The 461373-nt window shown below is 45.8% G+C and carries 436 protein-coding genes, 12 tRNA genes, 1 rRNA gene, 1 other RNA gene, 2 pseudogenes and 1 riboswitch (1 of these 453 only partly in view); of the genes and pseudogenes, 250 read left to right on the plus strand and 202 right to left on the minus strand.

Going from position 1 to position 461373, the window contains the following annotated elements; translation table 11 throughout:
- The 3 genes from NFR62_RS00005 to NFR62_RS00015 form a co-directional block, all read left to right on the plus strand.
- A 23S ribosomal RNA gene (locus NFR62_RS00005) occupies window positions 1-176 on the plus strand; the annotation flags it as partial.
- Between the two features lie 132 nt (window positions 177-308).
- Window positions 309-384: transfer RNA gene (locus tag NFR62_RS00010), tRNA-Asn, on the plus strand.
- A 66-nt stretch (window positions 385-450) separates the two neighbouring features.
- Window positions 451-1011: a GrpB family protein gene (locus tag NFR62_RS00015; RefSeq protein ID WP_251611945.1), complete on the plus strand. Its 561-nt coding sequence runs from the start codon at window positions 451-453 to the stop codon at window positions 1009-1011.
- A 69-nt stretch (window positions 1012-1080) separates the two neighbouring features.
- Here NFR62_RS00015 and NFR62_RS00020 read toward each other — a convergent pair whose 3' ends face one another.
- The 6 genes from NFR62_RS00020 to NFR62_RS00045 form a co-directional block, all read right to left on the minus strand.
- Window positions 1081-1638 (minus strand): hypothetical protein, encoded by a 558-nt coding sequence (locus NFR62_RS00020; protein WP_251611947.1) that lies wholly within the window; start codon window positions 1636-1638, stop codon window positions 1081-1083.
- A gap of 67 nt (window positions 1639-1705) precedes the next feature.
- Window positions 1706-2311, minus strand: a complete 606-nt coding sequence (locus NFR62_RS00025; RefSeq protein ID WP_251611950.1) for a sugar O-acetyltransferase — start codon at window positions 2309-2311, stop codon at window positions 1706-1708.
- Between the two features lie 360 nt (window positions 2312-2671).
- Entirely contained in the window at window positions 2672-3067 is a 396-nt protein-coding gene (locus NFR62_RS00030) for a hypothetical protein (protein WP_251611953.1), read from the minus strand.
- Window positions 3068-3147: 80 nt separating this feature from the next.
- Window positions 3148-3342, minus strand: a complete 195-nt coding sequence (locus NFR62_RS00035; protein WP_251611956.1) for a hypothetical protein — start codon at window positions 3340-3342, stop codon at window positions 3148-3150.
- Between the two features lie 280 nt (window positions 3343-3622).
- Complete coding sequence (locus NFR62_RS00040; RefSeq protein ID WP_251611959.1) at window positions 3623-5236, minus strand: recombinase family protein; 1614 nt, start codon at window positions 5234-5236, stop codon at window positions 3623-3625.
- Window position 5237: 1 nt separating this feature from the next.
- Window positions 5238-5630: a helix-turn-helix domain-containing protein gene (locus NFR62_RS00045; protein ID WP_251611962.1), complete on the minus strand. Its 393-nt coding sequence runs from the start codon at window positions 5628-5630 to the stop codon at window positions 5238-5240.
- 248 nt (window positions 5631-5878) lie between these two features.
- Between NFR62_RS00045 and NFR62_RS00050 the strand changes: the two genes are divergently transcribed.
- The 43 genes from NFR62_RS00050 (at window position 5879) to NFR62_RS00255 (ending at window position 35882) form a co-directional block, all read left to right on the plus strand.
- The gene (locus NFR62_RS00050) at window positions 5879-6109 is read left to right on the plus strand and encodes a hypothetical protein (RefSeq protein WP_251611965.1); all 231 of its coding nucleotides are present in this window, start codon (window positions 5879-5881) and stop codon (window positions 6107-6109) included.
- A 10-nt stretch (window positions 6110-6119) separates the two neighbouring features.
- On the plus strand, window positions 6120-6485 hold the full coding sequence (locus NFR62_RS00055) for a hypothetical protein (RefSeq protein WP_251611968.1): 366 nt from the start codon (window positions 6120-6122) through the stop codon (window positions 6483-6485).
- A 244-nt stretch (window positions 6486-6729) separates the two neighbouring features.
- Window positions 6730-6945, plus strand: a complete 216-nt coding sequence (locus NFR62_RS00060; RefSeq protein ID WP_251611970.1) for a helix-turn-helix domain-containing protein — start codon at window positions 6730-6732, stop codon at window positions 6943-6945.
- Window positions 6946-6968: 23 nt separating this feature from the next.
- The gene (locus NFR62_RS00065) at window positions 6969-7202 is read left to right on the plus strand and encodes a hypothetical protein (RefSeq protein ID WP_251611972.1); all 234 of its coding nucleotides are present in this window, start codon (window positions 6969-6971) and stop codon (window positions 7200-7202) included.
- On the plus strand, window positions 7199-7567 hold the full coding sequence (locus tag NFR62_RS00070) for a hypothetical protein (protein ID WP_251611973.1): 369 nt from the start codon (window positions 7199-7201) through the stop codon (window positions 7565-7567). The genes NFR62_RS00065 and NFR62_RS00070 overlap by 4 nt, the downstream gene beginning before the upstream one ends.
- 2 nt (window positions 7568-7569) lie before the next feature.
- The gene (locus tag NFR62_RS00075; RefSeq protein ID WP_251611974.1) at window positions 7570-8034 is read left to right on the plus strand and encodes a helix-turn-helix domain-containing protein; all 465 of its coding nucleotides are present in this window, start codon (window positions 7570-7572) and stop codon (window positions 8032-8034) included.
- Window positions 8035-8111: 77 nt separating this feature from the next.
- A complete protein-coding gene (locus NFR62_RS00080) occupies window positions 8112-8423 on the plus strand; it encodes a hypothetical protein (RefSeq protein ID WP_251611975.1) in 312 nt (103 codons plus the stop codon).
- The gene (locus NFR62_RS00085; protein ID WP_251611976.1) at window positions 8410-9237 is read left to right on the plus strand and encodes an ERF family protein; all 828 of its coding nucleotides are present in this window, start codon (window positions 8410-8412) and stop codon (window positions 9235-9237) included. Before NFR62_RS00080 ends, NFR62_RS00085 begins: the two co-directional genes overlap by 14 nt.
- Window positions 9237-10118, plus strand: a complete 882-nt coding sequence (locus NFR62_RS00090; RefSeq protein ID WP_251611978.1) for a hypothetical protein — start codon at window positions 9237-9239, stop codon at window positions 10116-10118. The genes NFR62_RS00085 and NFR62_RS00090 overlap by 1 nt, the downstream gene beginning before the upstream one ends.
- A gap of 1 nt (window position 10119) precedes the next feature.
- Window positions 10120-10692 carry a hypothetical protein gene (locus NFR62_RS00095; protein WP_251611980.1) on the plus strand — a complete coding sequence of 191 codons (573 nt, stop codon included), beginning with the start codon at window positions 10120-10122 and terminating at the stop codon, window positions 10690-10692.
- Window positions 10689-10988, plus strand: coding sequence for an HNH endonuclease (locus NFR62_RS10200; RefSeq protein ID WP_420851348.1), 300 nt, complete (start codon window positions 10689-10691; stop codon window positions 10986-10988). Before NFR62_RS00095 ends, NFR62_RS10200 begins: the two co-directional genes overlap by 4 nt.
- Window positions 10989-11002: 14 nt before the next feature.
- On the plus strand, window positions 11003-11425 hold the full coding sequence (locus tag NFR62_RS00100) for a single-stranded DNA-binding protein (RefSeq protein ID WP_251611982.1): 423 nt from the start codon (window positions 11003-11005) through the stop codon (window positions 11423-11425).
- A gap of 11 nt (window positions 11426-11436) precedes the next feature.
- Complete coding sequence (locus tag NFR62_RS00105) at window positions 11437-12156, plus strand: helix-turn-helix domain-containing protein (protein WP_251611984.1); 720 nt, start codon at window positions 11437-11439, stop codon at window positions 12154-12156.
- 3 nt (window positions 12157-12159) lie between these two features.
- Complete coding sequence (locus tag NFR62_RS00110; protein ID WP_251611985.1) at window positions 12160-13020, plus strand: ATP-binding protein; 861 nt, start codon at window positions 12160-12162, stop codon at window positions 13018-13020.
- Between the two features lie 17 nt (window positions 13021-13037).
- Window positions 13038-13934: a hypothetical protein gene (locus NFR62_RS00115; protein ID WP_251611986.1), complete on the plus strand. Its 897-nt coding sequence runs from the start codon at window positions 13038-13040 to the stop codon at window positions 13932-13934.
- 3 nt (window positions 13935-13937) lie between these two features.
- Window positions 13938-15038, plus strand: coding sequence for a phosphoadenosine phosphosulfate reductase domain-containing protein (locus tag NFR62_RS00120; RefSeq protein WP_251611987.1), 1101 nt, complete (start codon window positions 13938-13940; stop codon window positions 15036-15038).
- The gene (locus NFR62_RS00125; protein ID WP_251611988.1) at window positions 15031-15336 is read left to right on the plus strand and encodes a DUF3850 domain-containing protein; all 306 of its coding nucleotides are present in this window, start codon (window positions 15031-15033) and stop codon (window positions 15334-15336) included. Before NFR62_RS00120 ends, NFR62_RS00125 begins: the two co-directional genes overlap by 8 nt.
- Window positions 15329-15823, plus strand: coding sequence for an HNH endonuclease (locus NFR62_RS00130; RefSeq protein WP_251611989.1), 495 nt, complete (start codon window positions 15329-15331; stop codon window positions 15821-15823). The genes NFR62_RS00125 and NFR62_RS00130 overlap by 8 nt, the downstream gene beginning before the upstream one ends.
- A complete protein-coding gene (locus NFR62_RS00135) occupies window positions 15824-16243 on the plus strand; it encodes a hypothetical protein (RefSeq protein WP_251611990.1) in 420 nt (139 codons plus the stop codon).
- A 255-nt stretch (window positions 16244-16498) separates the two neighbouring features.
- Window positions 16499-16675: a hypothetical protein gene (locus NFR62_RS00140; protein WP_251611992.1), complete on the plus strand. Its 177-nt coding sequence runs from the start codon at window positions 16499-16501 to the stop codon at window positions 16673-16675.
- A gap of 219 nt (window positions 16676-16894) precedes the next feature.
- Window positions 16895-17314: a helix-turn-helix domain-containing protein gene (locus tag NFR62_RS00145; RefSeq protein ID WP_251611994.1), complete on the plus strand. Its 420-nt coding sequence runs from the start codon at window positions 16895-16897 to the stop codon at window positions 17312-17314.
- Window positions 17298-18602, plus strand: a complete 1305-nt coding sequence (locus NFR62_RS00150) for a PBSX family phage terminase large subunit (protein ID WP_251611996.1) — start codon at window positions 17298-17300, stop codon at window positions 18600-18602. Before NFR62_RS00145 ends, NFR62_RS00150 begins: the two co-directional genes overlap by 17 nt.
- A 12-nt stretch (window positions 18603-18614) precedes the next feature.
- Entirely contained in the window at window positions 18615-20219 is a 1605-nt protein-coding gene (locus NFR62_RS00155; protein WP_251611998.1) for a phage portal protein, read from the plus strand.
- Window positions 20219-22240, plus strand: coding sequence for a phage minor capsid protein (locus NFR62_RS00160; RefSeq protein WP_251612000.1), 2022 nt, complete (start codon window positions 20219-20221; stop codon window positions 22238-22240). The genes NFR62_RS00155 and NFR62_RS00160 overlap by 1 nt, the downstream gene beginning before the upstream one ends.
- A 12-nt stretch (window positions 22241-22252) precedes the next feature.
- Window positions 22253-22423, plus strand: coding sequence for a hypothetical protein (locus NFR62_RS00165; protein ID WP_251612002.1), 171 nt, complete (start codon window positions 22253-22255; stop codon window positions 22421-22423).
- Window positions 22424-22605: 182 nt separating this feature from the next.
- Window positions 22606-23094, plus strand: a complete 489-nt coding sequence (locus NFR62_RS00170) for a hypothetical protein (protein ID WP_251612004.1) — start codon at window positions 22606-22608, stop codon at window positions 23092-23094.
- A 21-nt stretch (window positions 23095-23115) separates the two neighbouring features.
- A complete protein-coding gene (locus NFR62_RS00175; protein WP_251612006.1) occupies window positions 23116-24234 on the plus strand; it encodes a hypothetical protein in 1119 nt (372 codons plus the stop codon).
- A gap of 77 nt (window positions 24235-24311) precedes the next feature.
- Window positions 24312-24626: a head-tail connector protein gene (locus NFR62_RS00180; protein ID WP_251612008.1), complete on the plus strand. Its 315-nt coding sequence runs from the start codon at window positions 24312-24314 to the stop codon at window positions 24624-24626.
- Window positions 24620-24985, plus strand: a complete 366-nt coding sequence (locus NFR62_RS00185; protein ID WP_251612010.1) for a putative minor capsid protein — start codon at window positions 24620-24622, stop codon at window positions 24983-24985. The genes NFR62_RS00180 and NFR62_RS00185 overlap by 7 nt, the downstream gene beginning before the upstream one ends.
- Window positions 24986-24994: 9 nt before the next feature.
- Window positions 24995-25339, plus strand: a complete 345-nt coding sequence (locus tag NFR62_RS00190) for a minor capsid protein (protein ID WP_251612012.1) — start codon at window positions 24995-24997, stop codon at window positions 25337-25339.
- A 3-nt stretch (window positions 25340-25342) separates the two neighbouring features.
- On the plus strand, window positions 25343-25741 hold the full coding sequence (locus NFR62_RS00195) for a minor capsid protein (protein ID WP_251612014.1): 399 nt from the start codon (window positions 25343-25345) through the stop codon (window positions 25739-25741).
- Between the two features lie 4 nt (window positions 25742-25745).
- Window positions 25746-26207 (plus strand): phage tail tube protein, encoded by a 462-nt coding sequence (locus tag NFR62_RS00200; RefSeq protein ID WP_251612016.1) that lies wholly within the window; start codon window positions 25746-25748, stop codon window positions 26205-26207.
- Window positions 26208-26276: 69 nt separating this feature from the next.
- A complete protein-coding gene (locus NFR62_RS00205; RefSeq protein ID WP_251612018.1) occupies window positions 26277-26678 on the plus strand; it encodes a hypothetical protein in 402 nt (133 codons plus the stop codon).
- Window positions 26675-27313, plus strand: a complete 639-nt coding sequence (locus NFR62_RS00210; protein WP_251612020.1) for a Gp15 family bacteriophage protein — start codon at window positions 26675-26677, stop codon at window positions 27311-27313. Before NFR62_RS00205 ends, NFR62_RS00210 begins: the two co-directional genes overlap by 4 nt.
- Window positions 27295-29865: a phage tail tape measure protein gene (locus tag NFR62_RS00215; protein WP_251612022.1), complete on the plus strand. Its 2571-nt coding sequence runs from the start codon at window positions 27295-27297 to the stop codon at window positions 29863-29865. The genes NFR62_RS00210 and NFR62_RS00215 overlap by 19 nt, the downstream gene beginning before the upstream one ends.
- A 20-nt stretch (window positions 29866-29885) precedes the next feature.
- Window positions 29886-31844 carry a hypothetical protein gene (locus NFR62_RS00220; protein ID WP_251612024.1) on the plus strand — a complete coding sequence of 653 codons (1959 nt, stop codon included), beginning with the start codon at window positions 29886-29888 and terminating at the stop codon, window positions 31842-31844.
- Window position 31845: 1 nt separating this feature from the next.
- Window positions 31846-32331 (plus strand): phage tail-collar fiber domain-containing protein, encoded by a 486-nt coding sequence (locus tag NFR62_RS00225; RefSeq protein ID WP_251612026.1) that lies wholly within the window; start codon window positions 31846-31848, stop codon window positions 32329-32331.
- Window positions 32332-32341: 10 nt separating this feature from the next.
- A complete protein-coding gene (locus NFR62_RS00230; protein WP_251612028.1) occupies window positions 32342-33634 on the plus strand; it encodes a hypothetical protein in 1293 nt (430 codons plus the stop codon).
- 279 nt (window positions 33635-33913) lie between these two features.
- Window positions 33914-35011, plus strand: a complete 1098-nt coding sequence (locus tag NFR62_RS00235) for an RNA-directed DNA polymerase (RefSeq protein WP_251612030.1) — start codon at window positions 33914-33916, stop codon at window positions 35009-35011.
- Complete coding sequence (locus NFR62_RS00240) at window positions 34986-35153, plus strand: hypothetical protein (protein WP_251612032.1); 168 nt, start codon at window positions 34986-34988, stop codon at window positions 35151-35153. The genes NFR62_RS00235 and NFR62_RS00240 overlap by 26 nt, the downstream gene beginning before the upstream one ends.
- Window position 35154: 1 nt before the next feature.
- Window positions 35155-35262 (plus strand): CD1375 family protein, encoded by a 108-nt coding sequence (locus NFR62_RS00245; protein ID WP_251612033.1) that lies wholly within the window; start codon window positions 35155-35157, stop codon window positions 35260-35262.
- Window positions 35262-35570: a hypothetical protein gene (locus NFR62_RS00250; RefSeq protein ID WP_251612034.1), complete on the plus strand. Its 309-nt coding sequence runs from the start codon at window positions 35262-35264 to the stop codon at window positions 35568-35570. The genes NFR62_RS00245 and NFR62_RS00250 overlap by 1 nt, the downstream gene beginning before the upstream one ends.
- 3 nt (window positions 35571-35573) lie before the next feature.
- Window positions 35574-35882: a phage holin family protein gene (locus tag NFR62_RS00255; RefSeq protein WP_251612035.1), complete on the plus strand. Its 309-nt coding sequence runs from the start codon at window positions 35574-35576 to the stop codon at window positions 35880-35882.
- A 102-nt stretch (window positions 35883-35984) separates the two neighbouring features.
- Here NFR62_RS00255 and NFR62_RS00260 read toward each other — a convergent pair.
- The 5 genes from NFR62_RS00260 to NFR62_RS00280 form a co-directional block, all read right to left on the minus strand.
- A tRNA-Ala gene (locus tag NFR62_RS00260) sits at window positions 35985-36060 on the minus strand.
- Between the two features lie 140 nt (window positions 36061-36200).
- Entirely contained in the window at window positions 36201-37976 is a 1776-nt protein-coding gene (locus tag NFR62_RS00265; RefSeq protein WP_251612036.1) for an ABC transporter permease, read from the minus strand.
- The gene (locus NFR62_RS00270; protein ID WP_420851349.1) at window positions 37970-38674 is read right to left on the minus strand and encodes an ABC transporter ATP-binding protein; all 705 of its coding nucleotides are present in this window, start codon (window positions 38672-38674) and stop codon (window positions 37970-37972) included. Before NFR62_RS00270 ends, NFR62_RS00265 begins: the two co-directional genes overlap by 7 nt.
- 158 nt (window positions 38675-38832) lie before the next feature.
- The gene (locus NFR62_RS00275; protein WP_251612038.1) at window positions 38833-39315 is read right to left on the minus strand and encodes a DNA-deoxyinosine glycosylase; all 483 of its coding nucleotides are present in this window, start codon (window positions 39313-39315) and stop codon (window positions 38833-38835) included.
- 288 nt (window positions 39316-39603) lie between these two features.
- Window positions 39604-40584 (minus strand): IS30 family transposase, encoded by a 981-nt coding sequence (locus tag NFR62_RS00280; protein WP_251612040.1) that lies wholly within the window; start codon window positions 40582-40584, stop codon window positions 39604-39606.
- Window positions 40585-41293: 709 nt separating this feature from the next.
- Here NFR62_RS00280 and NFR62_RS00285 point away from each other — a divergent pair.
- The 3 genes from NFR62_RS00285 to NFR62_RS00295 all read left to right on the plus strand — a co-directional run bounded on the left by NFR62_RS00285 (window position 41294) and on the right by NFR62_RS00295 (window position 42814).
- Window positions 41294-41578, plus strand: coding sequence for a hypothetical protein (locus tag NFR62_RS00285; protein ID WP_251612042.1), 285 nt, complete (start codon window positions 41294-41296; stop codon window positions 41576-41578).
- Window positions 41579-41594: 16 nt separating this feature from the next.
- Entirely contained in the window at window positions 41595-41804 is a 210-nt protein-coding gene (locus NFR62_RS00290) for a hypothetical protein (protein WP_251612044.1), read from the plus strand.
- A gap of 245 nt (window positions 41805-42049) precedes the next feature.
- Window positions 42050-42814, plus strand: coding sequence for a hypothetical protein (locus NFR62_RS00295; RefSeq protein ID WP_251612046.1), 765 nt, complete (start codon window positions 42050-42052; stop codon window positions 42812-42814).
- A gap of 52 nt (window positions 42815-42866) precedes the next feature.
- Here NFR62_RS00295 and NFR62_RS00300 read toward each other — a convergent pair whose 3' ends face one another.
- The 16 genes from NFR62_RS00300 to NFR62_RS00375 form a co-directional block, all read right to left on the minus strand.
- The gene (locus NFR62_RS00300; RefSeq protein ID WP_251612048.1) at window positions 42867-43058 is read right to left on the minus strand and encodes a hypothetical protein; all 192 of its coding nucleotides are present in this window, start codon (window positions 43056-43058) and stop codon (window positions 42867-42869) included.
- A gap of 63 nt (window positions 43059-43121) precedes the next feature.
- Window positions 43122-44315: a hypothetical protein gene (locus NFR62_RS00305; RefSeq protein WP_251612050.1), complete on the minus strand. Its 1194-nt coding sequence runs from the start codon at window positions 44313-44315 to the stop codon at window positions 43122-43124.
- On the minus strand, window positions 44312-45271 hold the full coding sequence (locus NFR62_RS00310) for a hypothetical protein (protein WP_251612052.1): 960 nt from the start codon (window positions 45269-45271) through the stop codon (window positions 44312-44314). The genes NFR62_RS00305 and NFR62_RS00310 overlap by 4 nt, the downstream gene beginning before the upstream one ends.
- Before the next feature lie 260 nt (window positions 45272-45531).
- A complete protein-coding gene (locus NFR62_RS00315) occupies window positions 45532-46161 on the minus strand; it encodes a DNA cytosine methyltransferase (RefSeq protein ID WP_251612054.1) in 630 nt (209 codons plus the stop codon).
- 210 nt (window positions 46162-46371) lie between these two features.
- Window positions 46372-46668: a hypothetical protein gene (locus NFR62_RS00320; RefSeq protein WP_251612055.1), complete on the minus strand. Its 297-nt coding sequence runs from the start codon at window positions 46666-46668 to the stop codon at window positions 46372-46374.
- A gap of 138 nt (window positions 46669-46806) precedes the next feature.
- The gene (locus tag NFR62_RS00325; protein ID WP_251612056.1) at window positions 46807-47214 is read right to left on the minus strand and encodes a hypothetical protein; all 408 of its coding nucleotides are present in this window, start codon (window positions 47212-47214) and stop codon (window positions 46807-46809) included.
- Window positions 47215-47222: 8 nt separating this feature from the next.
- A complete protein-coding gene (locus NFR62_RS00330; protein ID WP_251612057.1) occupies window positions 47223-47363 on the minus strand; it encodes a hypothetical protein in 141 nt (46 codons plus the stop codon).
- Complete coding sequence (locus NFR62_RS00335) at window positions 47363-49384, minus strand: hypothetical protein (RefSeq protein ID WP_251612058.1); 2022 nt, start codon at window positions 49382-49384, stop codon at window positions 47363-47365. The genes NFR62_RS00330 and NFR62_RS00335 overlap by 1 nt, the downstream gene beginning before the upstream one ends.
- 13 nt (window positions 49385-49397) lie before the next feature.
- Window positions 49398-49949, minus strand: a complete 552-nt coding sequence (locus tag NFR62_RS00340; RefSeq protein ID WP_251612059.1) for a hypothetical protein — start codon at window positions 49947-49949, stop codon at window positions 49398-49400.
- 2 nt (window positions 49950-49951) lie between these two features.
- Complete coding sequence (locus NFR62_RS00345) at window positions 49952-51667, minus strand: InlB B-repeat-containing protein (RefSeq protein WP_251612060.1); 1716 nt, start codon at window positions 51665-51667, stop codon at window positions 49952-49954.
- A 94-nt stretch (window positions 51668-51761) separates the two neighbouring features.
- Window positions 51762-51998: a hypothetical protein gene (locus tag NFR62_RS00350; RefSeq protein WP_251612061.1), complete on the minus strand. Its 237-nt coding sequence runs from the start codon at window positions 51996-51998 to the stop codon at window positions 51762-51764.
- Window positions 51999-52028: 30 nt separating this feature from the next.
- Window positions 52029-53162, minus strand: a complete 1134-nt coding sequence (locus NFR62_RS00355) for a Rep family protein (RefSeq protein WP_251612063.1) — start codon at window positions 53160-53162, stop codon at window positions 52029-52031.
- 241 nt (window positions 53163-53403) lie between these two features.
- A complete protein-coding gene (locus tag NFR62_RS00360) occupies window positions 53404-53601 on the minus strand; it encodes a hypothetical protein (RefSeq protein WP_251612065.1) in 198 nt (65 codons plus the stop codon).
- A 9-nt stretch (window positions 53602-53610) separates the two neighbouring features.
- Window positions 53611-53895: a hypothetical protein gene (locus NFR62_RS00365; RefSeq protein ID WP_251612067.1), complete on the minus strand. Its 285-nt coding sequence runs from the start codon at window positions 53893-53895 to the stop codon at window positions 53611-53613.
- Window positions 53896-53979: 84 nt separating this feature from the next.
- Window positions 53980-54246, minus strand: a complete 267-nt coding sequence (locus NFR62_RS00370) for a hypothetical protein (RefSeq protein WP_251612068.1) — start codon at window positions 54244-54246, stop codon at window positions 53980-53982.
- A 106-nt stretch (window positions 54247-54352) separates the two neighbouring features.
- Window positions 54353-54421 (minus strand) — tRNA-OTHER (locus tag NFR62_RS00375).
- Window positions 54422-54546: 125 nt separating this feature from the next.
- Between NFR62_RS00375 and NFR62_RS00380 the strand changes: the two genes are divergently transcribed.
- From NFR62_RS00380 to NFR62_RS00395, 4 genes are all read left to right on the plus strand, one after another.
- Window positions 54547-54621 (plus strand) — tRNA-Gly (locus NFR62_RS00380).
- Window positions 54622-54629: 8 nt separating this feature from the next.
- Window positions 54630-54705, plus strand: a tRNA-Lys gene (locus NFR62_RS00385).
- Window positions 54706-54844: 139 nt separating this feature from the next.
- Window positions 54845-55354: an adenylate kinase gene (locus tag NFR62_RS00390; protein ID WP_251612070.1), complete on the plus strand. Its 510-nt coding sequence runs from the start codon at window positions 54845-54847 to the stop codon at window positions 55352-55354.
- A complete protein-coding gene (locus NFR62_RS00395) occupies window positions 55351-55803 on the plus strand; it encodes a GNAT family N-acetyltransferase (RefSeq protein ID WP_251612072.1) in 453 nt (150 codons plus the stop codon). The genes NFR62_RS00390 and NFR62_RS00395 overlap by 4 nt, the downstream gene beginning before the upstream one ends.
- A 221-nt stretch (window positions 55804-56024) precedes the next feature.
- Here NFR62_RS00395 and NFR62_RS00400 read toward each other — a convergent pair whose 3' ends face one another.
- A complete protein-coding gene (locus NFR62_RS00400; protein ID WP_251612075.1) occupies window positions 56025-56426 on the minus strand; it encodes a C-GCAxxG-C-C family protein in 402 nt (133 codons plus the stop codon).
- 161 nt (window positions 56427-56587) lie between these two features.
- Window positions 56588-57310: a PRC-barrel domain-containing protein gene (locus NFR62_RS00405; protein ID WP_251612077.1), complete on the minus strand. Its 723-nt coding sequence runs from the start codon at window positions 57308-57310 to the stop codon at window positions 56588-56590.
- Between the two features lie 286 nt (window positions 57311-57596).
- Here NFR62_RS00405 and NFR62_RS00410 point away from each other — a divergent pair, with 286 nt between their 5' ends.
- The 8 genes from NFR62_RS00410 (at window position 57597) to pnuC (ending at window position 65662) form a co-directional block, all read left to right on the plus strand.
- A complete protein-coding gene (locus NFR62_RS00410; RefSeq protein ID WP_251612078.1) occupies window positions 57597-58127 on the plus strand; it encodes a helix-turn-helix domain-containing protein in 531 nt (176 codons plus the stop codon).
- 34 nt (window positions 58128-58161) lie between these two features.
- A complete protein-coding gene (locus tag NFR62_RS00415; RefSeq protein ID WP_251612080.1) occupies window positions 58162-59766 on the plus strand; it encodes an ABC transporter ATP-binding protein in 1605 nt (534 codons plus the stop codon).
- Complete coding sequence (locus NFR62_RS00420) at window positions 59759-60568, plus strand: ABC transporter permease (protein WP_251612082.1); 810 nt, start codon at window positions 59759-59761, stop codon at window positions 60566-60568. The genes NFR62_RS00415 and NFR62_RS00420 overlap by 8 nt, the downstream gene beginning before the upstream one ends.
- Window positions 60565-61392, plus strand: coding sequence for an ABC transporter permease (locus tag NFR62_RS00425; RefSeq protein ID WP_251612090.1), 828 nt, complete (start codon window positions 60565-60567; stop codon window positions 61390-61392). The genes NFR62_RS00420 and NFR62_RS00425 overlap by 4 nt, the downstream gene beginning before the upstream one ends.
- Window positions 61393-61466: 74 nt before the next feature.
- On the plus strand, window positions 61467-62675 hold the full coding sequence (locus NFR62_RS00430; RefSeq protein WP_251612092.1) for an extracellular solute-binding protein: 1209 nt from the start codon (window positions 61467-61469) through the stop codon (window positions 62673-62675).
- Between the two features lie 34 nt (window positions 62676-62709).
- Window positions 62710-64563, plus strand: a complete 1854-nt coding sequence (mnmG, locus tag NFR62_RS00435; protein WP_251612094.1) for a tRNA uridine-5-carboxymethylaminomethyl(34) synthesis enzyme MnmG — start codon at window positions 62710-62712, stop codon at window positions 64561-64563.
- Between the two features lie 68 nt (window positions 64564-64631).
- Window positions 64632-64757 (plus strand): hypothetical protein, encoded by a 126-nt coding sequence (locus tag NFR62_RS10120; protein WP_275556866.1) that lies wholly within the window; start codon window positions 64632-64634, stop codon window positions 64755-64757.
- Window positions 64758-64912: 155 nt separating this feature from the next.
- Window positions 64913-65662: a nicotinamide riboside transporter PnuC gene (pnuC, locus tag NFR62_RS00440; RefSeq protein ID WP_251612096.1), complete on the plus strand. Its 750-nt coding sequence runs from the start codon at window positions 64913-64915 to the stop codon at window positions 65660-65662.
- 66 nt (window positions 65663-65728) lie between these two features.
- Here pnuC and NFR62_RS00445 read toward each other — a convergent pair whose 3' ends face one another.
- A complete protein-coding gene (locus NFR62_RS00445; RefSeq protein ID WP_251612098.1) occupies window positions 65729-66742 on the minus strand; it encodes a sodium:calcium antiporter in 1014 nt (337 codons plus the stop codon).
- Between the two features lie 242 nt (window positions 66743-66984).
- Between NFR62_RS00445 and NFR62_RS00450 the strand changes: the two genes are divergently transcribed.
- The 12 genes from NFR62_RS00450 to NFR62_RS00505 all read left to right on the plus strand — a co-directional run bounded on the left by NFR62_RS00450 (window position 66985) and on the right by NFR62_RS00505 (window position 78461).
- Complete coding sequence (locus tag NFR62_RS00450; protein WP_251612101.1) at window positions 66985-67842, plus strand: DegV family protein; 858 nt, start codon at window positions 66985-66987, stop codon at window positions 67840-67842.
- 33 nt (window positions 67843-67875) lie between these two features.
- The gene (locus NFR62_RS00455) at window positions 67876-69105 is read left to right on the plus strand and encodes an FAD:protein FMN transferase (RefSeq protein WP_251612102.1); all 1230 of its coding nucleotides are present in this window, start codon (window positions 67876-67878) and stop codon (window positions 69103-69105) included.
- Window positions 69098-69487, plus strand: coding sequence for a NusG domain II-containing protein (locus NFR62_RS00460; protein WP_251612104.1), 390 nt, complete (start codon window positions 69098-69100; stop codon window positions 69485-69487). The genes NFR62_RS00455 and NFR62_RS00460 overlap by 8 nt, the downstream gene beginning before the upstream one ends.
- Window positions 69488-69583: 96 nt before the next feature.
- Window positions 69584-70057 carry a Gx transporter family protein gene (locus NFR62_RS00465; RefSeq protein ID WP_251612106.1) on the plus strand — a complete coding sequence of 158 codons (474 nt, stop codon included), beginning with the start codon at window positions 69584-69586 and terminating at the stop codon, window positions 70055-70057.
- Window positions 70058-70089: 32 nt separating this feature from the next.
- On the plus strand, window positions 70090-71289 hold the full coding sequence (locus tag NFR62_RS00470; protein WP_251612108.1) for an aminotransferase-like domain-containing protein: 1200 nt from the start codon (window positions 70090-70092) through the stop codon (window positions 71287-71289).
- Between the two features lie 19 nt (window positions 71290-71308).
- The gene (tyrS, locus tag NFR62_RS00475; protein WP_251612110.1) at window positions 71309-72526 is read left to right on the plus strand and encodes a tyrosine--tRNA ligase; all 1218 of its coding nucleotides are present in this window, start codon (window positions 71309-71311) and stop codon (window positions 72524-72526) included.
- A complete protein-coding gene (locus NFR62_RS00480; RefSeq protein WP_251612112.1) occupies window positions 72523-73140 on the plus strand; it encodes an IMPACT family protein in 618 nt (205 codons plus the stop codon). Before tyrS ends, NFR62_RS00480 begins: the two co-directional genes overlap by 4 nt.
- A 27-nt stretch (window positions 73141-73167) precedes the next feature.
- Complete coding sequence (locus NFR62_RS00485) at window positions 73168-74229, plus strand: branched-chain amino acid aminotransferase (protein WP_251612115.1); 1062 nt, start codon at window positions 73168-73170, stop codon at window positions 74227-74229.
- A 13-nt stretch (window positions 74230-74242) separates the two neighbouring features.
- Entirely contained in the window at window positions 74243-74953 is a 711-nt protein-coding gene (locus tag NFR62_RS00490; RefSeq protein ID WP_251612117.1) for a ComF family protein, read from the plus strand.
- Window positions 74954-74984: 31 nt separating this feature from the next.
- Window positions 74985-76247, plus strand: a complete 1263-nt coding sequence (locus NFR62_RS00495; RefSeq protein ID WP_251612119.1) for an O-acetylhomoserine aminocarboxypropyltransferase/cysteine synthase family protein — start codon at window positions 74985-74987, stop codon at window positions 76245-76247.
- Window positions 76247-77305 (plus strand): PucR family transcriptional regulator, encoded by a 1059-nt coding sequence (locus NFR62_RS00500; RefSeq protein ID WP_251612121.1) that lies wholly within the window; start codon window positions 76247-76249, stop codon window positions 77303-77305. The genes NFR62_RS00495 and NFR62_RS00500 overlap by 1 nt, the downstream gene beginning before the upstream one ends.
- A complete protein-coding gene (locus tag NFR62_RS00505) occupies window positions 77295-78461 on the plus strand; it encodes an NAD(P)-dependent malic enzyme (protein WP_251612123.1) in 1167 nt (388 codons plus the stop codon). Before NFR62_RS00500 ends, NFR62_RS00505 begins: the two co-directional genes overlap by 11 nt.
- Before the next feature lie 97 nt (window positions 78462-78558).
- Here NFR62_RS00505 and NFR62_RS00510 read toward each other — a convergent pair whose 3' ends face one another.
- Entirely contained in the window at window positions 78559-78795 is a 237-nt protein-coding gene (locus NFR62_RS00510) for a hypothetical protein (RefSeq protein WP_251612125.1), read from the minus strand.
- Window positions 78796-78869: 74 nt separating this feature from the next.
- On the opposite strand from NFR62_RS00510, the gene NFR62_RS00515 reads away from it, so the two are divergent.
- Both NFR62_RS00515 and NFR62_RS00520 read left to right on the plus strand, forming a co-directional pair.
- The gene (locus tag NFR62_RS00515) at window positions 78870-79127 is read left to right on the plus strand and encodes a hypothetical protein (protein ID WP_251612127.1); all 258 of its coding nucleotides are present in this window, start codon (window positions 78870-78872) and stop codon (window positions 79125-79127) included.
- A 160-nt stretch (window positions 79128-79287) separates the two neighbouring features.
- Complete coding sequence (locus NFR62_RS00520; protein WP_251612129.1) at window positions 79288-80172, plus strand: S8 family serine peptidase; 885 nt, start codon at window positions 79288-79290, stop codon at window positions 80170-80172.
- Window positions 80173-80288: 116 nt separating this feature from the next.
- On the opposite strand, the gene NFR62_RS00525 is transcribed toward NFR62_RS00520, so the two are convergent.
- Window positions 80289-81437, minus strand: a complete 1149-nt coding sequence (locus NFR62_RS00525) for an aminotransferase class V-fold PLP-dependent enzyme (protein WP_251612131.1) — start codon at window positions 81435-81437, stop codon at window positions 80289-80291.
- A 110-nt stretch (window positions 81438-81547) separates the two neighbouring features.
- Between NFR62_RS00525 and NFR62_RS00530 the strand changes: the two genes are divergently transcribed.
- Complete coding sequence (locus tag NFR62_RS00530) at window positions 81548-81790, plus strand: putative Se/S carrier protein (protein WP_251612132.1); 243 nt, start codon at window positions 81548-81550, stop codon at window positions 81788-81790.
- A gap of 67 nt (window positions 81791-81857) precedes the next feature.
- Here NFR62_RS00530 and NFR62_RS00535 read toward each other — a convergent pair whose 3' ends face one another.
- From NFR62_RS00535 to NFR62_RS00555, 5 genes are all read right to left on the minus strand, one after another.
- Window positions 81858-82709, minus strand: coding sequence for an acyltransferase domain-containing protein (locus NFR62_RS00535; RefSeq protein WP_251612134.1), 852 nt, complete (start codon window positions 82707-82709; stop codon window positions 81858-81860).
- Between the two features lie 76 nt (window positions 82710-82785).
- Window positions 82786-83274: a GNAT family N-acetyltransferase gene (locus NFR62_RS00540; RefSeq protein ID WP_251612136.1), complete on the minus strand. Its 489-nt coding sequence runs from the start codon at window positions 83272-83274 to the stop codon at window positions 82786-82788.
- A gap of 75 nt (window positions 83275-83349) precedes the next feature.
- Window positions 83350-84285 carry a recombinase family protein gene (locus NFR62_RS00545; protein ID WP_251612138.1) on the minus strand — a complete coding sequence of 312 codons (936 nt, stop codon included), beginning with the start codon at window positions 84283-84285 and terminating at the stop codon, window positions 83350-83352.
- Window positions 84278-84868 (minus strand): recombinase family protein, encoded by a 591-nt coding sequence (locus tag NFR62_RS00550; protein WP_251612140.1) that lies wholly within the window; start codon window positions 84866-84868, stop codon window positions 84278-84280. The genes NFR62_RS00545 and NFR62_RS00550 overlap by 8 nt, the downstream gene beginning before the upstream one ends.
- Entirely contained in the window at window positions 84865-85233 is a 369-nt protein-coding gene (locus NFR62_RS00555) for a helix-turn-helix domain-containing protein (protein WP_251612142.1), read from the minus strand. Before NFR62_RS00555 ends, NFR62_RS00550 begins: the two co-directional genes overlap by 4 nt.
- Window positions 85234-85371: 138 nt before the next feature.
- Here NFR62_RS00555 and NFR62_RS00560 point away from each other — a divergent pair, with 138 nt between their 5' ends.
- Genes NFR62_RS00560 through NFR62_RS00585 form a run of 6 tightly spaced genes read left to right on the plus strand, consistent with a single transcriptional unit; the run spans window position 85372 to window position 88416 of the window.
- Window positions 85372-85824 (plus strand): AraC family transcriptional regulator, encoded by a 453-nt coding sequence (locus NFR62_RS00560; RefSeq protein WP_251612144.1) that lies wholly within the window; start codon window positions 85372-85374, stop codon window positions 85822-85824.
- Between the two features lie 6 nt (window positions 85825-85830).
- Complete coding sequence (locus NFR62_RS00565) at window positions 85831-86490, plus strand: nucleotidyltransferase domain-containing protein (RefSeq protein WP_251612146.1); 660 nt, start codon at window positions 85831-85833, stop codon at window positions 86488-86490.
- Window positions 86487-86951, plus strand: a complete 465-nt coding sequence (locus tag NFR62_RS00570) for a GNAT family N-acetyltransferase (protein ID WP_251612148.1) — start codon at window positions 86487-86489, stop codon at window positions 86949-86951. Before NFR62_RS00565 ends, NFR62_RS00570 begins: the two co-directional genes overlap by 4 nt.
- Before the next feature lie 41 nt (window positions 86952-86992).
- Entirely contained in the window at window positions 86993-87193 is a 201-nt protein-coding gene (dmpI, locus tag NFR62_RS00575; RefSeq protein ID WP_251612150.1) for a 4-oxalocrotonate tautomerase DmpI, read from the plus strand.
- Window positions 87190-87951, plus strand: coding sequence for an MBL fold metallo-hydrolase (locus tag NFR62_RS00580; RefSeq protein ID WP_251612152.1), 762 nt, complete (start codon window positions 87190-87192; stop codon window positions 87949-87951). Before dmpI ends, NFR62_RS00580 begins: the two co-directional genes overlap by 4 nt.
- Before the next feature lie 21 nt (window positions 87952-87972).
- Window positions 87973-88416 carry a YbhB/YbcL family Raf kinase inhibitor-like protein gene (locus NFR62_RS00585; protein ID WP_251612154.1) on the plus strand — a complete coding sequence of 148 codons (444 nt, stop codon included), beginning with the start codon at window positions 87973-87975 and terminating at the stop codon, window positions 88414-88416.
- Window positions 88417-88471: 55 nt separating this feature from the next.
- Here NFR62_RS00585 and NFR62_RS00590 read toward each other — a convergent pair whose 3' ends face one another.
- Window positions 88472-88870, minus strand: a complete 399-nt coding sequence (locus tag NFR62_RS00590) for a winged helix-turn-helix transcriptional regulator (protein ID WP_251612155.1) — start codon at window positions 88868-88870, stop codon at window positions 88472-88474.
- A gap of 151 nt (window positions 88871-89021) precedes the next feature.
- Between NFR62_RS00590 and NFR62_RS00595 the strand changes: the two genes are divergently transcribed.
- From NFR62_RS00595 to NFR62_RS00605, 3 genes are all read left to right on the plus strand, one after another.
- Window positions 89022-89906 (plus strand): radical SAM protein, encoded by an 885-nt coding sequence (locus tag NFR62_RS00595; RefSeq protein ID WP_251612157.1) that lies wholly within the window; start codon window positions 89022-89024, stop codon window positions 89904-89906.
- A 688-nt stretch (window positions 89907-90594) separates the two neighbouring features.
- The gene (mobV, locus tag NFR62_RS00600) at window positions 90595-91506 is read left to right on the plus strand and encodes a MobV family relaxase (protein ID WP_275556874.1); all 912 of its coding nucleotides are present in this window, start codon (window positions 90595-90597) and stop codon (window positions 91504-91506) included.
- Window positions 91507-91538: 32 nt separating this feature from the next.
- Complete coding sequence (locus NFR62_RS00605) at window positions 91539-91724, plus strand: hypothetical protein (RefSeq protein ID WP_251612159.1); 186 nt, start codon at window positions 91539-91541, stop codon at window positions 91722-91724.
- A gap of 245 nt (window positions 91725-91969) precedes the next feature.
- Here the strand turns inward: NFR62_RS00605 and NFR62_RS00610 are convergent.
- A tRNA-Leu gene (locus NFR62_RS00610) sits at window positions 91970-92052 on the minus strand.
- Window positions 92053-92225: 173 nt separating this feature from the next.
- Between NFR62_RS00610 and NFR62_RS00615 the strand changes: the two genes are divergently transcribed.
- Both NFR62_RS00615 and galE read left to right on the plus strand, forming a co-directional pair.
- On the plus strand, window positions 92226-93350 hold the full coding sequence (locus tag NFR62_RS00615; protein WP_251612161.1) for a galactokinase: 1125 nt from the start codon (window positions 92226-92228) through the stop codon (window positions 93348-93350).
- A gap of 20 nt (window positions 93351-93370) precedes the next feature.
- On the plus strand, window positions 93371-94384 hold the full coding sequence (gene galE / locus NFR62_RS00620; RefSeq protein WP_251612163.1) for a UDP-glucose 4-epimerase GalE: 1014 nt from the start codon (window positions 93371-93373) through the stop codon (window positions 94382-94384).
- 29 nt (window positions 94385-94413) lie between these two features.
- Here galE and NFR62_RS10205 read toward each other — a convergent pair whose 3' ends face one another.
- From NFR62_RS10205 to NFR62_RS00635, 4 genes and pseudogenes are all read right to left on the minus strand, one after another.
- Window positions 94414-95145: an MATE family efflux transporter gene (locus NFR62_RS10205; RefSeq protein WP_420851351.1), complete on the minus strand. Its 732-nt coding sequence runs from the start codon at window positions 95143-95145 to the stop codon at window positions 94414-94416.
- A 228-nt stretch (window positions 95146-95373) separates the two neighbouring features.
- Window positions 95374-95914: pseudogene (locus tag NFR62_RS10210) on the minus strand (MATE family efflux transporter); the annotation flags it as partial.
- A gap of 58 nt (window positions 95915-95972) precedes the next feature.
- Window positions 95973-96290: an L-rhamnose mutarotase gene (locus NFR62_RS00630; RefSeq protein WP_251612167.1), complete on the minus strand. Its 318-nt coding sequence runs from the start codon at window positions 96288-96290 to the stop codon at window positions 95973-95975.
- Between the two features lie 41 nt (window positions 96291-96331).
- A complete protein-coding gene (locus tag NFR62_RS00635; protein WP_251612168.1) occupies window positions 96332-98023 on the minus strand; it encodes a M3 family oligoendopeptidase in 1692 nt (563 codons plus the stop codon).
- A 124-nt stretch (window positions 98024-98147) separates the two neighbouring features.
- Between NFR62_RS00635 and NFR62_RS00640 the strand changes: the two genes are divergently transcribed.
- The gene (locus NFR62_RS00640; RefSeq protein WP_251612169.1) at window positions 98148-98969 is read left to right on the plus strand and encodes a polysaccharide deacetylase family protein; all 822 of its coding nucleotides are present in this window, start codon (window positions 98148-98150) and stop codon (window positions 98967-98969) included.
- Between the two features lie 69 nt (window positions 98970-99038).
- Here NFR62_RS00640 and NFR62_RS00645 read toward each other — a convergent pair whose 3' ends face one another.
- Window positions 99039-99590 (minus strand): inorganic diphosphatase, encoded by a 552-nt coding sequence (locus tag NFR62_RS00645; RefSeq protein WP_251612170.1) that lies wholly within the window; start codon window positions 99588-99590, stop codon window positions 99039-99041.
- 66 nt (window positions 99591-99656) lie between these two features.
- Between NFR62_RS00645 and NFR62_RS10125 the strand changes: the two genes are divergently transcribed.
- Window positions 99657-99788 carry a hypothetical protein gene (locus NFR62_RS10125; protein WP_275556868.1) on the plus strand — a complete coding sequence of 44 codons (132 nt, stop codon included), beginning with the start codon at window positions 99657-99659 and terminating at the stop codon, window positions 99786-99788.
- Between the two features lie 8 nt (window positions 99789-99796).
- Here NFR62_RS10125 and cls read toward each other — a convergent pair whose 3' ends face one another.
- Window positions 99797-101329, minus strand: a complete 1533-nt coding sequence (gene cls / locus NFR62_RS00650; RefSeq protein WP_251612171.1) for a cardiolipin synthase — start codon at window positions 101327-101329, stop codon at window positions 99797-99799.
- 147 nt (window positions 101330-101476) lie between these two features.
- Here cls and NFR62_RS00655 point away from each other — a divergent pair, with 147 nt between their 5' ends.
- Window positions 101477-101809: a hypothetical protein gene (locus NFR62_RS00655; RefSeq protein WP_251612172.1), complete on the plus strand. Its 333-nt coding sequence runs from the start codon at window positions 101477-101479 to the stop codon at window positions 101807-101809.
- Window position 101810: 1 nt separating this feature from the next.
- On the opposite strand, the gene NFR62_RS00660 is transcribed toward NFR62_RS00655, so the two are convergent.
- On the minus strand, window positions 101811-102590 hold the full coding sequence (locus NFR62_RS00660; protein ID WP_251612173.1) for a hypothetical protein: 780 nt from the start codon (window positions 102588-102590) through the stop codon (window positions 101811-101813).
- Between the two features lie 55 nt (window positions 102591-102645).
- On the opposite strand from NFR62_RS00660, the gene NFR62_RS00665 reads away from it, so the two are divergent.
- The 16 genes from NFR62_RS00665 to NFR62_RS00740 all read left to right on the plus strand — a co-directional run bounded on the left by NFR62_RS00665 (window position 102646) and on the right by NFR62_RS00740 (window position 118272).
- Entirely contained in the window at window positions 102646-103650 is a 1005-nt protein-coding gene (locus NFR62_RS00665; RefSeq protein WP_251612175.1) for an L-threonylcarbamoyladenylate synthase, read from the plus strand.
- A 29-nt stretch (window positions 103651-103679) separates the two neighbouring features.
- On the plus strand, window positions 103680-104165 hold the full coding sequence (locus tag NFR62_RS00670; RefSeq protein ID WP_251612176.1) for an arsenate reductase/protein-tyrosine-phosphatase family protein: 486 nt from the start codon (window positions 103680-103682) through the stop codon (window positions 104163-104165).
- Between the two features lie 115 nt (window positions 104166-104280).
- Window positions 104281-104721, plus strand: coding sequence for a ribose 5-phosphate isomerase B (rpiB, locus tag NFR62_RS00675; protein WP_275556869.1), 441 nt, complete (start codon window positions 104281-104283; stop codon window positions 104719-104721).
- A 33-nt stretch (window positions 104722-104754) separates the two neighbouring features.
- Window positions 104755-105075: a hypothetical protein gene (locus NFR62_RS00680; protein ID WP_251612178.1), complete on the plus strand. Its 321-nt coding sequence runs from the start codon at window positions 104755-104757 to the stop codon at window positions 105073-105075.
- Window positions 105076-105082: 7 nt separating this feature from the next.
- A complete protein-coding gene (locus NFR62_RS00685; RefSeq protein ID WP_251612179.1) occupies window positions 105083-107059 on the plus strand; it encodes a V-type ATP synthase subunit I in 1977 nt (658 codons plus the stop codon).
- A gap of 77 nt (window positions 107060-107136) precedes the next feature.
- On the plus strand, window positions 107137-107616 hold the full coding sequence (locus NFR62_RS00690; protein WP_251612180.1) for a V-type ATP synthase subunit K: 480 nt from the start codon (window positions 107137-107139) through the stop codon (window positions 107614-107616).
- A gap of 17 nt (window positions 107617-107633) precedes the next feature.
- On the plus strand, window positions 107634-108239 hold the full coding sequence (locus tag NFR62_RS00695) for a V-type ATP synthase subunit E (RefSeq protein ID WP_251612181.1): 606 nt from the start codon (window positions 107634-107636) through the stop codon (window positions 108237-108239).
- A gap of 30 nt (window positions 108240-108269) precedes the next feature.
- The gene (locus NFR62_RS00700) at window positions 108270-109232 is read left to right on the plus strand and encodes a V0D/AC39 family V-type ATPase subunit (protein ID WP_251612182.1); all 963 of its coding nucleotides are present in this window, start codon (window positions 108270-108272) and stop codon (window positions 109230-109232) included.
- A gap of 16 nt (window positions 109233-109248) precedes the next feature.
- Window positions 109249-109575 (plus strand): V-type ATP synthase subunit F, encoded by a 327-nt coding sequence (locus NFR62_RS00705; RefSeq protein ID WP_251612183.1) that lies wholly within the window; start codon window positions 109249-109251, stop codon window positions 109573-109575.
- A 52-nt stretch (window positions 109576-109627) separates the two neighbouring features.
- On the plus strand, window positions 109628-111391 hold the full coding sequence (locus NFR62_RS00710) for a V-type ATP synthase subunit A (RefSeq protein ID WP_251612184.1): 1764 nt from the start codon (window positions 109628-109630) through the stop codon (window positions 111389-111391).
- A gap of 61 nt (window positions 111392-111452) precedes the next feature.
- A complete protein-coding gene (locus NFR62_RS00715) occupies window positions 111453-112832 on the plus strand; it encodes a V-type ATP synthase subunit B (RefSeq protein WP_251612185.1) in 1380 nt (459 codons plus the stop codon).
- Window positions 112833-113462, plus strand: a complete 630-nt coding sequence (locus NFR62_RS00720) for a V-type ATP synthase subunit D (RefSeq protein ID WP_251612186.1) — start codon at window positions 112833-112835, stop codon at window positions 113460-113462.
- A gap of 99 nt (window positions 113463-113561) precedes the next feature.
- Complete coding sequence (locus tag NFR62_RS00725; RefSeq protein ID WP_251612187.1) at window positions 113562-114245, plus strand: hypothetical protein; 684 nt, start codon at window positions 113562-113564, stop codon at window positions 114243-114245.
- 263 nt (window positions 114246-114508) lie between these two features.
- Window positions 114509-115696, plus strand: a complete 1188-nt coding sequence (locus NFR62_RS00730) for a hypothetical protein (RefSeq protein ID WP_251612188.1) — start codon at window positions 114509-114511, stop codon at window positions 115694-115696.
- A gap of 38 nt (window positions 115697-115734) precedes the next feature.
- A complete protein-coding gene (gene guaB / locus NFR62_RS00735) occupies window positions 115735-117189 on the plus strand; it encodes an IMP dehydrogenase (protein ID WP_251612189.1) in 1455 nt (484 codons plus the stop codon).
- A 120-nt stretch (window positions 117190-117309) separates the two neighbouring features.
- Window positions 117310-118272, plus strand: coding sequence for an NAD(P)H-dependent glycerol-3-phosphate dehydrogenase (locus NFR62_RS00740; protein WP_251612190.1), 963 nt, complete (start codon window positions 117310-117312; stop codon window positions 118270-118272).
- 77 nt (window positions 118273-118349) lie between these two features.
- Here the strand turns inward: NFR62_RS00740 and NFR62_RS00745 are convergent, their stop codons facing one another.
- Window positions 118350-119870 carry a DnaJ domain-containing protein gene (locus NFR62_RS00745; protein ID WP_251612191.1) on the minus strand — a complete coding sequence of 507 codons (1521 nt, stop codon included), beginning with the start codon at window positions 119868-119870 and terminating at the stop codon, window positions 118350-118352.
- A 232-nt stretch (window positions 119871-120102) separates the two neighbouring features.
- On the opposite strand from NFR62_RS00745, the gene NFR62_RS00750 reads away from it, so the two are divergent.
- From NFR62_RS00750 to cysK, 5 genes are all read left to right on the plus strand, one after another.
- The gene (locus tag NFR62_RS00750) at window positions 120103-123099 is read left to right on the plus strand and encodes a hybrid sensor histidine kinase/response regulator (protein WP_251612192.1); all 2997 of its coding nucleotides are present in this window, start codon (window positions 120103-120105) and stop codon (window positions 123097-123099) included.
- Entirely contained in the window at window positions 123092-125140 is a 2049-nt protein-coding gene (locus NFR62_RS00755) for a bifunctional diguanylate cyclase/phosphohydrolase (RefSeq protein ID WP_251612194.1), read from the plus strand. The genes NFR62_RS00750 and NFR62_RS00755 overlap by 8 nt, the downstream gene beginning before the upstream one ends.
- A gap of 47 nt (window positions 125141-125187) precedes the next feature.
- Window positions 125188-125541, plus strand: coding sequence for an Hpt domain-containing protein (locus NFR62_RS00760; protein WP_251612196.1), 354 nt, complete (start codon window positions 125188-125190; stop codon window positions 125539-125541).
- Between the two features lie 108 nt (window positions 125542-125649).
- Complete coding sequence (locus tag NFR62_RS00765) at window positions 125650-125880, plus strand: hypothetical protein (RefSeq protein ID WP_251612198.1); 231 nt, start codon at window positions 125650-125652, stop codon at window positions 125878-125880.
- 9 nt (window positions 125881-125889) lie between these two features.
- Window positions 125890-126819: a cysteine synthase A gene (gene cysK, locus NFR62_RS00770; protein WP_251612200.1), complete on the plus strand. Its 930-nt coding sequence runs from the start codon at window positions 125890-125892 to the stop codon at window positions 126817-126819.
- 61 nt (window positions 126820-126880) lie between these two features.
- On the opposite strand, the gene NFR62_RS00775 is transcribed toward cysK, so the two are convergent.
- The gene (locus tag NFR62_RS00775) at window positions 126881-127717 is read right to left on the minus strand and encodes an AraC family transcriptional regulator (RefSeq protein WP_251612202.1); all 837 of its coding nucleotides are present in this window, start codon (window positions 127715-127717) and stop codon (window positions 126881-126883) included.
- Window positions 127718-127901: 184 nt separating this feature from the next.
- On the opposite strand from NFR62_RS00775, the gene NFR62_RS00780 reads away from it, so the two are divergent.
- From NFR62_RS00780 to NFR62_RS00815, 8 genes are read left to right on the plus strand one after another with little or no spacing between them, the layout of a single operon-like run.
- A complete protein-coding gene (locus tag NFR62_RS00780; RefSeq protein WP_251612204.1) occupies window positions 127902-129239 on the plus strand; it encodes a beta-galactosidase in 1338 nt (445 codons plus the stop codon).
- Window positions 129240-129286: 47 nt separating this feature from the next.
- On the plus strand, window positions 129287-130963 hold the full coding sequence (locus NFR62_RS00785) for an ABC transporter substrate-binding protein (RefSeq protein WP_251612205.1): 1677 nt from the start codon (window positions 129287-129289) through the stop codon (window positions 130961-130963).
- 21 nt (window positions 130964-130984) lie between these two features.
- The gene (locus NFR62_RS00790; protein WP_251612207.1) at window positions 130985-131917 is read left to right on the plus strand and encodes a carbohydrate ABC transporter permease; all 933 of its coding nucleotides are present in this window, start codon (window positions 130985-130987) and stop codon (window positions 131915-131917) included.
- Between the two features lie 4 nt (window positions 131918-131921).
- Complete coding sequence (locus tag NFR62_RS00795; RefSeq protein WP_251612209.1) at window positions 131922-132809, plus strand: carbohydrate ABC transporter permease; 888 nt, start codon at window positions 131922-131924, stop codon at window positions 132807-132809.
- Between the two features lie 53 nt (window positions 132810-132862).
- Entirely contained in the window at window positions 132863-134476 is a 1614-nt protein-coding gene (locus NFR62_RS00800; RefSeq protein ID WP_251612211.1) for an Ig-like domain-containing protein, read from the plus strand.
- Window positions 134477-134485: 9 nt separating this feature from the next.
- Window positions 134486-136486 carry an alpha-L-rhamnosidase-related protein gene (locus NFR62_RS00805; protein WP_251612213.1) on the plus strand — a complete coding sequence of 667 codons (2001 nt, stop codon included), beginning with the start codon at window positions 134486-134488 and terminating at the stop codon, window positions 136484-136486.
- Window positions 136404-138455: an OsmC family protein gene (locus NFR62_RS00810; protein WP_251612215.1), complete on the plus strand. Its 2052-nt coding sequence runs from the start codon at window positions 136404-136406 to the stop codon at window positions 138453-138455. The genes NFR62_RS00805 and NFR62_RS00810 overlap by 83 nt, the downstream gene beginning before the upstream one ends.
- Window positions 138452-140158: a hypothetical protein gene (locus NFR62_RS00815; protein WP_251612217.1), complete on the plus strand. Its 1707-nt coding sequence runs from the start codon at window positions 138452-138454 to the stop codon at window positions 140156-140158. The genes NFR62_RS00810 and NFR62_RS00815 overlap by 4 nt, the downstream gene beginning before the upstream one ends.
- Before the next feature lie 110 nt (window positions 140159-140268).
- On the opposite strand, the gene NFR62_RS00820 is transcribed toward NFR62_RS00815, so the two are convergent.
- The gene (locus NFR62_RS00820) at window positions 140269-141213 is read right to left on the minus strand and encodes a helix-turn-helix domain-containing protein (protein ID WP_251612225.1); all 945 of its coding nucleotides are present in this window, start codon (window positions 141211-141213) and stop codon (window positions 140269-140271) included.
- A 201-nt stretch (window positions 141214-141414) separates the two neighbouring features.
- Between NFR62_RS00820 and NFR62_RS00825 the strand changes: the two genes are divergently transcribed.
- From NFR62_RS00825 to NFR62_RS00860, 8 genes are all read left to right on the plus strand, one after another.
- Window positions 141415-142995, plus strand: coding sequence for an ABC transporter substrate-binding protein (locus NFR62_RS00825; RefSeq protein WP_251612227.1), 1581 nt, complete (start codon window positions 141415-141417; stop codon window positions 142993-142995).
- A 3-nt stretch (window positions 142996-142998) separates the two neighbouring features.
- A complete protein-coding gene (locus NFR62_RS00830) occupies window positions 142999-143916 on the plus strand; it encodes a carbohydrate ABC transporter permease (protein ID WP_251612229.1) in 918 nt (305 codons plus the stop codon).
- A 44-nt stretch (window positions 143917-143960) separates the two neighbouring features.
- A complete protein-coding gene (locus NFR62_RS00835) occupies window positions 143961-144821 on the plus strand; it encodes a carbohydrate ABC transporter permease (RefSeq protein WP_251612231.1) in 861 nt (286 codons plus the stop codon).
- 46 nt (window positions 144822-144867) lie between these two features.
- Window positions 144868-147192, plus strand: a complete 2325-nt coding sequence (locus NFR62_RS00840) for a hypothetical protein (protein WP_251612233.1) — start codon at window positions 144868-144870, stop codon at window positions 147190-147192.
- Window positions 147193-147270: 78 nt separating this feature from the next.
- Entirely contained in the window at window positions 147271-148185 is a 915-nt protein-coding gene (locus NFR62_RS00845; protein ID WP_251612235.1) for a hypothetical protein, read from the plus strand.
- Window positions 148186-148256: 71 nt separating this feature from the next.
- On the plus strand, window positions 148257-150338 hold the full coding sequence (locus tag NFR62_RS00850) for a glycoside hydrolase family 36 protein (RefSeq protein ID WP_251613486.1): 2082 nt from the start codon (window positions 148257-148259) through the stop codon (window positions 150336-150338).
- A 176-nt stretch (window positions 150339-150514) separates the two neighbouring features.
- A complete protein-coding gene (locus tag NFR62_RS00855) occupies window positions 150515-150934 on the plus strand; it encodes a hypothetical protein (protein ID WP_251612237.1) in 420 nt (139 codons plus the stop codon).
- A gap of 81 nt (window positions 150935-151015) precedes the next feature.
- Window positions 151016-151828, plus strand: coding sequence for an InlB B-repeat-containing protein (locus tag NFR62_RS00860; protein ID WP_251612239.1), 813 nt, complete (start codon window positions 151016-151018; stop codon window positions 151826-151828).
- Between the two features lie 58 nt (window positions 151829-151886).
- Here the strand turns inward: NFR62_RS00860 and NFR62_RS00865 are convergent, their stop codons facing one another.
- From NFR62_RS00865 to NFR62_RS00880, 4 genes are read right to left on the minus strand one after another with little or no spacing between them, the layout of a single operon-like run.
- Entirely contained in the window at window positions 151887-152843 is a 957-nt protein-coding gene (locus NFR62_RS00865) for a sugar phosphate isomerase/epimerase family protein (protein WP_251612241.1), read from the minus strand.
- A gap of 11 nt (window positions 152844-152854) precedes the next feature.
- Complete coding sequence (locus NFR62_RS00870) at window positions 152855-153943, minus strand: Gfo/Idh/MocA family protein (RefSeq protein ID WP_251612243.1); 1089 nt, start codon at window positions 153941-153943, stop codon at window positions 152855-152857.
- A 60-nt stretch (window positions 153944-154003) separates the two neighbouring features.
- Window positions 154004-155071, minus strand: coding sequence for a Gfo/Idh/MocA family protein (locus NFR62_RS00875; RefSeq protein ID WP_251612245.1), 1068 nt, complete (start codon window positions 155069-155071; stop codon window positions 154004-154006).
- Window positions 155068-155793 (minus strand): sugar phosphate isomerase/epimerase family protein, encoded by a 726-nt coding sequence (locus NFR62_RS00880; protein ID WP_251612247.1) that lies wholly within the window; start codon window positions 155791-155793, stop codon window positions 155068-155070. Before NFR62_RS00880 ends, NFR62_RS00875 begins: the two co-directional genes overlap by 4 nt.
- 148 nt (window positions 155794-155941) lie before the next feature.
- Here NFR62_RS00880 and NFR62_RS00885 point away from each other — a divergent pair, with 148 nt between their 5' ends.
- From NFR62_RS00885 to ymfI, 15 genes are all read left to right on the plus strand, one after another.
- Entirely contained in the window at window positions 155942-156748 is an 807-nt protein-coding gene (locus NFR62_RS00885) for an AraC family transcriptional regulator (protein WP_251612249.1), read from the plus strand.
- A gap of 25 nt (window positions 156749-156773) precedes the next feature.
- A complete protein-coding gene (gene nth / locus NFR62_RS00890) occupies window positions 156774-157430 on the plus strand; it encodes an endonuclease III (protein WP_251612251.1) in 657 nt (218 codons plus the stop codon).
- Window positions 157431-157461: 31 nt separating this feature from the next.
- Complete coding sequence (locus NFR62_RS00895; protein ID WP_251612253.1) at window positions 157462-158289, plus strand: sulfide/dihydroorotate dehydrogenase-like FAD/NAD-binding protein; 828 nt, start codon at window positions 157462-157464, stop codon at window positions 158287-158289.
- Window position 158290: 1 nt separating this feature from the next.
- On the plus strand, window positions 158291-159670 hold the full coding sequence (gene gltA, locus NFR62_RS00900) for an NADPH-dependent glutamate synthase (RefSeq protein ID WP_251612255.1): 1380 nt from the start codon (window positions 158291-158293) through the stop codon (window positions 159668-159670).
- Between the two features lie 63 nt (window positions 159671-159733).
- Window positions 159734-160993: a GTPase ObgE gene (obgE, locus tag NFR62_RS00905; RefSeq protein ID WP_251612257.1), complete on the plus strand. Its 1260-nt coding sequence runs from the start codon at window positions 159734-159736 to the stop codon at window positions 160991-160993.
- A 29-nt stretch (window positions 160994-161022) separates the two neighbouring features.
- The gene (gene nadD / locus NFR62_RS00910) at window positions 161023-162630 is read left to right on the plus strand and encodes a nicotinate (nicotinamide) nucleotide adenylyltransferase (RefSeq protein WP_251612259.1); all 1608 of its coding nucleotides are present in this window, start codon (window positions 161023-161025) and stop codon (window positions 162628-162630) included.
- Window positions 162631-162685: 55 nt separating this feature from the next.
- A riboswitch (FMN riboswitch) is annotated at window positions 162686-162805 on the plus strand.
- Window positions 162806-162858: 53 nt separating this feature from the next.
- On the plus strand, window positions 162859-163641 hold the full coding sequence (locus tag NFR62_RS00915; RefSeq protein ID WP_251612261.1) for an ECF transporter S component: 783 nt from the start codon (window positions 162859-162861) through the stop codon (window positions 163639-163641).
- Window positions 163642-163760: 119 nt separating this feature from the next.
- Window positions 163761-165401, plus strand: a complete 1641-nt coding sequence (locus NFR62_RS00920; RefSeq protein WP_251612263.1) for a hypothetical protein — start codon at window positions 163761-163763, stop codon at window positions 165399-165401.
- A 142-nt stretch (window positions 165402-165543) separates the two neighbouring features.
- A complete protein-coding gene (gene tsaE, locus NFR62_RS00925; RefSeq protein ID WP_251612264.1) occupies window positions 165544-165963 on the plus strand; it encodes a tRNA (adenosine(37)-N6)-threonylcarbamoyltransferase complex ATPase subunit type 1 TsaE in 420 nt (139 codons plus the stop codon).
- Window positions 165950-166252 (plus strand): YhbY family RNA-binding protein, encoded by a 303-nt coding sequence (locus tag NFR62_RS00930; RefSeq protein ID WP_251612266.1) that lies wholly within the window; start codon window positions 165950-165952, stop codon window positions 166250-166252. The genes tsaE and NFR62_RS00930 overlap by 14 nt, the downstream gene beginning before the upstream one ends.
- Window positions 166249-166890, plus strand: a complete 642-nt coding sequence (gene tsaB / locus NFR62_RS00935; protein WP_251612268.1) for a tRNA (adenosine(37)-N6)-threonylcarbamoyltransferase complex dimerization subunit type 1 TsaB — start codon at window positions 166249-166251, stop codon at window positions 166888-166890. The genes NFR62_RS00930 and tsaB overlap by 4 nt, the downstream gene beginning before the upstream one ends.
- Window positions 166883-167314 (plus strand): ribosomal protein S18-alanine N-acetyltransferase, encoded by a 432-nt coding sequence (rimI, locus tag NFR62_RS00940; RefSeq protein WP_251612270.1) that lies wholly within the window; start codon window positions 166883-166885, stop codon window positions 167312-167314. Before tsaB ends, rimI begins: the two co-directional genes overlap by 8 nt.
- Before the next feature lie 30 nt (window positions 167315-167344).
- Window positions 167345-168055, plus strand: coding sequence for an alpha/beta fold hydrolase (locus NFR62_RS00945; protein ID WP_251612300.1), 711 nt, complete (start codon window positions 167345-167347; stop codon window positions 168053-168055).
- Between the two features lie 18 nt (window positions 168056-168073).
- Complete coding sequence (locus NFR62_RS00950) at window positions 168074-169681, plus strand: Mur ligase family protein (protein ID WP_251612303.1); 1608 nt, start codon at window positions 168074-168076, stop codon at window positions 169679-169681.
- Window positions 169682-169704: 23 nt separating this feature from the next.
- Window positions 169705-170457 carry an elongation factor P 5-aminopentanone reductase gene (ymfI, locus tag NFR62_RS00955; protein ID WP_251612305.1) on the plus strand — a complete coding sequence of 251 codons (753 nt, stop codon included), beginning with the start codon at window positions 169705-169707 and terminating at the stop codon, window positions 170455-170457.
- An 84-nt stretch (window positions 170458-170541) separates the two neighbouring features.
- Here ymfI and NFR62_RS00960 read toward each other — a convergent pair whose 3' ends face one another.
- Window positions 170542-174108: a hypothetical protein gene (locus NFR62_RS00960; protein WP_251612307.1), complete on the minus strand. Its 3567-nt coding sequence runs from the start codon at window positions 174106-174108 to the stop codon at window positions 170542-170544.
- Between the two features lie 335 nt (window positions 174109-174443).
- Here NFR62_RS00960 and NFR62_RS00965 point away from each other — a divergent pair, with 335 nt between their 5' ends.
- From NFR62_RS00965 to NFR62_RS01025, 13 genes are all read left to right on the plus strand, one after another.
- Entirely contained in the window at window positions 174444-174812 is a 369-nt protein-coding gene (locus NFR62_RS00965; RefSeq protein WP_251612309.1) for a TSUP family transporter, read from the plus strand.
- Window positions 174813-174843: 31 nt separating this feature from the next.
- Window positions 174844-175272 (plus strand): sulfite exporter TauE/SafE family protein, encoded by a 429-nt coding sequence (locus tag NFR62_RS00970; RefSeq protein ID WP_251612311.1) that lies wholly within the window; start codon window positions 174844-174846, stop codon window positions 175270-175272.
- A gap of 115 nt (window positions 175273-175387) precedes the next feature.
- Complete coding sequence (gene rsxC, locus NFR62_RS00975; RefSeq protein WP_251612313.1) at window positions 175388-176686, plus strand: electron transport complex subunit RsxC; 1299 nt, start codon at window positions 175388-175390, stop codon at window positions 176684-176686.
- A complete protein-coding gene (locus tag NFR62_RS00980; protein WP_251612315.1) occupies window positions 176683-177837 on the plus strand; it encodes an RnfABCDGE type electron transport complex subunit D in 1155 nt (384 codons plus the stop codon). Before rsxC ends, NFR62_RS00980 begins: the two co-directional genes overlap by 4 nt.
- Window positions 177834-179030 (plus strand): hypothetical protein, encoded by a 1197-nt coding sequence (locus NFR62_RS00985; protein ID WP_251612316.1) that lies wholly within the window; start codon window positions 177834-177836, stop codon window positions 179028-179030. The genes NFR62_RS00980 and NFR62_RS00985 overlap by 4 nt, the downstream gene beginning before the upstream one ends.
- 6 nt (window positions 179031-179036) lie before the next feature.
- On the plus strand, window positions 179037-179642 hold the full coding sequence (rsxE, locus tag NFR62_RS00990; protein ID WP_251612318.1) for an electron transport complex subunit RsxE: 606 nt from the start codon (window positions 179037-179039) through the stop codon (window positions 179640-179642).
- A complete protein-coding gene (locus tag NFR62_RS00995; protein ID WP_251612321.1) occupies window positions 179639-180220 on the plus strand; it encodes an electron transport complex protein RnfA in 582 nt (193 codons plus the stop codon). The genes rsxE and NFR62_RS00995 overlap by 4 nt, the downstream gene beginning before the upstream one ends.
- Window positions 180221-180280: 60 nt before the next feature.
- On the plus strand, window positions 180281-181120 hold the full coding sequence (locus NFR62_RS01000; RefSeq protein ID WP_251612322.1) for an RnfABCDGE type electron transport complex subunit B: 840 nt from the start codon (window positions 180281-180283) through the stop codon (window positions 181118-181120).
- Between the two features lie 40 nt (window positions 181121-181160).
- Window positions 181161-181994, plus strand: a complete 834-nt coding sequence (locus tag NFR62_RS01005; RefSeq protein WP_251612324.1) for a hypothetical protein — start codon at window positions 181161-181163, stop codon at window positions 181992-181994.
- A 133-nt stretch (window positions 181995-182127) separates the two neighbouring features.
- On the plus strand, window positions 182128-183228 hold the full coding sequence (locus NFR62_RS01010) for a leucine-rich repeat protein (protein WP_251612327.1): 1101 nt from the start codon (window positions 182128-182130) through the stop codon (window positions 183226-183228).
- Window positions 183229-183263: 35 nt separating this feature from the next.
- Window positions 183264-184601: an MATE family efflux transporter gene (locus NFR62_RS01015; RefSeq protein ID WP_251612329.1), complete on the plus strand. Its 1338-nt coding sequence runs from the start codon at window positions 183264-183266 to the stop codon at window positions 184599-184601.
- 207 nt (window positions 184602-184808) lie between these two features.
- Window positions 184809-185576, plus strand: a complete 768-nt coding sequence (locus NFR62_RS01020; RefSeq protein ID WP_251612331.1) for a polysaccharide deacetylase family protein — start codon at window positions 184809-184811, stop codon at window positions 185574-185576.
- 7 nt (window positions 185577-185583) lie between these two features.
- Window positions 185584-186222, plus strand: a complete 639-nt coding sequence (locus tag NFR62_RS01025) for a single-stranded DNA-binding protein (RefSeq protein ID WP_251612333.1) — start codon at window positions 185584-185586, stop codon at window positions 186220-186222.
- Window positions 186223-186286: 64 nt separating this feature from the next.
- On the opposite strand, the gene NFR62_RS01030 is transcribed toward NFR62_RS01025, so the two are convergent.
- A complete protein-coding gene (locus tag NFR62_RS01030) occupies window positions 186287-188932 on the minus strand; it encodes an NHL repeat-containing protein (protein ID WP_251612335.1) in 2646 nt (881 codons plus the stop codon).
- 312 nt (window positions 188933-189244) lie between these two features.
- Here NFR62_RS01030 and NFR62_RS01035 point away from each other — a divergent pair, with 312 nt between their 5' ends.
- From NFR62_RS01035 to NFR62_RS01045, 3 genes are read left to right on the plus strand one after another with little or no spacing between them, the layout of a single operon-like run.
- Window positions 189245-190759, plus strand: coding sequence for a Ppx/GppA phosphatase family protein (locus NFR62_RS01035; protein WP_251612337.1), 1515 nt, complete (start codon window positions 189245-189247; stop codon window positions 190757-190759).
- Entirely contained in the window at window positions 190746-191321 is a 576-nt protein-coding gene (locus NFR62_RS01040; RefSeq protein WP_251612339.1) for a Maf family protein, read from the plus strand. The genes NFR62_RS01035 and NFR62_RS01040 overlap by 14 nt, the downstream gene beginning before the upstream one ends.
- On the plus strand, window positions 191312-192325 hold the full coding sequence (locus NFR62_RS01045; protein ID WP_251612341.1) for a rod shape-determining protein: 1014 nt from the start codon (window positions 191312-191314) through the stop codon (window positions 192323-192325). Before NFR62_RS01040 ends, NFR62_RS01045 begins: the two co-directional genes overlap by 10 nt.
- 20 nt (window positions 192326-192345) lie before the next feature.
- On the opposite strand, the gene NFR62_RS01050 is transcribed toward NFR62_RS01045, so the two are convergent.
- Window positions 192346-192660 (minus strand): DUF6809 family protein, encoded by a 315-nt coding sequence (locus NFR62_RS01050; RefSeq protein ID WP_251612343.1) that lies wholly within the window; start codon window positions 192658-192660, stop codon window positions 192346-192348.
- 181 nt (window positions 192661-192841) lie between these two features.
- On the opposite strand from NFR62_RS01050, the gene NFR62_RS01055 reads away from it, so the two are divergent.
- The 11 genes from NFR62_RS01055 to NFR62_RS01105 all read left to right on the plus strand — a co-directional run bounded on the left by NFR62_RS01055 (window position 192842) and on the right by NFR62_RS01105 (window position 204826).
- Window positions 192842-193123, plus strand: coding sequence for a helix-turn-helix domain-containing protein (locus NFR62_RS01055; protein ID WP_251612345.1), 282 nt, complete (start codon window positions 192842-192844; stop codon window positions 193121-193123).
- Window positions 193124-193208: 85 nt separating this feature from the next.
- A complete protein-coding gene (glmM, locus tag NFR62_RS01060; RefSeq protein ID WP_251612347.1) occupies window positions 193209-194600 on the plus strand; it encodes a phosphoglucosamine mutase in 1392 nt (463 codons plus the stop codon).
- 183 nt (window positions 194601-194783) lie between these two features.
- Window positions 194784-195575 (plus strand): septum site-determining protein MinD, encoded by a 792-nt coding sequence (gene minD / locus NFR62_RS01065; protein WP_251612349.1) that lies wholly within the window; start codon window positions 194784-194786, stop codon window positions 195573-195575.
- Window positions 195576-195614: 39 nt separating this feature from the next.
- Complete coding sequence (locus NFR62_RS01070) at window positions 195615-195842, plus strand: cell division topological specificity factor MinE (protein WP_251612351.1); 228 nt, start codon at window positions 195615-195617, stop codon at window positions 195840-195842.
- A 75-nt stretch (window positions 195843-195917) separates the two neighbouring features.
- On the plus strand, window positions 195918-196184 hold the full coding sequence (locus NFR62_RS01075; RefSeq protein ID WP_251612353.1) for a hypothetical protein: 267 nt from the start codon (window positions 195918-195920) through the stop codon (window positions 196182-196184).
- On the plus strand, window positions 196177-197028 hold the full coding sequence (locus NFR62_RS01080; RefSeq protein WP_251612355.1) for a site-2 protease family protein: 852 nt from the start codon (window positions 196177-196179) through the stop codon (window positions 197026-197028). The genes NFR62_RS01075 and NFR62_RS01080 overlap by 8 nt, the downstream gene beginning before the upstream one ends.
- Window positions 197029-197182: 154 nt before the next feature.
- Window positions 197183-198682 (plus strand): DUF4132 domain-containing protein, encoded by a 1500-nt coding sequence (locus NFR62_RS01085; protein ID WP_251612358.1) that lies wholly within the window; start codon window positions 197183-197185, stop codon window positions 198680-198682.
- Entirely contained in the window at window positions 198679-200460 is a 1782-nt protein-coding gene (locus tag NFR62_RS01090; RefSeq protein ID WP_251612359.1) for a TIGR03960 family B12-binding radical SAM protein, read from the plus strand. The genes NFR62_RS01085 and NFR62_RS01090 overlap by 4 nt, the downstream gene beginning before the upstream one ends.
- Window positions 200454-201107, plus strand: a complete 654-nt coding sequence (locus tag NFR62_RS01095) for a TIGR03936 family radical SAM-associated protein (RefSeq protein ID WP_251612361.1) — start codon at window positions 200454-200456, stop codon at window positions 201105-201107. The genes NFR62_RS01090 and NFR62_RS01095 overlap by 7 nt, the downstream gene beginning before the upstream one ends.
- The gene (locus NFR62_RS01100; protein ID WP_251612363.1) at window positions 201104-202597 is read left to right on the plus strand and encodes an Rne/Rng family ribonuclease; all 1494 of its coding nucleotides are present in this window, start codon (window positions 201104-201106) and stop codon (window positions 202595-202597) included. The genes NFR62_RS01095 and NFR62_RS01100 overlap by 4 nt, the downstream gene beginning before the upstream one ends.
- A gap of 12 nt (window positions 202598-202609) precedes the next feature.
- Window positions 202610-204826 carry an MGH1-like glycoside hydrolase domain-containing protein gene (locus tag NFR62_RS01105; protein WP_251612365.1) on the plus strand — a complete coding sequence of 739 codons (2217 nt, stop codon included), beginning with the start codon at window positions 202610-202612 and terminating at the stop codon, window positions 204824-204826.
- Window positions 204827-205126: 300 nt separating this feature from the next.
- On the opposite strand, the gene groL is transcribed toward NFR62_RS01105, so the two are convergent.
- Window positions 205127-206749: a chaperonin GroEL gene (gene groL, locus NFR62_RS01110; protein ID WP_251612367.1), complete on the minus strand. Its 1623-nt coding sequence runs from the start codon at window positions 206747-206749 to the stop codon at window positions 205127-205129.
- An 18-nt stretch (window positions 206750-206767) separates the two neighbouring features.
- Entirely contained in the window at window positions 206768-207052 is a 285-nt protein-coding gene (locus tag NFR62_RS01115) for a co-chaperone GroES (protein WP_251612369.1), read from the minus strand.
- A gap of 352 nt (window positions 207053-207404) precedes the next feature.
- Between NFR62_RS01115 and NFR62_RS01120 the strand changes: the two genes are divergently transcribed.
- The 15 genes from NFR62_RS01120 (at window position 207405) to NFR62_RS01190 (ending at window position 224385) form a co-directional block, all read left to right on the plus strand.
- Window positions 207405-207863 (plus strand): deoxycytidylate deaminase, encoded by a 459-nt coding sequence (locus NFR62_RS01120; protein ID WP_251612372.1) that lies wholly within the window; start codon window positions 207405-207407, stop codon window positions 207861-207863.
- Between the two features lie 222 nt (window positions 207864-208085).
- Window positions 208086-208568, plus strand: a complete 483-nt coding sequence (locus tag NFR62_RS01125; RefSeq protein WP_251612374.1) for a CtsR family transcriptional regulator — start codon at window positions 208086-208088, stop codon at window positions 208566-208568.
- Window positions 208569-208604: 36 nt separating this feature from the next.
- Entirely contained in the window at window positions 208605-209087 is a 483-nt protein-coding gene (locus NFR62_RS01130) for a UvrB/UvrC motif-containing protein (protein ID WP_251612376.1), read from the plus strand.
- A gap of 4 nt (window positions 209088-209091) precedes the next feature.
- Window positions 209092-210129, plus strand: coding sequence for a protein arginine kinase (locus NFR62_RS01135; protein WP_251612378.1), 1038 nt, complete (start codon window positions 209092-209094; stop codon window positions 210127-210129).
- A 124-nt stretch (window positions 210130-210253) separates the two neighbouring features.
- Window positions 210254-212665: an ATP-dependent Clp protease ATP-binding subunit gene (locus NFR62_RS01140; RefSeq protein WP_251612380.1), complete on the plus strand. Its 2412-nt coding sequence runs from the start codon at window positions 210254-210256 to the stop codon at window positions 212663-212665.
- 188 nt (window positions 212666-212853) lie between these two features.
- Window positions 212854-213384 (plus strand): ribosome hibernation-promoting factor, HPF/YfiA family, encoded by a 531-nt coding sequence (gene hpf, locus NFR62_RS01145; RefSeq protein WP_251612383.1) that lies wholly within the window; start codon window positions 212854-212856, stop codon window positions 213382-213384.
- Between the two features lie 246 nt (window positions 213385-213630).
- Complete coding sequence (locus tag NFR62_RS01150; protein WP_251612385.1) at window positions 213631-214446, plus strand: substrate-binding domain-containing protein; 816 nt, start codon at window positions 213631-213633, stop codon at window positions 214444-214446.
- 1 nt (window position 214447) lies between these two features.
- Window positions 214448-216229, plus strand: coding sequence for a phosphate ABC transporter permease PstA (gene pstA / locus NFR62_RS01155; RefSeq protein ID WP_251612387.1), 1782 nt, complete (start codon window positions 214448-214450; stop codon window positions 216227-216229).
- Window positions 216226-217017, plus strand: a complete 792-nt coding sequence (gene pstB, locus NFR62_RS01160) for a phosphate ABC transporter ATP-binding protein PstB (RefSeq protein ID WP_251612390.1) — start codon at window positions 216226-216228, stop codon at window positions 217015-217017. The genes pstA and pstB overlap by 4 nt, the downstream gene beginning before the upstream one ends.
- A gap of 83 nt (window positions 217018-217100) precedes the next feature.
- Window positions 217101-217742: a response regulator transcription factor gene (locus NFR62_RS01165; protein ID WP_251612392.1), complete on the plus strand. Its 642-nt coding sequence runs from the start codon at window positions 217101-217103 to the stop codon at window positions 217740-217742.
- Complete coding sequence (locus NFR62_RS01170) at window positions 217739-219088, plus strand: sensor histidine kinase (protein ID WP_251612394.1); 1350 nt, start codon at window positions 217739-217741, stop codon at window positions 219086-219088. Before NFR62_RS01165 ends, NFR62_RS01170 begins: the two co-directional genes overlap by 4 nt.
- 833 nt (window positions 219089-219921) lie before the next feature.
- Window positions 219922-220455: a DUF4368 domain-containing protein gene (locus NFR62_RS01175; RefSeq protein WP_251612396.1), complete on the plus strand. Its 534-nt coding sequence runs from the start codon at window positions 219922-219924 to the stop codon at window positions 220453-220455.
- Window positions 220456-220660: 205 nt separating this feature from the next.
- Window positions 220661-222052: a glucose-6-phosphate isomerase gene (locus NFR62_RS01180; RefSeq protein WP_251612398.1), complete on the plus strand. Its 1392-nt coding sequence runs from the start codon at window positions 220661-220663 to the stop codon at window positions 222050-222052.
- 149 nt (window positions 222053-222201) lie between these two features.
- Complete coding sequence (locus tag NFR62_RS01185; RefSeq protein ID WP_251612400.1) at window positions 222202-222999, plus strand: sugar phosphate isomerase/epimerase family protein; 798 nt, start codon at window positions 222202-222204, stop codon at window positions 222997-222999.
- A gap of 78 nt (window positions 223000-223077) precedes the next feature.
- Entirely contained in the window at window positions 223078-224385 is a 1308-nt protein-coding gene (locus NFR62_RS01190) for a phosphoglycerate kinase (protein ID WP_275556875.1), read from the plus strand.
- Between the two features lie 240 nt (window positions 224386-224625).
- Here the strand turns inward: NFR62_RS01190 and NFR62_RS01195 are convergent.
- Window positions 224626-224700, minus strand: a tRNA-Glu gene (locus NFR62_RS01195).
- Between the two features lie 219 nt (window positions 224701-224919).
- On the opposite strand from NFR62_RS01195, the gene NFR62_RS01200 reads away from it, so the two are divergent.
- The gene (locus NFR62_RS01200) at window positions 224920-227817 is read left to right on the plus strand and encodes a transglutaminase domain-containing protein (protein ID WP_251612403.1); all 2898 of its coding nucleotides are present in this window, start codon (window positions 224920-224922) and stop codon (window positions 227815-227817) included.
- Window positions 227818-227916: 99 nt separating this feature from the next.
- Here the strand turns inward: NFR62_RS01200 and NFR62_RS01205 are convergent, their stop codons facing one another.
- Window positions 227917-228147 carry an HPr family phosphocarrier protein gene (locus NFR62_RS01205; protein WP_251612405.1) on the minus strand — a complete coding sequence of 77 codons (231 nt, stop codon included), beginning with the start codon at window positions 228145-228147 and terminating at the stop codon, window positions 227917-227919.
- Window positions 228148-228327: 180 nt separating this feature from the next.
- Here NFR62_RS01205 and NFR62_RS01210 point away from each other — a divergent pair, with 180 nt between their 5' ends.
- The 13 genes from NFR62_RS01210 (at window position 228328) to NFR62_RS01270 (ending at window position 263152) form a co-directional block, all read left to right on the plus strand.
- On the plus strand, window positions 228328-229341 hold the full coding sequence (locus NFR62_RS01210; RefSeq protein ID WP_251612408.1) for a hypothetical protein: 1014 nt from the start codon (window positions 228328-228330) through the stop codon (window positions 229339-229341).
- Between the two features lie 607 nt (window positions 229342-229948).
- Window positions 229949-241477, plus strand: a complete 11529-nt coding sequence (locus NFR62_RS01215; protein ID WP_251612410.1) for a glycine-rich protein — start codon at window positions 229949-229951, stop codon at window positions 241475-241477.
- Window positions 241478-241691: 214 nt separating this feature from the next.
- Window positions 241692-245936 (plus strand): M60 family metallopeptidase, encoded by a 4245-nt coding sequence (locus NFR62_RS01220; protein ID WP_251612417.1) that lies wholly within the window; start codon window positions 241692-241694, stop codon window positions 245934-245936.
- A gap of 105 nt (window positions 245937-246041) precedes the next feature.
- Window positions 246042-247031 carry a nucleotidyltransferase family protein gene (locus NFR62_RS01225; RefSeq protein WP_251612419.1) on the plus strand — a complete coding sequence of 330 codons (990 nt, stop codon included), beginning with the start codon at window positions 246042-246044 and terminating at the stop codon, window positions 247029-247031.
- Between the two features lie 95 nt (window positions 247032-247126).
- Window positions 247127-248803, plus strand: a complete 1677-nt coding sequence (locus tag NFR62_RS01230) for a ribonuclease J (RefSeq protein ID WP_275556870.1) — start codon at window positions 247127-247129, stop codon at window positions 248801-248803.
- A gap of 8 nt (window positions 248804-248811) precedes the next feature.
- Window positions 248812-249474, plus strand: coding sequence for an O-methyltransferase (locus tag NFR62_RS01235; protein WP_251612423.1), 663 nt, complete (start codon window positions 248812-248814; stop codon window positions 249472-249474).
- A 20-nt stretch (window positions 249475-249494) separates the two neighbouring features.
- Window positions 249495-250700, plus strand: a complete 1206-nt coding sequence (locus NFR62_RS01240) for a peptidase U32 family protein (RefSeq protein ID WP_251612425.1) — start codon at window positions 249495-249497, stop codon at window positions 250698-250700.
- 158 nt (window positions 250701-250858) lie between these two features.
- Window positions 250859-251551: an RNA polymerase sporulation sigma factor SigK gene (gene sigK, locus NFR62_RS01245; RefSeq protein ID WP_251612427.1), complete on the plus strand. Its 693-nt coding sequence runs from the start codon at window positions 250859-250861 to the stop codon at window positions 251549-251551.
- 87 nt (window positions 251552-251638) lie between these two features.
- An RNA gene (rnpB, locus tag NFR62_RS01250) (RNase P RNA component class A) lies at window positions 251639-251971 on the plus strand.
- 65 nt (window positions 251972-252036) lie between these two features.
- Complete coding sequence (locus NFR62_RS01255) at window positions 252037-259317, plus strand: GH36-type glycosyl hydrolase domain-containing protein (RefSeq protein WP_251612434.1); 7281 nt, start codon at window positions 252037-252039, stop codon at window positions 259315-259317.
- A 95-nt stretch (window positions 259318-259412) separates the two neighbouring features.
- Window positions 259413-260747, plus strand: coding sequence for a replication-associated recombination protein A (locus NFR62_RS01260; RefSeq protein ID WP_251612437.1), 1335 nt, complete (start codon window positions 259413-259415; stop codon window positions 260745-260747).
- Window positions 260734-261465 (plus strand): ABC transporter ATP-binding protein, encoded by a 732-nt coding sequence (locus tag NFR62_RS01265; RefSeq protein WP_251612439.1) that lies wholly within the window; start codon window positions 260734-260736, stop codon window positions 261463-261465. The genes NFR62_RS01260 and NFR62_RS01265 overlap by 14 nt, the downstream gene beginning before the upstream one ends.
- Window positions 261458-263152, plus strand: coding sequence for a putative ABC transporter permease subunit (locus NFR62_RS01270; protein ID WP_251612441.1), 1695 nt, complete (start codon window positions 261458-261460; stop codon window positions 263150-263152). The genes NFR62_RS01265 and NFR62_RS01270 overlap by 8 nt, the downstream gene beginning before the upstream one ends.
- Window positions 263153-263214: 62 nt before the next feature.
- On the opposite strand, the gene NFR62_RS01275 is transcribed toward NFR62_RS01270, so the two are convergent.
- The gene (locus NFR62_RS01275) at window positions 263215-263748 is read right to left on the minus strand and encodes a GtrA family protein (protein ID WP_251612442.1); all 534 of its coding nucleotides are present in this window, start codon (window positions 263746-263748) and stop codon (window positions 263215-263217) included.
- On the minus strand, window positions 263745-264470 hold the full coding sequence (locus NFR62_RS01280) for a glycerophosphodiester phosphodiesterase family protein (RefSeq protein ID WP_251612444.1): 726 nt from the start codon (window positions 264468-264470) through the stop codon (window positions 263745-263747). The genes NFR62_RS01275 and NFR62_RS01280 overlap by 4 nt, the downstream gene beginning before the upstream one ends.
- 161 nt (window positions 264471-264631) lie before the next feature.
- Here NFR62_RS01280 and lepA point away from each other — a divergent pair, with 161 nt between their 5' ends.
- From lepA to NFR62_RS01410, 26 genes are all read left to right on the plus strand, one after another.
- Window positions 264632-266434: a translation elongation factor 4 gene (gene lepA, locus NFR62_RS01285; protein ID WP_251612453.1), complete on the plus strand. Its 1803-nt coding sequence runs from the start codon at window positions 264632-264634 to the stop codon at window positions 266432-266434.
- A 25-nt stretch (window positions 266435-266459) separates the two neighbouring features.
- Entirely contained in the window at window positions 266460-267560 is a 1101-nt protein-coding gene (gene hemW / locus NFR62_RS01290) for a radical SAM family heme chaperone HemW (RefSeq protein ID WP_251612455.1), read from the plus strand.
- A 172-nt stretch (window positions 267561-267732) separates the two neighbouring features.
- Window positions 267733-268821, plus strand: coding sequence for a heat-inducible transcriptional repressor HrcA (hrcA, locus tag NFR62_RS01295; protein WP_251612457.1), 1089 nt, complete (start codon window positions 267733-267735; stop codon window positions 268819-268821).
- Window positions 268822-268857: 36 nt separating this feature from the next.
- Window positions 268858-269412: a nucleotide exchange factor GrpE gene (locus tag NFR62_RS01300; RefSeq protein WP_251612459.1), complete on the plus strand. Its 555-nt coding sequence runs from the start codon at window positions 268858-268860 to the stop codon at window positions 269410-269412.
- A 49-nt stretch (window positions 269413-269461) separates the two neighbouring features.
- Window positions 269462-271276 carry a molecular chaperone DnaK gene (dnaK, locus tag NFR62_RS01305; protein WP_251612462.1) on the plus strand — a complete coding sequence of 605 codons (1815 nt, stop codon included), beginning with the start codon at window positions 269462-269464 and terminating at the stop codon, window positions 271274-271276.
- A 48-nt stretch (window positions 271277-271324) separates the two neighbouring features.
- Window positions 271325-272407 carry a molecular chaperone DnaJ gene (dnaJ, locus tag NFR62_RS01310; protein WP_251612463.1) on the plus strand — a complete coding sequence of 361 codons (1083 nt, stop codon included), beginning with the start codon at window positions 271325-271327 and terminating at the stop codon, window positions 272405-272407.
- Window positions 272408-272500: 93 nt separating this feature from the next.
- Window positions 272501-273430 carry a 50S ribosomal protein L11 methyltransferase gene (gene prmA, locus NFR62_RS01315; protein ID WP_251612468.1) on the plus strand — a complete coding sequence of 310 codons (930 nt, stop codon included), beginning with the start codon at window positions 272501-272503 and terminating at the stop codon, window positions 273428-273430.
- Complete coding sequence (locus NFR62_RS01320; RefSeq protein ID WP_251612470.1) at window positions 273427-274149, plus strand: RsmE family RNA methyltransferase; 723 nt, start codon at window positions 273427-273429, stop codon at window positions 274147-274149. The genes prmA and NFR62_RS01320 overlap by 4 nt, the downstream gene beginning before the upstream one ends.
- Window positions 274140-275405 (plus strand): tRNA (N(6)-L-threonylcarbamoyladenosine(37)-C(2))-methylthiotransferase MtaB, encoded by a 1266-nt coding sequence (gene mtaB, locus NFR62_RS01325; protein ID WP_251612472.1) that lies wholly within the window; start codon window positions 274140-274142, stop codon window positions 275403-275405. The genes NFR62_RS01320 and mtaB overlap by 10 nt, the downstream gene beginning before the upstream one ends.
- Complete coding sequence (locus NFR62_RS01330; RefSeq protein ID WP_251612474.1) at window positions 275402-275743, plus strand: histidine triad nucleotide-binding protein; 342 nt, start codon at window positions 275402-275404, stop codon at window positions 275741-275743. Before mtaB ends, NFR62_RS01330 begins: the two co-directional genes overlap by 4 nt.
- A gap of 99 nt (window positions 275744-275842) precedes the next feature.
- Window positions 275843-276019, plus strand: coding sequence for a 30S ribosomal protein S21 (gene rpsU, locus NFR62_RS01335; RefSeq protein WP_251612483.1), 177 nt, complete (start codon window positions 275843-275845; stop codon window positions 276017-276019).
- A gap of 219 nt (window positions 276020-276238) precedes the next feature.
- Entirely contained in the window at window positions 276239-276664 is a 426-nt protein-coding gene (locus NFR62_RS01340) for a hypothetical protein (protein WP_251612484.1), read from the plus strand.
- A gap of 31 nt (window positions 276665-276695) precedes the next feature.
- Window positions 276696-278891: an ATP-dependent helicase gene (locus NFR62_RS01345; protein ID WP_251612486.1), complete on the plus strand. Its 2196-nt coding sequence runs from the start codon at window positions 276696-276698 to the stop codon at window positions 278889-278891.
- A gap of 43 nt (window positions 278892-278934) precedes the next feature.
- The gene (ligA, locus tag NFR62_RS01350) at window positions 278935-280860 is read left to right on the plus strand and encodes an NAD-dependent DNA ligase LigA (protein ID WP_251612488.1); all 1926 of its coding nucleotides are present in this window, start codon (window positions 278935-278937) and stop codon (window positions 280858-280860) included.
- A gap of 102 nt (window positions 280861-280962) precedes the next feature.
- Window positions 280963-281838, plus strand: a complete 876-nt coding sequence (locus tag NFR62_RS01355) for a YicC/YloC family endoribonuclease (protein WP_251612490.1) — start codon at window positions 280963-280965, stop codon at window positions 281836-281838.
- Window positions 281839-281845: 7 nt separating this feature from the next.
- Entirely contained in the window at window positions 281846-282451 is a 606-nt protein-coding gene (gene gmk, locus NFR62_RS01360) for a guanylate kinase (RefSeq protein WP_251612493.1), read from the plus strand.
- A 20-nt stretch (window positions 282452-282471) separates the two neighbouring features.
- A complete protein-coding gene (rpoZ, locus tag NFR62_RS01365) occupies window positions 282472-282672 on the plus strand; it encodes a DNA-directed RNA polymerase subunit omega (RefSeq protein ID WP_251612506.1) in 201 nt (66 codons plus the stop codon).
- A complete protein-coding gene (gene coaBC / locus NFR62_RS01370) occupies window positions 282673-283854 on the plus strand; it encodes a bifunctional phosphopantothenoylcysteine decarboxylase/phosphopantothenate--cysteine ligase CoaBC (RefSeq protein ID WP_251612521.1) in 1182 nt (393 codons plus the stop codon).
- Between the two features lies 1 nt (window position 283855).
- Window positions 283856-286051, plus strand: a complete 2196-nt coding sequence (gene priA / locus NFR62_RS01375; RefSeq protein WP_251612523.1) for a replication restart helicase PriA — start codon at window positions 283856-283858, stop codon at window positions 286049-286051.
- A 43-nt stretch (window positions 286052-286094) separates the two neighbouring features.
- On the plus strand, window positions 286095-286547 hold the full coding sequence (gene def / locus NFR62_RS01380) for a peptide deformylase (RefSeq protein WP_251612525.1): 453 nt from the start codon (window positions 286095-286097) through the stop codon (window positions 286545-286547).
- Complete coding sequence (gene fmt, locus NFR62_RS01385; protein ID WP_251612527.1) at window positions 286547-287467, plus strand: methionyl-tRNA formyltransferase; 921 nt, start codon at window positions 286547-286549, stop codon at window positions 287465-287467. Before def ends, fmt begins: the two co-directional genes overlap by 1 nt.
- A complete protein-coding gene (locus tag NFR62_RS01390) occupies window positions 287460-288746 on the plus strand; it encodes a transcription antitermination factor NusB (protein ID WP_251612530.1) in 1287 nt (428 codons plus the stop codon). The genes fmt and NFR62_RS01390 overlap by 8 nt, the downstream gene beginning before the upstream one ends.
- Before the next feature lie 14 nt (window positions 288747-288760).
- Complete coding sequence (gene rlmN, locus NFR62_RS01395) at window positions 288761-289807, plus strand: dual-specificity RNA methyltransferase RlmN (RefSeq protein WP_251612533.1); 1047 nt, start codon at window positions 288761-288763, stop codon at window positions 289805-289807.
- On the plus strand, window positions 289785-290669 hold the full coding sequence (rsgA, locus tag NFR62_RS01400) for a ribosome small subunit-dependent GTPase A (RefSeq protein WP_251612536.1): 885 nt from the start codon (window positions 289785-289787) through the stop codon (window positions 290667-290669). The genes rlmN and rsgA overlap by 23 nt, the downstream gene beginning before the upstream one ends.
- The gene (gene rpe / locus NFR62_RS01405) at window positions 290659-291315 is read left to right on the plus strand and encodes a ribulose-phosphate 3-epimerase (protein WP_251612539.1); all 657 of its coding nucleotides are present in this window, start codon (window positions 290659-290661) and stop codon (window positions 291313-291315) included. The genes rsgA and rpe overlap by 11 nt, the downstream gene beginning before the upstream one ends.
- The gene (locus tag NFR62_RS01410; protein WP_251612542.1) at window positions 291312-291962 is read left to right on the plus strand and encodes a thiamine diphosphokinase; all 651 of its coding nucleotides are present in this window, start codon (window positions 291312-291314) and stop codon (window positions 291960-291962) included. The genes rpe and NFR62_RS01410 overlap by 4 nt, the downstream gene beginning before the upstream one ends.
- Before the next feature lie 176 nt (window positions 291963-292138).
- Here NFR62_RS01410 and rpmB read toward each other — a convergent pair whose 3' ends face one another.
- Complete coding sequence (gene rpmB, locus NFR62_RS01415) at window positions 292139-292327, minus strand: 50S ribosomal protein L28 (RefSeq protein WP_251612546.1); 189 nt, start codon at window positions 292325-292327, stop codon at window positions 292139-292141.
- Between the two features lie 203 nt (window positions 292328-292530).
- Between rpmB and NFR62_RS01420 the strand changes: the two genes are divergently transcribed.
- The 10 genes from NFR62_RS01420 to NFR62_RS01465 all read left to right on the plus strand — a co-directional run bounded on the left by NFR62_RS01420 (window position 292531) and on the right by NFR62_RS01465 (window position 302418).
- On the plus strand, window positions 292531-292881 hold the full coding sequence (locus NFR62_RS01420) for an Asp23/Gls24 family envelope stress response protein (protein WP_251612549.1): 351 nt from the start codon (window positions 292531-292533) through the stop codon (window positions 292879-292881).
- 77 nt (window positions 292882-292958) lie between these two features.
- Window positions 292959-294599 carry a DAK2 domain-containing protein gene (locus NFR62_RS01425; RefSeq protein WP_251612552.1) on the plus strand — a complete coding sequence of 547 codons (1641 nt, stop codon included), beginning with the start codon at window positions 292959-292961 and terminating at the stop codon, window positions 294597-294599.
- A 96-nt stretch (window positions 294600-294695) separates the two neighbouring features.
- Complete coding sequence (locus tag NFR62_RS01430; RefSeq protein ID WP_251612556.1) at window positions 294696-296690, plus strand: ATP-dependent DNA helicase RecG; 1995 nt, start codon at window positions 294696-294698, stop codon at window positions 296688-296690.
- 134 nt (window positions 296691-296824) lie between these two features.
- On the plus strand, window positions 296825-298027 hold the full coding sequence (locus tag NFR62_RS01435; protein WP_251612559.1) for an ATP phosphoribosyltransferase regulatory subunit: 1203 nt from the start codon (window positions 296825-296827) through the stop codon (window positions 298025-298027).
- Window positions 298024-298665: an ATP phosphoribosyltransferase gene (gene hisG, locus NFR62_RS01440; RefSeq protein ID WP_251612562.1), complete on the plus strand. Its 642-nt coding sequence runs from the start codon at window positions 298024-298026 to the stop codon at window positions 298663-298665. Before NFR62_RS01435 ends, hisG begins: the two co-directional genes overlap by 4 nt.
- Window positions 298662-299942 carry a histidinol dehydrogenase gene (gene hisD / locus NFR62_RS01445; protein ID WP_251612576.1) on the plus strand — a complete coding sequence of 427 codons (1281 nt, stop codon included), beginning with the start codon at window positions 298662-298664 and terminating at the stop codon, window positions 299940-299942. Before hisG ends, hisD begins: the two co-directional genes overlap by 4 nt.
- Window positions 299939-300520 carry an imidazoleglycerol-phosphate dehydratase HisB gene (gene hisB / locus NFR62_RS01450; RefSeq protein WP_251612579.1) on the plus strand — a complete coding sequence of 194 codons (582 nt, stop codon included), beginning with the start codon at window positions 299939-299941 and terminating at the stop codon, window positions 300518-300520. Before hisD ends, hisB begins: the two co-directional genes overlap by 4 nt.
- Window positions 300517-301236 (plus strand): 1-(5-phosphoribosyl)-5-[(5-phosphoribosylamino)methylideneamino]imidazole-4-carboxamide isomerase, encoded by a 720-nt coding sequence (gene hisA / locus NFR62_RS01455; protein WP_251612581.1) that lies wholly within the window; start codon window positions 300517-300519, stop codon window positions 301234-301236. The genes hisB and hisA overlap by 4 nt, the downstream gene beginning before the upstream one ends.
- 1 nt (window position 301237) lies before the next feature.
- The gene (hisIE, locus tag NFR62_RS01460) at window positions 301238-301864 is read left to right on the plus strand and encodes a bifunctional phosphoribosyl-AMP cyclohydrolase/phosphoribosyl-ATP diphosphatase HisIE (protein ID WP_251612584.1); all 627 of its coding nucleotides are present in this window, start codon (window positions 301238-301240) and stop codon (window positions 301862-301864) included.
- A 185-nt stretch (window positions 301865-302049) separates the two neighbouring features.
- A complete protein-coding gene (locus tag NFR62_RS01465; RefSeq protein ID WP_251612586.1) occupies window positions 302050-302418 on the plus strand; it encodes a sporulation initiation factor Spo0A C-terminal domain-containing protein in 369 nt (122 codons plus the stop codon).
- 24 nt (window positions 302419-302442) lie between these two features.
- On the opposite strand, the gene NFR62_RS01470 is transcribed toward NFR62_RS01465, so the two are convergent.
- Window positions 302443-302670 (minus strand): helix-turn-helix domain-containing protein, encoded by a 228-nt coding sequence (locus tag NFR62_RS01470; protein WP_251612589.1) that lies wholly within the window; start codon window positions 302668-302670, stop codon window positions 302443-302445.
- A gap of 142 nt (window positions 302671-302812) precedes the next feature.
- On the opposite strand from NFR62_RS01470, the gene NFR62_RS01475 reads away from it, so the two are divergent.
- Complete coding sequence (locus NFR62_RS01475; RefSeq protein WP_251612592.1) at window positions 302813-303091, plus strand: hypothetical protein; 279 nt, start codon at window positions 302813-302815, stop codon at window positions 303089-303091.
- 37 nt (window positions 303092-303128) lie between these two features.
- Here the strand turns inward: NFR62_RS01475 and rnhA are convergent, their stop codons facing one another.
- Both rnhA and proC read right to left on the minus strand, forming a co-directional pair.
- Window positions 303129-303569, minus strand: a complete 441-nt coding sequence (gene rnhA / locus NFR62_RS01480; RefSeq protein WP_251612594.1) for a ribonuclease HI — start codon at window positions 303567-303569, stop codon at window positions 303129-303131.
- Complete coding sequence (proC, locus tag NFR62_RS01485; RefSeq protein ID WP_251612597.1) at window positions 303566-304384, minus strand: pyrroline-5-carboxylate reductase; 819 nt, start codon at window positions 304382-304384, stop codon at window positions 303566-303568. The genes rnhA and proC overlap by 4 nt, the downstream gene beginning before the upstream one ends.
- Window positions 304385-304442: 58 nt before the next feature.
- Between proC and NFR62_RS01490 the strand changes: the two genes are divergently transcribed.
- Window positions 304443-304517 (plus strand) — tRNA-Trp (locus NFR62_RS01490).
- Between the two features lie 262 nt (window positions 304518-304779).
- Here the strand turns inward: NFR62_RS01490 and NFR62_RS01495 are convergent.
- From NFR62_RS01495 to NFR62_RS01510, 4 genes are all read right to left on the minus strand, one after another.
- Entirely contained in the window at window positions 304780-305904 is a 1125-nt protein-coding gene (locus tag NFR62_RS01495; RefSeq protein ID WP_251612600.1) for a site-specific integrase, read from the minus strand.
- 277 nt (window positions 305905-306181) lie between these two features.
- Entirely contained in the window at window positions 306182-307000 is an 819-nt protein-coding gene (locus NFR62_RS01500; RefSeq protein WP_251612603.1) for a KilA-N domain-containing protein, read from the minus strand.
- 51 nt (window positions 307001-307051) lie between these two features.
- Complete coding sequence (locus NFR62_RS01505; RefSeq protein WP_251612606.1) at window positions 307052-307702, minus strand: hypothetical protein; 651 nt, start codon at window positions 307700-307702, stop codon at window positions 307052-307054.
- Between the two features lie 8 nt (window positions 307703-307710).
- Complete coding sequence (locus NFR62_RS01510; RefSeq protein WP_251612609.1) at window positions 307711-308073, minus strand: helix-turn-helix domain-containing protein; 363 nt, start codon at window positions 308071-308073, stop codon at window positions 307711-307713.
- A gap of 166 nt (window positions 308074-308239) precedes the next feature.
- Between NFR62_RS01510 and NFR62_RS01515 the strand changes: the two genes are divergently transcribed.
- From NFR62_RS01515 to NFR62_RS01525, 3 genes are all read left to right on the plus strand, one after another.
- Window positions 308240-308425 carry a helix-turn-helix domain-containing protein gene (locus tag NFR62_RS01515; protein WP_251612612.1) on the plus strand — a complete coding sequence of 62 codons (186 nt, stop codon included), beginning with the start codon at window positions 308240-308242 and terminating at the stop codon, window positions 308423-308425.
- A gap of 81 nt (window positions 308426-308506) precedes the next feature.
- On the plus strand, window positions 308507-309292 hold the full coding sequence (locus tag NFR62_RS01520) for a hypothetical protein (protein ID WP_251612615.1): 786 nt from the start codon (window positions 308507-308509) through the stop codon (window positions 309290-309292).
- A 39-nt stretch (window positions 309293-309331) separates the two neighbouring features.
- A complete protein-coding gene (locus tag NFR62_RS01525) occupies window positions 309332-310255 on the plus strand; it encodes a TVP38/TMEM64 family protein (protein ID WP_251612618.1) in 924 nt (307 codons plus the stop codon).
- A 30-nt stretch (window positions 310256-310285) separates the two neighbouring features.
- On the opposite strand, the gene NFR62_RS01530 is transcribed toward NFR62_RS01525, so the two are convergent.
- Window positions 310286-312088, minus strand: coding sequence for a helix-turn-helix transcriptional regulator (locus NFR62_RS01530; RefSeq protein ID WP_251612621.1), 1803 nt, complete (start codon window positions 312086-312088; stop codon window positions 310286-310288).
- Window positions 312089-312278: 190 nt separating this feature from the next.
- Between NFR62_RS01530 and NFR62_RS01535 the strand changes: the two genes are divergently transcribed.
- The 5 genes from NFR62_RS01535 (at window position 312279) to NFR62_RS01555 (ending at window position 316755) form a co-directional block, all read left to right on the plus strand.
- Window positions 312279-313028: an acyl-[acyl-carrier-protein] thioesterase gene (locus tag NFR62_RS01535; RefSeq protein ID WP_251612624.1), complete on the plus strand. Its 750-nt coding sequence runs from the start codon at window positions 312279-312281 to the stop codon at window positions 313026-313028.
- Complete coding sequence (locus NFR62_RS01540) at window positions 313028-313708, plus strand: M48 family metallopeptidase (protein WP_251612627.1); 681 nt, start codon at window positions 313028-313030, stop codon at window positions 313706-313708. The genes NFR62_RS01535 and NFR62_RS01540 overlap by 1 nt, the downstream gene beginning before the upstream one ends.
- 65 nt (window positions 313709-313773) lie before the next feature.
- Window positions 313774-314886: a hypothetical protein gene (locus NFR62_RS01545; protein ID WP_251612630.1), complete on the plus strand. Its 1113-nt coding sequence runs from the start codon at window positions 313774-313776 to the stop codon at window positions 314884-314886.
- 106 nt (window positions 314887-314992) lie between these two features.
- Window positions 314993-315433 (plus strand): hypothetical protein, encoded by a 441-nt coding sequence (locus NFR62_RS01550; RefSeq protein ID WP_251612633.1) that lies wholly within the window; start codon window positions 314993-314995, stop codon window positions 315431-315433.
- A 239-nt stretch (window positions 315434-315672) separates the two neighbouring features.
- Entirely contained in the window at window positions 315673-316755 is a 1083-nt protein-coding gene (locus NFR62_RS01555; protein WP_251612637.1) for a tyrosine-type recombinase/integrase, read from the plus strand.
- A 36-nt stretch (window positions 316756-316791) separates the two neighbouring features.
- On the opposite strand, the gene NFR62_RS01560 is transcribed toward NFR62_RS01555, so the two are convergent.
- From NFR62_RS01560 to miaB, 5 genes are read right to left on the minus strand one after another with little or no spacing between them, the layout of a single operon-like run.
- Complete coding sequence (locus tag NFR62_RS01560; RefSeq protein WP_251612640.1) at window positions 316792-318024, minus strand: methionine gamma-lyase family protein; 1233 nt, start codon at window positions 318022-318024, stop codon at window positions 316792-316794.
- 11 nt (window positions 318025-318035) lie between these two features.
- A complete protein-coding gene (gene miaA, locus NFR62_RS01565) occupies window positions 318036-318941 on the minus strand; it encodes a tRNA (adenosine(37)-N6)-dimethylallyltransferase MiaA (RefSeq protein ID WP_251612643.1) in 906 nt (301 codons plus the stop codon).
- Window positions 318938-320797, minus strand: a complete 1860-nt coding sequence (gene mutL, locus NFR62_RS01570) for a DNA mismatch repair endonuclease MutL (RefSeq protein ID WP_251612646.1) — start codon at window positions 320795-320797, stop codon at window positions 318938-318940. Before mutL ends, miaA begins: the two co-directional genes overlap by 4 nt.
- Complete coding sequence (mutS, locus tag NFR62_RS01575; protein WP_251612650.1) at window positions 320790-323480, minus strand: DNA mismatch repair protein MutS; 2691 nt, start codon at window positions 323478-323480, stop codon at window positions 320790-320792. Before mutS ends, mutL begins: the two co-directional genes overlap by 8 nt.
- Window positions 323473-324783: a tRNA (N6-isopentenyl adenosine(37)-C2)-methylthiotransferase MiaB gene (gene miaB / locus NFR62_RS01580; protein WP_251612662.1), complete on the minus strand. Its 1311-nt coding sequence runs from the start codon at window positions 324781-324783 to the stop codon at window positions 323473-323475. Before miaB ends, mutS begins: the two co-directional genes overlap by 8 nt.
- Before the next feature lie 62 nt (window positions 324784-324845).
- On the opposite strand from miaB, the gene NFR62_RS01585 reads away from it, so the two are divergent.
- On the plus strand, window positions 324846-326885 hold the full coding sequence (locus tag NFR62_RS01585; protein WP_251612665.1) for a transglycosylase domain-containing protein: 2040 nt from the start codon (window positions 324846-324848) through the stop codon (window positions 326883-326885).
- Here NFR62_RS01585 and thiI read toward each other — a convergent pair.
- The 36 genes from thiI to NFR62_RS01765 all read right to left on the minus strand — a co-directional run bounded on the left by thiI (window position 326841) and on the right by NFR62_RS01765 (window position 371086).
- Entirely contained in the window at window positions 326841-328001 is a 1161-nt protein-coding gene (thiI, locus tag NFR62_RS01590; protein WP_251612670.1) for a tRNA uracil 4-sulfurtransferase ThiI, read from the minus strand. The two genes, NFR62_RS01585 and thiI, sit on opposite strands and share 45 nt — an antisense overlap.
- Window positions 328002-328032: 31 nt before the next feature.
- Entirely contained in the window at window positions 328033-329145 is a 1113-nt protein-coding gene (locus tag NFR62_RS01595) for a cysteine desulfurase family protein (protein ID WP_251612672.1), read from the minus strand.
- Window positions 329142-329753 carry a hypothetical protein gene (locus tag NFR62_RS01600; RefSeq protein WP_251612675.1) on the minus strand — a complete coding sequence of 204 codons (612 nt, stop codon included), beginning with the start codon at window positions 329751-329753 and terminating at the stop codon, window positions 329142-329144. Before NFR62_RS01600 ends, NFR62_RS01595 begins: the two co-directional genes overlap by 4 nt.
- A 28-nt stretch (window positions 329754-329781) precedes the next feature.
- Window positions 329782-330852 (minus strand): HAMP domain-containing sensor histidine kinase, encoded by a 1071-nt coding sequence (locus NFR62_RS01605; protein ID WP_251612678.1) that lies wholly within the window; start codon window positions 330850-330852, stop codon window positions 329782-329784.
- Window positions 330853-330855: 3 nt separating this feature from the next.
- Window positions 330856-331551, minus strand: coding sequence for a response regulator transcription factor (locus NFR62_RS01610; protein WP_251612681.1), 696 nt, complete (start codon window positions 331549-331551; stop codon window positions 330856-330858).
- A gap of 76 nt (window positions 331552-331627) precedes the next feature.
- Window positions 331628-333994 carry an endonuclease MutS2 gene (locus NFR62_RS01615; protein WP_251612685.1) on the minus strand — a complete coding sequence of 789 codons (2367 nt, stop codon included), beginning with the start codon at window positions 333992-333994 and terminating at the stop codon, window positions 331628-331630.
- Window positions 333995-333998: 4 nt separating this feature from the next.
- Window positions 333999-336173, minus strand: coding sequence for a U32 family peptidase (locus NFR62_RS01620; RefSeq protein ID WP_251612698.1), 2175 nt, complete (start codon window positions 336171-336173; stop codon window positions 333999-334001).
- 7 nt (window positions 336174-336180) lie between these two features.
- Window positions 336181-338562: a phenylalanine--tRNA ligase subunit beta gene (gene pheT / locus NFR62_RS01625; RefSeq protein ID WP_251612701.1), complete on the minus strand. Its 2382-nt coding sequence runs from the start codon at window positions 338560-338562 to the stop codon at window positions 336181-336183.
- 16 nt (window positions 338563-338578) lie between these two features.
- The gene (gene pheS / locus NFR62_RS01630) at window positions 338579-339601 is read right to left on the minus strand and encodes a phenylalanine--tRNA ligase subunit alpha (protein ID WP_251612703.1); all 1023 of its coding nucleotides are present in this window, start codon (window positions 339599-339601) and stop codon (window positions 338579-338581) included.
- Window positions 339602-339930: 329 nt separating this feature from the next.
- The gene (gene yunB, locus NFR62_RS01635) at window positions 339931-340602 is read right to left on the minus strand and encodes a sporulation protein YunB (protein WP_251612706.1); all 672 of its coding nucleotides are present in this window, start codon (window positions 340600-340602) and stop codon (window positions 339931-339933) included.
- A gap of 66 nt (window positions 340603-340668) precedes the next feature.
- Entirely contained in the window at window positions 340669-341043 is a 375-nt protein-coding gene (locus NFR62_RS01640) for a SpoVA/SpoVAEb family sporulation membrane protein (RefSeq protein WP_251612709.1), read from the minus strand.
- A 2-nt stretch (window positions 341044-341045) separates the two neighbouring features.
- Window positions 341046-342122, minus strand: a complete 1077-nt coding sequence (gene spoVAD / locus NFR62_RS01645; RefSeq protein ID WP_251612712.1) for a stage V sporulation protein AD — start codon at window positions 342120-342122, stop codon at window positions 341046-341048.
- Entirely contained in the window at window positions 342122-342595 is a 474-nt protein-coding gene (locus NFR62_RS01650) for a SpoVA/SpoVAEb family sporulation membrane protein (RefSeq protein WP_251612715.1), read from the minus strand. The genes spoVAD and NFR62_RS01650 overlap by 1 nt, the downstream gene beginning before the upstream one ends.
- A gap of 117 nt (window positions 342596-342712) precedes the next feature.
- Window positions 342713-343423: a DUF421 domain-containing protein gene (locus NFR62_RS01655; protein ID WP_251612717.1), complete on the minus strand. Its 711-nt coding sequence runs from the start codon at window positions 343421-343423 to the stop codon at window positions 342713-342715.
- A 177-nt stretch (window positions 343424-343600) separates the two neighbouring features.
- Window positions 343601-345214 (minus strand): ribonuclease Y, encoded by a 1614-nt coding sequence (gene rny / locus NFR62_RS01660; RefSeq protein WP_275556871.1) that lies wholly within the window; start codon window positions 345212-345214, stop codon window positions 343601-343603.
- 198 nt (window positions 345215-345412) lie between these two features.
- Window positions 345413-346462: a recombinase RecA gene (gene recA / locus NFR62_RS01665; protein WP_251613491.1), complete on the minus strand. Its 1050-nt coding sequence runs from the start codon at window positions 346460-346462 to the stop codon at window positions 345413-345415.
- Window positions 346463-346521: 59 nt separating this feature from the next.
- A complete protein-coding gene (locus NFR62_RS01670) occupies window positions 346522-347616 on the minus strand; it encodes a CinA family protein (protein WP_251612720.1) in 1095 nt (364 codons plus the stop codon).
- 1 nt (window position 347617) lies between these two features.
- A complete protein-coding gene (pgsA, locus tag NFR62_RS01675) occupies window positions 347618-348205 on the minus strand; it encodes a CDP-diacylglycerol--glycerol-3-phosphate 3-phosphatidyltransferase (RefSeq protein ID WP_251612722.1) in 588 nt (195 codons plus the stop codon).
- Window positions 348202-349500, minus strand: coding sequence for a 30S ribosomal protein S12 methylthiotransferase RimO (rimO, locus tag NFR62_RS01680; protein ID WP_251612725.1), 1299 nt, complete (start codon window positions 349498-349500; stop codon window positions 348202-348204). Before rimO ends, pgsA begins: the two co-directional genes overlap by 4 nt.
- Entirely contained in the window at window positions 349497-352922 is a 3426-nt protein-coding gene (locus NFR62_RS01685) for a DNA translocase FtsK (RefSeq protein WP_251612729.1), read from the minus strand. Before NFR62_RS01685 ends, rimO begins: the two co-directional genes overlap by 4 nt.
- A 164-nt stretch (window positions 352923-353086) precedes the next feature.
- Complete coding sequence (locus NFR62_RS01690) at window positions 353087-353452, minus strand: dUTPase (protein WP_251612732.1); 366 nt, start codon at window positions 353450-353452, stop codon at window positions 353087-353089.
- 1 nt (window position 353453) lies between these two features.
- Window positions 353454-354716 (minus strand): M16 family metallopeptidase, encoded by a 1263-nt coding sequence (locus NFR62_RS01695; RefSeq protein WP_251612734.1) that lies wholly within the window; start codon window positions 354714-354716, stop codon window positions 353454-353456.
- Window positions 354717-354756: 40 nt separating this feature from the next.
- Window positions 354757-355473, minus strand: a complete 717-nt coding sequence (locus tag NFR62_RS01700; RefSeq protein WP_251612752.1) for a polysaccharide deacetylase family protein — start codon at window positions 355471-355473, stop codon at window positions 354757-354759.
- A gap of 136 nt (window positions 355474-355609) precedes the next feature.
- A complete protein-coding gene (locus NFR62_RS01705) occupies window positions 355610-357697 on the minus strand; it encodes a polyribonucleotide nucleotidyltransferase (protein WP_251612755.1) in 2088 nt (695 codons plus the stop codon).
- Window positions 357698-357804: 107 nt separating this feature from the next.
- Window positions 357805-358068: a 30S ribosomal protein S15 gene (gene rpsO / locus NFR62_RS01710; RefSeq protein ID WP_251612770.1), complete on the minus strand. Its 264-nt coding sequence runs from the start codon at window positions 358066-358068 to the stop codon at window positions 357805-357807.
- A 101-nt stretch (window positions 358069-358169) separates the two neighbouring features.
- The gene (gene hemZ, locus NFR62_RS01715; RefSeq protein WP_251612773.1) at window positions 358170-359612 is read right to left on the minus strand and encodes a coproporphyrinogen dehydrogenase HemZ; all 1443 of its coding nucleotides are present in this window, start codon (window positions 359610-359612) and stop codon (window positions 358170-358172) included.
- Window positions 359600-360211: an MBL fold metallo-hydrolase gene (locus NFR62_RS01720; protein ID WP_251612776.1), complete on the minus strand. Its 612-nt coding sequence runs from the start codon at window positions 360209-360211 to the stop codon at window positions 359600-359602. The genes hemZ and NFR62_RS01720 overlap by 13 nt, the downstream gene beginning before the upstream one ends.
- Window positions 360211-362358: a RelA/SpoT family protein gene (locus NFR62_RS01725; RefSeq protein WP_251612778.1), complete on the minus strand. Its 2148-nt coding sequence runs from the start codon at window positions 362356-362358 to the stop codon at window positions 360211-360213. The genes NFR62_RS01720 and NFR62_RS01725 overlap by 1 nt, the downstream gene beginning before the upstream one ends.
- Before the next feature lie 26 nt (window positions 362359-362384).
- Window positions 362385-364760 (minus strand): single-stranded-DNA-specific exonuclease RecJ, encoded by a 2376-nt coding sequence (gene recJ / locus NFR62_RS01730; protein ID WP_251612781.1) that lies wholly within the window; start codon window positions 364758-364760, stop codon window positions 362385-362387.
- A 72-nt stretch (window positions 364761-364832) separates the two neighbouring features.
- Window positions 364833-366149, minus strand: coding sequence for a protein translocase subunit SecF (gene secF / locus NFR62_RS01735; protein ID WP_251612784.1), 1317 nt, complete (start codon window positions 366147-366149; stop codon window positions 364833-364835).
- Window positions 366136-367500 carry a protein translocase subunit SecD gene (gene secD / locus NFR62_RS01740; protein WP_251612786.1) on the minus strand — a complete coding sequence of 455 codons (1365 nt, stop codon included), beginning with the start codon at window positions 367498-367500 and terminating at the stop codon, window positions 366136-366138. The genes secF and secD overlap by 14 nt, the downstream gene beginning before the upstream one ends.
- Before the next feature lie 93 nt (window positions 367501-367593).
- Window positions 367594-368934, minus strand: coding sequence for a thioether cross-link-forming SCIFF peptide maturase (scfB, locus tag NFR62_RS01745; RefSeq protein WP_251612789.1), 1341 nt, complete (start codon window positions 368932-368934; stop codon window positions 367594-367596).
- A 37-nt stretch (window positions 368935-368971) separates the two neighbouring features.
- Window positions 368972-369139 carry a six-cysteine ranthipeptide SCIFF gene (scfA, locus tag NFR62_RS01750; protein WP_251612802.1) on the minus strand — a complete coding sequence of 56 codons (168 nt, stop codon included), beginning with the start codon at window positions 369137-369139 and terminating at the stop codon, window positions 368972-368974.
- 104 nt (window positions 369140-369243) lie between these two features.
- Window positions 369244-369633 carry a TIGR04086 family membrane protein gene (locus NFR62_RS01755; RefSeq protein ID WP_251612804.1) on the minus strand — a complete coding sequence of 130 codons (390 nt, stop codon included), beginning with the start codon at window positions 369631-369633 and terminating at the stop codon, window positions 369244-369246.
- Window positions 369634-369710: 77 nt separating this feature from the next.
- Window positions 369711-370250 carry a preprotein translocase subunit YajC gene (locus NFR62_RS01760; RefSeq protein WP_251612807.1) on the minus strand — a complete coding sequence of 180 codons (540 nt, stop codon included), beginning with the start codon at window positions 370248-370250 and terminating at the stop codon, window positions 369711-369713.
- 83 nt (window positions 370251-370333) lie between these two features.
- Window positions 370334-371086, minus strand: a complete 753-nt coding sequence (locus tag NFR62_RS01765) for a hypothetical protein (protein WP_251612811.1) — start codon at window positions 371084-371086, stop codon at window positions 370334-370336.
- A 162-nt stretch (window positions 371087-371248) separates the two neighbouring features.
- Here NFR62_RS01765 and NFR62_RS01770 point away from each other — a divergent pair.
- The 4 genes from NFR62_RS01770 (at window position 371249) to NFR62_RS01785 (ending at window position 371656) form a co-directional block, all read left to right on the plus strand.
- Window positions 371249-371324, plus strand: a tRNA-Val gene (locus NFR62_RS01770).
- Between the two features lies 1 nt (window position 371325).
- Window positions 371326-371400: transfer RNA gene (locus tag NFR62_RS01775), tRNA-Gly, on the plus strand.
- A gap of 47 nt (window positions 371401-371447) precedes the next feature.
- A tRNA-Cys gene (locus NFR62_RS01780) sits at window positions 371448-371521 on the plus strand.
- Window positions 371522-371569: 48 nt separating this feature from the next.
- Window positions 371570-371656: transfer RNA gene (locus NFR62_RS01785), tRNA-Leu, on the plus strand.
- A 163-nt stretch (window positions 371657-371819) separates the two neighbouring features.
- On the opposite strand, the gene NFR62_RS01790 is transcribed toward NFR62_RS01785, so the two are convergent.
- The 9 genes from NFR62_RS01790 to NFR62_RS01830 form a co-directional block, all read right to left on the minus strand.
- On the minus strand, window positions 371820-376463 hold the full coding sequence (locus NFR62_RS01790) for an InlB B-repeat-containing protein (RefSeq protein WP_251612814.1): 4644 nt from the start codon (window positions 376461-376463) through the stop codon (window positions 371820-371822).
- 33 nt (window positions 376464-376496) lie between these two features.
- Window positions 376497-381521, minus strand: a complete 5025-nt coding sequence (locus NFR62_RS01795; RefSeq protein WP_251612816.1) for an InlB B-repeat-containing protein — start codon at window positions 381519-381521, stop codon at window positions 376497-376499.
- 157 nt (window positions 381522-381678) lie between these two features.
- The gene (locus NFR62_RS01800; RefSeq protein WP_251612819.1) at window positions 381679-382269 is read right to left on the minus strand and encodes a TetR/AcrR family transcriptional regulator; all 591 of its coding nucleotides are present in this window, start codon (window positions 382267-382269) and stop codon (window positions 381679-381681) included.
- 69 nt (window positions 382270-382338) lie between these two features.
- On the minus strand, window positions 382339-383868 hold the full coding sequence (locus NFR62_RS01805) for an ABC transporter permease subunit (RefSeq protein WP_251612822.1): 1530 nt from the start codon (window positions 383866-383868) through the stop codon (window positions 382339-382341).
- A complete protein-coding gene (locus NFR62_RS01810) occupies window positions 383858-384778 on the minus strand; it encodes an ABC transporter ATP-binding protein (RefSeq protein ID WP_251612825.1) in 921 nt (306 codons plus the stop codon). Before NFR62_RS01810 ends, NFR62_RS01805 begins: the two co-directional genes overlap by 11 nt.
- Complete coding sequence (locus tag NFR62_RS01815) at window positions 384775-385704, minus strand: ABC transporter ATP-binding protein (protein WP_251612828.1); 930 nt, start codon at window positions 385702-385704, stop codon at window positions 384775-384777. The genes NFR62_RS01810 and NFR62_RS01815 overlap by 4 nt, the downstream gene beginning before the upstream one ends.
- A gap of 241 nt (window positions 385705-385945) precedes the next feature.
- Window positions 385946-386362, minus strand: coding sequence for a P-II family nitrogen regulator (locus NFR62_RS01820; protein ID WP_251612831.1), 417 nt, complete (start codon window positions 386360-386362; stop codon window positions 385946-385948).
- A gap of 1 nt (window position 386363) precedes the next feature.
- Window positions 386364-386864, minus strand: a complete 501-nt coding sequence (locus NFR62_RS01825) for a hypothetical protein (protein ID WP_251612834.1) — start codon at window positions 386862-386864, stop codon at window positions 386364-386366.
- Between the two features lie 11 nt (window positions 386865-386875).
- Window positions 386876-388405: a DUF1538 domain-containing protein gene (locus NFR62_RS01830; protein ID WP_251612837.1), complete on the minus strand. Its 1530-nt coding sequence runs from the start codon at window positions 388403-388405 to the stop codon at window positions 386876-386878.
- 259 nt (window positions 388406-388664) lie between these two features.
- On the opposite strand from NFR62_RS01830, the gene NFR62_RS01835 reads away from it, so the two are divergent.
- Window positions 388665-389459, plus strand: a complete 795-nt coding sequence (locus NFR62_RS01835; protein WP_251612840.1) for a ZIP family metal transporter — start codon at window positions 388665-388667, stop codon at window positions 389457-389459.
- A gap of 3 nt (window positions 389460-389462) precedes the next feature.
- On the opposite strand, the gene purB is transcribed toward NFR62_RS01835, so the two are convergent.
- The 81 genes and pseudogenes from purB to NFR62_RS02235 form a co-directional block, all read right to left on the minus strand.
- Window positions 389463-390896, minus strand: a complete 1434-nt coding sequence (gene purB / locus NFR62_RS01840; RefSeq protein WP_251612843.1) for an adenylosuccinate lyase — start codon at window positions 390894-390896, stop codon at window positions 389463-389465.
- 5 nt (window positions 390897-390901) lie between these two features.
- On the minus strand, window positions 390902-391687 hold the full coding sequence (locus NFR62_RS01845; RefSeq protein WP_251612846.1) for a dipeptidase: 786 nt from the start codon (window positions 391685-391687) through the stop codon (window positions 390902-390904).
- A 137-nt stretch (window positions 391688-391824) separates the two neighbouring features.
- On the minus strand, window positions 391825-393891 hold the full coding sequence (locus NFR62_RS01850; RefSeq protein WP_251612849.1) for a bifunctional 4-hydroxy-3-methylbut-2-enyl diphosphate reductase/30S ribosomal protein S1: 2067 nt from the start codon (window positions 393889-393891) through the stop codon (window positions 391825-391827).
- Window positions 393888-394643 carry a lysophospholipid acyltransferase family protein gene (locus NFR62_RS01855; protein WP_251612851.1) on the minus strand — a complete coding sequence of 252 codons (756 nt, stop codon included), beginning with the start codon at window positions 394641-394643 and terminating at the stop codon, window positions 393888-393890. Before NFR62_RS01855 ends, NFR62_RS01850 begins: the two co-directional genes overlap by 4 nt.
- Window positions 394640-395302: a (d)CMP kinase gene (gene cmk / locus NFR62_RS01860; protein WP_338049878.1), complete on the minus strand. Its 663-nt coding sequence runs from the start codon at window positions 395300-395302 to the stop codon at window positions 394640-394642. Before cmk ends, NFR62_RS01855 begins: the two co-directional genes overlap by 4 nt.
- A gap of 19 nt (window positions 395303-395321) precedes the next feature.
- Window positions 395322-395684: a chorismate mutase gene (aroH, locus tag NFR62_RS01865; protein WP_251612854.1), complete on the minus strand. Its 363-nt coding sequence runs from the start codon at window positions 395682-395684 to the stop codon at window positions 395322-395324.
- A 29-nt stretch (window positions 395685-395713) separates the two neighbouring features.
- Window positions 395714-396955, minus strand: a complete 1242-nt coding sequence (locus NFR62_RS01870; protein WP_251612857.1) for a BaiN/RdsA family NAD(P)/FAD-dependent oxidoreductase — start codon at window positions 396953-396955, stop codon at window positions 395714-395716.
- A gap of 35 nt (window positions 396956-396990) precedes the next feature.
- A complete protein-coding gene (gene surE, locus NFR62_RS01875) occupies window positions 396991-397722 on the minus strand; it encodes a 5'/3'-nucleotidase SurE (protein WP_251612872.1) in 732 nt (243 codons plus the stop codon).
- A complete protein-coding gene (locus NFR62_RS01880) occupies window positions 397719-399116 on the minus strand; it encodes an oxaloacetate decarboxylase subunit alpha (RefSeq protein ID WP_251612875.1) in 1398 nt (465 codons plus the stop codon). The genes surE and NFR62_RS01880 overlap by 4 nt, the downstream gene beginning before the upstream one ends.
- A 52-nt stretch (window positions 399117-399168) precedes the next feature.
- On the minus strand, window positions 399169-400362 hold the full coding sequence (locus tag NFR62_RS01885; RefSeq protein ID WP_251612878.1) for a sodium ion-translocating decarboxylase subunit beta: 1194 nt from the start codon (window positions 400360-400362) through the stop codon (window positions 399169-399171).
- Between the two features lie 15 nt (window positions 400363-400377).
- Entirely contained in the window at window positions 400378-400722 is a 345-nt protein-coding gene (locus NFR62_RS01890) for a biotin/lipoyl-containing protein (RefSeq protein ID WP_251612881.1), read from the minus strand.
- A gap of 36 nt (window positions 400723-400758) precedes the next feature.
- On the minus strand, window positions 400759-401091 hold the full coding sequence (locus NFR62_RS01895) for an OadG family protein (protein ID WP_251612884.1): 333 nt from the start codon (window positions 401089-401091) through the stop codon (window positions 400759-400761).
- A 5-nt stretch (window positions 401092-401096) separates the two neighbouring features.
- Window positions 401097-402467 carry a carboxyl transferase domain-containing protein gene (locus NFR62_RS01900; RefSeq protein ID WP_251612887.1) on the minus strand — a complete coding sequence of 457 codons (1371 nt, stop codon included), beginning with the start codon at window positions 402465-402467 and terminating at the stop codon, window positions 401097-401099.
- A 124-nt stretch (window positions 402468-402591) separates the two neighbouring features.
- A complete protein-coding gene (locus NFR62_RS01905; protein ID WP_251612890.1) occupies window positions 402592-403302 on the minus strand; it encodes a pseudouridine synthase in 711 nt (236 codons plus the stop codon).
- Window positions 403303-403328: 26 nt separating this feature from the next.
- The gene (locus tag NFR62_RS01910; protein ID WP_251612893.1) at window positions 403329-404480 is read right to left on the minus strand and encodes a D-alanyl-D-alanine carboxypeptidase family protein; all 1152 of its coding nucleotides are present in this window, start codon (window positions 404478-404480) and stop codon (window positions 403329-403331) included.
- The gene (gene ytfJ, locus NFR62_RS01915; RefSeq protein ID WP_251612896.1) at window positions 404468-404860 is read right to left on the minus strand and encodes a GerW family sporulation protein; all 393 of its coding nucleotides are present in this window, start codon (window positions 404858-404860) and stop codon (window positions 404468-404470) included. Before ytfJ ends, NFR62_RS01910 begins: the two co-directional genes overlap by 13 nt.
- A complete protein-coding gene (locus NFR62_RS01920) occupies window positions 404857-405441 on the minus strand; it encodes a hypothetical protein (protein WP_251612899.1) in 585 nt (194 codons plus the stop codon). Before NFR62_RS01920 ends, ytfJ begins: the two co-directional genes overlap by 4 nt.
- A 49-nt stretch (window positions 405442-405490) precedes the next feature.
- Window positions 405491-406138: an SMC-Scp complex subunit ScpB gene (gene scpB / locus NFR62_RS01925; RefSeq protein WP_251612902.1), complete on the minus strand. Its 648-nt coding sequence runs from the start codon at window positions 406136-406138 to the stop codon at window positions 405491-405493.
- Window positions 406139-406218: 80 nt separating this feature from the next.
- Window positions 406219-407043, minus strand: a complete 825-nt coding sequence (locus tag NFR62_RS01930) for a segregation and condensation protein A (RefSeq protein WP_251612905.1) — start codon at window positions 407041-407043, stop codon at window positions 406219-406221.
- 8 nt (window positions 407044-407051) lie between these two features.
- A complete protein-coding gene (locus NFR62_RS01935) occupies window positions 407052-407756 on the minus strand; it encodes a site-2 protease family protein (protein WP_251612908.1) in 705 nt (234 codons plus the stop codon).
- Window positions 407757-409076 carry a diaminopimelate decarboxylase gene (lysA, locus tag NFR62_RS01940; protein ID WP_251612911.1) on the minus strand — a complete coding sequence of 440 codons (1320 nt, stop codon included), beginning with the start codon at window positions 409074-409076 and terminating at the stop codon, window positions 407757-407759.
- A 175-nt stretch (window positions 409077-409251) separates the two neighbouring features.
- Window positions 409252-410412 carry a D-alanyl-D-alanine carboxypeptidase family protein gene (locus NFR62_RS01945; protein WP_251612914.1) on the minus strand — a complete coding sequence of 387 codons (1161 nt, stop codon included), beginning with the start codon at window positions 410410-410412 and terminating at the stop codon, window positions 409252-409254.
- 39 nt (window positions 410413-410451) lie between these two features.
- On the minus strand, window positions 410452-411066 hold the full coding sequence (locus tag NFR62_RS01950) for a hypothetical protein (protein ID WP_251612917.1): 615 nt from the start codon (window positions 411064-411066) through the stop codon (window positions 410452-410454).
- A gap of 80 nt (window positions 411067-411146) precedes the next feature.
- Window positions 411147-412160 carry a SpoIVB peptidase S55 domain-containing protein gene (locus tag NFR62_RS01955; RefSeq protein ID WP_251612920.1) on the minus strand — a complete coding sequence of 338 codons (1014 nt, stop codon included), beginning with the start codon at window positions 412158-412160 and terminating at the stop codon, window positions 411147-411149.
- 93 nt (window positions 412161-412253) lie between these two features.
- Entirely contained in the window at window positions 412254-413954 is a 1701-nt protein-coding gene (recN, locus tag NFR62_RS01960; protein WP_251612923.1) for a DNA repair protein RecN, read from the minus strand.
- 5 nt (window positions 413955-413959) lie between these two features.
- Window positions 413960-414415: an arginine repressor gene (argR, locus tag NFR62_RS01965; protein WP_251612927.1), complete on the minus strand. Its 456-nt coding sequence runs from the start codon at window positions 414413-414415 to the stop codon at window positions 413960-413962.
- Between the two features lie 6 nt (window positions 414416-414421).
- Window positions 414422-415273, minus strand: coding sequence for an NAD(+)/NADH kinase (locus tag NFR62_RS01970; protein ID WP_251612930.1), 852 nt, complete (start codon window positions 415271-415273; stop codon window positions 414422-414424).
- A gap of 70 nt (window positions 415274-415343) precedes the next feature.
- The gene (dxs, locus tag NFR62_RS01975; protein ID WP_275556873.1) at window positions 415344-417155 is read right to left on the minus strand and encodes a 1-deoxy-D-xylulose-5-phosphate synthase; all 1812 of its coding nucleotides are present in this window, start codon (window positions 417153-417155) and stop codon (window positions 415344-415346) included.
- Window positions 417156-417158: 3 nt separating this feature from the next.
- Entirely contained in the window at window positions 417159-417998 is an 840-nt protein-coding gene (locus NFR62_RS01980; RefSeq protein ID WP_251612937.1) for a polyprenyl synthetase family protein, read from the minus strand.
- Between the two features lie 2 nt (window positions 417999-418000).
- Entirely contained in the window at window positions 418001-418210 is a 210-nt protein-coding gene (xseB, locus tag NFR62_RS01985; protein ID WP_251612940.1) for an exodeoxyribonuclease VII small subunit, read from the minus strand.
- A complete protein-coding gene (gene xseA, locus NFR62_RS01990; protein ID WP_251612943.1) occupies window positions 418200-419456 on the minus strand; it encodes an exodeoxyribonuclease VII large subunit in 1257 nt (418 codons plus the stop codon). The genes xseB and xseA overlap by 11 nt, the downstream gene beginning before the upstream one ends.
- Window positions 419449-420294: a bifunctional methylenetetrahydrofolate dehydrogenase/methenyltetrahydrofolate cyclohydrolase FolD gene (gene folD / locus NFR62_RS01995; protein ID WP_251612946.1), complete on the minus strand. Its 846-nt coding sequence runs from the start codon at window positions 420292-420294 to the stop codon at window positions 419449-419451. Before folD ends, xseA begins: the two co-directional genes overlap by 8 nt.
- The gene (gene nusB / locus NFR62_RS02000; protein ID WP_251612960.1) at window positions 420275-420709 is read right to left on the minus strand and encodes a transcription antitermination factor NusB; all 435 of its coding nucleotides are present in this window, start codon (window positions 420707-420709) and stop codon (window positions 420275-420277) included. Before nusB ends, folD begins: the two co-directional genes overlap by 20 nt.
- 71 nt (window positions 420710-420780) lie before the next feature.
- On the minus strand, window positions 420781-421116 hold the full coding sequence (locus tag NFR62_RS02005; RefSeq protein ID WP_251612962.1) for an Asp23/Gls24 family envelope stress response protein: 336 nt from the start codon (window positions 421114-421116) through the stop codon (window positions 420781-420783).
- A gap of 78 nt (window positions 421117-421194) precedes the next feature.
- Window positions 421195-421671, minus strand: a complete 477-nt coding sequence (locus tag NFR62_RS02010; RefSeq protein WP_251612965.1) for a SpoIIIAH-like family protein — start codon at window positions 421669-421671, stop codon at window positions 421195-421197.
- A gap of 35 nt (window positions 421672-421706) precedes the next feature.
- A complete protein-coding gene (locus NFR62_RS02015) occupies window positions 421707-422216 on the minus strand; it encodes a hypothetical protein (RefSeq protein ID WP_251612968.1) in 510 nt (169 codons plus the stop codon).
- Window positions 422206-422697, minus strand: coding sequence for a stage III sporulation protein AF (locus NFR62_RS02020; protein ID WP_251612970.1), 492 nt, complete (start codon window positions 422695-422697; stop codon window positions 422206-422208). The genes NFR62_RS02015 and NFR62_RS02020 overlap by 11 nt, the downstream gene beginning before the upstream one ends.
- Window positions 422694-423887, minus strand: coding sequence for a stage III sporulation protein AE (locus NFR62_RS02025; protein ID WP_251612973.1), 1194 nt, complete (start codon window positions 423885-423887; stop codon window positions 422694-422696). The genes NFR62_RS02020 and NFR62_RS02025 overlap by 4 nt, the downstream gene beginning before the upstream one ends.
- The gene (spoIIIAD, locus tag NFR62_RS02030; protein ID WP_251612988.1) at window positions 423884-424270 is read right to left on the minus strand and encodes a stage III sporulation protein AD; all 387 of its coding nucleotides are present in this window, start codon (window positions 424268-424270) and stop codon (window positions 423884-423886) included. The genes NFR62_RS02025 and spoIIIAD overlap by 4 nt, the downstream gene beginning before the upstream one ends.
- Complete coding sequence (gene spoIIIAC, locus NFR62_RS02035; protein ID WP_251613006.1) at window positions 424261-424470, minus strand: stage III sporulation protein AC; 210 nt, start codon at window positions 424468-424470, stop codon at window positions 424261-424263. Before spoIIIAC ends, spoIIIAD begins: the two co-directional genes overlap by 10 nt.
- A 13-nt stretch (window positions 424471-424483) precedes the next feature.
- Window positions 424484-424963, minus strand: a complete 480-nt coding sequence (locus tag NFR62_RS02040) for a stage III sporulation protein AB (protein WP_251613009.1) — start codon at window positions 424961-424963, stop codon at window positions 424484-424486.
- Window positions 424960-425883 (minus strand): ATPase, T2SS/T4P/T4SS family, encoded by a 924-nt coding sequence (locus NFR62_RS02045; protein ID WP_251613012.1) that lies wholly within the window; start codon window positions 425881-425883, stop codon window positions 424960-424962. The genes NFR62_RS02040 and NFR62_RS02045 overlap by 4 nt, the downstream gene beginning before the upstream one ends.
- Before the next feature lie 141 nt (window positions 425884-426024).
- A complete protein-coding gene (efp, locus tag NFR62_RS02050; RefSeq protein ID WP_251613015.1) occupies window positions 426025-426585 on the minus strand; it encodes an elongation factor P in 561 nt (186 codons plus the stop codon).
- A 9-nt stretch (window positions 426586-426594) separates the two neighbouring features.
- Window positions 426595-427296: a M24 family metallopeptidase gene (locus NFR62_RS02055; RefSeq protein WP_338049882.1), complete on the minus strand. Its 702-nt coding sequence runs from the start codon at window positions 427294-427296 to the stop codon at window positions 426595-426597.
- Window positions 427285-427632 (minus strand): annotated as a pseudogene (locus NFR62_RS10165) (aminopeptidase P family N-terminal domain-containing protein); the annotation flags it as partial. The gene NFR62_RS02055 and the pseudogene NFR62_RS10165, both read right to left, overlap by 12 nt.
- A gap of 78 nt (window positions 427633-427710) precedes the next feature.
- Window positions 427711-428565, minus strand: a complete 855-nt coding sequence (locus tag NFR62_RS02060; RefSeq protein WP_251613021.1) for a TIM barrel protein — start codon at window positions 428563-428565, stop codon at window positions 427711-427713.
- Between the two features lie 7 nt (window positions 428566-428572).
- Window positions 428573-429463, minus strand: coding sequence for a bifunctional riboflavin kinase/FAD synthetase (locus tag NFR62_RS02065; protein WP_251613024.1), 891 nt, complete (start codon window positions 429461-429463; stop codon window positions 428573-428575).
- 2 nt (window positions 429464-429465) lie between these two features.
- A complete protein-coding gene (gene truB, locus NFR62_RS02070; RefSeq protein ID WP_251613495.1) occupies window positions 429466-430311 on the minus strand; it encodes a tRNA pseudouridine(55) synthase TruB in 846 nt (281 codons plus the stop codon).
- Window positions 430312-430316: 5 nt separating this feature from the next.
- Entirely contained in the window at window positions 430317-431258 is a 942-nt protein-coding gene (locus NFR62_RS02075) for a DHH family phosphoesterase (RefSeq protein ID WP_251613027.1), read from the minus strand.
- Window positions 431245-431598, minus strand: a complete 354-nt coding sequence (gene rbfA / locus NFR62_RS02080) for a 30S ribosome-binding factor RbfA (RefSeq protein ID WP_251613029.1) — start codon at window positions 431596-431598, stop codon at window positions 431245-431247. The genes NFR62_RS02075 and rbfA overlap by 14 nt, the downstream gene beginning before the upstream one ends.
- 7 nt (window positions 431599-431605) lie before the next feature.
- On the minus strand, window positions 431606-434128 hold the full coding sequence (gene infB / locus NFR62_RS02085) for a translation initiation factor IF-2 (protein ID WP_251613032.1): 2523 nt from the start codon (window positions 434126-434128) through the stop codon (window positions 431606-431608).
- Window positions 434129-434452: a L7Ae/L30e/S12e/Gadd45 family ribosomal protein gene (locus NFR62_RS02090; RefSeq protein WP_251613035.1), complete on the minus strand. Its 324-nt coding sequence runs from the start codon at window positions 434450-434452 to the stop codon at window positions 434129-434131.
- Window positions 434433-434714: an RNase P modulator RnpM gene (gene rnpM, locus NFR62_RS02095; protein WP_251613037.1), complete on the minus strand. Its 282-nt coding sequence runs from the start codon at window positions 434712-434714 to the stop codon at window positions 434433-434435. Before rnpM ends, NFR62_RS02090 begins: the two co-directional genes overlap by 20 nt.
- On the minus strand, window positions 434707-435858 hold the full coding sequence (gene nusA / locus NFR62_RS02100; RefSeq protein ID WP_251613040.1) for a transcription termination factor NusA: 1152 nt from the start codon (window positions 435856-435858) through the stop codon (window positions 434707-434709). The genes rnpM and nusA overlap by 8 nt, the downstream gene beginning before the upstream one ends.
- A 19-nt stretch (window positions 435859-435877) precedes the next feature.
- On the minus strand, window positions 435878-436342 hold the full coding sequence (locus NFR62_RS02105; protein ID WP_251613042.1) for a ribosome maturation factor RimP: 465 nt from the start codon (window positions 436340-436342) through the stop codon (window positions 435878-435880).
- A 107-nt stretch (window positions 436343-436449) separates the two neighbouring features.
- Entirely contained in the window at window positions 436450-438015 is a 1566-nt protein-coding gene (locus NFR62_RS02110; RefSeq protein ID WP_251613045.1) for an exonuclease domain-containing protein, read from the minus strand.
- Window positions 438016-438022: 7 nt separating this feature from the next.
- Window positions 438023-439075 (minus strand): flavodoxin-dependent (E)-4-hydroxy-3-methylbut-2-enyl-diphosphate synthase, encoded by a 1053-nt coding sequence (gene ispG, locus NFR62_RS02115; RefSeq protein WP_251613048.1) that lies wholly within the window; start codon window positions 439073-439075, stop codon window positions 438023-438025.
- 27 nt (window positions 439076-439102) lie between these two features.
- Window positions 439103-440149: a M50 family metallopeptidase gene (locus NFR62_RS02120; RefSeq protein WP_251613051.1), complete on the minus strand. Its 1047-nt coding sequence runs from the start codon at window positions 440147-440149 to the stop codon at window positions 439103-439105.
- Between the two features lie 16 nt (window positions 440150-440165).
- A complete protein-coding gene (gene dxr, locus NFR62_RS02125; RefSeq protein ID WP_251613054.1) occupies window positions 440166-441287 on the minus strand; it encodes a 1-deoxy-D-xylulose-5-phosphate reductoisomerase in 1122 nt (373 codons plus the stop codon).
- A gap of 1 nt (window position 441288) precedes the next feature.
- The gene (locus NFR62_RS02130; RefSeq protein WP_251613056.1) at window positions 441289-442152 is read right to left on the minus strand and encodes a phosphatidate cytidylyltransferase; all 864 of its coding nucleotides are present in this window, start codon (window positions 442150-442152) and stop codon (window positions 441289-441291) included.
- Window positions 442149-442853: a polyprenyl diphosphate synthase gene (gene uppS / locus NFR62_RS02135; RefSeq protein WP_251613059.1), complete on the minus strand. Its 705-nt coding sequence runs from the start codon at window positions 442851-442853 to the stop codon at window positions 442149-442151. The genes NFR62_RS02130 and uppS overlap by 4 nt, the downstream gene beginning before the upstream one ends.
- Window positions 442843-443418, minus strand: coding sequence for a ribosome recycling factor (frr, locus tag NFR62_RS02140; RefSeq protein WP_251613061.1), 576 nt, complete (start codon window positions 443416-443418; stop codon window positions 442843-442845). The genes uppS and frr overlap by 11 nt, the downstream gene beginning before the upstream one ends.
- Before the next feature lie 173 nt (window positions 443419-443591).
- On the minus strand, window positions 443592-444287 hold the full coding sequence (gene pyrH, locus NFR62_RS02145) for a UMP kinase (protein ID WP_251613064.1): 696 nt from the start codon (window positions 444285-444287) through the stop codon (window positions 443592-443594).
- A 122-nt stretch (window positions 444288-444409) separates the two neighbouring features.
- Window positions 444410-445333 carry a translation elongation factor Ts gene (gene tsf / locus NFR62_RS02150; RefSeq protein ID WP_251613067.1) on the minus strand — a complete coding sequence of 308 codons (924 nt, stop codon included), beginning with the start codon at window positions 445331-445333 and terminating at the stop codon, window positions 444410-444412.
- A 13-nt stretch (window positions 445334-445346) separates the two neighbouring features.
- The gene (gene rpsB / locus NFR62_RS02155) at window positions 445347-446156 is read right to left on the minus strand and encodes a 30S ribosomal protein S2 (RefSeq protein WP_251613070.1); all 810 of its coding nucleotides are present in this window, start codon (window positions 446154-446156) and stop codon (window positions 445347-445349) included.
- Between the two features lie 184 nt (window positions 446157-446340).
- Window positions 446341-446748, minus strand: a complete 408-nt coding sequence (locus NFR62_RS02160) for a DUF1292 domain-containing protein (protein WP_251613072.1) — start codon at window positions 446746-446748, stop codon at window positions 446341-446343.
- Window positions 446749-446767: 19 nt separating this feature from the next.
- Complete coding sequence (gene ruvX / locus NFR62_RS02165) at window positions 446768-447187, minus strand: Holliday junction resolvase RuvX (protein ID WP_251613075.1); 420 nt, start codon at window positions 447185-447187, stop codon at window positions 446768-446770.
- Between the two features lie 3 nt (window positions 447188-447190).
- Complete coding sequence (locus tag NFR62_RS02170) at window positions 447191-447919, minus strand: putative ABC transporter permease (protein WP_251613078.1); 729 nt, start codon at window positions 447917-447919, stop codon at window positions 447191-447193.
- A gap of 158 nt (window positions 447920-448077) precedes the next feature.
- Complete coding sequence (locus NFR62_RS02175; RefSeq protein WP_251613080.1) at window positions 448078-448260, minus strand: hypothetical protein; 183 nt, start codon at window positions 448258-448260, stop codon at window positions 448078-448080.
- Window positions 448261-448332: 72 nt separating this feature from the next.
- Entirely contained in the window at window positions 448333-448707 is a 375-nt protein-coding gene (locus NFR62_RS02180) for an iron-sulfur cluster assembly scaffold protein (RefSeq protein ID WP_251613083.1), read from the minus strand.
- A complete protein-coding gene (nifS, locus tag NFR62_RS02185) occupies window positions 448700-449902 on the minus strand; it encodes a cysteine desulfurase NifS (protein WP_251613086.1) in 1203 nt (400 codons plus the stop codon). The genes NFR62_RS02180 and nifS overlap by 8 nt, the downstream gene beginning before the upstream one ends.
- A gap of 26 nt (window positions 449903-449928) precedes the next feature.
- Complete coding sequence (gene glyA, locus NFR62_RS02190; protein WP_251613089.1) at window positions 449929-451185, minus strand: serine hydroxymethyltransferase; 1257 nt, start codon at window positions 451183-451185, stop codon at window positions 449929-449931.
- Window positions 451182-451622 (minus strand): SoxR reducing system RseC family protein, encoded by a 441-nt coding sequence (locus NFR62_RS02195; RefSeq protein ID WP_251613092.1) that lies wholly within the window; start codon window positions 451620-451622, stop codon window positions 451182-451184. The genes glyA and NFR62_RS02195 overlap by 4 nt, the downstream gene beginning before the upstream one ends.
- A complete protein-coding gene (locus tag NFR62_RS02200; protein WP_251613096.1) occupies window positions 451610-452302 on the minus strand; it encodes a tRNA threonylcarbamoyladenosine dehydratase in 693 nt (230 codons plus the stop codon). Before NFR62_RS02200 ends, NFR62_RS02195 begins: the two co-directional genes overlap by 13 nt.
- Window positions 452299-453552 carry a histidine--tRNA ligase gene (hisS, locus tag NFR62_RS02205; RefSeq protein ID WP_251613099.1) on the minus strand — a complete coding sequence of 418 codons (1254 nt, stop codon included), beginning with the start codon at window positions 453550-453552 and terminating at the stop codon, window positions 452299-452301. Before hisS ends, NFR62_RS02200 begins: the two co-directional genes overlap by 4 nt.
- A gap of 13 nt (window positions 453553-453565) precedes the next feature.
- Entirely contained in the window at window positions 453566-454876 is a 1311-nt protein-coding gene (hslU, locus tag NFR62_RS02210; RefSeq protein WP_476748509.1) for an ATP-dependent protease ATPase subunit HslU, read from the minus strand.
- 2 nt (window positions 454877-454878) lie between these two features.
- Window positions 454879-455412 carry an ATP-dependent protease subunit HslV gene (gene hslV / locus NFR62_RS02215; RefSeq protein WP_251613102.1) on the minus strand — a complete coding sequence of 178 codons (534 nt, stop codon included), beginning with the start codon at window positions 455410-455412 and terminating at the stop codon, window positions 454879-454881.
- Window positions 455413-455475: 63 nt separating this feature from the next.
- Window positions 455476-456798 (minus strand): methylenetetrahydrofolate--tRNA-(uracil(54)-C(5))-methyltransferase (FADH(2)-oxidizing) TrmFO, encoded by a 1323-nt coding sequence (gene trmFO / locus NFR62_RS02220; protein WP_251613105.1) that lies wholly within the window; start codon window positions 456796-456798, stop codon window positions 455476-455478.
- Between the two features lie 3 nt (window positions 456799-456801).
- On the minus strand, window positions 456802-459051 hold the full coding sequence (gene topA / locus NFR62_RS02225; protein WP_251613499.1) for a type I DNA topoisomerase: 2250 nt from the start codon (window positions 459049-459051) through the stop codon (window positions 456802-456804).
- A gap of 26 nt (window positions 459052-459077) precedes the next feature.
- The gene (gene dprA, locus NFR62_RS02230) at window positions 459078-460157 is read right to left on the minus strand and encodes a DNA-processing protein DprA (protein ID WP_251613107.1); all 1080 of its coding nucleotides are present in this window, start codon (window positions 460155-460157) and stop codon (window positions 459078-459080) included.
- On the minus strand, window positions 460158-461373 hold the 3' portion of the coding sequence (locus NFR62_RS02235; protein WP_251613110.1) for a YifB family Mg chelatase-like AAA ATPase. It continues 317 nt past the right edge of the window; 1216 of the gene's 1533 nt are visible here — the last part of the coding sequence; its start codon lies beyond the right edge, outside the window — the gene reads right to left on this strand; its stop codon occupies window positions 460158-460160.

A 461373-nucleotide genomic window follows, 5' to 3' on the forward strand; every position in this document is an offset into this window, starting at 1 on the left:
CGGAGCGGATAAACGCTGAAAGCATCTAAGCGTGAAACCCACCTCAAGATAAGATATCCCGTGCCGTAGCAATACGGTGCTAAGACCCCTTAAAGACTATAAGGTTGATAGGCCAAAGGTGTAAGCACAGCAATGTGTTCAGCTGATTGGTACTAATAGGTCGAGGGCTTAATCGCAGAAAAGATTGACTGAAAGAATAAGACCTCAATAACTGAATGTAAAATATACGCTATATACTTTAAAATGGCTCATGGTGTTGTTTCTTTCTTCTTCGTTTGCAGTTGTGAGTGTGTAAAATAACTATCTTTGCCCTGGTAGCTCAGCGGTAGTAGCATTCGGCTGTTAACCGAAGTGTCGAAGGTTCAAATCCTTTCCGGGGCGCCATTAAATCGGTTTAAAAGTTCAGATTCTTTTAAACCGATTTTGCATTTCAAAGCAAGGTGTTTTAATATGAATAAAAGATTGAGCGAAATGACGCTTGAAGAATTGTGGCAACTGTTTCCCATAGTTCTTACCGAGCATAACGAATGTTGGCAACTGTGGTATGAAAAAGAAGCTTCGGAACTTGCGAAAATTTTGCCGAAAGAGACTGAAATTTACCACATAGGGAGCACCGCAATAGCGGGGATTTGGGCGAAACCTATAATAGATATTTTGGTTGAAGCCCCCGATTCTTGCGATTTGCATAATATTGCGAAAGAAATAAGCGAATACGGTTACATAATTATGTATGTAAGCGACAAACGGATTTCATTGAATAAAGGGTACACTGAAAAAGGTTTTGCCGAAAAGGTCTTTCACGTTCATTTGCAACACAAAAGTGAAAAAGACGAGGTATTATTCAAAGATTATCTGAACGTGCACCCGAGTGTGGCAAAAGATTACGAAAGTTTGAAGTTGAAATTATGGAAACAATTCGAACATAACCGTGACGCGTACACTGAGGCAAAGAGCGATTTTGTTTTAAAGTATACCGCGCTTGCAAAAGCAGAAGAACACCGAAGCGAATAATCTTTGGGGTTATTTTTTCTATTTTATAAGCTTATTTAAGTTTGAAAGTTTTTAAAAATTAACGCTGAATCAAATTGACTCTTTTCCGAATAACAGACTTATCACAGCGCATATAAGCAATATAATTACAAATATTATAGCAAATTCGCTTGCCCATTTGTCGTTAAGCGTAGTCTTTTTTTTGCGTTTGGTGTTTTGAGCGTTTTTGCAACTTATTAAAATATGGTTTACGCCGAATAGTATCGCAAAAGCGATAAGGGGAATATAAGCCAAAACTATGCCGCTGAACAGAAAAACGCATGTAGGCAAAATCGATAACGACAGCGCTTTTAACAGGTCATTTCTTTTCCAACATACTGCCCAAAATATTAAGTATGCAAGGCATAAACCGCCGTTCACCGACAAGTAAACCGCAAGCGCGTAATCAAACCAAAAGCCAAAATAAGTGTACGGAATATTAAAAATCATTAAAACAAAACAGGCGTATCTGCCTATTTGCTCTAAAACAGTTACCGTTTTATTATTATAAGCGTTTGCGGCATCGTTCTTGTGTTTAACAAAGTAGACGATATTGGGAAGCATAATAACCGCCATAATCGCAAGTCCGTAGTAATTAAACCATTTCATAATTTAAAGATATTACTCCTTAAAGTTGTTGGGCTGTGCACTCTGTTAAACGGGGAATAGGGATAAGCTAATTTTTAAAAAGTTTGTCTTTTTCGGTGATTTGCCTTATTACTTTGCAAGGATTGCCTACGGCAAGGGAGTTATCCGGAATATCTTTTGTAACAACTGCTCCTGCGCCTATAACGCAACCGTTGCCGATTTTAACGCCGCCGATTATGGTTACGTTGCTTGCAATCCAACAGTTGTCGCCTATTGTTACGGGTTTGGCATATTCAACCGTATAAGGCGTTCCGTCGTCTTTAAATCGGTAATTTCTTTCTTGCGCGGTTAAAGGGTGAATCGCCGTCACAATAGAGCAATTCGGACCTATCATTACATTGTCACCGATAGTAACGGCGGCACAGTCTAAAACCGTTAAATTGAAGTTTGCGTAAAAATTTTTACCGAAATATGTGTTGTCACCGTAGTCGAAGTGGAGCGGACCTTGCAAAAACGCCGTTTCGTCTATATGCGGCAACAAGCGTTTGAGAATAGCGGTTCTTTTTTCTTTTTCGTCTTCACGGGTAGCGTTATATTGCTCGTTTAAAATATGCGCTTCTTTGCGGCGCTCATATAGTTCGGCGTCGGACGTGTCGTATAATGCGCCCGATAGCATTTTTTCTCTCTCTGTCAAGGCAAAAGCACTCCTTATGCTAATTTAGTAATATAATAGCATAAGCGGTTGATTTTTGCAAGCGTATAAAAACTGTTCATATATCGTCTTGTTTTAGAAGTGATAACTTAAAACGAAAATTTGTATTTGATTTTGTGTTGCTTTTCGAATGAATTAAATAGCTGATTTTCTTAATGTAAAATATTGTAATAAAAGGTAAGCCGATACAATCTCCGAAAAAGCACGACGGCAACAAAAAACAAAGCCTTGTTCTGCAAGCACGCGGTTAGTGAAAATATAAAAAGAGTTTGAACATTGCAAGTTCAAACTCTTCCAAAAGTGGTGGGTAGTAATAACCTAAAACGAATAATTAAAGATATATTAGTGATGATATGTTGGTTTGGTTGTTACAACAAAACTACCTTTTTCAGACAGTATTTGTTCAAGAGTAAGAAAATCTATATAGCCATTCGCATTTGTATAATTTGAGTAATCTATCGGTTTGATAATGCGCCATATACCCAAATTGTGCTTTACCCGATACGGCTTAAAAAATAGTATATTCGCACATTTGTAATATATGTTTTTTTCTTTATCATCTTCAAATATAATCCCCAGCTTTTCACCATTCATATCATACGCCAAATATCCATTTTTGCGCCATGTATTTGTTATACCTTCGCCACTTATCAAATTATTTTTATCGAAATCATAATTCATTTTCTCATTTACAATTTTTAATGTTAGCTCCGAGTCATAAATTCTTTGATTTTTCATACGTTTTATTCCTTTATAATAAAGTTTTTTATTAATACACCACAATGGACTCAATACTTGCTTTATTTCTGTCTACACATTTATTCTTTTTGATGTAATAAGTTCTTTTTCTTTTCTTTCGCTATAATATCTTCTAAATATGGATAATCTTTTGATAATTTATGAAGTATTCCCTCGTTTTTTTGCCAAGCATCGTAAGACACTTTGCAAAAAATTATTGCTGGAATAAGCAGTATTATAGCTATTAAACCAATGATTGAAAGAAATAGTTCCATAAATTTTCTCCCTACAAATTTATCACATATATTATACCATAAAACATATAGCCTTTGTCAATAGCAAATCAAATTTATTTTATTCAAATTCACTTTGGCGCTGAGGTGGGTGCTTGAATAAACAAGCGGCTCTCTACGCTCGCCGTTAATCACTCGCCGCAATCAAAAAACCAAATAAAAGGCAAACCGATATAATCTCCGAAAAAGCAAGACGGCAACAAAAAACAAAGCCTTATTCAGTAACTGCGCGGTTAGTTAAAATATAAAAAGAGTTTGAACATTACAAGTTCAAACTCTTCCGAAAGTGGTGGAGCGTGGCTTGTGAAATACGAACACTGCCCCCGCCCGTTGAGGCGGGGGTATTTTCGTTTTTCTCGAAATTTTCCGCCAGCTCGACGTCCTCGGACGCTTGAGGGTATCCGACAACCTCGCCACCGTCTATATTAAAGTATATAATAAATTTATCGTCATACAAGTAAAAGCTATTTATCAGAGCGTCCACAACGCGCTTTTGGAATTCCTTATCGGCGGGATTTCCGCGCTCAAAGGTTTTGAGCCACGCTATAAATTGAGCCTTTGACACCGGGATTTTTGACGCAGCGACGAGCCCGTCCCGGTCGTTGAGCAGCTCGTTTTTTTGTGCCTCCAAATCCTCCACGCGCTGGTTGAGCTTTGCGCGTACCATTTTGCTGTCGGCGTCAATAAAGGCGTTGACGGCTTTTTCTATTTCCTCCTCGAGTGCTGCGACGCGGCGCTCGATAGCTTTTACATTTTCCTCGTTGAATTCGTTTTGATAAAGCGCCATTACGCGGTCGGCTATAAAATCCATACGTTTAGGCTCAAGCACATACTCAAGGGTGAGCTCGACGACGAGCTGCTCGAGAAAGTCTTTTCTTTCGCTGCGCTTGTCGCAAGTATGGTACTTGTACTTTTTGCCACAAGCGTAATAGTAGTAGGTGGCTGCGCGTCCCGTGCCGCTCACTCCGACCATACGAGCCCCACAATGCCCACAATAGGCTTTGCCTTGCAAGATATAATCCTCTTTAGCTTTGAGGGCTGCGGGGGCTAATTTACGCCTTGCAAGTCGTTTCTGCACGGTTTCAAAGGTGGCTTTGTTTATGAGTGGGGGATATATGTTTGTATATAGTACGCCGTCGTGCTCAACCTCGCCTATATACTTGCGGCTGGTGAGGTTATTTTGAAAGCTGTTTAACGTGAGCGGCTTGTTTTTGGTATTCTTGTAGCCGCGGCGGGTAAGCTCCGCCATAATATCCTTTTTGGAGGCGCCACTTGCGTAAGCCTCGAAAACATACCGGACGAGCGGCGCCGTTTCCTCGTCGATTACTACGATTTTGCGCGGCTTGCGGTCGCCGGCACTGCGCGGGTCGTCAACGACTTTATACCCAAGCAGAGGACGCCCGCCGGTAAAATTGCCCTTTGCGTAACTTTCACGCAGCCCGCGGGTAACTTTTTGCGAGAGCTCCTCGCTGTAGTATTCCGCCATACCGATATAAAAGTTTTCGAGGAGGATACCGTCAAGATTTTTCGAGCCGTCCACGTTGCGAGCGGTGCGCTGCGTGGCGGAAATTACCGTCTTGCCGTTTTTCTGCAAGTGGTATTTGTTTATCGCTATTTCGATACTATTACGACCAAAGCGGTCGATAGCATACACGAGCACAATATCCCACTTTGCGGCGGCGCTATCCTTGAGCAGCTGCTGGAACGCCGGGCGCAAGTCATTTCGCCCAGTGAGGTGCTCGTCCTCGTATGTACGGACTATTTGCAAATCGTTTGCAGCTGCAAACTTGCGGCACTCGGTAAGCTGCCCCTCGATAGACTGGTACGTCTGCGTGCTGCCGGGGCTGTACCGTGCATATACAACGGCTTGCCTCATATTACGCCTTGCCCTCCTTAAGCTCATAAGCATAAGAGAGCAGGGCATTTTTTTGCCGTGTGCTCAATTCGCCGAATATCTGCAAGAGCTCCGTTTCAAACTCCGAGAGCTCGAGCGCAGCGGTGCCGTTTATCGTAACGACGTTGTGGTGGTTTTCGTCGCCGAAAATTCCTTGCGCGACAATGGGGTGCTGCGGCTCGCGTCCAGTTACGAGGTAATCGACGGATACGTCAAAGTATTCGGCGATTTTTTCAAGTAAATCCGAGGCGGGGCTCGTTTGTTTTTGTTTCCACGCGGATATAGTAGCAGGGCGCACGCCTATGTAGTCAGCTAAAGCCCCTTGTTTTTTGCCTTGTACGTCTAAAAGTGAGAAAATACGCTCCGAAATAGTCATAAAATTACGCTCCTTTTGAAATATTTTCAAATAAACCGCAAAAAACCCTTGACAAATCAAATAAAGCGTAATAAAATATAGGCAAGGTTATAGGAAACCGTAACGCCTATAACCCCCTTGCGAAATTGACAAGCAAGAGTTTTGCGGTTTGTTTGTAGTAGCGTACACATTATAGCAAAAATTCTTTCGCTTGTCAATAAGCAAGGCTATAAAACCGTAAAGTTTCGGAAATAGGAGGACATACCAAAATGAACAAGCAACGCAGAAAGCAACTTTACGAGCTGGCGGAAAAAATCCGCTCGCTTAAGGACGAGGTGGAAACGCTCCGCGACGAGGAGCAGGACTATTACGACAATATGCCCGAAAGTTTCCAAAGCGGCGAGAAAGGCGACAAAGCGCAAGAGGCAATCGACGCGCTGGACGAGGCGCTCGACAGCCTCGACAGTGCAGCGGACAGCCTCGACACAGCGACGGAGTAAGGAGGGTATTATGGAAATCACGATAAAAAAGACGTTTACCATTACCGACGAACAGCTCGACGATATTATGTGTACAGCGCTTGAGGGCGGTATAACCTACTGGTGCGCCGAGGCAAAAGCGGTCGGCGATTATCTCGGCGAATATGCACACGAGCAAATCTCACGCGGCGGGCAGCTCATACTTTCCGACAGCGAGGAGGACAAGACCTACGAGCTCAACAAAGAAAAGCTGCTCAAGGGGCTGGAGCTTTACTTGACTAACGGAGGCGACGCGGAAATCGTGCACGGCGATACAATCGACACGTGCGAGGTGGACGCAATCGCAGCGGACGAAATCGTGCAGTATGCGCTTTTTGGCGGCGTTATTTACGGGTGAGGTGGTGGCGTGATTATAACAAGAGAGTGGGCTATGCCCAACAGTGAAACCTTTTCAATTAAACCCATAAAGGCGCTAATTGAAAGGTACATATCGGGCAAATCGGTTATTATAGACCCATTTGCAAATTCCAATAAATACGGGACTATAACGAACGACTTAAACCCAAACACAAGCGCGCAGTTCATATTGACGCCCTCGAGTTTCTCAAAATGCAGCAAGACAAAAAGGAGGTGAAAGGCTAATGTTACACGAAAGGCTCAAAGAGGCAAGAACAAAAGCGGGCTTGTCGCAGGAAAAAGTAGCCAAAGAGTGCGGAATTACGCAGCCGGCATATTTCGATATTGAACACGGCGACCGTGCGCCCTCGCTGGCAGTAGCAAAGCGACTTGCAAATCTTTTCGGCGTATCACTTGACTGGCTGGTCGGTACGGACGCCGGAGGCAAAGGGAAAGCATAGGAGGCAGTGAGGAGGACATACCGGTGGAAACTTACGTACAAATCGGCGTCGCGGTGCTGCGCGACACCACAACCGGGGAGCCGCTCAAGCCTACCATACCACTATTTGCACAAAGCAAGACGGAGCCCCAAGCGTCGGGCTTGACCCGGTGCGAGGAAAAAATTTTATCCGACGTCGCCGGCGTATTCGTGGATATTTTCCGCAGATACAGCGACGAAATCAAAAAAATCAAATCTATGGAGGACATACCAAAATGAACGAAAAGAAACTCTACAAGGTAACTATTACCGACGAAACCGGCAAGGTAGTGCACGAGGTTGAGAGCGATTGCATAATCGCGGCAATTTCCGACCCGTCCAAGGGCACAAAAGAGTGCTCGGCAATCCACGGGGTATATATGACGGACTGCCCCGGTATTACGATACAACACGCTTTCCAAGCGGTGGAAACCGTAAAAAGGGAGGCAATCGCTAAAAATCCGACGCTCGGCATAATGCTGGCAATGGACAGCCTCGACCGTATCGCTAAAAAGCACGGCGTTAAACTCGGCGCAGACGAAAGCGGCAGCGAGGGCTCGGGGGGGGTATTTGACTTTTTTAACGAAATACTGAAACGGAGGTAATTATGCGACTGAAAGAGTTACGCGGCGACCTTAAGCAAAAGGAGGTCGTGCAGCACATCAAAAAAACCGATAAGCGGGTGGATAGCGGACTTTATTCCAAGTATGAAAACGGCGTTGCGCTGCCTACTCCGGAGCAACTGAAAGCTATTTGCGAGCTGCTGGGCGTCGAGCCGCTGGACATTTACAGCGAGGCGGAAATCAACCTCAAGAGCACCAAGGCGACCGTACATAAAGCTACCGCCAAGGAAAGCGAGGAGCCGGAAACGTACAACCTTTGCGTGAGGCTTGAGCGCGGCGCTGCAAGGTGGTTTCGCAAAGACATACTCGCCGCGTGTGGGTATCGTAACCTTACCCACTGGGTAAACGTCGGACTGCTGCGGCTCAAAAAAGAGTACGAAAAAGTTACGGCAAAGGCAAAGAAAAAAGCCGCCCGAATTGAGCGACAAAACGGACGGCACGATAATTGAGGACATACCAAAATCAACAACTAACGCTATAAGACTATAGCACAAAAATTTCAAAATGTCAAGGAGGACATACCAAAATGAAAACAATCTACAAGTGCGAAATTTGCGGCAAGGAGTTTTCCGACTGGGAGGAGTGCAGCAAGCACGAAAAAACTTGCAAGGAAATTCACGCAACCGGCTTGCGCCTCGCGGAGCAGCTCAACGACACCGTGAAAGCAGCGGACGAGCGCGGCGGCTGCGAGGTTGGTATCTGCGTCGGAGCGGACGACACGATTTACCGCTTTATCGGAGCCGAATACAGCGCAAAAGAGCGCCTCGTCGTGCTCGACGTTGACACGGACGACAACCTCGGCAGAAAGAGAGGAGGGGCAAGCAATGGCAACAACTAACGGAATTTACGCCGCTATCAACGGCATTATGGAGGAAATCGGGGCAATCGGCAAGACCTCGAAAAACCAGCAGCAAGGCTTTATGTATCGCGGCATTGACGCGGTTATGAACGCCTTACAGCCGGCGCTCGTAAAGCATAAGGTTTTCGTGGTGCCGGAAATCCTCGAACAAAAGCGCGAGGAGCGCGTTACCGGCAAAGGCGGCAACCTTATTTACTCGGTACTCAAAATCAAATACACCTTTTACGCGGAGGACGGCTCGAGCGTTTCCGCTACCGTCATAGGCGAGGGTATGGACAGCGGCGACAAGGCAAGCAATAAAGCTATGAGTGTAGCGTTTAAGTACGCTTGTTTTCAAGTCTTATGTATCCCGACGGAGGAAATGAAAGACCCGGACGCGGAAACACCGCCCGAGAGCTTGCCGAAACCTACGCAGGCGCAGCTTGAGGAACTGCAAAAGCTCAATATCGACCTTAACAACGTGGCAACCTATTTCAAGGTAAGAGTGGAGTTTTTGAGCGCGCAGCAAGTACAGTCCGCTATTGATATGAAACGCAAGAGGCTGGCAGCGCAGGAGGCGAACGCCGCAGAGAACAGCGAGGAGCCGCCCGCAGCAGCACCGCAGAAAACTGGCAAGCCCAAAACCAAGTACCAGCAGATTAAAGAGCTGGGCGCGGAGCGTGGCTTTGATATGGAGGACGTTACGGCGCTGGCGCTGGATATGTTCGGCACCGATAAAATCAACAGCCTTTCGGACAAGGATTTCAAGGCGCTGCTTGATAGAATAAACACCAATATGGAGGGCGCGGACTAATGGAAAGGGCGATATTTAACAAGGAAAATCACACGTACACACTGGACGGCAAAATCCTTATAAGCGTTACCCAACTTATGCGCAAGCACGGGCTCGCCCCGGATTACTCGGGAATAAACGAAACAGTGCTCCAGCGTAAAGCGGAGCGCGGGACGCTTATACACGAGGAAATCGAGCGCTATATCAAACACGGCGAGCTCGGCTTTACATCAGAGCAGGACGACTTTATCGGCTTTGCCAAAGAGCTGGGACTTAAGAATATGCGCTCCGAGCAAATCGTAAATAACGACCTTGTGGCGGGCACTATCGACCTTATGGCGGAGCGCGTCGCCGGTAAAGCCACCATAAAAGTGCTTGCCGATTATAAGACCGGTACAACGGTGGACAAGGAGGCAGTACGCTGGCAGCTTTCGCTTTATGAGCGTTTGAGCGGTGAGAAATTCGACGAGTTTTACGTTTTCCACCTTTGCGAGAAAAGCAAGTACATACCGCTGGAGCATATCCCCGCCGAGGAGGTCGAAAAGCTGCTTGAGTGTGAACGCAAGGGCGAGATTTACAAGCCCCGCACGCTTATGGTGCCGAGCGAGTTACTGGCAGCTGCAGAGCAAGCGGAGCGCGCCGTTAAGGTCGCAGAGGCAGCAAAGAAAGAGGCGGAGGCGAACGCAAACGAGATAAGGGCGCAGCTTATTGCAGCAATGGAGGCGCAAGGTATAAAGAGCTTTGAAACCGCCGACAAGTCAATGCTTATCACATACGTGGCGCCCTCGGTACGCCAAGGATTAGACAGCGAACTCCTCAAAAAGGAGCACCCGGAGCTTGCCCAAAAGTACGTAAAGACCTCAACCGTCAAGGCGTCGGTGCGTATCACCGTGCGAGGTTGATATGCTGGGCTCGTTTATAGGAAAGTACAAAGATTGCCTCACGGACGAGCGCGGCGCCGTCGTTGTTTCTTTTACCGTTGAGGGCTCGGAAAGGTACGCCGCAAGGCAATGCGCGGCTGCGGCGCAGACGGCGCTTGCAAGTGGCAAAGAGCGGCTCAAAATCGAGGTGAATATCGACAAGCCCAAGCGGTCGCTTAACGCAAATAATTACTTTTGGCAGTTATGCGACAAAATCGCGCAAAAGGTCGGCAGTAGTAAGCTGGACGTTTACCGCGGTTATGTGCTCGAGCAAGGCGTCTTTGAGGCTATGGAAATTAACGCGGCGGCGGTGCAACTCTTTACCGAGGTATGGGGTGCCCGTGGCGACGGCTGGCTCGTCGAACTGCTGGACGGCGCGGAACGCGAGGGTTTCGTATTGCTCCACGCCTACAAAGGCAGCAGCACCTACGACAAGGAGCAAATGGCGCGGCTTATTGATAGCGTCGTAACGGACGCAAAAGAGCTCGAAATTGAAACGCGAACGCCGGAGGAAATCGAACTAATGAAACAGCGCTGGGAGGGCTCCCGTTTATGAAATCCAAACGAACGAAAGCCCTTGCAATTACCCCGAAAGTCAAAAAGGCGGTTTACGACAGGGACGGCGGGAGGTGTGTTTTGTGCGGTAGCCCTTACGGGCTGCCCGAGGCGCACTATATCCCGCGCTCGCAGGGCGGGCTCGGCATAGAGGAAAATATCGTAACACTATGCCGAAATTGCCACCGTGAACTCGACCAAACTACACGCCGGGCAGAACTGCTCAAGCGCGTAAAGGCTCACCTTGATATATGGTACCCGGGCTTTTCGGACAACGACCGAATTTATAAAAAATAGGAGGATACACCAAAATGAACAAAGTTATTTTGATAGGCAACCTTGTGCGTGATGTGGAGCTTTCCACTACACCCAGCGGCGTATCGGTGGCAAAGTTTACCCTCGCGGTAAATCGCAACTTTCAGAATTCTGCGGGCGAACGCGAGGCAGACTATCCCAACATTATAGCGTGGCGCGACCTTGCAGACCGTTGCGCGCAATACCTTTCCAAAGGGAAAAAGGCGGCGGTGGTAGGTATGCTGCAAACACGCTCGTATGAGGTGGAGGGGCAAAAGCGATACGTTACCGAGGTGGTGGCAAGCGAGGTCGAATTCTTGACCCCGAAAGGTGAAAGCCAGCAAGAGGCGCCGAGAGGTAACGCAGCACCGCAAGGGCAGAGAAATAGGCGACGCGACGAGCTCGTGCCGATTGACGACGACAGCGACTTGCTTTTCTAACGGAGGCGTAAATGGAAATCAAAAAATCATACTACGCCGTAATACCCGCGACGGTGCGCTACGACAAGCGGATACCAGCAGCCGCCAAGCTCTTATACGGGGAAATAACGGCGCTATGTAATCAGAGCGGGCTATGCTGGGCAGAAAATACATACTTTGCCAACCTCTACGAGGTGAACACCCGGACGATACAAGGCTGGATAAACGCCTTGCTCAATGCGGGATATATACACCGAAATATCCAATACGCCGAGGACGGCAAGACGGTTATACGCCGCTGCTTGAGTATCGCGTCGTCTGAAATCACCACCCCGTGCAAAAATTTTCACGAGGGCAGCGCTGAAAGCAGCGCTACGGTAGCGCTGAAAAATTCACCTATAATATTACAAGATAATACTACAACGAATATTACAAGAAATAATCCCCCTACCCCCGGAAAAAAGAAAGCACTTTTTGAGGGTATGACGGCAGAAACCGACTTGCCGGAAAGAGTAAAAGCCGCCGTATATAAGTGGCTGGAATATAAAAAGTACAACTATCAAGAAATGGGTTTCAAGGCTTTACTCACTATAGTGCAAAGAAAGGTCGAGGAGTACGGGGCGGACGCGGTTATCGAACTGGTGGACGAGTGTATCTCAAACACGTGGAAAGGGCTTATATGGGAAAAACTCCAAAAGCGCCAACCGCAGCAACAACCTAAAAAGCCGCGAAACTACGACGAGGAGGACTGACCTATGGAGCACGTAAATGACGTCTTAAGCAAGTTAGTGCCGCCGCCAAGAGAGGCAGACGCCGACGAGTACGTGGGTGAGGACGGCTTGATTTATTGCAAGTTATGTAAAACCCCGCGGCAATTTATATTTGAGAATTTTACGGGCGGCAAGCCGGCAATCCTCCCCAAGTTATGCAAATGCAAAGAGGAGGCAGCCGCAAAGCAAAGACAAGAGGAGGAGCGCCGGGAGCGCCGGGAGCGCATAGAGAACGCCCGCAGTAGGGCAATTTCGGTACCCTCTTATCGCAGTTATCGCTTTTCGGTGGACGACGGCAAGACGCCCAAGACAACGGAAATATGCAAAAACTACGTGCGAAATTTTGCGGAGTTTGCAAAAACCGGGCAAGGGCTTTTATTGTACGGCGACGTCGGGACGGGCAAAACCTTTTACGCTCTTTGCATAGCAAACGCGCTTATCGACCGCGAATACAAAGTGCTGCATACAAGCCTTGCCGACGTGGTAAAAATGGCGCAAGATTTTGACAATGCAGAAAGCCACTTTATGCGGTTGATGTGGCAGCAATGTATCATAATAGACGACCTCGGCACCGAGAGAGCGACCTCGTTTGCCGAGGAGCAAGTCTATAAGTTTATAGACGGCTGTAACACGCACGGCGTGGCGCTAATTGTAACAACCAACTACACACCCAAAGAGCTGGAGGCAGCGGCGGCGGATACATCAGACTTGACCCACGCCCGAATATACAGCCGATTGCTCGAAAAGTGTTTCCCGGTAAGGGTAAACGACATTAAACGCCGAGAGGCTAACACTGCCAAGAACAAGGCGACGGTTGCAGAACTGCTCGGCATAAATAAAAAATAATCGGAGGACATACCAAAATGCCAAAAATAGCATATAAGCAAATCAATTTCAGAGATAAGAGCCTCGAACTTATCGACAAGGTAAACGAGATAGTGGGAGAATACGACGCTCAAAACTATGAGCTCACGCTCCGACAGCTTTATTACCAGCTTGTTGCGCGTGATATTATACCAAACAATCAACGCAGTTACGACAATATCGGCGCGCTTGTAAATAACGGGAGGCTTGCCGGTTTAATAGACTGGTACAGCATAAGCGACCGCACGCGCAACTTAAGACAGCGCGCACACTGGGACAGCCCCAGCGAGATTATTTCGGCAGCAGCACATCAGTTTCAAATTGATAAGTGGGAGGGGCAAGAGAACTACGTCGAGGTATGGGTTGAAAAAGACGCCCTCGTCGAAATCGTCGGCAAGGCTGCCGAGCGCTGGGACACCCCTTACTTTTCTTGCCGTGGGTATGTATCGCAAAGCGAAATGTGGGCAGCAGCGCGTCGCATTAAAAGAAACCTCGAGCAGCGAGGCTTTGAAAAGGCATATATAATTCATTTAGGCGACCACGACCCCAGCGGTATAGATATGTCAAGGGATATTATAGAGCGCCTCACAATGTTTTCAGAGGAACTCCGCGACCGAATAGAGCTTGACCGTATAGCCTTGAATATGCCGCAAATCCGCAAATACAATCCACCGCCCAATCCGGCAAAGATTACCGACAGCAGATACGGCGCGTATGTATCCCAGCACGGCGGTAAGAGCTGGGAGCTGGACGCGCTCGACCCTCGCGTCCTCGACGACCTTATCGACAAGTCTATACAAGAGCACCTCGACAAAGGGCTCTATCTCGAGCGCGAGCGTTCAGAAAAATCGGAGCGCGACAGGCTGCTGGAATTTGCGCGCAACTGGGAGGACTAAAGAGTGGAAAAAGACGACTTAAAATACTTGCAAGCGTTCAAGTTTCCCAATAAGGTAATGCGCTCGCAAACAAAGATACTCGAGTACATACTCAAACTTAAGGGTAAGGTGTACGTTGCATTTTCCGGCGGTGTTGATAGCACGGTGCTGCTGGATATGGTGTGCAGGGTGTGGGCGTCGCTGGAGGAATACCGCGAGCAGCCGCTTACGGTTATATTTGCCGATACCGGCAACGAGTTTATGGCGATACGCCGCTTTGTGGTTGAATTCTGCGCGATATGCGAAAAGCGCCACGGTATCAAAATTGACCTCATAAAGGCGCGCAATAAGGAAATAAATTTTTACAAGATACCCTCAACCGTCGGCTATCCGGTGGTGAGCAAAAAGGTTTCTCGTATGGTGCGGGATATTCGGACGTGGTGCCGCGAAATTATGGCAGCGCACCATATTGAGGGCGCGCTTACGCGGGAGGTATTCGAGCGTATTATTGTCGAGTATGAGCCCGAAATGACGCACACTATACGCTTATACTTTACCGGAATTACAAGCAAAGGGAAAACGTGCAAAAGCCGCAAGCTGCCGCGTAAATGGTATAAACTTTGTTATGCACCTTTTGAGGTGAGCGAAAAGTGCTGCGACCTTATCAAAAAAGACCCTTGCAAAGCGGAGGCAAAAAAGCGCAAACTTTACGGGCTGGTGGCTACTATGGCAAGCGACAGCAAGCAGAGAGAAAGCGCCTACCTCGCCACCGGTTGCAATTCGTTTAATGGGAGCCGCACAAAAAGCCAACCTATGGGCTTTTGGTTTACGGACGACGTTACGGAGTACCTCCGCACTTACTCGCTTGAGTATTGCAAAGAGGTTTACGGGGATATTTGCCCGCCGGGGAGCAGTAACCGCTTTACGAAAGAGCAGCATACCGGTTGCAAACTTTGTCTTTTTGGCTGCCACCTCGAGGCGACGCCTAACAGGATACAGCGACTTGCGGAAACGGAGCCCAAGATGTACGACTTTGCTATCAGAAAGGAGGACGGACTAAACTACGGCGAGGTTATGGACTACCTCGGAGTACCTTACAAAACGGAGGGAGGCAGCAATGAGTAAAATACACGACCTTAAGATATTGAAAGAATATTTTGACGCAAAGCTCGCCGGCGTAAAGCCTTTTGAAATCCGTTACAATGACCGGGATTTCCAAGTGGGGGATTACTTGCGGCTCCGCGAAATCGTACCCATACCGAACACGTCGCCAGTAATGTACGATTACACCGGGCGGGTACTTATTACGGAGGTGCTCTATATTCTCAACGGCGTGGGGTTGCAAGACGGTTACGTCGCGCTGGGTGAACGTCCCGAGGATTACCTCGAAAACGATTTCCCGGAGGGAGGCGGCAATGGATAGACCGATACAAGGCTTTGCTGGCTGCACCGTAAACGAGCGCGGGGAGGTGAAAGTAAACGGCAAGCTGCAAAAGCCCTCCGCAAACGGGCGCGGCTACCTCAAAGTGTTTTTACCGACGGAGGGAGGGAAACGCACCTCCCGACCCGTTCACCGGCTCGTGGCGTGCGCTTTTCTTGATAATCCCGAGGGGCTCCCGGTCGTCAACCATATAGACGGCGACAAGCACAACAACGACGTGCAAAATCTTGAGTGGGTTACATATCAAGAGAATAGCCGCAAAGCGCTGGAGCTCAACGCAAGAGAACGCAAGCCAGTGGCGCGCCTAACCAAAAGCGGAAAGGTGGGAGCGGTATTTGTATCAATCGCAGCCGCAGCAAAATATTACGGCTGTAACTACCGGAGCCTATTTGAGGCAGTAAAAACCGGAACACCCTACAAAGGGCACTTATGGCGGCACTGCCGTATCGACATAATACTGGAGGAATAAATGGACATTAAACAGTGGCTTTCAAGAGCTTACCGCATAGACCAGCAGATACAAAGCAAAAACGAGCAAATCGAGATGTGGGAAAGCCTCGCGCAAAAAGTAACAAGCGACCCCTCGGCGCAGCCGGGCGGCGGCGGAGGTATGCACTCCAGCAGGGTGGAAACTTATTGCATAAAGATAGCGGACGCTCAAATGGAAATCGAACGCCAGCGCGACGAGCTTATCAACGTGCGCCGCGAGATTGAGGAGGCAATCAGCAGGGTGCAAAGCGTAACGCTGCGGCTTTTACTGGAGCAACGCTATTTGCTTTGTAAAGGCTGGGAGGATATAGCGGACTTTATGGGGTACTGCGTCGAGTACGTAAAGAGGGATATACACAAGCAAGCCCTCCGCGCAGCTCGTGAAATTATAGCCCCCTAAATATTCACTTTTACCCTTTTTTATCTTGCCAAAATGCAATATAATGTACAATGTGCTCAAGCACAAATCCCGCGAGGCGACCGAAAGGCGCGGGAAAACTGTTTGATTTCGCCGTCGGTATGTTCATTTTGGTAAAAACCTCCTTAAAAGATAATACGCGACTTGCAAGGCGGGACGGTTTAACAGTTTTACCTCCGCCGAGCAAATCCACGCTAAAGCTCTACCACCCGGTAGGGCTTTTATTATGGGGGTTATATGGACACACGCAAAAATAAACAAAGGCGGCAGCAGCAAAATGAGTATTACACCCTTAAAGAGATAGAGCGGCTTGTTGAGCAACTCAATTACGAAACGGTGAAAATTGAAATTGTTATGCCACACGATAAGGTGCTTATGCTGGAAAAGACAAAGCACCGACCTATCGGCTTTTAACGTAAGCGGTAAGCCCGGCAGCCGGGCGGCGGGTAATAACTCGCATTACAAGGGGCAGCACCTTGACCGCTTGCCACGAGGAGCAACGGCGCGGGTAGCGCTGGAGGGAAAGCAAACAACAACACAGTAATAGAGGCGGCTTTTGAGGGTTTCGTCGTTGTTAATCAATCTATACCACGGCAGGAGGTACACAATAGAACAGTAAGGAGGTACAGCATAGTGGGACATAGTAAACTCACCGACAAAGAGAAAAAGCAAATACTGGCTCACTATGTGGAAACGCAAAACTATTCAGAAACGGCGCGCTTAACGGGAGTATCAAGGGCAACCGTGCAGCGCGTCGTTAAAAATATGCCCAATGTGAGCGAAAAAGTGCACCAAAAAAACGAGCAAAACACCAAGGACGTGCTGGGCTATATGCAGACGCAAAAGGAAACCGTTTGCAAGCTCATTACGACGTACCTTTCTGCTATGCTTGACCCCGAGAAAATCAAAAAGGCAAATGTGGTACAGCTCGCCACTGCGCTGGGCATATTGATTGATAAGTTTACGACGCAGGACGAAAAGCCCGCGGATACCTCACTTATGGAGGCGCTGCTCAATGCGGTAAAGGGAGGCGGCAATGGCGATACAGTTTAGTGAAAAGCAGCTCGCTCTCATACGGCGCCCTTTTATCGACGGCAGCCTCGAGGTAAACGAGGGAACGCCAAGGAGCGGCAAGACCACTGCCGGAGCGTTCAGAGCGGCGCGCTACTACATAGAAACGCAAGACCGCGACCACCTCGTGCTTGGATATAATCACGAACAGGCTTTCAAGCTGTTTATAGACTGCGACGGTATGGGGCTGCTGCATATCTTTGCCGGCAACTGCCGGATACGACACGACCCCGATTACGGGGATTTCCTCGGAGTTACTACGCCGGACGGACGAGGTGGCAGCACTGAAAAACGCATATTTTACAAGGGCGGCGGCAAAGCCGACAGTTACAAGTCTTTCCAAGGCTTAAGTTTTGGCTCCGTCGTCTTTTTGGAAATAGACCTCTTGCACTCAAACACGTGGCAAGAGGCTTTCCGTCGTACAATGGCAGCGCGCAAGAGGTGGCACCTTGCAGACCTCAACCCGCCGAGCCCGCAGCACCCCGTTATTAAAGACGTATTCGAGGCGCAGCGGACTATATGGCAACACTGGACAATGGACGACAACCCGATACTTACACCGGAGCGCAAGCAAGCACTTTACGAGCAGCTCAAGAAAAGCCCGTACTTATACGAGCGCGACTGGCTGGGGCACCGTTGTATCCCGCAGGGTGTTATATACTCTATGTTTTCCCAGCACGAGAACGTCAAAGCAAAGCTCGAGGGCGATATTGTGGAAATGTTTTTCTCGGGCGACGGTGGACTATCAGACGCGACGAGCGTATGCTGCAACATAGTTACACGGGACAACAAAGCCGGCAAGCCTATTTACCGCCTATACCGCGCAGCAAATTACTACTACAGCGGCAGCGACACGGGCACCGTTAAGGCAATGAGCGTACAAGCGCGAGAAATCGCCCTCACGTTCGTGCCGTGGTGCCGTAACAAATTCGGACGACGGGAAACGTGCTTGCTCATAGACCCCGCTTGCAAGGCGCTACGCGAGGAGTTAAAGCTCTACGGGCTGGACGCAAGGAACGCCGACAACAACGGGCACGAAATCGCCGGGAATTCCAAGGGTATAAAGGTCGGTATTGAGAGGGTGCAGTCCTCTATCGAGGAGCGGCGCCTTTTGTGGCTCGAAACCGAGGAGTACGGGCATTATGATTGTTTCCGAGAGCTGGGGCTTTATGTGCGCGACCAGCACGGCAACCCGGTTGACGCTTACAACCACGCAATGGACGATATGCGTTACGGGCACAATTATTTTTATAAGCATTACATCAAATAGGAGGCTCGGCAAATGGGCTTATTTGAAAAAATCAAAGGAGCGTTCGGTAAAATGGGCGAAAAATTCGCAGCACCGCAGACGGTGAAAGACATTTTCGACATAAACGGCGTGCCCAGCTTTCGACAGTTTTACGAAAGCGGGATATTGATATGGAAACGTATATACCGCGGTTACTATTCGCAGTGGCACGACGTCAAGGCTCCGACCATAAACGACAGCGGCGCAAAGCGTCGGCGCGATACACTCAACGCCGGCAAAGCCGTTTGTAGTGAACTGGCGGGGCTTATATGGGCAGAGAGGTGCAGCGTCGGGGTATCTCGCAAGGATTTCAAGGCGGACGATAAACACCCCGATAAGCTGGCGGCGTTCGTTGAGCAAGTGCTTAACGAAAACAATTTCAACACAAAAATGCGCGAGCATATCGAGCAAGTTATGGCGCTGGGCGGCGGTACCTTGAAAACGTGGTGCGACGTCAAAAGGGACGAGAACGGCGCCGACATCAAAGGCTCCGAAAAAATCAAGGTCGGCTATGGTATGGCAAACCAATTCGTACCACTTGCGTGGAATAATGCCGAGGTTACGGAGGGCGTTTTTATTTCCCGCGAGGCAAAAGCCGGCTATTATTACACAAGGCTGGAGTTTCACCACTGGGACGGCAGCGAGTACGTTATCAGCAACGAGCTTTACCGTCATAAAATCGGCAACTCGGAAAGTCAAGACATATTCGGGGAGCGCGTACCGCTTAACGAGCTTTACGTAAACCTTTCCGGCGAGGCAAAAGTAAGCGGCTTGCAGAGGTCGCTTTTTTCGTACTATCGCACGAATATAGCAAACAACCTCGACGATAACAGCCCGCTGGGGGTGAGTATTTACGCAAATGCACTCTCAACGCTTAAAGCGCTGGACGTTTGTTTTGATAGTTTTGTGCGCGAGTTTACGCTCGGTAAAAAGCGTATAATCGTGCCCTCGTCCGCTATCAGATACGTAAACAACCCGGACACCGGGCAACGGTGCCGCTATTTCGACGCCGACGACGAGGTTTACGAGGCAATGGACACGGACGACCTCGAGAGCTTGCAAATCAAGGATAACACGGTGGAGCTGCGCGTCGAGGAGCACGAGGCGGCAATCAACGCTTTTCTCGGTATCCTTTCCTTTCAGCTGGGACTTTCGCCCGGCACGCTCACCTTTGACAAGGTGGAGGGGCTCAAGACTGCTACCGAGGTTATCTCGGAAAAATCCAAAACCTACAAGACGGTAAAGCAACATCAAAGCAGCGTCGAGGAGGCAGTCAAAAAGCTGGTGCGCAACATCATAGACGTGGCAATCCTATACGGCATAGAGTACGAGGGCGAAACGGTCGAGAGCCTCGCGCGCGGCGGGTATGATATAGCAATCTTTTTCGACGACGCTATAATCCAAGACCGACAAACAAACATCAACGAGGGAGTGCTGCTTGTGAGCAATTCGCTTATGAGCAAAAAAAAGTTTATGACCGACAAACTCGGATATACTCCGGAGGAGGCGGACGCAGAGCTGGGGCAGATAGCTGCGGAAAGCAATATCACCGGCGCCACGATAGACTTTTCAACGCTATTCCCGAAAGGGGGTAGTTAATGGCAGGGCTGCCCCGTGAATTTCTCGACCAACTGGCGCAGCCGCTTATCGACGTATATACCAGTATAGAGGACGAGCTAATCCAAAACATTGCAAAGCGTTTCAATACCGGCAAGGGCTTGACGACGCAAGAGTGGCAATTCAAAAAGCTGGCAGAGCTCGGAGCGCTCACACAAGACAATATCAAGACCATTGCCAAGTACGTGGGGCAAGTGCCCGAGCTGGTACAAACCGCGCTCGAGAGCGCAGCTTTTCAAGCCCTCAAGGAACTGGAGCCGCAATTCGCGGAGGCGGTGCGGCTGGGATACCTTAATGCGACCGATACGCCACTAATGAGTGAAAGCGTAAAGCAAGCAATATCGAGCTACGCAAAGCAAGCCGTGGACGATTTCAACCTCGTAAACACGACAATGCTTAACAGCTCGCTGGACGCTTACCGTAAAGGGATTGCAAACACTGTCGGCGCCGCCACATACGACGGCGCACAAAAGACTATGAACGTGGCAGCTGGCGAGGTTATTACCGGCGTGAAAAGCCGGCAAGCGGCACTCGCGGACGCTATCAAGAAAATGGCAAACGAGGGCATAACAGCCTTTTACGATAGAGCCGGGCGAAAATGGACGCCCGAGGCTTACGTAAATATGGATATACGCACAACAGCGACAAACACCGCACACGCGACGACTTTTGCCAAGTGCGACGATTACGGGCTTGACCTCATAGAGATAAGCTCGCACGCTGGAGCTCGTCCAAAATGCGCAAACGACCAAGGCAAGCTATTTTCACGGTCGAACAAGAGCGGCACCGTCCGCGACGGCAACGGGCAAAGTATCACATATTACCCGTGGAGCTCCAGCAGCAACGGAGCGCCCGACGGTATCCTCGGTATCAACTGCGGACATTTCGCAAGCCCATTTTTCCCCGGATTGTCATACAAACGCGGCGAGGAAACGCAAGACTTTGAACAAAACGCCAAGGAGTACGCGCAAAGTCAGCAGCAGCGCTCGCTTGAGCGCGACGTAAAAGACGCCAAGCGTGAGGTTATGGCGCAAAAGGCGGCGGGAAATCAAGAGGCTTACGAGGAGGCAGCGGCAGCGCTCAAAGCAAAACAAGACAAATACAAAGGCTTTTGCTCGGATACGGGCAGAACACCTCGAAATGACCGCTTGCAAGTTAATGGATACGACCGCAGAACTGCGGCAGACGTCGCCAAGACAAACCGCGAGGCGGCGGAACGACTAAAGCGCGAGGCGGCGGGTAACTTGACAAAAGAGCCTCAAAAGCCTATAATTAAAACCGACAAAGTAAAAGACGCCTACGGTGTAGAGCGTGCAAGAGTAGTCGGCGAGCAAGTGGCAAATGCGCCTCCAATTTTCGGCGAGGTGTGGAATAAGTACGCGGATAACATAGGTTTTGATAGTACAACGCACCGCGGCACTGCACACTACAGCCCGGCGTCGGGCAAAGTTAGCCTCAACCTCGAACGGGACGCGCTGGGTAGTACATACAAACCGGCGTATGAAACAACTTTCCACGAACTGGGGCACTTATTCGACCATAGCGCTGGCGCGTCCGGTTACGGCTCCCGCTTTATTGCAGCGTCGGGCAAGTATTCCGGCGGCATATTCAGCAGTACCTTAAAAGCAGAGGCAGAGGCTTACACTAAAGCCGTGCAAGACCGCTTGCGTGCGGAGGCAGTGGCAAAAGGGCTTAAAGCGTCAAGCGTGCTTATAGGCGACGCGAGGCGTGCCGTCCGCTCCGAGATATGGGAACTTGCGAAAACGCACGGCGCAAGCGCCACCGGCGATATTTCCGACATTTTCGAGGGCGCTACTCGTGGAAAGATTACCGGAACAGCAGGGCACGGCGCAAGCTACTGGAGCAGCCACGACGTAAGCGTGGAGGCTTTCGCGGAAATGTTCAGCGCGTCGATATGCAATCCGGTGTCGCTTGAACAAATACAACACTTTTTCCCGCAGTCGTACAATATCTTTTTGCAGATACTCAAGTCTATGCTATAGGAGGATAAAGCAGTGGCAGACGAATATATCAACCTTTTAATGCAATATCAAGATAAATTCGGGGAGCCCTATTTGCTTAATCCCGAGTATCAGACCGACGAGGAGGTTATCGCCGGCATAAAGCAGTGCCTTGAAACCGGAAAACCCCGGCAAAAGGATAGCGGCAGCGACACGATAATATAAGCGAAAGCTCACCAATTCGGTGGGCTTTTTTCATACCGTTATATCAGCACCACGCGCAGCACCGCGGCGGTGCTTTTATATTGCCCTCGATATGGCGTAAAACTACCGAAAAATACGCGAGGCGCCAAGCGATACGAACGCAAATTCGCCCACTCTAAAGGCGTAAAAGAAAGGAGTAGATTATGGACAGAAAGACAATCAGGGCAATTCTCGCAGACGAAACGCTCGACGAGAGCGCAAAGGTGAGCAGACTTTTGCAAATGCACCACGACGAGGTGGCAGACATCAAAAGCGGGCTCAAGACGGACGAGGACGTAAAGGCTGCCGTTGCGGAGGCGTTAAAGAACGCACCCAAAGCGGTAAAGGTAGAGGAAACCGAGGAATACAAAAAGCTGCTGCAAGAGCTTGACGACTACAAGTATAGAACGGAGCTCACGGCGCAACTCAAGGGCGCCAAGGTAAAAGATAAATTCCTCGCCGACGTTATCGCCAAAATCAAACGCGACGAAAAGCTGGACGAACAGCTCCCGAAACTCCGCGAGGAATTCGGCGAGTATTTCGACGAGGGCGCGCCTCAACCGCAACCGCCGGCTCCCAAGCCCGTATTTAGCGGCGACCCGCAGCCCACACCCCCGGGTGCACAACCCAAACCTATACCGAAATTATTTTAATTAAAAAGGAGTAACAAAATTATGGCAAGAATTGAAACTCTCGCTATTTTAGCGAGCAACACGGGCAACGACTACCTCGCAGAAAAGTACGGCGTGGTTATCGACAACATCAGCAACGGCACGATTTCGTCCCAGCTCAAAAACAAGGATTTGAGCGGCGACCCCTCCACGGGCTCCGTTGAGGCAAAGCGTTTTTGCAACAGCAAGGCAAACCCCTACGGCACCGCAAGAGCGGGCGGCAAGGGCGACAAGCTCAAAGCTAAACCCGTAACCGTTGCAATCGACACCAACGAGGAAATTATAGAGGAGGTCGAGGAAAAAGACGTATCTTTGTACGGCGTCGAGGGGCTCGTTTCCCGCCGCGTGAGCAATCACGAAATGGTTATGAAAAAGAGCCTCGAAAAATCTTTCTTTGCGTGCGCTGCTGCGCACTGCGAGGTATTCACTACCAAAGAAACCGCTATCGAAAAAATCGTCGAGGCGGCGGTGCAGCAGGTCGAGAATACCAAAAACGAGTACGTGGACGGCGTGCCCCGCGAGTACATCTCGGTTACGCTCAATACCACGGCTTACGGCGAACTCGCCGAATATTTCGACAAGGTGCAAAACCCCGGCGATTACAACACGGCGACCGGCAAGGTGCGCGTTTTCCATAACGTAAAATGCTACAGCAGCACCGACTTGCCCGCCGGCGTAAAGTTTATCGTTATGGTGGACGGCGCCGTCGCGCAGCCCGTAAAAGCGAACGTATGCAACGCTGCAAAAATTCCTTTCTCGGACGCTTACGGTTTCGGCGTTTTCTACTATCACGGCGAAAAGTCGGTTATGCCCGACCTTACGCTCACTTACACCGACGGCGTGCTCAATGCAACGCTTAAGGCGGGCACGGACGCAACCCATACCGCTGCGGTGGTTGATACGCTCAAGGGCGCAAAATACTTCTACAAGGCGGGCGCTACCGTAACCGCTCCCGCGGTCGGCGAGGAATTCAAGGCAACCGGCTTTACCGCGTGGGACGGCGAGGAGGAGCTTGTTTGCGCGAGCGGCAACAAAATTGTGATTGTCGAGGTCGTGCAGGGGCTTAAAACCGAAACCGTCGCAAGAGTTACCGCCAAACTCGACGCAGTGGTCGGCGCTTAATGGCGTACATTGATTACAAGTATTACTCGGAGCAGTACGTGGGGGAGCCTCTCGACGAGGAGGCTTTCCCGCGCTATTTGCGGCGTGCGGAGGAGGTTATCGACAGTATAACTCGGTACACCGTAAAACAGAAAGGGCTTGCGTCTTTTGACGATTTCGTACAGGAACAAGTCAAGACCGCGACGGCTGCGCAAATCGAGTATTACGTTATCAATGGGCTTGAGGTCGCCACCGACGGAAAGCTGCCCGAAAGTTTTACGGTCGGCAAGGTGTCGGTTACAACCGGCGGCGGCAGTGCTGGAAATGGCGGACGCAGCAATGCGGTGGCGCCGAAAGTACGAGCGGCTCTCGAGCAGACCGGGCTACTTAATAGAGGGGTGGGCGTATGTTAAGACCTATCCCGCTGCGAATTCTTAAGACCGCTGCGGTGCTTACCGTGCCGCAACAGGTGGAAAGGTGGGGCGAGGTTACACCAAGCACGACAAACCTTTCTAAAACCCACTTGCAAGCCTCTAATGCGGTAAAAAGAACAAAGGACAGCCGCGAGGTCGTGCTGCGAGCAATCCTTTTTTATGACACAAAAAACAGCTTACCGCGTGGCGTCGATTTCAACGCTTTGAAAACGCAAGCGGACGAGGCGGGCGGGTGTATGACCCTCGAAATAGAGGGGCTTGCGTACACCGTTGAAACGGTGGAGCCTATCCCGGACGACTGCGGCGGTATTCACCATTACGAGCTCGGGCTTGTATAGGAGGCGGTTATGGCGGGCGTAAAAATTGACTTTGACGCAAAAGCAATTCGCGCAAGAGTGCAAAAGGGTATCGACAAATCAGTGGCTCCACTAATGGAGCAAGTGCTCAAAGATAGCAATTACTATTGCCGACAAGACCAAGGCACGCTAATAGCGAGCAGTCAAACAGCGAGCCGCCCAGCCGACGGCGTTTTAATATGGAATACCCCATACGCTCGGCGCGTTTATTACGTGGGCGTCCCCAGTAAAGACGTAAACAAAAACGCGGAGCTTATGTGGTTTCACAAAGCGCAAAGCGTACACGGCAACGAGTGGGCAGCGCTCGCACAAAAGACTATCAAAAAGGAGGTGTAAACGGTGGGCTGGATACTGGACGCAATTATCGACGAAATCGAAAAAAACCTCAAACTCTACAGCAGCGTAAAAGTGGGCTCGCTCCCGCAGCGCAGCGGTATAGCTATGTATATCGGGGCGGGCTCGCCGCAATCCAAGTATATGGATAAAGCGACGCTCAATACGCTATACGCAACAGTAAACGCAAAACACAAAGACCAAAGGCAAGCCGCCGCAGCACTTGAAAAAATACACTCACACCTTAATCGCTTAAGTGTTTATCCGAGTGGGGTGCACGACGGGAAAAGCTGGCAGATTACCGATATTTCCACGTCGTCCGCGCCTAACTTTATAGGACAAGAGGGCGACGGGCAACACCTTTACGGCTCGATTTTGCAAATCAAATTTTATTATGGAGGCTAATACAGTGAACAAATTTTTGACTATGTACGGCGTGAGTGCGGAAATCGACACCGCGGAAAACGGCGCAACAACGGAAAACTGGGCAGTGCTCGGCGAGGGTATCGAAAACCTCGCGGAGGCTCTCAACGAGGTAGTATATTCCGGTTTCTACCTCCACAACGGAGGCTATGGCAATTCGGAGGTTACGGGTATGCAGCCCGTCGTAACTATGAGCGGTAAGCGCATAGTGGGCGACGCGGCGCAGGATTACCTTTTCAATCCCGACCGCAAATACGGGCTCGGCGAAAAGCGCAAATCCAAGCTCAAACTCACCACGGCGAGCGCGGAGGGCGACGTGGTTATCACGTGCCCCGTTACCATTGCAAACATACAGGAGTTTTCCGGCAATACGCAAGACGGCTCGGCAATTTCGTTTGAGCTCCGTTTTAACGGCAAGCCGGAAATCACCACGGGCAGCAAAGAATAATCACAAATCAGAGCGTAAGAGGGGCGCGTCCCCTCTTATTGCTCAAATTTAATACGGAGGTTTTTTATTATGTTTGAACTTAAACGCAGCGAGAAAATCGTTGAACAAATCAAGCTCGGCGACGAGATTATCGAGGTAAACCTTGACGCCGGGGCAATACAAGCACGTTTTACGAAAGGGTATAACGAACTGCTCCGTGCGCAGAACGCACTAAACGGCGCTACAAGCGACACACTCGACGCGGTGAGCGATAAGCTGGAGCAATACGGCAACGCCGTTGTAGGCGTCTTGCAAGTCATTTTCGGCGAGGAAAATACGCAAAAAATCCTTGCTTTTTACGAAAATAATTACAGCGAGATGTTTACGCAGATTTACCCCTTTATCGCCGAGGTGATAATCCCCAAGATTTCCGAGGCAAGCAAGCGCAAAGCCGAGGAACTCAAGGCGCTTTATAAGGGACGCAAGAAATGAAAATAACCTTACACTTTCCGCTCCCTTATGCGGTGGTGTACGGTGGTAAAACTTACAAATTAAAGCCTTATTTTGACAATGTGCTCAAAGTCTTTGCTTTGCAAAAAGAGCAAGACCTATCAGAGCGCGACCGGCTCGAGGTGAGCCTCGACCTACTTGTAAAAAGTAAGCACTCCAAGCTATCGGAAAGAGATAAAACCGGACTGCTCAATGCTATTTACGACGTCCTTATGGACGAGGAAAAGAGAGAGCCCGACGGTACAGCCCCCATATTTGACTTTGTGCAAGACGCTGGATATATCTATGCGTCTTTTTTGTCGGATTACGGGCTTGACCTTTACGAGCAGCAAGGGCGTTTACACTGGTGGGCGTTTATTCAGCTATTCCGGGGATTGTCGGAGGGGGCAAAAATCGTCCAAGTTATGCAAATACGAGCAAAGCCTATTCCGGCGCCGACAAAGTACAACGCAGAGGAACGCAAGCAGCTTGCCCGGCTCAAAGCGCAGTATGCGCTTAAGACGACGCAAGAGGAACGCGAGCGCAATTTTGCGGCTGGACTTAAACGGCTGGCTGGGCTTATGCGCGGAATAGCAGAAAACGAGGAGGTGAGCAGACAGTGGCAGACGGAAAGGTAACAGTTATATACGACGGCGACACCTCGGGGATTGACAAAGCAAACTCGGAGGCGCAAAGCAAGGTAAGCTCTTGCGGCAGTAAGCTGGGCAGTATTGCCAAAGGCGCAGCGGTAGCAATAGGCGCCGCTTTCGTGGCTGCCGGCGCTGCGGCTTTCAAATTCGGCACCGACTTTGAAAGTGCGGTCGCCAAGGCGTCAACGCTTTTCGGCGACGTTGAGGTGGACGTGGAGGGCTTGCAAAGTAAATTGCTCGACCTTTCAGACGCCAGCGGCATAGCAGCAGCCGACCTCGGCAATACGCTTTACAATGCGCTTTCTGCCGGTATTCCCGTTACGGAGGATATGGGCAGCGCGCTTGCATTTCTTGAGGCAAATACGCGGCTTGCAAAGGCTGGTTTTACCGACGTGGACACCGCCGTAACTACTACGGCAAAAATACTCAACGCCTACAAAATGGACGTGAGCGAAACCGAGAAAATCCACAAGATACTTATGCAGACCCAAAACAAGGGTATTGTTACGGTGGGCGAGCTCGGCAGTGTTTTAGCTCAAGTTACCCCTACGGCTGCGGCTTTCGGGGTATCGTTCGACCAAGTGGGCGCTGCAATCGCAAATATGACGGCGCAAGGCACGCCAGCCGCACAAGCAACGACGCAGCTCAACTCGCTTTTTGCAGAACTGGGCAAGAACGGAACAACGGCGGCAAACAGCCTTGCGGCTGCAACCGAGGGCACCGAGTACGCGGGCAAGTCATTTCAGCAGCTTGCGGCGGAGGGCGTACCTCTCAACAAAATACTCGATTTAATCGGCAACTATGCGGAGCAAAGCGGGCTCTCAATGCTCGATATGTTCAGCTCAATAGAGGCGGGCAAGGCAGCACTGGCGAACGCTGGGCAAAATTCCCAAGCCTTTGCAGACGCGCTCGCAGCTATGGGCACCGAGGCGGACGTTGTGGGCGACGCTTTCGACAAGGTAAGCGATACAACGGCAGAGAAATTCGCAAAGATACTCAACGAGCTTAAAAATGCGGCTATAGAGCTGTTTATCGAGCTGGCGCCAATAGTGCAGCAGCTCCTCCCGGTGCTTAAAGATGTGCTCGGTAAGCTCGTGCCGGTGCTTTCCAATATAGTGCAAAAATTCTTGCCTATACTCGTAAATTTGATTGATAAACTGCTGCCGCCTATCCTCAAGCTGGTTGATAAACTGCTGCCGGTGCTTTCAAATCTTTTCGAGGGCGCGGCGGAGGCTATAGGGGAAATAATCGACCAAGTTTTACCGGTGCTTATAGACCTATTCGACGAGCTGGAGCCTATTTTTGACGAGTTTTGCGGCGAGCTTTTGCCCGTCATAGTGGACTTGTGGAAACAGCTTGCGCCGCCGATATTGCAGCTTGCAAAAAGTATCTTTCCGCTTTTGGTGGAAATCTTGCGCACGCTGCTGCCGATTGTATCAAAGTTAATTCAAGACGTCCTCCCCGTGCTGGTGAAATTGTTTGAAAAAATAATCCCAGTAGTGGGCGAGATTGTGCAAAAAATATTCCCGGTGCTGGTTGAGCTGCTGGAGGCGCTTTTGCCGCTTTTCTTTCAGCTAATCGACGCGGTGCTGCCTTTTGTGGTGCAGTTGTTTGACGCGCTTATCCCCGTGCTGCTTGAGATTGTGGACGCACTCCTCCCGGTGCTTGTGGCACTTATCGACGCGCTGCTGCCTATCCTTACAACGCTTATAGAATTGCTCAAGCCGATACTCGACTTATTTATCGCACTGCTTGAGCCGATACTTGAGCTTTTGATGTCAGCGCTCACGCCGCTGCTGGAATTGTTTACCGCAATTTTACAGCCGATACTTGACCTTATAATGCTGGCGCTCACGCCGCTGCTGGAACTTATCCAGCCGATTATCGACATTATTATGGCGCTTATGGATACGGCACTGCGTCCGCTTATGGACGTATTTAGTAATGTGTTCGGCGTCATTGTGGACACGGTAATGGTGGCTATCGGCTCCGTTACAGATATACTCGGCGGCATAATGGACTTTGTAAAAAACGTCTTTGCCGGAAACTGGAGCGGTGCGTGGGAAAGTATAAAAAACGTCTTTTCAAATATATGGGAGGGTATAAAGAACGTCGGAAAATCGGCGCTCAACGGGCTTATTTCGATATTTGAAACTGGCTTAAACGGCATAATCGGGTTTATCAACGGCATAACGCAAGGCGTATCAAAAATATGGGACTGGACGGGCATACCGAGCATACCGAAAATACCCGAGGTTAAAATCCCCCGCTTAAAGGTCGGCGCGGATTTCATACCGCAAGACTTTTTCCCGGCTTACCTTGATTACGGCGAGCGAGTGCTTACCGCAGAGGAAAATATCAAATTTAATCAGCTGGGAGGGCTCGAGGGTATGGAGCGAGCGCTCGGTGGCGCTGCGATAGCGAGAGCAGACAACAGCGGCGATATGCACGTGGTGGTACAGGGCGACGTCGAAATGGACGGTTTCAAGGTCGGCACCGTCGTTATGCGCAACATTGACGACGTTAAAAAATTTACCTAAAAGGAGGTGATAGCGTGATAATGGCTTATATCGGCGGCATAGCTTACAAGCTCGCCGCAGATTATACTATTTCAGAACAAGCCGCAAACAAAATCGCCTCCAATATCTCGGTGATACTTGACGCTGGGCAACCTATACCGCAAAGCGGCGAAATAATCGAGATACGCGACGACGACGTGGGCGAGGTGTACTTTTTAGGCGTATGCGGGATACCCAAAAGCCCGAAATACTCCAGCCCTTACGACGTCAAAACTTATTCTATTACGTGCAGCAACGCAAACGGCATACTTGCCCGGCGCGTGGTAAACGTCGCTTATCAGGGCTATACGGTTTCGCAAATCGTCAAAGGGCTTTTTGACGAGTATATCTCAAAAGAGGGCTTTACACTGGGAGCTATCAGCGACGTACCTATCAAGATAAACATATACACGGCGGCGGATTACGGTTTACAGTATTGCCTCGACGAGCTGGCGGAGTATGTGAGCGGCGCGTGGTATTGCACCAATGACCGCAAATTTTACTTTATAGCCGAGGAGGATTTCGAGCCTTTCCCGCACACGATTGACAAGGATTTTTTGCCGATTACTGCGCTGGAAATAAAAGTAAAGGATACAGACTTGCGAACGTCGCAAACGATTTCGGGCGGGCGTTCGGAAACAGCAGAGCAGCAAGAGGAATTCACCTATAACGGCGAGGATAACAACTTTACGTTGTCCTTTTCGTTGTCGAAAAAGCCAGCTATAAGCATAAACGGCACCGACATATCGCCCGACCGTATCGGCGTAAAAGGCTTAAACGATACGGAAAACAGCTATATGTTTTTATTTGCGTTTGATAGCGCGGTGCTCTCGTACAATACGCTATACGCTGGTACGAGCCCGCCGCCGCTGGCGGTCGGTGATGTACTGCAAGTGCGGTATGTGGGCTTTTATCCTATTCGTGCGGTGGTGCAAAATGCCGGAGCTATTGCCGACATAGCCGCAAGGACTGGCACAAGCGGAATAATCGACAATGTAAAAATTGATAAAACCGTCCGCGACCTTGACGACGCGGTGCGGCTCGGCAATGCGCTACTGGAAAACTACGGGGCGATGCGCACGGAAATAAGCGGCTGGTTTAGCGTTTTAGAGGCTCAAAAAATGGGGCTCAATTTTAACGACTTTGCACTGCTGCGGCGCTGGCGATTTAATTTGCCGGAGTATGGCGCGGTCGGGGATTTCGTCTTGACGGAGCGAACGCTTACGCCGTTTATAAAGGGCGGCGGAGTGGAAAATCTTAAAATCACGCTCAAGCTGGTTGATAGAGCATATTTGCGCAGTTATGGGCAGATATTTGACGAGTTAAGCAAAGCGACCTCGCAGCTTTCCATACGTGAGGACGACGTGGTTATCGACGTTAAGGTAACGACCGAGGAGCGAGTGCTCGCAGAGGAAACCGAAACAAACGGCGACAAACTCGACACCGAGCCCGGCGAAACGGCAGACTTGACGGAGCAGCAGCGCGTCGGTGATTTCACGGACTTTATGCCTTTATGGTGCACTACGGACGCCAGCGGCGTGCTTATGTGCCCGGCGGGAATAAGTCTTGAAATGATAAGCGAGCAGCATTTTACCGAAACGCAACGCTTGACCGGCGAAATCGCCGAGATAAGCGAGGAGCTGGGGACGTTTGAGGGCGCCGTCGATACGGAGCCCGTGGAAACAGTTATAACGAGAGAGGAAAGCGAAATAACCGAGGGCGCGATTGACACCGAGCCGGAGGAAATCGCAGAACTGCTCGAGAGTACGACCAAAACCGAGGGCAAAAATGACGCTGCGCCGGAGGAAAAGGCGGAGCTCAAAGAAAGTCAGACCGTGGAGGAAAATACGGGCTTTATGGTGCTATTTTGTACCAGTGAGGCGCAATTCCAAGCCGACGGGCAAATCGCAAGCCCGGCGGGATTATCACTATATGCGTGGAATACGCAAACAGGAGGCTAATATGCAAGTAAAAGAGCAAGCGGGTTTCCGCGGCGAGTATCAAATCGAGATTATCGACACCGTTACGGGCGCGCGCGAAATTCACAAACTTAAAAACACCCTCACGAACATAAACAAGGATATACACCTTGCTATGCTGCTGGGGGTAACGACGGGGTACAGCTTTGACGACCTCAATATCAAATATTTTGCTTTCGGCGACAGCGACACGCCAGCGGCAGCTACACAAACAAAGCTCGTGAACGAGCGTTTCCGTAAGCAAATCACAACGAAAGAACGCCCGACCGGGCAAAACTACGTCGAGAGTATTGTTTCGCTGGGCTCGCCGGACGCAAATTTCACGATTAAAGAAATAGGCGTCTTTGCCGGCAGCACCGCAACAGGAACAAAAGACAGCGGCAAAATGATTTCCCGCATAGTGGTGAATATCGAAAAATTCGAGAATAAAATTATAAACATCATACGCCGCGATTTTATCACTATATAAGGAGGTGCCTATGTTTCAGACCAAAACGTGGCGAGCTCGCCAAGGTATCGGGCTCAATAAATTTTCCATAGGGGGTGCGGCTCCCGTTACACTGGTGAATATGCCCGACCAAGTTATCGTACCGGGCGACGCTTTCAGCGAGGAAAATATGAACGACCTTGAGCGCCGCATAGCAATGGCGTGCGCAGAAACTTACGGCGTCAAGATAGACAAATCAAACAGCAATCCGGAAAGCGCGGTCGAATATACGGACGGCGCGGCGGGGTTGACGCCCTCGAGTGGTAACGGCGGGAGCTTTATACCCGGCAGCTGGAGCGACAAATACCCGTTTAATAAAATACGCCCTTGCCTCGTAAAAAACGGGGCAGTGGTGGGGTATCTTAATCCGGATAATTACGCGCAATTCGAGGACGGCACCGCCGCAGACATCACAAGCGGCGCGGCTGGCGACGTTATGGTGGAAATCCCGATATTTTACTACAAGATTTCACACAACGACACGCACACCTTTGTGCAGATTTCCTCGGCGCCGCTGGACGGATTTACGGATAAGGCTTTCCGTTATAACGGTGAGCTTACCGACGCCTTTTATGTGGGTGCTTATTCCGGATATGTGGACAGCAGCAACAAGCTGCGCTCGTTGAGCGGCAAGACCCCGACGGGCAGCAAGACGATAGGCGCGTTTCGCACCGCAGCGCACGCTAATGGCGACGGTTACGAGCAGCTCAATTTTTATAAGCTCACGGCGCTGCAAATCCTTTACTTAATACGGTATAAGAGCCTTAACAGTCAAGCGGCGCTCGGACAAGGATATACCGGTGGCAGCGCAGCCGCACAAACCGGCGCGACTAATGACAAAGGTATGAATTACGGCGACACCTCGACAACCGGGCGCGTAAAGTGTAACGGTATCGAGGACTTTTTCGGCAACATCTTTCAGTGGGTGGACGGCTACAAAGCGACCTCCACCACAATGGTAAAGACGGCGGACGGGAATTTCAACGACAATGCCACCGGATACGAGGAGCACCCTTGCACGGTACCCAATAATGGCGGATACTTAAAGGATATAGTGGGGGACAACGAGCTGGCTTTTACGCCTAAAACCTTTAGCGGCAGCTCCAGCACCTACTATGCCGATTATGGCGCTCTGAGTTCGGGCTCTCTGCCCGCTTTCGGCGGTGGCTGGGCTGTTGGCGCCTATGCCGGGGCTTTCTCTCTGTATTGCAGCTGTTCGGCGTCGGCTTCCCTTCCGAGTATCGGGGCGCGCTTGCTTTTGTGTAAGGCTACCAAAGCAGCATAAAACTACTATCTCAATATAATATGGGCAATAAAATGGCAATCTGAATTCGGACTATCTGCCCGCTTTCGGCGGTAGCTGGGCTATTGGCGCCAATGCCGGGGCTTTCTCTCTGAATTGCAGCTGTTCGGCGTCGAATTCCAATCCGAATATCGGGACGCACTTACTAATGTGAAAAGAAATTTATATTTTCATTGCCCTGCCGCTCGGCAAAACATCAAAATCTCAACTCCGTGCTGGTAGGCTGCGGTCGAACGCTCGGAAAAGGAACACAAAAGCCTTATGAAACGATACGGCAATTTATTTGAAAAAATAATCGACATCAATAATCTTGTAAGAGCTCACAACAATGCTCGGAAAAGAAAAACGAAAAACCCGGAGGTGCAGAAAGTGGACAACGACGTGCTGGGCTACTGTATGCAAATCCGCGAAATGCTGGTGCGCGGGACGTTTACAACCTCAAAGTACCATATTTTCAATATCGTTGACCGAGGCAAAGAGCGCGAAATCTGCGACTTGCCATACTTTCCCGACCGTATAGTACACTGGGCAATAATGCAAGTGCTGGAGCCGATTTTCTGCTCGCACTTTATCGCGCAGACATACGCAGCGATACCGGGCAAAGGGACGCATAAAGCCCTCCAACAACTCCACGAGTATATGGACGACAAAGAGGGGACAGCGTACTGCCTCAAGCTCGACGTAAAAAAGTTTTTTCCGCACGTAAACGGGGAAATACTCAAGGCGCTGCTGCGTAAAAAAATCAAATGCGAGCGCACGCTTTGGCTACTGGACGACATAGTGGACAGCTACGACAACGGGCTGCCGATAGGGAATTATACCTCCCAGTATTTCGGTAACTACTATCTATCGTATTTCGACCACTGGATTAAAGAGGTTAAAGGCGTAAAATATTACTTGCGTTATATGGACGATATTATAATCTTGCACAGCTCAAAGGAATACCTCCACGAGCTTAAGCGGGAAATCGACGAGTATTTCGCAAATCTCAAGCTAACCGTAAAGGGTAACTGGCAAATTTTCCCCACGCTCGTGCGCGGCGTCGATTTCGTCGGTTATCGGAGTTTCGAGGGCTATACGTTATTGAGAAAGCCGACAAAAAAGCGGCTTAAGGCAGCCACAAAGCGCTTGCTTTTCAAGGTGCAGAGCGGTAAACCTCTCACCACATCAGACCGCAGCGTCATAGGGTCGTATCACGGTATCCTCAAATGGTGCGACAGCTGGCGCTTATCAAACAAAACAATAAACAAAGTACAAGGAGGAGCTTATGCTGGTACGAGGAACACAGGAACAAAAGCCGCTTGCGCTGGAGTTCGGCAAGGACACGGTTTACGTGCGCAACAATATTCGACGGATTGAGAAAACCGCCGAGGACGATTTCGAGGGCTGGGAGTACGAGGAAACTACCTATACCTATCCGGAATACGTAAAAAAGCAGCAAGAGGACGGCGACAACGTAAAGCTGGCGCTCGCCGAGCTTGCGGAAATTGTAGGAGGCTAATATGGTAAAAATTTACGTTGATTTAATCAATCGCGGGCTCAAGACACTTGAGGACGTGCCGGCGCGCTGGCGCGAGGCTGTAAAGGCAGCACTGGAGGCGAGGGACTAATGGACGGCTTGACTGTACTTGCAATCGTATTGCCGATTGTAACCGCGGGGCTCACGATAGCCTCGTTTTTTATTGCTCGCAGCGCCGAGGCAAAGAAAAAAGGACACGACGACGGCGAGCTCAAAACCGACATATCATACGTAAAGCGTCGGGTGGACGATATACTGCTCGAGCAGCGAGAAATCAACAAAATGCTGGACGCCCACGGGGAACGTATTACCCGGCTGGAGGAAAGCACAAAGCAAGCCCACAAGCGTATTGACGGGCTGGAAAATAGAATAAGCCGCAAACCCGCGGCAAAGGAGTAAGTTATGGAAAACCTTATCGAAATTACGAGCGTGCCCGTTATCGTGGCAATCGTTTATGCAGCACTGGCTTTATATAAGCACTTTGTAAAAGCCGAAAAGTGGGTGCGCCTTATCCCGTTGTGGGCTGCGCTGCTGGGCGTCGTGCTCGGTATTGTAGCGTTTTATGCGGTGCCGGCGATTATCCCGGCGGATAACGTGCTGGTGGCTATCCTTGTGGGCGGCGCCTCGGGGCTCGCTGCGACGGGTACCAATCAGATATACAAGCAGCTCACGAAAGACAAGGACGACCCCGGAAATGACAAAACCGAGTAAAGAAAAATGCAAGAGGCTTACCTCTTGCAAATTATCCCAAATACGCCCCGCCGGAACACGTAAAAGGCTTTTTTTACGCCCGTGTTCGTATTTGTAAGTGTTTGGTGGAGCTAAGGGGATTCGAACCCCTGACCTTTTGAATGCCATTCAAACGCGCTACCAACTGCGCCATAACCCCATAAAAAGCGACTGTGCTTATGTTTTGAGCACGTTTAATATTGTAGCATGGCAGGGGAGCGTTTGTCAAACGATTTCGGGGCGTTGGTTGGGTTCAAACTGAGTTAAATTCGAAAGAGACTGAACTGCAAATAAAATTGTTTATTCCAAAGTTTTGAGCGAGGAATTCATATCCGTTTTTATTATCTTTCTGCGAAGCATAAGAGTGGAGATAAAAGCGAAAAACATTGTAACGGCAGGAGCGAGAAGCCAAGTCCACCAGTTTATTTCGGCAATCGAGCCGAAGTTTATTAAATTGAATACGAATTGCATAAATCCGTAACCGAACGGAATGCCGAGAATCGCACCTATAAAACTCATTATATAAATTTCCCGAAAAATGTATCCCGTAATTTCTCGGTCGCGGTAGCCGAGAACCATAAGCGTGGCAATTTCCCGATTGCGTTCGCTTATGTTTATATTTGTTAAATTATATATAACCAACGCGCACAGCAATGCCGAAAATATTATCAGAATTACCGCAATCGCCAAAATAGACGTAGCGTTTGCCATTGTCGCGGCGCAGTCCAAAAGTCCGAGCCCGGCAAAAACCAACACAGTTGAGCCTATAACCGATATAACAGTCATAAAAAATCTGCTTTTAAAAAGAAGCACATTGCGAAGAGTGGATTTGTATTTAAAGCTCAACTTATTCCAAATAAATCCGATTTTTTCAATAATAACTTTTTTGCCCGGCGTCGGAGCTTTGTGTTTTAAGAGTTCTACGGGTTTATTGCGCACAATTTTTAGTCCCGTAAAAAAAGTGAGCAACAACATGGAAATCGTTATAATAGTAAGTGTGATAACATAGTAAACAAGCGCGCTTATGCCGGGAAATGGCGGCATGGCGTATTGCATGTTGAACGCGGCATAAATAATATACGTTACTCCTAACCCGATAGGTAAGGCTATAAGTCCGCCTAATAGGGTGCCTGTAAGCACAAATAGGGAATAGCGGTTTGTAATCGCAAAATCCGTGTATCCGAGAGTTTTCATACATGCGATTTGTCCGCGTTCTTCGTCGAACAGTCTCGACATGTTGGAATATACTACAAGCATTGTAACCAACAAAAAGAATACTACAAAAACTATGCCTATGAGCTGTACTTTTTCGGCATAGGAAATCAACGAATAAAAGCCTGTGTTTTCAAACAGCGAAAGCACGGAAACGTTTTCGGTATGCAATTCCGTTTCGAGTTCCGACTTTACTCTTGCGGTCAGGTTTTTATATGATTTGCTTAAAGCCCGAAATTCGGTTCTGTCGGTTAAAGCGACGTAAACGTCGTTTACCGGTTGAATAGCGGAAGGGAGGGAATATACTACATAAGAAAGATTGCGGCTTTCAAATACAAAACTCGGCTCCTCTATTTTATTTATGTACAACGGACTGAGCACTGAGCCGCAAACTGTGTAAGACACTCCGTTTAAAGTTACCGTTTCGCCTATTTCGTAGCTTTTTAATTTATCTGTGGCGCGTTCTACGGCGATTTCGCTTTCCGATTGTGGGAAGCGTCCGCTTAAAAGCTTAGGTTTGTTTATATCCGCCTCGTTAAGGTTTAGAGAGCAAACGCGCGTTATTTCGCCGTCGGTGTCTAACTCGTAGCCGAAGCTGAACAATAATTTGTCTGTTGAAAACTTTTGAGAAATTTTTTCGAGTTCTTCGGCGGAAAAAGCGCCGCGTTTGCTTTTTATTATAAAATCCGAAACATTTTGTTCTTTGTAATAATCGGTTATGGCTAATTTAATTCTGTTTTCCACTTCGCCTATGCCCGACACTACGCCTATGCTCACCGTAACTATGGCGATAATCGTTATTAGCCGCACTAAATGCTTTTTAAACAGCCTAAACGTTGTTTTGCCGAACGCTTTCATCACCATTCAATCTCCTCAATGGGTTTGGGAGAGGCGTTTATTTCTATCCCCGCTATTTGTCCGTTTTTTATATGTATTACTTTATCCGCCATATCGCGGAGCGCTTGATTGTGCGTTACTACCGTTACGAGTTTGCCGCTGTTTTTGCAGACGTCGTGCAACAGGCGGAGAATAAGTTTTCCCGTTGCGTAATCGAGCGCGCCCGTAGGCTCGTCGCAAAGCAATATTTTCGGATTTTTGGCGATTGCCCGCGCAATGCTGACGCGCTGTTGTTCGCCGCCGCTGAGCTGGGCGGGGAAGTTCTTGAATTTTTCTCCGAGCCCTACGTCTTCAAGCGTTTTTGCGGGCGACAAAGCGTTTTTGCAGATTTCGGTTGATAGCTCTACGTTTTCAAGCGCCGTGAGGTTTGGCATAAGATTGTAGAATTGAAATACGAAACCTATTTCTGTTCGACGGTAGTCGGCAAGTTGCTTTTTGGTTAGCGCCGACACTTTGTTGCCGTCGAGCAATATTTCGCCGCTTGTCACGGTGTCCATTCCGCCGAGCAGGTTTAAAAGAGTGGTTTTGCCCGCGCCGCTCGGACCGAGTATAACCACAAATTCACCATTTTCAAGCTCGAAAGAAATGTCGTTTAAAGCGACGAATACGCCCGCGTCGGTCTTGTATTCCTTGCATACGCTTTTTAATGTTAAAAAACTCATAATCGGCAAAGGCTCCTTTTTGTTGTTTTCGGAGGTTGCTAAAATTCGATTACTTACTATTGTATGCGTATATTATAATAAATGACTTATATAAATGCAAGCGTTTTAGTGAATACATTTTCGCTTTTGCGAATTTTCACAAATAAACTTAAAAACGACACTTATTTTTTATGGGAATTAGCTCGCAGGGCTTCTATCCAAACGTTTTTGTTTAGTCTTGCGTTTGCCGGGCTTGTGGAGGGGAGAGGAAGGCAAATTTTTTCAACGTTTGGATAGTATTTTAAAAGCAAAGACTTTGCGGTGGCGCCGTTTGTAATTACGTTGCGTATCGACGGATAGCTTTTCAACAAAGCGGGGACGTCGGCTATCACAGGATTTTTAATGTCTTTATCCATAGAGCCTTTTATGTCGCATGAAATCACCATGTCCCACAGCGCTATTCCGTTTGCCGACAAAAGCCGTTTTTTATCTTCTACGGTTTTCGGAATTTCTGCAAAAAAGCTTTCGGCTAATATGCGCCAAAATTTGTTTTGACGGTTGCCGTAGTAAAAACCTTCTTCGCGCGATTTAATACTCGGAAAGCTGCCGAGTATGAGCAGTTTGCTGTCGTCGTTTACAAACGGTTCAAAACCTATATGTTTCATAACTATATTATAACGTATTTATTGCCGCTGTGTCAATACCGAAATTTTTCCGAAATGATTGAATTGTCAAGGGGTTTGAGCAAAAAAGTTGAAAAAACGTTGTAGAGAACGTACAACCATTATAGAATAAGACAGCAACATACTCAAACGTTTTTTCATTCCCTTGCAAGGGAATGAAAAAAAACGCGCCGACACAGAGTGACGACATACGGCAAAATAACCACCTTACGGCGGCTTATTCTTTTCCCTTATTACGCCAGGAAGATAACCCTGGACTTTAACTACGTTCTATAACGCTGCAAGTTGTTCGGCAAACATTTCGGCAGGTGTCGCATATCCGAATATAGCACGTGGATAATTATTAACCCAATTTTCTACACATCGTATTTTCTTATTTGCGTGTTGTGAAAAGTCTGTACCTTTCGGAAACCACCGCCGTATATCACGATTTATTCTTTCGTTACTACCGCGCTCACACGATGTATAAGGATGACAATAATACACATCTGTACGTTTGCCACCGAATACGGATTTTTCCATGCCAATATGATCCGAAAACTCCGTACCGTTGTCTACCGTTATACTCTTAAATATTTTATTAAACTTTGTTTTTCCGTATCTACGTTCGAGTAAGTCAAGACAACGCACCACGCTTTCGGTTTTCTTATTCGGCATGCGAAAAATCATCTCATACCTTGTGAGCCGTTCCGTCAGCACCAACAAAACATTTTTTGTTTGCTGTTTTCCAACAACACAATCCATTTCAAAATGTCCGAACGTATTACGCTCTGCTATACTTGCAGGGCGTTTTTCTATACTTGTGCCGCGTGGCGGCCTCTTTGCTATTGCTTTGCGGTAATGCTTTTTACGTTGCCCTATGGGTAAATCTTGCATAGATATATTTGCGAATATGCCTAATTCTATATATCGGTATAGCGTAGTTTTACTTATATCGGTACGAAACATCTTTTTGCGCTTAATCTCTCCGAGAACAGCGCAAGGCGATATTTTATCGTATATAACACGTTTTTCTACATAGTCAACAAACTCATAATCATTGCCTATTTTCAGTGGAATACCTTTGCTTGTCATATTGATTCGGTATTTATCCTGCGCTAAGTTTGGGCTGTACCGCGTTTCGTAGCGTACTACATCTTCGCCGTAATCGTTACGGTATTTGCATTTATGGCGATATTCGCCGCGATGCACTTCCCGATATACGGTAGAAAGGCATACACCAAGTTTTACGGCAATATCTTTCTTCCGCAATTTTGCTCGCAAACAATCTTCGAGCATAAGGCGTTGTATGTATGTAAGATTTTTTCTTCCGAATGTTCCCATTTCTTTTGTACCGTCCTTTCCGTAATAGAGTATATTAAACATAACTGCGCAACCGCGTCAAGGGGCGCAAAAATTTTTCGGCATAATGCAGTAGCTTATACGAAAAATTTTATGCTTCTGCCCTTGACACAGCCGCGCATGTTATGTTGTTTGTGGGTTAAGAAGTGAATGGCAAACCATTCACTTCTCCTATTATGGGAGAAGTAGCGGTTAGGGAAGTGCGTATCCGTAGCTTTGGCGAAAAGAGCCGAAGAAAAGAAAAGGGGCGCGGGGTTCCGCTAAACCGCTTGGAACTCCCGCGCCCGTCTTTTCTGTTCTTCTTCGATTATAACTTGTCACCGTTCGGTAGTACAATGTTTATTTCGAGCTTACAGCCGAGTGCCTCGACAAGCCGCTGATACTCCGACAGCTTAAAGTCATTACGTGACATTTTGTTTGAGAGATTCTTTTGAGTTTGGGCGGTTAATTCCGCAAGCCGCGTTTGCGACATACTTTGCTTAATCATAGCAAATCTTAATTTTTCGGTTAAGTTAATCATTTTTACTGCACCTCACAAAATAGATTATACCACGAAATAATGGTAATGTCAACAAAATTACAAAGGGCGGCACCCATAACAGCCAAAGGAGTAAGACACATGACAGAAGTAAAAAGAATAGGTTATACGTGGGACGAGTTTCAAAAAAGTGCAACTCGGGCAGAAATTATCCAAGCAAAACGTGCATTTGCCAACGCGGGAATAGCGGAAGAAGAATACGATAAATGCACAATCGTTGCGGCAGAAGGATATTACAACATTGTAAAAAGCAATGTTACATGGGATACTCTTATTAATGGGATATATTGCTATCCATTTGATGCAGAACATATTTATCCGTTGCAAAGAATCGGCGTAATAATTCAGTATTGCAGAGGCTATTAAGAATAGAGGTAAAAACATGGTTGTTTATAAATGTGACCTTTGCGGTAAAGAAGTTGACCCCGCAAAACTAACGACAAAAGAATTGTACTATATGATTATAAGCAATTACCCTCAAATGAAACAATTCGATTTATGTCGTCAATGTGAATATGACTATCAAATGGCAATGGCAAAGGCAAGCGCAGAATATATTGCATTAAAGCAAAAAGAAAAAAAGGACAGGTAACTGTCCTTTTTTAACGTTGCTTATACATACCAGAACGTAACAACGTTTCGTAACGCAGCTTTGTAACCAGGGATTATAACAGCGCCTATTCACGCTGCAACTACCCGCCGGATGATACCGCCGGAGTGTAACCCAAGACAAAACACCTGGAATACCCCACCTAAGCCATTTGCGGTTAAATCATTTTACATATTATGTAATTTTGTGTTATACTGTATTCAAACCAAAACAAAGGGGTAATCACTATGGGAAAAAACTGTGTAATATGCGGTAAGCCGACAGGCACATATGTATTCTGCCGAGAACATCAAGCTGAAAAAGATAAAGGACTTATAATCAAATGCGAAGGATGCGGAACATGGCATTATATGGATAAACCATGTACAACATGCGGGGGGGGGTACGTTTTAACCCAAAATAACTACAAAAAAGACGATAAAAAAGAATTATCGTTTACAGCGGAATCTACGCCGAAAAAGAACGGCGAAAAAGAAACCGCAAATATAAAATGTATTATTTGCGGCGAAGATTCTGACGGACAACATTTTTGCAAATCATGCTATTATAAATACAAAGACAAAGTAGTATATCTGCAAATTAAAAAATGTAAAGAATTTGAAAAACTCGATGCAGAATATGAGAGCGATTTCGTTTGTGATGACGGACATTTAGTAAAAAGTCCTTACGAAAAGATTATTGATAATTGGCTTTATAAAGAGGGTATACAGCATGCGTACGAGATCAAAATCGATATAGATAAAGACAAAGATTTAACACCGGATTTTTATATTCCCGAATATAACGGGACAAAAAACATTTACATAGAATTTTGGGGGTATGATGAAACAAACATTAAATATCAACAAAGGAAAGAATATAAACTTAAAGTTTATCCTGAATTAGTAAAAAGAGACGGCATTACTGTAATATACCTCAATAAAAAAGAAGTGGAAAATGATACCTATAAGAAAAAGATTAAGTATGCCGAGCAAGGCAAAATCAACGAATAAAATATCAAAGAAAAAGAACGGAGCCACCGTTCTTTTTTAAACTTACAAAATATTATTTGTATTTCTTGTCTACCGAACGTGAACCCTCAGTCATACTTATTCGTTCTACATTAGTCAGCCCTTGAAAGTGGTTGCGTGCAACATCTAATTGTTTGAGTCTTCGCCCATACCCAATCCAATATGCACGCTTTTCTGCCGCAGAATAGCTTACTCTTGAAACTTTTTTGTTGTTTTTCTTTGCCATACTCTTATACACTCCTTTAAAATTTGTATTTTATATCAACGGGGGCGAGTCGTTAATAACTATTTAATCTTGACTTTCATTTTCTTCCATTTGTAATAAATCCCTTACAAAATAACTGTTTTGCGCTTTAAGCTCTTCCCAAGTGGCTTTTGCCGTTTCGTATTCGCGTAAGTCGTTTAAACCAACGGGGGAACGCAAAGCACGTTCTTCCCAGAACGCCGACATACAGTCGGTTGCAAAACGTTTGCTATAAATTTTCTTCCACGTTAAAAAGTATTTGTTTTCGGTGTACTTGCCGTCAAGCGTTCCACTTTCGACCTGCACTTTTAAAACATTATATCCGAACAAATTATGTAGCCCTTTGTAATAATGCTCAAACTTTGCGGCAATAGTTTTTAACAGATACATGCTAAGTGTGTTGTCGCCGCGTAAAAAACGATATTGCGTATAGAACGCTCGAAAACGGCTGAATATTACGGCATACAGCAATTCACCGAGAGAGAAGAACGGCATAGCGAATCCGCTATCGCTCTTTTCGCTTATGGATATAATATCAAACATGTCGCGTGCATCGGCCCCGAAACTTTCGGGGCGTTGCTCATCGGATATTATTTTTAAAAAGCAGAAGTTATCTACCGTTGCCGCTTGCCGCCGCATTTTAAGACCGTCATTAAATCCGTCATTCTTTTGGTTAGTTGCATCGTCCGCGACCTTTATTCCGTTTTCGCGGGCGTATTTATCATTGCGTCGTTCTTTGCCTATTTCCGACACTACCACAACGCCGAACTCCAACGCATGGCGTTGACGGTTGTTTTCTACAACTGTTTTTCCGAGCCGCAAAAAGTCAAAATCCAATATATGAGCATGACGCGAATATGCGTCTATAAGCCTGCTATTGCGGTGAAAAAAATCCGTGTTCCAAAGTGGAAAATTTCCCAAGTCTTGAAGTATACAATCCGAGCGAATAGAGTAATTTGCAACAAGCAAAGAAGACTCTATTATGTATATAAAATACAGTTGCGCATACGTTTCTAAAACTTCCCACAAATCGACAACCTTTAATTTATCGTCATAATTTAGCCCGTAACGCTCATAATCATAGCCGAAACAGTTTGATTGCTTGGGAGATTTACGCCACCGTGCGGCTTTCTTACGCACCCACAGCTTGACTGTTGCAAGATTGTAGACTGTATGAAATACTATTGCACGGCGCAGTTCGTTTTCAAGATTTATCCACGTAAAATACGGGAATTTCAAATCGTTTTCAAGGAGCTTTTCAAACGCTTTATCCTAAAAATTACTTCGGTGGATAATGAAATATCCGTGCCACCTGTTGTCTTGCCTTTGCCCATTGTGCCTATAAGCATAAGCACAAGAGCGCGGGCATTTACAAAGCCGCGATTGCGGAACTCCATATGTTCTAAACGAGAATATGCTATACCCTTGCGGAATCTGTCAAACAATACAAGTCCGAGAATTGCCCAAACCCAAAGCGGTATAAAATCTATTACCACCCATAAGTCAAGAAACAGCTTGTACACTTGACGATAAATACTGCTTACATTGAACGACACCGTAAAGTAAAGATAAAAAGCCAAGAACTCCAACACGATTGTAAACACATTAAAGTAAAACAGCCACATTATAAACCATGCTATGTAGTAAGGCTTATGCTCTTTAACAAACCGTATAAAACCTATAAGCCAAGTTTTAACAGGGCGGTATGTATGAGCGGCAAACCACTTAAAGGCTCGTAGCGGTTTAGTGTCGCGGTTATAGTCGTTGTTCTCTTTTTTAAGCGAACGCTTAAATAAAAGTAAAAGTATAATAATAAGCGGCAGGGCAATTATGATAAACTTGCAAAGCGTACCGATACCATTTGCGATTGCGGACAGGTATGCAAAAAAGTTATCCGAGCTTGACCAAAGCCGCCAATACGCAGACCATTTACTTTTGAATCCGCTATAAGTGTCGGGCAGAGTGGGAGAGGGCGTGGCGGGCGATTGCGGCATATTGTTTACTGTGGGCGTCACGGAACAGGGCAAATCGAACATTTCACAAAAATAATATGCAACCGACTTTCCGAAATCCCGCCCGCCCTCCATTATTCTAATGAAAGCGTTCGAGAAAACAAACACACCGCAAGCAACGAAACCGAGAGTAACGGCTATGCAAATAATATGACGGTAATTAAATCGTTTCTTTTCGCTCATACTCTGCACCCCGTAAATACAAAATACCCGACTGCCGCTATTGCAAGCAGTCCGAGTATTACCATAACTATATGTTTAAAAATTTTTCTCATTTGACTATGCGTCCTTTATATATATTTAACCTCGAAACGTAACGACGTTTCGTAACGCAACTTTGTAACCAGGGATTATAACAGCGCCTATACACGCTGCAACTACCCGCCAGATAATACCGCCGGAGTGTAACCCAGGACGGGGAACATGCAAATACACTTCGATTTTTAACCCCAACTTAAAGCCATTGCTTGCGCCACTTCCACGAATGTTTTACTACGATTCTTTTGCCGATACTTACCTTTGGAGTTTTTAAAGAGAGGAAACGTTTCAAAAGTATATTGAGGTTCAATGACATTCGTCGGACACAAGAACGGCAATCCTTTAAGCCACAAATACGTTTTCTTACTTACGGGAACACCAAAATAAAAAGGTTGAATATCTTGACTCCACGGTGGCAAACCAAACACTTTCATGGGCACAGGGTTTTCGATACAAATCTTCGAACAATCTGCATTATAAATATCCCAAAAGAATTGCGCCGCTTTTTGACCCAACAAAAAGCGTTCTTCATTGATTTCTCCGCCGCGATACAAATTGCTACTGCCCGCTTTAGAAAGGTATGTACACGGAGGGAAAGCGATTATCATATCCCACTTGTCAATGTTGTGCAGTTGCGCGTCGCAAGTACGAAACGAACAGTTACCGTTAAGTAATGGAGAAACATCAGCCCAAATGTGCCATTCGGGGTGTTTGCCAGAACAGAACTCAATATCACAAGAAAATGCCTCATGACCTTTTTCACGAAAAGCTATGGTTACTCTTTGACTTTCTTCACATGCTACTAAAATTTTCATTTTCGACTATACCGTCCTTTTTCTTTTTGAATACGTTTACATCTTGCTATGGGTATTTTTTTGCCTGTATCGTACATGCTTTCATAGCAAGTTCGATACAGGCAATCCGTTTCCTTACACATGCCGCATTCAAGCGGGCAAAATGTCTTTTGATTCTTTAACACTTGACTATATCGTCCTATGTAATTACTTGGCTATTCACCTAAATGATCATTTGAATCCTCGCGCTTTTAATTGTACGTCCATATTAAGAGCTTTCCATGCTTTGTCATGGTAATACTTATCCGAACGTACTGTTTTGCCTTGCGCTATATCTTGCGCTTTCAGCGCATCGGCATAGTCACACTTTGCTTTGCCGAGATCGTAGGGGATAACCCCAATAGGCTTACCTTTAATGCCAAGCGTTTTCACGACCGGTGGCATTTGTGACTTTTTTGCCGCTTGCTTTTTTCCGGCGGCGCACCCCATACGGAATGCGCGTTTTTCTTTCTGTGTTTTGAATTTCATAATTTACCGCCTTATTTTCTATTGACTTTTTTAATATTATAGGATATACTATTATCAAGGTAGCGAACTCAACCACGCCTGTGGTTGTTTAGTCGGCGCGGGAAACCGTGCTCCGACCCGCATGTGCGGTGACAGTTGTCACCGCTTTTTCTTTGTGCCTTTAAATTCTTTTCGTTTACGACCTGTATGTTTAAGTGTTTTATTCAAATCATGACTTCCAAGCGTAAATCGTTCTTTACCCTCTGGGAAAACTCTTTTATCTGAAACTTGCAAAGGTTGTTTTGACATGCGGTTTTGACTGAAAACTTCATAATCCACACCTGTGCGTTTTGGTAAACCATACCGTGCAGAATTGATTTCAACTAATGCCTTATCTGCATTCTTTCCGTTTTCGTCAAACTTTTTGATTGATTTCAACTTTGCAACAGACACTCCGCGCTTGCTTTCACGAACCACAACATAATTACGTTCGTCTTTTGTTTCCTTATCTATGTACTTTGTTTTGCCGCGATATACTTTGCCGACATTATCCTTTTTATTTTTCATATTTACCTCTACAAACCTATGCTTTTACCGAATTTATAACCGACCCATGCAATGAATGCGGCAAAAGCTAAACCCACTACAAATAGCGCAATGTCTAATATAATGCGCGTAGCCTTTGCCGCCTTGTCTATCTTGTTTTTGTTTGCCATTATGTACCGTCCTTTTTGTTCTTATTACGGCTTTTCTTTACGCCCTTAGCAATTCCGCTTACGGCGCGAATCGGAAGTTTTACAACCCATACAATGCCCGAAACAATATAGGGAAGAAAAGGAGTTGCAACAACCAACAGTAATACAACGATTATAAGTGTAAACACGAGCGACAGCGTTTTGCCGCACCCGCCGTCTTTATCCGACGTTGTGTATACGGGCGGCGTTGCGGAATGAATAATATCGATAGGCGACATTGCAACGGGAATTACCGTGTTTACTTCGCCGTTACTAAAAGTTACGTCTATAATATCGAAGTTGAGGTCAACGGATTGTTTGAAAAAATAGTTGTTACTATCGCGGTCTTTAAGAGCTTCCAAATATTTTGACAAACTGCACCTATCCGCTTCCGCCGAAAAAAATTCGCTAATTCTATATCGAAATAAGAACACAGTGCTGTCTCGTTCGTCGCGTTTTCCATTACTATCTTTTGTGCCTTTTCCGTTTTCTGTCGCTTTTGTGTATACGGCTTTCAGTCCCGTTTCCTCGCGCAAATAATCGTCCTCTTGAATGTATAAATTGTGACATATTTCCGCTGTGGTCAAATCCAAAAAATCTTCTTTTGTCAATTCTTTTATTGCCATTACATTACTGAACGTATCGGTTGTAACATATGTGCCTTTTCCTCCGAACAGCTTATCCCAAAAACTTTTTTTCAACGTTTGAGAAGTAAGCTTATCGCTCCAATCTTTTTTATAATCCCAATTTACTTCGGTGTAGCTTTTGTCAACGCTCGAAAAAAGGGCTTCGCTATACTTGTTTAATAAAAGTTTTCCGCCGTTTTTTGATGTATAATCTTTCATCCAATCCATCAAGGTTTCGGAAGACACGGTGAAGTGGTCTGCCGAATCCGCACCGTCTCCCGCCCAAAAGGCATAGTGTACAGAGGGAATAGATTCTTCGGGAATCAGCGTCCATTTGTCTTCGCAAAATTTTTCATTGTACATATAATCGCCAAAATGAACCGTCGTTCCGTCAAAATCTTGCGAGCGGTGGTTTACAATGAAACAAAAATCCATTCCGGATAAATCGGTTTTGCCTACATAATTCATAACTGTATCATACGAAGATTTATCGCCTATCACAAGCCCCCAATTCGTAACGGTATTAAGCCATAAGGCGTGAACAGCAGTCATTTCGCCGAATAAATTCAAATATTTATTCGGAACTGAAAAATACACCGAATGCAACGTATCTTGCGTGTAATCGCTTGATTCATTTGTGCCGCTCGGACGGAAGAAAGTAGGGTGTACGTCTAATGGAAGCGTATCGCACTCTTCGCTTTTGATTGTCAGTGTGCTGTCCGCGTCGGAGTTCGGACCGTAGCCTGCCGCGTAACCGCCGTAAAAATAATCGGTTGCCACATAATAAGATTCAATAATTCCGTCTTGCTTTTGCAATTCTATTTCGCCTACGGTATAAACGCGCTCGGTGGAATTGAGCGTTTCGAGAACTCTTTGCCTCTCTTCGCCGGGCAACATGACTTTATACTTGTAAAACAGTCCCTCATAGTTCGGTTCGGTGCATACGCTCAAAAACAGCAACGAATATTTTTTTAATTCTACGCTTTTGTCCGAACCGAAGCGCATGGATATTTTATTTTGGGCGCTATCCGCTATGTATTTGATTCCTTTCGGGTTATACACATACGCATACAGCGCATAATTGCCTTGCAAATCGGAATAAAACGAATAACAATATTCTACAAGCGAAAACAGTTGCGTCGGCTTTTTGCTGTCAAAGTTAAAATCGGCAAAAAAATTATTTTCTTCAATAGAATAATCTTTGCCGTCTATAACGCTGTTTTTGAGGTCGTCAATCACGTTCGTTTCGTCGAAGTTTATATCTGTATTCGCGGCGTAAGATATAACCGCACGACGGGGAATAGACGAAAAGGCGGTAAAAAATATTATTACCGCCGCGCAGATTGCGTACAATATCGTTCGTTTCGTTTTAATCATAATAAGAACCGCCTTAGTGAAAGCCTATTGTCACCGTCGCTTTTTCCTGTTCGCAATACACAATAAGCGATAAACATTCTTTCGCATACAAATCCACTTCGGGAACGCCCGCAATTTCCGCGTCGGGATATACTTTTTCGAGCACGGACATAAGCGTGAGCGTTTCGGGCAGATACAACGTAAAATACCCCTCGCCGAGTTGAATATCAAATCCGTTTGTTATATCCGTGCCTTTGAAAAAGTCTTTCGTTTTTCCGTCGAGCGTAAAGCCCGTAAAGTCGTATTCCGAAAGAGCTTCCGAATTTGCTTGCACGCGCACCGTAAAATTTGTCGCTTGTTCTTGTTTGTCGGTTATGCCGAGCACGTTTTTGCAATAGAATAGGGAAGTCGCGTTCTTTTCAAGCTCCACATTTTCAAGTTTGTGGGATATTTTTTCGTCGCCGTACTGCACATAAAAATTCTTTTGTCCGTTGTTTATGTAAGCGAAGACAAACGCCACTACGCCGAGCACGACGACGAGAAGAACTGCGTATACGACTATTGAAATAATCGTTTTCGTTTTCATAATTACACCCTATAACGTTTTTTCTTGCGAGAGCAAAGAGCCGACACAAGGCATATAACCGCTATTAAACCGCCCGCCGAAAGCACAATAGTCAGCCAATTATTTTTAACGGTGTTTTTCACTTTATCCGCACCCGTCATAACTTCCGCTTGAACGTCGTAGTCTTCGGTTACGGTTATATCCGAAAGATTTATAACGGGAGTGCCGCTATTTGCGCGTACCGACATAATTTGCAAGTTTTCGGCGGTTGCCGCTTCGGCAATTTGTGTGAACTGAGAGCCGTATTCAACCGTTTTTTCCGCATATTTTTCGCCGTTGACGTAAAACGTTACTTTAAAGGTTTTTATTTTCCACTTTGCCGTAAGTGTAGTGTCTTCTTTTATAGGTTGATTTGTATACTCCGTCCCGTCGGGAAGATACCAACCGAGAAAGTCGTAGCCTATGCGATTGGAAGTGGGAAGAGTTGCAGCAGTATTCCAATTTACCGTAATGGCTTCTTGGTTTGAGCCGCCCGCAGAATTGAGGGTCACCTTATAAGTTTTAATCGCCCAATGAGCATGTAAATTAGTGTCTTCATATATGGGCGCTCTGTCGTACGCTGTACAATTTTCGCCGTGTTCGTCTTCCGTGCCGTAATACCAACCCACGAAATTATAGCCTTCTTTTACGGGGTCGTCGGGGAGAGGTATTTCGGCGCGAACATAATCGCAGAATATACGGAACCCCGCAGACTCCACCATTTGACAACGTTGTTCAAGCGACTGTATAATAAACGAAGTAGCAAAAGAAAAAATAGCTTCGTTTTCTGACGCTCGAAACGCACTATCCTGAAAATAACTTTCATAACCAAAGGCAAAGCGACTGTCTAATTGAAAATTTGTATATTGCTGTGCAACATATTCGCCTGTATCGGCTACAAGATTAGACCATTTATAACCCCATGTTTGAATTCCAGCAAGACTTCCTTGTGCGACAGTTTGCGTGCCCGAAAATGTCAATGTGCCCAAGTAATATAGCTTTTCAAAATCGTCATAAGCCCATTCGGCGAACTCTTCGCCCAAATCGCTATAATCGTCGGCGTCGGGGTCAATTTCTGAAAGGCGACTGTCATACACCGGCAATAAACAACTATAAATTTCCGGAGCTGCAGGGGTAACCGTATATAAAATTTCAATATTTGCCGATGGCGGACCCAGTAGGGAGCGCGAGCCATAATTTTCTGTGGCATTCATGCTATGCAGAACGTCGATATTTTTACCAGAAGAAGTGTCCGTTGTTGTAATAGAAACGGTACTCCACCCTTGAAACGGCGATTTTTTTGGAACAAATATAGTGTAATTCATACCGTTAATCAAAATCACATATACATCCTTATTTGTTGTTTGACCAGTTTTATCATTTTTTAAAGTGATTTTATTTTTGTATTGTGAAGTTACGTCGGTGCCGAATGAGGCTATTTCTGACGGCAAAGTTTCCGCTTCCGACATTTTTGCTTCGCGTGTAAATGTTTTTACGTTACTATCCGTTTCGGGCGCGGTTTGCTCCGCTTGCGGCTTGTCCGCTTTTTTAAACCACTCCGACGGTTTTAGCTTATCGCTTTTAGTAAAAACCTGCAAACATACGCCCGCCATAAGCACGGCAAAAAGCACGAACATAATCGCCGTTACAGTCCATTTGATTTTGTCACTTCTTTTATGACGGTACAATTCGTTTTTCATATTCTTTACTCCCAATATAATATTTTTTTCACGCAGCTTATTCACGCTGCAACTACCCGCCGGATAATACCGCCGGAATGTAACCCAGGACAAACTAATTCGATTTTTCTTTTACTATATTCTCGATTAAATCAAGCGAAATTCGAGCTTGTGCTTTCATCATGCGCGCCGTAAGCTCGTAATCTATTATTTCTTTGCCGTTCTCTACCTTTTTTTTGTATTCATAGTTCAAAATACTTTCCAAAGCATTTTGAACTGTTTCATATAAGGCTTTATACATTTTTTCTTCAAAGTTATTTGCCTTTTCGGCTTTTACAGGTTTACCAAACATTTTAAAACTCTCCGTTATTTTGTTTTGCCGTTAAAACGGCAAATTGTCGTTTGTTTCCACCAAATCGCTTAACACGATTTGTTTAGGCGTTTCCTTGCGTTTGCATATTTTGTCAAACGCCGCCTTAAAGTCGAATTTTTCACGTTGCGCACCTTTTAATCCATAAACTTCATTTTCGTACACTTCGCCGTCGCCTTTTGGCTTTCCGTATTTATCGACGCCCTCGTTATATACAACAACTTCTTTTTCGGTAACAACCACATAGCAAGATATTCTGCGATAAAGTTGGTCGAGAGTATCGAACTCTATATGCCGTTCGCGGGCAACTCCGTTTCGCACAACCGTACCGCTTTTATACCAATATACAAGCGGAACGGGGGAAGTAATCGCAATCATTTCGCCGTTGAACACTTTATTTGCGAAACGGCTACGCACCGAACTTAACGTATCGTTATCGAGTATTTTTAATAAGTCGTCTAAGTCAAAAACATCGTCGCGCAAATCGTCGAGTATGATTGCTTTTTGACCCATATAATCCTGAAATGGGTCGTTGCTACTTGACGAAACGCAAAAATCGTAATTTTGACCCGAAAGCAACTTTTTCGCGTAATACGTTTTACCAGTGCCGCCCTTACCGCAAATGAATACTACTTGCAGTTTTCTGTCTGTTTTAAGCGTAAGGCATTGACAATGCAATTCCCACAGCTTTTTAAGTTTAGTATACATTTGCGCCTTTTCACTAAGCGGCAAACTGTTTACATATTTGAGTTGTTGAGCGTAACTGTACTTTTCAAAGTCTCCGAGAATTTTTGCGCTTTCGATTTCCATTTTAAAATCGAAATTCGCAATAACTTCATCGGGGGAGTATTGGTGCTTGTTTTGTTGACTGTCGTTGCCGTGTGTAAGATATAGTAGAATATCCGCTTTACGACCTTTGACTTTTTCGATAAAGTTTTCCTCTATCTCAAACCATTTAGCGACCATAGCGGTGTCACAACTGCTTGTACCAAAATTTAAATATATATGGTAGTGCGGGCGTGTATCGTCTTTATCGTGATTTATGTATGCCCATTCCTTAATTGTTTTGTACTTCATGCAGGTTGCTTGAATATCTACATGTAACTTATCCACATCGGTAACGATTTCCATTTGCCTTAAAACCATTACCTTAACCCCTTTGTTTTTTTAGAATTTATTTTTTATACGTTTATCACCTCTTTTTATACGTTTTTTTATACATTTTATACGTTTTGGCGCACCGCTTGGACAAGCCCTAAGCGGTGCGCTGTATATATGTATTTTTGATTGTTTTTGCCACTTGTTACAGCAATTTTATTAACTTTTAGCACTTATTCACATTTTGCGCCTACGCTTTTTTATACGTTTTGTCATTTTTTTAACACACCTATGCGTTAGAAGAAGACATATAGCGTAATTCGGCATCAGCAATAAGATTTTTTACTTCTTCGTAACTTTCTTTTACCGTTATACCGTCCAAACTTTCTGTGAATATAAAAGTGCCGTTTTTGTCTGTGCCAACCATGAGAATATCGCTCATGCGGATAAGTAGGGGATTACCTTTGCTTGTCACTTCTATGAACATAATTCACCCCTAAAACGAATTGCCCACACTTGTTTCGTCAACGGCGGATTCGTCTTTTGCTTTTTTCTTATTACCGCTATTCTCACGTTCGGGGAGTGTTTCGGCAAATGCCGACAATAGGGTTTTACGCACACGATAATTCTTATCTGCGCCTGTTTCCTTATCCTCGAAGAACTTGACTTCAACGGGAATCAACTGGTCGCCGCACCCAACGAAAAAATTCGTAGCGGTTTTTTCTTCACCGTTTTTGTCTTTGTAGGTTGCCAACTTCTTATACAATTTTACTTCTGCCATTTTTCGGCTCTCCTTTGCCTCTCGGCTTAAAAAATTTATTTACAAACGGCTATACGCCATATTGTACAGATATAAAGAACGCTGCTATATTTCAATTTGCATATTACCCTTATGCAATATGTCAATGGTATAATCATCTAATTTAAGGCAATCGCATTGCAGTTTATAATTTTCATCTTTGTACACTATTTGAACTTCCCAAAAGGATTCGCCTGTAAATCCTTTTGCTTTTTCTACAAACCCCATACGAATACCGTATTGAATAATTCTTTCTTCGTGATTGATAGGCTTATTGATATTTAGCCTATGACCGATTTTTAATTTGCCATAATCAAATTTTTTATCTAACATAAATCTTTCCTTTGTCTATACGACTTTAAAAATTTTATATCTGAGGTTATAACACCTAAAAATGCCAAAGGGGGAGTGACTACAAAGCCGCCACTCACGGACTTTGCGAGAACGATAGGATTTTAACCTACATCTGCGCCAGAGCCGCGCTTGCCTCACAATTAGCTACGTTCCCATAAAAAAATACTTGTAACCTTTTGCTACAAGTATAAAACTGCACGATTTTTCCGAAATGATTGAAAAACAATATAAAAAGATTTGACAATTTTCGTATGTTGGTATATACTTTATAGGCGTTGTGCGGAAGTGGCTCAGTGGTAGAGCGTTGCCTTGCCAAGGCAAATGTCGCGAGTTCGAATCTCGTCTTCCGCTCCACAAATTCAGTGCCATTAGCTCAGTTGGTAGAGCACCTGACTCTTAATCAGGGTGTCCAGAGTTCGAGCCTCTGATGGCGCACCATTCATAACCTAATTCGAATACTTACTGAAAGTATCGGGTTAGGTTATTTTCTTTTATATGCAAATTTAAGCGCAAGCGCCATTTTGAGTTTGCCTATAATACAGTTGAAAATAAAGCGAATTTGTGATACAATATTTTTATGGTAATTTTAATTTCGGGAACAACGCATACGGGCAAAACAGCTTTATCGCAACGGCTTATGGAAAAATATAAAATTCCGTATTTTTCTATTGACCATTTAAAAATGGGGTTAATCAGAAGCGGTAAAACTTCGCTTACGGTAAATGACGATAAAGGACTAACGCCGTATCTGTGGTCGATAGTAAAGGAAATGATAAAGACTGCAATAGAGAACAAACAAAATATTATAATAGAAGGTTGCTATATTCCATTTGATTGGCAAAAAGATTTTGACGAAAGTTACTTGCAGGAAATCAATTTTTTTTGTCTTATTATGACTACCGAATATATCGAAAATAACTTTTCGGAAATTTTAAAATTCGAAAGTATTATTGAAAAGCGTATTACAACCGACATAAACAAGGCTGATTTGATAGCAGACAATAAAACAAATTTAAAACTTTGTAAAGAATATGATTTGGAATATATCTTAATTGATAAAAATTACAAAATAGAAATTGAGTTATGATTATACGACAATATAAAAATAAAGATTGCGATATAGTGTCAAAATTATTTTATGAAACAGTCCATTCCGTCAACGCAAAAGATTATACGGTGGAACAACTTTCAGTTTGGGCAAATAATGCCGACAGCTTAAAAATACGGCACAACGATTTATTAAATCAAAATACTTTAATTGCTGAAATGAACGGCGTAATTATAGGTTTTGGTAGTATCGATAAATCGGGTTGTTTAGACTTGCTTTTTGTACACAAAGATTATCAAAAACAAGGCGTTGCCACAGCTTTATGTAATGAATTAGAGAAAGATTTATCAATAATAAAGACTTATTCTTCAATTACTGCAAAGCCGTTTTTTGAAAGGCGTGGGTATGTCGTAGTTAAAGCACAAGAAGTAGAGCGTTTAGGCGTTAAACTGAACAACTATGAAATGCAAAAGAAAAACGCAACCTAATATTCGAATTAGGTTGCGTATGGTGCACCATAACAGGGATACACGAACACCCCGAGAGAAAACCGAGTTTTCGGTTTCTTTTTCTTTTGCGCCGTTTTCGTCCTCGCCGCCGCTCTCGTCGGGATAATCGGGGCAAACCAAGTTCAACCGTAGTTTGTTTTTTTGCCCGTCTTTCAGAATATGTTATTTAAATATTTAGCGCACAAGCTATTGCGATTTTATTATTCGCAGTCGGATTCGAGTTGGCGTTCGAGAAATTCTGCGGCGTCTCTTACGCAGTCGTTGCATTCTCTCAGAACTTTGCCTGTACCTACGCCTTTAAGCTCTTTGCAAGTTACGGTTCCGTTGCGTTCTTTAAAAGCGGTTATAATCGCGCGCATGTCGCGCGCCGTTTTGAGCTTGTCTTTGTTCGCCATTCCGAGAACTATTCCCGCTCCTATAATCGCGCCGCACGTTCCTTCGAGCGTTCCCATTCCAACGCCGAAAGCTTGCGCTATGTCTTTCATTGTGTTTTCGTCTACGCACGCGTGTTCGCAATATGTGCAAGCTATGGCTTGCGCGCAGTTATATTGTCCGCTCTTTTTCTTTGCTGCGGCTTCTTCGATTTTATTTATATTATCCATAATTACCTCGCGTAGTTATTGCTTTTATTTTAACACCTTTACGGCGCGCAGTCAATATTATTGCGCAGTTATGTTTTAAAAAACCCCGCGATGTGCGCGGGGCGGGGAATAACGTTTTATATTTAGGTTATTGCAATTTAAAATATGCGGGCGGTTGCAATTTAATATGCTCGCAGCGCGAGTTGCACCAACTTGTTTTCGCGCCGTGCAAGTTCTATGATTTTTTCGTTCACTACGGTGCCTGCGGGAATTATAACCCGTCCGCCGCTTAAAACGGGGGAATGAACGGGCTTGCCCATTAAAAAGCTGTAATCTTTAACGGGTACTCCGGGAGTGCGTGTTACGGTAATAGATTGAGGAGCTTTGGGGGTTTGTACACTCGTGTGTATTTGCACGGGCGTTTTTTCGGCAGTGCGCGAGGGGCGGGGCACTCGCGCTTTCGCAAGCTTTATCGGCGAACCTGTGTCGTTGAAAATACAAAGATTTTCGCTGAGAGAGAGCAACTCTTTCGGCGAGAAAGTCGCTTTGTCGCATATAATCTGCTGCACGTTTCGTCCCTCGATTGTAACGTCTCGAACGTGTCCGAGCGCTTTTCCGCTTTGGTTAAAGCTTCGGCGGTTTATGGGGCAAGGCGTTGTTGCAGACACAAGGTTCGAAGCGGATATATGCGCGGTCGTTTTTATTACGGCGGCGTCGCCGTCGCATTGCATATAGCGAAGTTCTACATACGCTCTTTCGGGATAATCGTCGTCGTCGTTCGTGATTTCGGCGGTTTTTGCATATTGTAACTTACCGTCGAACCAAACGTTTGAAACGTATCCTACGGATTTTGCGTCGGATATTGAAATAAGAGGTTTGCCGAGAAAATCACTTATTTTAATCATTATAATACTTGACCTCTGTTTTATGTATTGCATTTTTGTTGTTGTGGTAATGTTCGGCTTTTGCGCGCTTTTATACGATAGTATATTCGTAAAAGTCGCCGAGTAGAACATTGCGGAAGCTATTGCCGCGCATTTATGCCGTTTTATTAAAAAACATATATAAAACGGTTGACATATTTCGCGCGAAAGTATATAATATTCGAGGTTTAGTAAAAATAAACTTAAAGTTTAGTAAAAGTAAACATATTAAACATGGGGTTTACAATTACTAAACCGAAGGAGACGGATGGAAATCGGTGTTAAAATCCGCGAATTGCGGTTGAAAAACCAGCTCACTCAGGAGGAGCTTGCCGACAGGTGCGACCTTACAAAAGGGTATATATCGCAGCTTGAAAACGACGCGAACAGTCCGAGCATAACCACGCTTAAAGATATTCTCGACTGTTTGGGTTGCAGCCTTACCGACTTTTTCGCCGACGAAACCGAAGCGGTTGTTTTCACCGAAGAGGATACGTTCGAAAAAGAAACTGACGGGTGCTTTATCCGTTGGCTTGTTCCTTCGAGTTTAAAAAACTCTATGGAGCCCATTCTCATGACTTTAAAACCGGGAAAGTCGAGCGGACGGGATTTGCCGCACGACGGCGAGGAATACGGGTTTGTGCTCAGCGGTGAAATTAAACTGACGCTCGGCAAGAGCGTTCATACGGTGGGCGAGGGAGCTTCTTTTTATTTTAGAAGCGGCAAAGCTCACAGCATAGAAAACTGCGGCAAAAGCGTCGCGCGCGTCATATGGATAAGTTGTCCGCCAAACTTTTAGCGGGTGAAAGAAACACGTCGGAGGAATAATTAAGTTGGCTGAAAAAGTTATGCTTGCGGCAGAAAAACCGTTGCGTTCGGCAAGTAACCGTAGCGAAGAAGCGTCGGCGAAAGGCGCGCTTAAATTCGATAAAATTATAGAAATACGCAACGTGACGAAGGTATTCGACGACGTCACCGTTGTGGATAATATGAATCTTTCCGTTAAACGCGGCGACTTTGTTACGTTGCTCGGACCGAGCGGTTGCGGAAAGACTACTCTTTTGCGCATGATTGCGGGATTTGCCACGCCTACGAGCGGCAATATATTTCTCGACGGCAAAGATATAACCGAATTACCGCCGCATAAGCGCCCCATAAACACCGTGTTTCAAAAGTACGCTCTTTTTCCGCATTTGAACGTGTTTAAGAATATAGCTTTCGGGCTTAAGCTAAAGCGTATTCCCGACGTGAAGCGCGACAAAAAAGGCGAGCCCGTGTTAAATCCCAAAACGGGAGCGCACATAGACGTTATGCGCAAATTCACCAAAAATGAAATTGCCGAAAAGGTGAACCGCGTTCTAAAACTCGTGGGGCTCGAGGGCTACGGTCACCGCGACACAACGTCGCTTTCAGGCGGTCAGCAACAGCGCGTTGCCATTGCCCGCGCGCTTGTGCTCGAACCCAAAGTTTTGCTTTTAGACGAACCGCTCGGCGCTCTCGACCTTAAAATGCGCAAAGAAATGCAGTTCGAACTTAAAAAGATGCACGACGAACTCGGCATAACTTTTATATACGTTACGCACGACCAAGAAGAGGCGCTCACTATGTCGGATAAAGTGGTGGTTATTTCCGACGGCGTTATTCAGCAAATGGGCACTCCCAAAAAGATTTACGACGAACCCGCCAACGCTTTTGTGGCTAACTTTATAGGCGAAAGCAATATACTTTCGGGAGAGATGCAAGAGGATTATAAGGTTCGTTTTTGCGGCGCCGATTTTAAATGCGAAGATAAAGGTTTCGGTCGAAACGAACGCGTGGACCTTGTTGTGCGCCCCGAAGATATTTTCGTATATCCCGACGGGAGCGGCAAAGGGCAGCTTAAAGGCGTGGTTACGAGCGTGGTGTTTAAGGGTACTTATTACGAAATGAACGTAGCCACAAACGAATACGAATTTACTGTTCAAAGTACCGAGAGCTTTTCGCCCGACAGCAAAGTGGAACTCGGAATAAAGCCGGACGGCATACACATAATGAAAAAGATGCGCACCGTGAACGAAATTATAACTACGGTAGACGGCGAAAACACCGTAGACTTTCACGGCGGCAGCTTCGAGTTCGAAAACTCCGAGCAGTTTGAAAAAGGCGCTCGCGTTAAGCTTAGTGTTGCGTTCGATAAAATAGAGCTTACCGACGACGAGCGCGACGGCGTTATAGGCGGCAACATAGGGCAAAGTTTGTATAAAGGCGCTTATTATCAAGTGCAGGTGTATACCGACGACGACGACGATATATACGTTGACACTCCCGACGAATGGGATATAGACGACCGCGTGGGTATTTTAATAAAGCCGCAGGATTTAATTGTGGAGAAATACGACGAACCCGAAGACGAAGAAGCTAATAAAGACGCGAGAACGGAGGAAGCGGCGAATGAGTAAGGTTCGTGTGGGTAAAGGAATTTTCGCTCTCCCGTATGCGGCGATTTGCGTTATATTCGTTGTGTTCCCGCTAATACTGCTTTTGATTTATGCGTTTCGCGGCGACGACGGCGGATTCACGTTCGCTAATTTTGCCGACGTGTTTACTAATCCCACAAATTATATGTCGCTTTTAAAAACTTTGGGCACGTCTTTGCTTGCAACCGCGCTCTGCCTTTTAATAGCGTATCCGCTCGCGTACATTCTCGCTTCGTCGCCTTTTAACAAATACGCCATTTTGGCTCTGTTGTTCGTGGTGCCCATGTGGATGAATTTTATGCTGAGAATATTCGCGTTGCAGTCTTTGCTCGGAATGCTCGGCATAGAAAAAGGGTACGGCTCGGCAATCATAGGGCTTGTTTACGACTTTTTGCCTTTTATGCTTTTGCCGATATATACGGCTCTTGTAAATCTTGACCACAGCTATGCCGAAGCTGCGGGGGATTTGGGAGCGAACGGAGTTAAAACGTTTTTAAAAACGACTTTGCCGCTTTCGGTGCCCGGCATTATGAGCGGCGTTATGATGGTGTTTATGCCTTGCTTTTCGGCGTATGCCATAACCGAAACTATGGGCGATTCGAACACGTCGGTTATAGGCGGCAAAATAGATATGTTAATAGCGTCGAATCAGTGGGGAGTAGGTTCCGCGCTCGCTTTCGTGTTGTTGGTGCTCGTTATTATTGTTATGGTTGTGGGCAATATCGCGGCGCGTTCGCGCAGCAAAACCGAAAACAGCGCCCTCACTCGCGGAGGCACGCTATGAACGTTAAGAAAAAAGTTTTCACCGTTTTGGGTTGGATTATTCTTATAGTTGCGCTTGCCGTAATTTATTTGCCGATTGCGCTCGTTATTTTGTATTCGTTTATAAACAGTAAGAACGTTGGTGAATCGGGACCTTTTAGCTTGGAACTGTATAAGCAACTGTTCGAAAACGAAAAGCTTTTGACGGCGGCGGGAAACACGCTTTTAATAGGAGTTATTTCGGCTTTTGCTGCAACAATACTCGGCACCGTAAGCGCGGTCGGTATTTTCTATTTAAAGCGCGGTAAGCAAGCGGCTAACATAGTGTCGCAACTCACCGTGTATAACGCCGAAATCGTTACCGCCGTAGGATTTTTCCTGTTGTCTATTCTGTTGCGCAACGTTGTGCAAAAAGGAATTGCGTGGCTTATAGTGTGCCATACGGTTATAACGGTGCCTTACGTTATTTTAACTGTAAGCCCCCGATTAAGCCAGCTCAATCCGAACTTGTTCGAGGCGGGCACCGATTTGGGAGCAAGTTCCGCGCGAACAATGTTCACAGTGATATTTCCCCAACTTATAAAAGGAATGGTGTCGGGTTTTGCGCTCGCGTTTACTTTGAGCCTCGACGATTTCGTTGTTACGAATATGAACAGAGGTGACGGAGTTGAAACGATTTCGACTTTCGTATACAACAGTATTAGAAGAGGCGTGCCGCCTGCTGTGCGCGCGTTGAGCACTATTATTTTCGTTGCCGTGCTCGTGGTGCTAATAGCCGTGAATATTGCGGGCAAAGCGAAAACGCGCAGGGGAAATATGCCTGCGCCCGCAAAACATAAGCGGTAAGAAAAACAATCGCGGGCTAAACTTTGTTTTGCGTGCGCGTTATATAAAAGGTTAAGTAAAGGAGAATAAACGTAATGAAAAAATTGTTGACTTTTGTTTTGGCGGCGGCTATTGCCGTTAGCGGGTTAAGCTTTATGACGGGTTGCACAAAACGCAGCGAGCAGCTCAAACTGTTCAGTCAGGGCGAGTATATGGACGAAGATTTATTCGAGGAATTCGAAAAGTGGTACAAAGCCGAAACGGGCGAGACGGTTAAAGTTTCTATGACCGATTTCAATTCCAACGAAGATATGTATACCAAAATTTCTATGGACCACGCCGACTACGACTTGATTTGTCCGTCCGATTATATGATTGAAAAGATGATTAAAGACGGTTTATGCGTGCCTGTGGAGCTCGATATATCCGCAGACGGATTGTTTAAGTCGGAATACGTTGAAATTACCGAAACGTTCGACCCCGAGCTTAAATATTCTGTGCCTTATATGTTCGGCACTTTCGGAATAATGTATAACGCTAAAAGCTTTGAAGAACCTCTCACGAGTTGGGCTGATTTGTTCGAATACAACCGCGATAAAACTTTATATCTTAAACGCTCGGTGCGCGACACCTATCATGCGGCAAGCCTTTACGTTAAGCGCGAAAGTTTGCGCGGCCTTACTGGCGCGGCTCAAAAAGAAGCGGTTCAAAACGTGTTTAACGACACTTCGTCAGAAAACGTATCTGCCGTTCAGCAGGCGCTTAAAGCTTGGAAAGGCAACGGAAAGCATTGGGATAACGAAGACGGTAAGTTCGCTATGGCGAGCAACAAAGGCGACGCGGGGCTGTTTTGGTCGTGCGACGCGGGTTACGTTATGAGCGACTATGAAAACGACGACGGCAACGTTATGCCCGGCAATAAGGATTTATGGTTCACCATTCCCGAAGAGGGAGGCAACGTATATCTCGACAGCTTCGTTATTTCGAAGTATGCGAAGAATACGAAAGCGGCAAACTACTTCTTGCGCTTTTTATGCACTAAGGAAGCGGCAATCGCAAACAGCTTGTATTGCGGAGCTATAAGCCCGGTAGCTGCGGCTTACGACGAATTGAAAAAGGAATACGAAAGCATGAATCCCCAAGACGAGGACAACGTGTTCAGCGGTACGAGCGAGGAGTGGAAAAAAATGTATATCGATATGCTTTTCCCGAATAAAGACGTGCTCAACCGTTGCGGGCAGATGCGAGATTACGGCGCCAACGAAGGAAGCGTTGTTCGCGCGATTGTGGATATAATGATGTAGGGCGTATTATTTTTAACTCAATTTAAAGGAATTTATGAATAAGGAAACTACAACGGCAGACTACCGCGCCGACGCGGTGGTGGTGGGAGCGGGTCACGCGGGAATAGAAGCGGGGCTCGCCCTTGCCCGTTTGGGCGCGAGCGTAACGGTTTTAAGCATAACTCTCGATAACATAGGTTATCTTGCTTGCAATCCAAGCATAGGCGGTTCGGCTAAGGGACATCTTGTGCGCGAAATCGACGCGCTCGGCGGCGAAATGGGGCTTGCCGCCGACGCATGTTGCGTGCAGATGCGCATGCTAAACAAAAGCAAAGGTCCCGCCGTTCACTCGCTGAGAGCTCAGGTAGATAAATACGCGTATCACCGCTACATGAAAAGCGTGCTCGAAAACACTCCGAATCTTACGTTACGGCAGGGCGAAGTTAAGCGCGTTTTGCTTAGCGGCGGCAAGGTGTGCGGAATAGAAACGGTGCTCGGGCAAAAAATAAAAGCGAAGTGCGTTGTGCTTGCTTGCGGCGTATATCTTAAAAGCGACATAATTATAGGAAAAGTAATCGAGCACAAAGGTCCCGTTTGTTTTTGCCGAGCGAACAGCCTTTCTCGTTCGCTCGAGCGCGATTGCGGCATAAAGTTGCGCCGTTTTAAAACGGGAACTCCCGCGCGCATAAATGCCGACACCGTAGATTTTTCGGCGCTCGAAGTTCAGCCGGGCGAGGATACTCCGTATTCGTTTTCGTTATCGTCGGGTAAAGTGAATAAAAAAGGGCGTGTTTGCTATTTGGGATACACGAATCCGCGCACCCACGAAATTATTCGTGAGAATTTGCATTTAAGCCCCAAATACGGCGGGTTGATTCACGGCACGGGCGCAAGATACTGCCCGAGCATAGAGGATAAAATAGTTAGGTTTGCCGACCGCGAAAGACATCAATTTTTTCTCGAGCCTGAGGGCGACGGAACTAAGGAAATGTACGTTCAGGGCATAAGCACGTCGTTGCCCGTGTCGGTTCAACTTCCCGTTTACCGTTCCATTCGCGGTTTTGAAAAAGTGGAAATAATGCGCGACGCTTATGCGATAGAGTACGACTGTATAGACCCGTCGGAGCTTTATCCTACGCTTGCGCACAAGCGCATAGAGGGGTTGTTCTTTGCAGGGCAAATAAACGGAACGAGCGGTTACGAAGAGGCGGCGGCGCAAGGACTTGTTGCGGGAATAAACGCGGCGCGTTATGCGAGCGGACAGAGCGGAATAGTGTTTTCGCGCAAACAGTCTTATATAGGGGTTATGTGCGACGACCTTGTTACCAAAGGAACCGAAGAGCCTTACAGAATGTTGTCGGCAAGAAGCGAACACCGTCTGATTTTAAGGCAAGACAATGCCGAGCTGCGTCTTGGCGATATAGGCGTCGAGACGGGGCTTTTGTTCGGCAAGAGAAAAGCGGCATATTTAAAACTGAAAAAGCAGGTTCGTGAAGCGGAGGAAGCTCTGCGGGAAATATCAATACCGGCAGAGCCTTTCGGCGGCGCAAATTCGGCAAAATTGAAACTTGCCGACGCAGTTAAGCGCGGAGCCGAATGGGAAACCGTGTTCGAGTTGTTAAAAGAAAAAAAACTGTCGAAAACGGCGGTTTTCGAAGCCGTTACCGCAGTGCGCTACGAAGGATATATAGAACGCGAGGCGAGGGCTGTGCGGGAACATATGAGACTTGAAAACATGCCTCTTCCCACCGACATAGACTATTTGACTGTGGGCGGATTGCGGACGGAAGCTTGCGAGAGACTTAACGCGATAAAACCTCTTTCGGTGGGGCAGGCTTCGCGCATAAGCGGAGTTACCAGCGCGGATGTGTCGGTGCTCATAATAAAGTTTTCTCAAAAAAAGAATTAAAGCGGTTGCGGAAGTATAGGGTTTGAATAGCTCGGGCTAAATTGCGGTATGCTAAGCTTATGGTTTGCATGAAATGTCATAAACAAATAGCACCCGAAGAGGCGTTGCATTGCCCTTCTTGCGGAAAAGATTATTGCCCCGAGTGCGCGGGTTCGATTTGCGACTGCGCTGAGGAACTGAGGTATTACAGCTAAAAGCTTGACTTTTGCATAAAGGCTTGCTATAATTTAACCGAACGGAAAAAGAAAGGCGACCACTACCGAGCGGTTGCCGATGCTGCGGCATTTTGCCTACGTCGTCAGGTCTTAGCAGACGTAGGGAAGATGCCGTTTTTTGTGAGGAAAAAGGTTTGTGTAAAAAAGTTACAAAGTTTTTAAAGAGTTTTACGGTTGCCGAGTGGTTGATTTGGGCAATAAGTTCGGTTGCCGTCGCCGTTTGCTTTATAGTGTTTAAAAATAATCAATGGCATTATCTTGTGGGTTCGTTGCTCGGAATTGCCGCTCTTGTTCTCGTGTCTAAGGGAAATCCGTTCGGACAAATTCTTATTATTGTGTTCAGCGTGTTTTACGGAGTTATATCTTATTCGTTTAAGTATTACGGCGAAATGATTACATATCTCGGCATGAGTTTGCCTATTGCGGTAGTCGCGCTTGTTTCGTGGCTCAAAAATCCGTATAAAGGAAATAAAAGCGAAGTTAAAGTAAACGTTCTGTCTAAAAAAGAATGGTGTTTGTTCGCGTTTTTGAGCGCGGGCGTTACGGTTGCTTTCTATTTTATTCTTAAAGCGCTTAAAACGCCCAATCTTGCGGTTAGCGCTTTATCGGTGCTTACGTCGTTTTCGGCGGCATATTTAACGGCTCGCAGAAGCAGGTTCTATGCGCTCGGCTACGGTTTAAACGACATTGTGCTTATAACTCTTTGGTCGCTTGCCGCCGCGCGCGATATTGTGTATTTGCCTATTGTGGTTTGTTTTGTGTCTTTCGCGGCTCTTGATGCTTACGGTTTTATAAGTTGGAGCAAAATGAGCAAAAGGCAAAATTCCGCCGCCGAAAAAGATGAGATTGAGGTTTTGCGAATAGACGCTTTGCCGAAAGAGTAGAGAAATATAAAAAATCCGAGTAAATTTACTCGGATTTTTTCAGCGTGTTGAGGCGTGTAAAGTTTTTTAAGCTATACCCGTAAGCGTGGTAGACAAAATCAAAAACAACAGATATGCCGAAGTCATAACTGTTCCGCCTGATATCGCGGCGGTTTTTCCGAGCAGTTTTTTTTCGGGCGCGGAAGTTTTAACGAGAACCACTGCGAGCGCCGCTATTGTGGCGGCGGCGCCAAGCACGAGCAACAGCATTGCCTGAAAGCCTTCGGCTCCGTTTAAAAAGTGCGGGTAAACGTCGGTATTGCCTTTTCGGAAGCTCAGCAAGTCGGCTATAAAAAGTATTAAAAAGTTGAATATGTTGCTGCCGAGAATGTTTCCAGTTGCCGCGTTGAAATTGCCGCGTTTGCACAGCGACACCGTAGACACAAGCTCGGGGAGAGAGGTGGTGAGCCCGAGCAATAAAGCGCCGGCGAACGTTTTGCCGAGTTCGAGCTTTTCGGCGATTGAGTCGGAAACATAAGTTATAACTATGCTAACCGCAACGAGCAACACGGCTGCGGCGATAAATCTTAAAAGAAGTTGTTTTTTGGATAGCGGCGATTCGGTTTTCTCTTCGGGTTCTTCGGTTTTCGGAGTGATAAAAAGCGACACGACGTAAATAACGAATATGAACGGCGACACAATGTTCACAAAACCGAGCTTCGGCGTATTTTTTACGAAAATCGCAACGGATATTAGCCCGTAAACGCACAAGCATGCGAGTATGGTAAAAACATAGTGCTTGCTTATTTTCGAGTTTGAAAAACCTCTGAACATTATAACGAGACAAATTCCGAGCGCCGCAAGATTAAACACGTTGCTGCCGAGAATGTTTCCAGTTACGAGATTGTTTTGCTTTAAAAACAACACAGCCGAAAGGCTTGTGAAAAGCTCGGGCAAACTCGTTACGGCGGCAAGCAAAACTCCGCCTATAAACGCACCCGACACGTTTGTCGTTTTGTCGAGCAGGTCAACGTATTTAGACAGCTTTATGGATAAGAACACCACCGCTGTCGCCAATAAAATAAAAGCGACGTATACCATACTTAAATTATAACCCTTTTTATTGCGGGAAGCAAACTTTTTCGCGTTAAAATTCGAAAACGCAGTTAAAATTTGTAACAAGTAGGTTTTTGCTCATTCTTTTGGGGTAAAAAACTTGATTATTGCGGCGGATTATACTATACTATATTCAAGGGCAATAGTTGTCCGCAAACTTTTTGCGTAGAGTTTTGAAAAAAACAAATGTGCGCAAGCGAATAAATATTTGATTTCAGGAGAGAATTATGAGCAAATTCTTTTGCGACACAAACGGAGAAATATGGTTTTCGCGGTTTGACGAGTTGAACGTTGAATGTATAAAAATGCCGTATACGGTAAACGGCGAAGAAAGATTTTATGATTTGGGACGCAATACCGACAACCGCGCTTTTTTTGACGAAATGCGAAAGGGTGCTAACGTTAAAACTCAGGCTCTTAACGAAAACGATTATTTGGAATATTTCGAGCCTGTGCTCGCCGGCGGCGACGACGTTTTGTATGTGCATTTTTCCCGAGCAATGTCGGGCACGTTCGATTCTATGGAAAAAGCTATAATAACTTTGTCGGAAAAATATCCCGAACGCAAAATAACCGCCGTAGACACAAAGCATATCAGTATGGGCGCGGGAATGGTTATGTATTATGCCGCGAAAAAGCATAACGACGGCGCTTCCGACGAAGAAGTGATACGATTCGTAGAGGCTTTCCGAGAAAAAGTTAAAGTGTATTTCACGGTAGACGACCTTGTTTATTTGAAGCGCGGAGGCAGGTTGAGCGCGTTCAAAGCCATGATGGGCACGATTTTCAGTATAAAGCCCATAATTTCCATGTCGGAGGACGGTCGGCTTGTGAATATTCTCAACGCGAAAGGGCGCAAAAAGGCGTTGCGTACCGTAGTGGATTATTTGGACGGCGACAAAGTGGATTTAAACTATCCGATAGCTATTATGAACGCCGACACCGACGCCGACACGGCTATTACGGTTGACATGATAAAAGAAAAATATCCCGACGCGGAAATTTGGCAACAGCTTGTCGGACCGGTCGTGGGGTGCCATTGCGGACCCGACACAATAGGAATGATATTTGTTTCGGCGCAATGATAAAATTGCCGCCGCTTTCGAAAAGGACTTAATTTGTTAAAAAAAATCAAAATTGCTATTTTTCTTATTTGCGTCGCGGCGCTCGGAGGTTGTTCGCAAGGGTACTACGACGATTTGCCCGCGTTCAAATATTACACGCAGTGTAACAAAGAAGTTTTCGGCACGGGTATAACTTTTAGAGCCGCCGTCAGAGGTGGCGACGAGAGCGGGGCGCTAAAAGAAATGCTCGCGCTTATGGAAGATATAAATTCCGAAATGAGCTTAACGCTGTCGGGTAGCGCCATAAGTAGGTTTAACGCGCTCGGTTCGGACGGCACCGACGAGTATTTGAACGAGAAAGTGGAGATTTCGGAAAGCGCATACGCTTTAATAGAAAAATCCGTTCAATATTGCAAAGATACCGAAGGCGCGTTTAATATAGCGGTGTATCCGCTTGCGGAATTGTGGAACGTGCACACTGAGGGTCTGAACAAATATTCCATGTGTTTGCCGAGCGAGGCGCCTTCTCCGCCGCAAGCCGACGAAGTGAAAAAGGTTGCGTCTCACTGCGAGCCGAGCAATTTGCATCTTGAATCAAGTAACGGAAAATATTATATTTCGAAGTCGGAGCCAAATCTTAAAATTGATTTAGGCGCCGTAGCGAAAGGATTTGCCGCCGACGAATGTATAAAAATAGCGAAATCGCACGGCGTGGAATCGGCGCTAATCAATATAAGCGGCAACATTTGCGTTCTCGGCGAATGGTACCATCCCGAAAAAAGAAAGTACGTTCGGTGGGCTGTGGGAGTAACCTCTCCGCGTCCTCGCGGCGGGTTGGGCGGCGACATGTGCGCGCTTTCCGTTCCCGCCGATAAAACGCTTGTAACGAGCGGCGACTATGTACGCTATTACGAAACTATTGTAAACGGCGAATTGATGTGCGTGCCGCACATAGTTAATTCCAATACGGGGTTGCCGCTCGGAATAGAGTTCGACGGCGACGGCTACAAGGCGCTTACGGGGCATATAGTGTCGGCAACGCTTGTGTGCGAGGATTCGTCTAAGGCGGACGCTTACGCCACTGCGGTGTGCCTTATGGAGCCGAATCGCGCGGTCGAATTTTTGAAAGCGCGCGGCATAAACGGCGTACTTGTTACGCAAGACGGAAGAATGCTTTTGGTGGGGATTACCGAAAGCGACGAATCGGGCGAGGAATATTTTATTCAAAAGGATAATTATTCCGCATACAAAAAATATTCTGTCGAGGAATTTTCCGTTGGATGAAAAGAAGATTGACGCCATACGCTCCAAAAAGTTTCCTATGGGGGTGCTCGACGTTGTTGTTCTCGCCGCCGCAATAGCTTTAACCGTATTTTTGGTTTGCACGGTTTTCGGCGAAAAGGGGAGCGGAGTGGAAATAGTCGGCGCCGATATGCGCATAGTGCTGCCGCTCGGAGAAAACGCTACGCGTCGAATATCCGATTGCCTAACTGTGGAGATTCGCGACGGTTGCGTGCGGGTGTCGGAATCGGATTGCAAGAATAAAACTTGCGTAAAAACGGGCAAAGTGAGCAGAGTCGGCGAAAGTATTGTGTGCGCTCAAAACGGAATCGTTATAACCGTTATAGGCGGCGGCGATTTGGCGGGTTCGGTAGGAAAAGGCTGAAACTCGTTAGGCGGCTGTTTGCAAGACTACTCAAATTTTTAAAGGAGGTTCGAAAGACGTACCGTGCGAACGAAAAGAATAACGCGAATAGCTTTAATGACCGCAGTAGCTTTGCTTTTGAACCTTGTGGAGTCAATGCTTCCTCCAATGCTTCCGTATGCGCCGGGCGCAAAAATAGGGCTCGGCAATCTTGTTACTCTTTTAGCGTTCGTTTTGCTCGGCTATGCCGACGCATATCTTATTTTGGCTCTCAGATGTTTGCTTGCAAGCGTTTTCGGAGGCAACGTTTCGGCTCTTATATACAGCGTTCCCGCAGGATTTATAAGCCTTACGGTGCAAATACTTTTATATCATTTTCTTTTCAGATTTGTTAGCATAATGAGCATAAGTTTTGCGGGCGCAACCGTGCACAACGCCGTGCAGGTGGCTGTGGCGAGCGCGGTGGTTAAAACCAATCTTATGGCTATGCTTCCTTTTATGCTCGCGGCGAGTATCGTGGCGGGGCTTACGGTTGGCATAACGGCGTTTTTGATTATAAAGTATCTTCCCAAAAAGGTTTACGCGCTGTAATTGCGATTAAAAAAGTACGAGGAGACGAACGAATGGAATTTTGTTTTGCCGACAGAACGGCGAATATGAACGGCACGGCTACGCGAGAGATATTCAAGTTATTGTCGCGTCCCGAAATTATATCGTTCGCAGGCGGATTGCCGGCAACCGAAGCTTTGCCCGTTAAAGAACTGAAAGAAATTTGCGGCGAGCTGCTTTCGGCTTCCGACGCATATAAGTTGTTGCAATACGGCACAACGGAAGGTTATCCGCCGCTTGCCGACGCCGTTATTCAAACCGTTAAAGAGTTCGGAGTTTGCGCCGAGCGTGAAAACGTTCTTGTGATAAGCGGCGGGCAGCAGGGCATAGACCTTATGTGCAAAAGCTTTCTAAATGCGGGCGACACGGTTTTGGTTGAAAATCCGACTTACCTTGCGGCTCTTCAAATTTTCAATTCTTACGAGGCTAAGGCTGTGGGAATTCGCGCCGACGCCTACGGGATAGACGTTGCCGACTTAGAGGCGAAAATTAAACTACATAAGCCGAAATTCGTTTATCTTGTGCCCACGTTTTCAAATCCTACGGGCAAAACGTATTCGGAGAAAAACCGCAAAGAAATAGCTTTCGTCACCGCAAAATACGGAATCCCCGTGCTCGAAGACGACCCGTATGCAAGGCTTCGCTTTTCGGGTGAAAAAGTAAACGCGCTGTATTCTTTCGCTCAAAGCGACAACGTTGTTTATTTGGCGTCGTTCAGCAAAATTCTTTCGCCGGGATTGCGCGTCGGGGGTGCGGTGGGCAACCCCGATATAATACGGAAAATGGCTATTTGCAAGCAGGGAACGGATTTGCACACAAGCTTGCTTGCTCAGGCTATAGCTGCGGAGTATTGCCGACGAGGGCTTTTAAAGCGTTCGGTAGAAGATAGTTTGCCGCTGTACGCGTCGCGTAAAAAAGCGATGATGCGCGGCATAGAAAAATATATGCCGAGCGAATTCGTTCACACAAACCCCGAAGGCGGATTGTTTGTGTGGGGAGAGTTCGACGGGTGCGATATAAACACTGCCGAGCTTTTGCATAGGGCGGTGGAGCGCAACGTTGCATATATTCAAGGAAGTGTTTTTTATGCTGACGGAAGCGGAAAAAACACTATAAGGCTGAATTTTTCAAACGCTTCCGAAGAAAAAATAGACGAAGGGATGAAAGCGCTCGGCGAATTTTTTAAAGAAGAAATATCGCGGGCAAAAAACTAAACTTTAAGGAGAAAACAAAATGAAAACCAAAAATGTGCTCGACACTCTGTACGAGCGCGGATTTATAGGGCAAACGGTGTTCGAGGACGATATGCGCAAACTGCTCGGTAGCGAAAGCGTTCCTTTTTACGTCGGGTTCGACCCTACGGCGGACAGCTTGCATATAGGGCATTATATTCCCGTTATGGCTATGGCGCACATGCAACGCGCGGGGCACAAGCCCATAGCGCTAATCGGCGGCGGCACCGCTATGATAGGCGACCCGTCGGGAAGAACCGATATGCGCAGTATGATGACAAAAGAGACAATAGCGCATAACGTGGAGTGTTTTAAAAAGCAGCTTTCGCGGTTCGTGAATTTTTCGGGCGACAACGCGGTTACTGTTGTGAACAACGCCGACTGGTTGTTAAAGTTGAATTATATAGACTTTTTGCGCGAAGTAGGGCAGTATTTTTCGGTGAATAAAATGCTTACGAGCGATTGTTTTAAGACGCGCATGGAAAAGGGTTTGAGCTTTTTGGAGTTTAACTACATGCCTATGCAAGCGTACGATTTTTTGGTGCTTTACCGCAAATACGGTTGCAGACTCGAAATAGGCGGAAATGACCAATGGAGCAATATTCTTGCGGGTGCCGACCTTATTCGCCGTTTTGAGCAAACCGACGCTTACGCCATGACGTTTAAACTTTTGCTTACGAGCGACGGCAAAAAAATGGGCAAGACCGCTAAGGGAGCTTTATGGCTTGACGCCGCAAAAACAACGCCTTACGAATTTTATCAATATTTCAGAAATGTGGAAGACGTGAAAGTTGCGGAATGTTTGAAGTTACTTACGTTTATGGAGCTTGACGAAATAGAGGAGCTGACAAAGCACTGCGACGAGCGCATAAACGAAGCGAAAAAGCGTCTCGCTTATGAGGTTACTAAACTTATTCACGGCGAAGAAGCGGCGCAACAGGCTCAAAAACAGGCTTGCGCGGCGTTCGGCGGCTCGGCAGACGAGATGCCCAACGTTACCGTTTCTGCGCCTATAAACGCGTTTGTTGCCGATATAATGGCGCTTGCGGGGGTGGCTTCGTCAAAGTCGGAGGCGCGTAGGCTTATAGACGGCGGCGGCGTAAAGATAGGCGAGGTGAAAGTGGAATCGGGTTCCGACACCCTCGACAAATACGTTTCGGGTAACGAATTCGTATTGCATAAAGGAAAGAAAGTCCACCTGCGCATAGTGCTGAAATGAGCGCTTTTCTAACGGTGGAGAACGCAGAATTCGAATACGAAATAAGTCGTTCAAAGTTTATCGCATTTTGCCGCAGAGTTAGGTCCGACGAAGAGGCTACAAACGCTATTGCGGAAATTCGCAAGAAATACCGCGACGCAACTCATGTATGCCACGCATATATCGCGCACGAGTGCGCCCGCAACAGCGACGACGGCGAACCGTCGGGAACGGCGGGTATGCCTATTATGGACGCGTTGCGCGGCGCGGGAGTAAACGAGGCGCTCGTTGCGGTAGTGCGTTATTTCGGAGGAATAAAACTCGGAACCGGCGGACTTGTGAGGGCGTATTCTTACGCCGCGAACGGGGCTCTTTCGGCGGCGGGCAGGTTAGAGGCGGCGGATTGCAAAATATATAAGGTTTCTTACGATTACAACGTTTATAAAAAAATAGAAAAAAGAGAGCTTCAATCGCTTTATAAAATCGTGAAACAGGAGTATAATAGAGCTGTCGATTTAACTTACGCCGTTTTGAACGGAGACGAGTTTTTAAAAGAAATTACTTCGCTCACTCAGGGAAAGTTTGTTGCCGAAGAACTCGGCGAGCGGCGAGTGGAACGAAAAATCGTAACTTAAAACAAAGAACTAAGTTCGGAGGGAATTATGGAACTTAAAATAATAGAACCCAAAACGAAAAAAGCGAAGCCTACGGGAAATCTCGGTTTCGGCAAAATTTTTACCGACCGTATGTTCGTTATGGAATATGCGAACGGAGCTTGGGGTAATGCTCGTATTCAGCCTTACGAGCCGTTCGTGCTCGAGCCGAGTTCTTCAGTGTTTCATTACGGACAAGCCGTGTTCGAGGGCATGAAAGCGTATAAAAACGAAAAAGGGGAAGTTCGTCTTTTTCGTCCGCGCGACAATTTTAACAGAATGAACGATTCCAACGATAGAATTTGCATTCCCCGCATAGATGTGGAATTTGCGTTGGAGGCGCTCAAAAAACTTGTTTTGTTGGAAAAGGACTGGATTCCCACCGAACCGGGCACAGCGCTTTATATCCGTCCGAGCATTATAGCGGTAGACCGCGCTTTGGGAGTTCATGCCGCGCACAACTACATATTCTTTATAATACTCAGTCCCGTAGGAGCGTATTACGCGCACGGGCTCGAACCTGTGGGGCTGTACGTTGAGCGCGAATACGTTCGCGCGTCTAAGGGCGGCACGGGGCATCATAAGGTGGTGGGCAATTACGCCGCGAGCTTAAAGGCGGGCGAAAAAGCCAATGCGCTCGGCTACGACCAAGTTATGTGGCTTGACGCCAAAGAGCATAAATACGTTGAAGAAGTCGGTTCTATGAATATCTTTTTCGTACTAAACGGGAAAGCGGTTACTCCCGAACTCGGCGGAAGCATATTGCCGGGCGTCACTCGCCGCAGCGTTATCGAATTGTTTAAGAGCAAAGGCATAACTGTGGAAGAGCGGCTTGTTTCAATAAACGAGGTTGTAGACGGCGTTATAAGCGGCAAATGCACCGAAATTTTCGGAAGCGGCACTGCGGCGGTGATTTCGCCGGTTGGGAAAATTTGCTACAACGACACCGATTACGTTGTGGGCGGCGGAAAAATGGGCGAACTTTCCATGCTTGCCTATAACGAACTTACAGGTATTCAAACGGGAAAAATTCCCGACCCGTTCGGTTGGGTAATGAAAATTTCGGACTGACGCGGCGGAAATTATGATAAAACCCGTTCGAATCTTCCGCGAATTTTTGTATCCGAGCGGAATAAAGTGCATAGTGTGCGACGCGGAACTTAGCAAAGACACGCGATACGGCGTGTGTCCGAATTGTAAGTTGCCGTATAACGAAAACTATTGCACCGTTTGCGGCAGAGCGGTGCCCGTTCAAAACATTGTGTGCGACACATGCAAAAACGTTGTGTCGCCGTTTGAGAGCGCGCGTTCGAGTTTTATATACGGCGACGCTTCGGCGACTCTCGTTCACAAGCTCAAATACAGAAATGCGAGATACCTTGCGTCGGTTATGTCCGAATTTATGGCGGACACATACTTTTCAACCGAGTGGAGTATTGACGAGGTCACTTGCGTACCTATTCACCGCAACCGTTTCAGGCAGCGCGGATACAATCAATCCGAGCTTTTGGCGCGCGAAGTTGCGGCGAGAATAAAAAAGAATTTTGCGATTACGCTCGAAAAAACTGTAAAAACCAAAAACATGGTAAAACTTAACAGAAACGAGCGAATGGAATTGATACGCGGAAGCTTTGCGGCTAAAAGCGGCGCCGAAATTCGCGGCAAAAAGTTGCTGTTGGTAGACGACGTACTGACAACGGGAGCTACGGCGGGCGAGTGCGCTCGAGTGCTTTGCGCAAACGGCGCGGAAAGCGTGTGCGTGCTTACGTTTGCGTCGGTTGCGGCAAAGTATTAAACGTTTTAACATAGACAACAAGGAGAAGCTAATGGAACTTGAAACGAAATGCGTGCAAAGCGGTTATACTCCGAAAAGCGGAGAACCCCGAGTGTTGCCTGTGGCTATGTCCACAACTTTTAAATACGATTCCACAAACGACGTGGGCGATTTGTTCGATTTGAAAAAGAACGGATTTTTTTACACAAGGCTATCAAACCCCACAGTTGCGGCGGTGGAAGATAAAATTAACGCTATGGACGGCGGCGTGGGCGCAATGATGACGAGTTCGGGGCAGGCGGCGTCTTTAATTGCGGTTACAAACCTTGCAAACGCCGGCGACCATATTGTGGCGGCTAACGAAATTTACGGCGGCACAACTAATTTGTTCGCGGTTACGTTGAAAAAATTCGGTATAGAAACAACGTTCGTAAACATAAACAATCTTTCCGAAGTGGAAGCGGCGATACGCTCTAACACAAAAGCCGTGTTTGCCGAAACTATTGCCAATCCTGCGGTTACGGTAACGGATATAGAGGGGGTGGCGAAAGTTGCTCACGCGCATAAAATTCCGCTCATAATAGACAACACGTTTGCAACTCCCGTTATATGCCGCCCGTTTTTGTTCGGTGCGGATATAGTTGTTTATTCAACGTCGAAATATCTCGACGGGCACGCCGTTGCTCTCGGCGGAATGATTGTTGACGGCGGAAAATTCGACTATGCTGCGAGCGGAAAATTTCCCGGTCTTACCGAGCCCGACGAAAGTTATCACGGTTTGAGTTATACTCAAACTTTCGGCAATGCCGCGTTTATAACGAAAGCGCGGGTTCAACTCATGCGCGATTTGGGAATGAGCCCTAGCCCTATGAATGCGTTTTTGCTCAATTTGGGCACCGAAACTTTGCATTTGCGAATGAAAGCTCATTGCGAAAACGCAGTTGCCGTAGCAAAATTGCTTAAAGCGCATAAGGCTGTTAAATCGGTTAAATATCCTGCGCTTCAATCGGACGGAAGTTACGCTCTTTGTAACAAGTATTGCGGCGGAATGGGTAGCGGCGTTATAACGTTCGACGTTGGCACGCGCGAAAACGCCGTGCGCTTTATGGATAGTCTTTCGCTTGCGGCAATAGTCGTGCATGTTGCCGACGCGCGCACTTCGGTGCTTCATCCCGCGTCGAGCACTCACCGTCAGCTTACCGACGCTCAACTTGCGGCTGCGGGAATAACTCCCGGAACTATCAGGCTTTCGGTGGGAATAGAGGCGGCAAGCGATATTATGCGAGACATACAAAGCGGTTTGGACGTGCTATAATGGACGGACTTATAAAACTTTTGAAATCCGTTAAAAAGGCTACCGGAATAGATTCGGTTGCTTATTCGCAAGACGGCACTGTGCTATTTCGTTCCGCCGATATGCCTTCAACCGATTTTTCGTTTTCGCGTAACGAAAAGGAAATTACGCAAGACGGTCGCGTTACGGTGTTGCCGCTTAAATGCGGCGCAACTGTGGTGTTGTCGGGAGCTGACGAGGTTTACAAAAACTATGCGGTTTTGATAAGAGCCGCGTCGGAAGGGAGTTTGGCGGAGCCGAAAAAAGAGCTTGCGCTTTCCGAAAAGTTGAAATTGTACCTCACTGGCGAGCTCGACGCCGAGCAGACCCGCGCTCTCACGGAAAAATATTCGGGAACGTTCGACAGTTACGTTCTGACTCTTGTAACCGATTCGGTGCAAAAGCTCGGAGAGTTGAAAAACTTTTTGGAGACGATGCGCGAACGGGGCGACTTGATTATTCCGTTCGACGAAAAATCGGTTGCGTATATAAAAAAATGCGGCGAAGACGACGAATATCAATCGGCTAACGATTTCGCGTTCACGCTTTACGACAATATTAAAGAGGAATTGCGAGTAAATTTTGTTATTAACGTAGGCGGCACGGTTCACTCGTTTTCCGACCTTGCGGGTTATTTTAAACGTTGCGCTCTCGCTTACGAATTCGGGCAAATGCTGACGCCCAACGAAAAAGTTTATTCTTACAAAGAATTTATAATGATAAAAATGTTGAGCGACATTCCGCTCGAATCGCTTTCCAAATATCTCGACACTCTTTTAGACCGCGACAGTTCCGAAATTTTGGACGACCCCGAGCTTATGAACACAGCCGAAGAGTTTCTTAAAAACTCGCTCAACATATCCGAAACGAGCAGAAGCATGTATATGCATCGCAATACGCTCATTTACCGACTCGATAAGATTGAAAAGGCGACGGGGCTCAATTTGCGTCATTTTAACGACGCCGTAGCGTTCCGTCTGCTTACCGTCTTAAATAAACTTGTGAAAAACAAATCAAATGGAGAAAAGTATGGACTATAAAGAGAAAGCTTTGTTATTGCACGAACAATGGGCGGGCAAGTTGGAAATTGCCACGCGCGCGCCGCTCGACACCGCCGACGACCTCGCTTTGGCTTACACGCCGGGAGTAGCCGAGCCGTGTAAGAAAATTGCCGAAGACCCTTCGCTCAGCTACAAGTATACCCGAAGAGGGAATATGGTGGCTGTTATAAGCGACGGCAGCGCGGTGCTCGGGCTCGGAAACATAGGCGCGCTCGGCGCTATGCCCGTAATGGAAGGCAAGTGCGCGCTGTTTAAAAAGTTCGGCGGCGTAGACGCATTTCCGATAGTGCTCGACACGCAAACCGAAGAGGGGATTATAAACGCCGTTTCGGCGCTCGCTCCGTCTTTCGGGGGAATAAACCTCGAAGATATTTCGGCGCCGCGTTGCTTTAATATAGAGCGTGTTTTAAAAGAAAAGCTCGATATTCCCGTTTTCCACGACGACCAACACGGAACCGCAATCGTTGTGCTTGCGGCGTTCATAAACGCTTTAAGGCTCACGGGAAAAAAGGCGGAAGATTGCACGGTTACAATTTCGGGTCCCGGCGCCGCAGGGAACGCAATAGCGAAGCTGCTCGTTAATTCGGGGGTGGGCAACGTTATTATGTGCGACAGAAAAGGCGCGCTTTATCGCGGGCGCGACAATATGGACTGGGCTAAAACCGAACTTGCCGAAATTACCAACAAAACTGGCGTTAAAGGCGGACTGCGCGAAGCCGTTCGCGGCGCCGACATGTTTGTGGGCGTTTCGGGTCCCGGTCTTGTGGACGCCGACATGATTAAAAGCATGAACTCGCGTGCGGTTGTGCTTGCGCTCGCTAATCCCGTGCCCGAAATTCTTCCCGCCGAAGCTCTTGCGGCAGGGGCGTTTATAGCGGGGTCGGGCAGAAGCGATTTTCCCAACCAGGTGAACAACGTTTTGGCTTTTCCGGGCGTGTTCAGAGGAGCGCTCGATTGCAGGGCGCGCACAATAAGCGAGGGAATGAAAATTGCCGCCGCTTACGCGCTTGCCGACTATGTTAAAGACGAATTGCGCCCCGACTACGTTATTCCGTCGGCGCTCAGTCCTGTTGCCCAATTTGTGGCGAAAGCCGTTAAAGAACAGGCGATAAAAGAAAAACTCAACCGCTGTTAATTTTTAAACGCGGTTTGTAAGTTCAGGTAAATTTATATTAAACGGCGACGTTTAGCGTCGCCTTTTTTTATATGCGTTCGGCTGAAACTGCAAAAATTCAAAGAAAATATCTGCTCAGTTTTCCCAAAATCTCGAACGAGCAAACCGCCGCAACCGCTTTTAACCCCGACGGCTTTTGAGAATTATTTCGGTTCGCCATAGCCATATTCATTACGGTTGTTATGTCGGGTTTTTCGCCTTGTGCGAATTTAAGCAACGTGTTCATTTTGTCGTTGCCTGCGCCGACGGAACCGTTTTTGTTCATTAAAAGCGGTAAAATCGAACTTATATCCATGAAAAATCCTCCCGCAAGCGTTCACTAAAGTGAGTATACCCGCATATTTATAATAGTAGCGAAGGAGTGGAAATATGAAACAATTACGCGGTTACGACGGTAAAAACGGCAACGAGCAAGCGAATATGCTTTACGGAGAAGCTATGCGCAAGTACGGCAATTTGAGCGAAGACGCGCTTGTGAGCAGACTTGTGGATATGGTTCACGAGCAAAAACGCAACGGCTCTTTCGACGAAGTTCAGCTTCTCAGTTTTGTAAACACAATAACCCCTCACCTAAGCGCCGAGCAACGCAGAAGATTGGAGGGCGTTCTCGGAATGTTAGAGGAATAGAGCCACGCTTGCCGTTTTATCGGCGCAGAGCGTTTCGGGCGCGCGTGACGGCGCGAGAAAGCTTGGCGGAAAAATAGTTGCGGAGTATCCGTTTATAACGTCGGTTGGCGTCGATTTGCCTAACTGTGCGTGTAACAGTACGTCCGAATATTGCATAACTGTGGCAGGGCGAACCTCTATAGCCGACGCAAGCGGCGGCTTTTTTTCGCAACCGCCGAATTTGTCGCGTTTGCATCGCGAGGGAATAACTGGCAAAGGCGTGGGAATTGCCGTGATAGACACGGGAATTTTTCCGCATATAGATTTTTGCGTTCCGCGAATGCGTATTGCCGCGTTTGCGGATTTTGTGAACGGAAAAACGGCGCCTTACGACGATAACGGGCACGGCACGGCTGTGGCGGGGATAGCGTGCGGCAGCGGAATGTTTTCTTCGGCTGTGGGAGCCGCGCCTATGGCGAATATAGTGGCGTTAAAAGCTGTGGACGCAAGCGGCAGCGGCAATGTTTTGGGCATTCTTTCGGCTATGCAATGGCTGTATTCAAACTATAAGGCTCTCGGCGTAAGGGTGGTGAATATTTCGCTTGGGAGCGAACCGCTCGGCGCGCGCGACCCGCTTGTGCTCGGAACGCGCGCATTGACGGCTGCGGGGCTTGTTGTGGTGGCGAGCGCGGGCAATTCGGGACCGGGCGGCGGAACTTTAAAATCGCCGGGAGTGGCAGAGCAAGCTATAACCGTCGGCGGGGCGGAAAAAGGGGAAAGAGGCTGGTATGCTGCCGAATTTTCTTCGCGCGGTTCCAAAATGCAGAATAAGCCCGACCTTATAGCGCCGGCTGTGGAAATAACTACGTCTTCGGCAAAGGGCGGTTTTATGCTAATGAGCGGAACGAGTGCGGCGGCCCCTCTTGTGTCGGGATTTTGCGCTTTGCTCATTCAGCGTTATCCTAAACATACTCCCGCAAGAATTAAAGAATACGTTTTGTCGTTAGTAAAAGAACTCGACTGCCCGCACGAAGTTTGCGGTAACGGTATTTTTTATCCGTTTTAATAAGATTTTTAAGGTGTTTATGATATTATGCCACGCATAATACTTGTTAAAATCGACCTTATTTTGCAATAAAGTCGATTTTTTGCAGTTGCATTTTCTGTTTTGAACGTGTTTGTTTATATGTTGCCTTTATATTCGGTTTCGGCGATTTCTTTTACCGCTTTTAAGAAAAATTCAGCTTCGCCGAAAGTGTTGTCGCCCGAAATAGACGCTCGTATTATTCCCGTTTCAACTGTGCCGAGATGTCGGTGCATGAGCGGGGCGCAGTGAAGTCCGCCGCGAACCGCTATATCGTATTGAGAACTTAGTATGTTGCTTGCGTCCATAGAACCTATGCCGCGAATATTAAAACTTATCATACCGTTAAAAACGTTTTGAGGAGTATATATTTTAACGCCGCGAATTGTTTGCAGAGTTTCGAGTATGTATGCGCTCAGTTCGTGAATCTTTTCGCGGGATTGCGCTCGCGTTTTTTCGTTGTGCGTAATTGCGGCGTTTAAAGCGGCTATTGCGGGAGTGGGAAGCGTTCCCGATTCGAGCGATTCGGGCAATTCCGACGGTTGCAACACGTTTTCCGACTGTGTTCCCGTTCCGCCGTAAATAATCGGTTTAGGAGCGTCGGCTCCGAGCGCAAGTATTCCGATGCCTTGTATTGCGTGCAAGCCTTTGTGAGGAGCCACCGCGAGGTAGTCTATATTTTGCTCGGATATATTTATTTCGCCGTAGCCTACGCTTTGAGCGCCGTCAACCAAAAACTTTATTCCGCGTTTTCGACACAGCTTGCCTATTTCGTCGATTGAATTTGTTGCGCCCGTCACGTTGCTGACATGGTTCACAGCCACCATATAGGTGCGCGGTGTGAGAGCGCGCTCTATTGCGTTTGCCGTTATAACTCCGTGTTCGTTCGGTTCCGCCAAACTCACGGTAATTTTTCCCGCGCGTTGCAGTTCGAATAATGGGCGAAGCACGCTGTTGTGTTCGGTTACCGTAGTAACAACGTTGCCGCCGTCTTGCACTGTGCCGAGAATCGCGGTGTTTAAAGCTTGCGTGCAATTAAGAGAAAAAACTATGCGCTCAGGTTCGGATAAACCGAGCAGTTTTGCCGCCTTTTTCCGCGTGGAATATACGAGCATTCCCGCTTTAAGCGACAAACTGTGCCCGCTTCTACCCGGATTCGCGCTCATAAATTTCATTGCGCTTACCGCCGCGTTTATTACGCTTTCGGGCTTAACGCCGCTTGTGGCAGAATTGTCGAAATAAATCATGTGTCACCGTCCGCACTTTTTGTTCGTAGAACAATATAATGTTAGTATAGTATACTTAGCGGATGGCTGCTTTATAACTTAAATATCGGTACAAAAGGAGATTTTTCGACATGGTGTTGTTTGCTTTTCGCAGTCGTACTCAATCGATGAAACTTTACGACTTGTTGCGTACGAGCGGGGTGGAGTGCGAAATTATAAATACGCCCCGCGAGGTGTCTGCGTCTTGCGGACTGAGCGTTCGTGTTCCCGACGACGAAGCCGAGCGCGCTTTGGGCGTATATAATTATTATCACCCCGACACGCTTTTGGGCGTATATTACGGCGATGAGCGCGGTTACAGAAGATACAATTAAAAGCGCCGTTATGTAGCGGGCTACTTTGAAACAAAATTAAACGGCGACGCGTTTGTTACGTCGCCGTTTAGTTATTTTCGCGGTTGGGTATTGTTCCGACGCCAAAACCGAGTTTATTACCGTCGAGCAAATATTTTTTCGTCGATTTTTGAAGAGAAGTATATTCCGCAAGTTTTTGAATTTCGTTTATTCTTGTTGCAGCGTTCTTGCCGCAAATATTTAATATGCATGATTTGTCGGCTCCGAAAATTCTTTCTAACGCTTGCGACTCGTCGTTAACCGAGTAATGAATATTAAATAAACTCATGAATTTTACTATATTAGACTGCTTATCCATAAAAGCAATGTTATTTTCGTATAGCAGCCAACTTTCGCAAAAATAATAATCGTATTTGTAATCGGGGAAATATCTTTTAAAAAAAGTGCTTGCCGATTTAATGGATTGCACACAGTCTTTTTGCGTTAATTTTTCTCCCTGAGGAATGTGTATGAAAACGAGCTTTTCTCCGTCCGAAAAAGGTAAACGCAAATTATCTGATTGAGGATTGTCGTATGTGAAAAATTGATATTGCAGCCGACCTATTTTAAATAATTTGAACGCGATATGGTTTTTTATCCACTCTATATTATTGAGCCCGACATTATTGCAATTTTCGCACCAAATCCGTATATCGTCTATAGTCGCCGCAAAAATTTCTTCGCTTATGCCTTTATTTTCGTAATTTAACAGCGTTTCTTCGGCGCCTTTCAAAGCGGCGGCTAATTTAATAAGCTTGCTGTGTTTTGCGCTTATCGTTTTGTCTTTTGCCAACATTTTACCCAAGCGCGTTGCCGTGTTCAGGCTTTTTGAATCCAAGCTTTCAAGCTTGTTTAAAAGACGTTCGTCAAGCGTCAGATATTTTAATACTTCGAAACGCATAATTCAATATACCATTTTTATAGCTTTTTGTCAATTCTGCGAACGCGCGGCAATTTGCAACTCACAAAATTGAAGCTTATTTTACAATTATCTCGTAATGTATTCTTTGCCCTGCGTATTCGGGGCAAATCGGTTCTTCGCTTTTTTTCACAAACCTGAATCCGACACTTTCATAAGTGCGTTGTGCGGCAACCAACTTCTCGTTAGTACAAACAATAATTTTTTTTGCACCTTGAGCAATAATGCGATTTACAGCCTCTCGCATTTGTCGTCCGCCGTAGCCGTTGCTTTTATGTGCAGTTGCAATACAATTATGTCCTACCTCTGCCACTTCGGGTAATTTTCTGGGGTCCCACGAAACAAATCCGATAGGCTTATCGGCTAAAACCGTAATAAACCCGTATTTTTCGGCAATTTGCGGGTTGTCGTAAAAAAAGTCGTCAAACTCTTGCCATTGCTTTTGCCAATAACGTGCAAATTTCGGTTCGTATGAATATCCGTCTTTCAACAATGCCGCAAGCGTTCCGCGAGGGAACTCTGTTATTTTTTCAAATTTCAAGCTCATAGTCGCATCCATAAATTACTGTTTATCGTACTATGATTATACCACAAAGAAATACCGAAATCAATGTTCGTACTTTCATATATAAAAATAAATCCGAACCAATCGCCTTATGCACATTCGGTTCGGATTAAATTGTTTTGGTGCACCGTTTGAAAACAAGGTTGAACTTTCGAGTTCTTCAAGCGATACAATTTCTTCTTTACCGTTCGCGTTATATACGATTTTCATATAATCGTCGTAAAGGTAAATCGAGTTTATGAAGGTATCAATAATCTTTCGTTTTCCGTCTTGCGTGGATATATCTATCTTACGGAAGTTATATAGTGCCATTTTGAAATGGCCTTGCGTGAATATCGGTGTTTTTAACTGTTCCTTTGCAATCGCGTCCGTTATTTCTTTTTGCTCTGTTTCAAGGTCGGACAGCCGCTTTAACAGTATTTCCGTTGCGTAACCTTTCTGAACGGCGTTTACTATATTCTCAATCTCTTTTTCTTTTTGCTTTAACTGTTCTTGTAACTTGGGGAGTAGCGTGCTTTCCGTGCATTGCAATTCAAACAGCTTTTCCGAAAGCCTTTCAATCACACCGTCGTCTTTTAGAAATTCCATTGTTTTATGGACAATAAAATCTTCTAACTTGATCTTGCCGACAGCCTTTTTCTCGCATTTATGCTTTTTCTGTCGAACGCAAGCATAGTACCGATAGACAACGCCTTTTGTTCCGCTCGTTCCCGCTTGCGCTACCATCATAGCGCCGCAACGCCCACAAAAAAGTTTTGTCGTTAATATATAATCGTCGTCCGCTGTGTGCCTTGCCGGTGCTTTGGAGTTCTTGGCAAGTTCCAACTGTACGGAATTGAAAAGTTCTTCGCTCACAATAGACGGTACACTGTCTTTGATAACCACGCCCATATGACGGTATTCGCCTATGTAAACTCTGTTTGAGAGCATATACCGAATAGCGTTATATCGTAACTCTTTCCCGTTAGGGCGAGTGACTTTCCGCTCAGACATTATGCTGTAAATCTCTTTTACCGTATTTCCCATCGTTACACAACTTGAATATCTCGGCAACGATAGGCGCGGCTTTCGGGTCTATATCTAACTTGCGTTCCGCATTTATTATATATCCAAACGGAACATTGCCGCCGTTCCATAAACCTTTTAAGGCGTTCTCTTTCATACCGCGAGTTACTTTCTCGGCAAGTTCGGCGGAATAGAATTCTGCCATTCCTTCCAAGACCGATTCAAGGAGTATGCCTTCCGAGCCTTCGGCAATCGTTTCTTTTGCCGATACAACCTTTACGCCGTTTTTGCGGAGTAGTGCTTTATAGTGTGCGCTGTCGTAACGGTTACGGGAAAAACGGTCTAACTTCCAAACGATGATACAATCAAAAGCGTGTTTATAGCTATCCTTTATCATACGCTGAAATTCGGGACGGTTATCCGTCTTTGCGGACAACGCTCTGTCTATGTAATTGCCCATAACTTGAATATCGTTATAGGTTGCGTATTCCATACACTCGCGGAGCTGACCTTCGATACTCGCTTCCGTTTGGTTATCGCTTGAATATCTTGCGTAAATGACTGCTCTCATTTGTTTTGTTCCCCCATAAGGCGTAAAAGTGTTTCCTTTAATTGTGCGTTTGCAGGAGAGTTCGGGTCAAAGCACATTTCGATTAGCTCTTGCATTTGAGTTTGGTTTTTCCATACTTTGGGTTGAAAATCGTATAGCTTGCCTTGCGGGTTGTCCGTCCTGCCGAATATATAGTCAAGCGATACGTCAAAAAAGTCGGCGTACTGCATTAACACGCCGTAGGGCGGAAACGCTTGTCCTTTTTCATAACGGAATATGGCGGGTTGTTCCACTCCTTCAAAATTAGCGGCGAGTTTGGCTTGAGAAAGTCTAACGCTTTCTCGTAAGCCTTTTAATCTTTGCGCTACTATCGTCGGTTTCTTCATATAACCACCTAAATCTTTATTTTGAATTATAATACTACATATAAAGATTATTGTCAATACGATTTAGAAATAAAATTTCACTTGAAAAAAATTCTTTGTTGTGCTATAATTTTAATGATTAAACTTCGGAGGAATACAATGGCTTACTCATTTAAGAGCGTAACGATACGCACGGACAATTCCGAGAGTGGAATGGTAAAAATCAACGAACTTTGGGCGGATATTATGACGGGCAAAATTACGCTTGACTTTATAGAAAACGGCACACCCGTAAAAGGACTGTCGCCTATATCGTCATACAGCGATTACGAAAGCGACGAGAAAGGCAAATACAACTTGTCCGTTATGTCCGTAACAGTAGATTTCTTTACAAAAATGGAAGAATTGGTCGCGCAAGGCAAGTATATCAAAATCGACGAGAGCGGCGAAACGATTGCCGACTGCGCTAACAAAGCGTGGTCGAAAGTTTGGCAACTTACCGCAAGCGGCGAACTTAAACGTGCTTTTACAATCGACTATGAAAGCACCGTACCCGCCGAATATACCAAAGACGGTAAAGCGCATTGCTATTTATACATAGCGGTGAAGTAAAAAATTATGATTGACATTAAAACTTGGATTGCGGAATTTACAAACAAAGTCGAGCAAACTTTTTCCGAACGCGTATGGTTTATAGGTTTGCAAGGCAGTTACGGCAGAGGCGAAGCAACTCAAACAAGCGATATAGACGTGGTTGTAATTCTCGACGAACTGCGTATAGACGATTTGAAAGCCTATCGGGATATGCTCGATACTTTGCAGAACAGAGAACTTGTTTGCGGTTTCATTTCGGGCAAGGACGAACTTTTGAATTGGGAAACGAGCGACCTTTTTCAATTCTATTACGATACCACACCCATTAAAGGTACGCTCGATTGCTTGCTTGAAAAGATAGATAAAAAGGCAGTAAAGCGGGCTATAAAAATCGATGCGTGCAATATTTATCACGCCTGCGTGCATAACTTCGTTCACGAAAAAAACTACGATATTCTGCGCTCGCTTTATAAATCTGCTGTATTTGTTTTACTAGCGATATGGTTTTACGAAACGGGTAAATATATCAAATCAAAGGCTGAATTGCAAAATGCAATCAATCCGCCGTCTGCCGTACTAACAAATGCACAAGAGTTAAAGAACGGTGCAAGCGTAAAGTTTGAGGAAATGTCGGAGTTGCTACTGAATTGGGCGACGGCGCTAATAAGGGGATATAACGAATGACCATAGAGCTTATAAAGGAAAACGAAATACAAGAAACTTGCGATATGGTAGCCCGCGCGTGTAAAAATTCGGTTTTTGCCGAGTTTTATCCGCAACAGCCGCAATATTTTTCTATTCCGTATGACGAAATAAAGCAAAAAGCCGAATACGGACATTTCTATGTTGTGAAAGAATGCGGCAAAATTATCGGATGCGGGTGTATCGGCGCTTATTGGGACAGTTTGACGGAAAGTTGGATAAACACTATTTTTGTTGAGCCGTCCCATCAACATAAAGGAATCGGCAAGAAAATCATAGAACATTTGGAAAGCGACGAATATGCGAAGAGAGCAAACCGCATTGAAATTCATTCGGCAATATCGGCGATACCGTTCTATCGCAAATTAGGCTACGAACATAAACACGGAGATTTGTCTTATAAGGACGGAATGTTCGACCTTGAAAAGTTTTTTAATAAATAGATTTTAACGGTTGTTCGCCACAAAATAAAAAGGAGTAAATAATGCCTTATATCAAAATCGAAAGCGGAAAACTGACCGACGAACAAAAAACGTTGCTTATAAAGCGCGTAACCGAAGTCTCTGCGGAAATTATGAATATTCCGAAAGAATTTTTTACAACAACCATTACGGAATTGCCCGATAAAAACTTCGGTATCGGCGGCAAAACCATCGATATTATCAAAGACGAGTACAAAAAATGAAAGATTGGTTTACAATAGATAAAATCGACGAAACGACTTATATTATAAGCGAATATCGCCACCCAGAAGAAACACACTGCTATCTTTTAATCGGCAGCGAGCGTTGTCTTTTGATTGATACGGGACTTGGGATATGTAATATTTACGAGCAAGTCCGTAAGCTGACGAACAAACCCGTTACCGCCGTTGCAACGCATATTCATTGGGATCATATAGGCGGTCATAAATATTTCCCCGATTTTTACGCCCATAAAGCTGAGTTGGATTGGCTGAAAGGCAAATTTCCGTTGACGACACAAACCATCCGCGATATGGTAATAGACCGTTGCGATTTGCCCGAAGGCTTTGACGTAAGCAAGTACGAGATGTTTCAGGGAACACCAACGAAGGTGTTAAACGGCGGCGAAATAATTGATTTGGGCAATAGAAAAATCGAAGTCTTACATACCGCAGGGCATTCGCCGGGACACCTTTGCTTTTGGGAGCGAGAGCGCGGCTACATATTTACGGGCGACTTGATTTATAAAGATACGTTGTTTGCTTATTATCCGTCCACCGACCCCGAAGCGTATTTACAGTCGCTTGAAAAAATAGCAGCGTTACCGTCAAAAAGACTTTTCCCCGCTCATCACTCACTTGATATACAGCCCGAAATTGCAATAAGAATGAGAGATGCGTTTCGAGAATTGAAAGCGCAAGACAAACTGCATCACGGCGCAGGGACATTCGATTACGGCGATTGGGCGGTGTGGTTATAAAAATTATAACGGAGTTGAAATATGGAACAGTTGATATTCAGTTTACCCGATTTTGCAAACGGTGATACGTTTCCTATCGACCACACAGGCAGAGGGAAAGATTTGTCGCCCGAAATTGTAATTGAAAATCTTTCCGATAACGCCAAAACACTTGCGGTTACTTTGGAAGATATAAGCCACCCGATAAAAAACTTTACGCATTGGATTATTTGGAATATTCCGGCAACAAGCAAAATCGAACAGGCAATCCCGAAAGGAAAATACATTTCGAATATAGGCGCAACACAAGGTATAGCATACGGTATGCACAGATACGCCGGTCCGAAACCGCCGCACGGTAAAACGCATAAATATCGCATAACGGTTTATGCGTTAGATTGTTCGATAGACTTATCTGCGATTAAACGGAAAAAAGCACTTTCTCAAAAAAGCCGAAAATCATATTTTGCAAAAAGGTTCTCTTGAATATAAGTTTGAGTAAACCAAAAGCCGAAAGATCTGTTGACCTTTCGGCTTTTTATTATTCTTGGTTTAACAATTCTTTTATTTGTTCTTCCGTGTACGGACTGACATAATCGGGCAAGCATAAATGCGTTTGGCTCCAAATCATCATTTGCGTAAGTACAGGCACAAAACTTTTACCGAGTTCCGTCAAAGTATATTCTACTTTCGGCGGAATTTCTTTATAAATTTCGCGGTGTATAAAACCGTCGTCCTCTAATTCGCGTAACTGTTTTGTTAACGTCGATTGAGTTATACCTTCCATTCGGCGCAACAATTCCCCGAAGCGTTGTACTTTATAAAACGCAATGTACCAAAGAATTAAGAATTTCCATTTACCGCTTAAAACGGCTTGCAACGTATTCATAGGAACACACCGCGCCATAACTTCTCTTTTCCTAAATTTGTTGTCTGTCATAATAACTCCTTTTTATCATTATAGCGCATTGAAAAAAGCAAGTCAAATATAATAGTATCCTTTTTGATAGTACTACTAAATAAAGACAGTACTTGTATTTCTATACTATTATGATTTATAATATAGAAAAACAAAAGGACGGTATTTATTTATGCACTACACGGGAACGGTTTGGCGCCCGCCATACGAGGCTTGGTCGACTTTATTACAAGTAACTGCGGGCTGTACGCACCATAAATGTAAATTCTGCACGTTATACGAGGACATTCCTTTCAAATTCAAGATGTCTCCCATGGACGAGATAGAGGACGATTTGAAAGAATTGAATCATTTTACGCCCGATGTAACGAGAATGTTTTTAGTCGGTGCAAACCCGTTTGTATTATCGACGGAAAAACTGCGGCAAATAGCATATTTATCTAAACAATATCTCAACCGATTAAAAACTATCGGCTGTTTTGCGCGTATAACCGATATAGCGCCGAAAAGCGTTGACGAATTAAAACAGTTGCGTATTTGCGGTTATAACGGTATTACAATCGGCGTTGAAACGGGCGATGACGAAGCGCTGTCTTTTATGAATAAGGGCTATTCTTCTGCCGACATTTTAGAACAATGCCGCAAACTTGACGAGGTCGGGCTGGAATATAACTTTTTCTATCTTACGGGTATTTACGGTAAAGGTAAAAGCAAAAAAGGCGTTGAAAATACGTTAAAAGTATTTAATCGATTAAACCCGAAAATCGTCGGCGCGTCTATGCTTACGATTTATACCGCGTCGGAATTGTACGGCGAAATTCAAAACGGAAATTGGACGGAAGAAAGCGAAACGGAAAAATACGAGGAGTTGAAAATGCTTGTAAACGGTTTAGATATTAAAACGCATTTTGCAGCTCTCGGTGCGTCTAATGCCGTACAATTACACGGTAACTTACCAACCGAAAAAAACGAATTAATTGCCATAATTGACGAGATTTTGAGCCGTTTTGGGGAAAGCGAATTGAAACGGTATAGGAAAAATTTGAAACACCTTTAATATGCCTTTCGACAAAAGTTTTCATAAAAAGTGTTTCACTGTCCGTTTATGGGAAGTGAACATATTACAACGGTATGTATTCTATGATATAATACATACTGTACCGCGATAGAGTGATAAGCGGTATTGTACCCTTTTCGGATAGAAGTTCTGTGGTGGACGTTAAAGAGTTAGTCCATAGAAAGCAGAAGGTTTTGGGCGTTATGACCGCCCGCGCCTTAGCTTACGGATAGAGCGTAGGTTTTATAGTGTTACGCAAAATTCGTATGCCGTGATAGGCTTTTATAAGTGTACAATTTTTTCGGTTAAGGAGTGTCTTTTGAGCTAAAACATTACTAACAATTCCATAAAATGGCTAACCACCATAGAGCAATTTAATGTTGCTAAATACGGTTAGAGGTCGGTGATACGTAAAGCGTTCAGCGGCTTTTTTATGTTCTTTTTTCGGTATCTATCCCGCTTTTTCTTGCGTGGACGAAGATATAAAAACTAACAATTCGGAGGTAAATCTATGACAATAAGACCGCCTTAATACGGCAATCAAACGGTAAGCATAGTTCTATCGTTCTGTGGACAAAAGCTCCGCAGGACGAACGAAACTTATGAAGCGAAGCGAAATAAGTGTAGTGAGCTACACTTTAAATACGGATTTAAAATTTTATTATCGGAGGACGAAACTATTTATATCATTTACAACTTAAAGAAACTGAAAAAGAACGCCGTTACAGACGTCGAAGAAGAAAACGAACGCGACGAATATTATCAAGCGACCAACCCGCAAATAGACAGTTCGCGGACAAAGGACAACTACCACATTGTTATTCCGTCGGGCAGGTATATGGACGTTATTCAAGAACGCATAAACGGACTGCATTTGAAACGCAAGGTGCGCTCGGATGCTGTTTATCTTGTGTCGTTTGTTCTTGGTGCAAGTCCCGAATTTTTTAAGGTGTCCACGAAGGAAAAACAGTATGCTTTCTTTCGGGATTGCGTCAAGTTTTTTCAAAGCAAGTACGGCGAAGAAAACGTGCTGTCGGCTATCGTGCATATGGACGAAACTAACCCTCATATGCACTTAAACCTTATCCCTATTACCAACGGTAAGTTATGTGCAAAAGACTTGTTCGACGGAAAGCTCGCCGCACTCCAAACGGAGTTTTGGAAAGAAGTCGGAGAAAAATACGGACTTGACAGAGGCAAGCCGAACAGTCAAGCCGAACACTTGGATACGGCGGAATATAAGGCGAAAAAGATTGTAGAAGCTGCCGAGCAAAAACGCGCCGAAGCGGAAGAATATTCGGAAGCGTTACAGCAAGCCGAACAAGGAGAAATTGCCCACAGCAAAAGCGGAATGCGAAAACAAATCGTAGCCGTAACCGCAGATAACGCCGACCTTAAAAAGCGGTTAGACAAGGTAATGCAGGAAACGCTTGACATTGACAAAGAGAACAAAGAACTCAAAGCGTACAAAGTCAGAGCGGCAAAAGCTCTTGAACTGCTTGCAAAGTTAGAGCGTGAAAACCCGTCGGCTTACAATGCGCTGTTTGAAAGCCAACAAAAACCGCCCACACCTTCATCAAAGAATTGGTGGTCGAAGTAAAATTTATAGGAGGAAAACGTATCGAGTAAACTATGCCGACAAAGAAACAACAACCCAAGACCGATTTTGATATTCCCGAATATCAGCTTGAATCTCTTGCGAGAGTATTGTTGCCGATTTTGCAGGAATATCTATCGTCCGAGCAAGGACAAAAAGACTACGCCGAATGGCAACAATCACAACTGAATAAACAATCGAATAATAAAGAGTCCCGATAAATAGTATAGGGATAGCCGTTGAAAGATACGGAATAAGGAAAACCGCCGAAGTTGAGCGGTATATAAATGAAAGATATAACCCTAATCAAGTTAGGTAGCCGTACATAAAGGTATAAACGGCAAACGCCGATAGAGCCACAAACTCTATCGGCGTTTTTCTATGCTTGGAAGTTTTCAAATTCTTCCATAAAACAAAATAGCCCGAACGTTCTTTTTACGGTAAAGAAGTTCAAGCTATTAAGACTTGGTGCGGTCGACAGGACTTGAACCTGCATGGTCGCCCACAAGATCCTTAGTCTTGCGTGTCTGCCAATTCCACCACGACCGCTTAGCTTGACTATTATACTAAAAATGGGGAAAGTTTGTCAAACGTTTTAAAGTAAGTTTAAGAATATATTTGTAAAATTAGATTTGTGTTGACAAAATATTTAAATTAAGTTATTATATTTACGGTTACGAATTGCGTGAGTGCGGTAGCTAAAACGGTATGTGAGGTTTTGTATGACTGACCTAAATAACTACGAATGGAAAGTGACTGCGGCAGGACGGGTAAATCTTATAGGCGAGCATATCGACTATTGCGGCGGTAAAGTTTTTCCTGCGGCTCTCGGCATGCGCAACACGGTTTACGTTAGGGCGAACGGCACTGACAAAATAAATTTGAGTTGGACAACGCTTTCGGATAAGGTGACGCTCGAGCTTGATAAACTTGAAACTTATCGCTCGCTTAAATACGGCAACTATCAGGCGGGTAGCGCGCTAATGTGGCAAAAGGCGGGGCATAAACTTGTGGGGTGCGATATGGTTCAAGATTGCACTGTGCCTTTCGGAAGCGGGCTTAGTTCAAGCGCTGCAATAGAGGTTTCTACGATTGCGGCTCTCGCCGCTGTGGCGGGCGAAAAAGCGGAGCCTGTGGAGGTTGCAAAAACGGCTCAACGCGCTGAACGCGAATATGCGGGCGTTAATTGCGGCATAATGGACCAATACGCGTCGGCGTGCGGAAAGGCGGGGCACGCAATGCTCCTTGACTGCAACACTCTGAGTTGCGAATATGTGCCTGTTAAAACGGGCGATTGTTCGCTTGTGATTATAAATTGCAACAAGCCGCACAGCCTTATGGAAAGCAAGTACAACGAGAGAAGAGACGAAACAGATAAGGCTCTCGCCATATTGAGAGAGCCTGCTAAAATTAGTTGCCTTGCCGAACTCGATTTGCGCGCTTTCGAAAAATATTGCGGCTTGTTGCCCGAGAAAATTCGTTTGCGCGTGAAGCACGTCGTTGAAGAATGCGAACGCGTTCGTCTTGCCGCCGTAGCGATGAAAACGGGCGACATGCCCGCGCTCGGCGCTCTTTTAAACGCTTCGCACGCGTCGTTGCGCGACTTATACGAAGTTACAGGGAAAGAACTCGACGCTCTCGCGGAAGCCGCGCAAAGCCATTCCGCATGTTTCGGCTCGCGCATGACTGGCGGCGGTTTTGGCGGTTGTACCGTTTCGATTGTGCAAACTCGCGCTTTAAGCGAGTTTACAAAGCATGTCGGCGAACGCTATAAAAAAGCTACCGGATACGAACCGTCGTTTTATCAAACGGAAATATCCGACGGAATAACGGTAGAGAAAATATAAGACGGGAGGAGCTGAATATTATGAAAATTTTGGTGACAGGCGGCGCAGGTTACATAGGTTCGCACACATGCGTGGAGTTGCTTGCGGCGGGGCACGAACCCGTTGTTATTGATAATTTTGTAAATTCATCGGAAGAGAGCGTTAAGCGCGCCGAAAAAATTTCGGGTAAAAAAATACCGCTTTATTGCGGCGACGTGCGCGACGGCGAATTGCTCGAACGTATTTTTAACGAAAATAAAATAGAATGGGTTATTCATTTTGCGGGGCTTAAAGCCGTAGGCGAATCGTGCGCAAAACCGATTGAATATTACGACAACAATTTGGGCGGAACAATGTCTCTTTTAAACGCTATGCGAGCGCACGGCTGCAAGAAAATCGTGTTTTCTTCGTCGGCTACTGTATACGGCACGCCCGAAAAATTGCCGCTCGACGAAACGTGCAGAGTAGGCGACACAACCAACCCTTACGGAACGTCGAAATTTTTTCAGGAAATTATGCTGTCGGACGTTTGCAAAGCCGACGGAGAATGGAGCGTTGTGTTGTTGCGGTATTTTAACCCCGTAGGCGCGCACGAGAGCGGGCTTATAGGCGAGGACCCTAAGGGAATACCTAATAACCTTACGCCGTATATCGCAAAAGTTGCGGTCGGAGAGCTTAAAGAAGTCGGAGTGTTCGGAAACGATTATTCCACGCCCGACGGCACCGGAGTGCGCGATTATATTCACGTTGTGGACCTTGCCAAAGGGCACGTTGCCGCCGTAAATAAAATAAAGACGGCGGGCGTGCACGTTTATAATCTCGGCACGGGGGTAGGGTACAGCGTGCTCGATATGATTCGCGCGTTTGAAAAAGCGTGCGGTCATGCCGTGCCTTATGCCGTTAAACCGCGAAGAGCGGGCGACATAGCCGCTTGCTATGCCGACGCGTCGAAAGCGAAACGCGAACTCGGTTGGGAAGCGAAACTCGGCATAAACGAAATGTGCGAGTCGCTATGGAATTGGCAGAGTAAAAATCCGAACGGATACCGTAGTTGAGAAGAACTGTTTAAGTTCGTTCCCGTAGCTTAATCGTTTAACGTAATAACGGTTTCGGTTTTGGTTTTTTTCAAATATATATGTTTAATTGTAGCTATAATTAAAAGTAGGTCGGCGGCGAGCCATGCGCAAGGGTCGGCAAGGCTAAGGCAGAAAAATGATAGCGTTGAGGCGGTGCAAGTTATTGCGCCGCCGTTTACAAGTTGCGGCAATATTAAACAAACGCCTATTCTGCCAACAAGTTCGGCTATTCCCGCAAAGAACGGAAAGAGCGGTTTTCCCAGACCTTGAACGGCATTTCTCAATAAAAAAATCATACCTACAAAGAATAGAGTGGGGAGAGCGGCGTATAGGTATGTGTTGCCGTACCGTATGCTTTCCGCAGTGATTTTGTCGCTTGCCAAAAAAAGATGCTGATATGCGCCGTTGACTGAAAGCAGTAGCCCTAATGCCAAGTCGAAAACCGCTATAATAAGCATCATAATTATAGCTTGAGTTGTTCCGCGCTTTATTCGTTCGTATTTTCCCGCGCCGTTGTTTTGCCCGCAAAACGAAAGCATAGCCGTTCCGAGCGCGTTCATGGGAGTCATAAAAATGTTGTCTAATTTGCATGCCGCGCTGTAGCCTATTTGAGCGGGCGTTCCCGCAACCATGACGCCTTCGGCTGTTTTATCGAACGATATAACTCCGTTAGACATTGTGAGTATGCCGAACGCGAGCACCGAAAACTGCAATCCGAGAGGAACGCCTTGCCAAAGCATTGCGCCCGCTTTGCGAAAAGTGATTGCCTTAAAGTCGCTTGCCCGCAGTCTTAATTCTTTATAGCGCGCAAATGTGAATATTATGCAACCGAGAGCCGACAACAGTTGCGACAGCACTGTGGCAAGCGCGGCGCCCGCCACGCCCCAGCGAAACGCAAGTATGAACAACAAGTCGAGCCCTATGTTCAAAACGGTGGAAATCGCCAAAAACACAAGCGGAGTAAAGGAGTCGCCTACGCTGCGTAGCACGCAGCAAATCGCGTTATAAAAAAATTGCCCTGCCATGCCGCCGCATATTATGGCGATATATGTGTACGCGGCTTTATAAACCTCGTTGTTTACCTCGTTGTCGCTCGGCGTTACCCCTAAAAGCGCGAGAAGCGGTTTTATACAAACGAGGCTAAGCCCCGAAACAGCCGCCGCTATTATTATGCTGAGCACGATTTGCGTAGCAAACGCTTGCCTTGCTCCTTCGGCGTCGTTGCGGCCTATGCGGTTGGCAATTATTACGCTCATGCCCGCAGTGCAACCGAACGCGAATTGCAAAAAAAATAAACGAGATGGAGTTGGTGTCGTTTACTCCCGCAACTTCGCTTGCGCTAAGCGTATATCCGCATATAGCGGCGTCGGCAACGCTGTAGAAATTTTGCAAAAGATAAGACACAAAAATGGGAACGCAAAACCTTAGTAGCGTTTTCCAAATAGTGCCTTGAGTTAAATCGGTTTGCGCGAAAAAGCCTTTGAATTTCCGAAAGGCGGATTTTGTCATAAGTTAAAGTCCTCAAATTAGGAAATAGAGGAAAGGGCTTGGAAATGATAAAGGCGTTTTAATTGAATTCGAACACTTTTTCAAGAAGAGGTTGCGCGCCCGTTACGGGGTCGGATTCCATAATCATAACGTCGCGCATATATTCGTTCCAACGTGCCACAACGGGGGAATCGGCTTGGGTTTTTGCGGCGAACTCTATTCCTTTTTCGCACTCGTAATAGCCGAAAACTTCGTTGCCGCACAGCCATATCGAGTAATTCCGTATGCCCGCTTGCGAAAGTACGTCTTTCATTTCTTGCCAAATTTCGTTATGTCTGCGAACGTATTCGTCGCGCTTGCCACTTAGCAAACTCGCTTTCCACGCATATTTTTCCATTTTTCATACCTCTTTGCAGTTATGCTTTTTGTCGTGCTCGACTATTGTTTTTTCAGCTCGTCGAGCGCTTTTTCCACGTTGTCGGCAAGCTTTTTAAGAGCGCCGTTTTCAAAAGGCGACGATAGCCCCGCATTTGTGATAAGACGGGGGAATTCTTCGGTAGCGCCGGAACGGACGAACCCGAGATACGAATTAAAAGCTTTGCCGTAGTCTTCGCGGCTTTTTAAATAGAATTGAAGCGCTACGCTTTGAGCAAGACAGTAGTCTATATAGTAGAACGGCGTTTCGTATATGTGCATCTGATATTGCCAACGGGTACCGTTTTCAAGGTAGGGAATACCGCTTGCGGTAAGAAACGGTCTGAACTCGGCTTCGAGTTCGTTCCAAAGCTTATTGCGCTCTGCGGGCGTCATTTCGGGCTTGGAATAAACTATTTCTTGAAAGTAGTCTACGATGGTGCCGTAAGGAATAAAGTTTACGGCTTCGAAAAGATGAGCGTATTTGTAATCTTGCGCGCGATTTCCGAAAAACTTGTTCATGTATTTGTAGCATAAAAATTCCATGCTCATGGAGTGCGTTTCGGCAGTTTCCATTCCCAGCCCCAAGTCGGGGTCGTGGTTGAGTTTAAACGACATATAGGCGGCGAAAGCGTGTCCCGCTTCGTGGGTTAAAACGTCAACGTCGCCGCTTGTGCCGTTGAAGTTCGCAAGTATGAACGGCTGTTTGAAATCTATAAACGAATCCATATAGCCGCCGCCCCATTTGCCTTCGCGGGGAAACACGTCGAACGCTTCCGTTTCGAGCATCATATCAAAAAATTCGCCGGTGTCTTTGCCCATGTCGCGGTACATTTCTTTTCCCGCCTCGAACATTGCTTGCGCGTCTATTGACGGAGTGGGGTTTCCGTCGAGAAAATAAGTGTCGTTATCGTACAACATGAATTTTTCTATGCCGAGCGATTTTTGCAATTCTTTTTTAAGTTTCGTAACTGCGGGCACAACGTCGCGGCGCACGTTTTCGCGGAAAGCGCGAATCATGTCGCGGTTATAAGAAATGCGCCCCAAAAGATTGTCGCCGAGTTGCACGAAATTTTCATAGCCGAGCACTTGCGCCGTTTTTGTGCGGACTTTAACCAAGCGGTCGAAAATGTCGTCGAGCTTGTCTCCTATTGAAGAGAGCGTTTTGCCGAGCGCTTGATAAGCTTTTTCGCGCACTTCGCGTTTTTGTGCCGACATGTGCTTTTTTAATGCGGAAAGAGGCATTTTTTCGCCGTCGAACTCGAAAAGCGTTTCCGCCATAAGTTTTGTGTATTCGGTTACGATTTTGTTTTCTTCCACTTTAAACGGAATAGCTTCGTCGCTTGCGCATTTCACGCTTAGCGCGTATTGCTTAATAATTAAGGGGTGAACGAATTTTTCCGCTTCTTTAAGGTGCGGACTGTTTAAAAACGCTTTTTGAAATTTAACGAACTCGGCGCTTATTTTGGGTAACGCTTCGTCGTAGTAATCTTTTTCACCCGAATAGAATTCGTCGCGCGTGTTAAGCGTAAAGCGGGTGTAAGAGAGCGAAAACATTGTGTGGCAATGAAATATGCTTTTTAAGCATTCGCTTCTCAGAGCCGCAAGTTCTTCGCCGCTTTTCGCGTTTGTCGCTTTTTCGGCGCAATTTCGTATTACCGAAATCACGTCTTCGCATTTTACTCTTTCATAAGGAAGTTCGCTTACTTTTCGCATGGCAGTTCTCCGAATTTTTTTATAGACTTATTATACTCTTATGCGCGCCGATAGTCAAGCGCGAAACTTCGTTTACGGCGCGGAAAACCGAATAAGTAACAGAGTTAAAAACTATACTAACCGCATGAGAAAAATATTTTGTGCCGTCGTCGCGGCTTTTTTGTGCTGTTGCGGCTTTTCGTATGCTCCTTCGGGAGGCAACGCGAGGAACGTTCCCGTTATAATGTATCATTCGGTGTGCAAAACAAACGTCGGCGAATTTGTGATTTCTCCCGATTCGCTTCGCGCCGATTTCGAATATCTTAAAAAGAACGGCTACACTTCGGTGTGGGTGCGCGACATAATAGCTTTTTGCGAGGGAAAAGGGGATTTGCCGCCTAAGCCCGTTGTGTTGTCGTTCGACGACGGTTTTTACAACAATGCTTTCTATGCCGAAAAAATAGCGGCGGAATGCGGAATGAAAATAACTATGAGCATTGTCGGTTCGTATGTGCAAAGTGAAGAGGGGCAGAAAAAGCGCAGCCCCGTATATTCGTATTTGAACGCAGCCGATTTGGCTCGGCTTTACGGCGGCGGGCGGGTGGAATTTTGCAATCACACTTACGATATGCACAAATCGTCTCCGCGAAAAGGATTGCGCAGAAAACGCGGCGAAACGTATTCCGACTATGAGCGCGCGATAAAGTCGGACAGCGAAAAATGCCGCGCTTTGGTGCAAAGCGCGTGCGGATACAGAATGAACGTTTTCGCGTATCCGTTCGGGTGTTACAGTAAGGAAACGCAAAAAATACTTTCGGATATGGGTTACAAAGCGATACTGACGTGTAAAGGCGGCATAAACGTGTTTAAAAAAGGAAGTTCCGACGGATTATACGATATAATGCGATATAACCGACACGGAAAAGCCGACACGAAAGAGTTTTTTAAAAAGATAAAGGTATTGTAAAATTATTTCAGTTTCGGGTTCTGCGCAAATAGCTATTGCGCTCGTGATTTTTATCTTATAGGGGGATGTTCATTTTTTCATGAATTCGATTTTTTGCCCGTATTTTTTCTTGTAATTTTCTATACAAGCGCTTATTATTTTAAGCGCCGCCGCACGGTCGGCAACTTCGTCTACTGCCGTTTGCTTGTTTTCGAGTTGTTTATACACCGAAAAGAAATGGCGCATTTCTTCGAATATATGAGCGGGCAGTTCGGTTATGTCTTTATAATTGTTGTAGGTGGGGTCGCTGTACGGTATGGCAATAATTTTTTCGTCGCTTGCTCCGTTATCGAGCATAGTTATAACGCCTACGGGATAGCACCTTACCATACTTAACGGTTCCAAACTTTCGCTACACAGCACGAGCACGTCGAGCGGGTCTCCGTCGTCGGAAAGAGTGCGGGGAATGAGTCCGTAGTTTGCGGGGTAGTGAGTCGAGGTGTAAAGAATACGGTCGAGAATCAAAAGCCCCGTTTCTTTGTCGAGCTCGTATTTTTGCTTGTAACCTTTGGGAATTTCTATAACTCCTATAAAATCTTCGGGGGATATTCTTTTTGGGTTGATGTCGTGCCAAATGTTCATATATGTAACTCCTTATAAAAATATAATTTTGTTTGTTTGCGCATTCTATCGTAGGGAGGTAAAACTATGCCTGAAAAGACCGAAAATATTTTGAAGTGTCCCGAATGCGACCCTTTCGGAAGTTATACGGGAGTGGTTACCGACGAATACGGCAACCCTGTTTTCGAGGAGCCCGTTCAAGATGCCGACGATTTGTAATTCGCGGCTCACATGAGAGGGGCGAACAGCCGCAATACCGAGCGCGCAAGCTTCGTTAAAGCGGTTACGTCGGAAGCTTCTTCGTAGGTGATTTGCTTGCATTTGTCGAGCGTGTCGAGGTAATCTTTTTTCACGTCGGCTATTGCGGGCACGCCGTACATAAAGGCGCCGCACTCGTAATGCAGATAAAAAGAGCGGTAATCGAGGTTGCACGTTCCAACAAAAGCTATGCTGTCGTCGCAAACGGCGCTTTTGGCGTGAACAAAACCGGGCAAATATTCGTATATTTTAACGCCCGCTTTCAGTAAAACGGGGTAAAACGAACGCGACATTATAAACACGATTTTTTTGTCGGGTATGTGCGGCATGGTTATTCTTACGTCTACGCCGCTTTCGGCGGCAAGGCAAAGAGCGGTAACGAACTCATTGTCGGGCACAAGGTAAGGGGTGTTTAAGTAAACGTATTTGTCGGCGTTGTGAATAATAGTCATTAGCCCTTTTTCTATGGGCTGAACGTTTTTCGCGGGGTCTGACGAAACGGGCTGAACAAAGCCTTCGCAGGTTTTAGCGGAAAGCTGCGGCAAAAATTCGTCGGCGGGAGAATTTTCTTTTTCGAGGAATTGCCAAAAGTGCAAGAACATTATTGTAAACGATTGAGCCGCTTCGCCGTCTAATTTTATGGCGGTGTCTTTCCAATGCCCGAATTTGTCTATTTCGTTTATATATTCGTCGGCGAGGTTTGCGCCGCCCGTGTAGGCAACGGAGCCGTCTATAACCGTTATTTTGCGGTGCGTGCGGTTGTTCATGCGGATATTGAAAGTGGGTTTTATTTTGTTGAAAACGTGCGTTTTAACTCCCATCGCGTTCAGTTTTTTGGCGTAGCCTGCGGGAAGAGTAAACAGGCAACCCATATCGTCGTATATCAGACGCACGTCAACTCCTGCGGCGGCTTTGGCGCAAAGAATATCGAGTATGCCGTTCCAACATTTGCCGCGCTCAATAATAAAATATTCCATAAATATATAGCGTTCGGCTTTTTCGAGGTCGGCTTTCAACGCGTCTACGAATTTTTCGCCGAGCGGATAATAAGTTACGTCGGTTGCTCCGTAAAGAGGCTCGCCGCTTTGCGCGAACAACAGTTCGCTAAGTTTTCGCGCGTCGTCCGTTAAAAGAGGCAAGTTGCTTTTTGTGCGTTCTCTCGCGTCCGAATAATATTCTCGGCTCTTTTTTTCGCTTTCTTCGAAACGTTTGCGAGCCTGCCGTTTTAGCCTTGCGGTTCTGCCGAAGCTTATATACATCATGCCGCCGAAAAGCGGCACCAAAAGCAAAGGAATGACCCACGCGAGTTTATAGCCCGGATTAGCTTCTTTTCCGAGAATAAAAAGGCATACGAAAACGCTAAGTAAACTGAACGCGGCGTATACCCACGCCGAAATAGACGTGAGAACAAGCAAAAGCACTACTGTGAAGGCAATTTGCAGTAAAAAGAAGAAAGCGGTAACCGCTATTTTGTTCGTAAGTATTTTGAAAAGTTTTTTCATTGAGATAATTATAACATTCAAATTCCGCAAAAGCAAGCTTTTGCGAAAAAACTCGGCAGCTTAATTTTTTTTAAGGAACAATTTTCCAATATTAAATAGTTTTTCTAAATTGTTGCATAATTTGACGCGATTTGTTATAATAGCGGTATGAACAGAAACAGAGTAAGGCGTGTTCTCGCAATTATAGCGCTTGTGTTTATGGTTATCGCGTCGGTTACGTTGGTGATTGTGTTTATCAATCCTAATTATTTGCACGGCGCGTTCGGATATATGGCGCTTATATCTTTTTTGCTTGGCGTCGGTTTTTTCGTTATAGTTAAATTCGTGCTGAAAGAAGCGGACGCGACGCCCGAATATTTGCCCTCGTCGGACAATGACGACGAGAGCGACGACGGAGCGGAAGCCGCCGACAATACCGAAGAGCAACATAACGACGATAGGCGAGAGAAAAGCGAATCGGAAAACAGTTCTTCCGATTGAGCTATCTTCGTTTTGCTTTACGTTTGCGTTCGTTCGGTTTAAAACGGCAAAATATTGCAACCACAACCGAAATAGACGCGATTATAACGTACAGCGCGGAATAAGGCACGAACCTTGCCCAAAGCAGGAGCACGATAGACGAAAAAAGAAACTTGCGGGCGTTTTCTTTTTTCAGAGCGCCTGCGGCAAGTGCTCCGAATTTGCGTTTTTGCGGTTCGAGTTTCATTGTTTCGGTTGGCGCGCAGCCGAGCCGCTCGAAAAAGTCGTATACTTTTTCGAAATCCCAAATTTCGGCTGTCGGCTCCGCCAAAAGTCTCGCTGTTTCGGCGGCGTCGGATTCCGCTCCGTATGCCGAAAGTATAACGAGTTTGCGCGCGCCGAGTTTCGCGGCGGCGGAATAACGTTCGGCAAGAGTTGCGGCGCCTATTTTTTCGGGAACAAGCCTTACTGCGAACGCCGTTTTGCCGGCTAAAACGAATCCGTTTTTCTCCGAAGGAATAGCTCGGTTGGAGATAGCCCGCACGGTAAACGCCTGAGCGTATTCGGGCGGCGAAAACAAAAACTTGTTCATAAGTTCGCGGAGTTTTCGCTTTTTAACCGACGGAGCCTTTCGCCTTTCGGCAAGCCGACCTGTGAAAAATGTGAGGGCTACTGCCGCAGTTAGCGACGAAAGAAGTATTGCCGACGTCTTGCGCGTAAAATATCCCGCTATAACCGAGCAGAGTAAAAACAGCGCCGCTGCGGTTAACAAAGTGTCTATAACTGTTGAAAACTTTTTCATAACGTAATTATCGACAGCGCGGGCGGGTTTCAAACTAAGGAAAAGGTTTAAGAAAATGAGAACGGTAATTCTCGACTCAAAAGAAGAAAATATTGTTAGATGCGCCGAACATATTGCAAACGGCGGCGTTGTGGCGTTTCCTACCGAAACGGTTTACGGGCTTGGCGCCGACGCTTTTAATCCCGACGCGGTTAGAGAAATTTTCCGCGTTAAAGGACGCCCGTCCGACAATCCGCTTATAGTTCACGTCCATTCTGTTCGCGGGGTGCGCGAGGTTGCCGAAATTGTTCCGCCTCTTGCCGAAAAGCTAATGTCGGAGTTTATGCCGGGCGCTCTTACGCTTGTGCTCAAAAAAAAGAAAGATTTGCCCGATTGCGTTACCGCCGGGCTAAATACCGTAGGCGTGCGTATGCCGAGCAATCCCGTATGCCGCGAGTTTTTGCGGGCGTGCAACGTTCCCGTATGCGCTCCGAGCGCTAATACGAGCACAAAGCCGTCGCCTACATGCGCGCGGCATGTGTACGATGATTTATACGGTAAAATACCGTTTATTCTCGACGGCGGCGAGTGCGAAATAGGACTCGAATCAACTATTCTCGACGTTAGCGGCGCGTCTCCGCGTTTGCTCAGAGCGGGCGGAATATCGTTACAAGCGCTCGAAAAAGCGTGCGGTCGCAATATAGAAGTTGTCGGGGGGAGCACTGTGGCGCTATGTCCCGGCATGAAATACAAACATTATTCGCCCAAAGCGGAGGTGTTGTTTTCGGCATATTACGGCGGCATGAGCGAACGGATTGACGAAGTGTACGACACTCTTGTTTTGTCGGGAAAGCGCCCCGTTATTTTATGCGCGGATTTTAACGCGAAAAAATACGGAGAACGGAAAAAATACGAAATGGGAGCCGATTACGAAGCTTACGCCCGTTCGCTGTTCGCCTCTTTGCGTAGAGCCGATGCCGACGGTTACGACACCGTTCTTGCCGAAGGCGTGCCGAGCGACGGAATAGGCGCCGCGATTATCAATCGTTTGGTAAAGTCGAGCGGCGGTAAAATAATTTGATTTGAAGCGGAGGAGGTTTTGTTACAGCTATGGCAAAAAAGCGAGTAGAAAGCAAACCTAAGAAAAAAATAGTCTTCGTATGCACGGGCAACACTTGCCGCAGTCCTATGGCGGAATTTCTTTTTCGATATATTTTGAGCAAAAAGCGCAAACTTTCTTTATACGACGTTTCGAGCGCGGGGCTATCGGCAGACGAGGGCTCGCCGATAACCGAGAACGCGGCGCTCGCTCTTAAAAAGCTCGGAGTTTCAGTTAGAAAAAAACATTTTTCAAAGCAGCTTACCGAAAAAGCGGCGCAAGAAGCCGACTTAATAGTTTGCATGACGGCGGCGCATGCTTCGGCGCTTAGGCAATTCGGCGCAAAGGTTAAATCGGTGGGCGAACTTACGGGCGGACCCGACGTGCCCGACCCCTACGGCGGCGATTTAAACGTTTATATTAAAACCGCCGAATATCTTATGTATGCGTGCGAAGACGTTTTTGCCGCCGCGCAAGCTTTAAGCGATTGCGAATAGTTTGCAAGCCGTTTTAAAATTTCACATAAAAGGGTTGCTAAAATCTTGCAAAAACGCGTTCGATATGATACAATTTAATTGTACGCAGAGATAATAAAGGAGTATGCTTAAACGTATGATAGCCATAGGATGCGACCACGCGGCACTCGAACTTAAAAAAGAAATTGTTACCCGTTTGGAATCGCGCGGAGTTAAAATCAAAGATTACGGCTGTTATACGAGCGAGGCTGTGGATTATCCCGTGTATGCGCGCAAAGTGGCGGAAGCTGTGGCAAGCGGCGAATGCGAGAAAGGCATACTTATTTGCGGCACGGGAATAGGAATGAGTATTGCCGCGAACAAAGTGAAAGGTATTCGTTGCGCGCTTTGCGGCGACACTTTTTCGGCAAGAGCAACGCGGCAACACAACGACGCGAACATTCTCGCTCTCGGCGAACGGGTTGTGGGCAAAGGGCTTGCGCTCGACATAGTTGACGTGTTTTTGAACACCGAGTTTTCAGGCGAAGAGCGGCATGTGCGCAGAATAGGATTGATAGAACGGCAAAACGAAAAATAAGCTTTGTTTATGGGCAGGGGTGTTTAACCGAAAATGATAGAAGAAGTTTTAAACGAAATAAATGCCGCCGAAGAAAGAGCGGCGCAAATTCTTGCCGAAGCGAGACAGTCGGCAAGAGATATAGCGCTTTCGATAGTTTCGGAGTCGGAAGCGGTGCGCGCGGAGTTCTCGGAAGAAACGAAGCGACTTGTTAAACAAATTACGGATACCGCGCAAGCGGATGCGGTAAAAGCAGCCGCCGCTTCGGCGAAAGAAGCGGAACTTGCCGCGCAAGCTCTTGTGAGAAACGCTGAAAAAAACGTTCGCTCGGTAGGCGAATGGCTTGCCGAACAGCTTATTAAAGGAAAGGCGTAGGCGGGATATGGCTATTGCTAAAATGAGCCGATTGCGCCTTGTGGGGCTTAAATCGGACAAAAACAGAATAATGAACGAGCTTGTGCGAAGCGGTTCGTTCGAAGCTACTTCGGCTACGGTAAACGGAGAAACGCCATCGGAGCGCACTCATCTTGACAGAGTTCTTGCGCGTCAAGCGAAAGTTTCGTTCGCCGTGAATTATTTAACTTCTTGCGCCGACGAATATCTTGCTTTGAAAAAAGCGAACGACGCCGCAGTTAAAAAGGGGAAAGCCGAGCCTATCGCGTCGGCGTCGGTAGAAAAGAAAAAGCAGGGCGGCAGACGTATAATAGGATACGACGATTTTTACGACGTAGCCGCAAAAGAATACGAACTCGTTGCGGTTTGCGACGAGTTGGAAAAATTGAATTTTGCGCGTCTCGAATATAAATCGCACATTCAAAAGAGCCGCAACAGATTGCGCGGCGTAGTTCCATACGTCGGTTTTCCGCTCAAATTATCGGCTATAGCCGACGGCGCCGCAGTGTCGGTGATTTTGGCGTATTCTTCTTCGCCGTCAGTTCCCGATTTCGGAGACGTTCCCGTTTTCTACGAAACTTATCCGTCGGAATCGGGCACTCTTTTGGGCATAGTTTCCCGTGTGTGCGACAAAGAAAAAGTGTCGGCTGTGCTTTCGGGCGCGAAATATGTTTTGTGCCCTTTGCGCGACGACGTTACTGCGGCGGAACTGTGCAAAACGGTGAAAGCCGAAATCAAAGAATATGAAGAAAAAGATACTGCGGAGCTGTACCGCGCGCTCGACTATTACAAATATCTTTCCGACTTGAAAGTGTTGTACGACGTTATAGGGCAAGACGTTGAAAAATCGGAAGCGGAACTTGAATTTGTGTCTACTGCCAACACTTTCGTAGCCGAAGGTTGGCTTCCGTCCGACCGCGCCGAAAAAGTTATAGCGCGCATAAAGAGCAAAACCGAAAGAATTATAGCCGAGCTTTCAGAACCGAAAGAGGGCGACGTGCCGCCCACTCTTGTTGTAAGCAAGAAAATCGTGGAGCCGTATGAAGATATTACTAATATGTACAGCGTGCCCGCTTACCGCGAAATCGACCCCAACCCGTTTATGGCGGTGTTCTTTTTCCTGTTTTTCGGCATAATGATAGGCGACGCGGGATACGGGCTTGTTTTGAGCGTGGGCGGATTTATTATTTTAAAGTGCGTTCGGCTTGAAAAAGGCACCGCGCGAATGATTGCGTTGTTTGCTATGGGCGGCATATCCGCAGTGGTGTGGGGGCTTTTATTCGGCGGGGTGTTTGCCGTAAGTTCCGTTCCCGCGCTGTGGTTTAACCCTATGGAAGAGCCGCTTATGATGCTCGGAGTGTCAATAGCGCTCGGCGCGGTTCAACTTCTTGCGGGTTACGCTCTTCATTCGGCGAAAATGTTCCGTAACGGAAAACCGCTCGACGCAGTGTTCGACAGTTTGTTTATATTCGTTTTGTTCGGCGGGCTTGCTTGCATAGCGCTTGATATGCTTATAAAACCGAATGCGCCGCTTACCACAGTTGGGCTTGCGCTGATTATAGTTTCGCTTGTGGGAATTTTGTGTACTGCGGGACGCCATAATAAAGGCGTGGTTTCCAAAATAATGGGCGGCTTTTCGGGGCTTTACGGGCTTGTGAATTTGTTGAGCGACCTTCTTAGCTACGCGCGACTTTTCGGGCTCGGGCTTGCGAGCGGCGCGATAGGGCTTGCTTTCAACACGCTCGGCAGTCTGTTTTTCACCATGCCCGTTCCCGTGTTGGGATACGTTATAGGGTTTATAATTTTAATACCGTTGCATGCGTTCAATTTGGGAATAGGCGTTTTGGGCGCTTACGTTCACAACGCGCGTCTGCAATTTTTGGAGTTTTACGGCAAGTTCTACGAGGGCGACGGCAGAATGTTCAGCCCTATGGGAGAAAAAACGAAATACGTTCGCTTCGGATAAGCGGAAAAAACAGTTTAATTTAGGCACGGGAGTGTCGGTTAAATAAAAGTAAAAACATTTAAAGGAGAAACGGAAAAATGACAGGTATAGTTTGGGCATTGTTGGGCGCGGCAATCGCCGTAGTGCTTTCGGGCATAGGCTCGGCTGTGGGCGTGGGACGCGCGGGACAGGCGTCGGCGGGGCTTCTCAGCAAAGACCCCACTAAATTCGGCAGCGTGCTTTTATTGCAACTTTTGCCGGCGACGCAAGGCTTATACGGATTCGTTATAGGCTTTATGGTATTTATTCAAACGGGCATTATGGGAAGCGCTGTTGTGCTCACAAAAGAGGCGGGACTCGCTTATTTCATGCTTTGCTTGCCTATCGCGCTTGTAGGGCTCGGGTCCGCAATCATGCAGAGCGCGGTTGCAATCGGCGGCATAAATCTTGTAGGAAAGCAAGATAAGCAAATGGGTCATGCCATGACAATGGCTGTTCTCGTTGAAATATTCGCTATTTTTGCGTTCATTATATCGTTCTTGGGCGTTATGATGATAGGCAAATATTTCGGATTATAATTAGCGGAAAGCGTTTTTTGCATAAGGTTATGGGCATAGGAATGGAAGGAAAGGAAGCTATTATAGCGGAAATTATAAGCAAGGCGGAGCGAGCGGCGGCGGGTCTTATTTCCGACGCGAAAGCGGAACGCGACGCGGCGCTTGAAAAAGTGAGGGCTGAAGAAGCTCGAAAAAGAGAGGAAGCGTTAACGGATGCTCGTTCTGCCGCCGCCGAAATTGCATCGCGCGCAAAAACTCTTTCGAGCCTCGAAGCGCGCAAAACCGAGCTTGCGGCAAAACAACGTGTGCTCAACGCGGCGTTCGAAGAAGCCTCGAAAAAAATTCTTAACATGACCGACCATATTTACCGCGAGTTTATAGGCGGTTTTATAGAGAAATACGCCGACGACGGCGACAGCGTTATAGTGGCGGAACGCGACAAAAAACGACTGCACGCCGAATGGCTCAAATCATTAGGCGACAAATGCGGCAAGAGGCTTTCTCTTTCGGAAAAGACGCACGGCGGCAACGGCGGAATTATTTTGTCGGGAAAAACGAGCGACAAAAACTTGACGCTCGAAACTATGTTTGCGTCGCTCCGCGACACCGCGCTTACAAACGCGGCAAAACGGCTTTTTAAATAAAGGCGCGAAAAGGACTGTACGGGTTAGGAAATGGTAACGAAAATTTACGCAAACGCCGTAGCTAAATATAACGAAGGTAAGCTGCTCGACGCGGAAAAAATACGCCGCTTGCTCGATGCGGAATTTTCCGACGCCGTGAAAATGCTTTGCGATTACGGTTACGGCGGCGGTACGGTTGACGCGAAAAGCTACGATATAGACGCGTTCATATCTTCGGAAACCGCCGCGCTTATAGACTACGTTTTTTCTTCGTCGCCGAACGTTTACCTCTCGCGGGTGCTCACAAACAGGTTTTTATACGGAAATGCGAAAGCTTATTACAAGGCGCGCGTTTCAGGCAAACCGCTTTCTTTCGCGGTTTACGATATGGCGGACGGAGAAATTCGGGCGGGTATAGAACGCGGCGAATATGCGGCGTTGCCTAAGTTTATGGCGGAAGCGTTAGATAGGCTCGACACCGAATTTGCGGACGCTAAGCCCGACCCTAAACTTATAGACGCTCGTTTAACAGAAGCCATGTACGCCGACAATTTGTTTTGCGCTAAAAAGTCTAAAAGCAAATCGTTGCGCGAATTTGTGCGCGGAGAAATAGATTTAACGAACGTTCTTTCCGCGCTCAGAGCTCGCGCTCTGAAAGTGAGCGAAGCCGCGCTCGGCAACTTATTTCTTTCGGGCGGCGAGATTTCTTTCGATTGTGTCGTTGATATTTACCGTTCGGAAAATCCGCTTTCCGTCGTGTCGGAAACCCGATACGGATTTATAGCCGACGGAAGCGATACCGTCGATTTGCCGTTGCTCGAAGCGCGAACCGACGATTTTCTTTCGAATATATGGCAACCTCACGCCGAAGACATGTTGTCGTTTTCGCCGTTCGTCAGTTATTTTATAGAGCAACTGAACGAGTATAAAACGGTTAAAACGATTTTAACGTGTATTAAAAACAACGCGCGCGGAGAAATTGCTTCGCGTCTGAGAACTTTCGGCAAAATATAGGAGGCACACCGCAGCAATGGTTAAAAACGGAAAAATCGCGGTTATAGGCGATAAAGACAGCGTGCTCGCGTTTAAAGCTGTGGGCGTGGAAACGTTTTGTTCCAACGGTATGTTCGAAACAAACGATTTGCTCAAAAAGCTCAAAGACGGATACGCCGTTATATTTATAACCGAAGAACTTGCGGAGCAGGTTGAGGAAACTTTGAACAAGCTTAAATCGCGCGCGTATCCTGCGGTTATTCCCATACCGGGAAGTTTGGGCACCAACGGCTTCGGACTTAAAGGAATAAAGCGAGACGTTGAAAAGGCGATAGGCGCCGATATTTTATTCGACGAACGATAGTTTTTTAAATGGTTGTTACCTTAAAAGGTGCGCATGTGCGCGGAGGCAGAGAATGGAAGGTAGAATAGTTAAGGTTTCGGGTCCGCTCATTGTGGCGGAAAACATGCAGGACGTGAAAATGTACGACGTTGTTCGCGTAAGCTCCGAGCGTCTTATAGGCGAAGTAATAGAGTTGCGCGGCGATAAGGCGTCTATTCAAGTATACGAGGAAACGAGCATGTTAGGACCGGGCGAGGCGGTTGTTTCAACCAACGCCCCTCTTTCGGTTGAACTCGGACCCGGTCTTATAGAAGGAATTTTCGACGGCATACAGCGCCCTTTGAACGAGCTTGTTAAAAAGAGCGGCGACCGCATAGGTCGAGGCATAGAGGTTAGCGCGCTCAGCCACACTAAGAAATGGAATTTCGTTGCTAAGAAAAAGGCAGGCGATTTAGTTGCGGGCGGCGATATTATAGGAGTGGTGCAAGAAAACGCGGTTGTGGAGCACCGCATTATGGTGCCCGTAGGCGTCGAGGGAAAAATTACCGCGATTTTCGACGGCGAAAAAACTGTTGACGACGTTGTGGCTACGGTTGTAGACAAGTCGGGAAAGGAGCGCTCGGTTACTATGCTGCAAAAGTGGCCTGTGCGCATAGGCAGACCTTACCGCGAGAAAATGGCTCCCACGCAACCTATGATTACGGGGCAGCGAGTTATAGACACGCTTTTTCCGATAGCTAAAGGCGGCGTTGCGGCTGTTCCCGGTCCGTTCGGAAGCGGCAAAACGGTGGTTCAGCATCAGCTTGCCAAATGGGCTGACGCCGATATAATCGTGTATGTTGGTTGCGGCGAGCGCGGCAACGAAATGACCGACGTTTTAAACGAGTTTCCTCATCTTACCGACCCGAAAACGGGACAGCCGCTTATGAAGCGCACGGTGCTTATTGCCAACACTTCGGATATGCCGGTTGCGGCGCGTGAGGCGAGCATATACACAGGCATAACAATCGCGGAATATTTCCGCGACATGGGATATAACGTTGCGATAATGGCAGATTCTACTTCGCGTTGGGCGGAAGCATTGCGCGAAATGAGCGGCCGACTTGAAGAAATGCCGGGCGAAGAAGGATACCCGGCGTATCTTAGCAGTAGACTGGCCGAGTTTTACGAACGCGCGGGCATAGTCAAGCTTTTGGGAAGCGAAGAGCGCGTAGGTTCGGTTACGGCAATAGGCGCGGTTTCGCCTCCGGGCGGCGATATGTCGGAGCCCGTAAGTCAGGCAACTTTGCGAATAGTTAAAGTATTTTGGGGGCTTAGCGCTTCGCTTGCGTCAAAACGTCATTTCCCCGCGATAGACTGGCTCACAAGCTATTCTCTTTACGGCGACAGGCTCTCGGGGTGGTATACCGAACATGTTGCGCCCGATTGCAATTCATACCGAGCGGCGGCTATGCGCATTTTGCAGGAAGAAGCTCAGCTCGATGAAATTGTGCGCCTTGTGGGTATGGACGCGCTTTCTCCGCGCGACCGCCTTACTATGGAAGCCGCAAAGTCGGTGCGCGAAGATTACTTGCATCAAAACGCTTTCCATGAAACGGATACTTATTCGTCTATGGAAAAGCAATATAAAATGCTTAAATTGATAATAGATTACTACCGTTTCGGAATAGAGGCGCTTGAAAAATCCGCGTCGCTCGACGACATACTTTCTATCCCCGCGCGCGACAAAATAGGAAGAAGCAAATATGTTCCCGAAGCCGAACTTGCGTCCGTAGACGCAATTTCCGCCGACATGAAAGCGCAGCTCGGAGAACTGAAAGAAAGCGACGGATTTTAATTTTTATTTGAGTACAAAGGGTTTAGTTGCGAAACAACGTAAGTTTTAGGAGTCGGAAAAAATGCAAAAAGAATACCGCACAATCAAAGAGGTGGTCGGGCCGCTTATGCTCGTTGAAAACGTTGAAAACGTTAAATACAACGAGCTTGTGGAAATCGAACAGGCAAACGGGGAAGTGCGTCAGGGCAAGGTGCTCGAAATAAACCGCGACCGCGCGCTCGTTCAGTTGTTCGAAGCGAGTCAAGGACTTAAAATTTCGTCATCTAAGGCGCGATTTTTGGGTAAAAGCATAGAGCTTAAAGTTTCGCCCGACATGCTCGGAAGAGTGTTCGACGGAATGGGGCACCCAAAAGACGGCGGACCCGAAATTATCCCCGAAAAGAGTGTGGATATAAACGGCTCGCCTATAAATCCGTCGGCGCGCGATTATCCCGACGAATTTATTCAAACGGGAATTTCGGCAATCGACGGTTTGAACACGCTTGTGCGCGGGCAAAAGTTACCCGTGTTTTCGGTGAGCGGATTGCCTCATGCAAACCTTGCCGCGCAGATAGCGCGTCAGGCGAAAGTTCTCGGCACCGACAGCAAGTTTGCCGTAGTATTCGCTGCAATGGGCATAACCTACGAGGAAGCGGATTTCTTTATATCCGACTTTAAAAAGACGGGCGCAATAGACCGCACCGTGTTGTTTATGAACCTTGCCAACGACCCCGCGATAGAGAGAATAGCCACGCCTCGAATGGCTCTTTCTGCGGCGGAATATTTGGCGTTCGAACTCGGAATGCACGTTCTCGTTATTATGACGGATATAACAAACTATGCCGAAGCCATGCGCGAAGTTAGCGCGGCGAGAAAAGAGGTTCCCGGAAGGCGAGGCTATCCCGGATATTTATATACCGACCTTGCTTCCATATACGAGCGTGCGGGCAAAATACGCGGCAAGGAGGGCTCCATAACGCAAATACCTATTCTTACCATGCCCGAAGACGATAAAACCCACCCAATACCCGACCTTACGGGATATATAACCGAAGGGCAGATTATTCTTTCGCGCGAGCTTTACAAAAAAGGTTTTAATCCGCCTATCGACGTGTTGCCGTCTTTGAGCCGTTTAAAGGATAAAGGCATAGGTAAGGGAAAAACGCGCGAAGACCACGCCGACACCATGAACCAGCTTTTCGCGGCTTACGCGCGCGGCAAAGAGGCAAAAGAATTGAGCGCTATTTTGGGCGACGCGGCGCTTACGGAAGTAGACAAAAAGTATGCGAAGTTCGCCGAAGAATTCGAACGCAGATATATATCGCAAGGTTTCGACTGCAACCGCGACATAGAGGAAACGCTTTCTATAGGTTGGGAACTTCTTTCCATATTGCCTAAAAACGAACTCAAACGAATTAAAGACGAATATTTGGAAAAATACTTGCCCGAGAGGAAAGCGTAAATGGCGAGACTTGCGGTTAATCCCACGCGCATGGAACTTAGGCGCCTTAAAACGCGCCTTAAAACGGCTACGCGCGGGCATAAGCTTTTAAAAGACAAGTCGGACGAAATGGTGCGTCGTTTTATGGAAATGGTGCGCCTGAATAAATCGCTCCGAGAGGAAATAGAGGGAGAGGTGGCGGAAGCGCTTCGCAGCTTTATGTTGGCTCGCGCCGTTTCTTCCGCCGAAGACATAGAACAAGCTCTTTCCATGCCTAAGGTTGAAGTTATGCTCGAGGCGGGCACCAAGAACATTATGGGCGTAGACGTGCCCGACGTGAAAATTACCATGCCCACGCCCGAAGATTTGTTGCCGTATACGTTTGCGGGCACTCCGAGCGACCTCGATTCCGCCGTTATAAAAATATCGACGCTCACCGAAAAATTGCTGCGGCTTGCCGAAGTGGAAAAAACGTGCAATATGCTTGCAGATGAAATCGAGAAGAACCGCCGCAGGGTGAACGCTCTCGAATACGTTATGATTCCGCAACTCAACGAGACTATAAAATACATTCTTATGAAACTTGACGAAAACGAGCGCGGAAACCTTACGAGACTTATGAAAGTTAAGTCTATGATGCAGGAAAATTAAATACTTTCGTTGCGAATTCCGTAATAACGAAAAATCACTCATATTTTGTCGAAAAGCCCCGTATATATTTTGTAGCGAATATTACGGGGTGATTTTTTTATGAAAGCACTGTTAAAAAGGTCGTGCGTTTTAGCGCTCATGTTGTTGGTTGCGTTAGGTGCGTTTTGCGGTTGCGCAAGTTCGCAACTCGAAAAAAACATGGATAACGTTTCGGAATTACGCGAGCATTTATTTGCCGCCGAAAGCGCGGATTATAAACTTACCGCAATATCCGGCATACGCGAAGAACCTTACGAGCTCGACGGCGTAAGTTCGTCTAAACGCGATTTCACCGTTTTAACCGTTACGCCCGTAGTGTTTTCGGCGGATAAAACTTACAGATATAAAACCGAAATAAACGGCACGACTTACGAGGGCGACCTTTTGCCGCATCCGTTCGCGCAATCGTTGTCGGCGGATATTCCCGCAACGGCAACGAGCGATTTCGCGGTTACGATTATATGCGGCGGAGAGCAGTCGTTCGAGCTGAAAAATTCGGTGCAAGGCGAGTTGATAGGCGCCGAAAAAGCGTTCGATATAGCGCTTGACAAACTTAAAAACGAACTGAAAAAGTTCCGCTCGAAAGGAAAGCTTCACGCCGAAATATATGTGCGCCTTATGGAAAATCCGATAGACGGCAACGGCGGCTATTTTTGGTACGTTTCTTTTGTGGGCGAAGACAAAGTTACCGTCGCCGTACTTTTGCGAGGCGATACCGGCGCGGTTGCGGCAACGCGAATTTAACCGCCGTTTGTGAAAAGTTGCAAAAAGCGCGAAAAATCGTTTAAAAACGATTTGCAAATTATAAGTTTTGTGATATAATTAGGAGTAATACGAGTAATAGAGGTAGTTTCCTTTTGTCGTTTGACTCCCAAACCGATATTAAGAACGAACAAAACGAACAACGGGTCAACATATTCGCGGTAGCGGTACGTTCGGCCTTTTGGACAGTGGTTGCGGGCGTGTTGTTGTGCGCGTGTTTTTTGTCGTTTTTCCCGTATACCGCTATGAAGTTTTATGCAAAACTCGATTTGAAAGAAATGGCGTTTGCAAGCGCCGAAAAATATATTGCCCGCAACGCGAGCGATTACAGCGCGGAAATCGGACGAGTGCCGTCCGGTTTCGGAAAATATGCCGACGCGCTTTATTATGCCGCCAACGCTTCGATTTATTTTTTGAACGATGCCGTGAGCGAAAAGGGCGGGGCGTCGGAAGACGCGGTGTATTACGCTAAAAAAGTGAATAAGTACGCAAACGAATATATTTATTGGAACGACCTTTCGCTACTCGGCGAAGAAAATTCGTTTAGAAATAGAACGAAAAAAATAGACGACTACAATTTGTTGCATACTGCTCCGCGTATGCGTCCGCATGTGTACAGTTACACCGATTATCTTAACACGGCGCTTTTTAAATCGTGGTACGTTTTGGCAAAAGACGAAAAGGCGCGTTCTGTTGAAACGAGCGCATCTTTGGAAAAAATGACTACGAGGCTAAGTACGGTAACCACTCGTTGGAACGAAATAGAGGACTGGACGAAAGAAAACGAAAACACCGTTGCGGACGTGTTCTTGTTGTTCGGTCAACTCTCGACGTATATCGACGCCGAACTTTACGAACTCGGACTTTATAAAGATATTGCCGCAAATCCAAACGGACTGTTGCATATCGACGAAAACGAAATCGGCAATTTTTCTCGCAGAGCGCTTTTATCCGGCAAGGACAAGCCGTTCGATTTGTTTTTAGAGGACGACGTACGCAATGCCGGCAATAGCAAAGAAAGCATATTCACCGTTTGGTACGATTTTATAAACGACAATTATTCGAAGTTTGTTGAGCTTGTTAAATCGCTTACAATGAACGGAAACAAATATATTCCGAGTTCGGCGGAAGCTACTGCCGACGTAACCCATGCCGCCACTCAACAACTTAAATATACTTATTATGTTAAAACGCTGTCGGATTTTTCGCGTTCCATGCATAATATGACGGCGGTGTTCTCTGGCAACAGGCGTTATTTCGACGAAAAAGTGCAAACCGATTTGCAACAGAGTTTTGAAGATTGGCAGAATAATATGTTTGTCAGAGACGTGCGCAACAGCGCTAATTTGAGTTCTTGCCGTATTTTCGAATGGTACGAATGGGGAATGTTAAACGATTATTTAAGCTATTTCAGAGCGCCCGCCAACGCGTAATAAAAACGAAAGATATTTTTAAGGAGACCTAATAATATATGAACAGAATCGTTAAAGAAGGACTTACGTTCGACGACGTTTTGTTGATTCCTGCGGAATCGCACGTTTTACCGAGCGAGGTGAATTTAAGCACCAAACTCACCGATAAAATAACGTTGAATATTCCGCTTCTCAGCGCCGCTATGGATACCGTGACAGAATCGCGCCTTGCCATTGCAATCGCGCGCGAAGGCGGCATGGGAATAGTACATAAAAATATGAGTATCGACGAGCAAGCCGAGCATATCGACAGGGTTAAGCGAAGCGAGCACGGCGTTATAACCGACCCTTTCTTTTTGGAACCCGATAATCTTGTGTCGGACGCGCTCGCGCTTATGAACAAATACCGCATATCCGGCGTTCCCATTACGAGCGGCGGTAAGCTTGTGGGTATTCTCACCAACCGCGACTTGCGTTTCGAAACGAACTATGCTCAGCCTATTAAAAACGTTATGACCAAAGAAAATCTTGTTACGGCGCCCGTAGGCACAACGCTTGACGAAGCGCAAAAGATTCTCGGCAAGCACCGCATAGAAAAGCTTCCGATTGTTGATAAGAACGGAGTGTTGAAAGGTTTGATTACCATTAAAGATATTGAAAAGGCTATTCAATATCCGAACTCCGCAAAAGACAAAAACGGCAGACTTCTTGTAGGCGCGGCAATAAGCGGCAGCAAAGATTGCCTTGACCGCGCGCAAGCGCTTGTAGACGCGAAAGTAGACTGCATAGTGCTCGATTCCGCTCACGGACATAACGTTAATATTATGAATTCCGTAGAAAAAGTAAAAAGCAAGTTCCCCGAAATCTGTTTGGTGGCTGGCAACGTAGCTACGGCGGAAGCCGCAGACGCGCTCTTTAAACGCGGCGCCGACGTGGTTAAAGTGGGAATAGGTCCCGGCTCGATTTGCACTACCCGCGTTGTTGCGGGCATAGGCGTGCCGCAAGTAACCGCAATCATGGATTGCTCGGAGGCGGCGGATAAGCACGGTAAAAAGATTATTGCCGACGGCGGCATTAAGTATAGCGGCGACATTACGAAAGCCATTGCCGCAGGCGCCAACGCCGTTATGATAGGCAGTTTGTTTGCGGGTACCGCCGAAAGTCCGGGCGAACTCGAAATTTATCAAGGGCGCAACTTTAAAACGTATCGCGGTATGGGTAGTTTGGGAGCTATGGCGCACGGTAGCAAAGACCGTTATTTTCAAGAGGGCGCCGGCAAACTTGTTCCCGAAGGCGTTGAAGGGCGCGTTCCGTATCGCGGGCCGCTCAGCGACAGCGTGTTCCAACTTATGGGCGGGCTTCGTTCGGGCATGGGCTACTGCGGTCAGCCGGATATAGAGTCGCTCCGCACAAAAGCGCGTTTTGTGAAAATTACGGGCGCGTCGCTTGTGGAAAGCCACCCTCACGATATTTCCATAACAAAAGAAAGCCCTAACTACAGCCCTAAAAATTAAATGCGCCAAAAAGCGTTTATTCGATTTGTCGGCGCAAAATCATGTATTTCGGGCGATTGAAGTGGAATATATTGCGCAGAACGCGACAAAAAATTCGGCGTTTGCCGAAAAGGAGTGAAAATGAAAGTATCGGTACTCGGATGCGGCAGGTGGGGCTCGTTCCTTGCCTGGTATAATAATCGTCTCGGAAATAACGTGATTAGTTTCGGACCCGAAAACGATTACAGCTATCAAATTTTAAAAAACACAGGACGCAACGAATATGTGCGCTTCGACGAAAGCATAAAAGTGTCGTGCGACCTCGACGAAGCTTTAAACCACGCCGAAATAGTTATTATAAGCATATCGAGTCAGGGATTGCGCGGATTTGCGTCCGAAATTGCCAAACGCGACATAAAGAACAAAAAGTTTGTGCTTTGCATGAAAGGCATAGAAGAAACTACGGGCAAGCGTTTGAGCGAGGTTGCGATAGAGAGCGGCATACCCAAAGAAAACGTCGCCGTTTGGGCGGGACCCGGTCATATTCAGGAATTTACCAAAAACGTGCCTAACTGCATGGTTATAGATTCTTACAACGAAGAGCTTACAAAGTTTTTGGCTGATTCGTTTAAGAGCGACTTAATACGTTTTTACTATGGCAACGATATAATAGGCACCGAAGTGGGCGCCGCCACTAAGAATATTATGGGTATTGTGGCGGGCGTGCTCGACGGACTAAACTATGTAACTCTTAAAGGTCCGCTCATGGCTCGCGGGGCGAGGGAAGTTGCGCGCCTTATTAAAGCGCTCGGCGGCAACGAGCTTTCGGCATACGGGCTGTGCCATTTGGGCGATTACGAAACTACGTTGTTTTCGTTGCACAGTCATAACCGAAAGTGGGGCGAGGCTTACGTTTTGGGGCAACCGTTCGATAAACTTGCCGAAGGCGTGGCTACCGCCCGCGCCGTAAGTAAGTTGGCGCATAAACTTAAAGTTGATATGCCTCTTACCGAAGCGGTGAACGAAATGATTACCAAAAAGATACACCCCAAAGACTTGCTTATAACGCTTTTCGAACGCGACGCGAAAAACGAATTTAAGTGAAATCGATATAAAAGGTATAATAAAAATCCGTAACTTAGGTTACGGATTTTTTGGTGATAAAAGTGCGAATTCGTTTTCTATTTATTGTCGGGCTCATAGCCTAAGTTGGCGGCTTGCCTGAAAAACGCCGAGCCGATTATTTTATTTTTTCGAACGCCTTCGCCGTTGGAATAGCACACTCCGAGATTATAAATGGCGGCGGGGTGGGCTTGCTCCATAGCTTCGTTGAACCAGTAAACGGCTTGCGCGAAATCTTGCTCCACGTTTTTGCCTTTATGGTAAATTTCGCCCAAAAGATTTTGCGCGTCGGCGTCGCCTGCAAGTGCGAGAGCGGAAAGCTCGTCGAAATGCGCCCAAAATTCTTTAACGGCGAGCTTGTTGCGGTATTCCGCTTGTATGCGTTCGTTTTCTTTAACGAGCTTGCGTTCGTTAGCTATGCGTTCCGTCGTGCAACCGATAGACGCATTGTATGCTGCGCGCTTTTCGGGGTCGGAGAGAACTTCGTAAGCGTCTTTGAGTTTTTGCAGTTTGTTTACGCTCTCGTTGTCGGGTTTGCCGGCATAGTGCGAAAAAAGGTGCTCGTAGGCGGCTTTAATTTCTTCATCGTCCGCCCATATCAAAACGCCGAGCGTGCCGTATAGAGTGGGTTTTGCGAGCCGACGGTCGGCTTTCGATTTTTTGGACCAATAGTTGGCTTTCGCCTCCATCGATATGAGGAACTTGTTGTTTTCGTCGAGCTGACGCCTAAGCTCCGTTTGCGCCTCGATTCCCGCGAACTCGGTTGAAAGCTCGTTCGTTATTTTATCGAGTTCTTTGAGCTGCTCTTTAATTTGTTTGTGTTTTTCGTGTTGCGACGCGGGGCTTTCGGAAGAATCCGCAAAGCTTATAACGTCGTCGGGGTCTAATTGCAAATCGTTTATTTTCTTTTCTAAATCTTTTATTTTACGCTGCGATTCGCTGAACTGCTCTTTAAGCGAATTAACCGATTCTACGGCTCCGCCGCCCGCCGCTTTTCTAAGCCACGAAAGTTGAGCTTCGAGGTCTTGCAATTTTTCGTTCTTTTGCGAAAGTTCGCGGTCGCGGTCGAACAGTTCCTGTTCGAGTTCGCTTCTGTCGTGCTCGCAATCCGCAGCCTTTTTCTTGAATTTTTCGTTTGCGGCAAGGGCGAGACGCAAATTGTTGCTTATTCTTATGCGCTCTTTATCAAAAGTCGCGCGGCTGTCGTTAAATCCGTGTTCGTATCCCGCTTTGTAGGCGCGGTCGTTCACTTCGGTAAGTTGCGCTTGTACTTGCGCTTGAACTTGCGCGTGCACCTGAGCCATAAGATTGCGTTGGGTGGCTTCGTCTACATGACGCACACCGTCGGTGGTGAATTTCGGACCTGAGGCGTTTTTAAGTTGCACGTCGTATTCGGCTCTAAGCTGTGGGTCGGTTAAAATTCTGTTCGCTTCGCTTATGTCGGCAAACCGTTTCGCGGCTTCTTCGTTACCCGGATTTACGTCGGGATGGTAGCGTTTGGCGAGCATGCGGTAGCGCAATTTGATTTCTTCGTTCGTTGCGCTCTGCTTAACGTTTAAAATTTGGTAGTAGTTTTTCATCCGACACCTCGTATGTAATTATGGGCGTTTATAGTCTTTAACATAAAGTATAGTATTTATTGCGCGTTTAGTCAAGCATTCAGCGCAAATTGTAAAGTTTAAACGCCTTAGCGCGCAAGTATATGCTCTAAAACCGCTTGCTAAAATTAAAAAGGTATGTTATACTTAATAACGTATAATGTTATAATACAAAAGCTATGCGCTTTAACAAAATTGCGAGAGGATTTCTAAAATGTTGAAAAGAAGATGGCGTGACATTGTGGTAATAGCGGTGTGTGTAATTGCCGTTGTGATTACCGCCATAGTGTATTCGGCTTTTGCGTCCGACCACATTTTTAAAGAGAGCAAAGAGCACTTAATGGAAATTTACGAGCAAGTAAATTCCAGATTTTCGCAATCTGTGTCTAGCCACAGAAAGCTTATGTACAGTTGGGAAAACTATATAGAAAATTCGGTCAACGAGATAAAGAGCGGCGACGGCGACCGTCAGAACGAGTTCAATACTTTCATGGTTGACCAACAGTCGCAATGGGGGTTCACCGAGTTTTATTTTATAAGCAGAAATGAGACCCAAAGTCCCGACCCCGACGACGAGTACGGTAATATCGTTAATTGCCTAACTTTGTCGGGAAATATCGAACAGCTGAAATTCAGAAGAAGTCTTAACGAACTTCTCGAAAGCGATAAGGGCGGCGTTGTGGGAATAGACGGCACCGGCGAGCAGTTTATGTTGTTTGCCGTTCCTATTATAAAAAACACATATAAAGGCTTCGAGTATGCCGCGATAGGCATAAAATTCAACGCGAAAGACATGGTGGACGTTTTGTCTATAACGTCGTTCGGAGAAGAAGGCATTTGCTACATTGTTTTGCCCGACGGCACCGTTTTGCTTCAAACCAGCACGAAACTCGGCATGCGGGAAAATTATGTGTCGTTTCTTAAAAACGAGTGCAGTATAGACGATTCCGAAGTAAACAAAATACTTTCCGATTGGAGCATAGAAGACGGGCAGGAATCCAACGCCGTGCTTTTCAAGCATGGCGGCGAGAATTATTATCTTGCTTATATTCCCATCGACTTCGGCGATTGGATGCTTCTCGGTGTTGCTTCCGCAAATGTAGTTAACAGCAGCATGAGCAGATTCAGAACGATTACGGTGTTGGTTATGGGCTCCATATTCTTTGTTATAGGCGCCGTAATTGCGGTAATGATTATTTTAAATAACCGCAGACGCGTTAGAGAGAAAGAGCTCGAAGTTAAGTCGCGCGAAAACTTGCTCGAATTACTGACTGTGAACAGCAAGGATATTTTCGTACTGTTTTCTCCCGATACTTTTAAAGCGGATTACGTTAGCACCAACATGGAGCAAGTGCTCGGACTCGACGCCGCCGCCGTGAAAAAAGACGTGCGTCATTTGCTCGCCGCGTCCGTTGCAGAATATCCGCCGTTTACTACCGAAAAATTAAAATCTTTGGTGACGGGTCGCACTTGGACCACCGATATACAGATGAGAAATGTTGTGAGCGGCGAAGTATACTTATACAGAATGTCGTTGTATCACAGTATGTCGAACGGAATAGATAGTTGCGTTATAGTGTTCTCCGACCGTACTCAAGAGCGCAAGATGAGCGCCGACCTCGAAGTTGCGCTCGATATAGCAAAATCGGCGAACGCGGCTAAGAGCAACTTCCTTGCCAACATGTCGCACGATATACGCACGCCAATGAACGCCATTATAGGATTTTCGGCGTTGCTCGCAAAAGATGCGGAAAATCCCGATAAGGTGCGCGAATATATTCGTAAAATCGCGTTATCGGGACAGCATTTGCTCAGCCTTATAAACGACATTCTCGATATGAGCAAAATCGAAAGCGGCAAAACCTCGCTCAATATAGAAGAATTCAATTTGTCGGAATTCCTCGAAGAGGTTTATTCGATGATGATTTCTCAAACCAAAGCGAAAAAGCAAACTTTCGACGTGAGAACGAAAGGGCACATGCCCGAACTCGTGCTCGGCGACAAGTTGCGTTTAAATCAAATTTTGTTGAACCTTTTGTCTAACGCCGTTAAATATACGCCTAACGAAGGCAACATTGAGCTCATTATAGAATCGCTCGACAAAAAAATGCACAATCACGTTCATTTGCGGTTCGAAGTTAAAGACAACGGCATAGGCATGAGCCCCGAGTTTGTGAAAACCGTTTTCGACCCGTTTGCGCGCGAGAGCAAAGAGGCAACGAAAGAAATTCAAGGAACGGGGCTCGGAATGGCTATAACCAAAAATATAGTCAATCTTATGGGTGGAACAATATCGGTAACGAGCGAACCCGACAAAGGAAGTTCGTTCGTGGTAGAACTCGAATTAGCCATTTCGAATAAAACTAAGGTAGACGAGAATTTCTGGGTTCACAACGAAATTACAAGTATTCTCGTTGTAGACGACGAAGAAGAAGTTTGCATAGACATAAAAGAGCTTATGACGGATACGGGCGTAGATGTGTCGTATGCGTTGAGCGGCGTGAAAGCCGTTGAAATGGTTGCCGCCGCTCACGACGAAAACAACGACTACAACATTGTGTTGCTCGACTGGAAAATGCCCGGCATGGACGGCGTGGAGACCGCAAAGCGTATACGCGAAAAGGTGGGCAACGAAGTTCCCATTATGGTGCTTACCTCGTATAGTTTCGACGAAATCGAAGACGAGGCGAAGGAAGCGGGAATAGATTACTTCCTGCCTAAGCCGTTCTTCGTTTCGAATTTCAGAAATGCAATTTCACAAATACGCGATTCGGGACACAAGGAAGCTCCCGAAAAAGTTAGCGAAGGAACGTCTATTAAAGGGCTTAAAGTGCTTGCCGCCGAAGATAACGAAATAAACGCGGAAATTTTGTTGGAGTTGCTCGACATAGAAGAAGTGACGTGCGAAATCGCGGAAAACGGCGAAGAGGCGCTCAAAAAATTCGAGGCGTCGGAGCCCGGACAATACGATATAATCTTTATGGACGTGCAAATGCCTATTATGAACGGCTACGAGGCTACTCGGGCAATTCGCGCGAGCAGTCATCCGTGCGCTAAAACCATACCCATTATCGCCATGACTGCCAACGCGTTCGACGAGGACGTGAGAATGGCTCTCGACGCGGGAATGAACGCTCATTTGGCTAAGCCTATCGATATGTGTAAATTAAAAAATATTGTTGCCGACTTGTTGAGGAATAACAATGAATAACGTTAAGGCTAAAATATTGATAGTCGATGACTCCGAGCTTAATCGCGCATTGTTATCCGACATGCTTTCCGCCGATTTCGAAATTTTGGAAGCCGAAAACGGCGTTGAGGCTATGGAAATTTTGCACGAGCAGGAGCTTGAAATTTCTTTGATGCTTCTCGACATTGTGATGCCCGTTATGGACGGCTTCGAAGTGCTGTCTGTAATGAATCAAAAAGAATGGATTAAGTCTATACCCGTTATTATGATTTCGGCGGAAACGGGGGGCGCTTATATAGACAGGGCTTACGACTTGGGCGCAATCGACTATATTAGTCGCCCTTTCGACGAGCGTACCGTTAAGCACCGCGTCATGAGCAATTTTATGCTCACAATAAAGCAAAAAGAAATGTCGGAGTTGTTGTCGTCGCAAATTTACGAAAAAGAAAAAGACAACAGCCTAATGATAGAAATTTTGTCGCATATTGTGGAGTTCAGAAACGGCGAAAGCGGTTTGCACGTTTTGCACGTTCATGCAATCACTAAAATGCTGTTGGAAAGGCTTGTTAAAAAGACTGACAAATACGAACTCTCGAACAAAGATATTCGCCTTATAAGCAACGCGTCGGCGCTCCACGACATAGGCAAAATTTCCATACCTTCCGAAATTTTAAACAAACCCGGCAGGTTTACGCCCGAAGAATACGAAATAATGAAGAAGCATACGGTTGAAGGCGCAAACATGCTCAGCGACATTCCGTTCAGAAAAAACGAATCGCTTATTCGCATAGGCTACCAGATTTGCCGTTGGCATCACGAGCGTTACGACGGCAAAGGGTATCCCGACGGGCTAAAAGGCGACGATATTCCCATTGCCGCGCAGGTTGTGGCTATGGCGGACGTATACGACGCTCTTACGAGCGAAAGGGTTTATAAGCCGCCGTACACGCCCGACGAAGCTATGAGAATGATTTTGAACGGCGAATGCGGCGCGTTCAGCCCGCTTCTTTTGGAATGTTTGAACGACATTTCCGAATCGCTCAAAACGGAACTAAACGTGATTTCTTTCGGACACGCTACCGACAACGTTATTCACGACACCGTTAAGCAAATGCTTGAAACTGACGGCGGCGATGCGTCGAACAGGTCTATACAGCTTTTGGAACGCGAGAGAATGAAATATCAATACCTTTTGGATATTTCGCGCGAAATCGTGTTCGAATACAATTCCGTTCCCGAATTTATAAAGCTATCCGAACTCGGCGCCGAATCGCTCGGCATTCCCATGAAAATAATAGAGCCTGCGAATAATAAGGTATGGACGCGCATGTTCGCCCGCGAGGACTTTGAACATTTCGTTGCGAAAATAAAAGAGACCACGCCCGAAAATCCTGTGCTTTCCGAAAAATATTTGCTTAATATAAACCGCGACAAAAAGTGGTGCAAAGTGATTGCCAAAGCTATTTGGAGCGACGGCGAAATGCCCGAGTTCGAGGGCGCGGTAGGCAAAATAGTGGATATAAACGAGGAGTTCGCGGCAATGCAGTCGCTTGAACAAAAAGCCGATTGCGATTCGCGCACAGGGCTTTTCAACCATAACGCCGCAAAGCGCCGCATTTCTGCGATTTTATCGGAAAACAAGGGCAAGAACAAGCGCTATGCGCTAACGGTGTTCGACCTCGATAACTTTAAGGAAGCCAACGACGTATACGGGCATCTTTTCGGCGACGAGGTGTTGGAAGAGATTGCGAGCAGAATAAAGGCGAGCACCCGAAGCACCGATATTGCGGCGCGTATGGGCGGCGACGAATTTATTCTCTTTATGGAATATAAAGAAACCGTCGAACCGCAAATAAAAAGAATTTTCAAAAAGCTCACCGAGCCTTTTAAAGAATTCGACGTGGGCATAAGCATGGGCGTGGCGTGCGTAGAAAGTTACGACGGCGACTACGACACATTGTTTACTATGGCGGACACCGCTATGTATACAGTTAAACGCAATAAGAAAAATTCGTTCAGCTTTTACAACGATTCGATGAAATCTTTGTTGCAAGCCGACTGATAAAAACTAAGGCAATATTTTACCCGCTACGGGAAAGGAGTTTAAACATGACCGTTAAAGAATGTTACGCTTTAATCGGTGCCGACTACGACAACGTTTTGAGCAGGCTTCGTACCGACGAGAGAATAACGAAATTTTTGTTTAAAGTGGCGGAGGATAAGAGTTATGAACTCTTATGCGATTCGCTTAAAACACAAAATATGCCCGAAGCTTTTCGCGCCGCCCACACGATTAAGGGCGTTTGCATGAATTTGTCGCTTACAAAGCTATACGCTTCCGCCGAGCGCCTAACCGAAGCGCTTAGAGGAAGAACGGAATACGGCGACGACATTCCGCCGCTTTTCGAGCAGCTTAAATCCGATTACGAAAGCACAGTGAACGGCATAAGAATGTTGCAATAATAGCTTTACATTTTAGCCGCAAAGTGATATAATGTGCGATAATAATGTGTTAAAACGGTATTTAAAATTTGATGAGTTTGCCAAGCTCAATTAAAGGAGTTTAAAAAAATGTCCAGAAAAAGCGATTTGAAAAAAGCGATTGCCGAAAGCGAACAGGAAATCGAGAATTTGGAAAAAAAGCGAGTTAGGTCGCAATCCGCTTTGTTGGAAGCGTTTTTGAATCATACCACGCCCAACGATGCCGACGCGGAATATTTCAAAGTGTTCACGTCGTTAATCGATTTGGAGCGCGCAAACTTGCGTAAGCTAAACGAAGAGCTTGCCAAACTCGAAGGCTAAACGCAGGGTATGCCTATTTATAGGAGCATTGCCGAAACGATAGGCAATACGCCTACCGTAGAACTTACGCGCTACGCGGAAAAATTCGAACTGAACGCGCGAATAGCCGCAAAGCTCGAATACTTTAACCCTGCGGGTTCGGCAAAAGACCGAGTTGCTTACGCGATGATTTCCGACGCGGAAAAAAGCGGCGTTCTTAAACTTGGCGCTACAATAATAGAACCTACGAGCGGAAACACGGGAATAGGGCTCGCTTGTATAGGCGCTGCGAAAGGTTACAGGGTTATTTTAACTATGCCCGACACTATGAGCGCGGAGCGGATAAATCTTATAAAGGCTTACGGCGCCGAGATTGTTTTAACCGACGGAAAAAAGGGAATGAGCGGCGCAATCGAAAAGGCGCGCGAACTCGCCGCCGAAATTGAAGGAAGTTTTATTCCCGACCAATTTTCAAATCCCGCGAATCCGGATATTCATTATAAAACTACGGGACCGGAAATTTGGCGCGACACATTAGGAAAAGTTGACGCGTTTGTTGCGGGCGTGGGAACGGGCGGCACTATTTCGGGCGTAGGCAAATTCTTAAAGGGCATGAACCCCGCAATAAAGATTGTGGCGGTGGAACCGTTAAAGTCCGCCGTGTTGTCGGGCGGAATGGCGGGAACTCACGGCATACAGGGGATAGGCGCGGGCTTTGTGCCGGCAAACCTCGATTGCGGAATTTACGACGAAGTTTTTGCGGTAGCCGACGAGGACGCTTTCGAATGCGCGAGAGAGCTCGGAAAAACCGAAGGTTTTTTAACGGGTATTTCTTCGGGAGCTGCGCTTGCCGCCGCAACCGCAGTGGCGCGCCGACCTGAAAGCAAAGGCAAGTTAATTGTTGTGTTATTGCCCGACACAGGCGACAGATACCTTTCCACATCGCTGTTTTCTTACTGAATTTTACGCACGGTAAATATAAAGAGTTTTGCTTTTCCGCAAAACTCTTTTTTTATTTGCACTAAATAATATTTTGTTTTTTGCCGTTTTTCAAATATTGAGTGGGAGAACAACCGAATATTTTTCTGAATTCGATTGTGTAATTTTTCGGATTTTCCCAACCGAGCATTGTGGCTATGTCTATAATTTTCATGTTTCCGAGCATTTTACAAGAATAAGTAACTTTATTTTTGTTGTGGTAGGCTATTATAGAGGTGTTAAAGTGCTTTTTAAACATTTGCGAAACATAACTGTGCGAATATCCCGTTTTGGCTATTATTTCGTCGATTGAAAGATAAATATAATCGAAATAAGTTAAGTGCATGTAAAGGTCGTTGAGCCAATCGGGAACGGCGCCGTTGCCCGTTATGTTTTTTGCTATAAAACAGCCGAGCAGTTCTATTATTATCGTTTTGTGCAGTTGCGAAAGGTGAGCGGCTTGCTCGCCGCTTATGGGATTTGTGCCGTTGAAGAGCGAAGATTTGTGCGATATGGCGTTAAATTCGTCTACCGAAAGATTAGTGATATACGGTTCTTTTCTCGACGTAAGTTCTTGGTAAAAGTTTTCTCCTATGGCGTTGCAAATATTTTTCATAGCGTCTACGGTGGCGTAATAGTCGCGGTACAAGCAGTCTTTTCCCGAAAAGCTGATTTCGTGGTATTCGTCGGGTCGTATCAAAACAAGCGCGCCGTGTTTCAGCTCTTTTAACGGACCGCCGCACATGGAATGTTTGCAAGTTCCGTTCAGAACGAGAGCAAACTCGAAAAATGTGTGCCCATGCGGCGGCTGCGCAGGACAATACACGTTCAGTCGGGTAAACGGATTAGCGTCTATAACGGTTTCGTCGAGTATGTTCATAATATTCAAATTGTACCTTAAAACGTAGAAAAAGTCAATACTCATATATAATAAAGCGGAAAAATACCCCGAAATCATAAAAAACGGTGTTTTTGATGATAAAAAGGGGTTGCTACGAAACGAGTCGGGATATATAATTAAATTGATGATTAAATAATCCGAATATATTCAAACGGAGAAAATCATGAGGAGAAATGCCGTGAAAAAGCTTTATGCAATCATGCTGTCGTTGGTTTTTATGTTGTGCGGTTGCTCGTCGGCTCCCAAAGACGCGCCGCTTGGCACTAACGCCGAATACGACGTTTTGGGGCTGGGAAATATTGCCGTAGGCATGTGGGTGACGCCTACCGATGCGTACCGCACGGAAGAACAGTTCAAACTTCTTTCCGAAAGCGGAATAAACGTTGTGAACGGTTTCGGTTATTCCGAAAATACCGACGAGAAAGTGCAAGCGGTGCTCGACTACTGCGAAAAATTCGGGCTGAAATATCTTTACAGCTCTATTGCGGTGGAAGAAAATATACGCGCGTATAAAGACGCTCCCGACGAAAAACTTGTTAGCGCGACTATGGAGCAAATAGATAAGTTCGCGTCTCACTCGGCTTATGCGGGACAACTGTTTTTAGACGAGCCGTCGGTTGCGTATTTCGACGCTTTAAAAGAGTTCATAGGCGCGTATAAAGAAAAGCACCCCGATAAGCTTGCGTATGTGAATATGCTTCCGTCTTACGGCGTTGCGGGTTCGGGAAGTTCGGGCTACGAATCTTATGTTGACAGTTGGATTGAAAAGATTTCGCCGAATATGTATTCTTACGACAGCTATCCGCTTATAGACTACAACCCCGAAACGCCGGGTTACCGCACCGAAATGGAAGATTATTATTATAACCTCGATTTGTTGCGCGTTAAAACTCTCGAAGCGGGAATTCCCATGTGGGCTTTTGCGGCGACTCTTGCATACACGCACCCTTCGGAGCCTAACCGCCGCGAGCCTTCGCGCGAGGAAATAAGGTGGCAGGTTTTTTCGGACCTTGCGTTCGGCGCTAAGGGTATTCAATATTTTTGTTACTTTACGCCCGGTCAGGATTCTTACGGCGAAGCTATGGTAACGCGCGGCGGCGTTCCCACAGAACGTTATTATTATGTGCAAGAGTTGAACAAGGAGTTTTCGTCTTACGGAAACATACTTTTAAACAGCGACGCAGTGGGCGTTATGTTTAACGATTATCGCAGAAACGGTTTCGATATTTATTCCACGCCGCTCAAAAAATTCGGAAGCATAGAAAGCGTTGAGGGAAACAGATATGTGGTAGGCTGTTTCAGCGATAAAGATACCGGCAAGAAAAGCGTGTTAATATCGCCCACAACCCCGCGCGACGATATAACGCTAACGCTTAACATGGCGAAAAACGTTAAGAGCGTTAGCGCCTACGTCGGCGGCGAAAAAACGACGCTTAACGTGGAGAACCGTCGTTTAACGCTTAACGTAAAACACGGAGACGCGGTTTTGCTGCAACTGTAAAAATATTTTTGTTAAACCGTTAGCAAACAATATAAGGAGAAAAGATTATGAAAAAAAGGTTGACTGTTTTCGCGCTTGTGTTAACGTTACTTATGCCGTGCGTTGCCTGTTCGGGCGGCGGCGACGGTATAGATAACACCAAAACGCAGCTTTACGTCGGCGTATACGACGGCGGGCTCGGAGCCGACAGCGTATACGCTATGGCTAAGCGCTTCGAGCAAAAGTATGCCGAACATTCTTTCGAAGAGGGAAAAACGGGCGTTCAGGTTAAAGTTTTAATGAACACCTACAATAACGGACTTGAAAACACCATTTCCGATATGACCGAAGAAGTGTTTATAGGAACATCGGCTAACGCGAACTATCTTGCGCGCAAAGGGCTGTTAACCGATATTTCGGACGTTTACGAAAAGCCGCTGAACTACGATTTCGTTACCGGCGAAACCGACGCTTCGGAATCGGACGTTAAACCGAAAGATAAAATCCGCAGCGACTTAAAATATTATTACCGCGACGAAGAGGGCAAGTATTACGGATTTCCGGGAGCAACCACGTTTTACGGTTTGGTTTACGACATAGACCTTTTCGAGCAGGAAAATTTGTATTTTGCGAAAGACGGCGGTTTTGTGAAGTCGGCTTCCGACGCCCGTTCGGCAGGACCCGACGGAAAATTAGAAACCGAGTACGACAACGGTTTGCCCGCAACTTACGAACAGTTCTTCGAACTTTGCGACAAAATCGTGTCGCTCGGCATGACGCCCGTTATGTGGGGCGGAACGGTGCAGGAATACGTTAGCAGCTTTTTAACAGCTCTTGCCGCCGATAACGACGGAAAAGAACAAACGGAGCTCAACTATAACTACGACGGACTCGCAACGACTCTTGTGTCGGGCGTAAGCGGCGACAATGTGGAAATAGGGGCGAGCGAGCAAATAAGCGCCCGCAACGGCTATAAACTTTATAAGCAAGAGGGCAGATACCGCGCGCTCAAATTTTTGGAGCGTCTTACGTCGAACCCGTCGTACTTCAATAAAAACGACGCAACGAGCAACGCTTTCGGAAACACCGACGCGCAAGACGCGTTCCTTACGTCTAAGCACCCCGAATTTAACCGCAAACGCACCGCTATGCTTATTGAGGGCAACTGGTGGGGAGCGGAGGCTCGCGGCACGTTTTTAGAGCTAAGCGCCGAATACGGCGACGGCGATTCTATGGAAACGCGCCGTTTCGGAATGTTGCCTCTTCCCAAAGCTACCGCCGATAAAGTGGGCGAGCGGTATACGTTTTTGGAACGTTGCGTCGGCGACGGATTTGTGAACGGGAACATAGCGGAATATAAAAAGAATTTGGCTAAGAGTTTCGTTCAATTCATGTTCACCGACGAATCGTGCGTGGAGTATTTGAAAATAAACAGCATTTGCATGCCTATCGAGTTCGATATAGGCGACGAATATTCTTCGCTCACTCCTTGGGGCAAAAACATGTACGATTTAAAAGAAAACGCTGTAACCGCCACAATGTACAGCCGCAGTAAAATTATGCAAAATTATTCCACAGACTTATGGTATTCGCCCAACTTGTGGCTTTCGAAAATAGGCGGCACTACTTACACATACCCGTCGTTTGCAATGATAAACAACGGCGCGTCGGCAAAAACTTATTTCGACGGACTTTCGGCTTATTGGACGGAAGACACATGGAAGAGTAAATTTACCGATATTTAAACCGAGTTTACCGGAGGACTTATGATTTCGGAAGTGAAAAAACGGGCGGGCAAAAAACGCATGCACGACAGAATATTCTTCGCGTGTTTGGTAACTCTGCCTCTCGTGCATTTCTTCATTTTCTATATTTGCGTGAATTTCAATTCAGTATTGTTGGCTTTTAAAAGTTATAATTCCGACAGCGGCTATTCGTGGGTGGGGTTGCAAAACTTTAAAAATTTGTTTTCCGATTTCGGAAAATTCACGCTCTATAAAAAGGCGCTGAAAAACTCTATGCTTGTGTTTTTGGTGGGCACCACCGTTTCCACCGTGCTCGCGCTCTTGTTTTCGTATTACATTTATAAAAAAGCGTCGCGCGGCAAAAACGTTTTCAAAGTGTTGTTGTTCATGCCGAGCATAATTTCGTCTATCGCAATGGCAACCATGTTTAAGCAATTTGCCGACAGCGCCATACCCAAACTTGTTCAAACCGTTTTTCACAAAGAAGTTCAAGGGTTGCTACAAAATCCGGACACAACGATGGGAGCCGTAATATTTTACAACGTGTGGATAGGCTTCGGCGTGAATATCTTGCTCTATTTGGGAGCAATGAACAACATATCCGAATCTGTGGTGGAAGCGGCGAAGCTCGACGGAGTAACGTTTGTGTCGGAGTTTTTCAAAATAACGTTGCCGCTTGTGTTCGGAACTGTTCAAACTCTGCTCGTAGTGGCAATCGGAGGAATTTTTATAAATCAGGCGAGTTTGGTTTCGTTCTTCGGAACCACGTCGGAAGAAGAGTTTTTCACTATAGGATATTGGTTATATAAAGAGACGGTTAAAAACACGTTAAACAACTCCAACGCAGGACTTCCTCAACTTTCGGCATTCGGCTTATTGCTAACGTTTGTTACTGTGCCCGTAGTGTATCTGTTTAACTTTATTACAAAAAAGTTCGGACCGAGCGTGGGGTGACAATATGAAAGAAAAAACAAAACGCAAATTTTCATTGTCGCCGCTTTCAATCGTAATATTCGTTATACTCGTGCTTTACGTTGTATCGCTTGTTGTGCCGCTTTTGTGGTCGTTGCTCACGTCGGTTAAAGGACGCCTCGACTACTTGAACAATCCTTTCGGGCTTCCGAAAAAGTGGTTGTTCTCAAATTATAAAACCGCTGCGGATAATTTTGCGTCGAGCATAACCACGAATAAAGGCGTTCGCACAGTGCAGATTTGGGAAATGCTATTAAATTCGTTGCTGTTTGCGCTCGGTTCGGCGTTTATAGGAACTTTGGTTACTTGCATAATGGCGTATGCATCGGCAAGATTTAACTTTTTTGCAAGCAAAATTATTTACGGCATTGTTATAGTTACTATGATTTTGCCGATAGTGGGCAGCTTGCCGTCCGAAATTCAGCTTGTGAAAACTTTGGGACTTTACGATTCGATGCTCGGCATGTGGATTATGAAAGCGGGATTTTTAGGAATGCACTTTCTTATATTTTACGGAGTGTTTAAAGCGCTCCCCAAAGATTTCTCGGAAGCCGCTTATGTGGACGGAGCGTCTAACCTAATGGTTATGCTAAAAATAATTTTGCCGCTCGTTCGCAACACTTTTTTCACAATAATGCTAATCAAATTTATCGACTTTTGGAACGATTACTACATGACAATGTCGTTCATGCCAAACATAAAAACGCTCGCTTTCGGACTGTACGAATACAGCCAGTCGTATAAGCCCGCAATATCGAGCGCGCCCATGAAGCTTGCGGGATGTTGCATACTCGCGGTGCCCATACTCGTGTTGTTCTTTTGTTTTCACAATAAAATAATGGGCAACGTTTCTATGGGCGGAATAAAAGAATAATTTTGAAATACGAAATAAGGCTACTTAAATGACGCACAGGAGGTCGCGCGTTTATGAAAACTAAAAGATTGTTAACGGTTTTGCTTGCTCTCGTTTTGAGTTTGCCGGTGCTGTCGTCTTGCGGCGAGGTGAAATTCTCTTTGGAGGAAACCGACTTGCAAATGCCTATGTACGAAGAGCACGACTTATCGTTTAAGCTCGATGGCGCCGATAGGTCGGATATTGCGTGGAGTTCGTCCGACCCGCAAACCGCCGTAGTGCAAGACGGAAAAATAACCGCGCTTTCGGTAGGTAACGCCGTTATAACGGGCGAAATCGCGGGGATTAAAAAGCAGTGTTCGGTGCTTGTGAGCCGCAACCGAGTGGGGCGCGCTCTATCGGTTAGCGATAGCGATATAAAACTCGAAGTCGGCGGAAATAAAACGGTTAGCGCAACGTTTAAAGAGAACAGCGAGGTTTTGGACGTTCCCGTTGTGTGGGAATCGTCGCGTCCCGAAGTTGCGAGCGTTAGCGAAACGGGAACTGTTACGGCGCTGTCGCGCGGCAATGCGGTTGTGTCGGCATACACGCGCTATAAAGGGCAACGCTTTACGCGAGACATAACGGTGCGCGTAACGGTTACCAAGAGCGAGGAAGCCGCGCTGCGTTTCGAAGACTCTGCTCACGCGGGCTCTGCGCTAATACCTATAGAATCGGGCAAAACGGAACTCGGCTTTACGGAATCCGACAACGTGTACCGCTACGAAACGGCGGGCGGGTTTCAATCCCGCGTTTTCGTAAGCGGCGCATACGAGAACGGCAACAGTGCCAAATTCGACCGAATGTTGTTCAAAGTAAAATTTACAGAACAGCCGAACGAGGGAACTTCGCTGTGGCTTGCGGGCTACAAAAAGGTTATTAAAGGAATGCCCAACCTTGTAACGCAAGACAGTTGCTTTGTATTCTACGACGCTTACGGCAAAATAGCAAAAAGCTTTGACGAAAACATTGTTTACACCGTTGCCGTAAATCTTAACAAGGCGGGCGAGGGAGTAAACAACGGCGGAGAAAAAGCGTTCGAATACGGATTTGCTTTTAACGCCGCCGCCACCGCATATTTGAGCGACGCGGTTTTGTGTTCCGAAGATTACTTTTCCGATACTTACGGATTCGAACAGCCCGAAGAACTTCCGCTTTTAAACTGCGTTTATGCTGAAACGGGCGCGGGGTTAGACGTGGGTGTGGAGCCCATAGACGCGTTCGACAAATATTGGGTTGCATATTCGTCGGGAACGGCTGCGGAATGGGATAACGCTATTTGGGATACCCGCGTGGCAATCGGCGGAATAGCGTTCTCGCAATACAGAAACTATCAATATATGCGCCTCGACATAATGTTCACCGACGTGAATATTCGCCACGTCATGATTTGGACGGGCGGTTATTCGTTGCGTTACGAGCCGAGCGGCAACGTGTCGTCGAGCGAAAGCACTCCTCAAGAGGGCGACCTCAACGTATTTTTGGGCGGCGAGGACGTTACGGGAACTCCTCTCGAACCTAACAAGGCGTACACGTTCCGCGTTCGTATTCAGCGCGACAATATTGAAAACGTTGCTTTCGGGTTTAACGTGAACAGCTCTTCGAGAAATCCCGTATACTTTGCCGCACCCACATTCACCGACTATTGAGAGGAAAAAATGGTATTTGAAAACTCCAAATGGATTTGGCTTTCCGATTCCCCTAACGAAATCAACGAATACGGCGAATTTTTATGCGAGTTCGATTTGCCCGCGTCTGCGGAAATAATATTGCGGATTTGCGCTAAATCGGATTATGCCGCGTTTATAAACGGCGAACTTGCGGGATTCAATCAATATTCCGATTTTCCCGACGAAAAAATTTACGACGAATACTATTTGCAAGCGAATAAAGGAAAAAACGTGCTTGCCGTGTCGGCGCTTTCCAAAAATTATTCAACCGCTTCCCACATAGCTAACGGCAAGGGGATAATATTCGAAGTAATTGCGGGCGGAAAAACGGTGCTCGTTTCCGACAAGCGCGTGCCGTCGAGACTTTCCAAAACTTATGCTTCGGGCAATCTGCCGTATATTACGCCGCAGTTGGGAATGAGTTTTAAATACGATTTCAGGGCGCAAGACGGTTGGAAAACCGGCGACGCTACCGGATTTTCGAAAAGCGTTGTGTGCGACGTGAAACGCAAATTTGCGCCGCGTCCCGTTAAAAAGCTGGACGCAAGCAACAGCGTGCCGTTTTTAAGCTCGGGAAACGGGCTTTACGACGCGAAACGTGAGTATGCGGGCTATTTGTGCTTCGATATAGAGAGCGACTCGGAAAAAGAACTAACGGTTTCTTACGGCGAGCATGTTATAGACGGCGGCGTGCGCCGAACGATACACGAGCGCGACTTTTCTGTGAAATTCGTTCTTAAAAAAGGACGCAACGTGTTCCGAGAATATTTCTTGCGTTTCGGGCTCAGATATTTGCAACTCAGCCGCACCGACATAACCGTAAATTTTTTGGGAGTGAACGAAGCCGTATATCCGCACGAATACAAAAAATATAACGGCGACGCTGTTTCGCGTGAAATCTACGATGCGGCGGTTAGAACTTTAGACTGTTGTATTCACGAGCATTACGAAGATTGCCCGTGGCGCGAACAGGCGCAGTACGCTATGGACAGCCGCACGCAAATTTTATGCGGCTACCGCGCGTTCGGCGAAACGCAAATGCCTGCGGCGGCGCTCAGAGCTATGGCGCACCGTCTCACTTCAAAAAACGCGCTTCCCATAACTTCGCCGAGCGAGAGCGAACTTTCGATACCGTCGTTTTCGCTTGTGTATCCGCCTATGCTTAAAGAGTATTACGCCGAAACGGGAGATAAGACGCTGCTTGCCGACGTTTTCGAAAACACCCGCGCAATGCTTGAACATTACATAGCGTCGGTACGGAACGGGCTTATTCCCACGCTTGCGGAATGGAACTTTTTCGAGTGGGAAGAAGGGCTGCACAACGAAACGGAAATTTTCGAGCAACGCGAACAACGCGACAAATATTCTCTTCCCGTGAACGCTTTCGCGGTGAAGGCGCTTAGCTGTTTTGCTGACGTTTGCGACGTTCTCGGCTACGATAGCGGAGTGGGAGAGCGTTACCGCGCGCTTGCCGAAAATTTGCGCGAATGCGCTCGCACAGTTTTTTGCGGAAATGACGGGCTTTTTAGAACGTATTGCGAAAACGGAGAGCTACGCCATTTGAGCGAATACACTCAGGTGTTGGCGCTGTATAGCGAAATTGCGAAAAAGGAGGAAAGAAAAAAGCTGCTCGATTTGATAACAAACGAAAACGACCTTGTGCCGCTTACCGTGAGCAATTACATTTTTAAGTACGAGGTTTTGTTCGAAGAGGGCGGCTACGAGGAATATGTGAAGATAGACGTTGCCGAAAAATGGGGTTACATGCTCGAACACGGCGCAACTACGTTTTGGGAAACGATTAAGGGCGCGCGAGACTTTGGCGGAGCGGGAAGCTTGTGTCACGGTTGGAGCGCCGTTCCCGTGTTCGTTGCATGGGAGTTGGAAAAAGGAGGAACTAAGAAAAATGCAAAAAATCAAACTGTTTCCGTTAGCGGCGCTTGCGGTGGCGGTGCTGCTGTCGGTAGCGTTGTTGCCGACCGCGCGTAGTTTTGCGAAAGGAGCCGAACTTATGAGCGTAGAAAAATACGTTGACAAAATCGATTCCGCCGCAAACGCGGGGCAAAGGTCCGATACGTTTAACATATCGCTTTTGTCCGACAACGTAGGCGCTGTGGGCGATACGTCGAGGGCTGTGTTCGGAGCGAATCCCGGCGCTACCGAAAGTTACCTCGATTATTCGCTTAAAGAACAAGATACTGCGGTGGTCTACTTATACGAAAAGATTTTAACGGGGAACAAGCGCCCTCAGTCGAAGCTGCCTAAGTTTTCGGTTATAGGAACTAATTGGGAAACCGAGCCCACTCAAACCGAAGTAGAAATAGGGCGGAGCGAAGAGCCTGTGCGCTATACTCGAATAAAGCTTACTTATAAACTCGATTCGCCGCTATCCGACAAAACGCTTAGAATACATATTTATCCTCAGAGCGAGCCCGAGCTTTTGCAATTAGGGCGTGTCGAGCTGTATAATTCCGCAAGCGTGCAAACTCAAACGGTGAAAATCAACGATAGCAAGTTTTCGGTGTCGGGCTGGATTACTCCTCCCGAAGTGGGCGAAAGCGGAATGTCCGATTCGGTGGATTTCGAAAACGCCATGACGGAACTTGCCGCAAGCGGAATAAACTTTAATTTGCCGAACGTGTGGAGCGGCGACAATATGTACTACCGCAAACGTTTAACCGACGTGTGCGCAAAGCTCGGAATTAAAACTCTTGTTTACGACGAATCGCTTATCTCCTATTTAAAGAGCGCTAACTACAACGAAAGTTCGGCTCGCGCTATGGTGGCGCCTTACGCGAACGACGAAAGCTTTGCAGGGCACTTTATAATGGACGAACCGAACTATAACGAGCTCGATTCTCTTAAAGTAGCGGCGGAAAGATATAGCGCGCTTTTGCCGAACAAAATATTTTATGTGAATTTGTTTCCTAACTACGCCATTTCGGAATACGAAGAGTATTTGAACAAGTATTTCGACACAATCGGAGAAAACAGGATTTCATACGATTATTATGTGCTCGAAGGCAGAGTGCCGTCGGAATACAAAATGAAAACCACGCATTTGCTTAATTTGCAAACTGCGGCTGTTTCGGCAAAAGAACACAACGCCGAGCTATACGCTATTATAGCGTCTACGGGGCACTATAATCCGTCGGATAAAGCGTATTTGCGCAACATAAGCAGTAAAGCGGATTTGGGCTTTCAGGCTTACAGCGCGCTTGCATACGGCGTTAAGGGGCTGACGTGGTTCACTTATCTTTCTATGGCGAACGGAGAATTCGGCGCTCAGCCCGGAATGTTCGACCTTAGCGGAAACAAAACTAAGGTATACGACTACGTTCAAGAGCTTAACTCCGACATAAGTTTTTTTGCCGACATATATCTTGACTACGGTTGGACGGGCACAATGCTTATAGAAGGTTCCGCCTGCGAGAAAAACGCGAATTTCGAGTCGGTGAAAGAACCGCTTAGAGAGCATAAGGCAATTAAAAGCGTTCAAACGAAGCACGACGTTATAGCGGGAACATTTTTTAACGGCAAGAACGACGCTTTACTTTTGGCGAACTATAACGACCCGTCGTTAAACGTTATGCCCGAAATAACCGTTAATTTCGACAAACCGTATTTACTCAAAATTTATGCCAACGGAACAAAAAAAGAAGTGAGAATGAAAAGCAATTCCCACACGTTCTATCTCGGCAACGGCGGCGGCGCGTTTATAGAACTATTCGAGCTTACAAACGAGCCGACGGACGAAAACGGTTCTAACAGCGGAGAAAGCGAAAAACCTTCGGTGAACGGGAACGAAACGCAAACTCCCGCAGAACCGAAAAAATCGGGTTGCTCGGCAAACGTAAGTTCGCAGCGTGGAGTTGCCGCGATTGCGCTCGGAGCCGTAACGTTATCGTTAATAATCGGCGTAACGCCGAAAAAAATTATAAGGAGAAAATTAAAATGATGAAGGTAAAACAAAGGCTGTGTATTGCTGCGACGCTATTGCTTGCGCTCGCGCTTGTGTTCGCGGGATTCGTGCATATTGCGGCGCTCGCCGACGACGCGGGGGGGGGAACTATTTCGCCCATTATTGACGAATGCGGTCAAGTGGGAGGAGAAGGCGCGGTTACTGCGGATATTTACGGAATGAGCATGCAAAGTTCCGACGTTGGTTTCGGAGAGGATAGCAGATATTTTTCAAACAAAGCTCCCTCAGTTGCGCCTACCGCCGAAAACTTGTGGGATGAAACTCTCGGAGCCGAATTTGCCTACGCGCAGTATGCGGTAAGCGGACACAATCTCATTAAAGTTACGGTAGACCTTGCGGCAGAAGCCGTTGACGCGTTCGCCCCCATAATGGTTTTTGCGCAAGGCGGCGGTGGAGTGTTGGAAGTAAACAACACCGCTAAAGTGCCGTCCGAGAATTGGACTCGAAAAGAATACACGTTTATAATAGGAGAGGGAGCCGAATGGGTGCGCGTAATTCCGTCCGCTTATGTGGAGGGCGAAGTTAAAGCAATGTGGATGCAGCAAATCACAAAAGTGGAAATAACGCATACAAACGAGTTGCCGCCCAAAGACGAAGTTACGATTGCTCCCGTTTACACCGATATTTGCAATGGTAACGCAATCGACGGACAGCGCGCCGACGTTTATAATGTTGCCGTGAATAACGACAAGCAAGATAAAATCGGCGACCCCGACCGCATTGTGTTTGGAGCAAATCCGGATGCGAAAGAGTCGTATATTGATTATGAGTTGCAAGGTCAGGATACTGTTTCGGTTACGGCGTACGAAGAAATTCTTGAAAATAACGTTCGCCCCGAAAGCTCGACGGTAGTAAAATTTTCGCTTGTGGGTACAAATTGGGAAGTTGACGCAACCGAAGTTAAAACCGAGCTCGGCGATTATGCTACGGGGCGTTGGACTAAGTTGACATTTATATATAAGCTCAATGCGGTAAGCGACGCGCCGCAGTTCCGCGTGCATATTTATAAGCCCGCCGACGGACAAAGCGAAATAGAATTAGGGCATATAGACATTTACGACAGCAACACCGCCGACGAAGATAAGCTTAACGCAAAGCACGGCTTGGAGCGCTATTCGTACCTTAAAGGTCAGAGCAATTACAGCGCCGTTAAATGGGCGGAACTTCGCAATATATGCGACGAAGCTCTTAAAGCGATAGACGAAGCCGAAGCTTCGGGCGTGGAAGCCGTTGTTGCAAAAGCGAAAGCCGACATAGACGCCGTTGTTACTGCGGCGGCGGAATTCGAAGCAAACAAAGCGGTTTGGAAAAAGGAAATAACCGATTTTGCCAACGAAAAAGGCGAGGGCAACTACACCGCCGAAAATTGGGCTAAAATTCAAGCGTTCGTAACGGAAGCGCACGAAAAAATCGACGCCGCTACGAGCGATACCGCAGCGACAAACGCAATTTTGGACGCTAAGGAAAAAATAAACGACGTGGAGAAGAAGTCGGAGGGCGGAAACGAACCCGACGACAACAAGCCTACCGACGGCGAACAGCAGAAGCCGGACGAGAGCAAAAACAAGAAATGCGGCGGAGAACTTTCCGCAAGCGGATTTGCTCTTTCGTTCGGCGTTGTAGCTATTGCGGTAGCGGCGGGCGCGATTGCGGTTCGTAAAAAAGCGCGCAAAGAATAAAATAACAAAGTGCCTAATAGTTAAGCAAAAAGGCTGTCGTTCTCGACAGCCTTTTCTACTGTGGTCGTTCCATGCGTGGGATTGCTTCGCTACGCTCGCAATGACATTTGTCACTGTGTCAAATTCCAATAAGTGTTGTTTTCTTCGCCGAGCTGAGTTTTAACTATATTGTTTTGGCGGTTGTTGCGTCTGAACTTTCCGGGCGGTATGCCAACGAACTTCAAAAAGTTTTGGTGGAATATAGCTTTGTTGTTGTATCCCGTTTGTTTGCGGATTTCGTCGATTGATAGGTCGGAAGAGGTGAGCAAAAGAGTTGCGCGGTTAATGCGGTGTTTGTTTACATAAGTTTTAACGGTAACGTTAAAGCTGTTTGAAAACAAAAGGTTCAAATAGTTGGGCGACACTCCGCAAACGTCCGCAATATCGTCGAGAGTGATAGGGCGGTTATAGTTTTCGTGAATGTAGCCTACGGCTTTATTTATGTAGCTCATTCCCGGCATGTGGCTCTTGCCTTTATCGCACTGTTTTGCCATGAGAAGAAGCATTCCGCTTAGCAAATAGTTTAAATAGGAATCGTTTTGTCTGTTTATTTCGTTTCCTATGTATTTTTGAATCATTAAAATATTCTGCACGAAAAGACCGTCGTCGGATATTCGCGTAACAGGTTTTTTAAGTTGAAAAAATTCGCGCACGCAAGAATCTTTATTGCAAAGCGCGTTTATGGTAAAGTTATAATCGGTAGCGTCGGTGAGCGTAAATTCGAGGTTGCATATTTTCGTAACTATATTGTCGATTGTTATTTTGTGGGGAACGTTCGCGTCTATGAAAATATACGAGTTGGGAAGAATTGTATATTTTTCTTGTTCTCCGCTTTGCGATTGAAATTCTATTTGCACTTCGCCCATTACCACATACATCATTTCAATGCGGTCGTGGCTGTGAAAAATCATGTCGAAGCAGTTGTAATAATGCACATAATAGCCGCTTACTTGAAAACATTTGTTTCGGTTTGCCGCCGCAAATATGGAATATGATTGAGGTTTAGCGTTTATCATAAAGCTATTATACAATATTTTTTATACAAAAACAATATTTTAAGTGTGATTTTCTTTACTTTTAATAAAGAAAATGAAAAAAATCACAAAAATACATCTTGAAATGACGTTTTTGCTGTGTTATACTGTATTCAGGTAAGACAATAAAAAACAAAATTTGCGTTTCGAAATTCGGAACCGAAAAATTCAGGAGGTTAAGTGATGACCATGAAAAGAATGTGCAAGCTTTTAAGCTCGTTGCTCGCCGTTGTGTTCGCTTTGGGAATGAGCGGTTGCGGCGGTAAGCTGAAAGGAGTTAAAGGAACGCTGAATATAGCGTCGTTCGAGGGCGGCTACGGCAGTACTTGGGCTACGGCGCTTAAAGACGCTTACATTGCGCACAATCCCGAAGCCAAAGTTGTGGTAACGTGCAATCCGTTGGTGCGCGAAACGGCGGTAACGGCGCTTCAAACCAACATGACAGACGTCGATTTGTTTTTTATCGACGGGGTGGGCGTGGGAACGTATTGCGAAAACTACGGTTCTCTTGCGGACATAAGCGAATTGTATTCGCTTTCGCCCAAAGCGGGAGAAAACGAAGAGAACACCACCGTTAAAGACAAAATAATGCCCGAAGTGGTTTCGGAAATGACTTACGGCGGCGATTGGAAAGAATTCGAAAACAAGTATTACACCGTGCCTTCTCCGTCGGGACCGTGTTCGCTCATTCTAAACGCCGACGCGCTCGATAACGCGCTCGGCAAAGGGAATTGGCGCGAACCTCGCACCACCGACGAACTGTTCGCGCTGTGCGACGCAATTACGGCGGCGCAAGCGAAAGTTACCGTGTCGGGCGTTAAACATACTGTTTATCCGTTTATATACAGCGGCGAAGCTGTGGAATATTGGCGGTATCTTTACTATCCGTGGATTGCGCAATACGGCGGACTCGAAACTTGGAACAACATGCAAAACGTGAAAATAAACGGCGAATATGCGCAAGAAGCGTACAGACCCGAAGCAAAGCTCAAAGCGTTCGAAGTTCTCGAAAGAATTATTAAAAGAAGCAACGGTTATTGCGATTCGAGCAGCATGAACAACAGCTTTAACCAAACGCAAAAATATTTCTTGCAGGGCAGAGCGTGTATGTATGTTACGGGCGATTGGTTTGAAATGGAAGCGGAAAACTCGTCAGACTACAAAGCCAATATAAAAATGATTCGCACTCCCGTTATATCCGAGCTCGCAAGCGTTATAGAGAGCGAAAGCGGCGTTAGCCTTACCGACGAAAAACTGTGTGAAATAATCGGTGCGCTCGACGACGGGGCGGAGCAATTAGACGGCGTGAGCGACGAGGTGTTCGAAAAAGTGCGCGTCGCGCGTTCGTACACTTTCACTCTTGCAAACAGCTCGGTGGGTTTTGTTCCCGAAGTTAGCGTGAACAAAGACATGGCAATAGACTTCTTGCGTTTTATGTACAGCGACGAGGGAATTAAAATCGTGTTGCGCGAATCGAGAAGTTATTTGCCCGTTGTGAACGCTTCGCAAATCAATGCGGAAGGAGAGCTCTCGCTCTTTCGCAAGTCGGTGAACGAAATTATGCAAGGCGACACAAAATACATTTATTCTTCGGCGCGCGACCCCATTCATTACCGTGCGGGGCTCGATACTTACGTCGGCAACGAAAAGCCCGAAGTTGCGATGGGCAAGAAAACGGGTGCGCTTTCGGCAAGAGAATACTTCGATAAAGAAGGCAGACTTCTTTCCGAAAAATGGTCTGACTACATGAAAGTTGTGGGCTAAACAATGAGCGGAGAGAAAGTAAAAAGCAATTTTTTTCGTAGCAGAAAGATACGGAGAGGCATCTTTATAGGTGCTATGCTTAGCATAGGACTTATTCAGTTCGCAATTTTCTGGGTTTATGTGAACGTGGATTCTATTTTGTTGGCTTTCAAGCTCACCACTCGCACGGGCGTGAGTTGGGGTTTAGACAACTTTAAAAGGTTTTTCCACGAGTTCCGTATGCCCGATATGGAGTTGTCGCTTGCTTTAACGAACACGTTTTTGCTGTTTTTGGTGGGCACTGTAATAGGACTTCCCGTGTCGCTTCTGTTTGCGTATTACTTGTATAAAAAGGTGCCGTGTTCAAAGTTTTTCCGCGTTGTATTCTTTCTTCCGTCAATCATATCGGCGGCGGTTTTGGTGGCGCTTTTCAAGTATCTGCTTGCGGTGGAAGGACCGGTAAACACCATTTTATCGGCTTTAACGGGGCGCGACGTTAGCTTGGAGTGGCTTACCGACGAAAAATACAGCATGGGAACAATACTGTTCTATGTGTTTTGGACGGGATTCGGAAGCAACATTGTGCTACTTACGGGAGCGATTCACCGGCTTCCTACCGACGTGCTCGAATACGCGAAACTCGACGGCGTTAAAATGACGCGCGAACTCGTGCAGATAATAATTCCCATGATTTGGCCTACGCTTTCCACGTTGTTGGTGTTCGCTACGGCGGGACTGTTCACAAACTCGGGACCTATACTTTTGTTCACCGAAGGGCAGTACAAAACCATGACAATCGGCTACTTTATATTTAACGAGGTTCAAAGCAATTCCTACGAATATCCCGCCGCAATAGGACTCGTTTTCACTGTTATAGGTTTTCCGCTCGTTATGATTGTTAAAGGGGTTCTCGGGAAAATTTTCGAGGACGTGGAGTATTAGCATGTGTTACGTCACACATAGAACAGCATAGGAGCGTTTGAAAAATGTTAAAAAGCTTTATAAAACGTCCGAGAACCGAAAAAATAGTTCTTTCGTTGGTTTTCGTATTCTTTTTCGTGTATGCGGTTACGATAATTCTTCCGTTCGTGTGGGCGTTTTTGAGTTCGCTCAAAACCGACGACGAATATTACGAAAAGGTGTTCGCACTGCCAAAGCAATGGCTTTTCAGCAATTATATAACGGCGTTCCGCGAGTTTAAAATAGGCGCCACGTCTATGCTCGGAATGATAGGAAACAGCTTGTGGCTAACGTTTGCTGGCACGTTCGTTGCGGTTATGGTGTCGAGCGCTACGGCATATATAGTTGCCAAATACCCGTTTTGGGGCAGTAAGATTATTTACAGAATAGCGATTTTCACAATGATTATTCCCATAGTGGGCAATCTTCCCGCAACATATAAGCTTGTTATGCAGTTGCAACTAAACAACCCTGTGGGAATTTTGGCACTTTATGCGGGCGGCTTCGGTTTTAACTTTATAATTCTGCACGGCTTTTATAGGTCGGTTTCGTGGACTTACGCGGAAGCGGGATTTATCGACGGAGCATCCGATTGGAAAGTGTATTGGCGAATAATTTTACCGCAAGCTTTGCCCGCCATTGTGTCGATTTCGATTTTGAGCTGTATAGGAATATGGAACGACTACTACACGCCGTTTTTGTATCTTAAAAACTCGCCGACTTTGGCGCTCGGCATTTATCGGTTCGATATAATTCAAACGTACCGAAGCAACGTTCCCATTTACTACTGCGCGATACTTCTTTCGGTTCTGCCCATTTTAATCGTGTTTTGCTGTTTTCAGAACACCATTATGGAAAACACGGTTGCGGGCGGCTTAAAAGGTTGAAACGGAGCAATCCGCTAAACAAAATAAATTATTTTTTGGAGGGACTATGAAAAAGACAAACAAATGGCTAATCATCTTGCTGAGCGCGCTTATATGCTTATGCGTGGCGTTTGCAACCGCGTGCGGCAAGACGGACGAACCGAACGACGACGGCGGCAAAAAACCGGACGGAGACAACACTAATACGGTGATTTCATCCGACTGGGAAACAATGCCCGAAAACAAAAACGAAAACCTGAAATATTTCGGTTATTTTCACGGAGACGGTTTCCGTTCGCAAGGCTCTTACATAAGCGAAATAGCTTCGCTTAAAAACTCCAACGTGATTATGATTAACTCGGCGTGGAGCCATGCCGCCGCGCAAGAAAGTCTTGCGGCTGTTAAAGCGGCGGGCATGAAAGCGATTTTCTCTGTTCACGGCATGTTCGTCGGTGGGCAGATTACTCAGGCGAACACCGCGACGCTTGTGGCTAATCATGAAGAGGTGTGGAACGAAACCGCTACGGCGATTGCGGAATATATCGAAGACGGAACTATTCTCGGCTTCTACTTCGACGAGCCCGCTTGGAACGGCGTGCCCGAAGACGCTTTCCGCACGGTAACCAAAATGTTGCGCGACAAATATCCGAATATTAAGGTTATCACCACAATGACGGGTTACGATATAGGCATTGCCAAATACGAAGGCTATCCCGAATTGAACGCGTCGTATAACGAGTATTGCACCGACGTAATGTACGACAGCTACGGAAAGTGGAACGACGAGACGCGCCGAGAATACCTTGAAAAACTCAAATCCAAAGCGCTTCAGAACCAGTGGATTTGGGGTTGCCCCAAAGGCTTCTCGGATAATCCCGAGCAAACGGGCGATATGGTGGAGCACATTAAGGGCATGTACACCGAAGCTATTCAAGAGCCTCGATATGTGGGCATTGTGTCGTTCTCGTTTGCCGACGGAATAGAGGGCGATTGGGGCTACGGGCTTCATACGTTTTTTAACAATTCGGGCGACTACTACGATAAAGCTCTTAAAAATCTTTACGTCGATATAGGGCGCGAAGTAATCGGTTTGCCCGCGTGGGACCATTCCAAAGACGTTGACCTTGCGCTTTTGGAGCCTACCGAAGTGTACGAGCTCGGCGACACTGTGGAGCTTCCTGCGGCGGGCGCTCTCGACGGCAACGACAAAGAACTCGAAGTGACTTATACCGTAACTTCGCCTTCGGGCAAGGCTATGCCTGCCGAAAGCTTTCAAGCTACGGAAAGCGGGCACTACACGGTTACGGTAAGCGCGGGCGAGGGCGAAAACAAACAAACTAAATCGACGAAAGTTTCGGTACGCGAGCCGGGCGAAATCAGCGTGTTCGATACTCCCGCATATCTTTCGGATGCCGACGGTACCGACGCCGACACTTGGTGTTGGCCGCGCCAGATAGACACAACTTTCTCGCACGGCGAAACGGGGGGGGGTAGCCTTAAAATAACTCCTCACGCAAAAGACGGAACTTGGCCGCGTATTATATTCGCTCGCAACGGCTATCAACTTTGGAACATTTCGGAATACGATTATATTTCAATGTGGGTATATAACGCGGGCGACGAGGCAATCGAAGGCTTTGCATTGTTTGTTTCCGACGAAGACATAAACAGCGCGAATAAAGTGGGTTCCACAGTAAGCTTGCCTTCTAAGGTATGGACGGAAGTAACTCTTTCGGTGGCGAAAGTAAGAGAGAGCAAACCTAATCTTGACCTTACCAAAGTTACTATTGTTTACGGCAACGACGCGTCCGACTATAAGAACAGAAGCGTGTTCTATGTAGACGACGTTATGCTTAAAAACAACGAGGAATTACCCGACCCCAACTCTATAAGTTTTGAAAAGACTGCCGACTTGAATAGAATAGGAGACAATGCCGACGACGTTTGGACGTGGCCGGTGTCGCTTAGCGACGAACAGGCTCACGGCGGAAATAAGTCGTTGAAAATTACCGTTCGTCAAGACGGCGGCGTTTGGCCTAACGTTGTGTTTAAGGGAATAGATGCCGCAACGTTCGATATAACGAACGCTTCCAAAGTCTCGGTGTGGATTTACTTCGATTCCGACAACGAACTTACTTCGGGGGGGGGTACCGTATTTGGTTTTAAAGTAAATAACGGCGAAAACGTTAATCAAGCCGTTAAAACGTTCAATATTCCCGCTCGCACTTGGACTGAGCTTACCATTACAAAAGACGAAATACTTGCGCTTGCGGCGGATATAGACTTGACTCAGGCAAAGATTTCGATTGCGTCGTTGGGAAGCGGTTATTCCGACAGGTCGAATTTTTTACCTCGACGATTTCCTTATCACCGTAAATCAATAAGAAGCTAAGGCGTAAATTAAAAAAAAATAAACGCGTTACCCGCCGCGCTCAAACGGGCGCGGCGCGCGGTAACGAAAAGGAACAGTATGGGACAGACTTTATTCGGCATTTTTCACACCGCTTACGAGCGCGCCCCCTCGTATTTTTTCGAGGCGGCGAAAAGCAACTATATAAACACATTTTTAGTGGAATCGGATTACCGCAGCGAAGAATTTGCTGTGAGTATGAACGAAATCACGCGCCATTCCGATAAAAAAGCGTGGCTCGGCGTAACTTATCTCGGTTTTAAAAGTATAAACAACGTAACTATTGCCGACAACGGAGAAAGCAAGTCGGAATTTAATCCGACAACCGAATTTTTTGCCGATTTCCGACAAAACGTGGACGCTATGCTTGCCGAGTTGAAAGCGCGCGGTTGGTACGACAGCGTCGAAGGGTTTTATATGGACGAACCCATGCTGTGGAATATCAAAAACGATTGGCTTGAAGAATTTACGGGATATTTCCGCACCGAAGCGGCGCCCGAAAAAAGATTTTTCGTGTGTTTTTCGATAGCGGGAGTCGCGCCCGAATTTTGGACGATAAACAACATAGAGCCTATAAATCCGAAATCGACAAGGTTTTTAACAGATGTGGCGTTCGATATGTATCATAAGTGGAACGCAGACTATAACGAAGTGCTTCGCCTTATGCTCGAACGCACGGGCAACCGAAAGGATTTGCGCGTGTGGATGATTCCGTGCACAATGAATTACAGAGGCGATAAGAGCGAGGAATATTGCATAGAACATTTGAACGGCTGCTACGAAACTTTAAAAAAACTACCGTGCAAAGGCGGGCTTATGTGTTTTACTTACTACACGTTTTTGCCCGAAGAGGAAGCTCTCGGCAACATAGGGCTCGATAAGCTTACCGAAAGAGAGTATAAAAATTACTGGCCCGAGCTTATGTCGCGCATAAAAGAAATAGGGCGCGAAATCGTGTCGGGAGAGTTGGGCTAAAAATTTGACTTTCGAGCTTTGCGATTATATAATAAAGGCAATAACAACAGGAGACGAGAATAGCCGTGAAAATGCACTTTAAAGGGTTGGAGTTCGCGTTAGTAGGCGGAAAAATAGTTTTAACCGATTGTTTCGGAACGGCTGTGTGCAAAGACGCGGAAAAGCTTCCGAATTTCAATTTTGTAGAATTGCAAATAGCGGGAGAAAACCACGCTTCGCATTGCGGAGCAAAAATGTTCGAAAGTAGCGAATGGAGCAAGCTTAAATACATTTCTTATTCCGAAACTCAAAACAAGTTGGAAATTGTGCAAGCGAGCGAGCTTGTGTCGGTTGCTACGCATTTCGAGGCGTATGACGATACCGACGTTCTTCGCGTTTGGAACACCGTTACGAACATGACGGATAAACCTATTACGCTTGAACATATTTCGTCGTTCGTGTGTTGCGGTTTCGGTCAAAACGGCACCGAAAGCGTGAACAATTTGTATTTGCACAAGTTTTATAACAGTTGGCATGTGGAGTGTCAGCCGGTTCGCAGTTCGTTTTATAACTTGGGATTGTTTAACGGAAACGAACGTTGCATGAAACGTATTTCGGGTTGCAATACGGGAAGTTGGTCTACAAAAGAGGAGCTTCCGCAAGCAATAATCGAAGACGCTGACACGGGACGGTTTTTTATGTTTCAGATAGAAGCGGCGGGGAGTTGGTATTATGAAATTGCCGACAATAAAAAACTTATTTATTTGAATATAGGCGGACCCAACTCGAATTTTAACGGGTGGAGCAAGGTTATTCAACCTCACGGCGGCTTTGTTACCGAAAAGGTTGCCATAGTGGCGGGCGACAGCATAAATAAGGTTGTGGGCGAAATGACGAAATACCGCCGTCATATAGTGAGCGCTTGCAAGCCCGATAAGCAGTTACCCGTTATTTTTAACGAATATATGCATTTGAGTTGGGATAATCCCAACGAAGAACGCACCAAAAAGCTTGTTCCGTCGGTGGCTGAACTGGGGGCTAAGTATTATGTAATCGACTGCGGGTGGCACGACGACTGTCCGTATACCGAAATTTATCAAAAGGCGGGCAAATGGCAACCGTCGAATTTACGCTTTCCGAGCGGAATAAAAGCGGCGGTGGATTTTATAAAAAGTTACGGAATGAAAGCGGGGCTTTGGCTCGAGCCCGAAATAATAGGTTGCAAATGTTCCGAAATGGAAGAATATTACGGCGACGACGCCTTTTTTTATCGCAACGGAAAAAAGACGGTAACGTCGAACCGAAAGTTTCTTGATTTCCGCAACGAAAAAGTGCGCGAGTATATGTCGGAAACCGTTGCTCGTATTGCGGGCTACGGCGTTGAATATTTGAAATTCGACTACAATCAAGATTGCGGCACGGGCAACGAACGCAACGCCGACAGCGCGGGCGACGGACTTATTGAGCATACGAACGCATTTCTCGGTTGGCTTTTTGATATGAAAGCAAAATATCCAGCCTTAATTTTCGAGGGGTGCGCCAGCGGCGGTTGCCGACTCGATTATAAAACGTTGTCGGCATATTCGCTTGTGTCAACTTCCGACCAAACCGACTATAAAAAATATCCGCACATAGCGGCGAATATTTTTTCGGCGGTGTTGCCCGAACAAGCGGCGGTTTGGAGCTATCCTGTGGAATCGCTCGGAATGGACGTTTTCGACGTTGATACTTTCGAAACGGTTAACGCGCGCGTATCAACCGAACAGGTTGTTATGAACATGGTGAATGCCATGCTCGGAAGAATGCATCTTGCGAGCGCCGTTCATTTGCTGAGCGAAGAAAAGCGCGCTTTGATTAAAGAGGGGATAGAATTATGTAATTCTCTTGTCGCTTTCAAGAGAGAAGCGCTTCCTTATTTTCCCTGCGGATTTAACGATTTTAACAAGAGAGAGGCGGCTTCCGGTTTGCTTTCGGGCAAAACGTTGGAACTTGCGGTTTGGAATATGGGCGGCGACGGCGAAATAAAAATTCCGTTGCCCGACATTACCGTGAAAGGCGTTAGAATCGCGTATCCTGCGGCGGCTTCGGAAAAAGTTACGTTCGAGCCTCATTCAGTTAATATATCGTTGGGAAAAGGGTATAAGGCTCGTTTGCTTGAAATTAAAATTTTATAGCATGCTTTTTTAATGCGAGAGTTGTTTTTTTACAGCGTTTTTATTTCGATTTTTTTATATATAGTTTTTGTTTTCTTGACAAATTTTGTAAAAAAGCGTAATATATAACGTAAGAAATTAAGCGGCTTTACTATAAACGTTTAGGGCGCAGTTTCAATTTTTACGGAGTGTGAAATATGCGTCGTATAACCGATTTGGCGAGTGGTGGGATACGCCCTTTGTTTTCTAAGTGGTCGGAAGTGCGCGAAGAGCGTTTGCCCGAGAACTACGATATAAGGAAAATCAAGAAGTTCCTTATAACAATAGGGCTTTCGAATATGCCGATAACCGTGTTCGATTCGGTTTCTTGGCTTGTGTGGCAAAACTTGCGCGGCAACGGTATTCTTATGCGCGAGGCATACGCGGAGCTTGCCGAAAAGGGTAGGCAAAGCGTTGACGCCGCGCGAACTCAAATGACGTATCACATAAAAAAGGTATATAAAGACGTGCGCGAAGCCGTTGTTTCGCAATACGATTATGATATAGGCGAAAGTTTTGACGGAAACAAAAATTTTATTCACCGAATAAGTATTGTGTTTAGCGTTTTCGAAATATAAAACGGCGGTTTTAAGATTTTAGGGACAAAAGTTCGGTTGCGGTTGTTATAACAACAGTAAGATAAAATCGGAGTACGCCTTGTGAAAAATGCGCGCGACATAACGGTTAAAATATTATTGCCTTTTTTGGCGTCGGTGGCGGCGCTTACTGTTCTTTTGTTTTTGGCGTCGCGTTCGGCGTCTTGCTATAATCCTGCGGGAGGGGCTTCGGAGTTTACCGAAGACTTTTATTACGAAGTTGTTCGGACGTCTAAAGGCGATTATGTGCGCTTAGACGGTTTTACGCCGAAAGCTCAAACCAAAGAGGAAGTGCTTGTGCCGTTGCAAATTCGCGGTTTACCGGTGCGCTCGTTGTATCAAATGCAAGGTTGCGGTTATAGGGGAAATCTTAAAAGCGAGAATTTGAAAAAACTGTTTATGCCGAAAACGAATTTTTACGGTAGGCAGTTTATTTGCGAAAAGCTTGAAAAGATAATTCTATACAATTATACCGAGAATTTTTTGCACGAATTGAGTTATTTTAAGTCTTCGCAAAAAATCAAGCTTTATGTTAGCAGTCAATATATTTTGCCAGATAATCAGCAGACTACGAGTGAATTGTTTCTCGGCGACGGAATAAAAGCGTATGCCGCCAACGTTTCGTATATGTGCAACTACGAGTCGGCTCCGAATTACGGTTACTATTTTATAGACGATTGCGACTATTCGAGCGTTATAAATTTTGTTCCGCCGGAGCCCGTTCGTTTCGGATATTCTTTCGGAGGGTGGTACCGCGAACCCGAATGCGAAACCGTTTGGAATTTCGAGACCGACACTTTGCCGCAAGCGCGGGTTGACGGAGACATAGAATGTTATACCGAAACGAAACTTTATGCCAAATGGATTCCATCGTAAAAATTTTCTGTTTAACGAAAAAAGCCGCGCTACTTGCGCGGCTTTTATATTAGTAATTTTAAATCCACCAAGCGTTAGCGGTGTTGGCGTCTTTAATAATTATTTCTTTAAGATATTTTACGGCTTTCGACAATCCTTCTTTCGGCGGCATTAGGCTGTCTTCGTGTTCGATTGAAATCGAGCCGGTGTAGCCTACGGCGGCAAGGGCGCTTATTGTTTTTTTGAAATCGGCGTCGCCGTATCCCACTGTGCGGAAAAGCCACGAACGTTCGAGAATATTCGCATAAGATTTTGTGTCGAGAACTCCGTTTACTTTGGTTTTCGCCTCGTTTATAGCAGTGTCTTTCGCGTGGAAGAAATATATCGAGTCGCCGAGCGCTTTAACGGCTTCGGGGATGTCTACGCCTTGCCAAATAAGGTGCGAGGGGTCGAGGTTTGCGCCCACCGCTTTACCGACCGCGTTACGCAATTTGAGCATGCTTTCAACGCCGTACACCGAAAATCCGGGATGCATTTCGAGGCATATTTTAACGCCTTCGCCGTCGGCAATATCGGCAATTTTTTTCCAGTAGGGGATTAGCACTTCGTTCCACTGCCATTCGAGCAATTCGGAATAGTCGTTCGGCCATGCGCATGTAATCCAGTTGGGGCAGGACGACGTTTTGTCGCCCGGACAGCCCGAAAACGTTACGATTTTGTCGGTTCCGAGTTTGCGCGCCGTTTTAATTGCGGCAATGAGTTCGTTTGTGGCTTTTTTGGCAATTTCTTTATTGGGGTGAACTCCGTTTCCGTGAACCGAGAGCGCCGACACTGTCAGTTCGTTTTGCGCGAACGCATCGTTCACTTTTTTAATTTCGGCGTCGCTTTCGGAAAGAACGTTTATGTCGGCGTGCGCCGTGCCCGGATAGCCGCCGCAACCGAGTTCCATTTGTTCCGCGCCTAAATCGCGTAAAAACGCAAGCGCGTCGGATAGCGGCATATCGGCTAATACGGGACTGAATACGCTTAATTTCATTTTTAAACCTCCTAACGTTCGAAATAGTGCGGTTTGCCCGTTTCCGCCGAATCGTAAATGCCTTCGAGTATTTTCGTAACTACCATAGCTTGTTCTGGCAACACAACAAGTTTTCCGCGTCCCGAAATCGCGTCTAAAAATGTTTTCGCTTCCAAGTCGCCTTCGTTCGCGGGCTTGCCGTCGAGGTATGCGAACGTTCCCGCAACAAAGTCGGGGGAGTAAGCGAATTTCGCGTTGTTTTTAACGCCGTTAAGTTCGAGTTTTCCTATTTGCGGCATTGTGGCGCCGCCTTTCGTGCCGCAGAGAGTTACCGACGCTTCCCGCACGTCGGTGGTATTTAGCGCCCACGACGATTCGAGGAAAATTGTGGCGCCGTTTTTCATAACCACAAATCCGAAAGCGGAATCTTCTACGGTGAACTTTTTAGGGTCCCAATCGCCGCCCGAATTTGCCGTTTGCGTGTCGTTGTTAAGTTTGTGATATGTTGTTCCGCACGCATAAAGCGGTTCGTAGTTGTTCATTGAATACAGCGCCAAATCGAGAGCGTGGGTTCCTATGTCTATTAACGGTCCGCCGCCTTGCTTTTCTTTATCGAGAAAAACTCCCCAAGTGGGAACGCCTCTTCTGCGAACGGCGTGGGCTTTTGCGAAATAAATTTCTCCCAAGTCTCCCGCTTCGCAGCATTTTTTTAAGAAAACGGAATCGTTGCGGTATCTGTTTTGGTAGCCTATCGTTAAAAGTTTGCCGCTCTTTTTTTGAGCGTCGAGCATTTTCTGCGCTTCGCGCGAGTTGATTGCCATAGGTTTCTCGCACATAACGTGTTTGCCCGATTCGAGCGCGGCAACAGTTATTTCCGCGTGCGATACGTTAGGCGTGCAAACGTAAACCGCGTCGAGTTCGAGTTTGAGCATTTCTTTATAGTCTGTGAAAATTTTCGCTTTGCCGTTTGCGAACTTTTCGTTCATGTCGTCGGCGCGCTCTTTAATAATATCGCAAAGCGCGGTAATTTCCGCCGTGTCGCTTAAATTTTTAAGAGCGGGGAGGTGTTTGCCTCGCGCTATAAATCCGCAACCCACAATTCCTACTTTTAACTTTTTCATTTTTTTGCCCTCCGTTTAATTGTTTTTTATTTAATTTTAAATAGTATGCGTGACATTGCTTTATAAATTTGCTAATTCGCTTTTTATAACGGTGTTTTCTTTATCGGAAAGTTTGCAAAGCTCCATAACGCGCAAAACTTTTCTTACGCTTTCCGTCGAAATGCACGGCTTTTCTTTTCCGTGCGCCGCCTCTACGAAATTTTTATAAAAGGCGTCGCAGTCTGGCGATGGAGTGGGAATTGCGCGTTCGGTTACGCTCGAATGGGGGCGGTACGCCATAGTTTTGGTGAAACCGTTGCCCGCTTCTATTCCCACAATTTCCACTTCGGAGCCGTAAACGGGAAGTATTATTTTTCCGTTTAAATCCCAATCTTCTATAACGGCTGTGCCGTCGCGTCCGTATATAATCCAACGCGGAAGCTTTGCGAATGTGTTTGTGTCTACGCGCACGTTCACTGTGAGCCCGTCGGCGTATTCGAATTTCGCGGCAAAACCGTCGTCAACGTCGAAGCCGAGCGCTTTGCTATATCGGCAGTATAAAGAAGTCGGATTCTCGCGTTTAAAATTGAATATTTGGTCTATTAAATGAACGCCCCAATCAAGCATCATGCCGCCGCCTGCTTTCGCGGTTTTTCGCCACCCGCCCGGAATACCGTTCGCGCCGCACACAAACGAGTCGATTCGGTAAATTTTACCCAAAACGCCGCTTTCCGCAATTTCGCGCATTGCCAAATAATCTTTATCCCAACGTCTGTTTTGATGCACTGCCAAAATCACTCCGTAGCGTTGGGCGGCTTCGGTCATGTCGTCGAATTCTGACGCGCTCATTGCCGCAGGCTTTTCGCAAATAATATGTTTGCCCGCTTTTGCCGCCGCAACCGCATATTCGCGGTGCCAATCGTTTGGGGTGGCTATAAGAACCGCGTCGGTTTTTACGTCGGAAAAAAGAGCTTCCACCGACGGATATGCTTCGAGCTTTTTATTTCTTGCCGCTTCTTGCCTTTTTTCGTCGGTGTCGAACACGCCCGTAATTTCTATAATTCCGAGTTTTGAAAGCCGTTCGAAATGATATTGCGCCATTCCGCCGTAGCCTAAAATACTCATTTTAAGAGCTTTTAAATCGCTCATTTTATTGCCTCCCTCATATATGCGAGCGAACTTTTCAAATACGTTAATTCGTCGGAGCAAGGTTTTTCATATTCCAAAATTACGCTCGTATGATTTTGTTCTTTTGCAAACTTTAATATGCTTTTCGCGTCGGTTTTGCCCTCGCCTACAACGGGGTTGGGGGCTTGCGCGTTTTCGCCGTATTCCTTAACGTGAATAAGAGCTATGTTGCGGGCGTTGTCGCGCAAAAATTTTAAAGGCTCGCGCCCTGCGTCCGTCAGCCAAAAAACATCCGGCTCAAGTTTTAAGGCGGGGAATTTATTTGGCAACTCGGAGAGCGCGTTTTCCCGTTCGAACTCAAAATTATGGTTGTGATATGCAAGATTTAAACCGAGTTTTAAAGCGTTTTCCGCCGCGCCCGTTATTATTCGTTTCAGTTCGCCTTCGTCGTAAAATTTTCGAGGTTCTATATAAGGAATTACCGCAGTATCAAAGCCGAAAATCTGTTGAAATTTTTCCAGCTCGTCGCGCGTTTGCATAACGGTGTACGGCAAATGTATGGAATACGAAACAAGTCCGAATTTTCTCATTAGTTTGCCTACGTTTTCGCAGCCTATTCCGTAGTCGCCGGAGACAGGCTCCACGCACTCGAATCCGCATTCGCTTACCGCCGCAAAAGTTTTTTCTATGCCTTCGGTTTCCGCATAGTTGCGTAAAGAATACATTTGCACTCCGATTTTCATTTTCCCGTAAACCTCCGAAATTTTATTTAACTTAACTTTATTATACTTCGTTTCGCTTAAAAATTTCAACGCCATAAACTTGGTTTTTATTGCCAAAAATTGCGCTCAATTATTTGCATATATTCGTAAATTGCGTTATAATGTGTCTATGGGAGTTTTTTACGAATCCAAACGCGATTTGGAGCACCGCAACATAGAAATTTTCACAACCGCAGGTATTGCGCCGCACTTTCATGCGCAGGTTGAAGTGCTTTGCGTTATGCGCGATTTCGTGAACGTTACGTTAAACGGCGAAACGGAAACGGTTCGCGCGGGCGGAATATGCGTTTCGGGAAGTTACGACGTGCACTCATATTCGGTGAACGGAGGCGAGGGGATAGTAGTGTTATTTCCGCTCGATTGCTTGCGAAGATTTTTCGCATACACCGAAAACGCGGTTATTAAACATCATATAGTATACGACGAAAAACTGTTTTCCTCTATTTCGGCTTTGTTAGAGTTATATAAGTCTAATTCCGAGAGTGCGAACCCGTTGTTTTGCGAAGGGTGGACTAACGCTTTTCTCGGGCTTTTGCATGATTTTCTCGGTTTTTCACAAGTGGGAACGGGCGGTAGAATAGACACATTCCACGAAGTTCTTACATATATTAGAGCGCATTCCGACGAAGAGCTTACTTTGGCGGGGCTTAGCAAAAGGTTCGGTTACAGCCCTTACCATTTTTCGCGCCTTTTCAATTCGTTTATAAACGTTGGGTTGAAAAAATACATCAATTCGGTGCGGCTCGAGAACGCTCTGGATAAAATGAAAAACGGCGAAAGCGTAACGGCAGCCGCATTCAGTTCGGGATTCGGGAGTATGCGTTCGTTTTACCGCGACTTTACCGAATATTACGGAGAAACGCCTCAAAGGTATGCCAGAGTTCATTTTGTCGGCAATAAATCGCGTGACAAATAACGCGGTTGTATGATATAATTATTTTATGGAAAATAGTGTTATACATACGCGCGACGCCCGAATAAACGCGATTCTAACCGCCCTTGCTGCGGCGTATCCGCAAGCGCAATGCGAATTGCAATACGACAATGCGTTTCATCTTTTGGTGGCGGTTATTTTGTCGGCTCAATGCACCGATAAACGCGTTAACGAGGTTACGAAAGAGCTTTTTAAAGTGTACGACACGCCGCGCGATTTTGCCGAAGCGGATATAGAGAATTTGCAGCGTTTAATATTCAGTTGCGGATTTTACCGCAATAAGTCGCAAAGCATAATAGCCGCATCGCGCGATATAGTTGAAAAATTCGGCGGTAATGTGCCGTCTTCGTTCGAAGAATTGCTCACATTGCGCGGAGTGGGGCGCAAAACCGCAAACGTTGTTATGAGCGTTGCGTTCGGCGGAAATAACATTGCGGTAGACACGCACGTTTTTCGAGTGAGCCACAGGCTCGGGCTCAGCGGAGGCAAAACTCCTTTCGACGTTGAAAAAGACTTAACGGAGTCTCTTTCGCCCGAAGATTATTCCGCCGCTCATCACTTGTTTATTTTTCACGGCAGATATTGTTGCAAGTCGCAAAGGCCTGAGTGCGGAAAATGCCCTGTTGCGGCGTTTTGCACTCTGTCGCCCGTTTCGGCTCGTTAGCATAATAAAAATAAAAAAGGGAGGCTACATAATGAACAAAATTATCAAAAAGACAAGACTTGCGGAAAACGTTACCGAATACGTTATTTCGGCGCCGGAAGTCGCGCGCCATGCTCATCCCGGTCAGTTTATAATATTGCGCGTAGACGAGGACGGCGAAAGAGTGCCGTTTACAATTTGCGATTACGACTCGAAGGCGGGCACCGTAACCGTTCTTGTGCAAGAGGTGGGTTATTCCACAATAAAACTTTCTCAAATTCCCGAAGGCGGATTCATTTCCGATTTTGTCGGACCTCTCGGAAATCCCACCGACTTATCCGAATTTAAAAATATTTTGTTAATAGGCGGAGGAATAGGCGCGGCTGTTATTTATCCTCAGGCAAAAGCGTTGCGCGCTAAGGGTATGCCGTCCGACGTTATCGTGGGGGCGCGCACGGCATCGCTTTTAATGTACGAAAAGGAATTTAAAGCGGCTGCAAAAAATTTGTATCTTATAACCGATGACGGAACAAGCGGAGTCAAAGGTTTTGTTACCGACGAATTGAAAAGGCTTGCCGCTACGAATAAATACGATTGCGTGTTCGCCGTAGGGCCTATGCCCATGATGCGCGCGGTGTGCGCGCTTACCGCCGAACTCAAAATCAAAACGGTTGTAAGCATGAATTCCATTATGGTTGACGGCACGGGAATGTGCGGCGGGTGCAGGCTAACTTGCGGCGGCAAAACCAAATATGCTTGCGTAGACGGTCCCGAATTCGACGGGCATCTTATAGACTGGGACGAAGCCATAAGTAGAAGCAGGATTTACCGCGAGCACGAAAGTCGCCACCGTTGCATGCTTACGGGGGAGGAAAGATAACATGGCAATCGAGAAAAAACCGAGAAACAAAATGCCCGAGCAACAGCCCGAAATTCGCGCTCGCAACTTTAAAGAGGTTGCGCTCGGATATACTCCCGAAATGGCGAAAGAAGAGGCGTCGCGTTGTATGCATTGCAAAAACGCGCCTTGTATGCAGGGGTGCCCCGTGTCGGTGAACATACCCGATTTTTTGGCGGCGGCGGCAACCGGCGATTTCGAAAAGGCGGGCGCTGTTATAGGAAGAACAAGCAGTTTGCCCGCAATTTGCGGTCGCGTTTGTCCTCAGGAAAACCAGTGCGAAAAAATGTGTTTACGCGCCCGTGTAGACGGCGCTGTGGCAATCGGCAACGTTGAAAGATTTGTAGGCGATTATATGCTCGAGCACGGCGGTAAGCCGCAAAAGGCGACGCGGACGGGCAAAAAGGTTGCAGTTATAGGAAGCGGTCCCGCAGGGCTTACTTGCGCGGCGGAGCTGAGTAATCACGGTGTGGACGTAACTGTTTTCGAAGCTTTCCATAAAGCGGGCGGCGTGTTGGTGTACGGCATTCCCGAATTCCGTTTGCCTAAATCGCTTGTGCAAGCCGAAATCGACAAACTGTGCGGCGGCGGCGTGGAAATAAAACTTAACACGGTTGCAGGCAAAACGTTGCCTATCGAAGAGATAGCCGCCGAATACGATGCCGTATTCATAGGAAGCGGAGCGGGGCTTCCTATGTTTATGAACATACCCGGAGAAAATCTTAACGGGGTATATTCGGCTAACGAGTATCTTACGAGAGTAAATCTTATGAAAGCATATTTGCCGAATAGCGCCACTCCCGTGCAACTCGGCAAAAAAGTTGCGGTTATAGGAGCCGGCAACGTAGCTATGGACGCCGCGCGAACGGCATTGAGAATGGGCGCCGAAAACGTGAAAATAATATACCGCAGAGGCAGAGAGGAAATGCCTGCGAGAGCGGAAGAAATTCATCACGCCGAACAAGAGGGAATAGAATTTTGTTTGCTTACGAATCCCGTTTCGTTCGCGGGAGAAAAAGGTTGGGTTAAAAGCATGCGCTGCGTAAAAATGGCGCTCGGCGAACCCGATAAGAGCGGGCGTCGTTCTCCCAAACCTGTGGAGGGAAGCGAATTCGATATAGAAACCGATATGGTTATAGTTTCGCTCGGAACTCGTCCGAATCCGTTAATAAAAAACAGTTTTGCGGCGTTACAAACCTCAGAAAAGGGCACAATAGTTGTAGACGAAGAAACTATGCAAACGAACGTAGACGGAATTTATGCGGGCGGCGACGCCGTTACGGGTGCGGCAACCGTTATTCTTGCTATGGGAGCGGGCAGAAAAGCGAGCAAGGCGATTCTCGAAAAGCTCGGTTTGCAATAGTGGTTGCGTAAAAAGAAAAAAGGATATGTCGAGTCGCCGAGTTGCGGTTAGGCAAAAGAAAAGATGTTTGTAGACAGAATAAGAATTTATATAAGAGCGGGTAACGGCGGCAACGGATGCACAAGTTTCTACACCGAAAAATACGTCAGCAACGGCGGGCCTGACGGCGGCGACGGCGGCAACGGCGGCAATGTGATTTTCGAAGCGGATTCCCGCATGACGTCGCTGCTCGATTTTAAATACGAGTCGCATTTTCGCGCGCCCGACGGAGAGAAGGGAAGCGGAAGATATTGCAACGGAAAATCGGGGAAAGACCTTGTTATAAAGGTTCCGCGCGGTACCGTTATTACCGATTTCGAAAGCGGCGGAACTATTGCCGATTTATTTACCGACGGAGAACGGATTACCGTTTTGAAAGGCGGACGCGGCGGGAAAGGAAACGCCCGTTTTAAATCGAGCAGAAGACAGGCTCCGCATTTTTCGCAACTCGGAGAACAAACCGAAGAAAAATGCGTGACGCTCGAACTTAAAACGATAGCCGACGTGGGGCTTGTGGGATATCCTAACGTAGGCAAAAGCACGCTTTTGTCGTCGGTGAGTTCGGCAAAGCCCAAAATAGCCAACTATCATTTCACAACTCTGTCGCCTAATTTGGGAGCGGTGCGCTATTACGAACACGGATTTGTGGTTGCGGATATTCCCGGTCTTATCGACGGCGCGAGCAAAGGAGCGGGACTCGGTATAGATTTTTTGAGGCATGTGGAGCGTACCCGTCTTATTGTTCACGTTGTGGACATATCTGCGAGCGAAGGACGCGACCCCGTTGAGGATTACAAAAATATTAACCGAGAACTTAAAGATTTTTCGCCCGAACTCTCAAAGCGTCCGCAAATAGTGGCGCTAAACAAAGCCGAGCTTTTACCCGACGACCGCGCCGTTACCGAGTTTAAGCGCAGGGTGAAAGTTCCATGTTTTCCGATTAGCGCGGTAACACGGCAAGGGCTCGACGAATTGCTGCGTTGCGTGTGGGAAACGCTTTCAACTCTTCCGCCCGTAGCTCCGCTCGAATTCGAACCGTTCGTTTATCCCGAGCGAGATACAACCGGCTTTTCGGTGCGCCGCGACGACGACGGAGCGTTCGAAGTTGTCGGCGGCATGATAGAGGAGTTGGCGAGAGGAGTTGTGCTTAACAGCTACGACAGTTTCAATTATTTTCAAAAGCGACTGCGCGACGACGGCGTTATTAAGGCGCTCAAAAAGGCGGGCGCGCAAGAAGGCGACACCGTGCGCATACTCGACATTGAATTCGAGTTTGTGGAATAAGCGGTTTAAACTACAACAAGAGGAATATTATGGCAGACAAAGTACAAAAAGTGGCAATCTTAGGCGGCAGTTTCGACCCCGTTACAAACGCGCATCTTGAAATTATACGCAAGCTTAGCAAAAAGTTTTCGCGCGTAGTGGTGCTTCCGTGCTATATATCGCCGTTTAAGCAAGAGGGATGCAATGCGAGCGGCGAAGAGCGTGTGAAAATGCTCAGAAAAGTAACCGCCGAACTTGAAAACGTTAAAGTTTCGAAGTGGGAAATAAAGCAGGAAAAAATAAGTTATTCGATTGACGCCGTGCGCCACTATAAGCAAAAATACGAGGGAGCGGAAATACATTTCGTTATAGGTTCCGATTGCGTTTCGGGGCTTACCGAATGGAAAGACGCCGACGAACTTGCGGCGAGCGCGACTTTTTTGCTTATTCGCAGAACGGGATATGCGGCGCCCAAAAAATTGCTTGACAGTTTAAAAGAGTTGGGCTTTAAATTCAAGTCCGCAGGATTTACCGTTTCGGACGAGGCGTCGAGTCTTGTTCGGGCGGCTACGGCTTTCGGTAAGACTGCAGAATTTGTTCCTGCGGAGGTTGCCGAATATATAGAAAAGCACGGATTGTATAAAGAATATGCGCCGTTCGTTAAAGCGTATAAAATTTTCGGATTGAAAGACGAGCGGATTGAGCACACTTTCCGCGCCGTTAAAGCGGGAATAAGGCTTGCAAAAATATACGGCGAAAACGTTGCCGAAGTTATTACCGCTCTTATTTTGCACGATATAGGCAAATATGCCGACGGCGAAACGCTTAAAAAGCATAAAATTAAAGCGGAGCGATACGACGAACTTTCAATAAACGCGCCCGCAGTGTTGCACGCTCACGTTTCCGCCGCGATTGCGCGCGATTATTTTAAATGCAACGAGCGCATAGTCGGGGCAATCGAAAAACATACTACGGGTGCCGCAGATATGTCCGAATTCGATAAAATAGTATATCTTGCCGACGCAATAGAAGAGGGGCGCGATTACGACGGCGTAGAGTCGCTTCGCCGAGTTGCTGCCAAAGATTTGAACAGAGCTATGCTTCGTTCGCTTAAAGCTACCGTTAAAGCGTTAAAGCAGAGCAAAAAGCCGATATGCGAGGAAACTTTGCTCGCTTGCAAACGTTTTGCCGAAATTTGCAAAGCCGCTTCGGCTGCGAAAAAAGCCGCTCCCGTGTTTGCCTCCGTGCCCGTAGTGCAAAAGAAAGAGTCTGAAAATAAAGTCTCGAAAGCCGAATACGACGACCTTAAAAACAAAGGCGGCAAAGTGTTGGCGCGCTTTATTGCCGAAAAGCTTTCCGAAAAGAAAGGGCGCGACATAGTTATAATAGACGTTGCTCAAAAAACGGTGCTTGCCGATTGTTTCGTTATAGCGGGCGCGGGTTCCACAACTGCGGTTAAAGCTATGGCCGACTACGTTGATGAAAAGCTAAGCAAAGAGCATGCAATGGAGCCGTTAAGACGTGATATTTCGCCTAAGTGGGCGGTGCTTGATTACGGAGACGTTATTGTTCATATTCAACACGAAGAAGCGAGGGAGTTTTACCGTTTGGAAAAACTGTGGGACAACGGCGACAACGTTACTCCTTTTATCGATTGAAAATCAGAGTGTAAAAAACGCTTGACAGCAAAACGAAAACGGTGTATTCTTATATTGCAAACTTAGGGGCGGGGCGTGATTCCCCACCGGCGGTATAGTCCGCGAGCGCGTATTTGCGCATGACGGGGTGCGATTCCCCGACCGACGGTTACAGTCCGGATGAAATAAGGTTTTTGCGTTTTTGCATGTTTTTTTGCCGCCCCGTAAAATTTCGGAGGCGGTTTTTTTATGCGCGAAAAGTTTTTCACTACCAGAAATATTACCGTTGCGGCGGTAATGACGGCGATTTCGTTTGTACTTTATATGTTTGCCAAGTTTCCTTTACCTATGTTTTTTCCGCCGTTTCTCGATATTCAGTTTTCTGAAATGCCCGCTATGCTAACGGGATTTATGATGGGACCTATATGGGGTAGTTTGATTATTGTCTTTAAATGCCTTTTAAAGTTGCCGTTTACTTCAACTGCCGGGGTTGGCGAACTCGGAGACCTTTTAATGGGAATAGCATACGTTTTGCCCGCGTCGCTCATATATAAACGAAATCGCACAAAGTCGGGTGCTTTAATTGCGCTTGCTGTGGGAACCGCTTGCCAAATCGTTATTGCGTTGGTTGTAAACGGAGTTATGCTCATTCCGTTCTATGCGAAAGCTTACGGATGGGAAGCCGTTGTGGGTATGCTGACGAACCTGTTCCCCAATATTTCAAAAAGCAGTTTTTACCGTTTTTATTTACCGCTTTCGGTGTTGCCGTTCAATTTATTGCGTTTGTCGGTTTGTTCCGTTGTAACGTTCTTTGTTTATAAGCATTTACATAAGCTTATAAACCGCATGTTTGCACCGAGAACAAAGCGAAACGATTCTAACGCGCAAACGGCGTCGGAAGAACTTGCCGCTTCGGTTGAGCATAACTCGGTTGCCGCCGATTGCGATTCTAACATTCAAGCCGCAACCGAAGCTCTCGCAGCTTCGGCGGCTTCGGTGTCGGTTTCCGATTCGTTGCATAAAGAAGATTAGCGGCAAACTTGCCCCATGAATTTGCCCGCGCCGAAAGTACGCATAAGGATTGACTTTTTGCCTATAATATAGTACAATATATAGTAAGACGTTTGTACAAAAAGCGCGGGGAATGCAAAATGCAAGACAGAGAACAAATTCAAAAGGAAATCGACGCGGTAAGGTTGCAAATCAGTATTGTGGATACTGCGGCGACTACCGCTCCCGACGACGAAAAAGAGCGTTGGAGCAAAAAACGCATAACCTTGCAAACGCGGTTGGAAGCTTTGCAAAAAGATTTGGCGGCGTGTAAGGGAACCGATAGCGGCGTGCCGGTTTTTGACGATGCGGAAGCCGACGCAATGTTCAATCAAATTATTTTTGCCGAAGAGGGAAAGCCTGTGTCGGAACAGATGTCGGACGCGGTTTTTGAAGCGCAACCCGCTCCCGCCGAAATTTCGGATACTGAGGCGGACGAAATTCTTAACACAATTTTGTTTGCCGACGGCGGAACCGACGCCGTTAAAGTAGACGAACCGCAAGCGGTGACCGATGCCGAAACGGACGCGATTTTCGAACAGATTTTTTCTACTCCGGATTCGGTAACTTCGGATTTAAGCGAAGCGCAAAACGTTATTATGGCCGACGAGCCGCCCGCAGAACAAATCGAACCCGAAAATAAGTCGGAAGAGAGTGTGTTCGTTATGCCGCCTGCAGAACAGGAAATACAAGCGCCGAATTTCTCGGTAGAAGAAACCGATTCGGTAATTGCGATGATGCCGCAAGAAAACGAAAAAGAAGAGGAAGCGGAGCAACCGCAACCGTTAAAATCGGATACGCTTTTCGAGCCGTTGGAAAACGCGAAAGAGGAAAGCGTTTTCGCTCCCGAAATAAAAGAGACTGAAAAAGAAGAAAAAGCTACCGAGCCCGACGACGAGTTATGGGAACCGTCGGCAGTTAAATCGGAAAACGAAATAGAACGGAAAGCGGAGCCTGCGCAAGAATTGATTTTCGAAGACGGCGTTGCCGCTCGCTCTGTGTTCGAGCAACCCGTTGCAACCGAAAAAGCAGACGTTGTTAAAGAGTGCGAAGACGTTCGTGCGCCTTTCGTGCAACCCGCGCCGCTTGAAATTGACGCTCAAACTTCGCTTACTATCGAAAAGCTCAAAGCTGAAGCCGAAGAGGCGAACCGCAAGGCTCAGCTTGCTCTTGCCGAAGCTGAAAAACTGCGCGAGGAAGCCGAAAAAATAAAACTTGCCGCCGAAACCGAGCGCGCAATGTATTCCGCCGAAATGGAATTGCGCAGAGGAATAAGACAGCGCGAGGAAGCTATGCGCGACGAAGCGGCGCGCGCTGAAAAGGATAGAATAAACGAGAAAATCGCGCGCAGAAAAGCGGAAATAACAGAGATACGCAACGGCTTGCAAGACGTTAAAGATTCTGACAGCGCTTTCGCGTTGCGTGAAAAACTGTTTGCAGTGCAACTTGTGCTCGACGAAGACGAGCGCAACAGTCCGGAAATATCGTATCTTCTCACAAAATCGTTAGACGACCTAAGTCACGTTTTGGAAGTCTCCGAACTTAAAAGAAGACTTGCGGCTTTGGCGGCAGCAAAGAAGGCTGCGCCGAAAGCGGTGCCAAAAAAAGCGGCGCCCAAGAAAAAGGCCGCTAAGAAGCCTGCGAAAAAGAAGAGAATAGTAGCCGCCTCGCGTCGTCGTCCGCCTTTGCGTCCTTATGCTCGCCGTCGTCCGCCGTCGCGCTATTCGGCTCCTCGCAGATAGAGTTTAAATTTTTATTGAAAATATATAAAACGAAGTTCGAAAAAGCGGACTTCGTTTTTTTTGCTATGACGTTAAAACACTTTTTTGCGCGCTCGTTTCAGTCGCTTGCAAAATTTTGCAAGTTGTGATAAAATAAAAAGGTATGAAATACGTTAGCGAAAGCGAATCGCAAACTCTCGAAATCGGGCGCGCTCTCGGAAAAAAAATGCGCGGAGGAGAAATAATTACTCTTTCGGGCGATTTGGGTGCGGGGAAAACCGTTTTCACAAAAGGTATTGCGCTCGGGCTCGGCATTACCGACACGGTTGCGAGCCCCACTTTTACGCTGATGAACGAGTACGAGGGAAGAATAACGTTGTATCATTACGACGCTTACAGGCTTAACGGATGGCGCGAGGCGGAGGAAGCGGGACTAACCGAGTATTTCGGCGCAAATCGCGGAGTGTGCGTTATAGAATGGTGGGAAAATATAGCGGAAGCATTGCCGCGCGTTCGCACCGTTGCGGTAAGTATAAAATATAAAGACGAAAACGAGAGGATTATAGAAATTGTTGAACAGTAAGCAAAGAGCCGCGCTTCGTTCCGAAGCGGCTTCGGCAGTGTCGGTTTTTCAACTCGGAAAAGACGGAATAACCGACGGATTTATAAGCGGTTGCGATTCCGCGTTAACGGCAAGAGAGTTGATTAAAATTACGGTGCTTAAAACGGCTCCCGTGTCGCCGCGCGAAGCCGGCGAAGAAACTGCGCGCAAGTTGGGCGCCGAATTTGTGGCGGCAATAGGAAATAAATTTATATTGTACCGTTACAGCAAAAATAAAACCGAACATATAAAACTCGACTCGCGCTCATGAAATATCTTGCTTTAAACACGGCGGGTCATTCGGTTGAGGTTGCGCTCTCTACCGGTGGATTTTTTCGAGAAGAAGACGGCAAGTGCGCGTCCGCTACTTTAATGCCGCATGTAAACGAGTTGTTGGAAAACGCGGGGTTGACGCTTGAAGATTTAAATTATATTGCGTGTGTTACGGGGCCCGGCTCTTTCACGGGGATTCGCATAGGCGTTAGCGCCGTGCGTTCAATGTGCTACGCGCTCGGTAAGCCCGCGCTCGGCATTCACGAACTCAGAATGTTGGCATATAATAAAAGAGCCGACGGTTACGAAAAAATATTGTGCGTAACCGACGGAAGCAACGGCACCGCGTATATATGCGAATATGACGCCGACAGAAAGCCGCTAACCGATTGTTTGTGCGTGCCTATGAATGAGGCGATAGCGAAAGCGGAGAGCTACAAAGGCGTTGTGTGCGCCGACGAGCGAATTGCGACCATGTTGCCTAACGCGGTGCCGCCCGACAGCGATTGTTCGGCTTTGCTTCGCGCGGCGAAAGAACTTTCGGAGTGCGCGGGGGAATGGCAAAATCTTGTGCCCGAATATGTGCGCGAGTCGCAAGCGGAACGCGATTTAAAAGCGAGGGCGAAAAGTGTTTGAATTTCGCAGAGCTACGGTTGCCGACAGCGCGGTTATAGCGGCTATGGAAAAGGAATACATAGAGTGCGCGTGGTCTGAAAATACTGTGCGCGAAGCTCTTTCCGACGCCGACACTGCGGTGTATTTGCTTATTGTAAACGGCGAGACTGTGGGGTACGGCGGACTTAAAACGGTGTTCGAAACCGCCGAAATATACAATATTGCGGTTACGGCTCAAAACCGAAGAAAAGGATTCGGAAAAACTATACTCGCAAAGCTTTGCGAACATGCCGCTTATTCAGGCGCGCGAGAAATTCTTTTGGAAGTAAACGAGCATAACGAGGCGGCGCTCGCGCTTTATAAATCGTTCGGGTTTAAATTATTGAACACGCGCAAAAATTATTACAAAAGCGGCAGTGCGTTGGTTTTCCGAAAGGAAATTTGAGAAACGCGAAAAACTTCACGGAGTGAAAACATGCGTTATAACGGTACCGACATTTTTTGCAAAGGAAGCGGAAACGGTAAAAACGCGGTTGTTCTGTTACACGGTTGGGGCGCGTCGAGCGACGCAATGAACGGCATATTCGATTTTTTAATTCGTTGCGGCAGAACTGTATATGCTTTGGATTTTCCCGGTTTCGGAAAAAGCGATTTTCCGCCCGAAAGTTGGGGAATATACGATTACGCGGATTGCGTTCAATATGTTTTGGGAGAGTTGGGGCTCGTTAAACCTACTATTGTCGGGCACAGTTTCGGCGGAAGAGTGGCTCTCATACTCGGAGCGCGAAAAGCGGCGGGCAAATTGGTGCTCACGTCGGCGGCGGGGCTTAAACCGAAGCCGTCGCTTAAAAAAGCTATTGCCGTTCGCAAATACAAGGCGGCGAAAAAGAGAGGAAAAGCGCCCGAAAACGCGGGAAGCCCCGACTACGTCGCATTGCCGCCCGCAATGAAAAAAGTGTTTGTGCGAGTTGTAAACACTCATCTTGATTCGCTGTTGCCTAAAATAGACATTCCGACTTTACTGTTTTGGGGCAAAGACGACAAAGAAACTCCGCCCTATATGGCGCGCAGATTTCAGAAGCGTATTCGAGACAGCGGACTTATTATGCTCGAAGGCGCAGGTCATTTTGCTTACGCCGAAAGAAGCGACGTGTTTAATGCGGCGGTTAAGGTATTCACCGAATAGAACGGAGATAAAAACGATATGTACTATGCTTTAATATGCGGATTCAGCGCGGCAAGCGCGGTGCTTTTAACGGTTATGGGTTTCAAGATAATGCAAATCCTGCAATTGTCGTCTTATCGTGTGCGCGGATTGTTCGAGTGGCTCAAATCGACAAAAGCCGATTATGTGATTCGGTATTTTTCGGTCGCGTTTTTCTCGGTTGTGTGCATGCTCGTGTACACAGGCTGTTTCGGCGCTGTTAAATATGCGGCGGTTCGTTATTTGGGATTGCTTTTCTATTTTTTGAGTATAGTTATATTCGTTTGCGTAACGGCTAAGCAAAAGAAAAAAACGCCGCTTAAAATAACGCGCCGCATTGTTCGGCTGAGCATACTTTCGGCGATTATTTTCTGCGGGGCGTCTTTCGGATTGTTTATGCTCGGCGAAAGAACTTTGCTTAAAAACAATATTCGTTACAGTTTAGTAGGGCTTTTGCCTCTGTTCGTGCCGTTAATTATTTTACTTGCGTATTACATTTTGTTTCCGTTCGAAACGCTTAACAATTTGCATTACGAGGTTAAAGCGCGCAAAAAACTTGCAAATAATAAAGAATTGATAAAAATAGGCATTACGGGAAGTTACGGAAAAACCACGGCGAAAAACATTCTTGCCGCAATGCTCGAAGAAAAATTCCATGTTTTGTACAGCCCCGCAAGCTACAATACTCCGCTCGGCATAGCCAAAGTGGTGAACAACGAGTTAAAAGAAGAGCATAATGTTTTTATAGCCGAAATGGGCGCTCGTTACAAAGGCGATATAGCGCGTTTAACTAAACTTGTTGCGCCGAGTATGGGAATTATAACCGCCGTAGGGCGACAACATCTTGCCACTTTCGGTTCGGAAGAGGCTATAAGGGCTACAAAATACGAACTTGTGGAAGGACTTCCCGAAAACGGAACGGCGTTTTTTTCGGCGGATAACGAGGGTGCAAAACAAATGTTCGAACGCACGCGTGTGGAAAAAGTGCTTGCGGGCGGCGCCGAACACGAGGGCGTTTCGGTGTCGTATTCCGATGTTGAATTCGGGCAATTCGGAACGGCGTTCACGCTTTCGCACTGCGGGCAAAGCGAACGCGCCGTAACAAAGTTGCTCGGCAGGCATATTCCGTCGGTGGTGTCGCTTTGCGCGGCTGTAGCGCTAAAACTCGGAGTTTCGCTCGGAAAAATAGTTTCCGCAGTGGAAAAACTCCAACCTGTGGAACACCGCTTGCAGTTAATTCAAAACGGCGAGGTTACCGTGATTGACGATGCGTACAACAGCAATACGGAAGGAGCGAAAAATGCTCTCGAAGTTTTGAAAGCGTTTGACGGAACGAGAATTGTAATAACACCGGGTTTGGTGGAAATGGGCGACGGCGAAGAGGAAGCAAACAAGGTTCTCGGCGGAGAAGTTTTCGGATGCGCGGATTACGCCTTTTTTGTGGGAAGCAGAGCCGCCGCACTTAAAAGCGGCGCTTTAAACGCAGGAATGAGCGAAGAAAAAATAGAAGTTTGTTCGTCGCTCGACGAGGCTGTTAAAAAATCGAGTGAAATCGCGGGTAAGAAAACAATATTGTTTGAAAACGACTTGCCCGATAATTTGAATTAAAATAGTTTTCGGGAGAAAACGGAGTGGAATATAAAACAAACGTTAGAACGGCTTTTGTAACGGGCGGCTCGGGCGGAATAGGCTCGGCGGTTTGCAAGCGTCTTGTCGATTGCGGTTACAGAGTTGCGGTAGGATATTTTAAAGCAAAACAAGAAGCGGAAGCTATTGCGGACAAGCTATGCGGTTGCGGCAAAGAAGCTATTGCTGTAAAGTGCGACGTAACCGATTATTCGTCGGTATGCGATGCGAAAAAGCAAATAGAAAAAACATTCGGTTTTGCCGACACCGTTGTGAATAATGCGGGTGCGGCGGCATATAGGTTGCTGTGCGACGAAACGGCGGACAGCATAGAGCAAACCGTTTCGGTAGACCTTTTGGGCACTATATATGTTTGCAAGGCGTTTTCGCCTGATATGGTTTCGAACAGATTCGGGCGCATAGTGAATATAGCTTCGGTTTGGGGAATTTGCGGGGCGGCAATGGAAACTGTGTACAGCGCCGCGAAAGCGGGTGTAATCGGATTTACTAAGGCTCTTGCCGCAGAACTCGCGCCGTCGCTTATAACGGTTAACGCCATAAGTCCGGGCTTTATAGACACGCCTATGAATTCGCGTTTTTCCGTTGAGGAGCGCAAGGGCATAATCGACGAAATTCCCGCATGTAGGGCGGGAACTCCTGCCGACGTGGCTGCGGTTGTGAGTTTTCTTGCGAGCCGCGAAGTTTCTTACGTTACGGGGCAGAATGTGGCGGTGGGCGGAGGATATAAAAATTTGTGAACCGATTTAAAACGTTGAAAAAAACTCGCAAACTATATTAGCTTGCGAGTTTTTTTGTTTTGTTGCGTTTTAGTTGCGAATTTGTTAATCGTCGAATCTGTCTATAAACGAATCGTCTGCGGATTTGTTTGCATCGTCGGCAGCGGGGGATTGTGCGGGCGCTTCCGCAATTTTCGTTGTGTCGGTGTTTTCGGAAGTTTCCGTTGCGCCTTCTCCGTTTTCTGTTTCCGTTTTTTCTTCCGTAGCCGTTTCGGTTTTTTCGGTTACTTCGTCGGAAACGGTTTCCGCAGGAACTTCTTGAGCGGTTTCAGCTTTGGGTTTGGCTGTTTCGCTAACAGTGGAGTCGTCGTCGAACGATTCGTACTGTTCGTCGGTTGTGCCTGTTTCCACAACTTCGCTTACTTTTTCTTCTTCGTCAGCGTTCTTGTTGTGTTCTTGATTTAAAGTTGCTCTGCGGTCGTAAGACACAGTTTTTTCAATTACGCCTTTCTTAGCCGCGCGTTTTTCTATAGCCTTGCGGGTTATAAATCCTATAATTGCTATCAAGATTGCAATCGCAAACAGAATAGAGGGAATAAGCCACCAAGCGAGTTCGCCTTTTTCGCCGCTTGCATTGTCGTCGGAATCCGCGTCGTCGGGCGTGCTGAGGTCGGCTATAATCGAGTATTCTTTGCCGTCTTTAACTGCGGCAACAGCTTCGTCGTATGCCACGTTGGTTATGTCGGTGTACGATACGTTATTCATATAAGCTTTGCCGCTAATCCACTTCGAGGAAGAAGTGGAGTCGCCAAGCGAAAGTGCGAGCGAAACCGACGATTCGGTGCTTCCCGCTTTAATATAGAACGTATACGTTCTGAAATTCTCGTCGAGCACAGTTGCATCGGTATCGGAACCGTGCCTAATCGCGGTGTCTTTAATGTTTTTAAACGCAAAGTCCGTTCCGCTGAGCGAAAGCGTTGCGCCTACCGATTTTTCGTTGTTGCGCTCGGCTTCCGAGAACGATACGCGAAGCGACACGTCAATTTTGTAGTAAGTGTCGGCTTTAAGCGCTATAGAACCGTTATAAGAAACTTTTGACGCCGCCGAAGCTTTGTTTTCGAGCATGAGTATGCCGTAGCCCGCGCCGCCTTCCGAATTTTTAAACGAATCGGTTACTGTGGAGTCGTTGCCGGGACCTGCGGGGTCGAATATTCCGTAACGTACCGAAGAGGATTCTCCCGCGTCAACAGAAAGTTTCCAATCGTAAGCGTATTTTACATAAGAGGGGTCGTAAGCGTCGAATGCGTCGAAATCAATTGTTTTAAACGAATAAGCCGCTTGATTTATTTCGGAATTGCCGTTGTGCTTCGCTTCGGCATAAGCTTTCTTGAATTCCGAGAATTTAGTTGCCGCGCTCTTGGTTACGGTTGTTCCGTCCGCCGCTTTGTCGTCTTCCAAATCTTTGTAAGACACGCGTTCAACGAACACGCGACCGGACGAAGTTTTGGTATAATTGCTTTGTCTGTCGATATTTCCGAGCCAAATTTCAACGCTGAGAGTTGTTATATCGGCGGAATTAGGTTCGATATAGAACGTGTATTCTTTAAAACCGTTTGTGTTCTTGATGTTTTCTATGGTGGCGATTACTTGCGCGTCGTTTTTAAGAACAAGACTTGCGCCGTAGCCGTCTATGCCGTATGCCCAAAGCGACACTGTTAAAGCGCCCGGTTTATCGGCGGTAACGGTGAAATTAGACGAGCGGTAGCAGAACGCCGTAGGGGTTTTGCTGTACAGCATAAGAACGCTGCCGTCGCCGTTGCGGGGATTGATTATGTTTTCGCCGAAGTCTTTATAGTGTGCTTCGTATGTCGCTTTGTCGGTGGGAATAATTCCGCTTATTATATCTTCGGTTTTAATATGCGACATGTTCGAGGAATAGTCTGTTGTGCCTACCGTGTCGGGAGTGTGTTTGGTCCAATCGGCGGGGGCGAGGGGATAGGCAAAATCGTCGTATTCGCCTATTTGATAGAATTCGCCGTTCGATATTCCGGTGTCGGTGAAATTACGGAAAGTGTTTCCGTTCGCACCCGCAGCGGTGTCTATGTCAACCGAAGAACCGTTTCCGCTGTGTTTTGTGTATAATTCGGGCGATATTTCTTCAATCGTCACGTTGTCGAACATAGCGATTCCGCTGCTTTCGCTACCGTCCGTTCCGAGCCAACATTCAACGCTCGCCTGATAGTCTTTAAATACCGAAGCTTTTACGAAAATAGAATGGAATTCGTAGCCGCCGCGAGATTTATTTTCGGAATTGCCGTTGCAAGCGGTTTTGGTGTGGAACAGGTTGTCGCCCTCGTATTCTTTGTCGGCTTCGTTGCGAACAACCGAAAGCGCGAGAGTAGCGCCCGAGCCGCTTCCGTCAGATATGTCTTGAGTTTTCACCCATGCCGAAACGCGGTAATAATGATAGCGTTTCAACGTGAATTTGCCCGAACTCATACCCACCGCAACCGAGCGGAAATCGCCGTCGCGGTAAGAGGAGAGCACCAAAATTCCGCTGTCGCCGCTCCTGTATTTTCCGTTGGAAGAAAGGGGGTCGGAAGTAAGATTGTAAACGTTGTCTTTGTCGAATGTGCTGTTTGCGTCGTATACGCCTATCGGCAAAAGGTTGGGGTTGGTGCCTATTGCAACGCGTTGCCAACCGTCGAGCGAAGGCTCTTTCGTTGCGGAATTATAAAAATCAAGGTTCGAACCCGCTTCGGTTGCAAGCGCTTCGTCCGATTTTGCGGAGTAGTCGAATTTTTTAACGTGGTCGGATTCGTCTGCGGATAAAAATTCGGACGGCGAAATTTCGAAAATTTCAACGTTGTCGAACAGTGCGTAGCCTGTTGCGGGTTCGTAATGAATTGCGTCGTCTTGCGTGTAGCAGTCGCCTACTTGCAAGCTGATTGTTACAGACTGCGATTCGTAAGAGGACGAAGCCACGAAAAACGTGAAATCTTCCCAACCGTAGCGGTCGGTGGAATTCCAACCGTAGTTGTTTGCTTCCGAAAGGGGATAGAGGTCGTCAACCGTGTTGATGTTCGAGAAAGCCACGTTGCCGTCGAGCCCGTTGATTCTTATTGCCGCGCCGCTGCCTTTTGCGAAGCTGCCTGTTCTGACGGACGCGCTTACTCTGTAAAAGCGGTTGGCGTTAAGGGTTACGCTACTTGAAGTGTAGCCGTAAGCCGTGCCTTTTGAAGTTCCGTCGGGGCGAACGTTTATGAACAAAACGTTGCGGTTTGTCCCTTCAAGCTTGTCCGCTCCGAAAGGAGAATCCGGAGCTACGTTATCCGGAAATTCGTCGGGATAGTCTTCGGCAAGCTTATAGCTGTTTCTATTGCTTGCGTACGAATCGAGCTCCATAACGCCGCCTATTGCGGTGCCTTCGCCTTTTCCGTTAATGCCGCCGCCCGTCCAACTGTCGGGAGTTTTGGGCGCGGAACCTGTGCTCGAAGAAAATTGATTGTTCGAGGGGTGCGAGGCAACTCTTTGAAATGATAAGTCTTCGCTTTCTTCTGCGCGCGCCCACAAGCCGACCGTGCTTACGGAGGCTATTACGCCGAGCGCGAGCGCCAAACTTATCAGTACGCAAAGAATCCGCGATGTTTTACGATTGAATGCTTTGTCCATCTTGTCACCTTTCAGTAGTATTTGATTCATTTAAGCAGATATGCGGGCATCGTCAAAATTCGCCATACCGCATACATTATAATATTATATACTATACGGCTTTTTTTTGCAAACGATTTTAAGCGATTTAAGCCGTTTTTTCTATTGTTTTACAATACAAGGGATATTGCCTGCATGCAACCGAGCGTTTGCAAGCGGTTTTACTTATCGAACAATAAAATTTAATGTGCGCCGAAAGATTAAACATTATTAAATGCGGGGAAAATAAGTATATGCGGCGCAGTGGAAAACTACAGCGTTTTAACGTTAATATTTTTCGGAGACAATTTTGAAAGGTGAATAAGAAAGCTCAAACGGTGGTTAAAGTGGGCGGAGGCTTGCTTGTAGGTTTTGTAAACGGTTTTTTCGGAGGCGGCGGCGGAATGCTTTGCGTGCCGTTGCTCGAAAAAGTGCTCGGCGAGCCCACTAAAAAGGCGCACGCCACAGCCATTCTCATAATTTTGCCGATAAGCATTGCAAGCGCCGTAACTTATCTTGTGAACGGATATTTTTCGCTTGCCGGAACTCTTTCTACGGGCGGCGGCGTTATAGCGGGCGGTGCGGCGGGGGCGCTCTTGCTTAAAAAACTTCCACCGTTCGTAGTGGGAATAATATTCGCGCTAATGATGGTTGGCGTCGGCGCCCGTCTCGCGTTTTTTTCTTAAAATAACTACGGTGGGAAACGTCAAATAGAAAATGAAAATACTCGTGTATATAATAATCGGCATAGTGGGCGGCGTTATAGGCGGCATGGGAATGGGCGGCGGAACGCTGCTTATTCCTCTACTCACGCTTTTTACGGAAACGGAACAGCATATTGCGCAAGCTATAAACCTAATTGCTTTTATTCCTATGTCGGCTGTCGCGCTGTTTATCCATGCCAAAAACAAGTTGCTCGATTGCAAATATCTTCTTACCGTTGCGCTGCCCGCCGTGGCGGCGAGTATACCGGCGTCTTTATTAGTTAAATATGTGGGCGGAAAATCTCTGTCTAAATACTTCGGTTTCTTTTTAATGGTGCTCGGAATATATCAACTTGTGTCGTTAATAGTGGTTAAAATCAGAAAACGGAAGAATCGGAGCAATAAAGACAAAATAAGTCTTTACAAAAGTGTTTATAAATGATATACTTTTAAAGTATTTCCGATTTTTGTCAAGCGAACGTTTGAAAACGGAAAAATTTTTGAGCGACAAAGCCGAAAAGCGCTTTCGCTCTCTTTTAGGTTAAAGGAGGCAATGTTTGGAAACTTTTCCTCACGGAATTCATCCCAAAGGAAATAAGGAGCGCTCTGCGAACGCGGCTGTATCTGAATTTTCGACGCCTGAAATAGTTGCCGTTCCGCTTTCGCAACATGCGGGAAAGGCTGCGATTGCGGCTGTTTCGAAAGGCGACTACGTTAAAGTCGGGCAAAAGCTCGGCGAGGCGGACGGAGCGATTTCCGCCGCAGTGTTTTCTTCTGTTTCGGGCGAAGTTACGGCAATAGAAAAACGTCCTACCGCTACGGGGCATTGCGAACACGTTATTATTAAAAACGACGGGAAGTACGACGAAGAAAAGCTTGCGCCGTTAAAAAATCCCGCTCCGGAACAAATTGTTCGACGCATTGCCGATTGCGGAATAGTGGGAATGGGGGGCGCGGGATTTCCTACTGCGGTAAAACTTGCCCCGCGCGACAAGGTGGATACTTTAATTATAAACGCGGCGGAGTGCGAGCCTTACCTTACTTGCGATTACCGAATATTAAAAGAATATCCACGCGAATTTCTTTTGGGAGCGCGCTATATTGCCGCCGCTTTGGGGCTTGAAAACTTTTTTGTGGGGCTTGAAGCGAACAAAGCCGACGCCGCCGAACTGCTCGAAAAAACGGCTTCCGATAACGGTATATCGGCAAAAACAGTGCTATGCCACACAAAATACCCGCAAGGAGCGGAGAAACAGTTAATATATGCGGTAACAAAACGCAAGGTGCGCGTTGGAAAATTGCCCTCGAACGTAGGCGTTATAGTGTGCAACGTTCATACTGCGCTTTCGGTGTTTTACGCTGTTGAAGAAGGTGAAAAATCGTATAAACGTATTGTTACAGTTTCGGGCGGCGGAGTGAAAACTCCCGCTAATTTTTGGATTAGAACGGGAACGCCCGTTTCGACGGTGCTCGACGCGTGCGGCGGAATAGGAGACGACGCCGTAAAGTTGTTGATAGGCGGACCTATGATGGGGTTCGCGCAATCGAACGGCGACATTTCTGTTACAAAAACTACGAGCGGAATACTTCTTTTAACTGCCGACGAAGTTAACTCGGAACAGTCGGGACCGTGCATAAATTGCGCGAGTTGCGTTAAAGCGTGCCCTATGAAACTTATGCCCGTATATATAGACGCCTGTATTCTATCGGGTGACGTAAGCGGCGCCGAAAAATACGGCGCCATGAACTGCATAGAGTGCGGTAGTTGTGCGTTCGTTTGCCCCGCGCGCCGTCCTCTTGTTCAGAGTATGAGGCTTGCTAAGAAAAAAATCAGAGAAAAGGGAGGCAAACGATGAAAAATCTTACCGTTTCGGCGTCGCCGCACGTTGTGCAAAAAAACAAGACGACGCGCGGAATAATGCTCGACGTGCTTATAGCTCTTGCGCCCGCGCTCGTTATGGCTGTGTTATATTTCGGCTATCATGTGCTTTTAAACGCGATTGTGTGCATGGGGAGTTGTTTTGCTTTCGAATTGCTGTATACTTTGATTTTGAAAAAGGACTTTTCCAAAAAGGCGGTTAAATCTTCGTCATGTTGGGATTGTTCGTGCCTTGTAACGGGATTGATTCTTGCTCTTAATTTGCCGCGAGTTATAACGGTTAAATCTTGGGATTTTAACGTTTATCGTGCTATGCCTAACATAGAAGGTGTGCGCGCGGTGGATTATGTGGCTTTCAGCGGCGATACTTTGATTTTATGCGTTGTTGCAAGCTTGGTTGCAATCGTTCTAATTAAGATGCTTTTCGGAGGGATAGGCAAGAATTTCGCAAATCCTGCGGCAACCGCCAGAGTGTTTCTGTTTTTGGCGTTCGGCTTAACATGGGCGAACACTACGGGGCTCGGAAACGTTTTGCCCGCGTCTACGGGCGCAACGTGGCTTAGCGGCGATAAACTTACTAACGCCGACAATTTGTTCGTTAATTTGTTTATAGGAAATCGGGGCGCGGCAGCGGCGGGCGAAACTTGCATGATAGCGCTTGCGGTGGGATATTTGTATCTTTCAATCCGCAAAGTAATCGATTTCAGAATACCTCTTATAATAGTGGGAAGCGCGGCTGTTTTCGCGCTGTTGTTCGACGGGTTGCCTAATAAGCTTTCGGGCGCGCGCCTTATAAACAACATGGCGGCGCACGTTATGAGCGGCGGGCTTGTGTTCGGTTCTGTTTTTATGGCTACCGATTATTCCACAAGTCCCAACACTTTTTGGGGAAACGTATTGTTCGGCGTGGGAATAGCTCTTTTCACAATGCTTATACGCGTGTTCGGCGGCTATCCCGAAGGCATGAGTTTCGCTATTTTAATTATGAACGCCGCTGTGCCGCTTATAGACAAATTTATTTACCCTCGTCCTTTCGGATATTTTAAAAAGCCTAAGGAAAAGCCGCTGAAAACTCCCGACAGTCCTCTTCCTTATAACGAGACCGAAAAAGGAGGAATCAAAGCATGAGCGACGTAGTTGCGCAGAAAAAAACGGAATCGGAGCACGAAGCCGAAAAGATGATGAACGATACGACGCGAGAATTGCGCGGCGATAAAAAGTCTTTCGTGCCGTCGGGCGGAAATGGCAAAACTATGAACAATACGCTCAAATGCGTTATTGTGCTCGCGCTTATAGCGCTTGTATGCGTTTCTTTGCTTGCGTTTGCAAATAAGTTTATGAAAGTTGAAATTACTCTCGATAAAGCCACAAGCTCGCTTATAAACAAAATTGCGCCTACGGGAGTAGACGACGATGCGGCGTTCGGAGAAAGGCATATACAGTTGGTCGATTTGAGCAAGGGCGGTTATGCCGTTTCCGACCTTGACGCCTATAATAAAACATACGGAACTTCCACTCAAAAGGTGCGAGCGTTATATACGAGCAAAAATGTGAACACCGGTAAAGTTACGCTTGTGGTTGAAGCCGAAGGAAAAGGGCATGTAGACGCAATCGTGCTGTTGATAGCCTACGACGACGACAATAAAATTTCAGGCGTGGCGGTAAAGTCGCAGGCGGAAAGTTATTGGGATAAACTCGAGGGTAGACAGGATGTTTTCGATGCGTTTATAGGAATGTCGGGCAACATAACTCATTCGCAAATAGCTACGTCTACGGGCGCTACCAACTCTTTGCGCGGTATGGCGGACGCCGCAAGCATTGCAAACGGATTTGTTGCGCGGGCAAGGGGCGAGAGTTCTTCGGCTCCTACCGAAGAAACTGACGAAGCTAAGCTGTCGCAGTTGCGTAAGGTGTCGGACGCAAGCAAATTTACTCGCTATACGGTGGGCACCGCCACAGTAGCCAACGTTTTCAAGGGCGACAACGGCGACGTTGTTGTGGAAGCGCGCGGCGACGGCGGCTCTTACGGAAAAGTAACTTTATTGGTTAGAGTGGCGGGCGGCAAAGTTGAAAAGGTTGCCAGAGTGCCCGGAACGGACTCGTTCGACCCGACCGACAATAACGATTCGTCGGTGTTTAGAAACGACGCCGTGTTAAACGAAATATTCGTTGGAAAAACTCTTCAAGAAGTTTCGGGCTTACCTGAGAACGGACTTGCGGGCACTACGGGTGTTACGGAATCGGGAAGAGGGCTTATAAGCGCGGTGAAAAACGCTCTCGAATATGCCGCGAGTTTTAATTCCGAAGAAAAGGGAGAATAGCGCGAAATGGATATGAAAAAATTTAAAGAAACCGCGCTCGGGGGAGTGCTGAATAATCCCGTGTTCGTTTTGGTGCTCGGAATGTGCCCAACCATAGGAATGTCTACCAACGTAACGAACGCGCTCGGGCTCGGGCTTGCAACTGCGTTCGTGCTTGTGTTCTCAAACGTGTTCATATCGCTTCTTAGGCGGGTAATTCCCGATAAGGTGCGGTTGCCGTCGTATATCATAATAATAGCAACGTTTGTGACGCTCGTTAAAATGTTTTTGGAAAAGTTTTTGCCGTCGCTTAACGCGTCAATCGGAAGATTTATTCCTTTGATTGTGGTAAACTGTATTATTTTAGGGCGTGCGGAAGCTTTTGCGAGTAAAAACGGAGTAGGATATTCCGCGCTCGACGGTTTGAGTATGGGGCTTGGTTTCACTTGTTCGCTCGTTATTTTGGGCGGCGTGCGTATGCTTTTGATAGCGGCGGGCTTCGAAGTGTTTAAGACGGCTGCGGGCGGATTTATAACTCTCGGTTTGTTGATGGCTCTTTTCAACTACTTGCTTGGAATTTACCGTAACGCCGCGAAATCGAAATTGCTGTTTAACGGAGGAAATATGCTATGAGTGTGGCAAGCATAATAACGATAGTTGTGTCGGCTATTCTCACCGATAACATAGTGCTAAGCAAAACGCTTGGAATATGCCCGTTGCTCGGCACGAGTAAAAAGACAGATTCCGCCGTAGGCATGGGGCTTGCGGTAACCTTCGTTATAACCGTTTCGAGTATCGTTTGTTACGGGCTTTTCAAGTTGCTCGACTTTTGGAATATCACATACCTGCAAACAATCGTTTTTATTCTTGTTATAGCGTCGCTTGTGCAGTTGTTGGATATTGTGTTAAAACGGTTCAGCCCCACACTGTATAATTCGCTCGGAATTTATCTTGCGTTGATTACAACGAATTGCACTGTGCTCGGTTCCGCCAACATGGTTATAGATTACGGCTATAATCTTTTGGAGACGTTTGTTTTCGGATTTTTCACGGGAATAGGCTTTACTATGGTGCTTATTCTAATGTCGGGCATTCGTGAAAAACTTAACCGCACGCATATTCCGAAGCCTTTCGCGGGTTTTCCCATTGCGCTGATTATTGCGGGAATTTTGGCTATGGCGTTCGGCGGTTTTACCGGATTTTCGTTTTAACGTTTAAAGAAACTTTCGAAAGAACTTTCCGCTATAATTGCGGTAAAACAGGGAGTTAGTATGGAATTTTTTATGACGTATATTTTGCCTGTGCTCGTTGTGGGCGTGCTTGCGGCGGTGTTTGCGTTTTGTCTCAGCTTTTTGGGAGAAAAACTTGCTATAGACAGAGACGCTCGAATAGACGAAATAGAGCGAAATCTTGCGGGTGCGAATTGCGGCGGTTGCGGCTATCCGGGTTGCGCGGCGTTTGCCGAAGCCCTTTTTAAAGGAGAGGCAAAACCCGACAGATGCAATCCTACGAGCGCGGTAAACAAAGCCAATATTGCCAAAATTTTGGGCATGAGCGAGGAAAAGAGCCGCGAAACGGTGGCTGTTGTTCATTGCATAGGCGGAAACAAATGCAGGAACAAATACGATTATCAAGGATACGGCGATTGCGAATCGGCTCAACTCATAGCCGACGGCAACAAAGCTTGCGAAGTGGGTTGCATGGGGCTGGGGAGTTGCAGCGAGAGTTGCAAATTCGACGCGATTTCGGTTGATAGGGATTTGGGGTTTGCAATAGTAGACAGTCCTAAATGCACGAGTTGCGGCGCTTGCGTTGCCGTTTGCCCCAAGAAGATTATAGGCCGCATTCCCAAAGACGCGAAAGTTTATGTTGCGTGTTCAAACACTCACAGAGGAAAAGAAGTGAGTTCGGTTTGCGAACGCGGTTGCATAGGCTGCGGATTATGCGCCAAAAATTGTCCTACGGGAGCGATAGAACTTTCCAACAATCTTGCGGCTATCGATTACGATAAGTGTATAGGCTGCGAAAAATGCAAAGAAGTTTGTCCCCGAAAGTGCATTTTGCCGTTCGATATGTACGACAATGCGGCAAAAAGATTGAAAAACAAGTAAATTACGGTTAAAAATCTGTTAAAATGCCGATAATAACAGCATGAAAATTCGTGTGTTAAAAAAATTATCGGCATTACTTGCGGCGCTTTTGGCGCTTACGCTTACTTTTTTCGCCGTAACCGGTTGCAGTGAAAAAAGCGACATGAAAAAGAACGCGTCGGGAACTGCGATAGCGCTCGGGCACGGCAACTGCGTAACCGAAGCCACCGTTATAACCGACGGCTTCGGAAGAGTTAAAAGAGTGCTTTTCGACGACATATTCCCCGCGAGCAACGTATACAATAACACGGCGCTCGGAACCGACGCTGAAATCGTTAGCGTGAGCGGCAAAGATTATTACAAATATTTGCGTATCGGCGACAAATATTTTTCGGTGGGCGAAAACGGAATATATTCCGAAATAGGCGCTACGGGTGGTATAACCGACCTTATGAACTACTACAAGACGCCCGCAGGCGTTCGTTGGTATTACGAAAGCTTTCTTTCGGGCAACCTTTATATTTGCAAAGAGTCGGAAGAGGGCAAAGCTGTGGGCGACGTGAAACTTGCCGACAAATACAAGTTTAACACGCAATACGGCTCTATGCGCAAACGTTATTCTCGCTATTGGAGCACGCAGGGCAGCGATTTAGGTCAGGTTAGCGGACTCGGATTTGTAGGCAATATGGATATGCTTGAAAATTATTTGCTCGAATACGGTTTCGACGCAATCGGCTCGGAAAACGCAATCGCGCTTCCAAAGTCGGAGAACAATTCAAGCAATCGTAACGTTATAGGCGGAGTAACCACAGGAGCCACATTGAGCAAAGACACCGCCATATATTTGAATACGGCGAAAGAAGCATACAATAAGGCGATGGAAGCCGCAAAGTAAATTTTAAAATAAGCGAAGAGCGAGCGTCGGGAGTTTTTCTCGGCGTTCTTTTTTATTGCGTTTTAAAGCGAAAACTTGACACTTTGGCGGCTGTGGTATATAATAAATACGGAATTTGTCGGAGGTGTGCGCAATGTCCGAAAGTGAGGAAAATCGAATTGTTGTAGAAAACGAGTGGCATAGAATATCAAAAACCGTTAAATGGGATGAAGAATGTTTTTCCGATTTCGTTCGTCGTTTTGCGTTTGCTTCCGAGACGGTTTTTGCGCAATACGGGAGCAATTTTGCTTTTACTTGCGGAAAAAAATTCGAATTTGAAAATGTAGAGTTAAGTTCTTTGAATTTTGTTGTTCCGAACGAAATAGAGAATTATTCACATATAGCAACTGCGGCGGCTTCGCGCAAATTTTTTGCGGGTAAATCGAAGCTTGACGATTGTTACGACGCCGTTGCTATCGCTAAAAAATCGGCACAGTTTGCCGAAGCGCGAAAAACACTTTCGGATACGCTATTTGAGGAAAAAAGAAAAGAATTTTTATCTCTGCGGCTTGAAGAGGAGCAAAAAGCTGCACATATAGCCGAAGAAGCCGCGAAAAAGCAAACAGAAGAGGAGCAAGCGGCTATGCTTGCTTTTAATTGCGAGCGAGATAAAAAGAATAGACGGGTAGAGCCCATTGTAACCTTTTGCATACTTGCCGTTTTCGCCGCAATATTTATTACTTCGTGCAGTTTGTTTTTTATTTGTAAACGCACTTCATATTGTGTCTTTTTTATTATAAGCAGTATTCTTATGTTTTTGGATTTGATGTATACAGGGGGAGTATTTCTTTTAAGAGCGAACTGTAAGTATACCGTAGATTCCGTCGGAGTAATTATTAACGGTTACGGTGATGCAAGTCAGTTAACTTCTTCGGAGAAAAAGACAAATAAAAAAGAATTGACTATTCCAAATATATGGTATGAAAACATTGTGTATGCGTTGGGCGAAAACGCCTTAAAAAATTCTTTATACACAAAAGTTACGGTGGGAACCAACGTGCGAATAATAGCCGAAAACGCTTTGTCGGATTGTTCGCAGTTAAAGTGTGTTGTGTTGCCTAAAAGCGTGCAAAAAATAGGACTCGGCGCTTTTGCGAATTCTCCCGCCGTGCTCGAATATCAAGGCTCGCGCGAAGAGTGGGAGAAAATAGAAAAAGACAAGTCGGCGAATTTTAACGTTCGCTTTTGCGGCTGACATCGATAAAATCAGAAAAAGGATTCGTGCATAAAATGATTAAAGACATGACTACGGGGAATCCGGCAAAAGTAATTCTCGCGTTTTCGTTACCAATGCTGCTAAGTATGGCTTTTCAACAGCTCTATAATATTGCCGACAGCGTTATAGCCGGCAGGTTTGTGGGAAAAGACGCTTTGGCGGCAATAGGCTCTTCATTTCCCGTAACAATGCTCTTTCTTGCCGTAGCTATGGGTGCGAGCGTCGGGAGTTCGGTTGTTATATCCCAACTTTTCGGCGTTAAAAAGCTTGCGAAAATGAAGTCGGCAATATGGACGAGTATTATTGCCATAATGGCGCTTGCTGCGCTTTTAACGGTTGTAGGGCTTATTATTTGCAAACCCATTATAAAATTGTTGCAAACGCCTACCGAAATTTTTTCGTCTGCAAACACATATTTATACATATATATTGCGGGTTTACCGTTTTTGTTTTTATATAATGCGGCTACGGCTATATTCACCGGGTTGGGAGACAGCAGAACGCCGTTATATTTTTTGATATTTTCTTCGGTTTTCAATATTGCGCTCGACATAGTTTTTGTAACTGCGGTAAAAATGGGCGTTTCGGGAGTGGCGTGGGCGACGTTTATTGCGCAGGGTATAAGCGGAGTGCTCGCTATGGGGACTTTGTTTATTAGAATCGCAAAAATCAAAAACGACGAAAAATATAAGAAATTCGATTTTTCGCTTTTAAAAAATATTGCGAGCGTCGCGGTGCCGAGCATATTGCAACAATCGTTTATATCGGTAGGGCAGCTTTGCGTGCAAGGGCTTATAAATTCTTTCGGAACCGAAACGATAGCGGGTTACAGCGCCGCCATTAAGGTGAATATTTTTTGCGTCGCCATATTTAATACAATGTCTAACGCGTTAAGTTCGTATACGGCGCAAAATACGGGCGCGGGCAATTATGAGCGCGTTAAAAAAGGCTATCCCGCCGCCATAGCCATTATAATGGTGCTTGCGGTTGTGTTCGCGGCGGTTCTCGTGTTTCTCGGAAAATATCTTGTGGCGTTTTTTACCGACGGCAAAGACGACGCAAACGTAATAAATTTAGGCAAGCGATTTTTATGGTTTGTGGCGGCGGGTTATCCCGTTGTGGCATATAAGGTTATAACCGACGGACTTTTGCGCGGTTCGGGATTTATGTCGGCGTTTATGATTTCCACTTTTACCGACCTTGTTATTCGCGTGGTTGTGTCGTTCGCGTTCGCTCCGCTTTTGGGCTTTACTGCGGTTTGCTTGTCTTTTCCCGTAGGGTGGGTTCTCGGCGCTATCGTTAGCATGGGATTTTATTTGTCGGGAAAATGGAAGAATAAAGTTAAGGTATAATTTAAGTAGTAAGTAAGCGGCATTTTGCCGCTCGGCGTATTGTTTTAAAATAAAAAAGGTATAAACCTCGTTCCGTGTTCATAAACATAGACTATACCGACGGAAGGGGCAATTTCGGCGTAATCGCTGTAATTTCCCAAAATACGACATAATCGGTCGTATTATTTCGTTCGGGATATAGTAGTATAAAGGAGTCGTGAGCACGGAATGAGGTTTTTGGTCGTTAAAAGGTCGGGAATCGTAAAAACGACGGTAATTGCAGTATTGTTGGCGCTTTTGTTGGGAACGGTAGGAGTTACGGGAGCCGCCGCAGTTTACGGTGGCAAAACTACTCGAAAGCTTCCCATTTATTCGGTGGAAACCGAAGAAAAAGCGGTTGCGTTGTCGTTCGACGCAAGCTGGGGCGCGGACAAAACGCAAGACATACTCGACACGCTTACCCGCTACGATATTAAGGCAAATTATTTCGTAGTAAGTTTTTGGGCGGAAAAATATCCGGATATGCTCAAAAAACTCGGAGACAGCGGAAGAGTGGAAATAGGCACTCACAGCAACACTCACCCGCATATGCCTAAGCTGTCGCGCAATCAAATAGAGCTCGAACTTACCGCTTCGGTAAACATAATCGAAAAATGTACCGAAAAAAACGTCGAGCTGTTCCGTCCTCCGTTCGGCGACTACAACGACACTCTTTTGGAAGAAGCCGAAAAGTTAGGGCTTTACACAATCCAGTGGGATGTAGACACACTCGATTGGAAAGACCTTTCGGCGCAGGCAATAGCCGAAAGAGTGTTGAATAACGTGAAAAACGGAAGCATAGTGCTCATGCATAACGACGGCAAAAACACCGTTCAGGCGTTGCCGCTCATTATCGAAGGTCTGAAAAACAAAGGCTACTCGTTTAAAACGATTGGAGAGCTCATTTACAGAGACAACTATGAAATCGACCACACGGGGCGCCAAATAAGGAGATGAATTACCTATGAATCCCGAAACAACTTATCTGAAAAACAACAAAGTTTACCTAAGCGGAACAGTAAATTCAACGCCGATATACAGCCATGAATTATACGGCGAAGGGTTCTACGAGTTTGTGCTCAAAGTTCCGAGACTCAGCACTCAATGCGACTACATACCCGTAACCGTTTCGGAACGGCTTATGAACGGCGTCGATTTGTCCGAAGGGGCGGCGCTCGCTTTAAACGGGCAGTTCCGCAGTTATAACAAAATGGAGAACGCGAAAAGCAAACTTATGCTAACTGTGTTCGTGCGCGACTTTACCGAAGCCGTAGAGGGGCAAAACCCGAACACGGTGGAATTGTCGGGATATATATGCAAAGAGCCCATATACCGCACCACGCCTTTTAACCGCGAAATTTGCGACCTGTTGCTTGCCGTGAATCGCGCTTACAATAAATCGGATTATATCCCGTGTATTGCGTGGGGAAGAAACGCTCGTTTTGTGCGCGATATAGAAGTCGGGCAACGCATATCGGTGTTCGGGCGCATTCAAAGCAGAGAGTATACCAAAAAACTCTCCGAAACCGAATCGGAAGTGCGAACCGCCTACGAACTCAGCGTAGGCAGAATAGTTTGCGGCGATGTTGCCGCCGAAGAATAGTTTTGTTTATAATAAATTCAATAATAAAAGGACTGCCTTTTTCGGTAGTCCTTTTTAAAGTTTATTACAGTTTTGTTTCGTTAAGTCGGCGGGTTCGTTTAACGTAAACCATTCGAGCTATGAGAATCGCTCCGAGTATTACCGTAAGAATGATTATAACTATTGCAATAACCACAACTTTATTCACGCCGTCGTATTTCAGGTCGTCGGTTTTAACGTAAAATTCTATTGTGCCGTCAACTTCGCCGCAATAGTAGCGCACAAGCGTAAATTCCTTAGAGGAATCGAAGCTTCCAACAACTTCGACGCGAGCGCCTTTTTCAAGGTTTTGCAACGCAAATTCCGGTTTTAACACGGCGAAGGGAACAAATTCGCCTTCGGCGTTTTTATCGTGCGGCGCTGTGCCGTATTTCGAAACGACCGTTGCGTTATAGCGTGGAAGCACCGCTCTGCTGTCGGGAGTTTCTCCGAAAAACGAAATAAAGTCGCCCGTTATATAGCCTTCGCGTTCGCCGAGCGTTTCGTCGGTGTATTTCACGCGGTACCATTGCGCTTTATGGTTCGAATAGTTGTCGCGGTAGCCGTAGGTCGAATCGGTGTATACGAACGCCAAAAGAGTGAGCGAAGTATTTCTATCGAGCGATGCGGCGGCGTTTAAATCGAGCGACGGATATTTATATATTCCCACGCCGTCTTTATACGGATAGCACGACGATGCCGGCGGCTCGCCGTATTCGAGCGGCTTTTGTTGCTTTATGAGCGAAGTATAAACGTAACCGCGTATCGGCTTGTCGGAGATTTTTTCTACGCAATCTGCTATAACGAAATTGAACTTTTCGTCGGGATTAAAACGGGGAATTATAACTTTGTAACCGTTTGGCAAAAATACGAGACCGTTGAGTTCGGCGGGGCGGGGATACACATAGCAATCCGAAACTTCGAATATTATGCCGTCGTTCGAGTTCGAAACCTCGTCAAGTTTGTCGGGGTCAATGTTTTCTTGCTCGAAACTCGGCATTTCGTCGGATATTTGAAAACCTTCGTTCACGCCCAAATTGTTTCCGCTTAGCCCTTTCAGCGCATGCGCCGCAGTGTCGGAGAACAAAAGCGAGCCGTATTCGAGCCCGAGTTTATCGAGCTTTACCGAGTTCATCACTATTTTTTCGGCGCCTATTAACCCCGCGTTTTCATAAACGGTTGTTTGTTTGCCGTCTTTAAACTTACGGATTTTTCCGTCCGAAAACAGCAAATAAAAGCTGTTGGAGTGGTCGGTGCAAAAGTCTTTGAGGTGTAAATCTTTTCCGAAAGAAAATTCTATATTACGGTTTCCTTCGGCGTCCAACGAATCTATTGTGTTGTCGGTGGTGGCAACGTAAATTTTATCGTCGAGTTGAGCGATGGTAAGCGCTGTGTTTACGTTTGTGCCTATCGAAACAAATTCGTCGGAGCCCGTTTTGTCGGCGCTCGCTTTAATGCGGTAAAGCTGACGGTTGGAACATAAAACGTAAAGATTGTTGTTGGTATCGATTTTTAAATCGGTTATTAGAGATTGTCCCGGCGCTTCGGAATCGAGCTGTCTTTTCAAAAGCAGGGTGTTGCCGTCGTATACCGAAATTTTGCCTACGCTATGGGCTACATAAATATTGCCCGTGTAGTCTATTGCAACCGCTTTTGGGCGAACAACGTTCGGTATTTCATGAGTTCCGTCGTTGCGCAAAACTTGTATTCTGTTGTTGCGTTCGTCGGCAACCGCAATAAAGTCTTTGCGCGAAGCCACGCCGGAATTTGCGTTGTAAAATCCGAGTTCGTCGTGAGCGGACGCCAAAATTACCGTGCGGTTTGAAAAATCGTTTTCCGTTTTATATACGGAGTTTAAGTCGGTTATGCCGTACACGGTGTTTCCGCTAACGGCAATAGAAACGGTGTCGTATGCCGTGAGGGTGTTTTTTTCGAAAAGTCTGCCGTTTTCGTAGGAATAACTCGTTATACCCGTTCGGGTAAGGCAAACTATTCCGCCGTCGTGCTTTCCGCACATGCTCAATATTTCTTGCGTGGCGGCAATACATTCGGCGGGAGTTCCCAAATCCGATTCGGTGGGAATAAAACAAAAAACGTCGTTTAAATGGCGGTTTGCAACCGACAAATAAATCCTCTTTCCGTCGTTCGTTATTTTAAGAGGGCGTCCCGCAACATAGTGTTCTTTGCGTTCAACCGTTTCGGCGTCTTCGTCAGGCGCGGGAACTCCGAGCGCGGATAAAGCGTATTCGTGAATCGATTCGGTTGCGGCGTGCACGGCGTAAAGTTTTCCGTCGAGCACCGTAAAGTCGGAATAATTGCCGAGAGAGCGATTTCCCGCAAAAAGTTCTCCGTTAGAAAGCATAACGCACAAATCGCCTGCGGGCGCGAATTTTTCGGTATTGTTAAAACTTGCGCCCGAAAAGACGCCGTTTAGCGCGGTTGCGGCTCCGCTGTTGTCGAACGCATACGCTTGTGCTCCGTCGGCAACCGTGAAGCCGTTACCGTCGGCATATATTGCGGTGGGGTAGTCGAAGTAGAAATATTTTGTGTCGGACGAATGCTTTATTACCTTTGCCGCGCCGTCGTTAGTAGGGGATTGTTCTTCGGCGCGCGAAAAGATACCTGCCGCCAAAAAGCTTGAAAGCAGAAGCGCCGCACAGAACGCGACAAAAGCTATTACAGCCTTACGCACATTATTCGATTTACTATGCATAACTATTATATTATATCACAATCCGACAAAAAAGCAAATATTTTCGCCTTATTTCGCGCGCGTTTTAACGTTAAACAAAACTTGTTAGGTGTGAAAATTGTGTCGAAAACGTTATCTATTGTAAAATTTGCACGAAAGCTGTTAGTAATTTTTAGTTAATTTATTTTAAAAAAGGGTCTATACAACGGCTAAAATCTGTGTTATACTTTTATAAGGTTAAATAATACGGCAAAATTTAAAGCATTATAAAAAAATTCCGTCTTAAATATAAGCGACAAGAGAGGTTAAAAAGTGGAAAGAATAGCGGTTATTGATTTGGGCAGTAATTCGGCTCGCCTTGTGATTGCAAACATATTGCCCAACGGGCATTTTGTTGTGTTCGACGAATTGAAAGAATCCGTCAGGCTCGGTCAGGATATGGAGCGCGACGGATTTTTAAAGCCTTCGCGCGTAGCTCAGGCTGTTAAAACGCTGAAAATGTTCCGCAAACTGTGCGACAGTTATTGTGTGGACAAGGTATATGCCATAGCCACCAACGCGGTGCGTCGCGCGAAAAATCAAAAGAGCTTTTTGGAAGAAATAAATTCGGTATGCGGTTTTAAATTCAAAGTTCTCAACGAAGAGGAAGAGGCGCTACATATTTATCACGGGGTTATAAACTCGCTCGACGTGCCCAAAGCGGTAATCGTGGATATTAGCGGCAGCAGCACTCAAATAATACACTACAACCGCCGCAACGTTCTGAACCGCGAGAATTTGCCGTTCGGCACTATTACGCTAAGCGATTTGTTTAACGACCCCAATCTTTCGCCGCAACAGCAGTCGAAAATGATTGAAACTTATGTTTACGACCAGTTTTCTCAAATTGCGTGGCTTAAAGAGCTTGACCCCGACGTTCAGTTCGTGGGTGTTGGCGGTTCGTTCCGTAATCTTGCGAAGATTTGCAAACGAATGAAACGCTACCCGTTGGATATGGTGCACAACTATAATATAAGCGTTAGCGATTTCAATTCGATTTACGATACCGTTAAAGTTCTCGACGCGGACAAGCGTACAAAAATAAAAGGTTTGAGCGTTGAGCGCGCGGATATATTCAGCTCCGCTCTCGCTTGTATTAAAGGCTTTTTCGATTATACTGGATTTAGTAACCTTGTTGTGTCGGGTTCGGGAATACGCGAAGGAATAATGTTTAACCACGCGGTGCCCACAACTATGGAAAAACCTATTTCGGATGTTTTGGGGCACTCTGTGTATACCATGATGCACTATTTCGACGTAAATATTCCTCATGCGGAGCACGTTTGCAATTTGTCTATTCAACTTTATAAGCAGCTCAGAGTGCTTCATAAGTTGCCCCGTCAGTATGTTAAGGTATTGCGTGTTGCGGCACTGTTGCACGACGCGGGTATGCGTATTAAGTATTACGACCATCCGAAACATTCTTTCTATTTTATTTTAAACAGCAATCTATACGGTATATCTCATCGCGATTTGGTGCTTGCGGCGTTTGTCGCTTACGGGCACCGTATGGAAGAGTTTCCTCTTGCGGAATGGAACAAATACAAAGATTTATTACGCGAAGAAGATTTGGTTGCGGTTATGAAGCTTAGCGTTATACTCCGCATAGCGGAAAGCCTCGACAGACCTATGTCGGGCGCTGTGAAAATGCTTAACTGCGACGTTTTGGGCGACAGCGTTATTATGAAAACCGAAGTTGAGGGCGATTGTTCGCTTGAAATAAAAGACGCGCTTACGGCAGGCGCCGAATTTGCCCGCGCATATAGAAAAAATCTTGAAATTCTATAATGTAATACTTGCTTCCGCGTCTCCACGCAGAGCGGAGTTGATTAAAAAAATACCGTGGCTTCACGCTACGGTTTTTCCCTCTGCTGCAGAGGAAGAGCCTTTTTGCGGCGGCAGCGTTGCCGATTATGTTCAAACGCTTGCCAAACGTAAAGCTCTTTGGGTGCTTGAACGCGTGGACGGAACCGTTGTGGGCGCCGACACCGTTGTTAGCATAGACGGCGAAGTGCTCGGAAAGCCGCGTTCGCCGCAAGACGCCGAAAATATGTTCCGTAAGCTGTGCGGACGTACTCACGAGGTAATAACAGGGTATTGCGTTGCAAATCACGCGAAAAATGTCGTAAATTTTGAAAAAACTTACGTTACTTTTGGTGCATTTATCGACAAAATAGTGTATAATTATATCGATTCGGGCGCGCCTTTCGATAAAGCGGGCGGTTACGGATTGCAGGATTCCGAGCTTTTTCCGCTTATAGAGAGGGTGGAAGGCGACGCCGACAACGTGGTTGGATTACCTGTTGCGGCTTTGGAAAAAACGTTTAAGGAGTTTATCGAATGGCTGTAATGGAAATAGCTGTCGAAATCGGAACGGGCTATACTTCGCTGTATGTGCCCGGCAACGGTATCGTGTTGCGCGAGCCTACGGTAATTGCCTTTATAGGCGACCCGCGCGGCAAACGAGTGCGCGCGGTCGGGTTACAAGCCGAAAAGATGCTCGGCAAAACGCCCGAACGGACAACCATTATAGAACCCGTAACCGACGGCGTTATAACCGACGCGCAGGCTTGCGGACTGTTGCTTAAAGAGTTTGTTAAAAAGATTTTGCCGCAAAACTATATTTTCTTTCCCAAAATCAAAGCCATACTCGGAATACCTACGGGACTCGGAATAGAGGAGCGCTCGCTATACGAAGACGTGTGCATGGCGGCGGGAATAAGCGAAGTTACAATGGTAGACAACATATTGCTTGCCGGCATAGGTCTTGATATTCCCGTAAGAACTGCGGGCGCGGGCGTTATTGTGAATATAGGCGCGGGCGCTACCGAAATTGCGGCTGTGAGTTTGGCGGGAGTCGTTTCAGGTTGCGGCGTTACTATCGGCGGCAAGATGATGGATAAAGCCATAATCGATTTTGTTGCGGGAAAATACGATTTGAAAATAGGGCTTAACACCGCGCGAAAACTCAAAAACGAAATAGGAAGTTTGTACGACAACGACACTTCGGAATTGCTTGTGTCGGGCAGAAACGTTAAAACAAAAAACACAGGAAGCGCTTACGTTACCGCGTCGAATATTTGCGGGGTGGTAAAGCCGTATTATTTGAGAATTGCCGATGCGGTGGAAAGCATTATAAATATGTGTCCGCCCGAAATAGTGGGTGAAATAAACAAAAAGGGAATATACGTTGTTGGCGGCGGTAGCAAAATACTCGGCATAGAAAAAGTGTTTTCCGAGCGTCTCGGCGTAAACGTTTGCACGGTTGAAGAGCCGTCATACTGCGCGATTTTGGGCGCGGGTAAATTGCTTGGCGACAAACAACTTCTCAAAGAAATTTTGATACAAAAATAGTCGGGAAAAGGTTTTCTTTTTTAGGATTGAGCGCATTTTTGGGTTTCGTCGCCGTTTTGTTGCGGCGTTTGCGAAACTACGTCGAGCCCCATTAAAAAGCCGAATCGAAAACCTTCCAAATAGTTGTTTTCCACCGCCTCCGCATGGAGAGCTTCAAGCGAAGCGGTGGTTTTTTTGTGCAATTCGAGTAGGTCGGGAGGCAGCGCTTTTCGAAATTTTTCATCGTTCAGAACATACGTTTTAAGCCGTTCGCGGTAGGCTTCGCTAAACGGCGTAAGCTCGTAGTTTCCTCTTTCTCCGTAATACATTTGCATAATTGCCGATTTTATTGTCATAAACTGTGGTTCTCCTTTGCTTGCAATTTGTAACTGTGATTTTATTATACTACCCAAAATGGGTATTGTCAACCCGTTTTGGGTAGTTTTTTGAAAAAAATTAAAAATTTTGTGCGATGGAAATTGTGCGGAGAGTAAAATCCCATTGACACGCGCGCCGTTTGCGGAGTATAATAATCGTATGAAAGACTTTAATTCGACATTAAGGGAAATTCGCATAATGCGCGGATATACGCAAAAAGACATGAGCAAAGTTTTGGAAGTGTCTCAAAATTGCTATGCGTCGTGGGAGCAGGGAAGAACCGAACCCGATATAGGCAAGATAAAGCGTTTGTGCGAAATTTTCGACGTGAGTTCTGACGAACTTTTGGGAATTAACGATATTCCGGAAGAGAGTTTGGGCGCCGCGCCGAACGAGCGCATGTTCGCTGTTGCGGAAAGCAAACGTAAACGTAAATTTTAAAACGCATTAGCCCGCTAATGCGATTTGTTTTTATGCGAAACGCGCAAAATATTTAATACATACTAAAAATACGAGAGGCTTAAAAATGGGAAAATATTTCGGAACGGACGGATTTCGCGGGGAAGCGAATTGCACTCTTACAGCCGACCACGCGTATAAAGTGGGAAGATTTCTCGGTTGGTATTACGGGGAATTGAAGCGTCGCGCGGGCGACGATTCCGCTCCCCGTATAGTTATAGGAAAAGATACTCGGCGTTCGAGTTATATGTTCGAATATACTTTGATTGCGGGGCTTACCGCGTCGGGTGCCGACGCATATATGTTGCACGTTACAACGACTCCTTCGGTTGCTTATGTTGCGCGGGTAGACGCTTTCGATTGCGGCATAATGATTTCGGCGAGCCATAATCCGTATTACGACAACGGAATTAAACTTTTAAATTCGCGCGGCGAAAAAATAGACGAAGCCACCGTTGCTCTTATAGAAGACTATATAGACGGTGAACTTGAAGTATTCGGCAAAAAGCAAACGGAACTGCCTTATGCCACGCGCGACAAAATAGGCAAAACGGTAGACTATGCGTCGGGCAGAAATCGTTATATAGGCTATCTTATATCGCTCGGAATGTATTCGTTTCGCGGCGTAAAGGTTGGGCTGGATTGCGCGAACGGCAGCGCATGGAACATAGCGAAGTCGGTGTTTGACGCTCTCGGAGCCACCACACATGTTATAAACGCGAACCCCGACGGATTTAACATAAACGAAAACGCGGGCTCCACGCATATCGAGGGACTCCGAAAATATGTGCGCGAAAATAAGCTCGACGTCGGTTTTGCTTTCGACGGCGACGCCGACAGGTGCCTTTGCGTGGACGAAAAAGGAAACGTGGTGAACGGCGACCACATTCTTTATATTTACGGAACGTATATGAAAGAACGCGGCAAACTTGCGGGCGACACTGTTGTAACTACGGTTATGTCTAATTTCGGACTATATAAAGCTTTTGATAAAGCGGGCATAAGTTATGCCAAAACACCGGTAGGAGACAAATATGTATACGAGCACATGGCGGCGCACGGGCACCGTTTGGGCGGAGAACAGTCGGGGCATGTAATATTTTCAAAATACGCCACTACGGGCGACGGCATAATAACAAGCTTGAAAATAATGGAAGTTATGCTTGCGAAAAAACTTCCGCTATCAAAACTTGCCGAACCTATGGAAATGTATCCGCAAGAACTTATTAACGTTCGCATCGGCGATAAAGACGCGGTGCTAAACGATTCCGACGTGTGCGCGGCTGTGAAAAAAGTTGAAAATAAACTCGGCTCCGACGGCAGAATACTTGTTCGCGCGTCGGGCACCGAGCCGCTTGTGCGCGTAATGGTTGAAGCGTCTAACGCTAAAACGTGCAAAGCTTGCGCCCAAGAAGTGGTTGACGTAATGCGAAAAAAAGGTTACGTTTTAAACGAATAAAAGAGTATATAAAGTCGAGCCTAAGACTCGTTTTTCGGCGCTTTATTTCATAATTCGACATAATATGTGTGATATAATACCTTGTAGATATGCGATAACGGCATGTCTGCGGGGTATTTTTTACGCATAAACGGAGTTTCGCCGGGTTTTGCGATTTTGTACGATAAAAGGAGAGTTTTTGCGGTGGCAAGGGTTATTGTGGTAACGTCGGGAAAAGGCGGAGTGGGAAAAACGACGGTAACTGCGGGGTTGGGGCGCGCTCTTGCTACAAAGGGTAAGCGCGTCGTTTTAATGGACGCCGATTTGGGACTCAATAATCTCGACGTTGTGATGGACGCCGAGAGCCGAGTTGTGTACGATATACTTGACGTGGTTGAAAACCGTTGCCGTCCGCGTCAGGCTTTGGTTGAAGATTTAGTTGCGCCTGGTTTGTTTATAATGCCGGGAGCGAGCTATGACGACGGCGACAAAATCAGCGGGCAAAATTTACGCGCAATAGTGAACTCGCTTTCTCAGTCGTTCGACTACATATTTATAGATTGTCCTGCGGGAATAGAAGTGGGGTTTCATCGCGCCGTTTCTGCGGCGGACGAAGCGTTGGTTGTAACCACTCCGCATGTTTCGGCGTTGCGCGACGCCGACAAGGTTGTGGCAATAATTAAAAGCTATAAAATTAAAGCGAGCCTTGTTGTGAACAGAGCGCGCGGCGATATGATTTTGGGGCAGGAGCAATTAAGCTGTAGCGATATATCCGAGTTGTTGCAAATAGCTCCGATAGGAGTTTTACCCGAAGACGACGCGATAAACACATACAACTGCTTTCTTACCGACGAGAGGGGAAAAACGGACGGCGACAGAGCGATAGACATGCTTGCCGAAAATATTTTGCTCGGCACCGACAAGCTTTTCGACGTCACCAAAAAGTATCGCGGATTTTTCGGCGGGCTCAAGCGTTCGCTTAAAAAAATCGTATAACATTACTCGATAACAGATAAAACAGTGCAAATTGGTAGTATGTCAGGCATAAATAACGTAAAAAATAGACTTGAAGGAATTTTTCTTCGAGACAGAGGCAATTTAGACGAAGCGACTGCGCAACTTCTTAAAAGCGATTTAAGTGCCGTTTTGGAAAAGTTTTTCGCTTTGGAAAAATTCGAAGTAGCGTTTTCGCTTATAGACGGCGGCAAGGTGGACATAACGGTTAAAGCTGCGGGAAGAAGATTGAGAATAAAGCCGGAATAACACGCTCGACAACGGTCGGGCTTTTTGTTTATATTTTTTAAAAGGTTGTCATATACATATTTCGAGGTGAAAAAAATGGACAAATATGCAGGAATGAACAAGGTGGAAAGCACGCTTAGCGCTAACGACGAAATCGTGCGGAAAAAAGAAAAGCATAGTCGGGGATTTTGGAAAACGTTGTTGCTTCAAGCGGTAATCGCCACCGTTATAGGTTGCGCGTTGTTCGGTATAAAATGGCTCGGAGGCAAAAAGTGCGCCGCCGTAACCGATACGGTTAAAGACGCTGTGTGTTTCGACGCCGCCGATTACATAACCGAGCTTATAGAGGACGCGGGTGACTAAGTTTAAAATATCGCCGCTTGTATTTATTTTTGCGGCGGTTATGATTATTTTGGGAAACGGGCTTCCGCTTATAAGCTATTTTGTGGCTGTTGTAATGCACGAAATGGCTCATGCCGAAGTTGCTCGCCGACTGGGATACGCGCTTGTCGGCATAAAGATAATGCCTTACGGCGCTTCGCTCACCGGTAATTTCGAAGGGGTTAGCCCCAAAGACGAATTTTGGATTGCGGTTGCAGGTCCTGCGTCGAACGTTTTGCTTGCGGTGTTTGTTTCCGCTTTGTGGTGGGTGGCTCCGTCCACTTATTTTTTTACCGAAACTTTCGCTTTCGCAAATGTTTTTACTGCGCTTACAAATCTTTTGCCTATTTTTCCTCTCGACGGCGGCAGAGCCGTTTTGGCCGTTATGTCGCGCAAACTGCCGCGCCAAAAGGCGTATAAAATCGTGCGGATTTTCGGTTTTGCGGCATGCGCGTGTTTTGCCGCGCTTTTTGTGATTTCTATGGTTTACGGCGTGAATTTTACTTTTGCGCTTATGGCTCTTTTCGTTCTGTCGGGAACGGTTTTTCCCGATAAAAATTCAAAATACCAAAGGCTTTACAGTATGGCTTACAGAAGCGAGAAACTCAAACACGGACTTGCGGTGCGCGAAATTATGGTTGCCGACAGCCTTACGCTTCGCGCGCTCGGAAAAATGCTTAACGGCAATTATTATCATAAATTTACTGTGGTAAACTCCAAGCTCGAAACGGTGGGCGTTTTAACCGAAACCGCGCTCGAAAGCTGTCTTGTAGCGTTTTCGACCGACACGGTTTTATCGAGTTTGCCGCCGTCGGTATTCAAATAAATTACAAAAATATAATTTAAATATATCGGTAGGGCGCAAAAACTGAGAAATAAACGCAAATTCGCCTAAATAGCTTGAAAACTTTTGTTTCGTGTGGTATACTGTTAGAAAACACACATGCGCGAAACGAACGGCAAAATTTTTGGAGCTACCGATGACGTATACGCAAATGATTGAATTATTGCCAAACGAAAATTCGCCCGTAGAGCCTGCGGGGCGAGGTTTTTTTTCGGCGCAAACTTCCGCTTCCGATAGAAAGCGTGTTTTGGAATTTTTGCTTGACGAATGTCGGTACGAGCAGATTTTGAAGCTCATATATTGCGGACATATAAACGGTCATGTGAACATGCAAAATTCGAGCGCGGATTACGTTGCCGTAACAAGCGGAACAACAAACATCAACACAAGATATTTCAGTTTGTTTATGCAGCTTGCCGAAAACTGCGGAATAAGCGAAGGGCGTTTGGTTCCGTTTATGTATTGCGCCGCAACCGCGAAAAAGCAAAGCGAATTGCGCGCTTGGCAAGTTTCGGCGGTGCGCTTTTTAACTAAACTTGCGAAAGCGGACTACGACAGCGCATGGAAGTATTTAACGGTTAACGACCCCGACTTTAAACTTGCGTCGATAATGTTGAGCGTGGATAAAGAACGCGCTCTTAAAGGACTTACCGAGCTTGCGGTTTTCGGAAAGGGAGTGAATAAAGTCGCGTTGCGAAACTTTTTGCGCGGGTATAAACACGAAGTTTTCGAAATAGTGCGCCCCATGTACGGTTCGTTGAAAAACGACGGCAAAGTGGCGGCTACGCGTTTGCTGTTGTCGTTTAAAAATTCTTCCGAAGTTCTTGACTTTTTGCGCGAATTGCACGAAACCGAAAATTCGAAATCTGTGCTTTCTTTGATTGAAAGCAGCATGTCGGCAAGCCGAAAGCCTAAGGAAAACGACGGGAAAAAGGTTGCGGAAAATGTGCTGTACGATGCTATGGTGCACGGAACGTCGGTTTCTTGCGAAAAGTTCCGCTCGGAGTGGCTTGTTGCGCCTTATTTGAAAATTGCCGAATCGTTGTTTTTCAGCGTGTACGAAAACGGTTTTATGCGTGGCATAGCAATAGTGGACGAGGGGAAAGTGCTCGACCTCGATAACCGACCGTATGACATTCCGAACGGTTGCGAAATAAAGGTGTTGCATCCGGTGGAATTAAATTCTTCAACCGAATATTTGCGCAGGTTGGATATTGAACAGCCGTTTAACCAAATAAAGAGAAAGGCGTATTTTCCGTCGGCGGACGATAAACGAAGCAACGGTTGCTTCGGCGTTTCGGGCACGGTGCTCGGCACGGGTAAATTTAAAGCGGGGATGAAAAAATACGGTTTTAAGCCGCTGAACCGCAATTCCGACGGGTTTTGTTCGCAGGTGGGGCTTGCGCGCGACGGAATTTTATGCGTGCTCGGAATTGCGCCGCTTGATTTTTCGGCAGTGAGCGACGATTATTCCGTTCAAGCGCAAGGAGTTCGCTTTTATGCGGAAAAAGACGTTATACGTTTGGGCGGGCAGCGTTTTGTTGACGGAGTGGCGCCTTTTCCCGTGTCTAAAATAGACGCTCGCGCATTCAGCGAATTTATGTACGCCGTCTACGAACTTATGGGGTGCCAATGAAGTCCGAAATAAAAGATTTATTGCTTAAAGTGGATAAGCCGGCGCGCTATTGCGGCGGCGAATTTAACACGCCTCATATAAGGTCTGACGCCGAATTGCGCTTTTTGATGTGCTTTCCCGATGTGTACGAGGTGGCGCACAGCAATCTCGGCATTAAAATATTATATTATATGCTTAATAACAGAGCCGACACCGCATGCGAAAGCTGCTATATGGTGTGGAGCGATATGTTGACCGAGCTTAAATCGCGCGGGATGCGTCTTTTCAGCCAAGAGACGCACACGCCGCTTTGCGAATTTGACGCGGTAGGATTCAGCTTGCAATACGAAATGTCGTATACAAACGTGCTTGCAATGTTGGAACTCGGCGGGGTGCCTGTTTTGCGCGCCGAACGCGGCGAAGCGTCGCCCATTATAGTGGCAGGCGGACCTTGCGTAATAAACCCAATGCCGCTAACCGATTTTATAGACGTTTTCAGCATAGGAGACGGCGAAGAGGCGATTAGTTTGCTTGCCGACACTATTGTTAAAGGCAAACGCGAAGGATGGGGCAGAAACGAAACGTTAAAGCGTATTGCCGAAATAGACGGAATGTTTGTGCCCGGCGTGAGCGCTGGAAAGGTTCGCCGCGCGGTGATAGACAGTTTGGAAACTGCGTTTTTTCCCACAAAGGTGCAAATACCGAATATAGAAGCCGTGTTTTCGCGTTCGGTTCTCGAAATATTTCGCGGTTGCACGCGCGGTTGCAGGTTTTGTCAGGCGGGAATGATTTACCGACCTGTGAGAGAGCGCACTCCCGAAACGCTTAAACGCTATACCGAAGAGCTAATTGCGAACAACGGTTTCGACGAAATCACGCTTTCGAGTTTATCTACTTGCGATTATCCTTGTTTAAGGGAATTGCTTGCGAAAATAAAACCCGTTTGCGACGAGCGGCACGTTAATATTTCGTTGCCGTCTACAAGAGTTGACAGTTTCGAAGCCGAATTTGTGGCTACGGGCAGGCTTAGTTCCATGACGTTTGCGCCCGAAGCGGGAACGCAACGTCTTAGAGATGTGATAAACAAAAACGTTACGGAAAACGACGTGCTTACGTCGTGCGGATATGCTTTCGAAAAAGGCTATCATGCCGTAAAACTGTATTTTATGCTTGGGCTTCCCACAGAAACCGACGAAGATATTCTCGGCATTGCGGAGCTTGTTAAAAAAATAAAATACTGTTATAAGTCGCATGCCTCATCGCGCAAGCCGTTGTCGCTTAGCGTTTCTACGTCGGTTTTCGTGCCTAAGCCGTTTACGCCGTTTCAGTGGGAAGCTCAAATTTCTTTACCTGAAATAGAGCGGAGGCAAGCGTTGCTTAAAAACGCGCTTAAACCATTAAACGTGAAATACAACTATCACGACGGAAAAACGTCGAGAATAGAGGCTACTCTCGCGCGTGGCGACGAGCGAATGAACGGCGTTATAAAAGCGGCTTACGATTCGGGTTGTATTTTCGACAGTTGGACGGAATTTTTCGATTATGATAAATGGATGGACGCATTCGAGCGTTGCGGCGTAGAGCCTGACGACTATTGCGGCGAACAGAGTCTTGAAATTCCTTGCGCGTGGGAGAGAATCGAAGCGGGAATTTCGCGCGAATTTTTGTTACGCGAACGTGAAAAATCGCGTCGCGGCGAACTGACTAAGGATTGCAGAAAAGGTTGCAATAATTGCGGAATAAACAAAGAATACCCTTCTGCGTTTAAAATAAACTGCGCGGGAGGGAACGAATGCTGATTTGCAAATATAAGCGTGTGGGAAATGCTTCGTTTGTTCCTCACCTCGACACTCTGCGCGCCGTTGTTATGGGAATACGTCGTATAGGGGTTAAAGCGGAATACAGCGAGGGATTTAATCCGCACATGAAAATATTTTTCGGGCAGCCTTTGCCGATAGGCACGGAAAGCGAGTGCGAATATTTTTGCGCGTATGTAAACGAAGAACCTAACGAATTTGCGGAAAAGCTCAATAAATCTTTGCCGTCGGGGCTCCAAATAACGGCGGCGGCAAGAGCGGAAAAAGACCCTAATGTGGCGAAAATCATGTGCTTTGCCGATTATACAGTTACTATGCGTGGCAAAGTAGATAATTTGCGGGCGGTTGAAAGCTTTGCCGAACTCGACGAATGCGTTATATCTTACGAACAAAAGGGCGAGCTTGTTAAAAAAGACGTTAAACCGCTTATATCGTTTTTGCGCGTTTGCGACGAACGCACCGTAAAGTTGAGGTTGAGTTGCGGAAATAAAAACCTCAGAGCTGATAGGCTTACTAATTCGCTGTGCAAAATATACGGCATAACGTGCGGCTACGACATTATAAAAACAAATATGTACGATTGTAATTTCGTCGATTTGGACACTATACTTTTTGGGAGTTGTAATTGAAGCGTTCTATTTTGATTGACGTGGAATCTTTTATGTCGAGCGTCGCGCTTATGGAAGACGGCAGACTTATAGAATTTCACATCGAATACAAAGAGAATAACCGTTTAACTGGCAATATTTACAAAGGTCGGGTAGAAAACATTCTGCAAGGGCTCGAGTCCGCTTTTGTAAATATAGGCTTACCGCGAAACGGATTTTTGAACGTTGGCGAAACTCTTTACGACCGCGCCGACCTTGCGAGACTTGTGCCGGGTTCGCTTGCCGTAAATTCGGGCGAGTATGTTATGGTTCAGGTAACGAAAGAGGTGTCGGGGCAAAAGGGCGCGCGCCTTACTATGAACATTTCGTTACCCGGAAGATACGTCGTTTTTTTGCCCTCGATTGACTTTATAGGAATATCCAACAAAATCACTTCTCCCGAGCGCCGCGATATGCTAACGAAATTGCTCAAAAAGCATAAGCCGGAAAGCGGCGGCTTGATTGCTCGCACGGTGTGCATAGACGCGAAAAAAAGCGATATTATTGCGGAAATAAAACGTATGCAGGCAATGTTCGATAAAATCAAAGCCGCCTACGACTCTTGCGACGGAGTGGCGCTGCTGCACAGCGAAGACAATTTGGTGTACCGTTCGGTGCGCGATATGCTTAGCAACGACGTGGAAAAGATAGTGTGCAACGAAGCGAAAACTGTAGAAAGTTTGAAAACGCTTTTAAAAGAATTGAATTCCGATTTTCACCATAAAGTGGAGTTTTTCGAAAGCAAGTACGATATGTGGGACTATTACGGCATAGGCGAGCAGGTTGATAAGCTTTTGGAGCGTAAAGTCAGTTTGCCGAGCGGCGGGAGCTTGATTATAGACCAAGTTGAAGCGCTCACCGCGATAGACGTAAACACAGGAAGTTTTTCTGCGGGCGCCGACAGAGAAGAGACGGTATATTTTACTAATATGGAAGCGTCGCACGAAATAGCGAGGCAACTGAGACTGCGCAACATAGGCGGAATAATAGTCGTTGATTTTATCGACATGCAAAACGAGGAACACAAAGCCGCAGTAGTTGAAACGCTGAGAAACGAGGTAATCCGCGACCGCATTAAAACGAGAGTGCAAGATATGACTCAACTCGGGCTTGTGGAAATGACGCGCAAAAAGGTGGGTAAAGAACTTTCCACAAAATTGCTCGAACCGTGCGCTCACTGTAAAGGGTCGGGCGTTATGCCTAACGGCGACTACGTTGCAAGAAAACTTAGGGCGGCAATTAAAAATCTTTTTGCCGAGCACGATTTTCAGAGCGCCGTCGTCACGCTTAATTCGGTTGTTACCGAAAACATTCTTTCGGGAAAATATTTTTCGGGAATGTTCGAAAAGGAATGGAAAAACAAAAGAATTTATCTTGTGCCTAGCGCCGTAGTAAAACCTCTTGAATTTATAGTTACGGGTTCTAACGACGTCGCGCTGTCGTTGCCGCAATCGGCGCGGCTGTTGCACTGACGGGAGGAATAAATGCGTTATATAAACAAAGAATACGGGTTTGCGTTCCGCCCTCCGTTTAACGATAAGTTCTACGAAGAAAAGAGGGAAGGTCCCGAAATAACCGACGAAAACTATCCTTGCAGATATTTGCAAGGGGTGGGATACGATTACGCCGCAATAAACGGCGCAATGCTCGTTGGAAAGTACGGTTCGATGTGGGGCATAAAAGTTTGCTGTTTCGACGGCAAAAAGTGGCTCGATAACGACGATTTTGTGAATAACCTAAGCGCGAGTTGCGCCAACACCGCCGACGGTAGCTTTGCGCATTTTGCGAGCGGCGCGCTTAGCGCGAAATGGGTTAAACATAACGAACAAAGCATAATACTTCAAGTTTCGGCGCGCAAAAAGCTTCGTGTCAGAGTTATTTTTTATCCTTTTTACACGGCGTTCAGCGAACTAAGCATAGAGGATTCGCACGTTCAGGGAAGATGCCCTTACGTTGCCGTCATTCCGGGCAATATCGCGCTTAGCGACGCGAACGCGGTATATACCGACAGATATTTGGCGGTTGCCGATTCCGAACCCGAGCGCGAATATTTTATGGCGCAAAGCTTTAATAAGCCGAGCGACAGCGCCAACGGAGCGTTTAACGAAGCCATAATGGAATTCGTTATAAACAAAAACCAGCCGAGCGTTTACGTTTACGCGGCTGTGGGCGACGAGAAAATATTTTCTTCCGACGTTCCTCGCATGGATAAAATAATAAGCCAAATAGAGACGGCGGAGCTGAGGTACGGCGTAAATAAAACTATGGGCACGGGAATACTCGGCGCGCCCGCCGAACGTATGCTAAATTCGGTGCTTTGGTCGCGCATATATTATCCGTATCTTTTAACCGAAATTTATTCACCTCAGCGTTCGGTGCTCAACAGTCATTTCGATATAAGAGGTCTCGAAGAAAATTGTTGCGCGGTGTTGGGGTGCCTTACGGGTATAGACAAAGCTACAAATCAACTTAATTACACTATCGAAGACAAAGTTATGGCGTCGCTCGCGGTGTGGCATGTGCTTGCTCATTCGCCGGAAAAAACCGAAATGTTGAAGCTATACAACAAGCTTGCCGACTTGTATCCGCCCGACCCCCGTCCCGTTGTATGCGGTTCCGACAAGAAAGAAGTTGCATACAAATGGACGGATTCGCCGCTTAAAGAAAAGTACAACACAATGCAAATGTACAGTTTGGATTTAACGTGCTTAAAACTTTTGTCTTTCGATATATTAGAGAGGATTTGTTATATGTCGGGGCTTACCAACGAAGAACGTTATGCGAAAGCCCGTCGCGACCTTGTGCAGGTGATAAACGACATATTTTGGAACGATGAAGAGGGAATATATATGGAGCGGTACGTTACGGGGCAGTGGGCGCACAGCTACGGCGCAAATAGCTTTTATCCGCTCATAGCCGGCGCTGTCGACACTCCGCAAAAATTGGGCGCGCTCATCTGCAATCTTACCGACACAGCGCGTTTTTGGGGCAATTATATAATTCCCACTCTAAGCATAAACAACCGAGAATACGGGCAAAAGGGGAAGCCGACGAACAACGGGCATCGCAATCCGCCGTTTTTGCAATATCGCGGCAGTATAGTGCCGTATGTAAATTATATAATATATCACGGATTGTGCCGCTACGGTTTAGACGAAATCGCGGGTATGGTGGCGTATAAATCCGCGCGACTTTGGCAGAACAACGAAAACGACAACGTGGAAAACTATTCCTTGTATCTTCCGAACGGAAAACGCTATAAATCCAAAGAATATCTTTCCGCGCACGGCAACATGCTTGCAATGATAGGCTTGCAGGAATTGCTCGATTTGGAGTATTTCCGTCCCGACTTAAAAACGAACTCGTTGCGTTTCGGCACGTTTGTGGAGGGAAACCATTCGCTTTCTAACCTTAGAATGCTCGGACGCTCTTACAGCATAGAAGTGAACGATTTGCAAACCACTTTGATTGTTGACGACGTCAGCATTTTTCGCGGCGAGGGCGGCAAATTCGTTGTGAGAAACTTTTTGGATTCGAGCGGCGGGTGCGAATTTATGATAGACGCGCACGCTAACGTTACCGTGCATTTGAACATGCCTTGCGACGATAAAAAAAGTACGGTAAAATACTTTTTTATAGTGCCTGTGGGGCGGTCTAAGGTGGTTGCCGATAACGGAATGGTGAATATTCAACCTGTGTAACGTTTGTTTTAAAATTTGTTTGAAAGCGCAAAAAAAGCTACCGTATTATTTCAGACGGTAGCTTTTATATTTACGCAAGGCGCCGATATATCACATAAAAGTTTTATGCGGCGCCTTTTTTCGTTGTTCGGTAAGACAAAAGTCTTAATTTTCGGATAATAGGGCGTCGTTTTTATTCGGTAGAAGTTAAAAAATTTTGTGAAAAATCTTTGCCTTGTAATAATAGAATGCACGGCAAACGAACGTTTTATTCGCTTGCCGTGCATTTTTTTTGCTATATTACTTATTTTTTGTTACGGCTTAATACATTCCGCCCATGCCGCCTGCGGGAGCTGCGGGCTCGGGTTCGGGAATATCCGCAACAACGCTTTCGGTGGTGAGGAAGGTTGCTGCCACGCTCGCCGCGTTTTGAAGAGCGGAGCGCGTAACCTTAGTCGGGTCGATAATGCCTTTGGCAACAACGTCGCAATATTCGTCTTTAAGAGCGTCGTAGCCGTAGTTGGCTTTTTTAGACGAAAGAATGGTGTTCACCACAACGCCTCCGTCTACGCCCGCATTGTGCGCGATTTGACGGATAGGCTCTTCGAGGGCTTTAAGCACAATAGTAGCACCCGTTTTTTCGTCGCCCGCAAGGGTTTCAACATGTTTTTTAATAGCGGGTACTGCGCCGAGAAGAGCAACGCCGCCGCCGGGCACCATGCCTTCTTCAACTGCCGCGCGGGTTGCCGCGAGAGCGTCTTCTATGCGGAGTTTCTTTTCTTTCATTTCCACTTCGGTAGCGGCGCCCACGTTGATTACCGCCACGCCGCCCGCAAGTTTAGCGAGGCGTTCGGCAAGCTTTTCTTTGTCGTAGTCGGAAGTGGTGGTTTCCATTTGAGCGCGAATTGATTTAATGCGCGCTTTAATGTCGGCGCTCTTGCCGTTGCCTTCCACAATAGTGGTGTTTTCTTTGTCTACTTTAACCTGCTTGGCTCTGCCGAGCATATCTACGGTTACGTCTTTAAATTCGATACCCGTTTCTTCGCTAATCACGGTGCCGCCTGTGAGAACTGCAATATCTTTGAGCATTTCCTTTCTGCGGTCGCCGAAGCCGGGCGCTTTAACCGCCACGCAGTTGAACGTTCCGCGAAGTTTGTTCACCACAAGAGTGGCAAGGGGTTCGCTCTCGATGTCGTCGGCAATAATAAGAAGTTTTGCGCCTTGATTAACGATTTGTTCGAGAACGGGGAGAATTTCTTGAATGGTGCTTATTTTGCGGTCGGTAATGAGAATCATAGGATTTTCAAGCACCGCTTCCATTTTATCTTGGTCGGTCACCATGTATGCCGAAGCATAACCTCTATCAAACTGCATGCCTTCCACAATGGAAAGGTTGGTGTCCATAGTTTTGCTTTCTTCAACAGTTATAACGCCGTCTTTGCCTACTTTTTGCATTGCTTCGGCTATAAGGCTACCAACGGTTTCGTCACTTGCCGAAATGCTTGCAACCTGTTGAATTTCCTTTTCGGATTCAACCGTTTTGGATATTGTTTTAAGGTGATTTACTGCAACCGCAGTTGCGGAAGCGATTCCTTTTTTGAGAATCATGGGGTTGGCGCCGGCGGCAACGTTTTTCAACCCTTCGCGTATGATAGCCTGAGCAAGCACGCAGGCGGTGGTAGTGCCGTCGCCCGCAACGTCGTTTGTTTTAGTGCTTACTTCGCGCACAAGTTGAGCGCCCATGTTTTCGAATTGGTCTTCGAGTTCGATTTCTTTGGCGATTGTCACGCCGTCGTTGGTGATGAGGGGGGCGCCGTATTTTTTGCCGAGCACCACGTTTCTGCCCTTAGGTCCGAGTGTGATTTTTACGGTGTTTGCAAGCGCGTTAACGCCCGCTTCGAGCGCTTTTCTTGCTTCTTCGCCCGTTTTGATTTGTTTTGCCATAATGGTTTCCTCCGAAAATTATTCTATAACGGCAAGAACGTCGCTCTGACGCATAATCGTGACTTCTTTGCCGTCGATTTTAAATTCGCTGCCCGCATACTTGGAATAAAGCACCTTGTCGCCGACTTTAACTTCCATTACCACTTCTTTGCCGTCAACGTTTCCGCCGGGTCCTACGGCAATAACTTTTGCCATTTGCGGCTTTTCTTGGTCTTTCGCAAGAAGCACTATGCCGCTTTTGGTCTTTTCTTCCGTGTCAACCGGTTCTATTACGATTCGGTCGAACAAAGGTCTGATTTTCATGATTTATATCCTCCTGAATAGATTATTAACACAAACATTAAATATAATAGCTTAAAAGACAAAAAATAGCAAGTATTTTTAAGGCGTTTGCCGCTCGTATTATATCGAAAAATATTTGCGACGAAACGGGGGTCGGTTTTAAGCTTGAAAGTATGTCAAAATCGTTTGACTTTCTTTGACCTTTGACTTTCGAGCATATTATAACGCCGTAAAATCGCGTTTGTCAAGGAATTTCAATAAATTTTTACAAATTTTTTTGCTTGGACGGGGGTAGGCACATTTTTGCTTGCAATAACCTTTTCGAATATGTTACAATATATATAAATTTTAAATTAGAAGAGGATTTGCGCAAATGAACGCGGATAAAAAATGGGATAAAAGATTTATGGAAGTGGCGGATTTGGTCGCTTCGTGGTCGAGCTGTTTTCAGGAGAATAGGCAGGTGGGCGCAGTAATCGCCCGCAATAAAAGAATACTCACAACGGGGTATAACGGAGCAAGCAGCGGAGTTAAAAGCTGCAAAGAGCGCGGAGTGTGCCTTAGGCGTGAATTGAACATTCCGTCGGGAACCCGCCATGAAGTGTGTTATGCCACCCATGCCGAACAAAACGCGATTATTCAAGCCGCGCGCATGGGGTTAAGCGTTGAGGGGGCTACGCTATATTGCACGCACCAACCTTGCGTAATCTGCGCAAAAATGATAATAAACAGCGGAATTTCGAGAATAGTGTACCGCGAAGGGTATCCCGACGAGTTTTCTTTGCAGCTTTTGGGCGAAGCGGGAGTGCAAATCGAAAAGTTTTCGGAGTGAGTTTTTAAACTGTGTTGTGGGGCTGAATAAGCTTAACTTACAAAAAACGTAAAAATAAATAAAAAATTTTTTGTAAACCCCTTGACAAATTCGAAAAGGGGGTTTATAATATGCTCGAAAGTCAAAGGTCAAAGAAAGTCAAACTTTTGAGACTGCCGACGAATTACTTGCCGTTGCCGTGCAATAATATAATTATGGCAATGCGCGGCTAAGGAGGGCATAATGGCAAATATAAGCGATTTAATAGAAGCGTTTTTGCTGAACACTCTCGGCGACGACGACAGCTTAAGTATTAGCCGTAACGAACTTGCGAACTATTTTTCATGCGCGCCGAGCCAAATAAATTATGTTTTAAGCACTCGGTTTACCCCCGAACGCGGCTATGCGATAGAATCGCGCAGAGGCGGGGGAGGATTTATTACGGTTGTGCGCATAAATCAGCCGCCGCATGAAATGCTCGAAGAGCTTATAGGGCATACGATAGCCGAAGGGCTTTCTTATAACAGGGCTTGTCAAATTCTCGACCGAATGGAGGCGGAAGAACTTTTGAGCGGAAACGAAGCGCAAATATTGAAAGTTGTGCTTTCAGACAAAGCGCTTGTTGCGCCGACGCTTGCCAAAGACGGTTTGCGCGCGAGTATTATGAAGTCCGTTTTGCTATACTTGCTTAAAATTACGGAAGACGGCGTTCAGCCGAGAAATTGAGTTTATATTATAAGTAGAAAGGGAGGTAAAAGATTTATGAAATGCGACGAATGCGGAAAACGCGAAGCTACTTTTCATTCCATAAAAAAAATTAACGGCGTAACAACCGAGCGACATTTGTGCGGCGAGTGCCAAAAAAAGTACGGCGGCAGTCTTATGAAAATATCGGGGCTCGGCAATCTTTTCGGGAGTTTGGGCGGATTTTTCGACGAGCCGCGTCTGTCGGCGCGCAACGATTTTATATGCCCGTCGTGCGGAACTACTGGCGACGAATTCCTTAAAACGGGATTTGTGGGGTGTTCTAACTGCTATAAAGAGTTCGCTCCCATTATTATGCCTGTCATAAGACGCATGCAAGGGGACGCGAGTCATGTGGGGAAAGTGCCTTTGGGTGTTGAAAACAGCGTTAGTATAGAATACGACCGACTTAAAAAAGAACTTGAAAAAGCGATTGAACTCGAAGAGTACGAGCAAGCGGGCATTATACGCGACAGAATGCGTCAGCTAAAAGGAGAATAAGGCTATGAACGGAAATTATAACGACGTTGTTGTAACGAGCAGAGTTCGTCTTGCACGCAATGCCGACGGATTGCCGTATCCTTACAAATTGAACGACGAGCGAGCTTTGTTGCTTGCGAAAAAGGTTTGCGACGCTGTGAATAAACATTCCGATTCCGTTTCGGATGAAAACGGCGACGGCGATTACGCGCTTTACCGTATGGAGTCGATTGACGATATAGACGGCGAGGTGTTACGCGAAAAACATTTAATAAGCGCGGATTTGTTGGAAAATAAAAAATACGGCGCCGCCATTATAAACGGCAGCGAAACGGTAAGTATTATGGTTGGAGAAGAGGACCATATACGCGAACAGTGTATTTTGCAAGGTTTCGACTTGCACGGCGCATATCGTAAAATAAACGCTGTTGACGACGATATTTCTAAATCGATAAAATTTGCCTACGATTCCAAACTCGGATATTTAACAAGCTGTCCTACTAATATCGGCACGGGCATGCGCGCTTCGGCAATGATGTTTTTGCCCGGTCTCGGCATTACGCGCAACCTCGAACAGTGCGTTGGCGCCGTTGCTCGGCTTAATATGACGATTCGCGGCGTATACGGCGAGGGGAGCGATGCCGACGGATATTTATATCAAATATCCAACCAAAAAACTTTGGGTGTGTCCGAACAGGAAATTCTCGGTTCAGTTCAAGCGTCGATAGGGCATATAGCCGACGCGGAATTGCATGCTCGCGAGCAACTTTTTAAAGAAAACGTTACCGCGATGAAAGACAGAATATTCCGTTCTTACGGGGTGCTTTGCAACGCTTACACGCTCGACAGCAAAGAGTTTATGAAATTGTTCGCTATGGTTAAACTCGGTGTGTTTTACGAGCTTTTTAAAGTTAGCGACGCCCAACGTTTTGAAAAACTTGTTACCGACGCTCAACCGGCAAATATACTTAATTTAAGCGGCAAACCGCTCGGCGAGGAAGAGCGCGACGCTTTTCGAGCGGCTTATGTTGCAAAAACTTTAAAAAGCATTTGCAAAAGATAGCATAAAAGCAATAAATTTTATAATTATGTCTGGCATAGTTTATAAAATTATTTAAAAATTATGTTCGGAGCGGTTGCGCTCCGAAAAGTGAAACGGCGGATAAGTTCCGCAGGAGGTAAATATTATGGCATTTCCCGTTTCGGAAAATATGAAAAAAGCGCTCGATAACGCGCGCGAAGTGGCGGTGCGTTTCAGCAGTCCTGTAATCGGCACCGAACACATGTTGTACGGATTGCTTACGGTTGAGAACAGTTTGGCAGGCAAACTGTTGCGCGACGGCGGTTTGGCGCCGCTGTTTCTTGAAATGTTGTTCGATAGTTCCGACCATGTGGCGGGTGTTAATCCCGACCTTACCGACCGTGTGCAAAACACTTTTATGGCGGCTCAACAAATAAGTCAGAGCAACGGCGGCACGTTCGTGGGCACCGAACATTTTTTATACAGTATGTTGCAAGATTCCACTTCGGTGGCATACGGAATAGTTTCTAAATATATGAACGTGAACGCGGTGTTGCAACGGCTCAGAATGGCTATAGGTTCGGGGCGTACCGACGCTTCGGGTACGTCGGCGGGCGGAGGAGCCGCTCTTCCGGCGCAACTTGCCGATTTGGGAATTGATATGACCCGGCGGGCGCGCGAGCATAAAATAGACCCCGTTATAGGGCGTAAAGAAGAAATCGAGCGGATTATACAAATTCTTTGCCGTAAAACAAAAAACAATCCTGTGCTTATAGGCGAGCCGGGAGTTGGCAAAAGCGCGGTTGTGGAAGGACTGTGCAATGCCATTGTGGAAGGAAACGTGCCCGAGCTTCTTAAAAACAAAATTGTTTTCAGCTTGGATTTGGGTTCTTTAATGGCGGGAACGAAATATCGCGGTTCTTTGGAGGAAAAGCTCAAAAACGCAATAGACCTTATTAAATCGCAACAAAATATTATAGTGTTTATAGACGAATTGCATACGCTCGCGCAAGCGGGAAGCAAAGACGGCGAAGTGTCGCCTGCTGATATTTTAAAGCCGTATCTTGCGCGCGGAGAAATGCAGACGATAGGGGCAACCACAACCGACGAATACCGCAAATTCATAGAAACGGATAAGGCGCTCGAAAGAAGATTTCAGCCTATCATAGTCGCGCCGCCTAGCGTGGACGACACAATAGAAATTTTGCGCGGACTTCGTGAAAATTACGAGGCTTTCCATAAAGTTAAAATTTCGGACGAGGCGCTTGTTGCTGCGGCAAAACTCAGCGACCGCTATATTATGGATAGGTTTTTACCCGATAAAGCTATCGACCTTATAGACGAAGCCATGAGCAAGGCGAAAGTTGGGAACAACACCGTGCCGGGCGGGGTTAAAGAGCTCGAAGAAGAATTGCGTTTGCTCGAAAGGAAGAAGCAAGAAGCTCTCGGACGCGAGGATTATAAAGCTGCAACCGAAATACGCGACCGCAAGAATGAAATCAACAAAAAAATCGAACAGTTGAAATTGAGTTGGAGCAAAGACGCCGAGCGCGGCGGGGTTGCAATCGGAACTGAGGAAATCGCCGAAGTTGTGAGTAAATGGACGAAAATTCCCGTTACGAAGCTCACCGAAACCGAAACCGAAAGGCTTGTTCACCTCGAAGAAATTTTGCATAAACGCGTTATAGGGCAAGACTCGGCAGTTGTAAGCGTTGCAAAAGCGATTCGCCGTGCCCGCGCGGGGTTAAAAGACGCTAACCGCCCTATAGGAACATTTTTGTTCTTAGGTCCTACCGGCGTAGGCAAAACGGAGCTTACGAAAGCTCTCGGCGAGGCTATGTTCGACGACGAAAACGCCGTAATTCGTCTCGATATGTCGGAATATATGGAATCGCATTCCGTAAGTAAGCTGATAGGCGCTCCTCCGGGATATGTAGGTTTTGACGACGGCGGGCAACTTACCGAACAGGTGCGCAGAAAGCCTTATTCGGTTGTTTTATTCGACGAAATAGAAAAAGCTCATCCCGACGTATATAACGCTTTGTTGCAAATTCTCGACGACGGAAGAATGACCGACAGTCAGGGCAGAGTGGTCAGTTTTAAAAACACTATTATAATTATGACGAGTAACGCGGGCGTTTCCGACCTAAAACAAAACAATCGCAGTCTCGGGTTTTCGTCGCAATCAACCGACGCGCCCGACGAAAAGCGCACCGAAGAAATTCTCACCGAAGCGTTGAAAAGGCATTTTAAACCCGAATTTTTAAACAGAATAGACGTTGTGAGCGTTTTCCACCACCTCAGCCGCGAAGATATAAAACGTATTGCCGTTATAATGCTCGGAAAGGTGGAAAAGTCGCTTGCGGAACGCGAGATATCGCTTAAACTCACCGACGGGGCTATGGACTTTATAACAAAGCGCGGCTACGACCCCGAATACGGAGCCCGTCCGCTTCGCCGTGTGATTGAGCAATATGTTGAAGATAACGTTGCCGAAGCGCTTTTGGCAGGCAACGTGCGCGACGGCGGTTCGGTTACGGTTGACATAAGTGCCGACGGGCAAGTGAAGATAAGCTGATATTTGACCGAAATATATGTTAAAAACCTCTATTATGCGTGTCATAATAGAGGTTTTTAAATACAAAATACAAATTTTTTTTCAATATTAGACATTAAATTTTAAAAACCCTATTTACATTTTTTGAATTTTATGTTACAATATAATCAAGGTACGAAAGTGCCAACAACATCTTAGGAGGACGAATTATGAGAATCGAGTTTTTAACAAAGACCTACACCCCCAGCGAAAAACTCAAAGACGTGATTACCAAAAAGGTTCAACGACTCGACAAGTTTTTTGAGGACGACACCAAAGTTAAAATACTGCTTAAAAAAGCTAACGACGTTGAAACGCTGGAGCTTACTATTGTGCTCGACAGCGCGGTTATGCGCGCCGAAGTGTCGAGCGGCAATATGTACGAAAATATAGACATTGCTTTGCCGAAGCTTGAAAAGCAAATTATTAAACACCGTTCTAAACTTATAGCAAAATCCAAAAAGGTGCGCTCCAAAGAGCTTGACGCGGCTTACGTTCCCGCAGCCGAAAAAGAGGAAACGCACGGAGTTGTTCGCAGCAAATCTTATGAGCTTACGCCCATGACGGTGGATGACGCAATAGAAGAACTTGAACTCGTGGGACACAGCTTCTACGTTTTCAGCAACAAGTCAACCAAAAAAGTGAACGTGTTATACAAACGTCACGACGGTGATTACGGTTTAATTGAAGCTTTGCCGTAAAAGAACGAAAAAGCCCGTTTGTTAATAAAGTATAAAAGAACCGTGAAAAAAGCGCAATTCCCATAGGGGATTAAAAAACTAAATTTAAAGAGTTGCACTTTCAAGCGATGAAAAAGAACAGGATTTCAAATCGAAGTCCTGTTTCTTTTTACAAATTTATTGCAACTGACTGACTAACTTTGTTACTTCTTCTTGCTATTCTATACTTGTCAAATGACAAAAATAAAAAATTCAAGGAGAAACAAAATGAAAAAAGTAGGCAAAATTTTGGCAAGTGCGCTTTGCGTTGCCACGTTGGTATGCGGAACACTCGGTGCAATGACGGGTTGCGGCAGTAAAAAAGAAAGCATTACCGTTTCGGGTTCGTCTTCCGTTACACCCATAATGGAAAAACTTGCGGCGGAATACGAAAAGACGCACGATATCCGTATAAAAATCAATGAGTCCGATTCGAGCACGGGCATTAAAGACGTACAAAACGGATTAAACGATTTCGGTATGGCTTCAAGAGATTTGACCGAAAAAGATACGGGCGTAAAAGGTTATACGCTCTGCATGGACGGAATCGCGCTTATCGTCAATAAGAGTTGCGATATAACGGACGTAAGCAAAGCGGACGTAAAAGCTCTTTACGAAAACGGCACGTCAATCCCCAACTCTTCCATTACCGCGGCAATCGGAAGGGAAGCTGGAAGCGGCACGCGCAAGGCGTTCGACGACCTTATGAAAATAGAAAAATATTTGTCGGGAACGAGCGATAAAGTCGTATCAGAAATCACTTCGACGGGCGGCGTAAAGACAACCATTGCAACCGCGACGAACAGTATAGGTTATATTTCCTACGGAAGTCTGGACGATACGGTTAAAGCGGTAAGTTTAGACGGTGTTGCTTGCACGGTGGAAAACATTATGAATAACACTTATGCTCTGCAACGTCCTTTCGTAATCGTACTCAAAGAAAACGGAACGCTGTCGGCGGCGGCACAAGGCTTTTACGACTATATTATGAGTGCGGAAGCTCAAACGGTTATAACGGGCGCGGGTTATATTTCGGTAAAGTGATATGACTACGCTAACAAAGATAAAAACGGCAAAGTTTTTTTCAAAGGAAAATATCGCAAAGGCAATATTTATAGCCCTTGCGGCATTTTCCATTCTTGCCGTGTTTACGATTATCGGTTATTTGCTTTATGCAAGCATACCCGCTTTTCGTGATATAGGTTTTTTCAAGTTTATTTTCGGTTCGGAATGGTCGGCAAAATCGGAAACTTTCGGAATATGGCGAATGATTGTCGGCACGTTCTTTCTTACCGTATGCGCCGTACTGCTCGGCGGTACGCTTGCTGTATTTACGGCGATTTGGCTTGTATTTTATTGCCCTAAACGACTGAAAAAGATATATACGCAGATAGTAAATTTGCTTGCGGGTATTCCGTCTATCGTGTACGGTCTGTTCGGGTATAAATTTTTAATGCCGCTACTCGTCGATATATTCCACCCGAATAATGCGGGTTTCGGACTTTTGGCGTGTACGCTTATTCTCTCGGTTATGATATTACCGACAATAACTTCCATAACCAAAAACAGTTTGGAAGCCGTACCTATGCACTACTACGAAGGCGCGCTTGCGCTCGGCTGTTCAAAAAATCAAGCGGTATGGAAAGTTTTGCTGCCCGCCGCAAAGAGCGGAATTATATCGGCAATCATACTCGGCATAGGTCGGGCAATCGGCGAAACAATGGCTGTTCAGATGATAGTGGGTAACGGTTCGGGTTATCCGTTCGGTGCGTTCGTGCCGTTTACCACGCTCACAAGCAATATCGTACAGAATTGGGGTTATGCAACGCCGTCCGAACAGTCTGCGCTTATTGCCGACGGGTTCGTATTACTGATTTTTATACTTATTCTCAATTTATGTCTTATGGCTGTAAAAAAGGACGGCAAGGGCGGCAATAAATTCTTCTCTCGTAGATTGAGAGAAAGCGATCAGAAAGATACGTTAAAAAGCTATCGTCGCACGGGTAGCGCTTGCGACGCGCTATGGATAGTTTCTTGGGTTATTTCTTTGCTGGTTGCGTTCGTTCTTGCATTTATCGTAATATTCGTTTTCGTAAAAGGCTTTCCGCATTTGAGTATTGATTTTATGTTCGGGGAAAGCGGTAACGCACACACGACGCTTGCGCCCGCTTTTGTATCAACTACAATGCTTATATGTCTTGCGCTGGTGCTTGCTTTGCCGCTCGGTGTAGGCGCGGCAATCTTTTTGAACGAGTATGCAAAGAAAGGAAGCATTTTCGTTAAAGTGATACGCTTGTTCGTCGATACGCTTGCCGGTATTCCGTCGATAATATTCGGGCTGTTCGGAATGGTATTCTTTGTAATCGGTATGAATATGGGCTATTCTCTATGGGCGGGCGGTATTACTTTGGCTCTTATCATTTTGCCGACGATTATACGCAGCACCGAACAAAGTTTATCGGAAGTGCCCGACAGTATGCGTGAAGCAAGTTACGCTCTCGGCGCGGGAAAACTGCGGACGATTTTCGTCGTCGTTCTGCCGCAGGCAATTACGGGAATTATAACGTCGATTATTCTTTCAATCGGAAGAATTGTAAACGAAAGCGCGGCTCTCATATTTACGGTGGGCTCGGCATCTACTTTTATTCCGCAAGGTTACGGTGATAGCGCGGCAAGTTTCGCCGTTCTCGTATGGAAGTTTATGAGTAACGGCTTGCAAGTAAACGAAGCCTACGCTACGGCAAGCATATTGCTTATATTCGTCATCATACTTAACTTACTCGTTTCACTTGTGGAATGGTTATTTAATCGGAGAAAAAAGATATGAAAAAACACATTATAGAGCAATTTGATTTGAGCGGCGATATTGCCGTTTCGGTCAAGGAAATGAATTTATACTACGGCTCGTTTCACGCGTTAAAAAGCATTTATATGGATTTTCCGAAAAATAAACTCACTGCTTTAATCGGTCCGAGCGGTTGCGGCAAATCCACGCTCATAAAATCGCTTAATAGAATGAACGATTTAATCGAAGGCTGTAAAATAACGGGTGAAATCAAAATCGGCAACACCGATGTTTACGCAAGGAAAACAGATTTGTCGCGCCTTCGGAAAAACGTGGGTATGGTATTCCAACGCCCCAACCCGCTTGCTATGAGTGTTTACGATAATATCGCATACGGTCCGCGCACGTTCGGAATACGCTCTAAAAGCGAATTGGACGGGATAGTTGAAAGCTCGCTCAAAGGCGCGGCTATGTGGGACGAAGTAAAAGATAGGTTGAATAAATCCGCGCTCGGTCTTTCGGGTGGTCAACAGCAAAGGCTTTGTATTGCCCGTGCGCTGTCCGTTGAGCCGCAAATTCTTTTAATGGACGAACCGACGAGTGCGCTCGATCCCATATCGACGGGTAAAATCGAAGAATTATGTATGGAACTCAAAAAGAATATGACTATTATTATGGTAACGCACAATATGCAGCAGGCGTTCAGAATAGCCGACTATACGGCGTACTTCCTTTTGGGCGAAATGATAGAAATGGACGAAACGAAAAAGTTGTTTGCTCATCCGCAGAACAAAAAAACAGACGATTATATCAACGGCAGATTTGGTTGATATTACAATTTTATTACAAGCGGCATATTCTCAACACTTTATTTATCAAACAAAAAATGATATAATTAAAGCAAGGTGATATTATGAAAGGTACGGTTTTTATTTTAGAAGACGATACAAGCATTTGCGGACTAATCAAGGTCGCATTAGAGATGAACGGCTTGGATTTCAAGGCGTTTTCAACCTTGAAATCTTTTACCGCCGCACTTTTGGGCGAACAGCCGGACGTTGCATTGCTTGATATAATGTTACCCGACGGAAGCGGTTTAGACGCTCTGCGTTTTATCAAAGAGAAATTTCCTGCCGTAAGCTGTATTATGCTCTCCGCACTATCAAAGGAAGAAGATAAGGTAAACGGTTTGAATATGGGCGCGGACGATTATATAGCAAAGCCCTTTTCCGTATTGGAACTTACGGCAAGAGTAAACGCAAGATTGCGCGGAAAACAGCGACAAAGCGTTTTGTCGGTTGGTAATGTTACGCTGAACTCTGAAACTTTCGTCTGCGAAATCGACGGCAAAGAAGTATCGCTCAATCATAAGGAATTTGAACTATTACAATATTTTATGGAAAATCACGGAAAAGTTTTATCCCGTGAAAAACTTTTAACCGAAGTTTGGGGGTACGACGTAGGCGAAACGCGAACGCTCGACAATCACGTTGCCCGTCTTCGCAAGCTCGGCGTAAAGATTGAAACGATATTCGGTGTGGGGTACAAATTATGAAATGGCGCATTTGGATTTTATCGCTTGGAATTACGTTTGCCTGTCTTTTTGTCTTTTCTTTTGCGGCAACGCAAGTTTATTATAAATCGTCCATAGACGACAGCAAAGAATATTTGCGCGTTTATATGAACAGCTTTGATGAAACTTTGAATTTGGACGATTTGAACGAACAAAACGCCGCCGCCTTTTCGGAAAAATTGAACGGCGCAAGGGTTACGTTTATGGACGCGCAGGGTAACGTACTTGCCGACAGTATTGCCGAAGACGATTTGGAAAACCATTCAGACAGATCGGAAATAAAAGACGCTATTTTCGACGGAGAAGGCTTTGCCGTGCGCGGCAGTTCTACGCTCGGTAAAAATATGGTGTACTTTTGCAAAAACTTCGACGGACAATATTTGGTGCGGATTGCTATATTTACCGATACCGATTGGAGTATCTTCGCAAAATCGTTACCTATATTACTGTATTTCTTCATCTTGTGTATAGTATTGTGCGCCGTTATAGCCTTTGTATCAACGCACTTTATCTTAACGCCCGTAAAAAAACTTGCAAGCGACGCCGCAAACAATCCGCAAGTTACAAGCAAATATTCCGAACTCAAACCCGTAGCCGATATTCTCAACGAGCGCAATCGCAACATTCAAAGGCAAATGAGCGAGATACAAGCGGAAAAAGAGCTTGTGGAAAAAGCGCGTGTTTCAAAGGACGAATTTATTTCTAACGTAACGCACGAGATGAATACGCCGCTTACGTCGATTCACGGCTACGCCGAATTGTTACAGGCGGGCGGTATGAGCGAAAGCCAAACGAAAACAGCGTATAAAACAATACTCACGCAGAGCGAACGCCTTACAAATTTGATTGCTTGTATCATCAATTACAGCGAAATCGACAATGACGATTTACCCCCTTACGAAGTGGACTTTTCCGCGCTTGCAAAAGAAACGATTGCCGCATTGAAACCCGAAGCGGACAAAAGGAATATTACGATAACGGAAAAAATAGACGATAACGTAATCGTAATGAGCAGACACGAACGATTAAGCGAAATCTTCGGAAATCTCGTGCGAAACGCCATTAAATACAATAAGGACGGCGGCAGTATAACGGTTACGCTTAACTATCAAGGGCTGACTGTTGAAGATACGGGAATAGGCATTGCGGAAGAAAATATGAGCAAAGTATTTTCACGTTTTTTCACGGTTGACAAATCGCACAACGGTAAAAACGGCGGCTTTGGTTTGGGGCTTGCCGTTGCCAAAAAGATATGCCAAAAATCCGGTTGGAAAATAAGCGTCGAAAGCACGCTTGGCGAGGGCAGTAAGTTTACCGTTGAATTTTAGAAAGTCGCTTTTCGACAAAACTTTCCAAAAATCGCAAACATTTGTTTTGAAAATCTATTGACTTTATACTGTCATAGTGATAAAATACATAGCATACCACAGTAGTGTAATGAGTGATATTGTACCATTTTGAAAGGGTGTGCCGAACGGATAACGGTTATGAGTTCGGCAGATTCCGCAATGAGCGACAGCTCATAGGACGCGGAAGGTTTGGGCAGTATAGCCGCCCGTGCCTTAGCTTACGGAAAGGGCGTAAGTTTTGTTTTGTTACGCAAAATTCGTAAGCCGTGATAGGCTTTTATAAGTGTACGATTTTTTCGGAAAACGGCACTAAAATCAATTCTCTAACTTAATAGAATGACCAACCATCATAGAGCACATTATGTTGCTAAACACGGTTAGAAGTCGGTGATACAAGAAGTTATCAGCGGCTTTTTTCGCGCCTTTTTTATGGTATCTTTCCCGCTCTTTCTTGCGTGGACGAAGATATTAATTGTTCTCAAACGGAGGTAAACGCAATGACAATAAGACCGCCTTAATCGGCAAGCAAATGGTAAGCAAAAGAACAAGACACGGCAAAATCAAACAGTACCGCTCGGACGGACAAACAGGATATTCGGAGCATATCCATATCTCACTAGGCTACAAGTAGCCAAGCTCGCCCTTGCAGGGGGCAATTATTAAGTGTTGGACAATAGTCAAGGAAATAGACACAAAAAAGAGAAAGAGAGTAGACAAAAAAGTAGATGGAATGTGGCTGAATGCATAACAACTGATGTACATCAGTTGTTATGCAAAGCAAAAAATTTTTGCTCGAATTGGTTGGGGGTAAGTTGGCAATCATACAGGACGATTTGAAGCGTACAATTCACTTTGCCAAGAACCACAACGAAGAATTTTTACAGACCTTACGCAAGGACGCCGAAGCGAAAACGAAAAAGGAACTCAAAGAGAACCTACGCGAAATAGAAACTTCGGAAGAACGCATTGACAAGCTCGACAAGATTATAGAGAGCCTATACGAAGATAAGGTTACGAGTAAAATCTCGGAAGAACGGTATTTGAAAATGAGCGATACATACGAAGCCGAGCAAGCCACGCTGAAAGAGCGGGTTAAGACTTTGAAAGCTGAAATAGAGAAAGCCAAAGCGCAAGACGATAAAATTCTCGACTTTATGCTACTCATCTACAAGTACAGCAATTTTGAAGAACTCACGCCCGAAATTCTGCGTTCGTTCATTGACAAGGTAATCGTCCACGAGAAAACGAAAATAAACGGACATTACAGACAGACCGTTGAAATAGTCTATAATTTCGTGGGCACAATCGAGCCGCAGTTCTTCGACGATGACGAAACCTACAACTGACACAAGCAACTAAACCAAGACAAGAGAAAAGGCGTGGCTTCACGCCACGCCTAATTCTTGTTCACCTGCGGCTTACCTAAAATTCCCTATGGGAATTACGGTAAAAGCGGTTCTTTTTTCTTGTCTTTCGCCGTAGAAAGGAGTATAATATAAAAGCAAAAATATGCGCAGGCTTCGCGCAATAAAAGGGAGGAAGCAAATAACAATGAAACTCCGTTTCGACTACAACAACATGATGGAAGAAGCTATCGGCAAAGAGGGTTTTAAACCTGCTGTTTTTTCCAAAAACGCGAGTAAAATCGCCGCCGCTCAAAAAACGGTGCTTGATAATCGCGGCAAAGGTTGGCAAGAATGGTGCGATTTGCCGTTTATGCCCGAAAGCGAACTCGACGAGCTTATTTCGTATTGCGGCGCTGTGGGCAAAAAAGCCGAAAGTTTCGTAATTCTCGGCATAGGCGGCAGCGCGCTCGGTCCGCTCAGCGTGGCAAGCGCTCTTTTGCATTTGCACCACAACGAGCTTCCCAAAGAAAAACGCAACGCGCCCAAGCTTTATGTGGAAGACAACGTTGACCCCGAACGTATGGCTGCTTTACTCGACATTCTCGACCTTAAAACTTCGTATTTCAACGTGATTACCAAAAGCGGCGAAACGAGCGAAACTTTGAGCCAGTTCCTTATATTATATTCCGCGCTCAAAAAAGAGTTGGGAACAGAAGAAGCGAAAAAACATATTATAGTTACCACCACGATAGGAAAAGGAACGCTTTATAACGTTGCGCAGTCGGAAGGCTTTAAGATATACGGAGTGGGCGCGGGAGTCGGCGGACGGTTTTCCGTGCTTAGTCCCGTAGGGCTTGTGGCTTTTGCCGCGCTCGGGCTAAACGTTAAAGCTATGTTGAAAGGCGCCGCCGCCGCCGCAAAATCTGCGGAAGAACCCGACGTTTGCAATAATCCGGCGCTAATGACCGCGTTTTTGCAAGTTGAAGCTATGGCTCGCGGCAAAAACATAGGAGTTTTAATGCCGTATGCCGACAGTCTCAAATTTATGGCGGACTTTTATTGCCAACTTTGGGCTGAAAGTTTGGGTAAAGCGGTTGATTTGAACGGAAAAACCGTTCACACTGGGCAAACGCCCGCGAAAGCGCTCGGCGTTACCGACCAGCACAGTCAGGTTCAACTCTATACGGAAGGTCCGTTCGATAAAGTTGTAACGTTCCTTGCGGTAGACGAATTCCGCACAACAGTTGTAATCAACGACGATAAAACCATAAACGCGTGCGACTTTTTGAAAGGTCACACAATGAACGAACTTATAAACGCCGAAAGAAGAGCCACAGAATTTGCGCTCAAAAAGGCGAACAGAATGAATTGCACAGTTTATCTGCCCGCCGTAAACGAAGAAACTGTTGGCGAACTACTCATGTACTTTATGTATCAAACGGCGTTTGCGGGCGCTCTCTTGAATATAGACACGTTCAATCAACCGGGCGTTGAAGAGGGCAAAAAAGCGACGTTTGCAATGCTCGGCAGAAGCGGATACGAAAGTAAGCTCGAAGAAGTGAACGCGGCTGTTCATAAGAGCGACTATATTATATAAGAAAAGGAAGTTGTTGGCGCGTCAGCCGATTTTGCGTGCAAAATCACCGAAAATCGGCTTGAACCGCGCAAAGATATTGTGCGATTTTTTAGTTGCCGAAATAATGTCTTTGTGGTATAATGTGCCAAAACGGAAAAAAGAGGTTCTTTATGAAGCTTGGAATTTCCACCGCGTCTCTTTTCGGAAGAGTGCAGACGGAATCTGCGTTCGACGTTTTGAGACAGATGGGAGTGGATACAACCGAAGTTTTTTTAAACACTTTTTCGGAATACGAAAAGCCGTTCGTGGACGCTATAATAACACGGCGCGGCAATGTGAACGTTCATTCGGTGCACTGCCTGAGCACACAGTTCGAGCCGCAACTTTTCAGCGGTAACGCACGCGTCTGCGCCGACGCCGAAAACCTGTTTCGAAAAGTTTGCTATGCGGGCTATATGTTGGGTGCAAAGTTCTACACTTTTCACGGTCCTACCCGAATTAAAAAACGCGATTATAAGTTCGACTACATAAAACTCGGCAACCGGGTGAATCGACTTATAGAAATAGCGCAAAGCTACGGCATGAACGTGAGCTACGAAAACGTGCACTGGACGTATGCGAACGAGCCCGAATATTTTCGTCAGTTGTTAAAACAGTGTCCGCGCCTTTTCACCACGCTCGACGTGAAGCAAGCGTTGCAGGCGGGGCACGACCCCGTTAAATTCCTCGACGCTATGGGAAACAGAATTTCAACGATTCATTTGTGCGACGTCGATAAAAACGGCGAAACTGCAATTCCCGGCAAAGGAAAATTCAATTTCGAAAAGTTTTTCCGCGAACTTGAAAAATTCAATGTGAACGTGCCTGCGCTTGTTGAAGTGTACGCGCACGACTATAAAGACTTGAACGAGTTGAAATCCGCTTACGATTACATTATGAACACAATTATAAAAGTAAAAAACAAATAACTTTTTTAAAAAAATCAAAGAATAAAGCGGGCGGGCGCTAAAAAGGCCAAATATGTAAGCTCGCTGAAAAAGGAGAAAATCATGAACAAGAAAAGCGTTAAAGACGTTGACGTGCGCGGCAAAAAAGTGTTGGTTCGTTGCGATTTCAACGTTCCTATGAAAGACGGCGTTATTACCGACGAAAACCGCATAGTGGGAGCTCTTCCCACAATAAAGTATTTGCTCGATAACGGCGCGAAAGTAACTTTATGCTCGCACATGGGAAAACCTCATTCGATATTCTCGAACGAAGTTAAGCTCAATAAAAAAGACAAGAAAAAAGTTGAGGCGGGAGAAACCACAGCCGAAGCTATTATAGAAAAAGCGAAAAAAGACGAGCCTAAAAAACTTACTCTCGCACCCGTTGCTAAGCGTCTTAACGAACTTACGGGCGGTAAAGTGGTTTTCGCGTCCGACGTGGTGGGACCCGACGCAAAAGCTAAACGCGCCGCTCTTAAAAACGGCGAAGCGGTTTTGTTGGAAAATTTGCGCTTTCACTGGGAAGAAGAGGGAAAAGACGAGGCTTTTTGCAAAGAACTTGCGTTCGACGCCGAAATTTATGTGAACGACGCTTTCGGTACCGCGCACCGTTCGCATGCGTCTACCGCCGCAATAGTTGAATACGGCATAGTTAAAACCGCAGTTTGCGGCTTCTTGATTGAAAAAGAGTTGTCGGTTATGGCTGCGACTCTCGAAAATCCGCCGCGCCCGTTCGTTGCTATTTTGGGCGGAGCTAAGGTTGCCGATAAGCTCAACGTTATATCAAACCTTCTCGACAAGTGCGACACGCTTATCATAGGCGGCGGCATGGCTTACACGTTCCTTAAAGCTAAAGGCTACGAGGTTGGCGAATCGCTTCTCGACGAGGAGAAAATAGACTACTGCAAAGAAATGATGGCGAAAGCCGAAAAACTCGGCAAAGAGCTTGTTTTGCCGATAGACACCGTTGTAACCACGCATTTCCCCGACCCGATTGACGGCGCAATCGAAACGGAAATCGTTCCTTCGAATAAAATTCCCGCTCAAAAGATGGGTATGGATATAGGCGAGAAAACCCGCAAACTCTACGCCGAAAAAGTGTCGGGCGCAAAGGCGGTTATTTGGAACGGACCTATGGGCGTGTTCGAAAATCCCACTCTTGCAAAGGGCACTATTGCCGTAGCGCAAGCTCTTGCCGACGTATACGGCAAATGCACAACAATAATAGGCGGCGGCGACAGCGCGGCGGCGGTTCAGCAGCTTGGATTTGCCGATAAAGTTACGCATATTTCCACAGGCGGCGGAGCGTCGCTCGAATTGTTCGAAGGCAAGGTTTTGCCGGGTATCGCTTGCCTTAACGATAAATAAAGCTTTTAATCGCTCGGCAAAAAGCGTAATTGTTCGCTATAGAATGATTTTCGTCACGTTAAAAAATCCCGTTATGCTTTATCATAACGGGATTTTTGGAGCTTACAGGGAAATATTTGCTAACGTTCGCGTCGTGCACTGTGTGCTCGGCTAAGCGAACCGATTCCAAAATTACTCATTGTTTTCAATTCGCTTGATAATGTAAAAATCCCGTCATGCAAAAAAGCATAACGGAATTTTTGGCACCACCAAGGGGAATCGAACCCCTGACTTCGGCGTGAGAGGCCAACGTCCTGACCGCTAGACTATGGTGGCAAACTCACAAGCTTTGTAATTATATCACAGTCGCGCAAAAGAACGCAAGCGATTTCGGCAAGTTTTTTTCGAAATCGCAAAGGGCGGTTAAAAACCGCCGAAAAAGGCGTTAAATTGAGCTTATTTACCCTTAAATTCTTGAAAAAGGGGTGTTTTTTAATTGACATCTTCAAAATTGTGGCATATAATCACACAGTACCAATTTCTTTGGAGGTTAAAATGAAAACAAACACAAAACGTGCTTCGGCATTGTGCGCTGTTCTGTTGTTTGCGTCCGTCCTCTTTGCGGGAATCGGACTTTTAAACGCGGCGACGGCAACTGCCGAAACGCAAACACAAAACGTGGGACGAACCTACTACTACGAAGAATTGAAAAAGAGCCCTATGGCGCAACAGTTCTACGGAGTAATGAAAAGCATGGCGGAAAACGGAACCTTTACCGATGGCAAAGGCGAATACGACCTTGTGGGCAAGGGAGTGCTTACGGAATCCGACGTTGCGGCTTATGTAGACGGCAGTTCGCCTAAAATTCCCGTCGCTTTCGGTGCGGCGCGCGACGCTTTTTACATGGATAATCCCGATTTGTTCTACATAGACGTATATAAACTTTACCTCAGCGCGGGAATGCAAAACGGCAAATACGTTGCTTTTGTAAGCACCGGCACGGCTGAAAGCTACTATATCGACAACGCTTTTTCGAGCGTTGCCGAAGTGGAAAAAGCAATACAAGACTACGAAACGGCAATCAATAAAATCGTTGCCGACGCGAAAGCGGCGGGAGCGGACCCCGTTACGCAAATAGAATTTGCGAACGCCGCCATTGCCGAAAAAACAGAATACGATTACGGCGCTCGCCAAGACGGGCTTTCGGGCGAAGTAATTCAAGACGGAAATGTGAACACGGCTTACGGTTCGCTTGTGAACGGAAAAGCTCTTTGCGGCGGCTATTCCCGCGCGTTTAAAGCTGTTATGGACCGTCTTGATATTCCTTGCGTTCTCGTTCAGGGCAACGGATATTCGGGCGTTTCGTCGGAAGGCGACGAAGCGGGATATATCGCTCACATGTGGAACGCGGTTCAGGTCGGCGGGCTGTGGTATGGCGTGGACGTTACCTGGAACGATTCGAGCAAAAACCTTAAAAAATATTTGTTGGGCGGAGAGGAGCTCTTTTCGGTAGGGCATTTCGAAGACGGAGTTATTTCTTCGTCGGGCTTCAAACTCAAATATCCTGCGCTTCGTCCGCTTAATTACTGCGTGAACGAAGATAAGAGCGGCTTTGTATTTAAAGACGAAGGAACTATCGGAACCGTTGAATTCGGTTACAAAGAAGTGGACGTAGGCGGCGATAAGAGCACTAACCTAACGTTGGGAGTAAGCTACGAGGGCAAGAATTTTTTGCAGCTCGAAGAAGAGGGCAAATATTTGGCTATGCGTACTTGCGGCGAAGACGGCGTATGGGGCGTATGGACGGGAATAGCCGCATGGTATCACGGCGAAGGCGGATTCGGATATATAGACGAATATAGTATTCAACCGCACTATCCGTCCACTTTCAGAATTCAACAAGGTATTTTCGATTGTAATCCCGACGGAATATTCTATTCGTATTTGCCTAAAACTGCGGAAGAGCACGTTGTTGTGATTAGCTCCGCATATACTAACGACGGTTTCGGAACATATAAACCCGCGCCGCATGTTAAAACGAAAATTCCTTACGAACTCGGCTCAATCAAGAGTTTTAAGCCTATGGACATTAAGCTTGTGTACAGCGAAAAACTTGTTCCCATAGAAGGCAAAACGCACGCCGATGTGTCGGTTAAAGTTTATGCGTCGCACAACGACATAGAAAAATACGTTACCATAGAAAACGTGGTGTGGAATCCCGACGAAAACTCCATTTCGTTTACGTTCACGCCGAGCAAATACTATGCGCATAATTGCGAAATGTACGACTTTGCGCCCACGAACGTTGTGGGCGAGAATAGCGGGAAAGCGCCCGAGCCCGGCGGCGGCTACACGTTTAAAATGAAGCAAGTTGTTTGCTCGAAAGTTTTTAACGACGGCAGACTTTATTTGCAGGTGTTCGGTCAACCCCAATTCGTTGGCGCGGAAGACATGTCGCTTACCGAATTTAAAGACCAAAACGGGCAACCCGTAGCGGGGGACCAACGCAGTCAGCTTATGCTTGTTGTAAACGAGCCGAGCAACGCGGAAAACAAAGTTATGGAAGATAAACTCCTTGAATCTTCCGAAATAGACATAAACAAAGAGGATATTAAAGCGAGCTCCACTTATCAAATAGATTTGCAGCTTTGCGGCGTTGTGCGTCAGGTTCCCAAAGGAAGCTACATGCAAGTCGGTTTCGGGTTCCCCGAAGGTTACGGACCCGAAGACGCGGGCGTTACCTTTACGGTTTATCATTATACGCGCAAGCCCGACGGCACAATCGACACGGTGGAAGAAATTCCTTGCGTTGTTTCCGAATACGGAATAATAGCAACGGTTAAAAGCTTTAGCCCGTTTATGATTTGCGCGGTTGATTCGAGCAAAGTTAAAGCTTCTAAAAACATTTACGCGAGTGTAGACGGAGTGGGCGGAAAGCTTGACAGAACCGTTATAGAAACGGTTACCGAAAGCGGAGTAAGCTACACCGTTACGCCCGACAGCGGCTATAAAGTGAACCGCGTGCTTATAAACGGAGCGGAACGCGATATGGCTGCGGGGGGGGGTGAGCTTAAAATTGCGTACTCCGACCTTAAAGACGGCGGCAATATTGTGGAAGTGTCGTTCATATCCGAACGCGTGGCAAACGACTGCACCCAAAGAGGAATCGTGTTGGCTCAACCCAAAATTATAGTTACCGAAGCCGATATGATTGAAGCGGCGGGGCACGAAATCGTTACCGCGTCACCCGCGAAAAAGAGCAAAGCCGGGCTTATAGTCGGCATAATTATCGCTGTGGTAGTTGTGGCGGCGGGCGCTTGCGTTGCGGTTTACTTCGTTATGAAAAAGAAAAACGGCAATTCGGGAAACGGCGGCAAAGGCGGAAGCCAAACCAAAAAGCGCGCCGCAACCACGACGCGCACCGCAACGGCAACCCGTTCTAACCGTGCGTAAGTTGTCGTTGCGAGCGTAGCGAAGCAATCCCAAACATAAAAAGATAAAGAAAAGGACGAGGCACAAAAGTGTCTCGCCCTTTTTACAAACTTAAAAATTTTATTTAACTATGAATTTGTCTATTTCCGCAACAAGGTCGTCGCATTTGTCGCTGTGAATTTCAAGCACAAGCGGCTTCGATAAATCAAGGCTGAAAATTCCGAGCAAAGATTTTGCGTCAATCATAAATCTGCCGCTGTGAAGGTCTATATCGTAAGGGTATTTGTTCACGATATTCACAAACGATTTCACGCTCTCCGCCATACTCAAAGAAATTTGCAAAGATTTCAAAACTATATTCCTCCCTAAGATTAGTATTTGTTACAGTCAGTATAAACGAAAACGGCTAAAAATGCAATCGTTTTACAAAATATTTTTATATTTATTTTTTTATCGCAAAAAAAGTGCTTGTTTCCTCAGTGAAAATATGGTACACTAATATCGAAAGAAGGCAATAGGGGTTGTTATTATATGGACAGAAAGCAAATTTATTCCGCAATGGAAAACGACGTAACAAAGTCGCTCGAACGGTTTAACGCGGCGGCAAGCGAACTTATGAACGCCACTTACATAATCGTTTCGGGTAAACTGTCTAAACTGTTGCAAAGCGTGGCGGGCTCGCGTCCGCTCTACGAATTTTTGATGAGCGCAACCGAAGGCTATAACTTTATAGGAGAGTTTAGAGCGGCGCAACTGCGCGACCCTGCGGGTAGAGCGTATATAGCCGTGCCGACAGACCCTTACGAGCAAATCAAATTTGCGTTTTGCATGCTTTTTGCAATCGACACGGGCAAGCTGAACATAGAAAAACTTTTGCATACATATTTCTACGACGCCGACGCAAACACCGAGCTTAGAGCGTTTTTTCGCAAAATAGTTAAGCCGTTCGTTGAGAATATCAACGCGGTGTTCGAGAACGCGCCCACAGCGTCGGTAAGTATTCCCGATTATATAGAAAAGATTGTAAGCGCCGATTCGGGTTATGCCGAGCCGTCGCAGGCTCCCGAACCGGGCATTATTATTCCGCCCACAAGCGAGCCCGATTTTTTTGTGGATTCTTTAATAGGGCGGACTGTGCAGGAAGATTCGCTTTCGGCGGTTAAAAACGGAGACGGGCAAGGCGCGTTGTCGGAACGGTTTTCGGCGGTGGCTTCTACGGTATTAGAACCCGCGAACGGTGCGGGCGCAGAAAACGCTGCCGACACAAAAAACAGCGTTGCCGACGAGAGCTTGCTTGCGTCGCTCGGCGAAGTTACTTGCGAGCTTATGTCGGTTGTGGCAAAGAGCGAAAACGTTTCTATTAAAGAGCGCGAGGAATTGCTCATAGTTGCCGACGCGTTCAATGCCGCTCTCGGCTTTAAAGAATTAAAATCAATAAAACTAATGTTTACTTCTCTTAAAAACACCGTTCGTTGCAGTGAAATCGCTTCCGAACTCGAAGAAAAGATGAGCAATTTGGAATATTTAGCAAAAGGATTATTTTAAATTTATTGCGGTGCGCCGCAACGTGGCGCTATTGTGTAATTCCGGTCTTTTGATTGAAAAAGGCTTAGGCGAAAACGCTCAAAGGGGCGGGACACTTTTCGATTGTGTCCCCGCCCTTTTTAAAACGTAAGTTTTTTCTTGTCGTTGCGAGCGCAAGCAATCTTTCTGCGAATTGTCATTGCGAGCGTAAAACCATTTTCTACGAGCTGTCATTGCGAGCGTAAACCATACTGTCATTGCGAGCGTAGCGAAGCAATCTCTTGCACTAAACGAATAACGCTACGGCTTACGCTCCGTGTAGGGGATTGCCGCGTCGCACTGCGCGCTCCTCGCAATGACATAACTGCGAAACTGTTATTTTTTACTATCGAAGGCAAATTTTTAGAATTTGTTCATAATTTGTTCATAAAATTATGAACAAACTGTTGACAAAACCGCTTTTGAGTGATATTATATAGTATATAGCGTGAGAAAGTGCGTACATGCGCACATAATAACGCTATTCCGAGCAATCTTGCGCGAATTTGCGTTTTTTACGGCAAAGAGGGCGGAGAGAGCGAAATTAAACATGTTTTGTAAAAACCACACAAGTGAGGAATATAAATCTATGGTAGAAAAAGCGAAAAAGCGGTTGCTTCCGTTGTTGCTGACAGTTATGTTGGCGGTGCTTTTGGCTGTTTCGGGCGCGAGCATTTTAGGTGTGAACTATGCTCAAGCTCAGGCAGGCAAGGCGGGAACTACTGTCGAGTCCGACGGAATGGACGAGCGCGTAGACGGCGTTGCGGCTTACTCTTCGCCGAACGGCACAACCTCTCAGGGCTATAAGTATTGGAATTTCCCATATAACGGCGGAATTCAGTCGCTTACCGGCATGGCTGCGGGCTATTATAAGCTCGAAGTTTGGGGCGCGGCAGGCGGCAACGACGGCACAGGCATAGGCGGCAGAGGCGGCTATTCCGTAGGTATGTTCAGCGCGGCGTCAAACACTACTTTGTATGTTGGCGTAGGCGGCGCAGGCGGTAACGGAACAGGCACGGGCGGCGGTTATAACGGCGGCGGTCATGCCGGTACGGCAGGTTCGTCGGGTGCGGGCGGCGGCGCTACCCATATCGCTAAAATCACAGGAACTATCGCGGCAATCGGCACGGGTAGGAAAGATAATATTCTTATCGTTGCGGGCGGCGGCGGCGGCGGCGGAAACAGCTATGCCGGTAGCGTCGGAAACTATAACGGCGGCGCGGGCGGCGGCGCTACGGGAAAACCCGGCGCCGGTAGCACGGGCGGCGGTCAGGACGGCGGCGGCACGGGTAATGGAGCGGGTACGTTCGGGCAAGGCGGAAATCGCGGCGGCGACACCACTCAGGTCGGTTCTGCGGCAAAAGACGACGGCGGCGGCGGCGGCGGCGGCTGGTACGGCGGCGGCGCGTCTATAGGCGACGGCGGCGGCGCGGGCGGTTCCGGCTATATCGGAAACTCTCAGCTCGTTAGCGCTTTGGGTGTGAATAAAACGTGCTACGACGGCACGCAAACTTTCTCCGCGCCCGGTAGCGCACCCGGTGCGGGTAACGAAACGGGGCACAGCGGCGCGGGTTATGCGCGCATAACGCAAATGAACGTTGCTCCCACGCAAAACGGCGGCAACAGCGCAACAATAACGGTAAACCGTACCACAAACAAAACTATTACGGTTGCGGGCACTGCGACGGCGGCTGATTCGCTCCGTTGCGCGGACGCCGACGGCGACGCTGTGGTGTGCAAAGCGGGCATTTATATGAGCGCGGCAACCACCACTCCCGCAAACTCGGTTGCGGGCAATAACTACTGGATTACTTGGGCTATGACGGCGGGGAACGGAACGTTCAGCGTCAGAGTTTTAAGATATTGGAGCGGAACGAAAGCGTTCTACATTCAAGTTACCGACAGTCACGGCCACGACGTTTGGGTTAAGATGACTTTGCAGTGTAGCTCGGGCGATTTCAAATTAACCACGAATACAAACGGCACAAGCGCGAGCGGAAACCCCATTCGCAGAGGTTTGAGCACCACAACGAGCGTGGGTAGCGCAACGGCGGCTAACGCCATTTATAACCCTCTCGGAGCCAACCGACCCACTATTTGGCTCGGCGAGCCGCTTGTTTCCACCAAAAAACAAACGGTAAATATTCATAACATGTACGCTTCCACCGTTCCGGGCGAAGAAACGGTGGCGCTATCCACAACGGTAACTTACCAAACAACGCGGTATAATGCCGATACCGGCGCCTCTAACGCAATCAACACGCAAGCGGGCGCAACCAACAGCTCTAACTTTACTAAGGTGGAGTGGGGGCAAAAGGTAACCACAACATATTATAACGGTTCGTCTACGCCAACAGCCAACTACGAGCGCGGCAAGCGCGACATAGTGCTTTCGGCAAAACCCGGACTTGCGCCCGGCAACTATTACTATGTTCTCACGGTAACGGTTCAGCTTTTGGATAAATCTTCGGGCGTGGTGCAAAAAACCGTTGCGGTAGATATTGTGTACCGCGTGGAGAATTTGCGCCCCGAACTTAACGCCACCGAGCAAAATATAACGCTTAGGGCGGGAGAATCGCAAAGCATAAACGTGTCGGCGTTGTGCACCGACCCCGACGGCAACACCTTAACTATTGCCGACGTTGTTGTGCCCACCAACGAATTTGTTCTCGTTGATACCTACGGCAAAGTTGTTACGCCCAAGAACTCGAGTTCTAACTATAATGTTATGGCAAACACGAGCTACGGCAACAAGAGCGACACAGTGCTTACAACCGCCCAAACGCCTAACGCGCCTACGGGATTTAACGCCGAATATATTTATAAGGTAAACAATGCTGCGGGCGACGCGGGCTTTGCGTCCTCGCAAACGCAAGGCAATAACGACGTTTCGTTCTTGGGTTACTACCTTAACGCGAAAACCTCTGCTTTGAACGCTCGCACCGAAATAACGCTTGTTGCAAACAAGGCGAGCAGGCTTAAATATGCGAACGCTCAAAAAACGGACGGCAACTTCCGAGTAGGGCATTTCTATATTTTGGTGCGCGTAATAGACAGCGGCGCTCCCGACGACGAGGGAATTTGGTTCCCGATTGCCGTAACCGTGCAATCGGCTGCTCCGCAGATTTCGGGCGTTCCGTCTATATCGGGCGCGGCGGGCAGCACTCATTACGTAACTCCTTTCGGAGTACGCGACGCAAGCTATAACTACTTCGGAATAGGCACCCCGTTCGTTCAAGGCGGCGACGAGGCTGCGCTTTTAACGAACTCTATTGCGCAAAACGGCGGCAAAAACGTTATGCCTTTTGCTTACGATGCCGACAACTACAGTTTGTATAAATCCGCAGGCAGAACGGTAACGTTCAAATCGCCTGTAGGTTCGCGCACAAACGCTATTTTAGACGCTTCGGCGGATAACAGTGCTCCTGCGTCGTTCAGCCAACGCGAGGCTGTTTTCCTCACGCCCGACGCGCGTTCCGCCACCAACACGCAAATAACTGCGGGACTTCCCACCGATGACCCCGCGTATGCCAACAGAAACAACGTTCTCGACGGCTTTAAAGAATTCTTTACGATTTCGCGCGTAAGGCTTTACGCCCGCACGAGCGTGTTGCTCGGGCTTACCGACGACGAAATAGAAACGCTTCACCGTAACGGAATAATATACTTTATGGACGTTACCTATGCGAGCAACACCGTTCATTATGTTGGGTTCGACGGTTTGGCTATAACGCTTAAAAAGTCTACTATGGGTTCGTATTTGAAAGTGCCCGTAGACGTAACCGACACGCACAACAGTGCGGGCACGGTTGCCATTGCCGTGAACGTAACCAACACTCCGTTCAGCACTTTCAATGCCGACGGTTCGGATAATTCGGTTCGCAACAACAGCCTTGCAACTCCGCTCGGCTATAACGAACGCAATGGACTCACAACTCGCAACAAAACCGATTATACTACGGTTGCGGTGTTCGAATTTACTATGCAAGTGGGCGATAAGGTGCTTGTTAGCCCTTACGACTTGTTCTACGACCCCGACACCTACACGGTGAACAATTTGAACAGCGACGGTTCTATTGCGTCGTTCAACACGGTTCCCAACTCTGCGGGGCATTCCGAAATGCTTACGGGCGTGAACAAAAACATAACCGTTTATGCGGGCAGTTCGGCTGCCGACGCCATTGCGAGCACTACGCCGGTAACAGACTTTAAGCTTAAAAAACTTACGGTTGCGCCGGTAGACCAAAATCCGAGCGTTTCGGGCGGCGGCACATACGGCACCGTTAAATATTTTGGAGAAACGCCGAACTGCGCCGAATATTTCGAAATTACCGCGAGTCGCAAAACTCCGTCTAACGGTTTCTTATCGTTTAACTATGTGGTAACAAATTCGGCGGGCGAAACCGCTACTGCGGAAATTCATTTAAAAGTAGACAACTCGTTGCCGGTGCTTCGCCCGAGCGTGGGAATTATAAACCTTTCGGCTTCTCCCGCGCTTGCAAACAGTTCGAGCGCGGAGTCTAACAAAACTCACGGCGAAAGCGGCGACGAAGTTATTCTCGATTATTTCGTAATCAATTCGAACACCTACAACGTGCGCGAATACACTCTTAACGACCTTTTCATAGACCCCGACGGCGACAGAGTTAAATTTACCACCGTTCAAGAACACGTCGGCATAGAAGTGGGCACCAAAAACGGTTCGGGCGAATTTGTTCCGTTCGGATTAGACGATGAAGGCAAGAGCCAAAACGTGTTTGTAAACGCCTATATAGGCGCCGGCTCGAATAACCGTTCGGGTTACAACAACTGCCTTATTATTCGCGGTCTTTCGAGTACGCAAGGCGTTCCCGGCGGCGTGTGGATTAGGTTCTACGTTATGGACGATGCCATAGGAACGTATAAAGACGCCGAATATATATTGCAGGTAGAGGTGCACAATTCCACCCCCGAATACGCCGATATGACGGGTAGCAACGCTATGGAAGACACCCGCGAAGACGACACTAAGCCGCATTCGTATTTGTGGCGCGGCGAGTCGGATAGCACCAACGTTATAGTTGCCAACCTGTTCAAAGAGGGCGAAGATACCAACGTGTATCCTTTCGGTAAGGAACACACCCAAAACAACGCTTATACGAGCGTTGAAAAACCGCTTTATATCGCGTCTAACGACAAAGTTATGGATTTGTATAAAACGGCGGTAAACACGAAACTTACCGCGTTAGGCAAACCCGCCAACTATAACTATACGAGTTCGCAAGTGCGGTATATTGCTCAAGACCCCGACGAAGCGCAAGGACTTGTGCTCCACGCCGCCGACCTCGACAACAGAAATACGCCGCAAACCTTTAACGTTATGTCGGACGCGAACAACCCGATAGACGGGCAGAGCGCGGTTGGCGTAAACGACTTTTACAATCATGGGCAGGATTATCTTAAAGAGCAGAATATTGTTCAAATTTTGTTCTTCGACGATGACGGCAACATGACCACCGACCCCGCAATTACGCATGTAACCTCTAACTGGATTGTGGCGTTTAACTTAACCACAACGCCCACTCAGGAAATACAGGTTAAAATAAGATTGCGCGACGGAAACCGCGTACTTTCTATGCCGGTAGGCACGCAGCAAGCTACGGCGGGCGGACACTCGGTGAGCGGCACCAACGCTTATGTGGGCGACCGCGGCACGCCTACTTCGGGCGGACTTTACGAGCCGAAAATTTCCATTACCGACCTTTACAACTCCAACGGCATATTCTCGTTCTCGGTGAAAATCCGTGCGCAAGGCATCATAGACAATATGACGCGTTGGGCGAGCACCGATTCGAACAAAGGCGTAAACATGAACAACGTGTGGACCGCCAAAGACGCCGATAAGAACACAAAATACTACAACGATTACTACACTTATACCGAAGTTGAAGGCGTTCCCGACGTTTTCCGTTACGAGGGCATAGACGTTGGCGCAAGCGGCTCGGTTGCCGTTCCCGTGAGCTACTTCTCGTGGGCAATGAACAACATAACTCAGCCCGCGCGCGGTACCGCCCAGAGGTATGCCGCCTACTACGACATTGCCGATTTCCGTTCGCAAGACCCCTCTAAGGTGTTGGAAGCGTTCACGATTTCCGACGGTTTCCGTTCGTGGACGGGAAGCGACCTTTACGGCGAAAACAACAACTGTCCTTACGTTACTTTCGGTGTAACCGACAACATGATTAACCAAAAATCCAAGTATCTTGACGGACAGCAAAGATTTTTGGTTCCTACCGGCGTGGATTCCGGCGGCAACAAAATAAATCCCATTGCCGTAAACAACGGAACCTCACAATACTTTTTAGAAGACGAACAGGGCGTTACTATTAAAAAGAACAAAGTTCGCAGCGTAGGTTCGCTCAAACTTATTGTTCGCATGACGTTGTGGTCGTCGCCCGACGGGCAAAAATGGAGCAGAGCTACCGATATAGACCCGATAAACATTACGGTGCCTCTTACGGTTGCAAACACGCCGCTTCAAATGGATGAAGAAGATGGCGGAAGCAACATGGAATACGATATTGCCATAGACGCTTCCACAGGCTACAACGTTATACTTTCGTCTAATAAAGACATTGACGAAGCCGAATATATGAACAGCGGACTTGAAAACTACAAAATTATAGCTTCCGACAGTTCGCACGACCAAGCCACGTTCTTTATGAGCGGAAACACGAATCCGCTGTCTTACCGCGAAGACGTATATTTCTTTGCTCATTCGTTGACGGCGAACTTTACCTCCGACGAACTCAACTATATCGCCGCTATGGAGAAAAAATCGCAGGCTTTGCATACCGACGCATATAAGCGCGTGAGAAAGTATTTCGGCGTAGACGAAACGAGCGGACATGTGGACGACGTTTTGGATAGGTCTACGGGCGAAACGGTGCTAAACAGCACGGTGAAAAACTCTATTAACAAAGGGTATACAAACTACTTCACGGTTGCGCCTTCGGGCATAGACAGTAAGTCGATTACAATAGTACCCAGCCATATAACAACTTTCGATTACAGCAAAGAAGCTTACGACGCCGATACGTCTACGGGCAAAGGCACACACAAAGAATGGATAGTGAGCCAAGCGGCTGCGCGCGGTCTTAAAGTCGAATTCACCGATTTCGATAACGGCTCGTTCACCGTTAAGAAAATATACTATCCTTTAAAAGTTATGGTGTACGACAGCCTTTCTGTTGGCACCGCGTCGAATAGGACGCATTTCAGCGATTCCGCGTTCGACGTTATAACTCTTAACGTGGAAGTTAGAAACTCGCATCCCGAAGTTCTTACGCGTAACTTAGACCAAACTATAAACGTTGGCGGAGTTCAAAACGAGGACGGAACGGTTGTGGGCGGCAAAAATTATGCGGGACGCAGAATTTCGCTCGGAACGGGTAAAACGGTAAGCTACGGCTTCTCCGAAATTCTTTACGACGCGAACATGGTGTTCAGCACAAGTTCGAACCGTTACCTTAATAAGAGCGAAATACTCGGCAGTTCGGATTCGATTGTGCGCGACACGGGCGACTATTTGCACGCATGGGAAAACGGCGACTTGGTTAAGGTTGAATTCCTCGAAGTTCCCAAAGGCGGAACCGACCACGACGGCGCAATAACCGTCAAGGTAGACAACAGTTCGAACACTTTTGCCATAACCGTTAATAAACGCGTGTTCGGATTCAGCCAAACCGACATTGCGGCATACGTTAAACTTACTTTTGCCGACCGTTACTACGGCGAAGACAGCGGTAGCTTCTGCGAAGCGGTTATAGAGGTGCATATAGCAAACGCCGCTCCCACGCTTACAGCTTACGCTCAGAGCGTGCGCAATATAGAAATGGAAACGGGGCAATACTTTACCCTGTATGCAACGCAATGGACCGACTTTATTAAGGGCGCGGGGAACTCCAACACGGTTGGCAAAACCACCGCTAACAGCTACGACGGAACGTATTTCGCCGACATGAAAGAGCAAGTCAGCTCGAACAGCACATACATGTCTATGCTCGACGCCGACAAACTTGCTTGGACTTTCGGCGCTGACACCCCGCACGTTCAGATAGGAAAGTCTAACAACGGCTACGAGGATACCAGCGGCAAACCAAAGAAGAGCTTGGGCTACATGGCTATGGCTACCGACGACGCTCCTTGGACGTTGAGAATAGACCATACCGCGAAAGACGGCGGCGTTTCGGTGAGCGACAACGGCAAGAGCATGATTAAAGTCGATAAGCTCAACTATACGCGCTACGAATCTTCTACCGAACAAAGAAGCATATCGGGCTATACCGCAGTTATGTTCGAGGCGCTCGGCGCGTGCGAGGACGTAACCGTTTCGGTAACTCTCACCGACGGTAACGCTTCGCTCGGCGACAGTCCTCTCGGCGTGGTTTACACGTTCAAAATCACAGTTAAATCCACTCCTCCTAAGGCAATCACGCTTGCTAACGACCCTAACACGGTTAAGCTCGGCGCGAACATGGGTAGCTACAAAGAGCGCCTCAGCCACAACAAGAAGCAGATAGACAACAACAAAAACATATACGACCTTAAAATGAAAGTGGGCGAGAGCATAAGCATGCGCACGAGCGACTTTGCCATCGATAAAGACAAAGGCGACACCGACGTTATGTATTTGCTCGGCAGAAGCGGAAGCGACCCGTTCATGGTGACTCCCGCAGGAAGCAGTTCGGGTATGGTTGCGAACTCCACGCCGTGGATATCGCTTAAATACGAACGCGGAACAACGCTTACAACGCGCAACACCATGTTCACCGTAACCGCCACAAACTTCCACAACGAATCCAACAATTCGGCGGATAATTTGTATGATACGGTAGTGTTCTATATTTGCGACCCGTATTCGTCCAAAACTTCCGACGCTGTGGAAATAGAGCTCAGAATTCACGTTTATCCGTCCGAAATGCAGATGCACACTTCTAATGCGACCGCTCAAAAAATTGCGGTTGCGGGCGTTACCGACACCGCCGCCAACGGAGCCTACGCTATTCCCGTAGTTTCGAAGAACGGCGAGGGCGGACTTACGTTCGACGCCGACGCGGGCTATGACCGCACGCGTTACAGCGTTACCGTGTATTCTATGCTTTACTACGCTACCGAAGGCGAGGGCGACGACGCTAAAACAACCGTTAAAGCGCTTTCGAGCACCGAATTTGCAAATCTTGTTGCCGAAGGCAAACAGGCTCAGCAGATAGTTGCTAAGCATACTATATCGCGCGTTACAGCCGACGCCGATTCTAAGGCGTTTAGCACCGATATTTCGGGCGGCTCCGAAAACTACAAGGCTACGCAGGAATTTATTAGCTCGCTGACGTTCTCTCCCGACGGAACCGTGCTCTATGTGGTTCCCGCAAAGGCTACCAACGGCAAGGCTCTTATAGCGAACTCCAAAGAAGAGGGCTTCCAGTTCTATATCGAGGTTGAGAAATTCGTTGAGCGCAGCACGGGCGGCGCCACCGACTTCTTTGACCCCGCTAATCCGCCCGCAGCCGACGCTTACGAAGCTCAGGCGCTTGCGCAGTTGCGCGTTGAAAACTCGGCGGCTATTCCGCTTGAAGTAACCGACTCCAACTTTAACGCTCGCGGCGACGGAAACTCGTATTTCGAAGTGAACGGAACCAAAGGCAGCAGCTGGGACTTCTTGCTTTACAACAAGGTGGATACCGACGTGGCTTTATTCACCGACCCCGACGGCGACGAACTCACCTATAAAACCATGAGGCTCTTAGACGTGTTCACGTTGGATTCGACGGGCGCGAACAGCCTCAGCCACATTAACGAACCCGGCGTGCGCGCTTCCGCAGAAAACGCGCTTAGCGTTGTGCCCGGAAAAATAGACTACGTTCGTGCGAACGACCCCGCGCACAAAGTGCTCGGAACGTTCGGCGGCTTCACCATAACGGTGCGTCATAAGGTTGAAGTGGCAGAACACGGAAACGACGTTATTTACCTTAAATTCGCGGTTGCGGCTTACGACGTAAACGAATCTTCCGTTTCCGAAAAGGAAATCGTTGTAGGCATAAGCAACAGTGCGCCCAAGTTCAAATACGCCGAAAACGTAGACGGCAAATATAATTCGAAGTTCTATTCCTACGATAACGACGGCGGCGGAACCGACGCGTACCTTACTCTTACGCTCGGCAAAGACGAAACCGAAGGTTTGCTCGAACATAAAGACGGTTGGCTTGAAGTTCCACTTATGGACTTTATCGACGACACCGACTATGATGCGAAAGCCACCGAATACAAAGAAACGTTTACGTTTGTCAATCCCGAAAGCGGAGTTGGCAGAGTGGGGCTTGCGGAGCTTTCGGGCGACGCGAACGGACGTTTCTGGCTTGAAAACGGTGCGGGCGCCGTAACGTCTAACGTTGCCGATGCCGAAACCAAACGGTTCAACATTAAGACTACCGCCGACAATCTTGTGCTTCGCTTTAAAACGAACTCTTACGAGCGCGGAGCGAAAGATTCGGTGACGCTTATAGTTAAAGACTCGTCGGGCGCGAAAACGGGTTCGCTCACAATAACGCTCGTGGTTGGCAACTCCAAGCCTATCGACCGTACGCAGACCGAAGGCGTTAGCAAGAGAATAGTGCTCAAAGGCGGCAAGACGGTGCCCGAAGGCTCCGACGTGTTCCCGCAAGAGCGTCATTCGATATTCGAATTCGTTACCGACAAAAACCCCGACGACGTTAAGGATTACGGCGATAAGCTTCCCGAAAATCCCACCACGTTCATCACGATTTCGGGCGCGGCGTCGCGTCCTATGGAAGACGACGACTGGCATCCGTCGAGCGTGTTCGAGGACGAGAACGAAAAGCCGAGCGTAATGGTATCGTTCGTAACTTACGACCAGTATTTCACCGTTGCGCCTCAGGCGGGCTTATACGGCGTTCAGGAGTTTGTTCTCACCGTTCACGACGGCGGCAACTCCGGCGCGGAAGACAGCCAGGCGATTAGCGTTAAAATCGAAATCGAAGTTAAGCCTAATCCGAACGAAGTGGAAACCAACGAATTTAAGCTTTACTGGCGCAGAACAATGCCGCTCACAGCTAAATCGTTGTTCGACGACCCCAACACCGACGGCGACGAGAGCACCGGTTATATTATTACGGGCGTGGAACTCACTTCTAACCCCGATAACGCGGTAACCGTTATTCACGTTGAGGGCTCCGACGTTTGGAGTTTGCGCGGCGATTACAAAGACAAAGAAGTTATGGCTTTGGTGTCGGTAGTTGTAGGCAATTCCGCAACGTCAGCTTCCGAAGTTAGCAAAGTGCCCATTAAAATTACGGTTGTAGACAACAAATCGCCGTACTTCCGCGAGCCGTTCGGCAACAAGGAAGAGGGCGGAAAGAAAGCTCTCGTTAAAGCCAACCAAATGACTGCGGAAGGCATATACGAGGTGCCCGTAAGCTTAATGTTCGAAGACGCCGAAGGCGACGAGCTTAGGTTTGTGTCGGCGAAAACAGTTAAGTCTACTCTTATAAGCGTTACAACCGATACTCAAAACAATTCGCTCAGATTCCACTTTAAGGGCAAGGGCGACACGAAAGTTGAGGTTAAGGTTGCCGACGCGGTTGCGACTTATTCTTACTCGTTCACGATTTTCAACGACGATTTGCCTTCGCCCAACTTCTTTATCGGCATGATTTCGCGCGTGCAATCTAATCCGTTGCTGTTCATAATAATCTTCGCCGCTATATTGCTGTTCCTTATAATACTCATCATTATAATAGCAGCGATACGCAAGAAGAAGAAAATGCGCGAAGAAATCGAAGCGTTGCTCGTTTCCGAAATGGAACTCGAAGAGCAAATGCTCAAGCTTGCGGCGGGACCGTCGCCCGTGTCGTATCAATCTTACGGCTATTTGCCTCCCACACCGGGAGCGGCGCCGCAGAATCCCGGCATGATGCTCGGTAGCGGTCAGGGCGCGCCCGACCCCAACGCGGCAATAGGGCTCAATCCCGGCGCTCCTCAAAACACGCAGGGAACGGCGCCCAACAATCAATCTTCGCAGTTGCCGCCTCCTTCTTCAGGCTTTAACGACGAAGACTTATAAAAAAATGCCGTAAATACAAAAACACAAGAAAAAGGAACCTTTGCGGGTTCCTTTTTTTGTAGCTTAAATAAACTGAGAGTTAAACATTTAAAAATGGCGTTTTTGTGCGAAATAGCGCGTTTTAAAATTTGAACGGCTTTTTTGTATTGACAAATTTGCGTTTAGAGTATATAATAAGCGTATAAATATATAAAACATTTTTGTTGCGGAGTATATGGTTAAAATTAAAAGAACTCGTGAAGTGTTTTGGGTACGAAAGACTGTTGTCGCTTTTATTGCGGCAATGTTTTTGTTTGCGTTTTTGTTGCCTTCTCTCGCGGGGTGCTCCCGTAAGCAAACGGAAGAAGAGAGCTACAAGATAAAAGAAGCGGAGCTCACTCTTTCCGACGAACTTGCTCTTAAAACGTATGACTACAACGACTTGTCGGAGACGGTGGTTACTATGCGCGCCGACACCATGTACGTTACCGAGCGCGGCATAAAACGTCCCGAAGTTAAAATATTGCCCGACAGTTATTCTCTTAGCGCTGACAAAACAAGCGGCGGCAAATACGAGAATAATTTCGTGTTCGATAAAGGCTATCCTACGCCCGGACATTCGATAGTTGCGAGTATGTTTGCCGATAAAGTGGAACTCGGAGTGTCGAAGGAGCAGTATTTAAAGTATTACCGCTATATGCTTCACAGTCAGGGTTACAACCTTACGCGCGAGGCGGAGCTTATGTCGGCAAAAGGGGAACTCACGCAGGAAAATCTTTATAAGCACCCTGCGATAGACGCGTGTTACGGCGAAGTTGAGGGAACCGACAACGCTGTTGAGAAAGTTGTGATTATCGACCCCACATACCGCTCGTATCACGTTACGGGGCTTTATTTGCCTGCGGGCGAAGCCGTTACCGTTAAAGTCGAAGGATTGCGCAAAGGCAAAAGAATTGCCATGCTCACCGGGATGCAGAATTCAATGGCGTGGCGTTCGGGCGTAGACGGAGGAGCGATTACGTCGCTCGGTTGTACCGTAAGAAAAGAAAAAGACGCCGACGACAATTATTTTTACAATAACGACATTATAGCGGCGGCTGCCGTAGAAAAACCTGCGGAAGCAATTCCCGCCATTCAAATTCACCCGCATTTGGCGGGCGACCGCTATCAAAACCGTTTGCCGTGGATTCGTTCGCGTTTTACGTTCGAAGCCGACGGCGAATATACCATAGGTTCGCCGTTCGGCGGATTGATTTTAATAGACCCTTCCACCTCGTATAACGACGTAAAATTCACAATTCGCGGAGCTGTGGAAACGCCTCATTATGTTTTGGGAGTAACCACGCCCGAATACTTCGACGAATATTTAAAAGACGCGCCGGGAGTGTATTCCATTCTCGATACCGAAAACGGTCAGCTAATAGGTCCGTCAAGCTATATGCGTAGCGTCACGGTTGAGGAAATCGACAAGCTTGCCATGCTTTGGCACAGTTTCTTCTCTATAAACGAAACTTTTACGGGCGGAACTCACGACCGCAAAAACTTTGTTAAGTTCGATTATTGCGTGCCTGCGGGCGCCGCCGTAGCACTCGGAAACTACGAATATGCTTGTCCGTCGAGTTGGTACGGCGCGGCTATGAACTATCAAGGGCTTTTAAAAGGCGGAACTTGGGGAATACTGCACGAAATAGGGCACAATCACGGTGCGGCTTTCGGTTCGATTTGGGGGTTCGGAGAACCTGCCGAAGGAGAGGTGCGCAACAACGCGCTCACTTGTTTGGCGTATCTTAAAATTCTCGATATAGGCACTTATCGCGACGCAAACGGCTATATTTCCGCCGAACACGGTTTTGTGGCTCATCCGTATTCGAATTTAAAAAGTTCGCTTGCAATTACGGGCAAAGCCGATTTTAAGAATTACGACTATTTTCAAATGCTCAGCATGTACGTCAATTTGATGCACAGTTTCGGAGTAGACAAATATTACGAACTTCTGAAAACGTATAAAAGCGTATTGTCGTATTCAACTAACAAGCGCGCGGACTTTATTTTCAGGTGCGCTCTTGTGTACGGGCTTGATTGCCGAAAATATTTCAACGAGCAATACAAGGCTAACGTAGACGACAGCGCGTTCACCGAAGAGCAACTCGAATATATATCGTCGCTTGAAACGTATCAGCCGATAGCAAATTTGTATGCGGGTGGAATAGACGGCTTGCATACGGGCGGCGACTGGCGTTTGAATTTCGGAAAGTCGGCAGAGTTCGACCTTAAAAACACAACGATATCAACGGGCGGGTTTGAAATCGTTTCGGTTTCTCAGCCCGAAACGGGAAAACTGAAACTTATCGAAGACGGCAAATACGAATACGAGTTTGCTTCCCGTCCTTACACGCGCGATAAATTTTCGTTTAACGTGCGGCTTGAAAACGGACAGTTGCACAGGTTAGACGTTACTCTTCGCATAAATGTGAACGTTGCCGAAATAACTCATTACAGCGGACTTGCAGCGCGCGATTTAGACGCCGCGCAAGCCGAGCTCGGTTCGCTTACTCCGAACGTGTATTCGCAGTTAGGCGGCGGGGTGGCAAGTTTTTATAATGCGGTTGCGGGCAAAAACGACGTTAAGATTTCGCGCTTCGGATACCGGGCGAGCGAGAGCGGAAAACACACTTTCTATTTTAAAGCGGACGATATGGCAGTTTTAAAAGCGGGTGCGAGTTTCGACTCTTTGGAAGAAAAATTGAGAATAAAGCGCGACGTTCAAAGTTTTACCGAAGAAAACAAATTTTCGGTGAATTTGAGTGCGGGTGAAATTTACTGTTTCGAAATTTTCAATTTGAACGCGGGCGGCAAAGGCTTTGCCGAAGTTAACGTGTTCGTAGGCGACGGCGAAACGGCTGCCGAGAGCAAAGCTCTAAATTTATCCGGAATATATTATCCCGCTACGGTAGGTCAGACCGTTCCCGAAAATTATGTTTTCGAACCCGAATATCTTGTGTCTAAAAAAAGCGAATTGTCGCTCGGCTCGGTTTCGTCGCCTAAGTCGGAATGGAGCATTTTGGAAGCTCCCGACCATCACAACAGCAACACCGAATCGGTTAAGTTTTACGATGAAGTAACGGGAGAATTTATAGACGAACGAATAGTTGAGAGAAAGAGTTACCTTATAGACGGTCAGTTGGGAACTATTTACCACACTGCTTACGCCGGCTCTAAGCCTAATCCCGTGCCTAAAATGCCGCATGTGTTTGTGCTTGACACAGGAGTTTCGCAAGGATTCAATTTCTTTCAAATAACCACGCGTAACAACGCTAATTCGTATATACGGGCTTTCGAACTTTTTATTTCGGAAGACAACGAGAATTGGAAGCTTGTTGCTTCGGGCGCGGACGGCGCCGACGGCAAAGAAAACACATGGCTCAAATACGACAAACAAGTTGCGAGACTCGAATTTCCCGAAGTTCACGGGCGGTATTGGAAGCTTGTGGTCAATTCCACGTCGGGCGGCGCGTTTACGGTTATATCCGAGCTCGACACGGGAGTAACCGCCGAAACGCAGAGAGTTATTCCGCTCACTAATTCCGATTTGTTCGCAACTTCGGGGTGGAAAGATTCCCGCAGAATCGAAAATATGCAAAGCGGTTTGCTTGTGGCTAAAAAGAAAAAGGAAAAGCTTGTTTTGCGCTTTAAGGGCGAAAGTTTATCGCTTTACGCAAACAAAGGCATAGGATACGGTTCCGCCGAAGTTTATATAGACGGAGAAAAAGCGGGAAAAATAGACCTAAACGCGGAAGAGTCCGCTAAAAAGCGGTTGGTATTCAGCCATAGCGGAATGGCAAACAAGGAGCACACTGTGGAAATTATTACGCTTACTAATCAAGAATTTAACTTATGTTTTGCGGGAATGTCGTATACCGCTCAGCTTTTGAACGCGCCGAACATATACAAAGAAAAGGCTCTCGCAATAACTATAACCGTGTTTGTGTTGTTGTTCGCGCTTCTTGCAACATTTATTGTGTTGTCGTTCTGTTTGCCGAAATTCCGCAAGGCGATATACGGAAACAAAGTGATGCGCAAATACGACGAGAAAGTGGAAAAGGCGAAAGAGGAGAAGGCGAGAGCAAAAGCGGAAAACGCCGATAAATCCGAAAAAAAGGTTGCGTCGAATGAGAAAACGGCGGAGGTTCAAAGCGCTTCCCGCAAAAGTTCCGACACCGTAGAACATCGTCAGAAAAGCGCCGAAAAAGCGCTCTCAGCAAAAGCTCCGACCAATGCCAAACATGCGCAAAGCTGCGAAAACGGCGTAGCCGCAGCGCCGCAACCGCGTCCTGCCGAAAGAAGCGCGCCAAAAGCTCCGAGCGGTTCGGCAGCGCGTCCCGAAGGCAACAGACCGCCCGCGCGCCCTGCTCCCGGCACACGCCCTGCGGCGCCGCCCACACGTTCGGCTCCCAAGAACGACGGACGAAACAAAAAGTAATTTAAAGTTTAAAAGCGACGGCATTTTGCCGTCGTTTTTTCGTTAGTCGGGATAGAACTCGGCAAATTACGCAAATACTATCGAAAAAAGAAAGAGGTAGTATTTTTGAACGCCGTTATTTTGGCGGGAGGATTCGGCAGCCGATTAAAGCCGCTTACCGATTCAACTCCCAAGCCCATGCTTCCCATTGCAAACGTACCCATGCTCGATTATGTGATTTCCCACCTTCATGCGTCGGGGATAAACGACACCGTGCTAACGCTCGGATATTATCCCGAACAGATAACGGAATGGATTTCGGGCTATTCCGGGCTCCGCGCCCGCCACGTTGTGGAAAACGTGCCTCTCGGAACCGCAGGAGGGGTTCGCGCGGCTATGGAAGAGCTCGACGACACTTTTATCGTGGTAAGCGGAGACGCGCTTGAAAACATAGATTACGCCGCCATGTTGAAAAGCCATAAGGCAAGCGGCAAGCTTATTACAATGGCTGTTACCAGAGTGCGCGACCCGCGCATGTTCGGACTTGTGGAATACGCTCCCGACGGCACCGTTACGGGGTTTACCGAAAAACCGTCGGACATGGGAGACGGCGGCATTGTTAATTGCGGTGTGTACATTATTAGCCGCGCCGCTCTTAAATATGTTCCTTACGGCGAAAAATACGATTTTGCAAGAGACTTGTTTCCGCGTCTTGTGGTGTTAGGGCAGATAAACGCGTATTTTCACGACGGTTTTTGGTCGGATATAGGTTCGCCGCAAGCTTACTATGAAGCGAATTTTCGCATGCTCAAAGGGGGCTTTTTTCCTCTTGTTCCGCACCGTTACCGCACGGTTTCGCGCAGAGTGGGAAGCGAGAAGAATTCTCTCGCGGCATATTCGGCGTTGCTTACGGGCAGATGCTCACGCAGCATAGTAGGCGAGGGCGCCGCCGTTGCGTCGGACGCGAACATAGAGGGGTGCGTTGTGCTTGCGGGCGTTACGGTTAGGGGATTTCATTACCGCGAAATTATAGGCGACGGCTACTCGTTGCCGCTTGCGACGGATTTTGCGCACAATCAGCACGATTCTGCGGATATTTCCAAAAATTTTTCATAAATAGCCGCTTTTTGTCTTGCTAATTGCAAACTTTTCCTATATAATAGAAATGGAACGATAATAAATAGTTTTTATTATAAGAACAGGAGGATAGTTTGCAAAAAGTTAATAGCAAAGAACCGGCTCTCAAAGTCATTTTTCTTGGGGGCGTGGGAGAGATTGGCAAAAATATGACCGCTCTCGAATTTGGCGAGGACATTATTGTTGTGGATTGCGGTAGCGCGTTCCCCAACGGAGACATGCCGGGCGTCGATTTGGTTATTCCCGACATATCGTATTTATCGGCTAACCGCGACAGGGTGCGCGGCATTGTGCTCACGCATGGGCACGAAGACCATATCGGCGGCTTGCCTTACATTTTAAAAGAACTTAACGTGCCCGTTTACGGCACTCGTTTAACGCTTGCGCTCATAGAATCGAAATTCCGCGAACACAGAATGGAAAACATAAACCTTATTTCGGTTAAACCGCAAAGCGTTATTACGCTCGGAAAGAATTTTAAGGTGGAGTTTGTGCGCGTGAGCCACTCTGTGGCGGGGTCGTGCGCGCTTGCAATCACAACGCCCGTAGGCGTGGTTTTTCATACGGGCGACTTTAAAGTTGACTATACGCCGATTGACGGCAATATGATAGATTTGCAACGCATTGCCGAGCTTGGGCAGCGCGGGGTTTTGTTGTTGCTTGCTGAGAGCACAAACGTGGAGCGCAAAGGTTCTTCTATGAGCGAAGCGACGGTAGGCAATTCGCTTAACAATATTTTTGCCGAAAATTCCGACCGTCGCATTTTTATAGCCACGTTCGCGTCTAATATTCACCGTCTGCAACAAATAATAGACCTTGCGACAAAGTATAAGCGCAAAGTCGCTTTTTCGGGGCGCAGCATGATAAACGTTGCCGAATGCGCCGCCAAAATAGGCGAACTTAAATATGATAAAGAAGCGGTTATAGACATAGAAAAAATCAACAAGGTGGAAGATAAAGACCTTGTTATTATTACAACGGGTAGTCAGGGCGAACCTATGAGCGCCTTAACGAGAATGGCGAGCGACGAATTTAACAAAGTTCGCTTAGGATATAACGACACCGTAGTTATATCGGCGTCGCCTATTCCCGGCAACGAAAGAATGGTTTACAACGTTATAAACAACTTGTACCGTCACGGCGTGCGCGTTATATACGAGCGCCTTGCCGAAGTCCACGTTTCGGGGCACGCTTGTCAAGACGAGCTGCAACTTATTCATTCGCTCATAAAGCCCAAGTTTTTTATACCCGTTCACGGAGAATACCGTCATCTTAAAAAACATGCCGAGCTTGCTATGCGTATGGGCATGCCTTCGTCGGACATTATTCTTACCGACATCGGAAATTGCGTGCAGGTGACAAAGCGCTCAATAAGGTTTGCCGACAACGTTCCCGCAGGCTATCTTTTGGTTGACGGGCTTGGCGTGGGCGACGTGGGAAGCGTGGTTCTACGCGACCGCAAGCATCTTTCGGAAGACGGATTGTTTGTGGTTGTTGTTGGCGTAAACACTGTTTCGGGCGAAGTTACCGCTGTGGAAATTACGTCGCGCGGTTTCGCATATCAAAAAGAGGACGACCTTTTCGAAGAAGCGAAAGAAATAGTTCGAAAAGTTGTTGCGCAAACCGACGTTAAAGAAGTTGCGGGCGATTACAACGGACTTAAAAATTCAATTCGCAAAGAACTTAAAAGCTTTCTTTTCCGCAAAACTCACCGCAATCCCATGATTTTATCGCTGATACTCGAAAATTAAAACGTTTTATGCCGTTTAAAACACCGGGAAAAACAAGCGAATATATACGCGAACTTTTGTCGCTTCGTGCTGCCGACGAGGTGGAGCGGAAAATTACCGATTATGCGGATAAAAACATTATAGCCGTTTTGCTTCCCGAAACAACGGCGTTTTTGCGTCAGGCGGTTATGCTGAAAAAGCCGTTGCGTATTCTCGAAATAGGCACCGCGATAGGTTACAGCGGCATTGTAATGCTACGAGCCGCATTGCCCGAAACCGAGCTTTACACGGTTGAAATGAGCGAAGAGCGCATTGCTACCGCAAAAGAGTTTTTCCGAGACGCCGGGCTTTTGAACAACGTTGTTTTTTATGTTGGAGATTCTACCGAAATAGTCCCCAACTTAAAAGGCAAGTTCGATTTTATTTTTCTCGACGGTCCGAAAGCGCAATACTGCGAATATTTGCCTTTTTTGAGCAGATTGCTAAATAAAGGCGGCGTATTGTTTTGCGACAACGTGTTATACGAAGGAATGGTTTCGGGAGAGCGGGAAATAAAAAATCACAAAGGCGGGCTTGTGAAAAAGCTCGATTTGTTTTTACATAAGCTTATGGAAGATGGCTCGTTGCTCACAAGCGTATTGCCTGTTGGCGACGGCGTGAGCCTCAGCGTTAAAACTGAGGAGTCGCTTTAAAGGTTTTACGGTGGATACTTATGATTGAACTTTTGGCGCCCGCAGGCAACCGCGAAAAGTTGGAAACCGCAATAAATTTCGGTGCCGACGCGGTGTATCTTGCGGGAAAAGCGTTCGGACTCAGAGCGTTTTGCGACAATTTTACCGACTCGGAATTAGTCGATGCGGTAAAATTTTGTCATGCGCGCGGAAAAAAGGCATACGTTACTTTAAATATTTACGCTTACGACGACGATTTTCCGGCAATAACGGAATACGCCCGTTTTTTAAACGAAATCGGAGTTGACGCGGTTATTGTTTCCGATGCGGGAATAATAGCCTGTTTGCGTGAAAAAGTCCCCGATTTGGCTATTCATCTTTCCACGCAGGCAAACGCTACAAACGGCGAAGCCGCTAAATTTTGGGCGAAGCAGGGCGTGGAGCGAATAGTGCTTGCGCGCGAAGTGAGTTTAAACAATATAAAACGCATTCGCAATGCGTTGCCGCCCAATGTCGAACTCGAAGCGTTCGTTCACGGCGCTATGTGTGTGGCATATTCGGGAAGGTGTCTTTTAAGCGGCGTAACTACGGGGCGCAGCGGCAATCGAGGCGAATGCGCTCAAAGTTGCCGTTGGGAATACGCGATTATGGAAAAAACGCGCGAGGGAGAATATTTCCCCGTGAGCGAAGACGGCAGAGGCACTTATATTTTAAACAGTAAAGATTTGAATATGCTTGCTCATATTAAAGAGCTAGTCGAGGCGGGCGTAACAAGTTTTAAAATAGAGGGGCGCGCGAAAACCGCGTACTATCTTGCAACCGTAACCAACGCTTACCGCCGCGCTATCGACCTATATTTAAAGTCTCCCGAAAATTTCGCGGTTCCCGAAAGTTTGCTTTGCGAGCCATATAAAACGAGTCACCGAAAGTTTAACACTGGGTTTTATTTCGGCGCTGCGGAGCAATATTGCGAATCGGCAAAACCTACTCAAACATACGAAATGTGCGCGTTAGTAAAATCTTCGGGCGGCGCGGAGGCGGTTATAGAGCAACGCAATCGTTTTAAAGAGGGCGACGAGCTTGAAATTTTGTCGCCGAGCGCCTCGTTCGGAAAAGTTTTTCGCGTGTCGGAAATGTTTTCCGAAAGCGGAGAAAGGGTTTCCGATGCAAAGCTTGTTCAACAGTCGCTTGTAATAAAAACGCCTTTCCCGCTTTTTGCGGGCGATATTTTACGCAAAAAATCATAGAATTTATATAGAAAATTCTCATAAGTTCAAGCCACGAGCGTTTTAACCTTTGCTTTTTTAAAAAGCGAAGGTTTTTTTGTTTGGACAGGCAAAATTCGACAAAAAAATACATATATTGTATGGTCGCCTTTAACCGTTGCGACGAGAGGTGCCTTACAATGATTTTCGAGAGTTTTCTCACTTTTTTAAGCAAAGTATTTTGTTTTACTTCGTATGTGAATAACAAGGGTTCGTTTCCTCAGCCCCTTTCTCCCGAAGAAGAGCGCGATTGCATAGAAAAAACCAAGCAGGGCGACGCTGCCGCGCGAGAAAAGTTGATACGCCATAATTTAAGACTTGTGGCGCATATAGTTAAAAAGTATTCGAATGCGGGAGAAGCCGACGACCTAATTTCGGTGGGCAGCATAGGGCTTATTAAAGGCATAGAAACTTTCGAATACGGCAAAGGAAGTCAGCTTGCGACCTATGCGGCTAAATGTATTGAAAACGAAATACTTATGTACATACGGGCGAACAAAAAACATCGCGGAAACATAAGTCTTGCCGAATCGGTGGGCGTGGATAAAGAGGGCAACGAAATAACTTTAATGGACATTTTACCTATGAAAGAAGAAAGCGTGTTCAAAAAAGTGGAAACCGGAATATTGCTCGAAAAGGTTTTGAAAGTTATAGATTCCACGCTTTCGGGACGCGAGCATAAAATTATATGTTTGAGATACGGCATACGTCAGCCGCGCCCGTACACGCAGCTCGAAATTGCCGCCATGCTCGGAATATCGCGCAGTTACGTTTCGCGCATAGAGAAGAAAGCGATTGATAAAATCGCCAAAGAGCTAAACGCGGGAGATTAGCGCGAAAAGTGAGCGTTTTTTAATCTGAAAGAAATCGACTTGCGTAAATATTCTTGCAAAACCGCAAATTAAATGATATAATATATTCGAGATGACCGAACGGTTGCGTGCCTGAGCGCACGAGGAAAGTCCGAACACCGCAGGAACAGAATGCCGGCTAACTACCGGTGAAGGCGACTTCAAGGAAAGTGCAACAGAAATAAACCGCCCCGCTTTGCGCGGGGTAAGGATGGAAAGGTAGGGTAAGAGCCTACCGCTCTCGCGGCGACGCGAGAGGCTCTGTAAACCCCATTCGGTGCAAGATATGGAAGCTACGGTTTGTTCCGACCGCTTCCGAAATCGCTTGACTCCGTCGGCAACGGCGGAGCTAGACAGATAACCGTTCTCGACAGAATTCGGCTTACAGGTCATACTCGCCGTTAACGCGAAAGGTTTAAGTATCTTTCGCGTTTATTTTATGTCGTATGTGGATATAATCCGCAATTATGGAAATAGTGCTCTGTGTGTTGATTGCAAGCTTGTTTGCGGTTTATTTGTTTTTGCTGCTTAATAAGTCTCCCGAACCCGAATTTGCGGTGAAAGGCATACTTTCGGGCGAAAAGCTCGGCTATATGATGTCGTCGCTCGCGTTCGGCGCAAAGCGCGTGTGCGGCGGTAAAGGAATAGGAACGCGCGAAATAGGGCGGCGTCTTATTTCGGCGCGCAAAAAAACGGGCGAAAGATTTAAGTCGGGTTACGAGCTCGAACTGTGTGAAAAGACGTATTACGACGGCTTTTATTATATAGACGAAACTCTTTCGAAACTTAAATCGGCGCGCAAAAAGTTTTCAAAACTTCCGCATGTGCGCGGTGTGCCCCGATTGTATTCTTTTTGCGAATTGTTTGTTAAAAGTGTGGGCGGAGTTGTTACGCGCGACGCCGTAAAGTCAGCCGTTCGCGCTTATTCTTCGGAAACGCCGTTTACTTTTGCGGAAATTACTGCGCTTGCCGATATGACCGAGTTTGCTCTTTGCGAATATCTTGCAATATATGCGAATAAGATTGCGCGCATGGGCGAGCTTATTTCGCGCGGAGAACAAGACGCCAAAACGGGTAAAACCGATTATTCTCTTATGCGTTACGACAGCTATGTTTTCGGCAGAATGAAAAATTCCGAATGTTGCGTTTCGAATTTTTCCGACGACGAAAACGCGCGCCGCAGAGCGGAAAACTTTGTGCTCGCGTCGGCAAGTTACAACGCGCGAATTTCCGCCGCTTTATCGTCGTTGCACGCGATTAACGCGTTCATGACCGACGAATTCGTGTGCTCTCTTTCGTCCGCTTTCGCGGTGCTCGACGGTGGCGACCCTACGTTTTCAATGTTGTCGTCGTCCACTAAATATATGTACTTATCGCTTATTTCGTCGGAAGCGAAAAAGCGTAAAATGTCGGAAAGCAGCCTCGCTTCCGAAATTTTATTTCGCGCGGGAAAAAACGGAAAGGACATTTCCGAATATATTTTGCCTCGCGTGCGTTCTCGCGCGGTGGGGCGGCTTTACGTTTTCGCAATAGTGTTAGCGTGGCTCGGCGCGGCTGCGGCTTGCGGATTTTTTATGCCGCGTTTCGGCTGGGCTTATGCTGTGATTTCGCTTCCTATTTTGCTATACGGAATAGGCTTTACAGTTCGATTGATTGCGGCGCATACCGTTAAAAGGCGCGGTTTGCCTTCTTACGCTTTGGAGTTCCTTAGCGCGGAAAAGCACTCGACCGCGTTATTGTTGCCGTGTCTTGCAAAGTCGGAGCGCGACATACAAGATTCTTTTTTACATTTGCAAACACTTGCGGCGGCAAACTCGGAAAATATTTTTTCGTATTGTCTGCTTTTCGACTATCCGAAAAGCGATAGCGAATCCGCCGATTCCGATTCGTCGCTTAACGAATATGTGAAAAATGAATATGAAAAACTCGGTGCGCTTTGCAAGAGAGTATGCGTAATCGTGAGGAAAAGAACAAGGGTAAAAGGCGAGGAATATTTTCAGGGATATGAAAAAAAGCGGGGAGCCGTTTTAGACTTTAACCGCTTTGTGTTAACGGGAGAAGAGCATTTCGCGCTGAGGCTGGGCGACGTTCCGAAAGTTAAATTTGCAATAACTCTCGATTCCGACACTCTCACATACGATTGCGCCGAGCTTGTGGGAACAAAAGCTCATCCGTATTGCGCCGAAGTTGCGATAGTGTCGTTAGGGTGTAAGGTCGCGCTGAAAAACAGCGCTTATGCAAAATTATATGCGGGCGAAACGGGACCGGGCAGATATAGAGCGGCGCGCCCCAATTTGATGTTCGACGTGTTCGGCGCGGGCAATTTTACAGGAAAAGGAATTTACGACGTGGCGGCATTTTCCGAACGTCTCGACGGATTTTTCCCTGATAATCGAATATTGAGCCACGATTTTATAGAGGGGAGCGTGGCGGGTTGCTACGACAGCACTGTGAACGCGAGCGAGGATTTTCCGCAATCGTTTGCCGACAGTTTTGCACGCGAACAAAGGTGGCTGAGAGGAGACTGGCAACTGTTGCCTTATGCCATGCCGCATATAAAAAACAAAGACGGCGCGCGAATGAAAAATCCTTTGCCTCTTGCGGTGTCGTTTGCCATAGTGCAAAATCTTGTGCTTTCGCTTGTGCCGATTGCGCAAATTTTGGTTTTTGTCCTGTCGTTTTTCTCTCCGCTGTCGGTCGGAGCGCTTATTTTGTTCGCACTGCCGCAGTTGTTGCGAGCTTTGTTTTCGCTTGTTGCTCTTTTCGGTTATCCTAAGCAAACCGCGCTTGAATTCGCCCGTTGCGCGATAGAGATTGCAACGCTCCCCACTGTGGCGATACACAAGCTGTGCGCTGTGGCGGTAACGCTCTACCGACTTGCCGTTAAAAGAAAACTTTTAGAATGGAGCGTGTTTGCGCACACTCGTGGGAAAATATCTTTTTTACCTAACGTAATAACCGCGATTACCGTAACTGCGGCTACGGCGCTATTTAATCTTTCGGCGTTTTATTATGCGTTAGCGGCGCTGTTTTTGGCGGGCGCGGCAATACCGCGCATTATAAGCAGGGAAAAGGCGGAGAATTCTCCGTCGGACGCGTTAAGCTTTTTCGTGACCGATACCGCTAAAAAAACGTTCGCATATTTCGAAGCGCAGGAAAATATGCACGAACTTCCGTGCGATTGCTATCAGGAAGATAATTTAAAAGGTTGGTGCGCGCGCACTTCGCCCACTAATATAGGAATGGCGCTCACGGCATACGCTTCGGCTTACGAACTCGGCATAATCGATAAAAACCGATTGCTTTCTTATACCGAGCGTATAGTTTCGGCTGTTGAGCGGTGCGAAAAATATAAGGGCAATCTTTATAATTGGTATGATTGCGCCACCTTAAAAGTGTTGCCTAAGCGGTTTGTTTCCACAGTGGACAGCGGCAATTTTTTGGCGTCGTTGAGCCTTGCTTCAACTTATGCCGACGGTGAATTGCTTTGCAGAATAAACAAACTTATAGACGAAACCGATTTGTCGGCGCTATACGACTTTAAACGGAAACTTTTTTATATAGGTTACGATGACGAGCTAAAATCTTGCACGGAAAACCATTACGACCTTTTGGGAAGCGAAAGCGCGCTGACTTATCTTGTGGCGTGCGGTTACGGAAAAACCGAAAAAGAAGCGTTTGGCAATTTAGACAGGCATGCGGTTAAGAGCGGAGGCGCTATTACCGTTTTCAGTTGGACCGGCGGAATGTTCGAATATTTGATGAGCAGACTGTTTATAGCTCCGAGCGCCGACACATTGCTCGGGCAAGCTATGAACGGCGCCGTGCGCGCACAGCTTGCGTATGCCAAATCGCTCGGGCGAGAGGTGTGGGGAGTTTCAGAATGTCGTTATAACGAATACGACGATGCAGGCGGCAATTTATACCGTGCGTTCGGAGTGCCGTCAATAGCGCACAGTGCGGTTCCCGAAAATCCGCCCGTAGCTCCTTACGGAGCTTTTCTTGCTATGCCGTATTGCGAGGAAAAAGAATTTTTGCGAAATGCGCATGCGCTCGCCGCTTTGGGGTGTGAAGGCGAATGGGGTTTTTACGAGTCGCTTTGCGGCAATATTCCCGTAAAAAGTTATATGACCCATCATCAAGGTATGATTATGGCGGCGTGCGCCAACGCGCAAAAAGCGGATTGCCTGTGCAAACGGTTGCAAACGATTCCCGCATGGCGCGCCGCAAAACTTTTGTGCGGCGAAGAAAAGGCGTCGTACGCTCGCAAAAAAAGAATTTACGAAATTTCCGACGAAGCGGAACCGATAGAGAATTCGGGAATATATTTGTGCAAAGCCGCAAGCATGACATGCGTCGCGAATAAAAAGGAAACTTGGGTGCAATATTGCGGAAAAAGACTTTTGCAGGGCATACGCGTTTTTGCCGACGACGGAGAAAATACGAATCTGCTCGGCGGGGAGTTTTACTCCGGAGAGAGCGCGGTGTGGAGCGTTCGCGGCAACGGGTTTATTGCCGAATCCCGACTCGAAGTTTTGCCGTCGCCTATGTCTGTGGCGGTTACGGTGCGTTACAGGAACGTTTCGGCAAAAGATAAGCAAGTCACTTTTTCGTCGTGCGCCGAGCCGATTTTGGCGAGAGTGGAAGACTACGAGTCTCACCCCGCGTATTCGAGAATGTTTATAGACACGGCTTCCGGCGGCGACGGAACTTACGTTTGGGCGCGCAGAAGAAAAGACAGCGTTACTGTTATGCACTGCGTGCAAACGGAAAATGCGGTAATATATTCGGCGGATAAATGCGCGTTTTATAACAGAGGCAGAGGACTTGCGTTCGGGCAAAATCTTAATCCCGTTCTTTCAAGTAAGTTTTCGGCTACTGTGGCTACCGGAAAAACTTGCGAATTTACATGTTGTTTTTTGGTTGCGGATACTGTGGAAAAAGCGGATTATGCAGTGCGTCTTGCGTTGTCGCCCGATTGCGTGGCTCGGCAGAGCGGAGCTTCGCGTAGGCTCGCCCGCGCCGTTTCTTCTCGGGCGCGCGCTATAGCGGCGTCGCTTGCGGCGGGCGAATACGAAGCCGTTTGCGCCGACGGCGTGAGTCAAGACAAACCAGCAATAGTGCGAGAAATTACTGCCGCGAGCGCATGCGGGCTTATGTCTTATTTGTCCGACCTACGCACGCTTTGCGAAGCTGGATTTTCTTTTAACGTCGTATTGTTTTGCCGAAAACGTCGCGGAGAATATCCGTCGTTTTATTTCGACGCTGAGAAAGAAGTGGAGCGCTCGGGATTGCGTAGCGTATGCGGCTGCGTTCGGGTGTTGAATTGCGACGGTGAGCTTTATTCTTTACTGAAACGTAATAAACCCGCTGTAAGTTGTAAGAAAGCCGTCGCGTTGTGCGACGCGGTGAAAAAATTGACGAATGACGAACGAGAGGAAAGTGATTGTTTGTCCGAATGTAAAGAGTTGTTTTGCGCGCCCGAAATTGCCGAACCGCTCGGCATAGGCGGCTTTACTTTAAACGGTTCTTATGCCGTAGAGCTTACACGACGCAATACTCCCGCGCCGTGGTGCAACATTATGTCGGACGGCGGCATTGGAACTGTGATAACCGAAAGCGGCGGCGGCTTCACATTCGGAGAAAATTCCCGTCAGCATAAGCTTACGGAATGGTGCAACGACCCCGTAACCGAAACCGTTTCGGAATTTGTGGCGGTGGAATACGACGGCGAACGTTATTCTTTAACCAAACAACCGTCGCAAAATTCGAGAGCCGAATATTACACCGTTCACGCACTCGGATACAGCGAGTTTATTTGTCGTAATCACGGTTTAAGTTCTAATACGAGAGTTTACGTTGCGCGCGACGAAAATAAGAAAATGTACGAAGTGAGGTTGTTGAACGAAACCGACTCCGTTAAAAAGCTTGCGGTTTTGTTTGCCGTGCGACCCGTTCTCGGCGATTTTCGCCGCAACACGTTGCCATCGCTTGAATGTTCGCCGTTCGACAGAGGCTTGTATTTGCATTGCGGTTTCAGCGGTTTGGAAGCTTACGTTTGTTGCGACGGGAAAACAGTTCCCGTAGGCGTCGATTGCGAAAACGGCAATTTAACAGTGTTCGACTCAATTTCCAAAGGCATGGATTATTGGGGAATAGTCGCGTCGGCGGTTGTGCCGAGCGGCGGAATGAAAACCGTAAGGTTTTCGATTTCGTCCGCAAAAACCGATTTTTCGGAAATCAATTCTTGTGAGGAATTTGCAAAAACCGTTTCTTACTACTCGCGGTTAAGCAAAATCACTTTCGACGGCGAGCACGGACGTTTAACCGAATGGTTGCCGTATCAGGTATACAACAGTCGTTTTGCGGCGAGAACCGGTTTTTATCAGGTGAGCGGAGCTTACGGATTCAGAGACCAACTGCAAGACGGGCTCGCCCTCGTGCATTGTGTTCCCGCTCTCGTGCGCGAGCACATATTGCGATGCGCAAGACATCAGTTCAAAGAGGGCGACGTTCAACATTGGTGGCATCCGCCTGCGATAGGTGTGCGCACACACATGTGCGACGATAGGCTTTGGCTTGTTTATGTTGTTTGCGAGTATATTGCCGTAACCGGCGACGCGGCGGTGCTCGACGAAAGCGTGCCGTTTTTAAGCGACGTTCCCATATCGCCGCAAGACGCTTCGGTTTATTCTTCCGCAAACGAGTCGGGCGTAAGAGCGTCTTTATTGGAGCACTGCCTAAGGGCTATTAAAATATCTTGCGATTTCGGAGAAAACGGACTTGTGAGAATGCGCGGCGGCGATTGGAACGACGCTATGGATAAAGTCGGCGAAAAAGGAATAGGCACAACCGTGTGGTGCACTATGTTTCTGTATCACGTTATAGAACGTTTTTTGCCTTACGTTAAAGACATAGAACTTTGCGACGAGTTACGCCGAATCGGCAAAGCGCTTTATGGCGCGGTGTGCGATTCGTATGAAGACGACAGATTTCTTCGAGCGTATGCCGACGACGGAACCGCGCTCGGTTCAAAAGAATCCAAAGCGTGCAAAATAGATATTTTAACTCAAAGTTGGAGCGTTATAGCGGGAATAGGAAGCGCGGAGCAAAAAAAGACGGCGCTCGATTCCGCTTACAATTTGCTTTGCAACGGCGAAAATAAGTTGATACGTCTTTTCGACCCTCCGTTTACTTCGTCGGACGGAGTGGGGTATATAGGAGACTATCCGTGCTTTGTTCGTGAAAACGGCGGGCAGTATACGCAAGCCGCAGTTTGGTATGTTTGGGCACTGTTCCAAAACGGGCAGACGGAAAGGGCTAACGAGCTTTTAAAATGGCTTAATCCTGCCAACAGATGCAAAACCGAATCTGATGCTGAGGATTATTGCGTTGAACCGTATGTTTCCGCCGCCGACGTTTACGGAGGAGAACTTGCGGGAAAGGGCGGTTGGACATGGTATACCGGCTCTGCGGCATGGCTTTATAAATGCTTGATTACGCAGTATGCCGGAATAACGGTGCGCGGCGACGTGGTAAGTTTTTGTCCGCGTTTGCCAAAAGAAACCAAAGAACTTAATGTAAACTTTCTTTTCGGTTCGGAAAATATAAAAGTTAAAATAATAAACTCTTCTAACGGCGGCGATTGGCGCGTGCGTATAGGAGAAGTTATTTACAACACTTCGTCGCTTCGTCTTACAAAAGGACTTTCGGGCAAAAATATCGCCGTAATACGGTTGCTAAAATAGCCGAAAAATAGTATAATCGAAATAGAGAAAGAAAAATAAGGAAAAGTGCCTTCGTTCGCTTGACAAATTTGCGGGGGGGGGTACAATATTATTAAATGGACCTATTCGATTTTATGCCCGCCGCCAAGTTGAATGCGCCGCTTTCCGACAGAATGCGTCCGCGCAGTCTCGACGAGTTTTTGGGGCAAAAACACATTCTCAATCAAAATTCGTTGCTTATGCGCGCTATACGCGCCGACCGTTTAGGTTCGTGTATTTTTTACGGACCGCCGGGCACGGGAAAAACGACGCTCGCTTCCATAGTGGCGGCGAACACCAAAGGAGAATTCGTTAAGCTGAACGCGGTGTCGAGCGGTGTTGCCGACGCTAAAAAGGTGATAGAGCAAGCGCGAGAAAACGGCAGAATGTACGGCAAAAAAACGTATTTGTTGTTAGACGAATGTCACCGTTGGAGCAAAGCTCAATCGGATTGCGTTCTTTCTGCAATAGAGGACGGAAGCATAGTGTTTATAGGTTCCACAACCGAAAATCCTTATGTTTCCATGACGCCCGCAATAGTTTCGCGTTGCAGAATATTCGAACTGTTGCCGCTTTCCGACGACGACGTGCGCGAAGGAATTACGCGAGCTATTACAAACTGCGAGCGCGGGCTCGGAGCATATAACATAGAAATTTCGCCCGAAGCGGTGAATCAGTTTGTGTGGGGCGCGAACGGCGATTTGCGCAACGCGTTGAACGCCCTCGAACTTGCGGCTTTATCGTCGCCGCCTGAGTCCGACGGAAAAATAGTGATTGATTTAACGGTTGCGGAGCAGTCGGTTCAGCGTAAGGCGATTTCGGTAGACCAAAGCCTTTATTACGATATGCTTTCGGCTTTTTGCAAGTCGATGCGCGGTTCCGACCCCGACGCCGCATTATATTGGGCGTTTAGGTTGATAGAAGCGGGCTACGACCCTTTGCTTGTGTTCAGGCGCGTGCTCGTTCATGCAAACGAGGATGTCGGTCTTGCCGACAGCAACGCTTTAACGGTTGCTGTGAACGCGTATCTTGCTTACGAGCGTTTGGGGTTGGCAGAAGGCAGGCAAGCTCTTGCGCACGCTATTATATACGTTTGCACCGCGCCAAAATCGAACTCGGTGGAAAAATCTATGTTTGCCGCTATCGACGCGGTTCGCCGTAGCGGCGACGCGCGCGTGCCGCATTATTTGCGCGACAGGTCGTATCCGCACGGAGTGGACGACGGAAAAGAGTATTTGTATCCGCACGATTTCGGCGGCTACGTTAAACAGCAGTATTTGCCAGATTCTCTCAAAGACGAAGTTTTTTATCGTCCGGGCGACAACGGCAGAGAAAAGGATATAAAAAAGTTCATGCAAGAAATTGCAAATAAAAAATCGACTGAAGGAGAACATAAAAATGCTGAAAATTGAAAATCTTAGCAAGTCTTACGCAAAAAGCGAAGTGAAAGCGGTAGACGGATTAAGCCTCGAATTGAAACCGGGTGAAATATTCGGCTTTTTAGGTCCTAACGGAGCGGGCAAAACTACCACAATAAAAATACTTACGGGCATTTTGCAATACGAAGAGGGGAGCGTGTCGGTTTGCGGTTACGATTTAAAAACTCAGAGCAACGATGCAAAAAGGAACATAGGATACGTTTCCGACAGTCATGTGATTTACGATAAGCTTACGGGAAGGGAATACGTTGACTTTATGGCTGACGTTTACGGCGTGGATATTGCTACGAGAAAGGAAAGAGCGGACAGGCTTTTGGAAAAGTTCGAACTTACCGACGCTTTCGATTCTCAAATCAAAACTTATTCTCACGGCATGAAGCAGAAAATAAGCATTATAGGGGCGCTGATACATAATCCGAATTTATGGGTGCTCGACGAGCCGATGACGGGACTTGACCCGCAATCCGCTTTTCAACTTAAAGAATTGATGCGCGCTCATTGCGCTGAGGGAAAAACGGTGTTTTTCTCAACTCACGTTCTCGAAGTGGCGGAAAAAATTTGCGACAGAATAGGGATAATAGTTAAAGGCAAGCTCATTATTGCGGGAAACCTCGAAGAAATAAAAGCGGCGCAAGGCGATAGCTCGCTTGAAGACATATTCCTTTCGGTTGCGGGAGGGCGTCATGAATAACTACGTCTCCGTTTTAAAGCTGCTTATTAAAAATATGTTTCGCAGAGACAGAGCTAAGGCAAAGTCGTTCGGTAAAATGCTGCTTGTGGTGTTCGGGCTTTTAATAACTTATGCCGCAGTTTCGTTTTTGTTTATAACGCTTATTTATTTTATGGGCAGTTCGTTTGCGGCTTTTTCGTTACAAAGCGAATTTGTTTCCATGATTCTCGCAACGGGGCTTATGGTTGTTTTAATATTCGGAATAGTCACCGTTTTAACATGTTTGTATTTTTCGAGAGACACCGAGTTTTTCTTTGCGTTGCCCATTAAGCCTGCCACCGTATTTGCGGCAAAACTTACGATAGTATATTTAACGGAGCTTGCGGTTACGGCGCTTATAATGATTCCTTGCCTTATAGCGGCGGGAATAGTTATGAGTCTTCCCGCGATTTTCTATGTTTTATTGCCTGTTGCCGTTTTGTTCACTCCCGTAATTCCGCTTGTTTTGGCGGCTATAATTTCAATACCCGTAATGTATGTTGTGTCGTTTTTAAAAAATCGAGGCGCGCTCGGCTCTATTGTGGTAATAGTGTTATTCGGCGCTTTTTTCGGGTTGTATTATGCGGGTGTTTCGCAAATGCAGAACATCAACCCGCAAGAAATCGATTTAAGCGGAATGCAAGATATGTTTCGGAAGATTGCGAGCACAATGTATCCGCTTTACGCTTTGGCTCGCGCTATGACGGCTACGCCTGTTTTCGGTTTGGGCGCGGCGGCGTCGGTAGCCGTTAATCTTGCGATTTATTTCGGAATAGTTGTAGCTCTCGGCGCATTAGTGTTGTTTATAAGCAGCACGGTATACCGCAGAGGCGCTTCGGGACAGCTCGAAGGAGCGAAAAGAAATAAAACGGCAAACGTTTCTTATCGCGGTTCGGGCACTGTGAAAGCTCTAATGAAAAAAGAGTGGCGCGAAATTTTGCGTACTCCTGCGTTTGCGCTTAATTGCTTGCTCGGCATAGTGATGTGTCCTATAATCGTAGTGTTTTTCGGGCTTACAACAAAGACTTCTATGGCGGCGGGTGAGATGGCGAGCCAGTCTGAGGCTCAAATTCAAATAATGCGAACCGTAATGAAATTCATGATGTTGTGGTTTGTAATGTTTATGAGCGTGGGAACCAACGCAGGACCCGCCACCGCGCTTTCCCGCGAGGGTGAAAAGTTTTATTACACAAAAATTATACCCGTAGACTATAAAACGCAGCTTAAAGCCAAATCGTATGTGTATATAATTATAAGTTCGATTTCTTCGGTTTCTGGCTCTGTGGCTATGGCTATACTCGATTTTAATATTTCTTTCTTTGTTTGTTCTTTGATATTTTTGCTTATATATAATTTTGCGGCGGTGCACTTCGGCATGCTGCTTGACGTGAATAATCCGAAATTGAAATGGACTACTCCGAACGAGGCCGTTAAACATAACAAAAACGTGATGATTACCGTGTTCGGGTGCATGTTCGTTTCCATGCTCTTGGCAGTTGCGAGCGGCGCATTAAACGTCGTTGTAATGCGTTCTGGTTCGGTGTCGGGCACTGTTGCGAATCTTGTAAGTTTGGGCGCTCTGATTGCGGTAACGGTTGCGGCGGCGGCAATAATGTATGTTATGTTTTATAAAAACTGCGAAAGAAAAATAGACGAGATTGAAGTTTGATTCAAAATAAAATAAAACGCGCTTCTCTATGCCGAGAGGCGCGTTTTTAAAAATAAGCGTTGTTACAAATTTATTGTGTTTTCGTCGTCGCGTATTAGGGCGATATTAAAAACGAAATACTTTCTTGTGAAAAAGTTAAATATAAACACAACAACCGCTATGGTTATTTTTATCCACCAAACGTTACTTCCCGAAAGACCGAAAACGTTTGAGCAAATAAGACTTCCTACCGTTGTGATTGTCAGCCCTATTAAAGCGAACACTGCGAATTTTGTAAAACCTTTCGCATTTTTTCCCACGTTGCCGTATTCATACACAAAAAACGCGCTCATTATATAGTTGAACAAAATAGAAACTATAAAACTCAACACTATCGACGTTATATAAATAGACATAGGGGGAGAATACGGCGCGCCGCTTTTGGTGGCGCCTGTGAAAACGCCCAAAAATCCGCTGTAATATTCGTGTCCCGCCATATAAAGTATTAAAGCGGTTATAATAAAGTCTATCACTGTGGAAACTATTCCGACGGCGATTGACTTTAAATATTCGCGGCGTATCCGCTTGCTTTTTAGTGCGCGGAAAAATTCTTTCATTGATTTTCGGGCAAGAACCTTTCGAAAATTATATTGTCGCAGTAAGGCTTAACTTTTTCGTAGTCGGCGTTGCTGCGCACCGTCCATGCGAGGGTCGGAAGCTTTTTCTTTGTAACGTATTTGTTGGGAAGGTCTGAAAACAAATACGATATAAAGTGCGGTTCGGATATACGGTTCACTTTAAGATGGGGCAGAGCGTTGCGCTTTAATAAAGAAAGTCCGCTTCCCGCTCCGAGCGACGAAAGTTGCCCGCGAACGAAATCGGGCTCGTGTTTGCGGAAATATTCGAGCGAATACGGGTCGAACGATTGAACCGCAAATTCTCCGCCGTAAGTTTTCAACATGGCGATTACTTTGCTTTCGAGGTCGCCGATTTTCGCGGAAACTTTTGTTTCGATTAAAAGGGGAACTTTTCCGTTCACGAGTTCGAGCACCTGTTCGAGAGTGGGAACGGTTTGGTCGGTGCCAAGCAAATTGAGTTGCGGCAAGTCCGTTGATTTAAGGTTGGAAACATAGCCGTCTTTGTCGGTCATGCGGCCGAGCGTGTCGTCGTGAAAAACTATAACGGTGCCGTCGTCTATAATTCTGACGTCTATTTCTATCGGGAAGTTTTTTTCTATGGCTTTCTCGTACGAAAGCAGAGAATTTTCGGGAACCTCCTCGCTGTGCAGTCCTCTGTGAGCAATCGGCGTTGTGAAGAGGCGGGAATTCTTTAAATCCATATTAACTCCGTTTAAACCTATTTAGTGGCATAGCCTTATTATAGTATATCATCTTTTTTTGTTTGACGCAATCAAATGCAAATATAAAGGCTGTTTTTATTTGCTATTTTTCGCGCTTTCGCTTATAATACAATGGTAAAAAGTCCGAAACGAGGAACAAAATGGAAAGGCAAAAGCACATTCGCAATTTTTGCATAATAGCGCATATAGACCACGGCAAGTCTACTCTTGCCGACAGGCTCATAGAAAGAACGGGAACGGTGTCGTCGCGCGAGCTTACCGAACAAATTCTCGACAGCATGGATATAGAGAGGGAACGCGGTATCACCATAAAGCTTACCCCCGTGAGAATGAAATATTCGTATGGCGGCGAGGAATACGAGTTGAACCTCATAGACACTCCCGGTCATGTCGATTTTACCTATGAAGTATCGCGCTCGCTTGCGGCTTGCGAGGGGGCGGTGCTCATTGTGGACGCAACGCAAGGCGTTGAGGCGCAAACTCTCGCCAATGTTTATCTTGCGGTAGATAATAATCTTGAAATTATTCCCGTAATAAACAAAATAGATTTGCCGAGCGCCCGCCCCGAAGAGGCGAAAAAAGAAATAGAAGACGTTATAGGGCTTCCCGCCGACGAAGCCCCTTTAGTAAGCGCGAAAGAAGGGCTTAATATCGAAGCCGTTCTCGATAAGATTATAACCGACGTGCCGCCTCCTTCGGGAAACGAGTCGGCTCCTTTGAAAGCGTTGATTTTCGATTCGTATTACGATAATTACAAAGGCGCGGTTTGCCTTGTGCGAGTAATAGACGGACAAGTTAAATCGGGAACAAAAATCCGCATGATGCACAGCGGAAAAGAGTTCGACGTTACCGAAGTGGGAATTTTCAATCCGAAGCCGCTCGAATGGGAAGCGCTTTCTGCGGGCGATGTGGGTTACGTTTGCGCCAGCATAAAAAACGTTGCCGACACGGCGCCCGGCGACACGATTACCGACGCAAACAATCCTACAGCCGAACCGTGTCCGGGCTATAAAAAGGTTCAGCCCGTAGTGTATTGCGGAATATATTCTTCCGACGGCAGTAAATACAACGATTTGAAAGACGCGCTCGAAAAGCTTAAGCTTAACGACGCCGCGTTGTTTTTCGAACCCGAAGTGTCGGTTGCGCTTGGTTTTGGGTTCCGTTGCGGCTTTTTGGGGCTGTTGCACATGGAAATAATTCAAGAGAGGTTGGAGCGCGAGTTTAACCTCGATTTGATTACTACGGCTCCGGGCGTTAATTACCGAGTTTATAAAACAGACGGCGAAATGGTTACCGTTACAAATCCCGGTAATTTGCCCAATCCGTCTGAAATCGATAGGATAGAAGAACCGTATGTTAAGGCGCTCGTGTTTACTCCGCCCGAATATATAGGCTCCATTATGGAACTTTGCCAAGATAAACGCGGAACGTATATCAACATGGTGTATCTTGATAAAAGCAGGGTACAACTCGAATACGAAATTCCGCTCAACGAAATTGTGTACGACTTTTTCGACAGCTTAAAGTCGCGCACACGCGGTTATGCCAGCCTCGATTACGAGGTGAAAGGCTATAAGCCCGAAGAGCTTGTAAAGCTCGACGTGCTTCTTAACAACGAAATTTGCGACGCTCTCAGCATAATAGTGCACCGTGATAAAGCTTACGCTCGCGGACGTTCCATTGCCGAAAAACTGAAAGAAGTAATACCGCGTCAGCTTTTCGAAATTCCCATTCAAGCGTCTATCGGGAACAAAGTTATAGCGAGAGAAACCGTTAAAGCGATGCGCAAAGACGTTCTTGCCAAATGTTACGGCGGCGATATATCGAGAAAGAAAAAATTGCTTGAAAAGCAAAAAGAGGGAAAAAAGCGTATGCGTCAAGTCGGTTCGGTAGAGGTTCCGAGCGAGGCTTTTATGTCGGTTCTGAAACTCGACGACAAATAATGTTTTATTCCGCATAAGTCGCCATATGAAAACAGACACAGCCCAACAGGGGATTTATGTTCACATACCGTTTTGCCGTAGTAGGTGCGCCTATTGCGGCTTTGTGTCGAGCGTTTGCGAGCACAGCGATAAAGACTATGTTGAAGCGCTTGTGCACGAAATCCGCGAGCGTGTAAGCGGAACAGTCGATTCGGTATATTTCGGCGGCGGAACGCCTTCCGTTTTAACGGGCGGTCTGCTTAAAAAAATTGTGAAAGCGTTGCGCGAATGTGCGGAATTTTCCGCAGATTGCGAAATTACTACTGAGGCTAATCCCGACAGTTTTACCGACGGATTTGCGGCTGAGGCGGGCGAGTGCGGAGTAAACAGAATAAGTTTCGGCATGCAGTCGCTTAATAACGACATTCTTGCGGCAGCGGGAAGGAGACACACCGCCGAACAAGCTTTGGCGGCGGTTGAGCGTGCCAAATTGTTCGGTTTCGAAAATTTGAGTTGTGATTTAATGCTCGGTTTGCCGTGCTCTTCCGAAAAAGACGTTATTGCGTCTGTTAAAACTTTGTGCGAACAAGATATAAAGCATTTATCGGTATATGCTTTGTCGGTGGAGAAAGGCACGCCTTTATACGAGCGCGGATATAAGGTTGACGACGACGCTGCGGCCGACGTATACGAAAAAGTTTGTTTGCAACTTAAAGGTTACGGCTTCGAGCGTTACGAAGTGAGCAATTTCAGTAAGCGCGGCTACGAATGTAAGCACAACAAAAAATATTGGACACTCGCCCCGTATGTGGGGTTGGGAGTTGCGGCACATTCTTACGACGGAACTCGGCGTTCTTTTAACACATCGGATATAGCGGGATATATAGCGGGCTTGCGCGACGAACGGAGAGAGACTGTTACCGCGTCGGATGCGCTCGAAGAATACGTTATGCTCGGACTCAGAACTGCGGAAGGAATAGATTCGAACAGGGCAAGCGAGCTGTGCGGCTGTGAGTGGGAGCAGCTTAAAAGCCGCGAATTAAACGAACTGATAAAACTCGGAATGCTCGAACGTACTCTAAAAGGTTTCAAACTTTCTGAAAAAGCGTATTACGTTATGAACGACATAATAGTGCGGCTTGTGTGATTTCGGTATTTTTAAAAATTAGAATTATACTGCAAATATTTTGTTGAAAACGGCTGCAAAGATTTGACATAGGGCGCGCTATATGCTATATTATATTAGCACTCTAAGGTGTCGATTGCTAATACTCGCGCGGTAACAGTGCTAATTAAAAACATTAAGGAGCGATACGAATTTGGGCTTGTCTGGCAGAAAAGAAAAAATTCTGCAAGCGGTTGTCGACGGGTATATCAACTCGTGCGAACCTATATCAAGCGCCGAAATCAAAGAACGGCACTTGCCTGCGTTAAGCACCGCCACAATTCGCAACGAACTTGCCGCGCTCGAAGAAATGGGATACCTCGTTCAGCCTCACACTTCGGCGGGGCGTATTCCAACCGCTGAGGCATACAGGCTTTATGTTGAACGTTTGATGCCGAAGCGCAAGCTCACCCGAAGCGAGCTTAAAACGGTTAAACGTTATTTCAACCGTAAAATCACAGAGCTTGACGATATTTTAAAGAGCACTGCGAAAGTAATTTCCGAAATAACCAATCTTACGAGCGTGGCTTACGCGCAAGATATAAACGACGCGGTTATCCAAAACATTAAAATCGTTAAGCTTACCGATACCACCGCTTTGGTGATTATAGTTACGAGTTTGGGTATTCTCAAAGACGCCACGTTGTCGCTCGGCGCAAACGTAGACGACGAATATTGCAGAACTACCGGCGAATTTATGACGAGCGTGCTTGCCAACCACAGTGTGAGCGAAGTTATAAAGCCAAACCATTTGATAAAGCAGGTTAAAAAAGAATACACGCAAGTATTTAAAACGGTTCTGAAAATTCTTAAAAGTTACAGTCATGAAGAAATGATTAGCGACATTGTTTTGGAAGGGAGCGCAAAAATACTCGAACAGCCCGAATACGCTAACTTACAAAAAGCGAAAGCAATGCTTGAATTGCTTGACGCAAAAGAAGAGCTTGTGCCTGTGCTCAAAAACAACGACGACATGAATCTTTCCATAAAGATAGGGAAAGACAACGAAATCCGCGAGGGAATGCCCGAATGCGCGATAGTAACTGCAAACTATTCGGTAAACGGCGTAAACATAGGGCAGGCGGGCGTTATAGGACCGATTAGAATGGATTATCCAAAAGTTATTTCCGTTCTCGATTATATCGGAAAAACAATAAATATGTTACCCGAACATGCGGGAGAATCGTATGCGGGCGACGAAAGTCGTTCGGACGTAGACGAACTCCAAGACGATGAAGAGTAACGAAAAATAAAGGAGAGGTCAGGAGAAAGGTAAGACATGGCAGAGGAAATGAAAGAAGTCCCCGTACAGGAACGCTCCGACGACGCGAAAGCGCAACAGCAAAACGCACAGGCACAGCTTTCTGCGCTTATGCAACAGCTCGCTGTGGCGCAAACAATCGCAACTAAGGAGAGGAACCGTAGCGAAGAGCTCGCAAATCTCGTAAACCGTATGCAAGCCGACTTCGACAACTATCGCAAACGAAATGCCGAGTTAAACAAAAAACAAAAAGAGGACGGCATGGTGGCGGTAATCGAAAAGGTGATACCGGTGCTCGACGTGCTCAAACAGGCAATTTCGATGATAACCGACGAAAAAGTTGCGGAAGGCGTAAAAATGATTTACCGCCAAATCACCGAAATGCTCTCGAATTTCGGTGTGTCCGAAATTCCCGCGCTCGGCGAACAGTTCGACCCCAACCTTCACAACGCCATTATGCAAGTTAAGGTTAAAGACCCCGACAAAGTGAATATGGTTGTGGAGGTATTCCAAAAAGGATACAGAATGGGCGAGCGCATTATTAGGCACAGCGTTGTAAAAGTGGCAAAATAGGAACAACCTAAATAAAAAAAACAAGAATTTTTTGGAGGATATAAAAAACATGGGTAAGATTATAGGAATCGACTTGGGAACAACCAACTCGTGCGTTGCGGTGTTGGAAGGCGGCGAGCCTGTGGTAATTCCCAACGCCGAAGGCGCAAGAACCACTCCTTCGGTTATAGGCTTTGCCAAAGACGGCGAGCGTCTTGTGGGGCAAGTGGCTAAGCGTCAGGCGGTGGCAAACCCCGACCGCACGGTTATTTCCATTAAAAGAGATATGGGCACCGACCGCAAAGTGCGCATAGACCGTAAGGATTATTCGCCGCAAGAACTTTCGGCAATGATTCTTACAAAGCTTAAACAAGACGCCGAAGCTTATCTCGGAGAAAAAGTTACGCAGGCGGTTATAACAGTTCCCGCATATTTCACCGACTCGCAGCGTCAGGCTACGAAAGACGCCGGTCGTATCGCGGGACTTGACGTTCTCCGTATTATCAACGAGCCTACGGCGGCGGCTCTTGCTTACGGTCTTGACAAAGGGCAAGACAACAACCACAAAATATTTATTTTCGACTTGGGCGGCGGCACGTTCGATATTTCCATTTTGGAAATCGGCGACGGCGTGTTCGAAGTTATAGCCACTGCGGGCGACAACCGTTTGGGTGGCGACGATTTCGACCAGAAGATTATGGACTATTTAGTTGAACAGTTCAAAAACGAAAACGGTATCGACCTCAGCAAAGACCGTATGGCTATGCAGCGTCTTAAAGAGGCTGCCGAGAAAGCGAAAATCGAGCTTTCCACTTTGCAGAAAACAACTATAAGTCTTCCGTTCATCACGTCGGGCGCGGCGGGCCCTCTCCACATGGAATACGAGCTTACCCGCAGCAAGTTCGAAGCGCTTACGCAAGTTCTTGTTGAAAAAACCATGAAGCTTACAAAGCAGGCTATGGCGGATGCGGGATTTACCGAAGCGGATATAGACAAAGTTATTTTGGTAGGCGGTTCAACCCGTATTCCCGCCGTTGTGGAAGCGGTGCGCAAGCTCAGCGGAAAAGAACCGTTCAAGGGCATAAACCCCGACGAATGCGTGGCTATCGGCGCGTCTATTCAAGGCGGCGTGCTTGCGGGCGAAGTTAAAGACGTGCTTTTGCTCGACGTAACTCCGCTTTCGCTCGGAATAGAAACGGTGGGCGGAATCTTTACAAAACTTATCCCGCGCAACACGACTATTCCCACAAAGAAATCGCAGGTGTTCTCCACAGCCACCGACGGTCAGCCTTCGGTTGACATTCACGTTCTTCAAGGCGAGCGCGAAATCGCGGCGCACAACAAAACTTTGGCGCGTTTCGAGTTGGGCGGAATTCCTCCCGCACCGCGCGGCGTTCCTCAAATAGAAGTTACGTTCGATATAGACGCCAACGGCATCGTGCACGTTTTTGCGCGCGATAAAGGAACAGGCAAGGAACAACGCGTTACAATCACGGCTTCCACCAACCTTACCGAATCGCAAATTCAACAGGCTATAAAAGACGCCGAACAGTTTGCGGAAGAAGACAACAAGCGCAAATCGGTTGTAGAATCGAAGAACCATGCCGATATGCTTATATTCAATATAGAGAAATTCCTTAAAGACAACGGCTCGGCTATATCGCCCTCCGATAAGGAAGACCTCGAAAGAGAAATGGCAAACGTGCGCGAGGTGATTAAAACCGACGAACTTGAAGCGATAAACGACGCTGTGGAAAGCTTGCAAAAGGTGAGCAACAGCGTGTTCACAAAGCTTTATGAGAGCGGCGCGGCTACGGACGGCGCGGGCGCTTCGAGCGACGATACCGTTGTGGAAGACGCCGAAATAATAGACGACAACAACTGATTTTGGAGTACGGGCGCATTGCGGCGCTCGGAAAGGTAGCTTAGAGTAATGGCAAAATCTTATTATGACGTGTTGGGAGTGTCTAAAACCGCTTCCGACGAAGAAATTAAATCGGCATACAGAAAGCTTGCCAAGAAATATCACCCGGACCTTAATCCGGGTGATAAGGCTGTTGCCGACCTTTTTAAAGAGGTGAACGAAGCTTACGAGGTTCTCGGCGACCCGCAAAAGCGGGCTGCGTACGATAAGCCCTCGTCGGGAGGCGGCGGAGCCGATTTCGGCGGCGGCGCAGGCGGCGCGGGTTCGTTCTTCGACGACTTTGTGAACATGTTCAACGGTCAGGCAAGAGAGGGCGGCGGCTCCAACGGCGGCGATATTTCCATGAACGTTACTCTCACGTTCGAAGAAGCCGCGTTCGGAGTTGCGAAAGATATTTCGGTAAACCGTTTCGAGCCGTGTTCTTCGTGTCGCGGCACGGGAGCCAAAGGCGGCACTCAATACGTTAAGTGTAATAACTGCGGCGGCACGGGAAAAGTGCGTTTTGCTCAGGAAACCCCGTTCGGCAGAGTTGTGAGCATGAAAGCGTGTAATGTCTGCGGCGGCACGGGCAGAATAATTAAAGAAGCGTGCCCTTCGTGCGGCGGCAGAGGATTGCTTAGAAAGAACACTTCCCTCAGAATAACTTTCCCCGCAGGAATAGAGCCAAACCAAATTATGACGGTGCCGGGCGAAGGAGAGAGAAGCCGCAACGGAGCCAAAGCGGGCAATCTTGTTTTAATGGTTAACGTTATGCCGCATAAGTTCTTTAAACGCAAAGGGCTTGATTTGGCGGTTGAGGTTGCCACAACGTTTACGCAGGCTTTACTCGGCGATAAAATTTACGTTCCCACTCTTAAAGGCGCGAAAGTGGCGTTTCCGCTTCCCGAAGGAACCCAAAGCGGAACAACTTTTAAGTTGAAAGGGCACGGAATAGAAAACGCTAAAAAGGGCGTTACGGGCGACTTACTTGTAACGATAGACATCGAGCTTCCAAAAAATTTAACCAAAGAGCAGAAAAACAAAATCAAAGAGTTGCACGAGTCTTTCAAACCCGACCAATACGATAAAGCGAGAGAGTTTTTCAAAAAATAGTCTAACCGTAAAAAGTCCCTGTTGCAGATGGGGACTTTTTATTAGCGGTAGAAATTATATGTTAGACATAATACATAAATTAAGGAATAAAAGATGAAATATTATCAAGCTACCGTAACTACTACGAGCGAATTTGCCGACACGCTGTCGGTGCTTTTAATTGAATTAGGAAGCGAAGGGGTTACGGTTAACGATTACGAGGACGTTAAAAAGGTATTGAGCGAGCACAAATGGGACTATGCCGACGGCTCGTTGTTTGTTGGCGGCGAAGACGTTTTTGTTAGCGGCTACTATCCCGAAAACACCGACTTTTCGGATTTGCACGAAAAACTTAACGCATTGCGTTCAATGAAAGTAATAAACGCCGGAACGCTCGAACTCGAATTGAAAAAAATCGATTCCGCAGATTATGAAAACGAGTGGAAAAAGTATTACAAACCCATCGAACTCGAAAGAATTGCGATAGTTCCGCAGTGGTTGAAATACGACGGCGATAAAATTCAAGTGAGAATAAATCCGGGAATGGCGTTCGGCACGGGCAGTCATGAAACCACAAAGCTATGCTTGGAGTTTTTGGAAAAAACGGACGTTTGCGGCAAACGTTGTGCCGACGTTGGTTGCGGAAGCGGAATTTTGGGAGCTGCGGCTCTTAAACTCGGCGCCGAATATTGCTTTATGGCGGATATAGATTCGCAGGCGGTTGAAGCCGCGAAAAACAACTGCGAACTGAACAAAGTTCTTTCGCGCACTTGTATTGCGGAAGGCAGTTTATCCGAAACCGCAGACGAAAAATATTCGGTTATTTTGGCAAACATAACTGCCGACGTTTTAATATCGCTTAGAAACGCGTTTTTCGCAAATTTATTAAACGGGGGTTCGCTTATTATGAGCGGAATAATTCATTCGCGCGCTTGCGATGTTAAAAGCGCTTTTTCGGAATTATTCGAGCTTGCGGAAGAAAAAAGCGACGGAGAATGGCGGGGAATGTTGTGGCGAAAAGTTTGCGACAGGTGTAACAAATGAAACGATTTTTTGTTGAAAATACGAACGCTCCTTTAAAGTTGACAGGCGAAAATCATAAGCATCTTTCCGTTGTGCTAAGAGCGAAAACGGGCGACGAGGTAATTTTATGCACCGGCGACGGTTACGACTGTTTTTGTAAGATTGAAGAAATTCGCAAAAACGAAACTTTACTCGAATTTATTTGCCGCGAAAAAAATATAAGCGAGCCGGATATAGACGTAACGCTTTTTATGTCGGTAATGAAAGGAGACAAAAACGAGTTTGTTGTGCAAAAGGCGACAGAACTCGGCGTAAAAGAAATTTATCCCGTTATAACGCGCTATGTGCAAGGGCACGAACGAAATATCAAAATCGAAAGGCTGAATAAAATTGCGCTCGAAGCCGTGAGACAGTGCGGCAGAAGCGTGCTGACTAAGGTTTATTCCGCAGTGGATTTTTCGGTTGCCGCGCAAATTTTGGATAAATTCGATTTGGTTGTGTTTCCTTACGAAAAAGCGGAAACCCCTTCGCTAAAAAGTTATTTGCGCGGAAAGTTCGACAAAGTGAAAAGCGTTGCGGTGTTTGTGGGCTCCGAAGGGGGCTTTCACGGCGATGAAGTCGAGGTATTGCAAGGACTCGGGGTTGTTCCCGTAACGCTCGGAAAACGCGTTTTACGCGCCGAAACCGCTAATGTGGCGGTGCTGTCGGCAATAATGTATGAGGCGGGTCAATGGGAATGAAAGCGGTTGTTTTTTCACTGGGGTGCAAAGTTAATCAGTGCGAAGGGCAAGCTATGATTGAGAAATTTTGCAAAAAAGGAATCGACGCTACCGATAAGTTGGAACAAGCCGATTTCTATATTTTAAACACTTGTTCGGTTACGGGCGAAGCCGACCGAAAATCGCGTCAGACTGTGTCGAGAGTGTTAAAGCTCAATCCCGCCGCCAAAGTGTACGTTTGCGGTTGCAGTAGTCAGAACGACGCCGTTGCTTTTTCGGACAAGCCCAACGTGCGTTTGATTTCGGGCACAAGCAAAAAAATGGATTTGGTTGAACTTGTTCTCGAAGATTTGAAGCACGAAGAGAACGGCTCGCGCTCAATAGTGAGCGAGCTTCCGTTAGAATTCGAGGATAACGTTTTTCCAAAGCACACCAAAACGCGCAGTTACATAAAGATTCAAGACGGTTGCAACAATTTTTGTTCTTACTGTATTGTTCCATATTTAAGGGGAAGAAGCAGAAGCAGGCAGCCAGACAGCATTGTTCGGGAAGCGGAAATTGCCGCCGAGCAGACAAAAGAAATAGTGTTGACGGGCATAAACACGTCGGCATACGGTCTTGACATCGGAGAAAGTCTTTCGGCGCTTGTGCGCCTTCTCGGTCGCGTTCCCGTGCGGAAGCGAATCGGCTCGCTCGAATGCACCGTTATAACCGACGAATTGCTATATGCAATGGCTGAAAACGGTTTTTGCGAGCATTTTCATTTGTCGCTTCAAAGCGGTAGCGAAAGCGTGCTTAAACGAATGAACAGAAAGTATACTCCCGAATACTACTTAAAACAGGTGGAAAAAATTCGCAAGGTGTTTCCTTATGCGGGAATAACAACCGACGTTATAACGGGATTTGCCGCCGAAACCGAAGAAGAATTTGCCCAAACCGAAGCTTTTGTTCAAGAGGTGCGATTTTCCGATATGCACGTTTTTCCTTACAGCGAACGAAAAGGAACGAAAGCGTGCGGGTTTGCGCAAATTCCCAAGAGAGTGCGACAGGAGCGGGCGAACCGTTTAATCGAAGCGGGAAAACGAATGCACAGGGAGTTTTGCGAAAGTTTGCTCGGAACTTGCGCCGAAGTGTATGCCGAAACTTACGAGTGCGGCGAATCCGTAGGATATACCGCGAACTATATTAAAGTGTATTCCGATTTGCCGGTAGGCGAATTGAAAACCGTTAAATTAAAAAATATATATAAAGAAGGAGTTAAAGCTGAAACATTATGAAAGATTGCGTTTTTTGTTCGATTTTAGAGGGAGCTATACCGTCCGAAAGATTTTACGAGGACGAACGTTTTATCGTTATTAAAGACATAGAGCCCAAAGCTAATCTGCATTATTTGGCAATACCTAAAAAACACTATAAACTTTTGTCGGAAATGACGGCGTCGGAGCGCGACGATTTGGGTTATATTATGAGCGCTATTTCGCAAATTGCGCCAAAACTCGGGCTTGGCGGCGGCTACCGTCTTGTTATAAATCAAGGCGACGACGCCGGGCAAACCGTTTTCCATTTGCATATCCATATTCTCGGCGGGCAAAAAATGGATTTTCCACGTCTTTAAACGAAAAAACGTTTGAAAACGATTGACATTATTCTCGCGGTTGAGTATAATTTATTGGTAATAAAATAAACGTTCTTTGAGCAAAGGTGGTGTAACAGAATGTCCGTAATCAAAGTCGGTGAAAACGAATCTCTCGACAGCGCTTTAAAACGTTTTAAACGTAAGTGCCAAAAGGACAATATCATGGGCGACATGAGGCGTAAGGAACATTACGAAAAACCGTCGGTCCGCAGAAAAAAGAAATCGGAAGCCGCTCGCAAGCGTTCCAAAAACTAACTTCAAAATTAAACGGAGCACAAAACGTGCTCCGTTTTTATATAGCCGCATGTATTAGTAGTTGTGTAATGCGGGTGTTTCGCGCAAAAGAAAAATATTCGAGGTTTGAGCAAAAAATATATTTTATTTTGTCGTGTTAGTGCGAGTTTTGTCGAACAAGACGCAAGACTTTTTTCCTGTGATATAATTAGGATACAAATTCACGGGAGGACAAATATTATGACGGACAAAAGCACAAACGGTTACAGCGAACTCAAACGGCGGGCGCTCCTTGCTAAACAGCGTCTTAAAATGGGGTATTGGCAACGTATGTATGAAGAGAGGCAAAAGACTCTTGAAGAAATGAGCGGCAACGGCGACAGCGAAAGACTTGTGCGCGATTTGCAACATGAAAAAGTGAAACGCGACGAGCATCGAGCGCTTTGCGCCGACAAAGCCGACGAGGAAGAGCTTTTTTACTGCAAAGTTTGCGCGATTCTCGAAAAAGACGAGAACGCCACTAATCCCATAGGTCAGTTAATAGACAAGAGCGAATACGAGCGTCTTGACGCCGACAACCGCCAGCGTTATGTTCTGCGTCTCGCGCAGAAATTCAGGGAAATGAGAGAGCGCTATTACCGCGAGCGCGTCGGCAAAAGCGGTTGACTTTATTGCGCCGATGTGATAAACTTTTTTTATGAGTTTTAGTCTTAACGAATTGAACGAAGAACAAATGAAACCTGTGCTTGATACCGAAGGCGCGGTGCTTGTAACGGCGGGCGCGGGTAGCGGCAAAACCCGACTTTTAACGCATAGAATAGCCTATTTGGTTACCGAAAAACAGGTGAAACCTTATAATATTTTGGCTATCACATTCACTAATAAAGCCGCGAACGAAATGCGCGAGCGACTGTCGGCGATGCTTGCGGACGCAACCGACGGAATGCTCATTTCAACGTTCCATTCAATGTGCGTAAGAATTTTGCGAAAGTTTATCGACAGAATAGGCTACGGTAAAAACTTTTCGATATACGGGGAAGATGAAAAAGAACGCATTGTTAAAAATATAATAAAGGCTAAGGAATACGAGGGAGACGAATTGTGCAAAAAGGCTGTTTGGGCTATATCCGACGCCAAAAATGCGGGAAATTCTCCCGAAGAATATAAAAAGCTTTACGAATATTACGATTATATCGATGAAATTTGCGTCATATATTCGGAATACGAAAAAGAGCTTAAAAAGAACAACGCTCTCGATTACGACGATTTATTGCTTGTTACATATAGGCTTTTAAGAGAGGATGCGGACGCGCTCGAATATTGTCAAAACCGTTTTAGGTATATACACGTTGACGAATTTCAAGACACTAACACCGTTCAATACGAGCTTGTTCGTCTTATCGGCTCAAAGTACGGCAATGTATTTGCGGTAGGCGACGAAGACCAGTGTATTTACGGGTGGCGCGGCGCCGATTTTCGGAACATTTTCAATTTTACACATGATTTCACGGGGTGCAGAATATATAAGTTGGAGCAGAATTACCGTTCTACGCAAAATATTCTGTCGGCGGCGAATATGCTTATAAAGAATAACACCTCGCGTCTTGATAAAACTTTGTGGACTGCGAACGGCGACGGCGATGCGATTGAGTTTTTCAGAGCCAACAGCGAGACCGAAGAGGCTTCGGCAGTCGTTAGCAGCATTATAGGGTTGGTGCGCAGCGGAAAATACAAATTTTCGGATATAGCGATTTTAATGCGGTTGAACGCGCTTTCCCGTTCTTTCGAAGAAAAGCTGATTCAATACGGAATACCGCATAAAATTTTCGGCGGTTTCAAATTCTTCGAGCGCAAAGAAATAAAAGATTTGCTCGCTTATTTGAAGGTGCTTTGCAATCCGTCCGACAACGAAGCACTTATTAGAATCATAAATTTTCCGAAGCGCGGAATAGGTGACGGCACAGTGACGCAACTTCGCAATTACGGCGCCGTTACGGGACAAAGTCTTTTCGATGTTATAACGAACATTAAAACAAATCCCGATTTGCCCGTTGCTATGATAAAAAAATTGACGGGATTTTCGGAATTGTTGCAAGCGCTTTACGAAAAAAAGAACAGTTCCGATATTTACGGACTTGTCACTTACATTGTGTCGGTGTTGCAACTTAACGTATTGTACGGCGACGACACCGACGAGAACAGAAACAGACTTATGCATGTCGGAGAATTTGCCGCGTCGGTTAAACAGTTCGAAGAAGATAACGTAGGCGCAGGGCTTGACGACTATTTGCAAATGATTAGCTTGTATTCGGATACCGAAGAAATGGACGGAAGCGACTATGTGAGTATTGCCACCGTTCACAGTGCGAAAGGTTTGGAATTTAAAGTCGTTTACGTTGTGGGTATGGAAGAAGGGATTTTTCCCATACTGCGGTTAGACGCCAACACCGACGAGCAGGAAGAGCGCCGTTTGTTTTATGTGGCTATAACCCGCGCAATGAAAAAGCTTTTCGTAACATATTCGTCGTCGCGCTTTCTTTACGGACAGCGTAAACAAATGTTTGCGGCTCGATTTTTAAAAGAAGCGGGGATACTTCCGTCTAATACGGGCACAAATTATTCGGGAGGTTCTCAATACGGCGGAAGCTATTCGTCGGCTCGCGCAAATCCCGTTACGCCCATTCGCCAACGTCCGAGCGAAGCGCCCGTTAAGCAACAAGGCGACACTGCGGGTTTTGTTGCGGGAGCAAAAGTTATTCATCCCAAATTCGGGCAAGGCACGATAGTTGCGGTAACCGAAGAACACAACGGAAAATATGCGCAGGTTGAATTTGCTAAGGTGGGAAAGATTACGTTGGCGCTTGAATATGCGCCGTTGCAACTGAGCGATTAGAATATGCGCTCGTAATTTTGCCGGAAAAGGAGCAACGCTTTCTATGGACAGAATGAGAGAGCTTGTTAACACTCTCAACGAATACGCCTATCAATATTATGTTCTCGATAATCCCATCGTGTCGGATTCTCAGTACGACGCGTTGTACGACGAACTTGTTTCGCTCGAAAAAATTGAAAACAGAGTGCTTCACGATTCGCCTACGCGCAGAATAGGCGGAGAGCCGATTAAAGAATTTGTTCAGCATACGCATATTCGTAAGCTTTACAGTTTGGATAAGTGCAACAGTTTCGACGGATTGCGTGCGTTCGACGAGAAAATAAAAAAGGCTGCGGGCGGAGCGGTTGCGTATACTCTCGAACATAAACTCGACGGTTTAACTTTGTGTTTAACATACGAAAGCGGAAAGTTTAAATGCGCGTCTACGCGCGGAAACGGAAGCGTTGGCGAAGACGTGACGGAACAGGTGCGCACTATTAAATCGGTTCCGGCGACAATTCCTTATAACGGAGTGCTTGAAGCACAGGGCGAGGGCATAATGCGTTGGAGTGCTTTCCGCAAATATAACGAAACCGCCGACGAACCTTTAAAAAATCCGCGCAACGGAGTTGCCGGCGCTATTCGCAATCTCGACCCGAAAGTTACCGCCAAGCGTAATCTTGACATATTGTTTTATAACGTGAACTACAAATCCGACGGAGAGCTTGAAACGCAATCCGAGTCGCTCGATTTTTTGCATGAACAGCATTTTAAAACGGGCGCGATTTGGAAGAGCGATTCTATTGAGGAAATCATAAAAATTATAGAAGAAGTCGAGCGCGATAAGCTTGATTTTTTGATAGACGGCATGGTGGTTAAGGTTGACGATTTTGCTTTGCGCGAAGAGCTCGGCTACACCGATAAATTCCCTCGATGGGCTATCGCCTATAAATTCGAAGCGGAAGAAACTTCTACCGAACTTAAAGACGTTGTGTGGCAGGTGGGGCGTACAGGCAAGCTTACTCCGCTTGCAATGTTGGAGCCCGTTCAGTTGTGCGGGGCAACAATATCAAAAGCTACGCTTAACAATTTCGGCGACATATTGCGAAAAAAAGTGAAAATAGGAAGTACGGTTTTTTTACGCAGAAGCAACGACGTGATTCCCGAAATTTTGGGTATTGCGGAAGACAGAGGCGGTTCTCCCATAGAGGCGCCAAAGAGTTGCCCCGCATGCGGAGCCGAACTGTACGAAAACGGCGCGCATATCTTTTGTCCCAACGAAACGGGGTGTATGCCGCAAATCTGCGGTAGGCTCGAACATTTCGCATCTAAGGATTGTATGGATATAGACGGAGTTAGCGGAAAAACGCTCGCCCAACTTTACGGCAAGTTGGGAGTGCGTTCGGCAACCGAACTGTATTTATTAACGGCGGACGAGTTATCGAAGCTCGACGGGTTTAAAGAAAAAAAGATTGCGAATTTTCTCCGTTCGGTGGAAAAGAGCAAAAACGCGGATTTGCCGCATTTTATTAACGCGCTCGGCATTCCTAACGTAGGAAAAGTTGCGGCGCGCGATTTGGCTGAACGCTTCGGGAATATAGACGGTTTGGCGGCGGCAACGTGCGAGGAACTTGTGGCAATTCCCGAAATAGGAGAAATAGTAGCGGCGAGTATTACAGAATATTTTCGTTCTCACGGCGATTTGATTGCCGAATTTAAAAAGTTGGGTATAAATCCTTTGTTTAAAAAAGCGGAGGGCGACGGTTACTTTGCAGGTAAAAAAGTTGTGCTTACGGGTAAAATATCTATGTCGCGTACTGAGGCGGCGGAATTGCTAAGAAGAAAAGGCGCGACCGTAGCCGACACCGTTTCCAAAGACGTTGACATTGTTATAGCGGGAGAGGATGCGGGCGGCAAGCTTGAAAAGGCGAAAAAGCTCGACAAAAAAATAATCGGAGATAAAGAGTTCAGGGAGCTTATAAACGCTTGAAAAATAATTCCGAAAATGTTATACTATTTATGGGCGAGTTATAAAAGTTCGTCTAAAATTATTTGCGGAAGAATTCAGTGCGGTAAAAAGGAACGGTGCAATATGAAAAGTATGACCGGCTACGGCAAAGGCACGAGTTCGCGCGACGGAAAAACCGTCACGGTTGAACTTAAAGCCGTTAACAACAGATATTTGGAAATAAATTCCCGTTTGGGTAAGTCGTTTGCGGTCTGCGACGAAATAATTCGCAAGGAAGTGGGTAAGCGCATAAAACGCGGAAGCGTAGACGTATATTTTTCGTATGAAAACGCGTCGGGCGCAAGCGCGGAGTTAAAACTCGATTTGGCTCTTGCCTCCGAATATGTGAAAGCCGCAAAACGTTTGCGCGACGAATTTATGCTCGACGGAGATTTCGGAGCTACTGCGTTGTTACGTTCTTCCGACGTAGTTTCGTTACAACCTGTGAAAGACGACCCCGAGCTTATAAAAGAGCTCACTCGCGCCGCAACTGTTGAGGCGGCGGAACAACTCAACGCAATGCGCGAATGCGAGGGCGCGTCGGCAAAAGCAGACTTAACCCGTCTTACCGCTTCGATTGTAGCCGCTTTGGAACTTGTTATTAAACGCGCTCCCGCAGTTGTAGAAGATTACCGAAACAAATTGCAACAACGTATGAGCGAGATTTTGAAAGACGTTCCCGTAGACGAGGCAAGGCTTTTAAACGAAGTTGCGTTCTTTGCTGATAAATGCGATATAAACGAGGAAATAAGCAGACTTTCGTCGCACCTAAATCAATTTCTTTCGTGCTTGGAAAGCGATGAGCCGCAGGGTAGAAAACTCGACTTTTTGTCGCAGGAAATGAACAGAGAAATAAACACAATGGGAAGTAAGTCAAACGACATGGAGCTTACTCGGTTGGTTGTGGAAATGAAGAACCAGCTTGAAAAGATAAAAGAGCAAATACGCAACGTGGAATAAAAATCATATGAAAAAAGGTTTGTTGATAGTTCTTTCCGGTCCGAGCGGAGCCGGAAAGGGAACGGTTTACAATGCGGTAACCGAAAGAATGCCCGAACTGAAAAAATCTATTTCCGTAACTACGCGCGCGCCGCGTCCCGGAGAAATAGACGGAGTGCATTATTATTTCCGCACGGTTAAAGAATACGGTATTATGAAAGAGAGGGGCGAATTTTTGGAAACTGCCGAAGTTTACAAAAATTTTTACGGAACTCCTCAGGCACCCGTGTTTGCTATGCTTGAAAAAGGCGAAGACGTGTTCTTTGAAATAGATATACAGGGCGCAAAGCAGATAAAAGCAAAATATCCCGAATGCGTGTCAGTTTTTATAATGCCGCCGTCGTTTGAAATTTTAGAGCAAAGATTGCGCGGAAGAGGCACGGAAGACGAAAACAGCTTGCTTACAAGAATAGGAAGCGCTCGCGGAGAACTTGCTCAGTATAAAAATTTCGACTATATAGTTTTTAACGACAACGTTACTTCGGCGACGCAAAACGTTATAAACATAATAGAAGCGGAACGTTGCAATATATTGCGCAACGAAAAGAAAATTCTTAAAATGTTAGAAAATTGAAAACGGAGATATAAATTATTATGATGATTGACCCGCCTATCGACAAGTTGGTTGACAAAGTTGGTTGCAAGTATGCGCTCGTATGCTTGCTTACTAAGCGCACCCGTTATTTGCTTGATAAGAAAATCGAGATGCTTAATGCGGAAAATAAGCGCGCGGTTTCTTTTGCCGCGCAAGAAGTGTACGACGGCTCGGTTGAAGCGCGTTACGAGGACGATTGATTGAGACTTTCCGGTAAAACAGTAACCGTAGGCGTTACGGGCGGTATTGCCGCATATAAGTCTTGCGAGCTTGTAAGTCTGCTTAAAAAAGCGGGCGCGGATGTGCATGTGGTTTTAACCGAACATGCTTTAAACTTTGTAGCGCCGCTTTCTTTCGAAGCGCTTAGCGGCAACCGCGCGATAACCGATATGTTCGACCGTGCGCACGATTGGAAAATCGGGCATATTTCGCTTGCGAAAAAATCCGATTTGTTCGTGGTTGCGCCTTGCACCGCTAATCTTGCGGGAAAACTTGCTTGCGGAATTGCCGACGATTTTCTTTCCACTACGCTTATGGCTACCAAAAGTCCGATTTTGCTTGCTCCCGCCATGAATACGGGAATGCTTACAAGCGCGGCTTACACCGCTAACGCTAAGATTTTAGCCGAGCGCGGCGTTTTGTTTATAGAATCGGGTGTAGGACGCCTTGCTTGCGGCGACGACGGCAAAGGGCGAATGGCTGAGCCCAAAGACATATTCGAAAGAATTTGCGCCGTTTTGAACTCAAAAAACGACTTCTGCGGAAAAACAGTGCTCGTCACTTCGGGCGGCACCCGCGAGCCGATTGACCCCGTTCGCTATATCGGAAATCGTTCGAGCGGAAAAATGGGCGCGGCGATTGCCGCTGCTGCGGTTATGCGCGGAGCGAAAGTAATTTACGTTGCCGCTACCGACGCCGTAGCGCCCAATGTGCCCGTAGATATTGTTCGGGTGGAGACAACCGCCGATATGCGAAAAGCCGTGCTTGAAAAATCCGAGCAAGCGGATATTGTTATTAAAGCGGCGGCTCCCGCAGATTATACTCCTCAAAAAGTGTCGGACGGAAAAATAAAAAGCGACGAGTTAAAGTTGTCGCTTAAAAAAAATCCGGATATTGCCGCCGAATTCGGCAAAGTTAAGGGGAATCGTAAGCTCGTTATATTTTCTGCCGAGACCGAGAAACTTGAAGAGAACGCGAAAGAAAAGCTTGCGCGGAAGAACGCCGACATGGTTGTTGCGAATAATGTGCTCGCGCCGGGCGCGGGATTTTCGGTTGACACAAACGTTGCAACTATTATCACAAAAAAGAAAACCGTTAGTTTGGAGCTTATGAGCAAAGCGGCGCTTGCGGATATTATTTTGGACGAAATAAAAGAATTATAGAATGATAGCCGAAGTGATTGTTGACATTTCCAACTCGGAAGTTGACCGAATTTTCGATTATTCGTGTTCCGAAAATTTGCAAAAAGGCAGCAGAGTGCTAATACCTTTCGGGAACCGAAAAATCGAAGGATATGTTATAGGTATCAAAGAAACCACTTCCGTGCCGTCGGATAAATTGAAAGCGGTTTGCGAAACACTTGACGACCGCCCCGTAATCGGCGAAGAAATGCTCGAATTGATGCGTTTTATGTGTTCTCGCTATCATTTGCGGGTGGTTGACGCTTTAAGGCTTTTTATTCCGTCGCAAATGCGCGGCGGCAGAATTAAGGAATTAAAAAAACGTTATGTGCGCGTTGCCGACGAGTTTGCAAAACGAGAGCGAAACGAATTTATTCGTCCGACTGCAAAAACCCAGCAAGAAGTGTTCGACTATGTTTTAAACCGTGCCGAAGTTGACACCGCATATTTAGGCAGGGAATTTTCGGCGGCGGCGGTTCGCAATTTAATAGAACGTGGTGTGTTTGAGGTTTTCGAAAAAGCGGAGCGTAGAACGCCGTATTCCGAAATAGTTTGTTCGGCTCAAGAATATACTTTAACGGAAATGCAGCAAAATGCCGTTAACGCCGTTTGCGGAAGCGAAAACGAAAATTTTTTGTTGCACGGAGTTACGGGTAGCGGAAAAACCGAAGTTTATATGCGTTGTATAGCCGACGCGTTGAAACAAGGTAAAACGGCGATTATGCTCGAACCCGAAATATCTTTGACGCCGCAGGTGTTGAGAAATTTCAGAGCGCGTTTTGGCGACAGCGTGGCTATTTTGCACAGCGGATTGAGCGCGGGCGAGCGTTTCGACGAATGGCGGCGGTTGCTTTGCGGCGAGGCACGCGTAGCGGTGGGGGCTCGTTCGGCAATTTTTGCGCCTCTGAGTAATGTGGGGCTTATAATAATAGACGAGGAGCACGACGGCAGTTATGTTTCGGACAGCAATCCTCGATATTCCACCGAAGAAGTCGCGGAGTTCCGCGCAAGATACAACAAATGCAATTTATTGCTCGGAAGCGCCACTCCGTCGGTCGAGTCGTATTATAAAGCTAAGATAGGCGAATATAAGCTTATCGAAATGCGCGAACGTATTGCCAACCGTCCGTTACCCGAAATCGAAATTGTAAACATGTGTGAGGAATTGCGCAGCGGTAACAACGGTTTTTTATCGAGGCGGCTTAAAAGCGAGCTTTCTGATTGCATGGACAACGGAAATCAAGCTATAATTTTTATCAACCGCAGAGGCTACTCTTCGTATGTCATGTGTTCTTCGTGCGGTTACGTTGCCAAGTGCGAACGTTGCGACGTGTCGCTCGTGTATCACCGAGAAGAGGACGTTTTAAAGTGTCATTACTGTAACAACAGATACGCTCCTTTGGACGTATGCCCCAAATGCCGCAGTCCGCATTTGCGTCAAGGATACATAGGCACGCAAAAGGTTGCCGAACTGTTGAAAAAAGAGTTTCCCGATAAAAAAATTTTGCGAATGGATAACGACACGACGCAAAATAAAGACGCCCATCTTGAAATATTGCGTTCTTTCGGCGCCAGAGAAGCGGATATTCTTGTGGGAACGCAAATGATAGCCAAAGGGCACGATTTTCCCGATGTTACGTTGGTTGGAATAGTTGACGCCGATATGAGCTTACACTTTGCCGATTATCGCGCGTCCGAACGCACATTTCAGCTTATAACTCAGGTTGCGGGGAGAGCCGGACGCGACGTAAAAAAAGGCAGAGTTATTTTGCAAACGTATACGCCTAATCATTATGTGTATAGGCTTGCCGCAAGAGGCGATTACGTCGGTTTTTACGAAAAAGAAAATAATTTGCGCGAAGTAACAAAATATCCGCCATATTCCAAAATTGTGCGTATATTGATTACTTCGGAATCCGAAGAGGACGCTTTTTCGGTGCTTAAAGCGGATTTCGACGATATAAACGTTCTTGCGCGAGAGAACGGAGAATGTTTTGCATATCTTTCGGCAATGAAATCGCCCGTAAAAAGAATACAAGACAAATACCGAGTGCAAATTATTGCGCGGATAGTTAAAGATTTTAACAGGCTTATTCAAAAAATATACGAAATTACGGATTCGCATACGGGCGGCAGAACGCTGTGTTTCGTTGAAATCAATCCGAGCAATATGAGTTGACGATAATCTTAAAACACAAACGTGCGGTAAAAGGAAAACAAAAATGGCTATAAGAGAAATTGTGAAAATAGGCGACGAAGTGTTGCGCATGAGAGCAAAAGAAGTGACCGATTTCGGTCCTAATCTCGGCGTGCTTATAGACGACATGTTTGAAACAATGTTTAAAGCGGACGGCGTGGGGCTTGCGGCGCCTCAAATAGGAATAGTGCGCCGCGTTTGCGTAGTGTCGGTAGACGGAGGCAAAACAAAATACGAACTTGTGAATCCCGTAATTTTGAAATCGAGCGGCACACAGCGCGGAGCCGAAGGGTGTTTGAGCTGTCCGGGCAGGAGCGGGATTGTTTGCCGTCCTAAAAAGCTTACGGTGCAAGCGCAAGACCGAACGGGAGAAACAAAACTCTATAAAGTCGACGGCTTTACGGCGGTGGCTTTTTGTCACGAAATTGACCACCTTGACGGCGTTTTATTTATAGACAAAGCGGAGAGTGAAGACTGATGCGTTTGATTTTTATGGGAACGCCCGAATTTGCCGTTCCGATTTTGGATGCTCTTTATTGCGGCGGGCATGAAATTGTTGCGGTTGTGTCGCAACCCGACAGAGAAAAAGATAAAAAAGGAAATATACTTGCCACGCCCGTTAAGCGTTATGCGCTTTCGCACGGTATATTATGTTTGCAATACGACAGAATTTCGCAACATGTTACCGAATTGAAAGAATTGGAGCCTCAAATTATGATTACTGCGGCATACGGGCAACTTCTTAGCAAAGAAGTGCTCGAAGTTCCGCCTTTCGGAATTTTGAACGTTCACGCGTCTCTTTTGCCCAAATACAGAGGAAGTTCTCCCGTGCAGTCCGCCATACTGTGCGGCGAAACGACAACGGGCGTAACTATAATGAAAACCGAGTTGGGAATGGATACGGGCGATATTGTTTCGGTTGCTGAGGTGAAAATCGCCGAAACGGATACTGCCGACAGTTTGTCGGAAAAACTGTCGAACGCGGGCGCTAAACTGCTTGCCGAAACTTTACCGGAATATGCGGCGGGCAGAATAACGCCTAAAAAACAAAATTCGGAGTTGGCGACGTATTGCAAAAAAATCGTAAAAGCGGACGGAATTATAGACTGGACGCTATCGGCGCGCGAAATTGCGCATAAAATCCGCGCGTATAATTCTTGGCCTGTTGCAAGCACGTTTTTGCACGGTGCGGCGTTTAAAATTTACGAGGCGAAAGAATGCGATAGACGCGGCGAGCCCGGTTCGGTTACGGTTGAAAACGGTGAAATGTTTGTGGGGTGCGGCGTAGGGTCGATTAAGCTCGCCGTTGTTCAGCTACCGGGAAAGAAGGCAATGGGTATTGCCGAATTTTTGAGAGGGCACAAAATAGAAAAGGGAACTGTGCTTAAAAATGCGTGAAGACAAAGATTGCGTATGCTACGAGTTGTTAATGAAAGTTTTTCGTGACAACGCATACGCGTCTATAGAATTGAATAACGCTCTTGCGTTCTGTGCCGAAAGCGACAAACCGTATGTAACCAAAATGTTTTACGGCGTTTTGGAACGTAATGTGTATTACGATTACGTTCTCGGTTTTTTTGCCAAAGATAAGCCCAAAAAGTCGGTGGCAACCGTCATAAAAATGGGATATTATCTTTTGGAAAATATGAACGTGCCCGCTTATGCGGCTGTCGATAACACCGTTAAATTATGTAAGCGGTTAGGCAAAGGCGGCGCTTCGGGATTTGTAAATTCCGCATTGAGGAAATTCGGAGAAGTTAAGTTGCCACAAGCGGGTTCGGCGCATTATCTTTCGGTGAAATACAGCTACCCGCTTTGGCTTTGCGAACTGTTGACGCGAGATTACGGCTACGATTTTACTAAGGATTTTCTTTCGCACGAGCCTGAGCGCCGCACGCATATAAGAGTTAATTTTTTGAAAACGCAACCCGAGTCGTTCGAAAAAAAATACGGGTTGGATTCCGAAGCTTCGCGGGAGGCTTGCGGAGTTGAGAAAACTGCGGTAGGCTACTATATGCCGCGAAAAGTTCTTGATAAAATCGACAACACCGAATATTTTGTGCAGTCGGCTTCGTCGGTTGCCGCCGTATATGCGTATTTATACGGTATAAAACCGAATTGCGCCCTCGATTTGTGCGCGGCTCCCGGCGGGAAATCCGTTCTTGCGGCTTCTATTGCAAAAATTAGACTTATTGCTTGCGATATTCATTCTCACAGAGTAGGTTTGATTGAAAAATATGCTAAAAAGGCGGGAGCGGATATATCCGTTATGCAAAACGACGCGACCGTTTTTCGTCCGGAATGGGAAAACAAATTCGAGCTTGTTATTTGCGACGTTCCGTGTAGCGGGATAGGAGTTGCGGGTTCGAAGCCGGACATTTTGTTTAACCGTTCTCCCGGCGATATAAGCGAATTGACTAAGATACAAAACGCTATTTTGCAAACGGCAAGCCGATACGTTGCAAACGGCGGCAGGTTGTGTTATTCCACATGCACGATAATAAAGGAAGAAAACGACAATATTATTAGCAAATTTTTAAAAGAAAACGCAAATTTTGCAATAGAAAAGATAAAGTCGCCATACTGTGACGAAGAAAAAAACGCTGTTGAGTTGTTTCCGCATATTCACAACACCGACGGTTTTTTTGTGGCGGCAATGAAAAAGATTGCGTTATAATTCGGGAGATTGTTTTGGAACTGATTGCGGATTACGATTTAGAGGAGTTGAAAACAAAAGTTGCGGCGCTCGGGCAACCGTCTTTCCGCGCGGGACAAATATTTAAATGGATTTACAGCGGCGCCGATTTTTCGGAAATGACTAATCTGCCTAATGCTTTTCGCAATGAACTGTCTAAAAAATATATAGCGCAACCGTTGCACATTAAAGAAAAATTCAATTCTTCCGATGGTTCGGTAAAGTTTTTATACGAATGCTTCGACGGTAACGTTATAGAAGGAATTTATATGCCTCACGCTTACGGAAACACGCTTTGCGTTTCCACGCAGGTGGGGTGCAGAATGGGGTGTTCGTTTTGCGCTTCGGGTATAGGCGGTTTGGTGCGCAATTTGTCGGCGGGAGAAATTGCGGCGCAAGTAATAGCGGTAAATAAGTATTTGGGCGGGAGCGTCACCGAACGAAAACTGTCTAATATAGTGCTTATGGGAAGCGGCGAGCCGCTCGATAATTACGACAACGTTACTAAGTTTTTGCGTTTGATTACAGATAAGAACGCTTTGGATTTCGGTATGCGTTCGATTTCGTTATCCACTTGCGGAATAGCGGAAAATATTCGGCGTCTTGCCGACGAGGGCTACGGGGTAACTCTTTCGTTGTCGCTGCATGCTACAACCGACGAGAGTAGACGCGAGCTAATGCCTATTGCGAATAAGTATACTTTAAACGAAGTAATAAACGCGGTAAAGTATTATTTCGAAAAGACGGGGCGCAGAATTATATTCGAATATTCGCTCGTTAAAGGTAAAAACATGAGCTATTTCGATTGCAAAAGACTTGCCGAGTTGACGCGCGGCTATCCGAGTCATGTCAATCTTATTAAACTTAATTATGTGAAAGAAAAGGGAATGCAAGGCTGTTCCGACGAAGAGGCGGAACGTTTTGCGAAAAAGTTGAATGAACTTAACGTGTCGGCTACGGTTCGCCGTTCTTTCGGCAATGATGTGGGCGGAGCTTGCGGGCAGCTTAGAAGGAGTTATATTGATAAGAGGCAGGGTAATTAAAATATTGTCCGACCGCTTCGCCGTTGCTATTCCGAGCGGCACTGTGGAAGTAAAATCGCGCAAAAAAATCAAGCGCGAAGTTTTGCCTGTTGCGGGCGATTCGGTTTTGTTGGAAAAAGTTGCGGAAGAATATGTGCTTGCCGCAATCGAACCGCGCGTCAACAGACTAATTCGTCCGCCCATTGCGAACGTAGACTGTATAGTTATAACTGTTGCGCCCGTTCCCGAACCCGACTTTGTAGTGGTTGACAAAATGATAGTCAGCGCTCGCAAGGCGGGAATACGCACTGCGGTATGCGTGAACAAGACGGATATAGTTCCCGACGGTTTTACCGCTCGGATATTCGCTCAATATAGCGGAGTTGCCGACGAGGTGCTTTGCGTGTCCGCTTCGCGCGGAGATACGGCGGAACTGCAAAAATTATTGCGCGGAAAATTTTCGTGCCTTGCGGGGCAATCGGCAGTCGGCAAAACATCGCTCGTAAATCGAATATGCGGGGTAAACCGAGAGGTAGGCGAGCTTAGCGAAAAAATTCTAAGGGGAAAGAACACTACCGTAGGAGTGGAACTTATAAGAACCGAACTCGACACTTACGTTGCCGACACACCGGGTTTCGGCGCTCTCGATTTAAGCAGTGTTGAACCGTCGGATTTACATTTATATTACGAAGAATACGTTTCGCTTTCGGAAAAATGCAAATACAGAATGTGCACTCACACCGTAGAACCCGATTGCGCAGTTCGCGCCGCCGTGCAAGACGGAAAGCTGAACGAAGAACGGTACGACAGGTATTGTTTAATATATAAAGAATTGAAAGATAAAAACGGCAGAAAAACATGGAGAACTACTTATGAAAAATAGAGTTTTGGTTGCGCCTTCTATTTTAAGCGCCGATTTCGGAAAAATGAACGAAGAAATTGCGAGAATGGAAGAATGCGGTGCAGACATGATTCATTGCGATGTTATGGACGGAATTTTTGTGCCCAACATTACTTTCGGGTTCAAAATGATTTCGGATATAAAGAAGCATACCTCGTTGCCTCTCGACGTGCACCTTATGATAGACAAGCCCGAAAGGTATGTTTCGCGGTTTATAGACGCAGGCGCCGATTTTCTTACATTTCACGTCGAGGCTACCGAAAAAACTATCGAATTGCTAGAAAGCATAAAAAAAGCGGGCGTTAAATGCGGAGCCGTAATAAGTCCCGACACGCCGACAATGGCTCTTTACGAATGTTTTCCGTTGTGCGACATTGTTCTTTTAATGAGCGTTTATCCGGGATTCGGCGGACAGAAATTTATAGAAAAATCGCTTGAACGCATGCGTGAGCTGAAACAAATGCGCGAGGCGGCGAAAAGTTCGGCTTTGCTTGAAATCGACGGGGGGATAACCGAAGCCAACGCCGCGTCAGTTGCGGCGGCGGGAGCGGACGTTTTGGTTGCCGGAAACACGCTGTTTTCTTCTGAGGAACCTCGAAAAATAGTGGAGAAGTTTCATTCGCTATGAAAGGCGCGTTATTTTTGAACGGCGAGCCGCCTACTGCGGAAGCGCTTAAAAAAGTGCTTTCCGAAAGAAAAAACGGAAGCGTTTCGGCAGTATACTGCACCGACGGCGCATACAGTTATGTTAAAGATGTTTTTTTGCCTGACGTGGTAGTGGGCGATTTCGATTCATTAAACCGAGACGAAGTAGGCGACTGCGTGGAATGCGTTTCTTTTCCGACCGACAAGAATTTTACCGACGGTTATTTGGCTGTTAAAATAATGGCGGAAAGGGGTTTTGCCGAAATAGACATTTTCGGCGGTTACGGCGGCAGACCGGATATGGCGGAAAGCAATTATTTGCTGCTTGTTTTGGCGGAGCAATGCGGTGTGCGCGCAAGGTTGTGCGGCGTTCTTAACGCATATCTTGTTAGCGGGTATTTTTCATTGCGGCTGAAAAAAGGAGCGCTTTTTTCTGTGGTACCCTTTACCGACAGTGTGCATATATTATATATGAAAGGACTAAAGTACGCTTTGTCCGATTATACCATGAGCAAAACGGCTTGGGTTGCGAAAGACGACTACGTTATGGGAGTGTCTAACGCGAGCGTGGGCGAGAGCGTGGAGCTTGCGGTAGACGGAGGAACGGCGTTGGTCTTTGTTCAAGAATAAAGCGGGAGGTATATATGCGAATCGTATGCGTTAAGGCCCCTAAGTTTCTGTCGGGATTTCTGCGGTTACTGTTTTGCAGAAACAAAAAGTAATCGGGTTGTAGTGCCGTACATAAAAAGAACCGTTCACTTAAAAGAAAACGGTTCTTTTTGTTTGTGTTCGATTTTTTTACGCGCTCACGAATTTTTATTCATGTTGGTGCGAAGGCAACGCGTGCAAACGTATTCGTTAGATTCTTTGCCGTCGATTTCGATTTTCACCTTGTGAACGTTAGCGCTGAACGTACGTTTTGTGTGGCGGTTCGAGTGGCTCACATTGTTGCCGCTAACCTTGCCTTTTCCGCAAATTACGCAAACTCTGCTCATTGTTATTTAACACCTCCGGGCGCGATATTTTTTACTTGCCTTAAAATAATATCACAATTTAAGGAATAAATCAATCGAATTACCCCTTTATTTTAACAAAATACCGTACAATTTTCGAAATTCTTGTAAAAACTCTTGCAAAAAAGTTTGGGATAGGTTAAAATATAACATGTGGATACATATAATTAAGCGGAGGCTTGCAGTTGAGCGTAAATACTGCCAATGCATACGGTAGAATAACAATTACGGAAGAGGCCATAGCGCAAGTGGCGGGTAACACGGCTTTGGAATGTTACGGAATAGTTGACCTCGTTTCCAAGCGTTTCTCCGATAGTTTGGCGGATTTGTTCAAGCGCAAAAGACTTTCGCGCGGCGTTCGGGTAATGACGAGCGGCGACAGAATTTTTATTGATTTGTACGTTATTATAAAGTACGGCGTATCCATAGAAGCGGTTGCTCAATCGCTTAAAAAATCTGTTAAATATGATATTGAACGGTTTACGGGTATGGTAGTCGACACGATTAACGTAAACGTTGTCGGCATTAGAGTATAAAATAAATTACAAAGTTAAGTACGGATGTACGTTGATTCCCGCCGAACCCGCGTAAACTGCATGAGTTGGAGGATACAATGCAAAAGTCAATTAACGGCGCAATTTTGCGTAAGATGATATTAAACGGCGCTAAGCTGTTGGATTCAAATAAAGAGCACGTCGATTCGCTGAACGTATTTCCCGTTCCCGACGGAGACACGGGCACTAATATGTCGCTTACGATGCTGTCGGCGGCGAAAGAAGTTTCTAATTGCCCGTCTAACGGTTTAGACGCTTTGAGCGACGCTTTAAGCAAGGGCGCCTTGCGCGGCGCTCGCGGCAATAGCGGAGTAATACTCAGCCAAATACTTAAAGGCATGACTTCGGTACTTGCGCAAAACCAAGAAATAACTTCGAAAACGCTTGCAAAAGCGCTTGCGGCGGGCACGGAAGTGGCTTATAAAGCCGTAACCAAGCCCAAAGAGGGGACTATTCTAACTGTTGTGCGCGCAATGAGCGAGCATGCCAAGAGCATTACCAAAAAGAGCATAGAGGTTTCCGCATTTTTCGAAAGCGTAATTTCCGCAGGCGAGGAAATGCTTAAACAAACGCCCGAAATGCTTCCCGTGCTTAAAAAGGCGGGTGTGGTAGACGCGGGCGGACGTGGTTTATTGATAATTTTTCAAGGTTTTTACCACGCTCTTATCGGTCAGGAAGATACGAATATATCGTTCGACGACACGCTTAACGCGGGTAGCGGAAGCAAATACGACGAGCAGGCTCATTTCGACTACAACGATTTGGCGGAAATAGAATTCGGATATTGCACCGAGTTCTTTATTGTGCATTTAAAGAAAAAGACCACCGAAGCGGATATAGACAGATTCCGTGAAAATTTAATGACAATCGGCGACTGCGTTTTGGTTATAGGCGACCTCAACATGGTTAAAGTTCACGTTCATTCCAACGAACCGGGCGTCGTTTTAACTTATGCGCTCGAACTCGGAGAGATAGACCGCGTTAAAATAGAGAACATGCTCGAACAGAACAGAGCGCTTATAGGTAGAAAGAAAGAAGAACTTAAACCCTACGGTCTTGTTGCCGTTTGCGCGGGCGAGGGTCTTACGAACATATTTAAAGACCTTTTGGTAGACAACGTTATGGAGGGAGGGCAAACGATGAATCCGAGCGCGGAAGACATTGCTATGGCTTGCGACGCGGTCCCCGCCAAAGACGTGTTCGTTTTCCCGAACAATAAAAATATAATACTTGCCGCAGAACAGGCGAAAGCGCTTACTAAACGTAATTTGCATATAATTCCCACGAAAGACGTTCCGCAGGGGCTTTCCGCCGTTTTGGCGTTCAATCCCGAAGACAACCTCGAAAACAATTTGCAGAGTATGAACGAGGCTATAGGCAACGTTAAAACGGGCATGGTCACATATGCGGTTCGCAGCACTCAGGTAGACAATTTCGACCTTAAAGAGGGCGATATAATAGGTATAGATTCTAAATCGATAGTTGCGAAAGGCGAAAAGGTGGAAAACGTTACCACACAGCTTGTTGATAAGCTAATGGATAGCTCTGTTAGCAATATTACGCTTTATTTCGGAAATGAAGTGAAAGAAGAGGAAGCCAACGCAATAGCGCAAGAACTTTCCGAAAAGTACAACCGTTGCGACGTAGATATTCATTACGGCGGGCAGCCGTTGTATTATTATATCGTTTCGTTGGAATAATATTTTTCCGTAAGGATATAATGCCGATATTGCGTTAAATATTTTGTTTTCAATTAAGGGGCGGTGGCAACCGCTCCTTTTTTCGGAGTTTGCGTATTGAAATTCGAAGATATAAAAGGCATGGGAAAAAGCCGAATACAAAAGCTTAAAGCGGCGGGAATAAGCTGTCCGCTTGATTTGTTGTTGCATTTTCCTTATAAGTACGTTAATCTTTCCGAAAAATCGGATATTTCGAAATTAAACGACGGCGACGAATTGACCGTATGCGGCACGGTTATAAACGAGCCTAAAATTCAATATTTACGCAAGGGATTAAAAATGACGAAAGTCGTTTTAAACACTTGCTACGGAGAAATCGAGGCTGTTTGGTTCAATCAAAAATATATTGCGTCCGCGCTTCCGAACGGTAAGACGGTATATGTAACGGGAAAAATCAAAAAGTTCCGCAATAAAATTTCTTTGAGTGCGCCCGTAATGTTTCATCCGAGCGGAAATGGAGTTTTGCCGCTATACAGAAACATTCCGGGAATTCCTCAGCGCGTTTTTTCGGAAGCTGTGGATATGCTGTTGTCTCGTGCGGAAGTTTTCGGATACATTCCCGACAGCGTTAGAAAAAAATATAACTTACCGTCTCTCGGAGATGCTTTTAAACAGGTACACCGCCCCGATAGCGTGGAGTCGGCGTATGCTGCCGCAAGAGTTTTATCGCTTGAAAAGCTGAGCTATACGCTAAGTATGTATACGCTTGCAAAGTCGGCGAAAGGGCATGGAAAAAAATTTGTTTATTCTGCGGAAAAGGATGCGCTTAGCAAAGCCGTGAAAGCTCTTTCGTTCGAACTTACCGACGGGCAAAAAGCCGCTCTCGAAGATATTTTGACATCGTTGCGCGGAGACGTGCCTATGAACAGACTTTTGCAGGGCGACGTGGGTTGCGGAAAAACGGCGGTCGCGTTGCTTGCAATGTATTACGCGTATATTTGCGGCTATCAAAGCGTGCTCATGGCTCCAACCGAAATTTTGGCTGTACAACATTATAAATCGGCTATCGCGTTTTTGGAAAAGCTTGGTGCCCGCGCGGTTCTTTTGTGCGGAAGTATGGGAAAAAAGGAGAAAGACGACGCTCTTTTCAAAATAAGAACAAAGGCTGCGGATATTATTATAGGCACTCATGCGCTCATAAGCGACGGTGTTGAATTTAACCAACTTGCGCTTATAATAACCGACGAGCAACAAAGGTTTGGTGTAAACCAACGCGGAAACCTTGAGAATAAGGCTGTCGGTGCGGATATTTTGGTTATGACAGCCACTCCCATTCCGAGAACTTTGGCGCTTTGCATGTACGGCGAGCTTGAACAGTCGTTTATTCGCGGCTTACCGTCGGGGCGTCCTGAGATAGTAACAAGGATTGTTCCCGAAAACAAATTCGAGAGCATGTTCGAATATGTAAACGAGCGCGCGTCTTTCGGTGAAAGAACTTATATAGTATGTCCGCGTATAGAAGCGGACGACGAAGAAGAGCTTGTGTCGGTAACCGAAATGTATTCGTTGCTTAAAGCGAAATACCCGTCGGCGGCGTTAGGCGTTATTCACGGAAAAATGAAAGACGCCGAAAAGTCGGAAATAATGAATAAGTTTATATGCGGCGACACGCAAATATTGATTTCGACTACAGTTATAGAAGTGGGAATCGACGTTCCCGCCGCAACGAATATAATAATTTTCAATTCCGAGCGTTACGGGTTAAGCCAGTTGCATCAACTGCGCGGCAGAGTGGGGCGCGGTACTTTAAAAAGTTATTGTTTTCTGCCGTTTGCGGGCGACGTTCCCGAAAGATTGAAATTTTTCTGCACTTGTAACGACGGTTTCGAATTATCGGAGTATGATTTTGCACAGCGTGGCGCCGGAGACTTTATAGGCACGCGCCAACACGGAGAAAGCAACGATTTGCCCGTGAAGATTGATTCGGAGCTTATAGAAGCCGCCAAAGCGATTTCGGAGGCTACTCTCGGCATAGAGGAAGCGAGACAAAAGCTTAGGGCTTGCCTTAAAGACGGAGCCGAAGAATACGTTAGCGCCATAACAATGAATTGATTTTGAATTCTGCGCGGTTGGTAATATAAATATGGAAAATTTTAGAGTTAAGTTATTTGAATTTTGCAAATTGACTTGACAAGTTCGGGTTATACCTTTATAATAGACAAAATATACGTTTGCGAGGAACCGACTTGAAAAATCTTCAACTGCCTTTCGGCGTACAAGACTGTATGCCGCAAGAGTGTTACAATAAAATTATTATTCAGGAAAAGCTGTCGGAGATTTTTCGCAAACACGGCTTTTTGCGTGTGGAAACGCCGTCGTTGGAATATTTTGATGTGTACGGCGGAATATTGAGCCGAGATTCGGCTAATAAAACGTTTAAAATGACCGATGCCGACGGAAGCCTTTTAACGCTTCGTTCCGACCCTACGTTGCAAATTTGCCGCATGGCGGCAACAAAACTCGGCGGCGTGGATAAGGTTTTTTATGCCGCGAACAGCTACGAATATCTTTCGGATTCTTACACTTCGCGCAGTCGTGAATTTTCTCAGATGGGCGTAGAACTTTTGGGCGCGGGCGACGTGTCTGCCGACGTAGAGGCAATAACGGTTGCCATAGAGGGCTTGCGCGAATCGGGGCTTTGCGACTTTATGCTTGAACTCGGGCAGGTAGACTATTTCAACGGACTTACAAACGAGGCGGGCATGAGCGAGTGCGACGCTAAGGAATTGCGCGGACTTGTGAATAAAAAAGACATGTTCGGCGTTGAAATGTTTTTAAGTTCTAAGAAAGTCGGAGAGCGTTTTGTGTCGCAGTTTTTGTTATTGCCCACGTTGTTCGGCGGTTGCGAAGTGTTGAACAAAGCTCGGAAAGAAATTGCCAACGAAAAAAGCGCGCAAGCACTTAACCGTTTGGAGCAAATTCTTATCGCGCTTAAAGCGGCTCGGCTCGATAAGTATGTTGCTATAGATTTGGGACTTTTACGCGGAGAATATTACACCGGGCTTGTTATGAAGGGTATTTCGGGCAAACTCGGAGTTCCGCTGTTAGACGGAGGAAGATACGATACTCTTTGCGGAGAGTTCGGTGCCTCGAAGCCCGCCGTCGGCTTTTCGATAGGAATTAAGAGGCTTTTGGTTGCTTTGGAACGGGAAGGAAAGCTCATGTCGTGCGCGTCGCCTGACATTGCGTACATATCCGACGGCAAAGACTGCGGTTTCGAGTACGAATATGTGGCGGCACTGCGCGAGAACGGTCTTGTTGTGGAAAAAAGATTCGAATGCGGGAAAAAAGAACTTTTGGATTATTGCGCGGCAAAGAAAATTCCTTGCGCGGTAATAATTAGCGGCGGCAGGGCCGAACGGATTAGCGTGGGCGGTGAAGAAAAATGAAACAATTAACCGTAGCTTTGGCGAAAGGTCGTCTTGCCGAAAAAACCGTTGAACTTCTTGAAAAATGCGGGGTGAATTGTGCGCCGTTAAAGAAAGATACTCGCAAACTTGTGCTTTGCGACGCCGACGAAAAATACAAATTTATATTTGTCAAGCCTGCCGATGTGCCTACTTACATCGAACGCGGAGTTGCCGATATAGGCGTTGTGGGAAAAGACACGTTGCTCGAAGAGGGCAAAGACATTTACGAAATGCTTGATTTGAAGTTCGGCTTGTGCTCAATGTGCGTGGCGGGATTTGAGCGCAAAAGCGAAAGCATTACTCAAAATAATCTGCGCGTAGCCAGCAAATATGTGAATATTGCAAGGGAATTTTACGCTTCTAAGGGAATGGACGTAGACATTGTTAAACTCACGGGTTCTGTGGAACTTGGACCCATAATTGGGCTTTCCGACGTTATTGTAGACATTGTTGAAAGCGGCAAAACTTTGGAAGCGAACGGTTTAACCGTTTTGGAAGAAATATGCAAACTGTCGGCGCGGCTTGTTGTGAATAAGGTGTCTTTAAAAACCAAAAATGCGGAGATTATGCCGCTTATAGAGAAGATTTCCGCTATAATAGAGGAGAAAACCGTATGATACCGATTTTAAAAGGGAGCGAAGACTTATCACGCGTTTTTTGCCGTAGTCAACTTGATACCGAGAAAGCGCGCGAAACCGTTAAAGGCATTATAGAAGGGGTGCGCAAAGGCGGTGATAAAGCGCTTTTTGAATATACCGAGCGTTTTGATAACGTTAAGTTGAACGGCGGTTCGGTTAGGGTAACGCAGGAGGAAATAGACGCCGCATATAAGGCGGTTTCGGCAGAACAGCTTGCGGCTTTGCGGCGCGCCAAAGAAAATATCGAAGAGTTTCACAAACGGCAAAAACGCAACGACGATATTGTTACTATAAACGGTAAAACTACGGGTATAATATATCGGCCTATTGAGCGTGCGGGGCTTTATGTGCCGGGAGGAAAAGCGTCTTATCCGAGTTCCGTTTTAATGTGCGCTTTGCCTGCTGTAGTTGCGGGTGTGCCCGAAATTATAATGACTACGCCTGCGGCTAACGGACTCAATCCTTTAACTGTGGTTGCGGCATCTGAATGTGGGATTAGCAAAATTTTTAAAATAGGCGGAGCTCAAGCGATTGCCGCTATGGCATACGGCACCGAATCGGTGCCGAAAGCGAACGTTATAAGCGGACCGGGAAACATATATGTCGCGCTTGCCAAACGCGAAGTGTACGGCGTTGCGGGCGTAGACATGATAGCGGGACCGAGTGAAATCGTAATTGTCGCCGACGAATCTGCCGATGCCGAATTTGTGGCGGCAGATATGCTTTCGCAAGCGGAACACGACGAATTAGCTATGAGCGTGCTTATAACAAGTAGCAAACAACTTGCCGAAGCCGTTCAAAAAGAAGTAGAATTGCAAGTAAAAAAACTGCCTAAATCGCTTATTGCAACGAAGTCTCTTGAAAATTGCGGCACTGTTATTCTTGTTAATAATCTTAATGAAGCGTTCGACACGGTGAATAAGATAGCTCCCGAACATCTCGAGCTTTGCATTGAAAATCCGCAAAAGTGGCTTAGTAAGATTATAAATGCCGGCGCCGTGTTTATGGGGCATTATTCGCCCGAGCCTCTCGGTGATTATTATGCGGGAACTAATCACGTTTTGCCAACGTCGGGTACGGCTAAATTTTGCTCGGCTTTAAGCGTTGACAATTATATTAAAAAAATCAGCGTAATTGAATACGAAAAAAGCGCTTTATTTGCATGTTCGTCAGACATAGAACTACTTGCCGAGTGCGAGGGATTACGGGCGCACGCAAATTCGATTAAAGTAAGACGAGAAAAGGAGATAAAATGAGGACGGGACAAAAGGAAAGACGGACGAAAGAAACGCAAATATCGGTTAAAATGAACCTTGACGGAACGGGAAAATATTCGGTGAATACAGGTATCGGATTTTTCGACCACATGCTTGAGTTGTTTTCGAGCCATTCCGGAATGGATTTGGAACTTACGGTTAAGGGTGACTTAAATGTGGACGCTCACCATTCTGTGGAAGATACGGGAATTGTAATAGGAAAGTTACTGCACGAATTGCTTGGCGACAAGAACGGAATTGCTCGCTATGCAACGTCGTATATTCCTATGGACGAAACACTTGCACGCACGGTTATAGACGTTAGCGGCAGACCGTGTTTCGTTTTTAGTTGCGACGGACTGAAAGGAAAAATCGGGGAGTTCGACGCCGAACTTGTAGAGGAATTTTTCAGAGCGGTAAGCTCTTACGGCATGCTGACTATTCATACCGAAGTTTTATACGGCAACAATTTGCATCACATTGCCGAAGCCGTGTTTAAATCTTTTGCCCACGCGTTGCACGATGCCGTTGCAATAGTCGGGAATAGCGTTCCGAGTAGCAAAGGTGTGCTCGAATGATTTTATTTCCTGCTATAGATATATTAAACGGCGAGTGCGTTCGTTTGACGCACGGAAATTATTCTGACGTTACAAAATACGGTAACCCAGTGAGTGCGGCGTTGAAATGGGTGGGAAACGGTGCGAAATACCTTCATGTTGTTGACCTTAACGCTGCCAAAAGCGGCAAATCCGAAAATCTTGAAATTATTAAAGAAATAGCGGCGGTTGCGGGTATTCCCGTGCAAACGGGCGGTGGAGTGAGAACTTTGGACGACGCGGAAGCGCGGCTTAGCGCGGGGGTGCGTCGTGTGGTTTTCGGAACGGTTTGTTGTGAAAGCCCCGAATTGATACGGCTTGCGGTTGTTGAATTCGGAGCGGAGAGAGTTGTGTGTGGAATAGACGTGAAAAACGGGCGCGTTGCAACTCGCGGTTGGCTTAATCAATCGAATATTTTGCCGTTTGAACTCGGCAAAGTTATGTTTGCTCACGGCGCGCGTTATGCCGTTTTTACAGACGTTTCGAAAGACGGAGCGCTTACCGGTGTGAACGCCGATGCTTGCAAAGGTATGGCTGAGAAAACGGGTCTAAACATAATAGCGAGCGGCGGAATAAGCGGAATCGCAGATATTTCGACGCTTAAAAATATGAAAATGTACGGGGCTATTCTCGGCAAAGCGTTATACGAAAACAGAATTTCGCTTGAAGAAGCGGTGAAAACAGCGGAGGAGATTTAACTTGGCAATCAAATTTAATTCCGACGGGCTTGTTGTTGCGCTTGCGGTTGACGCATATACAAACGAAGTGTTAATGCAGGCATATATGAACCGAGAAGCTTTTGATTTAACTTTAAGCACGGGAAAGGCGTACTATTACAGTCGTAGTAGGGGTAAGTTGTGGCTAAAAGGGGAAACAAGCGGACATTTTCAAAAGGTTATCGAGGTATTGACCGACTGCGATTCGGATTGTGTACTGTTGCGCGTTGTACAAGAAGGGGCGGCTTGCCATACGGGAAATCGCAGCTGTTTTTATACTTCCGTTAAAGAGTTTGAAAAAATTCCGAACATTGCCGTTTTGCAAAAGGATATAAACACAATCGCGTCACGGCGGGAAAGCCCTGTGCTCGGTTCGTATACAAATTATTTACTTGATAAAGGCGTTGAAAAAATTTGCAAAAAAATAGGCGAGGAGGCTTCGGAAACTATTATAGCGGCAATGAAATCGGATAACGAAGAACTTGCATGCGAACTTGCGGATTTATATTACCATACTTTTGTTTTAATGAACGACAGAGGTTTGGAGTTTTCTGAAGTTTTGAAAGTTCTCGAACAAAGGAGTTTGAACGAGCGCAAGAGAAATTATTGAGCCTAATTTAGTTTAGTATGTTATGCATAATATTGTTAAGTTGTGCTTAAAAGGAAGAAAACAGAAGAAAAATGCAGGTTAGTTTATAAAATTGACAAAATAAGGTGAAAAATACTGCCGCTGAAATCGTTTACCTAAGATACAAAATTTGTTAAAATATTCACAATACAACTTAGGAGTAAACAATGGAAAAACAAGTGACAAGAATGACGGTTCAGCGGCTGTTAATCAGTTTGGGAGTTACGCCGAAAAGCAACGGATACAGATATCTAACTTCGGCAATAATGATTAAACTCGAAAAAAGACCCGGCGATGTAACAATGTTGCGGTTATGCGAACAGCTCGGCGCCGAAAATAACGCCACTGCGGCGTCGGTGGAACGCAGCATGCGCTTTGCTATTGAAAGGGCGTATAATTTGAATAAGTTGTCGGGAATAAACGATTTGTTCAACGCTTACGTTATAACAAAATCGCCTACGCTTTCCGACTTTATAATGTATTTGGTGGAATATTTGGATTCGTTTTATCAATTTGACGATTTGCGAATTGTTTGAACTTGCCTAATGTATTGTGTTTCGTTAATAATAATCGGATATTCCGATTAGATAATCTGCCGATACATCGAAATATTTTGCCAGTTTTCCGAGAGTTATTGCCGACGGGCTACGTTTGCCTGACAAATATGCGGAAATAGTTTGGTTCGGAATGCCTGTTTCGAGTTCGAGTAGGCGTTGCGTGAGTCCGCTTTCTTTCATAAGCTCGGCAAGTCTTTGTGCAAATTTAAATTCGAATTCTAAGTTTTTCATAGATGCAGCCTCCTGCACCTACTTTCACTTAATAATGAACGTTAAACTGTTGGACTTTGACATAATAATACGTTTTTATTTGACACTGTTTTGTGTAAATGATATTATTATTTATGGGAAGATAAACAGAGGAGTTGGCAGTATGAAAAAAGTTTTCAGAACGATATGGATAATCATAGCCCTTGCCGTATTTGTGGCGGGCTTAATTTATGTGATATTGAATTGGGATTGGAAATCGTGGGTTATTTGGGGCGCGGCGAGCGCCGTGATGTCGATAGGTACTTTCTTGCTTGATTTTTTTTCGAGGTTCAGAGGGTGCTTGGGAACGATAATTTTTATAGTTTTGAGCGTAGTGCTCGGACCTTTGCATTTACTCTTTGCAATAATTTCTACCGCGATAGCAATAAAAAAAGACAGCTGAATAACGTGTGTTGTAAGCCTCGCTTTAAGCGGGCTTTTTAATTTTGACGGGCTTTAATTTGCTCTCTTGCAAGTTTATCGCAACGGTTGTTATATTCGTTGTCGCTGTGGCCTTTAACTTTTATAAAAGTAACGTTATGTCGGCTGATTTTTAGGCTTAAATCGTTCCATAAGTCGCGGTTTTTAACTTCTTTTTTATCGGCTGTTTTCCAATTTGCTCGTTTCCAGTTTTCAAGCCAACCTTTGTTGATAGCGTCTATGGCATAAGCGGAGTCGCTGTATACTTCGACTTCGCAAGCCTCTTTTAAAGAGGCAAGTCCTTGTATTATGGCAAAAAGCTCCATGCGGTTATTTGTGGTTTCTTTCATATAACCGGAAATTTCTTTCTCGTAGCCGTTGTATATTAAAATTGCCGCCCAGCCGCCCGCGCCCGGATTGCCGCTGCATGCGCCGTCGGTATATATGCTCACTTTTTTCATTTACGCTCGCTAAGCTCCTTTGCTCTGTTTATCGATTTTTCTACGGCGGTTTGCAATGTTGTTTCGAAATTGTTTTCGCGCAAATATTTTACGCCTTCTATCGTAGTTCCGCCTTTGCTGCAAACCGAATCGATTAAATCGTTTAGTTCGGTGTTTGTTTCGGATTCAATGAGTTTCGCGCTTCCCGCTACTGCCGTAACAGCCATTTTGCGAGCTTCCGATGGGGAAAAGCCGCAACTTACGGCTTTGTCGGCAAATGCTTTAACGAGCATAAAAACAAAAGCGGGAGAACTTCCTGTAAGTCCTGTTACAGCGTCGAGTTTTTCTTCTTCAACTTCGGACACGGCTCCGAAAGAATTGAGAAGAAGCGAAATAAACTCTTTTTCATCGCTATTTATATTTAAGCACGAATATGCGTTGTACGACGCCGAAACGCGAGCGTTCAAATTAGGCATTACGCGCACTATTTTATTGCTTCGGGTAAGTTCTTTAAGCGTTGCGATTGAAGTTCCCGCCATAATCGAAATTACGGTTTTTCCGCTTAACGATAGGTTATTAAGTAGGGAAGGGGCATTTTGCGGTTTAACAGCCAATAAAACAAATTCGGCATTTTCTACCGCCGCTTCGGGAGCTGCGGTTTTGCCCACGTTTAACGTGCAATTATCAAGTTTTGTTTTGTCTGAGTCGGTTATGGTTATACTTAAATTTATGTTTTTGTTTTTGAACTTTTCTTGCGTTTCAGGTAAACAAAGCGCTTTTACTATTGCTTGCGCCATGTTTCCGTAACCAAGCACAGCCAAATTATAATTTTTCATAATGCTCCTTATTTTAATTGACTAATCCGTGAATTTTGTTTATAATATAAGAACTCTTAGGGGAGTGGCTCAACGGTAGAGTAGCGGTCTCCAAAACCGTAGGTTGCGTGTTCGAATCGCGTCTCCCCTGCCAAAGCAAATATACTAAATATAGTGTATTTGCTTTTTTATTACCCTATATATCGCGTTTAGCGTGGAATTTGTTTGTTGTTGCTAATTTGAGCACTTTCGAATAAACGGCGTAAAATGGGGCGATTTAGCATAGTTTTGGTGCAATTTTCGGTGCAATTTTTATTGCACCAAAAAACCGTAGGTTATTGTTGGCGCTGATTTGCGACAAAAACAGTATAACACAAACAGGTGGTATAGTCAAATTTTTGCACTCAAATGCAAATTTAATCATTGGATAAAGATGCCGAAACTGCTTGAACCGCTTTTTTATTTAGTTCTATATCGTCTTTGAAATAATGTCTGTTGGTAACTTCAACGTCGCTATGTCCCATTAGCTTAGCTACCGTGAATGGGTCAACGCCTGCACTTTTATTAAGATTTGCGAAACTGCGGCGTAAACCATAAGGCGTAATATGGGGAAGATTGTGCCTCTTTGTTGTACGATTTATGGCTTGGTAAAATGAGTTTTCCGTAAGCTGTTTGCCTTTTTCGTTTACAAGAAGATAAGGGGAGTTTATTCGATTTTTTATTTTAAAGGCATGAATGTCGTCATAGTCAAGTAAAGTAACGGGAAGTTCGCGTTGACCTGCCGTTGATTTCGGTTCTTTTATTTCGGTAAATCTGCCGTTTTTTGTGTAAACGATAGAAAGTGCTTTGTTTACGTTTAGAAAATATATATCGTCTTTGACGGAGAAACGAAAATCGGATTCTTCGATTACAGTTGCTTCGTTGGGTCGTAGCCCCGTAATAGTAAGGAGTTTAGCGTAAACATAATATTTTGGTTGCTCGGTTTTAAGATACTGTAAAAGGATTTTAATTTGTTCAGCATTGTACCAAACTTGATTTTCCGGTTTGGGGGCATATTCGGATTTAACTACTCTTAACCACAAATTCTTTTCGGTAAATCCCTGCAATTCGGCAAATGAAAATATAGCTGAAAGAGTTTGTTCTATATGTGCTTGCTTGCATGGAGTTTCGGAGTACATGTCATAGCGTTCTTGCAAAAATGTAGGAGTTATTTTTCTTAGCAAAATATTGCCAAAACTTTTTTTAAGTATATCGATATAAATTTCATAATCCGCAATAGTTCGTGGGGCGAGAGGTTTGCCCTTTTTTCGGTAGGCTCGTTTGACCGCCATAAATTTATCGCATAGCTCAAAAAATTTTAAGTCATTCTTAGTCGTAAGTGCTTTTTCGGCGGCGTTACGATAATTTTCCGACCACGCAATAGCTTGATTTGCTGTTTTGAATCCGCCGCGATGTTTTTGTTCTTTAACCCCGTTTGAATTTGTGTAAGTTACGCGGATTGCCCATGTCTTTCCGTTTGATTCTAATTTTGGTGTTGCCATAAACTTATCCTCATGCGTTCTAAAAAATTGTATATTATTTTGTAGAGACCCATTGAAATTTTACAAATTATGGTGTATAATAGTCTTCCGGTAGCGCTCTCGAATAAACGAAAGGAGAAAGTGAGGTGGAAGATGAAAGAATCTACTACGCGCTACTTGAATTATGCGACGAATTAGGCATAGACCGTAAATATATCGCGTTCATTCTGGAAGTGATTTATTTTATGTAAGTATTACATAATACTACAACACAGGCTCTCGGCTTCGGTCGGGAGCTTTATTTTGATTCTTCAAGCAATTTTGTATTGATATTTTGCAGAACACGAAGTTGTGATTTTGCCATGTTATTAAGTTGTAGCAGCCGTTCGCATTGAGGTATGTTTTGTTCTATGAGAATGGCGTTGTAACTTTCCATATTCGCTATTACAAGTAATTGCTCGATAGTTGCGTAGTCGCGTATATTTCCCTTTAATGAGGGGTTTTCTTTTCTCCAATCAGCTGCCGTTTTTCCAAAGAGAGCAACGTTGAGTAAGTCGGCTTCATCCGCATAAACATATCTTAACTGTTCATCGCTAAGATTCGGGACAAGATTTTCTTTAATTGCATCGGTGTGTATGTGATAATTGATTTTTGCAAGTTCGCGTTTTGCCGACCACTCTAATGCTTTTTGTTCTTGTGATTTGAGCCGCTGAAACTCTTTGATTAAATAAAATTCAAATTCCGCAGAAATCCAACTTGCAAATTTAAAGGCAATATCTTGATGCGCAAAAGTACCGCCGTTTTTGCCTTGTTTAGTGATTATGCCTATGGCGTTAAATTCACTTATCCAACGTGTGGGGGACATGGTAAAGTCATTCCGACCTGTCAAAGCAAATAAGGGGTCGATTTCGTCCCCTTTAAAATCGGGATTATAAAAATTCTCCCAAAGGGTTAAATATTCTAATGTTGAACGATTACGCATCCAGCTTTTTACAACGTCTTTCGGCTCTTTTGGATTGCGCATGCAAGCAATGTCGGTAATAGAGATATAATCTTCTTTGCCGATGTGCTTATATGTAACATTTATTCCTTGAACAATTACTGCTTTGTTTGTCATAAGCTTATCCTTTGATGTTGCGCGGTTTATTCAATAGGCTTGGGAGCTTTTTTATTTTTGAGCTTTTTCTTGTTTTTGTTTTATTCGTAAAATTTCAGATTTATAGGCGTTTTTATCTTTAATAAATGATTTTGCAAGAGCTGTTTCGCATATATCTATTGCCGCCGCAAAATCTTTTTGGGCTAAATATAAGTCACTTACATGTATAGGCAAGAGTTCGAACACTACTCTTGGCAAAAAATTTGTTTTATATAATGCGTCATAGTTTGAGTAATAATAGTCAATGCCGTTTTTATAAAATTCAATACATTTATTGTAATAATCGCTCGACTGTTTTCGCACTCTATAATATAGTGAGCCTAATGCCTGATATTTAAAATGAGTTTCTAAAAGAGAGCTATGCTCTTTTAAATTAGTAGAATTGATTTCTCGAAAATCGAAGAAGTAGGATTTGTTGATTAACCCATTATATCTATCCGTTAAAAAGCGTTCTTCATCTTCTATACTATGGTCTTCGAAAGAGAATTTGTATTTGTCGCAAAATGATTGAATGGTGTTTGGCGAAAGAGTTTGCGCGAAAGAGAATGATTCGTCTGGGTGCGATTGTGTGTAATATAAAAGTTTCAAGGATGAATCTTTGCCGAGCTGATACGTTGTGCTAAGGCATAAATTTAACAGTTCTTTATGTACTTCGTAATTCATGGTCTCGGTTAGTCCTTAAAATTTTCTATCATAGTAATAATGAGTTGTTTTTGTTCGGGAGTTAGGCTCCCGATTTTTTTTAGCAGATAATGTAGTTCTTCGTCGTTTCCGTCGATTCCCAAACGTTTCAGCTCGGTGCGCACGTCTTCTATGCCGCCCGATGGGTATGGTGGAGCGGGGGAGTCGGTGCGCCCGAGAAGATAATCGGTTTGAACATTAAAATACGATGCAAGCTTATTGACAATATCAATAGGGGGTTGGGCTTTGTTATTTTCATATGCGGCATATGCTTGCTGTGTAATTCCTAAAAATTTTGCCATTTGCTGTTGTGTTTTTTTCAGCTCTTTTCTTAGCTCTCGAAGTCGTTCCATGTATTTAGCCCCTTTCAATTACTAATTATAATTGTACAATAGCAATTTGTGTATTGCAATAAAAACAAATTAAATTTTTACAAATTATTTTTGTAAAATGCTTGACATACAAAAACAATTTGTATATAATAAGTTTACAAATCAAATTTGTAAGTTAGGAGGCGGTATGAATTTTCGAAAGTTAAGAAAACAAAAGCAACTTACGCAACCGGAACTTGCCGAGAAAATCGGAGTTACACAAGCAACAATATCGGCGTGGGAAACGGGTAATGCTGTTGGAAATGATAAAAAAGTCAATAGTTTAAAAAGGGAACTAAGGTTACCTTTTTATTATCGGATAATAGAAAAGTAACATTCTTGTTTTTTATTTAATGAGTCATTATACTTTGTTTGTAATCGAAAGGTTACGAAATAATTTTTCGGAGGTTAAAAAATGAACAAGAACAACTATTCTACCGTTAAACTTGAAAAGGGGGAAATGCACGTCTACGATTGCGGAAAAGTAAAATTGCACGCTTATGGAACTGACGATTTGATAAGCGACGAGGTTTTTATTTTGGAAAAGAACGGACAAGCTGTTATAATCGAACCGCCGTGTTTTTTCGATAATATTGCCGCATTAAATAAGTATATAAGTAATATGCATGTAATCGGCATATTTGTTGCTTATGCCGGCGCAAGTTTTTTGCCTCAAATTCCGAAGTATGCCACGCAAAGAGCGAAAGATTATGCGACAGCGGGAGGAGGAAAGGCTTTGATAGACAATTTTTCTGATATGTTCGGAAAAATTTTCGACAGCTCGGTTCATGAAATAACAAATATAATAAAAGAGGGCAAAGTAACGCTTGCGGGGATTGATTTTATAATAAAGCAAACAGCGGAAGCGTTCGATGTGGAAATTCCCGAAATAAACGCCGTATACACTCACATGCTCGGGCACGATTGCCATTCTATTGTGGCGGGCAGCAAGCATGCGGACGCTCTTATAGAGCAACTTAGCGAATACATTGAAAAAGGCTACTCGCTTATCCTTACGTCGCATTATACGCCCGAAGATTTAAAAGATGCGCAAACAAAAATCGACTATTTAAAACGGTTGAAAGATATTGCCGCAAGTTGTGACAATTCAAGCGATTTTAAGCTAAAAGTAAAAAAACAGTTTCCGAAATACGGCGGGGCAAATTATTTAGATATGACTGCGGATATGTTTTTCGCTTAAAATTTAACCGTATAATCGCAAATTATAATATAAAAGGCTTTGAAATCATATACTGTTATTATGACAAAGCTGTCTAAAATTACCGTAGCGAAGATTTTGATTACGCTGCTGAATCTCGGCATGCTTGCTTTGTCGTGCGTCTATTTTAAAGATTTGCCGCGAGTGGTTTTATTGTGCGCGATAGTTTTGTTCGCTTCTTTGGGCGTGACTGTTCCGAGTATTAACGAAAAGTCGCATGAAACCGTATACAAATTTTTTATTTTGGTTTCGATATTCGCCGCTTTGATTCTTTTGTGTTATGTGGCGTTGGATGCCGCAGGCTGGCTTTATAAGTTCAAGGATATGGACGCTTTGCTTACGTTTGTGCGTAGCACAAAGCAGTGGGGCATACTTGTTTATATCGGACTGGTTATCTTTGAGGTTATATTTTTGCCGATACCGTCGGCAATTATCGCATTGCTCGGAACCGTGCTGTATGGCCCGACTTACGCGTTTATTTTTATGACGGTCGGCACGTTGGTCGGTTCTGTAATTACTTTTTTATTAGGAAAAATATTCGGACGTAAATTAGCTGTTTGGGTGATAGGAGAAGAGAAGACCGACAAATTTTCGGAACTCTTAAACGAAAGGGGAAAATTCTTATTTGCCGTAATGATGTTATTTCCGTTTTTTCCCGACGACATAATTTGTTTGGTAGCGGGAATAACCACCATGAGCTTTAAATATTTTTTAACAACTATATCGCTCACTCGTCCCGTTATGATAGCATTTATGTGCTATTTCGGAAGCGGCACCATTATACCGTTTCGCGGTTGGGGAATTCCCGTATGGATTGCTATTTTTGTTGCCGTTATCATATTGTTTTTTGTGGTAAATAAAATAAAGAAAAAACTCATGAGCAAAAAAGGAAGCGGAGAAATGCACGGTAAAAAAATCGAAAAGAAATCGGATGTCAACACATAAAAAGGACGGTTACAAACCGTCCTTTTGTGTTTAATGTTCAACCGCAAACTTTTTCGATTTGAACAATGCGTTAAATATTAAAGCGCTTATAGGGAAGCAGACCGAAAGCAATGCGGGTAACAGTAGCGTCGTAATGTATTTTAGCTCGAAGCCGAGTTCCATGCCGCCTATTACGTTTGCGCAGTAAATAATCAAGAAGCACTGCGCCATAACAATCAATCGGTAAATTAAAGAGTTTTTTAAACTGAAATTTATGCGTTTGCGTTTGTCGGGAGCCGTAAAGTTTTTAACAAAAGCTACTATGGGGAAGGCGACGGCTATCAAAACTGCCGCAATATAGAACCATTTGTCTGAACTTCTGCCGGCATGCAAAACAATGTTTACGAATATAGCGGAGAACAGAATTTCCAACATCATTATGCCGAATAAAATTCCGTAATGAACAATCATCAATTTGTTGGAAAGATAATAGTAAGCGTTGTTATATTCTTTTGAACTACTGTTGTTGTGAGTGCGAATCACAACGTTATCGCCCATTTCACGAACTTCTCCCGTAATACGGTTAAGCTTTCGATTTACGTCGGCATCGTTCGTATATTGTTCGGTAGCTTCGTTATATTCCGATTCCGCGCTATCTTTTAGAGCCGTTTGAGGTTCTTCATATTGTTCTGTTGCGGAAGCTTGAGCTATCGAAGCGGTTGTGCCCGTCTCTTCTTGCATAGCGGGAGCGGGTTGATTTTGAACGTATGTATCTTGCGCAATAGGCTCTTCCGGCTCTTGCTCTGGTTCTTCGGGAGGAGGAGCGGGGCGTTCTACAAAGCTTGCGTTTAAAAAATCGCCGAGTATGTTGCGGTATTCTCTTTCTATTATGCCGCTTTCGTAAGGCTTTGCAATAGAAGAAGTGTGATAGTCGAGAAATATGTTTTCCGGCTTCTGTTCTTCTTGCTCGAACGTTTCTTCTATGTGCGGCTCGTAGCCCGAGCTATTATATTGTTGCGCGTATTGCTCATCGTTTTGAGAAACAAGAGGGGGAGTTTGTTCCGAATGTTCGTTTTCGGGTTCCGATTGTTCGGCTTCTTGTTCGGCTTCCGACTCGTCGAAGAAATCGCGGAAATACATTTCTGCGGAAAAGTTGTTGTCGGTTCTGTCGGAAACATATTTTTCAGACACAAGTTTTTCGGCATAGCTGGCGTCTTCATCGGAATTCAATCTTGAGCGGAACAGCTCGTCCATAATAGCAGTCGTATCCGAAAATTCCACTGCACGCGAAACAACTTCTTGCCGTTGTTCTTCGTCGGGTTGCTCGTGCAATGCGGAAACGTTCTCGTCATCTTCCTGTATTTCGTTAGCGGAAAGGTTTTCGGTTTCAGCATTTTCGCTATCCGTAATTTCGGAAATATCTTCGTCGGTTTCCGGCTCGTCGTTAAAAGATGCTTCCTGTTCGTCGTATTGCGACGCAACGCTTTCAGCTTCCGGACGCGGGGCGGATAAATCAACTTCACGGTCGGAAATCAATTTATCGATAACCGTGCGGGAATATTCCCACTCGCTTTGATTTTTAATAAAAAGTTCGCGCCCCATTTCGGTAAGCGTGAAATATTTTCTTCGTCCGCCGTTGGATTTTGCGCCCCAATAAGAGCGGATAAATCCTTGAATTTCAAGTCTTTTTAAACAACTGTATAATGTCGGTTGTTTCAGTTTGTACTGACCGCTGCTTTTTTGCTCGATTTCTCTTACAATGTCGTAGCCGTAGCGGTCTCCGTCGAAAAGGGCTTTTAATATAATAGTGTTTATGTGCCCTCTTATCAGGTCGCTTTGGATAGTGTTTTCCATACAAACCCCTTAAATTATTCTATTATTATTGTAAACTTTTTTCACAGTTTTGTCAATAGGAATACTATTTAAGGCATAGTAATTTTTTAAAATAATATAAAAAGATTTGCAAGAATTTTGTCGATATTGTATACTATTTGAGAGATATTTGAGAATTAAAGCGGTTTGCGCTTTTTAAACGGAGGGCGGCATGTCGAATTATTTACAGCACAGTCAAAAAATTGTTACGGCGGTAGACGAATTTGACTTTCTCGAAAGAATAAAGCCGAGCGCTATTATGGAGTATTTTCAAGATTTGGCTACGGTGCACGCTTCGGAAATCGGAATAGGCTACGGGGAAATGAAAGAACAAAATTTGTGTTGGGTATTAAACCGACTCAGCGCCATAATAGATAAGTCGCCTAAGCTCGGTGAAGAAATAATTATAACTACATATCCTCATAAGCCCGGTTTGGTGGACGCAGTTAGGGATTATTATATAACAGACGTTTCGGGCGAAAGTTTAATTCGCGGAACCTCTCGGTGGTGCGTGCTTGATATTAAATCGAAAGCGGTTAGGCGTTGTTCGCCGTTGTTTAATTACGACGATTCGGCGTACAATCCTAAATATGCGGTTCCGGAAGGCAACCCTCAGCTTCCGGTTTTGGATACTCTTGTAGGAGATGTGAAAAGTAGCGCAGGGCAAGTTAAAATAACCGATTTGGACAGAAACGGGCATATGAACAATGCGCGTTATGCCGACATTATGGTTAATTGTTGCGATTTTGATTTTTACTCGTCACATGAAATTAAAGCGTTCGATTTTAATTTTTTGTGCGAAATGAAAATAGGGAATGAATACTGCGTAAAATCCAAAACCGACGGGAAAACTTCTTGGTTTGAGGCGAGCGGTAATACTCGCGTAAATCCTATATTTCGGGCAAGTATAGAGTGGCGATAATGGAATACTCGGTAAGTCGCTCTAAACGCAAAAGCATAACTATATATGTTAAAGACGGGAAAATAAGCGTAAGGGCGCCGTTAAAAACGGATTTTAAAGTTATAGACAATTTTGTGGCAAGTAAAGAAATATGGATATTGCGTAAGCTCGCCGAAAGCTCCGACCGCATGAAACGCTATTCCGACGTATTCGAAGGACGTGAATTTCCGTATTTCGGAAAACGCCTTGTTCCGCGCGTTACCGATAAAAAGCGAATTTGGTCTAACGACGAATATTTATTTGTACCTCAGGAATTCTATTCAAACGGAGTTTTTGTATGCTCCGATTTGTTTTTAGCAGCCGTAAAAAAATATTATATGCGTGAAGCAAAGTCTTATCTTGGCGAGCGATTAAAAGAAATCGGCGAACATTATGGCTTTAGTTACAGCAATTTTTCTTTGACTAATGCAAAATCGAAATGGGGGAGTTGCGATTCCGCGAATAGAATAAGGCTGAATTGGCGTTTGATAATGTTGCCGAAAAGCTTATGCGATTATGTTGCGGTTCACGAGTTGATGCACACGGTAGAGCATAATCATTCGCGCAATTTTTGGAAAGGGGTTGCTACGATTTATCCGCGTTATAAGGAGGCGATTTCGTGTTTGAAAGATGCGGGAATGCTTATAAATTTATGGCGTTAAAAAGATTATGTCTATTTATATTAGTTGCATTCAGCGCTTGCTTTTTGGAGTGCGGTTATACAGTTGTGGGAAACGTTCAAGGCTATGAAGCGTTTTTAAAGGACTATAAACGATATTCTTCCGCAGACTCTGGATTAAAAGTGGAAAAAATCGAAGGGTTCGAACCTGTTGTAGACGAATACTTTTCATTCGGAAAAGCTTTTTGCGACGGCATTGCGTTTGTTCGAAAAGAAAACGAAAATTACGTTTTGCGTCGCGATGGAACGTTGACGCAAATTGCCGAGAATTTGAGCGAAGTTGAAATTGAGGGAGGGAAATACGCTTTTGAATCAAACGGAAAATTCGGAGTAAAAAACGTTTTCGGCATTGAACTTTTAGCGCCGATTTATTCGGAAATCAATATTGCGGACGATACGATTTTAGCAATATCTGACGAATATGCCGAAACTTTTTATGCAAGATACGATTCGAAAGAAGCCGTTTTGATTAAAAAATGTAATTCGAAAGATGCTACTTTATTAAACGGAGAATATTTATTTTCAAACGGTTATATTTGCGATTTGAATTTTTTACCTCTTACCGCTTGCGGTTTATTTTATGCGAATTTGCCTTGCGAGGGAAAAGTTGTTGTAAAATTACAAGACGCAAAATTCGGTTATGTCGATTTGTCGGCGAATAAAATTTTGCAAGGTTGCTATGTTGTTGCGCATTCGTTCAGCGAAGGAACGGCAACGGCGGTAATGCCGAACGGCGAAAACGTGGTGATTGACGAAAGCGGAACTAAGTTGTTCGGTACGGATAATATGCGTATCGGGAATAAAAGTTACGGATTTTATTGTTACGAATCCGGTGGAAAATACGGGATATTAAACGATAAATTTGAACGGCTAACCGATGCTATATTTACCGATATAAAGTACGAAAAATCGGTTTCGGGCTACTTTATAATTTCTCAAAACGGAAAGGATAAGATTTATTCTCCGACAAAAGGGGACGTTTACGACTGCGAAGAAATAATTTACGAGGGTAGAATGTTTTTCTGTAATGAGAACGGACTTGTCACCGTTCTCGACAATAATTTAAAAAAGCTTTTTTCTTGCGACGGGGTAGAATACGGAAACGGCGTACTTATAGTTGAAAAAGGCGGAAAGTATGCCTATTATGAAAGAATTCAATAGGGTAGAAGTATAGGTTATAAAAAAGCGAAATAACAAACGCTTGACATTTTTTGTAAAAAGTTGTAAAACTATACAAGTCTTGCATTCATGGGAGATCGATTTTACGATGAGCGAAAAAGATACTGTGCTTGGCGGAATATCGCCTATATTCGACAAGTGGAATATTGTTCGTGAAGGTAAAAACGAACGCAATTATGTTGTTTCTCAAAATACCGAACTTCAAAGCAAAATCAAAAAATTTTTGATGCGGATAGGATTTGTTGAAGTTCCAATAGACGTAATGAATGCGTTGGCTAATTTAATCGCGGTAAGTTTACAGGGCGGGCGTTTGAAAATCGGAAAAGCTTATGCCGAGTTATCGCATTGCAATTTGAGTGAAGACGCTTTAAGAACTAAAATTTCGTATTACATTGAAAAAAACTATGTAAACATGCGCGATTCCGTTAGCGCTAAGTTTAATTGCAGTTTGGGGCAACATTTCTCGGGAAACAAAAATTTTATAGTAAAATTGTCTTCGGTTTTTGAAGTGTTTGGGCAGGACGAGTAGTTGAGAAAGGTAAGAGTGAGGGGGATTTTTATATTTTTAACCAACTAAACTATTCGCAAAAGTCTTCTTTTGCGAATAATATCGGTGAAAATAGTGGAAATAGAGTATAAAAAAGCAATTTTTCAACCCTTTGATTCTTAAATTATATAAATGTTATAAAAAGTTTTGGCTTTTGCTAATTTTATGTTATAATATTTGTGGCTATTTGTTACGTTTTTTTTGGAGATAAATTTTTTAACATGAGTATTAAAAACGGAGACAATTACTTTAAAGAACGAAATGAGCACGGCATGGAACGTCTGCGTGAAATTTTGGACACATTGCCCGATTTTGTTTACGAATTTTTTATAGGAATACAAATGCGCACAACCGTGCTCACAAGATTAAACTATGCGTATGATTTAAAGGTGTTTTTTCGTTATTTGAGTGAGAAAAAATATAATATTCCCGTACTTGAAATTTCGTTAGATAATATAGAAAAATTGAAAGCTTTCGATATAGAATTGTATTTAGACTATTTGTCGCACTATACGGTTGACGGAAAATCCTATTCTTGCGAAGAAAGAGCCAAAGAAAGAAAATTGTCGTCGTTACGTTCGTTTTTTAAATATTATTTTAAGAAAGACAAATTATCTTCAAACGTTTGTGCAAAAGTCGATTTGCCTAAACTGCATCAAAAACCTATTATACGGTTAAATCCGGACGAAGTTGACTTGTTGTTGTCGGAAGCTGAACACGGAAATAATTTGACTAAAAGGCAAAAAAGCTATCAAAAAAAATATGCTAAGCGTGACACGGCTGTTTTAACGTTGTTTTTAGGCACAGGTATTCGCGTAAGCGAGCTTGTTGGATTAAATAGAAAAGATTTTCATTTCGACGACAATAGTTTTACTGTTACGCGAAAAGGCGGCAATAAAAGCGTTTTGTATTTTTCCGAAGAAGTAAAATCGGCGTTAATTGAATATTTGGAATGGTTGCAAGAAAAAATGAACTCCCCTAACGATGCTTTCGGAAAAAAAGCGCGACTGACGGATGCTATGTTTCTATCAAATCAAGGAACTCGTTATTGCGTGCGTTCTGTTGAAAATCTTGTGAAAAAATACAGCAAAACTGTTACTTCGCAAAATATTACGCCTCATAAACTGCGTAGCACGTTCGGAACGTCGCTTTATAGAGCCACACAAGATATATATGTTGTTGCCGATGTACTCGGGCACAGCGACGTAAATACTACCAAAAAACATTATGCCGAGATGAGCGAAGATATTAGAAAAAAAGCCGCCGATGTCGTAAGTTTGCATAAACCTTCCGACGATAAATAATGTAAAATCGCAGTAGTATGCGTGTAATACAACTCCCTATTTTGTGTTTTTCGCAATAATTTGAGCGGCGCATTGAGTTACTGCAAATTTGATATGCTCATAAGTTAAACCGCCTTGCAAATATGCTATATACGGTTCTTTAATGGGCGAATCCGCGCTGAGTTCGATTGACGCTCCTTGAACGAACGTTCCCGCAGCCATTATAACTTGATTGCCGTAACCGGGCATGTCCCAAGGATATGGAACAACGTGGCTGTCTATCGGCGAAACCGATTGAACGGTTCTGCAAAACGTTATTAAATCTTCTTTGTTTCCAAATTTTATTGAGCAAATAATATCGTTGGGAATATCGTTTTCGGTCGGCGAAGTTTCGTATCCGAGCTTTGAAAATACCGCTCCGAATAATACCGCTCCTTTGAGAGCTTGCGCCGTAACGTGCGGCGCCATAAAAAGACCTTGATAAAACGGACGGTAATCTGCTGCGTATGAGCCTACCTCAGTTCCCACTCCTGGCGCGGTCAGCCTATACCCTACGGTTTCGATTAAATTTGATTTTCCGGCTATATATCCGCCTGTGGGGGCAAGTCCCCCGCCCGGATTTTTAATCATGGAGCCGGCACAAATATCGGCGCCTAACGCTGTCGGTTCATGTTCTGCCGTGAACTCTCCGTAGCAGTTGTCTACGGCTATAATTAGCGACGGAGCAAGCTCTTTAAGAAATTTGCAAACGTTTTTTATTTCGCTTACGGAAAGAGCGTTTCGCCAACTGTATCCGCGCGAACGTTGAATAAAAATCATTTTCGGTTGCAATTTTTTTATTGCGTCTTTAATGTCGGGTAAATTAAAATTGCCGTTTTCAAGTTCTATTTTTTCATATTTTATTCCGAAATCTTTTAACGAACCTGTACCCTTTCCCTCTATTACGCCTTGTAACGTGTCGTATACGTCGCCTGTAATCGACAGCATGACGTCGCCCGGCCGCAAAATTCCGAAAAGCATAAGCGTTAAAGCGTGTGTGCCCGACGTAATCATCGGAGAAACTATTGCTTTCTCGGCTTCGAAAATTTCCGCGAAAACTTCCGAAAGGGTGTCTCTTCCCGTGTCGTCGTAGCCGTAGCCTGTGGTAGGCGCAAAATGCCGCAGAGCTATTTTAAATTTTTTAAAAGCTTGCAAAACTCTTACTTGATTTTTGTATGCTATCCCGTCTATTGCGGCAAAAATTTGAGCGGAATTTTTTTCGCATTCTTCTATTAAACGTTCTGTGTTCATAACCATATCTCCTAATTTCCGTTCAGCCATTCGTCGGTAATTTTAATTGTGTTTTCAAAAAAATTTTCGCTAACATAAGTTTTTTCGGAACTAATCCATTTAAAAAAAGTAATTTGTCGTTTAGCGTATTTACGTGAATTTTGTTTAATTATCTCTGCGGTTTCGGCACAGCTTATATTTTGTTTTATCGACGCGATAACCTCTTTATAACCTATTGCTTGCATGCTACGGCATTCCCAAAACGGTTTAAGCGAAAGAACCTCGTCATACAGTCCGTTTTCAATCATTGCGTCTGTCCGTAGGTTTATTCGCTCGTACAGTTTTGTTCTATCCATTTCGGGAATAAAGAATTTAACGTCGTAAGGGCAAGTTTTTTGCGTGACGGATTGCGATTTGCTTTTTCCTGTTTGCGAGTGGATTTCAAGCGCCCTAATAGTTCGTTTAACGTCGTTTACAGGAATTTTTTCTGCAGATTGTTTATCTACCGCTTGCAACATAGCGTGTAGTTCCGCAGCGCCTTTTTCGTCGCATATGGCGCGAAGCCGTTCTCGAAGCTCATAATCGGGTTTTGCGTCGGCAAAATTTTGCTCGTTGATTAGCGCGTTGATATATAGCCCTGTGCCGCCCACCACAATGGGCAGGCGGTTTTTAATATGGAGTTGTGAAATAATTTTTTTTGCATCATTGCAGTAATTTTGTACCGAATAATCTTCGTTTGGATTTACTATGTCTATCATAGTATGTAAAATACCGCATTTTTCGCTTTCGGTTATTTTCCCGGTGCCGATATTCATGCCTTTATAAATCTGAGCGGAATCGGCGCTCAAAATTACCGCATTGTAACGTTTGGCTAATTTAACTGCGAGTTCCGATTTTCCTATTCCGGTAGGCCCGCCTATTATAAGCAACTTATTCATGCACGTTTAAAGAATTTTTCCAACTCGTATTTGGAAAATTTTATTACCGTCGGGCGTCCGTGCGGGCAAAATTTTGCACTCCCCGATTTTTGCATATCGGTTATAAGGCTGTCTATTTCGTTTTGCGTTAAATCCATTTCGCCTTTTACCGCGCTTTTGCATGCAGCTTGCATTAGACTTTCTTTTATAAAATCGGAACGGTTCTTTTTTGAAGTTATGTCGTTCATTAAATCGGAAATAAACTTTTTAAAATTCATTTCACAACAACATACGGGTAGCGCGTAAAGTGAAAACGAATTGCCGTGCAGTTTGTCAATTTTAAATCCGCACGAATTGATTTGTTCTAAATTTTCTGAAAGGATTATTGCTTCCGTCGGCGTTACGTCAAAAATATAAGGAAGCAATAAATCTTGAATTGCCATTTCGCTTTTGTCTGTTTGAGCAACTAATTTGTCGTACAAAAGCTTTTCGTGCGCGGCGTGTTGGTCGATAATGTAAAAGTTTTCCCCGCTTTCCACGAAAAGATAAGTATTAAATAGTTTGCCCGCATATCGGGATTCTGCGAGGTCGTTCGTTAAAAAGGTTTCGTTTGTATTTAAATTGCTGTTCGTGTTATCATTGTTTGCGTTTTGTGAAATGCCTTGATTATCGGATATGTGTGTTTTTTTGTTAAAAGTAGCCTTTTGTATAAAGTTGTTTATTTTTGTGCGAATTATGCTCGGTTCGGCTATTGAAGTAATTCCTTGTTCTATTGAAATTCGCGGTTCTTCCGAAATTTTTGTAATAGCGGTTTCCGCGCTTAGCTCCGATGCTGTTAAATTATTTTCAAAAGGAAATTCGGTAACCGTAGAAAACGAAGTCGGCGCGATTGCAAGTTCGTCTACTTTTGTTTTTACGGTGTTGTATATTATTCCTTTTAATCGCTTTTCGTTGGCAAAACGCACGTCGAGCTTATTGGGGTGAACGTTTACGTCCACCATGTCGGAGGGAATATTCAAATACAAGACGTAAGCGGGAAATTGCCGTTTCATTAAATAATTTTGATAACATTGTTGAATACAGTAAGATATTTCGGAATTTATGATATATCGACCGTTTACTATTAAAGTTTGATATGTGCGGTTGTGTTTTGTGAAATCGGGATTACATATATAACCAAATAGTGATATGTCTGGCATATTATATGATATTTGAGTTAAATTTTGCAAAAAATGTTCGCCGTATACAGTTAATATGGCGGATTCGATGCCGTTGCCGTCCGATTGCAATTCTGTGTTGCGGTTTACAATGTATTTAATTTTTAAAAACGGATTTGAAAGTATAATTTTTGAAATGAACTCGGTAACGGCGCTCTCTTCCATTTGAGGCTTTTTAAGAAATTTTGCTCGCGCGGGAACGTTTTTAAATAGATTTCTGACTGTTACTTTTGTTCCGTAGGGTATGCCGCACTCCCCTTCGCTTTCGATTTTTCCGTTTACAAGAGCTATTTTATACCCAAGCTCGGTATCTTGTGTTCTCGACGCCATTTCCACTTCGGCAACTGAGGCGATACTTGGCAAAGCCTCGCCGCGAAATCCCAAAGTGGAAATATTTTCAAGGTCTTTTATATTGCTTATTTTGCTTGTTGCATGCGGCATAAAAGCAACGGGCAAATCGTCTTTGGTTATGCCTTTTCCGTTATCGGTAACGCAAATATATTCTATTCCGCCTCCGCGAATTTCTACTGCTATAGACGTTGCTCCCGAGTCTATGCTGTTTTCTACAAGCTCTTTAATTACCGATTTCGGATTTTCAACTACTTCTCCCGCCGCAATACGGTTAAAAACCGAGCTGTCGAGAATGTTTATTTTACTCATTGATTGTCGCCTTTTCTTTCAAGTCGTTTAAAATATCCAACGCCGTGCGCGGCGTTATATTGTCGGTGTCGAGTTCGCGCAAAATCTTAACTATTTCATGAGTTTTTCCGTCGGGAACAAATAACGAAATTTGCTTTCCCGAAGAAGTCGATTCGTTTTGTAATTCCGAGTTTTCAAGCTGTTTTAAAACTTCTTTTGCTCGATTCACTATTTGGTTCGGCAGTCCCGATAGGCTCGCCACTTCTATTCCGAAGCTGCGGTTTGCGCTTCCGCGCATAACTTTTCTTAAAAAAACTATCGTATTGTTTGCTTCTTTTACGGTAAGTTTATAATTTTTTATCCCCGTCAACCGTTCTTCGAGGTCTGTTAATTCGTGGTAATGAGTGGAAAACAAAACTTTGGCATTTAAATTTTGCGAAAGATGTTCTATTATTGCTTTTGCAAGGCTTAATCCGTCGAATGTGGAAGTTCCCCTTCCGATTTCGTCCATAAGAATCAAAGAATTATCGGTCGCATTTTCGAGAATGTACGAAACTTCCGACATTTCCACCATAAAAGTGCTTCGTCCCGAAGCTAAATCGTCGCTTGCTCCCACTCTTGTAAAAATTTTGTCTACTATGCCGATTTCGGCGGAATTTGCCGGAACAAAGCTGCCTATCTGCGCCATTATGGAAATAAGCGCCACCTGTTTCATGTAAATACTTTTTCCCGCCATATTGGGACCTGTAATCAACATAATTTTGTTGTCGCCCGAATCGATAAATGTGTTGTTGGGAACAAAGTCCTCATCTTTAAGGAGTTTTTCAACTACGGGATGCCGACCTTCGTTAATCTTTATGATTTTGCCGTTGTTTACCTTAGGTTTAATATAGTTGTTTTCTTTTGCGACGGCTGCGAATGAAACAAGGCAATCGAGAATTGCAACGTACTTTGCGGCATTTTGGAATTTTTCGTGATGAGAAGCAATCTTTTCTTTTAAATCGACGTATAGAAATGCTTCTCTTTTTTCCAAAGAGTCGGCGGCGTTAAGAATTTCTTCCTCCATATTTTTGAGCTCTTCGGTTATGTATCTTTCGCCCGAAGTTACCGTTTGCTTTCTTGTATAGCGGTACGGCACCAAATTTATTTGAGAGTTTGGTACCTCCAAATAATAACCGAAAACATTGTTAAAACCTATTTTTAACCCTTTTATGCCTGTTTCTTCTTTCTCGGACGCAACGATTTCTTGTAAGATTTGATTACTGTTTATTATAAGATTTTCGAATTTGTCGGCGTCGGCATCGTATCCGTTTTTAAAAATGCGTTCTACTTTTGAATTTGTTTTAGCGTTTTTGTTCTTTCCGTTTAAAACTTCGTATTCTATGCTATTCTGTTTTTCCTGTAATGCCGATTGAATTAACTGACATTCTTCGGTGAATTCGGGCAAATTTGAGTATATGTTTTGCGCCAACTCGCAATTAAACGATTTGAGCTGTTTTTGCAACGGTTCCATATTGCTGAGCGAACGTTCGAGAGCCATAAATTCGTCGGGGGTTATCCTTCCGTGAGTTAAACGACTCGTAAGGCGTTCTATGTCATACATACAATCCAAAATAGTTTGTAATTTTTTGCGTTCAACGGTTTTTTTAGTAAGTTCTTCCACAAAATCAAGACGCATATTTATAGTTGTTACGTCTATTTCCGGCATCTCAATCCATTTTCGTAGCATGCGGGCACCCATACCCGTTTTGGTTCTGTTCAAACACCACATGAGAGAACCCGAAGAGGCGTTTTTTGTGTTTGAAAGCGTTTTTGTGAGTTCGAGGGTACAACGGGCATTTGCGTCTATGATTAAATATTTGTCGTTTTCGTCGTTTTTTATAGAGCTAATATTTGCTACCGCGCACTTTTGCATGTTTTGTATGTAAGTTAAAAGCGCTCCTGCCGCCCGTATGCTGTGTTCGCTTTTTATAGCCGAAATGTTTTCGGTCGGCAATATAGCTTTTAGTGCGGCAAAAGCGTTTTCGTATTCGAACGCCGATTCGTCGTACGTTGTGAAGGGGCATACTCCCCCGTATTTAACGATGGATAGGTTAATGCTTTCGGCGAACATTTCTTCGTTGCAAACTACTTCGACGGGTTCTATTCTTGCCAAAAGGTCGTTTAGTCCCGACGCTATTTGTCTATCGAAATAAGTATGGTTAAATTCTCCCGTCGATATATCCGCCCAAGATATGCCTACCGCGTTGTCGTGGTAATAAATTCCCGCAATATAATTGTTTTTATCTTCGGTGAGCATGTTGCTTTCGGTAACGGTGCCCGGCGTTATTATGCGAGTTACCTCACGAACAACCAAACCTTTTTCGTCGGTTTTGTCGCTTTGTTCGCAAATCATAACTTTATAACCTTTTTGAATAAGCTTTGCAATGTACGAATCTACGGCATGATACGGTACGCCGCACATAGGAGCGGGAAAGTTAAGTCCGCATTTGCGTCTTGTAAGAGTGAGCTCGAGTTCGCGGCTTATCAATACGGCGTCCTCAAAGAACATTTCGTAAAAATCGCCTAAACGATATAATATTATATACTCTTTGTTTTCTTTTTTTAGGTCTATGTATGCTTGCATCATAGACGAAAGTTGCGTTCTGTCAACGTTGTCGGTTGTCATAAGCAAAAAATTTTCATTGTCTCTTTTGTTACTCATTTTTTATAGCTCCGTACAGTTTCGAATTTTTGTTTTCCGTAATTCTAACGTTTACGAACTGCCCTATTAAATTTGCGTCGCCTGCGAATGTTACGGCTTTGCCGCAATTTGTTTCTCCGATTATTTTGCCGTTTTTATACTCGGCGCACAACGTTTCGTAGGTATTCCCTACGCACTTTTCGGCAAGGCGGTTTCCTATTGAAAATTGCGTTTCTATAAGCTCTCGAATACGTCGTTTTTTATCCGTTATGGGAACTTGTCCGTCCATTGACGCCGCAGGTGTTCCGCTGCGCCGCGAATATATAAACGTATACAAATTATTGTATTCCGTTGAGGATACGAGCTTTAAAGTGTCGGCAAAATCTTCTTCCGTTTCGGTGGGAAATCCTACCATGATATCGCCCGATAATCCCACGTCGGAGAGTTTGTTTTTCAACATATCGATTTTTGCCATGTATTCCGCCGCAGTATATTTGCGGTTCATCAAATGTAAAATTCGGTCGCTTCCCGATTGCGCGGGCATATGTACAAAGTGCGAAAGTTTATCGCTTTCCTTTATTGCATCTACCGTTTCGGTTTTAATGTCTTTCGGGTGCGAGGTCATAAATTTAATTCTGAATTTGCCTTCCAAACCGGATAAATCGCGCAAAAGAGATGGAAAATTTTCGTTTTTTTCTTGCAAGTCGTTGCCGTAAGAGTTTACGTTTTGTCCGAGAAGGGTTATTTGCTTGTAGCCGTCGGCTATAAGGCGCTTAACGTCGGATATAATATTGTTTTTTTCGCGGCTGCGTTCTCTTCCCCGAACATAGGGAACAATACAATACGAACAAAAATTATTGCACCCGTACATAATATTAACCCATGCGTTTATTCCTGAAGTTCGCACAATCGGTATATTTTCGTTAATACCATGTTCTTGCGTTATTTCAACGCGAGTTTTTTTGGCTTTGTCATGCAATAATTCGGGAAGTTTATAAAGATTATGGGTGCCTAAAATCGCGTTTATAAATGGGCAACGTTTTTTTAATTTTTCGGCTGCTCCGTCAGCCTGAGTCATACAACCGCATACTATTATTTTCATGTCGGGTTTGCGTTCTTTTGCTTTTTTTAAAATGCCGAGATTACCGAGAACGCGTGTTTCGGCGCTCTCGCGCACGCAACAGGTATTTAGCACAACAACGTCGGCGTTGTCGGTATCTTCTGTTGGTGTAAAACCCTCGTTTTCAAGCATGCCCGCTATTTTTTCGGACTCGTGAACGTTCATTTGGCAGCCGTATGTTATAATTTTATAGGAGTTGCTCATAAAACCTCCGTAACTATTATAATGGAAAATTAAAAAAATGTATAGTAAAAACGCTTGATTGTATGGAATTTTATAAATATAGCAATACTATTTGCATGAGAGTGAAACGTTGGCTTATAGGAATAAGTATTGCGATTGCGGTAATTTTGGCAGTTGCTTGCATAGCCTTTTTTACTCTTACAAGCCCCGCAGTTAAAATATTCGGCTGGCGTGAGCTTGACATAAATAAGCTTAACCGAATTCGTCAAACCGTAACGATTTACGATTCTGAGGGTGACGTGCTTGCCGACGGGATATACAGCAAGAACAGAATATACACCTCGCTCGAAGATGTTCCCGAGCAAACAAAAGCCGCGTTTGTGAGTATAGAAGATAAGCGTTTTTATTCTCATGGCGGAATAGATTATATTAGAATGCTGGGTGCCGCGAAAAACAATATATTGTCGTTCGAGTTTAAGGAAGGGGCTTCCACTATTACTCAACAACTTATAAAAAACACCCACCTATCGAACGAAAAAACTTTTACGAGAAAATTTCAAGAAATAAGACTATCCAAACAACTCGAAAAAGAGTATTCGAAAGAGGAAATTTTGGAAGCTTATTTAAACGTTTTATATTTCGGGAATAACGTTTACGGAATCGGGCAAGCGGCGCGCGCATATTTTAATAAAAACGTGGCTGAACTTGATATTTCGGAAAGTGCCGCGCTTGCGGGGATAATCAACAATCCGTCGCGCTTTAACCCCGTAACGAATCTTGCTCAAGCCGAAAAGCGCCGCAATACCGTTCTTTCAAGAATGGTTGATAACGGTAAAATAACCAAAGAACAGGCTGAAATCGAAAAGAAAAAAGAACTTAAAGTGAATAAACCTCGTGAAAATCCGTTGTCGGTGTATATAGAAAACGTAATTGCCGAAACGGCGGAAAAGCTCGACTGCCTGCCCGAAGAGGTCTTCGAAAAGAAGCCGCGTATAACTGCGAATATAAACAAACGGTTATTTGACGCGATTTTCAGTAGTATGTCTAACATACTACTGAATGGGGCGCATGATTTTAGAGCGATTATTGTGGATAATATGGCAAGCGAAATACTATGCGATTTGGGGAATGTTTACGGAACTCCCACCCTTTTGCGTCAGCCGGGCTCCGCTATAAAACCTTTTGTCAGTTATGCTTCCGCTCTTGAAAAAAAATCGGTGTATCCCGTTTCGATAATAAAAGACGAGAGAACCGATTTTAACGGATACGAGCCCAAGAATTTCGGAGACACATATTACGGAAATGTGACAGTGGCGGAGAGTTTGAAATATTCTTTGAATATTCCCGCAGTTAAGCTTACCGATATGTGCGGTTTGCCCTATTCTAAGTCGGTGGCGTCAAAATTCGGGTTAAGGTTTTCGGATAAAGACACGGGGCTTGCTGTGGCTCTCGGCGGCATGACCGAAGGCGTCACTCTTAAAAGTCTTGCCGACGCTTACGCTACTTTGGCAAGGGGCGGCGTTTATAAAAAAAGTGAATATGTGCGCTCGATTTCGATAGACGAAAAAAACGCATACAATAAAAAAAGCGCGGACGGTAGGCGCGCTGTGAGAACGGATACTGCGTTTTTGCTGACGGATATGCTTATGAAATGCGCCGAAAGCGGAACGGCTAAAAAATTGAGCGGTTTTAGTAATGTTGCCGCAAAAACGGGAACTGTTGAACGCGGCGATAAAAATTGCGACGCATATTGCGTTGCATATACTCCCCGCTATACCGTTGCGGTATGGTTCGGTAATGACGGCGAAGGCAAAAACATATACGGCGGAAGAGAGCCTGCTGCGGTTGCTAAAACCGTTCTTGAAATTTTAAACGATAAAAGTAAATTCGAGGTTCCGAATACCGTTGAAAGACTTGCGATTGATAATAAAAAATTGTTAGACGAAGGAATAGTTTACCTTGCGTCGCCAGAGTTGCCCAAACGCTACTGCAAGCAAGAATATTTTTCAAAAAGCAATCTTCCTTCAAAATATTCGTATCCCGAATCTTCAGAATTACCTTTCGAATTTAACGATTTTTCAGAAGACTTTGAGGAGTTCGAGATTGTCGAAAGCCTCGCTTAAAAGTTCGTCGTAATTTAAAATCTTTTTTTCTTCTTCTTCCGTTTTTGAAATTGTGGGTCTTGTTACCGGATTTTCGGGTAAAAACACTGTGCAACAGTCTTCGTAAGGCAGAATCGACGTTTCGTAGGTACCCATTTTTTCCGCGATATTTATTATTTCCTGTTTATCCATTCCTATAAGCGGTCTGAAAATCGGCATGGTTTTAACTGTGTCGTTTGTTACCGTTATACTTTCAAGCGTCTGGCTTGCCACTTGCCCTAAGCTTTCGCCGTTTATAATGCACCCGCATTCGAGTTTTTGCGCCGTTTTTTCGGCTATCCGCATCATGAAGCGGCGAAGTAATGTTATCATGTATGAGTCTGAGCAGTCTTTGTGAATCGCTTCCTGAATTTTTGTTGCCGATACGCAATACATTCTTATTTTGCCGCAGTATTTTTTTAAGACGGAAGCAAGTTTTATAACTTTATTTTTGGCTTGTTCGCTTGTGTAAGGATAGGAATGGAAATGCAGAACGTCGAAACTCATACCGCGTTTTGCCATCATATAGCCTGCCACAGGGCTGTCTATGCCGCCGGATAGCAAAAGCAGTCCTCTTCCCGCGCTTCCCACCGGCATTCCGCCTAAGCCTCCTATTATTTTACCGTAAATATATGCGGTTCCGTTTTCTCTTACGTCAACCCAAACGGTGTTTAACGGATTGTGCAAATCTACGCTTAAATTAGGGTTAGACCGCAAAATCGCATCGCCGATTTTGGCGGCGAGCGTTATGGAGGTTATGGGATAGCGTTTGTCGCCTCGATTTACGCTTACTCGAAAAGTTCCAGATAACGGTGCCGCCGCTACAGCGTGCTTTTCAAGCGATTCGTAGTTGTTGGGTACGCATACGGCTACGCTTATCGAATGTATGCCGAATACGGTGCCGAGTGCCGCGATAATTTCGTTTTCCGCTTCCGCCGCATAATTTTTAACAAGATAACGGCTGCGTCCTACTTCCAACTCGCAATTAAAATTTTTAAGTTTGTATTTGATATTTTTAATGAGCAGTCTTTCAAAAAAAGCTCTGTTTTTACCTTTGAGATAAAGTTCGCCGTAGCGAATAACAATAACGTTTTCCAAATCGGTTCCTCTTAATATATATTTGCGAGTGTTAAAATCCGCGAAAATTACGAACGCATTCGCATATTGCGCTTGCGGCAGTTTTAATGTCGGTATCGGTAGTCTCTTGCGAAAAACTAATGCGCATACTGCCCTCTATGTGTGTCATACTTCTGCCCATAGCTTCTAATATGCGATTATTACGATGCTTTGAAGCGCATGCGGAGCCTAAACCTATGAGTATTCCCCTGTCGCTTAACAGCCGTTGAATTATTTCGGATTTTATTCCCGCAACCGAAAAAGACAATATATACGGCGAAACTTGTTCGCAGTCGTTAAACTCTACGCCTTTTATAGCCGACAATGCGGATTTCATGTTTTCGCGTAGCGCTCGGATTTTTTTATTGTCGTTGTTTTTGAAAACCGAAAGCGCTTCGGCAAAGCTTGCTATTCCCGCTGTGTTTTCGGTTCCCGAACGCGCTCCAAACTCTTGCCCGCCGCCGCACAATAGCGGATTCAAACGCAAGCCGTTTCTAACCCACAAGCCGCCTATCCCTTTTACTCCGCCTATTTTGTGCGCGCTGACGCTGTATAAGTCTATGCCGAGTTCGTTGCAGTTCACGGGAATTTTCCCTAACGCTTGAACCCCATCGCTGTGAAAAATTGCTTTCGGCGCAACCGATTTTGCGGAGACTGAAAGTTTTTTTAAATCGTTTATTGCTCCGGTTTCGTTGCTGCAATGTATAACCGAAATAAAAGTCGTGTTTTCGTCTATTTTTTTCAAAAAGTCGGCGTTGTCGATTCTGCCGTCGCTTTGCAGTTTAATGAATCGAACGTCGTATCCTTTGCTTATCAGCGCTTTTGCGTTTTCATAACCGGAAGCGTGTTCGCCCATAGATACCACAACATTGCCTTTTTTGTTTTTGACGCCGCTACCGTAAGCCCATGCGTTTGATTCGGTTGCGCACGAGGTAAAAAAAACTTTTCCGTTTCCGCCGAGTTGTTCGCTTATGTAGGTTCGGGCGCGTTCCACTTCGAAAGCTACGTTTGTTGCCGAAGTGTAAAGCGCGGAAGGGTTATAATACAGTTCTCTATAAAATTTTTCAATTACCGCTATTACGCTTTCGAGCGGTTTTGTTGTTGCCGCGTTATCTAAATAAATCATTGTTTTTTCACGGGGTTAAGATTGTTCATGCTTTTGTCCATTATGCTTATTCGCGGCAAGCTTCGCCTAATAGACGACACAAGTTCTTCGTTGGGTTCTATATGCAGCAAGTAGTCCTCTCCTTCGTTTCTGTATCGTACATACACTATTGCTTCTTCATCGTCGTAGTTGCAAACGGCGTATTGTTTTTTAAGGTTTTTTGACGCGGCGAACCGTTCGTAAGTTTCGCTTGAAATTTTGCCTATGGACTCTATGGAATCAAGTCGGATTGTGGCCATCAATTTTCTTTTGCTTCGTTGAATTACTCTTACAATGCGTAGTATGCCGCCGTTCAGAATATAATCGTATTCCGAGCTTACGTTTTTGAGATATCTGCCTAAAAACACAAAGGCGAGTACGAAAGGAGCGGCTGCAAATAAACTGATTGCCACGCCTAAAATGATGGTAACAATTCCGTTGCCTATGTTCACTCCGAAGCCGAGCAGAAAAAACAACAAAACAATTCCTATGCCCAACAAAACTTTTCTAAGCACGGATAAAATCGAGTTGCGTTTTCTGTGCTTGTCTATACTTGTGTTGTTTACGTTCTGTTCGCAGTAAAGTTCCAAAATGCGTTCCTCGCAAAATTATATTTTATTAAGCCTTTTGCAACGTTCCGTTGTCTATTTTGTGTTTAGACGAGTCGAAAAGCGTGAGAGTGAATATAAATGCGGAACCCGCGCCTTTGTTGCTTTCCACTCTGATAGCTTCTTTGTGGTCGTCGATTATTTTTTTTACTATGCTGAGCCCTAAGCCTGTGCCTTTGCTCTTGTTGGGAGTTCGAGCTTTATCCGCCATGTAAAATCTGTCCCATATAAGCATTTGGTCTTTTTTGCTTATTCCGAAGCCTTTGTCTTTAACGGCAATGTAAATTTTGTCGCCGTGCACATGGGTGGTAACGAGTATACGAGAATATGCGGGCGAATATTTAATTGCGTTGTCTATAAGATTAACGAGCACTTGAATTATTTTGTCTTTATCGGCGAACACATAGTTTGCCGATTGCGCGAAGTCTATATCGCATTGAAGTTCCTTTTTTACAAGGTTGGGTTCGAAACGTTCAACGATTTGTCGGATTACCGCGTTTATTTCAAACCGAGACATTACGAGCGGATATTTTCCGGAATCCATACGCGACAGGTCGAGCATAGAAGTTATTAACGAATTTAGTCGTTTTGTTTCGTTGAGAACAATTTTAAGATATTTTTCGCTGTCTTCTACGGCGATTGTTCCGTCTAAAATTGCCTGTAAAAAGCCTTGCATAGAGGTTAGCGGAGAGCGCAGTTCGTGCGAAGCGTTCGCAACAAACGATTTTCGCATTTGCTCGAGGTTTTCGAATTCGTCGGCTATGTTGTTTATGCTCTTTGCAAGTTTTTTAAGCTCCTCGTCGGCAAATTTAATTTTTGTGTGTTCGTTGTATTCCCCGTTGCCTAATTTTTTTGCCGTTTCGTTTATGAGTTTTACCGGTTCGACAGTCAGTTTATAGCTAACGCTTATATGCACGGCGGCTTCGATTGCCGCTGCAACACATACAATCGCCGCAAGAAGCGCTTTTTGCAACGGCGAGGACATTTTCGGAAGCAAAAAAAACAACGGGCAAAATATTGTTGCCGCAAGCACAACCGCAAAAATAATGCTTCTGAAAACGTATTTATTGAACACTTTCATAAATTATAACACTTCGAATTTATACCCCACGCCCCAGACCGTATTGAGTCGCCAACTTTTGCCCATACCCAACTTTTCGCGAATCCGTTTTATATGAACGTCAACTGTTCTGGCGTCGCCTTGATAGTCGGAACTCCAAACTTTTTGAAGCAGTTGCTCGCGCGTGAAAACCTGCATAGGCTGCGAGGCGAGGCAATGAAGCAACTCGATTTCTTTTGGCGGCATGTCAATAGGTTTTCCGCCGACTTTCACAATATAGTTTTTTATGCTGATATAGAGGTCGTCTAACTGAATGTCCGAATTTTCGGGCTCTTTCTCGGTTGCCGTGTGCGCCTGAGTGCGCCTTAATAATGCTTTTATGCGCGAAAGAAGCTCTTGCGGCTCGAAAGGTTTGGTAACGTAATCGTCGGCGCCGTAGTCGAGCCCGCTGATTTTATCCATAGGTTCGCCTTTTGCCGACACCATTATAATGGGAACATCGGAAAATTTTCGTACTTCCGTAAGCGTCATATAGCCGTCCATTTGAGGCATCATCACGTCTAAAAGCACGAGGTCGAATTTAGTTTCTTTTAAAAGTTTAATCGCGTCTTTGCCGTTGTGGCAAACGGAAGTGCCGTAGCCTTCTTTCACCAAATACAAAGTTAGCAGTTGACATATATTGTCGTCGTCGTCAACTATTAAAATTTTGCCGTTTGACATATAAATAAAACCTTTTAACCGACTTAATATATAAATTATACTAAATTTGTCGGCAAAATTCAAGTGTTTAGCCGAACTATTTTATTTCGGCTATTGTAACGCCTGTGTCGCCCTCTCCGTAGCGGCCGTAACGATACGACGCGATTTCGCTTCGCGTTTTTAAATATGCTTGAATACCTTTTCCGAGCGCTCCCGTTCCTTTGCCGTGAACTATGCGCATAATACTGCCCGATTGCGCCGAAATAATAACGGGTTCGAGTTGTTCGATAGCTTCCGAAACCGTTAATCCCAAAAGCTTTAGCTCGATTGAAGAAGGTTCTGCGGGCGATTGAATAACTTCGCGTTTAACTAACCGTTGTTTTTTCGCTTTTTCCGTTTGTTTTGTGTCGGAAGCAATGGGCTGCGCTAAATCGTCGGCTTTAACCGCAACTTGCAGATTGCCTACGCGCACCTTGTACAGTCCTTTTTTATCCGCGAGCGCCAACAAAACGCCGTCGGAATCAAGCGATTTAACGACTACCGTTTGCCCTACTTTAGCTTTAGCGTCTGAAAAAGCTTGGTATGCGGGGCGTATTTTTTCGTCGCTTTCCCTTTTCACGTTTTCGAGCGCAGAACGTATTGAGCGCGCTTTCCGCAAGGCTTCTTCGTCGGCTGTTTTAATTGTCTCTTTGAGCTCTTCTATCAGTTCCGAAGCTTTCGCAACCATATTTCCTATTATGCGGTTTGTTTCGGCTTTAGCGTTGTTTTGTATTCTTTCCTGTTTTTCCTCGATTTTTTTTCGTGCGGTTTCCAACTGTGCGCGTTCTGCGTTTAAGTTCTCGCGTTCCGTTTTTAACGCTTCTTTTTCGTTTTCAACCTGCATTTTGGTATACTGTGCCTGACGCAGTACGGTTTCGAATCTTGCCTGCTCTTCGGTTATGCTGTCTTTTGCTTGATTTAATATATAGTCGTTTAGTCCGAGAGTGCCCGCTATTTTTAAAGCGTTGCTTACTCCCGGTATTCCCACCATAAGTTTATATGTCGGTTTCAGAGTTTTTTCGTTGAATTGCATGCAGGCGTTCATAAGCTTTTTCGATAGTAAAGCATATTCTTTCAGCTCGTTGAAATGAGTGGTTACTATGCCTTTGCAACCTATTAGTTCGAGATATTTAATTATTCCTACGCTGAGCGCCGCTCCCTCCGCAGGGTCGGTTCCGGAGCCGAGCTCGTCGAGAAGCACTAAGCTTTCGGGAGTGACCGAATTTGTTATTTCCACTATGTTCACTATGTGAGCGGAAAAAGTGCTTAACGACTGTTCTATGCTTTGTTCGTCGCCTAAGTCGCAGAATATATCGTCGAAAACGGCTATTTCGCTTTCTTTTTCGCACGGTAGCATAATTCCGCTGTATGCCATTAGGCAACATAGCCCCACTGTTTTCAAGCATACCGTTTTGCCGCCCGTGTTAGGACCGGTAATCACCAGCATGTCGTAATCTTTTCCCGCTTCAACGCTTACGGGAACCACTTTTTCGGGCGCTATAAGCGGGTGTCGCGCGTTTTTCAACGATATTATGCCGTTTTTATTTAGCGACGGCATTGTGCCGTTAAAACTTACCGAATATGCGCATTTTGCAAAGATTATGTCGAGTTCGGTGCATCTGTTTAATGCGAAAAACAACAATTCGTAGCTTTGAGCAACATATTCGCTGAGTTGCGCCAAAATGCGCTCTATTTCGCGTTGTTCTTCCATTTGCAAGTAACGCAATTCGTTGTTAAGTTCCACAACGGGAAAAGGTTCTATAAAAACGGTGGAACCGCTGCTCGACTGGTCGTGTATTAAGCCCGGCACCATAGAGCGGCATTCGGATTTTACGGGAAGTACGAAACGCCCTGTGCGAACGGTTACCAGATTGTCTTGCAAGTATTTGCTAACGTTATTGTTGCGAGTGTAGCTCGACAGTTTTTCTTTTAATTTGGCATTTGCTCCGTGAATTTTGCGGCGAAGTTCGCGCAGTTTTTCGCTTGCGTCGTCTTTGAGTTCGTTTTCGCTTGCAACGGCGTCACCTATTTGCGTTTCGAGGTTTCTGTCGAGCAAAATGGGGCCGACAAGCTCTTTCAGCCCCGCAACGTCGTCTCCGAGCGCCGAAATATCGTTTTTCAGAATACGAGCGCAACGTAACACAGTTGCGGTTTTCAGCAGCTCTCCCGGTCTTAAAACCGCCCCCGCTTTCGCCTTGTCGAGAATTTCGGAAATATCGTCGAATTCCGAAACCGGGCTTGCAAGATATTTATATTTAACAATGTACGCTTCGTTGGTTAGCGCAAGATTGCGATTTGCTTCGGCATAGTCGTGCGACGGCGTCAGCGCAAGAATTTCTTTTTTTGCGCGCGCAGAAACCGCGTGCCTACTCAGCCGTTCGCGTATTTCGTTAAATTCCAATACTTTTATTAGTTTTTCGTTCATATCTTTATTGAAGTTTTCTATGCGGATTTATGCGCATGCGCTTTAAAGAATACGGTTTTCCGTCGAGTATGCGTTTGTTCACTGCGTCAAACTCTTCTTCTGAGGCATACGATAGGTCTATAAGTATACTTTTGTTTTTGTCGGAGGGAAAATTCACTAAGGGCGACGTAGGAGCTAATATTCCGTAGCAGTAATGTTCTTTTATTCGTCTGAATTCTAATTTTTCCCCTTTGTCGTCGGTTAAAGGAATAACGTAACCTTTGCAGTCGCCGCAGTTTCCGCCGTGATTTTTGCGCGGGCAGTGCGCGAAATGCATAAGCGGAGGTTTGCCGTATGCGTAGCTTATTCCGTCTAATTCATAATCGGCTTCGAGCGAGTTTATAAATTTGCCTGAGAACGAGTGGTTAAGGCGATTTAATCCGATACCTCCGAGTATCTTTTTTTCGCGGAAAAGTTCCAAATGAGATATATTGTTTGCCACAACCGCAAGAAAAGGAAGCGCGCGAATTTTTTCTATTGTTTTTACGTCGTTTCCTCGAATTATAAACGGCAAATTAAGCAGAGCTTCTCCGTTTAATAAATTGCAGTCGTTTGCAATACGTTCGTTATCTGAATAATCGGACGGATTAAGAATAACGTAATCGAAATCAAATTTTATCTTTTTTAGGTCGGCGGCGCTTTGTATTTGAACAAATACGGAAGGCTCGGAATATTCAAACCAATCAATTTTTGGAAAAGAAAGATTTTGGCGCTTTACGGGCTTTTTGCGGTTTGATTTTAATAAGTCGTTTCTCATTGTTTCAACCGCGCTTTTGCGCAAGCTTTTTATTTGAGAAGCGGGAAAAAACGTTTCGGGCGATAATTCTACGTTAAGACTTTCGAGTGAAAATTCCGTCCCTCCGAGAGTTCCGATTGCGTTATACGCTTCTTTTTCGTCGAGCGCTTTGTTTTGAGCTTTTTCGGCGTTTATGTCGCTTTCCACTGTTACCGAACGGTTTTTGCAGTTCATACCGAGCACAGCGGGATTTCCCTCTTTCAGCGTTAAAGTTAAAGAAGCGGGTATGCGCGCGTCAAGCGAAAGCACATTCTTTTTGAGAGCGGCAGAACTCGTAAAGCGCACTTCGTCGCCCGCTTTCACGTCGCCGCGAAACCCCGTAGGATTTCCGTCTATTGCTCCTCCGCCCGATTCTATGCCGTTGCGCAAAAACTTTACGCCGTCTCCGTTTTCGAGTTTTTCGTTGGTTTCGAGCTTTGCTTTACCGCCTATAACGGCCGACACTCTCCCCACTCTATAACCTATGTGGTTTTGAGCTTTAGAATATATTATGTTTTCGGTGGGATTTATAAAGTAAGCGGAGCAGTAATCCCCTCTGTTGAAAACTTTTTTAAGACGTGAAAGCGCGTTTGCGTCTCTTTTTCCGTCTAACGCATTTCGGTAGACCGAAACCGTTTCGGCAACGTATTCTGGTGTGCGCAATCGCCCCTCGATTTTAAGGGAATCCACGCCCAAACTTTTCAGTTTCTCTATTTTATCCAAAAGACATATATCTTTTGCCGATAAAAAATAACCGCTTTCTTTGGAAAAGGAATATTTTTTGCGGCACAGTTGAAGGCATTTGCCTCTGTTGCCGCTGCAACCACTTACCAAGCTACTGTAATAGCAGTTTCCGGAATATGCGACGCACAAAGCGCCCTGACAAAAAAACTCTATTTCAAGCCCCGTATTTCGCTTTATAGCCGCAATATCTTCGGCTATCGATTCTCTGGCAGCCACTATGCGTGAAAGCCCCAAACGTTTGACAAAAGCGGCTCCGTGAGCATTGCATATGCCCGCTTGCGTGCTCGCGTGCAACACGGCTTCGGGAACGCTTTTGTTGAGTTCGGCAATAAGCCCTAAATCCTGAATTATAAAAGCGTCGGCGCCCGCTTGCAGAGCGTATTTTATCGCGCGCACGGCATCGGATAACTCGCTGTCTTTAATTAACGTGTTTACGGTAACGTAAACTTTAACGCCGCGTAAATGAGCAAACTCTAACGCTCGCGTAAGATTTTCGTTGTTAAAGTTACCTGCGTCGGCTCTGGCGCCGTATCTTTCCATTCCTAAATACACGGCGTCCGCTCCGCACACGACTGCGGCTTTCAACGCTTCGAAACTGCCTACGGGCGCGAGTAATTCCATAGCGCGGTTAGCGAAGCTTTGCGCCAAACTCGCGTTCAAGCGAATACAGCACGTTATTAAAGGCGGTTGTTATTTCTTCTTCGGCGAGTGTTTTTTCGGGAGAAGAGAGCGTAAACGAAAGAGCAACGCTCTTATGCCCCGCTTCTATTTGTTCTCCTCTGTAAACGTCGAACAGTTCGGCGTGAACACATAAAGGGTCGGCGTTTTTTGCGGTTTTTATAATATCACCCGCAGGAACTTCTTCGCGCACGATTACTGCGAGGTCGCGCTCCACCGTTTGATATTTAGGCAACGGAGCGAATTTCACGTTGGGAATTTCACGGGAGATGAAGCCGTTTAAATTCATTTCGCAAATGTAAACGTCGTTTGAAATTCCGTAGTTTTTCGCTACGAGAGGATGAAGCTTACCGAAAGAGCAAAAACTTGCGCCATTCAAATAATATTCGCAACTGATGCCGGGATGGTAATACGATTTTTTTCCGTATTCGACTTTTTCAGGCGCAACCGCGAATCTGCGAAGAATTTCTTTTACCGCATATTTCATTGTGTAAAAACTTTCTTGTTCGCCTGTGAACGCCATGCAAAGAGTGTCGTGTTCTTGCGGAAGTTCTTTTAAAGGCAGTTCTTGCGCTATATAAGTTTTTCCTACTTCGAACAATCGGAAATCTTTGTTTTTCTTGCTGAAATTGTGCGCCACTACGTTGAGCATACTCGAAGCAAGCTGCGTGCGCATAACGGCATATTCGTCGCTTAACGGATTGAGTAGTTCTATTTGTTTACGCAATACGCTGTCTTGCGGTAAATTGAGCTTATCGGCAGTCTTTTTAGCTATAAAAGAATATGTTGATATTTCGTAGGCGCCCAATCCGCATGCAAGCGATTTAAGAAAGTCTATGTTTCGCTGTCTGGTGTCTAATCCCCCCGCCGTAGTTTTAGCCGACGGCATAAACGTTGATTTTATATTGTCGTAGCCGTAAAAGCGTATCACTTCTTCGGCGAGGTCGGTATAGTTTTCTATATCTTCTCTGAAAAGCGGTGCTTCGACTGTTAAGTTGTCGCCGCCGGTTTCAACTTTAAACGTTAGCGCTTTTAGAATTTTAGCGACTACGTTAGGCTTAACTTCTATGCCGAGCAATTCCGAAATTTTCTTTGCCGAAGTTTTAATTTTTTTGGTTTGAGGTTTCACGCGGTTTTCTGCGGCAAATGCGCAAGTTACTTTTCCCGCTTTAAGCATACTGAATAAAGCGAGAGCGCGCTCGCGTCCTATGTCTACGCTTTCGTAGTCAACGCCTTTTTCATAACGCGCCGACGAATCGGAGCGCAATCCGAGCGCTCGCGAAGTTGAACGTATGTTGCCTTTTGCAAACCTTGCCGATTCAAGCAAAACGTTTCTAGTCGCATCGGTTATGCCGCTGTATTCTCCGCCCATAACGCCAGCTATGGCGAGAGCTTTTTCGTTGTCGGCAATCACGAGCATATTATTGTTAAGAGTATATGTGCGTTCGTCGAGGGCGGTTATTTGTTCGCCGTTTTCGGCTTTTCGCACTATTATTCCGAGTTTCGACACAAACGATGTGTCGAAAGCGTGCAACGGTTGTCCGACTTCGGCAAGAACATAGTTAGTTATATCAACCACGTTGTTTATAGGACGGATTCCCACATATCTGAGTCTGTCGCGGAGCCACTCGGGCGATTTTTTTATTTTCACGTCCGAAATAACGTTGCAAGTATATCTGCTGCACGCGTCGTCTTTTACTTCGACTGTCGGCGTTTGCGCATATTCGACGCTCGCATGTTTTAAGTTTAGCGGTTTCAATTTTTTTCCGAGCATCGCCGCAATTTCTCGCGCCATCCCGTATACGCATTGGCAGTCGGGGCGGTTTGCCGTTACCGATATATCCAAAACGGTTTCGTTTAATCTCAGCGCGTCTTTTATGTCTGTGCCGGGAGTAATATTTGGCAACAATAAAATACCGTTGACCTCCGCGCCTTCTATAACGTTATCGTCAACGCCGAGTTCGGCACCCGAACAAAGCATACCGTAGCTCATAACGCCGCGCAAAGGCGAAGCCGTAATGCGAACTCCGTTCGGAAGAGTTGCGCCGTCGAGCGCGACGGGCACTGTGTTGCCAACCGAAATATTTTTGGCGCCCGTCACAATCGTTAAAGATTCGCTTCCTACGTCCACTTTGCACACCGAAAGTTTATCGGCGTCGGGATGTTTTTGTATGTTAAGTATTTTGCCTGTAACTACGCGGTCGATACCCTCGCCCGTGTGTATTATTTCTTCCACCTCGAAGCCTATGTTAAGAAGTTTATCGGCAAGTTCTTCGGGCGTTATTCCTTCGGTCGAAACGTAATCGTTCAACCATCCTATCGGCAATTTCATTTAAGGTTCCCTCCCCTTAGTTAAATTGTTTGAGAAAACGCACGTCGTTTTCAAAAACCGTTCTCAAACTGTTTATTCCGAAAATTATGTTCGTTATGCGGTCAAGCCCCACTCCGAAAGCAAATCCTGTGTATTCGTCGGGATTTATTCCGCAGTTTTGCAACACATTGCGGTTCACCATGCCCGCGCCGAGAATTTCTATCCAACCCGTTCCTTTGCACACGCGGCATCCTTTTCCGCCGCATTGCGAACATGAAGCGTCAACTTCAACGCTCGGTTCGGTGAACGGAAAATACGAGGGGCGAAAACGCGTTTTGGTATTTTTTCCAAAAAACTTTTGAGCGAATAAGTCGAGAATACCTTTAAGGTCGCACATGGTTATTCCTTTATCCACCACAAGCCCTTCCACTTGATGGAACACGGGCGAATGGGTTGCGTCCGCTTCGTCGGCTCTGAATACCCGTCCGGGAGAAAGCATTTTAATGGGCGGTTTTACCTTTTCCATCATTCGGACTTGTCCTGCCGAAGTTTGAGAACGCAATAAAATATTTTCCGTTATAAAAAAAGTGTCTTGCATTTCGCGCGCGGGATGGTCGGCGGGAATATTCAGAGCTTCGAAATTATAGTAGTCGGTTTCGATTTCAGGACTGTCGGCAATTACAAAGCCGAGAGACGAGAAAAATTCCGTAATTCTATTTCGCATAATTGTGAGAGGATGAAGCCCTCCCGATGCAGGTTGGCGCATATCGATTGATATGTCTATTTTTTCGTCGCGCAGACGCTTGTCGAGTTCTATTTGTTCGAGCTCGGCTTGTCTTGCGGCAATAGCTTGTTCAAGTTTTTCGCGCGCGGCGTTTACTATCTTACCCGCTTGCGGACGCTTTTCGGGCGGCAAATCTTTCATGCTTTTCAAAAGCGCGGTAAGCTCGCCGTTTTTTCCGAGCACGCGCACGCGAATGTCGTTTAAATCCGAAATTGTTGCGCATGACGAAATTTTCGCTTCGCTTTCGTCGGTTAAAATTTTAACGCTTTCTTCCATACTATCCTCCAAAAAATAAAAGCCCTACGGAAATAATTCCGAGGGCGTTAAAAAACTACGCGGTACCACCTCAGTTCGTCGAATTGAAAAATTCGACCTCAAAGCGGCTGTAACGGAGCCACCGCGCTCGCTTACAATTGCAATTCGCAAGTTGGGCAAGCGTACTCGTGCGGGGAATATTTTGGGCGCGTTTGCGTTTTTTCAGCCGTGAAACGCTCTCTGTTAAATAGTTTGCGCTTTTCTTGTGCCGCAGTCGTCGTATTTAACAATATGGTATCACAGTAGAAAGAAATTGTCAATTCATTTTCGGCAAGTTGGGCAATAATACGTTAAGGCACGAGATTAAACAAAAGGTCGGAGGCTTGGTTTCCGAAATATACGTCGGGCACCTTACCTATTATTATGCTTTCCCCTATTAAAACTTTGGTTACGGTAGTCACCTTATTTTCGGCTCCGGGAATTATTATATTCACCGAAGCCGTTACGTCTATAAAAAATTTATGTATCGTTTGGTTTATGCCTGCGGGTAAGAACTGAGAAGAAAAGTCAGTGTCTATGTTTCCTACTTGAACGGCTTTAATATTTATGTCGGGTCCGCGTCCCGCCAAAAACGAAATGCCGGATAACGAACCTAACGGAATTTTAACGCCGCTGTCGCCTATTGAATTCAAGTTGTTTTGAGCGTTTTCGGTTACATTTCGCGCAAGCATGTTTACCGCCGCCGAATTGGTTTGAATGAGAGCGATATTCCCCGCGTTGTCTTTAATAACTTCCGTTAGTTGTAAAAACGCGGGGTTGGAATTCATAACTTCGGCAACCGACACGTTCACGATATCGACGGTTAGCGATTTTATCGCTTCTCTCGACACCGTGCGAATAACAGGTCGGATAAATATAGCTGTGAAAGCGTATATCGCCGCTATAAGAAAAAGAAGAGTTAAAAGTAAAATGCGCTTTTTTCTCTTCTTTCGTCTTTTTTTGTAGTACGGACACCTTGCCATACATTATATATATGCGGCTTGCGGTGTAACGACACACAAAAATTTTTTTCGGGTATAAAAATTAGTTTATTTTGAACGGGGTGAGAATATTAAAGTTACGGCATAGCTTGCCACAACTGCCACTCCCACGCCGAACGCCGTGCGAACGAGTCCGCCTGCGAACGCGCCTATAAACCCTACTTGTCGCGCCATTTCTATGGAACCGCGAGCGAGCGATGCGCCGAAGCCGATAATGGGAACGCTTATTCCCGCTTGCGCGAATTCGTTTATAGGTTTATATATACCGAAACCTTCGAGCGCGACTCCCGCCAAAAGAAAGATTACGAGTATTCTTGCGGGTGTCAGTTTGGTTTTTATTATGAGTAGTTGCGCGAGCGAACACATAAGCCCGCCGATTGCGAAAACTTTCGCGTAGGTAAAAATTCCGTTTAAGATGCTCATATTTATTCCCTCTCTATAACTATGCCGTGACTTACGCACGGAATCGTTTCGCCTTGATAGCAGCTTTGAGTGCTCATAAGAGCTCCCGTTGCCAAATACGCCACTTTTTTATAGTCGCCCGCAAGCATTCGCGGCAATACGAATTCGTTTATTACCGACGCGCTGCATCCTGCGCCGCTTCCGCCTTGATAGCAGTTTTGGTCTACGCTGTAAACAAGACAGCCGCAATCGGAATACTGTTGTCCGAGATAATAGCCTTCCTCGCGCATGAGGTCGCGCAAAATATCCGAGCCGAGTTTTCCCAAATCGCCGGTTAAAATCAAATCGTAATCTTCGGGCGAGGTTTGCGTTTCTTTAAAAAGCGTGGTTAGTGTGGATAAAGCTGCGGGAGCCATAGCTGCGCCCATGTTAGACAAATCGTTTTGCCCGAAATCGATTACCTTTCCGAGCGTTGCCGATTTTATAACGGGACCGTTGCCTTTTGTGGATATTACGCAGCAGCCTGCCGCCGTAACCGTCCATTGCGCGTAAGGCGGGCGTTGGCAACCGTATTCGAGCGGATAACGGAACTGACGTTCGGCTGTGGCAAAATGGCTTACCGTTGCGCATGCCACAGTGTCGAAATATCCGCCGTCAAGCATAACGGAACCTATCGAAAGCGCTTCGGTGTATGTCGAACACGCGCTGTAAACGCCCAAATGGGGCAAATCGAGATTGCGCGCAACATAGCTCGAAGTTGTCATTTGATTTAAAAGGTCGCCCGATATTAAAAGTTGAGCGTCGCCCACAAGCGGCCGCGCTTCGTTAAGAGACGCGCGCACAGCTTCGTCGAACATGAGAATTTCGGCTCTCTCGAAGTTTTTTTCGCCCATTTTTATGTCTTCTTTCGTTCTTCTGAAATATCTTTTTAAAGGGCCTTGCGCTTCTTTGTTCCCTACAACCGCGTTTGCCGAAACTATGTGTATGGGAGTTGAAAAGAACAGAGTGCTTTTCGCTTCTTTTTGAACGCTCTTTTTAAGCGTTTGCGGCGTGGCTGTGAAATTGCAATTAGTGCCTTTGTGAATTGTCGTACCTTGCATTATAACCTCCCGAGTATGAGCAAATTAAGTATGCCCGCCACCGTAGACCACACAATGCCGTTCACCACTACGGGACCTACAACCGAAAACATTTTAACGCTTGTTCCCAAAATCAAGCCTTCCGATTTAAATTCCATAGAAGCGCTGGATATGGCGTTAGCAAAGCCCGTAATGGGCAAAAAGCATCCTGCGCCGCCTTTTCTGGCAATTACGTCGTAAAAGCCGAGTCCCGTAAATAGAATTGCGATTGTAATTATCGTCATAGACGTGATATTAACAATCATATCTTCCGAAAAATTCGGAAAAATCAACGCGTAAATGTCGCCCACTCCTTGAGCTATACAGCATGTGATGCCGCCTATCCAAAAAGAATTCCACAACGACTTTACGGTTCCGGATTTCGGTGTTACGGAATCAACGTATTTTCCGTAGCGTTCGTTACGTTTTTCTATGGGATTAGCGACAGCGTTCATTTTTTATCTCCTTTATTGCTATAACCGTTTCTTTTTCGTTACAATTTTTTAAGTCCGAAAATTCGGTAATGCCATGTTTCATATTGTTATTGCCTCTCTCAAATTATTTGCTTGCGTTTACTGAAACACCGACCTTGCCACTTCGGTATCGTTTTTGAGATATGCCGAAAGGTTGTCGTCGGAGTCGAGCGACGCAAGCGCAACGTCTTTAATGTGCGCGATTCCCTGCGTGTGTAACGTTGTTGTAAGCCATTGCTCGTTTTTGCCGAAAGCCTTTAAGTTGCCTTTAAGAATTTTGCCGTCTATAATAACGTCGGCGCGAACGCTGTCGTCTTGCACTTCGTTGCCCTCGTCTTCGTTTGTTGCAGGACGTGCGAGCGCTTTGGGCATAACGGAAACGTTGCCGTTGGTTTCGAGTATGGCATAATTGATTTCCGTAATATCGAAATATCCCTGACTTCTGAGTTCGCGCATAAGGTCGTTTACTGAAAACCTCGCTTTTTTAAGTCCTTTATAAAGGATTTCGCCCTTTGCGATTACGAATATGGGATTTCCTTCTAAAAAGCGGCGGCACAATATGCTTTTTTGCGAAAGAAAAGAAAACAGAGCGCCGCTGAGCATAAACATTGCCAAAGATATTGCGCTTGCCCAAAGCGGCAAGTCGGGTTCTACGCACATTACCGCCGCAACGCTTCCCGCCGTTATGCCTATAACGTAGTCGAAGAAGCTAAGTTGCGATATTTGTTTTGCACCGTCGATTTTGGTTAAAATGAGCAGAACTATAATCGTGAACAGTGTTCTTAAAATAATTTCAAGATAAATATTCAAACAGTAGCCTCCGAAGAATTTTTATTCGTTATAGTTTTGTGTGTTTTATGATTTTTTTATGCGCGACTCTAAATGGGCTAACTTGAAAACCGAACATTGAGTTTATAGGTGTAAAGAAAAACCGTTCGGCGTTTTGCCGAACGGTTAGTATCTTTTTTAATATACTGCGAGTTGTGTTTATTTCGCGTATTCCACGCTACGCATTTCACGAATAACGTTCACTTTGATTTGACCCGGATATTCCATCTCGCTCTCTATTTTTTTGGCGATGTCTTTAGCCATAAAAACGGTTGCGTTGTCGTTTACCACTTCGGGCTTAACTATGATGCGAACTTCACGTCCTGCCTGAATTGCAAACGATTTTTCAACGCCGTTAAAGCTGTTGGCTATTTCTTCGAGCTTTTCAAGACGTTTTACATAATTGTCGAGCGATTCTCTGCGCGCGCCCGGTCTTGCTCCGCTTATTGCGTCGGCGCATTGAACCAAAATAGCTTCCACCGTTTGAGGCTCTATATCGTTGTGGTGAGCCGCAATACAGTGAATTACTTCTTTGCTTTCTTTATACTTTTTGGCAAGGTCAGCGCCTATGGTTATGTGCGTGCCCTCAACTTCGTGGTCTACGGCTTTTCCTATGTCGTGCAAAAGTCCGGCACGCTTGGCCAACTTAACGTCGGCACCTAATTCGGCAGCCATAAGCCCCGCAAGATAAGATACTTCGAGCGAATGTTTAAGAACGTTTTGCCCGTAGCTTGTGCGGTATTTCAACCTGCCCAAAAGGCGCACAAGGTCGGGATGAAGATTGAATACGCCCGCTTCGAAAGTTGCGTTGTCGCCCGTTTCTTTAATTTGATTATCGAGCTCCTTGCGGGTTTTCTCAACAACTTCTTCTATGCGCGCGGGATGAATACGCCCGTCAGCAATCAATTTTTCGAGAGTTATTCTCGCCACTTCGCGTCTTACGGGGTCGAATCCCGAAAGAACCACCGCTTCGGGAGTGTCGTCTATAATCAAATCTACCCCCGTAGCGTTTTCGAGCGCACGAATATTGCGCCCCTCTCTGCCTATTATGCGCCCTTTCATTTCGTCGTTGGGAAGATTTACAACCGATACTGTGATTTCGGCGCTGTGGTCTACGGCGCAACGCTGAACTGCGGTAGCTATAATGGAGCGCGATTTTTTCTCCGCTTCTTCCTTTGCTTCGGCTTCGATTTCGCGTACGAGTTTAGCCGCGTCGCGTTTTGCGTCCTCCTCTATTTCTTTAAAGAGCTGCGCTTTCGCTTCTTCGCGCGTAAGTTGAGATACTTTTTCGATTTCGCCGAGCATACGTTCGTGCGCGGAATCGATTTCCGCTTTTTTCGCGTCTATGCGGCTTTCTTTTTCGGCGATAGACGCTTTTGTTTTTTCCACCGCTTCGAGTTTCTTTTCGAGGGCGTCTTCCTTTTTTTCGAGAGCATCTTCGCGTTGCGATATGCGTTGCTCGCTTCTTTGAACTTCGTTGCGGCGTTCTTTAAGCTCGCGGTCTAACTCGGCTTTAAGCTGTTGGATTTCTTCTTTAGCTTCCAAAATAGCTTCTTTTTGCGAGTTTTTAGCTTGTGATTGAACTTCTTTCGCTTTGTTGTACGCTTCTTCGATTATCTTGTTTGCCGACTGCTTCGCGTCGCCGAGCTTTTTCTTTTGCATAACCATGCTTACGATTATGCCGCCCGCTACGCCCGCAATCAGCGCAACTATCGGCAACACTATCGCCAAAATTGTTGACGTTGACGCGCAAAATAATAAATTCCGTAACATTTTTTTAACCTCCTTTCAGTATTTTTATTATAAAGTATAGTGTTCATCGTGTTCGCGTCGATGATTTAATATACGGACGGACTTTTTTCCGCTGCAAACGCAGCGAAACTTGTCCGACTCTTATATTACAACATATGGTAACAAAAGTCAAGTAATCCGCGCAACCGCTTGAATTGTGCGGCTAATATAAAGCGTTTTTTATTCTTCGCTCTCTTCGGCTTTTGCGTCGTCGGGCGCTTGCCCGTCTTGAGTTTTGTTCTTCTCTTCCGTAATCTTTTTAATTGCGGCTTCTATTTCGTCTGCCATTTCGGGTTTTGAAGCAAGCATGTTCATAAGCGCGGCTCTACCCTGACAAATGCGTTCGCCGTTGTAGCTGAACCACGAACCGCTTTTGGTAAACAGCTTGTGTTCAAGACCCAAGTCTACGATACAGCTTTCGCGGGAAATTCCTTTTCCGAAAATAATATCGAATTCGGCTGTTTTGAACGGAGGAGCAAGCTTATTTTTAACAACTTTAACTTTGGTGTGGTTGCCGACAACTTCGCTTCCTTCTTTCACACCCTCTACGCGGCGTACATCAAGACGTATGCTTGCGTAGAATTTAAGCGCTTTGCCGCCCGGAGTAACTTCGGGATTACCGAACATTACGCCAACTTTTTCGCGCAGTTGGTTTATAAATATAATGCACGTTTTCGATTTATTGCAAACCGACGCCAAAATTCTGAGCGCCTTAGACATAAGTCTTGCTTGCAAGCCGATTTGACTGTCGCCCATTTCGCCGTCTATTTCGGCTTTGGGGGTGAGCGCCGCAACCGAGTCTACAACAACCACGTCTACGCCGCCGCTACGCACAAGAGCTTCGGCAATATCGAGCCCCTGTTCGCCGTTATCCGGTTGCGAAATATAAAGGCTATCGGTGTCTATTCCTAAATTGCGTGCATAAACGGGGTCGAGGGCGTGTTCGGCGTCGATAAAAGCGACGGTGCCGCCGAGCTTTTGCGCTTGCGCGATAACGTGAAGCGAAAGCGTGGTTTTTCCGCTTGATTCGGGACCGTATATTTCTATAATGCGTCCTCGCGGAAGTCCGCCTATTCCGAGCGCAAGGTCTACGCTAAGGCAGCCTGTGGGGATAACTTCCACAGCGGTAACTTTCGACTCGTTAAGTTTCATTATAGAGCCTTTTCCGTAGTTCTTCTCGATTTGCGCTATTGCCGCGTCGAGCGCTTTTTTTCGCTCTTCCTTTGTCATGTTATAATCGATTATAGGTTTTCCTTTATCCATTTTATGTTCTCCTTATTGTTTGTCTTTTAGTCGTTTTGTGTGTTTGCGTTATTTGTATGCGCGTTGCTTTTTAAAAGTTTGCACAGCTTAAAAAGCGCGCAGTTAGTGCCTTTTTCGATTACTTCCGTTCTGTCGCCCTCGAACGTGTGGCAATAAATATCTATGTTATGTCTGTCGCCTACCGCTATGTAACACAAACCCGCTTCGTTCGGTTTTTCCGATGTGGGGCCCGCATTGCCCGTAGTGGCAATAACGTAATCGTAATTGCCGTCCATTAAAAGGTTCGCCGCCATTTGATAAGCCGTTTCGTCGCTTACGGCTCCGCAGTTATCGAGCGCCCTTTGCGAAACGCGCAAACGGTTAGCCTTAACATCGTTCGAATAGCAAACAATTCCCTCTTTCAGCGATTTGCTTATGCCTGGCGTTTTTACGAGCGACGCGGCTATATTGCCGCCTGTAAACGATTCGGCAAGCCCGAGAGTTTTTCCGCTTTCAATAAGCATTTGCGCCGTTTTTTCGGATAAGGTTACGTCTTCGTAGGAATATGTGCAATCTTTTAAAGCTTCCGTTACGCCGCTTAAAAGTTCGCTCACGGTGTTTTTTTGCGTTTTGTTGGAATAGCGCACGCTCACTGTGCAACCGTCCGATTCGGTGTCGAATTTAAAAACGATTTTGTTACGGTTCTTGATAAAATTTCCGAGTATGTAACGTAGCTGTTCTTCCGTTTTTCCAAACGTTTTAAAAATGCTCGAAGTGTAGAACGTTTTGCATTTGCTGTTAAGCATTGGAATAAGCGTGTTTGAAATAAAGCTATTGTCGCAACTTTTGGAAACCGCGCAAGGCGTGTCGTCTATAACAAATATTTCGAGAGAATTAGCCGATTCGTATTTTTCGGCAATCGCATTGCGAAAGGCGTCCGTATTTCCGCAAATCAAAACAGCATCGCAGCGGGCTGTTAAAAACTCGAAGGTGTCGGTTGTTTTTTCGCAGTCGGCTAAAAACACGCTCATCTTAACAAAATATCCGTGCTTGCAAAGCTTGCGCGAAACGCGGTTTATATCGGGCGAGTTTCCGTCGGATATACATTCGCCTCCGCCGAGTTGTAGTATGCCTATATCCATTTCAGTCTTTAAGCACCTGCTTGTTTTTAACGATGTAATTTATTCCCGAAACTATCGCCATAATTGTGGAAAGCGCCAAAAGCGCGAAGCCTATATAAAATGTTATGTCAATAAAAGTTTGCCACGAAGAACTTGCTTTTTTCGCCGCGCTTATAAGGTCGGTTATGGGAAGCAAACAAATAAGCGCGCACATTTGCAGCACGGTTTTTATTTTTCCGAGTTTGTCCGCTGCCAACACGACGTTTTTGGAACTCGCCACTATGCGAAATCCGCTAATCATAAGTTCTCGGCATAAAATAATCATGGCGCAAACGGTAGTCCAAATTTGAAATTTGCCTGTTTTCAATACTATAGCGAACAGCGCGCACGCTACAAGCATTTTATCGGCAATGGGGTCGAGAAACTTACCGAGATTTGTTACTTGGTCATATTTTCTTGCAAGATTGCCGTCTAAAAAGTCGGTAAAACTTGCTATTACGAACACTCCCGTTGCCGCCACGCAGTGAAATGGAAAATTAACGAAAAACAGCGTGACAAATACGGGAATCAATATCATTCGTAAAAATGTCAGCTTTGTGGGTAAATTCATTCGGTTTTTTCTCCTAACAGGTCGTAACCGTCGTAGCCTGTGATTTTAACTTTGTAGTATTCTCCCGCTTCCACAAAATCTGCGGTAAAAAATACTTTTGTGTCTATGTCGGGGGCGTCGTATTCGGTACGCCCCGCAAACATATTTCTGTCGTAGTCTATGTCCTCGTAAATAACTTCGAGAGTTTTGCCGAGCATAGATTCGTTATACTCTTTGCGGTTTTTAAAGTGCAACTCTCCTATTGCGTTTACTCTTTCGGCTTTTGTTCGTTTGGTTAAGTGTCCTTTCAGTTTTGCCGAAGGCGTGCCGTCCTCTTTGCTGTAAGCGAAAACGCCGACGTGCTCGGGCTTATATTCCGCTATGAACGTTTTTAAATTTTCGAAACTTTCTTCCGTTTCCTGCGGAAATCCTACCATAACTGTTGTGCGCACGGTTATGCCGTTGTTTCGCAGTTTCGAAAAAAGTTTTTTAACGTCGTTGCCGCTGTTGCGACGGTTCATAAGTTTTAAAATTTTGTCGTCGGTATGCTGAATGGGAACGTCAACATATTTTGCCACCTTAGGATTTTTTGCAATTTCCGCGATTAACTCGTCGGTTACTAATTCGGGATAGCAGTACATAAGGCGCAAAGTATGTATATTTAAGGCGCTTAAACGCCGTATAAGCTCCACCAGTTTAGGTTCGCCGTAAATGTCCGCGCCAAATCTTGTTACGTCCTGAGCAACTAAAATAAGCTCTTTTACGCCTTGCTCCGCAAGCTCTTCCGCTTCGTCTACAACATCTTCAATATTGCGCGAGCGGTATTTTCCGCGAATAGACGGAATTGTGCAAAACGTGCAACGGTTATCGCAACCGTCGGCAATTTTAAGGTAAGCGTAGTGAGGCGGCGTAGTTAAAATTCGGGTAAGTTTGGTAGGTTCGTCTTTAACGGAGTTTTCTTCTCCGTATAGCGAACTTATAATTTCGCAAATGCGCTCATAGTCGTCGGTGCCGAGAAAACAGTCAACTTCGGGCAATCCTTCTTTTAGCTCCGATAGGTGCTTTTGAGGAAGACAGCCCGTAACTATAAGTTTTTCACACTTTTCCGACTTGCATGCCGCAGCCGCCAAAATAACGTCGATTGCTTCTTTTCGTGCCGCTTCTATAAACGCGCAAGTGTTTATTATTATTATTTGGGCGCTTTGTTCGTCGTTGGTAATATCGTAGCCGCCCAAACGTAAGCGGTAAAGCATATTTTCGGTGTCTACCCTGTTTTTGTCGCAACCTAACGTAATAACGCCTACGCTCTTTCTCATATTTCGATTCCGAATAGTTCTTTATATTGCTCACGCGATATATACACCGCGCGCGGTTTGCTACCTTCGAGCGGACCTATAAACTTGTGCTGTTCCATTTGGTCTATTATTCGGCTTGCTCGCGCATATCCTACGCTGAAACGGCGCTGAATCATGCTTGTGCTTGCCGAGCCCGATTCGATAACGCATTTGAGAACTTCGGGCATAAGACTGTCGAATTCTTTGCTGTCCTCTTCGTCATCGTCGTCGGAATCGGATTCTACGGGTTTCACTTCTATAGCCGAAGTGAATTCTTCGTCAAAGTCGGCTTCGTTGTTTACGCGAACGTATTCCGATATTGCCATAACTTCGTCGTCGGTAACGAAAGCGCCTTGTACGCGTTTAGGCTCGTCCATTCCTACGGGCGAATACAGCATGTCGCCGCGTCCTAAAAGAGTTTCCGCTCCGCCCTCGTCAAGAATGGTGCGAGAGTCCATATTGCTCTTAACTGTGAACGCAATACGGCTGGGCAAATTCGCTTTAATAGTTCCCGTAATAACGTCTACCGACGGACGTTGGGTAGCGAGAATAAGGTGAATACCTGCGGCGCGCGCCTTTTGCGCAATACTCATAATTTTGCTTTCGAGTATTTTTTTGTTGTTGTCAAGCATGAGTTCGGCAAGCTCGTCTACAATCAAAACTATATACGGCAATTTTTGCTCTTCGCCCGACTTCACCGCTTCCGACTTATTGAATTCGGGCAAACTGCGCACGCGATGATTACCGAACAAAGTGTATCTGCGGTCCATTTCTTCTTTCGCCCATGTAAGAACGTTAATTGCCTGTTGCGCGTCGTTAATAATGTCGGCGCCGAGCAAATGCGGAATCCCCTGATACATGTTAAATTCAACGCGTTTGGGGTCGATTAGAATTAGGCGCACGTCTTCTGGCGATGACTTATAAAGTATGCTGATTATTATGGAATTGAGACATGCGGATTTTCCGCTGCCGGTAGCTCCCGCTATTAAAAGGTGAGGCATTTTTTCAAGATTGCAAACTATGATGCTGCCCGCAATGTCTTTTCCGAGCGCAAGAGTGAGCGGCGACGAAGAACCGTGAAATTCTTTTGCCGAAATAACTTCGCGCAACCGCACAATGTCGATTTCTTCGTTTGGTACTTCTATACCTACCGCCCGCTTTCCGGGAATGGGCGCCTCAATACGAATTTTCCCGTTACTCGCAAGATTATACTCTATGTCGGTGGAAAATTGCTCTATGCGTTTAATAGATATGCCGGGAGGCATTTCGAGTTCGAATCGCGTAACTGCGGGACCGCGAGTAATTCCCGTTACTTTTACGGGCAATTTCAACTCTTGAAGCGTTTCCTCCAAAATGCGAGCTTTTTCCTCGCACGCGACGTTGAAATTTTCGGGAATGGAAGCGTCCGACGATATAAGCATGTCTATGTCGGGCGGATTGTATCGAGAGTGTTTTTTCTTTTTGGGTTTTACGGGCGGTTGCGGCGCAACGGCAACGTAGTCGTCTATTTTAAGCTGATTTGTAGAGCGTACAACGGGTTGCTCTTGCGTTTTTGGCGGCTTGCTCGAAAAAGAAACGGGTTCGTAGTATCCCGTGTTGTCGTTTCCGTCGAAATGAGATTGCTCCGACAAATCGAGCGGCTCTTCTATAATTTTAAACGACGATTCCGTTACAGGTTCTTGCGGCTCTATGGGCAAATCGTCAACGTCGGCAATAAGGCTTTCGTCTTCTTCGCTCGGAAGCTCGATAAACGGCTCCGCACTTTGTTCGAATCCGTTTTGAGCGGATTCGGCAGAGTCGTTACGTTGGAATAAATCGGGTTCGCGCTTGGATTTGTTTTCCGTAGCCGCCGCGCGTTCGCGTTCTTCGTTTAAAAGCTGTTGAAAACGTGATTCGGGCGTATGTTGTTTTTCATATTCGGAAGCGGTTATAATCGGTTCCAAATAATCGTTTTCGTCTTCTTGCGAAGAGGCGTTCGAAAAATCGTCGAAGCCTTTAAGCGGCGGTTCGAACAAAGGTGCGAAAGGCTTTTGCTGTTGTTTCTTTTCTTTTACCGAGTTTGTAAACGAAGGCGTTTTTGCGGCGCTTGCGTTAGACTGTTTTGCGGGTGCGCCGAAATAGTCGCCGTTCACAATGGCGGGCTGCTCTTCGTATTCTTCTTCCGCTTCCGTGCTTTCTTTGGGGCGGATTGCAGCGGGCTCTAATTTTTTAGTGGAGAACGCTCCCGCTTTTGGAAGTTCAGAATTGTCTTTTTCGGATTTAATGGGCGCGTTGCTTTCTTCGAGCTGACGCGATAAAATTTCGCCGTTTATTATGCCCGCTCCGCCCACTATTTGCTCGCTGAAATCTTTGGGCGGAACCATAGGAACTTCTGGCAATTCAGGCGCGTGCACGCGCTTTTGGGGTTTTGGCTGTTGTTCTACGGGCGCTTTCGGTTGCTGTTGAACAGTATTGTCTTTAACTGTGGGTTCGGCCGTAAGAGGAGGCAAAACGAATTTTGAAAGGTATTCTTTCTCCGCATCGTTGAAGTCTATCGGCGTTGGTTTGGGTAATGGCGCATATTGCTGACGATTGCCGAAAAGCGTTTCGTAAGCTTTCGACCGCTCGGTTTGTTTCGGCGCTTTGGAGTACGGCTCGAATTGCGATAAAGAGCCGTTTGACGCGGCGGAGTTTATAGCGGGCGTTTGAGTTTTTTGCGGAAGTTCGTAATTTTCGCCGAGCGGAGTTTGTTCCGCTATAAGGCGGTTTTGCTGAGTGGGAACTATTTGCGCCACATAAAGCGTGTTATCCGTAATAGGACGAATGGGCATGGGCGCGGCTTGTCCTTTCACAAACGAATTGTTTGCCTGTTCGGGCGTTTGCGCTCTTTTATCGTTTTTGCGTTTGCCGTATAAAGGCAACGCGATAAAAAACGTAAACGCCGCAATAAACAGCAAAGAAAAAACAATGTACGAAACTACGGGGGTAATCAACCGTTGAACGGCGTATGCAACAACGCCGAACAATACCCCGCCTGCAGTCAGTTTTGCTGAATAAACGCCCGACACATACGAGGAAAACGTTTCTCCGAGCATAGAGTGGGTTGTTGCGAGTTGCAAAATTATCATAAGACTCAAAGCCATAAACACAATTCCGAGTTTATAGCGAGTTGCAAGCGACGCTTTGCGCCCCTGTATGAGCGCTATACCGAGAATTAAGGTGCTGAAAAACAGCGGATAGCTGAATATTCCGAAAATGCCCGTTGTAACGCCATAAATAAGTTTGCTTATAACGCCTAAAATAGGGCGCACGATTATGCAAAGCAAGATAAAAGCCGAGAGAATTACAAGAACTATCCCTAAAATATCGCTTTCGCCTTCGGCTTTTTCCCTGCGTCTTCCGTTGTTGTATTTTTTAGACGGCAATTTTCTTAACTCCGTTTTTAAACTTTGAACGCTTTTAATTATACCATAATAAAGCCGTTATTTCAATTAAAATAGGCTGTTTTATCAAATTTTTTTGACGGAATTTTATTACATAAAAACCGCTCGCTTAAAAGCGAGCGGAATAATATTTTACAAAATTAGCATTAAACGTTGAGCTTATAACCTGTTTTTTGCGATTTTCCCTCCTGACGCGCAATGTTTTCTTTGTTTTTTTCAAGATAAATTCTATGTAACTCGTCGGCGCTCATTCCCGCGTCTAAGCACATGCTCACGAAAAAATGCAATATGTCGCACAGTTCCTCTTTAACGGCGCCGTCGTTAATCGGTTTTTCGTTTTTCCACCATTTGTAGTTAATTTCGTTAAGTAGTTCTGTCACTTCGTCTATGAGTGCCAACGATTTTTTTTGCAACCATTCCGATTTCGAATATTTGTTTTCGAGGTTTCGGGACTTTGCTATAAAACCGTCGAGCGCGGCTTGCATGGAAAATATCTCGTCAAGCTTGTCCATTCTATTCCCCCTTTATAATGCTCAAAACGTCGGTGTTAGGTTCTTTACCAACGTATGCCGCGCATACTTTTTCGGGTGTTAGTGTTTCACGAATAAATTTGTTGCAGTCCGCTTTTTTTACTGCGTCTATTTCTTTAATACGCTTGTCTACGCTATAAAGTTCGCCCGCAAGCAACATGAGTTTGCCTTGCGCATTCATAATATTTTGTATGTTTTCTTCGGAGAATACGAGAGCGGATTTTAGTTGTATTTTGGCGCGTTGCACCTCTTCTTCGCTCACTCCGTTTGATATAGCGTTCTCAATTTCTTTTTTAACGGCGCTAACCGCCTTTTCGGTGTTTGCCGCCGTTATGTTGAGCATGATATTAAAGTTTCCGTTGTTCACATAGGCAAGCGGAGCGGAATATACGGAATAAGCAAGCCCCATCTGTTCGCGTATTTTTTGGAACAGACGCGAACTCATTCCGCCGCCGAAAATTATGCTGAACACATTTTGAACGGGGCTGCGCGGATTCATAAATTCGAGGGAAGGATAACTTATGCCTATGTTCGATTGCTCGAAATCTTTAATGCGCACGGCTTTGTTGCTCTTTACTTCGATTTTACCCGTTCTTTTCGCCGCACATTTATTAGAACGGATTTCGTCTAAAAAGTATTTGCGAACGAGTTTGTCAGCTTGCGAAGAATCCATATTGCCGCTTACCGACACAACTATGTTGTCGGCGGTATACAGCTCGTCCATATAAGCCAAAACGTCGTAACGAGTAAAGCGTTTAACGTTGTCGGCGGGTCCGAGAATAGTTCTGCCGAGCGAACTGCCTGCGTACAGAGTTTGGGCAAGCAAATCGTAGCAAATATCTTCGGGCGAATCCTCAACCATATTGATTTCTTCGGTTATTACTTTTCGCTCTTTGTCGAGCTCGTCGGCGTCGAAAGATGAACGGGTGAAAATATGCGCCAATGCTTCGAAACATTTTTCCGCATATTCGTCGATTGATTTAACATAATAGCAAGTGGCTTCTTTTCCTGTGAAAGCGTTTATTGCGGCGCCCATGCTTTCGAATACGTTCGCTATATCGAAAGACGTATATTTGTCGGTTCCCTTGAACATGACGTGCTCGGTGAAATGCGAAATTCCGTTGTTTTCTTCCGTTTCGCGCGTGCTTCCCGCCCCCACCCAAATGCCTACGGCTACCGAGCGCACGGCGGGATTGTTGTTCACCACTAATTTGAGCCCGTTGGAATATTTTATCAATTCGTTCATTTGTTGCCTCCAAACATATTTTTCGATTTGTTTACCGCGTTTATTCGGATAAGTCGGATTTGAGAGTTTCACTCACCTTAGACACTTGCAAATTATGCTCTAAGGCATATTTAATTATGCGGTCGAGCGCCTCTACGGTGTTTTTCGTGGGGTGCATAAGAATCAAGTCGCCGCCTTCGAGGTTTTTAGTGGCGCGGTTGTATATTTTTTCGGTGTCGTGGTCGCGCCAGTCTATTGTGTCTTTCGACCACATTATTGTGGTGTATCCAAGCGCTTCCGCTTGTTTTAACGTTGTTTTGCCGAACGAACCCGACGGCGGGGCAAACAGCTTCATGTCGATACCGAGCACGCTTTTAACAAGACGGTGAGTAACTCCGATTTCTTCGGCGTTTCGTTCGGCGCTTAATTTTTTGTGGTCTTTGTGAAAATAGCCGTGATTGCCTATTTCATGCCCTTTTTCGTATATTTTTTTCAGTAATGCGTCGTTTTCGGCAACCCACATTCCTCCTACGAAGAAAGTTGTGGTAACATTGTTGGCTTCGAATATATCAAGCATACCGTCGATAAATTCGGTTCCCCAATAAACGTTTACCATAAGCGATACTTTGGTTTTGCTTTCGCCCTTATAAACGGGCGGCTGCTCGCTTGCGGCGCTCACCGTTTTGCCCGACAGCGTGAAAGCGAGTAAGCCCACAACAACTACGGCGATTGCCAAATTAGCCACGACGTAACGAAAAAATTTAACCTTGTTCGACAAAATGCGCACACCTCGAAAAAAATTCGGGTAAATACCCGCCTTTCTAAATATATTCCGATAATGCGCGAAAAAGTATATAAAACTCGTTTAATACAAGAAAAAGCCCGATTCGGACTTTTTCTTGCAAACGATTGTTTTAAAGTTTTTCTATAAGTTTAAGGTCTATTCTGCCCTTTTCGTCCGTTTTTATAACTTCCACTCTTGCGGTGTCGCCTAAATTCAAAACGTCGGTAACTTTGTTGACCCTCGATTTTGAAAGCTTTGAAATGTGAATCATGCCGTCTTTTCCGGGAGCAAGTTCAACGAACGCCCCGAAGTCGAGAATACGCACAACCTTTCCTTCGAACACCTGACCGGGTTCGACGTCTTCCGCAATGGTGAGAACGATTTTTTTCGCTTTTTCCGCCATTTCGACGTCGGTGCAACTGATAAATACGCGTCCGTCGTCTTCGATGTCGATTTTAACGCCCGTTTCGGCAATGATTTGGTTAATAACTTTGCCGCTCTTTCCGATTACGTCGCCGATTACTTCGGGCGAAATATTGAAGCTTATAATCTTAGGCGCATATTTGCTGAGTTCGGGACGGGGCGCGTCGAGCACCGCAAGCATTTTGTCGAGAATATACAATCTGCCCACTCTTGCTTGTTCGAGAGCGGTGCGAAGAATTTGTTCGTCGATTCCCTTTATTTTTATATCCATCTGAATTGCGGTAATGCCGTCTTTGGTACCCGCAACTTTAAAGTCCATGTCGCCCAAAAAGTCTTCGAGTCCTTGAATATCGGAAAGCACAGCAACCTTTTTGCTCGATTCGTCTTTAATAAGTCCCATTGCGATACCCGCTACGGGGGCTTTAATGGGAACGCCTGCATCCATAAGCGCCAACGTGGAGCCGCAAACGCTCGCTTGCGACGTGGAACCGTTTGAGCTGAGTATTTCGCTTACCGTGCGAATGGCATACGGGAAAGCGTCCTCGTCGGGGATAACGGGTTCGAGCGCGCGTTCGGCAAGAGCGCCGTGTCCTATTTCGCGGCGTCCCGGACTGCGAAGCGGACGGGCTTCGCCCGAGCAATACGGCGGGAAATTATAGTGGTGCATATAGCGCTTGAAAGTTTCTTCGTCGAGATTATCAAGTTTTTGCACTTCGGCGATTGTGCCGAGCGTGCAGGTGGTCATTGCTTGGCTTTGTCCGCGCGTAAACACCGCCGAGCCGTGAACTCTCGGCAATATGCTTGTTTCGCACCAAATATCGCGAATGTCGGTGAGCTTTCTTCCGTCGGGGCGAACACCCTTTTTAAGAATTTTTTCGCGCACTTTTTCTTTTGTGAAATAGTATAGCGCGTCTTTTATTTCGCGTTCTTTTTCGGAGTATTTTTCTGCAAAATGTTCAAGTGTAACTTTATCGACTTCGTCTTGCTTTTCTTGACGCTTTTGGCGGTCGGTCTCTTCGAGAGCTTTATCGAGAAGCTTGTCCGCAAACTTGCGAACTTCCGAAGTTATATCGTCGGGAACTTTGTACAGTTCCATTTCGCGTTTGGGCTTGCCCACCGCTTTCACGATTTCGTTAATGAACTTAACTTGCTTTTTGATTTCCTCATGTCCGAACAGTATGCCGCCGAGCATGACGTCTTCGCTCACCATTTGAGCACCGGCTTCAACCATCATTATGGCGTCGGCGGTGCCGCTGACGTAAACGTGCATTTCGCTCATGGCGCGTTGCACGTTGTCGGGGTTAATAACGTATTTACCGTTAACGTAACCCACAACCACAGAGCCCGTAGGACCCGCGAAAGGTATGTCCGAAATAGAAAGCGCAATACTCGAACCGAGCATTCCGAAAACTTCGGGCGGAATGTTTGTGTCTACGCTGAGCGCCGTTGCAACAACGCTAACGTCGTTAAATAAACCTTTGGGAAACAGCGGGCGTATGGGGCGGTCTATAAGACGGCTTGTGAGAATAGCTTTGTCGCTCGCTCTTCCCTCGCGCTTTTTGAATCCGCCGGGAATTTTTCCCACCGAATACATTTTTTCTTCGAAGTCTACTCCGAGCGGGAAAAAGTCCATTCCCGGTCGAGGCGTTTCAGCCATTGTTACGTTCGTCATTACCACAGTGTCGCCGCAACGGATAATGCAAGAGCCGTTGCTTAGTCCGCAGTATTTGCCTATTTCGACGGTTACTTCTCTGCCGCCTATTTCGGTTTTGAAAATTTGTGCTTCTTTACTCATGTTCCATGTTCTCCTTTCCTTGTTTCTCCCGTGCGCGTCGTTTTGCCGCGCTAACTAAAAAGCGAGAGCCAACAACGTCGGTCGGCTCCTGCTTTCGATGTTTGTTTTTACTTTCTGAGTTCCAATTTTACAAGAAGCGCTCTGTATCTTTCGATGTCGAGCTTTTTGAGATAGTTCAAAAGACTTCTTCTGGAACCTACCATTTGCAACAAACCTCTGCGCGAATGGTGGTCGTTGTGATGCACTTTAAGGTGTTCGGTGAGGTGGTTTATGCGTTGCGTGAGCAAAGCCACCTGCACTTCGGGACTTCCCGTGTCGCCCTCGTGCGTCGCAAATTTGGCGATAATTTCAGCCTTAGTCTCCTTGTCCATGTTTTAACCTCCGTTAAATATTTATTCGCCTTAAAACTGAGTGTGAGTGCGTGGAGAGCGCACAACTCCGAGTATCAAGGTACATAAATTAGTATACCATATCATGTAAGTATTGTAAACTGATTTTGATAAAATAATTGTTTTTTACGCATTCTTTCTTCGAATTGTTCCAAATACATTAAAACGTCTTTCGGGTTGGCTATTCTTTGAATGCGTCCCGGCGCTATCAACTTTCCTATCGCTCCCGCGCCGCAGGCATAAACCGAAAGAGTTTCTTCCATAACGGTTACGTTGTTTACGCATAAAAAACCGTTTCGGCACCAACCTATGTTTTCGAGGTTCTCCGTAGTTTGTTTTTGGCGATATAAATAATAAGGAGAATAGCCGCGAGCTTTCAAAGCGCCTACGGAATAATTAACCATTTCTTGCGTGCGCTCGGAACGAACCGCTTCTGATTGAGCGTTCGCCGAGCCGCGTTTTAAGCAAAGCGTGTGTACGGTTATATTCTCGGGCATAAGTTTTAAAATGCCGTTAAATTTATATTCGAAGTCTTCCGGAGTTTCGCCGTCGAGTCCCGCAATAAGGTCAACGTTTTTAACGAATCCGAATTTATCCGCAAGTTCGTAGGCGTTAAAAAATTGTTCAACCGTATGCGCCCTTCCTATTTTTCGCAAAGTTTTTTCGTGTAACGTTTGCGGATTTATACTTATTCGGTTTACGCCGCATTCGCTCATTACATGCAACTTTTCTTCGTTTATGGTATCGGGACGTCCCGCTTCGCAAGTGTATTCCGTGCCGTCTTCGGTCGCGGCTTTCAACACCTTGAAAAGCAATTCGGGCTCGAGCGTAGTCGGCGTTCCGCCGCCCGCATATACCGAGAAAATACGTTTGTTTTGAGAGCGTATCAAATCTTTGGTACGACGTATTTCTTCCGCAAGAGCCGTTGCATACGGAGCGAGCAACCAAGCTTTTTTCTCCACTCCTTCCGATACGAAAGAGCAATACGAACAACGTGTGGGGCAAAACGGAATATGAACATACAGATTCACAAGATTAGAGTTGTTAAAATTGCCATCGCCTGCAACGGAAAGTCTGTCGGGTATATGTTCAGATTGTGATTTCAGTATTTCTACCGTAAGTTCGGCTTTGTTTTCGGATACAAAATAATCGTTGCGCAACTTTTCGGATATTTTGCTAAGCGGAACACCGTTGTTCAACATTCGGGCGGCGAGCCGTGTGGGACGTATTCCCGTAAGACTTCCCCACGGAAGCGTTTTATCGAAAAAATCCGAAAGTGCTCTGTAAAGCGACAGCTTGCAAATATATACGTCGGCGCGAGCGTATTCGATTTTATCGGATTCGCAATGCTTGGGATATGAATATATATAGCGCTTTGAGTTTACCGAAATATATAAAACGATTTTCTCGTTATCAACATATGTAAAATTAACCGAACAATCCGTGAGGGCGTCGGAAACAAAACAGCGAATTATTTCGATTAGTTCGTTGCGTATATCGTTACGGTTTGTCGTCAGTTCGTACATAAGTAAGGATTATACTTTTTCTCGAAGCCGAGAGTGGTTTTTTCGCCATGACCGGGTAACACTTCGTATTCGTCGGCTAATTTAAATAATTTATTCACTATCGAATCGTACAGCTTCTGTGCGTTACCCGAAGGAAAATCGGTTCGCCCCACAGACATGCGAAATAACGTGTCGCCGCTTAATATCGTTTTGCCTACTATATAGCACACGCTTCCGTCGGTATGGCCGGGAGTCGATAAAACTTTTACGTCGCATTCTCCGAGCCGAATATTGTCTCCGTCCGACAGAATAACGTCGGGCGAAAATTCGTCGAGTTTTTCTCCGAACATTGCCGACAAATTGCCTACTCCGTTTAAAAGTTTAATGTCGTCGCGGTGCAAGTAAATTTTCGCTCCGTCAAGCTTGAATTTTGCCGCCGCGCCAATATGGTCGAAATGCGCGTGAGTTAAAAGAACATGCGTGCACGGTTTTTCGCCTATTGCGCTCTTGATTTTCTCGTATTCGGCACCCGCGTCTATAACTGCCACGCTGTCGCCGTCGTAGTCTAATATATAAGCGTTTTCTTCTATGTCGCCCACAGTTACGCGTTTTATAACCATTATAGCGAAGTGCTCCTGAATACTTTTTCCACTTCGGGAATGTTTTCTATTTTTTTAATAAGCGTGTCTATTTGCTCGATTTTGGTTACTTTCACTCCGAAATTTATAATCGCGGTTTGATTTTTATCTACGCGCGCGTTTAAACTGTGAATAGACAATTTCAATTCGGATATGAGCGTGGTTATTTGAGCAAGCAAACCGCTGCTGTTTTTCGCCTCCACCTGCATAGCAACCACAAACGGCGCATGCAAACTGCCTGCCCAATGCGCTTCTATAAGGCGGTAAGGTTCGGCGTTCCGCATGTTCGGGCAACTCTTTCGGTGAACCGCAACGCCGCGCCCGCGTGAAATATAGCCTATTATTTCGTCGCCCGGCACAGGAGTGCAACAGCGCGCTATTCTCACCAACAAATCGCTGTGCCCCTTAACGATTATACCGTGCGACGCGTTCTCGTTTACTGACGATTGCGATTTTTCGGGCTGTTTTGCCGATTCGGCTTCTTTTCGGTAAAAATCAATTAGTTTAAGAAGAATTTGGTTAACTGTGAAACCGCCGTAGCCTATTGCCGCATACATATCGTCCATAGAAGATATGGAATAGCGTTGCATTATTATGTCGAGCCACTTCGGAACAAGTAGCTGCGACAGCGTGTAGCCCCGCCGTTTGGCTTCTTCTTCCAACATTTCTTTGCCGCGCTTTATGTTGTCGTCTTTTTGCTCTTTTTTGAAAAACGCTCGTATTTTGTTTTTCGCTTGAGTGGTTTTAGCAAAACGCAGCCAGTCGCGGCTCGGTCCTTTCGCATTGTTCGAAGTAATTATTTCAACGTAGTCGCCCGTTGTGAGTTTAGTTTCAAGCGGAACTATTTTATTGTTGATTTTTGCGCCTATACACTTGTTTCCCACCGCGCTGTGAACGTTATAAGCAAAATCCACAGGCGTGGAACCTTCGGGAAGCACAACCACGTCGCCTTTAGGTGTGAAAATGAACACTTGCCCGCTGTAAAGGTCTATTTTTAACGATTCGTAAAATTCCTGAGCTCCCGTTGCAATGTCGCTCGCTTCGTCCATAACTCCGCGCAACCATTCAAGCTTTTCGTCGAAATCGTTTGCTGCGGCTCTGTGTTCTTTGTATTTCCAGTGTGCTGCTATACCGTATTCGGCGATTTTGTGCATTTCGTATGTTCGAATTTGAATTTCGAACGGCATGCCGTAACTCGTCATAACGGTAGTGTGAAGCGATTGATAGTTGTTCGGTTTGGGAACGGCTATATAATCTTTGAACCGACCGGGAATGGGTTTCCAAATCGTGTGAATCATTCCGAGCACTTCGTAGCAATCGCGCACGTTTTCAACAATAACACGCACAGCCGTCAAATCGTAGATTTGCTCGAAAGTGCGGTTGTTGTTCATCATTTTTTTATAGATGCTGTAAAAATGCTTGGGGCGTCCGCTCACTTCTCCGTGTATATTCAATTCTTCGAGTAATTTCGTAAGTCTGTCGCAAATGTGGTTTACGAGCTCTTTTCTTTCGGCGCGTTTGAGCGAAATTTCGTTTACGAGAGAATCGTATACCGCAGGGTGCAACACTTTTAAACACAAGTCTTCGAGTTCGCATTTAAAATAACTTAATCCCAAACGCGATGCCAAAGGCGCGTAAATTTCGAGAGTTTCTTTTGCCATAGCGGTTTGGCGTTCTTCCGATATTCCCGCTATGGTGCGCATATTGTGCAAACGGTCGGCAAGTTTAATAAGAATTACCCGCATATCCTTTGCCATAGCAAAAAACATGCGTCTGAAATTTTCCGCTTGTTCTTCCTCTTTCGATTTAAACGTAATTTTATCGAGCTTTGTTACTCCCATAACGAGTTCGCAAATTTCGTTTCCGAACTTCGAACGGATTTCCCCTTCGGTTGCGGGCGTGTCTTCTATGCAATCGTGCAAGAGCGCCGCGCCTATTGTTTGGTAATCAAGTCCCAAATCAAGCAAAATATTTGCTACCGAAATCGGATGAGTGATATACGGTTCGCCCGAATCGCGCGCTTGCCCGTTGTGCATACACGAAGCGTATTCGAAAATTCTATCGAGAATTTCGACTTGACTTGCGGTAAACACCGACTTATAGCGAGTTTGTAAGTTTTCCTTAGGCATGTTATCGTTTTATCCTCAAAGCCATTTTAACCGTTTTGCCGATTTTTTACGTTTTCGCACAAAAATTTGTATACGGAAGAATTTCCGAGTTCGGCTCTTACGTCTTTATTTACCGAAATTGAAAACGGAGTTTTATTTATAGAAATGAATCCTAATTCCGCAAATACCGTAACGCATGCTATAAACATGTTCATGTTTAGGTTTTCACGCGCGGATAAAAGTTTGTAATACGATAATATATTATCGGCGCAAAGATGTCGGTTGTTGCGGATAGCCGAAAAACACGCGCCGAATGCTTCTCTTTCGCAAACTATTCCTTCGTAGAACGTTTGTTGGTTGTCTTTTTTAGGAACGTAAATTTTTGCGGAAGTTTTTTTAGCAAACAACAACGGCAAAGCGTATCGCGGCGGCGTGTCTAAAAAAACAACGGTATCGTATCCCGAAAGCATAAGATTTCCGTCAATTTCGGGCGAAACTATTATGCGTGAATAGTTGTTTATGCTTGTGGAATATAGAAATTCGTTCAACAGCCGTTCCGCTTTAACTGCGGAAGCGTATTGATTGTAAGTTTGCTTGCAACCTGCTATAATGAGCACGCCGAACAACTTGTTGCCTACGATTTTTTCGAGTTCGTCGTAGTTGTATGTTATATAATCGCTTTGTTTCGACGCGCCGTAAGCCAAAGTTTTTAAATAGTTGGCTTTTGCCACAGTATCGTTTATATACAGTTCTGACGGAACAGCGGATTTAAGAAAACCTTTTGCCGTTTCTTTTCCGCCGAATCGGTTTAGTTGCAATTCCAAAATCAAATCTTTTGTGCCGTTTCCCAACAAAAATTGATTTTGTTCGTAAAAGTTGAACGCGAGAATTTGCAACCCTGTTTCGCCCGTAATATTAGTATGAATTCTGTTGTTTTTGCACGGTGTTACCGCCAGCTTTTCTACGGTGGTTTTAAATAAAGGTTTGGGATTACTATTTCCCGACGGCTCTATAAGTTCGAGCGCTCTCGCAAGTTCCAAATCGAGTTCACGCTCGTCAAGCTCCAAATCGTATTCTTGCGTCATTCCGAAAAGTTCGGCGGGAAACGAATTTAAATATTCGTTTACGCGCGTCTTGAAAAGAGGAATGTTTTTTTCTTCTATCGAAAATCCTGCGGCTTGGCTGTGCCCTCCGAATTCCACCAAAATATCCGAAACGGAACTAAGCAAATCGTATATGTTAATTCCGTGTACGCTTCGGGAAGTCCCCTTATAATATTCTCCGGAGCTTACCATTACAAACGCAGGACGATGAAAATCGCCCGCAAGCCTTGCCGCGAGTATACCCGTTATTCCCTTTTCCCATTCGGGATTACTGAGAATAACCGAGCGGTTGTCTATAAGGTTTTCGTGAGCTAAATCTTCGAGAGCTTCGGAATAGAGTTTGTCGCAAAGAATTTTGCGTTTGGAATTGTCTTCGTTAATCGCCGCAATAATTTCCTGAACATATTTCGTGTCGGTGCTTGTAAGCAATTCAAAAGCTCTGTAAGCGTCGCCCATTCTGCCTGCGGCGTTTATTCTCGGCGCTATTTTATACGCTATGTCGCCGCTGAGGACGGGATATGTAAGCTTTTGCTCTTCTATCAGCAGTTTAAGCCCGAGATTGCGTTGTTCTTCAAGCTTTTTCAGCCCGAGTTGAACTATTAAGCGGTTTTCGTCAAGTAAAGGCACAAGGTCGGCAATAGTGGCAACCGCCGCTAAATCGAAAAATTGTTCGGCGCTTTCTATTCCTCCGAGAGCTTGCACGAGTTTTAGCGCTACCCCTGCGCCGCAAAGAAAAGAACAGGGATATTTGCAATCGCTCTGTTTGGGATTAACCACAATGCAGTCGGGCACCACGTCGGCAACTTCGTGATGGTCGGTAACAATAACGTCAACTCCCAAATCCATAGCGTACGCAACTTCTTCGCTTCCGGAAATGCCGCAGTCGCATGTTAAAATAAGGTCGGGGCAGCACTCGTCGATAATTTTTTCTATGGATTCCACGTTAAGTCCATAGCCGTCGCCCGCTCTGTTGGGAATGTGAACGTACACTTCGAGCCCGCGCGACGATAAATATAACGATAAAATAGCCGACGCGCAAATACCGTCGGCGTCGTAATCGCCGTATATAACTATTTTTTGTTTTTGGTCAATAGCTTCGTTAATACGCGCTACCGCTTCGCTCATCCCTTTCATGTCAAACGGATTATATAAATTTGAAATGTCGGGATTGAGATACTTTCTAAGTTTTTCTTCCGAGTTTATACCGCGTAAAATAAGTAATTCCACAAGTCTTTTCGGCAATCCGAAAATATTACAAAGATTTGCAACCTCTTCTTTGTTTACAGTTGTGTTATTTCTTTTTACGGGCTGTAAGTTCATTGTCTTTCCTTATAAAAATAAGCCTCCAAAAACTGTGAAGGCTTATTTTCTTTAAAATTTATTGTAAATGTTTTATGCCAAAGCCGTCGTGTTTTCTTTGAGTTTTTTCTCTTTTTTATCGGCCTTAGGCAGCTTTTTTTTGCGGTCTTTCCACATTGCCCAAATAGAAGGCGAAATGAATATAGACGAGAACGTACCCGCAAGCAAGCCGACTATTATGGGAAGAGCAAACACGGAAAGCGAGAAAGTTTGGAACGCCGCGCCCATAATAGCAACCATAGCGATTGTTATCAAGGTTGTGAGCGATGTGTTTATCGAACGCACCAAAGTGTCTTTAATAGACGCGTTTGCAATGAGCGTCGCCGTGCTGTTTTTATGGAATACCGATTTGGTGTTTTCGCGTATACGGTCGAACACGATAATAGTGTTGTTAATCGAATAACCGAGAATGGTAATCAACGCCGCTATGAATGTGCTGTTGATTTCCACGCGGAAAATCGCCATGAACGAAAACATAATAAGAATGTCGTGCAAAAGCGCCACAATGGCGGAAACGCCGCTAGACACTTCGAACCTGAACGCAATATACACAAGCATTAAAACGATTGCAAGACTGATTGCAAGCAACGCGTTTATTAAAAGCTCCGAACTTACCGTCGCGCTTATAATATCGCCTTTCACCGCTTGACCCGAATATTTGTCGTTAATCGAAACCGTGTCGGAAAGAGCGTTTTTAAAAGCATCGCTGTTTGCCGAAAGCTTAACCGTTAACGCTTTTACGCCCGCGTCTTGATTGTCGCTTGTTACTTTCTCAACGCTTGATATTGTGGCGCCCGTCTTTGCGGCGAGAGCTTGTATTTTCGATTTAATATCATCGAAAGTCGATTCCACAAGCGAGAAATTTTGATAGTCTACCGTGCAAGTTTTGTCGTCGGTCCAAGCAAGCGTAGGAACAATTTTAAATATTTTCTCTTGCAAAGCCGACTGTATGGCGGGATTTATTTCGTCTTCCATAACTTCGTCGCTTATTCCGTGAGGAGCTTTGTAGCGAACGTAAACGGAAGCCGATTCACCCGAACCTTGTTCCTGCATAGACGAAACTTTAATATTATAATTATTTCCGTTTTCGTCGGTGAGTCCTTCGATAATTTCTTTGATTTCAGATTTATACGAAGCCGCAGTAGAACTTGTAAGCTTAGTGGAAAGTTTTACGTTAACGGTGTAACCGCCTTGAAAGTCCATTCCGAGATTTAAAGGCTCGCCCGTTACGCAACCGAAAATAATCATCATTACAATAGCTACGGCAATTATGCAAGCGGGAACTATAAACCAAATCTTCTTTTTTTCCACAAGCTTGAAATCGCAGTTCATAAGATTAGATATTTTCATGAGCCACCTCCCCTTCAAGCGGAGCTTTTTCTTCCGTAACTTCTACCTCTTCGGGTACGGCGGATTCCGACGCTTTCAAATTCTCGTAGTTTTTGCTACGTATAAGGCTGAAATAAGAGGGTTTGTCGGGCATAACCGCAATAAAGTATTTCACGAGTTTTCTCGTTATAAGCATAGACGTGAACAGCGAAAGTATAATACCCACAAGCAACGCTATTGCAAAGCCTTGAATTGAACCTGTGCCGAATATAAGAAGCACAACCGCCGCTATAATAGTTGTAACGTTACTGTCTATAATCGCTTTCGTGGCTTTTTTAAATCCTGCGTGCGACGATGCGAGCATAGATTTTCCGTTTCTGAATTCGTCTTTAATACGTTCGTAAATAATAACGTTTGCGTCAACAGCCATGCCTATGCTCAAAATTATACCCGCAATACCGGGAAGAGTGAGCTGCACCCAAGGAAGTATCGCAAGGAACAAAAGCATTAAGTCGGCGTATAGCAACAGCGCAATAGAGGCTACAACACCGAGCATGCGATAACGCACAATTAGGAATGCCATTACGAGCGCAAGACCCAAAACACCGGCTATAATACCGCATAACAACGCCTTTTCTCCGAGCGTGGGCGAAATTGTGCTGCTTTCCAAAAGCGACAACTTAACTTCGAATTGCCCCGAAGTGATTTGGTCGGCAAGGTTCTGAGCCGCTTCTATACTTCCCATGCCGTTTATAATCGCTTTGCCGTTGGATATTGCCGAATTGATTTTGGGAGAAGATATTTTTGTTTCGTCGCCGTCTACCGTCGATATTATCGACATAGTTTGTCCTATGTTTTCGCTTGTGGCTTTTGCGAAAGCTTCGGTTCCCGCGCTGTCGAGCGACAACGCCACAACGGGTTCGCCGTTATCATAGGTGGCTTCGGCGCTTAAAACGTTTTTGCCCGTAAGCACTATTTCACCCGTGTTGTCGAGCACAAAGCGAAGCTCCGCAGGCTTGCCTATAATATCGAAAATGTTTCCGGGATCGTCTACGTCGGGAACTTCTACCCTAAGACGAGTGCTGCCCTCGCGCACTACGGTTGCTTCGGTGTAACCTTTGCTCGTGAGCATGTTTTCAAGGCGCGTTCTCGTGCCCGCCATGCGCGAAGAAAGATTTGTTGTGTCTTCGGAGCCGTCCATTTCGTATACCGCATACACGCCGCCTTTAAGGTCGAGTCCGAGCTTTATAGCGCTGCCGAACGACTTGAACGTGGTGAGTCCGAAATTAAACGTGCAAAAGGACATGATTAAACCGATTATCGTAAGAACGCCAATTATAGATAATTTTATGATTGACGATTTTTTCTTCATTTAGAGCCTCCTGCATGCAATAGAACTATTATATAACAAAATGGAAAGATTAGTCAAATAAATATTAGCGTTAGTTGCAAAAAAGATAGCGGATTACTCTTCGTTTTCCAAGCAATACACCGCTAATGCGCATTCAAGCCGTTTTTGCATTAGCGCGCAAGCCGTTTTATAAGGCGACGATATGTTGCCGTTAAAGTTTACGGCGTTGGCGGCGCAACCTCCGCTGCAATGATACTTCGCCCAACAGTCGCGACAAACAGGTTTATACGCAAGATTGTTGGCGCAGAATTTTTCGTAAAGAGCGGAATCGATTTCTCCGCTTTCTATGTTTCCCATTTTATAAGCGGCGTTGCCAACGAATTGATGACAAGGATATATTTCGCCCGACGGAGTTACCGCAACATACTCTGTGCCCGCTCCGCAACTCGAATAACGCTTGCTGAGACACGGCGAATGTTTTAGGTCTACTATAAAATGGAAAAAGCTGAACCATGTTTCGGGGGTTTTGCGGCGCTTCAAATATTCCGCCGCAAGCGATTCGTACTGCTCGAAAAGCTCTGGCAAGTCGGAATCTTTGAGAGCGAGCGGATGCGAATCGGGCAACACAACGGGTTCGAGAGAAAGTTTATCGAAACCGTAATCGGCAAGCGCCAACGCGTCGGCTGCGAAATCCTTATTGAGCGCCGTAAACGTTCCGCGAACGTAATATTGCCTGTCGCCTCTTTTGCGTCTGAACGCCAAAGCGTTTTGCAAAACTACGTCGAACGAATCTTTTCCGCCTTGCGTCTTCCTCACTTGATTATGGACGTTTTTTCGCCCGTCTATACTGAGAACGACGTTATACATTTCTTTATCGAGAAAATCTGAAATTTCGTCGTTCAATCCGAGCGCGTTTGTTGTGATTGTAAATCTGAAATTTTTGCCGTGCGATTTTTCCAGTTTTCTGCCGTGCTCGACTGCCGCATATACCGCGCTCATATTCATAAGCGGTTCGCCGCCGAAGAAATCCACTTCGAGGTTGCGGCGAGTTCCGCTCTTCTCGGCAAGAAAATCGAGCGCGCGGCAAGCGGTTTCGGCAGTCATGCTCGCTTTTTGCCCCGAATACTTTCCTTCGTCGGCAAAGCAATAAGCGCAGGCAAGATTGCAGTTATGGCAAATATTAAGGCACATCGATTTTATAGTGCCGTCCGGTTTGGGCGGAACAAAATCTGACGCTTTTGTAAACAGCAAACCTTTATTTACAAGTTCGGAAACTTCGTCGGCTTCTTCGGGATAAAGTTTCCGCAAACGCGAAAACTCTCCAGAGCCGATTACGCCGCTCGGAGAGTTAACCGAATCGATAAATTTTCGCATGTTTGCGTCTATGCGGCAAAGCGTGCCGCTTTCAACGTCGAGCAAAAAATTTTGCCCCAAACAAGAAAAGGTGTGAACCATCCTATGTATACTCTTTAAGCAAAACTTTTAGTCGGCTTTACTTATTGTCCTCTTTACGAATTCTGTCTATTTTTCTTTCGCAGGATTGATTCCCCACCGTGCAACTCGTTTTGCAAGCGGATTGACAACTTGCCTGACATTCTCCGCATCCTGTGCCGTTACCGCATTCAACCGTTTTTTCGGCAATAACTTTTATGTGTTTCATTTTCGATATAACCTCCGACTAAAATTCTTACTATTTGATTATACCTAAAATTTGCAATAAAAGCAAGTGATTTCGGCATGTAGAATTAAATTAACGGCAGGCGTTTAGTTGCGCGGTTTTTTTAGTCCCGCCAAAATACCGCTAACCATGCCCGTAATGCTGCCCAAAGCCACGTCGTTCAAAATACCCAAGCCGAAAACGAATTCGCCGTCGAGAAGCGAGAATATTACGAACGCGAGAGCAATGTAGAGTATGCCGATAATAATTCCGCGAAGCCAGCAACCGGGACGGCTTTTTAAAGCGATTACGCAACCGAGAAGTATGCTAACGCCTTTAATAACCTGGTTCAAAATAGGAATTACGCCGTCCGAAATATTGAACAGCTTAACAACGAGCGCAGCCACCAAAACCAGCACCAACGACAGTATTACCGCAATAATCAGCGCCTTGATTATTTCGACTACCGCCGTGCTTTTCTTTAATTCGTGTTCCATAAAAAAACCTCCGCATACAGATACTTAATTATATGCGAAGGTGTTTGCGTTTATTACTGCTTGTCTTTTTTAAACCGTTACGCCTTTTTGGCTCTCGGCTTTTTCGTTTTGGGTTCGGGTTTTTCTTCGGGTTGCGGTTCCGCCTCGCTTACTTCCGATTGTTCTTCGGGCTTTTCTTCTGCGGCGTTTTCAGCGTTGTTTGAAAGCGACTCTTCCGCAAGTTGTTCGGCAGGCGTTTCCGTCGGGTTGGCAACTTCGGCAGCTTTTTCGGGCTTTTCTTCGAAAGGCGCGGGTTCTACGGGCGCATCCACTTTGCTAAGCACTTGGTAAACGGCTTGAACATCGAACACCATAGTCGATTTACGGTCGCCTACGCCCGTCTCAACCACCATTTCTTTGTCTACGGGACTTATTTCGCGTATTTCCGTTATTGTTCCCACAATGCCGCCTACGGTCTTAACAACGTCGCCGGGACGCAACGAAGAGTGCAGGTCGTTAATAGCTTTGTTACGGCGCTTGTTTGTGAACATGGGAAGCACTATAAGCACAACCACCATAACAGCCAACAGAACGAGCATAATAACCGTCTGTCCTTCAATAGCAAGCAAATTTAACATGTTTTAATAATTACTCCTAAAAACTCAATACATTAACTGTATCATAATTTACAAATTAAAGCAAGCGATTTTAAAAGGTTTTTTTATCTCCTGTTGTTTGCTTCGCAGTTATCGGCGCGTTTTGCGTCGAATATGTGAATGAGTTTGTCATACAGCCGCTTATCGGTGAAATTGCCGTGAAGTTTCAGTTCGAGCGGGGCTATGTCTATTAAATATAGCAAAAGTTGCTCTGTGCCTATAATGTTGTATTCGAATTCGCTTTCGGGCAAATGCGCGCTAACGTTATAGCGGTTGTCCTGCTGACTGACTTCGAGCCGCATGATTTTGGGATTTACCGCGCTGATTAAAAAACGAATCAATTCGTTTAAAGTATCTTCGTCTATAAGGTAAGACGCGTTTGCCATTGCGAGTTCGGCAATTTCGTCCCACCTTGCGCGCAATTCTCCGAGCTTAAAATAAAAAACTCCGTCGAGCGCGATTCCGTCGCGCATAACAAGTTCGTTTTCTATCAACTCCCTTTCGTTTTCGCGGTCGAATGCCACAAGGGTATGCAAAAGCAGATTATACGAATTACGTTCGAGCGGCAGTTTGATTTTCTTTTTCAGATAATCGTATTTAACCACTGTGGCGAACATGTCTGTAAAACAGCCTTTAAGTTCGTTTAATAAAGCTGTTTTGCTGTTAGGCTCCCCGGCCACGCTAACCGAAGTGCGGTGTTCGTTTTTTACGTCGGCAAAAATTCCGCCCGCTTTTTTCACTTTAATGGCGAAAACTTCTTCCATTGTTCTAAACCAATTTTCATGTTCGTTTGCCACACTAAAACCGAATTGAAACATCTTATCACAGTCCTCTTCCTTATTTTATGCAGTGCTTTCGTTTTTAAGCGTGCAAAATCTGTAAATAAATGTCGGCTAAAAAGAAAAAAATTTGAAAAAGGTTGTTAAAATCCCTTGCTTTTTATGAAAATTTTTGATATATTATATAAGCATGTGGGACATGGGAGCTTAGCTCAGTTGGGAGAGCATCTGCCTTACAAGCAGAGGGTCACAGGTTCGAGCCCTGTAGCTCCCACCATGCGGAAGTGGCTCAGTGGTAGAGCGTTGCCTTGCCAAGGCAAATGTCGCGAGTTCGAATCTCGTCTTCCGCTCCAAATATTCGGTAACGGCTCAGGGTCGTAACGCATATTATATGATATACGGCACCATAGCCAAGTGGTAAGGCAGAGGCCTGCAAAGCCTTTACCCCCGGTTCAAGTCCGGGTGGTGCCTCCAATAAGCCCATTACCGCTGTAAGCGCGAATAGTATGGGCTTTTTTATTTGCCCGAGTGGCGGAACAGGCAGACGCCCGGGACTTAAAATCCCGTGATGGAAACATCGTACCGGTTCGAGTCCGGTTTCGGGCACCAGTAACGATAGAGGTTGAACCCCACCCTCTGTGTTAAACCAATAAATATGCCTTGCCGATAGCGGCAAGGCATATTTATTTTAAAAAGATTATTCCCTATTGCTTTATTTTTTATCAAGTTAAACGGCGGTTCTCAAATGCGAGTCGCCGTTTTTTTAAGTTAATTAGTTTTGAGTTCCTATAATTGTTACGCTTGTAGGTATGCCGTCCGTAATGGCAATTGTAACAGTAAACGTATATTTTAATGTCCAACTATTATAGCACCAAACATTTGTAAATATGTAAGAACCGTTTTCTTGCTTTTCGCAATCTGCTTTTGTACCATACATAGCCCCACTACTTATAGAACCTGTTTCTGTGCTGGGAAAAAGTAACGCAACATGTTCAATTTCACCGTTTGAATCGGTAAATACCGACACAGCGCCTTGTGGAGAATGATTAGTATCTTTAAGAATAATTCCATTTTTAACAGTGAAGCTAAAATTGCTTTCGTCAACTAATGTTAGATAATACGCTTTTGCATTTATTAACTCATAGACAACATAACCGGATTCGGTTTTGAAAACATGAGAATAAAAACGTCCCCAATTTTTACTAATTGAATTTACACTAATTGTTACTTTAGAACCGTCTACCAAGAAAGTAGCGGTTGCACTAAGTTCGAATTTGTCGGGAGCTGTTTGTTTGATTTTTACTGCGCTTGTTCCGTCGTTTCCTTTCAAATCAAAGATTACCTCTTTAAACGCTTTTGTAGCCGTAAACGTATTTGTTTCGTTGTTCAAATCGGTATACTTGATTGTGTAAATGTAGCCCTCAAACTCGAAGCTTACGCCCGTGCTTGTGGCGTTAAGAGGAACAGTATTTCCGTTATACACTGCGGTAAGGTTTGCGCCCATGTTGATTGTAAGTTCGTTACCGTCGGCGTCGGTATAGCTTCGGGGGGGGGTGCCCTCTTTAACAAAATTTTTACCTTCGAAAGTAAACCGATTGTCTGTTATGTCAACGGTTGTAACCGTGTATTTATTTTCTGCAGTCGAATTGTATTTATAGAAAGATATTTGATTACCTTCAACTTTGTATAGGTATTTATTTGATGACGACAACGCCGCTTGACCGTTTTTAAAGGCTATGCTCAAATCGCTTTCGCAATAGAATGTAGGAACCTCTTCGGCATAGCAAACATAATTTGCATACTTTGCCCAATTAGTTGCATTAAAACTATTTAGCGCAAGGGCGAAAGTATCAAACAGAATTTTGTGAGAATCGGTTGAACGATAAAATAGATTTTCTCCGAGTTCGGGAATATTATTGCCATGTAACTCAAGAACTATATTTTTTAAATTATAGGAATTATAAAAAACATTATCGCCGATAGAAGTAATATTATGTCCTATCACCTTTTCAAGCTTTTTAAATCCTAAAAACATTGAATCGGGTATTTCGGTTATTCCGCCAAGTTCAATAGAAACAAGAGAATCTTTGCAAACATTAAATACATTAGGTAAAACGGCGGTAACTTCATTAGGAACAACTATGTTTATATTATTACCCTGATATGCCACAAGTGTTGTTCCGTCAATAATTAAATCTTCTGTTTCGGTTGTAAATGTTTTTGCGGAAAAATCAATTCTGTAATATTTGCCGTTTAATTTTACTATTTGCTCGCTTATTACAGCGTAAGTGCCTTCTTCAGGGATTCCCATTTGATTGATGAATGAGCCATCGCCGTATTCGCCGAGAATTAGAACGTTAAAGTCGTTTGCGCCAACGTAACGATATGCGTATTTATATGCCACAATGTACTTATTATTAGAGGCAAATTTGAAACGGAATGAAATTGTATCCGAATTGAAAGCATAATCGTCGGTTTCTAAAAAGTATTCATATGTTCCGTTTATGCTCTCTTCGTCGGCGAATATTGCGTTTCCTTCCCCGTCAAGCTCCAAAGTCGAAGTTCCGCCGCTAAGCGTGTAGCTCCCCTTTTCCACACCGGGAATCACAAATTGCGAATCAAAACAACGGAAAAGAATAGTGTCGCCGTTTTCGGCAGTGAACGTAACGTAACCGTTTTCGGCTTTTTTATATTTGCCTACTATGGTATTGCCTTGCGTGTCGGTATATTCCGCAAAACCGAAAGTATCAAGTTTAAGGATAGAATTACTTAAAGCATATTCGGCGTTTTCGAAATATACAACGTCTTCCATAAAATATTCGTTGCCTATAAGCTTGAATGTAAATACTGTGTTCTCACGTTCCGACGTGTCGCTTTCTGCTCTAACTTCAGTAAATTTCCATATATCGGCAGAATTTTGAATTTTCTCATATGTTCCCGTATAAGTGCCGTAAGAAGCGCTACCTTCTCCGTTAAGACTTAATATGTATGACATACCTGCGGGATTATTACCACGCTCGTATTTCCCGAATTCGCTACTTATCATTGAGAAAGTAAGGTTATCGGTGTCGGAATTATTGAGTTTAAAAGCGAAAGTATTTCCGTTGGCATCGGTAAACTTAATTAAATCTTTTAAAATATTGTCCACCGACGTATCATAAGAAACAGGAATGCCCGTATGAGTAACGCTGTCAGAATCGGTATAAATAGGTAAAGCAAACGAATCGAACTCGAGAGTCGTGCCGTCCGCATTGTTATAAGTTTTTACTGCGGAAGCGTTTTCGAGTATAAACTTATTACCCATTAAAGTAAAATTGAAACTATTTTGCGAGCCGCTAACTTTTGTATATTGCCAAACGTTGGGTAAAGTATCTGACATGGCATAAGTGCCCTTTCCGCATTCTTCCCAAACGTTTTCGAAAGCATTATAATCAAAAGTGTATTTCCAAACTGTCGCGCTTGAAAGCCCGTCAAGTTTAATTCTTAAATCGTTTTCGCTCGGTTTGCTTTCAGTACCTTTATTTTGAGCGCTGTAATAATAGGGAATTAGCTTTTCGTCGCCTTCTATTTTAAACGTACTGTTAGAGGTATTCAGCACGAATCGAGTTCCGTTTAAATTAAGAACATTGCCCGATAATGTATAAGAATCGAATTCAGTGGTAACTCCTGATTTTACATAAACAGCGTTGTGTCCGTAACCGTCAAGCGTTATAGTATCCGCCCCTTTTGCAAATGTGCCTACATACGGCTCGTCATATTTTTCAAACATAGTCCGTCCGTTGGAATGCAAGAAGAATCTGAATTTAAAGGAGCCGTAGCTTGTGTAGCTACTGTTGGGCGTAAATTCCCATAAGTCGGAACCGCCAACTTTTGCATATGTTCCTTTTGCAACGATAGTTTTAATAGGTATGCTTTTTTTAACTATCTCGGCGTTCCCTTCACCGTCCAACGTCATTTCATAGTTTGCGCCGCCTATAGACATGCTTCCGTAGGCAAATTGCTCGTATTTTCCTTTTTCGGCGGTAGTTTCAATAATCGCAGTACCGTCGATTTTAAATATTTTATCGTCGGTTTCGGTAATAACGCGAACATAGAGTTCCGACTCAAAGCCACGTTTAACAGATATTGAGAAAGTTCCGTTTTTGCCGTTTAATACTGCATTAACATACCCGTCAAGTTCCAATGTGTTGGTTCCGTCGGTAAACGTATTGTTCAAAGCTTCGTTATATTCAACATAATTTTCGTTACCGTATAATTTAACGGTTTTAGAAGTGCCGAGCGAGTAAGTTCCGTTAGCTGCGGGAGTATACGCATATTCCGTGCTGCCCACAGTCGCTTTTCCGTAGCCGTCGAGCGTGAGAACGCTTGTGCCGCCGTAAAGCGTATATACGCCCTCTTCGGCGCCTTGCTTATAGAAAACAAGCGTTTCTTCATTCTCAACGCTCAAAGTAGCGACTTTAAATATGAATTCCGACGAGCCGTTGGTTGCGGCAAACATAAAGTTACCGTCGCTGAGATATGTATAACTTCCCGCAACGTTGCCGTTAAGCGTGGCAATTCCGTTGTCGAAAAGCTCGAGAGTTTCGGCTGTGCTTGCCTCCTCGTTTGTATAAGCATTGTAAAGAGAATGTACGCCGAAAGAATTTTCACCGAAACAAGAAAACGTTTGGTCTTCGAAAAGGCGCCCGTCTATAATTTCGGAGCCTGCGGTTATCGAGAAAATTTTTGTTTCGGAATTGTACGTTCCTTTCGATTTCGTTCCGTTGTGCAACAATACTGCTTCGTCGCCGCTTATAAACAAGTAGTCGTCTTGCTTCGTTTTATTTCTGTAACCTTTGTTCCATACGGCATATACGGTTGTGTTCTGCGTTAGCGTGAAATCCGCGTTTACGTTTACGTCTCCGTTTGCGGAAGTAGACCAGCCCATGAAAAGATAGCCTACAATAGAGTAACCGTTTTCGGCAATTACTGCGGGTTTGCCCTCAACACAATCGGTGCTTGCTGTTGTTCCGCTTGCCGTAGTATTTTCGGGCGCGTTGGCGTTATATTCCAAAACGTACTTTCTTAAAAACTTCGCATAAAAAGTTTTGTTTTCGCTCGGCATTGTGGTGGGCAACGTAACCGCATTACCGCTATGCTCGGGCGTAAGATACCAACCGCCGAAAACGAACCCGTCTTTTTCGGGGTCGGCGGGCGGAGTTACGGAGCTTCCCTCTTTTGCCGTTATGGGCGCAATTTTCGTTCCGCCGTCGGTAATGAACGTAAGTGTGTAAGTTGCCGGTTCGTCGGGAATTTCGATGCCGCCTCCGCCGTTATTCTTGTTGTTTGAATTTCCGCATGCAACGAACAATCCTGCGCACGCAATAAACAACGCGCATACAAACGGCAACAAATAAGTTTTTGCCTTGTTTTTCATAACTGACTTCTCCTTTTTTTCTTTTCAAATAAATTACTTGCCCTTTAAAGCGCTTACAACCGTAAGCGTTTTTCCGTCGTTGGATATAGAGAATGTTGCCGTTGCAATCGATTGCCCTTTCTCGTTGCGCGCTGTGAATTTAACGAGCGTTTTTCCGTCTTCGTAGCTAATAGAATAGGTGCCGCTGTAAGTTTCTTCGCCAAGCGTGTAGGTTGCAAGCTCGTAGCCGTTTATTGTAAGCGAATTGTTTACGGTATTGCCTAAATCGTCGGTTGTGGTGCCCGTATAGGTGCCGTTAAAGTTGTCGTCGTATTTTGCAAAACAAGGAACGAGTCCGCCCATAAAGTATTCTTGAATATAACGGAATTGAAAGTCGAATGTAGTATTTCCGTCGAGAGAAACGAAAGTGTAGGTAACGGTAGTATTTCCGCTTTCGTTTGTTTCGGTGCTCTTAACCGTATAGGTGCCCGCCGCTACCAAAACGTATTCGCCTTCGAGCTCGCTTGTTTTTTCAAGCTCGTAGTATTCGGCTTTTCCGTCGCCGTCGAGAATAAGCTGTTGGTTTTGATTGTATGTTCCGCCGAGCGAATCAACCCTATAACCGTAATAGGTGTTTACTTCGTTACCCGCCGCTTTAAACGAAAGTTGTTTGCGGTTAAGTTTAAAGAACAATTCGTCGCCCGCATAGCCGTCGTCGCCTATGGGTGTGAATATAATCGTGGGGTCAGTAATATACTCCGTTTCGTATATGCCCGTTATAACGCCGTTAAACGTGTTGCCCGCCGCGTTTACATACACACCTTCGCCGAAGCCGTCGAGCGTAAGAGTTCCGAGTTCCGCCGAGCTGTATTCGCCCGCAAGCTTTTCGTCGTATTTAACGAAGCAAAGCGTTGAGCCCGAAAGCGAAGTCTGTACTTCCATAAGACGGAACGGAATCGCTTTCCCATTTCCTATCGTAAAGCTTCCCTCAGCCGTTTCTATATCTAAGGTGTAGGTGCCTTTTTCGAATTCGCCGTCTTTATCCGGATTTTGCAAATATGCGTTTCCGTCGCCGTCTAAAAGAAGTTGAACGCGGTATACTCCCATTGTGGTAGGACGATATTCATAGTAGAAGCCCGCTTCCTCGCCTACTCTTTTAAGAGTGTTGTTAATGTGCGAAACTATGCAGACGAGCATTGCCACGTCTTGCTCGTTGTCTATGTTTCCGCCCTCTTTTAAGCCTACGAACGTCATGAGAAAGTCTTTGCCGTTCGACAAAGGAATTTCTCGAGCAGACACATAGTAGCCTGTGAATTTAACGCCGTTTGCGTCGGTGTATATGCCGTTATAGTAACCGTCTACTTCAAGAGTTCCGTCGGCGCCCGCAAAGGTTCCGTCGGCGTTATCGTCGTGAAGCAGGAATGTGAGACGGGAACCGTATGTGGAAGTACGGAAACGGAAAGAAACGGTTTTGCCGTCCTCAATATAAGTGAACGTGTATTCGTTGCGAGAATCGCCGTAAAGCGCGTAATTGCCGTTTACCGAAGTTATGTTGTTTAGTTGCAATATTGCGCCGCCTTCGCCGTCGAGCGTGATAAGAGGCATGGAATACATAGCGTTGGTAATGGGAACGTAATATACATAATCGCCCCGCTCGTCGCCCAAACGTTTAAACGTGTTTGTTTCGGAAAGTTTAAGATTAAACTTTGCTTTCGAGGTGCTGTCGGTAAATACGACCACGTTTCCGCTTTGCCCTTCCGCCGTGTATGTTCCTATATGGGTAACGCCTTTCGCTTCAATATATTTGGCTCCCGTATAGTAACCGTAGTAACCGTCGAGAATGAGAATAGTCCAGTCTTGCGAATCGAAACGCCCGTCGGCAAGTTCGTTGTATTTCATGAAAGCGATATAAGGAGCGTCGGACGGAAGAATAAATCTGAAATCGGAACTCAAATTTTTATTGCTCGATATAAATTCCCATTCGTCGTCGCGTTCGGTCGGCATATAAGTGCCATAGACTAAAGTTTCGTATTTTTCGTCGGTGCTGTTATAACGAAACAGTTCGGCTTTTCCGTTGCCGTCTATAATCATTTGTTGCTTTTCGGTTCCCGTAGGGTCGTAAAGCGTGTAAATTCGAGCTTCTTTGCCTGCGCGCACAAAATAAGTTACACCGTCTTTTTCGTATGTTGTGAAGCTGTATTCGGTTTCTCCGTCGGTGAGTTTATAGTTTCCCCACTGTATTTCGAATTTCGATGAAACGATATCCGAGCCGTTCACCGTATAAGTCGCGTAACCGTAGCCGTCGAAAGAAAGAATTTCCGTGCCGTCTTCGGTTTGGTAATCGAAATCGATTGCTTCGTTATACGCTATATACACGCGCGTGCCGTTAGGCGCGTTAGAGAAAATGAAATCGAATTTTTTAAGGCTTTCAACTTGCGTAACGCTCGGGTCGTTTAATGTGAAAGTATATGTTTTTCCGTCGCCCTTGCTTTCGTATTTTCCGTCGCCGATTGATTTAGTTCCGTTCCAACTAGACACTAGCAATTCCGCTCGGTTGTTTTCAAACAAACGGAGCGCGTAACTGTCGTATTTAAAACTTACGCCGTCAAATTTGAACGACGAGTATTCCCCTACCGCCGCATTTGTTTCGTATAAATACGAAGAATCGGAATGTTTTACAAGGAACGTATGTTTAAGTTCTGTATTTTGATAGAACAGAACGAAAATTTCATCGTATCCTTTACGGAGTTCAAGCGAATAAGCGCCCTCAGCGCTACCGTAACGGGCATTGCCGTAGCCGTCGAGTTCAAGCGTTACTTCTGTTCCGTAACTGCCGTTTGGCCAAACTTCCGATTCGTCGTTTTTATTTTCGTTTAACACAACCGTAAGTTTTTCCATATAAACGGCGTATTCGGAATCGTGCCAAGTTACAGTGTCGAGTAAGTAGACGTATTCTATACCGTCGGCGGTGCAAGTCACCAAATTTGTTTGTTCGTTGTAAACATAAGCGCCTTGTTTGCGTCCCGACGCCATATTGTTCACATACCACACCGCGTTCCCCTTGCCGTCGAGGGTAAGAGTTGTTGTATACGGTTGCTCTTCGAACGGAACATATAACAAGTATTTGCCTTGTTCCTTGCCCACGTCGGCGTCATAAATTTTTTCTTCTAAATCGAGATTAAACACATAACGGTTTTTGTTAAGCGTAAAGCTGACTATTGTGCCGTCGAGCGTGTATGATATGTTTTCGCGTTTTGAAGAATTAAGATACCAACCGGCGCCGTAACCGTCGAGTTCGAGCGTAACGTCTTGCCCGCTTCCGAGCGCGTATTTGCCCACCGCTTTATCGCGTACTTTCAAAATTCCGACTTCCGAAACTTCGCCCGTAGTGGTGTCGGTAGCTTCCGTTTTTCCGAGAAGCTTGCAGGTTGCCACTTCGCTAATATAATATTGCGAATTTTCTTTATCGTAGGCAAGCAAAGAAATTTCTATTTCTTTGGATTGTTCGAAGTTTTCCGCAAAGTTGTATGTGCCGTATTGCGTGGAAGATTCCGTCATATACATGGCGGTTCCGTAACCGTCGAATAAAACTATCGGGGTGCTGAATCTGTATCCGTCAAGCGAATAATGTATTCCGTATTCTTCGCCGCGCACGGCAAAAGCAAGCTCGTCATTTGTTCCGAACGTGCCTATCGTAAAATAGAACTCTGCATAAGTCGAGGGAGTGCCCGCATCCGCAACAAAGTGAAAATCGCCGCTTTCCGCATCTATCGAATAGTTGCCGTTAAAAGTGCCAACGTCCGTTTTAAGCACTGCTCCGTCGTAATTGTCGAGCGTTAAAGTCCAGTTTTTATCAGTAAATTCCGACGAAGAATAGGCGTTTATCAACTTGTAAGTGCCCGGATTTTCGTCGCCGTAATACGCGAACGAACCGTCTATCGCAAGTTTACCCGAAAGTTCTCCGCCCGTTTCGTATTCGAACGTGAACACGCGCGTTTCGGGATTGTAGCTTCCCTTTTTCTCGTCAAGTCCTTCTCGTTCGAGATAAACCGTGTTTTCTTCGCGCTCGGGCAAATAAATCAAATCGTTGCCGCCGAAACGGTCGGTGTAGCCCTTGTCCCAACGGGCGTAAAGCACAACGTCGGATTCAAGCAACACATGCAAATTCGGATTGTACGAGGCGTCGGCGTCGCCGCTTGCGGAAAGAGCCCAACCTGCAAAGCGGTAGCCGCTTATAGAGTACAGATTTTCCGATACCGTAACGGGAAGCTCGTACATAGCCGACGAGGGCGTCATATTACCTGCAACCGATTCTCCTACCGGCTCGTTGGGGTCGTAATAAATATTATAAACGTTTCTTTTAAGATAAACGGTGAAAACGTTTTCGCCGCCTAACGTGAGTTTAATGTATTCGGTTTGGCTTTCGTCAACTTGAAAATGCGCAAAATCGACGTCGGAAGCGGTGAGCGTGGAATCCACCCACCCCGTCGCCTTACTTTCTTCGGGAGTTTTGGAGTATGTGCCGAGTTGATTTTGTTTATAAGCTTTAACAGTATATTCTATTTTATATCTCGCGCTTACGGTAAGACCCGCCGCAGGCACGGTGGACGATGACGTAAGCTGAGTGTTGCCCGAAAACCAACCGCCGAAAATTAGCCCCGAAGCCGACGGTGATTTATCGGAAAGAAATTGCAATACGTTGGTTCCTACGGCAACGTTGTAGGTTATGGGTTCGGCGCCGTTTCCGTTGTTTACGGTGAGTTGCGCGGGCGCCGCGAATTTTGCATAGTATGTAATATTTTCGCGCGGCATAACCGACGGAACCGTTTGCCGCTCGCCCGAAAAGTCGGCGTCTAAATACCAACCGTCGAAAACGTATCCCGCATTTTGAGCCTCAGGTTCGCGGGGGGGGGTAATATTTGCGCCTTCTTTTGCCGTAATTTCGGCGTGGGTCGTCCCTTCGGAAATAAAAGTAAGCGTGTAGGTCTGCTTGCTGCTGCAAGCGGTAACCGAAAGCGCGACTCCGCACATAAGCACCGCCATAAGAGAGAGCAACAAGACTTTTAACGATTTTTTCATTTTTTAAGCCTCCGGAAATGGAAAAAGGGCGTCGAAACACAGTTCCGACGTCCTTGTCGATTTTAAGTACATTTTATCACAGCCTTTTAGCGCTGTCAAGCGATTATGTGCGTTTTGCGAATATTAAATGAATATTTATGCGAAAAAAATTTAACCGTTAAACCGAAGCAAAATCTTTTAAACCGAAAAGCACAAGTCTCCCCGCTTCTTCCGAAACTTCTTTCAGCGGTCGGCTTCGGGAGGAATTAAACCAATTTTGATATACCGACAGCAGTCCAGAAGTTATAAAATCGGTGCAAAGGTCGAGGTTTCGCGGCTCGTTGAAAACGGAACTTTGTTCCATAGCCGTGCGAAGTCGGCTTTTTAGCACGCCGTCTATTTTTCGTACTATATGCGAGTTGGCGTTAAGCTTCATCAAGCACCCGTAAAGTTCGAGGTTGGTGTTTATAATGTCGGTTAAAATTTCGAAAATATGCTGAGGATTCTTGATATTCTTTTCGAAATCGAGTTCGCGCACGGCGCGGTCGAGTAATTCCGCAAGGTCGTTTTCGAGTTCGTCGCGTATTTCGAAAATTCCGCCGTAGTGGTTATAAAGCGTTTTGCGGTCTATGTCCGCTTCGTCCGCAATATTTTTAACGGTAATTTCGTTAAAATTCTTTTCGGCAAGCAACTTTATAAACGCGTTCTTTATTGCCTTTTTTGTTTTAACAACCCTGCGGTCGTATTTTTCCGATTGTACTGAATTCAAGCTCCCCACTCCTTTGCATATAGCGATTATATTCATTATATCACATAAACGCGAAATTTTACAAACGTTTTATAACGGCAAATCTTTTTTCTCAAAGCGCAAACTTCCCGCTATGTAGCATACCGTTCCCACCGCCGCGAGTATTGCAAGCTTCCATAAGAACGCGAGCCCGCCTTCGAGAATGGACACCACGTCGAACAGCGATATAAGCGAAACATAGTTAAACGCGTTAAGAGCTTTCATTCTGATAATCGAAGGAAGCACCGGCGAGCCGAAGAGTCCGAGCATTGTAGCCACAAGGAAAAACATGTTCAATCCGCCGCCGAGCGCCATAGAATTCTTGCTTCGGTTAAATACGCACGAAGTGAGAAAGCATATTCCGCTCATTGCGAACATCACGAGAAATGCTCCCAAATTTATCAGCAAAAGTTTGCCATACGTTAACCCCGTGTTCACGTCTACAATCGCAAGACATATAACGCTTGTTATTGTTGTTAAAACGAACATTGCGAAAATAGAGCTGATTAGGAACACCGCCTGAGTGAATACCACCGCTTTGCGCTTTGTTCCCGAGCTTAAAACATAAGCCATAGAACCGCTGTCTACCTGCCCCGCAACGAGCGCGTTCGAAGTCATAATCATGTAAATAATAGGAAGCAGTAATCCCGCCATTTTAAAGAAAATCGAACCCACAAGCGTGCCGTATAAGTCGGCGGCGCCTATTTCTTTTAGCGCGTCCGCAACGTTGTCGGGCAAACTCGCAAGAAGTCCTGCCGAGAGTTCGGCGGCGAGTTCGGTTTTTATTTCGCTTTCCGATTTATTATCGGGATTGTTGTCTAACCTATATTGCAAATTCGCTCTGTAATCCACAATAGTGTTTTCGGCAAGACTTTTAACAAAATCAAACTTATCGAAACCGAATTCGTGGAATTTTTGTTGAGTTATTCCGTATTCTTTCAGTTGAGCTAACATCAGCTCAACGTTTTCCTGCTTTACCATGTTGCCCGCAAGAAAAACGCTTGATTGAGTCATTGCGTATTTGGCGCGCTCGATTTCGTGATTAGGACTTGTAAGAGTTTGCAAATACGGCTTATAGTCGGGAGCCGCAACTCCCAAGCTTTCGTAATCGAAAAACTTATCGAATTGATTTTCTCCCGTCGGATTGCCGCTTGCGTCTAATTCGGGCGGGTTTATTGCGTAAAACACCACGCCTTTAAGTTCCTGCCCTTCAACCGAATCGGCGGAATAGCCGTTTTTTTCGAGTAGCTGCGCATAGTATGTTGAGCCGAGCTCGTTTGCCGCAATAGCGTAAGACGAATTGACGTTTCCCGTATCCGCCATAGCGTTCGAAAAACTTGTGTCGAAAAATTTAAGAGCGCCGTCGGTGATTTCGTAGTAGTTTATTGCTCTGCTCTCCGTCTCGGAAGTAAGCTCGCCTTGAACGACGGCGTCCTCTATTGCAACTTTTGTTTCGCCGAGTTCGCCGTTGCCCGCGATTAGCATTACGCAACACAACATAAAACATACCGCCACCGTAATAATTGTCCACATTAAGCCGTTCGCTTTGCACGACTGTTTAAATAACGATTTACTGAACATTGTTTGAATTCTCCTTTTCTTCGTGTAACACGTTTTTAAAATGTTTTTCAAGATTATAAACCGCTTCGGTTATAAACTTAACGTTTTTGCCTTTTAACGATTTGAATAGCTCCGACGTTTCGTCGTTGGAAACGGAAACGGTTAGTTGCATATATTGCGGTTGGTCTCGCACAACAGCGTAGCCGCTTTGCTTGAATTTCAAATAATCCGCTTCGTTATTGAATTCTATCTTATATTCGTGTTCCGTTCGATTCCGTATTACGTTCATATCGGCAACGTCTGCTATTTTTCCGTTACTTATGAGAGCAACTCTGTCGCACGTTGTTTCGAGCTCGCCGAACATGTGGCTACTCATAAAAATCGTTTTTCCGTTTTTGTGCTCGTTATTGATTATTTCAAGAAATGCGTCTCTCATTAACGGGTCGAGCCCCGTAGTTGGTTCGTCAAGCAAAATAATGTCGGGGTTTGCCATGAGAGCGGCTACAATCGCGGTTTTCTGCTTCATGCCTTTGCTCATTCGTTTGAGCGGCGCGCGCGGGTCAAGCTGAAGCTTCTCGATTAAATATTCGGCATAGTTCATATTCGAAACGTTAAGAAACTCGGCTTGACTTTTTAAAAATTCTGTGCCCGTCGATAGGTCGGGAAAAGCTATTTCGCCGGGAACATAGCCGATTCGTTTCACGATTTCGCTCGAATGGGTCCACGATTCTTTTCCGTCTACTTTCACGCTTCCCGAAGTAGGACGCAAAAAACCCATTATGTGGCGGATAGTCGTAGTTTTGCCGCTACCGTTAGTGCCGGCAAAGCCGAGCATTTCGCCTTTGCGGATTTGCAAATCGATGCCGAAAATTCCGCGCCCTTCGCCGTAGTCTTTTGTTAAGTTTTCAATCTCGATTACGGAATTCGTCATTGTAACGCACCTCCGAATTCTTTATCTTCTTTATAGTAGCTCATAAAATAGTCTTCGAGCGTTTCTTTTTTATGCCCGAATCCGCGCACGGGATAAGCCGACAACATTTCTATCACGCCGTTTATGTATTTGTCTTCCGTTTCTACGGTGATTTTCGAGTTGTTCTCGCCTCGCTCGACAATTTTGAGAATGTTGCTTTTTTGCGCTTCGCCAACGAATTTTTCGCATGAAGCCAAGTCGGAAAAATCAAGTTCGTATCTTTTTCTTGTTGCGTGCTTTAAATCGTCGGCAACAAAATCCGAAACTATTTTTCCGTCTTTAATAATCGCTATGCGGTCGCAGGTGGCGTCCACTTCCGAAAAAATATGACTTGAAAGCAAAATAGTTTTTCCGCGCTCTTTTTCGTTCTTTATAAACTCGACGAACACTTCCTGCATAACGGGGTCGAGCCCGCTTGTCGGCTCGTCTAAAATCAGCACTTCGGGGTCGCTCATAAAAGCGGTGACTACGGCAAGCTTTCTCTTAACTCCCAAACTCATTCGCTTAGTTTCGCCTTCGGGGTTTAGGTCGAATAGAGTTAAAAGCTCGTCGAGTCGCTTGTCGTTTTTGCACTTTTGCAAGTTTTGCATCATGCGTATAAATTCCCATCCCGTAAGCCCCGCAGGCAGAGCGATTTCGCCGGGTATGTATCCCACATTACCCAAAATTTCATTGTAACGTTCAAACGTTTCTTTGCCGAAAATACGCGTGCTTCCGCTTTGAGGCTTTGAAAATCCCATAAGGTGGCGTATTGTTGTCGATTTACCCGCGCCGTTCGGTCCGAGAAAGCCGAAAACTTCGCCTTTGCCTACCGAAAAAGACACGTCGAACACGCCTCGTCCCGAGCCGTAATCTTTTGTAAGATGTTCCACTTCTATATTGAACAAATCGTACCTCCTTAAAGTGTTACGGCAATTCCGCACTCACACTTTATTCCTCATGCGTGTATTATATCAATTTATAGAATTTATTACAACCACAAGAATTTCTCGATTTGCGGAATAATACACGGAATTTAAACAAACAGGAGAATATTCCCCGAAAAAGCTTTAAATATGAGGAATAAATAAAACCCGCTGCCAATTAGGCAACGGGTACTGAGCGTATAAACATAAAGCTTTTTTAGAATTAGTCGTTTTGTTCGGGTTCCGACAAGTTTTCGGGCTCGCTTTCGTCGTTTTCCGCAACGTCGGCGTCAAGTTTCTCTTTATCGACGGAAGGCATTTTAACTCCGCCCGACAGCCCCACAACATGATTTACGGGCATCGAAAACGCTATTCCCTGCCCTTCGGATTTAAGTCCCGCCGATTGATAAATCGCATGTAAAACGTTGTCTTTGATTTCGGAAGCAACGAGTATCATAACGATTTCCTTATCGGGCTGTATCGTTATATGAAAGTATTCTTCGGCTTCTTTGTTCGCGGTTCCTCTTGCATGAATAACCGTGCCGCCGCGCGCTCCCACTTCTTTGGCGGCGTCCATAACTATTTCCGAAAATCCGGTGTTTACGATACACAATATGAGTTCGTGAGCCGTTTTTTCCATGCTATTTGTTCTCCTTAACCGCCATTCGGTTGTTGCTTAAAAAGCCGTATATAAGAGTTCCTATAACGCTTGTGAGCGGAATAGTGTAGGCAATGCCTTTACCGTTTTTAATAGTGTTGAATTTTTCGTCGAGAGTATTGAGCGCTTCGGGAATTTTGTTTTCTTGAATTACGCTGAAAATCACGGTTTTATCGGAATCGGTAAGACCTATAAAACTGCGCATTCGTTCGTCGGCGGTACCGTGCGCCAACGCCAAAAATTGCAGGTTCACTTCAAACGACTGCAACAAGTCGATATAAAATTCGGCTTTGTTGCGGTTCACTATTGTAACTAAAAGTTCGAGTCTGTTCTGCGTTACGGTGTTTGGATTTGCTTGTTTGTTTTTCGCAACGGAATTTTTGATTTTTGATTTTATTTCGGATACTCGCTTTTTATGCCCTTCTTTAAGTTCAGATATTTTCTTTTTGCGCTTTTTTTTAATTTCATCGAATTTTTCGGACATTGCGGCACCTCTCACTCAAAATAAATAATTTGCTCGTCGTCGGCTGCAAGAATACGCTTCATGGTTATTTTGTTTCTTACTTTTGCCGACATTACCGCTTTGAAACCGAGCATCTGTATGGTAATTAGCGGCGTCATTGCAACCATAGCCACAACTCCGAACGCAAGCCCGAGAATACTCGCCTCTCCCGCGATTGACGAACACGCGCCTATTGCAAGCGGCAGAATAAAACTCGAAGTAAGCGGTCCGCTTGCCACTCCGCCGGAGTCGAAAGCGATTGCGGTATATAGCTTAGGCACAAAGAAAGAGAGCCCAAGCGATATCAAGTAACCGGGTATAAGATAGTATAATATCGAAAAGTTGAATATTATGCGTATCACAGATAAGGCTATCGAAAGTCCTACGCCTATCGACAGCGCGATAAGCATTTGAAGCTTAGTAACTCCTCCGCCCGTTATTTCTTCTACCTGACGGTTTAAAACGTGAACGGCGGGTTCGGCAAGAACAACAACGGTGCCGAGAATAAGTCCTGTTGCAACGGCGAATATTTTGCTTTTGCCCGCAATTTCGCTTCCGAGCTTAAAGCCCACAGGCATAAAACCCACTTTAACCGCCGTTAAGAATATTACAAGTCCCGCAAGAGTGTAGCCTATGCCGATTGCTATTTGCAATAATTTCTTTTTGGGCAATTTCAATACGGCAAGTTGCAATACTGCGAAAAATACCACTATTAAGGCAAGCGCTTTCGCAACTTCGATTAGAGTTTCGAGCACAGTCTTCCAAAACGCAACGCCGAGATTTGCGCTCATCGAATAGTCGGGCAACGCGTATGTAAGCTCGCCCTTCGACGTAAGCGACAACAGCATTACCGCAAGCATAGGGCCCACCGAACAAAGAGCAATAAGCCCGAAGCTGTTTTCGTTGGAATTGCGCCCGCCTATTGTGTTGGCGATACCTACGCCGAGTGCCATTATGAACGGCACGGTTATAGGTCCCGTTGTTACGCCGCCCGAATCGAACGCGAGTGGAACAAATCCCATTTTTCCGTTTTCGAGCATGATTGCGCAAAACGCGAACAACATCATGTAGAAAAACATCAAAAGCGAAGAAAGGTTTTTATGAAATACTATTTTGAGTATCGATATTACTAAAAATATTCCGACGCCCGCTCCCACCGTAACTATCAGCAACGTGCTGTTCATAACGGCTTCAACTTGTTTCGCCAAAACGGATAAATCGGGCTCCGCAATAGTTATGAGCACACCCATAATAAAACTTACGGAAAGCAAAATTTTAAGTTTTTTAGACTTTGTGAGACCTGTGCCCACATGTTCGCCCATAGGGGTCATGGCAAGGTCGGCGCCCAAATTGAACAAACCTATGCCCAAAACCAAAAACACGGCGGAAACACCGAAAACCGCCATTTCGCGCACCGTAAAATTTTTGCCGAGCGGAGTGAACGATATAATAAAAACTATCAAAGTTATCGGAAGCACGGAAAACAAAGCTTCTTTCAATTTGGCGAATAATATTTTGCCCATGTCACCTCCGAATTTTTTAGCGAAAAGTTTATATGTTATAATGGTTTTAAAAAGAAAAATGTCGAATCATAACTGTTTGCCGTTTTATTTTAGCACGGAGACATTTGTCTGTCAAACAGTTGGCGCCTTTTAAACCGCTATTTTATAATTATGCGGATTTAAACCGTGTTTTTCGTTGCGCGCGTTCATATATCGGCATAAATTGATAATAAGACCACAGGTGTTGTCTTTGCTTTCAGTTTACAAATGGAGATTTACGATGAACTTTACGAATAACATACCGATTGTTTGGCTTGCGTTGGGCGCGTCAGTCTTTTGTTGGCTTATAACCGCAATGGGTGCCGCGCTCGTTTTTTTCTTCAAAAAAGTAAACGCCGCCGTAATGAACGTTTTAATGGGGTTTGCCGCAGGAGTAATGATTGCGGCTTCTTTTTGGTCGCTATTGTCGCCCGCTATCGATTTAAGCGTTGAACTCGGATATATTCCGTATTTATTCCCGTGCGTCGGATTTTTGGCGGGCGGGCTTTTCGTTGTGGGCGTTTCAAAACTTCTCGACAAAAGTATTACCTTAAAGCAAGAAGCGGGCGCGGAATCGAAAAAGCGCGGCATACTTTTGGTGTCGTCTATTACCTTACACAATATTCCCGAAGGAATGAGCGTGGGCGTAGCTTTCGGAGCGGTGTCTGTAGGCACACCCGCAAGCACCCTTGTGGGAGCGTTTGCTCTCGCGCTCGGCATAGGATTGCAAAACTTTCCCGAAGGCGCGTCGGTAGCGCTTCCTTTGCGACGCGACGGATACAGCCGTTCGAAAGCTTTTCTATTCGGTCAGCTGAGCGGCATTGTGGAACCGTGCGCCGCCATGCTCGGTTTTTTTATGTGCACCGCTATAAAAGCCGCGCTGCCCTTTTGCCTGTCGTTTTCTGCGGGCGCGATGATTGCCGTAGTTGCGAGCGAACTTATAGCCGAAGCTTGCCGCGAAAACAAGAATATCGCCGCCATAGGTTGCATAACGGGTTTTATGGTTATGATGCTTATGGACGTAGCGCTCGGATAACGTTTAAACGTTTATTTCCGCAGTTATTCCGAGACATGCGGCGTTGGCTTTAAGCACCGGTTCGATTTCTTCTTTTATGAATTTTTCCGTTTGTTCCGACGCTCTTCCCGTAAAATTTTCGGGCGCGAGAATAGAGTCTATTTTCGCGTGAATCGCCGAAAAAGCCTTATCGGATTTAACGCGTTCGATTAAATCGTTGTCTTTTCCTTCGGTTTTCACAAGACGGGCGCTTTCCATAGAATGAGAACGAATTTTCTCATGCAACTCTTGACGGTCGCCTCCCGCCTTTACGCATTCCATAAGGATTTCTTCGGTTGCCATAAACGGAAGTTCAGCCATTATATGTTTGCGAATGATTTTTTCGTAAACAACCATATTATCCGCAATATTGTTGTATAAGTTAAGCACGCCGTCAAGCGCCAAAAACGATTGAGCCAACGTAATTCTTTTGTTGGCGCTGTCGTCGAGAGTGCGCTCGAACCACTGTGTGCACGAAGTCATTGCTTCGTTTACGGGAACCGAAATCACAAAGCGAGCCAAAGCGCACATTCTTTCGCTGCGCATGGGATTGCGTTTATACGCCATAGCGGAAGACCCGATTTGCGATTTTTCGAACGGCTCTTCCATTTCTTTCATGTTTTGAAGAACGCGCAAATCCCCCGCAAATTTATAGGCGCTTTGAGCTATCATGCTAAGCACTGCGGTAACGTTGTAATCAAGCTTGCGCGGATAGGTTTGTCCCGTAACGCCGAACGACTTTTTTAGTCCCATTTTTTCGGTTACGAGCGCTTCGAGTTTATCCACTTTCGAGCCGTCGCCTTCGAAAAGGCTCAAAAAGCTTGCCTGTGTTCCCGTTGTACCCTTAACGCCGCGAAGTTTTAGCGAACCAAGCAAATGGTTAAGATTCTCATAATCCATTAAAAGGTCTTGAAGCCACAACGTGGCGCGCTTTCCTACCGTTGTAAGTTGGGCGGGTTGAAGATGGGTAAATCCGAGAGTTGGCAAACTCTTATATTTGAGGGCAAACTTTTTGAGCTTGTCCATAACCGCGACAAGTTTGGCTTTTGTAAGTTCGAGCGCCTCTTTCAATATCAATACTTCGGCGTTATCGGTAACATAGCAACTCGTTGCGCCGAGATGAATTATAGGCATTGCGGATTTTGCCTGTGTGCCGAATGCGTACACATGGCTCATAACGTCGTGGCGTACTTCTTTTTCGCGCGCTTCCGCCACCTCGTAGTTAATCGTTTCGGCATATTTTTTCATTTCGTCGATTTGTTGTTGCGTTATGGGCAAACCCAGTTCTTTTTCGCTTTCGGCAAGAGCTATCCAAAGTCTTCGCCAAAGACGGAATTTTTTATCGTCGGAAAAAATCGCCGACATTTCGGCGGAAGCATATCTTGTGATTAGCGGGTTTTCGTAATGTTCGCGGTTCATTTGAGCTATTGTCTCCTGTATTTAAAATAATTGTTTGCGTTATCGTAAAAAATTTTCGAAATATCGTTTTCGGTATATCCGAACGAAAGAAGTTTGTTTGCGATATTTTCGAAATCGTTATAGTTTGTAAGTTCGTTAAGCGGTTGCGTGCCGTTAAAGTCCGTTCCGATACACGCGCCGTCTATTCCGAACTTTTGCACGAACGAATTTATTGTGCCCGCATAGTCGTCGGCTTCATTGCCGCCCAAAAAATCGGCTACTGCGGTTAGCCCTACAATTCCGCCGCGTTCGAGTATGATTTGCGCTTGCTCGTCGGAAAGATTGCGCGGATGATTGCAAACGCAGTTAAGCCCCGTGTGCGAATCGATTAGCCTTTCGGCAAGAGCCGCCACCTCGTTAAAGCTTTCTTTTCCGAGATGGGCAACGTCTACCGCAATTCCGGCGTCGTTTAGTTTGCGAACAACAAATTTTCCGAGAGAAGTAAGCCGTCCGTTTTCGAGCGCGCCGCCGGCAAGAGAATTTCGCCCGTTGTGCGTAAGACTGCAATACACCGGACGCAATGAGCAAACCGCGTCTATATTGCTCTCGTTCACAAACCAAAGGTCTTCTATTGCAAACGGAATAGTTCCGCCTAATTCGCGCATGCCGTCGGCGATAAATTTTAACGGTTCGGCGAGTTCCGACGTCCAAAACGCGTACACTACTGTTTCGACAGTTCCCGTTAATAGGCGTATGCGTTCGGTTGCTGACAATTTTGCCGTAGGCAAATCGTTGTGTAAATCGAAAATCATACCGTATATATATGATATTCGATTTTAAAGTGTGAGCAACCTTCAGAAAACGCTACGCTACTGATTATAACATAAATATGTCGGCTTGTAAAATAAAAAAGCGGCGCTTTAAAAACGCCGCCTATTTTTTGCTTAACTTACTTGTTGTCTTCTCCAAGACCTTTCAACAGGTCGGCAAACGGATTGTTCGATAAATCTTCGTTCCATTCGCTTCCCGCTTCCGCATCTTCCTGTTTTACGGATTTAGCGCGTTTGGTCTTCTTCTCGCTCTTTTGCTCGTCGGCTTGCGCTTTCTCCTCTTCTTTATGTTCTTCGGGAATGCAAGCTTTTATGCTGAGCGTTATTTTGCGAGCCGCTTCGTCGGCAGCAAGAATCATAACGTCAACTTCGTCGCCGACTTTCACAACCTCGTTTATGTTTTTAACAAAGCTGTGAGCCGCTTCGCTGACGTGAACAAGTCCTTCCACTCCGGGAGCGAGTTCTACGAACGCGCCGAAAGGAACTATGCTTACCACTTTACCTTTGCAAACGCTTCCAACGGGATGCTCTTCTATACATTTAACAAACGGATGCGTTTGAAGCTGCTTATAGCCGAGCGAAACTCTTCCTTTCTCGCGGTCTACGTTAAGAACCAAAAAGTCGTAACTTTCGCCTATTGTGAGAACTTCCTCAACCTTTTTAATGTGATTCCACGAAAGGTCCACAATATGAGCCAAGCAATCGAAACCGTCTACCGATACGAACGCGCCGAAGTTTGTTACGCGCTTAACTTTACCGTTAACGATAACGTTCGGCTGAACGTTCGCCCAGAAAATGTCTTCGCGTTCTTTTCTTTCGGTTTCAAGAACTTTTCTTTGCGAAGCAACTATTTTATGACGCTTTTCGTCGTCTTCTATTTCGAGCGCCGTTAAGCGAAGTTTTTTTCCTACGAATTGCTTTAAATCTTTAACAAAGCCTTCGCGTATTTGCGAAGCGGGAATAAACACCGTGTAGGTTCCGAGCTTGCCTAGCAAGCCGCCTTTTGTAACTTTATCGGCAACAAGTTCGAAAACGGCTCCGTCTCGAATCGTTTCAACAACCTTATCGCCTTCTTTGATTTGGTCAACACGCTTTTTGGAAAGAAGCACACATCCGCTTTCGGGGTCTTGCTTTGCTATTATTATCGCTTCCAATTCGGTGCCTTCGGAATAATCCGCAGGGTTATAGTCGCCGTCGATTGAAACCTCGTCTTTGGGAACAAGACCGTCTTTCTTGCCGCCGATGTTAACGTGAACGCCCTTTTCGTCTGCGCCGATAACGGTGCCTTTCACGCGTTTGCCCTCTTTGTAGTTGATGAGAGATTCTTCCACCGCGTCGATAAATTCCTGGCTTTGAACCTCTTCAAACTGTTGACTCATATACTCTTTTACCTCCATAATCAACTCCGAAGGAGTTGACGCCCCCGCCGTTATTCCTACTACGGCAAACGGGCTAAAATTGATATTTTGTAATTCGGCAGCGCTCTCAACATGATAGCAATGTTCACACTCTGCCGCGCAGATAGCGAATAATTTGTTCGTATTCGAACTTGTTTTGCTTCCTATGACAAGAACGGCATCGCAAACCGCAGCCAAACGCATGGCTTCAGTTTGACGCCTAATAGTAGTATAGCAAATTGTGTTAAAGATTTCAACTGTTTTGAACGGGAGTTTGACAATTTTTTTTATAATATCGGAAAATTTTTCACTTTCGAGGGTGGTCTGAGCAACTACGCAAATTTTGTCGTATTTCAGCAAAGGGCTAAGCTCGCTGTTTTCGTCTATTACGCTGCAACCGCCGCACCACCCCTGTATTCCCACAACTTCGGGGTGCGACGCCTTTCCCACTATAACTATATGATAACCTTTTCCCGACATTTCGGAAGCTATATTGTGTATTTTTTTTACGAACGGACATGTTGCGTCTATGAGCTTTATTCCCGCTTTTTCGGCTTTTTCATATACGCTTTTAGGAGCTCCGTGACTTCTCAGAATAAGAGTGTCGCCGCTTTTTAGCGTTTCAAGCTCTTCTACGGCGTTTACGCCCGCTTTACGCAGTTTTTCTATTACATGCTCGTTGTGTATTATATGCCCGTATGTGTAGGCATCGCCCGCTTTTTGGGCTATATCAACAGCGTTTTGCACTCCGAAGCAAAAGCCGATGTTCTTTGCGAACAAAAGCTTCATGCGTTAGCCGCCTTCTTTTTCCGCGCATTCTTTTTAGCTTGTTTTAAATAAGCGGCGTAAGACTTTTTGGATAACGCGTTTTGTTTTTTTATGTGTTTGACACGAGCTTTAAAAGCTTTTTTTTGTTCTTTCCAACGTTTCTCTTTAATAAAGAGCTCCATTTCCTCTTTCGCTCTTTGCATGTGTGCGGCAACTTTGTCGCTTGCCGCAGAAAGAGTGTCTCCGTCGAGCATTCGTCCTTGATATTCCGCAAGGTCGAACGGTTCTCCTATATAAATATAATTTTTTCTGAAAACGCGCTCTTTTTTCGCGATTATCATAGGCACTATTGGCGCGTTGCCTTTTATGGCAAGCAAAGTTACGCCGCCTTTAATTTCTTGCAATCCTCCGTCCTCGCTTTTGTTGCGAGTACCTTCGGGGAATATCGCAAGACCGTCGCCGGCTTTAAGCGCTCCTATGCTTTCGCGTATTGCCCGCATGTCGGCTTTGCCTCTGTCTATAAAAATAACTCCGAGCATGTCGGCAAGTTTACGAACAAGCTTATTGTTACCTATTTCTTTTTTTGCGATAAATCTGCGGTAACCGGGAACGTTTATGGCAAGCACGGGTATATCTTTCCAAGTGTAATGATTGCTTACCGAAATAAGACGCTCGGTGTAAGGCATGTTGCGCTTGTTGAGCACTTTAGTGGGATAAAATATTTTAAACGGCAAATAAAAGACGCCGCGTATGAATTTATAGAATTTTCTCATGCTTCCTTTTTGCGAACTATTGCGAGCATGTGTGCCGCAACCTGTTCTATGCTCATCGAGGTTGTGTCTACCGTAATTGCGTCGTCCGCTTTTTTCAGCGGAGCGAACTCTCTGTGAGAATCGTTGTAATCGCGTTGCTCTATGTCGCGTTTTATTTCTTCAAACGAGCAATTCATTCCTTTTGCGCTCAGTTCCGCGTGTCTGCGCTTTGCGCGTTCGTCAACCGATGCGGTGAGAAAAAACTTGATTTCCGCATTAGGCAACACGAACGTTCCTATGTCGCGCCCGTCGAGAATAGTATTGCGTTTTTCGGCAAGCTCGCGTTGCAACTCCACCATTTTTATTCTGACGCACGATAAAGCCGAAAAGTCGCTCGCCGCTTTCGACACTGCATGTTCGCGTATTTTTTCGCTTACGTCCCAGCCGTCTAAAAACACTTTTTGAACGCCGTTTTCATAACGTATTTCAATCGCCGTTTTTTCAAGTGTTTCTTCAACCCGCTTCGAGTCGGTAGGTTCTATTTGCAAGTTTAGCATTTTAAGCGCGACCGCTCTGTACATTGCTCCCGTATCGAGATACACAAAACCGAGCTCGCCCGCAAGTTTTTTCGCTATTGTGCTTTTACCCGCGCCCGCCGGTCCGTCGATTGCTATTTTCATTAGAATGTTCTCCTTTGAATTATTTTAAATCGGGGCGAAGCGTTTGCGCGTTGTGCAAATAAACGTGTTTGGCGCTTTGTTCGACGTCTCCGTCGAGCGTGAGCATAATTCTTATGCAAAGCGGCAAAGCGCCTTCTATGTTCGGTTCGGCACAACTGAACATAGGCGCGTTTATAAGTCCGCTTTCGCGTATTGCCCGCGCGGGATAAAACGAACGAATATCTTGAGTTGTGCTGATAACAACGGAAACGCAACGCGTTTTTACACCTATTTCGTTTGCGTCTATAAGAGCTTTTATGAGTTCGGTTGTTTTTAAAACAATTTCTTCTTCGCAATCGCGCTCGATTGTCGTTGCTCCTCGCACCGCAATTATTTCGTTCATTTGATTATCTCCGTTTTTTTATAATTCTATTAGGCAAGTTCCGCGCTTATGGCTTTTGCGGCCGCGTGTGCAGTTGCAAAAGCTATTTGCAAGTTATAACCGCCTGTAAGCGCGTCTACGTCTATAACCTCGCCCGCAAAATATAAATTTTTTATTATTCTGCTTTCCATTGTTCGCGGTTCTATTTCTTTCACGCTCACGCCGCCTGACGTTACAACCGCATTCTCGAATTGTTCGGCGCCGCTAACGTCGAAACGCAAATTTTTAACTGCGTAGACGAAAGCTTGCCTCTCTTCTTTGGTAATTTCGTTAACTTTTCGGTTTGCGCTCAATTTGCTTTGCTCTATAACGTACGGTATTATTGCGCAAGGAAGCAATTTGCCGAGAGCGTTTTTAAGCTGTTTGTTCGACGCTTCCGAAAAATCTTTTACTATTCGCTTATCGAGCGTTTCAAAGTCGAGCGCTGGTTTTAAATCTATGCAAAGTTCCGCAGGATAACTGAGTTTGGCTATATAAGCCGAAAGACTTAACACAGTTGGTCCGCTTACTCCGCGATGAGTGAAGAGAAGTTCGCCGAATTGCTTAAAAGCTTTTTTTTGAGCTTTAACAGTAACGGAAACGTTTTTAAGCGTAAGCCCCGCAAGCGGAGACACGTCTTGCTTTATTAAAAGAGGCACAAGCGACGGCTTGGGTTCTATAATAGTGTGCCCTAAACTTTTTGCAAAACAATAACCGTCGCCGGTGCTGCCTGTTGCGGGATAACTTTTTCCGCCGGTTGCAAGTAAGAGTTTTTCGCACGGATATTCGCCGAGCTCCGTATGCACTCGAAAGCCGCCGCGCTCGCGCTCAATGCAAGTTGCTTTTTCGTTAAATCGGAATTTCGCACCGTTTTTTTGAGCTCTGCCGTATAAAGCTTTTATAACGTCGCTCGACTTGTCCGAAACGGGAAAAACTCTGTTGCCGCGTTCCGTTTTCGTGGGGACGCCGAACGAATCGAGCAATTCCTTAGTGTCTTGCGGCGTAAAGCCGTATATGCACGAAAAAAGAAATTTCGGATTAGTTACGACGCTGTTAAAAAACTCTGCGGGCGTGCAATCGTTTGTAACGTTGCATCTGCCTTTTCCCGTAATATAAATTTTTTTGCCCGCTTTTTCATTGCCGTCCAAAACGGTTATATCGCAATACTGAATAGAGCCGGCTGCCATAAGACCGGCGGCACCGGCTCCGATAATTACAACGCGTTCCTTTTTTAAAGTTTTGAGCGTTGTCATAAAACCGAACAAAATCCTTTAATCATAGTCTCCGTTTAGAGCTTTATCTCTTTTAGTCGCGCCAAACAATCGTAGTCGTTGCGGTCGAGTTTTAACGGACTGACAGTTGCATAACCTTTTTTGATTAACTCCACGTCGCAATCGGATTCGTTCAAGTCGTGTTCAACAGCCACGCCTTTAAGCCGCCAACCGCCGTTGTTCTCTCCCGCCACAAAAGTGTCGTTATAAAGATTTATGCCCGCTTTGGTGAAGGCAATTCCAACAAACGGCGCGCGAACAGGATAATTCACGTTTAAAACCGTTTCGCTTCCAAGCGGCAAATCGAGAAACATTTTTAAATTATCGCGCAACATTTTTGCCGCTTTTTCATAGTATTCATGTGGCGCGTTGTGCTTTGATAAGCTTACGGCAATACCGCGCACGTTCAAATAGGCGGCTTCGAAAGCGGCTGACACGGTTCCGCTGTACATTATGTCGGAACCGAGATTAGAGCCGTTGTTTATTCCCGATATAACCACGTCGGGCAGAGAATCGAGCAAATGCAGTATCCCGATTTTTACGCAGTCGGCGGGCGTGCCCGACACTGCGAATCCCGCGTCCGTTTTTCGGTAGAACAAATCGTTATGAATACTCAACGAATGACTGCTTGCGCTCCTTTCGCCGTCGGGAGCCACAACTATGCAATCGAACTCTTTCGAGAGCTCGTTATACAGCGCCCGTATTCCTTCGGCGTCTATTCCGTCGTCGTTCGTGAGAAGTATTCTCATATGGGATGAACGGGAGAATCTTTGCCGTAAATGGTTTCGTCTACACCGTGCTTCGCCGCCTTTCTTCTTTTAAAGAACGGCACGGCAAGTTGCGGGAAAAGCGCGTAAGTCAACACGTCTTCTTCGCTTTCGGCATATTCGGCAATGTCGCCGCGAAGTTTATCGAGTTCGGGCTCGATTCTGTCGGCAGGACGGCACGTTATTCTTTCGGCATCGCCTATTATTTGTTTAATAACCGCAGGTTTGGGCTCTATCGGAAGTTTTCCGTATTCTCCCGTGAGCATACCCTTAGTTTCTTTCGTAACCATTTTGTAACGTTCGCCCGTAACAACGTTGAGAACGGCTTGTGTTCCCACTATCTGACTCGACGGAGTAACGAGCGGCGGGTATCCTAAATCTGCGCGCACGCGCGGCACTTCTTCGAGCACGCTCAAAAGCTTGTCGGACGCGCCCTGCTGTTTTAACTGGCTTATAAGGTTGCTTAGCATTCCGCCGGGCACTTGGTAAATTAACGCGTTAACGTCTACTTTAAGTACTTGCGAGCTAAGGAAACCGTCGGCGGAAAGACGCTCGGCAACCTTTTTAAAGTAAACCGTAAGTTCGTTGAGCGCCGTTAAATCTATTCCCGTATCGTATTGCGTGCCTTTAAGCGTTGCAACAAGCGATTCGGTTGCGGGTTGGCTCGTGCCGTTTCCGAGAGGAGACAACGCCGTGTCAACTATATCGCACCCCGCTTCGATAGCTTTTAAATTCGTCATGTCGCCTATGCCTGCGGTGTTGTGCGTATGCAAATGAAGAGGAACGGTAACCTTTTCTTTTAAGCGGCTTACAAGTTCGTATGCCGTATACGGAAGCAATAGGTTAGCCATGTCTTTAATACATATTATCTGCGCGCCCATTTTTTCGAGCTCAACCGCAAGATTAACGAAATAATCCACAGTATGAACTTCGCTTGTGGTGTAGCTTATCGCCGCCTCGACCGTTCCGCCGTGTTTTCTTGTGCTCTCGATTGCCTGACGCATATTGCGGGGGTCGTTAAGCGCGTCGAAAATACGAATTATATCTATGCCGTTTTTAACCGACAATTCGCAAAATTTATCTACAACGTCGTCGGCATAATGCTTGTAGCCGAGAAGATTTTGCCCGCGCAACAGCATTTGTAATTTTGAGTTGGGAAGAGCTTTTCTGAGCTTTCTCAAACGCTCCCACGGGTCCTCGTTCAAATATCTAAGGCATGAATCGAAAGTTGCACCGCCCCATGCTTCGAGGGCGTAATACCCCACTTTATCGAGCTTGTCGCATATAGGAAGCATTTCGTCTATACTCATACGCGTGGCGGCTTGCGATTGATGCGCGTCACGCAATATAGTTTCCATAATTTTTACTTTTGCCATAATTGTCTTCTCCTTTTATCCGTTCGAATTAAACGGAAAGAATGAATTCTTTTTACCAAGGGATTGCAAGCAATACGCCGGCAGCTACCGCGCTACCTATAACACCGGCAACGTTAGGACCCATTGCGTGCATTAACAAATAGTTGTCGGGGTCGTATTTCTGCCCCTCTTTTTGCGAAACGCGCGCCGCCATAGGAACCGCAGATACGCCCGCCGAGCCTATAAGCGGATTTATTTTACCGCCGGATATTACGTTCATAAGCTTAGCCACGAGAATACCGCCTACGGTACCGAAGCAGAACGCCGTAAGACCGAGCGCTATTATTTTGAGCGTTTCGAGTTTTAAGAAAGTAGGACCGATTGCCTTTGCGCCAACCATAAGCCCGAGAATAATAGTAACTATATTTATAAGCTCGTTGCTCGCGGTTTTTGCAAGTCGCTCCGTTACCGTGCTTTCTTTTAAAAGATTACCGAGCATTAAGCAACCGATAAGAGGCAATGCCTGCGGCAAAATGAGCGCTACCAAACACACAACGACTATCGGAAAAATAATCTTTTCTCTTTTCGAAACGGGACGAAGCTGTTCCATGCGTATGCTACGTTCCTTTTTTGTTGTGAGCAAGCGCATGAGCGGCGGCTGTATTGCGGGAATTAGCGCCATGTAGCTATACGCCGCTATGGCTATTGCGGGCAAAAAGTTTCCTACGCCCAACTGAGGATACATTTGACTCAGCTGTTGGTTTAAGTAAATTGCGGTAGGGCCGTCGGCTCCGCCTATAATAGCAATCGACGCAGCCACAGCGCCTTTGAAACCGAGCAATACCGCGCCGAAAAACGTTATGAATATGCCGAGCTGAGCGCCCGCGCCTATTATAAGGCTCTTCGGGTTGGAAATAAGCGGTCCGAAATCGGTCATAGCGCCTATTCCGAGAAAGATAAGCGGCGGATATATTACTTTATCCACGCCTTGATACAGATAGTAGAAAAGACCGCCCGTTTCTCCCGACGGAAGAGTATGATTTTCGGGTGAATAGCCTTTGAAAAAGAGCACGTCGGACGCACCCGGAATATTTACCATGAGCATTCCGAATGCAATCGGCAATAAGAGAAGCGGCTCGAACTTTCGCGCTATGGCAAGATAGAACAACACGAAAGACACGAGAATCATAACCCAATTCTCCCATTGCGTGCCTTGCCTTATGCCCGTGCTCTCCCATAGGCTTTGGAGCATGTCGATTATGTTCATATTGAGCTTTCTCCGTCAGTTGATAGACGCGAGCCTTGCGCCCGTTTCAACGTTGTCGCCTTGCTTAACCGCAAACGTTACAACTCCCGCAACGGGAGCGACTATGTCGTTTTCCATTTTCATGGCTTCGAGCACAACGATTTTGTCTCCCTTTTTAACGGTGGAGCCGTTGGCAACCGCAAGTTTCAACACGAGACCGGGCATAGGCGAATTAACCGCAGTGCCTCCTGCGGGCGCCGCAGGCGCGGGAGCCTGTGCAACGGGTGCGGCGGCAACTACGGGCGCGCTTGCGCCGCCTTCCGCTTCTTCCACCTCTACCGCATAAGTCTTACCGTTTACGCTGATGTTAAATTTACGCATAATTTCAATTCCTCCCAAAAAGAGTTGTTATTTTATCTATTTAAGTCTGTTTATACTTTTGATTTTGAACGGCGCTTGAATTGTTTCTTCTCCGTCTAAGCATGCTATAGCCGCCGCAATTACGGCAATAAGCTCGCCGTCGTCAGTTTCGCTTTCTGTTTTTGTTGCATTTTGAGCCGACGTTACGGCTTTTTTGCTTTTCTTTGAAATTTTAACATTAAAAATCAACTTAAAGAGTGTTAAAATTCCAACCAAGACGCCGAGAACCGCAAAAACGATTACAATGCCCAAAACCGCTATAATAGCCGCTTTGCCCAAAGAAGTGTCGCTTTTTGCCGCTAACAGCGCAACGTTTAAAACGTCCGTCATACCGTTCACTCCTTATTTGCGAAAATTTGCAACGCGGCAATCATATAAGGGCGCGACAAAGCGGGCTCTATAACGTTGTCGAGATACCCTTTTTTAGCTACAGCGGGCGCGAGCATATTTTCTTCCGCATACGACTCTGCAAGCTTTTTAGCCGCTTGCTCTTTATTTTTTGCTTGAGCGATTTCGTCTTTATACAAGAGTTGCGCGGCGGCTTCGCCCGAAACGGTGCCTATTTTGGCGTTAGCCCATGCAACCGAATAATCAACGTTACTTTTAGATGCGAACGCCGTGTACCCGAGCCCGATTGCGTCGCCGCAAACAAGCGCGAGTTTAGGAACGGATATTCCGTTATAAGTAAAGAGCATGTCGGATACGGCGCGAATAGTTTGCCCGTCGGTTTCCGCCGTAGTTACAACTCCGTCGCAATTAACGACGTTTACAACGGGCAGAGAGAATGACTCGCAAGTGTTCAAAAGCTCGGTTATTTTTCCCGCGCCCTCGCGGCTGAGTTTACCGTCGGTAGCCACAAATCCTACCGCGATGCCTCCGAGACGGGCAAATCCTGTTTTAACTTCTTTGGCAAAGTTTTCGCGCAACATAAGCACGCTGTTTTTATCGAAAATCTCATTTAAAGTATCGCCTACAGTTTTCAAAGCCGCCGCTTTTGCAGTTCTGTTGGGGTCGTCGGCAGATTCGACTACGGGAGAAACCGCAATATTAAGGAATGACGATACTACCGATTTGAGTTCTTTATCGCTTTTCACGACGTTGGTTACAACGTCGGAATTTTCGCCGAGATATGCGCCCGTGCAGATTTTCGCGGGGTCGGCTTTCGTGTTACCCGCAAGAATAAGCGGGCTCGACGTTGCTATTTGCGCGCCGGAGTATGCCACGCACAAATCCGTTACCGCGCAATAGTAGCTCGAAAGCCCGAAGTCGGCGCCTTTCACCGCCATTACCGTAGGAACGGCGCCGTATGCGTCGCCGAGCGCCGCGAAAATTGCGGCATATCCCTCCATAGCGTCTATGCCTTCGCCGAAACGCGCTCCCGCAGTGTCGAGAATACCTATAACGGGCAATCCCGCGCTAACGGAAGAATCAATCAATTTAACGATTTTTCTCGCGTTCGCTCTTCCTATACTGCCTTTAAGCACTTTGGAATTAGTGGCGAACAAACCAACCCTAATATCGAAAATATGGGCAAAACCACTGACAACGCCTTCGCCGGTAGCTTCACCCAAATCCGTATTGTCGCATATAAATTTGTCCGTTTCCACGAAAGAATTTTCATCGACTACCGATAAAACGGTTTTCATAAGTTCTTTCGACGCCAATTCCGCGTTTTTTGTCATATTTGAAAAAATCGCGTTACTCATTTCATGCCTCCGAAATATTTTTCAGGCTAAAAACCCAAAATTTCCACGATAATATTATAACGTAAGTATAAAAAAAATACAAGCGATTATCGCCTGCATTTCAATAAAAATTAAAAGAATTTTTCTAAACCTTTTTAAGGTAATCAATTTCGTTGGGTTTAAGCTCGCGGCATTCTCCGCGTCCCAAGCCGCCGAGTTTTAATTCTCCCACCCCAACTCGCTTTAAGAACACTACCTCGCGGTTAATCGATTCGAACATTCTGCGCACTTGCCTATTTCGCCCCTCGCTGATAACAACTTCGAGCCTCGTAAGTTTTCCATCGAATTCAAGAACCGTAATTCGGCAACGCTTTGTCTTTACGCCGTCGAGAATTACTCCGCCGCGCAATTTGTTGAGTTCTTCTTCGCTTACCTCGTTTTCTATTTTTGCGACGTACGTTTTGGAAATATCGTTTCGCGGATGAGAAATGCGATTGCACAAATCGCCGTCGGTTGTCAGCAACAAAAGACCTTCGGTGTCGTAGTCGAGCCGCCCTATCGGAAAAATGCGCTTGTTTGCGAATTTTTTATCGAGCAAATCCATAACGGTTTTCCTGCCCTTTTCGTCGTTTGTGCTCGTGATATATCCTTTCGGTTTATTCAACATTAAATAAATATGTTTATGTATGGGTTGGGCGCGTTTTCCGTCAACAGTCACGAAATCGTCTTCGCTAACGTCTGTTGCCAAATCCGTAACAATCTTGCCGTTAAGCTTAACGCGCCCCGCAGTTATAATTTGTTCGCTTGCTCTGCGACTCGCAAGACCGCATTCGGCAAGATATTTGTTTATTCTCAATGTTTACATTCTCCGATAACTATTTGTCACCAAGCGCCGATTACGTCTTTGAGCTTATCAACGTATCCGCGCTTTTCGACACTACTAATAGTATATAATTTTCCCTCAAAAAGCAACTGTTTTTGTAGGCTAACAGTAAATTTTCCCGCAGGAACTCCTATTTTCACAGGAGCCGTAAGCTCGGATACGGGAAATACTTCAACTTTCACGTCCGAAAGTTCGTCGTCGCGTAGCGGATAGAAAAACTTTTCTTTACCTTCGGCTTCCGCAACCGACGTTTTTCCGTCGGAAACCGAAATGCGCCTAATTAAGTCCGCGCTTTCGGTAAGGTCGCGCAAGCTGTATTCAGAAAAAGCTTTGTCCATAAGCGCGGCGCAATCTTCGAACATAGGTCCGCAGTTTAAAACAACCGCTATAACTCTCATACCGTTTCTTGTGGCGCTCGCAACAAGACAACGTCCCGCTTTTTTCGTGAATCCCGTTTTTACTCCGTCGCCGCCCTCGTAAGTGGAAAGTATTTTGTTTTTGTTTACGAGCACTCTGGGATAGTCTCTCCCTTCCCATGCCATAGTATATTTTTTAGTGGCGACTATTTTTGCGAAAATCGGATTTTTAAAAGCATAGGCGGTAATGCGCGCAAGGTCTCGAGCGGTAGTGTAATGCTCGTCGTTATGCAGTCCGTGCGGATTCACAAAGTTAGAGTCTTTCGCGCCCGCTTTTTCCGCCGTAGCGTTCATAAGCTCGGCGAATTTTTCAACGCTACCGCCTACGGTTATGGCAAGAGCTTCGGCGCAATCGTTGCCCGAACGAAGCATTAAACCGTATAATAAGTCTATTATTTTAACTTTTTCGCCTTTTTGAAGATATATAGACGAGCCCTCTACTCCTACCGCTTTATCGGGAACCGTAATCGTTTTTTCCAAATCGTCGCAGTTGTCGAGAACGGTGATTGCGGTGCAGATTTTAGTGGTGCTCGCCATAGGACGTTTGCGGTCGGGCGACTTTGAATAAAGAAGTCTGCCCGTAGAACTCTCGATAACCGCCATACATTCGGCGCTCGTTTCCGCGTTGCCTTGCGTTTGAGCGCCCGCGTTCAAAGTTGCGGGCAGTAACAAAAGCATTGCCGCTATAATCAAAAAACAGCAGATTGACATTTGCCGCGCTTTCATTTTTTGCATTTCTCTCCCGAATCGAGCAAACTTTCCATTACGTCGGGAATCAAATTGAGTATTTTGTCGAACGGATTTTTATCGTCCATCTTAATTATTTTGACGCTTTTGCCGTCGCTTACCAAAAAACCTATTGGCGACACCGACACGGCGGCGCCGCTTCCGCCCGCAAACGGATATTCCGACAAATTCTGTTGAGCCATGTCGCTGTATTCTCCTCCGCCCGTCAAAAAGCCCATAGTAACTTTGCTGAGCGGAATAATGCTTACTCCGTCGGCGGTGGTAACGGGATTGCCGACAACCGTGTCTGCGTCTACCAAAGTGCGTATTTTGGTAAACGCATTGTCCATCACTCTCTCTACGGGATGTTCGTTGTTTTGTACTATCATGTGCGTGCGACCTCCTGTTTTCGCGTGTTATTCGTTTGCTTGAAAATACTTTTTATGCAACTGACAATAATATCTGCAATAGATATGCCTATTATGCCTATAAAATCGGTTTGAAGTACGTCTCTGTTATAAACGGGCGTAAACGATTCCGTTATATCCACGCTGTAACGGCATTTAACAGGCGCCATAAACGAATAAAACAGCACCCGCATAGATTGCAAAAGCGCTATTGTAAAAAAGGAATCGTTGGTTCTCCCGGCTGTAAAATGAGCCGAAACTTTTTCAACGAGCATATTTTCGAATGCGGGATTTTTAAGCATTGCCGCAATGGATTTTTTATCTTTAACGTCGGTGTTCAAATGTATTTTGCCGCTTTTTTTGCCGTGCTCGATTACAAGGTTGTTTCGTTTTTCCTCGTCGTGCTCGAAGTGAACCGCAGCATGAAAAACTCTTATGCCGAAAAGATAAATCTTAATAAAGCCGTCGTTTCCGAAAAGATTGAGATAAAAGTTCAATCCTACGCGAATTTGCGCCGCCGACAAACTTAAAATAAGTATTGTAACAACTAAAAAGACCAACATATTACTGTTAGTCTTTTTCGGTTAAAGTTTTTTTATTCGCGCGCATAGCTCAGCCGATTTTTTGCAAATCCGTTTCCGCTTCCAAAAAGTCGGGCGTCTCCTCTTCTTCCGGCAGTTCGAATTCGTTATAAAGGCTGACTTCTTCGGGTTTTGCGGCGTTCCCTTCTTCAAGAACTTTTATGCTCGCAAGAAGTTGCTCGTAGTCGGGAAGCTGCTCTATGCTCTCTATTTGAAAACGCTTTAAAAACATATCGGTAGTTCCGAACAATAAAGGTTTACCCACAACGTCTTTGCGCCCCACAACCTCTATAAGATTGTGCTTTAAAAGCACTTGAACGGCGTAATCGCAATTAACGCCGCGAATCTGTTCAATTTCAAGACGTGTAACGGGTTGCTTATAAGCCACTATCGCAACGGTTTCGAGCGCGGCGTTGCTCAATTCCTTTTCCTTAATGGGATTAAGCACGCTGCTAATCGCGTCGGCGTATGCGGGGTTTGAACCGAATTGAATTTTCCCGTTGTAGTTTAATAAATGAATGCCGCATTTGCCGCCGTATTTCTTTTTAAGCCTTGCAACCGACTGTTTAACTTCGCTCTGTTGCAGTTCCAACAGTTCCACTATTTCCGACATGCTTATGCCTTCGCCAGACACGAGCAACAACGCTTCTATAATTTCGTCTAGTTGTTCTATTTCCATTGTTTGTTCCGTCCTCCGTAGCACTCTTTTCGAACGAACGCGCGTTCGCGTTCACGAATTTATCTTTTGGCAAACGGCGCCTACGCCACCTTTTTCAGTAATATTTCGCCGAAAATTTCTTTTTGTTCGGCTCGCACGAATTGAAGCTTTAAAAGTTCCAAAAGCGCTTGAAATGTTGTGATTATTTCGCTTTTAGAATAATCGTCTTCGAACAACTCGTCGAATTTCGCCGTATCGCGCAAAAGCATAAAGTCTTTTATATGCGACATTTTTTCGGCTACCGTAAATCTGTCGAGAGTTATTCTGCGTTCTTTTTTCGTTATGTTTCGCTTCTCCATTTTGAGAAACATTTTTTGAAGGGCTTTCATAAGTCCTTCCATAGTCATGTCTTTAAGCACGAAACGCGGCTCGCCCACGCTCGAATCGGGCGGTCGGAAATGTATGCCCACAGTTTCCTGTTCTCTCATTTTTTGGCATGCTTCTTTATAAAGCTTGTATTCTTCCAAACGTTGAATAAGCTGCTTTTCGGTATCCTCTTCTTCGGGAATTTCTTCCTGAGGCTTCGGCAAAAGCGATTTCGATTTGATTTCTATAAGACACGCCGCCATTTCTATAAATTCGGAAGCGTTTTCAAGGTCAACTTCTTTAAGCTCGGCTATGTACTCCATATATTGCTCGGTTATTTGCGAAACAAATATGTCTTTAATTTGAATTTTAGCCGCTTTAATAAGATGCAAAAGTAAATCGAGCGGTCCCTCGAACGCTTCGAGTCTTATTTTATATGACGATTCGTTATATTCTTCGCCGTCGGGAAGAGTAGGCTTATCGTTTGCATTTGCTTGTTCGTTTTGCTCGGAAGAGTTCGTTTGTATTTCGTCTTGTTTTGTCGTGTTGTCGATTTCCATATATCACCTTAATAAAATCCGCCGAAGTTCAGGAAAATTCCCCAGAACTTACCGAATAGCCACAAAACTCCTTCCCTACAATACGAAATATACATGCCGAGCGGGTCGAGCCAAAACGGAAAATTGAAAATATCGACTATTATGCTTATTCCAACCAACGTAAGTAAAAAATATTGTCCGTATTTGCGGAAGAACTGCACCGCTCGGTTATTGTAGCGTGTGAACGCTTCTATAACTCTGAAACCGTCGAGCGGATGAATGGGCAAAAGATTAAAAAAGAAAAAGCTTAGGTTTACTATTATCATGAAATAGAAAAAATCGCTGAAATACGATAGTACGGTCTCCGCGCCCGGAAACTTTGTTTTGAGCCACGAAAACAAAACGAACAATCCCGAAGAACAGAAAGCGAGAATAAAGTTGACCGTAACTCCCGCTATTGCAACGGTGAATATACCGCGTTTTTGATGTTTGAAATTATACGGATTTATCGGAACGGGTTTCGCATATCCGAAGCCTACCGTCATGAGCATAAAAAATCCGATGATATCGAAATGAGCGAGCGGGTTTATTGTGAGTCGCCCGTTTACTTTCGCAGTGGGGTCGCCGTTCCACAACGCAACGTAACCGTGCGCGAGTTCGTGCAAAATCATGGATATTACCACCACAAGGGCAACAAGCAAAATGCTCGCTATGTCAAAAGATGAATAAAGCACTTATTTGCATTCTCCGAGACGCGACGGAACAGAGTCGCGCGAAACTATGTCTTCGTAACTTTGCGGCTTAACTATGTAATCGCTTTCGCCGTTGCAAACCAACACTACGGGCGGCACGGGATTGCGGTTATAGTTACTTGCCATAGAATAATGATATGCGCCCGTTGTGAAAACGGCGAGAATATCTCCCGATTTTGCGGCGGGCAGTTCGATGTTTTCAATAAGCACGTCGCCGCTTTCGCAACATTTGCCCGCTACTGTAACGGTTTCGCAAGGCTTGTCGAGAGCTCGGTTTGCAAAAACGGCGTCGTATTTGCTTTGATACAACGAAACGCGAGGATTTTCGAACATACCTCCGTCTACCGCAACATATTTGCGAATACCCTCTATTTCTTTTATTGCGCCCACAGTATAAAGCGTTATTCCCGCTTCCCCCACTATCGAGCGTCCGGGTTCGAGCACAAGCTTTGGCGCGGCTATATTTTTCGACGCAATACATTCGTTCAACTTGTTCACGATTGCGTCAACGTATTCGAACGGCGCGAGCGGTTTGTCTTCTGACGTGTATGTAACTCCGTATCCTCCGCCGAGATTGAGCTCGGGCACCTTAATATTATTATGCGACAATGCCGCTATAAAGTCCGTCATTTTTTCCACCGCAAGTTCGAACGGTTTTAATTCGAAAATTTGCGAACCTATATGGCAGTGAATTCCCGTAAATTCAAGATTTTTTTTCGAAACTATTGTTTTAATGACGTTAGCTGCGGTGCCGTCGGAAATTGAAAATCCGAATTTGCTGTCAGGACGCGTCGTTTGAATAAAACGGTGGGTGTGCGCGTCGATTCCGGGATTTACGCGAACAAGCACTCCCTGCTTTTTGCCTTGACGTCCGGCAATTTCGTTGAGCAATTCTATTTCGTAAAGAGAATCTATAACTATCGCGTGAACGTTTTCACGAACGGCAAACGCGAGTTCTTCGGCGGATTTATTATTTCCGTGAAAATATATATCCGAAGCGGGCATGCCTCCGCGAATCGCCGTAAAGAGTTCGCACCCCGAAACAACGTCGGCTCCCAACCCTTCGCTACGAACTATATTATATATGGCGAGCGTGGAAAAAGCTTTCGAAGCGTACGCCACTTTCGAATTGGGATATTTGCGCGAAAGAAGTTCTGTATAACCCCTGCACACGCTCCTTATGTACGCTTCGTCCATCACATACAAAGGAGTGCCGTATTGCGCCGCAAGTTCGGTGCAATCCACGCCGCCGATTTCCAAACGACCTTTTTCGTTTATTTTCAAAGTATCGCGCAATTTCATATATATTTCCTAAATACAGAATGTACTAATAATACCATTTTCCGCCGTTTAAGTCAAACGTTTAAGGCGCGCAGAAAATAAAACCCTAAAAGCCCCGTTTCGGCAATAAAGTAAAAAAGCGCATTTTCTGCCGAAAACGCGCTTAAATTATAATTTGTTGTAAATTGTTCCCGTTTTACCAGTTGGCTATAAATTCGTCTACAACGTCGATATAGGTGGACTTGCGAACAGTTCTGTCGGACACGAGCCCGACTTCGCAAAGAGTTTCTCCGCTGCATTTAACTTTAAGCACGCCCACCGCGTCGCCCGCTTTTACTGGAGCCGAAAGAGAAAGAAACTCCATTTCGTATTCGTAATCTTTCACCTCGCCTTTTTTTGCGAAAACAAATTTATCGTGAGCGGGCACCGCTTTGATATAATCTTCTTTTCCGCCGTTTATTTTAATTTCGCCTTCGAGAACTTCTCCGCCTGCAACCACCTTTTTGGTTTCGTAGTTGGAAAATCCGTAATTAAACAATGCCGCGTTTTGCGCATTGCGAATTTTGGAACTTTCAGCGCCGCAAACTACGCTTATTAAACGGGTTTCTCCGCGTTTCGCGGTTGCCGACAGGCAATATTTGGCGTCGTTGGTAAACCCGGTTTTTCCGCCGTCACAACCCTCGTAGGCACGAATAAGTTTGTTTGTATTGGAAAGCTGAGTAGTTCTTCCGCTCGGGTGCTTAAAGTCGAACATCCATATTCCCGAATATTCGAAAAAGCGTTCGTGGCTTATAAGTTCGCGCGTCATAAGCGCAACGTCGTGCGCACAGCAATATTGCTCGGCTCCGGGAAGTCCCGTGCAGTTTATAAAGCAAGTGTCAGTCATGCCGAGCTTAGCGGCTTTTTCGTTCATTCTTTGAACGAAAGCGTCCACGCTTCCCGCTATGTGTTCGGCAAGCGCCACGCAAGAATCGTTAGCCGAGCCAACCACTATGCTCTTTATTAGTTCGTTCACCGTATATTCGCTGTGAGCGTCCAAAAACGCTTGCGAACCGCCCATGCTTGCCGCATTTTCGCTTGCCGTAACAAGGTCGTCGGGCGAAAGGTTGCCGCAGTCTATTTCTTCGAGCGTAAGGGTGAGCGTCATTATTTTAACCATGCTTGCAATCGGCAAACGCTCTCTCTCGTTTTTTGAATACACTACGGTTCCGGTGTCGTAATCCATAAGCACCGCCGATTTGGCTTTAATATCGAGACCCGAATTTTCTACGGCGTATGCGTCGGCGGTAATCGCCGCGCCGCCGAGCACCGATAAAGACAGACACAGCGCAATCGCCATAACAGTAAATTTTTTCATTCGTATTTTCCTCCGTTTTTTCTAAGTATGTATATATGCCTATAAAATTATACCCAACGTTAAAAAATACGATAAAACTGCGCATAAAACAGTTAGTATTACTAACATAGTAGCGGGAATTATCATCTTTTGCATATACAGCGGAAAAGAATTGCCGCACCCCGCTCCGTAAAGCCTCGCGTCGCGCGCTCTGTTTATTGAAAGAATGGCAACGGCGGAGAACAAAAACATGCTCACTATATAGCATGGAATCAAACAGACGATTGCAAAAGGAAGAACCGACAGCTTCAAAAACATTATGTATAAGCACAGGTGCAAAGAAAAAAGGTAAGACCTGAAAAACAGCACGGCAAGCGCAAGATACGAAAGCAAAAAGTTTACCGACGATAAAACAATTAGCGTTAAAACCGTTATGTAAGTTATTAAACTAATGAAAAAATATCCGAAAATACTTGTTTTATCGGTTAAAAGTTTAAATACGTTAGTCGGGTGCGCGTATAAATATACCCCCGCGTCGCAAACCGCAAACGCCGCCCGTATTCCGAGAATAAGGGCAAGCAAATTCACTATTATAATAACTACCAAAGTTTTGCGATTCGACTTTAAAAAATCGCGGAAGTCTAATATAAGATTAAACGTGTTTATTCTATACATGTTTAATTTATACTGCATTATTCGCAAAAATATGACAAAACACGCAATAGTATGACAAACATACTATTGCGTTATGCCTATTATTGCATCATCCAGTCGGCATAAATTCCGTAACCCTTAGTAGGGTCTGAAACGAACACATGCGTTACAGCCCCCACGAGTTTGCCGTTTTGAATTATGGGACTGCCGCTCATGCCCTGCACAATTCCCCCCGTAGAGGAAATCAACCGTTTGTCGGTTATTCTAATTATCATGCTTTTATCGGAAACGGAATTTTGAGCGGACGCCTTAACGATTTCAATCGAATACTCTTCTACGCTGTCGCCTATTGTGGAAAGTATAGTCGCTTTGCCTGCCGTAACGCTTTTGCGGCTTGCAACTTCTATTTGTTTTTCGCCTTTAAAATCGTTAAACTTTCCGAACACGCCGCTTTGGCAGTTTTTACATAACGTTCCGCGCGGAGAATTGCCTGTGAAAGCGCCTTTGAGTTCTCCCGCTCGTCCGCGTACCCCCTTATTGTATCCTAATATTTTGCAATCGAACGCCTCGCCCGTAACGCACGGCACCATGCTTCCGTTTTCTAATAGTATAGGATGCCCCAAGCATCCGAACGAGCCGTCCTCTTTAACGTATGTTACTGTGCCTACTCCCGCTATGTTTTCGCGTATTTGCAACCCAAGCCGCTTTTCGCCCGTCATATCTTCTTTAATAAGTCCGAGCGGAATGCTAAGTAGAGCGGTCCCTCGTCTCACGCCCAAATTTACGCTCATTCCTATTGTTTCGTCTAAAACCGAGCGAATATCCGATGCGTAATTTATTTGTTTTCCGTCAATGGTTTCTATAATATCGCCGCCATACACGGGTAGCTTCGGCACCATACTGCCGAGCTCTGTTTCCACTGTCGCGGGTCCCACTACGATTACTCCTCTCGGTTTTAAAACCACCCCTACGGGAAAACCTCCGAGATACACTATGCGCGCAGGCTCGCTTCCCGCAGATTGCGCTTCGGGAACATGATAGGCATTAAATGCGAACACAAGCAACAAACAACATGCTATTAAAAAATAGTTGCGGTAGGCGGCTTTTTTCATCATGATATTTAGTGTGGCGGTTAGTTTTTGCGAATATGCGACAAAAAAGCCCTTTCCCTAAGGAAAAGGCTGTAAAAACAGCAACAATTTGTTCGGTTATTTTATGGTGGCTTTAAATTCGTCGCTCCACTTTTTCATTGTGGAAGCGTTGGTGTCCGACTGCTCGCTTATTCCTTTGCCGCCCGACAAACGGGAAATTTCGTCTATCATACCTCTATTGTCGAGAGGAACAACGGTTGTAACCGTTTTATTGTTATACGATTGCTTCGAAATATAGAAATGAGCGTCTGCCATTGCTGCTATTTGTGCGAGGTGCGACACGCACAAAATTTGATGCTTGCGAGATATCGCGGCAAGTTTTTTTGCAACAACTCTTCCAGTAATTCCGCTTATACCCGCGTCGATTTCGTCGAAAATCATAGTCGGAACGGTATCCGACTCGTTGGATATAACTTTTAAAGCAAGCATAAAACGCGACATTTCGCCGCCGGATATAATTTTTATCAATGATTTGAGCGGCTGTCCCGCATTTGGCGACAAATAAAATTCGGCTGTGTCGGCTCCGTTTGTTCCGAAAATATTTTCAAATTCTTCAAGCGAAGGAAAAACGGGAAGCGCAACCTTGAAATCCGAATTTTCCATTCCGAGCTCATGCAATTCCGCTTTGATATTATTCGAAAATTCTGCGGCGCCTTTCTCGCGTTTCACATGCAAGTTTTCGGCAAGCCCGTACAGTTTTTTTAGCAGGGTTTTTCTTTTGGCGCATAATGTTTCGTAGTGCTCGTCGGCGTTTTCCAAATAGTCGAGACGGGTTTGAGCTTTTTTCTTAAATGCGAGCATATCGGCATAGGCTCCATATTTGCGTTTGAGCGCTCGCACAAAAGAGAGTCTTTTTTCGAGCTCGTCTAACTCGTTCATATCGAAATTCATAGAACCGAACTCGTCCGCAATACCGTCGCAAACGTCTTCGAGTTCGATTGCAACCGATTGAAGCCGCTCGTATAGCTCGGAATACGCGCTTTTAAGATGAGAAATACTCGACAGTTCTCTTTGCGCTTCGGAAAGCAACTCGCTTGCGGAGCCGTCCTCTCTTTCCGTTAGAACTTCGGTAGCCTTTCCGAGCGCGGCATATATCTTTTCGGCGGAAGTTATAATATTTCTCCGTTCGATTAGCTCGTCCTCTTCCGTTTCGAACGTGTTTGCATCCGCTATTTCGGCAAGTTGAAACCGCAACAAATCTATTTCGCGTTCGCGCTCGCTTGCGTTTCCTATTCCGTTCAACGCCGAGACGGTTTCTTTATATTCGGCATAAGTTTTTAAATATTCGGCTTTGTCTTCTTTAATCTCATTGCGAACAAAATAATCGAGAATACGCAAATGCTCGCTCGTGCGCATAAGCGATTGATATTCGTTTTGTCCGTATATATCAACGAGAGTCGCCGTTATTTGTTTTAACATGCCTATTGTGGCGGCTCTGCCGTTTATGCGAATTTCGTTTTTACCGTCGGAATGAAACTTTCGGCTTATAATAATGCAATCGTCCTCGTCGAACCCGAACTCTCGCATAACTTCGCAAGCTCGCTCGGTAGAATCGAAAACGCCTTCAACCAAACCGCTCTCGGCGCCGTAACGCAACAACGTTTTATCGTAGCGAGCGCCGAGCAAAAGCATAATGCCGTCTACTATAATGGATTTACCCGCACCGGTCTCGCCGCTCAATATATTCAGTTGCCCGCAAGGTTCGAGCTCGAGTTTTTCTATAAGGGCAAGATTTTCAACAACTAATCTCGTAAGCATATCGGCTATTGCTCCATAAGCTCGGAGAGCTCGTCGGTGATTTCGCGCGCGACGGATTCGTTTTTAGTTACCGCCATAACGGTATCGTCGCCGGCTACGCAACCCAAAATATCGGGATTTTCCAACCTATCGAGCATCATTCCCGCAATGTTAGCGCTTCCCGACATTGTTTTAATCACCACAATATTATTCGCGTACAAAATCGATATAACGGCGTTTTTAAATATGTTCACTAATTTATCGTTCGAAACGCTTCTGTCGCCGAATTCGCGCACATATTTTTGACGCTTTCCGTCGATAGACATTTTAACTATTCCCAACTCTTTAATATCGCGCGAAATCGTTGCTTGCGTGGCGTTAAAGCCCGCGTCTTTAAGCATGCGAGCCAAATCGTCTTGCGTTTCCACAACGTTGTCGGTAATCAGTTCCAAAATTTTCATTTGCCTGGCGCTTCTTGCCACAGTTCTCTATACCTCCTCTCCCGGCGTTAAACTCCAAGTGTTGAGTTTTCTCAAAAGACGTTCGTAAAATCCGTTTTTATTGAGTCGAACAAATAACGCGTGTTTGGGCGCTTTATATATGCGAATAGTTTTCTTTTCGGGCAACACGCAAACGTTTTTTCCGTCGGCAATCACCATTGCATCGTTCGCGCGCGCTTGCAACGTTATGTCGATTTTCTCGTCGTCGCCGAGCACTATGGGGCGCGAATGCATAGAATGGGAATTTATTGGCGTAAGCGCGAAAACGTTTGCCGTAGGACTTATAACGGGACCTCCCGCGCTCAACGAATAGGCTGTGGAACCCGTAGGCGTGCTTACTATAAAGCCGTCGCAATAGTGATTGTCTACGGGAGCGTCTTGTATATTAACTTTAAGCATTATCATTTTAGACACGTTTCTGCGAGCGATTACGATTTCGTTTAAAGCGTAAAACTTTCTGTCGTCAAGCTGCGCGCAAAGCATTGTTCTTCTTTCAACAGAATAGTTCTCGGCAACTATGTTTTTCGCAAGCGTATCTAAATCGTTCGGTTCCGCTTCGGTAAGAAATCCGAGTTTCCCGAGATTTACTCCGAGTATGGGTATTTTGTGCACCGCACACCATTTTGAAATACTCAGAAGCGTTCCGTCGCCGCCTACGGCAAGCAACATATCGAGTTTAACGTTATCGGATTCGGAAAAATATCCGTTGCAAACAACATAAGAAGAAAGACTCTCGTAAGCGTAACACTCGATGCCGCAATTCAAAAAGCTTTCGATTAGTTTTTTTGTAACCGAAAGATTTTTGTCTTTATGAATATTTGTGTATATGCCCACTTTCATGCTTTTATTATACATGAAAATTTATAAATATTCAAGTTTATTGAATAAAATTATTTTGTAAACTTAAAAATTATTTTAAATTTTTTATTGCAGAAAGTATTCCGTTCGCCGTTATGCCCGCCGATTCCAGCGAATGTTCAACCGAAAAATCATCTAAAAATTCGTCGGAATATCCTATGCAAGAAATTTTCGCCTTTAATCCGCAAGACGTTAAATAGGAATTTACCGCCTGACCGAACCCGCCGCTAAGCGCGTTGTCTTCCACAGTAATTATTATATTTCCAGCTTTATTTATTGAATTTAAAAATTCGGTGTCGAGAGGTTTTATAAAGCGCGCGTTTATAACGTTTGAATTGCCTACGGCTTGCGCGGCGCGCAAAGCGCGTCCTCCCGCAGCTAAAATATAAATGTTAGATTTTTCGGAAACCACTACTTCCCATTTGCCGTATTCTATATCCGCACATTCGGAATCGAATGCATAATTTTTAGGATACCTTATTGAAAGCGGACCGTTAAAAGATTGAGACCAAATCAACATTTTATAAAACTCGTTGCCGTCTTTCGGCGCGAGAATAGTCATGTTCGGAATCATAGAAAGATAGCTCAAATCATATATTCCCTGATGCGTTATGCCGTCGGAGCCTACCGCGCCGGCACGGTCTATAAGAAAAGTGACACCGAGATTGTTTATACAAACGTCGTGCAGTATTTGGTCGAAACCGCGTTGTAAAAACGTTGAATAAACGGCAAAATACGGCTTTAGCCCGCCTGCCGCAAGTCCTGCCGCAAGAGTAACCGCATGTTGTTCCGCAATTCCTACGTCGAAATATCTGTTTGGAAATCGCTCTGAAAAAGCCGTGAGCCCGGTTCCGTCAGCCATAGCGGCGGTTATCGCAACAATAGACGAATTCTTTTCTCCTTCCTCGCACAAAAAACGCGATAAAACATCGGAAAACGACGGCTCTTTATTCGCTCCCACAGGCTGAATTCCGTGAAACTTCGACGGGTCGCATTGCGCTGCGGAATCCCCTTTTCCTTTCTCTGTAACTATATGAATAAGCGACGGTCCGCACTCGTTTTTAGTTTGTTTAAATATTTCTATTAAGTTGCCTATATTGTGCCCGTCTATGGGACCGTAATATTTTATTCCCATTTGCTCGAACATTTTATTGTTTTGAAGCAACGCCTTTATTCCGTCTTTTGTTTTGTCGAGCGCTTTATATATGTGTTCGCCGAACAAAGGAATACCGAGCACGCCTTTTTGCACAGTTCGTTTAAGTCGGGAATAACGTTTGCTGAGCCGCAATTTTGAAAGATATTCGCTCATTGCGCCTACGTTTTTGGATATAGACATTTTATTGTCGTTCAGCACAATAGTCATTCCCGCTTGAGACGCGCCTATATCGTTTAAAGCTTCGAACGCCATACCGCCTGTGAACGCTCCGTCGCCGATAACGCTCACAATGTTGTAGCTTTGCCCCAATAGGTCTCGAGCCCTTGCAAGCCCCAAACCTACCGACAATGATGTTGAGCTGTGCCCCATAGTAAAAGCGTCGCAGTCGCTTTCTTTCATTCTCGGAAAGCCCGAAATTCCCCCGTTGGAACGAAGAGAGGGAAACGCGTCTCTACGCCCCGTTATTATTTTGTGCGCGTAAGCTTGATGTCCCACGTCCCATAAAATTTTATCCGCAGGGCAATCGAAAACAAAATGCAGAGCAACCGCGAGTTCTACCGCGCCGAGACTTGACGCAAGATGTCCTCCGGTATTGCGAACGGTTTCGCCTATATACTTGCGCAAACAGTTGCAGTACTCGTTTAACTCTCCTACCGTCATTTTTTTGAGGTCTGCGGGTGAATTAACTTGTTGAATCAAATCGCTCAAATATTATTCCGTCCGTTCCATAAAATGTATTGTGAGCTCGGTTAAAAACTCGGAGTTTTTAACGCCATGCAAAATATTCGTCGCCGCAACAGTGTGTTCTTTAAGTGCGTTTTTCGTTTGTTCTTTGCCGAAAAGTTTAAGATATGTGTTTTGAGAATCGTTTTCCCCGTCAAGCAAATCGTCTTTAAGCTGAAACCCGAATCCGAAAATTTTTCCGAATTCTCCGAGTTGCGCCGCTTCTTTCGCAGTTGCGCCTCCTATTAAAGCGCCCGCTTCAAGCGCCGCCGATATTAGCGCCGCAGTCTTTTTCTCGTAGACGTAATCAATCGTTCTCTCAGTTGCCGACGTTAAAATATCGCGGGACTGCCCTCCTACCATACCGCTTCCGCCCGCCGCTTTCGCTATTACCGCTCCCGCCTTTATTAAAGCGTCGCGGTTATTATCTTCCAAATCTATCGCGCCCAAAATAAGCTCGTGCGACAAATTTAAAAGAGCGTCGCCTGCAAGCACGGCAAGCGCTTCGCCGAACTTTTTGTGGCAGGTAAGCTGCCCCCTTCTAAAATCGTCGTTATCCATGCATGGCAAATCGTCGTGCACGAGCGAATAAGTATGAATACATTCGATTGCGAGAGCGAAATTCACTGCGACGCCGTTCGGTTCTCCGCCGAACATTCGCACCGCTTCGAGCAACAACACGGGGCGCAGTCTTTTACCGCCGCAAAGCAGCGAATAAGTTACGGCTTGCGAAAGCTCCGAAGGCAAAGTTTGAAATTCGTAGGTTAATTGTCGTAAATATTCCTCGAATTCTTCTTTGCGTTTTTTGTATTCTTCGGTAAAACTCAATATTACTCTCCTTCGCCGTTTTTTAGCAGATTATCCAAATCGCTTATTATACCGTCTATTTTTCCCTTACTCTCGTTAAGCATACCCATACATGACTTAATAAGTTTTACTCCGCTTTCGAACAAAGCTATAGCTTCGTCAAGCGAAAGTTCTTTCGAATCGAGCTTGTTCGCCGTTTCTTCGAGTTCTTTCAAAGTTTCTTCAAGCTTCATTGTTCCCTTCTCCCGTCTGAATTTTAGTAACTCTTGCCGTAAGCTTTCCGTTCGCAAGCACCGCTTTAAATTCGTCGCCTACTTTAATATTGTCGAGCGTCGCGTTCTTACCGTCCGTTCGGTAAAGCTTAGCATATCCCATAGATAGAATTCGCAAAGGGTTGTTCGTGTCAAGTTTTGCCGACAAAAGACGCATACGTTCGGAGGCTTCGTTATAATTCTGCAACGCCGTTTCGGAAAGCGTTTCGGAACGCGATCGCACGAAATCGCCGGCATTTTCAAAGCGCGTGGTAACGCTATCTTTCATTTTTGCGCCTAATCCGAACACAGCCGTCCGCATTTGTTCAAGACGCACTTTGCTTTTGTAAGACAGCTCCGCCGACGCGCGATAAACTCCGTTAGTTTTGCGTGACACAGCTTTTTCTATTCCGTGTTTTAACCGCATAACCGCCGCGCCGAATCTTTCGAGAAATTCTTCGTTCTTGCGACTGATATATTCGCCCGCCATGCTCGGAGTTCCCGCCCGCAGAGATGCGGCAAAATCGCATAACGTGAAATCTGTTTCATGCCCTACCGCCGATATTACGGGAGTTCGGCAAGCGGACACAGCCCTCACGACGCTTTCATCGTTAAACACGCTCAAATCGTCGCCGCTTCCGCCTCCGCGAGCAATCACAATCGTATCGAATTTTTTCGTATCGGCTTCTTGCAATTTTCTAACTATGTCGGCTGCCGCGAGTTTACCTTGCACCAGCGAAGAAAACACGGTAAGCGCCGTAAACTTATTTTTACGATAAAGCGTTTTAACAAAGTCGTGAATTACCGCTCCGGTTTCGCTTGTTACTATCGCTACGTTTGTAACGGGCGCGGTTATCGGCAATTTGTTTTCGAACAGCCCTTCTGCGGCGAGTTTTTCTTTCAGAGCGTTAAATTCGGCTAATATGTTGCCTACGCCTATTTTTTTAACGGTTTTGAAAGCGAACGAAATTCGCCCCGTGCGGCCGTGAAATGTAACGTTGCCGAATAACGAAACCTTTTCGCCGAGCTCTAATTTTTCAATCGCTTCAAAGCAAACGCAATTCAGTATTCCGTCGCCCTCTCGCAAAGTTACGAACGTGGCCGTAGGGGTAGCCTTAAATTCGTAAACCTCGCCTTCAACATTCAAATTATGCAGTACGAGCTCGTCTTCGAAAACGCCTTTAACATATTCGTTGAGCTGCGAAACCGTGAGTGTTCGCTCACGCATTTTCCGCCGCCGTCACGGTGTTTTCCAAAAGCATTGCTATTGTCATAGGTCCCACGCCGCCGGGCACAGGAGTTATGAAAGCCGCTACGCGAGAGGCTTCGTCGAATTTTACGTCGCCGTAAAGCTTGCCGTCATGGCGGTTCATTCCAACGTCTATAACCACCGCTCCCGGTTTAATCATATCGCCTGTTATAAACTCTTTTTTGCCAACCGCCGCCACCAAAATATCGGCGCGTGAAGTTATGCTTGCAAGATTTTCCGTTTTTGAATGAGCTATTGTAACTGTGGCGTTATTTTGCAATAAAAGCATTGCCATAGGCTTGCCTACTATATTGCTTCTGCCCACCACAACCGCGTTCTTTCCTTCTATATTTATTCCCGTAGAGCGTATAAGCTCTATGCAACCTTGCGGCGTGCATGCCGCAAGACAATCGTTTCCGAGCATAAGATTTCCCGCGTTTACGGCATGAAAACCGTCCACGTCTTTTCGCGGGGATATTCTTTCGAGCACGCGTCGCTCGTTTATTCCTGTCGGAAGCGGAAGCTGTACCAAAATTCCGTGCGTCAAATTATCGGAATCGAGCTTGTCCACAAGTTCGATTATTTTTTGCTCGGAAGCGTCGGCAGACAAGCGAAAAGATTGCGACTCTATGCCCGCTTCTTCGCACGCTTTTATTTTGTTGCGCACATAAATTTCGCTTGCGGGATTATCTCCTGCCATAACTACGGCAAGACGCGTTTTTTTGCCGCTCCGCTCAAATAATTCGCGCGCCCGTTCTTTTACGCGCATTCTAACTTGCGCGGCTATTGCTTTTCCGTCAATTATCTTCGCCGTCATGTTCAAGCTCCTTTTTAAGTTCTTCTTTATTAGCGATAACCGACGCCAAAACTCCGTTTACAAACGAGGCGCTCTTTTCAGTAGAATACGTTTTGCTCAACTCTACGGCTTCGTTCACCGACACTTTTTCGGGTACGTCCACTCTCAGCAAAAGCTCGCAAACCGAAATCATAAGAGCCGCCAAATCGGTTCTATATATGCGTTCGAACGAAAAATCTTTGCTGTATCTTTCTATTACGCTTTTCAAAAAATCGTAATTTTCGATAACGGCGCCGTATAATTCTTCGGTAAAAACCGCGTCCGACGGTTCGTCTTTCGCGCAAAGCAATTCTTTTGTAAAATCGTTGCGTTCGCCTGTTTCTATATACTCGTACACAAGTCTGAACGCGTTTTCTCTTGATGATTTTCTACTCATACGCCCTCTTGAAAAAATAAAACTATAGGCCTTAATCGCTTAAAGCCTATAGTTAACGCTTTTGGCAAAATTTACATCGGCGACTGAGCGTTACCGTCGGGCATCGTAAGACCGAGAATATTTACGTTAACAACGCCCACTTTGTATTTGCTCATTGTCTCCACGCTGCGCTTTATATTTTCCTGAACTCGGAACGCAACGTCGGAGCAACTTACACCGAATTCCACGTTAATGAAAACGTCCACGTTTACGGTGTTGCCGAACATTTCTGTGCGTATGCCTTTTCCCTGCAACGATGCAACGCCTTTAATTTCACGCACTGCAAGCACAATTATGGACGATATTAAATTACGACCATAAGTTACGTCGCCCGTAAAATTAGCATTGTAGCGGCTTTTGAGAGGCATACGGCACTCCTGTTTTTATTCTTATGTATTAGTATAACACAGCAAGCCGAAAAGTTCAATCAATTAGACGCACTAAATTTATTCTACGGGAATAATTCTCACATCGAGCGCGGTTTTGTCGGTTTCGGAAACTATAATGTCGAGCACCTGAGCCACTTCGTTTTCGGTAAGCTCGTCGGATTTTATGATTATGTTAATATTTTCGGTAGACGCCGTGACGATTGCGTCCTCGAATCCGAGAGCTTTTATAAGTCCTTCGAGCACAAGTTCGAGGTCCATATTTTTTGTAAGCGTAAGCTTCTGCGATTCGGCGTCGGCTACGGCTTCGGCGGTGGATGCCTCGTTGTTTATAATTGCGTCGAGATACATTATGGTTTGGTCGCGCGTGGTCTGGCGGTCGGTGCGGTAAGTGGTGAAAAAGTTACCGTAGCTTACGCTATCGGACGCGCTCGCCTTAGTTGCTCTGTTGTTCAGGAATATATTCAAGCAGCCCGTAACAACCAAAAGAGCCACCATACCGGCAAGTATGAAAATCTTTTTCTTTTTGCTTAACATAAATTGTTCCTCCAATTTTGATTTTTATTCGTTGATTACTTCATGGCATACACGTTAATTTTGTTTTGCGGAATATCCAGCAAAACGGAAACCGCATTCATAATATCCAATTTAACCGCAATATTGTTTCCTCCTTGACAGATTATAATTACGCCGAGCGCTTTGGGGTAAACCTCTTTCAGAATAATGGGAGAACTTGCTCCCTGTATCTGAATAACAGTCGGCGTAGTGGTTACGTTGTTACCCGAGTTGGAGGTTGCGTAGGCTATGATTTTTTCCACGCTACTCTCCCAATTTACCACAACTTTGACCTTGCCCACCCCTTTCATTGCTTCGAGCGCCGACACAAGTTCGCGTTCGGTTTTGCCGCAATAGTCTGCGGAAACCGTCGGGGCGTCGCTATTCGACGTTTTCGCGTCGTTCGCTCTTGCCGAAAAGTAAATTACGAGCATAACCGCAACCGCAATAACCGCGATAATAATTTCCAAGTGCTTTTTTGTTTTAAGCGACGCAATAAATTGTTTAATTTTCGATTCAGTTTTCATAAATCGCAATCACGTCCTTATCGACAGCCAAATACAAGGAAACCTTATTTCGGAGTAGCTCATACTTATTTATATGCTCGGATTGTCCGACAATGACAACTTGGCTCAAATTTATTCGCACCGATTTTATCTCCGGCGCGGCGGCCGAAAAATCGCCGTCTATCTCTATATCCCCGAGCTTTATTCCGTCGCTTTCAAGCGCGGATTTCAGCCCTCCGATAAGCGACTTTTTTTTGAGTTCTTCGGTATAGCTTATGTACTTATCTTGCAGTTGAACGTTTTCACCCAAAAGAAAACCGTCGGGCGAACAACCGTTTTTAACGAGCGACGGCAAAGGAAGTATAACGATTAAAACCGTTACCGCCGCGAACACGGATTTTATATACTTGTTCATTCTGCCCGACGGCAAAACAAGGTCTATAACCGCGCCTATTACCACTATTCCGAGTATGCTCAGCACCCATCCGCCCAACGCTTTCATAACGCAAGATTCCCCGTGCAAATTATAAGCAACAAAAATATGAAATACAAAAACGCGATTGCAAGCACTACCGACACTAAAAGAGTAAGATTTTTAGCAAGCGCCGACACAAGCGAACTCATTCTGCTGTCGCCGAGCGGTTCTATTACCGCGCCCGCAAAATGCAAACTAAGCACAAGCATAAGAATTTGCACAACTGTGGGAATAACAGACAAAAAGAGCAAAACTATAGCCGTTGTGCCTACCGCGTTTTTCACGAGAACGCTCCCCGATATAACGAGATTAAGCCCGTCGGAAAGGTATCCGCCTATAACGGGAACGTATTTGCTTATTGCGAATTTTGCCGTTCGAACAGAAACGCCGTCGTAGACCGACGCGGTAATGCCCTGCACAGCCATAAACGCCGTAAAAACGAAAAAAGCCGTTCCGAGCAACCATTTGGAAACGTTTGAAAAGAATCCCGAAAGCTTGCCGAGTTTCACTCCGTCAGATAAATTTCCGACGGCTGTCATAACGATAGACACTATGAACGCCGGAATAATAAACACCGTTATAAGTTCGGCGATTCCTCCTATTAAAATAGCCACTCCCGGCTTATATACGGCTACCGACGAACCCGCTCCCACCGCCGTCATTAAAGTAAGCAATATAGGAAATGTAATCCTCATTTGGTTTCTGAGTTCGGTCACGGTTTTTCGCACAGCCGCAATTAGCGAAAAAATCTGAGTAAACAACACAACTATCAATAGCGCCACGCAGGCGAAATAAACTATGTTTTGCACAGAATCGGAAGCGAATTTGCCTCTCAAAGAACTCATTAGACTATACGCCACCGCAATAGTTATAACCGAAACTATTATAGGCAAATAGTTTACTATGTTTACGCCGAGTACGCTTGCGATATACGACAGAAAAGAACCGTAATCGTCGGAAAGATTTCCCGAAATAACGGCTTTGATTCTGTCTTTTAGTCCGCTTGTTCCTATAACCGCACGCTGACTTTCGGAAAGTGTGGCAAGATACGCTTCAAGCTCCGCCAAATCGAGATTGTCAACTATATCGTTCACGTTGTCGGCAAGTTCTTTTTCGGCTTCGGAATTGTCGGCGCGAACGGGTTCCGCGTATGTAAACGACGCCATAGAAAGATACAAAAAAAGCACGGCTATAATTGCGGCAAACTTTCTTTTCATGCGAGCACTCCCGCTATGGTGTCGAAAAGCATTGTTATAATGGGCAGAGCAAGCACCATAATTATAAGCTTTCCGCCTAAAATTATTTTTTCAGCCAAAGCCTTTTGTCCGCTGTCTTCCACAATTCCCGCCGAAAAATCGGCAATATAGCCTATTGAAATTATTTTCATTACGGTTTTATAAATGCTCGTGGGAATACCCGTTTTTTCGGCAATAGACGAAAGCGTGGAAAAAACTTGAGTGAAATAGTCTATAACGGAAAGCAAAATTATGCAACCGCCCGCTATTCCCACAAGCATGGCGACCTCGCTTTTTTGCTCGCGCAACAGCACTACGCAAAACGCGGTGACAATTCCCATAGCGGAAATTTTAACTATATCCATAGGCGATACAGTCCGAACATTGTTCTGAGCGTGTCGAAAAGCCCCGCTATTAGGTCAACAACCATGAACAAAACTATTACAAGCCCCGCAAGCGTCGTTATTGTGGCTATTTCGTCTTTGTCGGCTTTTTTAAGCACTTGCCCGACTATTGCCGTTATGATTCCCACTGCGGCTATTTTGAAAATTATGTTTATATCCAAATCCGCACCTACCTCACAAAATAAGTATGCCTATTGCCAACCCCAAAAGAACGCTGAGCTTAAGCCCCACGTTCCCCGTTCTTTTGAACTTTTCGTTCTCTTCCGAATAACGCTCGTAAAATCTTTTGTTGTAATTTTCAAGCTCGTACAGTTGCGTTTCGGCGTCAGAACTACCGAGCGAAGTAAAAAAATCGGATACAAGCCTTTTTTCTTCCGCTTTGAGTAATTTGCCGTCAGGCTCGAATCTGTCGTACGGCGCGGCGCCGAATTTCGCTATTTGTCTACTAAGCTCCGTTTTGTCCGTTTGCGCGTATTCGTTTAAAATAGCGAACAAATTTTCATGACGGAACGAGATGTCGGCAATCAATTTTTCGGTGAGCTTTACGCACGAGTCAAAATATAAAACTTTGCTTTTTTTACGTTTTGTGTTCCAAAGTCCGACCATAGTCGAAGCCGTCATGCAAAGACACACTATAGTAAGCTTTGTAATCATTGCGGCTCTCCCCGCCTTATAGGACTGAAATCTTGATTGAAAATTCCTTCCAAAGTTCCCGCGCCGCTTCTTTCCGACAGTTCTACGAACCGTTCGAAAGACTTGTTTTTCAACAGTCGTTCGAAACCTCTCTTTTCCGCAAGTCGGGCGCAACAATCTGCGTGCACCGACGCAAATACGCAAACTCCGCTCGCTACGGCGTTTTCAACGGCGTCGGCGTCGTCTTTACCGCATAATTCGTCGGTAACTATAATATCCGGTTTGAGGGCGCGTATGCCGTGCATAAAGGCGTATTCTTTGGTGCAACCTGATATTACGTCGGAATTGAACCCCACGTTTAACGACGGTTTTCCGTTTGATACCGCCGCGATTTCTTCCCTTTCGTCGGCAATTAAAACGTTGTTGTGCTCAACGCGAGAAGCGGCGATTCTCGCAAGGTCGCGGAGCATAGTGGTTTTACCCGCGCCGGGAGGAGAAACTATTAAGGTGCTTTTGTAGCGAGTACCGTTAAACAGATACGGCTCCACTTTATTCGCGCACCCTATAACTTCGTGAGGAATGCGAATATTCAAAGCGGTAAAATTTTTCACGGTTTTAATGGCGCCGCCCTCGAACACTGTTTCGCCAGCCACTCCTATTCTTACTCCGCCGTCGAGCGTAAGATAGCCTTTGCATATTCTGTCGTTTACGGCGTACAGCGATTTGTCGCATGCTCTAAGCATTATTTGTTTTAAGTCGTCTTCCGTAAGTTTTAAAGCCCCTTCGGGCTTGTCCGCAATGCCGCCGCTTGTTAAATACGAATATCGCCCGCAGTAACTTACCGAAACTGCGCCGCCGCTACGCAAGCGCAACTCGCAAAGCTTGTCCGAACGCAAATTGCGAAGCGCGGACAGCACTGAAACAGGTAATATTTTTTCCAATACATACGGCACCATCCGTATAATGTATTCTAAAACTTTCTTAGGTATAACCTTAAATTTGCCGCAATATAAAAAACGGTCGCGCAAAAATGCCGCGCAACCGTTAAAAAGTTTTGATATTAAATTAAAATTATTAAAACGCTATTTCACGCGCTCCATGTATGTTCCCGTGCGGGTGTCAACACGGATTTTTTCACCTTGATTGATGAAAAGAGGAACCTGAATATTGTAGCCCGTTTCAAGCTTTGCGGGTTTATTGCCCGCTTTCGAGGTGTCGCCTTGAATACCGGGTTCGGTTTCGGCTATTTCGAGTTCCACAAAATTGGGCGGCTCTACCGAGAACGGAGCTCCTTTATACGACTGAACCGTTACGCACATTTCTTCTTTAACGAATCTGAGAGCGTCGGCAACAATCTCATAGTTAAGCGGAAGCATGTCGTAAGTTTCCATATCCATGAAATAATACAAACCGTCCGCATTATAAGAATATTGCATTTCTTTGCGCTCGATATGCGCGTTTTCGTACTTGTCCGACGGGTTAAAAGTTTGTTCCAAAACTTGTCCCGTTACCACGTTTTTGATTTTTGCGCGAACGAAAGCCGCGCCCTTGCCCGGTTTAACATGCTGAAAATCTACGATAACGTATACTTTTCCGTCTATTTCCACCGTTACGCCTTTTCTGAAATCACCTGCTGAAACCATTAGTTCCTCCTATAAATATAAATTCTTATTAAAGTTTGTTAAGTTAAGGACGTCGTCTTCTCTAACGACAACCAAATCTTCTATACGAACGCCGCCGAGCCCGTTGATATATATACCCGGCTCTACGGTTACAACCATTCCGGGCGAAAGCACAATTTCGCTCTTTTCCGAAAGGTTGGGGCTTTCGTGGATTTCTATACCCACGCCGTGCCCGAGCGAATGCCCGAATTCTTTGCCGTATCCGTTCGCCCGTATGTATTCGCGGGCAAGCGAATCAGCCTCCATACCCGTCATACCGGCTTTTATATGTTTTAAAGCGTAAGATTGGGCTTCCAAAACTATTCCGTGAATCGCTTTTAATTCGTCGTTAGGGCTGCCGAGCGTGAAAGTGCGCGTCATGTCGGAGCAATAGCCGTTAGCTCTCGCGCCGAAATCAATTAAAATCAATTCGTTTTTTTCAAGCTTTTTATCAGACGGATGATGATGAGGATTAGCCGAGTTCTCGCCGAAAGACACTATATTATCGAACGCGAGCGAATCCGCGCCCGACCTAATCATTTCAAACATGAGTTCCGCCGAAACTTCCCTTTCGGTTACTCCCGGTTTAATCATGGGAATAATTTTTGCAAGCGCTTTTTCGGCAATGCGCTGAGAATTCTCGATTTTGTCGATTTCATCCTGCGTTTTAACGATTCGCTTATCGGCAAGAATTTTACTCGCAGGTTCGAGTTTAAAATCGGAAAGAGCGGTTTCCATTTGCCTGTAATCGTTTACGGTAACGAAAAGCTCTTCGTAGCCTACTGTGCGAGCGTCAAGCCGTTTAAGTTCGCGCACCAAAGTGTCGTAAAATTCCGACGGCTTAACTATTATTACGTTGAAATCGCGCAACGTATTGCGTGCGTAATTTTCGTACCTGAAATCGGTGAAAAACAGTTTTTCGGTTGCCGTCAGTAAAACCGCGCCCGCCGACGTGTCTATTCCCGTAAAATACCGTCTGTTTGCGGGTGAGTTCACCAAATAGGCGTCTATGCTGTTATCGAACATTGTTTCCTCCGTTTTAAGTAGAGCGTCGAAAGCTTATTTCGAAACTCTCGGATATATTATACCATATAACCTACCGATTGTTCAATCGTTTTTATGAAAGTTTTTCATAATTAGCGCGTCATCGCTCATTGTTCCGTCCGATTCGCAAACAATATACGGCGTTAAACGGTATTCGTCTATCACGCTTGCAAGCGGTTCGTAGTCCGGTCCGTATACATTGTCTGCAAAAGTGAGGTGTTTAATTTCTCCGCTCGCTCCGTATTGTATTTTGGAAAAATGGATGTGCATGTTTTTTGTTTTCTCGTCGCCGAGTTCTTTCGCCGTTAGCTCTATAATCTTTTTATAATCGTCTTTTGTTTTAAGCGAGCCTTGCGAATACGAATTTATATGCCCGAAATCATAACACGGATACAACCTTGAATCCACTTTACAAAAATCGATAATTTCTTCCACCCGCCCTATTTGACGCATTTTCCCCATAGTTTCGGGGCAAATAATATAATCGGTAAATTCGGCATCGAAAGCCGCGTGCACGCATTGCATAAGATATTCGATGTTCTTTTTTGCAAGACTCACTGCGTCGGTACGCGCCGCCTCTCCGCAACTTGCGGGATGAAACACAACGCGAACGCCGCCCATTTTTTTAACAGCTACAACCGAATCCAAAATATAGCCTACCGATTTTTCAATCATGGATTGCGACGGGTTTGCAAAATTAGTGTAATAAGGCGCATGCGCGCTGATTTCGATATTATATTTTTCAAATTCTTCTTTTATTTTAGCCGCAGCTGCGTCGCCTATTTTAACTCCGCGCCCGAAAGAATATTCGAAAGCGGTGAGCCCGAGAGAGCTAAGCCATGCGGCTTCCTCGTATGTATGCTTATGCCCCGACGCATAAAAAGAATCCGAATTTCCGGAAGGTCCTATTCTCAACATAATATTTTCACCTCCAACTTGCGTCCGAATATATCTGATTTTTAAGTTCTTGCGGCGTGGCGAATTTTTTTATATCGCGCAGACGGCGCACAAACTCGACGCGGATTAGCTTCCCGTATAAGTCGCCGCCGAACTCCGATAGCATTGTTTCCACCGTTGCGCCGTATTCGTTAAACGTAGGCTTATTTCCCACGTTAGTAACCGATTTATACTTCTTTCCGTCAACCGAGCTTACGGTGGCGTATACGCCGTCTTTCGGCAAAAGCTTGTCCGAACCGTAATCTACATTTGCGGTGGGAAAATCGAAAAGTCTGCCCACCCCTCTGCCATGACAAACTTCGCCCTCTATAAAATAGCTGTGTCCGAGCAATGCGGCGGCTTGTTCTATATCGCCGCACAGCAATTTCGATTTTATTAAAGTGCTTGAAACGCGCAAGCCGTTATACATTACCGGCGGCACCACATTGCACGATATGCCGAGCCCGTTGCAAAAACTTGCCAAATATTCGGTGTCTCCTTCTGCACCTGTTCCGAATTTATAATCGTAACCGCACACTACGCCTTTAACGTTCAACCGAGAAGTTATCAAATTTAAAAACTCTTGTTTGGGAGTTTGCATGAGTTCTTTTGAAAACGGAACGGCAAACACAGCTTGCACGCCCGCGCTTTCGAAAAGCTTAGTTCGCTCGGAAAAAGTAAATATCAATTTTTCGCCTTTCGAAAGAAAGGGATACGGATTGTCGGAAAACGTCATAACGCACGACAGCGCATTTTTTTCTTTTGCCAAAGCCACCGTTTTCGATATTAAAGCGGCGTGCCCTCTGTGCACGCAATCAAAAAATCCGAGCGCCAAACATACGGGCAAATCGCATTCGGTATTTAAAGTAAACACTTTCATTGTCAGTCTCTCAAATACGTTTTGATTTTTAAAATTTCGCCAACGTTTTCGGCTATTCCGAATAATTCGCCTTTGCAGTAAAGAGCGTAACTAACGTTTTCCTCGCTTAAAGCTTTTATTTTTATACCGTTGCAAAGCGGAACATACAAATCGTCTGGAAGATTTAGTTTAGGCAATTCTTCGAGCGCTTCATCTACCGAAATTAGAGCTTCCTCTTTCAACTTTTCAAGCGTTTCCATGCTTACGGCGTTTTCAACGGAAAACCGCCCGCATACCGTTCGCTTAATTGAAATCATTGTGGCGCAAGAATTTAAACGTTTTGCAATGTCGCGGCAAACGCTTCGAATATAAGTGCCTGCCGAACAACATATTCGCATAAGATACGTGTTTTCCGCAGTTTGTTTAATTAGTTCTACGCGGTGTATTTCAACTTCGCAAGCCTGCAAATCGGCTATGCCGCCGTTGCGTGCAAGTTTATAAGCGCGCACGCCGCCTATGCTTTTGGCGCTGTATTGCGGCGGAATTTGCATTTGTTTTCCTTCAAACTCACACAATACGGCAATAATATCCTCTTTTTTTGGTATATTGTCTGTTGTTTCGATAACAATGCCGTCTCCGTCCAAAGTATCGGTGGCATAACCGAAACAAAATTCCGCCTCGTATTCCTTATCTTTTTTTAAATAATAATCGAATAACCGAGTCGCTTTGCCCACGCCGAGCAACAGAACTCCCTCGCCCGCAGGGTCGAGAGTACCCATATGACCTATCGCCTTTGTGCCTAAAATCTTTCTGCATGAAACAACCGCGTCGCTGCTTGTTATTCCCTTAGGCTTGTATAGGTTAAGCACTCCTTTCAAAGCGGCATTCCGTCGGTAACGGATTTAACGACTTTCCGCACGACGTCCTCGTAATGTCCGCTTACACTGCAACCTGCCGCAAGCTTGTGCCCGCCTCCTCCGAAAACGCCCGCTGCGGCAGCCACGTCAAGCCCTTTCGAACGGTAGCTCACTTTAAATTGCGGAGTGTTTTGTTCGGTTATGCACACAGCCACTTCAACCGAGCCGAGCATTGTTCCGTAGTCTATCAATCCTTCGGTGTCGGCAAGCACGCAACCGCATTCTTCCAAATCGGAAAGCCGTATGCTGATTACGCATATTTTCCCGTCGGCAAAAAAGCGCATTGATTCAATAGCTTTAGCTATCAGTTTCACTTTCCCGTAAGTGGCGTTTTTATAAATGTTTGAAGCAATTCGGTGCGGTTCGATTTTGCGCGAGCTCAAAGCCGCCGCAATTTCGAACACGCGCGAGTTGGTGTTGCTGTGCATAAAGTGCCCTGTGTCGGTCGAAAGCCCCACAAACAGATAATAAGCAACGGCGTCGTCGATTTCTCCGAGCGGCTCCAAAATATCGAACAAAACTTCGCATGTGCTACACGCTTCGGCTTTAACTATATTAGTTTCGGCAAAACGATTGTTTGTTTTATGGTGGTCTATATTGTAAGAATGAGCGGCTTTTTGTACATACCCTATGTATTTGCCCGTTCTCATATTGTCGGCGCAGTCCACGCATATAACAAGCTCGTATTCTTTGCAAACCTGTTTATTTAAAGCGTCGTAGCGCGGCAAAAAAGAAAAATGAGCGGGCACCGGCGAATCAAATACAAAATCGCACGGTTTAAAATGGTTTTCGCACACTCTTTTAAGAGCAAGCCCGGCGCCGATACAATCGCCGTCGGGCCTTTGATGACCGATTATTAAAACACTTTGCGCGTTTTTTATACTGTCAATTACCGTCATTCTTCTTGATTTCCTCTAAAATCTTATCGATTTGAGCGCTGTACTGCAACGAGTTGTCAATTAGAAAAGTAAGCTCCGGAATAGTTCTCAAATCGTGAAACTCCTTAGCGAGCTCTTTTCGTATAAACCCCGCGCAACGACAAAGCGTATCGAACGTTTCGCGGGTATGCTCGTCGTCGCCGAAGATTTCAACGCTGACTTTCGCCGTTTTCAAATCTTTCGCCACGTTTACCGACGAAACGCTGACCATAGAAGATATACGCGGGTCTTTAAGTCTTGCTATTATCTGCGAAAGCGTTCGGCGCATTTCGCTGTTTATTCTTTCGGCTCTGTAACTCATACTCTTATTATTTTACCGCTTCCAAATTGTATGCTTCGATTTCGTCGTTTTCGCGAATATCTGTGTACGCGTCTATATTTATACCGCATTCGTGCTCGACGCCCACCTCTTTAACGTCCTCTTTAAAGCGTTTGAGCGTGGTAATCGTTCCTTCGCAAACAACTTCGCCGTCGCGGTAGACGCGAACCTTGCTTCCGCGAACAATTTTGCCCGACAGCACATACGAGCCAGCTATTGCGCCTACGCCCGTAATCTTAAACACGTTGCGAACTTGTGCCCTACCCAAAATAATTTCGTTGTATTTGGGCTCGCCGAGTCCGAGAACGGCGCGTTCTATATCGTCGATACATTCGTATATAACGTGATAAAGTCTTATATCTATGCCGTTGCGTTCCGCCATAGCTTTCGACTCGTTGTCGGGACGCACGTTAAAGCCGATAATAATCGCTTTCGAAACTTCGGCAAGCATAAGGTCGGAATGGTTGATTGTTCCGACGCCGCCGTGAACAACCGTAAGCTTAACTTCTTCGTTCGCAAGTTTCAACAGCGAGCCGCGTATTGCCTCGACGGAGCCCTGAACGTCCGCCTTGATAATAACGTTGAGTTCTTTTTTCTCGCTCTCGCTGATTTTATTGAGCATGTCGTCCCATGTGACCTTAGTGCCCTGATTAGCTTGCTCGTTTTTGATTTTTGCGACACGTTCGGCAACAACTTGCCTAGCCATTTTTTCGTCGGAAACCACAAACATGTTTTCGCCGGCGTTAGGCACTTCGGAAAATCCGAGAATAGACACGGGTGTGCTGGGACCCGCTTCTTTAACGGCGCGACCTTTATCGTCCGCCATCGCGCGAACTCTGCCGCTGACGCACCCCGAAACTATATAATCCCCTACTCTTAAAGTTCCGTTTTGCACAATAACGTTCGCAATAGGACCTTTGCCCTTATCGAGTTTCGCTTCGATAATCGCGGCTTTTGCGCTGCGGTTGGGATTTGCGCGGTAGTTATTGTATTCGGCTAAGAATAAAACAGTTTCGAGAAGTTTTTCTATACCCGTTCCCGTTTTAGCCGAAATGGGTACCATCATAGTGTCGCCGCCCCATTCGTCGGCAACAAGACCGTATTCGGTAAGCGACTGCTTCACTTTTTCGGGATTCGCGCCCGGTTTGTCGATTTTGTTGATTGCAACTATCACGGGTACCTTAGCGGCCGCCGCATGATTGATTGCTTCGATTGTTTGAGGCATAATACCGTCGTCGGCGGCAACAACCAAAATCGCCATATCGGTAACTTTGGCGCCGCGCGCGCGCATTTCGGTGAACGCCTCATGTCCCGGCGTATCCAAAAACGTAATTTTTTCGTTTTTGCAAACAACCGAATAAGCGCCTATGTGCTGAGTTATGCCGCCGGCTTCGCCCGATGCGACCGCCGTTTTGCGGATAGCGTCCAAAAGCGACGTTTTGCCGTGGTCAACGTGCCCCATAACGGTGATAATGGGCGGACGTTTAACAAGGTCTTGTTCGTTGTCAACTTCGTCGTGAACGGCTTCGAGTTGCTCTTCTTTGGTTTGTTCGAGTTTAAGTTCAAGCTCCACGCCGAGTTCGTTGGCAACGAGCTCCATTGTGGGGAAATCGATTACGTCGTTTATCGAAGTCATTATGTCGAGCTCCATGAGCTTCTTAATGATTTCGTTGGCGGGTTTTCCTATTTTTTCGCTTAGAATTTTAACCGTGAGGTTTTCGGTTGTTATAACCGCTTTTTCTATTTTGGTAGGAACAAACACATGCTGTTCTTTTTGCTTGCGGTTTTTCAGCTTGCGCGTTCCCATGCGCTCTTCGTCGAAATCTTCTTGAATAAATCCCTTGCGAATCAAGGTGCGCTTATTCATGCCCTTTTTATCGTCGCCTTGTTTTGCGTGCTCTTTCTTCTTGTTGTCGAAAGGCTTGCGGGCGTTAGTAATAGAAGGCGGCGGCGCCATATCCGCGCGCGGCAAAAGCGGACGTTTTGCTCCGCCCGTTTGAGGGCGAGAAGCGCCTGTGCGCGGCGGCTGAGTTCCGCGAGGTCCCGAAGGGCGCGCTATGCTCTGCGGCGGACGAGGAGGCACGGGTTTCATTACGCCGCGAATATAACTCGGAGTAGCATCGAACTGACGGGTGCGAATTACCGGCTCCGCAGGCTTAACCGCAGGCGCGGGCTCTTCGACCTTAACTTCTTTTTTCTCTTCTTTAACGGGCTCTTCCGCAGCTTTGGGCGGCGCAAGCGGCTCTTCTTCTTTGGGAGGAAGAGGCAAAGGCTGTTTTACGGGCGCGGCAGCTTCGGCTTTTTTCTGTTGCTCCTCTTTCTTCTGCTTTTCGATTAAACGTTCGCGCTCTTTAAAGGCGTTCAAAAGCCCGTCGAGCTTACGACGCGTATCTTTGATATTGCCGAGCAGTGCCGAAAGCTCGCCTTGCGTTTTCAAAGCGTTAAGCCGTTTTATATTGCCGAATTTGCTTTCTTCTTTTTCGGTTTCCGCACTTTTGCCTGTTGTTGTCAATTACTTTACCTCCGAACCGATTAAACGGTAGTTCTCTCCGAGCCTCAATAACATTGCTTCCGACATTTGCTTATCGAGCACGGCAACCACCTTACAGTTTTTTCTGCCTACCGCGTTTTCCAACATATTGTCGGATAGCACTACCGGCACACGCTTTTTTTCCGCAACCGCAAGTACTTTCTTTTTTGTGTTCTCGGTTGCGGTATTACACAAAAATATTATGTGATAACGTTTTTTAGACGATTCCAACGTGTCGGCGCCGTAAATCGCTTTTCCGGATTTAACCGCAAATCCGAGCAACGAATCAACTTTGTTTCTTATCACCGTAAGCCGAACGTATCTCCTCGTATATTTGCGGCGGAATTTCGCATCCCAAATGTTTGCCAAGAAGTCCTTTTGCGGATTTATCAATACATTTGGGGTTAGAGCAAATATATGCTCCGCGTCCGTTCTTTTTGCCCGTTACGTCTACCGACACAACGCCGTCGGGCGATTTCACCACTCTTAAAAGCTCGCGGCGGTCGAACATTTGCCTGCACGACACGCACATTCTTTGAGGGTTCTTTTTAATTTCGGAATTACTCAAGTTCTCCCAAATCCTCGTCGAACAAATCCGTTTCCGCGTCGGCGGGCATCGCCGCAGGTTCCGCCGCAACGGTTTCTTCCTCTTCGCCCGATTCGTCGGAATCCTCTTTCATAAGCGACGAATACGGTTTAACGTCTATCTTCCAACCCGTAAGACGTGCCGCAAGACGCGCGTTCTGTCCGTCTTTACCTATTGCAAGGCTTAACATTTCGTCCATAACAACGGCTTTCGCGGTTTTTTCCTCGTCGTTCACCTGCACCATAACAACTTTGGCGGGGCTGAGAGCGCGCGCGATAAATTCCAAAATATCGGGGCACCAATGTATTATATCGATTTTCTCGCCTCCGAGTTCCGAAACAATCGCGTTTACGCGCATACCGCGATTTCCTACGCAAGCGCCTACGGCGTCGATGTCTTTATCTTCGCTGTAAACAGCCATTTTGGTGCGGTAGCCCGCTTCGCGCACTATCGACTTAATAGTTACGAGACCTGCGGCAATTTCGGGCACTTCGATTTCGAACAATCTTTTCACAAATCCCGAAACGGTGCGCGAAACGATAATCTGCGGACCTTTGGGTCCGGTTTTTATTTTTTTAACGTAAACTTTGATTTTGTCGCCTACCGCAAATTTATCGTTGGGCGCCTGGTCTTGCGGCATGAGCACCGCTTCCAACTTGTTAATTTCAACGTAAACGTTTTTGCCTTCCAGCCTACGCACCACGCACGTTACGAGTTCGTCCTCTTTCTGGCTGAGTTCGCTGTATGCAAGCTCGCCCTCCACTTCGCGCAACTTTTGCATTATAACCTGTTTTGCGGTTTGAGCCGCAATTCTGCCGAAATCGCTCGGAGAAATTTCCTCTTTCACAATATCGCCGATTTTATACTTGCGGTCGATTAAACGGGCGTCTTCAAGGCTTATTTGCGTGTCCTTGTCTTCCACCTGCTCAACAACCGTTTGAAAAGCTATAATCTTTATGGTATTGCGCTCGGGCACAAGCTTAACCGTTATTGCCTTGCTCGTTCCCGTGTGTTTTTTATATGCGATTACAAGCGCCGTTTCGAGCGCTTCTATAAACACCGATTTTTTGATTCTTTTTTCTCTTTCGAGCTCGTCGAGAGCCGCGAAAAAATCTTTCTTTATCATTTTATGTTTGTCCTCCACTTTATTCGAATTTAACCAACGGACGAACGAATACTACTCTTGTAAGTTCTATGTTTTCGTCGCCCGAAGGAGTTGAAATTTTTACGGTGTTTTCCGTTTTTTCAACAAGCACGCCTTCGTAAAACTTTTTTCCTCGCAACGGCGCATACAATTTAATTTCCACTTCTTTGCCGTAATTGCGCTCGAAATCGCGTTGGGTTTTAAACGGTCGGTCAAGTCCGGGCGAAGAAATATTGAAAATATACGGCTTGTCGTCAGTCGGGTTGAGTTCGTCGATTACGGGATTTACGGCGTTATGAACCGTTTCGCAATCGTCTATAGTAACGCCGCGAGGAATATATATATAAACCGTTAAATTCATTCCGTCCGACTTTTTGACGTATTCAACGTCAACGACTTCGAACCCGAGTCGCTCGATAACGGGCGTTAGCGCCTGTCTTGTTTTTTCAGCTACGGCGTTTTCCACACTTCCGTCCTTTACATGAATTGAGAGCGGGCGAACCGCCCACTCTCAAAGCATAAATTTAAAGCTACATATATTTTAGCACAATCAACCGAAATTTGCAAGCGTTTTCAACCGAGTTTTGCAGCTAATTTCGTAAAAACTTCCATAGTTGCCCACGCGTCGTATATAGCGCGGTGCGCCCCTTTGTTTTCCACGTTGAAAAATTTGGTTAAAGTTCCCAACTTATAATTTTTAAGTCCGGGAAAATACGTTTTCGCCAAAGAGAGCGTGTCCATAAGATTATTATCGAAAAATATGTGTAACGGCGCGCCGTAAGCTTTTATAAACCCGTGGTCGAACTGAACGTTTTGCCCCACCAAAATAGCGCCGTCGGTGAATTTATAAAAATCGGTTAAAACTTCTTCGACATGCGGTTGCCCTTTAACGTCGGAATCTTCTATATGAGTGAGCTTTGTAATGCGTTCGGGTATGGGAATTTCAGGGTCGATAAACGTGGAAAAAGTTTCGGTTATTTTTCCGTCGCAAACTTTAACCGCGCCTATTTCGATAATTTTATCGGAGTCGGGATTAAAACCCGTTGTTTCTATATCGAAAACGCAAAAAGTTTTTCCGAGCATAAACGGAGGAATTTTCTTTTCCTCAACCTGCGCCTCGAACAGTGAAAACTGCTTTTCTTCAACATATTTTTCGGGAAAAACCGAACTATATTCGTCGGGAACTCGGCGGCGAAGCCTGTTCGGAACAAAATTTTCGGGAAGAGTGCAAAACGAAATGTCTTTAATTATAAAAGATTTCGCCCCTTCGCCTCTGTATGTATCCTCGTCTATTTTTCCGCGAGCAACAATTTGTTTCCCTTGCGTCAATAATCCGAATTGCTCCACCGTTTTTTTAGTGGGAAAATATACGCAAGAAATTTTTCCCGTGTAATCCTCGATAGAAAATTTATAAAACTTTTTATCCGACTGCGTTTCGCCCTCTTTCGGCTTCCGCTGTTGTTCGTATATTTTAGACACCGTTCCGCACAATACCGCGACTTCCTTAGGCGCAGTAACGTCTTCGATATATCCTGCGGGCTCATATATGATTTTCCCGATAAACTCTTCGACGTTTTGCGGACGTATCAGCCTACCCTCTTCGGGGCGGTCGAGAACGTAGTTTCCGAGTTTCGGAGCACGCTCTTCGCTCGCTTTTATTGTGTTTTCACGCGATAAAAGTTCGAGAATTATTTTCTCGCAAAAATTCGCGCTCAAAAAATCTTCTATGTCGTCTTGAATTTTTTGCGCAACGCAATAATCGTGCACGCTCTCGTCAAGCGTCAGTTTTATAACATACGAACCGTCGTCTTGCGGCTCGCACAAAACGTCTTTGTCGGTTAAAGTGTTCGAAAGCGTCGGATAAGCCGCCAAAAACGCAAAAAAGTCCGCCTTGAAAAAGTCGAAATCAAAATGACTTTTTTTCAGCTTGATGTTTACTTGCGCCGTGCTTTGAATCAGCTTTTTAAAAGTGTTTACTATGTATTCGCGGCGCTCGGTAAGCGTCTGTTCTTCAGACGCGGGATATATGAAATTAAAATCGCAAGTGCATTTGCGTACGTTCACGTTCACAGACGAAAGCTTGATAAAATCAAACTTATTTTCCGTGAGTTCATTGAATTTGCTGAGCACTTTTTCCATATTTTCCTCAAGAATTTTCGCTTATGTGTTCGTCAAGCAATTTTTTCAGTTCGGCAACTATATTTTCGTTGCTTACCGTTTTAAGAATTTTTCCGCGAGAGAATATCACGGATTTTCCTTCGCCGCCCGCAACTCCGAAATCAGCTTCCGCAGCTTCTCCCGGCCCGTTCACAACGCACCCCATAACCGCCACTTTCAGCGGCAAAGCCACGTTTTCGAGCATAGCTTCCACTTCGTCGTATATCGCCGAAAGATTGACTTTACAACGCGAGCAAGTAGGACAGGAAATTATTTCGCAATTTTTTTTCAACCCCAAAGCTCCGAGAATTTTGTTCGCAACCTCCGCTTCTTGCACGGGGTTGCCCGTTAAAGACACGCGAATTGTGTTGCCTATTCCGTCTAACAACAGCGAGCCTATTCCGATTGACGATTTAACTATTCCCGCAAGCTTTGCTCCGCTTTCGGTAATGCCGAGATGCAAAGGATAATCGCATTTTTCGTTAAGCAATCTATACGCTTGCGTGCACGTTTTCACATTAGAAGATTTTACCGACAACACAATATCGTAAAAGCCGAATTTTTCCAAAAGCGCCGCGTGACAAAGTGCGCTTTCGCACAATCCTTCGGCGGTTCTTCCGTATTTTAATTCAATGTCTTTTTGAAGAGAGCCTCCGTTCACGCCTATTCTTATGGGAGTGCCGTTCGCTTTGCACACTTCCGTAAGTTTTCTGACGTTTTCGTTAGAACCTATGTTTCCGGGATTAAACCTGACTTTTTTAAAGCCGAGCTCGCTGCATGCCGCCGCAAGTTTCCAATCGAACTGTATGTCGGCAACCAAAGGCGCTTTTGCTTCTTTCACCAATTTGCGACATGACGCCAAATCGTCGTTGTTGCAAACCGCGAGCCGAATAATGTCGCATCCGACCCGCTCCAACTCACGGATTTGAGACAAAGTCGAATCGAAATCGGCAGTCGCAGTGTTAGTCATAGACTGCACCGACACTTTCGCGTCTCCGCCTATAATAACGCGACCTACCGCAACTTTTCTTTTTTCGCGCACAACAGCCTCCGTATTTTTTGCGTCGCGCTACCGCAACACCATGCCCACTATGTCGATTATAATCAAAAACGCCATCAAAAGCAAAAGTCCCACCGTGTGAATATAATTTTCCACTTTTCTATTCACGGGCTTTCCGCGTATCCATTCTATAACGGTAAACACTACCTTAGAACCGTCTAATGCCGGAATAGGCAACAGATTGAACAACCCGAGATTGCTCGCTATAAGCGGAAGCAATACGAATATATTTCGCCAATTCGCCGCCGATACCGACGCCATCATGCCGACAGTGCCCACAGGACCTGTAATTGACGTAATGGCGACTTTTCCCGTTATCAAATCGAAAAAGCTACCGAGAATAGTCCACGACATTTTAGCCGTAAAAGGCACGCAATAAACGAACGCGTCGCCCACGCTTCTGTTTCCGTATTCTCGAATAGATTCGAAACCGAATCCGCTGTACGCTTCTTTTCCGTCGCCCGGCACAATATTTTGCACCGTAAGTTTAACTTCTTTTTCTTCCCCGTTACGAATTACGGTAACGGTCACTTCGTCGCCGAGTTTTAAATCGGAAGTATAATCTTCGAACGACTTCATAACGTTTATTTTCTTACCGTTTACTTCCGTTATTTCGTCGCCAACTTCCAAAAGGCAATACGGGTTATTCTTTTCAGCGTCGGAATAATACCGTTGAGTTACATGCGGCGTGGAGTAGCCCACAATCAAAATAAACAGGAACGAAAACAGCACCGCCGACAAAAGGTTAAAAACACCGCCCGCAAGAAGCACTATAATTCGTTTCCACGGCTTTTCGTCAACAAACGAACGAACGTCGGGATTGTCGCTTGTTTCGCTCTCTCCCTCGAATGCGCAAAAGCCTCCGAGCGGAATAAGACGCAACGAAAAAACTTCTCCGTTTTTCTTTTTGCGGCTTAAAAGTTTGGGACCGAAACCCACCGAAAACTCGTTGATTTTAAATTTGAGAATTTTTCCCGCAATATAATGCCCGAACTCGTGAATGATTACCATAAGCAAAAGGATTACTATTGCAAGAAGAATATATAAAGCTATCAAAACTCACTCCGTCTTTTTAATTATAGTCCATCATAAGTTTTTCGTAAGTTTCGTTATGCACTGCGAATATTTCTTCCGACGAACTGTATTCGGTTACGTTCGCCGAATCGAGAGCGTTCCGCACAAGCTCTCCTATTTGAGTAAATCCGATTTTTCCGTTTAAGAACAGCGCGACGGCGGCTTCGTTTGCCGCATTCATTATGCACGGCGCCGTCCCTCCCGTTTGCAAACACCTCTTAGCTAACATAGGCAACGGAAAAAGTTCTTCTTTTGGCGGTAAAAACGTCATGCTGCAAAATTCAAGCGGTTTAACGTCGGACTCGAATCTTTCGGGATAGCTTAACGCCGACTGTATGGGAAGCCTCATATCGGGCGACGACATTTGCGCTATAACCGAACCGTCGCAAAATTCCACCATAGAATGAACTATACTTTGCGGATGAATAACGTAGTCTATATTTAATGTGTCGAACAACCAACGCGCTTCTATGATTTCAAGCCCTTTGTTCATCATTGTGGCGCTGTCTACCGAAATCTTTTTGCCCATTCGCCAGGTGGGATGATTAACTGCGGCTTCGGGAGTAACCGAAAGAAGTTCCTTTTTGTCGCATCGGTAAAACGGACCTCCGCTCGCGGTTAAAATCAATCTTTTAACATCACTTTCTCGCCCGGCACGCAAACACTGCCAAATCGCTGAATGCTCGCTGTCTACGGGCAATAAGCTAACACCTTTTTCGCGCGCTCGGGTTGTAACGAGCTTGCCTGCGGCGACGAGCGATTCTTTATTCGCAAGCGCAACGGTCGTTCCGTTTTCTATTGCCGCAAGCACGCTTGTCAGCCCAACGCAACCTACAACAGCAACAAGCACTATGTCGCAATTTACCGAAGCCGCAACTTTTAAACATTCAGCGCCGCAACCCACTTCGCACAAAAGAGCGTCTCTAACCTTGCGGTATTGTTTACAGTCGCAAATACCCGCATATTCGGGTTTAAATTTTTTTGCCTGAGCAATTAAAAGTTCCGAATTTTCGTTTGCCGTAAGTGAGACAATTTTGAACTTATCGGGATATTTTTCCACAATCTGCAAAGTTTGAGTGCCTATATATCCCGTGCTTCCTATAAGCGCAATCCGTTTCATACTAAATAATCAAAAAGCTCAAATAAATATAAATAACTACGGCGTTAAACATCATACCGTCTATTCTGTCGAGCACTCCGCCATGACCGGGCATAAAAGTGCCGTAATCTTTTATTCCGCATTTTCTTTTTAAATACGACGCAACAAGGTCGCCGATTTGATTGAACACCGAACCGAGCAATCCAAGCATAATAAAATGCACTACGTTCGAAATAGTTCCGCTTCCGAAAAGTCCTGTTTTCAACCAACCGAACCTTGCGAACATATACACAAGCATAGCGCCGCCAACACCGCCCAAAAGCCCTCCTACGGCGCCTGAAATAGTCTTTTTAGGGCTTATGTTGGGGCAAAGTTTCGGTCCCTTTAAAAGAGAGCCGACAAAATAAGCGAAAGTGTCGGTTAAGCAAGACACGATAAACACAAGCAATATAGCGTCTACCCTAAATACTGCTGGCAAATAGTTTAACCCGAGCATATACGACAAAACGGTTACGGGATAAATCATTGCGAGCACTGTGGAAATCGCATTGTTTTTGGTTCTTTTCTTACTCGCCGCGCAACATATAAAACATATTGCAGTTAAAAGTGCAAAAACGCCGAAAAATCCCGCTATTCCAAGCCCTTCGTCGAGGTATTTGGAAATAAAGAAAAACGCAAGATAGCCGAGAAAAATGTGTAAAAACACAAATATATCCAACGGCGGCGAAAACCTTTTGTCGAGCGCGCGGCAAAGTTCTATTCCGGCTCCCACCGCAACCATGAGCACGAAAATATCGAAAAAAATCTTGTTGACGTAAATCGACAAGAGCACGGTTCCGACGTAAACCGCCGCAATAAATATAGCCGTAATCGACCGTGTTTTCATGGTTTAACCTTTCCGAATCTGCGTTCTCGCGCAGAATAGTCGTTTAATATTTCGTACAAGAGCGTTTTATTAAAATCGGGCCAAAGCGTTTTGGTGAAAAAAAGTTCGCTATACGCGCATTGATAGAGCATAAAATTACTCAAACGCGATTCGCCTCCCGTGCGCACCACAAGGTCGGGGTCCGGCAAATCGGAAGTGTAAAGCAAACGAGAAAATGCGTCGGAATCGAGCACCGCTCCGTTTTTAACCGCAACGTTTACCGCTCTTAAAATTTCGTCGCGGGAGCCGTAATTCAAAGCTATGTTAAGCGTTCCGCCTGTGCACGAAGCGCTTTTCTCGATAGCGTCCGCAATAATATTACGCAAAGTCTCGGGAAAATATGACGTGTCGCCCATTGTTCGAACGCAAATATTTTTTTCGAGCAACTCGTTTAAAAACTCGGTAAAATACTCTTCCATCAGGTTAAAAAGAGCTTTTACTTCGTCTTGCGGGCGGTTTTTGTTTTCGGTTGAAAAAGCGTATACGGTAAGATAAGGAATACCTATTTTAAAGCATTCGTCAACTATGCGGCGCATTGTTTTAACGCCTTCTCTATGCCCCGCCTTACGCGGTAAGAACCTCTTTTTTGCCCACCTGCCGTTTCCGTCCATAATAAAGGCGATATGACGCGGCAAATTTTGCGGAATTTTTTCAGATTTCAAGAATTTCGGATTCCTTGTCTTTAAGCAACTTGTCTACCGATTCAATAAATTTATCCAAAGTTTTTTGCACGTCTTTTTCATACGAAGCCACTTCGTCTTCGGTTATAACGTTGTCTTTTTTAAGTTTTTTAAGCGAATCGATTATGTCGCGTCTTTCGTTGCGCAACACAACTTTGGTGTCTTCCGAAATGCGCTTAACCTGTTTTGTAAGGTCTTTGCGACGTTCTTCGGTAAGTTGCGGAAACACAAGGCGAATAGTTTTTCCGTCGTCGGTAGGATTGATTCCTATATCCGATGCGTTAATCGCTTTAACGACTTCTTTAAGCATACTCACGTCGTAAAGCGAGATAACGAGCATACGGGCTTCGGGCACCGTGATGGTAGCCATTTGAGAAAGCGGCGTAAGCGTTCCGTAATAGTCTACGGTGATTTTGTTAAGAATCTGCGGATTTGCGCGACCTGCGCGAATAGAGAGAAATTCCGATTTAAGATGCTCGAAAGCTTTATTGAGTTTGCTCTCGTATTGTGTAAACTCTTCTTGAACCTGAGGGTTTGATATTGCCATAACTTCCTCCGACAAACATTTTTTTAATTATAATATCGCACGGCTTGTATAAAAATCAAGTTGCCTTTGCGTTTGCACTAAGCTAATAGCCGCATATCGCAAACTTGCTCGAAAATTCGTTGCGAGCAAGTTTTTCTCTATTATATCAAAAAATCTGCGGCAACACAACTGTTTTAGCTGATTATTGTTCCCACTTTTTCACCCATAGCGGCTTTAATTAGACCTTGCTCGGAATTTAATCCGAAAGCGATTATAGGAATATTGTTTTCCATACACATGGTAATGCTCGTAATGTCCATTAAATGCAATTCTTTGTTTATAACGTCCATATACGAGATTTTGTCGAGTTTTTTAGCGCGAGGATTTGTTTTCGGGTCGCTATCGTACAAACCGTCTACGTTTTTAGCCATTAAAAGCACGTCGGCTTTAATTTCGGCGGCGCGCAAAGCTGCGCCCGAATCGGTCGAAAAATACGGATTGCCTGTGCCGCATGCGAAAATAACTATTCGTTTGCACTCGAAATGTTTTAACGCTTTTCTCAAAATATACGGTTCCGCAACAGACGGAATACTAAGCGCGGTTTGCACTCTCGATTGCACGCCTTCTTTTTCTATCGCGTCTTGCAAAGCAAGAGCGTTCATTATCGTAGCAAGCATGCCCATGTGGTCCGCCGTCACTCTGTCCATATCGGTGCCCTGTCTGCCGCGCCAAAAATTGCCTCCGCCCACAACTACGGCTATTTCTATGCCGCTACGGTGAAGTTGCACAAGCTGCGAAACAACGTGCTTAACGGTTTCGGGGTCTATGCCCACTCCTTTCTCGCCCGCAAGAGCCTCGCCGCTGATTTTCAACAATATTCTTTTATACATTCCGTTATCCTCCGCTTTCGGTATTGTAAATTTGCAAACGCCGTTCGCGTTTACCATATTATTTATAAAAGAATGGGACACCAAAACGGTTTGTTCGGTGTCCCGTCAAAATATTAAGCGTTTTATTTGTTTTGCATCTTCGCCACTTCTTCGGCAAGATTATCGACTTTCTTTTCAAGTCCCTCGCCCATAACGAAACAAGCGAAGCGAACGATTTTAACCGAGCAACCGGCTTTTTTGCCGAAATCGGCAACGAGCTGTCCCACAGTTACGTCGGGATTCTTAACGAATTCCTGCTCGACCAAGCAAATTTCCTTAAAGAATTTTTTAATTCTGCCCGCAATAACTTTTTCCACAACTGCGGCAGGCTTGCCTTCGTTGAGCGCTTGCGTGGTAAGAATTTCTTTTTCGTGCTCGGTTTCCTGAGCGGGAACTTCTTCGGGATAAACGTATTTGGGCGAAGAAGCGGCAATGTGCATTGCAATATCATGGCACATTGTTGCAAACTCTTCGTTCGAATTTAAATCTTTGTCGGTAGCCATTTCCAAAAGGACGCCTATTTTACCGCCCATGTGCAAATAGAACTCCTGTTTGCCGCTCTTAACGGCAAAACGTACAAATCTGCGAACCGAAAGTTTTTCGCCTATTTTCGCGGTGGCGTTATTCACAAGGTCGGTAACGGTGGAATTTCCGTCTACCTTAGAAGAAAGCAAAGCGTCAAGGTCGGCGGGGTCGGTTTCGGCAACCTGACGGGCTACCGCCGAGCTAAGCTCTACAAACGGTTCGGATTTCGCAACGAAATCGGACTCGCAGTTCACTTCCGCCAAAGCGCCCACTTTTCCGTCGGCGCTTACGAAAGCCGCAACAGCGCCCTCACTTGCCACGCGGGAAGCTTTTTTCGCGGCGATATTCACGCCTTGCTCGCGCAAAAATTCCGCCGCTTTTGCCATGTCTCCGTCGGTTGCGGTAAGGGCTTTCTTGCAGTCCATCATGCCCGCGCCCGTTTGTTCTCTTAATTTTGCAACGTCTTTAGCAGTAAAAGCCATTGTTCATTCCTCCTTAAACCGATTCGGTAGCCGTTTCGGCAACTTGTTCTTCGGTTTTCTCGCCGGCTTCGGCGGCTTCGCGAGCCTTTTCCTCAGCCATTTGAGCTTCTATCTGACGGCGAGCCGCAAGACCCTCCTCGCCCTCGCGCGCTTCTATAACGGCGTCGGCCATTGCGCCCGCAATAAGCTTTATGGCGCGAATAGCGTCGTCGTTGCCGGGAATAACGTAGTCAACTTCGTCGGGATTGCAATTTGTGTCAACAATTCCTACAATGGGAATATTGAGGCTACGCGCTTCGGCTACCGCAAGATGTTCTTTTTGAGGGTCAACAACAAAAAGGGCGCCGGGCAAAGTGCGCATATCTTTAATACCGCCCAAATTTTCTTCCAACTTGTCACGTTCCGCAATAAGCTTAATAACTTCTTTTTTGGGAAGAACGTTGAATTCGTTCATCTTCTCCATTTGGTTGAGCTTATTGAGACGCTCTATTCTCGAACGTATCGTGGTAAAGTTTGTGAGCGTGCCGCCGAGCCAACGGGATTTCATGTAGAACATTCCGCATTTCGTAGCTTCTTGAGCTATAGCTTCCTGAGCCTGCTTTTTAGTGCCGACGAAAAGAATGTTTTTGCCGCTTGCGGCAACTTCCTTGATGAACGCGTACGCTTCGTCGATAAGACCTACCGTTTTTTCGAGATTGATAATATAAATATCATTTCTCGCCGTGTAGATGTACTTCTTCATCTTCGGATTCCACTTTCTGGTGGGGTGACCGAAATGTACGCCCGCTTCCAGAAGTTGTTTCATAGAAACAACGTTTGCCATATTTTATACCTCCTGTTTGTACCTCCCCGCCCATCAACTTCGTTTCGGGAATAAGGCATGCAAAAATTTACCTTAAGCAACAGAAAAACGAATCCGAAGCGGGTGTGTATTCAAAACCTGAACAATTATATCACATTAAAAAAAGATATGCAAATGTTTTAGGCAGGGTTTAAAAATATTCTTGTTACTCTTTGTGTTCGTGATGACAGTGGCAACCGCACTCGTCGTCGCACTCGTGCTCGCCGTGCCCGCAATGGCAATCATCCCCGCAACAATCGTCGCAACAGTCGCAGTCGTATTCGCTCACGGCTTTAAGATATTCGTTAAACACTCTTTCCAAAAGCTCTTCGTCGAATAACGGGGTAAAATTACGCTCGTCGGGAGCGTCGTCGTTTACTGTATATTCGAAAATAACGGCTTCGTCTTCGCCTATTCCTTCCATAGGCTCGGCGGGTTGCAAAAGCTCGTAGAACTTTCCGTCGAGTTCTATGCTGGCGATTTCAAGAAACTTAACAGCCTGTTCGTTTTCGTCAAACAACTCGATAACCGAATCTTCTTCGAAAATTTCCACGTTCGCATTGTTTTCTTCCATTTTGATTATCTCCGTCTTTTTATTTTATACGTTTTTGCGCATCGAGATAACTTTGCAAAATTATCTGTGCGGAAAGAGTATCTATAACTTGCTTGCGCTTTTCTCGGCGCATATTGCATTCTATTAGCGTTTTTTCGGCGCTCACCGTTGTAAGTCGCTCGTCTTTGTACACAACCTTTAAGCCGCTGACTTTTTCGAGCACTTTGCCGAAACTTTCGGTTTTGTTTGCTCTCTCGCCGTGAGAGCCGTCCATATTTATAGGAAGCCCCAACACTATGAGCCCCGCGTCTTTCTCTTTGGCAAGCGCAGCTATTGCGTCTATATCCTTTCGCATAGACTGCGATTTATACGTTTCGAGCGGACTTGCAAGAGTTTCGCTTTCATCGCTTAACGCAAGCCCTATTCGAGCGTCACCGTAATCGATTGCCAATATTCTCAAATTTTATTCCTCTTTTTCGGTTAAATCGATTTCCATGTTTTCGCAAGCGTTCTTTTTTCGTCTCTTTTGCTCGGGGAATGCCTTAAATAACCGCGACGAACGAATTTTTTGTTTTAGCTCGGCTAATTTCTTCTCGGCGTCGGTAGTAGCTTGCGAAATTCTTTCTCCGACCGCGTCGGACGGAATTTTGAGCGCCGAACAGATTTTTTCAACGGCGGCATAATTCTTTTGATGCGCCGCAAGCTGAATAACGGTGAAAACAATATCGACCGCTATACCCGCAACCAAAGCGCCGCAACTTATCCAAACGGCAAGGTTCGGCATTTTTGCAATCAGTTTGGCGAGCGGCGGGTGAACTACGTCTACAAGCAACACGCAAGCTATTCCCCAAAGAAGCGAATATTTTAAGCAAACGTATCCTTTAATGTTAAAATGCTCGCCCGAATAGTCCCACCACTTTGTTTTGAACAGCTTCTCCAAAACGAACCCTACAACGAACTCCAACAACGAAGCAAGCGCAACGGAAGCGGGAAAAAGAACGTAAACCCCGATATTGAGCGGAGTAAGGCACAAAAGAATAAGCACCGCTCCGATTCCGTATATAGGGCACAAACAACCGTTCAAAAATCCGCGATTTTCAAACCGACCTCTTTTAAGAGTGGCATGTATAACTTCAACGCACCACCCCGCGCACGAATAAATAAAAAAATATAATATGTATTCGAACACCATGTTTTCATTATAACATTAAAACATACTAAAAGCAAGCTTTTTACAATAACGCGATTTTTCAACCGCTTGCTTAATTTAAGCATTGCAAAAATTCGAATTCGAACTCGCATATAAAAAAGCGGAAGTTTTTTCCGACTCCCGCTCTTTTATTTTTCCGATTAGTAGCTTTGCTCGTTCTGACAGTTTTCGCAGTTTTGTTGCTCGTTGTTTTGCGGGCAAAGCTTACTTTTGATTTGCTCTTGGGCGCCGCTCACCATTTGGCGAGTTTTTTGGCTGTTGCTCGCAAGGCAAGCTCCCGCAACCATACCCAAAGCCAAGCCTAAAAACATTGAATTTTTCATGCCGTTTCTTACCTCCGTTAGAGGTAGTATAAACATACGCGAAAATTTTTATACGGTTGTATGCGCTTAACTCTATTTTCCGAGTTTTACAAGATAATCGTTTATTGCGGCTTTAATCGCCTCTTCGGCAAGAACCGAGCAATGAATTTTTTGCGCCGGCAAACCGCCGAGTTCTTCAACCACTTGCGCGTTAGTAATTTTCAAAGCCTCTTCCACAGTTTTGCCTTTTATCATAGACGTGGCAACCGACGAAGTGGCTATTGCGGCAGCGCAACCGAACGTTTGAAAACTTACGTCTTCTATAACGTTGTCGGAATTGATTTTCATAAAAATTTTCATTATATCGCCGCAAGAAGCGTTGCCCACTTGCCCTACGGCGTTGGCGTCTTTCAATTCGCCCGCGTTTTGCGGGTTTGAAAATTCTTTTATAACACGTTCGTTATACATTTATTATCCCTTCTTTAAATTCGGCAAACAACGGCGATATAGCGCGCAGTTTGCTTACGATTTCAATCAGTTTTTCAACGGCGTAATCCGCATCCTGTTTTGTGTTGTCTTTTCCGAACGTGAACCTAATGCTTCCGTGAGCCGTCTCGTGTTTTAACCCCATAGCAAGCAAAACGTGCGACGGTTCGAGCGAACCCGACGAACACGCAGAACCCGACGAACACGCTATTCCGCATAAGTCGAGATTTAACAGCAAAGATTCGCCCTCTATAAATTCGAACGAAAAGTTCGCGTTTTGAGGCAACCTCTTTTCTCTGTCGCCGTTATATATTACATGCGGAATCTTTTTCTCCACTTCCGACACAAAATAATCGCGCAACTTTTTTATATGCGCCGCGTTTTCCGCAAGACTTTCGGTAGCAAGTTCCAAAGCCTTAGCCATTCCCACAACGCAAGGCACGTTGGTTGTGCCGCCGCGCATGGTTCTTTCCTGGTGCCCGCCTACCACAAACTTATCGGGTTTTACGCCGCCCCTTATATAAAGCGCGCCCACCCCTTTCGGACCGTAAAACTTATGAGCCGAGAACGTAAGCATATCCACGCCCAAATCTTTAACCGATACGGGAACGCTTCCCATCGCCTGAACTGCGTCGGTATGAAACAAAGCGCCCGCTTTATGAGCAATTTCGCAAAGTTCTTTCACGGGTTGAACGGTTCCGACCTCGTTGTTTGCCAGCATAACCGACACAAGAACGGTGTCGGGGCGCAAAGCTTTTTTAAGTTCGGTGGTACTCACAAGTCCTTTTTCGTTTACAGGCAAATAAGTTACTTCGAAACCCTGCGCTTCGAGTTGCTTACACGACGCAATAACTGCGGGATGTTCTATCGAACTCGTTATAATATGTTTGCCTACACTCTTTTTGGCGAAAGCCGCGCCTTTAATAGCCCAGTTGTCCGCTTCCGTACCACCCGAAGTAAAATATATTTCGGTGTGTTTCGCTCCAATTAGTTCGGCTGTTTTTCTTCGCGCCGTATCCACCGCAAGAGCGGCTTCTGCTCCGAACCCGTGAATTGAATTAGCGTTTCCGAACTTGTCCGAAAAATACGGAAGCATTTCGTTAAGAACCCGCTTATCGACGGGAGTTGTTGCCGAATGGTCGAGATACACCCGCCTGAAATCCGAATTTGTGCTCATGAATTACTTTCTCCCACAGGATATCTTTATTCCGCCACGTCGGAAGCGTAAAGCGGAAACCTTTCGGTAAGCTCGGCAACTTTCGCCGTGACAGCCGCAAGCGCGCTGTCTTTTTCTTTTATAACGCGGGCAATAAGCGAAGCGATTACTTTCATTTCGTTTTCTCCCATACCGCGAGTGGTAACGCTCGGAGTTCCTATGCGGATTCCGCTCGTAATAAACGGCGACTGGGGGTCGTTTGGAATAGTGTTTTTATTTACCGTTATACGGCACTTATCGAGCAACGCTTCTATTTCTTTTCCCGTAGTGTTATGTTCGGCAAGTTTTAAAAGCATTAAATGGTTGTCGGTGCCTCCCGAAACAAGATTTACGCCTTCCGCAATAAAACCTTTTGCAAGAGCCTGAGCGTTCGATTTAACCTTAGTTTGATACGCCTTAAATTCGGGCGAAGCCGCTTCTTTAAGAGCGACTGCTTTACCCGCTATAACGTGCATTAAAGGTCCGCCCTGCGTGCCGGGAAAAACGGCTTTGTTTATTTTTTTCGCTATTTCTTCGTCGTTGCAAAGTATCATGCCGCCGCGCGGGCCTCTGAGAGTTTTGTGGGTAGTTGTTGTAACGACGTGCGCGTAAGGAAACGGCGACGGGTGATTTCCCGTAACAATAAGTCCCGCAATGTGCGCCACGTCAACCATCAAATATGCGCCAACGCTATCGGCAATTTCACGGAAACGCTTGAAATCGATAACGCGCGAATAGGCGCTTGCTCCCGCTATAATCATTTTGGGTTTCTTCTCTTTCGCAAGCTTTTCCAAAGCGTCGTAATCTATGGTTTCGCCTTTGTCGCTAACTCCGTAAGGCACTATATTGTAGTTTTTCCCCGAAAAGTTTACGGGGCTGCCGTGCGTAAGATGCCCGCCGTGAGCAAGATTCATGCCGAGCACGGTGTCGCCTATGTTTAAAAGAGCGAAATACACAGCCAAATTCGCGTTTGCTCCGCTATGCGGCTGTACGTTGGCATAATTGCAACCGAAAAGTTTTGTAGCTCTCGCTATGGCAAGGTCTTCCACTTCGTCAACATACATGCAACCGCCGTAATAGCGCTTGCCGCTGTAACCTTCGGCATATTTATTAGTTAAATGCGAACCAACCGCAGCCATAACTGCCGGCGTAACAAAATTTTCGCTTGCAATAAGTTCTATATGCTCGCGCTGGCGCACAAGCTCGCGCTTCATCGCTTCGGCACACTCGGGGTCGGTGGCGGCTATAAGTTTAAGGTCTATCATTTATCTTCTCCTTCTTTTGGTTTTTCGGTTTCTGTCGCGCTTATTTTGCTTACTATAACAGGCAAATATTTTTTACTGCGGCGGTAAAGTCTTTCAATAAAATATACTGTGGGAATGCTTATTGCAAGCCCTATTACACCGCCTAAAAACATAGCTTTTTCGCCGTATGAAAACGGAATAACAAGCCCCGCAAATAAGAACAAAAGCGGCAAAATGTATAAATACAAGTAAGAGCCTTTAACTTGTTTTTCGGGCATAGCAACGGCAACGCTGTCACCCGTCTCGCATTCTATTTGGGAAAGCGCAGGCAAAATCAAATGATTTTTTCGCCCGAAACCGCACGCCTTGCAACCTTCGCATTTTGCGTTTTTTACTATTTTAACGTAGTATCTGTTCTTTTTTCTCGCGTGCACGGTGCAATACTCTATTCTTTCCATATTATATCCGTAACAATCTGTTGAGCCATTAAGCAACCCGCCGCATTAGGTGCATAGCTTACTGTGCCCGGCACTCCGTCGGCAACTATAGGCAGTCCCGCGTCGCACACCGTTTTTAACGACTTTATTCCCGCCTCCCGCAACTTTTTGCGCATTACGCGAGCAAGTCCGTCACCCGACGTTTTAAACACGTCTTTAACTTCGAAACGCGGAGCAAGCCTATTGCCTGACCCCATTGCGGAAATCACGGGAATGCCGCTTTGCACAGCGCGAACGATTAAATCGGTTTTATCCGCAACGCTGTCTATGCAGTCGGCAACATAATCGTACCGTTCGCAAAAAATTTGTTCTGCGGTTTCATTCGAATACCGCATAAACTTTTGCTCTACTCGGCAATCGGGCGCGATTTCGGCGGCGCGCAACACCGCCGCTTCCGTTTTGGCGCGTCCTATATTCAAAACGGTGCAAAGAATTTGACGGTTTAAGTTGGTTTCGTCGAACGTGTCGCAATCCACTACGGTAAGTTTCCCCACGCCCGCGCGAACAAGCATTTCAAAAGCGCAACCGCCCACTCCGCCGAGCCCCACTACGAGAACCGACGAATTGACGAGCTTACTTAGGTTAGCCGCCCCTATAAGCTTTTCGGTACGTTGCAAACGGTTATATTTCAAGTCGCTCATCTGCTTGCGAAAAATTCCACAATCGCGTTTACCGCACAACTTTCCGAATGTCCGTCCGACAACCGTTTTACGGTAACGGTGCCGTTGGCTTTTTCGCTTTCGCCTATAACCGCCGCATATTCGGCGCCCTGTTTATCGGCAAATTTGAACTGCGCTTTCAAGCTTCTTCCCGTGCTGTCGCAATCCGCGCTTATTCCGCCGCTACGCAAAGCGCGAACAAGCATTGTGCAATCGTCCGCAAACTCGGGCGACTGACTCACCGCCATAACCTTTATACGTTTTTCGGGCTTAAAAGGCGAGTTTAACGCCTCTTTGAGCAAAATCAACCTTTCTATTCCCATTCCGAATCCTACGCAAGGAGTGTGCTTTCCGCCTACGGATTCCACAAGATTATCGTATCTGCCGCCCCCGCAAACAGTGCCCTGCGCACCGAGCGCGTCGGTAACGAATTCGAACACTGTTTTTGTATAGTAATCGAGTCCGCGAACAATTCCCGAATCAACTTTAAACGGAATTTTCGCCGCAGTAAGCAACGTTTTCAGTCTTTCCATGTGGGCGGCGCAATCGTCGCAAATATAATCGAGAATACTCGGAGCGTTCGCCACAACGGATTTGCAAGACGGAACTTTGCAGTCGATAATTCTAAGCGGATTTGTTTTTAAGCGCGTATGGCACGTTTCGCACAATTCAGCCTTGTGCGCTTCTCCGAAAGACCGCAAAGCCTCGTTATACGCTTTTCTGCAATTCGGGCAACCTATGCTGTTTATATTTAGCGACAGCGAAGTAATACCGAATTTAATCAAAAAATCGTATGCGAGAGAAATTACTTCGAAATCGTATTCAGGCGCGTCGCCGCCGTAAAATTCCACGCCGAATTGATGGTGTTCCCTAAGCCTTCCCGCCGCAGGACGTTCGTATCTGAAAACAGGCGAAAAGTAGAACATTTTTAACGGCAAAGTTTCGCTTTCCAAAGAATTCTCAACGTAACTGCGCGCTACGGGCGCGGTGCCTTCGGGTTTAAGCGTTACGCTTCGCCCGCCCTTATCGGTAAACGTGTACATTTCTTTGCCGACTACGTCGGTGTCGTCGCCTATCGAACGCAAAAACAGCTCGGTATGCTCGAAAGCGGGCGTGCGGATTTCGCGCGCGTTATACAGCGCGCATATTTCTCTTGCAAGAGCTTCCGCCTGTTGCCACTTGTGGCTTTCGGAAGGGAGCACGTCTTTTGTTCCTCTCGGAATGCTTATCATAGTAACCTGCTTTTTATAAAATATATTTCTTTAAATCATGCCTACGCATACGTTCGCCGAGATGCTCGGAAACGTATTTTTCGTCTATTTTAACCTCAACTGTGGGATGGTCGCCCGACGCGTTAAAGCTGAGGTCTTCGAGCAACTTCTCCATAATGGTGTGAAGTCTGCGCGCGCCTATGTCTTCTCTTACGTTGTTATCGTCCACCGCAATTTCGGCAAGCATACGAATAGCCTCGTCGGTATACGAAAGTTTGATATTGTCTACTCCGAGCATAGCTCCGTACTGACGGGTTATGGCGTTTTCGGTTTCGGTAAGAATTTTCACAAAATCGTCTGCGGTTAAACTATTCAGCTCTACGCATACGGGGAACCGCCCTTGAAACTCGGGAATCAAGTCGCTGATAGAACTAACGTGGAATGCGCCCGACGCTATAAACAAAATATAGTCTGTTTTCATTGCTCCGTATTTTGTCATAACCGTGCAACCTTCCACTATGGGAAGTATGTCGCGTTGCACACCTTCACGCGATACGTCCGGTCCGTTCGAAGCTCCTTTGCCCGCTATTTTATCGATTTCGTCTATAAATATAACGCCCTGCTGCTCTGCACGTTTCAATCCCTCGCTGTTTATAGCGTCCATATCGATATGCTTTTCCGATTCTTCGAGCGTTAAAAGCTTAACCGCTTCTTTAACCGTAAGCTTGCGCTTTTTTCGTTTTTTGGGAACAAGTCCGCCGAATATGTCGCCCAAATTTATTTCGGCTCCCATGCCAGGCATAATTTCAACAGGCTTGGGCGCGTCGTTCACCTCTATTTCGAGCATGTGCGAATCGAGCTTGCCCGCGTTTAAGTCTTCTTGAAGTTGTGCTCTGAGCGCGCTTTCGGGCATATCGGCGTTTTGCTTTTTCTTGCTTGAAACAAGAGCGTCGAGAATTTTCTTTTCCGCAGCCGCCTTGCTCGTTTTTTCCACTTCGGCAAGCTTTTCTTCTTTAACGAGACGTACCGCCACTTCCGCGAGGTCGCGTATCATAGATTCCACGTCGCGCCCCACATACCCCACTTCGGTAAACTTAGTGGCCTCGACTTTTATAAACGGGGCTTTAACGAGCTTGGCGAGTCTACGCGCTATTTCCGTTTTACCTACGCCGGTAGGTCCTTTCATGATAATATTTTTCGGCGTTATTTCCTCGCGCAGATTGTCGGGAAGCATACTGCGACGGTATCTATTTCTGAGAGCTACCGCAACCGCTTTCTTCGCGTCTTGCTGACCTATAATATATTTATCGAGTTCCGTAACTATTTGCTTGGGAGAAAGTTCCATAATCACACCTCCTCTACCGTAAGATTGCCGTTGGTGAATATGCAAATCGACGAGGCGATTCTCATAGCCTTTTCCGCAATCTCGCGGGCATTGAGCTTTGTGTTCTCGGCAAGCGCGCGAGCCGCCGCAAGCGCGTAGTTACCGCCGCTGCCTATTGCGCAAATTCCGTTTTCCGGTTCTATTACGTCGCCCACGCCGGACACCACCAAAAGGTCGCGCGAGTCAGCAACAATCATCATAGCTTCCAACTGCCGCAAAATTTTGTCGCCGCGCCAAAGCTGAGCGAGTTCCACAGCGCTGCGCATAAGATTTCCGCTGTATTTGTGCAACATTCCTTCGAACCTTTCACTCAAAGTAAAAGCGTCGGCTACAGAGCCGGCAAATCCTATAACAACTTTGTCGTCGTAAAGTCGGCGCACTTTCACAGCGTTCGACTTCATAACAACGCTTTGACCTGCGGTTACTTGCCCGTCTCCCGCAATAACCGTTTTGCCGTCTTTTTTCACGGCAACAATAGTCGTTCCTCTAAGTTCCATTCTAATATAAACTCCTATAATATTTTGCCTTATAATAATTCATCGGTATTACCGAAAAGTATACTACATTTTTTCGGATAAATCAATTAAATCGTTCGCTTTTTTAAATTCGAGCAAATCGCGTTCCGAGCGCGCGCAATATTCTTCTTTTCGTTTCGCTTTGTCGCGCACATGTTCGGCAAGCGGCGGCAAAATTCCGAAATTAGCGTTCATAGGCTGAAAATTCGGATTGGGCGAAGTTATATACCGATACAGCGAACCTATTATCGTAGTGGGCGGCAACAAAAGCGGTTCCTGTTTTTTTAGCGCACGCACAACGTTCAGACCCGCAATAAGTCCCGACGCAATGCTTTCAACATATCCTTCCACTCCCGAAAGTTGCCCCGCTATAAAAGTATTTTTGCTGTTTTTCAACCGCGAATAGCAATCGAGTTCGCTCGGCGAATTTATATAAGTGTTTCGGTGCATAACGCCGTAACGGACGAATTCGGCGTTTTTTAGCGCCGGAATCATTCCGAAAACTCTTTTCTGTTCCCCGAATTTCAAGTTGGTTTGAAACCCGACTATATTGTACATTGTTCTTTCGGCGTTCTCCGCGCGAAGTTGAACCACAGCATACGGTCTTTTTCCCGTTTCGGGATGAACGAATCCTACGGGGCGCAAAGGTCCGAATCGAATGGAATCTTCTCCGCGCGCCGCCATAACTTCTATCGGCATACACCCTTCGAAAATTTCCCGCTTGTCGAACTCGTGAAGATTAGCGCGCTCCGCGCCCGCAAGTTCGGCAACGAAAGCCGAATACTCTTCTTTTGTAAGCGGGCAATTCAAATAGTCGCTGTCGCCTTTGCCGTATCTGTTAGCTGAAAAACATTTTGAAAAGTCTATAGTACAAGCGTCAACTATGGGCGCGGACGCATCGTAAAAGCCGAGAGAATCGCCTATCCGCCTTTTAAGAGCGTCGTTTATTCCGCCCACCGTTAAAGGTCCCGTAGACACAACGGTCAGTTCGCCGTCGTTCCAATCGTTCGCCGTTTCCGACGCAACTGTTATGTTAGGGTGCGTTTTAATGCTTTCCGTTACACTCTTTGAGAAAAGCTCGCGGTCAACAGCCAAAGCGCCTCCTGCGGGCACTTTGCACTTTTCGGCACAGCGCAATAAAAAACTGCCGAGCGCCCTCAGCTCGTTTTTAAGAAGTCCTCCCGCAGTACCGCGTTCGTCGGATTTTAAAGAATTCGAACATACGAGTTCGGCAAAATTCGCACTCTTGTGAGCGGGCGAAAACAACTTGGGTTTGCAATCGACAAGCTTAACGGAGTAGCCGCTTTCGGCTATTTTATGCGCGGCTTCGCATCCGGCAAGCCCCGCTCCTATAACGGTTACGTCCAACTGCTAATCCGCCTTAGTTTTGTATTTGCAAGTTTTAGAAGCGCAAACGTGATAAACTCCGTCTTTGTACTTTCGTATCAGCAAATGGCTTCCGCAATCGGGGCATTTGCCTTCGGCAAGCGGAGCGTTTGCGGTAAACCGACATTCGGGATAACCTGTGCAACCGTAAAACACGGAGCCGCGCGAGTTTATTTGTTTTAAAGGTTTGCCGCACTGAGGGCACGGCGCCGATTCGACTTTTTCCTGCGCTTCGCCGTTCTTATCTATATTAACGATATTTTTACATTCCGGATAACCGGGACACGCAAGGAACGGACCGTACTTGCCTTGTTTGAGAACCATAGTTCTTCCGCATTTTTCGCATTTAACGTTGGATTCCTCGTTGGTCGTTTCGGTTTGAGTCGCGGGTTTCCCCGTCTCTTCGTCGTAAGGCAAAGTAGTGCGACATTTCGGATAGTTGGGACAAGCCAAAAATTTGCCGAACCGTCCGTTTTTAACCACCATAAGAGTGCCGCATGTGGGGCACGGAAAGTCGGTTTTTTCGTCGGGAGCTTTAAGGCTGAACGTGTCGCCGAGCGCTTCGGATATTTTTTCCTCGAAGCCGTTGTAAAAGTCGCCAACAACGCGCTGCCATATAACTCCGCCTTCCTCTATTTCGTCGAGACGTTTTTCCATACCCGCCGTGAATTTAACGTCCATAATATCGGGGAAGTATTTAATTAACATGTCGGTTACGTCCATGCCGAGCTGTGTGGGACGTATATATTTGCCCTCATGCTCGGTATAGCTGCGAGCGTTCAAAAGCGTTACGGTGGGCGTGTAGGTTGCGGGACGACCTATTCCCTTTTCTTCCATAGTTTTTACAAGACTTGCTTCGGTAAACCTTGCGGGCGGTTTAGTGAACTTTTGTTCGTACTTATATTCGCAGAAACCGAGTTTTTCTCCCTCGTGCAAATCGGGCAGTTTTCCCGACTCTTCCTCGTCCTCTTTGCTCTCGTCGGTATACATATTATACACTGCGGTATAACCTGCAAACAGCGGAGATTTACCCGTAACTTTAAATCCGTAGTTGCCCGCCGTTATATCCACCGACAGCGAATTATATGTCGCTTCGCTCATCTGACTTGCCATAAAGCGTTCGTAAATCAATTTATACAGCTTGTAATGGTATTTGTTCACCGCGTTTTTTATGCTTTCGGGAGTGCGGCTGAGCGATATAGGACGAATAGCTTCGTGGGCGTCTTGCGCGCTCTTTTTGGAAGCATAAATATTAGGCTTTGCGGGAATAAACTTTTCTCCGAATTTTTCCGAAATGTAAGAGCGGGCTTCTTTTATGGCGTCGTCCGACACTCGGGTCGAGTCGGTTCTTATATAAGTTATAAGAGCAACCTTGCCTTCTCCCGGTAAGTCTACGCCCTCGTACAGCGACTGGGCAGCGCTCGAAGTTTGCTTTAAAGACATTCCGAGCTTATTGAGAGCGTCCTGTTGCATAGAACTCGTTATAAACGGCGCTGGCGGCTTAGACTTTGTTACGGATTTTTTAACGTTTACAACTTCGTATTCTTTTCCGTCGAGCTCCGATATAACTTCTTTCAGAGTTTGCTCGTTGGGTATTTTGAATTTTTGCTTATTACGCGTTGCAAGCGCCGCTTTGATTTTTGAGCCGCTTTGGTTTTTTAAAACCGAAAAAAACGGCCAGTATTCTTCGGGCTTGAAATTCAGAATTTCGCGCTCGCGTTCCACAACGAGGCGCAACGTTACCGATTGCACTCTTCCCGCCGAAAGTTTGTTTTGAATTTTTTTGCACAACACGGGGCTTAGCTTATAACCAACCAAACGGTCGAGCACGCGCCGCGCCTGTTGGGCGTCAACAAGATTTATGTCTATTGCTCGCGGGTTCTTTAAAGCGTTTTGAACGGCTTTTTTGCTTATTTCGTTGAACTCGATACGAACGGGACTGTCTTCGGGTATTCCGAGAATGTTCGCAACATGCCACGATATTGCTTCGCCTTCGCGGTCCGGGTCGGTTGCGAGCAAAACTTCGTCCGCTTTGGAAACGGCGGCTTTCAGTTGCTCGACAACGTCTTTCTTGTCGTCCATAATAACGTATTTTGGCTCGAAATCCTTTTTAACGTTTACGGCGAGAGTCTTTGCGGGCAAGTCGCGCACATGTCCTTTGGTGGCGAAAACTCTGTAACCCGGTCCGAGATACTTTTCTACAGTTTCCTTTTTACCTATACCTTCGATTACCACTAATTTCAAGTTGAACTTTCCTCACTTTACGCCAAACAAAAAATGTTCGACTGTTTTCTTTTTACTATGCCTTTAAGTTCCATCAAAGACAGCAGCGCCGTTAATTTTTGCGGCGCCATTTCGGCAGAAAGCACGAGCGAATCGAAATTCTTTTCACCCGACAGTAGTATGTTATAAATCTTTTGTTCAAAAATGTCAAGCTGAATTGAGCGGGTATTTTTTTTGATTTTGCGAAAAGACAGGTTTAACGCTTCGCAAACGTCCTCCGCCGAAAGCGCGGGAACGGCGCCGTCGCAAAGCAAACGGTTGGAACCTATCGAACTTGCGCTCGTTATATTGCCGGGCACGGCAAACAAAGTTCTGTTTTGCTCGCACGCATAATCCGCCGTGATTAAAGCGCCGCTTTTAAAACCTGCCTCAACAACAATTACGCCCATGCTCAATCCGCTTATAATTCGGTTGCGCTCGGGAAATGTGAAACGATTGGCTTCCTTTCGCGGAAGATATTCGGTTATCACAAGTCCGCCCGAACCGACTATTTCTTCGCTTAATCCGAAATTAGACTGCGGGGCGATACAGTTAAGCCCGCTTCCGAGCACGGCAATCGTCTTTCCGCCCGCTTTAAGCGTGGCTCTATGCGCATAAGTGTCTATGCCATGAGCAAGCCCGCTAACTATGGTTACATTATATTTGCACAAGTCGGTAACAAGACGGTACGTCGCTTCTTTTCCGTAAAGACTGCATTCCCGAGTGCCGACCACGCCTATGCAATTAGAATTTATTAAAGAAATATCGCCTTTGTAATACAAAAGAGTGGGCGGGTCAACCTCTCGCTGAGCGAGCAGTTCGGGAAACTTATCGAACGTTATAAACGATATTCCCATGTTATCGAGCTTTTCTATGCTTTTTAATAAAAAATCTTCGTTACGGTATCTTATTAAAGCGTCGAAAGCTTGTTCTCCGAAAGCGGAAACGTTCGTAAGCTCGGTTCCGATTTTTTCCCAAAGTTCGAGCGGAGAGAATTTCGACAACAGAGCGTTTGCCCTGCGCGAAGTAATGCCCGAAATTCCGAGCCAATAATAAACAAGATTTTCCGTAACGCCCATTTACTTCCAATATCCTCTGTCTAAGCTTCGGTACTGCACCGCTTCGGCTATATGTTCCGCCGAAATATTCTCCGAATCCGCCAAATCCGCTATGGTGCGCGACACTTTTAATATTCTCGTATATGCGCGCGCCGACAAATCGAGACGGGCAAACGCGTCTTTAAGCAACGACTGTGCGTCGGAATCGAGAGAGCAGTATTCGTTTATCATGCGCGAACTCATTCCCGCGTTGCAATATACCGACGTATTTTTGTATCGTTCTGTTTGAATTTTGCGCGCAAAATCGACGCGCTCTTTTACCGAAGCCGAATCTTCCGCTTCTTCCGAGCATATAAGCTCGTCGTATGTAACGTTTTCTACTTCGATTTGCAAATCTATTCTATCGAGAAGCGGACCCGAAATACGGGAATGGTATTTCTCTATCATTGCGGGTGTGCAAGTGCACTCCCCGTGCGACGAGCCGTAATTACCGCAAGGGCACGGATTCATACTTGCAACAAGCATAAAGTTCGCGGGATAACTCACCGTCCGTTGAGCGCGCGACACCGTTACTTGCCTATCTTCGAGCGGCTGCCTTAAAATTTCGAGCACGGCGCGCGGATATTCGGGCAGTTCGTCCATAAATAAAACTCCGTTGTGCGCAACGCTGATTTCTCCCGGACGCGCCGACGGACCGCCACCCGCAAGCGCTATTTTGCTTGCCGTATGATGGGGAGTTCTGAACGGACGGCGGGTTATCAGCCCTTCGTCGGAGCCGAGACAACCCGCAACCGAATGAATCTTTGTAGTTTCGAGCGCCTCTTCGAGAGTCATTTCGGGCAAAATCGAAGGCAAGCATTTAGCGAGCATAGTTTTTCCTCCGCCGGGCGGACCGAGCATTAAAATATTGTGCCCGCCGGCTGCGGCGATTTCGAGCGCTCGTTTTGCCGCGTACTGCCCCTTAACGTATTTCATGTCTTCCGCATATTCGACGTGCGTAGTAATAGTTTTGCCGTCCGCTTTCGGAACGGGAGTAGCAGCCGTTTGCCCCGATATGTACCCCGCCGCTTCCGCCAACGATTTAAAGGCGAACACTTCCACCCCGCCTACGAAAACGGTTTCGTTGCGGTTTTCGTAAGGAATAACTATGCGCTTGTATCCCGCCTTCTTTGCCGCGAGAATTATAGGCAAAATTCCGCGTACTCTTCGCAAAGAGCCGTCGAGCGATAATTCCCCT

The organism is Pumilibacter muris (genome assembly GCF_943193045.1).
GTDB classification, from domain to species: Bacteria; Bacillota; Clostridia; order Christensenellales; family Pumilibacteraceae; genus Pumilibacter; species Pumilibacter muris.

Bases quoted from the DNA above. Each gene is read 5' to 3' on its own strand.
- NFR62_RS00015 (WP_251611945.1), top strand. From the start codon at position 451: ATGAATAAAAGATTGAGCGAAATGACGCTTGAAGAATTGTGGCAACTG.
- NFR62_RS00020 (WP_251611947.1), bottom strand. From the start codon at position 1,638: ATGAAATGGTTTAATTACTACGGACTTGCGATTATGGCGGTTATTATG.
- NFR62_RS00030 (WP_251611953.1), bottom strand. From the start codon at position 3,067: ATGAAAAATCAAAGAATTTATGACTCGGAGCTAACATTAAAAATTGTA.
- NFR62_RS00035 (WP_251611956.1), bottom strand. From the start codon at position 3,342: ATGGAACTATTTCTTTCAATCATTGGTTTAATAGCTATAATACTGCTT.
- NFR62_RS00040 (WP_251611959.1), bottom strand. From the start codon at position 5,236: ATGAGGCAAGCCGTTGTATATGCACGGTACAGCCCCGGCAGCACGCAG.
- NFR62_RS00045 (WP_251611962.1), bottom strand. From the start codon at position 5,630: ATGACTATTTCGGAGCGTATTTTCTCACTTTTAGACGTACAAGGCAAA.
- NFR62_RS00050 (WP_251611965.1), top strand. From the start codon at position 5,879: ATGAACAAGCAACGCAGAAAGCAACTTTACGAGCTGGCGGAAAAAATC.
- NFR62_RS00055 (WP_251611968.1), top strand. From the start codon at position 6,120: ATGGAAATCACGATAAAAAAGACGTTTACCATTACCGACGAACAGCTC.
- NFR62_RS00060 (WP_251611970.1), top strand. From the start codon at position 6,730: ATGTTACACGAAAGGCTCAAAGAGGCAAGAACAAAAGCGGGCTTGTCG.
- NFR62_RS00070 (WP_251611973.1), top strand. From the start codon at position 7,199: ATGAACGAAAAGAAACTCTACAAGGTAACTATTACCGACGAAACCGGC.
- NFR62_RS00075 (WP_251611974.1), top strand. From the start codon at position 7,570: ATGCGACTGAAAGAGTTACGCGGCGACCTTAAGCAAAAGGAGGTCGTG.
- NFR62_RS00080 (WP_251611975.1), top strand. From the start codon at position 8,112: ATGAAAACAATCTACAAGTGCGAAATTTGCGGCAAGGAGTTTTCCGAC.
- NFR62_RS00085 (WP_251611976.1), top strand. From the start codon at position 8,410: ATGGCAACAACTAACGGAATTTACGCCGCTATCAACGGCATTATGGAG.
- NFR62_RS00090 (WP_251611978.1), top strand. From the start codon at position 9,237: ATGGAAAGGGCGATATTTAACAAGGAAAATCACACGTACACACTGGAC.
- NFR62_RS00095 (WP_251611980.1), top strand. From the start codon at position 10,120: ATGCTGGGCTCGTTTATAGGAAAGTACAAAGATTGCCTCACGGACGAG.
- NFR62_RS10200 (WP_420851348.1), top strand. From the start codon at position 10,689: ATGAAATCCAAACGAACGAAAGCCCTTGCAATTACCCCGAAAGTCAAA.
- NFR62_RS00100 (WP_251611982.1), top strand. From the start codon at position 11,003: ATGAACAAAGTTATTTTGATAGGCAACCTTGTGCGTGATGTGGAGCTT.
- NFR62_RS00105 (WP_251611984.1), top strand. From the start codon at position 11,437: ATGGAAATCAAAAAATCATACTACGCCGTAATACCCGCGACGGTGCGC.
- NFR62_RS00110 (WP_251611985.1), top strand. From the start codon at position 12,160: ATGGAGCACGTAAATGACGTCTTAAGCAAGTTAGTGCCGCCGCCAAGA.
- NFR62_RS00115 (WP_251611986.1), top strand. From the start codon at position 13,038: ATGCCAAAAATAGCATATAAGCAAATCAATTTCAGAGATAAGAGCCTC.
- NFR62_RS00125 (WP_251611988.1), top strand. From the start codon at position 15,031: ATGAGTAAAATACACGACCTTAAGATATTGAAAGAATATTTTGACGCA.
- NFR62_RS00130 (WP_251611989.1), top strand. From the start codon at position 15,329: ATGGATAGACCGATACAAGGCTTTGCTGGCTGCACCGTAAACGAGCGC.
- NFR62_RS00135 (WP_251611990.1), top strand. From the start codon at position 15,824: ATGGACATTAAACAGTGGCTTTCAAGAGCTTACCGCATAGACCAGCAG.
- NFR62_RS00140 (WP_251611992.1), top strand. From the start codon at position 16,499: ATGGACACACGCAAAAATAAACAAAGGCGGCAGCAGCAAAATGAGTAT.
- NFR62_RS00150 (WP_251611996.1), top strand. From the start codon at position 17,298: ATGGCGATACAGTTTAGTGAAAAGCAGCTCGCTCTCATACGGCGCCCT.
- NFR62_RS00155 (WP_251611998.1), top strand. From the start codon at position 18,615: ATGGGCTTATTTGAAAAAATCAAAGGAGCGTTCGGTAAAATGGGCGAA.
- NFR62_RS00160 (WP_251612000.1), top strand. From the start codon at position 20,219: ATGGCAGGGCTGCCCCGTGAATTTCTCGACCAACTGGCGCAGCCGCTT.
- NFR62_RS00170 (WP_251612004.1), top strand. From the start codon at position 22,606: ATGGACAGAAAGACAATCAGGGCAATTCTCGCAGACGAAACGCTCGAC.
- NFR62_RS00175 (WP_251612006.1), top strand. From the start codon at position 23,116: ATGGCAAGAATTGAAACTCTCGCTATTTTAGCGAGCAACACGGGCAAC.
- NFR62_RS00185 (WP_251612010.1), top strand. From the start codon at position 24,620: ATGTTAAGACCTATCCCGCTGCGAATTCTTAAGACCGCTGCGGTGCTT.
- NFR62_RS00190 (WP_251612012.1), top strand. From the start codon at position 24,995: ATGGCGGGCGTAAAAATTGACTTTGACGCAAAAGCAATTCGCGCAAGA.
- NFR62_RS00205 (WP_251612018.1), top strand. From the start codon at position 26,277: ATGTTTGAACTTAAACGCAGCGAGAAAATCGTTGAACAAATCAAGCTC.
- NFR62_RS00210 (WP_251612020.1), top strand. From the start codon at position 26,675: ATGAAAATAACCTTACACTTTCCGCTCCCTTATGCGGTGGTGTACGGT.
- NFR62_RS00220 (WP_251612024.1), top strand. From the start codon at position 29,886: ATGGCTTATATCGGCGGCATAGCTTACAAGCTCGCCGCAGATTATACT.
- NFR62_RS00225 (WP_251612026.1), top strand. From the start codon at position 31,846: ATGCAAGTAAAAGAGCAAGCGGGTTTCCGCGGCGAGTATCAAATCGAG.
- NFR62_RS00230 (WP_251612028.1), top strand. From the start codon at position 32,342: ATGTTTCAGACCAAAACGTGGCGAGCTCGCCAAGGTATCGGGCTCAAT.
- NFR62_RS00235 (WP_251612030.1), top strand. From the start codon at position 33,914: ATGAAACGATACGGCAATTTATTTGAAAAAATAATCGACATCAATAAT.
- NFR62_RS00245 (WP_251612033.1), top strand. From the start codon at position 35,155: ATGGTAAAAATTTACGTTGATTTAATCAATCGCGGGCTCAAGACACTT.
- NFR62_RS00250 (WP_251612034.1), top strand. From the start codon at position 35,262: ATGGACGGCTTGACTGTACTTGCAATCGTATTGCCGATTGTAACCGCG.
- NFR62_RS00255 (WP_251612035.1), top strand. From the start codon at position 35,574: ATGGAAAACCTTATCGAAATTACGAGCGTGCCCGTTATCGTGGCAATC.
- NFR62_RS00265 (WP_251612036.1), bottom strand. From the start codon at position 37,976: ATGGTGATGAAAGCGTTCGGCAAAACAACGTTTAGGCTGTTTAAAAAG.
- NFR62_RS00275 (WP_251612038.1), bottom strand. From the start codon at position 39,315: ATGAAACATATAGGTTTTGAACCGTTTGTAAACGACGACAGCAAACTG.
- NFR62_RS00285 (WP_251612042.1), top strand. From the start codon at position 41,294: ATGACAGAAGTAAAAAGAATAGGTTATACGTGGGACGAGTTTCAAAAA.
- NFR62_RS00290 (WP_251612044.1), top strand. From the start codon at position 41,595: ATGGTTGTTTATAAATGTGACCTTTGCGGTAAAGAAGTTGACCCCGCA.
- NFR62_RS00295 (WP_251612046.1), top strand. From the start codon at position 42,050: ATGGGAAAAAACTGTGTAATATGCGGTAAGCCGACAGGCACATATGTA.
- NFR62_RS00300 (WP_251612048.1), bottom strand. From the start codon at position 43,058: ATGGCAAAGAAAAACAACAAAAAAGTTTCAAGAGTAAGCTATTCTGCG.
- NFR62_RS00310 (WP_251612052.1), bottom strand. From the start codon at position 45,271: ATGAGCGAAAAGAAACGATTTAATTACCGTCATATTATTTGCATAGCC.
- NFR62_RS00315 (WP_251612054.1), bottom strand. From the start codon at position 46,161: ATGAAAATTTTAGTAGCATGTGAAGAAAGTCAAAGAGTAACCATAGCT.
- NFR62_RS00320 (WP_251612055.1), bottom strand. From the start codon at position 46,668: ATGAAATTCAAAACACAGAAAGAAAAACGCGCATTCCGTATGGGGTGC.
- NFR62_RS00325 (WP_251612056.1), bottom strand. From the start codon at position 47,214: ATGAAAAATAAAAAGGATAATGTCGGCAAAGTATATCGCGGCAAAACA.
- NFR62_RS00330 (WP_251612057.1), bottom strand. From the start codon at position 47,363: ATGGCAAACAAAAACAAGATAGACAAGGCGGCAAAGGCTACGCGCATT.
- NFR62_RS00335 (WP_251612058.1), bottom strand. From the start codon at position 49,384: ATGATTAAAACGAAACGAACGATATTGTACGCAATCTGCGCGGCGGTA.
- NFR62_RS00340 (WP_251612059.1), bottom strand. From the start codon at position 49,949: ATGAAAACGAAAACGATTATTTCAATAGTCGTATACGCAGTTCTTCTC.
- NFR62_RS00345 (WP_251612060.1), bottom strand. From the start codon at position 51,667: ATGAAAAACGAATTGTACCGTCATAAAAGAAGTGACAAAATCAAATGG.
- NFR62_RS00350 (WP_251612061.1), bottom strand. From the start codon at position 51,998: ATGTTTGGTAAACCTGTAAAAGCCGAAAAGGCAAATAACTTTGAAGAA.
- NFR62_RS00355 (WP_251612063.1), bottom strand. From the start codon at position 53,162: ATGGTTTTAAGGCAAATGGAAATCGTTACCGATGTGGATAAGTTACAT.
- NFR62_RS00360 (WP_251612065.1), bottom strand. From the start codon at position 53,601: ATGTTCATAGAAGTGACAAGCAAAGGTAATCCCCTACTTATCCGCATG.
- NFR62_RS00365 (WP_251612067.1), bottom strand. From the start codon at position 53,895: ATGGCAGAAGTAAAATTGTATAAGAAGTTGGCAACCTACAAAGACAAA.
- NFR62_RS00370 (WP_251612068.1), bottom strand. From the start codon at position 54,246: ATGTTAGATAAAAAATTTGATTATGGCAAATTAAAAATCGGTCATAGG.
- NFR62_RS00390 (WP_251612070.1), top strand. From the start codon at position 54,845: ATGGTAATTTTAATTTCGGGAACAACGCATACGGGCAAAACAGCTTTA.
- NFR62_RS00395 (WP_251612072.1), top strand. From the start codon at position 55,351: ATGATTATACGACAATATAAAAATAAAGATTGCGATATAGTGTCAAAA.
- NFR62_RS00400 (WP_251612075.1), bottom strand. From the start codon at position 56,426: ATGGATAATATAAATAAAATCGAAGAAGCCGCAGCAAAGAAAAAGAGC.
- NFR62_RS00405 (WP_251612077.1), bottom strand. From the start codon at position 57,310: ATGATTAAAATAAGTGATTTTCTCGGCAAACCTCTTATTTCAATATCC.
- NFR62_RS00410 (WP_251612078.1), top strand. From the start codon at position 57,597: ATGGAAATCGGTGTTAAAATCCGCGAATTGCGGTTGAAAAACCAGCTC.
- NFR62_RS00420 (WP_251612082.1), top strand. From the start codon at position 59,759: ATGAGTAAGGTTCGTGTGGGTAAAGGAATTTTCGCTCTCCCGTATGCG.
- NFR62_RS00425 (WP_251612090.1), top strand. From the start codon at position 60,565: ATGAACGTTAAGAAAAAAGTTTTCACCGTTTTGGGTTGGATTATTCTT.
- NFR62_RS00430 (WP_251612092.1), top strand. From the start codon at position 61,467: ATGAAAAAATTGTTGACTTTTGTTTTGGCGGCGGCTATTGCCGTTAGC.
- mnmG (WP_251612094.1), top strand. From the start codon at position 62,710: ATGAATAAGGAAACTACAACGGCAGACTACCGCGCCGACGCGGTGGTG.
- NFR62_RS10120 (WP_275556866.1), top strand. From the start codon at position 64,632: ATGAAATGTCATAAACAAATAGCACCCGAAGAGGCGTTGCATTGCCCT.
- NFR62_RS00445 (WP_251612098.1), bottom strand. From the start codon at position 66,742: ATGGTATACGTCGCTTTTATTTTATTGGCGACAGCGGTGGTGTTCTTA.
- NFR62_RS00450 (WP_251612101.1), top strand. From the start codon at position 66,985: ATGAGCAAATTCTTTTGCGACACAAACGGAGAAATATGGTTTTCGCGG.
- NFR62_RS00465 (WP_251612106.1), top strand. From the start codon at position 69,584: ATGACCGCAGTAGCTTTGCTTTTGAACCTTGTGGAGTCAATGCTTCCT.
- NFR62_RS00470 (WP_251612108.1), top strand. From the start codon at position 70,090: ATGGAATTTTGTTTTGCCGACAGAACGGCGAATATGAACGGCACGGCT.
- tyrS (WP_251612110.1), top strand. From the start codon at position 71,309: ATGAAAACCAAAAATGTGCTCGACACTCTGTACGAGCGCGGATTTATA.
- NFR62_RS00480 (WP_251612112.1), top strand. From the start codon at position 72,523: ATGAGCGCTTTTCTAACGGTGGAGAACGCAGAATTCGAATACGAAATA.
- NFR62_RS00485 (WP_251612115.1), top strand. From the start codon at position 73,168: ATGGAACTTAAAATAATAGAACCCAAAACGAAAAAAGCGAAGCCTACG.
- NFR62_RS00490 (WP_251612117.1), top strand. From the start codon at position 74,243: ATGATAAAACCCGTTCGAATCTTCCGCGAATTTTTGTATCCGAGCGGA.
- NFR62_RS00495 (WP_251612119.1), top strand. From the start codon at position 74,985: ATGGAACTTGAAACGAAATGCGTGCAAAGCGGTTATACTCCGAAAAGC.
- NFR62_RS00500 (WP_251612121.1), top strand. From the start codon at position 76,247: ATGGACGGACTTATAAAACTTTTGAAATCCGTTAAAAAGGCTACCGGA.
- NFR62_RS00505 (WP_251612123.1), top strand. From the start codon at position 77,295: ATGGACTATAAAGAGAAAGCTTTGTTATTGCACGAACAATGGGCGGGC.
- NFR62_RS00510 (WP_251612125.1), bottom strand. From the start codon at position 78,795: ATGGATATAAGTTCGATTTTACCGCTTTTAATGAACAAAAACGGTTCC.
- NFR62_RS00515 (WP_251612127.1), top strand. From the start codon at position 78,870: ATGAAACAATTACGCGGTTACGACGGTAAAAACGGCAACGAGCAAGCG.
- NFR62_RS00525 (WP_251612131.1), bottom strand. From the start codon at position 81,437: ATGATTTATTTCGACAATTCTGCCACAAGCGGCGTTAAGCCCGAAAGC.
- NFR62_RS00530 (WP_251612132.1), top strand. From the start codon at position 81,548: ATGGTGTTGTTTGCTTTTCGCAGTCGTACTCAATCGATGAAACTTTAC.
- NFR62_RS00535 (WP_251612134.1), bottom strand. From the start codon at position 82,709: ATGCGTTTCGAAGTATTAAAATATCTGACGCTTGACGAACGTCTTTTA.
- NFR62_RS00540 (WP_251612136.1), bottom strand. From the start codon at position 83,274: ATGAGCTTGAAATTTGAAAAAATAACAGAGTTCCCTCGCGGAACGCTT.
- NFR62_RS00545 (WP_251612138.1), bottom strand. From the start codon at position 84,285: ATGTCTGAGCGGAAAGTCACTCGCCCTAACGGGAAAGAGTTACGATAT.
- NFR62_RS00550 (WP_251612140.1), bottom strand. From the start codon at position 84,868: ATGAGAGCAGTCATTTACGCAAGATATTCAAGCGATAACCAAACGGAA.
- NFR62_RS00555 (WP_251612142.1), bottom strand. From the start codon at position 85,233: ATGAAGAAACCGACGATAGTAGCGCAAAGATTAAAAGGCTTACGAGAA.
- NFR62_RS00560 (WP_251612144.1), top strand. From the start codon at position 85,372: ATGGCTTACTCATTTAAGAGCGTAACGATACGCACGGACAATTCCGAG.
- NFR62_RS00565 (WP_251612146.1), top strand. From the start codon at position 85,831: ATGATTGACATTAAAACTTGGATTGCGGAATTTACAAACAAAGTCGAG.
- NFR62_RS00570 (WP_251612148.1), top strand. From the start codon at position 86,487: ATGACCATAGAGCTTATAAAGGAAAACGAAATACAAGAAACTTGCGAT.
- dmpI (WP_251612150.1), top strand. From the start codon at position 86,993: ATGCCTTATATCAAAATCGAAAGCGGAAAACTGACCGACGAACAAAAA.
- NFR62_RS00580 (WP_251612152.1), top strand. From the start codon at position 87,190: ATGAAAGATTGGTTTACAATAGATAAAATCGACGAAACGACTTATATT.
- NFR62_RS00585 (WP_251612154.1), top strand. From the start codon at position 87,973: ATGGAACAGTTGATATTCAGTTTACCCGATTTTGCAAACGGTGATACG.
- NFR62_RS00590 (WP_251612155.1), bottom strand. From the start codon at position 88,870: ATGACAGACAACAAATTTAGGAAAAGAGAAGTTATGGCGCGGTGTGTT.
- NFR62_RS00595 (WP_251612157.1), top strand. From the start codon at position 89,022: ATGCACTACACGGGAACGGTTTGGCGCCCGCCATACGAGGCTTGGTCG.
- NFR62_RS00605 (WP_251612159.1), top strand. From the start codon at position 91,539: ATGCCGACAAAGAAACAACAACCCAAGACCGATTTTGATATTCCCGAA.
- NFR62_RS00615 (WP_251612161.1), top strand. From the start codon at position 92,226: ATGACTGACCTAAATAACTACGAATGGAAAGTGACTGCGGCAGGACGG.
- galE (WP_251612163.1), top strand. From the start codon at position 93,371: ATGAAAATTTTGGTGACAGGCGGCGCAGGTTACATAGGTTCGCACACA.
- NFR62_RS10205 (WP_420851351.1), bottom strand. From the start codon at position 95,145: ATGCTTTGGCAAGGCGTTCCTCTCGGATTGCAGTTTTCGGTGCTCGCG.
- NFR62_RS00630 (WP_251612167.1), bottom strand. From the start codon at position 96,290: ATGGAAAAATATGCGTGGAAAGCGAGTTTGCTAAGTGGCAAGCGCGAC.
- NFR62_RS00635 (WP_251612168.1), bottom strand. From the start codon at position 98,023: ATGCGAAAAGTAAGCGAACTTCCTTATGAAAGAGTAAAATGCGAAGAC.
- NFR62_RS00640 (WP_251612169.1), top strand. From the start codon at position 98,148: ATGAGAAAAATATTTTGTGCCGTCGTCGCGGCTTTTTTGTGCTGTTGC.
- NFR62_RS00645 (WP_251612170.1), bottom strand. From the start codon at position 99,590: ATGAACATTTGGCACGACATCAACCCAAAAAGAATATCCCCCGAAGAT.
- NFR62_RS10125 (WP_275556868.1), top strand. From the start codon at position 99,657: ATGCCTGAAAAGACCGAAAATATTTTGAAGTGTCCCGAATGCGACCCT.
- cls (WP_251612171.1), bottom strand. From the start codon at position 101,329: ATGAAAAAACTTTTCAAAATACTTACGAACAAAATAGCGGTTACCGCT.
- NFR62_RS00655 (WP_251612172.1), top strand. From the start codon at position 101,477: ATGAACAGAAACAGAGTAAGGCGTGTTCTCGCAATTATAGCGCTTGTG.
- NFR62_RS00660 (WP_251612173.1), bottom strand. From the start codon at position 102,590: ATGAAAAAGTTTTCAACAGTTATAGACACTTTGTTAACCGCAGCGGCG.
- NFR62_RS00665 (WP_251612175.1), top strand. From the start codon at position 102,646: ATGAGAACGGTAATTCTCGACTCAAAAGAAGAAAATATTGTTAGATGC.
- NFR62_RS00670 (WP_251612176.1), top strand. From the start codon at position 103,680: ATGGCAAAAAAGCGAGTAGAAAGCAAACCTAAGAAAAAAATAGTCTTC.
- rpiB (WP_275556869.1), top strand. From the start codon at position 104,281: ATGATAGCCATAGGATGCGACCACGCGGCACTCGAACTTAAAAAAGAA.
- NFR62_RS00680 (WP_251612178.1), top strand. From the start codon at position 104,755: ATGATAGAAGAAGTTTTAAACGAAATAAATGCCGCCGAAGAAAGAGCG.
- NFR62_RS00685 (WP_251612179.1), top strand. From the start codon at position 105,083: ATGGCTATTGCTAAAATGAGCCGATTGCGCCTTGTGGGGCTTAAATCG.
- NFR62_RS00690 (WP_251612180.1), top strand. From the start codon at position 107,137: ATGACAGGTATAGTTTGGGCATTGTTGGGCGCGGCAATCGCCGTAGTG.
- NFR62_RS00700 (WP_251612182.1), top strand. From the start codon at position 108,270: ATGGTAACGAAAATTTACGCAAACGCCGTAGCTAAATATAACGAAGGT.
- NFR62_RS00705 (WP_251612183.1), top strand. From the start codon at position 109,249: ATGGTTAAAAACGGAAAAATCGCGGTTATAGGCGATAAAGACAGCGTG.
- NFR62_RS00710 (WP_251612184.1), top strand. From the start codon at position 109,628: ATGGAAGGTAGAATAGTTAAGGTTTCGGGTCCGCTCATTGTGGCGGAA.
- NFR62_RS00715 (WP_251612185.1), top strand. From the start codon at position 111,453: ATGCAAAAAGAATACCGCACAATCAAAGAGGTGGTCGGGCCGCTTATG.
- NFR62_RS00720 (WP_251612186.1), top strand. From the start codon at position 112,833: ATGGCGAGACTTGCGGTTAATCCCACGCGCATGGAACTTAGGCGCCTT.
- NFR62_RS00725 (WP_251612187.1), top strand. From the start codon at position 113,562: ATGAAAGCACTGTTAAAAAGGTCGTGCGTTTTAGCGCTCATGTTGTTG.
- NFR62_RS00730 (WP_251612188.1), top strand. From the start codon at position 114,509: ATGAAGTTTTATGCAAAACTCGATTTGAAAGAAATGGCGTTTGCAAGC.
- guaB (WP_251612189.1), top strand. From the start codon at position 115,735: ATGAACAGAATCGTTAAAGAAGGACTTACGTTCGACGACGTTTTGTTG.
- NFR62_RS00740 (WP_251612190.1), top strand. From the start codon at position 117,310: ATGAAAGTATCGGTACTCGGATGCGGCAGGTGGGGCTCGTTCCTTGCC.
- NFR62_RS00745 (WP_251612191.1), bottom strand. From the start codon at position 119,870: ATGAAAAACTACTACCAAATTTTAAACGTTAAGCAGAGCGCAACGAAC.
- NFR62_RS00750 (WP_251612192.1), top strand. From the start codon at position 120,103: ATGTTGAAAAGAAGATGGCGTGACATTGTGGTAATAGCGGTGTGTGTA.
- NFR62_RS00755 (WP_251612194.1), top strand. From the start codon at position 123,092: ATGAATAACGTTAAGGCTAAAATATTGATAGTCGATGACTCCGAGCTT.
- NFR62_RS00760 (WP_251612196.1), top strand. From the start codon at position 125,188: ATGACCGTTAAAGAATGTTACGCTTTAATCGGTGCCGACTACGACAAC.
- NFR62_RS00765 (WP_251612198.1), top strand. From the start codon at position 125,650: ATGTCCAGAAAAAGCGATTTGAAAAAAGCGATTGCCGAAAGCGAACAG.
- cysK (WP_251612200.1), top strand. From the start codon at position 125,890: ATGCCTATTTATAGGAGCATTGCCGAAACGATAGGCAATACGCCTACC.
- NFR62_RS00775 (WP_251612202.1), bottom strand. From the start codon at position 127,717: ATGAACATACTCGACGAAACCGTTATAGACGCTAATCCGTTTACCCGA.
- NFR62_RS00780 (WP_251612204.1), top strand. From the start codon at position 127,902: ATGAGGAGAAATGCCGTGAAAAAGCTTTATGCAATCATGCTGTCGTTG.
- NFR62_RS00785 (WP_251612205.1), top strand. From the start codon at position 129,287: ATGAAAAAAAGGTTGACTGTTTTCGCGCTTGTGTTAACGTTACTTATG.
- NFR62_RS00790 (WP_251612207.1), top strand. From the start codon at position 130,985: ATGATTTCGGAAGTGAAAAAACGGGCGGGCAAAAAACGCATGCACGAC.
- NFR62_RS00795 (WP_251612209.1), top strand. From the start codon at position 131,922: ATGAAAGAAAAAACAAAACGCAAATTTTCATTGTCGCCGCTTTCAATC.
- NFR62_RS00800 (WP_251612211.1), top strand. From the start codon at position 132,863: ATGAAAACTAAAAGATTGTTAACGGTTTTGCTTGCTCTCGTTTTGAGT.
- NFR62_RS00805 (WP_251612213.1), top strand. From the start codon at position 134,486: ATGGTATTTGAAAACTCCAAATGGATTTGGCTTTCCGATTCCCCTAAC.
- NFR62_RS00810 (WP_251612215.1), top strand. From the start codon at position 136,404: ATGCAAAAAATCAAACTGTTTCCGTTAGCGGCGCTTGCGGTGGCGGTG.
- NFR62_RS00815 (WP_251612217.1), top strand. From the start codon at position 138,452: ATGATGAAGGTAAAACAAAGGCTGTGTATTGCTGCGACGCTATTGCTT.
- NFR62_RS00820 (WP_251612225.1), bottom strand. From the start codon at position 141,213: ATGATAAACGCTAAACCTCAATCATATTCCATATTTGCGGCGGCAAAC.
- NFR62_RS00825 (WP_251612227.1), top strand. From the start codon at position 141,415: ATGACCATGAAAAGAATGTGCAAGCTTTTAAGCTCGTTGCTCGCCGTT.
- NFR62_RS00830 (WP_251612229.1), top strand. From the start codon at position 142,999: ATGAGCGGAGAGAAAGTAAAAAGCAATTTTTTTCGTAGCAGAAAGATA.
- NFR62_RS00835 (WP_251612231.1), top strand. From the start codon at position 143,961: ATGTTAAAAAGCTTTATAAAACGTCCGAGAACCGAAAAAATAGTTCTT.
- NFR62_RS00840 (WP_251612233.1), top strand. From the start codon at position 144,868: ATGAAAAAGACAAACAAATGGCTAATCATCTTGCTGAGCGCGCTTATA.
- NFR62_RS00845 (WP_251612235.1), top strand. From the start codon at position 147,271: ATGGGACAGACTTTATTCGGCATTTTTCACACCGCTTACGAGCGCGCC.
- NFR62_RS00850 (WP_251613486.1), top strand. From the start codon at position 148,257: ATGCACTTTAAAGGGTTGGAGTTCGCGTTAGTAGGCGGAAAAATAGTT.
- NFR62_RS00855 (WP_251612237.1), top strand. From the start codon at position 150,515: ATGCGTCGTATAACCGATTTGGCGAGTGGTGGGATACGCCCTTTGTTT.
- NFR62_RS00865 (WP_251612241.1), bottom strand. From the start codon at position 152,843: ATGAAATTAAGCGTATTCAGTCCCGTATTAGCCGATATGCCGCTATCC.
- NFR62_RS00870 (WP_251612243.1), bottom strand. From the start codon at position 153,943: ATGAAAAAGTTAAAAGTAGGAATTGTGGGTTGCGGATTTATAGCGCGA.
- NFR62_RS00875 (WP_251612245.1), bottom strand. From the start codon at position 155,071: ATGAGCGATTTAAAAGCTCTTAAAATGAGTATTTTAGGCTACGGCGGA.
- NFR62_RS00880 (WP_251612247.1), bottom strand. From the start codon at position 155,793: ATGAAAATCGGAGTGCAAATGTATTCTTTACGCAACTATGCGGAAACC.
- NFR62_RS00885 (WP_251612249.1), top strand. From the start codon at position 155,942: ATGGGAGTTTTTTACGAATCCAAACGCGATTTGGAGCACCGCAACATA.
- nth (WP_251612251.1), top strand. From the start codon at position 156,774: ATGGAAAATAGTGTTATACATACGCGCGACGCCCGAATAAACGCGATT.
- NFR62_RS00895 (WP_251612253.1), top strand. From the start codon at position 157,462: ATGAACAAAATTATCAAAAAGACAAGACTTGCGGAAAACGTTACCGAA.
- gltA (WP_251612255.1), top strand. From the start codon at position 158,291: ATGGCAATCGAGAAAAAACCGAGAAACAAAATGCCCGAGCAACAGCCC.
- obgE (WP_251612257.1), top strand. From the start codon at position 159,734: ATGTTTGTAGACAGAATAAGAATTTATATAAGAGCGGGTAACGGCGGC.
- nadD (WP_251612259.1), top strand. From the start codon at position 161,023: ATGGCAGACAAAGTACAAAAAGTGGCAATCTTAGGCGGCAGTTTCGAC.
- NFR62_RS00915 (WP_251612261.1), top strand. From the start codon at position 162,859: ATGCGCGAAAAGTTTTTCACTACCAGAAATATTACCGTTGCGGCGGTA.
- NFR62_RS00920 (WP_251612263.1), top strand. From the start codon at position 163,761: ATGCAAGACAGAGAACAAATTCAAAAGGAAATCGACGCGGTAAGGTTG.
- tsaE (WP_251612264.1), top strand. From the start codon at position 165,544: ATGAAATACGTTAGCGAAAGCGAATCGCAAACTCTCGAAATCGGGCGC.
- tsaB (WP_251612268.1), top strand. From the start codon at position 166,249: ATGAAATATCTTGCTTTAAACACGGCGGGTCATTCGGTTGAGGTTGCG.
- NFR62_RS00945 (WP_251612300.1), top strand. From the start codon at position 167,345: ATGCGTTATAACGGTACCGACATTTTTTGCAAAGGAAGCGGAAACGGT.
- NFR62_RS00950 (WP_251612303.1), top strand. From the start codon at position 168,074: ATGTACTATGCTTTAATATGCGGATTCAGCGCGGCAAGCGCGGTGCTT.
- NFR62_RS00960 (WP_251612307.1), bottom strand. From the start codon at position 174,108: ATGGACAAAGCATTCAATCGTAAAACATCGCGGATTCTTTGCGTACTG.
- NFR62_RS00970 (WP_251612311.1), top strand. From the start codon at position 174,844: ATGAAAATACTCGTGTATATAATAATCGGCATAGTGGGCGGCGTTATA.
- NFR62_RS00980 (WP_251612315.1), top strand. From the start codon at position 176,683: ATGAAAAATCTTACCGTTTCGGCGTCGCCGCACGTTGTGCAAAAAAAC.
- NFR62_RS00985 (WP_251612316.1), top strand. From the start codon at position 177,834: ATGAGCGACGTAGTTGCGCAGAAAAAAACGGAATCGGAGCACGAAGCC.
- rsxE (WP_251612318.1), top strand. From the start codon at position 179,037: ATGGATATGAAAAAATTTAAAGAAACCGCGCTCGGGGGAGTGCTGAAT.
- NFR62_RS00995 (WP_251612321.1), top strand. From the start codon at position 179,639: ATGAGTGTGGCAAGCATAATAACGATAGTTGTGTCGGCTATTCTCACC.
- NFR62_RS01000 (WP_251612322.1), top strand. From the start codon at position 180,281: ATGGAATTTTTTATGACGTATATTTTGCCTGTGCTCGTTGTGGGCGTG.
- NFR62_RS01005 (WP_251612324.1), top strand. From the start codon at position 181,161: ATGAAAATTCGTGTGTTAAAAAAATTATCGGCATTACTTGCGGCGCTT.
- NFR62_RS01010 (WP_251612327.1), top strand. From the start codon at position 182,128: ATGTCCGAAAGTGAGGAAAATCGAATTGTTGTAGAAAACGAGTGGCAT.
- NFR62_RS01015 (WP_251612329.1), top strand. From the start codon at position 183,264: ATGATTAAAGACATGACTACGGGGAATCCGGCAAAAGTAATTCTCGCG.
- NFR62_RS01020 (WP_251612331.1), top strand. From the start codon at position 184,809: ATGAGGTTTTTGGTCGTTAAAAGGTCGGGAATCGTAAAAACGACGGTA.
- NFR62_RS01025 (WP_251612333.1), top strand. From the start codon at position 185,584: ATGAATCCCGAAACAACTTATCTGAAAAACAACAAAGTTTACCTAAGC.
- NFR62_RS01045 (WP_251612341.1), top strand. From the start codon at position 191,312: ATGGCTGTAATGGAAATAGCTGTCGAAATCGGAACGGGCTATACTTCG.
- NFR62_RS01050 (WP_251612343.1), bottom strand. From the start codon at position 192,660: ATGACAATAAAATCGGCAATTATGCAAATGTATTACGGAGAAAGAGGA.
- NFR62_RS01055 (WP_251612345.1), top strand. From the start codon at position 192,842: ATGAAAGACTTTAATTCGACATTAAGGGAAATTCGCATAATGCGCGGA.
- glmM (WP_251612347.1), top strand. From the start codon at position 193,209: ATGGGAAAATATTTCGGAACGGACGGATTTCGCGGGGAAGCGAATTGC.
- NFR62_RS01070 (WP_251612351.1), top strand. From the start codon at position 195,615: ATGTCAGGCATAAATAACGTAAAAAATAGACTTGAAGGAATTTTTCTT.
- NFR62_RS01075 (WP_251612353.1), top strand. From the start codon at position 195,918: ATGGACAAATATGCAGGAATGAACAAGGTGGAAAGCACGCTTAGCGCT.
- NFR62_RS01085 (WP_251612358.1), top strand. From the start codon at position 197,183: ATGACGTATACGCAAATGATTGAATTATTGCCAAACGAAAATTCGCCC.
- NFR62_RS01090 (WP_251612359.1), top strand. From the start codon at position 198,679: ATGAAGTCCGAAATAAAAGATTTATTGCTTAAAGTGGATAAGCCGGCG.
- NFR62_RS01095 (WP_251612361.1), top strand. From the start codon at position 200,454: ATGCTGATTTGCAAATATAAGCGTGTGGGAAATGCTTCGTTTGTTCCT.
- NFR62_RS01105 (WP_251612365.1), top strand. From the start codon at position 202,610: ATGCGTTATATAAACAAAGAATACGGGTTTGCGTTCCGCCCTCCGTTT.
- groL (WP_251612367.1), bottom strand. From the start codon at position 206,749: ATGGCAAAACAAATCAAAACGGGCGAAGAAGCAAGAAAAGCGCTCGAA.
- NFR62_RS01115 (WP_251612369.1), bottom strand. From the start codon at position 207,052: ATGAAAATCAGACCTTTGTTCGACCGAATCGTAATAGAACCGGTTGAC.
- NFR62_RS01120 (WP_251612372.1), top strand. From the start codon at position 207,405: ATGAACGCGGATAAAAAATGGGATAAAAGATTTATGGAAGTGGCGGAT.
- NFR62_RS01125 (WP_251612374.1), top strand. From the start codon at position 208,086: ATGGCAAATATAAGCGATTTAATAGAAGCGTTTTTGCTGAACACTCTC.
- NFR62_RS01130 (WP_251612376.1), top strand. From the start codon at position 208,605: ATGAAATGCGACGAATGCGGAAAACGCGAAGCTACTTTTCATTCCATA.
- NFR62_RS01135 (WP_251612378.1), top strand. From the start codon at position 209,092: ATGAACGGAAATTATAACGACGTTGTTGTAACGAGCAGAGTTCGTCTT.
- NFR62_RS01140 (WP_251612380.1), top strand. From the start codon at position 210,254: ATGGCATTTCCCGTTTCGGAAAATATGAAAAAAGCGCTCGATAACGCG.
- hpf (WP_251612383.1), top strand. From the start codon at position 212,854: ATGAGAATCGAGTTTTTAACAAAGACCTACACCCCCAGCGAAAAACTC.
- NFR62_RS01150 (WP_251612385.1), top strand. From the start codon at position 213,631: ATGAAAAAAGTAGGCAAAATTTTGGCAAGTGCGCTTTGCGTTGCCACG.
- pstA (WP_251612387.1), top strand. From the start codon at position 214,448: ATGACTACGCTAACAAAGATAAAAACGGCAAAGTTTTTTTCAAAGGAA.
- pstB (WP_251612390.1), top strand. From the start codon at position 216,226: ATGAAAAAACACATTATAGAGCAATTTGATTTGAGCGGCGATATTGCC.
- NFR62_RS01165 (WP_251612392.1), top strand. From the start codon at position 217,101: ATGAAAGGTACGGTTTTTATTTTAGAAGACGATACAAGCATTTGCGGA.
- NFR62_RS01170 (WP_251612394.1), top strand. From the start codon at position 217,739: ATGAAATGGCGCATTTGGATTTTATCGCTTGGAATTACGTTTGCCTGT.
- NFR62_RS01180 (WP_251612398.1), top strand. From the start codon at position 220,661: ATGAAACTCCGTTTCGACTACAACAACATGATGGAAGAAGCTATCGGC.
- NFR62_RS01185 (WP_251612400.1), top strand. From the start codon at position 222,202: ATGAAGCTTGGAATTTCCACCGCGTCTCTTTTCGGAAGAGTGCAGACG.
- NFR62_RS01200 (WP_251612403.1), top strand. From the start codon at position 224,920: ATGAAAACAAACACAAAACGTGCTTCGGCATTGTGCGCTGTTCTGTTG.
- NFR62_RS01210 (WP_251612408.1), top strand. From the start codon at position 228,328: ATGGACAGAAAGCAAATTTATTCCGCAATGGAAAACGACGTAACAAAG.
- NFR62_RS01215 (WP_251612410.1), top strand. From the start codon at position 229,949: ATGGTAGAAAAAGCGAAAAAGCGGTTGCTTCCGTTGTTGCTGACAGTT.
- NFR62_RS01220 (WP_251612417.1), top strand. From the start codon at position 241,692: ATGGTTAAAATTAAAAGAACTCGTGAAGTGTTTTGGGTACGAAAGACT.
- NFR62_RS01235 (WP_251612423.1), top strand. From the start codon at position 248,812: ATGCCGTTTAAAACACCGGGAAAAACAAGCGAATATATACGCGAACTT.
- NFR62_RS01240 (WP_251612425.1), top strand. From the start codon at position 249,495: ATGATTGAACTTTTGGCGCCCGCAGGCAACCGCGAAAAGTTGGAAACC.
- sigK (WP_251612427.1), top strand. From the start codon at position 250,859: ATGATTTTCGAGAGTTTTCTCACTTTTTTAAGCAAAGTATTTTGTTTT.
- NFR62_RS01255 (WP_251612434.1), top strand. From the start codon at position 252,037: ATGGAAATAGTGCTCTGTGTGTTGATTGCAAGCTTGTTTGCGGTTTAT.
- NFR62_RS01260 (WP_251612437.1), top strand. From the start codon at position 259,413: ATGGACCTATTCGATTTTATGCCCGCCGCCAAGTTGAATGCGCCGCTT.
- NFR62_RS01265 (WP_251612439.1), top strand. From the start codon at position 260,734: ATGCTGAAAATTGAAAATCTTAGCAAGTCTTACGCAAAAAGCGAAGTG.
- NFR62_RS01270 (WP_251612441.1), top strand. From the start codon at position 261,458: ATGAATAACTACGTCTCCGTTTTAAAGCTGCTTATTAAAAATATGTTT.
- NFR62_RS01275 (WP_251612442.1), bottom strand. From the start codon at position 263,748: ATGAAAGAATTTTTCCGCGCACTAAAAAGCAAGCGGATACGCCGCGAA.
- NFR62_RS01280 (WP_251612444.1), bottom strand. From the start codon at position 264,470: ATGGATTTAAAGAATTCCCGCCTCTTCACAACGCCGATTGCTCACAGA.
- lepA (WP_251612453.1), top strand. From the start codon at position 264,632: ATGGAAAGGCAAAAGCACATTCGCAATTTTTGCATAATAGCGCATATA.
- hemW (WP_251612455.1), top strand. From the start codon at position 266,460: ATGAAAACAGACACAGCCCAACAGGGGATTTATGTTCACATACCGTTT.
- NFR62_RS01300 (WP_251612459.1), top strand. From the start codon at position 268,858: ATGGCAGAGGAAATGAAAGAAGTCCCCGTACAGGAACGCTCCGACGAC.
- dnaK (WP_251612462.1), top strand. From the start codon at position 269,462: ATGGGTAAGATTATAGGAATCGACTTGGGAACAACCAACTCGTGCGTT.
- dnaJ (WP_251612463.1), top strand. From the start codon at position 271,325: ATGGCAAAATCTTATTATGACGTGTTGGGAGTGTCTAAAACCGCTTCC.
- prmA (WP_251612468.1), top strand. From the start codon at position 272,501: ATGAAATATTATCAAGCTACCGTAACTACTACGAGCGAATTTGCCGAC.
- NFR62_RS01320 (WP_251612470.1), top strand. From the start codon at position 273,427: ATGAAACGATTTTTTGTTGAAAATACGAACGCTCCTTTAAAGTTGACA.
- mtaB (WP_251612472.1), top strand. From the start codon at position 274,140: ATGGGAATGAAAGCGGTTGTTTTTTCACTGGGGTGCAAAGTTAATCAG.
- NFR62_RS01330 (WP_251612474.1), top strand. From the start codon at position 275,402: ATGAAAGATTGCGTTTTTTGTTCGATTTTAGAGGGAGCTATACCGTCC.
- rpsU (WP_251612483.1), top strand. From the start codon at position 275,843: ATGTCCGTAATCAAAGTCGGTGAAAACGAATCTCTCGACAGCGCTTTA.
- NFR62_RS01340 (WP_251612484.1), top strand. From the start codon at position 276,239: ATGACGGACAAAAGCACAAACGGTTACAGCGAACTCAAACGGCGGGCG.
- NFR62_RS01345 (WP_251612486.1), top strand. From the start codon at position 276,696: ATGAGTTTTAGTCTTAACGAATTGAACGAAGAACAAATGAAACCTGTG.
- ligA (WP_251612488.1), top strand. From the start codon at position 278,935: ATGGACAGAATGAGAGAGCTTGTTAACACTCTCAACGAATACGCCTAT.
- NFR62_RS01355 (WP_251612490.1), top strand. From the start codon at position 280,963: ATGAAAAGTATGACCGGCTACGGCAAAGGCACGAGTTCGCGCGACGGA.
- gmk (WP_251612493.1), top strand. From the start codon at position 281,846: ATGAAAAAAGGTTTGTTGATAGTTCTTTCCGGTCCGAGCGGAGCCGGA.
- rpoZ (WP_251612506.1), top strand. From the start codon at position 282,472: ATGATGATTGACCCGCCTATCGACAAGTTGGTTGACAAAGTTGGTTGC.
- priA (WP_251612523.1), top strand. From the start codon at position 283,856: ATGATAGCCGAAGTGATTGTTGACATTTCCAACTCGGAAGTTGACCGA.
- def (WP_251612525.1), top strand. From the start codon at position 286,095: ATGGCTATAAGAGAAATTGTGAAAATAGGCGACGAAGTGTTGCGCATG.
- fmt (WP_251612527.1), top strand. From the start codon at position 286,547: ATGCGTTTGATTTTTATGGGAACGCCCGAATTTGCCGTTCCGATTTTG.
- NFR62_RS01390 (WP_251612530.1), top strand. From the start codon at position 287,460: ATGCGTGAAGACAAAGATTGCGTATGCTACGAGTTGTTAATGAAAGTT.
- rpe (WP_251612539.1), top strand. From the start codon at position 290,659: ATGAAAAATAGAGTTTTGGTTGCGCCTTCTATTTTAAGCGCCGATTTC.
- NFR62_RS01410 (WP_251612542.1), top strand. From the start codon at position 291,312: ATGAAAGGCGCGTTATTTTTGAACGGCGAGCCGCCTACTGCGGAAGCG.
- rpmB (WP_251612546.1), bottom strand. From the start codon at position 292,327: ATGAGCAGAGTTTGCGTAATTTGCGGAAAAGGCAAGGTTAGCGGCAAC.
- NFR62_RS01425 (WP_251612552.1), top strand. From the start codon at position 292,959: ATGCAAAAGTCAATTAACGGCGCAATTTTGCGTAAGATGATATTAAAC.
- hisG (WP_251612562.1), top strand. From the start codon at position 298,024: ATGAAACAATTAACCGTAGCTTTGGCGAAAGGTCGTCTTGCCGAAAAA.
- hisD (WP_251612576.1), top strand. From the start codon at position 298,662: ATGATACCGATTTTAAAAGGGAGCGAAGACTTATCACGCGTTTTTTGC.
- hisB (WP_251612579.1), top strand. From the start codon at position 299,939: ATGAGGACGGGACAAAAGGAAAGACGGACGAAAGAAACGCAAATATCG.
- hisA (WP_251612581.1), top strand. From the start codon at position 300,517: ATGATTTTATTTCCTGCTATAGATATATTAAACGGCGAGTGCGTTCGT.
- NFR62_RS01465 (WP_251612586.1), top strand. From the start codon at position 302,050: ATGGAAAAACAAGTGACAAGAATGACGGTTCAGCGGCTGTTAATCAGT.
- NFR62_RS01470 (WP_251612589.1), bottom strand. From the start codon at position 302,670: ATGAAAAACTTAGAATTCGAATTTAAATTTGCACAAAGACTTGCCGAG.
- NFR62_RS01475 (WP_251612592.1), top strand. From the start codon at position 302,813: ATGAAAAAAGTTTTCAGAACGATATGGATAATCATAGCCCTTGCCGTA.
- rnhA (WP_251612594.1), bottom strand. From the start codon at position 303,569: ATGAAAAAAGTGAGCATATATACCGACGGCGCATGCAGCGGCAATCCG.
- proC (WP_251612597.1), bottom strand. From the start codon at position 304,384: ATGAAAAATTATAATTTGGCTGTGCTTGGTTACGGAAACATGGCGCAA.
- NFR62_RS01495 (WP_251612600.1), bottom strand. From the start codon at position 305,904: ATGGCAACACCAAAATTAGAATCAAACGGAAAGACATGGGCAATCCGC.
- NFR62_RS01500 (WP_251612603.1), bottom strand. From the start codon at position 307,000: ATGACAAACAAAGCAGTAATTGTTCAAGGAATAAATGTTACATATAAG.
- NFR62_RS01505 (WP_251612606.1), bottom strand. From the start codon at position 307,702: ATGAATTACGAAGTACATAAAGAACTGTTAAATTTATGCCTTAGCACA.
- NFR62_RS01510 (WP_251612609.1), bottom strand. From the start codon at position 308,073: ATGGAACGACTTCGAGAGCTAAGAAAAGAGCTGAAAAAAACACAACAG.
- NFR62_RS01515 (WP_251612612.1), top strand. From the start codon at position 308,240: ATGAATTTTCGAAAGTTAAGAAAACAAAAGCAACTTACGCAACCGGAA.
- NFR62_RS01520 (WP_251612615.1), top strand. From the start codon at position 308,507: ATGAACAAGAACAACTATTCTACCGTTAAACTTGAAAAGGGGGAAATG.
- NFR62_RS01530 (WP_251612621.1), bottom strand. From the start codon at position 312,088: ATGGAAAACACTATCCAAAGCGACCTGATAAGAGGGCACATAAACACT.
- NFR62_RS01535 (WP_251612624.1), top strand. From the start codon at position 312,279: ATGTCGAATTATTTACAGCACAGTCAAAAAATTGTTACGGCGGTAGAC.
- NFR62_RS01540 (WP_251612627.1), top strand. From the start codon at position 313,028: ATGGAATACTCGGTAAGTCGCTCTAAACGCAAAAGCATAACTATATAT.
- NFR62_RS01550 (WP_251612633.1), top strand. From the start codon at position 314,993: ATGAGCGAAAAAGATACTGTGCTTGGCGGAATATCGCCTATATTCGAC.
- NFR62_RS01555 (WP_251612637.1), top strand. From the start codon at position 315,673: ATGAGTATTAAAAACGGAGACAATTACTTTAAAGAACGAAATGAGCAC.
- NFR62_RS01560 (WP_251612640.1), bottom strand. From the start codon at position 318,024: ATGAACACAGAACGTTTAATAGAAGAATGCGAAAAAAATTCCGCTCAA.
- miaA (WP_251612643.1), bottom strand. From the start codon at position 318,941: ATGAATAAGTTGCTTATAATAGGCGGGCCTACCGGAATAGGAAAATCG.
- mutL (WP_251612646.1), bottom strand. From the start codon at position 320,797: ATGAGTAAAATAAACATTCTCGACAGCTCGGTTTTTAACCGTATTGCG.
- mutS (WP_251612650.1), bottom strand. From the start codon at position 323,480: ATGAGTAACAAAAGAGACAATGAAAATTTTTTGCTTATGACAACCGAC.
- miaB (WP_251612662.1), bottom strand. From the start codon at position 324,783: ATGAGCAACTCCTATAAAATTATAACATACGGCTGCCAAATGAACGTT.
- NFR62_RS01585 (WP_251612665.1), top strand. From the start codon at position 324,846: ATGGAATTTTATAAATATAGCAATACTATTTGCATGAGAGTGAAACGT.
- NFR62_RS01595 (WP_251612672.1), bottom strand. From the start codon at position 329,145: ATGATTTATTTAGATAACGCGGCAACAACAAAACCGCTCGAAAGCGTA.
- NFR62_RS01605 (WP_251612678.1), bottom strand. From the start codon at position 330,852: ATGAAAGTGTTCAATAAATACGTTTTCAGAAGCATTATTTTTGCGGTT.
- NFR62_RS01610 (WP_251612681.1), bottom strand. From the start codon at position 331,551: ATGTCAAACGGCAAAATTTTAATAGTTGACGACGACGACAATATATGT.
- NFR62_RS01615 (WP_251612685.1), bottom strand. From the start codon at position 333,994: ATGAACGAAAAACTAATAAAAGTATTGGAATTTAACGAAATACGCGAA.
- NFR62_RS01620 (WP_251612698.1), bottom strand. From the start codon at position 336,173: ATGGAATTACTCGCGCCCGTAGGCAGTTTCGAAGCGTTGAAAGCCGCA.
- pheT (WP_251612701.1), bottom strand. From the start codon at position 338,562: ATGAAATTGCCGATAGGATGGTTGAACGATTACGTTTCGACCGAAGGA.
- pheS (WP_251612703.1), bottom strand. From the start codon at position 339,601: ATGGAAGAAAGCGTTAAAATTTTAACCGACGAAAGCGAAGCGAAAATT.
- yunB (WP_251612706.1), bottom strand. From the start codon at position 340,602: ATGGCAAGGTGTCCGTACTACAAAAAAAGACGAAAGAAGAGAAAAAAG.
- NFR62_RS01640 (WP_251612709.1), bottom strand. From the start codon at position 341,043: ATGAGCATCTTAAACGGAATTTTTACCTACGCGAAAGTTTTCGCAATC.
- spoVAD (WP_251612712.1), bottom strand. From the start codon at position 342,122: ATGCAAGGTACGACAATTCACAAAGGCACTAATTGCAATTTCACAGCC.
- NFR62_RS01650 (WP_251612715.1), bottom strand. From the start codon at position 342,595: ATGAACGCTGTCGCTAATCCCATAGAAAAACGTAACGAACGCTACGGA.
- rny (WP_275556871.1), bottom strand. From the start codon at position 345,214: ATGTTACGGAATTTATTATTTTGCGCGTCAACGTCAACAATTTTGGCG.
- recA (WP_251613491.1), bottom strand. From the start codon at position 346,462: ATGACAAAGGAAGAGCGAAAAAAAGCGCTCGACGCGGCAATAGCGCAA.
- NFR62_RS01670 (WP_251612720.1), bottom strand. From the start codon at position 347,616: ATGGATATAGGCATACTACAACTCGGCGGAGGCGAATGTATATCCGAC.
- pgsA (WP_251612722.1), bottom strand. From the start codon at position 348,205: ATGAATTTACCCACAAAGCTGACATTTTTACGAATGATATTGATTCCC.
- rimO (WP_251612725.1), bottom strand. From the start codon at position 349,500: ATGAGAAAGAGCGTAGGCGTTATTACGTTAGGTTGCGACAAAAACAGG.
- NFR62_RS01690 (WP_251612732.1), bottom strand. From the start codon at position 353,452: ATGGACAAGCTTGACGAGATATTTTCCATGCAAGCCGCGCTCGACGGT.
- NFR62_RS01695 (WP_251612734.1), bottom strand. From the start codon at position 354,716: ATGAACGAATTGATAAAATATTCCAACGGGCTCAAATTAGTGGTGAAC.
- NFR62_RS01705 (WP_251612755.1), bottom strand. From the start codon at position 357,697: ATGAGTAAAGAAGCACAAATTTTCAAAACCGAAATAGGCGGCAGAGAA.
- rpsO (WP_251612770.1), bottom strand. From the start codon at position 358,068: ATGGACAAGGAGACTAAGGCTGAAATTATCGCCAAATTTGCGACGCAC.
- hemZ (WP_251612773.1), bottom strand. From the start codon at position 359,612: ATGTACGAACTGACGACAAACCGTAACGATATACGCAACGAACTAATC.
- NFR62_RS01720 (WP_251612776.1), bottom strand. From the start codon at position 360,211: ATGGTTATAAAACGCGTAACTGTGGGCGACATAGAAGAAAACGCTTAT.
- NFR62_RS01725 (WP_251612778.1), bottom strand. From the start codon at position 362,358: ATGCCTAAGGAAAACTTACAAACTCGCTATAAGTCGGTGTTTACCGCA.
- recJ (WP_251612781.1), bottom strand. From the start codon at position 364,760: ATGAACTTACAGCCCGTAAAAAGAAATAACACAACTGTAAACAAAGAA.
- secF (WP_251612784.1), bottom strand. From the start codon at position 366,149: ATGAAAATATCTAATCTTATGAACTGCGATTTCAAGCTTGTGGAAAAA.
- secD (WP_251612786.1), bottom strand. From the start codon at position 367,500: ATGAAGAAAAAATCGTCAATCATAAAATTATCTATAATTGGCGTTCTT.
- scfB (WP_251612789.1), bottom strand. From the start codon at position 368,934: ATGGTTCACACCTTTTCTTGTTTGGGGCAAAATTTTTTGCTCGACGTT.
- scfA (WP_251612802.1), bottom strand. From the start codon at position 369,139: ATGAAACACATAAAAGTTATTGCCGAAAAAACGGTTGAATGCGGTAAC.
- NFR62_RS01755 (WP_251612804.1), bottom strand. From the start codon at position 369,633: ATGGAACACGAATTAAAGAAAAGCACGGCGGTAGTCGAAATAATCAAG.
- NFR62_RS01760 (WP_251612807.1), bottom strand. From the start codon at position 370,250: ATGTTAAATTTGCTTGCTATTGAAGGACAGACGGTTATTATGCTCGTT.
- NFR62_RS01765 (WP_251612811.1), bottom strand. From the start codon at position 371,086: ATGTTTCAATTCGGTTTTAGTGTGGCAAACGAACATGAAAATTGGTTT.
- NFR62_RS01790 (WP_251612814.1), bottom strand. From the start codon at position 376,463: ATGAAAAACAAGGCAAAAACTTATTTGTTGCCGTTTGTATGCGCGTTG.
- NFR62_RS01795 (WP_251612816.1), bottom strand. From the start codon at position 381,521: ATGAAAAAATCGTTAAAAGTCTTGTTGCTCTCTCTTATGGCGGTGCTT.
- NFR62_RS01805 (WP_251612822.1), bottom strand. From the start codon at position 383,868: ATGTTCAGTAAATCGTTATTTAAACAGTCGTGCAAAGCGAACGGCTTA.
- NFR62_RS01810 (WP_251612825.1), bottom strand. From the start codon at position 384,778: ATGACGAATTCCGTAATCGAGATTGAAAACTTAACAAAAGACTACGGC.
- NFR62_RS01820 (WP_251612831.1), bottom strand. From the start codon at position 386,362: ATGGAAAAAACGGCTCACGAACTCATATTGTGTATCGTAAACACCGGA.
- NFR62_RS01825 (WP_251612834.1), bottom strand. From the start codon at position 386,864: ATGTCCGAAAAATTCGATGAAATTAAAAAAAAGCGCAAAAAGAAAATA.
- NFR62_RS01830 (WP_251612837.1), bottom strand. From the start codon at position 388,405: ATGGGCAAAATATTATTCGCCAAATTGAAAGAAGCTTTGTTTTCCGTG.
- NFR62_RS01835 (WP_251612840.1), top strand. From the start codon at position 388,665: ATGAACTTTACGAATAACATACCGATTGTTTGGCTTGCGTTGGGCGCG.
- purB (WP_251612843.1), bottom strand. From the start codon at position 390,896: ATGAACCGCGAACATTACGAAAACCCGCTAATCACAAGATATGCTTCC.
- NFR62_RS01845 (WP_251612846.1), bottom strand. From the start codon at position 391,687: ATGATTTTCGATTTACACAACGATTTGCCTACGGCAAAATTGTCAGCA.
- NFR62_RS01850 (WP_251612849.1), bottom strand. From the start codon at position 393,891: ATGAAGCTTTTGTTCGCAAAGAACATCGGCTTTTGCTTCGGAGTGCAA.
- NFR62_RS01855 (WP_251612851.1), bottom strand. From the start codon at position 394,643: ATGAGAAAATTCTATAAATTCATACGCGGCGTCTTTTATTTGCCGTTT.
- cmk (WP_338049878.1), bottom strand. From the start codon at position 395,302: ATGAAAATAGCAATCGACGGACCGGCGGGCGCGGGTAAAAGCACAATA.
- aroH (WP_251612854.1), bottom strand. From the start codon at position 395,684: ATGAACGAAATAATTGCGGTGCGAGGAGCAACGACAATCGAGCGCGAT.
- NFR62_RS01870 (WP_251612857.1), bottom strand. From the start codon at position 396,955: ATGACAACGCTCAAAACTTTAAAAAAGGAACGCGTTGTAATTATCGGA.
- surE (WP_251612872.1), bottom strand. From the start codon at position 397,722: ATGAGAATACTTCTCACGAACGACGACGGAATAGACGCCGAAGGAATA.
- NFR62_RS01880 (WP_251612875.1), bottom strand. From the start codon at position 399,116: ATGGCAAAAGTAAAAATTATGGAAACTATATTGCGTGACGCGCATCAA.
- NFR62_RS01885 (WP_251612878.1), bottom strand. From the start codon at position 400,362: ATGAACATAATCGACATGCTCCAAAGCCTATGGGAGAGCACGGGCATA.
- NFR62_RS01890 (WP_251612881.1), bottom strand. From the start codon at position 400,722: ATGCGTAAATTTAACATCAGCGTAAACGGTAAGACTTATGCGGTAGAG.
- NFR62_RS01895 (WP_251612884.1), bottom strand. From the start codon at position 401,091: ATGACGGACGTTTTAAACGTTGCGCTGTTAGCGGCAAAAAGCGACACT.
- NFR62_RS01900 (WP_251612887.1), bottom strand. From the start codon at position 402,467: ATGAGTAACGCGATTTTTTCAAATATGACAAAAAACGCGGAATTGGCG.
- NFR62_RS01910 (WP_251612893.1), bottom strand. From the start codon at position 404,480: ATGCAAAAAATGAAAGCGCGGCAAATGTCAATCTGCTGTTTTTTGATT.
- ytfJ (WP_251612896.1), bottom strand. From the start codon at position 404,860: ATGATAGTACAAAACAACGAACATCCCGTAGAGAGAGTGATGGACAAT.
- NFR62_RS01920 (WP_251612899.1), bottom strand. From the start codon at position 405,441: ATGTTGGTCTTTTTAGTTGTTACAATACTTATTTTAAGTTTGTCGGCG.
- scpB (WP_251612902.1), bottom strand. From the start codon at position 406,138: ATGGAAATAGAACAACTAGACGAAATTATAGAAGCGTTGTTGCTCGTG.
- NFR62_RS01930 (WP_251612905.1), bottom strand. From the start codon at position 407,043: ATGGAAATCGACAACACGACAAAACAAGACGAAATACAAACGAACTCT.
- lysA (WP_251612911.1), bottom strand. From the start codon at position 409,076: ATGAAATTGCGCGATACTTTGAAAATAAACGAAAAAGGTCGTTTGGAA.
- NFR62_RS01945 (WP_251612914.1), bottom strand. From the start codon at position 410,412: ATGAAAAAATTTACTGTTATGGCGATTGCGCTGTGTCTGTCTTTATCG.
- NFR62_RS01950 (WP_251612917.1), bottom strand. From the start codon at position 411,066: ATGTATAGAATAAACACGTTTAATCTTATATTAGACTTCCGCGATTTT.
- NFR62_RS01955 (WP_251612920.1), bottom strand. From the start codon at position 412,160: ATGATGAAAAAAGCCGCCTACCGCAACTATTTTTTAATAGCATGTTGT.
- recN (WP_251612923.1), bottom strand. From the start codon at position 413,954: ATGCTTACGAGATTAGTTGTTGAAAATCTTGCCCTTATAGAAAAACTC.
- NFR62_RS01970 (WP_251612930.1), bottom strand. From the start codon at position 415,273: ATGAAAGTGGGCATATACACAAATATTCATAAAGACAAAAATCTTTCG.
- xseB (WP_251612940.1), bottom strand. From the start codon at position 418,210: ATGAAGCTTGAAGAAACTTTGAAAGAACTCGAAGAAACGGCGAACAAG.
- xseA (WP_251612943.1), bottom strand. From the start codon at position 419,456: ATGCGTGAGCGAACACTCACGGTTTCGCAGCTCAACGAATATGTTAAA.
- folD (WP_251612946.1), bottom strand. From the start codon at position 420,294: ATGACGGCGAAGATAATTGACGGAAAAGCAATAGCCGCGCAAGTTAGA.
- nusB (WP_251612960.1), bottom strand. From the start codon at position 420,709: ATGAGTAGAAAATCATCAAGAGAAAACGCGTTCAGACTTGTGTACGAG.
- NFR62_RS02005 (WP_251612962.1), bottom strand. From the start codon at position 421,116: ATGCCTCTCAAAAGCCGCTACAATGCTAATTTTACGGGCGACGTAACT.
- NFR62_RS02010 (WP_251612965.1), bottom strand. From the start codon at position 421,671: ATGTTAAGCAAAAAGAAAAAGATTTTCATACTTGCCGGTATGGTGGCT.
- NFR62_RS02015 (WP_251612968.1), bottom strand. From the start codon at position 422,216: ATGAAAACTGAATCGAAAATTAAACAATTTATTGCGTCGCTTAAAACA.
- NFR62_RS02020 (WP_251612970.1), bottom strand. From the start codon at position 422,697: ATGAAAGCGTTGGGCGGATGGGTGCTGAGCATACTCGGAATAGTGGTA.
- NFR62_RS02025 (WP_251612973.1), bottom strand. From the start codon at position 423,887: ATGAAAAGAAAGTTTGCCGCAATTATAGCCGTGCTTTTTTTGTATCTT.
- spoIIIAD (WP_251612988.1), bottom strand. From the start codon at position 424,270: ATGGATATAGTTAAAATTTCCGCTATGGGAATTGTCACCGCGTTTTGC.
- NFR62_RS02040 (WP_251613009.1), bottom strand. From the start codon at position 424,963: ATGATTACAAAGCTTACTATAGTGTGTCTTTGCATGACGGCTTCGACT.
- efp (WP_251613015.1), bottom strand. From the start codon at position 426,585: ATGGTTTCAGCAGGTGATTTCAGAAAAGGCGTAACGGTGGAAATAGAC.
- NFR62_RS02060 (WP_251613021.1), bottom strand. From the start codon at position 428,565: ATGTTGAGAATAGGACCTTCCGGAAATTCGGATTCTTTTTATGCGTCG.
- NFR62_RS02065 (WP_251613024.1), bottom strand. From the start codon at position 429,463: ATGAAAGTGTTTACTTTAAATACCGAATGCGATTTGCCCGTATGTTTG.
- NFR62_RS02075 (WP_251613027.1), bottom strand. From the start codon at position 431,258: ATGACGGTAATTGACAGTATAAAAAACGCGCAAAGTGTTTTAATAATC.
- rbfA (WP_251613029.1), bottom strand. From the start codon at position 431,598: ATGAGTTACAGAGCCGAAAGAATAAACAGCGAAATGCGCCGAACGCTT.
- nusA (WP_251613040.1), bottom strand. From the start codon at position 435,858: ATGATAAAGAAAGATTTTTTCGCGGCTCTCGACGAGCTCGAAAGAGAA.
- NFR62_RS02110 (WP_251613045.1), bottom strand. From the start codon at position 438,015: ATGGAAAAAGTGCTCAGCAAATTCAATGAACTCACGGAAAATAAGTTT.
- dxr (WP_251613054.1), bottom strand. From the start codon at position 441,287: ATGAAACGGATTGCGCTTATAGGAAGCACGGGATATATAGGCACTCAA.
- NFR62_RS02130 (WP_251613056.1), bottom strand. From the start codon at position 442,152: ATGAAAACACGGTCGATTACGGCTATATTTATTGCGGCGGTTTACGTC.
- frr (WP_251613061.1), bottom strand. From the start codon at position 443,418: ATGGCAATATCAAACCCTCAGGTTCAAGAAGAGTTTACACAATACGAG.
- pyrH (WP_251613064.1), bottom strand. From the start codon at position 444,287: ATGTATAAAAGAATATTGTTGAAAATCAGCGGCGAGGCTCTTGCGGGC.
- tsf (WP_251613067.1), bottom strand. From the start codon at position 445,333: ATGGCTTTTACTGCTAAAGACGTTGCAAAATTAAGAGAACAAACGGGC.
- rpsB (WP_251613070.1), bottom strand. From the start codon at position 446,156: ATGGCAAACGTTGTTTCTATGAAACAACTTCTGGAAGCGGGCGTACAT.
- NFR62_RS02160 (WP_251613072.1), bottom strand. From the start codon at position 446,748: ATGGAAGAAAACAATGCGAACGTGGAAATTTTCGAAGAAGATTCGGTT.
- NFR62_RS02170 (WP_251613078.1), bottom strand. From the start codon at position 447,919: ATGGTGTTCGAATACATATTATATTTTTTTATTTATTCGTGCGCGGGG.
- NFR62_RS02175 (WP_251613080.1), bottom strand. From the start codon at position 448,260: ATGAAAAATTCAATGTTTTTAGGCTTGGCTTTGGGTATGGTTGCGGGA.
- NFR62_RS02180 (WP_251613083.1), bottom strand. From the start codon at position 448,707: ATGTATAACGAACGTGTTATAAAAGAATTTTCAAACCCGCAAAACGCG.
- nifS (WP_251613086.1), bottom strand. From the start codon at position 449,902: ATGAGCACAAATTCGGATTTCAGGCGGGTGTATCTCGACCATTCGGCA.
- glyA (WP_251613089.1), bottom strand. From the start codon at position 451,185: ATGATAGACCTTAAACTTATAGCCGCCACCGACCCCGAGTGTGCCGAA.
- NFR62_RS02195 (WP_251613092.1), bottom strand. From the start codon at position 451,622: ATGGAAAGAATAGAGTATTGCACCGTGCACGCGAGAAAAAAGAACAGA.
- NFR62_RS02200 (WP_251613096.1), bottom strand. From the start codon at position 452,302: ATGAGCGACTTGAAATATAACCGTTTGCAACGTACCGAAAAGCTTATA.
- hisS (WP_251613099.1), bottom strand. From the start codon at position 453,552: ATGATAAGCATTCCGAGAGGAACAAAAGACGTGCTCCCTTCCGAAAGC.
- hslU (WP_476748509.1), bottom strand. From the start codon at position 454,876: ATGGAACTTTCTCCCAAGCAAATAGTTACGGAACTCGATAAATATATT.
- hslV (WP_251613102.1), bottom strand. From the start codon at position 455,412: ATGGAACTTAGAGGAACGACTATTGTTGCCGTGAAAAAAGACGGCAAA.
- dprA (WP_251613107.1), bottom strand. From the start codon at position 460,157: ATGGGCGTTACGGAAAATCTTGTTTATTATTGGCTCGGAATTTCGGGC.